309 protein-coding genes and 8 pseudogenes are annotated in these 379,280 nt (G+C 73.5%); 176 read left to right on the top strand and 141 right to left on the bottom strand.

The window, feature by feature from the left end:
* Positions 1-491: 491 nt before the first annotated feature.
* The 3 genes from AB0F77_RS04890 to AB0F77_RS04880 form a co-directional block, all read right to left on the bottom strand.
* Positions 492-1,118, bottom strand: a complete 627-nt coding sequence (locus AB0F77_RS04890; protein ID WP_361941516.1) for a GntR family transcriptional regulator — start codon at positions 1,116-1,118, stop codon at positions 492-494.
* A gap of 151 nt (positions 1,119-1,269) precedes the next feature.
* On the bottom strand, positions 1,270-2,859 hold the full coding sequence (locus tag AB0F77_RS04885; protein WP_361941472.1) for a glycerol-3-phosphate dehydrogenase/oxidase: 1,590 nt from the start codon (positions 2,857-2,859) through the stop codon (positions 1,270-1,272).
* Positions 2,856-3,494, bottom strand: a complete 639-nt coding sequence (locus AB0F77_RS04880) for a TetR/AcrR family transcriptional regulator (RefSeq protein WP_361941469.1) — start codon at positions 3,492-3,494, stop codon at positions 2,856-2,858. Before AB0F77_RS04880 ends, AB0F77_RS04885 begins: the two co-directional genes overlap by 4 nt.
* A 75-nt stretch (positions 3,495-3,569) precedes the next feature.
* Here AB0F77_RS04880 and AB0F77_RS04875 point away from each other — a divergent pair, with 75 nt between their 5' ends.
* The gene (locus tag AB0F77_RS04875; protein WP_361941466.1) at positions 3,570-5,189 is read left to right on the top strand and encodes an FAD-binding oxidoreductase; all 1,620 of its coding nucleotides are present in this window, start codon (positions 3,570-3,572) and stop codon (positions 5,187-5,189) included.
* Positions 5,190-5,260: 71 nt separating this feature from the next.
* Positions 5,261-6,142, top strand: a complete 882-nt coding sequence (locus AB0F77_RS04870) for a YegS/Rv2252/BmrU family lipid kinase (RefSeq protein WP_361941463.1) — start codon at positions 5,261-5,263, stop codon at positions 6,140-6,142.
* A 55-nt stretch (positions 6,143-6,197) separates the two neighbouring features.
* Here AB0F77_RS04870 and AB0F77_RS04865 read toward each other — a convergent pair whose 3' ends face one another.
* Positions 6,198-6,575, bottom strand: coding sequence for a helix-turn-helix domain-containing protein (locus tag AB0F77_RS04865; RefSeq protein WP_361941460.1), 378 nt, complete (start codon positions 6,573-6,575; stop codon positions 6,198-6,200).
* Between the two features lie 120 nt (positions 6,576-6,695).
* On the opposite strand from AB0F77_RS04865, the gene AB0F77_RS04860 reads away from it, so the two are divergent.
* Positions 6,696-7,346 (top strand): NAD(P)H-dependent oxidoreductase, encoded by a 651-nt coding sequence (locus tag AB0F77_RS04860; RefSeq protein ID WP_361941457.1) that lies wholly within the window; start codon positions 6,696-6,698, stop codon positions 7,344-7,346.
* Positions 7,347-7,778: 432 nt separating this feature from the next.
* A pseudogene (locus tag AB0F77_RS04855) lies at positions 7,779-9,041 on the top strand (M1 family metallopeptidase); the annotation flags it as partial.
* Between the two features lie 57 nt (positions 9,042-9,098).
* On the opposite strand, the gene AB0F77_RS04850 reads toward AB0F77_RS04855, so the two are convergent.
* Complete coding sequence (locus tag AB0F77_RS04850) at positions 9,099-9,704, bottom strand: flavin reductase family protein (protein ID WP_361941454.1); 606 nt, start codon at positions 9,702-9,704, stop codon at positions 9,099-9,101.
* 9 nt (positions 9,705-9,713) lie between these two features.
* Positions 9,714-10,910: a PP2C family protein-serine/threonine phosphatase gene (locus AB0F77_RS04845; protein WP_361941451.1), complete on the bottom strand. Its 1,197-nt coding sequence runs from the start codon at positions 10,908-10,910 to the stop codon at positions 9,714-9,716.
* 563 nt (positions 10,911-11,473) lie between these two features.
* Here AB0F77_RS04845 and AB0F77_RS04840 point away from each other — a divergent pair.
* Positions 11,474-13,747, top strand: a complete 2,274-nt coding sequence (locus tag AB0F77_RS04840) for a M4 family metallopeptidase (protein ID WP_361941448.1) — start codon at positions 11,474-11,476, stop codon at positions 13,745-13,747.
* Between the two features lie 286 nt (positions 13,748-14,033).
* Positions 14,034-15,095, top strand: coding sequence for an NAD(+)/NADH kinase (locus AB0F77_RS04835; RefSeq protein WP_361941446.1), 1,062 nt, complete (start codon positions 14,034-14,036; stop codon positions 15,093-15,095).
* Between the two features lie 51 nt (positions 15,096-15,146).
* Here AB0F77_RS04835 and AB0F77_RS04830 read toward each other — a convergent pair whose 3' ends face one another.
* The gene (locus tag AB0F77_RS04830; RefSeq protein WP_361941514.1) at positions 15,147-16,298 is read right to left on the bottom strand and encodes a glutathione-independent formaldehyde dehydrogenase; all 1,152 of its coding nucleotides are present in this window, start codon (positions 16,296-16,298) and stop codon (positions 15,147-15,149) included.
* Positions 16,299-16,633: 335 nt separating this feature from the next.
* On the opposite strand from AB0F77_RS04830, the gene AB0F77_RS04825 reads away from it, so the two are divergent.
* The 3 genes from AB0F77_RS04825 to AB0F77_RS04815 all read left to right on the top strand — a co-directional run bounded on the left by AB0F77_RS04825 (position 16,634) and on the right by AB0F77_RS04815 (position 19,207).
* Positions 16,634-17,539: a serine hydrolase gene (locus tag AB0F77_RS04825; protein WP_361941444.1), complete on the top strand. Its 906-nt coding sequence runs from the start codon at positions 16,634-16,636 to the stop codon at positions 17,537-17,539.
* An 81-nt stretch (positions 17,540-17,620) separates the two neighbouring features.
* A complete protein-coding gene (locus tag AB0F77_RS04820) occupies positions 17,621-18,535 on the top strand; it encodes an AraC family transcriptional regulator (RefSeq protein WP_361941441.1) in 915 nt (304 codons plus the stop codon).
* An 81-nt stretch (positions 18,536-18,616) separates the two neighbouring features.
* A complete protein-coding gene (locus AB0F77_RS04815) occupies positions 18,617-19,207 on the top strand; it encodes a TetR family transcriptional regulator (RefSeq protein WP_361941438.1) in 591 nt (196 codons plus the stop codon).
* A gap of 12 nt (positions 19,208-19,219) precedes the next feature.
* Here the strand turns inward: AB0F77_RS04815 and AB0F77_RS04810 are convergent.
* Together AB0F77_RS04810 and AB0F77_RS04805 are read right to left on the bottom strand one after the other, a co-directional pair.
* A pseudogene (locus tag AB0F77_RS04810) lies at positions 19,220-19,921 on the bottom strand (FAD-dependent monooxygenase); the annotation flags it as partial.
* Positions 19,922-19,978: 57 nt separating this feature from the next.
* Positions 19,979-20,027, bottom strand: a pseudogene (locus AB0F77_RS04805) (hypothetical protein); the annotation flags it as partial.
* A 155-nt stretch (positions 20,028-20,182) separates the two neighbouring features.
* On the opposite strand from AB0F77_RS04805, the gene AB0F77_RS04800 reads away from it, so the two are divergent.
* Positions 20,183-21,025, top strand: coding sequence for a chitosanase (locus tag AB0F77_RS04800; RefSeq protein ID WP_361941435.1), 843 nt, complete (start codon positions 20,183-20,185; stop codon positions 21,023-21,025).
* A gap of 65 nt (positions 21,026-21,090) precedes the next feature.
* Here the strand turns inward: AB0F77_RS04800 and AB0F77_RS04795 are convergent, their stop codons facing one another.
* Complete coding sequence (locus AB0F77_RS04795; RefSeq protein WP_361941432.1) at positions 21,091-22,065, bottom strand: right-handed parallel beta-helix repeat-containing protein; 975 nt, start codon at positions 22,063-22,065, stop codon at positions 21,091-21,093.
* A gap of 289 nt (positions 22,066-22,354) precedes the next feature.
* Here AB0F77_RS04795 and AB0F77_RS04790 point away from each other — a divergent pair, with 289 nt between their 5' ends.
* Both AB0F77_RS04790 and AB0F77_RS04785 read left to right on the top strand, forming a co-directional pair.
* Complete coding sequence (locus AB0F77_RS04790) at positions 22,355-25,297, top strand: BTAD domain-containing putative transcriptional regulator (RefSeq protein WP_361941429.1); 2,943 nt, start codon at positions 22,355-22,357, stop codon at positions 25,295-25,297.
* A 251-nt stretch (positions 25,298-25,548) separates the two neighbouring features.
* Complete coding sequence (locus AB0F77_RS04785) at positions 25,549-26,109, top strand: sigma-70 family RNA polymerase sigma factor (RefSeq protein ID WP_361941426.1); 561 nt, start codon at positions 25,549-25,551, stop codon at positions 26,107-26,109.
* Between the two features lie 80 nt (positions 26,110-26,189).
* On the opposite strand, the gene AB0F77_RS04780 is transcribed toward AB0F77_RS04785, so the two are convergent.
* A complete protein-coding gene (locus AB0F77_RS04780; protein ID WP_361941423.1) occupies positions 26,190-27,641 on the bottom strand; it encodes a hypothetical protein in 1,452 nt (483 codons plus the stop codon).
* A 203-nt stretch (positions 27,642-27,844) separates the two neighbouring features.
* Between AB0F77_RS04780 and AB0F77_RS04775 the strand changes: the two genes are divergently transcribed.
* The 3 genes from AB0F77_RS04775 to AB0F77_RS04765 all read left to right on the top strand — a co-directional run bounded on the left by AB0F77_RS04775 (position 27,845) and on the right by AB0F77_RS04765 (position 34,552).
* Entirely contained in the window at positions 27,845-29,710 is a 1,866-nt protein-coding gene (locus AB0F77_RS04775; RefSeq protein WP_361941511.1) for a putative T7SS-secreted protein, read from the top strand.
* 75 nt (positions 29,711-29,785) lie between these two features.
* On the top strand, positions 29,786-30,079 hold the full coding sequence (locus tag AB0F77_RS04770) for a WXG100 family type VII secretion target (protein ID WP_361941420.1): 294 nt from the start codon (positions 29,786-29,788) through the stop codon (positions 30,077-30,079).
* 69 nt (positions 30,080-30,148) lie between these two features.
* Complete coding sequence (locus AB0F77_RS04765; protein ID WP_361941417.1) at positions 30,149-34,552, top strand: FtsK/SpoIIIE domain-containing protein; 4,404 nt, start codon at positions 30,149-30,151, stop codon at positions 34,550-34,552.
* A 151-nt stretch (positions 34,553-34,703) separates the two neighbouring features.
* On the opposite strand, the gene AB0F77_RS04760 is transcribed toward AB0F77_RS04765, so the two are convergent.
* Positions 34,704-35,345, bottom strand: coding sequence for a hypothetical protein (locus AB0F77_RS04760; RefSeq protein WP_361941414.1), 642 nt, complete (start codon positions 35,343-35,345; stop codon positions 34,704-34,706).
* Positions 35,346-35,376: 31 nt separating this feature from the next.
* Positions 35,377-35,673, bottom strand: a complete 297-nt coding sequence (locus tag AB0F77_RS04755; RefSeq protein ID WP_361941411.1) for a hypothetical protein — start codon at positions 35,671-35,673, stop codon at positions 35,377-35,379.
* 143 nt (positions 35,674-35,816) lie between these two features.
* On the opposite strand from AB0F77_RS04755, the gene AB0F77_RS04750 reads away from it, so the two are divergent.
* Positions 35,817-36,509: a hypothetical protein gene (locus AB0F77_RS04750; protein WP_361941408.1), complete on the top strand. Its 693-nt coding sequence runs from the start codon at positions 35,817-35,819 to the stop codon at positions 36,507-36,509.
* 138 nt (positions 36,510-36,647) lie between these two features.
* On the opposite strand, the gene AB0F77_RS04745 is transcribed toward AB0F77_RS04750, so the two are convergent.
* Positions 36,648-37,166 (bottom strand): adenylate kinase, encoded by a 519-nt coding sequence (locus AB0F77_RS04745; protein WP_361941405.1) that lies wholly within the window; start codon positions 37,164-37,166, stop codon positions 36,648-36,650.
* 608 nt (positions 37,167-37,774) lie between these two features.
* On the opposite strand from AB0F77_RS04745, the gene AB0F77_RS04740 reads away from it, so the two are divergent.
* Genes AB0F77_RS04740 through sbnA form a run of 5 tightly spaced genes read left to right on the top strand, consistent with a single transcriptional unit; the run spans position 37,775 to position 46,772 of the window.
* Positions 37,775-40,345, top strand: coding sequence for a Pls/PosA family non-ribosomal peptide synthetase (locus AB0F77_RS04740; protein ID WP_361941402.1), 2,571 nt, complete (start codon positions 37,775-37,777; stop codon positions 40,343-40,345).
* A 14-nt stretch (positions 40,346-40,359) separates the two neighbouring features.
* On the top strand, positions 40,360-43,620 hold the full coding sequence (locus AB0F77_RS04735; RefSeq protein ID WP_361941399.1) for an amino acid adenylation domain-containing protein: 3,261 nt from the start codon (positions 40,360-40,362) through the stop codon (positions 43,618-43,620).
* A 34-nt stretch (positions 43,621-43,654) separates the two neighbouring features.
* Positions 43,655-44,656, top strand: coding sequence for a TauD/TfdA family dioxygenase (locus AB0F77_RS04730; RefSeq protein WP_361941396.1), 1,002 nt, complete (start codon positions 43,655-43,657; stop codon positions 44,654-44,656).
* Complete coding sequence (gene sbnB, locus AB0F77_RS04725) at positions 44,653-45,699, top strand: 2,3-diaminopropionate biosynthesis protein SbnB (protein ID WP_361941393.1); 1,047 nt, start codon at positions 44,653-44,655, stop codon at positions 45,697-45,699. The genes AB0F77_RS04730 and sbnB overlap by 4 nt, the downstream gene beginning before the upstream one ends.
* 38 nt (positions 45,700-45,737) lie before the next feature.
* The gene (gene sbnA / locus AB0F77_RS04720) at positions 45,738-46,772 is read left to right on the top strand and encodes a 2,3-diaminopropionate biosynthesis protein SbnA (RefSeq protein ID WP_361941390.1); all 1,035 of its coding nucleotides are present in this window, start codon (positions 45,738-45,740) and stop codon (positions 46,770-46,772) included.
* Positions 46,773-46,774: 2 nt separating this feature from the next.
* Here sbnA and AB0F77_RS04715 read toward each other — a convergent pair whose 3' ends face one another.
* From AB0F77_RS04715 to AB0F77_RS04705, 3 genes are read right to left on the bottom strand one after another with little or no spacing between them, the layout of a single operon-like run.
* Positions 46,775-48,985: a xanthine dehydrogenase family protein molybdopterin-binding subunit gene (locus tag AB0F77_RS04715; RefSeq protein ID WP_361941387.1), complete on the bottom strand. Its 2,211-nt coding sequence runs from the start codon at positions 48,983-48,985 to the stop codon at positions 46,775-46,777.
* Positions 48,982-49,971 carry a xanthine dehydrogenase family protein subunit M gene (locus tag AB0F77_RS04710; RefSeq protein ID WP_361941384.1) on the bottom strand — a complete coding sequence of 330 codons (990 nt, stop codon included), beginning with the start codon at positions 49,969-49,971 and terminating at the stop codon, positions 48,982-48,984. The genes AB0F77_RS04715 and AB0F77_RS04710 overlap by 4 nt, the downstream gene beginning before the upstream one ends.
* An 8-nt stretch (positions 49,972-49,979) precedes the next feature.
* Entirely contained in the window at positions 49,980-50,498 is a 519-nt protein-coding gene (locus AB0F77_RS04705; protein WP_361941381.1) for a (2Fe-2S)-binding protein, read from the bottom strand.
* A 219-nt stretch (positions 50,499-50,717) separates the two neighbouring features.
* Between AB0F77_RS04705 and AB0F77_RS04700 the strand changes: the two genes are divergently transcribed.
* Both AB0F77_RS04700 and AB0F77_RS04695 read left to right on the top strand, forming a co-directional pair.
* Complete coding sequence (locus tag AB0F77_RS04700; protein WP_361941378.1) at positions 50,718-51,074, top strand: metalloregulator ArsR/SmtB family transcription factor; 357 nt, start codon at positions 50,718-50,720, stop codon at positions 51,072-51,074.
* Positions 51,071-51,718, top strand: a complete 648-nt coding sequence (locus tag AB0F77_RS04695; protein WP_361941375.1) for an SRPBCC family protein — start codon at positions 51,071-51,073, stop codon at positions 51,716-51,718. The genes AB0F77_RS04700 and AB0F77_RS04695 overlap by 4 nt, the downstream gene beginning before the upstream one ends.
* A 423-nt stretch (positions 51,719-52,141) precedes the next feature.
* Here the strand turns inward: AB0F77_RS04695 and AB0F77_RS04690 are convergent, their stop codons facing one another.
* On the bottom strand, positions 52,142-53,551 hold the full coding sequence (locus AB0F77_RS04690; protein WP_361941372.1) for an MFS transporter: 1,410 nt from the start codon (positions 53,549-53,551) through the stop codon (positions 52,142-52,144).
* 169 nt (positions 53,552-53,720) lie between these two features.
* On the opposite strand from AB0F77_RS04690, the gene AB0F77_RS04685 reads away from it, so the two are divergent.
* Positions 53,721-54,566 (top strand): helix-turn-helix transcriptional regulator, encoded by an 846-nt coding sequence (locus AB0F77_RS04685; protein ID WP_361941369.1) that lies wholly within the window; start codon positions 53,721-53,723, stop codon positions 54,564-54,566.
* A gap of 65 nt (positions 54,567-54,631) precedes the next feature.
* A complete protein-coding gene (locus tag AB0F77_RS04680) occupies positions 54,632-55,195 on the top strand; it encodes a TetR family transcriptional regulator (RefSeq protein WP_361941366.1) in 564 nt (187 codons plus the stop codon).
* 24 nt (positions 55,196-55,219) lie between these two features.
* Here AB0F77_RS04680 and lpdA read toward each other — a convergent pair whose 3' ends face one another.
* Both lpdA and AB0F77_RS04670 read right to left on the bottom strand, forming a co-directional pair.
* A complete protein-coding gene (gene lpdA, locus AB0F77_RS04675; RefSeq protein WP_361941508.1) occupies positions 55,220-56,632 on the bottom strand; it encodes a dihydrolipoyl dehydrogenase in 1,413 nt (470 codons plus the stop codon).
* Positions 56,633-56,752: 120 nt separating this feature from the next.
* Positions 56,753-57,373 carry an isochorismatase family cysteine hydrolase gene (locus AB0F77_RS04670; RefSeq protein ID WP_361941363.1) on the bottom strand — a complete coding sequence of 207 codons (621 nt, stop codon included), beginning with the start codon at positions 57,371-57,373 and terminating at the stop codon, positions 56,753-56,755.
* Positions 57,374-57,624: 251 nt separating this feature from the next.
* Between AB0F77_RS04670 and AB0F77_RS04665 the strand changes: the two genes are divergently transcribed.
* The 4 genes and pseudogenes from AB0F77_RS04665 (at position 57,625) to AB0F77_RS04650 (ending at position 61,633) form a co-directional block, all read left to right on the top strand.
* Positions 57,625-58,413, top strand: a complete 789-nt coding sequence (locus tag AB0F77_RS04665; RefSeq protein ID WP_361941360.1) for an SAM-dependent methyltransferase — start codon at positions 57,625-57,627, stop codon at positions 58,411-58,413.
* Between the two features lie 158 nt (positions 58,414-58,571).
* A complete protein-coding gene (locus AB0F77_RS04660) occupies positions 58,572-59,063 on the top strand; it encodes a MarR family transcriptional regulator (RefSeq protein WP_361941357.1) in 492 nt (163 codons plus the stop codon).
* A gap of 62 nt (positions 59,064-59,125) precedes the next feature.
* A pseudogene (locus AB0F77_RS04655) lies at positions 59,126-60,778 on the top strand (MFS transporter); the annotation flags it as partial.
* 18 nt (positions 60,779-60,796) lie between these two features.
* A complete protein-coding gene (locus AB0F77_RS04650; RefSeq protein WP_361941505.1) occupies positions 60,797-61,633 on the top strand; it encodes a carboxypeptidase regulatory-like domain-containing protein in 837 nt (278 codons plus the stop codon).
* A gap of 25 nt (positions 61,634-61,658) precedes the next feature.
* Here the strand turns inward: AB0F77_RS04650 and AB0F77_RS04645 are convergent, their stop codons facing one another.
* A complete protein-coding gene (locus tag AB0F77_RS04645; protein WP_361941354.1) occupies positions 61,659-62,153 on the bottom strand; it encodes a lamin tail domain-containing protein in 495 nt (164 codons plus the stop codon).
* A 130-nt stretch (positions 62,154-62,283) separates the two neighbouring features.
* On the opposite strand from AB0F77_RS04645, the gene AB0F77_RS04640 reads away from it, so the two are divergent.
* Entirely contained in the window at positions 62,284-63,315 is a 1,032-nt protein-coding gene (locus AB0F77_RS04640) for an ATP-binding cassette domain-containing protein (RefSeq protein WP_361941351.1), read from the top strand.
* The gene (locus AB0F77_RS04635; protein WP_361941349.1) at positions 63,312-64,160 is read left to right on the top strand and encodes an ABC transporter permease; all 849 of its coding nucleotides are present in this window, start codon (positions 63,312-63,314) and stop codon (positions 64,158-64,160) included. The genes AB0F77_RS04640 and AB0F77_RS04635 overlap by 4 nt, the downstream gene beginning before the upstream one ends.
* Before the next feature lie 14 nt (positions 64,161-64,174).
* Here the strand turns inward: AB0F77_RS04635 and AB0F77_RS04630 are convergent, their stop codons facing one another.
* Positions 64,175-65,332: an AI-2E family transporter gene (locus AB0F77_RS04630; RefSeq protein ID WP_361941346.1), complete on the bottom strand. Its 1,158-nt coding sequence runs from the start codon at positions 65,330-65,332 to the stop codon at positions 64,175-64,177.
* 173 nt (positions 65,333-65,505) lie between these two features.
* Between AB0F77_RS04630 and AB0F77_RS04625 the strand changes: the two genes are divergently transcribed.
* A complete protein-coding gene (locus AB0F77_RS04625) occupies positions 65,506-66,186 on the top strand; it encodes an NAD-dependent epimerase/dehydratase family protein (protein WP_361941343.1) in 681 nt (226 codons plus the stop codon).
* Between the two features lie 361 nt (positions 66,187-66,547).
* On the opposite strand, the gene AB0F77_RS04620 is transcribed toward AB0F77_RS04625, so the two are convergent.
* Positions 66,548-67,012 carry an ATP-binding protein gene (locus AB0F77_RS04620; protein ID WP_361941340.1) on the bottom strand — a complete coding sequence of 155 codons (465 nt, stop codon included), beginning with the start codon at positions 67,010-67,012 and terminating at the stop codon, positions 66,548-66,550.
* A gap of 310 nt (positions 67,013-67,322) precedes the next feature.
* On the opposite strand from AB0F77_RS04620, the gene AB0F77_RS04615 reads away from it, so the two are divergent.
* The 4 genes from AB0F77_RS04615 (at position 67,323) to AB0F77_RS04600 (ending at position 70,325) form a co-directional block, all read left to right on the top strand.
* Positions 67,323-68,201, top strand: a complete 879-nt coding sequence (locus AB0F77_RS04615; RefSeq protein ID WP_361941337.1) for a helix-turn-helix transcriptional regulator — start codon at positions 67,323-67,325, stop codon at positions 68,199-68,201.
* Positions 68,198-68,449, top strand: coding sequence for a DUF397 domain-containing protein (locus tag AB0F77_RS04610; RefSeq protein ID WP_361941334.1), 252 nt, complete (start codon positions 68,198-68,200; stop codon positions 68,447-68,449). The genes AB0F77_RS04615 and AB0F77_RS04610 overlap by 4 nt, the downstream gene beginning before the upstream one ends.
* 79 nt (positions 68,450-68,528) lie before the next feature.
* A complete protein-coding gene (locus AB0F77_RS04605; RefSeq protein ID WP_361941331.1) occupies positions 68,529-69,350 on the top strand; it encodes an SAM-dependent methyltransferase in 822 nt (273 codons plus the stop codon).
* A gap of 117 nt (positions 69,351-69,467) precedes the next feature.
* The gene (locus AB0F77_RS04600; protein WP_361941328.1) at positions 69,468-70,325 is read left to right on the top strand and encodes a DMT family transporter; all 858 of its coding nucleotides are present in this window, start codon (positions 69,468-69,470) and stop codon (positions 70,323-70,325) included.
* Between the two features lie 48 nt (positions 70,326-70,373).
* Here AB0F77_RS04600 and AB0F77_RS04595 read toward each other — a convergent pair whose 3' ends face one another.
* The gene (locus AB0F77_RS04595) at positions 70,374-71,456 is read right to left on the bottom strand and encodes an aldo/keto reductase (RefSeq protein ID WP_361941325.1); all 1,083 of its coding nucleotides are present in this window, start codon (positions 71,454-71,456) and stop codon (positions 70,374-70,376) included.
* Positions 71,457-71,699: 243 nt separating this feature from the next.
* On the opposite strand from AB0F77_RS04595, the gene AB0F77_RS04590 reads away from it, so the two are divergent.
* The 6 genes from AB0F77_RS04590 to AB0F77_RS04565 all read left to right on the top strand — a co-directional run bounded on the left by AB0F77_RS04590 (position 71,700) and on the right by AB0F77_RS04565 (position 76,449).
* Positions 71,700-72,596, top strand: a complete 897-nt coding sequence (locus AB0F77_RS04590; protein ID WP_361941322.1) for an AraC family transcriptional regulator — start codon at positions 71,700-71,702, stop codon at positions 72,594-72,596.
* A 63-nt stretch (positions 72,597-72,659) separates the two neighbouring features.
* Positions 72,660-73,241 (top strand): helix-turn-helix domain-containing protein, encoded by a 582-nt coding sequence (locus AB0F77_RS04585; protein ID WP_361941319.1) that lies wholly within the window; start codon positions 72,660-72,662, stop codon positions 73,239-73,241.
* 115 nt (positions 73,242-73,356) lie between these two features.
* On the top strand, positions 73,357-74,457 hold the full coding sequence (locus AB0F77_RS04580) for a Gfo/Idh/MocA family oxidoreductase (RefSeq protein WP_361941316.1): 1,101 nt from the start codon (positions 73,357-73,359) through the stop codon (positions 74,455-74,457).
* A gap of 97 nt (positions 74,458-74,554) precedes the next feature.
* Positions 74,555-75,562, top strand: coding sequence for a MarR family transcriptional regulator (locus AB0F77_RS04575; RefSeq protein ID WP_361941313.1), 1,008 nt, complete (start codon positions 74,555-74,557; stop codon positions 75,560-75,562).
* A 111-nt stretch (positions 75,563-75,673) separates the two neighbouring features.
* Complete coding sequence (locus tag AB0F77_RS04570; RefSeq protein WP_361941311.1) at positions 75,674-76,063, top strand: hypothetical protein; 390 nt, start codon at positions 75,674-75,676, stop codon at positions 76,061-76,063.
* A gap of 38 nt (positions 76,064-76,101) precedes the next feature.
* Complete coding sequence (locus AB0F77_RS04565; RefSeq protein ID WP_361941308.1) at positions 76,102-76,449, top strand: SH3 domain-containing protein; 348 nt, start codon at positions 76,102-76,104, stop codon at positions 76,447-76,449.
* Between the two features lie 110 nt (positions 76,450-76,559).
* On the opposite strand, the gene AB0F77_RS04560 is transcribed toward AB0F77_RS04565, so the two are convergent.
* The 5 genes from AB0F77_RS04560 to AB0F77_RS04540 all read right to left on the bottom strand — a co-directional run bounded on the left by AB0F77_RS04560 (position 76,560) and on the right by AB0F77_RS04540 (position 80,513).
* Positions 76,560-77,075 carry a hypothetical protein gene (locus tag AB0F77_RS04560; protein WP_361941305.1) on the bottom strand — a complete coding sequence of 172 codons (516 nt, stop codon included), beginning with the start codon at positions 77,073-77,075 and terminating at the stop codon, positions 76,560-76,562.
* 256 nt (positions 77,076-77,331) lie between these two features.
* Positions 77,332-77,661 (bottom strand): putative quinol monooxygenase, encoded by a 330-nt coding sequence (locus AB0F77_RS04555; RefSeq protein WP_361941302.1) that lies wholly within the window; start codon positions 77,659-77,661, stop codon positions 77,332-77,334.
* A 56-nt stretch (positions 77,662-77,717) separates the two neighbouring features.
* The gene (locus AB0F77_RS04550) at positions 77,718-78,743 is read right to left on the bottom strand and encodes an NAD(P)-dependent alcohol dehydrogenase (RefSeq protein WP_361941299.1); all 1,026 of its coding nucleotides are present in this window, start codon (positions 78,741-78,743) and stop codon (positions 77,718-77,720) included.
* The gene (locus AB0F77_RS04545; RefSeq protein ID WP_361941296.1) at positions 78,740-79,513 is read right to left on the bottom strand and encodes an iron-sulfur cluster assembly protein; all 774 of its coding nucleotides are present in this window, start codon (positions 79,511-79,513) and stop codon (positions 78,740-78,742) included. Before AB0F77_RS04545 ends, AB0F77_RS04550 begins: the two co-directional genes overlap by 4 nt.
* Position 79,514: 1 nt before the next feature.
* Entirely contained in the window at positions 79,515-80,513 is a 999-nt protein-coding gene (locus tag AB0F77_RS04540; protein ID WP_361941293.1) for an amidohydrolase family protein, read from the bottom strand.
* Positions 80,514-80,688: 175 nt separating this feature from the next.
* Between AB0F77_RS04540 and AB0F77_RS04535 the strand changes: the two genes are divergently transcribed.
* The 3 genes from AB0F77_RS04535 (at position 80,689) to AB0F77_RS04525 (ending at position 84,813) form a co-directional block, all read left to right on the top strand.
* Positions 80,689-82,209, top strand: coding sequence for a helix-turn-helix domain-containing protein (locus tag AB0F77_RS04535; protein ID WP_361941290.1), 1,521 nt, complete (start codon positions 80,689-80,691; stop codon positions 82,207-82,209).
* A 396-nt stretch (positions 82,210-82,605) separates the two neighbouring features.
* The gene (ctaD, locus tag AB0F77_RS04530) at positions 82,606-84,237 is read left to right on the top strand and encodes a cytochrome c oxidase subunit I (protein ID WP_361941502.1); all 1,632 of its coding nucleotides are present in this window, start codon (positions 82,606-82,608) and stop codon (positions 84,235-84,237) included.
* Between the two features lie 3 nt (positions 84,238-84,240).
* On the top strand, positions 84,241-84,813 hold the full coding sequence (locus AB0F77_RS04525; protein WP_361941287.1) for a hypothetical protein: 573 nt from the start codon (positions 84,241-84,243) through the stop codon (positions 84,811-84,813).
* Positions 84,814-84,919: 106 nt separating this feature from the next.
* Here the strand turns inward: AB0F77_RS04525 and AB0F77_RS04520 are convergent, their stop codons facing one another.
* The 3 genes from AB0F77_RS04520 to AB0F77_RS04510 all read right to left on the bottom strand — a co-directional run bounded on the left by AB0F77_RS04520 (position 84,920) and on the right by AB0F77_RS04510 (position 89,339).
* Positions 84,920-85,396: a hypothetical protein gene (locus AB0F77_RS04520; protein WP_361941284.1), complete on the bottom strand. Its 477-nt coding sequence runs from the start codon at positions 85,394-85,396 to the stop codon at positions 84,920-84,922.
* Between the two features lie 211 nt (positions 85,397-85,607).
* The gene (locus AB0F77_RS04515; RefSeq protein ID WP_361941280.1) at positions 85,608-88,346 is read right to left on the bottom strand and encodes a glycoside hydrolase family 95-like protein; all 2,739 of its coding nucleotides are present in this window, start codon (positions 88,344-88,346) and stop codon (positions 85,608-85,610) included.
* A gap of 375 nt (positions 88,347-88,721) precedes the next feature.
* Complete coding sequence (locus tag AB0F77_RS04510) at positions 88,722-89,339, bottom strand: thaumatin family protein (protein WP_361941277.1); 618 nt, start codon at positions 89,337-89,339, stop codon at positions 88,722-88,724.
* Here AB0F77_RS04510 and AB0F77_RS04505 point away from each other — a divergent pair.
* Positions 89,332-89,679, top strand: a complete 348-nt coding sequence (locus AB0F77_RS04505) for a hypothetical protein (RefSeq protein ID WP_361941274.1) — start codon at positions 89,332-89,334, stop codon at positions 89,677-89,679. The genes AB0F77_RS04510 and AB0F77_RS04505 overlap by 8 nt on opposite strands.
* A 311-nt stretch (positions 89,680-89,990) precedes the next feature.
* Positions 89,991-91,934: a sigma-70 family RNA polymerase sigma factor gene (locus AB0F77_RS04500; protein WP_361941271.1), complete on the top strand. Its 1,944-nt coding sequence runs from the start codon at positions 89,991-89,993 to the stop codon at positions 91,932-91,934.
* Positions 91,935-92,031: 97 nt separating this feature from the next.
* Here AB0F77_RS04500 and AB0F77_RS04495 read toward each other — a convergent pair whose 3' ends face one another.
* The gene (locus AB0F77_RS04495; protein ID WP_361941268.1) at positions 92,032-94,383 is read right to left on the bottom strand and encodes an MMPL family transporter; all 2,352 of its coding nucleotides are present in this window, start codon (positions 94,381-94,383) and stop codon (positions 92,032-92,034) included.
* A gap of 148 nt (positions 94,384-94,531) precedes the next feature.
* On the opposite strand from AB0F77_RS04495, the gene AB0F77_RS04490 reads away from it, so the two are divergent.
* Positions 94,532-95,173, top strand: coding sequence for a helix-turn-helix domain-containing protein (locus tag AB0F77_RS04490; protein WP_361941265.1), 642 nt, complete (start codon positions 94,532-94,534; stop codon positions 95,171-95,173).
* Between the two features lie 93 nt (positions 95,174-95,266).
* Here AB0F77_RS04490 and AB0F77_RS04485 read toward each other — a convergent pair whose 3' ends face one another.
* The 3 genes from AB0F77_RS04485 to AB0F77_RS04475 all read right to left on the bottom strand — a co-directional run bounded on the left by AB0F77_RS04485 (position 95,267) and on the right by AB0F77_RS04475 (position 97,885).
* Positions 95,267-96,166, bottom strand: coding sequence for an SDR family oxidoreductase (locus AB0F77_RS04485; protein WP_361941262.1), 900 nt, complete (start codon positions 96,164-96,166; stop codon positions 95,267-95,269).
* Positions 96,167-96,278: 112 nt separating this feature from the next.
* Positions 96,279-97,028: an SDR family oxidoreductase gene (locus AB0F77_RS04480; RefSeq protein ID WP_361941259.1), complete on the bottom strand. Its 750-nt coding sequence runs from the start codon at positions 97,026-97,028 to the stop codon at positions 96,279-96,281.
* A gap of 158 nt (positions 97,029-97,186) precedes the next feature.
* Positions 97,187-97,885 carry a TetR/AcrR family transcriptional regulator gene (locus AB0F77_RS04475; protein WP_361941256.1) on the bottom strand — a complete coding sequence of 233 codons (699 nt, stop codon included), beginning with the start codon at positions 97,883-97,885 and terminating at the stop codon, positions 97,187-97,189.
* Between the two features lie 210 nt (positions 97,886-98,095).
* On the opposite strand from AB0F77_RS04475, the gene AB0F77_RS04470 reads away from it, so the two are divergent.
* From AB0F77_RS04470 to AB0F77_RS04460, 3 genes are all read left to right on the top strand, one after another.
* Positions 98,096-99,259, top strand: a complete 1,164-nt coding sequence (locus tag AB0F77_RS04470; RefSeq protein ID WP_361941253.1) for a hypothetical protein — start codon at positions 98,096-98,098, stop codon at positions 99,257-99,259.
* Between the two features lie 92 nt (positions 99,260-99,351).
* Positions 99,352-100,305, top strand: a complete 954-nt coding sequence (locus AB0F77_RS04465; protein ID WP_361941250.1) for a helix-turn-helix transcriptional regulator — start codon at positions 99,352-99,354, stop codon at positions 100,303-100,305.
* A gap of 126 nt (positions 100,306-100,431) precedes the next feature.
* Positions 100,432-101,436, top strand: coding sequence for a hypothetical protein (locus AB0F77_RS04460; protein ID WP_361941247.1), 1,005 nt, complete (start codon positions 100,432-100,434; stop codon positions 101,434-101,436).
* 171 nt (positions 101,437-101,607) lie between these two features.
* Here AB0F77_RS04460 and AB0F77_RS04455 read toward each other — a convergent pair whose 3' ends face one another.
* On the bottom strand, positions 101,608-102,618 hold the full coding sequence (locus tag AB0F77_RS04455) for an Ldh family oxidoreductase (protein ID WP_361941244.1): 1,011 nt from the start codon (positions 102,616-102,618) through the stop codon (positions 101,608-101,610).
* Positions 102,619-102,907: 289 nt separating this feature from the next.
* Here AB0F77_RS04455 and AB0F77_RS04450 point away from each other — a divergent pair, with 289 nt between their 5' ends.
* The 9 genes from AB0F77_RS04450 (at position 102,908) to AB0F77_RS04410 (ending at position 110,315) form a co-directional block, all read left to right on the top strand.
* Entirely contained in the window at positions 102,908-104,251 is a 1,344-nt protein-coding gene (locus tag AB0F77_RS04450; protein WP_361941241.1) for an MFS transporter, read from the top strand.
* Positions 104,248-105,075, top strand: coding sequence for an N-acyl homoserine lactonase family protein (locus tag AB0F77_RS04445; RefSeq protein WP_361941238.1), 828 nt, complete (start codon positions 104,248-104,250; stop codon positions 105,073-105,075). Before AB0F77_RS04450 ends, AB0F77_RS04445 begins: the two co-directional genes overlap by 4 nt.
* Positions 105,072-105,887, top strand: coding sequence for an SDR family NAD(P)-dependent oxidoreductase (locus AB0F77_RS04440; protein ID WP_361941235.1), 816 nt, complete (start codon positions 105,072-105,074; stop codon positions 105,885-105,887). Before AB0F77_RS04445 ends, AB0F77_RS04440 begins: the two co-directional genes overlap by 4 nt.
* 59 nt (positions 105,888-105,946) lie before the next feature.
* Positions 105,947-106,876, top strand: a complete 930-nt coding sequence (locus AB0F77_RS04435; RefSeq protein ID WP_361941232.1) for an NAD(P)-dependent oxidoreductase — start codon at positions 105,947-105,949, stop codon at positions 106,874-106,876.
* A gap of 31 nt (positions 106,877-106,907) precedes the next feature.
* Positions 106,908-107,294, top strand: a complete 387-nt coding sequence (locus AB0F77_RS04430) for a cupin domain-containing protein (RefSeq protein WP_361941230.1) — start codon at positions 106,908-106,910, stop codon at positions 107,292-107,294.
* A 51-nt stretch (positions 107,295-107,345) separates the two neighbouring features.
* Positions 107,346-107,738, top strand: coding sequence for a carboxymuconolactone decarboxylase family protein (locus AB0F77_RS04425; protein ID WP_361941227.1), 393 nt, complete (start codon positions 107,346-107,348; stop codon positions 107,736-107,738).
* On the top strand, positions 107,731-108,633 hold the full coding sequence (locus AB0F77_RS04420; RefSeq protein WP_361941224.1) for an NAD(P)-dependent oxidoreductase: 903 nt from the start codon (positions 107,731-107,733) through the stop codon (positions 108,631-108,633). Before AB0F77_RS04425 ends, AB0F77_RS04420 begins: the two co-directional genes overlap by 8 nt.
* A 32-nt stretch (positions 108,634-108,665) precedes the next feature.
* Complete coding sequence (locus AB0F77_RS04415) at positions 108,666-109,400, top strand: GntR family transcriptional regulator (RefSeq protein ID WP_361941221.1); 735 nt, start codon at positions 108,666-108,668, stop codon at positions 109,398-109,400.
* A gap of 153 nt (positions 109,401-109,553) precedes the next feature.
* A complete protein-coding gene (locus AB0F77_RS04410; protein ID WP_361941218.1) occupies positions 109,554-110,315 on the top strand; it encodes a carboxymuconolactone decarboxylase family protein in 762 nt (253 codons plus the stop codon).
* A 22-nt stretch (positions 110,316-110,337) separates the two neighbouring features.
* On the opposite strand, the gene AB0F77_RS04405 is transcribed toward AB0F77_RS04410, so the two are convergent.
* Positions 110,338-111,570, bottom strand: coding sequence for a glycoside hydrolase family 88 protein (locus tag AB0F77_RS04405; protein WP_361941215.1), 1,233 nt, complete (start codon positions 111,568-111,570; stop codon positions 110,338-110,340).
* 168 nt (positions 111,571-111,738) lie between these two features.
* Between AB0F77_RS04405 and AB0F77_RS04400 the strand changes: the two genes are divergently transcribed.
* Positions 111,739-113,241: an amidohydrolase family protein gene (locus AB0F77_RS04400; RefSeq protein ID WP_361941212.1), complete on the top strand. Its 1,503-nt coding sequence runs from the start codon at positions 111,739-111,741 to the stop codon at positions 113,239-113,241.
* 56 nt (positions 113,242-113,297) lie between these two features.
* Here AB0F77_RS04400 and AB0F77_RS04395 read toward each other — a convergent pair whose 3' ends face one another.
* A complete protein-coding gene (locus AB0F77_RS04395) occupies positions 113,298-114,629 on the bottom strand; it encodes a lysine N(6)-hydroxylase/L-ornithine N(5)-oxygenase family protein (protein WP_361941209.1) in 1,332 nt (443 codons plus the stop codon).
* A gap of 87 nt (positions 114,630-114,716) precedes the next feature.
* Between AB0F77_RS04395 and AB0F77_RS04390 the strand changes: the two genes are divergently transcribed.
* The gene (locus AB0F77_RS04390) at positions 114,717-115,670 is read left to right on the top strand and encodes a methionyl-tRNA formyltransferase (RefSeq protein WP_361941206.1); all 954 of its coding nucleotides are present in this window, start codon (positions 114,717-114,719) and stop codon (positions 115,668-115,670) included.
* Between the two features lie 45 nt (positions 115,671-115,715).
* Here AB0F77_RS04390 and AB0F77_RS04385 read toward each other — a convergent pair whose 3' ends face one another.
* The 3 genes from AB0F77_RS04385 to AB0F77_RS04375 all read right to left on the bottom strand — a co-directional run bounded on the left by AB0F77_RS04385 (position 115,716) and on the right by AB0F77_RS04375 (position 118,874).
* The gene (locus AB0F77_RS04385; RefSeq protein ID WP_361941203.1) at positions 115,716-116,759 is read right to left on the bottom strand and encodes an ATP-binding cassette domain-containing protein; all 1,044 of its coding nucleotides are present in this window, start codon (positions 116,757-116,759) and stop codon (positions 115,716-115,718) included.
* A gap of 4 nt (positions 116,760-116,763) precedes the next feature.
* The gene (locus tag AB0F77_RS04380) at positions 116,764-117,759 is read right to left on the bottom strand and encodes an iron chelate uptake ABC transporter family permease subunit (RefSeq protein WP_361941499.1); all 996 of its coding nucleotides are present in this window, start codon (positions 117,757-117,759) and stop codon (positions 116,764-116,766) included.
* A gap of 107 nt (positions 117,760-117,866) precedes the next feature.
* Positions 117,867-118,874, bottom strand: a complete 1,008-nt coding sequence (locus AB0F77_RS04375) for an iron ABC transporter permease (RefSeq protein WP_361941200.1) — start codon at positions 118,872-118,874, stop codon at positions 117,867-117,869.
* 192 nt (positions 118,875-119,066) lie between these two features.
* On the opposite strand from AB0F77_RS04375, the gene AB0F77_RS04370 reads away from it, so the two are divergent.
* Both AB0F77_RS04370 and AB0F77_RS04365 read left to right on the top strand, forming a co-directional pair.
* The gene (locus tag AB0F77_RS04370) at positions 119,067-141,389 is read left to right on the top strand and encodes a non-ribosomal peptide synthase/polyketide synthase (RefSeq protein ID WP_361941197.1); all 22,323 of its coding nucleotides are present in this window, start codon (positions 119,067-119,069) and stop codon (positions 141,387-141,389) included.
* Between the two features lie 47 nt (positions 141,390-141,436).
* Positions 141,437-141,640, top strand: coding sequence for an MbtH family protein (locus tag AB0F77_RS04365; protein ID WP_361941194.1), 204 nt, complete (start codon positions 141,437-141,439; stop codon positions 141,638-141,640).
* Between the two features lie 79 nt (positions 141,641-141,719).
* Here AB0F77_RS04365 and AB0F77_RS04360 read toward each other — a convergent pair whose 3' ends face one another.
* From AB0F77_RS04360 to AB0F77_RS04340, 5 genes are all read right to left on the bottom strand, one after another.
* Positions 141,720-142,793, bottom strand: a complete 1,074-nt coding sequence (locus AB0F77_RS04360; protein ID WP_361941191.1) for an iron-siderophore ABC transporter substrate-binding protein — start codon at positions 142,791-142,793, stop codon at positions 141,720-141,722.
* A 55-nt stretch (positions 142,794-142,848) separates the two neighbouring features.
* The gene (locus tag AB0F77_RS04355; protein ID WP_361941496.1) at positions 142,849-144,516 is read right to left on the bottom strand and encodes an ABC transporter ATP-binding protein; all 1,668 of its coding nucleotides are present in this window, start codon (positions 144,514-144,516) and stop codon (positions 142,849-142,851) included.
* Between the two features lie 146 nt (positions 144,517-144,662).
* Positions 144,663-146,372: an ABC transporter ATP-binding protein gene (locus tag AB0F77_RS04350; RefSeq protein WP_361941188.1), complete on the bottom strand. Its 1,710-nt coding sequence runs from the start codon at positions 146,370-146,372 to the stop codon at positions 144,663-144,665.
* Between the two features lie 202 nt (positions 146,373-146,574).
* Positions 146,575-147,981 (bottom strand): AAA family ATPase, encoded by a 1,407-nt coding sequence (locus AB0F77_RS04345; protein ID WP_361941185.1) that lies wholly within the window; start codon positions 147,979-147,981, stop codon positions 146,575-146,577.
* Positions 147,982-148,368: 387 nt separating this feature from the next.
* Entirely contained in the window at positions 148,369-149,127 is a 759-nt protein-coding gene (locus AB0F77_RS04340; RefSeq protein WP_361941182.1) for a GntR family transcriptional regulator, read from the bottom strand.
* A 426-nt stretch (positions 149,128-149,553) separates the two neighbouring features.
* Here AB0F77_RS04340 and AB0F77_RS04335 point away from each other — a divergent pair, with 426 nt between their 5' ends.
* From AB0F77_RS04335 to AB0F77_RS04310, 6 genes are all read left to right on the top strand, one after another.
* Entirely contained in the window at positions 149,554-151,044 is a 1,491-nt protein-coding gene (locus AB0F77_RS04335; protein WP_361941179.1) for a glycoside hydrolase family 3 protein, read from the top strand.
* A gap of 299 nt (positions 151,045-151,343) precedes the next feature.
* Entirely contained in the window at positions 151,344-152,366 is a 1,023-nt protein-coding gene (locus AB0F77_RS04330) for a phytanoyl-CoA dioxygenase family protein (protein ID WP_361941176.1), read from the top strand.
* Positions 152,363-153,685, top strand: a complete 1,323-nt coding sequence (locus tag AB0F77_RS04325; RefSeq protein WP_361941174.1) for a DUF6271 family protein — start codon at positions 152,363-152,365, stop codon at positions 153,683-153,685. The genes AB0F77_RS04330 and AB0F77_RS04325 overlap by 4 nt, the downstream gene beginning before the upstream one ends.
* A complete protein-coding gene (locus AB0F77_RS04320; protein WP_361941171.1) occupies positions 153,682-154,926 on the top strand; it encodes a type III PLP-dependent enzyme in 1,245 nt (414 codons plus the stop codon). The genes AB0F77_RS04325 and AB0F77_RS04320 overlap by 4 nt, the downstream gene beginning before the upstream one ends.
* Position 154,927: 1 nt before the next feature.
* The gene (locus AB0F77_RS04315; RefSeq protein ID WP_361941169.1) at positions 154,928-155,458 is read left to right on the top strand and encodes a GNAT family N-acetyltransferase; all 531 of its coding nucleotides are present in this window, start codon (positions 154,928-154,930) and stop codon (positions 155,456-155,458) included.
* Entirely contained in the window at positions 155,455-156,693 is a 1,239-nt protein-coding gene (locus AB0F77_RS04310; protein WP_361941166.1) for an MFS transporter, read from the top strand. Before AB0F77_RS04315 ends, AB0F77_RS04310 begins: the two co-directional genes overlap by 4 nt.
* Before the next feature lie 79 nt (positions 156,694-156,772).
* Here AB0F77_RS04310 and AB0F77_RS04305 read toward each other — a convergent pair whose 3' ends face one another.
* Positions 156,773-157,144, bottom strand: a complete 372-nt coding sequence (locus AB0F77_RS04305) for a hypothetical protein (protein WP_361941163.1) — start codon at positions 157,142-157,144, stop codon at positions 156,773-156,775.
* Between the two features lie 192 nt (positions 157,145-157,336).
* Positions 157,337-157,930 (bottom strand): TetR/AcrR family transcriptional regulator, encoded by a 594-nt coding sequence (locus tag AB0F77_RS04300; RefSeq protein WP_361941160.1) that lies wholly within the window; start codon positions 157,928-157,930, stop codon positions 157,337-157,339.
* A gap of 223 nt (positions 157,931-158,153) precedes the next feature.
* Between AB0F77_RS04300 and nhaA the strand changes: the two genes are divergently transcribed.
* Together nhaA and AB0F77_RS04290 are read left to right on the top strand one after the other, a co-directional pair.
* Positions 158,154-160,034 (top strand): Na+/H+ antiporter NhaA, encoded by a 1,881-nt coding sequence (gene nhaA, locus AB0F77_RS04295; protein ID WP_361941157.1) that lies wholly within the window; start codon positions 158,154-158,156, stop codon positions 160,032-160,034.
* Between the two features lie 81 nt (positions 160,035-160,115).
* On the top strand, positions 160,116-161,156 hold the full coding sequence (locus AB0F77_RS04290) for an AsnC family transcriptional regulator (RefSeq protein ID WP_361941154.1): 1,041 nt from the start codon (positions 160,116-160,118) through the stop codon (positions 161,154-161,156).
* Between the two features lie 37 nt (positions 161,157-161,193).
* Here AB0F77_RS04290 and AB0F77_RS04285 read toward each other — a convergent pair whose 3' ends face one another.
* From AB0F77_RS04285 to AB0F77_RS04270, 4 genes and pseudogenes are all read right to left on the bottom strand, one after another.
* Positions 161,194-161,589, bottom strand: coding sequence for a Rid family hydrolase (locus tag AB0F77_RS04285; RefSeq protein ID WP_361941151.1), 396 nt, complete (start codon positions 161,587-161,589; stop codon positions 161,194-161,196).
* Between the two features lie 28 nt (positions 161,590-161,617).
* Positions 161,618-162,730 (bottom strand): annotated as a pseudogene (locus tag AB0F77_RS04280) (aldehyde dehydrogenase family protein).
* Between the two features lie 53 nt (positions 162,731-162,783).
* On the bottom strand, positions 162,784-164,307 hold the full coding sequence (locus AB0F77_RS04275; RefSeq protein WP_361941148.1) for an MFS transporter: 1,524 nt from the start codon (positions 164,305-164,307) through the stop codon (positions 162,784-162,786).
* 164 nt (positions 164,308-164,471) lie between these two features.
* Positions 164,472-164,688: pseudogene (locus AB0F77_RS04270) on the bottom strand (hypothetical protein).
* Between the two features lie 56 nt (positions 164,689-164,744).
* On the opposite strand from AB0F77_RS04270, the gene AB0F77_RS04265 reads away from it, so the two are divergent.
* Entirely contained in the window at positions 164,745-165,212 is a 468-nt protein-coding gene (locus AB0F77_RS04265; protein WP_361941145.1) for an STAS domain-containing protein, read from the top strand.
* 78 nt (positions 165,213-165,290) lie between these two features.
* Here the strand turns inward: AB0F77_RS04265 and AB0F77_RS04260 are convergent, their stop codons facing one another.
* A complete protein-coding gene (locus tag AB0F77_RS04260) occupies positions 165,291-167,726 on the bottom strand; it encodes a lamin tail domain-containing protein (protein ID WP_361941142.1) in 2,436 nt (811 codons plus the stop codon).
* A gap of 382 nt (positions 167,727-168,108) precedes the next feature.
* Between AB0F77_RS04260 and AB0F77_RS04255 the strand changes: the two genes are divergently transcribed.
* The 4 genes from AB0F77_RS04255 (at position 168,109) to AB0F77_RS04240 (ending at position 172,883) form a co-directional block, all read left to right on the top strand.
* Positions 168,109-169,053, top strand: a complete 945-nt coding sequence (locus tag AB0F77_RS04255) for an AraC family transcriptional regulator (RefSeq protein WP_361941139.1) — start codon at positions 168,109-168,111, stop codon at positions 169,051-169,053.
* Positions 169,054-169,165: 112 nt separating this feature from the next.
* Complete coding sequence (locus AB0F77_RS04250; RefSeq protein WP_361941136.1) at positions 169,166-169,708, top strand: 2Fe-2S iron-sulfur cluster-binding protein; 543 nt, start codon at positions 169,166-169,168, stop codon at positions 169,706-169,708.
* Positions 169,705-170,694 carry a xanthine dehydrogenase family protein subunit M gene (locus AB0F77_RS04245; RefSeq protein WP_361941134.1) on the top strand — a complete coding sequence of 330 codons (990 nt, stop codon included), beginning with the start codon at positions 169,705-169,707 and terminating at the stop codon, positions 170,692-170,694. The genes AB0F77_RS04250 and AB0F77_RS04245 overlap by 4 nt, the downstream gene beginning before the upstream one ends.
* A 26-nt stretch (positions 170,695-170,720) precedes the next feature.
* Complete coding sequence (locus AB0F77_RS04240) at positions 170,721-172,883, top strand: xanthine dehydrogenase family protein molybdopterin-binding subunit (RefSeq protein ID WP_361941132.1); 2,163 nt, start codon at positions 170,721-170,723, stop codon at positions 172,881-172,883.
* A 185-nt stretch (positions 172,884-173,068) separates the two neighbouring features.
* Here the strand turns inward: AB0F77_RS04240 and AB0F77_RS04235 are convergent, their stop codons facing one another.
* Positions 173,069-173,578, bottom strand: a complete 510-nt coding sequence (locus tag AB0F77_RS04235) for a GNAT family N-acetyltransferase (RefSeq protein WP_361941130.1) — start codon at positions 173,576-173,578, stop codon at positions 173,069-173,071.
* A gap of 313 nt (positions 173,579-173,891) precedes the next feature.
* On the opposite strand from AB0F77_RS04235, the gene AB0F77_RS04230 reads away from it, so the two are divergent.
* On the top strand, positions 173,892-174,542 hold the full coding sequence (locus tag AB0F77_RS04230; protein WP_361941128.1) for a lamin tail domain-containing protein: 651 nt from the start codon (positions 173,892-173,894) through the stop codon (positions 174,540-174,542).
* 152 nt (positions 174,543-174,694) lie between these two features.
* Here AB0F77_RS04230 and AB0F77_RS04225 read toward each other — a convergent pair whose 3' ends face one another.
* The 7 genes from AB0F77_RS04225 to AB0F77_RS04195 all read right to left on the bottom strand — a co-directional run bounded on the left by AB0F77_RS04225 (position 174,695) and on the right by AB0F77_RS04195 (position 183,503).
* Entirely contained in the window at positions 174,695-175,072 is a 378-nt protein-coding gene (locus tag AB0F77_RS04225; RefSeq protein WP_361941126.1) for a cupin domain-containing protein, read from the bottom strand.
* 29 nt (positions 175,073-175,101) lie between these two features.
* On the bottom strand, positions 175,102-175,947 hold the full coding sequence (locus AB0F77_RS04220) for a class I SAM-dependent methyltransferase (RefSeq protein WP_361941123.1): 846 nt from the start codon (positions 175,945-175,947) through the stop codon (positions 175,102-175,104).
* A 114-nt stretch (positions 175,948-176,061) separates the two neighbouring features.
* On the bottom strand, positions 176,062-176,667 hold the full coding sequence (locus AB0F77_RS04215; protein WP_361941121.1) for a vitamin K epoxide reductase family protein: 606 nt from the start codon (positions 176,665-176,667) through the stop codon (positions 176,062-176,064).
* A complete protein-coding gene (gene narI, locus AB0F77_RS04210) occupies positions 176,664-177,422 on the bottom strand; it encodes a respiratory nitrate reductase subunit gamma (protein ID WP_361941118.1) in 759 nt (252 codons plus the stop codon). The genes AB0F77_RS04215 and narI overlap by 4 nt, the downstream gene beginning before the upstream one ends.
* Positions 177,419-178,219 (bottom strand): nitrate reductase molybdenum cofactor assembly chaperone, encoded by an 801-nt coding sequence (narJ, locus tag AB0F77_RS04205; RefSeq protein ID WP_361941115.1) that lies wholly within the window; start codon positions 178,217-178,219, stop codon positions 177,419-177,421. Before narJ ends, narI begins: the two co-directional genes overlap by 4 nt.
* Positions 178,216-179,763, bottom strand: coding sequence for a nitrate reductase subunit beta (narH, locus tag AB0F77_RS04200; protein WP_361941112.1), 1,548 nt, complete (start codon positions 179,761-179,763; stop codon positions 178,216-178,218). Before narH ends, narJ begins: the two co-directional genes overlap by 4 nt.
* Positions 179,763-183,503: a nitrate reductase subunit alpha gene (locus AB0F77_RS04195; RefSeq protein WP_361941109.1), complete on the bottom strand. Its 3,741-nt coding sequence runs from the start codon at positions 183,501-183,503 to the stop codon at positions 179,763-179,765. Before AB0F77_RS04195 ends, narH begins: the two co-directional genes overlap by 1 nt.
* Before the next feature lie 706 nt (positions 183,504-184,209).
* Here AB0F77_RS04195 and AB0F77_RS04190 point away from each other — a divergent pair.
* The 8 genes from AB0F77_RS04190 (at position 184,210) to AB0F77_RS04155 (ending at position 193,294) form a co-directional block, all read left to right on the top strand.
* The gene (locus AB0F77_RS04190) at positions 184,210-185,031 is read left to right on the top strand and encodes a DUF2249 domain-containing protein (RefSeq protein ID WP_361941106.1); all 822 of its coding nucleotides are present in this window, start codon (positions 184,210-184,212) and stop codon (positions 185,029-185,031) included.
* Between the two features lie 22 nt (positions 185,032-185,053).
* Positions 185,054-185,548 (top strand): hypothetical protein, encoded by a 495-nt coding sequence (locus AB0F77_RS04185; RefSeq protein ID WP_361941103.1) that lies wholly within the window; start codon positions 185,054-185,056, stop codon positions 185,546-185,548.
* 325 nt (positions 185,549-185,873) lie between these two features.
* A complete protein-coding gene (locus AB0F77_RS04180) occupies positions 185,874-187,082 on the top strand; it encodes a TIGR04053 family radical SAM/SPASM domain-containing protein (protein ID WP_361941100.1) in 1,209 nt (402 codons plus the stop codon).
* Positions 187,079-189,754 carry a multicopper oxidase domain-containing protein gene (locus AB0F77_RS04175; protein ID WP_361941097.1) on the top strand — a complete coding sequence of 892 codons (2,676 nt, stop codon included), beginning with the start codon at positions 187,079-187,081 and terminating at the stop codon, positions 189,752-189,754. Before AB0F77_RS04180 ends, AB0F77_RS04175 begins: the two co-directional genes overlap by 4 nt.
* Positions 189,755-190,201, top strand: coding sequence for a hypothetical protein (locus tag AB0F77_RS04170; RefSeq protein WP_361941094.1), 447 nt, complete (start codon positions 189,755-189,757; stop codon positions 190,199-190,201).
* 133 nt (positions 190,202-190,334) lie between these two features.
* On the top strand, positions 190,335-191,387 hold the full coding sequence (locus tag AB0F77_RS04165) for a nitroreductase family protein (RefSeq protein ID WP_361941091.1): 1,053 nt from the start codon (positions 190,335-190,337) through the stop codon (positions 191,385-191,387).
* 150 nt (positions 191,388-191,537) lie between these two features.
* Complete coding sequence (locus AB0F77_RS04160; RefSeq protein WP_361941088.1) at positions 191,538-192,788, top strand: NarK/NasA family nitrate transporter; 1,251 nt, start codon at positions 191,538-191,540, stop codon at positions 192,786-192,788.
* A gap of 29 nt (positions 192,789-192,817) precedes the next feature.
* Positions 192,818-193,294 (top strand): hemerythrin domain-containing protein, encoded by a 477-nt coding sequence (locus AB0F77_RS04155; protein ID WP_361941085.1) that lies wholly within the window; start codon positions 192,818-192,820, stop codon positions 193,292-193,294.
* A gap of 7 nt (positions 193,295-193,301) precedes the next feature.
* On the opposite strand, the gene AB0F77_RS04150 is transcribed toward AB0F77_RS04155, so the two are convergent.
* Both AB0F77_RS04150 and AB0F77_RS04145 read right to left on the bottom strand, forming a co-directional pair.
* Positions 193,302-194,087 carry an alpha/beta fold hydrolase gene (locus AB0F77_RS04150; RefSeq protein WP_361941082.1) on the bottom strand — a complete coding sequence of 262 codons (786 nt, stop codon included), beginning with the start codon at positions 194,085-194,087 and terminating at the stop codon, positions 193,302-193,304.
* 61 nt (positions 194,088-194,148) lie between these two features.
* Positions 194,149-194,619, bottom strand: a complete 471-nt coding sequence (locus tag AB0F77_RS04145) for an Lrp/AsnC family transcriptional regulator (protein WP_361941079.1) — start codon at positions 194,617-194,619, stop codon at positions 194,149-194,151.
* 90 nt (positions 194,620-194,709) lie between these two features.
* Between AB0F77_RS04145 and AB0F77_RS04140 the strand changes: the two genes are divergently transcribed.
* A complete protein-coding gene (locus AB0F77_RS04140; RefSeq protein ID WP_361941076.1) occupies positions 194,710-195,864 on the top strand; it encodes an MFS transporter in 1,155 nt (384 codons plus the stop codon).
* 103 nt (positions 195,865-195,967) lie between these two features.
* On the opposite strand, the gene AB0F77_RS04135 is transcribed toward AB0F77_RS04140, so the two are convergent.
* Complete coding sequence (locus AB0F77_RS04135) at positions 195,968-197,665, bottom strand: amidohydrolase (protein ID WP_361941073.1); 1,698 nt, start codon at positions 197,663-197,665, stop codon at positions 195,968-195,970.
* A 95-nt stretch (positions 197,666-197,760) separates the two neighbouring features.
* Positions 197,761-198,351 (bottom strand): ABATE domain-containing protein, encoded by a 591-nt coding sequence (locus tag AB0F77_RS04130; RefSeq protein WP_361941070.1) that lies wholly within the window; start codon positions 198,349-198,351, stop codon positions 197,761-197,763.
* Between the two features lie 126 nt (positions 198,352-198,477).
* Here AB0F77_RS04130 and msrA point away from each other — a divergent pair, with 126 nt between their 5' ends.
* Positions 198,478-198,990 carry a peptide-methionine (S)-S-oxide reductase MsrA gene (gene msrA, locus AB0F77_RS04125; RefSeq protein ID WP_361941067.1) on the top strand — a complete coding sequence of 171 codons (513 nt, stop codon included), beginning with the start codon at positions 198,478-198,480 and terminating at the stop codon, positions 198,988-198,990.
* 25 nt (positions 198,991-199,015) lie between these two features.
* Here msrA and AB0F77_RS04120 read toward each other — a convergent pair whose 3' ends face one another.
* The 4 genes from AB0F77_RS04120 to AB0F77_RS04105 all read right to left on the bottom strand — a co-directional run bounded on the left by AB0F77_RS04120 (position 199,016) and on the right by AB0F77_RS04105 (position 205,365).
* Positions 199,016-199,534: a GNAT family N-acetyltransferase gene (locus AB0F77_RS04120; RefSeq protein ID WP_361941064.1), complete on the bottom strand. Its 519-nt coding sequence runs from the start codon at positions 199,532-199,534 to the stop codon at positions 199,016-199,018.
* Between the two features lie 62 nt (positions 199,535-199,596).
* The gene (locus AB0F77_RS04115) at positions 199,597-200,208 is read right to left on the bottom strand and encodes a CGNR zinc finger domain-containing protein (protein WP_361941062.1); all 612 of its coding nucleotides are present in this window, start codon (positions 200,206-200,208) and stop codon (positions 199,597-199,599) included.
* Positions 200,209-200,416: 208 nt separating this feature from the next.
* Positions 200,417-202,582: a ThuA domain-containing protein gene (locus AB0F77_RS04110; RefSeq protein ID WP_361941059.1), complete on the bottom strand. Its 2,166-nt coding sequence runs from the start codon at positions 202,580-202,582 to the stop codon at positions 200,417-200,419.
* Entirely contained in the window at positions 202,579-205,365 is a 2,787-nt protein-coding gene (locus AB0F77_RS04105) for a carbohydrate-binding protein (RefSeq protein ID WP_361941493.1), read from the bottom strand. Before AB0F77_RS04105 ends, AB0F77_RS04110 begins: the two co-directional genes overlap by 4 nt.
* Positions 205,366-205,781: 416 nt before the next feature.
* Here AB0F77_RS04105 and AB0F77_RS04100 point away from each other — a divergent pair, with 416 nt between their 5' ends.
* Complete coding sequence (locus AB0F77_RS04100) at positions 205,782-206,378, top strand: helix-turn-helix domain-containing protein (RefSeq protein WP_361941056.1); 597 nt, start codon at positions 205,782-205,784, stop codon at positions 206,376-206,378.
* Positions 206,379-206,616: 238 nt separating this feature from the next.
* Complete coding sequence (locus tag AB0F77_RS04095; protein ID WP_361941053.1) at positions 206,617-207,252, top strand: hypothetical protein; 636 nt, start codon at positions 206,617-206,619, stop codon at positions 207,250-207,252.
* A 28-nt stretch (positions 207,253-207,280) separates the two neighbouring features.
* On the opposite strand, the gene AB0F77_RS04090 is transcribed toward AB0F77_RS04095, so the two are convergent.
* Positions 207,281-208,072, bottom strand: a complete 792-nt coding sequence (locus tag AB0F77_RS04090) for an FCD domain-containing protein (RefSeq protein WP_361941050.1) — start codon at positions 208,070-208,072, stop codon at positions 207,281-207,283.
* Between the two features lie 43 nt (positions 208,073-208,115).
* Here AB0F77_RS04090 and AB0F77_RS04085 point away from each other — a divergent pair, with 43 nt between their 5' ends.
* Both AB0F77_RS04085 and AB0F77_RS04080 read left to right on the top strand, forming a co-directional pair.
* Positions 208,116-208,985 (top strand): carbon-nitrogen hydrolase family protein, encoded by an 870-nt coding sequence (locus tag AB0F77_RS04085; protein ID WP_361941047.1) that lies wholly within the window; start codon positions 208,116-208,118, stop codon positions 208,983-208,985.
* A gap of 39 nt (positions 208,986-209,024) precedes the next feature.
* Positions 209,025-210,395, top strand: coding sequence for an APC family permease (locus AB0F77_RS04080; RefSeq protein ID WP_361941044.1), 1,371 nt, complete (start codon positions 209,025-209,027; stop codon positions 210,393-210,395).
* Here AB0F77_RS04080 and AB0F77_RS04075 read toward each other — a convergent pair.
* The 8 genes from AB0F77_RS04075 to AB0F77_RS04040 all read right to left on the bottom strand — a co-directional run bounded on the left by AB0F77_RS04075 (position 210,305) and on the right by AB0F77_RS04040 (position 219,881).
* Complete coding sequence (locus AB0F77_RS04075) at positions 210,305-213,124, bottom strand: HAD-IC family P-type ATPase (RefSeq protein ID WP_361941041.1); 2,820 nt, start codon at positions 213,122-213,124, stop codon at positions 210,305-210,307. The two genes, AB0F77_RS04080 and AB0F77_RS04075, sit on opposite strands and share 91 nt — an antisense overlap.
* Positions 213,125-213,153: 29 nt before the next feature.
* Positions 213,154-214,167, bottom strand: a complete 1,014-nt coding sequence (locus tag AB0F77_RS04070) for a polyphosphate kinase 2 family protein (RefSeq protein ID WP_361941038.1) — start codon at positions 214,165-214,167, stop codon at positions 213,154-213,156.
* Between the two features lie 124 nt (positions 214,168-214,291).
* Complete coding sequence (locus AB0F77_RS04065) at positions 214,292-215,122, bottom strand: alpha/beta hydrolase (protein ID WP_361941035.1); 831 nt, start codon at positions 215,120-215,122, stop codon at positions 214,292-214,294.
* A gap of 298 nt (positions 215,123-215,420) precedes the next feature.
* Positions 215,421-216,125: a nucleoside/nucleotide kinase family protein gene (locus AB0F77_RS04060; protein ID WP_361941032.1), complete on the bottom strand. Its 705-nt coding sequence runs from the start codon at positions 216,123-216,125 to the stop codon at positions 215,421-215,423.
* Entirely contained in the window at positions 216,122-216,994 is an 873-nt protein-coding gene (locus AB0F77_RS04055; RefSeq protein ID WP_361941029.1) for a sugar phosphate isomerase/epimerase family protein, read from the bottom strand. The genes AB0F77_RS04060 and AB0F77_RS04055 overlap by 4 nt, the downstream gene beginning before the upstream one ends.
* Before the next feature lie 13 nt (positions 216,995-217,007).
* A complete protein-coding gene (locus AB0F77_RS04050; protein ID WP_361941026.1) occupies positions 217,008-217,790 on the bottom strand; it encodes an ATP-binding cassette domain-containing protein in 783 nt (260 codons plus the stop codon).
* Positions 217,787-218,773: an ABC transporter permease gene (locus AB0F77_RS04045; protein ID WP_361941023.1), complete on the bottom strand. Its 987-nt coding sequence runs from the start codon at positions 218,771-218,773 to the stop codon at positions 217,787-217,789. The genes AB0F77_RS04050 and AB0F77_RS04045 overlap by 4 nt, the downstream gene beginning before the upstream one ends.
* A gap of 34 nt (positions 218,774-218,807) precedes the next feature.
* Entirely contained in the window at positions 218,808-219,881 is a 1,074-nt protein-coding gene (locus AB0F77_RS04040; RefSeq protein ID WP_361941020.1) for a substrate-binding domain-containing protein, read from the bottom strand.
* A gap of 133 nt (positions 219,882-220,014) precedes the next feature.
* On the opposite strand from AB0F77_RS04040, the gene AB0F77_RS04035 reads away from it, so the two are divergent.
* Positions 220,015-221,232 carry an ROK family protein gene (locus AB0F77_RS04035; RefSeq protein ID WP_361941017.1) on the top strand — a complete coding sequence of 406 codons (1,218 nt, stop codon included), beginning with the start codon at positions 220,015-220,017 and terminating at the stop codon, positions 221,230-221,232.
* A gap of 196 nt (positions 221,233-221,428) precedes the next feature.
* Here the strand turns inward: AB0F77_RS04035 and AB0F77_RS04030 are convergent, their stop codons facing one another.
* Positions 221,429-222,301, bottom strand: coding sequence for a helix-turn-helix transcriptional regulator (locus AB0F77_RS04030; protein WP_361941014.1), 873 nt, complete (start codon positions 222,299-222,301; stop codon positions 221,429-221,431).
* Between the two features lie 113 nt (positions 222,302-222,414).
* Between AB0F77_RS04030 and AB0F77_RS04025 the strand changes: the two genes are divergently transcribed.
* Positions 222,415-224,376 carry an MBL fold metallo-hydrolase gene (locus AB0F77_RS04025; protein WP_361941011.1) on the top strand — a complete coding sequence of 654 codons (1,962 nt, stop codon included), beginning with the start codon at positions 222,415-222,417 and terminating at the stop codon, positions 224,374-224,376.
* Here AB0F77_RS04025 and AB0F77_RS04020 read toward each other — a convergent pair.
* Genes AB0F77_RS04020 through AB0F77_RS04010 form a run of 3 tightly spaced genes read right to left on the bottom strand, consistent with a single transcriptional unit; the run spans position 224,337 to position 227,393 of the window.
* A complete protein-coding gene (locus AB0F77_RS04020; RefSeq protein ID WP_361941008.1) occupies positions 224,337-224,720 on the bottom strand; it encodes a toxin Doc in 384 nt (127 codons plus the stop codon). The two genes, AB0F77_RS04025 and AB0F77_RS04020, sit on opposite strands and share 40 nt — an antisense overlap.
* Positions 224,720-224,959: a hypothetical protein gene (locus AB0F77_RS04015; RefSeq protein ID WP_361941005.1), complete on the bottom strand. Its 240-nt coding sequence runs from the start codon at positions 224,957-224,959 to the stop codon at positions 224,720-224,722. Before AB0F77_RS04015 ends, AB0F77_RS04020 begins: the two co-directional genes overlap by 1 nt.
* A 16-nt stretch (positions 224,960-224,975) precedes the next feature.
* Positions 224,976-227,393, bottom strand: a complete 2,418-nt coding sequence (locus AB0F77_RS04010; protein ID WP_361941003.1) for a SpoIIE family protein phosphatase — start codon at positions 227,391-227,393, stop codon at positions 224,976-224,978.
* A 239-nt stretch (positions 227,394-227,632) separates the two neighbouring features.
* Here AB0F77_RS04010 and AB0F77_RS04005 point away from each other — a divergent pair, with 239 nt between their 5' ends.
* The 10 genes from AB0F77_RS04005 to AB0F77_RS03960 all read left to right on the top strand — a co-directional run bounded on the left by AB0F77_RS04005 (position 227,633) and on the right by AB0F77_RS03960 (position 240,792).
* Positions 227,633-229,216: an ABC transporter substrate-binding protein gene (locus AB0F77_RS04005; RefSeq protein ID WP_361941001.1), complete on the top strand. Its 1,584-nt coding sequence runs from the start codon at positions 227,633-227,635 to the stop codon at positions 229,214-229,216.
* Positions 229,217-229,218: 2 nt separating this feature from the next.
* Positions 229,219-230,175 (top strand): ABC transporter permease, encoded by a 957-nt coding sequence (locus AB0F77_RS04000; protein WP_361940997.1) that lies wholly within the window; start codon positions 229,219-229,221, stop codon positions 230,173-230,175.
* Positions 230,172-231,074, top strand: a complete 903-nt coding sequence (locus AB0F77_RS03995) for an ABC transporter permease (RefSeq protein WP_361940994.1) — start codon at positions 230,172-230,174, stop codon at positions 231,072-231,074. The genes AB0F77_RS04000 and AB0F77_RS03995 overlap by 4 nt, the downstream gene beginning before the upstream one ends.
* Positions 231,074-232,831, top strand: coding sequence for an ABC transporter ATP-binding protein (locus AB0F77_RS03990; RefSeq protein ID WP_361940991.1), 1,758 nt, complete (start codon positions 231,074-231,076; stop codon positions 232,829-232,831). The genes AB0F77_RS03995 and AB0F77_RS03990 overlap by 1 nt, the downstream gene beginning before the upstream one ends.
* Positions 232,828-234,828, top strand: a complete 2,001-nt coding sequence (locus AB0F77_RS03985) for a CocE/NonD family hydrolase (RefSeq protein WP_361940988.1) — start codon at positions 232,828-232,830, stop codon at positions 234,826-234,828. The genes AB0F77_RS03990 and AB0F77_RS03985 overlap by 4 nt, the downstream gene beginning before the upstream one ends.
* Positions 234,825-235,472, top strand: coding sequence for a TetR/AcrR family transcriptional regulator (locus AB0F77_RS03980; RefSeq protein ID WP_361940985.1), 648 nt, complete (start codon positions 234,825-234,827; stop codon positions 235,470-235,472). Before AB0F77_RS03985 ends, AB0F77_RS03980 begins: the two co-directional genes overlap by 4 nt.
* Before the next feature lie 146 nt (positions 235,473-235,618).
* Positions 235,619-237,142 carry an ABC transporter substrate-binding protein gene (locus tag AB0F77_RS03975; protein WP_361940983.1) on the top strand — a complete coding sequence of 508 codons (1,524 nt, stop codon included), beginning with the start codon at positions 235,619-235,621 and terminating at the stop codon, positions 237,140-237,142.
* Positions 237,143-237,206: 64 nt separating this feature from the next.
* A complete protein-coding gene (locus AB0F77_RS03970) occupies positions 237,207-238,148 on the top strand; it encodes an ABC transporter permease (RefSeq protein WP_361940980.1) in 942 nt (313 codons plus the stop codon).
* Complete coding sequence (locus AB0F77_RS03965) at positions 238,145-239,944, top strand: dipeptide/oligopeptide/nickel ABC transporter permease/ATP-binding protein (protein ID WP_361940977.1); 1,800 nt, start codon at positions 238,145-238,147, stop codon at positions 239,942-239,944. Before AB0F77_RS03970 ends, AB0F77_RS03965 begins: the two co-directional genes overlap by 4 nt.
* Entirely contained in the window at positions 239,941-240,792 is an 852-nt protein-coding gene (locus AB0F77_RS03960) for an ATP-binding cassette domain-containing protein (RefSeq protein WP_361940974.1), read from the top strand. Before AB0F77_RS03965 ends, AB0F77_RS03960 begins: the two co-directional genes overlap by 4 nt.
* Before the next feature lie 90 nt (positions 240,793-240,882).
* On the opposite strand, the gene AB0F77_RS03955 is transcribed toward AB0F77_RS03960, so the two are convergent.
* Both AB0F77_RS03955 and AB0F77_RS03950 read right to left on the bottom strand, forming a co-directional pair.
* Positions 240,883-242,664, bottom strand: a complete 1,782-nt coding sequence (locus tag AB0F77_RS03955; RefSeq protein ID WP_361940971.1) for a sulfatase — start codon at positions 242,662-242,664, stop codon at positions 240,883-240,885.
* A 41-nt stretch (positions 242,665-242,705) separates the two neighbouring features.
* Complete coding sequence (locus tag AB0F77_RS03950) at positions 242,706-243,293, bottom strand: PadR family transcriptional regulator (RefSeq protein WP_361940968.1); 588 nt, start codon at positions 243,291-243,293, stop codon at positions 242,706-242,708.
* An 87-nt stretch (positions 243,294-243,380) separates the two neighbouring features.
* Between AB0F77_RS03950 and AB0F77_RS03945 the strand changes: the two genes are divergently transcribed.
* Positions 243,381-244,445, top strand: a complete 1,065-nt coding sequence (locus AB0F77_RS03945; RefSeq protein WP_361940965.1) for a formylglycine-generating enzyme family protein — start codon at positions 243,381-243,383, stop codon at positions 244,443-244,445.
* 61 nt (positions 244,446-244,506) lie between these two features.
* On the top strand, positions 244,507-245,661 hold the full coding sequence (locus tag AB0F77_RS03940) for an aminotransferase class I/II-fold pyridoxal phosphate-dependent enzyme (RefSeq protein ID WP_361941490.1): 1,155 nt from the start codon (positions 244,507-244,509) through the stop codon (positions 245,659-245,661).
* A gap of 126 nt (positions 245,662-245,787) precedes the next feature.
* Here AB0F77_RS03940 and AB0F77_RS03935 read toward each other — a convergent pair whose 3' ends face one another.
* The gene (locus AB0F77_RS03935; RefSeq protein ID WP_361940962.1) at positions 245,788-247,011 is read right to left on the bottom strand and encodes a helix-turn-helix domain-containing protein; all 1,224 of its coding nucleotides are present in this window, start codon (positions 247,009-247,011) and stop codon (positions 245,788-245,790) included.
* A 212-nt stretch (positions 247,012-247,223) separates the two neighbouring features.
* Between AB0F77_RS03935 and AB0F77_RS03930 the strand changes: the two genes are divergently transcribed.
* Positions 247,224-248,711: a long-chain fatty acid--CoA ligase gene (locus AB0F77_RS03930; protein ID WP_361940959.1), complete on the top strand. Its 1,488-nt coding sequence runs from the start codon at positions 247,224-247,226 to the stop codon at positions 248,709-248,711.
* A gap of 10 nt (positions 248,712-248,721) precedes the next feature.
* On the opposite strand, the gene AB0F77_RS03925 is transcribed toward AB0F77_RS03930, so the two are convergent.
* Positions 248,722-249,597, bottom strand: a complete 876-nt coding sequence (locus AB0F77_RS03925; protein WP_361940956.1) for a helix-turn-helix transcriptional regulator — start codon at positions 249,595-249,597, stop codon at positions 248,722-248,724.
* Positions 249,598-249,826: 229 nt separating this feature from the next.
* Between AB0F77_RS03925 and AB0F77_RS03920 the strand changes: the two genes are divergently transcribed.
* Positions 249,827-250,594 carry an SDR family NAD(P)-dependent oxidoreductase gene (locus tag AB0F77_RS03920; protein WP_361940953.1) on the top strand — a complete coding sequence of 256 codons (768 nt, stop codon included), beginning with the start codon at positions 249,827-249,829 and terminating at the stop codon, positions 250,592-250,594.
* A gap of 67 nt (positions 250,595-250,661) precedes the next feature.
* Here AB0F77_RS03920 and AB0F77_RS03915 read toward each other — a convergent pair whose 3' ends face one another.
* Both AB0F77_RS03915 and AB0F77_RS03910 read right to left on the bottom strand, forming a co-directional pair.
* Positions 250,662-252,836 carry a hypothetical protein gene (locus tag AB0F77_RS03915; RefSeq protein ID WP_361940950.1) on the bottom strand — a complete coding sequence of 725 codons (2,175 nt, stop codon included), beginning with the start codon at positions 252,834-252,836 and terminating at the stop codon, positions 250,662-250,664.
* A 53-nt stretch (positions 252,837-252,889) separates the two neighbouring features.
* The gene (locus AB0F77_RS03910) at positions 252,890-253,111 is read right to left on the bottom strand and encodes a hypothetical protein (RefSeq protein ID WP_361940947.1); all 222 of its coding nucleotides are present in this window, start codon (positions 253,109-253,111) and stop codon (positions 252,890-252,892) included.
* A gap of 105 nt (positions 253,112-253,216) precedes the next feature.
* Here AB0F77_RS03910 and AB0F77_RS03905 point away from each other — a divergent pair, with 105 nt between their 5' ends.
* From AB0F77_RS03905 to AB0F77_RS03895, 3 genes are read left to right on the top strand one after another with little or no spacing between them, the layout of a single operon-like run.
* A complete protein-coding gene (locus tag AB0F77_RS03905) occupies positions 253,217-254,485 on the top strand; it encodes a CHAT domain-containing protein (RefSeq protein WP_361940944.1) in 1,269 nt (422 codons plus the stop codon).
* 10 nt (positions 254,486-254,495) lie between these two features.
* Positions 254,496-255,614 (top strand): MBL fold metallo-hydrolase, encoded by a 1,119-nt coding sequence (locus tag AB0F77_RS03900; RefSeq protein ID WP_361940940.1) that lies wholly within the window; start codon positions 254,496-254,498, stop codon positions 255,612-255,614.
* Positions 255,611-257,512: a CHAT domain-containing protein gene (locus tag AB0F77_RS03895; protein WP_361940937.1), complete on the top strand. Its 1,902-nt coding sequence runs from the start codon at positions 255,611-255,613 to the stop codon at positions 257,510-257,512. Before AB0F77_RS03900 ends, AB0F77_RS03895 begins: the two co-directional genes overlap by 4 nt.
* 6 nt (positions 257,513-257,518) lie before the next feature.
* Here the strand turns inward: AB0F77_RS03895 and AB0F77_RS03890 are convergent, their stop codons facing one another.
* The 3 genes from AB0F77_RS03890 to AB0F77_RS03880 all read right to left on the bottom strand — a co-directional run bounded on the left by AB0F77_RS03890 (position 257,519) and on the right by AB0F77_RS03880 (position 260,857).
* A complete protein-coding gene (locus AB0F77_RS03890) occupies positions 257,519-258,271 on the bottom strand; it encodes a hypothetical protein (RefSeq protein ID WP_361940934.1) in 753 nt (250 codons plus the stop codon).
* 109 nt (positions 258,272-258,380) lie between these two features.
* Entirely contained in the window at positions 258,381-259,841 is a 1,461-nt protein-coding gene (locus tag AB0F77_RS03885; protein WP_361940931.1) for a hypothetical protein, read from the bottom strand.
* A 113-nt stretch (positions 259,842-259,954) separates the two neighbouring features.
* Positions 259,955-260,857, bottom strand: a complete 903-nt coding sequence (locus AB0F77_RS03880; RefSeq protein WP_361940928.1) for an SDR family NAD(P)-dependent oxidoreductase — start codon at positions 260,855-260,857, stop codon at positions 259,955-259,957.
* 210 nt (positions 260,858-261,067) lie between these two features.
* On the opposite strand from AB0F77_RS03880, the gene AB0F77_RS03875 reads away from it, so the two are divergent.
* Positions 261,068-261,808: an NAD(P)H-binding protein gene (locus tag AB0F77_RS03875; protein WP_361940925.1), complete on the top strand. Its 741-nt coding sequence runs from the start codon at positions 261,068-261,070 to the stop codon at positions 261,806-261,808.
* Between the two features lie 79 nt (positions 261,809-261,887).
* Here AB0F77_RS03875 and AB0F77_RS03870 read toward each other — a convergent pair whose 3' ends face one another.
* Positions 261,888-262,121, bottom strand: a complete 234-nt coding sequence (locus AB0F77_RS03870) for a DUF5133 domain-containing protein (protein WP_361940922.1) — start codon at positions 262,119-262,121, stop codon at positions 261,888-261,890.
* A 123-nt stretch (positions 262,122-262,244) separates the two neighbouring features.
* A complete protein-coding gene (locus tag AB0F77_RS03865) occupies positions 262,245-263,273 on the bottom strand; it encodes an NAD-dependent epimerase/dehydratase family protein (RefSeq protein ID WP_361940919.1) in 1,029 nt (342 codons plus the stop codon).
* Positions 263,274-263,570: 297 nt separating this feature from the next.
* Here AB0F77_RS03865 and AB0F77_RS03860 point away from each other — a divergent pair, with 297 nt between their 5' ends.
* Both AB0F77_RS03860 and AB0F77_RS03855 read left to right on the top strand, forming a co-directional pair.
* A complete protein-coding gene (locus AB0F77_RS03860; RefSeq protein WP_361940916.1) occupies positions 263,571-263,897 on the top strand; it encodes a plasmid stabilization protein in 327 nt (108 codons plus the stop codon).
* Positions 263,898-263,944: 47 nt separating this feature from the next.
* A complete protein-coding gene (locus AB0F77_RS03855) occupies positions 263,945-264,160 on the top strand; it encodes a CsbD family protein (protein WP_361940913.1) in 216 nt (71 codons plus the stop codon).
* A 107-nt stretch (positions 264,161-264,267) separates the two neighbouring features.
* On the opposite strand, the gene AB0F77_RS03850 is transcribed toward AB0F77_RS03855, so the two are convergent.
* Positions 264,268-264,957 carry a GAF and ANTAR domain-containing protein gene (locus tag AB0F77_RS03850; protein ID WP_361940910.1) on the bottom strand — a complete coding sequence of 230 codons (690 nt, stop codon included), beginning with the start codon at positions 264,955-264,957 and terminating at the stop codon, positions 264,268-264,270.
* 319 nt (positions 264,958-265,276) lie between these two features.
* Here AB0F77_RS03850 and AB0F77_RS03845 point away from each other — a divergent pair, with 319 nt between their 5' ends.
* Positions 265,277-266,068, top strand: a complete 792-nt coding sequence (locus AB0F77_RS03845) for a SigB/SigF/SigG family RNA polymerase sigma factor (protein WP_361940907.1) — start codon at positions 265,277-265,279, stop codon at positions 266,066-266,068.
* 872 nt (positions 266,069-266,940) lie between these two features.
* Here the strand turns inward: AB0F77_RS03845 and AB0F77_RS03840 are convergent.
* Both AB0F77_RS03840 and AB0F77_RS03835 read right to left on the bottom strand, forming a co-directional pair.
* Positions 266,941-267,450 carry a hypothetical protein gene (locus AB0F77_RS03840; protein ID WP_361940904.1) on the bottom strand — a complete coding sequence of 170 codons (510 nt, stop codon included), beginning with the start codon at positions 267,448-267,450 and terminating at the stop codon, positions 266,941-266,943.
* Between the two features lie 19 nt (positions 267,451-267,469).
* Positions 267,470-268,306 carry a Rieske (2Fe-2S) protein gene (locus AB0F77_RS03835; protein WP_361941487.1) on the bottom strand — a complete coding sequence of 279 codons (837 nt, stop codon included), beginning with the start codon at positions 268,304-268,306 and terminating at the stop codon, positions 267,470-267,472.
* 238 nt (positions 268,307-268,544) lie between these two features.
* Between AB0F77_RS03835 and AB0F77_RS03830 the strand changes: the two genes are divergently transcribed.
* From AB0F77_RS03830 to AB0F77_RS03770, 13 genes are all read left to right on the top strand, one after another.
* Complete coding sequence (locus AB0F77_RS03830) at positions 268,545-268,916, top strand: gas vesicle protein (RefSeq protein WP_361940901.1); 372 nt, start codon at positions 268,545-268,547, stop codon at positions 268,914-268,916.
* A 34-nt stretch (positions 268,917-268,950) separates the two neighbouring features.
* Complete coding sequence (locus tag AB0F77_RS03825; protein ID WP_361940898.1) at positions 268,951-269,397, top strand: gas vesicle structural protein GvpA; 447 nt, start codon at positions 268,951-268,953, stop codon at positions 269,395-269,397.
* Positions 269,394-270,149, top strand: a complete 756-nt coding sequence (locus AB0F77_RS03820) for a GvpL/GvpF family gas vesicle protein (RefSeq protein WP_361940895.1) — start codon at positions 269,394-269,396, stop codon at positions 270,147-270,149. The genes AB0F77_RS03825 and AB0F77_RS03820 overlap by 4 nt, the downstream gene beginning before the upstream one ends.
* 5 nt (positions 270,150-270,154) lie before the next feature.
* On the top strand, positions 270,155-270,415 hold the full coding sequence (locus AB0F77_RS03815) for a gas vesicle protein GvpG (protein ID WP_361940892.1): 261 nt from the start codon (positions 270,155-270,157) through the stop codon (positions 270,413-270,415).
* Positions 270,415-271,017, top strand: coding sequence for a DNA primase (locus AB0F77_RS03810; protein WP_361941484.1), 603 nt, complete (start codon positions 270,415-270,417; stop codon positions 271,015-271,017). The genes AB0F77_RS03815 and AB0F77_RS03810 overlap by 1 nt, the downstream gene beginning before the upstream one ends.
* Complete coding sequence (locus AB0F77_RS03805; protein WP_361940889.1) at positions 271,014-272,147, top strand: SRPBCC family protein; 1,134 nt, start codon at positions 271,014-271,016, stop codon at positions 272,145-272,147. The genes AB0F77_RS03810 and AB0F77_RS03805 overlap by 4 nt, the downstream gene beginning before the upstream one ends.
* Complete coding sequence (locus AB0F77_RS03800) at positions 272,144-272,470, top strand: gas vesicle protein (RefSeq protein ID WP_361940886.1); 327 nt, start codon at positions 272,144-272,146, stop codon at positions 272,468-272,470. The genes AB0F77_RS03805 and AB0F77_RS03800 overlap by 4 nt, the downstream gene beginning before the upstream one ends.
* On the top strand, positions 272,467-273,243 hold the full coding sequence (locus tag AB0F77_RS03795; RefSeq protein ID WP_361940883.1) for a GvpL/GvpF family gas vesicle protein: 777 nt from the start codon (positions 272,467-272,469) through the stop codon (positions 273,241-273,243). Before AB0F77_RS03800 ends, AB0F77_RS03795 begins: the two co-directional genes overlap by 4 nt.
* Positions 273,240-273,428: a gas vesicle protein gene (locus AB0F77_RS03790; protein WP_361940880.1), complete on the top strand. Its 189-nt coding sequence runs from the start codon at positions 273,240-273,242 to the stop codon at positions 273,426-273,428. Before AB0F77_RS03795 ends, AB0F77_RS03790 begins: the two co-directional genes overlap by 4 nt.
* The gene (locus tag AB0F77_RS03785; protein ID WP_361940878.1) at positions 273,425-273,709 is read left to right on the top strand and encodes a gas vesicle protein K; all 285 of its coding nucleotides are present in this window, start codon (positions 273,425-273,427) and stop codon (positions 273,707-273,709) included. The genes AB0F77_RS03790 and AB0F77_RS03785 overlap by 4 nt, the downstream gene beginning before the upstream one ends.
* An 88-nt stretch (positions 273,710-273,797) precedes the next feature.
* Positions 273,798-274,838 carry a Ppx/GppA family phosphatase gene (locus AB0F77_RS03780; protein WP_361940876.1) on the top strand — a complete coding sequence of 347 codons (1,041 nt, stop codon included), beginning with the start codon at positions 273,798-273,800 and terminating at the stop codon, positions 274,836-274,838.
* Positions 274,839-274,998: 160 nt separating this feature from the next.
* Positions 274,999-275,361 carry a hypothetical protein gene (locus AB0F77_RS03775; RefSeq protein ID WP_361940874.1) on the top strand — a complete coding sequence of 121 codons (363 nt, stop codon included), beginning with the start codon at positions 274,999-275,001 and terminating at the stop codon, positions 275,359-275,361.
* Between the two features lie 65 nt (positions 275,362-275,426).
* On the top strand, positions 275,427-276,110 hold the full coding sequence (locus tag AB0F77_RS03770; RefSeq protein WP_361940871.1) for a DUF3105 domain-containing protein: 684 nt from the start codon (positions 275,427-275,429) through the stop codon (positions 276,108-276,110).
* Between the two features lie 24 nt (positions 276,111-276,134).
* On the opposite strand, the gene AB0F77_RS03765 is transcribed toward AB0F77_RS03770, so the two are convergent.
* A complete protein-coding gene (locus tag AB0F77_RS03765; protein WP_361941481.1) occupies positions 276,135-276,797 on the bottom strand; it encodes an ankyrin repeat domain-containing protein in 663 nt (220 codons plus the stop codon).
* A 458-nt stretch (positions 276,798-277,255) separates the two neighbouring features.
* Between AB0F77_RS03765 and AB0F77_RS03760 the strand changes: the two genes are divergently transcribed.
* The gene (locus AB0F77_RS03760; protein ID WP_361940868.1) at positions 277,256-278,725 is read left to right on the top strand and encodes a cytochrome bc complex cytochrome b subunit; all 1,470 of its coding nucleotides are present in this window, start codon (positions 277,256-277,258) and stop codon (positions 278,723-278,725) included.
* Here AB0F77_RS03760 and AB0F77_RS03755 read toward each other — a convergent pair.
* From AB0F77_RS03755 to AB0F77_RS03745, 3 genes are all read right to left on the bottom strand, one after another.
* The gene (locus AB0F77_RS03755) at positions 278,643-279,047 is read right to left on the bottom strand and encodes a cytochrome c oxidase subunit 4 (protein WP_361940865.1); all 405 of its coding nucleotides are present in this window, start codon (positions 279,045-279,047) and stop codon (positions 278,643-278,645) included. The genes AB0F77_RS03760 and AB0F77_RS03755 overlap by 83 nt on opposite strands.
* Positions 279,044-280,720, bottom strand: coding sequence for a cytochrome c oxidase subunit I (gene ctaD, locus AB0F77_RS03750; RefSeq protein ID WP_361940862.1), 1,677 nt, complete (start codon positions 280,718-280,720; stop codon positions 279,044-279,046). Before ctaD (AB0F77_RS03750) ends, AB0F77_RS03755 begins: the two co-directional genes overlap by 4 nt.
* Positions 280,721-281,021: 301 nt before the next feature.
* Positions 281,022-281,507 (bottom strand): MarR family transcriptional regulator, encoded by a 486-nt coding sequence (locus AB0F77_RS03745; RefSeq protein ID WP_361940859.1) that lies wholly within the window; start codon positions 281,505-281,507, stop codon positions 281,022-281,024.
* A 161-nt stretch (positions 281,508-281,668) separates the two neighbouring features.
* On the opposite strand from AB0F77_RS03745, the gene AB0F77_RS03740 reads away from it, so the two are divergent.
* The gene (locus tag AB0F77_RS03740) at positions 281,669-282,817 is read left to right on the top strand and encodes a PP2C family protein-serine/threonine phosphatase (protein WP_361940856.1); all 1,149 of its coding nucleotides are present in this window, start codon (positions 281,669-281,671) and stop codon (positions 282,815-282,817) included.
* Between the two features lie 103 nt (positions 282,818-282,920).
* Here AB0F77_RS03740 and AB0F77_RS03735 read toward each other — a convergent pair whose 3' ends face one another.
* The 3 genes from AB0F77_RS03735 to AB0F77_RS03725 are packed head-to-tail and all read right to left on the bottom strand — an operon-like array spanning position 282,921 to position 286,257.
* Positions 282,921-283,367 carry a response regulator gene (locus AB0F77_RS03735; protein WP_361940853.1) on the bottom strand — a complete coding sequence of 149 codons (447 nt, stop codon included), beginning with the start codon at positions 283,365-283,367 and terminating at the stop codon, positions 282,921-282,923.
* Positions 283,364-284,977 (bottom strand): CHASE3 domain-containing protein, encoded by a 1,614-nt coding sequence (locus tag AB0F77_RS03730; protein WP_361940850.1) that lies wholly within the window; start codon positions 284,975-284,977, stop codon positions 283,364-283,366. The genes AB0F77_RS03735 and AB0F77_RS03730 overlap by 4 nt, the downstream gene beginning before the upstream one ends.
* Positions 284,978-285,033: 56 nt before the next feature.
* Positions 285,034-286,257 (bottom strand): fused response regulator/phosphatase, encoded by a 1,224-nt coding sequence (locus AB0F77_RS03725; protein WP_361940847.1) that lies wholly within the window; start codon positions 286,255-286,257, stop codon positions 285,034-285,036.
* Positions 286,258-286,548: 291 nt separating this feature from the next.
* On the opposite strand from AB0F77_RS03725, the gene AB0F77_RS03720 reads away from it, so the two are divergent.
* The 4 genes from AB0F77_RS03720 (at position 286,549) to AB0F77_RS03705 (ending at position 292,604) form a co-directional block, all read left to right on the top strand.
* Positions 286,549-287,475 (top strand): hypothetical protein, encoded by a 927-nt coding sequence (locus tag AB0F77_RS03720; protein WP_361940844.1) that lies wholly within the window; start codon positions 286,549-286,551, stop codon positions 287,473-287,475.
* On the top strand, positions 287,468-289,645 hold the full coding sequence (locus AB0F77_RS03715; protein ID WP_361940841.1) for a bifunctional serine/threonine-protein kinase/ABC transporter substrate-binding protein: 2,178 nt from the start codon (positions 287,468-287,470) through the stop codon (positions 289,643-289,645). The genes AB0F77_RS03720 and AB0F77_RS03715 overlap by 8 nt, the downstream gene beginning before the upstream one ends.
* Positions 289,646-289,650: 5 nt before the next feature.
* Positions 289,651-291,768, top strand: coding sequence for a bifunctional serine/threonine-protein kinase/ABC transporter substrate-binding protein (locus AB0F77_RS03710; protein WP_361940838.1), 2,118 nt, complete (start codon positions 289,651-289,653; stop codon positions 291,766-291,768).
* 167 nt (positions 291,769-291,935) lie between these two features.
* Complete coding sequence (locus AB0F77_RS03705) at positions 291,936-292,604, top strand: hypothetical protein (RefSeq protein WP_361940835.1); 669 nt, start codon at positions 291,936-291,938, stop codon at positions 292,602-292,604.
* Between the two features lie 30 nt (positions 292,605-292,634).
* Here the strand turns inward: AB0F77_RS03705 and AB0F77_RS03700 are convergent, their stop codons facing one another.
* Positions 292,635-293,567: an SDR family oxidoreductase gene (locus AB0F77_RS03700; protein ID WP_361940832.1), complete on the bottom strand. Its 933-nt coding sequence runs from the start codon at positions 293,565-293,567 to the stop codon at positions 292,635-292,637.
* Between the two features lie 85 nt (positions 293,568-293,652).
* On the opposite strand from AB0F77_RS03700, the gene AB0F77_RS03695 reads away from it, so the two are divergent.
* The gene (locus AB0F77_RS03695) at positions 293,653-294,222 is read left to right on the top strand and encodes a helix-turn-helix domain-containing protein (protein ID WP_361940829.1); all 570 of its coding nucleotides are present in this window, start codon (positions 293,653-293,655) and stop codon (positions 294,220-294,222) included.
* Positions 294,223-294,240: 18 nt separating this feature from the next.
* Here the strand turns inward: AB0F77_RS03695 and helR are convergent, their stop codons facing one another.
* The 3 genes from helR to AB0F77_RS03680 all read right to left on the bottom strand — a co-directional run bounded on the left by helR (position 294,241) and on the right by AB0F77_RS03680 (position 301,375).
* Positions 294,241-296,406 (bottom strand): RNA polymerase recycling motor ATPase HelR, encoded by a 2,166-nt coding sequence (gene helR / locus AB0F77_RS03690; protein WP_361940826.1) that lies wholly within the window; start codon positions 296,404-296,406, stop codon positions 294,241-294,243.
* Between the two features lie 261 nt (positions 296,407-296,667).
* Positions 296,668-298,560 (bottom strand): RICIN domain-containing protein, encoded by a 1,893-nt coding sequence (locus AB0F77_RS03685; protein WP_361940823.1) that lies wholly within the window; start codon positions 298,558-298,560, stop codon positions 296,668-296,670.
* 184 nt (positions 298,561-298,744) lie between these two features.
* Positions 298,745-301,375: a glycoside hydrolase family 3 C-terminal domain-containing protein gene (locus AB0F77_RS03680; protein ID WP_361940820.1), complete on the bottom strand. Its 2,631-nt coding sequence runs from the start codon at positions 301,373-301,375 to the stop codon at positions 298,745-298,747.
* A gap of 210 nt (positions 301,376-301,585) precedes the next feature.
* Between AB0F77_RS03680 and AB0F77_RS03675 the strand changes: the two genes are divergently transcribed.
* The 3 genes from AB0F77_RS03675 (at position 301,586) to AB0F77_RS03665 (ending at position 305,150) form a co-directional block, all read left to right on the top strand.
* Positions 301,586-302,203, top strand: a complete 618-nt coding sequence (locus AB0F77_RS03675) for a TetR/AcrR family transcriptional regulator (protein ID WP_361941478.1) — start codon at positions 301,586-301,588, stop codon at positions 302,201-302,203.
* Positions 302,204-302,694: 491 nt separating this feature from the next.
* Positions 302,695-304,122, top strand: coding sequence for a cytochrome ubiquinol oxidase subunit I (locus AB0F77_RS03670; protein WP_361940817.1), 1,428 nt, complete (start codon positions 302,695-302,697; stop codon positions 304,120-304,122).
* Positions 304,122-305,150, top strand: coding sequence for a cytochrome d ubiquinol oxidase subunit II (locus tag AB0F77_RS03665; protein WP_361940814.1), 1,029 nt, complete (start codon positions 304,122-304,124; stop codon positions 305,148-305,150). Before AB0F77_RS03670 ends, AB0F77_RS03665 begins: the two co-directional genes overlap by 1 nt.
* Positions 305,151-305,167: 17 nt before the next feature.
* On the opposite strand, the gene AB0F77_RS03660 is transcribed toward AB0F77_RS03665, so the two are convergent.
* On the bottom strand, positions 305,168-305,758 hold the full coding sequence (locus AB0F77_RS03660) for a TetR/AcrR family transcriptional regulator (RefSeq protein WP_361940811.1): 591 nt from the start codon (positions 305,756-305,758) through the stop codon (positions 305,168-305,170).
* Positions 305,759-305,885: 127 nt separating this feature from the next.
* Here AB0F77_RS03660 and AB0F77_RS03655 point away from each other — a divergent pair, with 127 nt between their 5' ends.
* Positions 305,886-306,620 carry an NAD(P)-binding domain-containing protein gene (locus tag AB0F77_RS03655; RefSeq protein WP_361940808.1) on the top strand — a complete coding sequence of 245 codons (735 nt, stop codon included), beginning with the start codon at positions 305,886-305,888 and terminating at the stop codon, positions 306,618-306,620.
* Positions 306,621-306,708: 88 nt separating this feature from the next.
* On the opposite strand, the gene AB0F77_RS03650 is transcribed toward AB0F77_RS03655, so the two are convergent.
* Positions 306,709-307,485, bottom strand: a complete 777-nt coding sequence (locus AB0F77_RS03650; protein ID WP_361940805.1) for an SDR family NAD(P)-dependent oxidoreductase — start codon at positions 307,483-307,485, stop codon at positions 306,709-306,711.
* A gap of 269 nt (positions 307,486-307,754) precedes the next feature.
* Between AB0F77_RS03650 and AB0F77_RS03645 the strand changes: the two genes are divergently transcribed.
* The gene (locus tag AB0F77_RS03645; protein ID WP_361940802.1) at positions 307,755-308,957 is read left to right on the top strand and encodes a methyltransferase domain-containing protein; all 1,203 of its coding nucleotides are present in this window, start codon (positions 307,755-307,757) and stop codon (positions 308,955-308,957) included.
* A 156-nt stretch (positions 308,958-309,113) separates the two neighbouring features.
* Here AB0F77_RS03645 and AB0F77_RS03640 read toward each other — a convergent pair whose 3' ends face one another.
* The gene (locus AB0F77_RS03640) at positions 309,114-309,971 is read right to left on the bottom strand and encodes an RNA polymerase sigma-70 factor (RefSeq protein ID WP_361941475.1); all 858 of its coding nucleotides are present in this window, start codon (positions 309,969-309,971) and stop codon (positions 309,114-309,116) included.
* A gap of 258 nt (positions 309,972-310,229) precedes the next feature.
* On the opposite strand from AB0F77_RS03640, the gene AB0F77_RS03635 reads away from it, so the two are divergent.
* From AB0F77_RS03635 to AB0F77_RS03620, 4 genes are all read left to right on the top strand, one after another.
* On the top strand, positions 310,230-310,715 hold the full coding sequence (locus AB0F77_RS03635; protein WP_361940799.1) for a carboxymuconolactone decarboxylase family protein: 486 nt from the start codon (positions 310,230-310,232) through the stop codon (positions 310,713-310,715).
* Between the two features lie 141 nt (positions 310,716-310,856).
* Positions 310,857-311,918 (top strand): hypothetical protein, encoded by a 1,062-nt coding sequence (locus tag AB0F77_RS03630; protein ID WP_361940796.1) that lies wholly within the window; start codon positions 310,857-310,859, stop codon positions 311,916-311,918.
* A gap of 156 nt (positions 311,919-312,074) precedes the next feature.
* Positions 312,075-312,392 (top strand): hypothetical protein, encoded by a 318-nt coding sequence (locus AB0F77_RS03625; RefSeq protein ID WP_361940793.1) that lies wholly within the window; start codon positions 312,075-312,077, stop codon positions 312,390-312,392.
* 190 nt (positions 312,393-312,582) lie between these two features.
* Entirely contained in the window at positions 312,583-313,242 is a 660-nt protein-coding gene (locus tag AB0F77_RS03620) for a beta-glucanase (RefSeq protein ID WP_361940790.1), read from the top strand.
* Between the two features lie 77 nt (positions 313,243-313,319).
* Here AB0F77_RS03620 and AB0F77_RS03615 read toward each other — a convergent pair whose 3' ends face one another.
* A complete protein-coding gene (locus AB0F77_RS03615) occupies positions 313,320-313,742 on the bottom strand; it encodes a DUF6003 family protein (RefSeq protein WP_361940787.1) in 423 nt (140 codons plus the stop codon).
* Between the two features lie 211 nt (positions 313,743-313,953).
* Between AB0F77_RS03615 and proP the strand changes: the two genes are divergently transcribed.
* Entirely contained in the window at positions 313,954-315,450 is a 1,497-nt protein-coding gene (proP, locus tag AB0F77_RS03610) for a glycine betaine/L-proline transporter ProP (RefSeq protein ID WP_361940784.1), read from the top strand.
* Positions 315,451-315,744: 294 nt separating this feature from the next.
* Here the strand turns inward: proP and AB0F77_RS03605 are convergent, their stop codons facing one another.
* A complete protein-coding gene (locus tag AB0F77_RS03605; RefSeq protein ID WP_361940781.1) occupies positions 315,745-316,725 on the bottom strand; it encodes an LLM class flavin-dependent oxidoreductase in 981 nt (326 codons plus the stop codon).
* Between the two features lie 95 nt (positions 316,726-316,820).
* Between AB0F77_RS03605 and AB0F77_RS03600 the strand changes: the two genes are divergently transcribed.
* Both AB0F77_RS03600 and AB0F77_RS03595 read left to right on the top strand, forming a co-directional pair.
* On the top strand, positions 316,821-317,576 hold the full coding sequence (locus AB0F77_RS03600) for a helix-turn-helix transcriptional regulator (RefSeq protein WP_361940778.1): 756 nt from the start codon (positions 316,821-316,823) through the stop codon (positions 317,574-317,576).
* A gap of 207 nt (positions 317,577-317,783) precedes the next feature.
* Positions 317,784-319,178, top strand: coding sequence for a deoxyribodipyrimidine photo-lyase (locus AB0F77_RS03595; protein WP_361940775.1), 1,395 nt, complete (start codon positions 317,784-317,786; stop codon positions 319,176-319,178).
* 95 nt (positions 319,179-319,273) lie between these two features.
* Here AB0F77_RS03595 and AB0F77_RS03590 read toward each other — a convergent pair whose 3' ends face one another.
* Both AB0F77_RS03590 and AB0F77_RS03585 read right to left on the bottom strand, forming a co-directional pair.
* On the bottom strand, positions 319,274-319,837 hold the full coding sequence (locus AB0F77_RS03590) for a DNA starvation/stationary phase protection protein (RefSeq protein ID WP_361940772.1): 564 nt from the start codon (positions 319,835-319,837) through the stop codon (positions 319,274-319,276).
* Positions 319,838-319,915: 78 nt separating this feature from the next.
* Positions 319,916-320,989: an alkene reductase gene (locus tag AB0F77_RS03585; RefSeq protein ID WP_361940769.1), complete on the bottom strand. Its 1,074-nt coding sequence runs from the start codon at positions 320,987-320,989 to the stop codon at positions 319,916-319,918.
* Positions 320,990-321,083: 94 nt separating this feature from the next.
* Here AB0F77_RS03585 and AB0F77_RS03580 point away from each other — a divergent pair, with 94 nt between their 5' ends.
* Both AB0F77_RS03580 and AB0F77_RS03575 read left to right on the top strand, forming a co-directional pair.
* Positions 321,084-321,770, top strand: coding sequence for a TetR/AcrR family transcriptional regulator (locus AB0F77_RS03580; protein WP_361940766.1), 687 nt, complete (start codon positions 321,084-321,086; stop codon positions 321,768-321,770).
* 216 nt (positions 321,771-321,986) lie between these two features.
* Positions 321,987-323,195, top strand: coding sequence for an MFS transporter (locus tag AB0F77_RS03575; RefSeq protein WP_361940763.1), 1,209 nt, complete (start codon positions 321,987-321,989; stop codon positions 323,193-323,195).
* A gap of 12 nt (positions 323,196-323,207) precedes the next feature.
* Here AB0F77_RS03575 and AB0F77_RS03570 read toward each other — a convergent pair whose 3' ends face one another.
* The 5 genes from AB0F77_RS03570 to AB0F77_RS03550 form a co-directional block, all read right to left on the bottom strand.
* Entirely contained in the window at positions 323,208-324,086 is an 879-nt protein-coding gene (locus AB0F77_RS03570) for a hypothetical protein (protein WP_361940760.1), read from the bottom strand.
* A gap of 122 nt (positions 324,087-324,208) precedes the next feature.
* Positions 324,209-324,631 carry a hypothetical protein gene (locus AB0F77_RS03565; RefSeq protein ID WP_361940757.1) on the bottom strand — a complete coding sequence of 141 codons (423 nt, stop codon included), beginning with the start codon at positions 324,629-324,631 and terminating at the stop codon, positions 324,209-324,211.
* A gap of 235 nt (positions 324,632-324,866) precedes the next feature.
* Positions 324,867-325,841, bottom strand: coding sequence for a winged helix-turn-helix domain-containing protein (locus tag AB0F77_RS03560; RefSeq protein ID WP_361940754.1), 975 nt, complete (start codon positions 325,839-325,841; stop codon positions 324,867-324,869).
* Between the two features lie 195 nt (positions 325,842-326,036).
* Positions 326,037-326,495, bottom strand: coding sequence for an SRPBCC family protein (locus tag AB0F77_RS03555; protein ID WP_361940751.1), 459 nt, complete (start codon positions 326,493-326,495; stop codon positions 326,037-326,039).
* Positions 326,496-326,743: 248 nt separating this feature from the next.
* Positions 326,744-327,703: an AraC family transcriptional regulator gene (locus tag AB0F77_RS03550; RefSeq protein WP_361940748.1), complete on the bottom strand. Its 960-nt coding sequence runs from the start codon at positions 327,701-327,703 to the stop codon at positions 326,744-326,746.
* Between the two features lie 121 nt (positions 327,704-327,824).
* Between AB0F77_RS03550 and AB0F77_RS03545 the strand changes: the two genes are divergently transcribed.
* A complete protein-coding gene (locus AB0F77_RS03545) occupies positions 327,825-328,823 on the top strand; it encodes an oxidoreductase (RefSeq protein WP_361940745.1) in 999 nt (332 codons plus the stop codon).
* A gap of 126 nt (positions 328,824-328,949) precedes the next feature.
* On the opposite strand, the gene AB0F77_RS03540 is transcribed toward AB0F77_RS03545, so the two are convergent.
* The gene (locus AB0F77_RS03540) at positions 328,950-330,548 is read right to left on the bottom strand and encodes an MFS transporter (RefSeq protein ID WP_361940742.1); all 1,599 of its coding nucleotides are present in this window, start codon (positions 330,546-330,548) and stop codon (positions 328,950-328,952) included.
* 58 nt (positions 330,549-330,606) lie between these two features.
* Between AB0F77_RS03540 and AB0F77_RS03535 the strand changes: the two genes are divergently transcribed.
* Positions 330,607-331,200 (top strand): helix-turn-helix domain-containing protein, encoded by a 594-nt coding sequence (locus tag AB0F77_RS03535; protein ID WP_361940739.1) that lies wholly within the window; start codon positions 330,607-330,609, stop codon positions 331,198-331,200.
* 205 nt (positions 331,201-331,405) lie between these two features.
* On the opposite strand, the gene AB0F77_RS03530 is transcribed toward AB0F77_RS03535, so the two are convergent.
* Positions 331,406-332,233 (bottom strand): SDR family NAD(P)-dependent oxidoreductase, encoded by an 828-nt coding sequence (locus AB0F77_RS03530; protein WP_361940736.1) that lies wholly within the window; start codon positions 332,231-332,233, stop codon positions 331,406-331,408.
* A gap of 197 nt (positions 332,234-332,430) precedes the next feature.
* On the opposite strand from AB0F77_RS03530, the gene AB0F77_RS03525 reads away from it, so the two are divergent.
* A complete protein-coding gene (locus AB0F77_RS03525) occupies positions 332,431-333,357 on the top strand; it encodes a helix-turn-helix transcriptional regulator (protein ID WP_361940733.1) in 927 nt (308 codons plus the stop codon).
* A gap of 91 nt (positions 333,358-333,448) precedes the next feature.
* A complete protein-coding gene (locus AB0F77_RS03520) occupies positions 333,449-333,820 on the top strand; it encodes a DUF6479 family protein (RefSeq protein ID WP_361940730.1) in 372 nt (123 codons plus the stop codon).
* Positions 333,821-334,033: 213 nt separating this feature from the next.
* On the opposite strand, the gene AB0F77_RS03515 is transcribed toward AB0F77_RS03520, so the two are convergent.
* Positions 334,034-334,735: a helix-turn-helix domain-containing protein gene (locus AB0F77_RS03515; protein ID WP_361940727.1), complete on the bottom strand. Its 702-nt coding sequence runs from the start codon at positions 334,733-334,735 to the stop codon at positions 334,034-334,036.
* 97 nt (positions 334,736-334,832) lie between these two features.
* Between AB0F77_RS03515 and AB0F77_RS03510 the strand changes: the two genes are divergently transcribed.
* Positions 334,833-335,357 carry a hypothetical protein gene (locus AB0F77_RS03510; RefSeq protein WP_361940724.1) on the top strand — a complete coding sequence of 175 codons (525 nt, stop codon included), beginning with the start codon at positions 334,833-334,835 and terminating at the stop codon, positions 335,355-335,357.
* 73 nt (positions 335,358-335,430) lie between these two features.
* Here AB0F77_RS03510 and AB0F77_RS03505 read toward each other — a convergent pair whose 3' ends face one another.
* From AB0F77_RS03505 to AB0F77_RS03490, 4 genes are all read right to left on the bottom strand, one after another.
* Positions 335,431-336,273, bottom strand: coding sequence for a TIGR03621 family F420-dependent LLM class oxidoreductase (locus AB0F77_RS03505; protein ID WP_361940721.1), 843 nt, complete (start codon positions 336,271-336,273; stop codon positions 335,431-335,433).
* Positions 336,274-336,415: 142 nt separating this feature from the next.
* Complete coding sequence (locus AB0F77_RS03500) at positions 336,416-336,787, bottom strand: helix-turn-helix domain-containing protein (RefSeq protein WP_361940718.1); 372 nt, start codon at positions 336,785-336,787, stop codon at positions 336,416-336,418.
* 67 nt (positions 336,788-336,854) lie between these two features.
* Positions 336,855-338,372: an MFS transporter gene (locus tag AB0F77_RS03495; RefSeq protein WP_361940715.1), complete on the bottom strand. Its 1,518-nt coding sequence runs from the start codon at positions 338,370-338,372 to the stop codon at positions 336,855-336,857.
* Between the two features lie 123 nt (positions 338,373-338,495).
* Positions 338,496-338,759, bottom strand: a complete 264-nt coding sequence (locus AB0F77_RS03490; protein WP_361940712.1) for a hypothetical protein — start codon at positions 338,757-338,759, stop codon at positions 338,496-338,498.
* A gap of 61 nt (positions 338,760-338,820) precedes the next feature.
* Here AB0F77_RS03490 and AB0F77_RS03485 point away from each other — a divergent pair.
* Positions 338,821-339,048, top strand: a pseudogene (locus AB0F77_RS03485) (D-alanyl-D-alanine carboxypeptidase); the annotation flags it as partial.
* An 81-nt stretch (positions 339,049-339,129) separates the two neighbouring features.
* On the opposite strand, the gene AB0F77_RS03480 reads toward AB0F77_RS03485, so the two are convergent.
* Positions 339,130-342,900 (bottom strand): S8 family serine peptidase, encoded by a 3,771-nt coding sequence (locus tag AB0F77_RS03480; RefSeq protein WP_361940709.1) that lies wholly within the window; start codon positions 342,898-342,900, stop codon positions 339,130-339,132.
* 303 nt (positions 342,901-343,203) lie between these two features.
* Between AB0F77_RS03480 and AB0F77_RS03475 the strand changes: the two genes are divergently transcribed.
* From AB0F77_RS03475 to AB0F77_RS03455, 5 genes are all read left to right on the top strand, one after another.
* Complete coding sequence (locus AB0F77_RS03475; RefSeq protein WP_361940706.1) at positions 343,204-343,560, top strand: carboxymuconolactone decarboxylase; 357 nt, start codon at positions 343,204-343,206, stop codon at positions 343,558-343,560.
* A 156-nt stretch (positions 343,561-343,716) separates the two neighbouring features.
* Positions 343,717-345,537, top strand: a complete 1,821-nt coding sequence (locus AB0F77_RS03470) for an aminotransferase class V-fold PLP-dependent enzyme (RefSeq protein WP_361940703.1) — start codon at positions 343,717-343,719, stop codon at positions 345,535-345,537.
* Between the two features lie 189 nt (positions 345,538-345,726).
* Positions 345,727-347,175, top strand: a complete 1,449-nt coding sequence (locus AB0F77_RS03465; RefSeq protein WP_361940700.1) for a hypothetical protein — start codon at positions 345,727-345,729, stop codon at positions 347,173-347,175.
* Complete coding sequence (locus AB0F77_RS03460; RefSeq protein WP_361940697.1) at positions 347,156-352,597, top strand: hypothetical protein; 5,442 nt, start codon at positions 347,156-347,158, stop codon at positions 352,595-352,597. The genes AB0F77_RS03465 and AB0F77_RS03460 overlap by 20 nt, the downstream gene beginning before the upstream one ends.
* 70 nt (positions 352,598-352,667) lie before the next feature.
* Entirely contained in the window at positions 352,668-353,249 is a 582-nt protein-coding gene (locus tag AB0F77_RS03455) for a hypothetical protein (RefSeq protein ID WP_361940694.1), read from the top strand.
* An 82-nt stretch (positions 353,250-353,331) separates the two neighbouring features.
* On the opposite strand, the gene AB0F77_RS03450 is transcribed toward AB0F77_RS03455, so the two are convergent.
* Together AB0F77_RS03450 and AB0F77_RS03445 are read right to left on the bottom strand one after the other, a co-directional pair.
* Entirely contained in the window at positions 353,332-353,925 is a 594-nt protein-coding gene (locus tag AB0F77_RS03450; protein WP_361940691.1) for a sigma-70 family RNA polymerase sigma factor, read from the bottom strand.
* 167 nt (positions 353,926-354,092) lie between these two features.
* Positions 354,093-354,743, bottom strand: a complete 651-nt coding sequence (locus AB0F77_RS03445; protein ID WP_361940688.1) for a hypothetical protein — start codon at positions 354,741-354,743, stop codon at positions 354,093-354,095.
* Positions 354,744-355,017: 274 nt separating this feature from the next.
* Here AB0F77_RS03445 and AB0F77_RS03440 point away from each other — a divergent pair, with 274 nt between their 5' ends.
* From AB0F77_RS03440 to AB0F77_RS03420, 5 genes are read left to right on the top strand one after another with little or no spacing between them, the layout of a single operon-like run.
* Entirely contained in the window at positions 355,018-355,758 is a 741-nt protein-coding gene (locus AB0F77_RS03440; protein ID WP_361940685.1) for a class I SAM-dependent methyltransferase, read from the top strand.
* A gap of 43 nt (positions 355,759-355,801) precedes the next feature.
* Complete coding sequence (locus tag AB0F77_RS03435; RefSeq protein WP_361940682.1) at positions 355,802-356,971, top strand: pyridoxal-phosphate dependent enzyme; 1,170 nt, start codon at positions 355,802-355,804, stop codon at positions 356,969-356,971.
* Positions 356,968-358,194, top strand: coding sequence for an ATP-grasp domain-containing protein (locus AB0F77_RS03430; RefSeq protein ID WP_361940679.1), 1,227 nt, complete (start codon positions 356,968-356,970; stop codon positions 358,192-358,194). The genes AB0F77_RS03435 and AB0F77_RS03430 overlap by 4 nt, the downstream gene beginning before the upstream one ends.
* Entirely contained in the window at positions 358,184-359,509 is a 1,326-nt protein-coding gene (locus AB0F77_RS03425; protein ID WP_361940676.1) for an MFS transporter, read from the top strand. The genes AB0F77_RS03430 and AB0F77_RS03425 overlap by 11 nt, the downstream gene beginning before the upstream one ends.
* Entirely contained in the window at positions 359,506-360,489 is a 984-nt protein-coding gene (locus AB0F77_RS03420; protein WP_361940673.1) for a ferric reductase-like transmembrane domain-containing protein, read from the top strand. Before AB0F77_RS03425 ends, AB0F77_RS03420 begins: the two co-directional genes overlap by 4 nt.
* Positions 360,490-360,536: 47 nt before the next feature.
* On the opposite strand, the gene AB0F77_RS03415 is transcribed toward AB0F77_RS03420, so the two are convergent.
* Positions 360,537-360,965 (bottom strand): nitroreductase/quinone reductase family protein, encoded by a 429-nt coding sequence (locus AB0F77_RS03415; protein WP_361940670.1) that lies wholly within the window; start codon positions 360,963-360,965, stop codon positions 360,537-360,539.
* 116 nt (positions 360,966-361,081) lie between these two features.
* Between AB0F77_RS03415 and AB0F77_RS03410 the strand changes: the two genes are divergently transcribed.
* The 3 genes from AB0F77_RS03410 to AB0F77_RS03400 all read left to right on the top strand — a co-directional run bounded on the left by AB0F77_RS03410 (position 361,082) and on the right by AB0F77_RS03400 (position 363,201).
* On the top strand, positions 361,082-361,603 hold the full coding sequence (locus AB0F77_RS03410) for a MarR family transcriptional regulator (RefSeq protein ID WP_361940667.1): 522 nt from the start codon (positions 361,082-361,084) through the stop codon (positions 361,601-361,603).
* Positions 361,604-361,676: 73 nt separating this feature from the next.
* Positions 361,677-362,213, top strand: coding sequence for a helix-turn-helix domain-containing protein (locus tag AB0F77_RS03405; protein ID WP_361940664.1), 537 nt, complete (start codon positions 361,677-361,679; stop codon positions 362,211-362,213).
* Between the two features lie 145 nt (positions 362,214-362,358).
* Complete coding sequence (locus tag AB0F77_RS03400; RefSeq protein WP_361940661.1) at positions 362,359-363,201, top strand: oxidoreductase; 843 nt, start codon at positions 362,359-362,361, stop codon at positions 363,199-363,201.
* Between the two features lie 78 nt (positions 363,202-363,279).
* Here the strand turns inward: AB0F77_RS03400 and AB0F77_RS03395 are convergent, their stop codons facing one another.
* Genes AB0F77_RS03395 through AB0F77_RS03355 form a run of 9 tightly spaced genes read right to left on the bottom strand, consistent with a single transcriptional unit; the run spans position 363,280 to position 372,254 of the window.
* Complete coding sequence (locus tag AB0F77_RS03395) at positions 363,280-363,777, bottom strand: 3-isopropylmalate dehydratase (RefSeq protein WP_361940658.1); 498 nt, start codon at positions 363,775-363,777, stop codon at positions 363,280-363,282.
* Positions 363,774-365,030 (bottom strand): aconitase family protein, encoded by a 1,257-nt coding sequence (locus AB0F77_RS03390; RefSeq protein ID WP_361940655.1) that lies wholly within the window; start codon positions 365,028-365,030, stop codon positions 363,774-363,776. Before AB0F77_RS03390 ends, AB0F77_RS03395 begins: the two co-directional genes overlap by 4 nt.
* Positions 365,027-366,301 carry an aconitase/3-isopropylmalate dehydratase large subunit family protein gene (locus tag AB0F77_RS03385; protein ID WP_361940652.1) on the bottom strand — a complete coding sequence of 425 codons (1,275 nt, stop codon included), beginning with the start codon at positions 366,299-366,301 and terminating at the stop codon, positions 365,027-365,029. Before AB0F77_RS03385 ends, AB0F77_RS03390 begins: the two co-directional genes overlap by 4 nt.
* Complete coding sequence (gene leuD, locus AB0F77_RS03380; protein ID WP_361940649.1) at positions 366,298-366,900, bottom strand: 3-isopropylmalate dehydratase small subunit; 603 nt, start codon at positions 366,898-366,900, stop codon at positions 366,298-366,300. Before leuD ends, AB0F77_RS03385 begins: the two co-directional genes overlap by 4 nt.
* Positions 366,897-367,976: an ornithine cyclodeaminase family protein gene (locus AB0F77_RS03375; protein ID WP_361940646.1), complete on the bottom strand. Its 1,080-nt coding sequence runs from the start codon at positions 367,974-367,976 to the stop codon at positions 366,897-366,899. Before AB0F77_RS03375 ends, leuD begins: the two co-directional genes overlap by 4 nt.
* The gene (locus AB0F77_RS03370; protein ID WP_361940644.1) at positions 367,973-369,040 is read right to left on the bottom strand and encodes an aminopeptidase P family N-terminal domain-containing protein; all 1,068 of its coding nucleotides are present in this window, start codon (positions 369,038-369,040) and stop codon (positions 367,973-367,975) included. Before AB0F77_RS03370 ends, AB0F77_RS03375 begins: the two co-directional genes overlap by 4 nt.
* The gene (locus AB0F77_RS03365; protein WP_361940641.1) at positions 369,037-370,227 is read right to left on the bottom strand and encodes a Xaa-Pro peptidase family protein; all 1,191 of its coding nucleotides are present in this window, start codon (positions 370,225-370,227) and stop codon (positions 369,037-369,039) included. The genes AB0F77_RS03370 and AB0F77_RS03365 overlap by 4 nt, the downstream gene beginning before the upstream one ends.
* 53 nt (positions 370,228-370,280) lie before the next feature.
* Positions 370,281-371,804, bottom strand: coding sequence for an MFS transporter (locus AB0F77_RS03360; RefSeq protein WP_361940638.1), 1,524 nt, complete (start codon positions 371,802-371,804; stop codon positions 370,281-370,283).
* Between the two features lie 36 nt (positions 371,805-371,840).
* Positions 371,841-372,254 carry a winged helix DNA-binding protein gene (locus AB0F77_RS03355; protein WP_361940635.1) on the bottom strand — a complete coding sequence of 138 codons (414 nt, stop codon included), beginning with the start codon at positions 372,252-372,254 and terminating at the stop codon, positions 371,841-371,843.
* Positions 372,255-372,465: 211 nt separating this feature from the next.
* Here AB0F77_RS03355 and AB0F77_RS03350 point away from each other — a divergent pair, with 211 nt between their 5' ends.
* Both AB0F77_RS03350 and AB0F77_RS03345 read left to right on the top strand, forming a co-directional pair.
* The gene (locus tag AB0F77_RS03350; RefSeq protein WP_361940632.1) at positions 372,466-374,019 is read left to right on the top strand and encodes a CYTH and CHAD domain-containing protein; all 1,554 of its coding nucleotides are present in this window, start codon (positions 372,466-372,468) and stop codon (positions 374,017-374,019) included.
* Between the two features lie 136 nt (positions 374,020-374,155).
* Entirely contained in the window at positions 374,156-374,341 is a 186-nt protein-coding gene (locus tag AB0F77_RS03345; RefSeq protein ID WP_361940629.1) for a hypothetical protein, read from the top strand.
* 27 nt (positions 374,342-374,368) lie between these two features.
* Here AB0F77_RS03345 and AB0F77_RS03340 read toward each other — a convergent pair whose 3' ends face one another.
* Positions 374,369-374,725, bottom strand: a complete 357-nt coding sequence (locus tag AB0F77_RS03340) for a helix-turn-helix domain-containing protein (RefSeq protein ID WP_361940626.1) — start codon at positions 374,723-374,725, stop codon at positions 374,369-374,371.
* Between the two features lie 128 nt (positions 374,726-374,853).
* Between AB0F77_RS03340 and AB0F77_RS03335 the strand changes: the two genes are divergently transcribed.
* The 6 genes and pseudogenes from AB0F77_RS03335 to AB0F77_RS03310 form a co-directional block, all read left to right on the top strand.
* On the top strand, positions 374,854-375,339 hold the full coding sequence (locus AB0F77_RS03335) for an STAS domain-containing protein (protein WP_361940623.1): 486 nt from the start codon (positions 374,854-374,856) through the stop codon (positions 375,337-375,339).
* A gap of 93 nt (positions 375,340-375,432) precedes the next feature.
* Positions 375,433-375,858 (top strand): VOC family protein, encoded by a 426-nt coding sequence (locus AB0F77_RS03330; RefSeq protein WP_361940620.1) that lies wholly within the window; start codon positions 375,433-375,435, stop codon positions 375,856-375,858.
* A gap of 179 nt (positions 375,859-376,037) precedes the next feature.
* Positions 376,038-376,442 carry a DUF2795 domain-containing protein gene (locus AB0F77_RS03325; protein ID WP_361940617.1) on the top strand — a complete coding sequence of 135 codons (405 nt, stop codon included), beginning with the start codon at positions 376,038-376,040 and terminating at the stop codon, positions 376,440-376,442.
* Positions 376,443-376,600: 158 nt separating this feature from the next.
* Positions 376,601-378,331 carry a cytochrome c oxidase subunit I gene (gene ctaD, locus AB0F77_RS03320; RefSeq protein ID WP_361940614.1) on the top strand — a complete coding sequence of 577 codons (1,731 nt, stop codon included), beginning with the start codon at positions 376,601-376,603 and terminating at the stop codon, positions 378,329-378,331.
* Positions 378,328-378,705 carry a hypothetical protein gene (locus tag AB0F77_RS03315; protein ID WP_361940611.1) on the top strand — a complete coding sequence of 126 codons (378 nt, stop codon included), beginning with the start codon at positions 378,328-378,330 and terminating at the stop codon, positions 378,703-378,705. The genes ctaD (AB0F77_RS03320) and AB0F77_RS03315 overlap by 4 nt, the downstream gene beginning before the upstream one ends.
* 42 nt (positions 378,706-378,747) lie before the next feature.
* Positions 378,748-379,182: pseudogene (locus AB0F77_RS03310) on the top strand (class I SAM-dependent methyltransferase); the annotation flags it as partial.
* Positions 379,183-379,280 lie beyond the last annotated feature (98 nt).

Below are 379,280 nucleotides of genomic sequence, written 5' to 3'. Positions count from 1 at the left end.
GAGGATCGCCCTCGTACTGGATGTACTTGGGCGTTCCGACAACGCAGCGAGTGTGCGTGCCAGGCGTCGCGGGCCAGGCGGGACTTTCGAAACACACCCTAGGGCCCCGGCAGGCGACGTCCGCCCGTCGAGGAGCGGCGTCCGGTGCGTGCTCTCGGCGTGCCGGGCGTCGCGACGGGGCGAACGTCGTCTGTCGGGGCGCAGGGCCGTTCGCCCGCGCCCGGGGGTCCGACGAAGGCTCCCGCCCGGACCCCGGTGTTCCACCGGCAGTGGCCGTGCGCTGCCGGCGGGGGTGCCCACGCGTCGGTCGTGGCCGGCGGCCGGGCGGGGTGCGGTGGCCAGGTGTTGTGGACCACCCCGCGCGGCGCAGACTCGGGGCCGCCCGCCCGGGACCGGGCGGGCGGCCCCTGGTCCGGCGGGTGGCTCCCGTCGGGCGCGGGCCCTTGGCAGGCGCCCGACGGCGGGCGCCCCGCGGCCGTGGGCAGGCGGTCCTAGCCCGCGAGCAGGATCTTCAGGGTCGAGTCCAGGTGGTCGTCGATCGCCGCGCACGCGGCCGGCGCGTCGGCCGCCGCCAGGGCGTCCAGGATGGCCCGGTGTTCGTCGAGCACCGCCTCCTGGCGTCCGCGCCGGTGGAACAGCGCGACCACGCCCGCGCGGACCTGGCGGCTGCGCAGCCCGTCGTAGTGCCGGTCGAGCAGGGTGTTGCCGACGGCCGAGACCAGCGTGGCGTGGAAGAGGTGGTCCACGTCGATGAACTCCCGGGCCTGCTCGGGCCCGGTGAGCCCGCCCTGCCGGTCGAGCAGCGCCCGCAGCTCGGCCAGCGGCACCCGGTCACGGGTCACCAGCCGCTCGGCGGCGTACCGCTCCACGACGCCGCGCAGCTCCATCAGCTCGGTGATCTCACGGCCGGTGAGCGCGGCCACCCGGGCGCCCCGCTTGGGCACCAGCTCGACCAGGTCCTCGGCGGCGAGCAGCAGCAGCGCCTCGCGGACGGGTGTGCGCGAGACCCCGATGCGGTCCGCGACCTCCTGCTCGGACAGGAACGCGCCCTGCATCTCCGGGTCCGTGAGGACCGTGTCCCTGAGATACGCGTACGCCTTCTCCCGACCGGAGACCACCGCTACCCCCTGAGGTCGCATACACCCTGTATACGGAAGCTACCACGCACCCGCCCGGACCCGTCCCCACCTGCCCGACCGCTCGTCCTCCACCGCGCGGGCAGCCGGGAACCGCTCCCCGCGCGCTCCCGCCCCCCGGCCGCCCGGGATCTCACCCCGGTGTGGCGGTGATCCCCTCCAGTGCCTCCCGCGCCGCCTCCTCGGCCGCGGCCCGGTCCTCCGGTACGAGGCCGATGCGGGTACGGCGGTCGAGGAGGTCGGCCGTGTCGAGGGCGCCCTCGTGCAGCGCGGCCCAGCGCAGTTCGGCACGGGTCACGGGGTGGCCGGGCAGCACGGGGCCGGCCAGGCGCGGGTCGGCGTCGGCGAGCGCCAGGACGGCCGGGGCCTCCGTGCCGTGGCGCCGTACCAGGCGGTCGGGCGCGGGGACACGGCCTAGCCGGGCCGGGGACGCCGCCCCGACGAGCGGCAGGGCCGCGGTGACGGACGGCCCCGCGGGCAGCCGGCGCGCGGCGACCACCGCGTCGACCGCGTCCTCGGCCATCCGCCGGTACGTGGTGAGCTTGCCGCCGACCACGGTGACCACACCGTCGGGCGAGGTCAGCACGGCGTGCCGGCGGGAGACGTCGGAGGTGCGGGCGGGCGCCCCGGAGCCCTCGCCCGCCGTGTCGAGCAGCGGACGCAGCCCGGCGAAGGCGCCCACGACGTCCGCGCGCCGCACCGGCACGTCCAGCGCGCCGCCGAGGACGTCGAGCAGGAACCCGACGTCGGTCTCGGGCACCTCCGGCACGTCGGGGACGTCGCCCTCCACGGGCTCGTCGGTGAGTCCGACGTACACGCGGCCGTCGCCCTGGGGGAGGACCAGCACGAAGCGGTCCGTCTCGCCGGGCACCGGGACGTGCAGGCCCGCGGGCAGGGAGCCGAACAGCCCGGCGCGCAGCACCAGATGCGTGCCGCGCGAGGGACGGATCCGGATGCCGTCGACCAGGCCGCCCGCCCACACCCCGGTGGCGTTGACCACCGCGCGGGCCGCGATCTCGCCCTCCTCGCCGGTGAGTTCGTCGCGGACCCGGGCGCCCCTCCCGGTCAGCTCCAGCACCCGCACCCGGGTGAGGACCCGCGCCCCGTGCGCGGCCGCCGTACGGGCGAGGGCGGTGACCAGCCGGGCGTCGTCGCTCACCCGGCCGTCCCAGGAGAGCAGGCCCCCGCGCAGCCCGTCGGCGCGCACGGCGGGCGCCAGGTGCCGGGCCTCCACCGCCGAGAGCCGGCGCGGCGCGGGCAGGGTGGTCCGCGCCGTGCGCGCGGCCAGCCGCAGTGTGTCACCGGCGCGCAGTCCGGCCCAGGTCAGGGACGCCTGCGCACGCGACACCAGCGGGGTCAGGGGCAGGACGAAGGGCTGGGCGCGCACCAGATGGGGAGCGGTGCGTTCCATCAGCACCCCGCGCTCGACCGCGCTCTCCCGGGCGACGCCCCACTGCCCCGACGCCAGGTAGCGCAGCCCGCCGTGGATCAGCTTGGAGCTCCAGCGGGACGTGCCGAAGGCCAGGTCGTGGGCGTCCACGGCGACCACGCCCAGACCGCGGGCCGCCGCGTCCAGCGCGACGCCGGCCCCGGTCGCGCCGAGCCCCACCACCAGGACGTCCGCCGTGAACCCCCCGACGGCCTCGGTGAGTTCACGCGCGCGGCGCGCGGCGGAGAGCGAGGAGCCCGGGAGGGGCGCGGTCGTGCGGCCGGTGCGGCTCATGGCGTCAGGGTCCTCTCCAGGAGGGTGCGCAGTTCGCCGAGGAACGCCTCGGAGGTCAGGTCGGGCCGGTCCTCTTCGGTCATGGTGCGCAGCGACAGGGTGAAGGACTGGACGACCAACAGCAGGGAACGGGCCTGGAGTTCGACGGGAGCGGGGCGCACCGACCCATCGGCGTGCCCTTCGCGCAGACGTCCGGACAGCAGCTCCAGGAGGGCCTCCTGGCTGGCTCCGCGCCGGTCGAGGACGTAGGGGAGCAGCAGTTCGGGATCGACGTCGACGATCTTGACGAAGAGCGGATGCGCCCGGAACGCGGCCACCCCCGCGACCAGCCCGTCCACGAGCGGTTCGCGCGCCCGTCCCGCCGGGCGGTGCGGAGGCATCGCCGCGGTGGCCACACCGACCCACTCACGGGTCATCAGGTCGCCCACCAGGGAGCGCACATCGGGCCGGCGACGGTAGAGCGTCATCCGTGAGACACCGGCGCGGCGGGCCACGTCCGTCAGGGTGGTGCGCCGTACGCCGACGGCGAGCACGCAGTCGCGCACGGCGTCGAGTACCCGGTCACCGGCGGCGTCCCCGCCCCCGCCCTTGTCGGCCCCGTCCTTGTCCGCATCCTTGTGACGAATAGGCGTCATGTGTCACAGTGTAACGCCCCGGTGGGCGGCCGGGGTGATGGTGCCGGACAACCGACCGACGAGGGACGGCCCTTGATGGACATGCTGTGGAGCGGCTGGGGCGACCCGGCCGAGGCGGCGCCGCTGCCCGACACCGTGACCGGACTGCTGCGCGACCTGCTCGGCGTCACGCCCCGCGACACCGCCCCGCCGGCCCTCGACGCCCTCGACGTGCCCGCCTGCCCGCTCGACGCCGCCGCGCTCGCGGCCCTCGCGGAGGTCGTCGGCGGCCCGGCCCACGTCCGCACCGACGCCGGGAGCCGCGTCCGGCACACCCGCGGCAAGTCCACCCCGGACCTGCTGCGCATCCGCGCAGGCGACCTCACGGACGCACCCGCCGCCGTCGTACTGCCCGCCACCCACGACGAGGTCCTCGCCGTCCTGCGGACCTGCGGCCGGCTCGGCCTCGCCGTCGTGCCGTTCGGCGGCGGCACCTCCGTCGTCGGCGGCCTCGCGCCCGAACTCCGCGGCCCCGGGCGCCGGGACGCCGTCGCCCTCGACCTGCGCCGCATGCCCGGACTGCTCGCCCTCGACCCCGTCTCCCGCACCGCCACCCTCGGCCCCGGCCTGCGCGCCCCGCGCGCCGAGGCGCTGCTCGCCGAACACGGCTTCACGCTCGGCCACTTCCCCCAGTCCTACGAGTGGGCCACCATCGGCGGATTCGCCGCCGCCCGCTCCAGCGGCCAGGCGTCCGCCGGATACGGCCGCTTCGACGACATGGTCCTCGGCCTCACCCTCGCCACCCCGCGCGGCACCCTGGAGACCGGCCGCGCCCCGCGCTCGGCCGCGGGACCCGATCTGCGCCAGCTGGTCCTCGGCTCGGAGGGCGCGTTCGGCGTCATCACCTCCGTCACCGTGAGGATCAGGCCCGTCCCACGGGTCCGGATCCACGAGGGCTGGCACTTCGCCTCGTTCGAGGAGGGCACCGCCGCCCTGCGCCACCTCGCACAGGACGGGCCGCGCCCCACCGTGCTGCGCCTGTCCGACGAGACGGAGACCCTGGTCGGACTCGCCCGGCCCGACGCCATCGGCTCCGCTGACGCGCGGGCGGACGGAGGGTGCCGGGCCATCGTCGGGTACGAGGGCACCGAAGAGGACACCGCCCGGCGCCGTACGGGCGCCGCCGCCGTGCTGCGCGCCGCCGGCGGCACTTGCCTGGGGACCGGACCCGGCGAGAGCTGGGCCCGCGGACGCTTCTCGGCCCCCTATCTGCGCGACGCCCTGCTCGACGCCGGGGCCTTCGCCGAGACCCTGGAGACCGCCGCCTTCTGGTCCCGGCTCCCCGGCCTCCACCGGGCCGTCCGCACGGCACTCACCGACACCCTCACCCGGGCGGGCACCCCGCCCCTGGTGATGTGCCACGTCTCCCACGTGTACGAGAACGGCGCCTCCCTGTACTTCACGGTCGTCGGCGCCCAGGGCGAGGACCCGGTGGCCCACTGGACGCCCGCCAAGCACGCCGCCAACGAGGCGGTCCTCGCGGCGGGCGGCACGATCAGCCACCACCACGGGGTGGGCACGGACCACCGCGACTGGTACGTCAGGGAGGCGGGCGCGCTGGGCGTCGAGGCGCTGCGGGCGGTCAAGGACCGCCTCGACCCGGACGGCATCCTCAACCCGGGCGTCCTGCTGCCCGCCGACCGACCCGCCGTCTGACCCTCCGGCCCGCCACCCGGCCCGGTATCCCGCCCGACCCGCACCACCCGTCACCGTCCGGAGGCCCACCGATGCGCCAGTTCACCGCCGTCGTCAACCCCACCGCGGGCGGCTCCGACGGGGCGTCGGCGCTGCTGCACGTCGGACGGCTGCTGCGGGAGGCCGGGGCGGAACTGGAGACCGAGTACAGCCGCAGCCTCGCCCACGCCCAGGACATCGCCCGCGCGGCGGGGGAGCGGGGCCGGGTGGTCCTCGCCGTCGGCGGCGACGGCATGGCCGGCGGGATCGGCGGCGCCCTCAGCGGCACCGGCACGGTCCTCGGGCTGGTCCCGGCCGGGCGCGGCAACGACTTCGCGCGGGCGCTCGGACTGCCCCGCGACCCGGCCGCGCTGGCCCGGATCCTGCTGCGCCACGAGCCCCGGCGCGTCGACACCGTCGAGGTGGAGTCGGCGGTCCACCCGCGCACGGTGGTGCTGGGCAGCGTGTACGCGGGCGTGGACGCGCTCGCCAACCGGTACGCCAACCACGCCCGGCTGCTGCACGGCGCCGCGTCCTACTACGCGGGCGGGCTGCGCGCGGTGGCCGGCTGGCGCCCGGCCACCTACCGGGTGACCGTCGACGGACGCGCGCACGAGCACAGCGGCTTCACCGTCGTGGCCGCCAACTCCCCCTACTACGGCTCCGGCCGGGCCATCGCCCCGGACGCCCGCGTGGACGACGGACTGCTCGACGTCGTGCTCATCGGCAGGACACCGCGCCGCGTGTTCTTCGCCCTGATGCACGAACTGCGCACCGGAGCCCACGTCCACCGCCCCGAGGTACGGGTGCTGCGCGGGCGTGAGATACACGTCGAGTCCGACCGTCCGGTGCCCTACGGCGCCGACGGCGAGGTCGAGGCGACCCTGCCCGTCACCGCCCGGGTGCGCCCCGCCGACCTCGCGGTGCTGTGCTGAACAGGGCGTAGGACACGGGGGCTTCGGCGGTGTCCCCGGTGGTGGCCGCGGGCGGTCAGCAGTCGGGGGTGCCTCCGCTGCACGGGTCGGCGCTCTCCGGCAGGTGCTCCTGCGCCCATGCGCCGAGTTCCTTGAGCGCCGGCTCCAGCGCGGCGCCCGTCTCGGTCAGCCGGTAGGAGACCCGCAGCGGCGGTCCTTCGTCGACCTCGCGGACCACGAGCCCGGCCGCGCCCAGTTCGGCGAGCCGGTCCGAGAGCATGCGCTCGCTGATGCCCGGCACCGCGCGGCGCAGATCGGCGAAGTGCGTCGGCTGTTCCAGGAGCACGGCCACGATCAGGCCGCTCCACCGCTTCCCGAGCAGCTGGAAGACGCGGGTGATGCCGCCGTCGACCTGCTTGCACGCCGACACGTCGTGGGTCTGCTCCGCCGCCATGGGCTCATGGTACTACCCCGCCGTATGGGGATGAAAAAAAGTAAGTCCATGTGTTAGATATAGCCGAGTACCAAATCTCAGTCCGGGGTTCGCCCCCCGGCACGTCCCCTGGAGACACCCATGGCCACCCTGCTGCACATCGACTCGTCCGTGTTCCCGAGCGAGGCGTCCGCGTCCCGCGCCGTGGCGGACGCCTTCCGCAAGACCTGGGAGGAGCAGCACCCGGAGGGCACGGTCATCCACCGCGACCTGTCCGCGAACCCCGTGCCCCACCTGACCGCCGACGCCCACACCGCCGGTCTCTCGGACCCGGCCGGCCACACCCCGGCCCAGGCCGCCGCGTTCGCCGCGCGCCTGCCCCTCATCGAGGAGCTGGAGCAGGCCGACGTCGTGCTCATCGGCGCCCCGATGTACAACTTCTCGATCCCCTCGACCCTCAAGGCGTGGCTGGACAACGTGCTCCTCATGGGCCGCACCGCGGGGGAGACGTCCTCGATCAAGGGCACCCCGGTCGTCGTCGTGGCGAGCCGCGGCGGCTCCTACGCGCCGGGCACCCCGCGCGAGGACTTCGAGTACGTGCAGAACTACCTGAAGGCGGTCCTCGCCGACACCCTCGCCCTGGACCTGGAGTTCATCGTCCCCGAGCTGACGATGGCCCCGCACGTCCCGGCCATGGCCGAGCTGGTGCCGCTGTTCGAGTCCTCCCGCGACCGCGCCCTGGCGGACGCGACCGCCCGGGCCAAGGCCCTCGCCGAGCGCGTCGCCGCGTAGGACGGACCCCTCCGGGAGGGCGCCGTGACACGTCCCCGCTCCGCGGGGCGTCGCACGGCGCCCTTTCGGTCGCTCGGGGCGACTTTCCGCAACTCCATGGCATGCTCCGGTCAAATCTGCGAGGCTTTCGCCAGCCGTGCCCTGATCACCGGGGCCCGGCGGACCCGTCACCTCGGTGAACGGACAACCGAACGCGTGACCCGCGGCCGCCCCCCGGCGCACCCAAGCCGGCCGTGCGGCCACCGAGCAGGCCGGAATCCGGCCGCCGCAAAGGAGTTTCGTGTGAGAACCACCCCCCACAAGGCCCTCGTCGGCACTCTCGTCGCCGCCGCGCTGGCCCTCTTCGCCCTCCCCGCCGGCCCGGCCGTCGCGGCGCCCGCCGCCACCGCGACCGACGCGCCGGCCGCCGCCCGGACCGCCGCCGCCCCCAGCGCCGACACCGTCCGCACCCCGGCGGCCCCCGCGTACACCGTCAGCCTGAGCAGCAACACCGCCGGCACGGTGTGGACCGGCCACGAGAGCGCCACCTTCACCAACGCCTCCCCGACCCCGCTCGGCGAGGTCTACCTGCGGCTGTGGGACAACTACCACGGCAGCTGCTCCGCCCCGCCGATCACGGTGACCAACGTCACCGGCGGCACCGCGGGCGCCCTCTCCGTGGCCTGCACCGCCCTGCGGATCGACCTGCCGTCGCCGCTGGCCCAGGGACAGAGCGCCACGATCGGCTTCGACCTGGGCATCACCGTGCCCAGCGGCGCCGACCGCTTCGGCCACGACGGCGCGTTCAGCTTCATCGGCAACGCCCTGCCCGTGCTGGCCGTCAAGGACGCCGCGGGCTGGCACCTGGACCCGTACACCAACAACGGCGAGGCCTTCTACTCACTGGCCGCCGACTTCAAGGTGACCCTCGACCACCCCAGCACCCTGCTGGTCCCGGCCACCGGCACCTCCGTCGACACCCCCGGCACCGGCGGCCGTACCGTCACCACCGCGACCGCCGCCCGCGTCCGCGACTTCGCCTGGGCCGCCGGCCCCTTCAGTAAAATCTCCGGCACCTCGGCCACCGGAGTCCCGGTCAACGTCTACTCCGTGTCGAACATCAGCTCCGCCAGCGCGCAGTCGATGCTCAGCACCGCCAGGTCCGCCGTGGACGCCCACTCCGCGCGCTTCGGCGCCTACCCGTACGGCGAGCTGGACGCGGTCATCGACAACAACTTCTGGTTCGGCGGCATGGAGTACCCGGGCTTCGTGCTCGACCTGGTCAGCACCACCGCCCTCACCCACGAGATCGCCCACCAGTGGTGGTACGGCATCGTCGGCGACGACGAGTACAACTCCCCCTGGCTCGACGAGTCGTTCACCGACTACGCCACCGACCTCGCGCAGAACAAGACCGGCACGGGCTGCTGGAACAGCGTCTCCTGGGCGTCGTCCGCCGAGAAGATCACCAACTCGATGGCCTACTGGGACACCCACTCCTCCCGGTACTCCACCGTGGTCTACGGCTACGGCAAGTGCGCCCTGCACGACCTGCGCCGCGTCCTCGGCGACACCGCCATGGCCAAGCTCCTGAAGGACTACGCCGCCGCGCACTGGTACGGGGTCTCGACCACCGCCGAGTTCAAGGCCGCCGCGCAGGCCGCCACGAGCACGGACCTCACCTCGTTCTGGACCCAGCACCGCATCGACGGCTGACCCCGGCGAAGGCCGCCGCGGTGGCGTCCGTGCGCCACCGCGGCACACCCGACCGGGTCAGCCGCGCGGCCGGTCCCGGTACGCGATCCTGCCGATCTCCCGGACCTCACCGGTCGTGCCCCACTCGTTCCCGCCGAGCCGGGACAGCGGACGCAGCCGGTGGATGTCCGGACGTCCGTCCACCAGCACCTCCTCGGCGACGACCGCGTGCACGACCCGCCCGAACACCACCGTCGAGTCGCCAAGACCCAGCGTCGAGTGCAGCGTGCACTCCAGCGCCACGGGGGAGGCGGCCACCCGGGGCGGCTCCACCCGCAGCGACGGCTCCCGCCCGACACCGACCGCGTCGAACTCGCCCTCCTCGCGCGGGAAGTCGGTCGCGGTCGCGTTGATCTGCTCGAACAGTGGCTCCGGGGCGAAGTTCACGACGAACTCGCGCGTCTCCTCGACGTTGCGCAGCGAGTCCTTGCGGCCCACGGACGTGAACTGGACGATCGGCGGATCGGTCGAGGCGACCGTGAAGAAGGAGTGCGGGGCCAGATTGGCCGTGCCGTCCGCGGCGAGGGTCGAGACCCAGGCGATGGGCCGGGGCACGATCACGGAGGTCAGCAGACGGTAGAAGGCGCCAGGACCGAGGGCGTCCGGCGAGTGGTCGACACGCATGCCCCCACGCTATGCCGCGGGCTCCGGCGGCGTACCCACCGCCCCCCGGTGCGGCAGCAGCCGGACGGTCAGCGCGGCCATGTCGTCGTGCAGCTGGTCGTGGCTGAACTCCAGCAGATCGCGGTGGAGCCGGTCCAGTAGCTCCCGCGGCGGCAGCGGGCCCCAGGCGCGCACCCGCTCGATCAGCGGGTAGAACGCGCCGTCCGGATCACGGGTCTCCGTGATGCCGTCCGTGTAGAGCAGCAACTGGTCGCCGGGCCGGAACGGATAGGCGTCCACGTGGTACGGCTCCCGCATCAGCATCCCCAGGTTCAGCGGCGGCGCCGGCCGCCCCCGGTCCAGCTCCTCCACCGCGCCGGGCCGCACCAGCAGCGGCGGCGGATGGCCGCAGTTGACGACCCGCACCACCTGCCCGTCGGCCACGATCTCCGCGAAGACGGCGGTCGCGAACCGCTCGGCCGCCTCCCCGCCGGCCATCTCCTCGGCCCGCCGCGACACGCTGACCTCCACCCGGCCCGCGAGCGACGGCAGATCGGGCTCGTCGTACGCGGCCTCCCGGAACGCCCCGAGCAGCGTGCCCGCGGTCTCCACGGCGCGCAGCCCCTTGCCGCGCACGTCGCCGATGAGCAGCCGCACCCCGTGCGCCGTGGGCACGGCCTCGAAGAGGTCGCCGCCGATCCTCGCCTCCGCGTCCGCCGACACGTAGAAGCTCTCCAGCCGCAGGTCCCCGATCCGGTACGGCACCGGGCGCAGCAGGACGCGCTGCGCGATGTCCGCCACGAAGCGCACGTCCGCGAGCATGCGCTCCCGCCGGATGCGGTGGGCGGCCAGGATCGTGCCGAGGGTGCCCACCAGGGCGGTGCACAGATAGGCCGCCACGTAGTGCCGCTCCCACAGATGGCCCACCGACCGTCCGGCGCAGCACGGGGTGCCGGCGAGGACCCCCTCGAACACGAGGGCGAAGACCGTCACCCCGGCGACCACGACGGGCCCGTGCGCGAAGGCCGCCACCAGCGGCAGCGCGATCAGCACGAAGCTCAGCGGCCACTGCACGGGCGTGACGGGTTCGAGGACGAGCAGACCGGCGACGTACAGGACCGGGAGCCAGCGCATCCACGCCGGGGTGGCGGGCGGCCGGGTGTGCGGTCCGTCGCCGTCCTGTGCCTCCCGCGGTGCCCGACGGTCCGACCGACCCAGCCTGAACACACCGAACTCCCCGCACCCGACCCGATCCCGGACAAGACGTCCAGCCTGTCGCCGCGGCCCGCCCCACCCCGGCATTGCTCCGGTCGGCGGCATGTCCGGCCCCGGCGCCCCAGCCAGGTCCGCGCCACCACCACGACGGCCAGGAACGCCCCGCTGACGACCACGCGCGGCGAGGTGCGTGCGCCGGCCTGCCGGGGCGGCGACGGCGCGGTCCACACGCGCCGACATGTCGCGCGCGACTCCGGCGGGCCCCGCCCGGCGGCCCCGACCTTCGTGTCGGGCACGTTACGCAGGCCGAAATGCGGTGCCCTTGGCCTCTCAACTCCCTTGTGGAAGCGCCAATTTGAGACGTTGCTTTGGTGTAGTCATGACAATCCTGGGTGAGGGATGTCACTCTGCTGTGCGCACGTTCACTTCGCATTCACGGGCACCACACCTCACCCCCACCACCCATGCGGTGCCCCGTACCACCCGTACCCGCACGCGTCGCCGGACGGCCGACCCCGGCCGTTCCGCTCTCCCGGACTCCACCCCGAGTCCGAACCCCACAGAAGGAGAACGCCTTGTTGCGGCAGGACCGTCGCCACCCCCACCGCCCCAGATACACCGCGGCCCTCGTACTCACCGCCGTGGGCACCCTGTTCGCCGCCGGAGTCCAGGCGGGACCCGCCTCCGCCGCCCCCGAGGGCCGCGGCTCCGCGAAGATCCTGGCCACCCCCCGCGCCGCCGCGGCCCCCGCCCCGCTCTCGGCGGCCCGGCACAAGGCGCTGGTCGAGGAGGCCACCGCGGCCGTCAAGGACACCGCGCGGAGCCTGCGCCTCGGCGCCGAGGAGAAGCTCGTCGTCAAGGACGTCGCCCAGGACGCCGACGGCACCACCCACACCCGCTACGAGCGGACCTACGCAGGTCTGCCCGTCCTCGGCGGCGACCTCGTCGTCCACGACAAGGGCGGCAGCTTCACCGTCACCAAGGCGGCCCGGGCCGGCATCACCCCCGCCACCACCACGCCCAAGGTCTCCGCGGCCACCGTGAAGTCCAAGGCGCTCTCCGTCGCCGAGAAGGCGAACGCGGAGAAGCCGAAGCTCACCGGCGCGCCCCGGCTCGTCGTCTGGGCCGCGGGCGCCGAGCCCGTCCTCGCCTGGGAGTCGGTCGTCGGCGGGTTCCAGGACGACGGCACCCCGAGCGAACTCCACGTCGTCAGCGACGCCGCCTCCGGCAAGCAGCTCTTCCAGTTCCAGGGCGTCCGCACCGGCACCGGGACCGGCCAGTTCAACGGCACGGTGTCGCTGGGCACCACCCGCTCCGGCTCGACGTACCAGCTCGTGGACGGCGACCGCGCCGGGCACCGCACCTACGACCTGAACCAGGGCACCTCGGGCACCGGGACCCTGTTCACGGACGCCGACGACGTGTGGGGCGACGGCACCCAGGCCAACCGGCAGACCGCGGGCGTGGACGTCGCCTACGGCGCCGCGGCCACCTGGGACTACTACAAGGACGTCTTCGGCCGCAACGGCATCCGCAACGACGGCGTCGCCGCCTACAGCCGCGCCCACTACGGCAACAACTACGTCAACGCCTTCTGGCAGGACGCCTGCTTCTGCATGACGTACGGCGACGGCTCGGGCAACGCCAACCCGCTGACCGCCCTCGACGTGGCCGCCCACGAGATGAGCCACGGCGTCACCGCCGCCACCGCCGGCCTGATCTACTCCGGTGAGTCCGGCGGCCTCAACGAGGCCACCTCGGACATCTTCGCCGCCGCGGTCGAGTTCCACTCCGACCTCCCCGCCGACGTCCCGGACTACATGGTCGGCGAGAAGATCGACATCAACGGCGACGGCACCCCGCTGCGCTACATGGACGAGCCCTCCAAGGACGGCGCCTCCCGCGACTACTGGAGCTCGACGCTCGGCAGCATCGACGTCCACTTCTCCTCGGGCCCGGCGAACCACTTCTTCTACCTGCTGTCCGAGGGCAGCGGCGCGAAGACCGTCAACGGGGTGGCGTACGACAGCCCCACCTCCGACGGGCAGCCGGTCACCGGCATCGGCATCGGCAACGCCCAGCGCATCTGGTACCGCGCGCTGAGCACGTACATGACGTCGAACACCAACTACGCGGGCGCCCGCACCGCGACCCTCCAGGCCGCCGCCGACCTGTTCGGCGCCTACAGCCCCACCTACCTCCAGGTGGCCGCCGCGTGGGCCGCGATCAACGTCGGCGACCGGATCGCCCTCGGTGTCAACATCGCCCCCGTCGCCGACCAGACCAGCGGTGTGGGCCAGGCGGTCTCCCTCCAGACGAGCGCCTTCACCACCAACTCGGGCGCGGCCCTGACCTACGCGGCCACCGGCCTGCCCGCCGGCCTGACGCTCAGCGACTCCGGCCTGATCTCCGGCACGCCCACCACGCTCGGGGACAACGACGTCACGCTGACGATCACCGACGCGACCGGCGCGTCCGCCTCCGTGAACTTCACCTGGCGGATCGCCAACATCTACGCAAGCAGCACCCGCGTCGACATCCCGGACGCCGGCGCGGCCGTGGAGTCCCCGATCACCGTCACCGGCCGCTCGGGCAACGCCTCCGCGACCACCCGGGTCTACGTCAAGATCGTGCACACCTTCCGCGGTGACCTGACCGTGGATCTGGTCGGCCCCAACGGCACCGTGTACTCGCTGCTCAACCGCAGTGGCGGCGCCGCCGACGACGTCGACCAGACCTTCACGGTCGATGCGTCGGCGCAGCCCGTCAACGGTACGTGGAAGCTGCGCGTGCAGGACCGGGCCTCGATCGACGTCGGCTACATCCAGCAGTGGCAGCTGACGCCGTGACCTGCTGAGTGCTCCTGCTTCGCTGAAGCGCCGCGGTTCGTTGTTCGTCGATCGTCGGCTGCGGCGTGCGTTGTGGCTGGTCGCGCCCACGCGACGGAGTCGCACATCGATACAGCCCCGCGCCCCTTCGGGCGCTGCACTTAGGGGTGCTACCGAACCACCGCCCCGGGGACCTGTCCCCGGGGCGGTGGGGTTTTCGGGGGGCACGGTGGGCGGCGGCGTGGAACGCTTCGGGGTGAGGGGTGGGGTCGCCCCGCCCGGTCCGCGACGGCGCTTGGAGGCCGGCATGACGGTGAAACGGATCGGCATGGTCGTGCACGGTGGACGGCCCGAGGCCGAGAAGGCCGCGGCGGCCGTGCGCGAGTGGTGCGCCGAGAACGACGTCCACTGCGCCGACATCGACGTGTGGCGCGAGGGCAGCCGGCACAGCGCCCGTGAGGAGGTCGAGTCCGCGGGCGACCCGGACCTCATCGTCACGCTCGGCGGCGACGGCACCTTCCTGCGCGGCGCCCGGCTGGCCGCGGAGCACGACGCCCTCGTCCTCGGCGTCGACCTCGGCCGCGTCGGCTTCCTCACCGAGGTCCCCGCACCGGCCGTGCGCACCGCCCTGGACGCCGTGCGCGACGAGCGGCTCACCGTGGAGAGCCGGATGCTGCTCACCCTGCGCGCCTCCTGCCGGCTGCGGGTACCCACCGGCGCCGAGTCGCTGCTGCGCTTCGGCCGCGGACCGCTGCTGCCGCCGCCCCGGGTGCGCGTCGAGTGCGAGACCGGCGACGACTGGGGCGTCGCCCTGAACGTGACCGCGCTCAACGACGTCGTCCTGGAGAAGCTGTCCCGCGACCGTCAGGTCTCCGTGGGTGTCTACCTCGCCGGCCGGCTCCTGGCCTCGTACTCCGCCGACGCGCTGCTGGTGGCCACCCCGACCGGCTCCACCGCGTACAGCTTCGCCGCCGGCGGGCCCGTCGTCTCGCCCCGCGCGGACGCCCTGATCTTCACGCCCGTCGCCCCGCACATGGCGTTCAACCGGTCCGTCGTCGCCGCCCCCGACGAACCCATCGCCCTGCGCGTCCTCGAACGCTCGGGGCAGGCCGCCGTCAGCATCGACGGCCAGGTGCGCGGCGTGCTCGACCCGGGCGACTGGATCGGCGTGTACGCGGCACCCCGCAGGCTGCGGGCCGTACGGCTCGGCCCGATGGACTTCTACGGCCGGCTGCGCGACCGCATGAACCTCACCGACGCCCCGGCCGCCCTCGCCGACGGCGACGCGGCCCCGCTGTGGCCGGTGAGTACCCCGCCGCCCGGGGACCTCGCGCACCTCGCGCTGCCGCCGGTCCCCGAGGACGTGTGACGCCGCGGGACCGGCTCCGGCCCCGCGGCGTCCCTGCCCCGCCGCTGCCTCCTACGCGGCCAGGGCGTGGCCCGGATGCAGGACCACCTTGGTGTAGCCCTCGATGCGCTGGTCGAACTTCTCGTACGCCGACGGGGCCTCGTCCAGCGGGAGTTCGTGGGAGACCACGAAGCTGGGCTTGGCCCGCTCGGCGATGATCATGTCGCGCAACTGGCGGTTGTACTGCTTGACGTTGGTCTGACCAGTCCCCATCTGCTGGCCCTTCTCGAACATCCGGCCGATGGAGACGAGGAGTTGACCGTGCTTGGCGTTCTCGTCGGGTCCGCCCGGGTCGGACGGCACGTACAGGCCCGGCACGCCCAGCCTGCCGGTGGCCCGCACCGTCTCGACGAGCGTGTTGAGGACCACGGCCGGCTCCTCGTGGCTGGCGTCGTGCGCCTGCGCCTGGTAGCCGACGGCGTCCACGCCCTTGTCGGTGCCCTCGCCGCGCGTCTGCTCCTTGATCTGCTCCGCCGGGTCGCCCCGGGTGAAGTCGATGGGGATGGCGCCGATCTCCTCCGCCTTGGCGAGCCGCTCGGGCACCCGGTCGACCGAGAACACCTTCGAGGCGCCGCGCAGCAGCGCCGAGTAGGCGGCCATCAGACCCACCGGGCCCGCGCCGAAGACGGCCACGCTCTCGCCGGGGGAGACCTGGGCGAGTTCACAGCCGTGGTAGCCGGTCGGGAAGATGTCCGCCAGCAGCACGAAGTCGGTCTCGAACTGCTCGCCCGGCGGCAGCTTGAGGCAGTTGAAGTCGGCGAACGGCACCCGCAGCAACTCCGCCTGGCCGCCCTTGTAGGGGCCCATCGCCACGTAACCGTAGGCGCCGCCCGCGAAGCCCGGGTTGACGGTCAGACAGAAGCCGGTCTTCCCGGCCAGACAGTTCTTGCAGAACCCGCACGCGACGTTGAACGGCATGACGACCCGGTCGCCCTCGGACAAGGTGGCGACCCCGTCCCCGACCCGCTCGACGATGCCGAGGTTCTCGTGCCCGAAGACGATGCCCGCCTCCGCCGCCGTGCGGCCCTCGTACATGTGCAGGTCGGACCCGCAGATCGCGGTCGACGTGACCCGTACCAGCACATCGTTCGGATGCTGGATCTGCGGATCGTCGACGTCGCGCACGGACACGCTGAACGGCTTCTCGTAGACGACGGCCTTCACCTGGATCACCTCCGCGTCGAACGCCGCACGGCGACGAGCACGGACCTCTGACAGGGCGGGCACACGTCGCGACGCGACCCGTCGGCCCGTGTCGTAGCCCAGGCGCTCCTGCTCCACCACTGGTCACTTCCAGGGAACTCTCCCGGAGCGGGAGTTGCAACCCACGTGACGGACACCGATGCACTGTGGTTCTCCCCACAATCCCTGCCGAACAGGGACTTTCGTGGCGGCCGTCACGTCACGGTACAGGCCTTTTGGCCTACGTTCGCACGTGCTCATCCCGGGACCCCACGACCCCGTGACCCTGTGCACCCGCGAACCGACGAGGCCGCCCCATGCCCCACCGCCGTCTTCCCCCGTCACGTCCCCGGACCTCCCCGGCCGGGCGTGCCGCGGCCCGCGCGAGCGTGCTCGCCGCCGCGGCCGCGCTGGCCGTCTCCACCGGCGGGCTCGCCCGCGCGAGCACCGCCCCCGGCGCCCCCTCGTCGGGCGGCGCGATGTCCGGCGGCGCGTCGTCCGGCGTCACGGCCGACTTCCTCACCCGGGCCGCGCCGCACGGCGCGCAGCGCGTCACGGCGGCGGTGCTCGACCTCGACGCGACACACCCCCGCACCACCGTGTACGGCGACGACCTGCCGTACGACACCGCCAGCATCGTCAAGGTCGACATCCTCGCCGCCGCCCTGCTCCGGGCGCAGGACGCCGGGCACGGCCTCACCGCCGGGCAGCGGCAGCAGGCCGAGGTCATGATCGAGCGCAGCGACAACGCGGCGGCGGGCGGACTGTGGCGCGAGATCGGGCTCGCGCCCGGCCTGGCGGCGGCCAACGAGCGGCTGGGGCTCGGCGCGACCCGGGGCGGCCCCGGCGGCAAGTGGGGCCTGACCCGGACCACGGCGAGCGACCAGGTCCGGCTCCTGCGCGCGGTCTTCGCCCCGGACCCCGCCGCACCCGGCGCGCTGGACGCGGCGTCGCGGGCCTACGTCCGCACCCTGATGTCCCGTGTCGACGGTGCGCAAAGCTGGGGTGTCCCGGCCGCCGGCGGCTCCGGGGCGGCCCTGAAGAACGGCTGGCTGCAGCGGAACACCACCGGTCTGTGGGACGTCAACAGCGTCGGACGGATCACGGTCGGCGGGCACCGCTGCCTGGTGGCGGTCCTCTCCGACGGCAGCCCGACGATGGCGGACGGCGTCGCCCTGGTGGAACGCGCGGCCCGCGCGGCCGTCGCCGAGCCACGGACCTGACACCGGCACGATACGGGACCGTACGTGCACGATCCTCCCGCCGGCGGGAACGACAGCCCCTTTCCGTGGTCCAATGCGGACATGCCTCACGACCTCCTCGACGAGCTGCGCACGCTGCTGAACCGGCATGTGCGGCCCGACTGGACCACCCCCCTCGACGGGGTGCTGATCTCCCGCGTGGACCGGTCCGACCCGCCCGAGCCGTCGATGTCCGGCACCGTGCTCGCGGTGATCGCCCAGGGCACCAAACGCCTCGCGCACGGCGACCGGGTCCACGAGTACCGCGCCGGGCAGTACCTCGTCGCGTCGGTCGACCTGCCGGTCACCGGGCACTTCGTCGGCGCGAGCCCCGAAGAGCCCGCCCTGGGGTTCGGGCTCACCCTCGAACCGTCCGCGGTGGCCGAGGTGCTGCTGCACGCCGGCCCCGGGGACCTGCCGCACGCCGGCGGCGGGGCGCTGCCCGGCATCGTCGTCAGCGACGCGCCCGCGGCCCTGCTCGACGCCGTGCTCCGGCTGCTGCGCCTGCTCGACGAACCCCGCGACCGCGCGGTGCTCGTCCCGCTGGTCAAGCGCGAGATCCTGTGGCGGCTGATCACCGGAGAACAGGGTGGCACCGTGCGCCAGCTCGGGCTCGCCGACAGCAACCTGAGCCATGTCGCCCGCGCGGTGCGCTGGATCCGGGAGCACTACGCGCAGGCGTTCAAGGTGGAGGACGTGGCGCAGCTGTCCGGGATGAGCGTGTCCGCGTTCTACCGCAACTTCCAGGCGGTGACCGCGATGAGCCCCATCCAGTTCCAGAAGCAGATCCGCCTCCAGGAGGCGCGGCTGCTGCTGACCACCCACCCGAACGACGTCACGGGCGTCGGCCACCGGGTCGGGTACGACAGCGCCTCGCAGTTCAGCCGCGAGTACCGCCGCCAGTTCGGTGCCCCGCCCAGCGAGGACGCGGCCCGGCTGCGCGACTCGGTGCGCACGGCGGCGGTGGCCCTGCCGTAGCGCGCGCTCCGTCCCCGCCGGACCGCGGGGTCGTGCTCCCGCCCGGCCGGGGCGGGCCGCCGACCTCGTAACCTGGTCCCCATGAGTCAGGACACACCTTCCCCGGCCCCGGTCCGCCGCCGGGACGCCGCGGCGACCCGGGCGGCCATCCTGCGCGCGGCCCGCACGGTCTTCACGGAGCACGGGTACGACGGCGCCGGCGTGCGCGAGATCGCCCGTGCCGCGGAGGTGGACACCCGGCTCATCAGCCGGTACTTCGGCTCCAAGGAGGGGCTGTTCGCCGAGGTCGTGGACATCGCCTTCGAGAAGTCGATGATGATGACGCCGGACAACAACGCCCACGCCGCGCGGGCCCTGCTGACCGGCATGGACCGGCACGCGGCCGACGGCATGCTGCTCACCCTGCGCTCCGCCGCCAACCCGCGCGCGGCGGCCATCATGCGCGACAGCATCGAGCGCAACTACCAGCGCAGGCTCGCCGACGCGCTGCCCGGCACCGACACCACCGGCCGCTCCGCGCTGCTCATCGCCATCTGCGCCGGTGTGCTCCTCAACCGCATGCTGCTCGGCCACACCGCGCTCAACGGCCCCGACACCGAGCGTCTGATCCCCTTGCTGCACACGGCCCTGGACGCCGTGGCCGACGCCCCCCGGCCGGAGGACACCGCCTGAGCCGCCCGCTCCTCACCCGAGCGGTGCGTCCGCCGGGGCCGACAGGGCCTCGCGGTAGCCGGCCAGTGCCGGTGCGGTGGCGGCGAGGGGGAAGCGGGCGCCGAGGCAGCCGTCGGGACGCACCAGGAATCCCGTCGGTCCGTCGGGGCGGTAGAGCCGGGCGAACTCCCCGGCCGCGTCCCGGTATCCGGGCACCCGCAGTCCGTCGCGCGCGCCGAGCGAGGTCTTCCGGGCGAGGATCACGACGGTCCGCACGCCGGTGCCCGCCGCCGGAGTCCCGGCCGGCCCGTCCAGCTCGGCCGGGTCGGTCGCGTACACCAGCAGCACGTGTCCCGGGCGTCCGCGCAGCACGTCGAGCAGGCGCAGCGGGTACGCGGCGACGGGCGTCGTCAGCCCCGAGCAGTCCGGCGCCCGCTCGCCGGGCCGCGGTCCGCCGGCCGGACCGTACGGGTCGGCCGCGAGCGGTCCGTCCCGGTGGCCGACGAGCAGCTGCGCCTCGCGCAGCAGCACGGTGAGCGGATCGTCGGGATCGGAGTCGATGCCCTGCGTGGCGTGCCGCACGGTCCGGCCGACGACCTCCTCGCCGACCGGCCGGCGCTCCGCGTTGTACGTGCCGAGCAGGGGCGGACCGGCCTCGTGGCGCAGCACCGCGGCCAGTTTCCAGGCCAGGTTGCAGGCGTCCTGGATGCCGGTGTTCATGCCCTGGGCGCCGGTCGACGAGCCGGCAGCGCACGTCGTGCCCGCGCAGCACGGCGGCGGCGCTGAGGCCGACCGGGCCCGCGCCCGCGACGAGGACGTCGGTGGTTCGGGTCCGCTCCACGAGTGACACCCCTTGCCTGGCGGCGCGTTCAGCGGATCCTACGAACTTCCCGCAGGCCGTGTTCCGGTGGCCGCCCGAAGCTGATAGGAAACTTTCCTAACGGTTCAGGTCCGGACCAGCTCTCCAACCCCCACCTCTCATTGGAGTGTCCCGACGTGTCTCCCCACCCCACGCACGACCGCTCCGTCCCCACCCTCGCCTCCCGCCGCGGCGTCCTCGCCCTCCTCGGCGGCGTGGCCTCCGCCGCCCTGCTCGGCGCCGGGCGGGCTGCCGCCGCCCCGGCGGCCGGGCCCGGCCTCGACGACCCGGCGAAGAAGGAGATCGCCATGAAGCTGGTGTCGAGCGCGGAGAACTCCTCGCTCGACTGGAAGGCGCAGTACAAGTACATCGAGGACATCGGCGATGGCCGCGGCTACACCGCCGGCATCATCGGCTTCTGCTCCGGCACCGGCGACATGCTCGACCTCGTCCAGCTCTACGCCGACCGCAAGCCCGGCAACGTCCTCGCCAAGTACCTGCCGGCGCTGCGCCGGGTCGACGGCACCGATTCGCACGACGGGCTCGACCCGAACTTCCCGGCGGACTGGCGCAAGGCGGCCCAGGACAGCGCGTTCCAGCAGGCACAGAACGACGAGCGCGACCGGGTCTACTTCAACCCCGCCGTCCAGCAGGGCAAGGCCGACGGGCTGCGCGCGCTGGGCCAGTTCGCCTACTACGACGCCATCGTCATGCACGGCGGCGGCAGCGACCCCACCGGCTTCGTCAGCATCCGCCAGCGCGCCCTGCGCTCGGCCAAGCCGCCGGCGCAGGGCGGCAACGAGACGACGTACCTCAACGCCTTCCTCGACGCGCGGGTGTGGGCCATGAAGCAGGAGGAGGCGCACAGCGACACCAGCCGGGTCGACACCGCGCAGCGGGTGTTCCTGCGCAATGGCAACCTCGACCTGAACCCGCCGCTCGACTGGCAGGTCTACGGCGACAGTTACCACATCGGCTGACCCCGCCGCGGTGGCCCGCCCCCCCTTGATCCGGGGGGCGGGCCCTGGGCGCGGGCGGGCCGGTCCTACGGAGTGACCGTGATGTTCGTCAGGCCCCGGCCGCCGGTGACCGTGTTGCTCGCGTGGACCGTGGTCGGGCAGTCGGCGCCCAGGTTGGTGACGTCCACGGCCAGCCGGGTCGCGCCGCTCGCGCCGGTGAGCGTGGACCTGTTGTCCCGGAAGACGGTCCCACAGCCCCAGCCGGGCTGCTGGGTGTGGGTCTGGTAGCCGTCGTTGGTGGTGCGCGTGCCGGTGTTGTCCGCCACCAGGACGTCGTTGCCCTTCACGTCCACCCAGGAGTCGTCGAAGTTGGCGCCGGTCAGCCCGCCGCCGTCGAAGGTGTTGCCGACGATCCGCGCGCCGGTGGTGCCCTCCTTGATGTCGACGTTCTCGCCGCCGACGCCCGGCCCGATCGTGTTGTCCAGGATCTGGATGTTGTCGCTCCGGTCCGAGAGCGTGTTGGCGGTTCCGACGTAGACGCCCTCGCCCATGCCCCGGCCGTCGTGGCCCGTGTCGCGGATCGTGGAGTTCCGGATGACGCCGTCCGTGCTGGAGTTGCGGAAGTGGACGCCCTCCATGTCCAGATCGTGGACGGTCACCCGCTCGATCACGACCCCCTTGGCCGCGTCGACCATGATGCCCTTCTGACCCCCGGTCACGGTCAGCCCGCTGACCGTCCAGTACGACGCCCCGTTCAGATGGAGGCCGTAGCCGCCGCCCGCCGTGAGCACCGCGCGGGAGGAGCCGGTGAGGGTGATGCGGGCCCCGGACGAAGCCGCCCGCGTGGCCTTGAAGTTGCCGGTGTAGGTGCCGTCGGCGAGATGGATCGTGTCGCCCGGCGCGGCCGCGGTCAGGGCCGACTTGAGCTGGGCGGACGTGGCCACCTCGATCGTCGCGGCGCGGCCGGCGGCCGGTGCCGCGACGGCCGGGAGCGCCAGGGGGCCGGTGACGCCGACCACGGTGAGCAGGGAGGTCAGCAACGTGCGGGAGCGCGTGCGCATGGGGGGTGCCCTCCTGTGTCTCGGGGTGCTGGACGGGTGTGCGATACGGACGTACGACGTTCGTATCCATGGACGATGTCTGTTGACATGAACATTGGAGTATGGTCGAAGGTAGGGGAGGGCAAAGGGCGCGTCAAGATTTTCGGACGCCCGGTGGCCGGAAGTGCGGCAAGGCCGTGCCCGTACGGAACTATGCTTCGGTCTCACGCCCTTGAGACCGGGGGCGTGACGGTTGCGCTTGTCGGCGCTTGTCGGCTTTTGCCGACGTGTTGGCAGTACAGGGGATTTTGTGCGTACGCGTTTCGCCGTGCTGGGACCGGTCCGGGCATGGCGCGGCGACACGGAACTGGCACTGGGGCCACCCAAGCAGCGAGGGCTGCTCGCCCTGCTTCTGACCCAGGCGGGGCACCCGTTCGCCGTGGACGAGATCGTCGACGCGCTGTGGGGACAGGAACCGCCCGACAGCGCCGTCAACGTCGTCCAGCGGCACATCGGGGCGTTGCGGCGCCTGCTCGAACCCGACCTCCCGGCCCGTGGCGAGTCACGGTGGCTGGTGCGCGGTTCGGGCGGCTACCGCCTGGACGTCGGCCGGGACGACCTCGACCTCCTGCGCTTCCGTGACCTGCGCGAGCGGGCCGAGCGGGCGGCGGACGGCGGCGACTCGGCCGCGGCCACCGAGCTGCTGATCGAGGCCCTCGCCCTGTGGCGCGGACCCGCGGCCTCCGGCATCCCCGCCGAGGTGCGCGCCCACCCCGTGTTCACCGCCGTCGACGGCGAACACCTCGCCGCCGTCAAACAGGCGGCCGAACTGGCCCTGGAGGCCGGGCCGGGACTCGGTGCGCGGGTCCTGGTGACGCTCCGCCGGGCCGCCGCGCAGCACCCGCTCGACGAGGCGTTGCAGGCCCGGCTGATCCTGGTGCTCGCCGCCACCGGCCACCAGGCGGAGGCCCTCGACGTCTACCGCGTCGTGCGCGGGCAGCTCGCCGACGACCTCGGCGTCCAGCCCGGCCCCGAACTCCAGGCCGCCCAGCAGCGGGTGCTCGCACAGACCCGCCCGTGGGGACCGCCCACGCCCGAGGGACGCACGGCCACCGAACCGGCCGCCGACGGCGACCGGCCGGCCGAACCGGCCGAGGCACAGCCGGAGACGGTGACCGTCCGGCCGGCCCAGCTCCCCGTCGACCTCGCCTCGTTCACCGGCCGACGCGGTGAACTCGCCCGCTTCGACGAACTGCTGCCCGACCTCGGCGACTCCGCGTCCACCGTCGTCATCACCGCCATCGGAGGCATGGCCGGCGTCGGCAAGACCACCCTCGCCGTCCACTGGGCGCACCGCGTCGCCGACCGGTTCCCCGACGGACAGCTCTACGTCAACCTGCGCGGATTCCATCCCACGGGTTCGGCCATGAGTCCCGCCGAGGCGATACGGTCCTTCCTCGACGCGTTCGGCGTCCCCGCGCACAGCATCCCCGCCGGACTCGACGCCCAGGCCGCGCTCTACCGCAGCCTGCTCGCCGACCGGCGTGTGCTCGTCGTCCTGGACAACGCCCGCGACACCGAACACGTCCGCCCGCTGCTGCCCGGCGCCCCCGGCTGCCTGGTCGTCGTCACCAGCCGCAACCAGCTCTACGGGCTCGTCGCGGGCGAGGGCGCCCACGCCGTCAAGCTCGACGTGCTCAGCGAACGCGACGCGCGGGACTTCCTCGCCCGCCGACTGGGCACCGAACGCGTCGCCCGGGAACCCGCCGCCGCCGCGGAGATCGTCGCCGCGTGCGGACGGCTCCCCCTCGCCCTGGCCGTCGTCAGCGCCCGCGCGGTCGTCAACCCGACCTTCCCGCTCGCCTCCATCGCCGAGGAACTGCGGGAGAGCGCCGACGGACTCGACGCCTTCGCCGGGGAGGCGCCGGCGGCCGACGCGAGAAGCGCGTTCTCCTGGTCGTACCACCTGTTGAGTCCCGCGGCGGCGCGGGTGTTCCGGCTGCTCGCCACCCATCCGGGACCCGAGTGCTCCCTCGACGCCGCCGCGAGCCTCACCGGGCTGAAACCCGGTCAAGTCAGACCGCTGCTCGGGGAGTTGGTGCGCGCACACCTGGTCTCCGAGAACCTGCCCGGCCGGTTCGGCTGCCACGAACTGCTGCGCGCCTACGGCTCGGAGCTCGCCCGCGCCCAGGACCCGCCCGGCGAACTCGACGCGGCCCGGCGCCGGATGCTCGACCACTATCTGCACACCGCGCACACGGTCGACAGCATCCTCGCGCCCAACCGGGAACGCATCGGCCTCGCCACCCTCACACCCGGCGTGACCCTGCCCCGGTTCACCGGCCAGTCGGCCGCGGCGGACTGGCTGGAGGCCAACCGCTCCGTGCTGCTCGCCGCGACCGAACAGGACGCGCGGCACGGGAACGGCGAGTACAGCTGGCAGTTGGCCGCCACCCTGGAGCTGTACCTCGACCGCAACGGACGCTGGCAGGAGCAGCTCGCCGTGCAGACGGCCGCGGCCGAGGCGGCCCAGCGGCTCGGCGACATCCGCGGCCAGGCCCATGCCCAGCGCGCCCTCGGGTTCGTCGGCGGACGGTTCCTGCGCTGGGACGAGGCGGACGAACACCTCGCCCGCGCCCTGGAGTTGTTCGGCGAGATCGGCGACCCGTCCGGCCAGGGCCGGGTCCACCGCTACAGTGCCTTCCTCGCCAACCGGCGCGGCCGCCACGAACGGGCCCTCGCCCACTACGCGGAGGCCGACGCGCTCTACCGCACGGCGGGCCGGCGCAGCGGCGAGGCGAGCGTCGCCAACGAGGTCGGCTGGACGTACATCCTGATGGGCAAGTACAACGACGCCCTCGACCAGTGCGGCCGTTCGCTCGCCGTCCACCAGGAGATCGGCGACCGCAACGGCGAGGCCGCGGCCTGGGACAGCCTCGGCTACGCCCATCACCATCTCCACGACCATCGCCGGGCGCTGACCTGCTACGAACACGCCCTGCGGCTGTACCGGGAGATCCGGGACCGCTATCTGGAGTCCGACACCCTGGTGCACATCGGCGACACCCACCGCGCGGCCCACGCCGGGGAACGGGCCGCCGACGCCTGGCGCCAGGCCCTCGCCATCCTGGAGGAGATCGGCCATCCGGAGGCGGAGCACGTACGCGAACGACTGAAGACCGTGGCGGAGACAGGCGTGGACACGGTCGGAACCGGGGTGGAGACCGTCGTGGAGAGCGATCCCGGTTCCTGACCAGGACGTCGTCCACCTGCGGAAACGTTCCACTTTCGACAGCGTCAGTAATCCGTCAGCGTTCCGGAAGTGGACTCTGTCTAAGCTCGGGGCGCGTCGCGTCACCAGGGCTCGCATCCCGACCGCCCTCCACGCGCGCCGCCGCGCCGGAGACCCCGGCGGCGGTGGCCGCCCCCGTCAGACCAGGGGGCGTCAACCAGGAGCCATGAACGACAGCGGCGCGTACGGCTTTCCTCGTCAGGAACTGGACCATGATCACGCCCACAGTCGCCGCCGCCCCACCGAACGCAACCGGGCCGCACCCCCTGGACACCTTGATGTCCGACCACTCCAAGGCGCTGCTCGCCTATGCGGAGAAACTGCTCAACGACCATTACATGGCCGAGGACATCGTGCAGGAGACCCTCATCCGCGCCTGGCCCCACACGGAGCGGCTCTACAGCACCCAGGGATCGGTGCGGGGATGGCTCCTCACCGTGACCCGCAACCTCATCATCGACCGGCTGCGCAGCGCCGCCTCCCGCCACGAGGCCGTCGGCGCCGACGACCGGGACGTGGCCCTGCCCGACCACGCCGAGGCCGTCCTGACCTCGGTGGAGACGACCGCGCTGCTGCGCAAGCTCTCGCACGAACACCGCGAAGTCCTCCTCCACCTCTATCTGTGCGGCCGCACCCTCCAGGAGACCGCCGAGATACTCGGCATCCCCGTCGGCACGGTCAAGTCCCGCCGCCACTACGCCCTCAACAGCCTGCGCGCCAGGTCCACCAGGAGCGAGCGGCCCACGAAGGGCGACCGTGTCCTGGTGCGCTGAGCTCCTCCGCACCCCCCGCCACGCCGCCGTCCCGGACCTCCGGGCGGCGGCGTGGCGCGTCACGGGGCGCGGAGCGTCGCTCATGCCGGGACGGTGAGCCGCAGGTCCAGCACCGGCACGTCCACATGGCCCTCGGCGTCCGTGCGCCAGCGCCAGTGGGCGCCGTCGACCTCGCCGCACACCAGGCCGGTCCAGCCCGCGCCGCCCGGCCCGCACAGCGCGGCCAACTCGGCGCTCTCCCGCTCGGTCGGAGGGCTCGTCAGCACGACCAGACCCGCGACCGGCCGGCGCGCGGCGGCCGCCCGCACGATGCCGCGTCCCGGCCGCTCCGCCGGCGCGGACGCGTCGACCCGCGCCATCTCGTTCAGCCCCGACGGCAGCGTGACCGGCAGGTCGTCCGCGCCGCGCAGCACGGTCACCGGAGTGTTCGGCCGGCTGCGCGCCACCTCGGCGAGCAGGTTCTCCACCACGTCACGGGCCACCGCCCGGTCCCCGGTGACGCTCAGGACGCCGTCCAGCCTGCTGAGGTCCACGAACACCGGCTCGCCGTCGGCGTCCGTGCCCGCCCGCACCAGGCAGGCCGACAGCACGGGCGCCTGGGACGTACGGCCGTTCTCCTCGCCCCGGTCCAGCCAGCCCACGGCCGCGGCGGGCCGGCGCCAGCGGGGGCCGGCCGTGCCGTCGTCGCCGGCCACGTTCGCCCACGGCGCCTCGACGCCCTCGGCGCCGCCCAGCCACACCGTCACCCCGGTGCCGTCCACCCGCACCGCGTGCACCGGCTTCTCCGCCCGCTGCCGGGTGGGCCCGAACTCGCCCAGGACCTCGTAGGCGCGGCGCACGGAGTCCGCGTCCGTGGCGAACCGGCGGCCCGTCGCCCGACGGGCCATCAGCCTGCGGCGCCGCCGCGCCGGGGCGCCCAGCCGGTGCACCAGCCGCAGCACCGCCGCGAAACCGGCCCGCACCTTGCGGCGGCCGACGATGCCCGCCGTGACGAGGGCCAGCAGCACCGCCCCGAGCACCGCGATCGCCGCGGGCAGCGGAATGGTGAACATGGTGGTCTGCCCGCCCGTCGTGGCGGGGGCGCTCTGGGTGCCCGCGGCCGGCGGGGCCGTGGCACCGCCCTGCTGCGAGGTGTCCACGGCCGTACGGACGTCGGGGCCCGAGGCGTCCTCGGGCAGCCGCAGGATCCAGCCCGGCCGCAGTTGGTCGCCCGGGTTGTTCAGCGCCGTGCCGTCCTGCTGCCTCTGACCCCGGTTCAGCTGGAAGATCTCGTTCGCGCGCGCCGGGTCGCCCAGCGTGGACGCCGCGACCGACTCCAGGGTGGGGGACTGCCCGCCGGTCTGCGCGGGATCGGGGACCACGAAGACCTTGACCACGTCGTCACCGGGCGCCGCCTGGGCGGCCGAGGCCGTGCCCAGCGCCACCAGACAGGCCGTCAGCACCGCCGCGAGGACGTGCAGCAGGCGCGGGACGCGGCGCGCCGCGGGGGTTCTCGGCCTGTGCTCGGGCATGGCACCCGTGCCGTTGCTCATCGTGTCCACCCATGTCGTCAGGACTTGCTTGTACCGACTACACGGGAGTGCCCGGGGAAAACGTTCGAAGATTTCGCAAGTTGCTTTGAACCATCCCCCGGCCCCCGCCCGTGTACCGAGCGACCGCAACCTGAGGCACCGCACATCGGGGGATCGTTATGGCACGTCGGCACTCGAGGCCCGAGGACTTCCAGCTCGTGGGGATGGACTCGGACCCGACGCCCGGCGACCCGGACCTGATCCAGGGTGTCATGCAACGGTACCGGGACATCGGGGACGCCGCCGAGAAGGCGTTCAACGTCCTGAAGAAGGACGGCACGATATCCCAGGGCCGCGGCTCCGCGATGGACCAGCTGAAGCAGAAGGTCGGCGAGGACCTGCCCGAGAAGCTGCGCAAGACCATGACGTCGTATCACGACGCCGCGCAGGCGTACACCGACTACATGCCGAAGCTGCGCGAGGCCCAGGACACCTTCGACCGGGCCGTCGACCAGGCGCAGTCCGCCGCGGCCCAGGCCAACCAGGCGCCCAAGGAGCTCGGCGACAACCCCACGGACGAGCAGAAGGCCGACGCCCGCAGGACTCAGGACGCCATCGACGAGGGCAAGTCGCAGCTGAACGCGGCCCGCAGCCTCGCCGAGCAGGCCAAGTCGATGCGGGAGAGCGCCCAGCGGCAGTGCGCCGACGTGCTCGACCGGGCGGCGGGGGAGGCGATCCCGGAGCGCAACATCTTCCAGAAGATCGCCGACTTCTTCAAGGACTTCCCGTTCGTCCAGATCCTGCTCGCCGCCCTCATCGCCGTCGTCGCGGTGTTCTTCCCGGTCGTCGGCGCCCTGCTCGGCGGGGCGTTGTTCGTCTTCAACCAAGTCGTGGCGAGTCAGACGGGCGGTATCAAAGCGGGCGACTTCGTCGTCGGCCTGCTCGGCATCGTCCCCGGCGGCGCGCTGCTGAAGCTCGGCGGCCGGGCGGTCGAGGCGATCGCGCCCGCCGCGGTGGCCGCCGTCAAGAGCTCGCCCCTGATCACCAAGACCACCGGCACCATCACCAAGGTCACCGAGTCGCTGAAGAACAGCAAGATCGTCGGCGGGGTCCTCGGCAACCCGGTCGGCAAGGTCGCCGTCGACGTCACCGGCAAGTTCGCCACCAACTCGGTCGTGGAGGTCGCGGCCAAGGCGGCCAACCACGACGAGATCACCGCGGCCGGCATCTTCGCGGGCGCCGCGGTCGGCTCCGTCGCCGGTGTCGCCTTCAAGGGCGGTGTCGGCAAGATCGGCAAGGCCCGCGGCAACAAGCCGGTGCAGGAGGGCCAGGGCGGGCGCTTCGGCGACACGAACGAGCCCGCGGCCGGCGACAGCATCGGCAAGCGCGCCTCCGACCAGGTCGGCGGCTTCTTCGAGGAGGGCGCCACCCTCGGCACCAAGATCGGTGTCGGAGTCGCGCAGGGCGGCGATCCCAACGAGGTCGCGGCCGGCGAGATCGCCAACTCCGCGCCCAAGCTGGGCGCCGGACCGGTCGGTGTCGCGGGCTTCGGCCGCAAGATCGACGGCATCACCGACAGCATCCCGATCAAGGGCGGCGCACGGCCCGACACCACCCCGAACGTCACCCCCTCCGTCGACCCCGCCAACACCCCGCTGCCGCCGTCGAGGCCCGGGTCCCCGACGCCCGTCGACCCCGCGGACATCCCGTTGCCGCAGTCGCCGACCGGTTCCCGTCCTTCGACGCCGGACCCGGTGAACCCGGCCGACATTCCGTTGCCGCAGTCGCCGACCGGCTCGCGTCCTTCGACGCCGGACCCGGTGAACCCGGCCGACATCCCGTTGCCGCAGTCGCCCACCGGTTCCCGTCCCTCGACGCCGAACCCCGTCAACCCCGCCGACGTGCCGCTGCCGCCCTCGCCCACCACCGGCACCGGCCCCTCGTTCGGCACACCCACCAACCCGGCGGACATTCCGCTGCCGCCGTCCCCGACCGCCTCGGACAACGGCGCGGGACGCTCCCCGCTCGCCCCCGTCAGCACCCAGGACGCGCAGTCCGGCGGCGGAGACGGCGACGCCGCCGCGCGGTAGCCGCCCGCGTCCCCCGACAGACCTCCGCCCCCGTGAGGGGCGGACAGCACCGAACAACCAGCAAGGAGTACTCCCATGCCCAACTACAGCGTCAACTCCGACGAGACCGCCAGCACGTCGCAGGCCCTGCTCAACGACTTCTCGCAGCTCCAGGACAAGCTCAACGAGGTCAAGGGCAAGATCTCGAACCTGCTCGCCAACGGCTACACCACGCCGGCCGCCCAGCAGAAGTTCTCGCCGTTCTTCGACGAGTTCGCCAAGGGCTTCGACCAGGTCAACCAGGGCCTCCAGGGCATCGGCCAGTACGTGAAGTCCGTCGGCGAGGCCTTCGACCAGACCGACAGCCAGCTCGGCGCCAACCTCGGCTGACCCCCCGGCCCGGCTCGCGCCGCGGCGCACGGTGCCACACCCACCTCCAGACGAGAAGGACGATGAGCAGTGCGATTGACCGTCAGCGTTCGTGACCCGCTGATCGAGGGGGTGTCCACCACCGTCGCCGTGGAGACCGAACCCGCCGCACCGGCGGGCCGGTTCGCCGCGGAGCTGGCCCGCGCCGTCGGGCACGCGGGGGCCGACGGGGCAGAGGCGTCGGAGCCGGTGCTCTACATCGGCTCCGCGCCGGTCGACCCGCAGACCACCCTCCAGGTGGCCGGAGTGCGGGACGGCATGGAGCTCGGACTCGGCGCTCCCGTTCCGCGGGAGCCCGAGCCCGAGGGGCGCACCGAGGTGCGTGTCGTGTCGGGACCGGGCGCGGGGACGGTGTTCCGCCTCGTCCCGGGCGACTACGACATCGGCAGCGCCCCCGCGAGCCGGATCCGCCTGGCCGAGGGTGCGCCGATGCTCGCGGCCCGGGTGCGGGTCCGGCTCGACGGAAGCGCCGAGCTCCTCATGACCGGCATGGCGCTCCTCGACGGCAAGAGCGCCCAGGACCACTCCCCGTGGCGGGAGGGCAGCCAGCTCGCCGTCGGCGACATCCTGCTGGAACTGACGTCCCGGCAGACCGCGCGGGCCCCGCTGACCGCCGCCCAGGACGGTCTCGGCCTGGAGTTCAACCGCCCGCCGCGCTTCCTGCCGCCGGCCGCCGGCGCCAAGTTCCGGCTGCCGACCCCGCCGGTCAAGCCCGACAAGCGGCCCATCCCGCTGCTGCCGATCCTGCTGCTGCCCGCGGGCAGCGCCGCCATCGCCATCTTCGTCACCCAGCGCTGGTCCTTCGTCTTCATCGCCCTGCTCTCGCCGATCGCCGCGCTGGTCACCCAGTTCGGCGGCCGCAAGCAGGCCATGCTCAAGTACCTGGAGAAGAAGGAGGAGTACGAGCAGTCGCTGGAGCGCGTCCGCGCCGACATCGACGCCGCCGTCCTCGACGAGCAGCACAACCTCCGCCTCTCCCTGCCCGACCCGGCGGCCCTGGTCCAGATGGCGGTCCAGCCCTCGGAACGCCTGTGGGAACGCCGCTGGCAGGACCCCGACTTCCTCTCCGTGCGCGTCGGCACCACCGATCTGCCCTCCTCCGTCGGCGTGGACGACCCCACCCAGGACGAGCACCGGCGCACCACCGTGCCCTGGCTCAACCAGGTACCCGTCAAGGTGGCCCTGCGCCGCGCGGGCGTCGCCGGCATCGCCGGCCCCGGCGCCACCGCGCTGGCCGGCTGGGTCGCCGCCCAGGCCGCCGCCCTGCACAGCCCCACCGACCTGCGCATCGTCGTCCTCGCCGGTACCGACGGCGAACGCGACTGGTCCTGGACCCGCTGGCTGCCGCACACCCAGGCCCAGGGCGAGGACGCCTACGCCCTCGTCGGCAGCACCACCGAGTCCCTGGCCCGGCGCATCGGCGAACTCGGCCAGATCGTCTCCGCCCGCCTCGCCGCGGGACCCGACCTCACCCGGGGCGGTGTCAACGGCTACCCCGACATCCTCGTCGTCCTGGAGCAGGCCCGCCGTGCCCGCTCCCTGCCCGGCGTGATCGCCCTGCTGCGCGACGGCCCGTCCGTCGGCGTCCACACCATCTGCATCGACCGCGAGGAGCGGCTGCTGCCCGAGGAGTGCGGCGCGGTCGTCGTCACCGAGGCCGGCGCCACCACCTCCCGGGTCCGCACCGGCGCGGGCGCCCCCCTGGAGAACGTCCGCACCGACTCGCCCGAGCCCGACTGGTACGAGACCTTCGCCCGCGCCCTCGCCCCGCTGCGCGGCGTCGGCGACAGCGACGAGAGCGCCCTGCCCGGCGCCGTGCGCCTGCTCGACCTGCTGCGGATCGAACCGCCCACCGCCGAGGCCGTCGTGGCCGGCTGGTCGCTCGGCGGCCGCAGCACCAAGGCCGTCCTCGGCGTCGGCTACGACGGCGACTTCGCCGTCGACATCGTCCGCGACGGACCGCACGCCCTGATCGCCGGCACCACCGGCTCCGGCAAGTCCGAACTGCTCCAGACCCTGGTCGCCACCCTCGCCGTCGTCAACCGGCCCGACGAGATGACCTTCGTCCTCATCGACTACAAGGGCGGCAGCGCCTTCGCCGAGTGCGCCGACCTGCCGCACACCGTCGGCCTGGTCACCGACCTCGACACCCATCTCGTCGAGCGCGCCCTCGTCTCCCTCGGCGCCGAACTGCGCCGCCGCGAGACCCAGTTGGCGCAGGCCGGGGCCAAGGACATCGAGGACTACCTCGACAAGCGCTCGCGCGGCGGCAACGTACTGCCCCCGATGCCCCGACTGCTGCTGGTCGTCGACGAGTTCGCGTCCATGGTGCGCGAACTGCCCGACTTCATCTCCGGTCTGGTCAACATCGCCCAGCGCGGCCGTTCCCTCGGCATCCACATGGTGCTCGCGACCCAGCGCCCCGGCGGCGCCGTCACCCCGGACATCCGGGCCAACACCAACCTCCGTATCGCGCTGCGCACCACGGACACCACCGAGAGCCGGGACATCATCGACGCGCCCGACTCCGGCGAGATCTCCCCGGCCAACCCCGGCCGCGCCTACGCCCGGCTCGGCCCCTCGGCCCTGCTGCCGTTCCAGTCCGGCCGCGTCGGCGGACGCCGCCCCGGCGGCCAGGTCGCGGCGGGCACCGAGATCGGCGTCCGCGCCCAGCCCGTCACCTGGCAGGACCTCGGCGGCCCGCTGCCCAGCGGCCGCTCCCGGGGCGGCTCGGGCGGCCTGGCCCAGAGCGAGGCCGTCACCGACCTCGCCGTCCTCACCGGAGCCATCGCCCAGGCGTCCCGCCTCGCCGACGTGCCCCGCCAGCCCAGCCCGTGGCTGCCGCCGCTGCCCGCGCTGCTCACCTGGACGGCGCCCGTCCTGCCCAAGCCCGCCGCCGAACGCGACGCCGCGCTGCCGCCCGTCGAGTACGGCATGGTCGACCTGCCCGCGCAGCAGACCCGCGCCCCGCTGATGTTCGACATCGACCGGGCCGGCCACCTGCACATCGTCGGCTCGCCCCGCAGCGGACGCTCGCAGACCCTGCGCACCCTGGCCGCCGCGCTCGCCCAGGCGCACGGCGCCGACGACGTCCACCTCTACGGGATCGACTGCGGCAACGGCGCCCTCAACGCGCTGGCCGCGCTGCCGCACTGCGGCGCCGTCGTCGACCGCAACCAGGTCGAACGCCTCGGCCGCCTGCTGGACCGGCTCAACACCGAACTCACCGCCCGGCAGAGCCTGCTGGGCGCCCGCGGCACCGCGGACCTGACCGAGCTGCGCCGCGGCCAGGCCCCGGGCGAGCGGATGGCGCACATCGTGCTCATGGTCGACCGGTTCGAGGTCTTCGAGCGCGAGTTCTCCTCGTACGACAACGGCAGCTACATGGAGCGCATGATCCGGCTGCTGCGCGACGGCGCGGGCGCCGGCATCCACGTCGTCCTCGCGGGCGACCGCGTCCTCGGCAGCAGCCGGTTCTCCGGCACCACCGAGGACAAGATCGTCCTGCGGCTGAACGACAAGCAGGACTACTCCAGCGTCGGCATCCCCAGCAAGTCGGCGCCCTCCGACCCGGCACCGGGCCGCGGCATCCGCACCCAGGACCTCAGCGAGGCGCAGATCGCCGTGCTCGGCGAGGACCTCTCCGGCAGCGCCCAGGCCGAGATCCTCACCACCCTCGGCCGGGACCTGACCGACCGCGAGAGCGAGGTGCCGGCCGAGCGCCGCGCCCTGCGCCTCGACGTGATCCCCGACCGGATCTCGTACGCCGACGCGCTCGCCCTGCACACCCGGCCCGGCCCGATGCGCCCGCTGGTGGCCGTCGGGGGCGACACGCTGACGTCGCTCGGGCCGGACCTCTCGGACGTGCCGACCTTCGTCATCGCCGGCCCGCCGCGCACCGGCCGCAGCACCGCGCTGCTCACCGCGGCCCGCTCGGTGCTGGCCGCCGGGGCCGGTCTCATCGTGCTGGCGCCGCGGCGCTCGCCGCTGCGCTCCTTCGAGGGCGTGCCCGGCGTCGCCGCGATGATCACCGACGCCGAGGTCCCGGTGAACGTGTTCCGGCAGGCGCTCGGCAACGTGCCCGAGGACTGCGGAGTGATCGTCGTCGACGACGCCGAGCTGTTCATGGGCGCCGAGATCGACGCCGACCTCGCGCTGCTCGCCCGCGGTGGCGCCGGCGCCGGATGGGGCGTCATCGCGGCCGGCAACGCCGAGTCGCTGTCGCTGAGCCTGGCCGGCTGGATGGGCCAGGTGAAGCGCAACCGCACCGGCATGCTGCTGTCCCCGCAGGGGCTGAGCGACGGCGAGGTCATCGGCGTCAAGCTGTCCCGGGGCCTCGTCGGCCAGGCGCCGACCCCGGGCCGGGGCCTGCTGCACCTGGGCGACGGCACGCTGCGCGCCGTACAGGTGCCGCAGGCGGAGCCGGAGTCCTGAGACCGGGGGTGCGCCCCTCTTCCCCCTTAGGGGTGCACCCCCTCGCCCGCGGGCGCCGGTGAGCGGCCGGCCCCCGCGGAAGACGAAGGGCGGCCGGGCTGTGGGGTCCCGGCCGCCCTTCGGTGCGTACGAACTCGATTCTTTTGGGGGGTCAGGCGGCGACGCCCGCGTCACCCTTCGTGCCGACCTGCGTGCCGTCGTCCGCCACGAAGCGGAACGTGCTGGTGATCGCGTCGAAGAGGTCGTACACCTCGTTCTTCAGCGGCAGGTTGGGGCTGGCCAGGGTCACCACGAGGAAGTCCTCGGTGCTGCCCGGCACCGGCATCATCGTGTGCATCGTGAGCAGCTTGACGTCGATGTCGCCGGTCAGCCGGGTGACCTCCGTGCCGGTGACCCGGGCCACCGTGCCCACGTGCGGCACGTTCACCGACGTGATGGCCCGGTCCTTGGGGGCCACGCCGTCCGCCGAGGAGACGCCGAGCCGCGCGGACAGCACCGGCAGCGTCAGCTCCTCGCCCTCGGGCGTGGTGACGGCGAAGACCATGCCGTACGCCATGAACAGGCCCTCGGTGTACATGGTGGCCGTGCCCGCCGCCAGCAGCGCCCCGTGCTTGCGGGCCGCCCGGGTCAGCTCGCGGCCCTGCCGGAACATGTCGTTGATCCGCGCCTTCTCGCGCGGGTCGTCCGTGGCGGCCAGGGCCTGGGCGCGGGTGCGGGCCAGCTCCTCGCCGCTCAGGTCGACCTGCTGCCACAGGTCCGGGATGTCCAGCAGGAAACGCCGTGCAGTACTCATCGGTCCACCGCCGCCTTGTCGCTCATCGAAATCATCCGCCGCTTCCGTCGTCGAGGTTCGACACGGCGTCCTGGTCGGTCTTCTCGAAGGAGTCCAGGATGCTGCCGATGGCGTCCCGGATCCCCACCACCTGCTTCTGCAACTGGTGCTTGCCGTCTTCCCACTTGTTCTCGAAGTTCTGGGCGGAGCCGTGGCGGGACAGCTCGGGCCCGAACGCGGCTTCGAAGTCGAACGTGTGATGTCCGATGTCGATGAAGTCGTGCACGAAGCCCAGCATCTCCTGGGCCTCCTTCAGTTCGCTTCCGGGGATGTTGACGTCCGACGCCACTTCGCCCCCCTCGTTCCAGTCCGGTACGGATGCGCTTCTGCGTGCAACACGAAAACAACCGGCCCGATCGTTCACCGCGGACGCGAGTTCGGGGAATCTCCTCCAGCATTGAACCTTTCGGGCGCGAATCTCGTGTAGCAGTCATGACCTCCCCCTTCACCGGCCTGCCGCCCCACGGCACCACCGCACGCCGGCCCGTACGACGTGCGGCCCTCGCCTCAGCACTCGCCCTGTGCAGTGTGGCGAGCCTGGCCGCCTGCGGCAAGACCATCCAGATCGGCGACAGCAACCCCGCTCCCGCCTCCTCCGCCCCGGCCTCGGCGTCCGCCCCGGCCGCCCCCTCCGCCCCGGCGGCCCAGGGCGCCGGCAACACGGCCCTCCAGCTGGTCGACTCCACGGCCCAGCAGGCCGGCCTCAGCGGCACCGGCGGCACGGTCGTCGGCGCGGCGGTGCAGGAAGCGCCGCCGAAGTGGGTGCAGCTGTCGGCGGTGACCTCCGCCCCGCTGTCCGGACCCCACCTCATCAACATCAACCAGGCCGCGCTGTACCGCTTCGACGACGACACCGCCCAGCCGTCCGCCTCCAACTGCAACGACACCTGCGCCGCCAAGTGGCCGCCGGTCACCATCCAGCAGGGCGGCAACGTCTATCTGGCGGGCGTCGACCAGAAGCTCGTCGGGGCGATCCAGCGGGCCGACGGCCAGGTGCAGCTCACCGTCGGCGGACAGCCGGTGTACCGCTTCGCCGGCGACAGCAAGCCCGGTGACCTCAACGGCCAGGGCGTGGACGGCAAGTGGTTCGCCGTCGGGGCCACGGGGGAGAAGGTCACCCAGTAGCCCGCCGGACCGGACCTGCCGCGACGGTCCGGTCCGCGAAGGGGTCCTGCCGACAGGGGAGTTCACGCTCCCCGCGGCGCGGAGGGAAGCCGCGCCGCCCGGTGGGGCCCCTTCTCGCACGCCGGCGGTGGGCACGGGTCACAGGGACACCAGCCACGCGGCCGTGTCTACCGGGCGGGTGAAGCGGTGCACGGTCAGGGGCGCGAAACGGGGATCGCCGACCAGGCCGCCGATCTCCCGCCGGCGCCCGGCGTGCTGGGACCAGGACCACCGCACCGGGTGCTCCCTGCTCAGCCAGCCCGCCCAGGTCTCCCGGTTGCCGCCGAAGATCAGCTCCCGGCGGGCGGAACGCCGCAGCGAGCGGCGCAGCACGCGCGGCATCACCACGTGCCGGGGGTAGTCCAGCCAGACCACCGTGTCGGCACGGTCCCACAGCGGCTCGCGGACGGCCGCCGGGCCGAGCGAGTCGACGATCCAGCCGGGCCCCGCAGTGACCCGGGCGACGTCCCGCGCCAGCTCCGGGTTGACGGCCCAGTCCGGGCCGGAGAAGAACAGCGCGTCCATCTCGTGGTACGGCAGCCCCAGCCGCTCGCCCAGCGCACGGGCCAGCGTCGACTTGCCCGCCCCCGTGACGCCCACCACCAGGATCCGCTCCACGGCCGCACGGTACAACGAACCCCGCCCGCCCCGGACTCCGGACCACCGCTCCTCGTCGGGCCGTCGGCCGATCGCGGGGGTGTTCACCCCGCGCGCCGGGCAAGGCCGTCCGGGCGGGGGGGCACCCTACCCGGCCGTCCGGACGGAGGGCACCGTACCCCGCCCGGCCCGCGCGCACAGGTCACCCGGAGGCACGCACCCCCGGTCCCCGGCTCCCCGACACCCGGTCCGGCCGCCCCGGCTTCCCGTCGGCGGGCGGCGGGGTGCCCTTGCGGTGCGCGGGCACCGGCCACTTCGCGCCCCGGCTCCGTCCGGGCTCCGTACGGGGCGCCCGAATGCGGCGACCGATCGGGTGACCTTTGCCCTCCTTTTAACCGCGCGGCGCCCAAGCGGAACAAGGCACGGGCGGTCACCGACTGCGCAGCGTGACCGACGAGGAGTGGCAGGCCCCCGACGGCGGTCCGAGACTGGGAACCGCGGCTCGTGATCACCGACGGGCCCGGGGCCCCGTAGCCCCCGAGGGCCCGGTCGGGCCGCTCTCGGAGCGCGAGGAGCCATGACCCGGGCCCCGAGCCGACGGCCGCAGAAGCGTTCTCCCAGGAGGTCCCATGGTGGAGAGGTCCGCCGAGATCCGTGTGTCCGGACCGGACACCGCCGTCGCCCCACCCGGCGGCGCCGGTCCCTCCGGCTCGGACACGGAGCGGAGACTCGCCGAGGTGCTGGCCGACGTCGCACGCGTCGAACACGTCTCCCCCGACAGCCACTTCTTCACCGACCTGGGCGCCAACTCCATGGTCATGGCCCAGTTCTGCGCGCGGCTGAGGAAACGCGACGACCTGCCGTCCGCGTCCATCAAGGACATCTACCGGCACCCCACCGTCCGCACCCTCGCCGCGGCACTCGCCCCCACCGCGCCCGCCCCGGACGCCCTCCGCGAACGGGAGGAGCGCACCCCCGAGCCGCCCCCGCGACCCGTGAACCGGCTCCACCACGCCCTGTGCGGCACCGCCCAGCTGCTGGCGTTCCTCGCCTACTCCTTCGCCGCCGGCGTGCTCGGCGCCCAGGGCTACGAGTGGATCGCCGCCGGCACCGGCCTCGTCGACGTCTACCTGCGCTCGGTCGCCTTCGGCGGCACCGCCTTCGTGGCCGTGTGCCTGTTCCCCGTGGCCGCCAAGTGGCTCCTCGTCGGCCGCTGGAAACCCGGGGAGTTCCCCCTGTGGGGCCCGGCCTACCTGCGCTTCTGGCTCGTCAGGACGCTGCTGCACGCCAACCCGATGGTCCTCTTCGTCGGCAATCCGCTCTACGTGCTCTACCTGCGGGCCCTCGGCGCGCACATCGGCAAGGGCGTCACGATCCTCTCCCCCCACGTCCCCGTCTGCACGGACCTGATCACCATCGGCTCCGGCACCGTCGTGCGCAAGGACTCCTACTTCCTCGGCTACCACGCCCACGCCGGACGGCTGCGCACCGGCCCGGTCACCCTCGGCCGCGACGTGTTCGTGGGGGAGAAGACCGTCCTCGACATCAACACCGCGATCGGCGACGGCGCCCAGCTCGGCCACTCCTCCTCGCTCCACCCCGGCCAGCGCGTCCCCGACGGCGAGAGCTGGCACGGCTCCCCGGCCCAGCCCGCCCACATCGACCACGTGCGCGTCCCCGCCGCCCGGTGCACCACCGCGCGCCGCGCCCGGTTCGTCCTCGCCACGCTGCTCCAGCTGTTCCTGCTCTACATCCCGCTGACCTTCGGCGGCGCCTACATGCTGTTCACCGAGGTCCCCGCCCTCGGCGACCGGCTCGACCCCGAGAAGGCCGGCCTCGCGGCCCCCGCCCTGCTCGGCGACGCCCTGCTGCTGTCCCTCGTCCTGTTCGCCGGCTTCTTCGCCGCCGGGCTCGCCCTGCTGCTGATCGTGCCCCGCGTGGTGCACCGCATCGTGCGGCCCGACCGGGTCTACCCCCTCTACGGCCTCCACTTCGCGCTGCACCAGGCCACGGCCCGCATCACCAACGCGAAGTTCTTCGCCTGGCTGTTCGGCGACAGCTCGTACATCGTGCCGTACCTGCGCGGCATCGGGTACGACCTGGGCCGGGTCGAGCAGACCGGCTCCAACTTCGGCACCGAGGTGCAGCACGCCAGCCCCACCCTGGTGTCGGTCGGCGCCGGCACGATGGTGGCCGACGGACTGTCCGTGCTCAACGCGGAGATCTCCGCCACCTCGTTCCGTGTGACCCGCACGTCCATCGGCGCCCGCAACTTCCTCGGCAACGGCATCGCCTACCCCGCGGGCGGCCGCACCGGCGACAACTGCCTGCTCGCCACCAAGGTGATGATCCCCCTCGACGGCGAGGTCCGCGAAGGCGTCGGACTGCTGGGCTCCCCGCCCTTCGAGATCCCCCGCTCCGTGGAACGCGACGCCCGCTTCGACCACCTGCGCGCCGGCGACGAACTGCGCCGCCGCCTCCGCACCAAGAACCGCTACAACCTGCGCAGCATGGCCCTGATGCTGGGCGTGCGCTGGCTGCTCACCTTCGCGCTCACGCTGTTCGCCCTCCTGACCGTCGACCTGTACGGCGCGTTCGGACACGTGGTCGTCGCCTGTTACCTGCCCCTCACCCTGGCCTTCTCCACCGGCTACTACATCCTGGTGGAACGCTGCGTCACCGCCTTCCGCCCGCTGCGCCCCCAGCTGTGCTCCATCTACGACGAGCGCTTCTGGCTGCAGGAACGGCTGTGGAAGATCCCCATCCACTACTTCGACGTGTTCAACGGCACCCCGTACAAGGCCCTCGTCTGGCGGCTGCTCGGCGTGCGCATCGGCCGCCGGGTCTTCGACGACGGCTGCCTGATGACGGAGCGGACCCTCACCACCGTCGGCGACGAGTGCGTCCTCAACGCCGGCAGCACGATCCAGTGCCACTCGCAGGAGGACGGCACCTTCAAGTCCGACGGCACCACCCTCGGTGCCTTCTGCACGCTGGGCGTCTCCGCCCATGTGCACTACGGCGTGACGCTGGGCGAGGGCGCGGTGCTGGCGCCCGACTCCTTCCTCATGAAGGGCGAGGAAGTCCCCGCGCACGCCCGCTGGGGCGGCAACCCCGCCACCGAACAGCCGTCCGGCGCCGGACCCGCGACCGTGACGGCCACGTCCCCGGTCGACGGGGCCCCGGCCGGGGTGCGTTGAGGAAGGCCATGTCGATGGGAGTACGCGTGGAAGCCGACCGCGAGTTCTGGGGCCGCGTCCTGGCCACCGGAGGGTTCACCGCGGTGCCGCGGTGGACCGAGGAGCCGGTGCCCGGGGTCGCCGAGTACGAGGCGGCCGTACCGGACGACGTGCTGCGGGCCGTGCGCGCCCTGGCCCGGGAACTGGGCCTGCCCCTGAGCGCGGCCCTGCTGGCCGCGCACGCCAAGGTGCTGGCCGCGCTCTCCGGGGAGCAGGACGTGGTCACCGGGTACGAGGCCGGAGGCAAGGGCGATCCGCTGCCCTGCCCGCTGACCGTCGCCCCCGGCACCTGGCGCTCGCTCGTGACCGCCGTCGGCCGCGTCGAGGCCGGACTGCTGGCGCACCGGGACGCCCCGCTGGCCGAGCTGCGCCGCGAACTGGGCGTGACCGGGCCGTCGTACGAGGTCGTCTTCGACCCCGCCGACACCGCGGGCGGCCTCGCCGACGACGCCGTCCTGGGCGTCGGCTGGAGCGAGAAGGGCGGACGCCCCGCCATCCGGGTGCGCCACCGCCGACAGGCGCTCGACTCCGGGTACGCCGCCCGCGTCGGCGGCTACCACCTCGCCGCCCTGCGCCTCATGGCCGCGGACGCCGACGCCGAGCACACCGCACAGAGCCTGCTGTCGGCCGACGAGGTCGGCGAACAGCTGGAGGGCCTGGCGGGTCCCCGACGCACCCTGCCCCGGGGCCGGGTGCACGAACTGTTCGAGCAGCGCGTGCGCGAGCACCCCGACACCGTCGCGGCCGTGCACGGCGACCGGCAGTGGACGTACGCCCAGCTCGACTCCCGGGCGAACCGGCTGGCCCGCGCCCTGGTGGCACGGGGCGTGGCCCGCGAGGACGTCGTCGCCGTCGTCACCGGACGCGACCTGGACTGGCTCGCCTGTGTGCTCGCCGTGTTCAAGGCGGGCGGCGTGTACCTGCCGATCGAGCCCGGCTTCCCCGCCGCACGCATCCGGACAACGTTGTCCCGTGCGGGCTGCCGGTTCGTCCTGGCCGAGTCCGGCGCAACCGGCTCCCTCGACGAGGCACTGACCGGCCTGCCCGGCACCGAACGGCTCCTGGTCGACGAGGCGTACGCCGAAGGACACGCCGACGGAGTGCTCGGCGTCGAGGTCACCGCAGACCAACTCGCCTACGTCTACTTCACGTCCGGCTCCACGGGCGAACCCAAGGGCGCCCTGTGCGAGCACGTCGGCATGCTCAACCACCTCTACGCGAAGATCGACGACCTGGGCATCACCGAGGGGGACGTCGTCGCGCAGACCGCCCCGCAGTGCTTCGACATCTCCCTGTGGCAACTGGTGTCCGCGCTGCTGGTCGGCGGGCGCACCCTGATCGTCGAACAGGACGCGATCACCGACGTCGAGCGGTTCGTGGACACCCTCGCCCGCGGCCGGGTCGCCGTCGCCCAACTCGTGCCCTCCTACCTCGACGTCGTGGTCTCCTGCCTCGAACGCCGCCCCCGCGACCTGCCCGACCTGCGCCGGGTGTCGGTGACCGGCGAGGCGCTGAAGAGGGAACTCGTCCAGCGCTGGTTCGCCGTCGGGCCCGGCGTGCCGCTGGTCAACGCCTACGGTCTGACCGAGACGTCGGACGACACCAACCACGAGGTCATGGACGCGGTCCCCGACCGCGTCCTGCTCGGCCGCGCCGTCAACAACGTGCACGTGTACGTCGTCGACGAACGGCTCTCCCTGGTGCCGCTCGGCGCCCCCGGACTGATCGCCTTCTCCGGCGTGTGCGTCGGACGCGGCTACGTCAACGACCCCGAGCGCACCCGGGAGGCGTACCGCGAGGACCCCTACCGGCCCGGCGAACGCCTCTACCTGGGCGGCGACTGGGGACGCTGGCACCCCGGCGGCAAGCTGGAGTTCCTCGGCCGGCGCGACAACCAGGTCAAGATCCGCGGCTTCCGCATCGAGATCGGCGAGATCGAGAACACCCTGCTCAAGCAGCCCGGCGTCCGCGACGGCGCCGTGGTCGTCGCCGAACACCCGGACCGCGGCAGCCACTTGATCGCCTTCTGCACCGGCGACCCCCGGCCCGCCGAGACCCTGCGCGCGGAACTCGGCGCCGCCCTGCCCGCCTACATGGTCCCCTCGGCCTTCCACTGGCTGCCCGGACTGCCGCTCACCCCCAACGGCAAGACCGACCGCAAGGCCCTCACCGCCCTGGCCGCACAGGAGGCCGCGCCGGGCGCGCCGGCCGCGACCGGGCACCGGGCCGCGGCCCTCACCCCGACCGAGCGCCGACTCGCCGCCGTCTGGGCCGGGTTGCTCGGCATCCCCGAGGAACACGTCGGCCGCGAGGACCACTTCTTCGACTCCGGCGGCACCTCCCTGTCGGCCGTCCGGCTCACCCTCGCCCTGGACCGCGCGGTCTCCCTCAAGGACATCACCCGCCACCCGGTCCTCGCCGACCTCGCCGCCCTGCTCGACGGCGCCGGCGCCCGGCGCCCCGGACTGCTCCAGCCGCTCACCGAACCCGCGGGCACCCCCGACCGCGTCCTCGTCTGCTTCCCCTGCGCGGGCGGCAACGCCGTCAACTACCGCCCCCTGGCGGACGCGTTGGAGGGCACCGGCACCGCCGTGCTCGCCGTGGAGCCGCCCGGCCACGACCCGGCCACCGGACCCGAACCGTTCGTCCCGCTGGCGGAACTGGTGGAACGTACCGTCGCCGAGATCACCGCACGCGGCCTCACCGGCGTCATGCTCTGGGGCCACTCCTCCGGAGCCGCCCCCGCCCTCGCGACGGCACGCGCGCTGGAGGAGCGCCGGGTGGACGTCCGCCGGGTCTTCCTCGCCGCCCAACTCCCCGGCACCGCCGCCGAACGGCGCGCGGCGGCCGCCGAACTGACCGCCCTCGACGACACGGAGATCGCCGCCCGGCTCACCGCGGACGGCGAGCGGCCCGAACTCGCCGGACTCGACGCACACCACGCCGCCCGCGTGGGCGCCGCCCACCGGCACGACTGCGTCGCCGCCCACCACTACCTCGCCGAGGCCCTGGACGGCCCGCCGGCCGTGCGGATCGCCGCGCCCGTCACGGTGGTCGTCGCCGCCGACGACCCCCACACCGCCGGGCACCACGACCGGCACCGCGACTGGCGGCTGTTCGCCGACCACGTCGACCTGCACGAACTCCCCGACGGCGGCCACCACTTCACCCGCACCCGACCGGCCGACGCGGCCCGCGCCGTGCTCGGCGCCGTCGCCCCCCTGCCCACCGCCTGAGCCCCCGAGCCCGCGCACCCGGAAAGGAACCGAGATGTCGTCACCCCTGGCATCGGCCCTGGAGGTCGACCTGCCGCCCGACCGGCCGCCGATCCTGCGCGTCGAGACCCCCGGCGACGCCCGCGGCTGGGCCGCCGCGCACCGCGAGGCCCTGCGCGCCCAGGTCGCCGAACACGGCGCGCTGCTGGTCCGCGGTCTCGGCCTGCGCGACCCCGGCCAGGTCGCCGCCGTCCTCGCCGCCCTCACCGACGGCCTCATGACCGAACGCGAGGCGTTCGCCACCCGCGAGAGCCACGGCCCCGGGGTGTACTCCTCCTCGGCCTGGCCGGACAACCAGCCCATGTGCATGCACCACGAGCTGAGCTACGCGCTGGACGTCCCCGGCCTCATGCTGTTCGCCTGCCTCACCGCGCCCGGCGAGGGCGGCGCGACCGCCGTCGCCGACGCCGAACAGGTCCTCGCCGCCCTGCCCACCGCCCTCACCGAGCGGTTCGAGCAGGAGGGCTGGCTGCTGACCCGCTCGTACAACGACGAGATCGGCGCGACCCTGGAGGAGTCCTTCGGCACCGACGACCGGGCCGCCGTCGACGCCTACTGCCGCGCCCACGCCATCGACGCCGAGTGGCGGCCCGACGGCTCGCTGCGCACCCGCCAGCGCCGCGGCGCCGTCGTGCGCCACCCGGTCACCGGACGGCGCTGCTGGTTCAACCAGATCGCCTTCCTCAACGAGTGGACGCTCACCCCCGAGGTGCGCGAGTACCTGGTCGACGTCTACGGCCCGGAGGGGCTGCCCTTCAACACCTTCTTCGGCGACGGCACCCCGATCGGCGAGGACGTCGTCCAGCTCCTCAACACGACGTACGAGAAGCACACGCGGCGCGAGCCCTGGCACTCCGGCGACCTGCTGCTCGTCGACAACATCCGCACCGCGCACAGCAGGGAGCCGTTCACCGGGGACCGGCGGGTGCTGGTCGGCATGGCCGAACCCCGGCGCCTGGAGGACTCCTTCCCGACCCCGGAGGCGAGCCGACGATGAGCACACCCCAGACCCGCACCGGCCGAGCCCCCGGATTCGCCGTCGTCTCCGGCGCCCAGGTGCAGCGCGCCCTGCACGGCCGCGAGAAGGAGATCGTCGAACTGGTCGAGGCGACCTACCGGTTGCACGGCGAGGGCGACTCGGTCAACCCGCCGTCGTACTTCCTGCGCTTCCCCGACCGGCCCACGGCCCGCATCATCGCGCTGCCCGCCTCCCTCGGTGGCCCGGTCGGCGTGGACGGCCTGAAGTGGATCTCCAGCTTCCCGGCCAACGTGGACAACGGCCTGCCCCGGGCGTCGGCGGTCCTCATCCTCAACGACCACGAGACCGGCTACCCCTTCGCCTGCCTGGAGAGCTCCGTCATCAGCGCGACCCGGACCGCCGCGTCCGCCGCGCTGGCCGCGGACCGGCTCAGCCGCACCCGCGCCCGGCCCACCCGCGTCGGCTTCTTCGGCACCGGACTCATCGCCCGCTACATCCACACCTTCCTCGCCGGCACCGGATGGGCCTTCGACGAGATCGGCGTGCACGACGTGTCCGCCGCCGGCGCCGACGGCTTCCAGGACTACCTGCGCCGCGCCGACGTCCCGGGCCGGGTGCGCGTCCACGCCGGCGCCGAGGAACTGATCCGCTCCAGCGACCTGGTGGTCTTCGCGACCGTCGCCGGCGAACCCCATGTCACCGACCCGGCCTGGTTCGACCACCACCCGCTGGTCCTGCACGTCTCGCTGCGCGACCTCGCGCCCGAGATCCTGCTCGGCGCGGCCAATGTCGTCGACGACGTCGACCACTGTCTCAAGGCCGCCACCTCCCCGCACCTCGCCGAACAGCTCACCGGGGGCCGCGACTTCCTCGACGGCACCCTCGACGACGTCCTCACCGGACGGCTCACCCCGCCCGCCGACCGGACCGTGATCTTCTCACCGTTCGGCCTCGGTGTGCTCGACCTCGCCGTCGGCAAGTACGTCTACGACGAGACGGCCCGGGCGGGACAGCTCCACCTGATCGACGACTTCTTCCACGACCTGCGCCGGCACGGCTGAGGCCCGTCCCCCGGCCCTGTGGCACCCAGGAGGCCACCGTGCCCGTCATCTCCGCTCCGCACGCTTTCAACGAGGGTCAGCTCTACGTCGACCTGGAACCGATCTTCGGGCGCTCGCTCTATCTCAAGTGCGAGGGCTTCAACTTCGCGGGGTCGATCAAGCTGAAGGCCGCCGTGGAGATGGTGGAGTCGGCCGAACGCGACGGGATTCTGCGACCCGACTCGATCCTCGTCGAGTCCTCGTCCGGCAACCTCGGCGTGGCCCTGAGCATCATCGCGGCCAGCAAGGGCTACCGGTTCCTGTGCGTCACGGACTCCCGCTGCAACCTGTCCACCCGGCTCCTCATGGAGGCACTGGGCAGCCAGGTGCACGTCGTCGCCGACCTCGACGCCAACGCCGGCTTCCTCGGCGCCCGGCTCGACTACGTGCGCGGGCTGTGCGAGTCCGACGACCGGTACGTCTGGCTCGGCCAGTACACCAACCCGGGCAACTGGCGGGCCCACTACCATCGGACGGCGCCGGAGATCGCCCGCCAGTTCCCGCACGTCGACGTGCTGTTCGTCGGGGCCGGCACCACCGGCACCCTGATGGGCTGCGCCCGCTACTTCCGGCAGTGGAACCGGCCGGTGCGCATCGTCGCCGTGGACAGCGAGGGCTCCGTCGCCTTCGGCGGCGAACCGGGCCGCCGGATGATCCCCGGCCTCGGCATGAGCATGCGCCCGCCGCTGCTCGACGAGTCCTACGTCGACGAGGTGATCCGCGTCGAGGAGGCCGACACCATCCGCACCTGCCACCGGCTGGCCCGGCGCGGCTTCCTCTTCGGCGGCTCCACCGGCACGGTGGTCAGCGGCGCGATGCGCTGGCTCACCGAGCACGACGCGCGCGACCTGACCGCCGTGGCCATCGCGCCCGACCTCGGCGAGCGCTACCTCGACACCATCTACCAGACCAACTGGCTCCAGGACCTGTACGGCGACCTCGTCCTCGACGCCGAGGACCCGGCGCGCGTCACGGCGGGCCCCGGCGGGGAGAAACCGGTGCCGCGTGCGTCGGGTCACCGCCGCAGGACCTGACGTCAGAGCAGGAGCCGGTCGATGGTGAGCGGGAGGCTGCGCAGCCGCTTGCCGGTGGCGTGGTGGACGGCGTTGCCGATGGCGGCGGCGATCCCGACGATGCCGACCTCACCGACGCCCTTGGTGCCGGTGGGGGTGGTGGGGTCGGGGGCGCCGACGAAGAGGACGTCGAGGTCGGGGACGTCGGCGTTGACCGGGACGAGGTAGTCGCCGAAGGTGGCGTTGGCGATGCGCCCGGTCGTGGGGTCGGTGAGGGTGTCCTCGAAGAGGGCCTGGCCGATGCCGCCGACGGTGCCGCCGATGATCTGGCTGCGGGCGGTCTTGTGGTTCAGGATCCGTCCGCCGTCGACGGCGGAGACGACCCGGGTGACGCGCAGCAGGCCGAGGTCGGGGTCGATGCGGACCTCCACGAACTTGGCGCCGAAGGCTCCGGTGGGGTGCAGACCGAGGTCGTCGGGGGCGGCCGGTGTGCTGCGGCCGTCGGCGGAGAGTTCTTCGAGGCCGTGGCGGACGAGCATGTCCGTGTAGGACTCGCCCTGTTCGGGCCGGCCGGTGCGGTGGACGCGCCCGTCGGCCACCGTGACGTCGTCCGGTCCTGCCCCGCGCAGGGGGGATTCGACGTCGTCGCGGACGAGGGCGAGGAACTCCCGCACCAGGTTGCGGGCCGTGGCGTGCAGGGCCGTGCCGAGGGCGCCGGTGAGCCCGGAGCCGCCGGCCTGCGGGGCGTAGGGCATGTCGGAGTCGCCGAGGTCGAAGCGGACCTGGTCGGTGTCCAGTCCGAGGAGGTCGGCGGTGAGCTGGGTCATGACGGTGTAGGTGCCGGTCCCGATGTCGGTGGCGGCGCTGCGGACGTGCACGGAGCCGTCGTGGTGGAGGGTGGCGCGGGCCTGGCAGGGGACCTGGTAGTAGGGGTAGGAGACGCCGGCCATGCCCTGGCCGACGAGCCAGTTCCCCTCCCGCATCGACCCGGGCCGGGGATCGCGGTCGCTCCAGCCGAAGCGCCGGGCGCCCTGGAGGTAGCACTCGCGCAGGGCGTTGCTGGTCCAGGGCAGGCCGGTGACGGGATGGCGGTCGGCGAAGTTGCGCAGCCGTAGTTCGAGCGGGTCGATGCCGAGGGCGTGGGCGAGTTCGTCGAGGGCCGATTCGAGGGCCCAGTTGCCCTGCGCCTCGGCGGGGGCGCGCATGGAGCCGGGGCACGGGATGTGGAGGCGGGCCTGCCGGTCGCGGGTGCGGAGGTTGGGGCAGGCGTAGGTGACGGCGGAGACGTGGGTGCACGCCTCGTAGTCGTCGTCCTCCATGGCGACCGAGGAGACGGCGTGGTGCTCGATGGCCGTGAGGCGTCCGTCCCGGGTGGCGCCGATCCTGATGTGCTGGTCGCTGGAGGGGCGGTGGCCGACCGAGGTGAACATCTCGGGGCGGGTCAGGACGAGTTTGACGGGGCGCCGGATCTGGCGGGCGGCGAGGGTGGCGAGCACCGTGTGGGACCACACGCGCAGGCCGGCGCCGAAGCCGCCGCCCACGTAGGGCGCGAGGACACGGATGCGGCTCTCGGGAATGCCGAAGACATGGGCCAGGGACGCCCGGACGTTGTGGGGCCACTGGGTGGAGTCGTGGACGGTGAGGGTGTCGCCCTGCCACGCCGCCACGGTGGTCATCAGGCCGAGGGGGTTGTTGGTGTTGTCGGGGGTGGTGTAGTCGCCCTCGACGATCGTGTCGGCCTGTTCGAAGCCCGCGTCGACGTCCCCGCGGTCGGTGTCCGTGCCCCAGGGGTCGTCCACCACGGGCGCCCGTGGATCGGCGACGTCGAGGACCGGTTCGGCCGTCTCGTAGCGCACCCGGACCAACCGGGCCGCGTGACGGGCCTGTTCGGCCGTCTCGGCGACGACGATGCCGATGTGCTGGCCGTGGTGCAGGACGCGGTCGTCCTGGAGCGGGGCCGGCGGTGAGCTGCCGAGCAGTGTCATCGGACCGCGTTCCAGCCTCGGCGCGGTCAGATGGGTGATGACGTCCAGCACACCGGGCGCGGCGACGGCCCGGGACACGTCGATGCCGATGATGCGCCCGGCCGCGACCGTGCTCGTGACCAGGGCCGCGTGCACCATGCCCGGGAAGGTGACGTCGTTCGGGTAGGGGGCCGCCCCGGTCACCTTCAGGGGCGCGTCCACACGGTCGATGCCGGCGCCGACGGCGCCGCGGGTCTCCAGGGTGGTCATGAGGGGGCTCCTGCGACGGTCTCCAGGGTGCGGACGAGGGTGCGTTTCGCCAGTTCGACCTTGAACGCGGTGCCGGGCAGCGGCCTGGCGCCGGCGAGGGCGGCCTCCGCCGCCGCGCGGAAGGACTCAGGGCCCGGCCGGGAGCCGCGCAGTACGTCCTCCGCGTCCCAGGCCCGCCAGGGGACGGTACCGACCCCGCCGAGCGCGATGTGCGCCTCCCGCACGGTCCCGTCCTCGATCACCAGGGCCGCTCCGGCGGAGGTGAGGGCGAACTCGTAGGAGACCCGGTCGCGGACCTTGAGGTAGTGCGAGCGGGCCGCCGCGGGCAGCAGGGGGATCTGGACCGCGGTGATCAACTCCCCGTGCCGCAGCACGTTCTCGACGTCGGGCCGGTCACCGGGCGGGAGGTAGAACCGCGTCAGCGGGACCACCCGCGTGCCCTCGGTGCCCTGCACGTGGACCTCGGCGTCCAGGGCCACCAGCGGCACGGCGAGGTCGGAGGCGTGGAGGGCGATGCAGTGGTCGCTGGTGCCGAGGATCGCGTGCATGCGCTGGAGGCCGGTGACGGCCGCGCAGCCGCTGCCGGGCGCGCGTTTGTTGCAGGCCGCCACCTGGGGGTCGCGGAAGTAGCGGCAGCGGGTGCGCTGGAGGAGGTTGCCGCCGACGGTGGCCATGTTGCGCAGTTGGACGGAGGCGCCGAGCAGCAGGGCCTCGCGGACGAAGGGGAGGCGGTCGCGGACGGCGGGGTGGGCGGCGAGCTCCTCCATGGTGGTCAGGGCGCCGACCCGGAGGGTGGTGTCGCTCGCGGTGATGCCGCCGAGGGGGAGGCGGGTGATGTCGACGAGGCGGTCGGGTTCGAGGACGCCGTCCTTCATCAGGTCGAGCTGGGTGGTGCCCCCGGCGAGGAAGGAGGCGTGCGGGTCGGCGGTGACGGTGGCGACGGCCCGGCCGGTGTCGTCGGCGCGGACGTAGGCGAAGGGGTGCACGGCGGCCCTCACTCTCCCGAGGCGACGTCGCGGATGGCGGCGCGGATGTTGTCGTAGGCGCCGCAGCGGCAGAGGTTGCCGCTCATGAACTCGCGGACGTCCTCCTCGGAGCCGGCCCGGCCCTCGGCGACGAGGGAGAGGGCGGACATGATCTGGCCGGGGGTGCAGTAGCCGCACTGGAAGGCGTCGTGGCGGGCGAACGCCTCCTGGAGCGGGTGGAGTTCGCCGTCGGTGGACAGCGATTCGACGGTGGTGATCTCCCGGCCCTCGTAACTGGCGGCCAGGGCCAGGCAGGACACGATCCGCCGGCCGTCGACCAGCACGGTGCACGCTCCGCACGCACCCTGGTCGCAGCCCTTCTTCGCCCCCGTCAGACCCACGTGGTCGCGCAACGCGTCCAGCAGCGTCACCCGCGCGTCGATCCGGAGTCGGTGGGGCGTGCCGTTCACGTACAGGGTGATCTCGACCTGGGGGGCTTCCCGCGGCGCGGTCCTGGACGGGGGCGCAGCGGTCTCCACGTGTTTCATGGCGTCTCGATTCTCGGTCGCTCGAATTCCCGCGCGGCCGTCGTCCGTCCGGGTGGGGACCCGGACCCTTCGCACTGCGTGGAACCGCCGTGACAAGGTGTACCGACGACCCGAATGTCCGAATACGAGCAGCCTGGACAAGGTACGTGCACGCGGCAAGTCGATCTCGCCATCGCATAAGCGTTGACTTATATAAGCGGTGGCTGGCATTCTCGCCGTGTGCACGCATTCGATGTGCTGGGAGATCCGGTGCGGCGCCGGATACTGGAGCTGCTGGCCGGGGGCGAGCGGTCCTCCGGCGAGGTCAGCTCCGTGATCCGGGCCGAGTTCGGGATCTCCCAGCCCGCCGTGTCGCAGCACCTCAAGGTGTTGCGCGAGACCGGCTTCGCGTCCGTCCGGGCCGAGGGCACCAGACGGCTGTACGCCGTGGAGTCCGCGCCCCTGCGCGAGGTCGACGTCTGGCTCGACCGGTTCCGCGGTTTCTGGGAACAGCGACTGGACGCGCTGGACACCGAGTTGGCCCGCGGCAGACGCGAGCGCCGCGGCCGAGCGAACGACGAGGAAGAGCACCCATGAGCGACATGGTCGACCGGATCAACGACATCCACCGGGCGGTGGGACGGCGGGCCGTGGCCGAGGGCGAGGCCCGCACCGTCCTGCTGCGCCGCACGTACGACGCCCCGGCCGAGGACGTGTGGGACGCATGCACGGACCCGGAGCGGATCGGCCGCTGGTTCCTGCCGGTCAGCGGCGACCTCGTGCTGGGCGGCCGTTACCAGTTGGAGGGCAACGCGGGCGGGGAGGTCCTGGAGTGCGAGCCGCCCAGGAGGCTCAAGATCAGCTGGGAGATGGGTGAGCAGCCCGGATTCAGCGAGGTCGAGGTCCGGCTCACCCCGGAGGGCGCCGAACGCACCGTGTTCGAACTGGAACACGTCGCGGTCGTCCCGCCGGACTTCTGGGACACCTACGGCCCCGGCGCGGTCGGCGTCGGCTGGGACATGACCCTGCTGGGGCTCGGACTGCACCTGGAGGGCCGCGAGATCGGCCCCGGCGGCGTCGAGGAGTGGGAGCGGACCGGCGACGCCCGCACCTGCATGACCCGCAGCAGCGAGGCATGGGGCGAGGCGTACGCGGCATCGGGCGCACCGCCCGCCGAGGTCACGGCCACGGTGACCGCCACCACGGCGTTCTACGTGCCGCGGCGTGAGGACGACGCGTAGGGGGCCCCGACGCTCCGGGGCCGGGGCCGGATCCCTACCGGGGGAGCCCAATCCGGGGAGCTCGACCCGGGGGAGCCCGATCCGGCCTCGGACTGGTCCCGGCCCTGCTCCGGGCCGACCCCGGCCTTGCTCCGGGCCGACCCCGGCCCCGGCCCAGCCAGGGTCCGGCCCAGCCAGGGTCCGGCCTCGGGGCAGCCACCGGCCGACCCCGGTCCGGCGACCGACGAGCCACAGCCGCGACGGCGGCGGCGCGGGCCTCGGTCTCGCCCTGGCCCGCGACATCGCCCACCACCACGCGGGCACCCTCACCCTGACGGACGCCCCCAGGGGGCGCCGCCTTCCACCTCCGCCTGCCCCGGACGGACTGACCCCGAGGCCGGTGCCCGTCGCCCGTCCGGGAGCGCGGCGGTGTCGCGGCGGTGTTCAGGACCGTGCGGCCCTGCGGGTCGCCGCGGCGATCACCAGGGCCGCCACGAAGGCGAGCGCCGACAGGAGGGCCGCCGTGAGCAGGGCCGGGCGGGCGCCGGGCAGGAAGACACCGGGGACGGCGTGGCTGGCGTACACCGTCACCACCACCGCGAGGCCCGTCGCCGCGCCGAGCTGCTGGGTCGTCTGGAGCATGCCCGAGACGGAGCCCGCGCGCTCGGCCGGTACGTCCTTCATGGCCAGCGCGGTCACCGGCATCATCACCGAGCCGATCGCCAGGCCGTCGAGCAGCAGCGGCAGGAACGCCGTGCCGAGGTAGTCGTCCGAGGCGTTCACCCGGGTCGCGAGCAGGACGAGCGCGACGGCCTGGAGCGCGGTGCCGGCCAGGATCAGCGGGCTCGCGCCGAACCGCCGTACCAGCTTCGGCGCCACCCGCGACATCACGAAGATGCCGACGCTCATGGGCAGGAAGCCGAGACCGGCCTCCAGCGGGTCGAGGCCGAGCGACTGGAGGAACTGCACGGTCAGGTAGAACGTCGACATCTGCGCGCCGATGACGAAGGTGTTGGCCAGCAGCGCGGCCGTGCGCGAGGGGCCGCGCAGCAGGGAGAGGTCGATCATCGCGTGCGGGGAGCGCCGTTCCGCGATCCACAGCAGGAGCAGCAGCACGGCGCCGGCGATCAGACCCACGACCGTACGCGGATCGCCCCACCCGTGGTCCGGCGCGCTGACCAGGGCGAACACCAGAGCTCCCGAGCCGAGTGTGGCGGTGAGCGCACCGGCGACGTCGAACCGTCCGGCGTGCCGTTGCGTCTCGACCACGAAGCGCGGCGCGAGCAGCAGCACCGCGACGCCGATGGGCACGTTGATCAGCAGCGTCCAGCGCCAGGACGCGACCTCGGTGATCGCGCCGCCGAGCACCAGCCCCAGGGTCAGGCCGCCGGAGGTGACCGCGGCGAACAGCGCGAACGCCCGGTGCCGCGCCGACTCGTCGGGCGCGTTCACGGTGAGCAGCGCGAGCACGCTCGGCGCGGTCAGGGCGGCGCCGACGCCCTGCGCCGCGCGCGCCACGAGCAGCACCCCGGCGGTCGGCGCCAGGCCGCCGAGCAGGGACGCCAGCACGAACAGCGCCAGCCCGATCCGGAACGAGCGGAACCGCCCGTGGACGTCACCGAGCCGGCCGCCGAGCAGCAGCAGCCCGCCGTAGGGCAGCACATAGGCGTTCACCACCCACAGCAGGTCGGCCGCGCCGAAGCCGAGGTCGCCGCGGATGTGCGGAAGGGCGACCTGGACGACGGTCGCGTCGAGGATGAGCATCAGCTGCGCGAGCAGGATCAGCGCCGTGCTGATCCCCGCGCGGGGCCGCGCCCGGCCGGTGCGGCCCGGGGCGGTGGTGGTCGTGGTCACGGAAGTGGGTCCTCACGGAAGAGCGGTGCCCGGGATCTCCGGACGCGCTCCAGCGTTCGCCGGGCGCCCTTCCGCAGCGAGAGGTCCGGATTGCCTAGGACCGACAGAACCACCCTTCCGCGCCCTGCGCCCCTGTCCGGGGTGGGGGCGCCCGGTTACCGTGGCAGGCATGAACACGGAACTGCGTGACTTCCTCCAGTCGCGCCGCGCACGGCTGACGCCCGGCGAGGTCGGCCTGCCCGAGCGCGGCCGGCGGCGCGTGGCGGGCCTGCGGCGCGAGGAGGTCGCGCAGCTGGCCGGGGTCAGCACCGACTACTACGTACGGCTTGAGCAGGGCCGGGGCCCGCACGTCTCCGACCAGGTCCTCGACGCCGTCGGCCGGGCGCTGCGGCTGGAGCCGACCGAGCTGGCCCATCTGTACGCCCTGGCCAGGCCGCCCCGGCGCAGGGCGGCGCCGCGCGGCCCCCGCCCGGTCCGCCGCAGCCTCCGGCTGATGCTCGACGGCATGGCGGGCCCCGCGCTGATCTCGGACTACACGACGACGGTCCTCGCCGCGAACGAGCTCGCCCGCGCGGTGTTCGGCTTCGACGACCGCAGCCGCGACCGCGCCCGGCACTTCTTCCTCGCGCCGGCCGCCCGCGACTTCTACCCGAACTGGGCGGAGGACGCCCACACCCTGGTCGCCGAGCTGCGGCTCCAGACGGGCCGCCGCCCCGACGACCCGCGGCTGACCGCGCTGGTCGGCGAACTCAGCATCAAGAGCGACGAGTTCCGCGAGCTGTGGGCCAAGCACCCGGTCCGGCAGAAGACCGCGGGCCGCAAGACCCTGCTGCACCCGGACGTCGGTCTGCTCGAACTCTCCTACGACCGGATGACGCTCGCCGACGACAACGACGCCCAGTTGTACGTCTACACCGTCGAGCCCGGCTCCGAGTCCGCCGAACGCCTCGCGCTCCTCGCGAGCTGGCACGCGACGGCGCCCGAGTCCCCCGCGATCGGCGCGGACCGCCCCTGACCGCCGCGCCGGGGGACCCGCGGGCGATGTGGACACCATGTCCGGTTGTTGAATAGGGTGGGCCCATGGACAGCCCCACCCCCGGCACCCGCCCGCTGCGCGCGGACGCCCGCCGCAACTACGAGGCGCTGCTCGCCGCCGGCCGCGCCGTCTTCGCGCGGGCCGGCACCGACGCGCCCCTGGAGGAGGTCGCCCGCGAGGCGGGCGTCGGACAGGGCACCCTCTACCGGCACTTCCCCAGCCGGGAGCACCTCTTCGTCGCGCTCATGAGGGACCGGGTCGACCTCCTCGACGCGCGCGCCCGTGACCTCCTCGACGCGCCGGACGTCTGGGAGGCGCTGGTGGAATGGCTGCGCGGGTACGACCGCAGCGCCACGGAGTACGGCGGCATGAGCGCCCGCGTCGGCGACGGCCTCACGGACGACGGCTCCCCGATGGCGGCGGCCTGCGCCCCGATGAAGAAGAGCTTCGAGCGCCTCTACGCCCGGGCCCGGGACGAGGGGGTCGTCCGCGCCGACCTCACCTCCGTCCAGCTCCTCGCCCTGATCTCGGCCCTGCCGAAGCACGCGCAGCACAACGCCTCCGAGGACACCTACCTCGACGTCGTACTGCGCGGCCTGCGTCCCTAGGGCCCGGGCGGTCGGCTGTCGTCGTCAGAAGTTGATCATGTGGTCCGCGAGGCCGTGGACCGCCTCCTTGACCGCCTCGCCCAGCGTCGGGTGGGCGTGGACGTTGCGGGCGACCTCGTGCACGGTCAGGTCCCAGCGCTGGGCCAGGGTCAGCTCGGGCAGCAGCTCGGTGACGTCCGGGCCGATGAGATGGCCGCCGATCAGCTCGCCGTACTTCGCGTCGCTGATCAGCTTCACGAAGCCCGTGGTGTCGCCGAGCCCGTGCGACTTGCCGTTCGCGGTGAACGGGAACTTCGCCACCTTCACGTCGTAGCCCAGCTCACGGGCCTGCGCCTCGGTGTAGCCGAAGCTGGCCACCTGCGGCTGGCAGTACGTGGCCCGCGGGATCATCACGTACTCCAGCTCCATCGTCTCCGCGTCCGCGATGGTCTCCGCGGCGACCACGCCCATCGCCTCCGCCGCGTGCGCGAGCATCAGCTTCGCGGTGACGTCGCCGATGGCGTACAGGTGCGGCACGGACGTACGGCAGCGCCCGTCCACGTCGATCGCGCCGCGCTCGGTGAGCCGCACCCCGGTGTTCTCCAGGCCGTAGCCCTCGACGTTCGGCGCGAAGCCCAGCGCCTGGAGGACCTTGTCGGCCTCCAGCGTCCGCCGGGCGCCGTCCTGGCCGGTGACCGTGACCCGCACGCGCGGCCCGGACTCGTCGATGGCGTCGACCCGGGTGGAGGTGAGCACGTCGATGCCCAGCCTGCGGTACTGCTTGGCGAGTTCGGCCGAGACCTCCGCGTCCTCCAGCGGCGCGACGCGGTCCAGGAACTCGACCAGGGTGACCTTCACGCCGTAGTGGTGCAGTACGTAGGCGAACTCGATGCCGATGGCGCCGGCGCCCGCGATGACGATGGACTCCGGCAGGTCGTCGGCGAGGATCTGCTCCTCGTACGTCACGACCCGCGCCGTGCGCCGGGTCCCGGGCAGCAGCTTCGGGGTGGCGCCGGTGGCGATGACGCAGTGGTCGAAGCCGATGACCCGGGTCGAGCCGTCGTACCCCGCGACCTGGAGGCTGTGCGGGTCGAGGAACGTGCCGCGGCCGTCGATCTCGGTGATCTTGTTCTTCTTCATCAGGAAGTGGACGCCCTTGACCCGGCCGTCGGCCACCCGGCGGCTGCGCCGGAACGCCTCGCCGTAGTCGAAGCTCACCTGTCCCTCGACCTTGATGCCGAAGGTCTTCGCCTCCCGGGTGAAGATGTGCGCCAGCTCGGCGTTGCGCAGCAGGGCCTTCGTCGGGATGCAGCCCACGTTGAGGCAGACGCCGCCCCAGTACTTCTCCTCGACGACGGCGACGCGCAGCCCCAGCTGGGCGGCGCGGATGGCGGCGACGTAGCCGCCGGGACCGGCGCCCAGGACCACGACGTCGAAGTGCTCGTCCTGCTCGATCACCATGTCTGGCGTTTCCCTCCGGACCGATGCCGCCCGCGAGGTCCGCGGGCGGCGCTTGCCCCCAGTCTGGTCCCGGGGGCGGCCGGCCGCGAGGGCGGCACGCGCGGGCCGGACGGCGCCCTACGCAAGGGACTTGACGAACTCGTCGGCGGTGAGGATCGCGTGGGCGTAGGCGGGGGCGTTGATCTCGAACGTCGCGTGCATCTCCTCGGGGCGGAAGGCCGCGACGGCGTCCCGGACGAGGGTGACGTGGTAGCCGAGCTCCTGGCCGAAGCGGGCCGTGGTGTCGATGCAGGTGTTGGCCCGCATGCCGATCAGGGCGATGCGCCCGATCCGGTGCTGCTTGAGCCGGAGGTCGAGGTCGGTGTGGGCGAAGCCGCTCGCGGACCAGTGCTCGCCGACCACGACCTCGCCGTCCCGGGGCTGGAAGTCGGGGTGGAACGTGCCGCCCCAGGAGCCCCGTTCGAACAGCTTCGTCTCGGCGGCGCGGGCCTGGGAGAGGGAGAGGTGGGCCCAGTCCGCGTAGTCGCCGGGTGCGGTGCGGCGGTGCGGGACGAAGAAGGTGCGCACGCCCGCCGCGCGGGTCGCGGCGAGGACCTGGCGCATGTGGCCGAGCAGATGGACGCCCTCCGCCACCTCCTTCGCACGCGGCCACAGCTTCCCGCCCTCGGACAGGAAGTCGTTGTAGGGGTCGACGACGAGGAGCGCGGTGCGGTCGCCGTCGTGGCCGTCGGTGGTCATGACCGTCACCTCGGATCTGTCGGGGCCGGCCGCCCGCCGCCGGCCGTGGGGTCGGCCGGCGGCGGGCGGCCGTACCGGACGGTGTCCCGGAGGACCACCGTACGCCGCCCCGCGCCACCGGGCGCGGCGGCCGATCGCCCGGCCCCGGTGACCTCGTGCGATGATCAACTGGGAGTCTCCGCCGCCCAGATGGTGTGCGAGACTTCATCGATCACTGATCTGTCCGGTCAACTCGCGTGACGGAGTCCGCTATGACGTCTGCTTCCCCCGGCCCCCGGAAGATCGACACGAGCAAGGCGCATCCCGCGCGGGTCTACGACTGGTTGCTGGGCGGCAAGGACAACTACCCCGTCGACGAGGCCGTGGGCGAGAAGCTGCCGGCCGAGGCGCGGGACGCGGCGCGGCAGAACCGCGCGTTCATGAACCGTGCCGCCGCGTGGCTCGCCACCCAGGGCATCGACCAGTTCCTGGACATCGGCACCGGCATCCCCACCGAGCCGAACCTGCACCAGATCGTCCAGGCCGTCGTGCCGACCGCCAAGGTCGTCTACACCGACAACGACCCGATCGTGCTGGCGCACGCGGAGGCGCTGCTCGTCAGCCGGCCCGAGGGCGCGACGGACTACATCGAGGCGGACGTGCGCCGTCCCGATCAGATCCTCGAACACGCCCAGGGCGTCCTGGACTTCGAGCGGCCCGTCGCCATGTCGCTGATCGCGCTGATGCACTTCGTCCCCGAGGACCAGGGGCCGTACGACATCGTGCGCAACCTGATCGCGGCGCTGCCCTCGGGCAGCTACCTCGTGCTGTCCCACGCGGCCTCGGACCTCTACCCGGAGCTGGCCCGGCAGGTCACCGAGGAGTACGCCAAGGGCGGCATCCGCCTCGGCTTCCGCACCCGCCCCGAGGTGGTGCGCTTCTTCGACGGCCTCGAACTGGTGGAGCCCGGGGTGGTGACGGCCCCCGAGTGGTACCGGGAGACCGAGGCCCCCGCCCCGGAGGGCAGCGGCATCTACGCGGGCGTCGCCCGCATCCCCTGATCCACGGCTGTCCCGGCGGGGCGACGGGCGACCACCAGGTCCGCCGGTCGCCCCGCCGTGCTGTGCGCACCCTTGCGCGCCGCCTCCATGGGCCCCGCGCTTCCCTTCTTACCTGCATTTAATAGGACCCCTATATAGGCATGTGATACGAAGGTGGAGTGGATCAACTGAGCTTCGGCCGGACCCCGGAGGACACCGCCCGGGCGCTGGCGGACGTGGCGTCGTCCGTGGTCAGGGCACTGGCCGGACGGCAGGGCCTGAGCTTCACCGCCGCGTCGACACTCGCGCGGCTGGAGCGCGGAGGGCCGTCCCGGCTCACCGCCCTGGCCCTCGCCGAGAGCGTCACCCAGCCGTCGATGACCCAGCTCGTGCAGCGGCTGGAACGCCGCGGCCTGGTGGAGCGCGTCGGCGACCCGGAGGACGGGCGGGTGACCCTCGTCGCCGTCACCGACACCGGACGCGCCGAGCTCGCGGAGCGCCGACGGGCCAGGGACGCGCGCCTGACGGAGCTGCTGGCGGCGCTCTCCGAGGAGGAGCAGCGGGAGCTGGGCGACGCCCTCGGAACCGCCCTGCCCCTGGTGCGGCGCATGCTGACGGCCGGTGAGGAAGCGGAGCGGACCGTGGAGCGGACAGCGGGGAGCACACGATGACCAGTGGCAGCACGACCGAGCCGACCGCCGGCCCCGCCGAGGGGCCCGCTCCGGGGCGCCGCATGTGGATCGGCGCCGACCACCCCCGCTACAAGTGGGTCGCTCTCACCAACACCACGCTGGGCATGCTCCTGGCCACCATCAACAGCTCCATCGTCCTGATCTCCCTGCCGGGGATATTCACCGGCATCCGCCTCGACCCGCTCGAACCCGCCAACGTCAGCTATCTGCTGTGGATGCTGATGGGCTACATGCTCGTCACCGCGGTCCTGGTGGTCGCCCTCGGCCGCCTCGGCGACATGATGGGCCGCGTCCGCATCTACAACGCGGGCTTCCTGATCTTCACGCTGACCTCCGTGGTCCTCTCCCTCGACCCCTTCCACGGCGGCGGGGGCGCCCTGTGGCTGATCGGCTGGCGCATCGCCCAGGCCGTCGGCGGCTCCATGCTGATGGCCAACTCCGCGGCCATCCTCACCGACGCCTTCCCGGCCCGCCAGCGCGGCATGGCCCTCGGCGTCAACATGGTCGCCGGCATCGCCGGGTCCTTCCTCGGACTGGTCCTCGGCGGCGCCCTCGTCACCTGGAACTGGCGCTCCATCTTCTGGGTCAACGTGCCCATCGGCCTCATCGGCACCCTGTGGGCGTACAAGTCGCTGCACGAGTCGGGCGTGCGCAGGCCGGGCCGCATGGACTGGTGGGGCAACATCACCTTCGCCGTCGGCCTGACCGCGCTGCTCGCCGGGATCACCTACGGCATCCAGCCGTACGGCGGCCACACCATGGGCTGGACCAACCCCTGGGTGCTGGCCGGGCTGATCGGCGGCGCCCTGATGCTCGCCGTCTTCTGCGTGGTCGAACTGCGCGTCCCCGAGCCCATGTTCCCGATGCACCTGTTCCGCGACGCGGCCTTCGCCGGCGGCAACGCGGCCACCCTGCTCGGCGCCGTCGCCCGCGGCGGGCTCCAGTTCATGCTGATCATCTGGCTCCAGGGCATCTGGCTGCCCCTGCACGGCTACGACTACGCCGACACCCCCCTGTGGGCGGGCATCTACATGCTTCCGCTGACCATCGGCTTCCTGGTCGCGGGACCCGTCTCGGGCGTGCTGTCCGACAAGTTCGGGGCCCGGCTGTTCGCCGCGGCGGGGTTCGTCGTGATGGCCGCCTCGTTCGCCGGACTGCTCGCGCTGCCCGGCGACTTCGACTACCCGGTGTTCGGCGCGCTGATCTTCCTCAACGGGCTCGGCGGCGGGCTGTTCGCCGCGCCCAACACCTCGATCATCATGTCGAGCGTCCCGGCCGACGCCCGCGGCGCCGCCTCCGGCATGCGCGCCACCTTCCAGAACGCGGGCATGGTGCTGTCCATGGGCGTGTTCTTCTCGCTCATGGTCGCGGGCCTCTCCGGCACCCTGCCCCACACGCTCGCCTCCGGCCTGACCGCCCAGGGCGTTCCGGCGGACGCCGCCCACACGGTGTCCGGACTCCCGCCGGTCGGCGTGCTGTTCGCCGCGTTCCTCGGCTACAACCCGATCCAGCACCTGCTCGGCCCGTCGATCCTCGGGCACCTCTCACGGTCCGCCGTCGACCGTCTGACGGGGCGCGAGTTCTTCCCGCACCTGATCACGCAGCCCTTCCACGACGGCCTGGTCGTGGTGTTCACCCTCGCCATCACCATGTCCCTGGCCGCCGCCGCGGCCTCGCTGATCCGCGGCCGCAAGCCGCTCACCCTCGCCGCGGTGACCGCCGCGCCCGCCGCGGCTCCTGCTCCCGCCGCGGCACCGGACCTCACGGCCGTCCGGCCGTCCGGCGCCGAACGCGAGGGCGTCCTGCGGGGCCGGGTGCACGACGGCGACGGCGCCCCCGTCGCGGGCGCGACGCTCACGCTCGTCGACCGGGGCGGCCACCAGCGCGGCCGGGCCCGCTCGCGCGAGGACGGCGGCTACACGCTCACCGGCGCCGCGCCGGGCGCCCATCTGCTCGTGGTCGCGGCGGACGGCCACGGCCCGCACGCCGTGGACGTCCGGCTGGGCGGCGCGCAGACCGTCCACGACGTGGAACTCCCGGCCGGGGCCGGGGGACTGCGCGGCACCGTGAGTGATCCGGACGGGAGCCCCCTGGCCGGGGCGACCGTGACGGTCAGGGACGCCCAGGGGGCCACGGTCGCCCGTACCGAGACCGGCGCGGACGGCACGTACGCGCTCCCCGGGCCGAGCGGGACCGTGACCGTCGAGGTGGGCGCCGAGGGCCGATGCCCGCGTACGGCGGAGGTCGTGGCCGGTCCCGGTGCGCGCCACGACGTGACGCTGGCGCCCGCGGTACGCCTCGCCGGCACGGTCCGGCACGCGACGACGGGAGCGCCGCTGCCGGACGCCCGGCTGACCGTCCTGGACGCCGACGGCACCGTCGTCGCGTCGGCCCTCACCACGGCGGACGGCACCTACGCCCTCACGGACCTGCTCCCGGGCACGTACACGGTGGTCACCAGCGGCTACCCGGCGGCCTCGACCCGAGTCACCCTGAGCCACCGCACCTCCACCACCACCGACCTCCACCTGACCCACACCCCCGACTGACGCTCCGCCCGCGTCCGCCGCGGCGTCAGCCGTGGTACGTGATGTACCCGTTGCCGTCGCGGTCGTCGCGGGACTTGGTGTACGCGTGCACGTCGGCGCGGGCACCCGACGGCTTGTACAGGTTGATGGTGTCCTTGTCGTTGTTCCAGAGGAAGTTGCAGTTCTGGCGGTACACGACGTTCTTCGCGTCCGAGTCGGTGCCGCGCCCGCCGCGCAGCCGCACGTAGTCGCCGGGCTGGAGCGAGTGGCCCGAGCGGAAGGTGAAGGTGTTGCCCGCGGCGTCCTTCACGACGTACCCCTTGAGGTTCACCGTGGAGGTCCGCGAGTAGTTCTTGATCGTCAGGTACTCGTCCTTGGTGTTGCCGCCGGAGCACTTGTTGGAGTCACGGCCGGGAGCGTCGTACTGCACGCCGGCGACCTTCAACGCGGACGAGTACTCGGCCGCCTGGGCCGGCACGGCGGTCACCACGGCGATGAGCCCGGCGGTGACGGCGACGGGCACGGCGATGCGTATGCGCATGAGGATTCCCCCCTCGATGGTGCGGATGGAGCCCGGTGAGCGCCGGAAAAAGGTGTGCGGTGGCCGATGAGTTCCTGGGAAGGTAAAGGTCTCCCCATGCGTATCCCAAGTACGCGGAAGGAACCGGCGCATGATCAAGAACATGTCCGGCCCGGCGATCGAGTGTGCGGGCCTGGTCAAGACGTTCGGTGGGACCAGGGCCGTCGACGGGGTGGACCTCACCGTCCCGGCCGGCACGGTCTACGGCGTCCTCGGCCCCAACGGCGCGGGCAAGACCACCACGGTGCGGATGCTCGCCACCCTGCTGCGCCCCGACGGCGGGCGGGCCCGGGTCTTCGGCCACGACGTGGTCCGCGAGGCCGACCTGGTCCGCTCCCGCGTCAGCCTTACCGGTCAGTACGCCTCCGTCGACGAGGACCTGACCGGCACCGAGAACCTGTTCCTGCTCGGCCGCCTCCTCGGCCACGGCAGGAAGGCGGCCCGGGAGCGCGCCGCCCGGCTCCTGGCGGCGTTCGGGCTCACGGAGGCCGCGGCGAAGCAGGTCAAGCACTACTCGGGCGGCATGCGGCGCCGCCTCGACATCGCCGCCTCCCTGCTCAGCGTCCCCGACCTGCTCTTCCTGGACGAGCCGACCACCGGCCTCGACCCGCGCAGCCGCAACCAGGTCTGGGAGATCGTGCGCGCCGTCGTCGCCGAGGGTACCACCGTGCTGCTGACCACCCAATACCTCGACGAGGCCGACCAGTTGGCGTCCCGGATCGCCGTCATCGACCATGGCCGGGTCATCGCCGAAGGCACCAAGGGCGAACTGAAGGCGTCCGTCGGCGCCGGCACCGTCCACGTCCGGCTGCGCGACCCCGGACGACGCGCCGACGCGGCGGACGTACTGGGCCGGGTGCTCGACGCCCGGGTGCAGCACGACCCCGACCCGGTCGCCCTCACCGCCCGGCTCACCACGACGGTCGGCGACACCGCGGCGGGCGAGGCGGCCCGCGCCCTCGACGCCCTCGCCCGCGCCGGCATCACCGTCGACAACTTCTCGCTCGGCCAGCCCAGTCTGGACGAGGTGTTCCTCGCCCTCACCGGGCACGACACCCACGACGGCAAGGGCGCGAAGGACACGGCCGACGTCAGCGACACGAAGGACGAGGTGACGGCGTGAGCACCGTGACGACGACCGACGCCCATGAACTCGCCCCCGTCAGCACGGAGTCGCTGGCCGCGCTGCTGATCGCGGGCGAGCGCCCGCACCGGCCCAGTGCCCTGTCGGCCTCGCTGACCTTCGGCCACCGCGCGATCCTCAAGATCAAGCACGTGCCCGAGCAGCTGTTCGACGTCACCGCGTTCCCCATCATGAACCTGCTGATGTTCACGTACCTCTTCGGCGGGGCGCTCGCCGGGTCGACACAGGAGTACGTGCAGTTCCTGCTGCCGGGCATCATGGTGATGTCGGTCGTGATGATCACGATGTACACCGGCGTCTCGGTGAACACGGACATCGAGAAGGGCGTCTTCGACCGCTTCCGCACCCTACCGATCTGGCGCCCTTCGACGATGGTCGGCTACCTCCTCGGCGACGCCCTGCGCTACACGATCGCCTCGCTGGTCATGCTCGTCGTCGGACTGATCCTGGGCTACCGGCCGGACGGCGGCGCGCCGGGCGTGCTCGCCGGCATCGCGCTGCTGCTGGTGTTCTCGTTCGGGTTCTCGTGGATCTGGACGATGTTCGGGCTGCTGCTGCGCACCGAGAAGTCGGTGATGGGCGTCAGCATGATGGTCATCTTCCCGCTCACCTTCCTCTCCAACGTCTTCGTCGACCCGAGGACGATGCCAGGCTGGCTCCAGGCGTTCGTGAACAACAACCCGATCACCCATCTCTCTGCCGCCGTACGGGAGTTGATGGCCGGCGCCCGGCCCGTGGCGGAGGTCTCCTGGACCCTCGGCTGGACCGGCCTGTTCGTCCTCGTCTTCGGCGCGGTCACCATGCGGCTCTACAACAGGAAATGACGGGGCGCCGGTCGTCAGGGCGGTGCGGCCCGCAGCGCGCGCAGCACCGCCCACACCACGGAGACGAGCGGCACGGCCACCACGGCACCGATCACCCCCGCCACGATGCTGCCCGCGATGACCGACACGGCGACGACCAGGGGGTGCAGCCGGACCGCCCAGCTCATCACCAGGGGATGCAGGACATGGCCCTCCAACTGGCCGATGACCACGATCAGCACCAGCACCGCCGCCGCCGTGAGCGGTCCCCGGCCCGCGAGCGCGACCACCGTCGCCACCCCGAGCGCGACGGGTGAGCCGACCAGGGGGACGAACGCGGCGAAGAACTCCAGCAGCGCGAGCGGCAGGGCGAGGGGAACCTGGAGCAGCAGCAGGGCCACGCCCACCAGGACCGCGTTGGTGGCGGCCACGATGATGATGCCGCGGGTGTACCCGGCGAACGCCCGCCAGGCCGCCCGCCCCGCCGTGTCCCAGCCCTGCCGGGCCCCGCTCGGCAGCAACTGCTCCCTCGCCCACGCCCACATCCGGTCACCGGAGTGGATGAAGAACACGGAGGAGAACAGCGCCAGCGCGCCGCCGGTCACCAGCTCGACCAGCCGGCCGAGTCCGCTGACGGCGCTGCTGAACAGATGGGCGCGATGGGTGTCGACGTAGTGCAGGACCTGGCGTTGCAGCTCCGCGAGCCGGCCGGGGCCGAGCCGGAACGGCGGCTGCTGGAGCCACTCCTCGATCCGGTGGACGCCGCCGCGGAACTCGCCCGTGAGCCTCGCCCACTCGCCGGCCACGGCGTTGCCCACGAGGGCCAGCAGCGCCAGCAGGACGAGCAGGCTGCCGACGAGGGCGATCGCCACGCTGAGCGGGCGGGGCAGGACCCGGTTCAGCTGGTCGGCGAGCGGATGCAGGACGGCCGTGACGACGAGGGCGAGGAACAGGGCGACGGCGACGAGCTGGAAGCGGCCGAGGACGGTGAACACGCCGTACACGACGATGCCGACGAGGACGAGCCGCCACGCGTAGGCGGCGGCCACCCGCAGCCACGGCACGGTCCACTCCGCGGAGGTCTTCGGCCGGGGCCGCGCCGGCAGGCGTGCCGGCAACCGCACGGGCGACCCCGGCCGACTCCCCAGCACGGTCCGACCGCCCCGACCCCGACCACCCGCTCCGCCCACCATGCCTCCGCCGACTTCCCGACCACCCGTCATCGCAAGGGCACGGTAAGCACAATCCGCACCGTCCCCCCGACAACACACCAGGGGAAGCCGCCCGGACCCGGACGGCACCCCCGGAGCCGCCCGCCTAAGGTGGTGCGTCGGTGCCGGACGTGCCGGGTGCGAGGGAGAGGGACATGAAGGTCGTGCTGTTCGGAGGGTCGGGCATGGTCGGGCAGGGGGTGCTGCGCGAGTGCCTGCGGGACGAGCGGGTGACGTCCGTCGTGTCGGTGGGGCGTCGTCCGCTCGACGTCACGCATCCGAAACTGCGGCACACGGTCCACCCGGACCTGTCCGATCTCACCGCGATCGCCGGGGAGTTGACGGGGACCGACGCCTGCTTCCACTGCCTGGGCGCCACGTCGGCGGGACGCTCCGAGGAGGAGTACCGCCGGGTGAACCACACCTTCCCGCTCGCCGCCGCCCGCGCGGTGGAACGGGTGAGCCCGGGGGCGACCTTCGTGTACGTCTCCGGCGAGGGGGCGGACCCCACGGGCACCAGCCGGACCATGTGGGCGAGGGTCCGGGGCGAGACGGAGAACGACCTGCTCGCGACGGACCTGCACACATACGTCTTCCGCCCCGGGTACATCGCCCCGCGCCACGGTGAGCGGTCACGGACCGGCAGTTACCGGCTGGTGTACACGCTGACCTCCTGGACGTACCCCCTGTTGCGCCGCGTCCTGCCGGCGCACGTGAGCAGCACGGAGAACATCGGCCGCGCCATGCTCGCGACGGTCGCGCTGGGCGGCGCCGGCCCCCACGTCCTCCACAGCGCGGAGATCAACAGGCTGGGCGAGGCCGCCGGGCCGGAGTGACGCTCCCCTCCCCGTGACGGAGGCGACCCCTTCCCACGGTGGCGACCCTCTTCCCGCGCCGGGGAACGGCCGGAAACCGCCCCCGCCCCCCCCGGTGTTCGCGACGGCTTCCCGGCCGTGTCCACCTGTCCCCTCACACGTCCGGTGACGTACGGCCCGCGAAGCGGACCGCACCGGACGTCCGGCGCCCCGCGCGTGAACCCCCCGGTCACGCATCGGGTGCCGTCGTGACGGTCTCGGCCGTGCCGCCCTCGGTGGACGGCACACGGACACGGCCGGGTCGCCGTGTGTGGCATCCGAACCCCCTGCCCGCGCCGCCGCGTCCCCCCGGCGCGGCCCGGCTCGGGAGTGTGGCGTGGGTTCAGATGCCGTAGGCCGTCAGGGGCGAGCCCCCCAGCTCGGCCCAGACGACGTTCCCTTCGGCACGGGTGGAGCGGTCGGCGCCCCAGCGGTCGGCGATCTGCTGGACGAGGAACAGCCCCCGCCCGCTCTCGTCCCCGGGCGCCGCGCGGCGCTGCGCGGGGCGGACCGGGCGGTGGTCGTCGTCGTGCACCTCGATGCGCAGCGACTCGTCGCGCGAGAGCCTGAGGCCGCACAGGACGTGGCCGCTGCGCGTGTGGACGACGGCGTTCGTCGTCAGTTCGGAGATCAGCAGGACGGCGTCGCAGCACAGGTCGCCCGGCACCTGCCAGGCGCACAGCCGGTCACGCACGGTGTCCCGGGCCGACTTCACGCTGGCGCGCAGGGCCGGAAGGCCGAACCAGTACTCCCGGTGCGGCGGAGCGGCAGTTAATACGTGGGCGGAGGAGATCGTGTGGGGGGTCACGGGGGTCGCCTTCCAGGGACGGGCGGTGAACGGGGGCGGCGGATTACGAGGTTCCCTCGTGGGGGACGGCGGCACGGTCGGGGGATGACCCGTGGTTCAAGGTCGTCGGCAGCGCCAACTCCGCTCGTGTCAAGAGGAGTTGAAGCTGCGTCATGGCAGCGGCGAGATCGCTCACAGGGTCAACTATGCTCGTCGCCGTGTTCATGCTGCAACCGACTCCCTGATAATTTCAGCAAGACGGTATCGGCCTGGCGTGTTCAGCAAGTCGCTGTCAGAATCGTGGTGGTGACAGTCCCTCAGGAGGTTGGGCGTGAGTGAAGCCCGTTCCGGGTCCGGCTCCGGCACCAGCGCACCCACGGTCCTGCGCATGATCCTCGGCCGCCGGCTCCAGGACATGCGCCAGAACACCGGAGTCTCGCTGGAGGACGCGGCCAAGGCGCTGCGCGTCACGAGCCTGACGATCCGGCGGCTGGAGAAGGCCGAGGTCGCCCTGAAGCCTCTCTACGTGGAGAAGCTCCTGGAGACCTACGGCGCGGACCGCCAGGAGATCGACGAGTTCGTGACCATGGCCGAGCGGGCGAACGAGCCCGGTTGGTGGCACGCCTACCGCGACGTGGTGCCCAACTGGTTCACGGCCTACGTGAGCCTGGAGACCGGCGCCAAGACCCTGCGTACGTACGAGCCCCACTACGTGACGGGCCTCCTCCAGACACGCGCCTACGCGCGCGGAGTGCTGCGCGGAGGCTTCCCCAACGGCAGCGAGGAGGAGCTGGAGCGCCGCGTGGAGCTGCGGCTGCGTCGGCAGAGCCTGTTGGAGAGAGCGGACGCCCCCACGCTGTGGGTGGTCATGGAGGAGGCCGTGCTGCATCGCGCGGTCGGCAGTCCCCAGGTCATGCGGGAGCAGATCGACCGGCTCCTGGAGGCGTCCGAGCTCGAGCACGTCAGCGTCGACATCGTGCCCTTCACGGCGGGCGCCCATGTCGGGGCCTGTGCCCCCTTCACCTACTTCCGGTTCGAGGAGCCGGAGCTGCCCGACGTCGTCTACAGCGAGATCCTCTCCGCCTCCGTCTACCTCGACGAGCGCGAGGACGTCGTCGCCCACCTGGAGGCGCACAGCCGTATGTCGCTGCTGACGTCGTCGGAGGACAGCAAGGTGCTCTTGAACCGCATGCGCAAGGAGTACTCATGACCACGACCGACATGAGCGTCTACAACGGGATGCCGGCCTCGGAGCTCGGTGAGCAGGGCTGGGAGCGCCCGTGGAGCGGCCCCAACGGCGGTCAGTGCGTGGAGACGAAGCAGCTCGCCGACGGCCGGGTGGCCGTACGGCAGTCGACGGACCCGGCCGGACCCGCGCTGATCTACACGTCCGAGGAGATCGGAGCGTTCGTCCGCGGCGTCAAACAGGGCATGGCCGATCACCTCACGGCCGGATGAACCGACGGCGAGCGGGAGGGACCGTGCGTTCCGCTCCCGGCCTGCGGAAACAGTGAATTGCACCTCTGAAGGGGACAGGATGAACAACAGTCAGGCCGGCCGGGACCTCGACACGAGCAGGCCGCACTCCGCCCGTATGTACGACTACTACCTGGGCGGCAAGGACCACTTCGAGATCGACAAGAAGGCCGCGGAGGCCGTCGCCGACGCCTACCCGGGCATCTTCACCTGCGCCCGCGAGAACCGGGCGTTCATGCACCGCGCCACCCGTGTCCTCGCGCAGGAGTACGGCATCCGGCAGTGGCTGGACATCGGCACGGGCATCCCCACCGAGCCGAACCTGCACCAGGTCGCGCAGTCCGTCGTCCCGGACGCCCGGGTGGTCTACGCCGACAACGACCCGCTCGTCCTCAAGTACGCCGAGCGCCTGATGCGCAGCACCCCGCAGGGGCGCACGACGTACATCGAGGCGGACGTCAACGACCCCGAGTCGCTGCTCGCGGCCGTGGAGGCCGCCGAGGTCCTGGACTTCGACCGGCCCGTCGCCCTGTCCCTGAACGCGCTGATGCACTTCATCACCGACGCCCAGGACCCGTACGGCATCGTCGACCGCTTCCTCGAGGCCCTGCCCGTCGGCAGCGCGCTGGCCCTGAGCCACTGCACGCCCGACTTCGACCCCGACACGTGGGAGAAGGTCACCGCGATCTACACGGGCTCCGGGACGCCCGTGCAGTTCCGCGCGCGGGACGACGTCGCCCGCTTCTTCACCGGGCTCGACCTGATCGAGCCGGGCGTCAGCGTCGGCCACCGGTGGCGGCCCGCCCCGGCCGGCGATTCGGACCGGCCGGAGCCCACGGACGCCGAGGTCAGCCTCTGGACGGCCGTCGGCATCAAGCGATAGCCGCACCCGCGCCGACGGCGGCACCGGAGGGGCCCGCGCCCCTTCCGGTGCCGCCGTCGGCGTGTGCGGCGGCGCCTTCGCCGTGAGGCGGCGCCGACCCTGGGGCATGGTGGAGGGGTGATCGTGCTCGCCGTCGTCTGCGCCGTGCTGGGGGCCGCCAGCAACGCGGTGGGCACGGCCTTCCAGCGCAAGGCCGCCGCCACGGTGCCGCAGGGCGGCGGACTGCGGCTGCTGGCGCAGCTGGTGCGCAAGCCGGCCTGGCTCGTGGGCATCGCCGGGGTCACCGGCGCCGCGCTCTTCCAGGCCCTCGCCCTCGTCAACGGGCCCATGGCGCTGGTCCAGCCGCTGTTCATCCTGGAACTGCCGTTCGCGCTGCTGATCGCCGCCCCGCTGATGCACCGGCGGCTGCCCACCCCGGGCTGGTGGGCCGTCGGGGGAGTGGTCCTGGGACTCGCGCTGGTGCTGGCCGCGGCGGCGCCGTCCGGGGACCGCAACCAGGCGAGCATGGAGCGCTGGGTGCCGGTGCTGGTGCTGACCGTCGGGGCGATGACGGTGGCGGTGTGCCTCGCCCGCGCCTCGCGGTCGTCGCTGTTCCGGGCCGCCGCGCTCGCCACGGCCGCGGCGATCGGCAACGCGCTGACCGCCGCGCTGATGAAGTCGGCGACGGGACGGCTCGCCGACGGGGGTCTGCCGGCCTTCCTCACCGCCTGGCAGACGTACGGGTTCGCCCTCGCCGGCATCGCGGCGGTCCTCCTCCTGGAGAACGCCCTCCAGGCCGGGCCCCTCGCCGCCTCCCAGCCCGCGCTGACCATCGGCGACGCCACGGTGAGCCTGCTGCTCGGCGTGGCCCTCTTCGACGAGCAGGTCCGCACGGGCTGGTGGATCCTCCCCGAACTGGCCGGCGCCCTGCTGATCCTCTGGAGCGTCCTGCGCCTGACCCGGGTGGTGCCCCACCTCATCCAGCCCGGAAAGTGACCGCCCCCTCCACACCGGCGGGGCGGTCACTTGCCGGTCAGTAGCGGGTCAGTAGCGGGTCGGGCTCGTCGACAGGAGGTGGGAATCGGGGGTCCGGACGCCGTCCACCGTGGCACCGGCGAAGGCGAGCATCGGGGCCAGGGCGCGGTTGTTCTCGGCAGGGAAACCGAGCGCAGGGGCCGAGACCCGGTCGAGCCGCTCGCGCTGGGCGTCGGTCAGCGTGACCGAGAACGCCTCCAGGTTGGCCTCCCACTGCGCCATCCGCCGGGCGCCCACCAGCGTCGAGGTGATCCCGGGCCGGTCGGTCACCCACTTCAGGGCCACCGCCGCCGCACTGGCACCGACCTCCGCGGCGACCTCCTGGAGCGCGTCGATCACGACGTAGTCGCTCTCGCTGGGCTCTCCCACCAGCGCCCCGCGCGCCGTGTCGACCGGGCCCGTGCGGGAGCCGCCGTACTTGCCCGACAGGAAACCGCTCTTCAGCGGGCTCCACGGCAGCACGCCCATGCCCTTGGCCTGGGCGAGCGGGATCAGCTCGCCCTCCGAGGTGCGCTCCAGCAGCGAGTACTCCAGCTGGAGCCCGACGATCGGCGCCCACCCGCGGAACTCCGCGACGGTCGCCGCCTCCGCCGTCCGCCACGCCGGTACGTCCGAGAAGCCGATGTACCGCACCTTGCCCGCGGCGACCAGGTCGTCCAGGGCCCGCAGCGTCTCCTCGACCGGGGTCACCGGATCGAAGTTGTGCAGCCAGTACAGGTCGACGTAGTCCGTGCGCAGCCGCCGCAGCGAGTTCTCCAGCTGCTGCACGATGCCCTTGCGGCCCGCGCCCCCGCCGTTCGGGTCCTTCTCGTACAGGTTGCCGAAGAACTTCGTGCCGATCACCACCCGGTCGCGCAGCGACCCCTTCCCGGCGAAGTAGTCGCCGATGATCTTCTCCGAGTGGCCGTTGGTGTAGATGTTCGCCGTGTCGACGGAGTTGCCGCCGCGGTCCAGGTACGCCGCGAGGATGTCCGCCGACTCCCGCGGTCCCGTGCCCCAGCCGTGGTCCTCCCCGAAGGTCATGGTGCCGAGGGTGAAGGGGCTGATCCGCAGCCCCGAGCGGCCGAGGGTGACGTACGAGTCGAGTGCCATGGTGCGAGCTCCGATACGAGAAAATACGAGAAATACAAGAAATACGAGAAAGGTGAGGTGAGAAGGGGGTGAGAGGGAGGTGAGGGGGGACGACGGGGCAGGGCGCCCCGCCGTCCCGTGTCCTCCATCCGACCACCGGGTCCACCGCCGTCCTAGGCCGAAGCGCGCAGATCACTGCACGATCCGCTCGGACCGGCCCGGATCGTGTTCCGTGACGCCCCGGCGGCGTGCTTGCATGGGCTCGTGGACAAGCTCGACGAACTGCGCGCCCAGCTCACCCGCCTCGCCCGCCGCAACGCCCCTCCGGCCGTCGTCGACGGGGTCCAGGTGGTCGCCACGGAACGGACGACGGAGCCGCTGGGCGGGGTCGCCGAGCCCTGCCTCGCCGTCGTCGCCCAGGGCGCCAAGCGGTCCGCGCTCGGCGAGCGGATCTTCGACTACCGGGCCGGCCAGTTCCTGGTGGTCACCCTCGACCTGCCCCTGACCTCGCAGATCACCCACGCGGGACCGGACGAGCCGTTCCTCGCCCTCGGGCTGCCGCTCAAGCCCGCCGTCATCGCACAGCTGCTGCTCGACGCGGGCGGCGGCACCGCACGGGGACGGGACGAGACGGGCGTGGCGATCGCCACGAGCGACGTCGACGACGCCCTGCTGGACGCCGTCGTACGGCGGCTCAGGCTCATCGGCGACCCGGTCGAGCAGCGGGTCCTCGGCCCGGCCGTCGACCGGGAGATCCACTGGCGCCTGCTGACCGGCCCGCAGGCCGCGGTCGTGCGCCAGATCGGCCTCGCCGACAGCAGGCTCACCCTGATCGCCCACGCCATCCGCCGGCTGCGGGCCCGCTACGCCGAGGCCGTGCGCATCGACGACCTCGCGGCCGAGGTCGGGCTCAGCGTCTCCTCCTTCAACCGGCACTTCCGCGCGGTGACGTCGATGAGCCCGCTCCAGTACCAGAAGCGGCTCCGCCTCCAGGAGGCCCGCGTCCGGCTCATCGCGCATCCGCACGACGTCGCCGGGATCGGCCACGCCGTCGGCTACGACAGCCCGTCCCAGTTCAGCCGCGAGTACCGGCGCATGTTCGGGGCGCCGCCCGGCCAGGACGCGGCCCGCCTCCAGACGGCGGTACTGCCCGCCGGCTGACCCCGGGCGCGGTGTGAGCCGCAATACTTTGGCGGACGTTCCAGAAAGGGGTAGGGTGGCCGCATGGCACGCACCCGGGAGTTCGACACCGACGCCGTGATCGCCGCCGCCATGGAGGCGTTCCGGCACACCGGCTACGAGGGCACCTCCATGCGCGACCTGGCCGAGGCCACCGGGCTGGGCAGCGGTTCCCTCTACGCGGCCTTCGGCAGCAAGGAGGGTCTGTACCTCGCGGCCCTCGACCTGTACCGGCAGCGGTACGCCCTGCCGCTGATCTCGCTGCTGCGCTCGGGGAACGACGCCCGTGAGGTCGTCCGGGAGGTCTTCGTCGGCGCCGTCGACGAGATCGCCCGGGACGGCGACCACAAGGCGTGTCTGATCGTGGCCGCCGCGATGGAGCGCTCCCATCTCGACGGGCAGGTGGCCGCGCGACTGCGCTCGACGACGCGGTCCCTGGAGCTCGCGCTGTTCGACGTGATCGCCGAGGGGCAGTTGCGCGGTCAGATCACGTCGGGGCGCGCCGCCGCCGACCTGGCGGCGTTCCTCGTGACGAGCCTCCAGGGGCTGCGGGTGATGGGCGCGGTCACCCCCGACCGCGCCACCCTGATGCGCTCCGCGGAGGTCGCGATGGCCTGCCTGGACTGAGTCCGTGGCGGGACGTCCCCGTCGTACACCCGGTGTGACCCGCGTGGGTGGGTCATGGCCTCTGTGTGCCCTGAATATGGAACACTCGCTAAAGAAATATCTGGAGGAACCCCTCATGAAGCCCATCGGAGTCGGCGTCATCGGCGGCAGCACCGGCGGCTGGGCGGCCGTCGGCCACATGCCCGCGCTCACCGCGTCCCCGGACTTCGCCCTGCGGGCCGTCGCCACGACCCGCGAGGAGTCCGCGCGGGCCGCGTCCGAGCACTACGGCGTGCCCGGCCACCACCGCCCCGAGGACCTGCTCGCCCGTGCCGACGTCGACCTCGTCGTGGTGTCCGTGAAGGTCACCGAACACCTCGCCCTGATCTCCGCGGCCCTCGACGCCGGCAAGGCCGTCTACAGCGAGTGGCCCCTCGGCAACGGCCTGGCCGAGGCCGAGAAGCTCGCCGCCCTGGCCCGCGGGGCCGGGGTCCCCACGATCGTCGGGCTCCAGGGCCGCTACGCCCCGGAGGTGCGGTTCGCCCGCGACCTGGTCCGTGACGGCTACGTCGGTGAGGTCCTGGGGACCACGATGGTCGGCTCCGGGATGGTGTGGGGTCCGCGGGTCGACACCGCCCGCCAGGCGTACTGGTACGACCGGGCCAACGGCGCGACCCCGCTCACCTCGCCCACCCTGCACGCCCTCGACCCGCTGCACTTCGTGCTCGGCGAGTTCGACTCCGTGGCCGCCAACCTCGTCGTCGGCCGCAAGGAGGCGACGGTGGCCGAGGACGGCAGCACCGTGCCCGTCACCGCGGCCGACCAGGTGTCCGTCATCGGCACGCTGGCCGGCGGCGCCGCCGCGTCCGTGTTCTACCGCGGCGGCACCTCACGCGGCGACAACTTCCGCTGGGAGATCAACGGTTCGGAGGGCGACCTGGTGCTGACCGCCGCCTGGGGCAACATGCAGGTCGCCGCGCTCACCCTCGAGGGCGGCCGGAAGGACGACACGGGCGTGGCCCCGCCGGCGGTGCCCGCCGCCTACACCGACGACGTCCCCGCGGAACTGCGCGGCACCCCCGCCGCCAACGTCGCCCGCCTGTACGCCGCTCACGCCGCCGACCTGGCCGGCGGCACCCGCTCGGTGCCCGACTTCGAGCACGCCCTCGCGCGGCACCGGCTCATCGACGCCGTCGAGCGGGCGGCGGCCACCGGTACCGTCCAGAAGGTGAGTTGACCGCGGTCCGGGGCATCACATCCCCGACGGGCCGGCCGCCGTCACCCGACGGCACGTTCCGGGAGCGCCGGTCCGGATCGTGCACGGGGGAGTACAGATGCTGAGGATCCACTTCACCAGCGAGGACGTGGGACGGATCCGGATCGCCGCCGGTCCCGTCCCGGCCTGGGAGATGCTGCTGAGCCTGCACGCGCTGCGCGGGCCGGCGGACCACGGGGTGTTCGGGCCCTGGCGGACGCGGGCGCTCGCCACCCTGGACCCGTCGGCCCGGCTGCTGCTGCGGCTCGCGCCGCCGCGCGGCTACTCGCCCGACTTCCTCACGCCCTCGGGCGGGGACGTCGAGTCGGCGGTGGACGCCGTGCAGAGCACCGGCCGGGAGCGGCTGCGCACCGACCTGACCCTGTTCGCCGGTCGGCGCGCGGCCGACGGCGCCTGGCTGCGGCCCCTCGCCGACGGGGACACCGGAGCCCTGCGGCGCGTGGGCGGCGCGATGCGCCGCTACCACCAGCGTGTCCTGGCCCCCGTCTGGGGCCGCATCCAGGCGGTCGTCGCCGCCGAACGGGCGGGCCGCGCCGTCGATCTGCTCGACGGGGGAGCGGAACGCATGCTGGGCCGGCTGCACCCGGGGGTCCGCTGGGAGCCGCCCGTGCTGTCGGTGCAGTACCCCGTCCGCAGGGAACTGCACCTGCGCGGGCGGGGGTTGCTGCTCGTGCCGTCCTACTTCTGCTGGGCCCGGCCCATCGCCCTGCACGACACACGGCTGGAGCCGGTGCTGGTCTATCCGGCCAACCGCGGCCTCCAGCGCCTCGTCGAGCCCCGGACCAGGCCCGGCGGCGACCCCCTGGCCCGGCTGCTGGGTGCCACCCGGGCCGCCGTACTGGAGCAGATCGCCGGGACCGAGGGACTGACCGGCGCCGACCTCGTGCGGCGGCTGCGGATCTCGCCCGCCTCGGCGAGCGAACACGCCGGCGTGCTGCGGGAGTCGGGGCTGATCGTCAGTCACCGGACGGCCAACACGGTGTGGCACATGCCGACCCCGCTGGGGCGGGCGATGCTCGGCACGGTGTCAAGCGGCCGGAGCGTGCCGGACGGGTCTTTCGGCTGAGCCCGAAGCACGGTGCGCGAGCGGAACGTCTGCGGCAGTCTGACCGGCGACCGGGGGACCGCGCGGGCGGCGCGGCCCCCACGCAACAGGCACCGCCTCAGGGGGAACGTCATGAAGGCACCTGTCCGCAGGATTTCCGCACTCGCCGCGACCGGCCTGGCCCTGGCCGCGCTCGGCACCTTCGCCTCCGGCACCGCCGTCGCGGCCAACCCGTGCTGGTACGGCAGCGACGGCATCCACATCTACTGCAACAACGTCGTCGGGGCCACGGTCTACGCCACGCCCGACACCAGCCGGCCCGTCGGGAAGATGTACTCCAACCCGAGCTGGTTCGAGTGCCGCACGGACCACGGGGCGTACGTCGGCGGCCCGCACCCCTACCGCTGGGAGTGGACGGAGGCCGACAACGGCCAGTGGGGCTACATGAAGGACACCGACATCTACAGCGAGACGAACATGCTGCCCGACAGCATCGGCAACGGCATCCCGCAGCCCTGCTGAGAACACGACCGCCGGACCACGGGGAAGGAACCACCGACATGGCACTGAGGACCAAGCTGTTCGCGATCGCCGGAGCGGGCGCGCTCACGGCCGGGCTGATCCTGGGCGGCGCGGCCGTCGCCCAGGCGTCCGCCGCGGGCCTGCCCTACGGCGTGACCGCCTACGAGAACGTCAACGTCCGCTCCGGGCCCGCCACTTCGTACGACATCACCGGGCATGTCGCCGCCGGTGAGTCGCGCGGCGCGTCCTGCTGGAAGCACGGCCAGACCATCACCGACAACGGCTACAGCAACGACGTCTGGGTCCGCCTGGCCGAGGGCTACGTCAGCGCGGTCTACCTCAAGGGCGACCAGTACGGCGGGCTGCCCGCCTCGGCGGTCTGCTGAGCACGGGCCGTCCGCCGAACCCGGCACGGGGGCGTCCGGGGCCGCGCGCCATGCGGTCCCCGGCGCCCCCGTGCCGCCCGGTCCCGGCGAAGACGGGTGAGGGGCCGGGGTCAGTGGAGGCGCTCGCCGGGCCGGACCCGGCGCCTGGGCACGGGGGTCCGGCACAGCGTCCGCTGTCCGGCCCGGGGCTTCCTGAGCCGGTCCAGGGACTGCTGGAGGGCGAGTTCGACGGCGGCGGGCACGAACAGCGAGCCGCGTCCGTCCGGCGGCACCAGCCAGCACAGCGCACCCGCCGAGCGGTGCGGCGGGGGCAGCACGATGCACGCGCCGGAGCCGAGGTACTGGATGTCGGCGCCGATCCAGCGACTGGTGGGATCGGGCGGCAGGAAGAAACTCACGCTGCGCGAGGAGACGTCGGCCAGCGCGGGGCCCGGCGGCTGCGGAATGCACAGGAGCGCGTCGAGCGCCGGCACCCCCAGGGTCTCCGGGACGGTCAGCACGTCCCAGAACCGGCCGCACGTCAACTCCGCGGTCCCCGACGGCCCGTGCCACTGCCGTTTGCAGGCACGCGGGTCCCTCGCCGCCGCGGCCAGCCACTCCGTCGCCTGCCTCGACATGCTCCGCATTCCGGCCCTCTCCTCAAGGATTCCACCCGCGCCGTGCCCTTTGCCTTGTCCACAGCCGCAGTTGGCATATTCATGGTGATGCATATTTCTATTGAGCGGAAGAGGGGCGAACAAAGCCGGTCACAACCGAACACGTGCTCTCAGAACATACGTATCTTTGAGGGCCGGAAAGTGGGTGCAAGAACGGTGAATTCGCCCGTACGGTCCCCGGCGCGGACCATGCCGCAGGGGACCGTACGTACGTATCTTCGGCGGGTCAGGACCGCGGACTCACCTCCGCCATCCGCGACCAGCCGGTCGCGTCGGGGATCTCCACGTTGATGATCTCGGGGGTGGCCGCGACGTAGTCCGGCATCCACCCCATGGCGGTCTTGAAATGCGCGGACTGCACGTGCGCGGCCCCCGCGTCCCCGTCCGCGAACGCCTCCACGAGCGTGTAGACCGTGGGGTCGTCCACGTTCCGGTTCCATTCGAAGAAGACGTTCCCCGGTTCGGCCCGGGTGGCCTCGGTGAAGTCCCCCGCCAGCGACAGCCAGTTGTCGCTGTGCTCCGGGCGGATCCTCCACTTCACGACGATGAAGATCATCGAATGCTCGTTCCCTTCGTCTCGGTCGTTCCGGCCGGCGCGTTCGGCGCGTTCGGTCAGGGAATCAGGATCGCCCGCCCCCGGACCCGGCCGGCGGAGAGGTCGTCGAGGGCGGTCTGGAAGTCGTCGAGCGCGTACTTCTCGGTGTGCAGACGCACATGCCCCTGCGCGGCCAGCACCATCAGCTCGCTCAGGTCCGTGTACGAACCGACGAGGTTGCCGACGAAATTGATCTCGGTGGAGATGATGTCGATCGTGGGCACGTCGATGTTCTCGCCGTATCCGACGACGTGGTAGTCCCCCGCGCGCCGCAGCATCCGTACCCCGTCCCGCGTCGCGCCGCCCTCGCCGACGAAGTCGACCACCGTCTCCGCGCCGTTGCCGCCGGTCAGGTCCAGCACCGCGTCGACGTGCGAACCGTCGGCGACGATCCCGTGATGGGCCCCGATCTCGGACGCGAGCTTCACCGCGTCCGGATTGCGGTCCACCACGACGATCTCGGCCGCCGTCAGCGCCCGCAGCACCTGCACCCCGATGTGCCCGAGTCCGCCCGCGCCGATGACCACGCAGGTGTGCCCCGGACGCAGCCTGCGCGCCGCCTTGGCCGCCGCGTGGTACGCCGTGAGCCCCGCGTCGGCCAGCGCGGCCACGTCCGACGGCTCCAGGGAGTCGTCGATGCGCACCACACTGCGCGCCGACGTCTTCAGGTACTCGGCGTAGCCGCCCGCGGTGTCGATGCCCGGGAACAGGCTCTGCTCGCAGTGGACGTCGTCGCCCCTGCGGCAGGCCGGGCACAGCCCGCACGTCACCAGCGGGTGCACGATGACCTTGTCGCCCTCGGCGACGTTGGTGACCGCGCTGCCCACCGCGTGCACCCACCCGGCGTTCTCGTGCCCGATGGTGTACGGCAGCGTCACCCCGCTCTTCTCGGCCCACTGCCCTTCGAGGATGTGGATGTCGGTCCGGCACACCCCGGCGCCGCCGATCCGCACGACGACGTCGAACGGCCCGGTCGCCTCCGGCACCGGGACATCGGTCAGCTGGAGGTTCTCGTGGTAGCCGACGACCTGCACTGCTTTCACGACACGTTCTCCTTGGGCGAGTCGGCCCGGTCCGCGGGACGGGTGGCGTCCCACGGACGGGGTGCCTGATCGGTGGTCGAGTCCGGGTAGCGGGTGCGCAGCAGCCCCCGGCAGAAGTGCGCGTTGCCGTCGATGGAGATGCGCACGGCCCGCGCGAACCGCAGCCGCACCGGCACCTCGGCGGGCGGCAGCCGCCGGCCGTCGTCACCCACCAGGACGTGGTCCGCCGGGGAGGTGCCGAGTCCGTACGCGGCCCGCCGGCGCAGCAGCGCACGGGTCGCGTCGTCGTCGGGCAGATCACCAAGGACGACCTCGCACAGCGCCTCCTCGGCCAGCTCGGGCCGGGCGCGCAGCAGCCGGGTCAGGGCCCGCTCCATCGCTGCGGCGTGGGCCTTGCGCCGGAACGTGCGGCGCAGGTCCTCCAGGTCGCGCTCGGCCTCGGCGCCGAACGTGCCCCGGTAGCCGGCGTCCGCCGCGAGCCCCCGGTTGATCAGGTCCGAGTCGTGGTGGTCGTCCAGCACCACCACGACCGCCGACACACCCGGCAGCGCCGACAGGACGTCCTTGGCGTCGGACGCCATCAGATAGGCGAAGTTGGGCGAGCAGAACGAGGTCGGCAGCCGCAGACGCACGGTCAGCCGGCCCCGCGCGTCCGCCTCGACGCTCCGCACGAAGCCCAGGTCGGTGATGGGCTCGTCGAGTTCGGGGTCGAAGACGCCGTCCAGGGCCCCGCGCGCCGCTTCCGTCAGGGAACCGGAGCCGGCGGGCACGTCACACCGCCGCGGGCTCGGTGACCGCGCACTCGGCCGGCACCGGGATGTCGTACATGGCGGCCGCGTTCAGCCCGAGGATCTTCTTCTTCTGTGCCACCGTCAGCGGCGCGTACTCCGTCATGTCCTCCGGGATCTGGAAGTCCACGAACCGCTCCACCAGCCAGCGCGGCGTCCACAGCGCGTAGTCGCTGGAGAACTGGATGCGGTTCTCGTCCAGCCAGTACAGCAACTCCCCGACGATCTGGGCGAAGTAGCGCGGCCGGGAGTGGATGAACGGCATCGCCACGGCCAGGCCCGCGTGCACGTTCGGCTCCTGCGTGGCGATCCAGCAGAAGTCCTCGAGACGGGGCAGCCCGCAGTGCTCCACCACGAAGTTCAGTTCGGTGAAGTCCGTCGCCACCTTGTCCACGTCGGCCACGTCGAACGCGTCCCGGTCCAGCGGGCGGATCGTCGGGCCCTTGTGGATGTGGATGTTCTTGATGCCCAGCTCCTGCGCCGCCTCCAGGTAGCGGTACGACCACGGGTCGTCGAGCTTGTAGCCGCGCGAATCCCCGTGCCACTCCGCGGTGTAGAGCTTGACGCCCTTCAGCTGGAACCGCTCGGCGTCCCGGCGCAGCTGGTCGAGGCCCGCCTGCTCGAACCGCGGGTCCCAGCAGTGGTTGTAGGTGAGCTTGTCGGGATGCTTCGACGCGAGCGCGAACGCCTCCTCCGTCTGACCGAAACCGGTGCGGTAGAAGGCGCCGAGCCGCGCGGGCTGGAAGATCGCGTGGTCCACGTGGCCGTCGTCGAAGAGGTCCTTCATCAGACGCTCGCCGCCGTAGTACAGGTACTCCTCGTACGACCACAGCTCCGACTCCGGGCTGAGGTTGCGGTGGTAGTCGTAGAAGCAGTCGATGAACTGCTTCCCGTGGATGTTGAGCTGGTTCTCGGGCCGGGCGTCCCACAGCGCTATGTGCGCGTCGACGATGAAGTACGACTCTCCGTCCTTGGTGTACATGTGCGGCCTCCATGTCCGTCACCGACGAGATGTCTGCACTCGGACGGTAGGCAGCGGGCGCGCTCCCGGCGAGTCACCGGGTGTCTCACTTTGAGACACCGGGCCCTGTGGCACCCGGCCCGGCCCGACTTACGCTGACCTGGCCGGCGCGACGACGCGTCCCCTGGAGGTCACGGTGGACAACGTGCACAACCCGCCACACCTCGACGGCGCCGGCCTCCCGGGCGACGGCGCCCTCACCGCCTTCGCGCCGCGCCTGCGCGCCTCCTGGCAGCGCAGCCGCGGCTACGGCGTCGCCCCCGACCACGTCGAACCGGTCTTCACCGGCGCCGTGGACCGCGAGTCGCTGTTCTACGAGTGCGGCCGCGAGGTCCTCCAGGGCCTGCGCGCGACCCTCGCCAACGAACCCGTCAGCATGATGATCACGGGCAGTGACGGACTGGTGCTGTGCCGGATGTCCGACGACCCCTCCGTGGACCGCGCCCTCGACCGGGTCCACCTGGCCCCCGGGTTCTCCTTCGCCGAGCGGAACGTGGGCACCAACGGCCTCGGTCTCGCCCTTGCCGACCGCGCCCCGACCCTCGTACGCGCCGATGAACACTACTGCTCCGACCTGCGCGGATTCACCTGTGCCGCCGTGCCCGTCCTGGACCCGTGCACCAGCGACCTCGTCGGCAGCGTCAACCTCACCACCTGGTCCGACGCCTCCTCGGCGCTGCTGCTGGCCCTCGCGCAGGCCGCAGCCGGCAACACCGGCGCGCTGATGCTGGCCCGGGGCCACGGCAGCCGGATGTCACCCTCCGTGCCCAGGGGAGAGGTGTTCCGCGTCCAGCCCGGCAGCCTCGCCGAGCAGGAACTCCCCAGGCCGCTGTCCGCGCGCTGGACGCAGGCCGTCGAGCGGGCCCGGCTGGCCATGGCCCGGGGCGACGTCCTGGCCGTCGTCGGCGAGCCCGGCGCGGGCAAGACCGCCCTCGCCTGCCTCGCCCGGCGCGCGGCCCGGCCCCGGGTACGGCTGCTCGGCGCCCGCCCGCCGGGAGACACCGACGTCGAGGCCTGGCTCGGCCTGTGGAGCCCCGAGCTGGCCAAGGACGACACCTGTGTGGTCCTGGAGGCCGTGGACGCCCTGTCCGCGTGGGTGGCCGGACGGCTCGCCGACGTCCTCGGGGCCGCGCGCCGCCCCGTCACCGCCTGGGCACCGGCACCGCTCCAGCCGTACGTCGTCACCGCCGAGCGCTACGACGCGATCCCCGAGGCGCTGCGCGCCCATGTCGACTCCGTCGTCGAGGTCCCGGCGCTGCGCCGGCGCCCCGACGACATCCTGCCGCTCGCCGACCTGTTCGCGCGCCGCCACCGGGGCCGGCCCATCCCCTTCACACCGGCCGCCGCGCGGGCCCTGTCGGACCACTCCTGGCCGCAGAACGCCCGCCAGCTGGAACGCGTGGTGCGCGACGCCGCCTCGCGCACCGACACCATCGACGTCCAGCACCTGCCGGCGGAGGTCTTCACGGACGGCAGCCGCCGGCTCACCCGCATCGAGCAGGTCGAACGCGACGAGATCGTACGGTGCCTCACCGAGCCCGGCACGACGACGGCCCGCGCCGCGGCACGCCTCGGCATGAGCCGGGCCACGATCTACCGCAAGATCGCCCACTACGGCATCCAGGCCCCCGGACGCACCCCGAGGGGACGGGACTGAGGGGACGGGACCGGGAGAGGCCGGGACGAGGGACCTCCAGGAGTGAGGGACCTCCGGGAGTGAGGGACCTCCGGTCCCGGGACGCCGTACCGGTGAACGCCCCTCCCGCACGCCCGCGCCCCCCGCCGCCGGGCGTCCGCTGGGCCGGTCGGACCCTGCCGACCGGGGCCCCCGCGGGGGCTGTTCGGCCCTATCGGCACCCCGTGCCCCACCGACGATCATGTGGCGACGGCCGGGAGGACCCTGGTATCCATCCCGCTTCCACGGCGCCTTCCGGCCGTCTCCCACGTGAACAGAGGGAAGGAACGCCGTCCGGTGGACGAGGCGCAGGAACAACAGATCGAGGCCGCGCGGCCGGTGGGCGACCGCTCGGCCGCGACGGAGCCGGCCGGACCGGTGAGACCCGCGGAGGGGGCGGCGCCCAGGGCGTCCTGGGTGGCCTGGCTGACCACCACCGACCACAAGAAGATCGGGACGATGTACCTGGTCAGTGCCTTCGTGTTCTTCATCGTGGGCGGTGTGATGGCGTTGCTGATGCGCGCCGAACTGGCCCGCCCCGGGCTCCAGATCATGTCGAACGAGCAGTTCAACCAGGCGTTCACCATGCATGGTTCGATCATGCTGCTGATGTTCGCGATGCCGCTCTTCACCGGCTTCGCCAACTGGATCATGCCGCTCCAGATAGGCGCGCCGGACGTGGCCTTCCCGCGGCTGAACATGCTGGCCTACTGGCTGTTCCTGTTCGGCTCCTCCATCGCCGCGTTCGGCTTCCTCACCCCCGGCGGGGCCGCCGACTTCGGGTGGTTCCTCTACGCGCCGCTGTCCGACGCCGTGCACTCGCCCGGCCTCGGCGCCGACCTGTGGATCATGGGCGTCGCCCTGTCCGGGTTCGGCTCCATCCTGGGCGCGGTCAACTTCATCACGACCATCGTCTGCATGCGCGCGCCCGGCATGACCATGTTCCGCATGCCGATCTTCGTATGGAACGTGCTGCTGACCTCACTGCTGGTCCTGATCGTCTTCCCGGTGCTGGCCGCAGCGCTGTTCGCCCTGGAGCTGGACCGCAAGTTCGGTGCCCATGTCTTCGACGCCGCCAACGGCGGGGCGCTGCTGTGGCAGCACCTGTTCTGGTTCTTCGGCCATCCCGAGGTGTACATCCTGGCGCTGCCGTTCTTCGGCATCGTCTCCGAGGTGATCCCGGTGTTCTCCCGGAAGCCGATGTTCGGCTACATGGGCCTGATCGCCGCCACCATCGCCATCGCCGGCCTCTCCGTGACGGTGTGGGCGCACCACATGTACGTCACCGGCGGGGTCCTGCTGCCGTTCTTCTCCTTCATGACGTTCCTCATCGCGGTGCCGACCGGGGTGAAGTTCTTCAACTGGATCGGCACGATGTGGAAGGGATCGCTGTCCTTCGAGACACCGATGCTGTGGACCACCGGCTTCCTCATCACCTTCGTCTTCGGCGGACTCACCGGCGTGATCCTCGCCTCCCCGCCGATGGACTTCCACGTGTCCGACTCGTACTTCGTCGTCGCACACTTCCACTACACCGTGTTCGGCACGGTGGTGTACGCCATGTTCGCCGGATTCCACTTCTGGTGGCCCAAGTTCACCGGCAAGATGCTCGACGAACGGCTCGGGAAGATCACCTTCTGGACGCTCACGATCGGCTTCGAGCTGACGTTCCTCGTGCAGCACTGGCTCGGCGTCGAGGGCATGCCCCGGCGGTACGCCGACTATCTCGCCACCGACGGCTTCACCGCGCTCAACACCCTGTCCACGATCGGGGCGTTCCTGCTCGGACTGTCGATCCTGCCGTTCTTCTACAACGTCTGGAAGACCGCCAAGTACGGCGAGCGGGTCGACACCGACGACCCCTGGGGGTACGGCCGTTCCCTGGAGTGGGCGACGTCCTGCCCGCCGCCCCGGCACAACTTCCGTACCCTGCCGCGGATCCGCAGCGAGTCCCCGGCGTTCGACCTGCACCACCCCGAGATCGCCGAGCCCGCGGTGGCGGCGGACTAGGCCATGGAACACACGGTCCTCGCCCTGGGCGCCGCGGCGGTCGCCGTGGCCGGGTGCGTCTGGTATCTGCCCGCCCTCGCCGACCTGCGCGCCGGGGCCGACCGGCCGGTCTCCCGCCGGACGCGGGCCGCGGCCTGTCTGAGCGGCTGGGCCACGGTGCCGTTCGTCGCCGTGCTGCTGCTCTGCACGGAGTCGTGGTGGGCGCCCGGGGCGGTGGCCGGCCTCGGTGTGGTGCTCGCGGTGGGACTGCTCACCGGCGCGGCGGTTCAGCGGCGGCGTGAGGCGCGGGAGACCGCGCGGCAGTGGGCCGAGTTGCGTCAGGTGCGGGCGCCGGTCGGCGGGGGCCGGGCCCGTACGGTCGTGGCGGTGCTGCTCGGAGCGGGGCTGGGGACGGCGGTGGTCGTCTCGGTCTTCGAGGTGATGGCGGGGCCCGAGGACGGGGCGGACTGGCTGGCCACCGCGGTCGCTCCCGTGGCCGTGGTGGGTCTCTTCCTCACCCTCGCGGTCGCCCACGGCCGGGCGTCCCGCCGCAGCCCTGTCCGCCGCCCACGCCGAGTGTTCCGCCGGCTGTCGTGACGTTGCCGTCCGTCGTTTGTCGTCTGCGGGTGCCTGGGGGTTGAGCGCGCAGTTCCCCGCGCCCCTTTGGGGCGCTTCTGATCGGGGCGCTTCTGACAAGCCGGGGTCAGGCTCGGGTGGCTTCTCGGGGCCAGAGGATGTCCACCGGGACTCCGTGGCTGCGGGCGAAGGCCACCAGGTGGGCCGTGGCGTCGCGGCCGGTGGTCGGGGAGCCGTCCCAGACGGCCAGGACGCGGGTGCAGTCCGCGAGCAGCCGTTCGTCCGCGGTCACACAGGCACCGCGGTCACCGGGGTCGAACTCCACCAGCCGTACCTGCTCGGAGAGCAGCAGGAGTTCGCCCGCCGCCCTCCGGTCGCCCTCGCCGAGCCCCGCGGGGACGCCACCGCGCGACGGCAGCACCGTCACCAGCGCCAGCCCCGCCCTGCGGGCCGCCCGCCCGAAGACGACGGGCAGCCCCTTTCCGGCGCGCACCAGGCCGATCCGGCCCGCCCGTGCGAACTCGGCCAGCCGGGAACGGAGTTCGTCCTCCAGGAGCGCGAGGGTCCGCGCCGTGAGATCGGGATGCCCCACTACAACGATCACTCCTGGTGTCCTTTCCCCGTTCCGCCCCGCGCACCGGCCGTGCCGTGGACGGTCCCCAGGGGCGCGGAGGCCGTCCACGATCGACCTGGATCATCGCCAGTCGGGGACCCGCGCCGCCAGGGCCGGTCAGGGAGCCGATCCGGGCCGTTCGGCCCTCGTACGACCGCGGCGGACGGCTCCCGCCGCGGTCGTACGGCTCCCGGTCGGGGAACTACGGAGTGATCCGCAACGCGTCCACCATTCCGACCGAGGTGCTCCGGTTGACGATCCTGATGGTGTGCGTGCCCCGGGACAGGCCCGTGCGTTGCCACACGGTCTGCTGGACCTGCCGTGCGCCGGTCACCCGCAGGTCCACCGTCGCCTGGAAGGCCCCGTCCAGATACACGTCGACCGGCCCCATGTCCCCGTTGCGCTCGGTGATGTAGGCGACGCCGGTGCCGGTGAACGTGTACTGCGCCACCGCGTCGACCGTGGTGCTGTGGTGCGTGTCGTCGTTGTAGTCGCCGTAACCGCGCGCGCTGGTGGAGTGCCAGTTGCTGTCGTACGTCAACTGGCTGTTGTTCACCATGGGGTTGGGGGTACGGCTCAGCCCCAGGGTGGAACTGGTGCCGCTCAGGGCCTTCACGTCCTGGTTGGCGGTGCCGCCCAGCCGCACCGAGGTGTACGAGGACAGCGGCTTGGCGGTGCGCTCCACGACGTACACCGTGCCGGCCGTCGTCGCCAGGTCGAACTCGGCGGCGGTCGTGGTCAGCACGGTCGCGCCGTCGGACACCCGGCGCACCCTGAGCTGCTGGGTGCCCCACGGGTTCACGACCCGCGTCGAGTTGCCGAACTGGCTCTTGATGCCGACGTACTTGATCTCGCCGGCCTCGCGCTCGGAGCTGACCGTGAAGCCGCCCTTGGCCTGGAGGCTGAACTTGCCCACGAACGAGGAGTCGCCCGGCACCGCCGGGAAGACCCGGATCTTGTCGTTGTAGGACTGGAGCAGCGTCTCGTTGAGCGCGGCCAGGTGCACGCCGAGGTACTCGAAGACGCCGTTGGTGTTGTCCGTCATGCCGTTGGGGTACGTCTGGTACTTCCGCAGCATGGTCTTCATGCCCTGGTACGCCTGGTCGCCCAGGCCCAGCCGGGCGGCCTGCACGGCGTCGTTGGCCCACACGTTGTCGTACGGGAAGGGCCGGGTGTTCCAGGTGTTGATCGCCTTCTGCTGGTCGGGGAAGCCGATGCCGGTGCGGTCGTAGGGCCAGATCAGCTCGGCCGCGACGTTCTCGCCGTTGCGGGTCTGCGCGAGCGGCGGGGTGTGCGGCAGATAGGCGTCCGCGGTCGACGGATAGGCGATCAGGTTGTCCAGGATCTGCTGCCACTGGGGCCGCAGCCCCGCGTCGAGGCCGAGGGTCTGCGACACCCGGATCGCCAGCGGGAAGACATTGCGCACCGCCGCCAGGTCGGTGATGGCGTTCGGCACGTTCCAGTACGTCTCGTGCGCGTTCGAACTGGCCACGTAGTACTTGCCCGCGGAGTCGCGCGACAGCTTCGCCGCGTAGAACTTCACCACGTCCCGCATGAACGGGTAGACGGTGTCGCGCAGATACGTGGTGTCGTTGGTGTACGCGTACTGGAGGTACATGTTGTACGCGGCCTCGGCGCCCGTCGACCAGACATTCTTGGTGAAGTCGCTGTTGATCGTGCCGCGCGCGTTGCCGTCCCAGCCCATGGTCTCCGGCACCCACAGCCCGTCGACGCCGTACCGGGTGTTCGTGTACGACTTCAGCGCCGCGGAGTTGCGGCTGTAGAGCCGGTTGAAGCCGGCCATGAGGTCGGCGTGGTTGGAGGCGAGGAACGAGTTGTACACGTCTCGCTGGTTCCAGTACCAGTAGGCGTTGCTCCACTTGGTCTGGTCACGGGTCGCCCGGAACACGCCGTTGATGAAGTGGAACGGATTGGTCCCGTATCCGCCCGCCGCGATCATGTACGTGCTCAGGTAGTAGACGTTCTCCAGGTAGTCGGCGTCCCCGTTCAGCCCCGAGTACTGAACGAACGACTTGTCCCAGAAGCCGTGCCACCAGTTGCGGTAGTCGTTCAGGGTGGCGCTGTAGCCGCGGCTCTTGACCGACGACAGGGCGCGCTTGGCCTGGGCCACCGAGTCGTGCGAGGGCGCGTTGAGCCTGCTGCTCGACGTGAACCAGATGGTGTAGCTGCTCGACGGGGTGATGGTCAGTCGGACCGTACGGCCGTCGACGACCCGCGCGGTGTACGCCGCGCCCTCCACCGTCGCCGCCAGCGTGTACCCGAAGTTCTGCGGGTCGGCCTGGCCGCGGCTGAATCCGGCGCCCGTGGAGTCGGCGAACGTCGACACCGTCTTCCAGGTGTTCAGGTCGGGCACGTCACCGCTGTTGCCCAGCTGCGAGACGTCCCACAGGCTCAGGTCCAGCGTGACCGCCGACACCCCGCTGCGGGAGTCGTCGACGTGCACGCCCATGACCTCGGAGTTGGGCTGCCCCATCACGGTCACGGTGCGGTTGTTGTCGTACTTGGTGGTCAGCGTGCCGTCGTACAGCGAGAGCCGCTGCTGGAAGGTGCTGTAGCCGCTCTCCAGGGCCGGGGTGGTGGAGAGGTTGAGCAGACCCGCGCCGAACGCCGTCTGCTGCGAGGTGTCCACCCCGGAGACCTGCATGCTCAGGCCGTTGTTCTGCCAGGCCATCGCCCCCATCCTGCCGTTGCCGACGGTCAGTCCGTGCAACGGCTCGGTGTTGGGGCGGTTGTAGACGATGTCGTGCTTGGACAGATAGGCGGCGCGGTCGACGTTGAGCGCGCCGGCGGCGGAATCGAAGGCGGCGTCCGTCGGCGACGCGGCCGCGGCCGGGGGCGCCGCGCCGGCCGGCCCCGAGGCCAGTCCGGTCGCGATGCAGACGGCGGCAAGCACAGCCGGTAGGAACCTGCTTAATCTCATCGAACCTCCTCCCTGCCGGCGACAGCCGGCACCGGAGAGCAGCGTGGAATCGGGGCCGGTGGATTCCGGCCCCGATTGATCGGATGACTTTCTGTGCGGCCGCTGTCCCTCCGTGCTTCCGCGGGGGTGTGCGGAAGCCGGGTACCGAGAGCGGCGGAGGGATCGGGCAAGCCGAACATGACGAACAAGACGCACAACCCAGTCCTCTCTCGAAGCACCGGCGGCACGGGGGAGGTACGGCTGCAGGGAAAGCGTCGACGTGGGCATGGCCGCGTCACTTGCAGTGAACATCGGATGTATTACGTGGTCAATACTCGGCGCACGATGTGGATGGACATCCTCAGGACATCCTCGGGGTGCCCGCCCCGATCCGGCCTACGAGGTGGTGCCGAACGTCACCCGGTAGTCGCAGGCCCCCTTGCACGGCATCGTCGCCGCGTCGTCGAAGGCGTACGAATAGGCGTACGGCGCCGCCTTCTTGAAGACCCGGGTGTAGTCGACCGGCCAGTGGGAGGGGACGCAGTTCTCCCGGCCCGCCCAGGCGCCCCGGCAGCAGTAGGTGTCACCGCCGAACGCCGCGCACGGCGGCTTGCAGCCGATGACCTCGCCGCCCGCCGTCGCCCGCATGGCGGCCGGGCAGTCGACCTCGCTCGTGCACGCGCCCCGGTAGCAGCCCGACGGGCTCACCGGGTCCTTCGTCGTGGTGTGGGAGATGTTGATGTACATGGGCAGGTTGGAGCCGTCGACCATGCTCACGTCGTAGAAGTCCAGACCGGCGTACGCGTCGAAGGTGAACTCGCCCAGCGTGGTGGGCGGGTTGGGGCCGGTGCAGACACTGGTGCAGTCGCCGGACGCGCAGTACCCGGCCGCCGTGCCCGTGCAGCCGGTACGCCCCCAGATGCGCCCGCCCCAGTTGTTCGCCACGGTCACCGACATGCTCCCGCCCGGCGCGAGCCTGCTGCCCCGCGGATAGACGGGGGTGTTGGTGACCACCGCCCAGACCGTGCGCGAGGTGCGGTTGACGACCGTGATCAGCCGTTTGCCCGGGGGAGCCGCCGACGGCTGCCGTGCGTCGGTGCCCGCCGTGCCCGCCGTGCCCGCCGACTTCCTCCCGCCGGTGCCGGCCGACGGGCTCGCCGTCGCGGAGCCGGAGCCCGAGGGCGAAGCCGTTGCCGTGGCGGACGCGGACGCGCCGCCGCTCGGCGAGGCGCCGGGCGACGGGCTCGAACTCGCCCTCGCCGCAGGGGAGTCCGGCGTCGACCGGGGCTGGGCCGCCGCCTCCCGCCGTGCCGCGCCGTCCCCGTCCGGACCGGCCGGGGACCACAGGCCGTAGGCGACCAGGACGGCGACCACCGTTCCGAGGGCGGCGGCCCCCGCGTACCACCAGGAGCGGCGCGGGGCCCTCGCGCCGTGCCGACTTCGTCGTGCCATTCTTGTGCCTTCCTCGTTCGCTGCGGATGTGCCCGCACACACCGGTGACCGCGTCGAGGGCGGCACGACAACACAAATCCACAGCCGGCCCGGCGGTTTTGTGTTGTCGCCGCGCGCGCCGGCCGTCTCCGTAACAGGGAGCGCCCCCGGGCCCGGACCACGGGCCGGCACGGGGCGCCGCAGTGGGACCGGAACGCGGAGGAACGGACGTACATGCCCAAGACCCACCGGAGTGGACCCGGCACCGGGGTGGTGACCGCCGCCCGCGCCGGCGACCGCCAGGCCCTGGACGACCTGGTGACCCAGTGCCTGCCGCTGGTCTACAACATCGTCGGCCGGGCCCTGAACGGTCACGCCGACGTGGACGACGTCGTACAGGAGACGCTGTTGCGCATGGTGCGAGGGCTGCCGGGGCTGCGGGACGCCTCCGTGTTCCGGTCCTGGCTGGTGGCCATCACGATCCGGCAGGTGCGGGACCGTGAACGGCTGCGGGCCGCCGCCCGCGACCGCAGCGCGCACCTGGAGGACGCGGAGGCCGTGCCGGACCCGTCGCTCGACTTCGCGGGCCTGACCATCCTGCGGCTCGGCCTCACCGAGCAGCGCCGCGAGGTCGCCGAGGCCACCCGCTGGCTCGACGGGGACGACCAGGAACTGCTGTCGCTGTGGTGGCTGGAGGAGACCGGTGAGCTGGACCGCGCCGAACTCGCCTCCGCCCTCGGCCTGTCGGACCGCCACGCCGCCGTGCGGGTGCAGCGCATGAAGAAGCAGATGGAGGTGTCCCGGCTCGTGGTGCGCGGGCTCACGGCCGTCCCGCGCTGCGCCGGGCTCGACGAACTCGCCGTTCCCTGGGACGGTGTTCCGGGCCCGCTGTGGCGCAAGCGGTTCGCCCGCCATCTGCGGGAGTGCCCGGTGTGCACCGGGCAGGAGCACGGACTCCTCCCCATGGAGCGGCTGTTGAGCGGGCTGCCGCTGCTGGCCCTGCCGCCCGGCCTCGACCCGTCCCTGGTCGTCCCGGCCGTCACCCGCGACGCCGCGGCGTCCGCAGGACACGGCACGGAGGGGACGGCGAAGGGGGCGCACGGACGTCATGCGCGGGGTCCGGGGCGCGGGGGCGCCGGACGCTCGGCTGGCCGCCGGGTGATACCGAAGCCGGTCGTCGGCGGCTCGGTGGCCGCGGCCGTCGTGGTGGCGGCCCTGGTCGCGGCCCGGCTGACGGTGAGCCCCGCCGCCCCCGCCGCCGAGAGCGCCCCGCCCGGCCCGGTGATCGTCACGCCCCCGAGCCCCACCCCGTCGATGTCCTCCCCGTCGCCCTCGGCCCCGGTCTCCGTGTCGCCCAGCCCTTCCCCGAAGCGGACCACGCCCTCCCCGACGCCCCGGCCGACGCGCACCGCCGCCGCCCAGGCGCCCGTGCGGGTCGCCTCCTCCCAGCGCAAGGGCGTCGGCGTGTGGTCCTTCGGCGGGGTGGACCAGGCGCTCGCCGCGTCCGGGGCGAGCTGGTACTACACCTGGTCCACCCAGCACGGCGGAATCACGACCCCGTCCTCCGCCTCCTTCGTGCCGATGGTCCGGGCCGCCTCCGACGTCACCGACTCGGCGCTGGCGCAGGCGAGTTCGTACGGGCCGTACCTGCTCGGGTTCAACGAGCCCGACATGGCCCAGCAGGCCGACATGTCGGTGGAGCAGGCGCTCGACCTGTGGCCCCGGCTGATGAAGGCCGGGAAGATCCTCGGCAGCCCCGCGGTCGCCACCGGCGGAGACGTCGCGGGCGGCTGGCTCGACCGCTTCATGTCCGGCGCCGAGGCCAAGGGCTACCGCGTCGACTTCGTCACGCTGCACTGGTACGGCGGCGACTTCCGCACCCCGCAGGCGGTGGAGCAGCTCACGAGTTACCTGTCGAAGGTGTACCAGCGCTACCACAAGCCGATCTGGCTCACCGAGTACGCCCTGATCGACTTCTCCCGGGGCACCCGCTTCCCCACCCCCGCACAGCAGGCGGCCTTCGTCACCGCGTCGACGAAGGCCCTCGACGCCCTGCCCTACCTCCAGCGTTACGCCTGGTTCGGGCTCGGCGCCGACCCGTCCGGGCCGAGCAGCGGACTGTTCACGAACGGTACGACGGCCACCGCGGCCGGGCGGGCGTTCCAGACCGCCCGCTGACCGGCCCGCGCGTCGACCGGCCGGCCCGTCGACCGGTGCGCGCGGCGGCCGTGCGCGGGGCGCCTTTCGAGAAGGCGGCCCCGCGTACGGCCGTGCGTCAGCGCGCAGTCTCCGCCGGCCGTGCCTCGGCGTCCGGCAGTGGCGCCGGGGGCAGCGGCAGCGGCACCCGCCGTGCCAGCTCGTCGCCCTCGACGTCCAGGTTCGGCAGCACCCGGTCCAGCCGCCGGGGGATCCACCACGCCCGGTCACCCGCGAGCGCCATCGTGACCGGGACGAGGGTCATACGGATCACGAACGCGTCGATCAGGATGCCCGCGGCCAGGGAGAAACCGGCCTGCTTGATCATGGGCTGGGCGTTGAAGACGAACCCGGCGAAGACCGACACCATGATGGTGGCCGCCGCGACCACCACCGAACTCGCCTGCGAGAACCCGGTGACGACCGACCCGACCGGGCCGCCGCCGTGCATCCGGGCCTCCCGCATCGAGGTCACCAGGAACATCTGGTAGTCCATGGCGAGCCCGTACAGCACACCGGTGACGATGATCGGCAGCAGGCTCACCACCGGCGCGGTCGCGTCGAGGCCGAACAGCGGCTGGAGCCAGCCCCATTGGAAGACCGCCGTGGTCGCTCCGAAGGTCGCCGCGATGCTCAGCAGGAAGCCGAGCGTCGCCATCACCGGGACGACGACGGAGCGGAACACCAGCAGCAGCACGATCAGCGAGAGGCCGAGCACCGTGGCGACGTAGAGCGGCAGGACGTCGGCGAGCCGGTCGGACACGTCGATGGCGAGGGCGGTGAAGCCGGTGATGCCGAGGGTCACGCCGTGCCGCGCGCTCATCGTGGCGCTCTCCTGGCGCACCGCGGTCACCAGGTCCTTCGTCCCGTCGTCGTTCGGTCCGTCCCGCGGCACGAGGCTCAGGATCGCCGTGCTGCCGGTGCCGTTCATGCCGGCCAGGGAGACCGCCGCGGCGCCCTCGGTGTGCCTCAGCCCGGTGGTGATCGCGGCGAGCGCGTCCGGAGTGAGCGGGGTGTCGCCGCGGGCCGAGCGGGCGACGACCATCAGCGGCCCGTTGTACCCCGGGCCGAAGCTCTCGCTGACCGCCTCGTAGCTCTGCCGCTGCGCGGTGTCCTCGTTGTAACTGGCGCCCGACGGCAGGCCCATCCGCATGTCCAGCGCGGGCAGGGCCAGCACCAGCGGGACGAGGAGCGCGGCGAGGAGCGCGGGACTGCGGTGCCGGACCAGCCCGGACGACCAGCGGGTGGCCCGCGTCGCACGGGAGACCTCGGCGCGCTGCCGGGTCCGGCGCCGCACCCGCTCGGAGCAGACCCGCTCGCCGACCAGCCCGAGCAGGGCGGGCAGCAGGGTCAGGGCGAGCAGGATCGCGATGGCGATGGTGGCCGCGGCGGCGACGGCCATGGTGCTGAGCAGTGTGATGCCGACGACCAGCAGGCCGGCCAGCGCGATGATGACGGTGCTCCCGGCGAAGAAGACCGCGCTGCCCGCGGTGCCGATCGCCCGCGCCGCCGCCTCGTGGGCGCTCAGCCCGCGCTCCAGGACGAGCCGTCGCTGCCGGTTGACGATGAACAGCGCGTAGTCGATGCCGACGGCGAGGCCCAGCATCAGCGCGAGTACGGCGGTGAGCGAGTGGATCTCGAACACGGTGGACAGGGTGAAGGCGCCGCCGACGCCCACGGTGACGCCGACCAGGGCGATGACCAGGGGCAGCCCGGCGACCACGACGGAGCCGAGGGTGATCAGCAGGACGAGGGCCGCGACGACGACACCGACGACCTCGCCGACGCCCACGATCTCGGGGAGTTCCATCATCGCGGCCGAGGGCAGCACGTCCAGGTGGCCGCGGCCGGCCTCGTGCCGGGCGGCCTCGACGGTGTCGTCGATCGTGCCGGCGGGCAGTTCGTAGGTCTGCTCGTCGAACTGGAACTGCATCAGTGCGGTGCCGCCGTCGGCGGAGACCACGACGCCGGGCACCGGCCGCCCGTTCACGAGGAACGGCACGGGCACCTTGCCGGCGGGCTGCCCTGCGGCCCGTGCGACCGCCTGCTGGGCAGCGGGCAGCGGGCTGTCCTCGCCCTTGGCGAGCTCGGCCGCGAGCACCTTGCGGGCGTCGATCACATGGTCGTGGCGGTAGACCGCGTCGACGGCGGCGGCCAGGGCGTCGCGGCTGCCCGGCGCGTCGACCCGGGCGCCGTCGGGCGCGCGGAGGACGAGCAAACCCTGACCGCCGGAGGCCTCCGGCAGGGACCTGGACAGATCGTCGATGACCTCCTGCGCCGGGGTGCCGTCGATCCGCACCTCGTTGCTGAGCTTCGCGGGATGAACCACGAGCAGGCCCACCACGGTGAACACCACCGCCAGCCAGCCCGCGATCACGTACCACGGCCGGGCGTACGCGAAGCGCCCCAGCCGGTACAGCAGCACGGACACAGACTTCTCCCCTCTCACGGGCGCCGCGGACGAGCGGCGCACCCACAAAACGAGAGGGTACTATCAAAGTGATAGGGAGCTATCACTCCAGGGTGGGAGGTGGGGCCGCAGGGCCGGTAACCTGCGGGGGAACGGGAGGGAGTCACCGATGCCGAGAGCCGGGGCCCGCAGGCCCACGCCCCGCAGGGTCGACGCCCGCTCCAGCGTGGAGCGGATCGTCGCGGCCGGACGCACCGTGCTCGGCGCGGGCGAGGGGTCGCTGGAGCGGATAGCCGCCGAGGCGGGTGTCGGCATCGCCACGCTCTACCGGCACTTCCCCAACCGGGAGGCCGTCGTGCGGGCCGTGCTCGACGACATCCTCGACCGCGACCTGCTGCCGCTGATCGCCGACGCGGAGGCCGCCCGCCGGCCCCGCCGGGCCCTCCAGGGGATCGCCGGGCGGATGCTGGAGCTGATCGCCGAGGAGCGCGGCCTCGTCACCTTCGCGGGCAACTTCGCGGACGTCGCGGTCGACGCCCTCGAACGGTTCAGCGCCTCGCTGCACCCGCTGCTGCTGCGCGCCCAGGAGGCCGGCGAGATCCGCGACGACCTCACGGCCGACGACATCCCGCGCTTCCTCGTCATGGGCGTCGCCGGCCTCGCGCTGCCGGACACGACCCCGTCGATGCGGGCCCGGTTCCTCGCCCTGCTCTTCGACGCGCTCAACCCCGCGAGCGCCACGCCGCTGCCGCGGCTGACCCCCGAGGAGGGCGACCTCCACTCGGCGATCAGCGGCGTCGTGCGCGACTGACGGCGGGAGCCGGACGAGGGAGCCGCGGGGGCCCGGACACACCCGTGGGGCGGCGGAGGTCTCCGGCCGCCCCACGGTGGGTGCGTCTGTCGGTCAGGCGTCCACGGGGTGCGCCGTGAGCAGGTCGGCCAGGTCGACACGGGTCAGGAACTCGCGCCGGATGCGGTCGGCGACGTCCGAGACCTCCTCGGAGCCGTCGTTCGCCGGGTCGATGTGCACCCGGTACGGGCGCTCGCCCGCCGGCAGGGCGACGATCCGGGCGATCTCGTCGGACACCAGCGAGGCGTCCGCGCCCTCGGGCGCCAGCGCGGCCAGCTTCTCCGCGACCTGGTCCATGAGCCCCGGGTACCGCGTTCCGTACGCCTGCTCGGTCGCCGTGTCGGCCGGGCGGCCGGAGTGGGCGAAGTGGTTGGTGCCGCTGGTGAAGGAGCCGGGGACCACGATCGAGGTCTCCACGCCCCAGCGGGCCAGTTCGGCGGCGTAGCTGACGGCGAGCGAGTCCATGGCGGCCTTGGCCGCGAAGTACGGGGCGAGGTAGGGCGGGGTGCCGCCCTTGACGCTGGAGCTGGACACCCAGATCACCAGGCCCCGGCCCGCCGCGCGCAGATGGGGGAGGGCGGCCCGGTTGACGCGCTGCGTGGACAGGACGTTCACGTCGTACAGCTCGGCCAGTTGCTCGGGCGTGAACGCCTCCGCCGGTCCTGTCACCATGTGGCCCGCGTTGTGGATCAGTACGTCGATCCGCCCCTGTTCGGCGATGACGCGGTCGACCGCCGCGTCCACGGAATTCTGGTCGTTGACGTCCAGTTCGACGGCGCGCAGGTCGACCCCGTGCTCCTGGGAGTACGCGGCTGCGGCCTCCACCTGGGGTGCGTTGCGGGTGGTGGTCCGGCGCATCCCGGCGTAGACGGTGTGACCGGCGTCGGCGAGGGCGCGGGCGGTGAGGGCGCCGAAACCGCTGGAGGCGCCGGTGATCACGACGATGCTGTTCATGGCTGGTACTCCTTGCGAGGCTGAGGCTGAGGCTGAGGCTGAGGCTGAGGGGGAGGGGCGACGGGGAGGTGGGGCGAGGGGCGGGGGAGGGACGGGGGTGCCGGGCGGCAGGTCAGGCGACGCCGCCGTTGGTGAAGAGGATCTGGCCGTTGACCCAGCGGGCCGGGCCGGCGAGGAAGGCGACCGTCTCGGCGATGTCCGCGGGCGTGCCGAGCCGCTCCAGCGGGGCGGCCTTGGCCAGGTTGTCGATGGCGGCCTGCTCCTTGCCCTCCAGGAACAGCGGCGTGGCGGTCGGGCCGGGGGCCACGGCGTTCACCGTGATGTCCTTGCCGCGCAGTTCACGGGCGAGGACGAGGGTCATGGCCTCGACCGCGCCCTTGCTCGCCACGTAGGCGCCGTACGTGGGGAACTGGAGCCGGGTCACCGAGGTGGAGAAGTTGATGATCGCGCCGCCTGCGCGCACCCGGCGGGCCGCCTGCTGGGAGACCACGAACGTGCCGCGGATGTTGGTGCGGTGCATCCGGTCCAGGTCGTCCAGGTCGAGGGTCGCGATCGGCGAGAGCAGCATGATCCCGGCCGTGTTGACGACCACGTCGAGGCCGCCGAACTCGCGCTCCACGGTGTCGAACGCGGCGGACATGGCCTGCTCGTCGGCGACGTCGCCGCCGACGGCGACCGCCCGGCCGCCGAGTTCCCGCACGGCGGCGACCGTCTCGTCGGCGCGGGCCTTGTTGCCGGCGTAGTGGACGCCGACGGCGACACCGTCGCGGGCCAGCCGCTCGACGACGGCGCGGCCGATGCCGCCGGAGCCGCCGGTGACGAGGGCGACGCGGGTGCCGGTGGTGTCGGTGGTGTTCGTCATGATGCTTCTTCCTTCGGTGAGTCGACGGACGAATGGGTGGAAATCGCCTGTCTTCGGGTGTGTTCGACCTGCGCCGGGGCCTGGGGAGGGGGGGGCGGCACCGGCGGTGCGGATCGGCGGTATGGGGGCTGGGTGGAGGTGGGGGTGGGCCGCGGGTGTCAGTGCGCGGAGCCGGATTCCGAGATCTGGTGGAGCCACTGGCCGAGCAGGCCGGTCTCCGCGGGGGTGAACGGCTCGGGTGTCAGCTCGTCCAGCGAGGACAGCAGTGTGGTCGCCGCCGCCTTCCGCGCGTCGCGGGCCGCGGTGTCGCCCTCGGTGTCCAGCAGGATGGTGCGGTGGATCGCGTCGCGGACCAGGACCGACAGGCCCGCGTCCGGATACAGCGTCGGGCGGGTGATCAGGGCCAGCGCCACGCCGGTGTTCGCGGTCATGACCATGCGCGCGGCCACGTCCGTCGGCACCCGCAGGCGTCCCTGTGCGGCGAGCCGGGCGAGGATGTCGCGCAGGATGCGCAGCGCCTCCTCCGCGGCCTCCGGCACCGAACGCAGCGCCGGCGCGAACATCAGCTTGTACGCGTTGGGGTGGGCCAGCGCGAACGCCGTGTGGCTGTCCCAGCCCGCCCTGAGGTCCTGGAATGGATCGGCGGACTTCTCGGCGGCCCGTTTGCTGCCCAGGTACTGGTCCCAGACGTGGTCGACGGTCGCCGAGAGCAGGCCGTCCTTGTCGCCGAACAGCCGGTACAGCACCGGCTGTTGGATGCCGGCCGCCTCGCAGACCGCGCGGGTGGATATGTCCCCGCTCGGTGACTGCGCCAGCAGCTCGGCAGCCGCTTCGATTACCGCCGTTCTCGTTTCCATGTAATCGACGATAACACGGCTTCGTATCGATGACAACACTTCTTTGTTATCGGCGATTCGTAGCGGCTGTAGCGCCGCTGCGACCTCTGGTCCGTACCGGAGCGTCGTGTTCCTGCCATGCCGTTTTCCGTCACTCCGGACGCTCGATTCCGGGCGGTGCCGCCCTCGATAGTGAACGGGCCCTGCCCTCCCGGCATCTTGAGGAGAACGATGAAGAGACGCACCGTGTGGCGGACGGCAGCCACCGCCGTGAGCCTGGCCGTCAGCCTCGTCGCCCTGCCCGCCCAGGCGCATGCGACCCCCTCCGGCGATCTCGCCCCGGCGCGTGCCCAGGCGCTGGTGGAGCAGCTGGAGTCCATGCCCGCGGCCGGCCGGGCCCGTGCGGACAGCCTCCAGGAGCAGGTCGGCGCGGACGACGGACTGTCCGCCGACCCGACGCTCTCGACCGATCTGATAAACCCGGCCGACTACCAGTGCACGACGTCCACCCCCGTCCGTGACTGGGCGGCGGCCACCACCGCCGACTGGACCGCGAGCGACGCGGGCGTCGCCAACCTGTTCCAGCAGATCGTGCTGCTCGACGCGGTGCTCTTCCCCGACGGCGACGGCAACGCCTTCGGCACCGACGGCGAGTTCAGCACCCAGGTCGGCCACACCATCCGCGACCTGCGCAAGTTCTGGGACATCGACGGCAGCCGGGTGCGCGTGGTGCCCATGCACTCCGACGTCCTGCTCGACCGCGCCGAGCTCTCCCGCGTCTTCGGGGTCGGCTTCGGCTTCGACGAGACCACCTCGGCCCAACTCGCCGACGCCGTCGCCCAGCTCGCCGACCAGGACAAGTTCGACCACGGTCTGCACCCGCTGTTCACCTTCAACGCCTTCGCCGTCGACACCCTCGACGTGCCCGGCCTCGGCACGATCCCGCCCGAGATCGTGATGGGCGACGGGGTGCTGGAGGGCTTCCGGGCGGTCGGCCTCGACGACGTGGCGCCGCAGGCGATCCTGGCGCACGAGTACGGCCACCACGTGCAGTACCAGAAGGACCTGTTCACCAGCGAGCTCACCGGACCCGAGGCCAGCAGGCGCACGGAGCTGATGGCGGACTCCTTCGGCTCGTACTTCCTCACCCACGCGCGCGGCGAGTCCATGCGGTGGAAGCGGGTGCAGGAGTTCTCGCAGGTCTTCTTCCAGCTCGGCGACTGCTCCTTCACGGCCGCCAGCCACCACGGCACCCCCAACCAGCGGCTGCACGCGGTGCAGTGGGGCTACGGCGTGGCCCGCGACGCACGCAACCAGGGGCACATCCTGCCGTCGGCCGTCTTCGCGGACCGCTTCGAGCAGGAACTGCCCACCCTGGTCGCGCCCGACGCCTGACCGTGCTGTTCACCGAGAACGTCCGCGCCGGCCGAGTGGTCCCGATCACACCCCAACTCCCGTACGGCGGTGGTGGTGATAGAAACTCGGGCATGAAGCCACTGCGGGCTCTGGGCCTGTCGGCGGCTGCGGAGCGGACGTATCTCGATCTCATCGAGTCGGGGGAGCGTGCGGTCGGCGACCTGGCCGCGCACCTCCGGCTCACGGCCGGCGAGTCGGCCGCCGTGCTCGGCGAGCTCGAGTCCATCGGGCTCGTCGAGCGCCACGGCGACATGGTCGAACCGGTGCCGCCCCGGCTCGCGATGGAGGCCCTGGCCGAGCGCCGCTCACGGGAGGCGGCGCTCGCGCGCAGCAGCGCCGACCTGCTCTCCCAGCTGTGGACCCGCCGCTTCGGACAGCGCGGCGACTTCGAGCTGCTGCCCTCCCACGAGGCCGGCCGCCGGGTGCTCGACAGCGTGCAGCGCGAGGCCCAGCACCAGGTGCGGGCCATGACCCTCGGCAACCTCTCCACGGAGGGGCACAAGATAGTCGACGGCCTCTTCGACGCCCTCGCCCGCGGCGTCGGCTACCAGGTGATCTACGGGGCGCACGTCCTGCGGGACCCCGCCGCGCTGCGCATGGTCCAGAGTTGCGTGGACGCGGGGGAGGAGGCCAGGGTCTTCGCCCACGTCCCCATGAACATCACCGTCGTCGACGACCGCTGGGCCCTCGTGGCCGCCCGCAACCCCGTGCCGGGGAAGACGAGCATCGGTGCCGTCGTCGTCCACGACTCCCCGTTCCTCACCGGTTTGGTGGGGTTCTTCGACGCGTTCTGGCGCATGGCCGTGCCGATCACCTCCACCACCGGGGCCGACGGCGCGGTCACCCGCGAGGCCCGGCAGCTGCTGACGTATCTGAGCGCGGGCCTCACCGACGAGGCGATCGCCAGGGAGCTGGGCGTCAGCGAGCGCACGATCGCCCGGCGCATCAGCCGGCTCCAGGAACTGCTGGGCGCGCAGACCCGGTTCCAGCTCGGCCTCCAGGCGTCCCGGCAGGGCTGGCTCTGAGACCCGGCCCCCGTCCATGATCGGCGGGGTCCGTCGGCCCGGGTGAGAGGGGACGGACGGCCCAAGCCCGCCGCCCCGGCGACGGCGACGATGAGGGGACACAGCTCAAGAAGGGGCGCACCTCTCATGCCCGTCGTCAGCACACTCCCGCGTTACGCGTCCGGACACCTGGTCCGCGCGGCCGTCACGGCGCCGTCCTTGTACAACACCCAGCCCTGGACGTTCGTCGCCGAGGACCACGACAGGGGAGTCGAACTGCACGCGGATCCCACCCGCGGGCTCCCGCACATCGATCCGGACGGCCGGGAAATGGTCATCGGCTGCGGCGCGGCCCTCTACAACGTCCGGCTGGCCATGCGGCACCTGGGCTTCAAGCCCGTCGTCGAGCACCTGCCGCACCGCGCCGACCCGGACTTCCTCGCCCGCGTGACCTGGGGACCGTACGACCTGCCCACCCCGGACGAGCGGCGGATGTACCGCGCGCTGCGCCGCCGGCACACCGTCCGCGGCGCCTTCCTGCCGGAACCGCTGCCCCGGATGCTGCCGTACGCGCTGCGCGAGGCCGCCCGGAGCGAGGGCGCCACGCTGCACTGGATCGACCGGAGCGCGGGCCGGCGGGAACTGGCCGACCTGGTCCGTGCCGCCGAGGACATCCAGCGCGCGGACCCCCGGCACGCGGCCGACCAGAACGCGTGGACCTGGCGGTCCGTCGAGCGGCGCGCCGACGGCATCCCGGTCGACACGGACGTGCAGCACCCGGACGCGACCTTCCTGGCCGGGCGGGACTACTCGGGCGTGGCCCGGATGTTCCCCGCCCCGCCGACGCGCTGGAGCGCCCGCAACGGCCGGGTGGCCCTGCTGAGCACGGACCGCGACGACCGGCGGGCCTGGCTGCGGGCGGGCCAGGCGTTGCAGCGGGTCCTGCTGACGGCCGCGGCCGAGGACGTGATGGCGGCCTTCCACACCCAGCCGCTGGAGATCCCGCGACTGCGCACCGAGATCCTGCAGACGCTCAGCGCGGGGGAGTACCCCCAGCTCGTCCTGCGCCTCGGCCGCGTGCCCGCCGCCCCGGCCCTGCCCCGCCGCCCGATCGCCGACGTCCTCGACCCGGGCGAGCCTCATCTCCTCTGACCCGGACCTGCCCGACACGTGCCGTCGTCCGACGCGCGGTCCCCGTCCGCCCCGGGGCCGCGCCCGGCGTGGCACCCCGCCCCGTGCACGGGCTTTGTCCCGCCTGCGGCCCCCGAGTCGCCGGCCCCGTCCGACCCACGTGCCCCCGGGCCGTGTACAGCCCGCGGCGGTTCACGTCGTGGACGTGGCCAGGGCGGTGACCGCCGTGTGGATGTCGTCCGGTACCTCGAAGCCGCCCCGGGCCAGTTGCCGTGCCCGGTGGGCCGCCGAGCGGTCGAACGGCATGCGCACGGGAGCGCCGCCGTCGAGCGGGCGGGTGCCGCGCACCAGGTCGCCGTAGGCCGTGACCTGCTCCTTGAAGCGCTCCGCCGGACCCAGCAGGTCCGGGCGGAGCGCTATCACGAGGAAACCGAAGTCGCGCAGCTCGCCCGGCAGCGCCGGGGAGCCGGCCATGATGCCGAGGAGCTGCACGGCGATGCCCAGACCGCTGCCGCGATGGCCGCCCCACGCGGTGAACGCGCCCGCGAGCGCGGCGACCGGATCGGTCGTGGGCAGTCCGTCGGCGTCGTAGGCCACGTCCGGCGGCAGCGGCCGGCCCTGCCGCCGGGCCAGCACCGCCTGCGCGTGGATGATCCGCGAGGTCCCGATGTCCCAGATGACGGGGGTCGTCGTACTGGGAAAGCCGATGCACACCGGGTTGGTGCCGAACCGCGCCTCGGTGCCCCCGTACGGGGCGACCCAGGGCGTGGCGTTCGAGGCGATGATCGTGACCAGGCCCTCGCGGGCGGCCGTCTCGGCGTAGTACGACAGCATGCCCGTGTACCAGGTGTTGTGGGCGCCGACGAGCGCGATGCCCATGGCCCCGGCCTTCTCCACGGCGAGGGCGGTCGCGCGCCGGGCCACCGGATAGCCGAGGTTGTCCCCGCCGTCGAGCTGCGCCGACACCGGCGTCTCCCGCACCACGGTGACCGGCCCCTTCGGCCCGCCCGAGGCGCCCAGGCGCTCGGCGATGCTGAGGATGCGGGCGAGCCCGCTGAAGCCGAGCCCCCGCAGCTCGCAGTCGATCAGATGGTCCGCCGTGACCGCGGCGTCCCCGGCCGTCAGTCCCACCGCGCACAAGGCCCGCTCCGCCAGATCCCTGGCGGACGTCGTCGACATGAACACCGCGCTGCCCCTTCCCATGTGCCGAAGCATCTGCTGAACTGTCCCGCGCAACATTGTATGACGGACATACGATCTGCCTGACCGCTTGACTTCGGCCACTCGCCCGGCTCGGCGCCGCACCCCGGCCTCTCGTGTCACTCTCGGCGAATCCGCAGTTCAATGGCGTGTGAGGTGGACATCGTGGACATCTTGTCCGCGGGTCATGCGGCGTTCAGCCGCAAGAAACGAGCCGTTGACCCGATCTGTATGACGGTCATACAATCCATCGCGGCGTCAGTCAGGGACGTCATCCGCTGAGGAGTCAGACATGATCAATGAGGATCGGGCCGCGACCGGGCGGCTGAGGAGAAGGACCGCCGTCGCCACCGGAATCGGCAATTTCATGGAGTGGTTCGACTTCGCGGTGTACGGCTTCTTCGCCACCACCATCGGAGAAGAGTTCTTCCCGAACGACAACCCGGCCGTCTCGCTGCTGTCCTCGCTGGCGGTGTTCGGGGTGGCGTTCTTCATGCGGCCCGTCGGCGGGTTCGTCATCGGCTCGATCGGTGACCGCAGGGGGCGCCGATGGGCGCTGACCATGACGGTGGGAATGATGGGCGTCACCACCACCCTCATCGGCGTCCTGCCCACGTACCAGCAGGTCGGCGTGTTGGCGCCGGTCCTCCTGGTGCTGATGCGCTGCCTCCAGGGCTTCTCCGCGGGCGGCGAGTGGACGGGATCGTCCGCGTTCCTGCTGGAGCACGCCCCGACCCGCAGGCGCGGTCTGTTCGGCAGCGTCATCTCCGCCACCGCCGCCATCGCGACCGTCGCGGGCAGCCTGGTGGCCCTCGCTCTGAACAGCTGGCTCAGCGACTCCGCGCTGAACGCGTGGGGCTGGCGGCTGCCCTTCCTCCTGGCGGCGCCGATGGGCCTGATCGGCCTCTACATCCGGCTGCGCATCCCCGAGACCCCGGTGTTCGCCGAACTCCAGGAGCGCAAGGCCGTGGAGGACAAGCCGCTGCTCACCGGAAGCCGCAAGAACGCCAAGGCCATCGCCCTGTGCTTCTTCTTCGCCAGCGTCCAGGGCCTCGGCTTCTACTACCTCGCCACCTACGTGGTGAACTACCTGTCCGTGTCCGTCGGGCTCGCCCGCACCACCTCGCTGGCCCTGAGCGGCGCCGGCCTGCTGATCTACGCCGTGCTGTGCCCGTTCGCCGGCCTGCTGGCGGACCGCTTCGGGCGCCGGCCGGTGAACGTCCTCGGCAGCGCGGGCCACGCCCTGCTGTCCTTCCCCTCCTTCATGCTGATGAGCACCGGCAAGGGTCCGCTCGTCCTGCTCGGCATCGTCCTCTTCTCGATCAGCCAGTCGATGGTCAGCGTCACCACGGTCGTGCTGCTGACCGAGATGTTCCCCGCCGCCACCCGCGGCAGCGGCAGCGCGATCGGCTTCAACCTGGGCCTCGCCCTGGTCGGCGGACCGGGACCCTTCATCGCGGCCGCGATCGCCGGTGCCAGCGGCTATCTGCCGATGCCGGCGATCTACATGACGGCCGTGTCGGTCATCGGGTTCTTCGTGGTGCTGCGCTGGCTGCCCGAGACCAACGGCCGTGACCTGCACCTGGAGGCCCAGGTCCCTTTGGGCCGCCGTGAGCGGGCGGGAGCCGCCCTGTGACCGTCCCGCCCGCCGAGTACGAGGTCCTGGCCGTGCGCTACGGCACGCGCCAGGGCGCCCGCTCGGAGATCTACCTCAACCACCACATCTACGGCGAGCCCGATTCCCCGCTCGGCATGGACTACTACTTCTGGGTCGTACGGGGCCGGGGCCGCACCCTGGTCGTCGACACCGGGTTCGGGCCGGTCGGCGGCGCCCGGCGGGGCCGCACCACCCTGGTGGAGCCGGTGCGGGCCCTGGCCGCCCTCGGCATCGACGCCGCCACGGTGGAACGGGTCGTCGTCACGCACGCGCACTACGACCACATCGGCAACCTCGCCGACTTCCCGGCGGCCGAGGTGGTCATGGCCCGCCGCGAGTACGAGTTCTGGACGGGCCCGTACGCCACGAAGGCCCAGTTCGCCTGGTCGACCGAGGAGCACGAGGTCGCCCATCTCCCGGTGGTGCGCGAGGAGGGCCGGCTGACGCTCTTCGAGAAGGCGGTCACCCTCGCCCCCGGGATCGAGCTGGTCCCGGTCGGCGGCCACACCCCGGGCCAGGCCGTCGTCCTCGTCGCCACGCACGGCGGCGGGACGGCCGTCCTCGCCTCGGACGCGGCGCACTACTACGAGGAGCTCGAACAGGAGCGCCCGTTCGCCTTCGTCGCCGACCTGGAGGCGATGTACCGGGGCTTCGACCTCCTCACCGAGATGACCGAGTCGCCCGGCCACGTGCTGGTCCCGGGGCACGACCCGGAGGTCATGCGGCGGTTCGCGCCGTACGACGGACTCGAACCGGGCCTCGCGGTACGGATCGGCGACACGCACAAGGAGCACACGTCATGACAGGACCGTTCGACGGGAAGGTCGCCGTCGTCACGGGGGCCGGCAGCGGGATCGGCGCGGCGAGCGCCCGGCGGCTGTCGGCGGACGGCGCCCGGGTCGTCGCCGTCGACGTCGACCTGAGGGCCGTCACCGAGGTGGTCGAGGCACTGCCCGGCGAGGCGATCGCGGTGCGGGCCGACATCGCCGACGAGGCGGACGTCGACGCGTACACCGAGGCGGCGCTGGACGCCTTCGGGCGGATCGACCTCCACCACCTCAACGCGGGGATCTTCGGCACCTTCGACCGCATCCCCGACGTGACGGCGGCGGACTTCGACCGGGTGATCGCGGTCAACCTGCGCGGCACGTTCCTCGGTCTGCGCGCGGCCTTCCGCGGCTACGAGCGGCAGGGCTCGGGCGGAGCGGTGGTCGTCACCGCGTCCATCGCGAGCCTGCGCGGCAGCGAGGACCTCATCGCGTACCAGACCTCCAAGCACGGTGTGCTCGGTCTGGTGCACGGGGCCGCCCTCTACGGAGGCCCGCGCGGCGTGCGCGTGAACGCCGTCGCGCCGGGCCTCGTCCACACCCAGCTGTTCGCGTCGGGCGGCGCCGCCTCGGGCGGGGCCTCCGACATGGAGCGGCGCGGCACCACCACGCCCATGCGGCGGGTGGGCACCGCCGACGAGATCGCCGGGGTGGTGGCGTTCCTGCTGGGCGAGGACGCCGCCTACGTCACCGGCGAGGTGGTCTCGGCGGACGGAGGGGCGGCCGTGGTCAACACCGTCCGCCCCTCGGGAGGAGCGGGTGCCTGGACTCCCGCACAGATTGTATGATGGTCATACGATTTTGGAACGCGTGCCCGACAACGGAACGCGGAGAGGTGTGAACGGTCATGACCGGGATGAGTGACATGAGCGGACAGCGCATCGGCATCGTCGGCCTGGGCAACATGGGCGGCCGGATCGCCCGGCACATCACGGAGACCGGGCACCCCGTCCTCGGCCACGACGTCGACCCCGCGCGGGCCGAGGCCGTCGGCGCCACCCCCGCCGGGTCCCTCGCCCGGCTCGCCGAGGAGAGCGACGTCGTCATGCTCTCCCTGCCCGACAGCAGGGCCGTCGAGGCGGTCGTCCTCGGCGAGGGCGGACTGCTGGAGCACGTCCGCGCCGGGCAGACGGTCGTCGACCTCAGCACCGCCTCCCCGCAGTCCACCGTCCGGCTCGCCGCGGCCTTCGCCGAGAAGGACGCCGTCTTCCTCGACGCCGGGGTCTCCGGCGGCGCGGCGGCGGCCGAGAAGGGCACGCTCACCGTCATGGTCGGCGGACCGCGGGAGGCGATCGACCGGCTCGACTGGCTGTTCCCGCTGTTCACCGCCAAGGTGTTCCCGATGGGCGCGAGCGGCAGCGGCCACTCCACCAAGCTGCTCAACAACTTCCTCAACGCGGTCTCGCTCGCCGCCACCGCCGAGGTCATGGTCGCCGGACGCAAGGCCGGTCTCGACCTCGGCGCCCTGCTCGACGTCATCAACGCCAGCAGTGGCGTCAACTTCGCGACGCTCAACCGCTTCCCGCACATCGTCAAGGGCGACTACCTGGAGGGCGGCCTGACCGGGTCGCTGATGATGAAGGACGTCCTGCTCTACGTCGACCACATCCGCGAACTCGGCGTGCCGAGCCTCAACGCGGCCGGTCCGATGGCCAGTTTCGGCCTCGCGATCAGCACCGGCTACGCCGACCAGATCAGCAACCGCGTGGTCGACGCCATCGGCGACCTCTCCGGCGGCGTCCGCGTCCACGACACCCCGGAGTCCGGCCGCTCCTGACCGCGCGCCCGCACCGAAAGGCATCCAACGCATGATCATCATTCCTGGCCGGGACCGGGACGGCGTGTCCGAGCAGCGCTCCGCCACCTTCACCGGCGCCGTGTGGGCCGACCCGGTGCTGCCCGCCACCGACGGCGTCACCATCAACAACGTCTTCTTCTCCCCCGGTGCCCACACCCACTGGCACCACCACGAGCACGGGCAGATCCTCCAGGTCACCGCGGGCGCGGGCTTCGTCTGCACCCAGGGGGAGGAGCCCCGGCCGCTCAGGCCCGGCGACACCGTGTGGGTGCCGCCGGGCGAGACCCACTGGCACGGGGCGGCCCCCGGCAGCTGGCTGCTGCACACCGCCGTCTCGCTCGGCACGACCGTCTGGCTCGACCCGGTCGCCGCGGACGCCTACCCCGGCCGCGCCTGACCACCGCACACCCCGGGGCACCCCCCGTACGAAACAGGAAGAAGGACCACGATGACGACAGAGGCAGGCGGCCGCTTCGACGAAGGGCTGCGCATCCGACGCGAAGTACTGGGCGCGGAGCACGTCGACCGCTCGCTGGAGAAGGTCACCGAGTTCTCCCGGCCGGTGCAGGAACTCGTCACCGAGTACTGCTGGGGCGAGGTGTGGGGCCGTCCGGGCCTCGACCGCAGGACCCGCAGCCTGCTCAACCTGACGATGCTCACCGCCCTCAACCGCATGCACGAACTCGCGGTGCACGTGCGCGGCGCCCTCACCAACGGCTGCACCGAGGAGGAGATCCAGGAGGCGCTGCTCCAGACCGCCGTCTACGTCGGCGTGCCCGCCGCCCTGGAGTCCTTCCGCGTGGCCGAGCGGGTGCTGGAGGAGGTGCGCCCGCATGCCTGAGTCCGGTCCGGCGCCGCTGGGTCCCGGCGCGCTCGTCGGCTTCATCGGCCTCGGCAACATGGGCGAGCCGATGACCCGCCGGCTCGCGGAGGCCGGCTACCGGCTGAAGGTGTACGACGCCCGCCCGCGGGCCGCCGCCGAACTCGCCGCCGCCACCGGGGCCGAGGCGGTCGCGAGCGCGGCCGACGCAGGCCGGGACGCCGACGCCGTGGTGCTGATGCTGCCCAACTCCGACGTCGTCGAGAGCGTCGTGCACAAGGACGGACTGCTGGACGCCCTGCGGCCCGGGGCCGTCCTCGTCGACATGGGCTCCTCGGAGCCGGTGCGCACCCGCGCCCTGGCCGAGGCCGCCGCGGAGCACCGGGTCACCGTGGTCGACGCCCCCGTATCGGGCGGCACCCGGGGTGCGGCGGCCGGCACCCTCACCATCATGGTCGGCGGCACGGAGACCGCCGCCGCCGTACGGCCCCTGCTGGAGGTCGTCGGCTCCAAGGTGCTGCACGTCGGTCCCGCCGGGGCCGGGCACGCGCTCAAGGCGCTCAACAACCTGCTGTCGGCCACCCATCTGCTGGTGACGTCCGAGGCGATCCTCGCCGGCCGCGCCTTCGGGCTCGACCCCGAGGTGATGCTGGAGGCGATCAACGGGTCGAGCGGGCGCAGCGGTTCCACCGAGAACAAGTGGCCGCGGTTCATGCTGGACCGCAGCTTCGACTCCGGGTTCGGGCTGCGGCTGATGCTCAAGGACATGCGGATCGCCGTCGGTCTCGCCGAGACCACCGGCACCCCGGGCCGCCTGGGCGCCGCCGCGGCACGGCTGTGGGGCGAGGCCGCCGAACGGCTGCCCGCCGACGCCGACCACACCGAGATCGTCCGCTGGCTGGAGGACGATTTTTGATCGTATGACGAACAGGCCGTATGGTCAGTGAGGTGTCGAACGGACAGGACGGTGTGATGAACGGGCTGCGGAGCATCAACCTCGCGCGTCAGGTGGCGCCCCTGCGCGAGCAGGTACTGGAGGCGCTCCGCAACGCGATCCTCGACTTCGACCTCAAGCCCGGCCAGCGTCTGGTCGAGCGCGAGCTGATCGAGTCGCTCGGGGTCTCCCGCACCACCGTCCGCGAGGTCCTGCGCGAACTGACGGCCGAGGGCCTGGTGACGGTCATCCCGCAGAAGGGCGCCGTCGTCTACGCCCCCAGCCCGTCCGAGGCCGCCGACCTCTACGCCGTACGCGCCGCCCTGGAGGGCCTCGCCGTGCAGCGCTTCATGGAGCGGGCCTCGGCGGAGCACCTGACCCGGCTGCGGGACGCGCTCGCCCGGTTCGAGGAGGTCTGCGCGTCCAGCGAGGACATGCGGGAGCTGCTGCGGGCCAAGGACGGCATCTACGACACCCTGCTCGCCGGTGCCGACAGCCCCACCATCCAGCAGATCCTCTCCGGAGTGCAGGCCCGTGTGCAGCTGCTGCGCGCGACCTCCATGTCCCAGCCGGGCCGGCCGCGGCAGGCCGTGGCCGAGATGCGGGCCCTCGTCGAGGCGATCGCCGCCGGTGACACGGACGAGGCCCTGCGGCTGAGCCGGGTCCACCTGGAGCACGCCTCCGCGACCGTCTCCGACGCGCTCGACAGCGACGGCGTCCGGCCCGCCCCGGCCGAGGCCGGCGCGTGAACCCTCCTCTCCCTCACCCCACCCCCAGCCCCTCCCTCTTCACTCCCTTCACTCCCTTCACCTTCTTCTTCCGGTAACCGGGCGGCACCCTGCCCCGGGGCTCGGCCGCGCCGACGTCCCGTGGTGCCGCCTGCCCTTCACGCAGGAGGCATCGTGTCCCTGACCCAGCGCCAGCAGGACCTCAAGGAGCGCTTCACCCGCGAACGCGGCACCTGGAGCGCCGCGTGGGAGAGCATCCTCGTGCTCGACCCCGACTACCTGGAGGCGTACCTGGACTTCTCGACCGTGCCGTGGCGCAAGAACCATCTGCCCGCCAAGGTCAAGGAGTTCATCTACATCGCGGTCGACTCCGCCGCCACCCACCTCTACACGCCCGGCGTCCGCCAGCACATCCGGGCCGCCCTCGCCCACGGCGCCACCGGCGAGGAGATCATGGAGGTCCTCGAACTCACCAGCACCCTCGGCATCCACGCCTCCAACATCGGTGTGCCCCTCCTCCTGGAGGTCCTGGAGGAGGAGGGGCTGCGCAAGGGTCCCGAACCGCTCGACGAGCGGCGCGAGCGGTTGAAGGCCGAGTTCACCGAGAAGCGCGGCTACTGGCACGAGTTCTGGGACGGTCTGCTCGAACTCGACCCCGAGCTGTTCGAGGCGTACGTCGCCTTCTCCTCGGTGCCGTGGACGAAGGGCGTGCTGGAGCCCAAGGTGAAGGAGCTGGTCTACTGCGCCTTCGACGCGGCCGCCACCCATCTCTACGTACCGGGCCTCAAGCTCCACATGCGCAACGCCCTCCGCCTCGGCGCCAGTACGGAGGAGATCATGGAGGTGCTGGAGATCGTGAGCGTCATCGGCATCCACACCGCCACCGAGTCGGCGCCCGTCCTCCTGGAGGAACTGGCGGCGGCCGAGTCCGCCTGAACCCGGGCGCGGGGCCGGGCGGTCAGACGGAGGACAGGTCGATCGCCCGGTCGACGTCCGCCGGGCGCAGCACCCGCAGGATGCCCTCCAGCAGGTAGTAGTCGGCGTACGGCAGGGAGATCTCGACGCCGTCCTCGGCCGGCCGGTTGCGGGTGCAGCGCGCCACGACCGCGTCCGCGCGGGCCGAGTTCCTGGTCAGACACGTCTGGGCCAGCGCGGTCAGCAGCCGCAGTGCCGCCTGGCGGTACTGCGGCAGTCCCGTCGCCTGCGCCAGGTCGAGCAGACCGCACGCCATGATCGCGCCCGCCGAGGCGTCCTTCACGTCGTTCGGCTGCTGCGGCGCGCGGTAGTCCCACACCGGCACCTGGTCCGGGGTGAGCGCGCCGAGCGCGAAGTCGGCGAGCCTGCGCGCGGTGTCGAGGAACTGCGCGTTCCCGGTGCGCCGGTGGATCGTCACGAACCCGTAGATCCCCCACGCCTGTCCGCGCGCCCAGCACGAGGAGGGGCTGTAGCCCTGCACGGTGGCGGGGCCGATCGGAGCGCCGGTCGCCGGGTCGAAGTCGTAGACGTGGGGCGTCGATCCGTCCGCCCGGGGGAACACCCGCTGGGCGGTCCTCGCGTGTTCGACGGCGATGTCGAGGTACTTGCGGTTCCCGGTCTGCGCGCTCGCGAAGGCCAGCAGATCGAGGTTCATCATCGTGTCCATGATGACCCGGCCCGCGTCGCGCGGATCGTCCAGCGCGCCCCAGGCGCGCAGGAAGCGCCCGTTCGGGTTGTAGCGCCGGATCAGCGAGTCGGCGGCGCGGATCGCGCCGGTGCGCCAGGAGTCGTCGCCGGTCAGCCGCCAGGCGGTGACCCAGGAGGGGGAGAAGAGGAAGCCCAGGTCGTGGGTGGTGGTGTCGGTCTGGCGCGGGGCGAGTCGCTTCGCGGAGTCGACGGCCAGCGTGCGGAACGTGTTGTCGCCGCTGTACAGCCAGGCCATCCAGAGCGTGCCCGGCCAGAAACCCCCGACCCAGTCACCGTTCTGGGAGTAGACCCACTTCTCGAACTTCGTCCCGACCGGGAACGCGGTCACGTTCGGCGCGACGGAACGGAGCTTGGCCACCGCGTAGTCGGCGGCCTCGCGCAGCGTGCGTTCGGTGTCCGCAGGCGCCTGCGCCCCGGCGGCGTGCGCGGACGTCGCCGGGACCGCGCCGAGGGCCACGGCGCCGGCCGCGGTGGCCAGCACGGTACGTCGGGGAACACTCGCGGTCATCGGGTCCTCCAACTCGACTGGTACAGGGGGTAGTTGACGACGTTCTACACCAGGGACCACAGCCATGTACATCCATGTGCTTGAAGTTCAAGTACGTGAACATGCCGCCGCCCGTGTGGATAAGGTGACCCTGAGTTCCTCTTCGGTGTCGCCGCGGCTGGAGGCTGCATGACGGACCACGCAAGCGCCCCTCCCACGCTCGTCCTCGCCCGGGTGCGCCTCGGCGCGGGCGGCCCCCTCGCCCGGGTGCGCGTGGCGGACGGCACGATCACCCATGTCGTGCCGGAGGCGGACGCGGGCCCGGGTGCCGTCGACGGCGAGCGGGTCCTCGACCTCGGCGGACGTGTGCTGCTGCCCGGCCTGTGGGACGCCCATGTCCACCTCGCGGACTGGGCCGGCGTCCGGCACCGGCTCGACCTCGCCGGCACCCCGTCCGCGCGGGCGGTCGCCGACCTCGTGCGCGGGCACGGCGGCGCGGGAGACGCCGGCACGGTGCTGTTCGGGTACGGCTTCCGGGACGGCCTGTGGCCCGACGCCCCGCACAAGCGGCTGCTCGACGCCGTCCTGCCCGGCCGCCCGGTGGCCCTCGTCAGCGCCGACCTGCACGCGGCCTGGCTCAACTCCGCCTGCCTCGCCCTGGTCGGCCGCGGCGACCACCCCACCGGGCTCGTCCGGGAGCACGAGGCGCACCAGATCCTGACCGCGCTGCCGGAGGCACCGGCCGGGGTCGTCGACGGCTGGGTCGAGGAGGCGTGCCGGGCCGCCGCCGCGCGCGGGGTGACCGGAGTCATCGACTTCCAGTTCGGCGACCCGGTCGAGGACTGGGAGCGGCGCGCGGCGCAGGCCCCGCCCGCCGTACGGGTGTCGGCGGCCGTCTATCCCGGCGCCCTGGACTCCGTGCTGGCGCGCGGACTGCGCACCGGCAGCCGGATCGGCGCAGGGGACGGACCGGTCCGGGTGGGACCGCTGAAGCTGTTCACCGACGGATCGCTCAACACCCGTACCGCGCTGTGCCGCGAGCCCTATCCGGGCCTGGAGGGCACGGACGGCTCGCACGGTGTCGAGGAGACCTCGCCCGGCGAACTCGTACGGCTGATGCGGCGCGCCGCCGCGCACGGCGTCGAACCCGCGGTGCACGCCATCGGCGACCGGGCCAACACCGTCGCCCTGGACGCCTTCGAGGCCGTGCGCTGCCGCGGCCGGATCGAGCACGCGCAGCTGCTGATACCCGAAGACCTGCCGCGCTTCGCCGAGTTGGGCGTCACGGCCGGGGTCCAGCCCCGGCACGCCACGGACGACCGCGACATGGCCGACCGGTACTGGGCCGGGCGCACGGACCGGGCCTTCCCGTACGCCGCGCTGCTCGCCGCCGGTGCCCGCCTGGAGTTCGGCTCCGACGCCCCGGTCTCGCCGCTCGACCCCTGGCTCGCCGTGGCGGCGGCGGTCACCCGCACCGACGACGACCGCCCCGCCTGGCACCCCGAACAGCGCCTGTTCGTACGGGACGCGCTGACCGCGGCGGCCCGCGGGCGCCGGCTGGTCCGGGTCGGCGACCCGGCCGACCTGGTGCTCGTGGACACCGACCCGCTGGACGCCGGTCCGGCCGTGCTGCGGTCGATGCCGGTCCACGCGACGATGACCGCCGGGCGCTGGACGCACGGGCCGTACTGACGGGAGCGGGCGGTGACCCGCGGGAGGGCCCCGCGGGTCACCGCTCCGGGGCGGGTTCAGGACGCCGGCAGGCCCGCGAGGACCGAGCGGTGGATCTCGTCCGCCCGGATCGCGACGGTCGACAGCAGCGTGCTGGTCAGGCCGTGCGTGTGCTCGGTGCCGCCCTGGAGGTAGATGCCGGCGGTGACCTCCGGCACCGTCTCCACCCGGTGGTCGCGGCCCACCCGGATCGCGTCCCCGTCGTCGCGCAGGCACAGCTTCGCCGCCTCGCCGAGCAGCGGCGCGAGGTCACGGGGCCGGTAGCCGGTGGCGAGCACCAGCACGTCGGCGCGGAGCACCTGACGCTCGCCCGTCGGCAGGAACTCGACCCCGACGTCCAGCCCGCCGTCCGAGGCGGGGTCGACGGCCCGGATGCGCGAGACGTTGAGGAACCTCAGCCGCTCCCGCCCGGTCACCTTCTCCTGGTACGCGGTGGCGTACAGGGACTCGATCAACTCCATGTCGACGACCGAGTAGTTGGTGGAGCGGTGGTAGTCGAGCAGGGACTGCTTGACCTCGGTGGGCGCCGTGAAGTAGACGTCGACCGCCTCCGGGTCGAAGATCCGGTTGGCGAACGGGCTGTCGTCGGCGGGCGTGAAGCCGTACTTGGCGAAGACCGAGCACACCTCGGCCTCCGGGAACGTCCGGTGCAGATAGTCCACGGCCTCGGCCGCGCTCTGTCCCGCGCCGAGCACCACCACCCGCCGCACGGGCCCGCCCGCCTCCGCGAGCCGGCTCGCACGGGGGATCAACTCGCTGTTGTGCCAGACGAGTTCACCAAGCTCCAGCCCCGGGGGCACATGCGGTTCCAGGCCCAGGGCGACGCTGATGTTGCGCGCCCTGCGGGTGACCGTCCGGCCGGGGTCGGCGGCGTCGCGGGTGACCACGTCGAAGGAGGCCACCCGGCCGTCCTCGTCGCGCACCGGGTCGACGGCGACGACCTCGTTGTCGTACGACACGAGGTGCGAGACCCGCTCGGCCGCCCACTCGAAGTACTCGTGGAACTCCATGCGCAGCGGGAAGAGCGTCTTCTGGTTCAGGAAGTCGACCAGTCTGCCCCGCTCGCGCAGGAAGCACAGGAAGCTGTAGTCGCTGGTCGGGTCGCGCAGGGTGACGAGGTCCTTGAGGAAGGACACCTGCATCGTGGCGTCGTCGATCAGCATGCCCCGGTGCCAGCCGAAGCGTGACTGGCGTTCCAGGAACCGGACGGCGAGCCGACGGTCCGCCGGAAGGCCCGCGTTGTGTTCCTCCACCGCTATGGACAGAGCGAGATTTGACGGACCGAAACCGATTCCGAGGACGTCTAGGACATCGTGGACGGTCTCGGAACCCATGAACGGTGACTTCACCGTGGCATCGCCTCCCTCAGGCACACACATGCTAGATAAGGTAAGGCTTACCTAGCAATGGAAAGTCGTTGAAGGGGAAGGACCGTCATGCGGGTCGTTTTGCTCGGCTACCAGACCTGGGGTCACCGCACGCTTCAGGCGCTGCTGGACTCCGACCACGAGGTGGTCCTCGTCGTCACCCATCCGAGGAGTGACCATGCCTACGAGAAGATCTGGGACGACAACGTCGCCGAACTCGCCGGGAAGCACGACGTGCCCGTCCTGCTGCGCAACCGCCCCGACGACACCGAACTCCTCGCCGCGGTGCGCGCGGCGCGGCCGGACATCATCGTCGCCAACAACTGGCGCACCTGGCTGCCCCCGGAGCTGTTCGACCTGCCGCCGCACGGCACCCTCAACGTGCACGACTCGCTGCTCCCGGCGTACGCGGGCTTCTCGCCGATCATCTGGGCGCTGCTCAACGGCGAGGAGCGGGTCGGGGTCACCGCGCACCGGATGAACGCCGAACTCGACGCGGGGGACGTGCTGGTGCAGCGCTCGGTGCCGGTGGGGCCCACCGACACGGCGACCGACCTGTTCCACCGCACCGTCGACCTGATCGCGCCCATCGTGCGGGAGTCGCTGGACCTGATCGCCTCGGGCCGGGACGCCGGCCAGTGGGTCCCGCAGGACCGTGCTCGCGCGAGCTTCTTCCACAAGCGGTCGGCGGAGGACAGCCGCATCGACTGGAACTGGCCCGCCGAACGCCTGGAACGCCTCGTGCGCGCCCAGTCGGACCCGTACCCGAACGCGTACGCCTTCCACCGGGGGGAGCGGCTGCGGATCGTCCGGGCGGCCGTCTCGGAGGGGCGCTACGGCGGCACGCCCGGCCGGATCTTCATACGCGAGGGCGACGGCGTGGTCGTGGTGGCCGGTGCCGACGCCCACACCGGGCGCCACCGGGGGCTGCTGGTGCGGCGGGTGCGCACGGACGACGGGACGGAGTACGCGGCGACCGACTGGTTCCGCACCATGGGCGGCTATCTGACGTCCCGTCCCTGAACGCCGGGCGGCCGTGCCCCCTCGGTGACCGGGGGCGCGGCCCGCTCAGTCGGCGACGGTCACCGGGACGGTGCGCTCCGGGCGGGTGCCGTCGTGGTGGTGGCGGCCCAGCGGGATCACCAGGGGCGTGCCGCTCACCGGGTCGGGGGCGATGCGGCAGCGCAGGTCGAAGACGTCCTCTACGGTGGCCTCGGTGACCACCTCGGCGGGCGCGCCCTCGGCGACGACGCGGCCGGCCTTCATGGCGATGACGTGATCGGCGTACCGGCACGCCTGGTTGAGGTCGTGCAGCACCATCACGACCGTGCGGCCCTCGCGCCGGTTGAGGTCGGTGATCAGGTCGAGCACGTCGATCTGGTGGGCCAGGTCGAGATAGGTCGTCGGCTCGTCCAGCAGCAGCACCGGGGTGCCCTGGGCGACGGCCATGGCGATCCACGCGCGCTGCCGCTGGCCGCCGGAGAGCTCGTCGACCGGGCGGTCCGCCAGCTCGGTCAGGCCGGTCGCGGCGAGCGCCGCGCGCACCGCCTGCTCGTCGGCCGCGGACCACTGCCGCCACCAGGTCTGGTGCGGGGAGCGGCCCCGGTTCACCAGGTCGGCCACCGTGAGGCCCTCCGGCGCCACCGGGGTCTGCGGCAGGATGCCGAGCTTGCGGGCGAGTTCGCGGGTGGGCACCGAGCGCAGTGCGACGCCGTCGAGTTCGACCACGCCCTGCCGGGGGGTGAGCAGCCGGGCGAGCGCCCGCAACAGGGTCGACTTCCCGCAGGCGTTGGCGCCGACGATGGCCGTGATGCGTCCGGTGGGCACGGTGAGGTCCAGCCCCTCCACCACCGTCCGCCCGTCGTAGGCGAGATGGAGCCCCCGCGCCCGCAACTCGGGGCCCCTGACGGGTGGCCGGGAGGCGCCGTCGGGCGTTCCGTGCGTTCCGGCGGTGGGCCGGGGGACGTCCGCGGTGGGCCGAGCGTCGGCGGGGGCCGCGGTCGTCCGGGGCACGGCACGGGCCGGCCCGGGTGCGTCCGCGGTCGGCCGGGACGCGTCGGTGCCGGCGTCGGTGGGGGACGGCCGCGGGGAGCGTGGGTCGGTGGTCGACATGGGATCAGCCTCCAGAGCCCGCGCGGTTGGCGCGGATGAGCAGCCACAGCAGGACCGGCGCACCGAGCGCGCCGGTGACGATCCCGACCGGCAGTTCCGTCCCCGGGATCGCCTCGCGCGCGAGGAGGTCGGAGCCGAGGACGACGAACGCGCCGGTGAGACCGGAGACGAACGGGGGCGGTGCCGAGGTGCCCGCGAGCCGCTGGGCGATCTGCGGGCAGGCCAGCGCGACGAAGGCCACCGGACCGGCCGCCGCCGTGCCGAACGCGACCAGGCCCACCCCGGTCAGCAGCAGGGCCAGGCGCACCGGTTGGACGGGGGTGCCGAGGCCGGCGGCCACGTCGTCGCCGAGCTGGAGGGTGCGCATCCAGCGGCCCATGCCCAGGGTGACCGGCAGCAGTACGGCCATGGCGAGGGCCAGGGAGTCGACCTGGCCCCAGGTCCGCCCGTTGAGGTTGCCGACCAGCCAGCCCACGGCCTCCTGGGCCTCGAACCGGTTGCCGCGCGCCACGAGGAAGTCGGTGGCGCTGGTGCAGATCCAGGACACGCCGATGCCGACGAGGATGATGCGGTAGCCGGTCGCCCCGCCCTTCCACGCCAGCGTGTACACGAGCAGCGCGGTGGCGAGCGCGCCGAGCAGTCCGAGCGTGGAGAGGCCGAGCCCGCCGGTCCAGCCGAGGACGACCGCGGCCACGACGGCCGTCCCGGCGCCCTCGGTCAGCCCGATCATGTCGGGGCTCGCGAGGGGATTGCGGGTCATCGTCTGGAACACGGCCCCCGACACGCCGAACGCGACACCGACCAGCAGCCCGGTCAGCGCCCGCGGCAGCCGCAGTTCGCGTACGACGGTGAGGGTGCCCGGATCGCCCGCGCCGAACAGGGCCCGGATCACGTCGCCGAAGGCCACGGGATAGTCGCCGACGGTCAGTCCCCAGCAGAACAGCAGGAAGGCGCCGACGGCGAGCAGCGTCCCGGTCAGCGCAAGTCGGGGGCGCAGCATGCCGGACACCGGGGGCGCGGTCAGCCGGAACGGCCGGTCCCGCAGGGCCGGCCGGGACACGGCCGCGACGGGGGAGACCTTGCCGGGCGAGGGCTGGACGGACACGCTCACACCTCCGCGAGCTTACGGCGGCGGACCAGGGCGATGAAGAACGGGCCGCCGAGGAAGGCGACCAGGACCCCGGCCTGGATCTCGGTGGGGCGGGCCACCATGCGGCCCAGGATGTCGGCGGACAGCAGCAGGACCGGTGCGAGCGCGGCCGACAGCGGCAGCAGCCAGCGGTGGTCGGGGCCGATCCCGGCGTACTGGGCGAGCACCCGGGCGATGTGCGGGACGACCAGGCCGAGGAAGACGACGGGCCCGATGACGGCGACCGACGCGCCGGTCAGCAGCATCACCGCGGCCACGCCCTGGAGCCGTACCAGACCGAGCCGCCGGCCCAGGGAGGCGGCCACGTCGTCGCCGAGGGCGAGGCTGTTGAGCGCGGGCGCGCAGGACAGTGCGAGCACGGCGCCCGCCACCAGGAACGGCAGGATGCGCAGCAGGTCGCCCGAGTCCCGGTCGGCCAGGGTGCCGGCGGACCAGAAGCGGTAACGGTCCAGCGCGTCCTGGTCGGTGAGGACCACCGCGCTGGTCAGCGAGGACAGCAGCGAGGTGACGGCGACCCCGGCGAGCGCCAGTTTGACGGGGGTGGCGCCGGAGCGGCCGAGCCGACCGAGGAAGAAGACCAGGACGCTCGCGGCGAGGGCCCCGGCGAACGCGAACCACACGTATCCGTACAGCGATCCGACCCCGAACACCGCGACCGCCACGACGATCGCGAAGGACGCCCCGGCGCTGACGCCGAGGATGCCGGGGTCGGCCAGCGGATTGCGGGTGAGCGCCTGCATCAGCGCGCCGGACATCCCGAGCGCGGCGCCCGTCGTCAGGCCGAGCAGGGTGCGGGGCACCCGCACCGACCAGATCACGTTGTCGACGAGCCGGCTCGGGGGGTGCCCGAGGACCGAGCGGACCACCTGGTCGAGCGGGACGCTGAGCGCGCCCAGCGCCACGGACAGCAGGGACAGGACGACGAGGAGGGCGACCACCAGGGTCACCAGCACGGTGGTACGCATCCTTCTGCCCGAACCCACGTGCCGTTCTCCCAACGCCTCCACCAGCAGGTTAGGTGAGCATAACCTCAGTCGCGGTCGGATGACCCGCCAGATCCAGAAGGGGGCTATTGAGTAAGGCAATCCTTACCTTACTATTCGAGCGGTCGCGGCTCCGCTGAGCCGTTCACACCGCATGGGGAGGCACGGGCAGCTGTGTCGGGCAACACACGTTCATCTGCGCAGGGGACGACGGCCGAGGACTACTGGCGGGAGCGGTTCGCCGCACCGGCACCGGAGACCTCACTGCCGGCCGACTTCCCGTATCCGCCCCGCCCGCACGGCGCGGTGCCCCGAGCGCGACGCGCGGCCACGCTCGGGGCACCGGCCGACCCGGACACCCTGCTCACCGCCTTCGTGGCGCTCCTGCACCGCTACGGCGGCCCGTCGGCGACCGAGGTGACGGTCGCCCACGAAGGGCTGCCCCTGCGGATCGCCGTCGACGGCGGCGCCCCCTTCGCGGAGCTGCGCGCCCACGTCCGGGCCGTACGCGCCGACGCCGAGGCCCACCGGCTGCCGACCGCCGGGCTGTTGCGGCTGCTCGACCCCGAACCCGCCCGCGGCGGCGGCCTGTTGTGCGCCACCGGCTTCGGCGGGGCACCCTGGGACGAGGGCGGCCCGCTCGACCTCGCCCTGTCCGTGGACGGCACCCGCGTGCGCGCCGACCACCGCGCCGACCTCTTCGCACCGGAGACCGCCGAGCGGATCCTCGGCCACTACCGCACCCTCCTCGCCGACGCCCTCGCCCGCCCGGACACCCAGGTCGCCGACCTCGCCCTCCTCACCGACGACGAACGCCGCCACGTCCTCGTCGACTGGAACGACACCGCGCACGACGTGCCCGCGCACACCTGGCCCCGCATGTTCGCCGAGCAGGTCGCCGCCCGCCCGGACGACGTGGCCCTCGTCCACGGGGACGTCCGGCTCACCTACGCCGAACTCGACGCCCGCGCCGCCCGGTTGGCGCACGCCCTGGTCGCCAGGGGCGCCGGCCCCGAGCGGGTCGTGGCCCTCGCCGTGCCGCGCTCCGCCGACATGATCGTCGCCGAGGTCGCCGTCCTGAAGGCGGGCGCCGCCTATCTGCCCGTCGACACCGACTACCCGGCCGACCGCATCGCGTACATGCTCGACGACGCCCGCCCGGTCTGCCTCGTCACCACCGCCGAGATGCTGCCCGACCTCCCGCCGGGCACCGACCCGTTCGTCCTCGACGCCCCCGCGACGGCCGCCGAACTCGCCGGCCACCCCACCCACGACCCGGCGGCGGCCGACGGGCTGACGGCCGCGCACGCCGCGTACGTGATCTACACCTCCGGCTCCACCGGCCGCCCCAAGGGCGTCGTGCTCTCCCACGCCGGGGTCGCGGGGCTCGTCGCGACCCAGCGCGAACGCTTCGGCATCGGCCCGCACAGCCGGGTCCTCCAGTTCGCCTCGCCCAGCTTCGACGTCGCCTTCTGGGACCTGTGCCTCGGCCTGCTCTCCGGCGGCCGGCTCGTCGTCGTGCCCGCCGACCGCCGGGTGCCCGGCGCGCCCCTCGCGGACTACGCGCACGAGCACGGCATCACCTTCATGATCCTCCCGCCGGCCCTGCTCGCCGCGATGCCCGACGACGTCCGCCTCCCGGCCGACGCGACCCTGCTGGCCGGGACCGAACGGGTCTCGCCCGAACTCGTCGGCCGCTACGCGCGCGGCCGGATGATGTTCAACGCCTACGGGCCCACCGAGGCCACCACCAACTCCACGCTCGGGCTCTGCGACCCGGACACCCCGCCCGGCACCATCGTGCCCATCGGCGTGCCCGACCCCGGCACCCGCGCCTTCGTCCTCGACGACCGGCTGCGCCCCGTACCCGCCGGTGTCACCGGCGAGTTGTACCTCGGCGGCGAGGGACTGGCCCGCGGCTACCTCGGCCGGCCGGCCCTGACCGCCGAACGCTTCGTCGCCGCCCCCGCCGACCTGGCCGCCCACCCCGGCGAACGCCTCTACCGCACCGGCGACCTGGTCCGCCGGAAGGCCGACGGGCGGCTGGAGTTCCACGGCCGCGTCGACAGCCAGGTCAAGATCCGCGGCTTCCGTGTCGAACCCGGCGAGATCGAGTCCGTGCTGCGCGCCCACCCGGCCGTCGACCAGGCCGCGGTCGTCGTCCGCGAGGACCGTCCCGGTGAACGCCGCCTCGCCGCCTACGTGGTGCCCGCGCTCGACGGCGGCCCGGACACCGACCCGCAGGCCGGCGTCGCCGACTGGAAGGACCTGCACGAACTCCTCTACTCCGCCGCCGGATCGGACGGCTTCGAGGAGAACTTCGCGGGCTGGAACAGCATGTACGACGGACTGCCGATCCCCCTCGCGGACATGCGCGAGTGGCGCGAGGCCACCGTCGCCGGCATCCGCGCGCTGCGGCCCCGCCGCGTCCTGGAGATCGGCGTCGGCAGCGGCCTGCTGCTGTCCCGGCTCGCCCCGGACTGCGCCGAGTACTGGGGCACCGACCTGTCCGAGGAGGCCGTGCGCGCCCTCGACGCCCAGGTCTCCGCCGTCCCCGCGCTCGCCGACCGCGTCACCCTGCTCACCCGGCCCGCGCACGACCTCGCGGGACTGCCCGAGGGCCACTTCGACACCGTCGTCGTCAACTCCGTCGCCCAGTACTTCCCCGGCGGCGACTACCTCACCGGTGTGCTCCGCTCCGCCGCCGCGCTGCTCGCGCCCGGCGGCGCCCTCTTCGTCGGCGACGTCCGCAACCTGCGGCTGCTGCGCACCCTGAGCGCGGCGGTCGAACTCGGGCGCGGGCGGGGCGAGCGGGACGGCGACAAGGAGGCGCTGCGCGCCGCCGTCGACCGGGCCGTCGCCTGGGAGGGCGAACTCCTCGTCGACCCCGACTACTTCGCCACGCTCGACGGATTCACGGCCGACATCCGCGTCAAACGCGGCACCCACCACAACGAACTCACCCGCTACCGCTACGACGTAGTCCTACGCCCCGCCACTCCGACCGGCACCGACAGCCCGGACGGCCCCGACACGCCGGACGCTTCCGTCGCTCCGGCCGGGCCCGCCGCCCCGAGAGACCTGGGCAGTCCGGACGACACCGCAGGCCCGGTGGGTCCCGGTGCCCCCGGCGGCCTCGCCACTCCGACCGGCCCCGGCGTTCCGACCGGCCCCAGCGTTCCGGACGGCCCCGGCGCCCCGGACGGCCTCGGCGGCCTGGACGGCGTCGCCGCTCCGGTCGCCTTCGACGGCCCCCGTATCGCCGGGTGTGACGGAGTGGTCGAGGGTTTCGAGTCGTCCTGGGCCGGGGTCGGTTCGGTTCGGGCGCTCGGGGAACTGCTCGCCGGCCGGGCCGGGCGGGTGCGTGTCGTGGGGATTCCCAACGGGCGGCTCGACGAGGACCTCGCCGCGCTCGACGCCCTGGACGACAGCAGCAGGCCCGCCACCGGCGCCCACGGTGTCGACCCCGAGGCCCTGCACGAGACCGCCGCGCGCCACGGTCACCGCGCGGCGCTCACCTGGAACGGGGACGCCGAGGACGGCAGCCTGGACGCGGTGTTCACCCCCCTCGCGGCGGGCCGGGACGAGCCGGGCGCCGAGTACCGCGCCGGCGGCGGCCGACCGCTCACCAACCGCCCCGCGCCCTTCCGCAACGTCGCCGCGCTGATGACCACCCTGCGGGCGCACGCCGCCGAGTTCCTGCCCGACTACATGGTCCCGGCCGCCTTCGTCCCGCTCGACCGGCTGCCCGTCACCCCCAGCGGCAAGCTGGACGCCGCAGCGCTGCCCGTGCCGGACCGCACCCTCCTCGCCGGTGCCGGACGCGCCCCGGCCACCCCCCGCGAACACCTCCTGTGCGAGCTGTACGCCCGCGCCCTCGGCGTGCCCTCGGTCGGGGTCGACGACGACTTCTTCGCCCTCGGCGGGGACAGCATCGTCGCCGTCCAGCTCCTCGTCCTCGCCCGCCGCGCCGGACTGGAACTGACCCCGCGCGACGTCTTCCGCCACCGCACCGTCGCCGAACTGGCCGCCGTCGCCCGCGCGGGCACGGTCGCCGAGGACACCGCCGACGTGCCCTGGGAGGTCCCGGGACCGGACGAACTGGCCGCGCTCCAGGGGGAGTTCCCCGTCACCGTCGAGGAGGCGCTGCCGCTCGGCCCGCTCCAGGAGGGCTTCTTCTTCCACGCCCAGGTGGACGGCGCCGACTACGACGCCTACGTGGTGCAGCAGGTCGTCGAGCTGGCGGGACCCGTCGACGGCACCCTCCTGCGCCGGGCGGCCGACCGCCTCCTCGACCGGCACGCCCCGCTGCGCGCCTGCTTCCGGCAGACCCCCGACGGCCGCCCCGTCCAGCTCATCGCCTCCGGGCTCCACCTGCCCTGGCGCGAGGTCGACCTCACCGCACAGGGCGACGCGGCGCTCCGCCGCACCCTCGCCGACGCCGTCGCCGCCGACGAACGCGCCCACCGCTTCGACCTCGCCCGGCCGCCCCTCGTCCGCTGCGCACTGATCCGCACCGGCGAGGAGCGCACCCGGCTCATCCTGACGTTCCACCACATCGTCGCGGACGGCTGGTCCCTGCCCGTACTGCACCGCGAACTCCTCGCCCTGTACGGGGAGGACCCCGCCCCGCTGCCCGAGGTCGCCCCCTACCGCTCCTATCTGCGCCGGATCGCGGCCGCCGACCGCGAGGCCGCCCGCGCCGCCTGGCGCACCGCGCTGGCCGGGATCGACGACCCCACCCGCCTGGTCGACACCCCGGCACCGGCCGCGCCCGTGCGGCCCGCGCAGATCCGCGTCGAACTGTCCGAGCGCGTCACCACCCGGCTCACGGCCCGCGCCCGGGAACGCGGCGTCACCCTCGGCACCCTCGTGCAGGGCGCCTGGGGACTCCTCCTCGGGCGCACCACCGGACATCGGGACGTGCTGTTCGGCACCACCGTCGCCGGACGCGACGCCGCCGTGGACGGCATCGAGTCGATGATCGGCCTGTTCATCAACACCCTGCCCACCCGGCTCGGCTGGGCCCCCGGCGACACCCTCGGCGGGCTGCTCGACCGGCTCCAGGAACAGCAGAGCGCGCTGCTCGACCACCAGCACCTCGGACTCGCCGACATCCAGCGGGCCGCCGGGCACACGGGCGGCGGCGAACTCTTCGACACGCTCGTGGTGTTCGAGAACTACCCCGGCGCCCCCGGCGTCACCGACCCCACCGGCACGATCACCGTGACCGGGCACGCCTTCCACGACACCGTGCACTATCCGCTGGCCCTGATCGTCAAGCCCGGCCGCCGACTAGACCTACGGCTCAAGCACCACGCCGACCGCCTCGGCACCGACGCCGTGCAGGCCCTCGCCGACCGGCTCACCCTCGTCCTGCACGCCCTCGCCGACGACCCGGACGCCAGGGTCGCCGACCTCGACCTGCTCACCCCGCGCGAGCGGGCCGGTGCGCATCCGGCCGGGGAGGTCCGGCACGTCCCGGCCACCACACTGCCCGCCGCGATCGCGGCCCAGACGGCACGCACCCCCGGCGCCACCGCCGTGGTCTTCGGCGGCACGACCCTGACGTACGCCGAACTCGACGCGCGGGCCGAGGAGCTGGCGGCGCGGCTGCGGGCCCGGGGAGCGGGCAGGGAGCGGTTCGTCGGCGTCGCCGTGCCACGCTCTGCCGAGCTGATGGTGGCCCTGCTCGCCGTCCTGAAGACCGGGGCCGCGTATCTGCCCCTCGACCTGGACTACCCGGCCGACCGCCTCACCCACATGCTGACCGACTCCGGCACCACGACGGTCGTCACCACCCCCGAGGCCGCGCCCCGCCTGCCCCGGACCCCGGGCCTGGACACGATCCTCGTCGACACGGACACCCCGGCGGAGGAGACGCCGGACGTCCCGGCGGCCCCCGAGCCCGGCGACGGTGCCCCGCAGGCCGGGGCCGCCCGGCCCGACGACCCCGCCTATCTCATCTACACCTCCGGTTCCACCGGACGCCCCAAGGGTGTTGTCGTCACCCACCGGGCCATCGTCAACCGGCTCGCCTGGATGCAGGGCGCCCACCCGCTGGACCCGCGCGACCGGGTGCTGCAGAAGACGCCGTCCGGATTCGACGTGAGCGTCTGGGAGTTCTTCTGGGCGCTGTGCGAGGGCGCCGCCGTCGTCCTCGCCGCGCCCGACGGACACCGCGACCCCGCCCACCTCACCCGGCTCGTGCGGACCGAGGGCGTCACGACCATGCACTTCGTGCCGTCGATGCTGGAGGCGTTCCTCGCCTCGGACGAGGTCACCGCCGACCCCTCCTGGGCGGCGGGACTGCGCCGCGTCTTCAGCAGCGGCGAGGCCCTGCCCGGCGCCGCCGCCCGCCGCTGGCACGAACTGACCGGCGTACCCCTGCACAACCTGTACGGCCCCACGGAGGCCGCCGTCGACGTCACCCACCACACCTACGACGGCGCCCCCGACACCACCGTGCCCATCGGCCGCCCCGTGTGGAACACCGGCCTGCGCGTCCTGGACACCTGTCTGCGCCCGGTCCCCGACGGGGCGCCAGGCGAGCTGTACCTGACCGGCGTCCAGCTCGCCCGCGGCTACCACCGCCGCCCCGCGCTCACCGCGGACCGCTTCGTCGCCGACCCCTACGCGGACGAACCCGGCGCCCGCATGTACCGCACCGGCGACCTGGTGCGCCGCCGCCCCGACGGCACCCTCGACTACCTCGGCCGCACCGACCGCCAGGTCAAGCTGCGCGGCAACCGCATCGAACCCGGCGAGATCGAGGCCGCGTTGACCCGGCTGCCGGAAGTGGCGCGCGCCGCGGTCGTCGTCCGCGACCAGCGCCTCGTCGCCTACGCCGTCCCCGCCGGCGGTTCCGGCGCCGACCCCGCCGCGCTGCGCGCCGCCCTCGCCGCACAACTGCCCGCGCCCCTGGTCCCGGAGGCGTACGTCGTCCTCGCCGACCTCCCGCTCACCCCCAGCGGCAAGCTCGACCAGGCCGCGCTGCCCGCCCCCGAGGCCGAACGCGCCGTGCGCCGCGCCCCCGAGGGACCGCTGGAGCGCACGCTCACCGAGATCTTCGCCGCCGTCCTCGGCACGGACGACGTCGGCCCGGACGACGACTTCTTCCGGCTCGGCGGCGACAGCATCAGCTCCATCGGCGTCGCCGGCCGCGCCCGCGCCGCCGGCCTCGGCCTCACCCCGCGCGACGTGTTCACCCACCGCACCCCCGCCGCCCTCGCCGCGCACGCCCCGACCGCCGCCGCCCCGACCGCCGAACCCGCCCCCGCCCCGGCCGCCTTCGCGCTCACCGACGCCGAACACGCCCGCGTCCGCGCCCTCGCCGCCCCGGGCACCGTCGCCGACGTGTGGCCGCTCGCCCCCCTCCAGGAGGGCCTGTTCTTCCACTCGGCCTACGACGAGGGCGCCCTCGACGTCTACACCGTCCACGAGACCTTCGACGTCGCCGCCGGCCTCGACACCGACCGGCTCCGCGCCGCCGTGCGCACCCTGCTGCGCCGCAACCCGGGCCTGCGCGCGGGCTTCACCAGCGAAGGGCTCGACCAGCCCGTGCAGTTCATCGTCGAGGACCCGGACGTCCCCCTCGACGTCGTCGACCTCTCCCACCTCCCCGAGGCCGAACAGGACGTACGGCTGCGGGAGTCGACCGACGCCGAGCGGCACCGCCGCTTCGACCTGTCCGCGCCCCCGCTGTTCCGGCTGCTCCTGCTGCGCCTCGGCGCGGAACGCGGCGACCGGCTGGTCGTCGGCCGCCACCTCATCCTCTGGGACGGCTGGTCGGCCTGGCTGTTCCTGGACGAGCTGTTCGGGCTCTACGAGAGCGGCGGCGACGCCCGCGACCTGCCCGCGCCCGGCAGCTACCGCGACTACCTCACCTGGCTGGAGCGCCAGGACGACACGGCCGCCACCGCCGCCTGGCGCACCGCGCTGGCCGGCCTGGACGAACCCACCCTGCTGGCACCGGCCGCCGCCGACCGCCTCGAACCCGTCGTCCCCGACCGGCTCGACGTCCGGCTCACCCCCGAACTCGGCGACCGGCTGCGGGACATCGGCCGCGAGCACGGCCTCACCCTGAACACCCTGCTCAACGCCGCCTGGGGCCTCACCCTCGCCTCCGCGACCGGCCGCACCGACGTCGTCTTCGGCACCACCGTCGCCGGCCGGCCCAGCGAGGTGCCCCGGGTCGGCGACATCATCGGCCTCTTCCTCAACACCGTCCCCACCCGCATCGCCCTCGACCCCGCCGAGCCCGTCCTCGGCCTGCTCCGCCGCCTCCAGGGCGAACGGCTCGACCTCATGCCGTACGAGCACCTGAGCCTCGGCGTCCTCCAGGCCGAGACCGGACACCGCAAGCTCTTCGACACGCTGTTCGTGCTGCGCAACAACGACACCGAGGAACGGCTCGACGCACTGCGCACCCGGCACGGCGCGCGGGCCGTCGCCAACGTCGACGCCACCCACTACCCGGCCAACCTCGTTGTCACCCCCGGCCGGAGCATCGCCGTCACCCTCACCCACCATCCCGACCTGGTCCCCGCCGACCGCGCCCGCGCCCTCCTCGACCGGTTCGCCCTGCTCGTCGACCGGCTCTCCGCCGACCTCACGGCACCCGTCGGCTCCCTCGACCCGCTGCTGCCCACCGAACACGCCGCCCTGCGCGCCGAGGCCGCGGCGAGCCGGGTTCCCGACCCCGTCGACACCGTCGCCGACCTGCTCGCCGCCCAGGCCGCCCGCACCCCGGACGCCCGCGCCCTCGTCTTCGGCGAGCGCACCCTGACCTACGCGGAACTCGACGCGGCCGTCAACCGCACCGCCCGGCTGCTCCTCGACCGCGGCGCGGGACCGGAACGGGTGATCGCGCTCGGGCTGCCGCGCTCGCTCGACACCGTCGTCGCCCTGTTCGCCGTACTGCGCACGGGCGCCGCCTATCTGCCCCTGGAGCTCGACCACCCGGCCGACCGGCTCTCCCTGATGCTGGCCGACGCCCGCCCGCTCCTGCTGCTCACCACCACCGCCGTCTCCGCCACCCTCGACGGCGACCTGCCGCGCGTCCTGCTCGACGACCCCGAGGTGCGGCGCGAGCTGGCCGCCCGGCCGGACACCCTGGTCCGGCGCCGCTTCAGCCTCGAACACCCCGCCTACGTCATCTACACCTCCGGCTCCACCGGCCGCCCCAAGGGCGTCGTCACCCCCTACCGGGGCCTGACGAACATGCAGCTCAACCACCAGCGGGAGATCTTCGAACCCGCCATCGCGTCGGCAGGCGGGCGACGGCTGCGCATCGCCCACACCGTGTCGTTCGCCTTCGACATGTCGTGGGAGGAACTGCTCTGGCTCGTCGAGGGCCACGAAGTGCACATCTGCGACGAGGAGTTGCGCCGCGACGCCGAGGCGCTTGTCGCCTACTGCGAACGCCACCGCGTCGACGTCGTCAACGTCACCCCCACCTACGCCCGCCTCCTCATCGAGCAGGGCCTGCTGGAGGGGCACGTCCCGCCGCTCGTGCTGCTCGGCGGCGAGGCCGTACCGGAGACCGTCTGGTCGGCGCTGCGCGACACCGAGGGGACATACGGCTACAACCTCTACGGACCCACCGAGTACACCATCAACACCCTCGGCGGCGGCACCCTCGACAGCGCCGCCCCGACCGTCGGCCGCCCCATCCGCGGCACCCGCGCCCACCTCCTCGACGCCTGGCTGCGCCCCGTGCCCGACGGTGTGCCCGGCGAGCTGTACATCGCCGGCATCGGCCTGGCCCGCGGCTACCTCGACCGGCCCGCGCTGACCGCCGAACGCTTCGTCGCCACCCCCGCGGACCTCGCCGTCACGCCCGGCGAGCGCATGTACCGCACCGGCGACCTGGTGCGCCGCGGCCCCGACGGCAACCTCGACTTCCTCGGCCGCACCGACGACCAGGTCAAGATCCGCGGCTACCGCGTCGAACCCGGCGAGATCGAGACCGCGCTCAGCCGCCACCCGCTCGTCGCCCAGGCCGCCGTCGTGGTCCGCGACGACCGGCTCGTCGGCTACGTCGTCCCCTCCCGTGCCGGCGCCGCCGAGCGGACCGCCGCCGAGGCCGCCCAGGTGGGGGAGTGGCAGGAGATCTACTCCGACGAGTACGAGGAGATCGGCACCGCCGTCTTCACCGAGGAGTACGCCGGCTGGGACAGCTCCTACGACGGACAGCCCATCCCCTTCGAGGAGATGCACGAGTGGCGCGAGGCCACCCTCGCCCGCATCCGCTCCCTGAACCCCCGCCGCATCCTCGAGATCGGCGTCGGCTCCGGCCTGCTGCTCTCCCGCCTCGCCCCCGACGCCGAGGCGTACTGGGCCACCGACTTCGCCGCGCCCGTCATCCGCAAGATCGGCGAGGAGGTGCGGCGCGACCCCGCGCTCGCCGCCAAGGTCGAACTGCGCTGCCGCCCGGCCGAGGACCTCACCGGCCTGCCCACCGGCTACTTCGACACCGTGGTCATCAACTCCGTCGTCCAGTACTTCCCGAGCCTCGACCACCTCACCGCCGTGCTGCGCGGAGCCATGGACCTGCTCGCGCCCGGCGGCGCCCTCTTCGTCGGCGACGTCCGCAACCTGCGCCTCGCCCGCACCTTCCACACCGAGATCCAGCGCGCCCGCGGCACCACCGGCGCCGACCTGGAACGGGCGGTGGAGCGCGGCCTGCGCCTGGAGAAGGAACTCCTCGTCGACCCGGACTACTTCACCACCCTCGGCCACCGCGTCGACCTGCGCACCAAGCGCGGCCGCCACCACAACGAGCTGACCCGCCACCGCTACGACGTGGTCCTCCACACCGGCGAGCCCGACGTACGGCTCGACGACGTCCCGGCCGTCGAGTGGAGCACCGCCCACACCGTCGGCGAACTCGCCGGCGGCGGCCTGACCTCCGAGGCCGTCGGCCGGCTCCTGGCCGCCGCCGGGAGGCCGGCCCGCCGCACCGGCGGCGAACGCCCCCGCGCCGACCGGCCCGCCGCCCTGCGCGTCACCGGCATCCCGGACGGCCGGACCACCGAGGACGGCATCGACCCGGAGACCCTGCACGCGCTCGGCGAGGCCGCCGGACATCAGGTGCTCACCACCTGGTCGGCCCGGACCGGAACGTTCGACGCCGTCTTCCTCGCTGCCGGAGCCCGCCTCACCGGCGGCCTGTACCGCCCCTCGGGCGCCCCCGTCCTCGCCAACGACCCCACCGCCGCCCGCGAGGCGAGCGCCCTGGTGCGGCGGCTGCGCGAGGACCTGGGCCGTGAACTGCCCGACTACATGGTCCCGGCCGCCTTCGTCACCGTCGACGGCCTCCCCATGAACGCCAACGGCAAGCTCGACGTGCGCGCCCTGCCCGACGCCGAGCCCGCCGTCGCCCTCGGCGGCGGACGCGGCCCGCGCACCCCGCAGGAGGAGGTGCTGTGCCGGCTGTTCGCCGAGGTGCTGGGGCTGCCCGAGGCCGGCGCCGAGGACAACTTCTTCGACCTGGGCGGCCATTCGCTGCTCGCCACCCGGCTGATCAGCCGCGCCCGCACCGAACTCGGCGCCGAACTCGCCATCCGCGACCTCTTCGAGGCGCCCACCCCCGAACAGCTCGCGGGCCGCGCCGACAACGGCAGGCCGGCGCGGCCCCCGCTCACCCCGCAGGAACGGCCGGAGCGCGTCCCGCTGTCGGCCGCCCAGCGCCGGCTGTGGCTCGTGGAACACCTCACCGACGCACCCGGACAGGGCGGGGCGGCGTACAACTTCCCGCTGGTCGTCCGGTTGCGCGGCACCCTCGACGTCCCCGCGCTGCACGACGCCCTGCACGACGTCACGGTCCGGCACGAGTCGCTGCGCACCCTCGTCGGCGAGCACGACGGCGTGCCGTACCAGCGGATCGTCGCCGCCGAGGAGGCACGCCCGCCGCTCACCCTCACCGACTGCGCCGAGGCCGACCTGCCCGCGCTGGTCGAGTCCGCGCAGCGCCGGCCCTTCGACCTGACCCGCGAACTCCCGCTGCGCGCCGAGGTGTTCCGGGTCGGCGCCGAGGACCACGTGGTCGCCCTCGTCCTGCACCACATCACCACCGACGAGTGGTCCGACCGGCCGTTCCTGGCCGACCTGGACTCCGCGTACACCGCCCGCGCCGCGGGCCGCGCCCCCGACCGGCCCCCGCTGCCCGTGCAGTACGCCGACCACACCCTGTGGCAGGAGCGCCTGCTCGGCACCCTCGGCGAACGCCAACTCGCCTACTGGACCGAGGCGTTGCGCGGCGCCCCGGAGGAACTGACGCTGCCCCTGGACCGCAGGCGGCCCGCGGAGCCCACCGGCCGCGGCGCCACCGTGCGCCGCACCGTGTCCCCGGAGACCGGGCGGGCCCTGCGCGAACTGTCCGCCGCCACCGGCACCAGCATGTTCATGGTGTTCCAGGCCGCCACCGCCGCACTGCTGCACCGGCTGGGCGCGGGCGACGACATCCCCCTCGGCGCCCCCATCGCCGGCCGCACCGACAGCGGCCTGGACGACCTGGTCGGCTTCTTCGTCAACACCCTCGTCCTGCGCGCCGACCTGTCCCGCCCGCACGACGGCGAGCTCACCTTCCGCGGTCTGCTGGCCCGGGTGCGCGAGCGCTCCCTCACCGCGTTCGAGCACCAGGACATCCCCTTCGACCGGGTCGTCGAGGCCGTCAACCCGCCCCGCGCGGCCGGCCGCAACCCCCTCTTCCAGGTCATGCTGGGCTACCACCACCGCCCCGACGGCGACCCCGCCACCGTGCTCGGACTGCCCGCCGACTGGTACGACATGGACACCGGCGCCGCCAAATTCGACCTGCACTTCACCTACGTCGACGAGTCCGACCGTGTGCTCCTGCTCCTGGAGTACGCCACCGACCTCGTCGACCCCGTCACGGCCGAGGCGCTGGCCGCCCGCGCGACCCGGCTCCTCGCGCAGGCCGCCGCCGCACCGGACGTCCCGCTCGGGGACCTGGAGATCCTGCACGAGGACGAACGGGCCCGGCTCCTCACCGGCTGGAACGACACCGCCCGGGCCGTCCCGGAGCTGACGCTCCCCGAACTGTTCCGGGCCCAGGTGGCCCGCACCCCCGACGCCACCGCCCTCGTCTTCGAAGAACAGCGGCTCAGCTATGCCGAACTGCACGTTCGGGTCGAGCACACCGCCCGCGTCCTGGCCGGCCTCGGCGCGGGCCCCGAGCGGACCGTCGCCGTCGCCCTGCCGCGCTCGGCGGACCTTGTCGTCGCGCTGCTCGCCACGCACCGCGCGGGTGCCGCCTATCTGCCACTGGACCCGGACTACCCGGAGGACCGGCTCGCTCTCATGATTGAGGACGCCCGCCCGGTGTGTGTCGTCCGCGACGTCCTGCCCACCGGCCCGCTGGGCGAGCTGCCGACGTCGTACGACCCCCGGCACCCGGCGTACGTCATCTACACCTCCGGTTCCACCGGCCGTCCCAAGGGTGTCGTCGTCCCGCACGAGGGGATCGTCAACCGACTGCTGTGGATGCAGGACACCTACCGGCTGACGGCCGAGGACAGGGTGCTGCAGAAGACGCCCTCCAGCTTCGATGTGTCGGTGTGGGAGTTCTTCTGGCCGCTGATCACCGGCGCAACCCTGGTCGTCGCCCGGCCCGAGGGCCACCGTGACCCCGCCTACCTGGCCGGGCTGATCCGCGCCCGGAACGTCACCACCGTTCACTTCGTGCCCTCGATGCTCCAGCTCTTCCTGGAGGAGCCGGCCGCCGCCGACTGCACCGGCCTGCGCCGCGTGATGTGCAGCGGCGAGGCCCTGCCGGCTGCCCTGACCCGGCGCTTCCACGAGGTGCTCGACGCCGGACTGCACAACCTCTACGGCCCCACCGAGGCATCCGTCGACGTCACCGCGATCGAGATCGGCCCCGGCGCGACCGCCGTCCCCATCGGCCGCCCGGTCTGGAACACCCGCCTCCACGTCCTCGACGCCGGCCTGCGCCTGGTGCCGCCCGGCGTGCCCGGCGAGCTGTACCTGGCGGGCGTCCAGCTGGCCCGCGGCTATCTGGACCGGCCCGGCCTGACCGCCGAACGGTTCGTCGCCGACCCCTACGGTCCGGCGGGCAGCCGCATGTACCGCACCGGCGACCTGGCCCGCTGGACGGCCGACGGCACGGTCGAATACCTCGGCCGCACCGACGATCAGGTGAAGGTGCGCGGCTTCCGCGTCGAGCCCGGCGAGATCGAGGCCGTGCTCGCCGCCCATCCGGCCGTCGCGCACGCCACGGTCGCCGTGCACGGTCAGGCGCTCGTCGCCTTCGTCGTCCCCGCCGTGGGCCCCGTGGTGGACGCGACCGCCCTGCGCGCCCACGCCGCCGCCGTGCTCCCCGCGCACATGGTCCCGGCCGCCTATGTCACCCTCGACGAGCTGCCGCTCACCCCCAGTGGCAAGCTCGATCGCAAGGCCCTGCCCGCCCCCGAGTTCACCACGGCCACCAGCGCGGGCACCCCGCCGCGCACCCCGCGCGAGGAACTCCTGTGTGCCGAGTTCGCCGCCGTCCTCGGACTCGAACGCGTCGGCCCCGACGACGACTTCTTCGCCCTCGGCGGCCACTCGCTGATCGCGATGCGCCTCGTCGGCCGGGTCCGCGCCGCCCTCGGCCGGGACCTGTCGCTGCGCACGGTCTTCGACGCCCCCACCCCCGCCCGGCTCGCCGCCCGCCTCGACGCGGACGCCGCCTCCGCACGGCCCGCCCTGGAGACCGGCCGCCCGCTGCCCGAACGGCTCCCGCTGTCCCCGGCCCAGCGCCGGCTGTGGCTGCTGCACCAGGTGGAGGGGGCCGACCCGGCGTACAACCTCCCCTCCGTGTGGCGGCTCACCGGCGACCTCGACCGGGACGCCCTCGAAGCCGCCCTGAACGACGTCGTCGCCCGGCACGCACCGCTGCGGACCGTGTTCCCGGCCGTCGACGGGGTGCCGTACCAGCACGTCCTCGACCCGGAGGAGGCCCGCGTCCGGCTCACCACCGCGCCGTACCCGGACCTCGCCGCCGAGGCCGCCCGCCCCTTCGACCTCGCGCGTGAACTCCCGCTGCGCGCCGTGCTGTCCACGACCGGCCCCCGGGAGCACGTGCTGCTGCTCCTGCTCCACCACATCGCCACCGACGAATGGTCCGAACGCCCCCTCCACACCGACCTCGGCACCGCCTACGCGGCCCGCAGCACCGGCCGGGCACCCGACTGGGCGCCGCTGCCCGCGCGGTACGCCGACTACACCCTCTGGCAGCGCGACCTGCTCGACGCGGCCGAAGACGACCTGCTGGCCCACTGGACCGGTGTGCTCGCCGGACTCCCCGTCGAACTGGACCTGCCCACCGACCGGCCCCGCCCCGCCGAGTCGAGCGGACGCGGCGGCACCGTCGGCTTCACCGTCCCGCCCCGCCTCGAACAGGCCCTGCGCACCCTCGCCCGCGACCACGGCGTCAGCATGTTCATGGTCGCCCAGGCCGCCGTGGCCGCCCTGCTGCACCGCCTCGGCGCGGGCGACGACATCCCGCTCGGCGCCCCGGTCTCCGGCCGCGCCGACGCGGCCCTGGACGACCTCGTCGGATTCTTCGTCAACTCCCTGGTCCTGCGCACCGATCTGTCCGGCGACCCGACCTTCGCCGACCTCCTCGCCCGGGTCCGCGAGAGCGACCTCGCCGCCTACGAGCACCAGGACCTGCCCTTCGAACGGCTGGTGGAGGCCCTCAACCCCGAACGCTCCCTCGCCCGGCACCCGTTGTTCCAGGTCATGGTCGTCCACCTGGCGGGCCAGGGCGAAGGACCCGTCCTGCCGGGACTCACCGCCCGACGTGACACCGTCGCCCAGGACACCGCCAAGTTCGACCTCAGCTTCGACTTCGTCGAACAGGGCGACGGCGCCGGCATCCAGGGCTGGATCGAGTACAGCGCCGACCTGTTCGACCACGGGACGGCCGAACTCCTCGCCCGGCGGCTGGAGTCGCTCCTCGACCAGGTCGCCGCCGACCCCGGCGGGCGGATCGCCGCCCTCGACGTCCTGCGCGACGACGAGCGCGCCCTCGTCCTCACCGAGTGGAACGACACCGCCAGGACCGTCCCCGACCTCACCCTCCCCGAACTCTTCCGCGCCCGGGCCGCCCGCACCCCCGCCGCCACCGCCGTCGTCTTCGAGGGCACCGCGCTCACCTACGCCGAACTCGACCTGAGGGTGGAACGCCTCGCCCACACCCTCGCCGCGCACGGCGCGCGCGCCGAGGCCCTCGTGGCCGTCGCCCTGCCGCGCTCCCTCGCCCTAGTGGTCACCCTGCTCGCGGTCCACCGGGCGGGCGCCGCCTACCTGCCCCTCGACACCGGCTACCCGGCCGACCGGCTCGCGTACACCCTGGACGACGCACGCCCCGTCTGCCTGGTGACCGCCGAGGGCGTCGACCTGCCCGCCACGGACGTGCCCCGCCTCACCGTGGACGGCGACGGCCACCCCGAGCACCCCGCCCACGCCCCCCTGCCCACCCGGTACGACCCGCGCCACCCGGCCTACGTCATCTACACCTCCGGCTCCACCGGCCGCCCCAAGGGCGTCACCGTCCCCCACCGGGGCATCACCAACCGGCTGCTGTGGATGCAGGACGCCTACCGCCTCGACGCCGCCGACCGCGTGCTCCAGAAGACCCCCGCCGGATTCGACGTGTCCGTCTGGGAGTTCTTCTGGCCGCTCGTCACCGGGGCCACCCTGGTCGTGGTCCGCCCGGAGGGCCACCAGGACCCCGCCCACCTCGCCGACCTGATCCGGCGCGAAGGCGTCACCACCGCCCACTTCGTGCCGTCGATGCTGCGCGCCTTCCTCGCCGAACCCGCCGCCGCGACCTGCACCTCGCTGCGCCAGGTGATGTGCAGCGGCGAGGCCCTGCCCGCCCCGCTCGCCGCCCGCTTCCACACCGTCCTGCCCGGCACCCGGCTGCACAACCTCTACGGTCCCACCGAGGCGTCCGTCGACGTCACCTCCCACGAGGTGCCCGCCGACCCCGCCACCGTGCCCATCGGCCGCCCCGTGTGGAACACCCGCGCCTACGTCCTGGACGCCGCCCTGCGCCCGGTCCCGCCCGGCGTGGCCGGCGAACTGTACCTGGCGGGTGTCCAGTTGGCCCGCGGCTACCTCCACCGCCCCGCCCTGAGCGCCGAACGGTTCGTCGCCGACCCGTACGCCGACGAGCCCGGCGCCCGTATGTACCGCACCGGCGACCTCGCCCGCTGGAACGCGGACGGCGCGCTCGACTACCTCGGCCGCGCCGACGACCAGGTGAAACTGCGCGGCTTCCGCATCGAGCCGGGCGAGGTCGAGACCGTGCTCGCCGGCCACCCGGCCGTCACCCACGCGGCCGTCCTCGTCCGCGACGAACGGCTCGTCGCCTACGTCGTCCAGGGCGCGGGGGAGAGCGTGGACTCGGCCGCACTGCGCGCCCACGCCGCCCGGTCGCTGCCCGACCACATGGTGCCCGCCGCCGTCCTCACCCTCGACACCCTCCCGCTCACCCCCAACGGCAAGCTCGACCGCCGGGCCCTGCCCGCGCCCGACTTCGCCGCCGAGGTCACCGGCACCCGCCCGCGCACCCCGCTGGAGGAGACCCTGTGCGGGCTCGTCGCCGACGTCCTCGGCCTCGAACGCGTCGGCGTCGAGGACGACTTCTTCTCCCTCGGCGGGGACAGCATCGTCGCCATGCAACTGGTGGCCCGCGCCCGCGCCGCCGGACTCGCGTTCAGCCCGCGCGACGTCTTCCGGCACAAGTCCGCCGCAGGACTCGCCACGGTGACCACCACCGACGTCGGCCCGGCCGGCCGCCCGGACACCGTCCTGCTCGACCTCACCGACGCCGAACGCGCCGAACTCGCCGCCCTGCCCGCGGGCACGGAACTCCTGCCGGTCTCCCCGCTCCAGGCCGGCCTCCTCTTCCACGCCGCGCTCGACTCCGGCGACGAGGGCCCCGACGTCTACACCGTCCAGGTCTCCTACGACCTCGAAGGACCCCTCGACGCCGACCGGCTGCGCACCGCCGCACAGGACCTGCTCGACGCCCACGAGAACCTGCGCGGCGGCTTCCGGCACCTGTCCTCCGGGCGGCCCGTCGCCGTCGTACCGCGCACCGTCGCCCTGCCCTGGCGTCGGCTCGACCTCACCGGCCGGGCCGACGACACCGAGGCGTGGCAGCGGCTGCTCGCCCAGGAACGCCGCCGCTTCGACCCCGAACGGCCGCCGCTGCTGAGGCTGCTGCTGGCCGGGCTCGGCCCGGACCGGCACCGGCTCGTCCTCTCCCACCAGCACCTCCTCCTGGACGGCTGGTCCCTGCCCCTGCTCACCGCCGAGCTGTGGGCGCGCTACGCGGGCCGCACCCCGGCCCCGCCCACCCCGTACCGCGAGCACCTGCGGCTGCTTGCCGGACAGGACCCGGCCGCCGCGGCGGCGGCCTGGGCCGAGGCGCTCGACGGGCTCGCCGAACCCACCCGGCTCGCCCCCGCCGACCCCGACCGCACCGCCGTCGTCCCGCACACCCACACGGCGGAGCTGAGCACGGGGGACACCGCGCGACTCGACACGTTCGCCAGGAGCCGCGGCATCACCCTCAACACCCTCGTGCAGGCCGCCTGGGGCGTGCTGCTCGGACGGCTGACCGGACGGGACGACGTGGTGTTCGGCGCGACCGTCGCCGGACGCCCGCCGGAACTCCCCGGCGCCGACGGCATGATCGGCCTGTTCATCAACACCGTGCCCGTCCGGGTGCGGGTGCGCCCGCAGGAGTCCACCGCCGCCCTGCTGGAGCGGATCCAGGACGAGCAGTCCCGGCTCATCGCCCACCAGCACCTCGGCCTCGCCGACATCCAGCGCGCCGCGGGACTCGGTGAACTCTTCGACACCCTCGTGGTGTTCGAGTCGTACCCCGTCGCGGAGGACACGGCGGAGGGCGGGGCGGAGGGCGTCGCCGTGCCGCGCAGCACCGTCCGCGACCACGAGGACGCCACCCACTACCCGTTCGCCTGGGCCGTCGAGCCCGCCGAACGGCTGCGGCTGACCGCCGAGTTCCGCCCCGACCTGTTCGAGGCGGCCACCGTACGGCGGATCACCGACGCCCTCACCACCCTCCTCGCCGGCATGGCCGCCGACCCGGACCGCCCCGTCGGCCGCCTCGACCTGCTCGGCGATACCGACCGGCACACCGTCCTGGAGACCTGGAACGACACCGGGCACCTCCCGGCGGCCCACCTCCCCGGCACCGTGCCCGCCCTGTTCGCCGCCCAGGTCGCCGCGAGCCCCGACGAGACCGCCGTCACCGACGGCCGCACGACCTGGACCTTCGCCCGACTGGCCGCCCGCGTCGAGGAGTTGGCGCGCGTCCTCGCGGCCAGGGGCGCCGGACCCGAGCGGTACGTCGGCCTCGCCCTGCCCCGCACCGCCGACCACATCGCCGCGATCCTCGCCGTCATGCGGTCCGGCGCCGCCTGTCTGCCCCTCGACCCCGGACTGCCCGCCCCCCGTCTCGGCGGCATGCTCGACGACGTCCGCCCGGTGCTGATCCTCACCACCGGGGAGACCGCGCCCGCGCTGCCCGCGACCGACGTGCCCGTCCTGCGGATCGACACCCCCCTGGACGGCCTGCCGCAGAGCGAACCCACCCCGCCCGGCCCCGGCCACCCCGCCTACGTCATCCACACCTCCGGCTCCACCGGCCGCCCCAAGGGCGTCGTCGTCACCCAGCGCGGCCTCGCCGACCTCTTCCACAGCCACCGCCACGACCTGCACGAACCCACCCGCCGCCGCACCGGACGCCGGCACCTGCGCGTCGCCCACGCCTGGTCGTTCTCCTTCGACGCAGCCTGGCAGCCCCAGCTGTGGCTGCTCGACGGGCACGCCCTGCACATCGCCGACGACGAGACCCGCCGCGACCCCGAACTGCTCGCCGCCTTCGTCCGCGACCACGGCATCGACTTCATCGAGGTCACCCCCTCCCTGCTGGCGCAGATGGCGGACAGCGGGCTGATCACCGACGACGGCGACTGCCCGCTCGCCCTGGTCGGCTTCGGCGGCGAGGCCGTCTCCGAGTCGCTGTGGGCCCGCCTCGCCGCGCTGCCGTCGACCGACGCCGTCAACCTCTACGGACCCACCGAGGCCACCGTCGACGCGCTCGTCGGCCACGTCCGCGACAGCACGCGCCCCGTCGTCGGCCGCCCCGTCCACGGAACACGCGCCTACGTCCTCGACACGGCCCTGCGCCCGGTGCCGCCCGGCGTCACCGGAGAGCTGTACCTCTCCGGGCCCGGCCTCGCCCGCGGCTACCTCGACCGCCCCGGCGCCACCGCCGAACGGTTCGTCGCCGACCCGTACGCCCACGAGCCCGGTGCCCGCATGTACCGCACCGGCGACCTCGCCCGGCACCACGAGGACGGACTCCTGGAGTTCGCCGGACGCACCGACGACCAGGTCAAGATCCGCGGCTTCCGCGTCGAACTCGCCGAGGTCGAGGCCGCCCTGGACGCCCACCCGGCCGTCGAGCGGACCGTCGTCATGGCCCGCGAGGACCGGCCCGGCCTCCGCCGGATCGTCGCCTGGTCGGTCGTCCCCGACGGCGGCGCCGACCCCGCCGCGCTGCGCGCCCACGCCGCGCGGCTGCTGCCCGACTACATGGTCCCGGCCGCCGTGGTCCCCCTGGAACGGCTGCCGCTGCTGCCCAACGGCAAGCTCGACCGGGCCGCCCTGCCCGCCCCGGACTTCACCGCGGCGAGCGGCGGCCGGGCCCCCGCGAACGACACCGAACGCGCGCTGCGTGACCTGTTCGCCGACGCCCTCGGCCTGCCCGCCGGGGCGATCGGCACCGACGACGACTTCTTCGCCTTCGGCGGGGACAGCATCGTCGCCATGCAACTGGTGGCCCGCGCCCGCGCCGCCGGACTGCGCGTCACCCCGCGCCAGGTCTTCCGGCACCGCACCGTCGCCGCCCTGGCCGCCGTCGCCGCACCCCTCGCCGCCGGCGAACGCCGTGCCGCCCACGACGACGGCACCGGCACCGTCCCGCTCACCCCGATCATGCGCGCCCTGCTGGAACGCGGCGGCCCCATCGCCGCCTACCACCAGGTGGCCCTCGTCCGCACCCCCGCCGACCTCACCGAACCCGGACTGCTGGACGTGCTGCGGGCGCTCGCGGGGCGGCACGACATGCTCCGCGCCCGGCTCGTGCGCGGACCCGAGCCGGTCCTCGACGTGCCGCCCGCCCGGGACACCGACGTCAGCACCTGGCTGCGCCGGGTCGACGTCCGGGAGACCGAGCTGCGCGCCGCGATCACCCGGCACGCCGAGGAGGCCCGCGCGGGCCTGGACCCCGACACCGGGGCCATGGTGCGCGTCGTCTGGTTCGACGCCGGACCCGGACGGCACGGCCGGCTGCTGATCCTCGTCCACCACCTGGTGATCGACGGCGTCTCCTGGCGGGTGCTGCTGCCCGACCTCGCCACCGCCTGGGCCGCCGTCCGCACCGGCCGCACCCCCGTCCCCGCCCCCGTGGAGATGTCGTTCGCCCGCTGGTCCCGGCTGCTCGCCGCCCGCGCGGGCGAACCGGCCACCGAGGACGAACTGCCCTGGTGGACCGACACCTTCGCCGCGGGCGCCGACCTGCCCCTGGCCCGGCCGCTCGACCCGGCCCGGGACACCGTCGCCACCACCCGCTACCTCTCCCTGACCCTGCCCGCCGATGTCACCGGGCCGCTGCTCGGCCGGGTCCCGGCCGTCCTCGGCGCCACCGTCAACGACGTCCTGCTCACCGCGTTCGCCCTCGCCGTCGGCGACTGGCGGTCCCGCACCCTCGGGGCGGGCGGGGCGGGCGGGGCGGTGCTGGTCGACCTGGAGGGCCACGGCCGCGAGGAGGAACTCGCGGGCGACGCCGACCTGTCCCGCACCGTCGGCTGGTTCACCAGCGTCGTACCGGTACGGCTCGACCCGGGGGACGCCGACCGGGCCGACGCCCTGGCCGGCGGGCCCGCGCTCGACACCGCCCTCGCCCGGGTCCGCGCGCACCTGGCCGCCCTGCCCACCGCGGGCATCGGCCACGGGCTCCTGCGCCACCTCAACCCCACCACCGGCCCGCGCCTGGCCCGACTGGGCGAACCGCAGATCGAGTTCAACTACATGGGCCGCTTCGACCACCCGGAGGCCGCCGACTGGTCCTACGCCGCCGAGGACGACGCCGCCGACCTCGACGCCGACCCGGGCATGCCGCTCTCGCACGCCCTCACCCTCAACGCCCTCACCGAGGACCGCCCCGAGGGCCCCGAACTCGCCGCCCACTGGGCCTACGCCGCCGGACTCCTCACCGAGGACGCCGTACGGGACCTCGCCCGCACCTGGTTCCGCGCCCTGGAGGCGGTGGTGCGCCGGGCCACCGCCCTCGACCGCACCGGCGACCACCCCGCCGACGCCGACCGCACCGGCACCGACCCCACCCACGACGACCGGGCCTGAACGCACCGCGGCCACCCACGAGAACAGATCCGAAAGGCACCCACGACATGAGCAACCCGTTCGAGAACCCCGACGGCGTCTACTCCGTCCTCGTCAACGACGAGGGCCAGTACAGCCTGTGGCCCGACTTCGTGGACGTCCCGCCCGGCTGGACGGTCGTCCACGGCCCGGCCGGCCGCCAGGAGTGCCTGGACCACATCGAGACCAACTGGACGGACATGCGCCCCAAGAGCCTCGTCGAGGGCTCCTGAGCCGACGCGCGAAGGGGCGGGCCCGTAGGCGGGCCCGCCCCTTCGTCGTGCCGCGCGGCGGCTTCCGTGCGGCGATCGCTCAGGACGCCGGCTGCGCCACCTTCGTGTCGGCCTTGCCGTCCACGGCCGCCGCGAGCTGCGGCACCAGGCGGTCCAGGACGTACGGGATGCTCAGCACGGTCGAGAGCGAGACCGCGTTGCCGTAGTCGCTGGTCTCCTCGATGAAGACCTCGCGGCCCTGCTTCACCACGTTCAGGTCGGAGTAGATGCTGTCGCCGTGCAGCTTGTCGACGGCCGAGGTGAGGTCCGGGACGATCCACACGGCCACGTCCTGGTCGAGCAGGTCGAAGCGCTCCTTGCTGATGTTGGCGCCGAACTGGTCGCCGATCACCTTGTCCAGGTCCTTCGGCAGCGAGAACCCGAGGTCGGACAGGAGACGCGAGCGCGTGTCCTGGCTGCCGTAGACGAACGTGCCCTCGTACGGCGTCGCCATGACCGCCGTCGCCCCGGCGAAGGCGGGGTTGGCCTTCTCGGCCGCCTCGAACCGGTCCTCGACGCCCGCCACCAGCTTCTTGGCCTCGGGCTCCTTGCCGAGCGCCTTGCCGATCTCCTCGGTCTGCCGCTGCCACGGCACGCCGTAGTCGTTGAACTCCTTGGGCTGCGCCACGACCGGCGCGAACTTCGACAGGCTCGTGTACTGCGACTTGGTCAGGCCCGAGTAGACGGCGAGGATCAGGTCCGGCTTCAGCGCGGCGATCTTCTCCACCTGCGGGCCGGTGCCCGTGTCCTTGAGGACGGTCGGGGCCGGCGCACCGCCCAGCTTGTCCTGGGCCCACGGGCCGATGGCCCCCTTGTAGCCGCCGACCCACTCCGTGGTGGCGACCGGCACCGTGCCGAGGGCGAGGACGGCGTCCTGGTCGGTGAGGCCGACGGTCACGATCCGCTTGGGCACGGACTTGATCGTCGTACTGCCGAACTTGTGGGCGATCGTCACCGGGAAGGCGCCGGCGGCGGCCGACGAGTCCTTCGCGTCCGACGACGAGCCGGTGCCGGAGCCCGAGTCGGAGGAACCGCAGGCGACCGCCGTCGCGGTGAGCAGGAGTACGGAGGCGAGCAGACCGGTCAGCCGGGAGGCTCGGGTGGGGCGGGACATCGGTGATCCTTCGGTTCGTCGCGACGCTCGGGCGCGAGGGGTTCGGCGGTTGGGGTCAGTGGGGATCGGCGGGCGGTCCGGGGGAGCGGCTGCCGGACCAGGCGTGCCACAGGGCGGCGTACGGCCCCTGCGCGGTGAGCAGTTCGTCGTGCGTGCCGCTCTCCACGACCCGGCCGTCGCTCAGCACGACCACCCGGTCCGCGGCGGCCGCCTGGCTGAGCCGGTGCGCCACGACGAGCGCGGTCCGGCCCCGCAGCGCACGCTCGGCGGCCTCGTCGAGCAGCCGGGCGCCGGAACTGCCCGCCTCCGCGGTCGCCTCGTCCAGTACGGCGATCGGTGGATCGGCCAACAGGAGGCGGGCCAGGGCGAGTTGCTGTGCACGGTCGGCGGTGAGGCGGTGGCCGCCGTCGCCGACGATAGTGTCAAGCCCCTCCGGCAGGTCCTCGGCCCAGCCGAGGGCGCCGACCGTGGCCAGCGCCTCCCGCAGCTCCTCGACGCTCGCGTCCGGGCGGGCCAGCCGCAGGTCGTCGGCGAGCGGCCCGGCGAAGACGTGGACCTCCTGGGTGACCAGGCCGACCGTGCGCCCCGACTCGTCCGGTTCGCCACCCGCGACGTCGATCCGGCCGGCGACGGGGCGGTGCAGCCCCGCCACCAGCCTGGCCAGGGTCGTCTTGCCCGCACCGGTCGTGCCGACCAGCGCGACCCGCTCCTTGGGCCGGATCTCCAGGTCCACCGCGTGCAGGACGGGGCGGCCGGGGACGTACGCGTGGGAGACGGCGGCGAGGGTGACGGAGGGGTCACCGCCCGGGACCGTACGACGGTCCGGTGCCCGGTCCCGATCGGCCGCCGGGACGTCGACCACGCCGACCAGGCGGGCGAGTCCGGCCGTCGCCGACTGGGCGTCGTCGAGCAGCACGAGCGCGGTGTTGACCGGTCCGAAGAGGCCGAGGAAGTACAGGGCCGCGGCGGTGGCCGTGCCCACGGAGGCCGCGCCGTCGCGGACCAGCAGGAACCCGGTGACCAGGACGGCGGTGAGCCCGATGTACTCGGCGATGTGCAGCCGGCTGTAGAAGCGCAGCACCAGTCGCACCCCGCTCATCGTCAACTCGACGGCCGCGCGGGAGCGTTCGTCGACCCGTGCGCCGTGCCGCCGCTGGAGCCGGTACGCCCGCACGGTCCGCGCCCCGCCGATGGTGTCCAGCAACTGCTGCTGCTGGGCGCCGGTGGCGATCCGCTCCTTGGCGTACAGGGGGACGGCGCGGCGCAGGTACCAGCGGGCGGTGTGCGCCTGCACGGGCACGGCGAGCAGCGCCGCCAGCAGGAACCGCCAGTCCAGGACGGCGAGGGCGACCAGGGTGAGCACGATCGACAGCCCGGAGCGCGCCAGTTCGGGCAGGGCGCCGCGCACGGCGTCGGCGACGCGCGAGACGTCCCTGGTGACACGGGAGTTGAGGTCGCCCGAGCCCGCCCGTTCGACCCGCTCCAGGGGCAGGGACAGGGCGCGTTCGACGAAGAGTTCGCGCAGCCGGGCGAGCACGGTCTCGCCGAGCCGGGAGACCAGGGACATGCCGAGCGCGGTGGTGATCCCCTGGACGGCGGCGACGACGGCCAGCGCGACCACGGGCCGGGTGAGGGCGTCGGCGGAGCGGTGGTCGGTGACGACGTCCACGATCCGGCCGAGCAGTGGCTGGGTGAGCAGTCCGACGGAGGTGGCCACCACCATCAGCCCGAATCCGGCCAGCGCCAACGCCCGGTGCGGGCGCAGCAGTTCGCGCACAACGGCGCGGGTGCGGGGGGCGGTGGCGGTGGGCAGCAGGTTCGGGTCGGCCGTGACCTGCGGGGTCGCTCCGTCGTCGTCGGGTCGTGTGGTCACACCAGCACCGCCGTCCGGTAGGCCGCGTCGGTCCGTACGAGGTCCGCGTGGGTGCCCTCGGCGCCGACCCGGCCGCCGTCGAGCAGGACGACCCGGTCGGCGACGGCGAGCAGCGCGGGACTGTTGGTCACCACGACGGTGGTCCGCCCCCGCCGGACCTCGCGCAGCCCCTCGGCGATGCGGGCCTCGGTCACCGCGTCCACGGCGGTCGTCGGGTCGTGCACCACGAGGACGTCCGGTTCGGCCCGCAACGCCCGGGCCAGCAGGACCCGTTGACGCTGCCCGCCGGACAGCGACCGACCGCCCTCGCCGATGCCGGTCGTGGCGCCGTGCGGCAGTGAGCGGGCGACCTCGTCGGCGCGGGCCGCGGCCAGCGCGCGCTCCGTGCGGGCGTCCTCCCCGGGTTCCCCGGCCGGGGCCCCCGGGGTCACGTTGGCGGCCAGCGTGCCCTCGAACAGCGCGGCGTCGTGGGCGGCGACCAGCACCGCGGCCCGCAGACCGGCCGGATCGAGCCGGGTCAGCGGCACGCCGTCCAGCTCGACCGACCCGGACTCCGGGTCGGCCTCCCGGCCCAGGCACCGCAACAGCGCCTCGGCGCACGCCGGGTCGGTCACCGCGACCCCGGTCAGCCGGCCGGCCGGCAGGTCGAGGTCGACGCCGTCCAGGCCGTCGAGCCGCACCCCGCGCAACCGCAGCCGCCCGCGCACCGGTTCCGTGACCGGCTCGTCGCCCCCGACCACGGCGGGTCCGGCGGCGAGCACCTCGGCGACCCGGGCGGCCGAGGCCCGGCCCTGGGCCAGTTCGGCGTTGACCCAGGCGAAGGTCTCCAACGGGCCCAGCAGGAACAGCGCGAGGCCCACCGCGGACACCAACTGGCCCAGGGTGAGCGACCCGTCGAGCGCCAGCCGGCCGCCGACCAGGGCGATCAGCGCGATGAACCCTCCGGTGAGGGCGAGGACCAGGCCGGTCTGCCAGGACTCGGCGCGGGCGGCGCGCAGGGTAGCCGCGAGGGAGGTCCTGCTGGTCGCGCGGTAGCGTTCGACGGCCGCCCCCTGCGCGCCGAGGCCCTTGAGCACCCGCAGTCCGGCGACGAGGTCGGCGGCGACGCCGGAGGCGTGGGCGGCCCTGTCCTGCTCCGCCTCGCTGCGGCGCTCCAGCGGCTTGCTCAGCAGATGGCCGATCCACAGCAGGACGGGCGTGCCCAGCAGGACGATCAGCCCGAGCGGCACCGAGGTCAGCAGCAGCGCCACCGCGCTCGCCGTGACGCCCGCGACGGCCCAGGTCCCGCTCATCAGCGCCATGTTGACCGCGCCGACCCGTTTGGCGTCCTCGGTGGCGACGTTGGCCAGCTCTCCCGGCAGCCGTCCGTCCTCGGCTCCGCCGCGGGCGTCGAGGACCCGCCGTACGACGGCCAGGCGCAGGGTGTGCGCGGCCTCTTCGGCCCCGCGTTCACCCGCCCGCGCGCCGAGGCGGAAACTCCACGACAGCACCACGTACATGACGGCGAGGAGGGCCAGCCAGAGCACCAGCCGCCCGGCGTCCTGCCCGGCCACCGCCTGGTCGACGACCACTCCGACGAGCACCGGCACGAGGGCTTCCCCGAGTTGGTGCACACAACCGAGCACCGCCCCGAGGCCGACGCGCCGCGCCTGCCCCCTGACCGAACGTGTCAGGACGTCCCGCCCCGACGGCTTCCCTGTTCCCACCAGCCACCCTCCGGAAACCGGCCAACTTAGGTAAGGCTATTCTAAGTAGCCGGGAGGGTGTCAATGCCCTGATCTCTCCCCTGATCTTTCCCCGGGTCTCTCTCGTCTCTCCAGGTCTCTCGCCAGGTCTCTCTCCGGGGTTCTCCCGCGACGAGGCCGGGCCCGGCGCGCCAGGGCGCCCGGCCCGACGACGGCGGTGGTGTCAGGGGACGTCCGGCAGGATCAGCTCCCCGTGACCCGGTGCCCTGCCCAGGCCCTTCGCCCCGATGGTGCGCAGCCGGGTGCGCGTCGGTTCGACGGTCTGGCGGGGCAGCCGGATCTGGCCCGGCGCCGGCGCGCCGTCGCCCGGCGGGGGCACGTGGGCGTACATGACGTACAGACGGGCGGCGTCGTAGAGCCGGTGGCGCAGCTGCTCACCGGTGCCGTACCGGCTGACGTAGGTGACCTGGCGGTCGAGCAGTTCGTCCAGGAGGTCCACGGCCTGGCGCCGGGACACGCCCGCACCGGCGACGACGTCGGCGATGCCGAACTCGCCCCGCAGGGCGCCCAGTCGGCGCAGCGCGGCGGCGACGGCCGGCGGCAGCACCTGGTGGCGGGCGGCCACGCTCGCCTGGAGCGACAGGTCCCCGACGCGCAGCAGGGGGAGGCGCTCGCGCTCGTCCAGCAGCCGGTCCGCGAGGTCGCGCAGCGGACGGTGCGGGCGGGCCGAGAGCCACAGCCCGGCGATGTGCAGGGCCAGCGGCAGCCGGCCGCAGGAGCGCACGATGGTCATCGCGGCCGACGGCTCCGCGCCCGTGCGCGCGGCGCCCACCAGGTCCGCCAGCAGGGTGTGCGCGTCCAGCGGATCGAGGGCGCCGATCCGCTGCCGGAACTGCCCCGGCAGCGCGGACAGTTCACGCCGCGCGGCCACCAGGACGGCGCTGCGGGCGTCGTCGACCAGCAGCGGCCGCACCTGTGCCTCGCTGTCCACGTTGTCGAGGACGACCAGCACGTGACGCCTGCTCAGCGCGTCCCGCAGCCGCGCGCCCGCCTCCTCCGGGTTCTCCGCGGCGGAGGCGTCGCCCAGCGACCGCAGCACCCGGCGGACCAGCATGTCCGGGGTGAGCGGCGCCGAGGAGGCCGGATGCAGGTCGACGAAGACCTGGCCGTCCGGGAACCGGTCCCGCACCCCGTGCGCGACCTGGAGGACCAGGGAGGTCTTGCCCGCGCCCGGCGGTCCGACGACGACCGCGGGCCGCCCGCGGTCCCGGCGCTGCCGCGCCGTCAGATGGGCCCGGAGCGAGGTGATCGGCCGCTGCCGGCCGACCAGTCGGGTGCGCGGGGCCGCGGGCAGTTCGGCGGGCGGCGGCCCCGGCGCCCGTACGGGGCGGGCCGGTTCGCGGGGCGCGCGCAGTAGACCCCCCACCTCCGCGGCCGGCAGCCCGAGCGCCCTGGCGAGCAGCAGCAGGGACTGCTTGCGGGGCCGCGCGGTGTGGCCGGTCTCGAGGTTGCGGATGGCCCGGACGCTCAGCCCCGATCTCGCCGCCAGGTCCTCCTGGGTGAGACAGGCCGCCTCACGCGCGCCGACCAGCACCGCCGCAAGCGTGTCCACCGTGGATGTCTCGCTCACATCACGCCCATTTCGTCGTTCGGTGCCGTCCCGGTGCGCGGACACGGGGACGGCGGAGAACCCGCGGGAGCCTCCGGCACGGTGTCGCCGCGGGGGAGAACAGGGTGGGGTCCGGGACGGTTCGCCACCGGAGCGGGCCGAGGGGGGAAGTGGGGTGAGGGTCGGGGGAGGGGCCGGGCGCCCGGGGCGGGGTGGAGGGAACGGGCGGCGCGGCGCGGGGGGTCGGGGTCTCGGGTCGTGGGCGTGTTCCGGGTGCGTGTCCGGGATGCGTGCCGGGTACGAAGGCGGAGTCCTCCAGGACTCCCGGCCACCCGGCCCGGCGAGCCGTCCGGCGGGCGGTTCCTGCGGGCGGTCCGACGTGTGGTCCGGCGGGGTCGGGACCGCGCGTCAGTCCGCCGGCCTCATCAGGGTCACCGTGAATTTGTAGCGGGAGCCGCGGTACACCGAGCGGACCCACTCCACGGGCTCGCCGCGCGCGTCGCGGGAGTGACGGGACAGCAGCAGCATCGGCAGGCCCACGTCCGTGGCCAGCAGGGCGGCCTCGCGGGGCGTGGCGAGCGACGTCTCGATGGCCTCCTCCGCCTCCGCGAGCCGGACGCCGTACACCTCGGCGAGCGCCGTGTAGAGGGAGCGGTACGTGGTGAGGGAGCGGCGCAGTCCGGGGAAGCGCCGGGCGGACAGATGGGTCGTCTCGATGGCCATGGGCTCGCCGCTGGCCAGCCGCAGCCGCTCGATGCGCAGCACGCTCTCGCCGACCCCGATGCCGAGCAGCCCCGACAGTTTCTCGTCGGCCTCGACCTGGCCGACGTCGAGGACGCGCGAGTCGGGTTCGAGGCCCTGGGCGCGCATGTCCTCGGTGTGGGACGTGAGCAGCAGCGTGCGGTAGAGCTTGGGGCGGGCGACGAACGTGCCCTTGCCCTGGATGCGGTCGAGCCGTCCCTCGCCCACGAGCTCCTGGAGCGCCTGGCGGACGGTGGTGCGCGAGGTGTCCAGCTGGACGGCGAGTAATCGCTCCGCCGGCATGCGCGAGCCCGGTGCCAGCGCGTCCGTCATCTCCAGGACCTGCTGTTTGACGTGGTAGTACTTCGGCACTCGCGCGCTGCGGCCGGGCGTGCCCCCGATGGCGTTGCTGACGTCCGTGGTCATGGCCTGCCTTCCCCCGCTCTGTCGCCGGACCCCGTTATAGCCCGCAACCGCCCTTTGGTCTAGTCCAACCGGAGAAGGTGATCCGCGGCCGACCGCGGTGGGATGTTCTTCGCGTAACGGGGGAGATCGACCCCTCTGACGCCCTTGACGCTGCCCAAAAGTCTAGGCCAAGCTCCCTCGTGCAGGTCTACACCATTCATGCGCCGGGCGCCGTCCGAGCGCGGTGGCGGCGTGCCCGGAACACCGCCGGCGGCGAGTCGGCGGTTCTCGAGGGAGGGGGAGGTGCGGCGCGGTCCGGCCGCCGTCGTGGTGTGCCCGGCCGCCGGTCGGCTTGCCCTCGTGTCCCCCTCGTGTCCTATTCCACCTCTGCAACACGCGGCAGCGCGCGGCCTGGTCCGGCGGTGCCGTGAAGGGATGACGCCTTCGATGACCACTATCGCCACCGGCAACGAGACCCTCACCCGTGACGCCCTCGCCGTGCTGCAACCCGGGTTCGCCGGGACCACCGCGCCGGACTGGGTGCGCCGCCGCGTCGGCGAGGGCCTGGCGGCCGTCGCCCTGTTCGGCCGCAACGTGGTCAGCGAGGACCAGGTGGCCGCGCTCACCGGGCAGTTGCGGGCCGAGCGCGACGACCTCCTCGTCGCCATCGACGAGGAGAGCGGCGACGTCACCCGGCTCGACGTCCACACGGGCTCCGCGTTCCCCGGCAACCACGCCCTCGGCGCCGTCGACGACCCCGAGCTGACCCACCGCGTCGCGCGCGAGCTGGGCCGGCGGCTCGCGGAGTGCGGGGTCACCCTCGACTGGGCGCCGTCCGCCGACGTCAACGCCAACCCCGACAACCCGGTGATCGGGGTGCGCGCCTTCGGCGCCGACACCGACCTCGTGGCCCGGCACACCGCCGCCTACGTCCGGGGCCTCCAGTCCAGCGGCGTCGCCGCGTGCACCAAGCACTTCCCCGGGCACGGCGACACCAACGTGGACTCCCACCACGCCGTGCCCCGCATCGACGTTGACGAGGCCACCCTGCGGGCGCGCGAACTGGTGCCGTTCCGCGCGGCCATCGAGGCCGGCACCCAGGCCATCATGAGCGCGCACATCCTCGTGCCGGCCCTGGACCCGGAGCGCCCTGGCACCCTCTCGCGGCGGGTGCTGACCGACCTGCTGCGCGGTGAACTCGGCTACGACGGCCTGATCGTCACCGACGGCATGGAGATGCGCGCCATCGCCGGCACGTACGGCCTGGAACGCGGTGTCGTCATGGCGATCGCGGCCGGCGCCGACGCGATCTGCGTGGGCGGCGGACTGTGCGACGAGGACACGGTGCTGCGGCTGCGGGACGCGCTCGTCGAGGCCGTCCGCAGCGGTGAGATGCCGCACGAACGGCTTGCCGACGCCGCCGCCCGGGTGCGCAGGCTCGCCGCCTGGACGGTGGAGACCCGGCGGCGCGCGCGGGCCGAGGCCGCGCCCGACCCGGAGGTCGGACTCGCGGCGGCCCGCCGCGCGGTGACGGTACGGCGGCAGGCGTCCGCCGCCCCGGTCGACGGGCCCGTGTTCGTCGCCACCTTCAACCCGGAGCCCAACATCGCCGTCGGGGACGTGACCCCGTGGGGCGTCGGGGGCGAACTGGAGCGGCTGCTGCCCGGCACCGTCACCGGCTCCTTCAGCGGGCCCGACGCGGGGGCCGAGGCACTGGCCGCGGCGGCCGGCCGCCGGGTCGTCGCCGTGGTCCGCGACGAGCACCGGCACGACTGGATGCGGACGGGACTCGACACGCTGCTCGCCGCCCGCACGGACACGGTCGTCGTCGAGATGGGCATACCGCAGTCCCCGGCGCGGGGCGCCCTGTACGTCGCCACGCACGGCGCCGCCCGTGTCTGCGGGGTGGCGGCGGCCGAGGCCATCGTCGCGGGCTGACCCGCGACGCCCCACGACGACGAGCCCCCGGCGCGGACGCGCCGGGGGCTTCGCGCTGCCGTACTGCCTTGCAGAGCAAGGGAGTTGACGCCCCGCGGTGCCGGACCGGCGGCCGTCCGCCCGTGGGCCGCCGCCGGTCACCGGCAACTAGCGGGCAGTTGGCGGCAACTTCGGCCGGTTCGCGTTGACACCGCCAAGTGGTCTAGTCCAGGTTGGGAGAACCTCAGTTCGATCATCGCGGCGATCCGGCACCGACCGGCCGCTCGGCCGCCGAAGAACTCGATCCCTGGAGTGATCGCATGCCGACGCATGCCCCCTACCTGTACCGCGCCGCCTCGGAGCGCCCCTACTTCAGCGCGGACGGCGAGACCTACCTCGCGCGGACACCGCTGCGGGACATCGACAAGTCCCGCCCCCTGCGCGTCCTGTCCGAGGAGGAGTTCGCGTTCTGGAAGACGTACGGCTACGTCGTCGTCCGAGGCGCCATCACACCCGGCGAGGCCAAGAGCCTGCTCGAATTCGCCTGGGAGTTCCAGGGGCTGGACCCCGACCGCCCCGAGACCTGGTACACCGAGCGGCCGTTCCGCTCCGACCTCGACCGCGACCTGCACGTGTACGGCTTCGTCGAGGCGTACCACCACCAGCTCATCTGGAACAGCCGGCAGACACCGCGCGTCTACGACGCCTTCGTGGACGTCTGGGACTGCGAGGAGCTGTGGGTCACCCTCGACCGGCTCAACCTCAACCCGCCCAACCGGGGCAGCCGTTCACGCTCCCTCATCGAGGCGACCGACACCGGCTTCGACATCGAGCTGCACTGGGACGTCGACACCACCCTCGGCGTGCTGCCGCAGCGGGTGCAGGGCATCATCGCCCTCAACGACACCGAGCCCGACCTCGGCGGCTTCCAGTGCGCCCCCGAACTCTTCCGGCGCTTCGAGGAGTGGCGGATCACCCAGCCCGCCGACCGCGACCCGATCCGGCCCGCCGCCGACCGCGCCGAGTTCCCCGTCGTACGCCCCGACCTCCAGGCCGGCGACCTGCTGATCTTCAACGGACTGCTGGCGCACGGCGTCGCGGCCAACCTCTCCGACAACGGTGTCCGGGCCGTGCAGTACCTCTCGATGATGCCCGCGCTGGAGGAGCACGACGCGCTGCGCCGCTCCCGCGTCGAGTCCTGGCGCACGCTCGGCACCCCCGACTGGAACGCCACCCTGCTCGGCGACGCGTCCCGGCCGGAGACGGAGCGCTACGGCGCGGCCACCCTCGACGACCTGGGCACCAAGCTGCTCGGCCTGCACCCCTGGGGCGGGCGAGCGTGAGCGCCGGCCGCCGGATCTGCCTCGCGCTGCCCACCGACCGGGCCTGCTCCGCGACCATTTCGGCCATCGGCGAGGAAGCGGCGTACGCGGCCCGCCGGTTCGGCGTCGAGGTGGCCCTGCTGATCCTCGACTCCTCCGACAGGGCGACCCACGCCGAGCACGCCCGCGCGGTCGCCGCGCTGCCCGCCGTGCCGGACGTGACCGTGCACCACCTCGACGAGACGGCGCAGCGGGAGTTCCTGAGCACCGTCGTACGGCGCTCGGGCGCCGCCGAGCCGGACACGCTGCTGCGGCTGATGCTGCCCGACGGTCCCTCCTACGGCGCCTGCACCAACCGGGCCTTCCTGATCGCCGCCGCGCTCGGCTGCCGTTCCGTGCACCGCAGGGACTCGGACAGCGCCTACCAGACCCTCGACGGCGCACCGGTCTTCCCCGTCCACCACGAACTGCTCTCCCTGGGCAGGCCCGCGGCCGAGGCAGCCGCGGACGTGACCGAGACCCGGCTCGACCCGGCCCACGCCCATCGGACCGTGTCGATGGTGGGCGCCTCCTTCATCGGTGAACTCTCCGTCGACATCGGCGAGATCGCAGCTCTCGACGAGGGCGTCTACCACGACGTCGTCAGCCTGTGGGCACCCCCCGACTGGTCCGAGGCCGACAAACGGGCGCTGGTCGAGGAGTCCTTCACGGGCGCGGGCACCGCCCCCTTCACCGCAGACCACTCCCTGCTCGGCCTGGTCGACCCGATGCGCGTCGACATGTGCAACATCAGCTTCGACCACGACGTCTACGAGCGCGTCCCGCTGCCCCCGGCCACCAGCACCATCGGCAGCGACTACTTCCTCATCCACCTGGTGCACGACGCCGCGCTCCCCGGAGTGCTGCACAACCGGCACATCGAGAACTTCTACACACCGCACCGGCGCACCGACGCCGGATTCCTCGCCTACCAGACGCGGTTCGTGAAGTTCCTGCTGTCCATGCTGCACTTCAACGCCGTCTACGCCGCGATGGCCCGGCCGGACGCCGCCCTGCTGGACGACGAGGGCCACGTCCGCGCGGACACCGTCGCCGCGCTGCTGCGGGAGAGCACCGCAGCGGACCGGACCGAGAACGTGTGGCGGCTCGACCGCGTCGACACCGCCTACCGCAAACTCGGCGGCCGCTACGAGGTCTTCGCCGACCTGCTCGCGGGACAGCGGGACCGACTGCTCGACGAGGCCCGGCGGGACGTCGAGGAGTTCGCCCTGCTGACCAACGCCTGGGCCCCGCTGGTCCGGGCCGCCCGGGAGCACGGGCCGGGAAGCGCGGGCGGGTGAGCGTGGACCTCTCAGTGCGGCTGGCGTCCGCCCTGGCCGCCGCCACGTCGGACCGGATCGTCTTCGACCTCACCGGGATCGAGGGGCAGTACGACCAGCTGCTGCGCGAACTGCCCGGCGTCGCCGTGCGGTTCGCGGTGAAGGCGTGCCCCGTCCCCGAGGTGCTGGCCTGCCTCGCGGACCGGGGCGCCGGCTTCGACGCCGCGAGCCCCGCCGAGATCTCCCTGGCCCTGGCGACGGGCGTGCCCCCCTCCCGGATCCACTACGGCAACACGGTCAAGTCCGACACGGACATCGCCGAGGCCCACCGGCTCGGCGTACGGACCTTCGCCACCGACAGCGTCCAGGACGTCCGGGCCGTCGCCGCGCACGCTCCCGGCTCCCGGGTGTACTGCCGGCTCGCCACCAGCGGCGACGGCGCTCTGTGGGGCCTCAGCCGCAAGTTCGGCTGCTCGCGCGACGACGCCGTGCGGGTGCTGACCGAGGCCCGCGCGGCCGGGCTCGTCCCGGCCGGCCTCTCCGTCCACGTCGGCTCCCAGCAGATGACCGCCGACGCCTGGCGGCAGGCGTTCGACTCCCTCTGCGACACGCTCACCGCCCTGCGCGGCCGGGGCATCACACCCGACCACGTCAACCTCGGCGGCGGGCTGCCCGCGCTCGGTTACCTCGACCGGCGCGGCGACCGCCTCGAACCGCCCCTGGACAAGATGTTCGCCGTCATCCGCGACGGCGTCGACCAGGTGACCGACGCCGCCGGCGGCACACCCCTCGGCCTCGTCATGGAACCGGGCCGCCACCTCGTCGCCGACCACGGCGCCGTCCGCGCGCACGTGTACCGCCTCACCGGGCGCGGGCGCGCCGACGGGGGCCACGGGGCTGATGGGGCCGACGGGGACACGGCGCACTGGCTGTACCTGAGCTGCGGCAAGTTCAACGGGCTCTACGAGATGGACCAGTTGCGCTATCCGCTGCGCTTCCCCGGCCGCGCGGGCGACGGCCCGGCCGTGACCGCCGTCGTCGCCGGGCCCACCTGTGACAGCGACGACGCCTACGGCACCGAGGGGCCCGGCACCCCCGTCCCCGCGGACCTCGTCTCCGGCGAGCCCGTGTGGATCCTGTCGGCCGGCGCCTACACGACCAGCTACACGACCCGCGGCTTCAACGGCTTCAGCCCCCTGCCGTACGTCTGCGTGCGCGAGGGCCGGGACGGCGCGGCGGCACCCGCGGAGGTGACGGACTGATATGAACCACCCGCCGCGCACACGCGCCGTCGCCGACACCGACTGGCCGGACGTCGCCGCCCTGGAGGCCCTGGCGTACGCCGGCACGTCCCTCACGGAGGGGCGGGCCGCGCTGGAGTCGCGGGGCCGGATCTCGCCCGGCACCTGCTTCGTCCTCGACCTCGGCGGACGGATCGGGGGCTACGTCCTCGCCCTGCCCTACCCGATGTTCCACCACCCGGACCTGGGCCGGCCCGAGGAGGTGACCTTCCACTCCCGCAACCTCCATCTGCACGACATCGTCGTGGCCCCGCCGCTGCGCGGCCGAGGACTGGGGCGGCGACTCCTGGACCGGGTCACGACCGCCGCCGGGGCGCGGGGCTACGAGCACATCTCGCTGGTCGCGGTCGACGGCATGGAGGGGTTCTGGCGGGCGCACGGCTACCGCACGCACCACGACGTCGAAGTCCCGCCCGGCTACGGCGAGAACGCCGTCTACATGTCGACAGGGGTGCGCGCGAGCCGGCCCCAGGAAGAGGAGGAAGCGGGTTGAGAGACGTCCTGAGCGTCCGCGACGAGGCGCGGCGCACCAAGTGGGCCATCGCGGCGCTGTTCTGTTTTCTCGGGTTCCAGTACGCCACCTGGGCGTCCCGGCTGCCCACCCTGAAGACCCGGCTCGACCTGTCCGAGGAGGAGCTGGGCCTGCTGCTGATGGCCTGCGGCGCGGGCGCGGCGGCCTCCTTCCCGCTGGTCGCCCATCTGATGCGGCGCTGGGGCTCGCGCCGGCTGGCGCTCGTCTCGGCCCAGTGCCTCGCCGCGCTGCTCGTCCTGCTGTCCGTCACGCCGAACTACGCGGTCACCCTGCTGATCATCTGCGGGGACGGGGTCGCCGTGGGCGCCCTGAACGTGGCCATGAACGCGCAGGGCGCCGCGCTGGAGAAGAAGTACCGGCGCACCGCCATGTCCCAGCTGCACGCCACCTTCAGCGCCGGGCTGCTCGGCGCCGCGCTGCTGGCGTCCGGGGTGAACCTGGTGACGTCCGCGATGACCGCGCACTTCGGGGTGGCCGTGGTGTTGCTGTTGCTGCTGCTGGTCCTCGCCCGACCGGCCCTGCTCGCCGAGCCCGGGGAGCGGTCGGCCACCGCCGCCGGGGACACGGAGGGCGCGGGGGCGCCGGGGGAGGAGCCGAAGCGGAGCCGCAGATGGAGCATGCCGTCGCGCATGACGCTGTGGATGGGGTGCGCGATGGCCTTCGGCACGGTCACCGAGGGCGCCATGAACGACTGGTCGGCGCTCTACATGAAGGACATCGCCAAGGCGTCGGCGTCCGTCGCGCCCATGGGCATCGCCGTCGTCTCCGTGATGATGCTGCTCGCCCGATTCTTCGCCGACCGCTGGCGCAGCCGCTGGGGCGACGGGCGGGTCGTGCGGGTCGGCAGCGCGGTCGCGGGCATCGGGCTGGCGCTCGCCCTGCTGGCGGGCGGGGTCGTACCGGCGCTCGTCGGGTTCGCGTGCGTGGGCCTGGGCGCGGCGGCGATCACCCCGTGCGTGTACGTGGCCGCCGCCGCGCAGGGCTCCGACGCGCTGGCGCTGGTCGCGGCGATGGGCACCACGGGGCTGCTGGTCGGACCGGCGCTGATCGGCTTCGTCGCCGGCGCGGCGGGGCTCGTCATGGGCATGGCGGCGGTCTCGGTGTCGGCCCTGATCGTCTGCCTCGCGGCGACCCGCATCCACTGGGGCTCCCTGATCCGGACCCCGAGCCCGGCGGTGCCGGCCACGGCGGAGTGACGTCCTGACGGTCTGCCACGCGGGAAGACCGCTCGCCGGATGCTCCGCAGACACGGGGAGCATCCGGCGAGCGGGTGGGTCACGGCATCCGGTCCGCCATGGCGGCCGGTGCCAGCGAGGGGCTCGCGCCGGCCGCCTCGGCCACCTGTTCGTCGTCGGAGAGCAGGGCGACGATCAGTTCGGGCGGCAGGGACGGATGGGCCGCCGCCACGGCACGGGCCCACCGGTCCTCCAGACAGGCCCGCGCCCCCGTCGAGCAGGGCGAGCGCGACGAGCGGCTGCGCCACGGGATCGACGTCGGCCGCGGTGAGCCGTCCCTCGTACGCCAGCCGTACGGCGGCCTCCTCGCTGCGTGCGGCCAGGGCGGCCACCTGGGCGGGGCCGAGGCCGGGGCGACCGGCCGGCACGTCGGCGAGGGGGTGGCGGCCGACCCGTGCAGGACGGCGTTCACAGGCCGGCACCGTGCCCGAACGAGGGCCGTACGGCCTGTGAATTTCGCCTCGGACAAGCGGATCGAGGGATTCACCTGGTCCTTGACGATCTTTGTTGCGCGCAGGGGCCACCATGGCCCCGATGATCTCCGCCCCGTCGGGGACCACCGCCGCACGGGGACCGCCGCCACTGCGGAGACCCCCGCGGCCGGTCACGGAGTCGCGTACGTCCGCAGCAGCGCCAGTGCCTGCCGCAGTGCGCTGCGCAGGTGCTCCGTCGAGCCGGTCGCCTTGTCGAGCACGGCGCCGCCCTCCAGCACGGCGAGCACCAGCGAGGCCAGCTGGTCGACCGGCGCGTCCGCCCGCAGCAGTCCGGCCGCCCGCATGGTGCCCAGCCGGTCCCGCACCATGGTGTGCAGCGTGGTGAAGGCCCGGCCGACGACGGCACGGGCCTGCCGGTCGCAGTCCATGGCCCGCCCCGCGAGGGCCGCCACCTCGCAGGCGTCGTCCTGGGACTGCTGCTCGTGCAGCGCGATGATCCGCTCGAACCAGTCCTCCCAGTCCCGCCAGGTCGCGAGGGTCTCGGGGGTGCCCTCGTCGATGAGCCGCCGCACCTGCCGCTCGGTGGCGGCGTGCCGCAGCTCCTCCTTGCCGCCCGGGAAGTAGTGGAACAGCTGGCCCTTGCTGGTCCTGGTGACGCGCATCACCTCGTCCAGGTTCAGCTTCTCGGCGCCGCCGACGACCAGCAGATCCGCGGCGGCCTCCAGGATGCGGGCCTTGGTCGCCTCGCCCTTCGCAGTGGTCATGGCGCGAGGGTAGCAAGGTCTGGACTCACCGGTCCAAAGGTGTCCCGTGACGGGGGCCCCGGCCGGTGGTGGGAGCGGCACGCCCGGCCGACGATGGGGACGACCGGCGCGACGCACGCGGGGGACGGCAGGAACGACGCGCGGGACCGGCAGGAATGAAAGGCGCGGTCGGGCGGCTGTTGTCGGCGTCATGACCGGCGAACCCACAGGATGCGAGGTTGGCATGGCCTCCCTGGCCGACGAGTACACGGGGCAGACCGCGTGCGGCACCGACACGCACACCCCGCTGCGCGACTTCCTGCGCACCGAGACCGGGAGCGCCGCCGTCCTGGTCACGGTGGCGCTCGTCGCGCTCGTCTGGGCCAACGCCGCACCCCACTCCTACGAGGCGCTCTGGCACACCCGTCTCTCGGTCCGGCTCGGCGCCCACGGTCTCTCGCTCGACCTGCGGGAATGGGTCAACAGCGGCCTGATGACCGTGTTCTTCCTCGTCGTCGGGCTGGAGGCGCGCCGCGAGTTCGACATGGGCGAGCTGCGCGACCGTGCCCGGCTCGCCCTGCCCCTCGTCGCCGGCCTCACCGGCATGCTGGTGCCCGTCGCGATCTACCTCGCCCTCAACGCGGGCCACGGCACCACCCAGGGCTGGGGAGCGGCCATGTCGACCGACACCGCCTTCGCCCTCGGCATGCTCGCCGTCGTCGGCCGCCGGATGCCGCCCGGACTGCGCGTCTTCATCCTGACCATCACCGTCGTCGACGACTTCCTGGCGCTCGGCGTCATCGCCGTCGCCTACAGCGACAGCATCCGGCTGCCCGCCCTGCTGGTCGCCGTGGGCACCTTCGCCGTGATCCTCCTCGTACGGCGGCTGGGCGTGCGGCGCGGCGCCGTGTACGCCGTCCTGGCCGTCGCCGCCTGGGCCGCCCTGCTGGAGTCGGGCGTCGACCCCGTGGTCATCGGCCTCGCCATGGGCCTGCTGACGTACGCCTACCCGGCCACCCGCGGCGACCTGGAGCGCGCCACCGGGCTCTTCCGCCTCTTCCGCGAGCAGCCCACCCCGGAGCTGGAACGCTCCGTGCGGGCCGGACTGGCCTCCGCGCTCTCCCCGAACGACCGGCTCCAGCGCCTCTTCCACCCCTGGGCGAGTTATGCCGTCGTCCCGCTGTTCGCGCTGGCCAACGCCGGCATCGGGATCGGCGGCGACCAGCTCGCCCGCGCCTTCACCTCGCCGGTCACCCTGGGCATCCTCCTCGGCTACGTCGTCGGCAAGCCGCTCGGCGTCGTCGGCGCCTCCGCCCTGGCCACGGCCCTGTCCCGCGGACGCGTGCGGCCCCCGGTCGGCTGGGGGGCCGTGACGACGGGCGGCACCCTCGCCGGCGTCGGCTTCACCGTGTCCCTGCTCATCGCCACGCTCGCCTTCGACGGCACCCGGCTGGCGGACGCCAAGACCGGCATCCTCGCCGCCGCCCTCGCCTCGTTCTTGGTCAGCAGGGTCGTCACCGCGGTGATCAACGCCCTGCCCGGGTCCGTGCGGCTGCGCGCCCTGCTCGGGGAGTCCGAGGCCATCGTCGACCTCGCGGTCCCCGTCGACCCCGACCGCGACCATGTGCGCGGCCCGCGCGAGGCGCCGGTGACCGTGGTGGAGTACGGCGACTACGAGTGCCCGTACTGCGGGCAGGCCGAGCCCGTCGTCCGGGAACTCCTCGGCGACTTCGCGGACGTCCGCTACGTGTGGCGCCACCTCCCGCTCACCGACGTCCACCTCCACGCCCAGCTCGCCGCGGAGGCGGCCGAGGCCGCGGCGGCCCAGGGCCGGTACTGGGAGATGCACGACCTGCTGCTCGGCCACCAGGGCGCCCTGCGCGCCGACCACCTGCGCGGCTACGCGGACGGCCTCGGCCTGGACGTGCCCCGCTTCGAACGCGACCTGCGCTCCCACGCGGGCGCGGCACGGGTCGCCGAGGACGTGGACTCGGCGGACCTCAGCGGTGTGGCGGGCACCCCCACGTTCTTCGTCAACGGCCGCCGCCACCACGGCGCGTACGACATCACGAGCCTGTCGGCGGCCGTGCGGGCGGCCCGGGAGCGGGCGGCCGTCGCCGTCTAGGACGGGCCCGGGGGTGCCTCGGGGGAGCCCTGGGGACCTGGTGGGCAACACCATGCCGGTCCTCCGTGTAGATTTCCCGCCATGCTGACGTCCGATCCCGTGGATTCCCACGACATCGACCGCACGGACGCGCGGATCATCCGCTGTCTCCAGTTGTCGCCGAGGGCCGGGTTCGCCAGGATCGCCTCGGTGCTCGGGGTGTCCGAACCGACCGTCGCCCGCCGCTACCGCCGGCTCACCCGCACCGGCGTCGTCCGGGTGCTCGGCGTCACCGATCCGCAGGCCCTCGGCGAGTCCACCTGGATGGTCCGCGTCAAGTGCCGGCCGCACGGCACGAGCGCCCTCGCCGACTCCCTCGCCCGCCGCGACGACGTCAGCTGGGTCGCGCTCAGCGCCGGGGGCTCCGAGGTCAACTGCGTGGTCCGGTCCCTGTCGGCGGAACAGCGCGAGGACCTCCTCGTACGGCGCCTGCCCCGCACCACCCCGGTGCTCGGGCTCGACGCCGCGATCGTCCTGCACCAGTACGTCGGCGGAAGCGCGCGTTACCGCTCGCTGTTCGCGGACGCCCTCACCGACGACGAGGCCGCCCGGCTCGGCACCGCGCCCGCCCCGGACGCGCCACGGCGCACGGTCGAACTGGAGCCGCACGACCTCGCCGTCATGGACGTCCTCGCCCGCGACGGCCGGACCGGCTACGCCGAACTCGCCGCCGCGGCCGGGATCTCCGAGGGCCGCGCCTCCCGCAGCCTGGCCGCGCTCCTGGAGTACGGCATCGTCGGCCTCGACGTGGACCTGGCGCCCGCGGCCTTCGGCTACCAGGTGCGCGCCAACCTGTGGCTCCGGGTCGCGCCCGCCCACCTGGACGGGACCGGCGCCGCCCTCAGCGCCCTGCCCGAGGTGACCTTCGCCGCCGCCGTCTCCGGCCCGCACAACGTCTTCGTCGCCGTCATGTGCCACACGCTGGACGAGCTGTTCGGCTTCCTCAGCACCCGGATCGGCGCCCTCACCGGAGTCCAGACCGCCGACCTCGTCCCCCTGCTGCTGCCGGTGAAGCAGTCCGGCGCCCGCATGGACGGGGACCGCTTCTCGGCCGTGTCGTACGACGGCCCGCGCGGCCGGTGACCCGTACGGGGCCGCCGGCCGCGCGGGGACCGGCCCGCTACGCGTCGTCCGCCACGGCGACCGCCTCGATCTCCAGCCGGTGCCGGGGGTTGGCCAGCCGCGGCGTCTCCACCAGCGTCGACGCCGGGCGGGTGTCCCCGAACCAGCCGAACACGGTCTCCATGGCGTCCCGCAGGAAGCCGTCCATGTCGGTCGTGAAGATGTTGATGCGCACCACGTGCGCCGGCGTCAGGGAGACCGCCGCCAGGGAGACGCCGAGGTTCGTCATGATCTGCTCGGCCTGCTCCGCCATGGTGTCGGGCAGCGTGCCGTCGGGGCGGTAGCCGACGGTGCCCGCGATCTCGTAGCGCAGGGTGTCGCGGAAGCCGACGATCTGCGTGTACAGACCCGGTACGGGCTCGAAGACGCCGTCCGGCTGAATCCTCGTGTGCATGGTTCTCGGTTCTCCTTCCGACGGGACGTCAGTGCCTGGTGCTGATGACCTTGGACTGGGTGAAGCCGAGGACGCTCGCGCGTCCGCCCTCGCCCCCGTTGCCGCTGGACTCGAACCCGCCGAGCCCGAACTCGACGTCGTTCGCGAGCCGTACGGCCTCCTCGACGTCCTCGTAGCCGATCACGGGCAGCGCGGGGCCGAACTGCTCCTCGGTGACCAGCCGCGCACGGTGGTCCACGCCCGACACCACGGACGGCAGCAGGAACCAGCCGCGCTCGGGATCGGTGCCGAACTCCCCGGCCGTGTGCACGGTGGCGCCGAGGGAGCGCGCCTCGTCGAGGAAGTCGCGCACCCGCTCGCGCTGCGCCCTCGTGTGGACCGGGCCCATGGTGGTCGCCGGGTCCAGGCCGTCGCCCACGACCTGGCCCTTCAGCCGGGCGAGGATGCCCTCCACGGTCTCGGCCACGCGGTCCAGCGGCACGTACACCCGCTTGACGCCGAAGCACACCTGTCCCGCCGCCATGAACGCGGCCCGGGTGAGCGCGTCGAACATGCCGTCGTCGAAGGGGGCGTCGGGCAGGACGAGGGCCGGGTCGTTGCCGCCCAGTTCCACGTCCACGTGCTTCAGGGTGGCCGCCGCGGTCGCCGATACGATCCGGCCGGTGGGCACGCTCCCGGTGAACGACACCGCGCGCACCCGCGGATGCTCCACCAACCGGTGGGCGGCGACGGCGCCTTCGCCCGTCACCACCTGGAGGACCGCCTACGGCAGTGCGCCCGCCAGCGCCTCCATCGCGGCCCGGGTGGCCAGCGGCGCGGTCGGCGGCACGGCCAGCACCAGCACATTGCCCGTGAGGAGTGCGGGGAAGACCTTCAACAGCGAGAGCAGCAAGGGGTAGTTGGCGGGAGTGATGGCGGCCACCACCCCGTACGGCACCCGGTGGACCCGGGTCCAGCCGCCGTCGTCGGGCAGCCGCTCACCCGTGTCGAGCGACTCGGCTGTGTCCCGGTAGACACCGGTCAGGAACTCGGCGAACCACGGCTCGGAGCCCGCCTCCTGGAGCAAGCGGTACCGCTCGGTGGCCGGCCGGGCGGCCCACGCGCCGGCCGCGGCCTCGGCGGGGCTGCGGACCTCGATCACCGCTCGATCGGTCACACCGATTCATCTCCACTGTGAATCAATGAATGAATAAGTCAACGAATAGATGAATCGAGGGATTGGGTTACGTGGGTGTCCGGGGCCGTCGACCGCGGCCGGATCATCACGAGGACGACGAACGACGCGAGGACCGCCACCACCCCGGCGACCAGGAACAGCCGGCCCACCCCGTGGACCGCGGCGGCCTCCAGGGCCGTACGCAGGGCTCCGCGCGAAGCGTCCGGCACGGCCGACAGCGACTCCCGGGCACGCCCGCTCGCCACCACGCCGGCCAGGGCCTCCGGGTCGGGCCGCCCGGAGTCCGCCAGGGAGGAGCGCACCCCGGTGGTGAACACGCTGCCCAGCAGCGCGATCCCGAACGCGGACCCCAACTGCCGCGCCGTGTTCACCGCGCCGGCCGCCATGCCGCCCCGGCGGGCCGGCACCGCGGCCATGCCCGTGGCGCTGAGCGAGGGGGTCGCGAAGCCCACCCCGACGCCGATCACGAAGAACCCGGGCAGCAGCGCCCACGCCCCCGCGGAGCCGCGCACCAGCACGAAGCCGACCAGGTCACCGACACCGATGACCAGCAGCCCGGCCGCGATCACCCACCTCGGCGACCACTGGGCCAGCATCCGTCCCACCACGACCGACACGGCGAACGCCGCGGCCGACATCGGCAGGCCCACCAGCCCCGCCTCCACCGGGCCGAGCCCGAGGACCGACTGGAGCCAGATCGAGGTGTAGGTGAACGACACGAACGCCGAGAAGCTGAGCACCGCGCCCGCGAGCAGGACTCCGCTGAACGTCGGATGGCGCAGCAGCGTCAGGTCCAGCAGCGGGTTCGCCACCCGGCGCTCCACCACGCCGAACACCAGGACCAGCAGCAGCCCGCCGAGCGACGGACCCCAACTCGCGGCGTCCGCCCAGCCGGACGTGTTCGCCTCGATCATCCCGAACGTCAGCAGCCCGGCCGCGCCGGTGAACACCACCAGACCGGCGAGGTCGAACCGCTGCCGCGCCGGGGCGTGCGTGCCGTCGACGACCAGCAGGGTCAGCACCACCGCGGCGATGCTCACCGGCAGGTTCACGAAGAAGATCCACCGCCAGGACAGCCCCTGCGTCAACGGCCCGCCGGCCAGCGGCCCGATCGCGGACGCGGCCCCCGCCACCGCGCCCCACACCCCGTACGCGGTGCCCCGGTCGCGGCCGGTGTAGGCGCTGTTGAGCAGCGCGAACGTCGTGGCGAACATGGCCGCGCCGCCCACGCCCTGCACCGCGCGGGCCACGACGAGCGCCCCGGCCGTCGGGGCGAGACCGCAGACGAGCGAGGCCAGGGCGAACAGGACCAGCCCGGCGACGTACGACGTGCGGTGTCCGATCCGGTCGGCCAGCGAGCCGATCCCCAGCAGCAGCGCGGCCAGCGCGAGCGCGTACCCGTCCACGACCCATTGCAGCGACGAGAACGAGGCCCTCAGGTCCCCGGCCATGGCCGGCAGCGCGACGTTCACGATCGTCACGTCCACCAGCAGCATCAACGTCCCCAGGCACACGGCCAGCAAGGGGAGCCACTTGCGCATCGATACCTCCTACGAAGCTCCCCCGACGCTATGCGGCACGTCGGAGGGAACCACGCCGGAGGGCGCGTCACCACGGGAATCCGATGGGGAGGACCCCAGATTCGGGGAACCATGTCGTGTACGGGCGGCCCGGTGCCGGAATCAATCACCGGGAGCGGCGGCAGTCACCGGAGGAGGGGGTCGCCGTCGTGGTGGGCGCCGCGCTGGGCGTCGTCGTACGCGAGGACCGAGAGCAGGGAGGCCACGGTCAGGCCGGCCTCGGCCGGATGCCGCAGGACCTTGTCGGATTCGATCCGGTAGGTGTTGGGCGGCGAGGTCGCGGATGCGCACATTCGGGTTGTCGGCGATGGCGGCCAGAACACGTGCGTGGTTGGTGAGGATGTTCACGTGCCCCGTCAGGCTGCCCTACGACAGGGACCCGCAGGGGAGAGGCGGCCATGCCACAGCAGTCACACGCCGCCCGCGCGGACGGCGACCGTACGACCGTCGTCGTGCGCGGCGACCTCGACATCGACGCGGACCGCGCACTGCACCACACGCTGAGCACGGCGCTGGCCGGCTCGGCCCGGGGCATCGACGTCGACATGAGCGGGGTCGGCTTCTGCGACTGCGCGGGCCTGAACGTCCTGCTGGAGATCCGGCTCCTGGCACGCGAACAGTCGAAGACCGTCACGGTGCGCGCCGCGAGTCCCGCGGTGCACCGCATACTGACGCTGACCGGCACGCTGCCCCTGTTCGAGGCGGAGCCCGAGCCGGAACCGGAGCCCGACCGCTCCCTGCTGGAAGGGGAGGTGCGGGCCGGCGTCGCCTCCCCGCACCTCGCGCGGCGGACCCTCCGCGCGCCGTACCCGTCCTGGCCGGCCGCGCTCTCGCCGCCGCGCACGCCGGGCACGGTGCGGCTCTGACCCCGAAAACGGGTGCAGCGCGCGGATCACTCCCGCACACCGCACCCGCCGTCGCCCCGGACCGGCCGGAACGGGCGCCTACTTGAAGCGGACCACCTGCGGGTCGTGGTCGCTCGTCTGGTCGTGGAACTCGGAGTTGATGTGGACGACCTCGTAGTCGGGCTTCTTGATGGCCGGTGAGACGAGGATGTGGTCCAGGGTCTGCGAGTTGCCGTCGTAGACGTAGCTGTAACGCTGGTTCACCGGCAGGGTGTTGATGAGGTCCTTGAGGACCCCGTGCGCGGTCAGCGTGGCCAGCGGCTTGGAGAACTGGAAGTCGTTCAGGTCCCCGAGCACCACGACCTTGGCCTTGGCGTCCTTGGCGAGCAGTCCGGACACGAAGGAGTTGACCTCGGTGGCCTGGGCCGTGCGCTGCGTCTCGGAGCTGAGCGTCGGCGGCTGGAACGCGCCGTGGCCCGGCTGGTCGCCGCCCTTGGAGTTGAAGTGGTTGGCGACGACGAAGACCTGCTTGCCGCGGAAGGTGAACTCGCCGACCAGCGGCTTGCGGCTGCTCTTCCACGCGTCGGAGGCCGGGTCGATCCTGCCGGGCGACACCGACAGGTGCACGCCCTTCTTGCGGTCGCGGACCGTCTCGACCGGGGTGGTCGACGTGCCGCCGGGCCGGTCGACGAAGTGGACGCGGTGCGGGTTGAACAGGAGGACGGTACGGATGTTGCCGCCCGGCTCACCGCCGTCGGCGTCGTTGACCGGGTCGATGGAGCGCCAGTCGTACGCCGGGCCGCCCGCCGCCTTGATCGCGTCGATGAACTGGCCGATCGTCCTGTCGGCCGCGACCGTGCCGTCGTCCTTGGCACCGTTGTTGTCCTGGATCTCCTCCAGGCTCACGATGTCCGGCGACGCGAGGTTCTTGACGACGCCCTGGGCGAGCCGGTCGAACTTGCTCTGCGGGTCCGTCGGGTCCAGGTTCTCGACGTTGTACGTGGCGACGGACAGCTCGTTGGACTTGCCGCGCCGGGCGACGTCCGGGGTGAGCCCACCGGGCACGACCGTGCCGAGCGTGGTCGCCTGGATGTTGTAACCGCCGAAGTCGGAGTAGTCGACGGGGCCCGCCGTCGTCCCGGAGAGGGTGTCGCCGACGTCGGCGGACAGACCGGTACCGGTGAGCGAGGTGACCAGCAGACGGCCCGAGTTGGGGTTCGCGTACCCGGTGATGACCGTGCCGCCGCGGGGCGTGGGGTTCTGCTTCGGCTTGGTGGTGATCCACGTCTCGTCGTACTGGTTCGTGGCACCGACCACCCGCGAGCTGCCGACCTGCACGCGCATGCCCTCGCGGGACTCCAGCCAGTCCAGCGCATAGCTGCCGGGCCGCAGGTGCAGGCCCTCGATGTTCCCGCCGCCGGCCTGCGGGGCGTAGTCGTCGGGCAGCGTCTTCGGGTCGATGACCTCGGCCGCGGGCAGCGCGTTCCCGGAGGACAGCACGACCGCCCTGGGGCCGGTCAGTTCGGTGACGGACTGGGTGCCGCTGCTCTGTCCGCCCGGGTAGTACTCGCTGACCCTGCCCGAGACCAGGACCGAGTCGCCGGCCTTGACGGTGGGGTTGGCGGAGCCGGTGTAGACGAAGACGCCCTCGCTGGTGGCCGCGTCGCCGTCGGCGTCGGGGTCCTGGATCCAGTAGCCCTTGGAGCCGGAGGTGCGCACACCGGTGACGATGCCGGGCACGTTGGTGACGTTCTCGCCGTTGTGCGGCGAGATCCGGGTGGCGCCCTGGATGTCGTGGACGCGCAGCGGGCCCGGCGCGGTGTCGGTGGGCGACGGCGTGGGGGAGGGCGAGGGGTCGCCGCCGGGGCCGGAGCCGTCGCCGGCGCTGTTGCGCGGGGTGGGCGAGGAGGCCGTGAAGTCGGCGGAGTTGTCGTCCGTGTCGGCGAGCGCGCCGGTACGGGACACCGAGGCGGTGTTGCTCGCGCCCGTGGCGGGGCTGCCCTCGCGCACGACGGCGGTGCCGAAGCCCACCAGGTCCTTGACGGTGCCGTCGGCCGCGCAGTCCGCGGCGCTCAGGCAGACCAGGGCGGTGGTGGAGTGCACCAGCGCCACGGTGCCGCTGGTCGCCGACATCGCGATGGCGCCGGAGGCGTCGGCCGCGGGCCGGGCGGTGTCGCCGCCGGTGCCCTTCGACTCCTGGACGAGATAGCTGCCGCCCGCCGGAACGGCGCCCGTCAACGGGGTGACCTGCCACTTGCTGTTGGCGGTGGGCGACCCGCTCAGGTACTGCACCGACCATCCGCTCAGGTCGAACGGCGCGCCACCGGCGTTGCCCAGCTCGATGAAGTCGTTGGTCAGGGAGGCACCGGAGTTCCCGCCGCCGCCGTACGCCTCGGAGATGACGGCGTCCGCGGACGGCGCCGCCTGGGCCGAGAGCGGCAGGGCGAGCAGGGAACCGACGATGCCGATGGGGAGCGCCAGGAGGCCGGCCTTGGCACCTCTGCCGCGCAGGGACGGCGGTATGCGTGAAGACACGTAGGGCTCTTTCGTGCGGGGACCGATGAGGAACGAAGCGACTGAACCGTGGGAGGTGGCACGCGAGTTGTGGACCGGCAGAAAAGATACGCGCGTAGATTGTGGGCAACAAGACGGCGGGGCCCACGAGGACGAGGGTTTGCCCAACTGTTCGCCGGACGTAACCGCCCGGCCCACCGCAGGGGGGCGACATGCCCGGTTCCGTACCGGATCGACGCCGTCCGCGCCCCGGGCGTCCGGTGGGCCGACCCGGTGGTCGCCCCCTCCGGTCCTCGCCGTCGCCGCTTTGTTCCGCCGGTGGTCCGGAAGCCGTCCCTTCTCCGGGCCGGGAATTGCTTTTCCCCTTTGTCGTCGGGTAGTTCTCCCGGTCATGCCGAAGGCCATGAATGAACGCTCCCGGGAAACCGCCGAATCCGTCCTTCTCGACGAGTTGAGGCGCCTGCTCGAACGGCACGCGCGCCCCGATCTCGGCACCCCCATCGACGACGTGGTGATTTTCCGGGCCGACGAACCCCATCCACCGAGACCCACGACCTACGGCAAGACCATGGCCCTCGTCGTCCAGGGCGCGAAACGGTTCGCGCTCGGCGACGTGATCCACGACTTCCGCGCCGGACAGTATCTGGTCGCGTCGGTCGACCTCCCGGTGACCAGCCACTTCGTGGAGGCCGGGCCCGACCGGCCGGGCCTCGGGGTCGGGCTGAACCTCCAGCCGTCCGCCGTCGCCGAGGTCCTGCTCCAGGCGGCACCCGGCGACCTGCCGGACCTCGACGGCGCCGCGCCGCCCGGCCTCGCCGTGAGCACCGCGCCCTTCGAACTGCTCGACGCCGTCGTCCGGCTGCTGCGGCTGCTCGACCGGCCCCAGGGCAGGACGGTGCTCGCGCCGCTGGTCAAACGCGAGATCATCTGGCGGCTCCTCGCCGGGGAACAGGGCCCGACCGTCCGCCAGTTCGGCCTGCCCGACAGCAGCCTGAGCCATGTCGCCCGCGCCGTCCGCTGGATCCGCGACCACTACGACGAGACGTTCCGCGTCGAGGACGTGGCCCAGCGGGCGGGCATGAGCGTGTCGGCCTTCCACCGCAGCTTCCAGGCCGTCACCGCGATGAGCCCCATCCAGTTCCAGAAGCAGATCAGACTCCAGCGGGCCCGCCTCCTGCTCGCCGAGGACGCCACCGACATCGCCGGCATCAGCCGCCGCATCGGCTACGACAGCCCCTCCCAGTTCAGCCGCGAATACCGCCGCCAGTTCGGCGCCCCGCCCAGCCGCGACGCCACCCGGCTGCACGGCGCGGGAGGACCGGACGGGGAGTCCGCCCCGACGCGCTGAACGGTCGCGGGCAGGATCAGGCAAGCATGCGCGAGCTTTGCACAACACATCCTCCCGACGCGTTGGTTACGTTTCCTTCTGCCCCCACCGGCCGAATTCCAGAAGGAAACACATGGGAGAAGAGTTCCGCAGTGATATCGCGCTCCGGGTCAACGGCGTACTCCATCGATTGAACGTCGACAATCGCGCGACCCTCCTCGACACCGTGCGTGAGGAAATCGGTCACACAGGGCCGAAAAAAGGCTGCGACCAGGGCCAGTGCGGAGCCTGCACGGTCCTGCTCGACGGCCGCCGCGCGGTCTCCTGCCTCACCCTCGCCGTGGCCGCCGACGGCGCCGAGGTCATCACCGTCGAGGGCCTGGCCGAGGACGGCGAACTGCGTCCGCTTCAGGAGGCGTTCGTCCGGCTCGACGGCTTCCAGTGCGGCTACTGCACCCCGGGCCAGCTCTGTTCGGCCGTCGGCATGCTCGCCGAGCACGCGGCGGGCTGGCCCAGCGCCGTCACCGCCGACACCTCCCCCGACCGGCCGGTGGCGGACCTGGACGCCGCCGAGGTGCGCGAACGGATGAGCGGCAACCTGTGCCGCTGCGGCGCGTACCCGTCCATCGTGCGGGCCGTGCTGGAGACCGCCGCCCGAGAGGAGGCGGCACGGTGAAGGAGTTCACCTATCGCCGGCCGACCGGAGTGCGCGAGGCCCTCACCCTCGTCGCCGACACGGACGGCGCCCGCTACCTCGGCGGTGGCACCAACCTCGTCGACCTGATGAAGGACGAGATCGAGGCCCCCGCCCGGCTGGTCGACGTACGGCACCTGCCGCTGGACGGCATCCGCGAGACACCGGACGGCGGACTCGTCATCGGCGCGACCACCACCAACAGCGACCTCGCCGCCCACCCCGAGGTACGCCGCCGCTACCCGGCCCTGAGCCAGGCCGTGCTCGCGGGCGCCTCCGGCCAGTTGCGCAACACGGCCACCACCGGCGGCAACCTGCTCCAGCGCACCCGGTGCGGCTACTTCGCCGACGTTTCCCAGCCGTGCAACAAACGCGCGCCGGGCAGTGGTTGCGCCGCCGTCACCGGCGACCACCACAACCACGCGATCCTCGGCCGGTCCGCGCACTGCGCGGCCACCAACCCGTCCGACATGGCGGTGGCCCTCGCCGCGTTCGACGCGGTCGTGCACTACGAGACGCTCGACGGCGCGTACGAGGTGCCGCTCGCAGAGTTCTACCGCCCGGTCGGCGACACACCGCAGACGGAGACCGTACTGCCACCGGGCGCGCTGATCACCGCCGTCGCCCTGCCCGGTGCGGCGCGCTTCCCGGTCTCCCGCTACCGCAAGGTGCGCGAGCGGGCGTCGTACGCCTTCGCCACCGTGTCCGTCGCGGCGGCCCTGGAGGTGTCCGGGGGCACGGTCCGCGGCGCGCGGATCGCGCTCGGCGGTGTCGCCTCGAGGCCCTGGCGCGCGGGGACCGCCGAATCGGTCCTGGTGGACGCGCCGGCCACCCCGGAGGTGTTCCGGGCCGCCGCCGAGGCGGAGCTGTCCGCCGCCGAACCGCTGCCCGGCAACGCGTACAAGGTCGCGCTGGCCCGGAACCTCGTCCGGGCCGTGCTCACCGAACTCGCCGACCGGACCGGCTGACCACCGACCTCCAAGGAGACCCCGACATGACCTCCCCCGTCAGCGCGTCCCCGCGGACGCCGGCCGAGGCCGCGCCGCACCCCCTCCCGCCGGGCCCGCCCGTGAGCGTCGTGGGAACCCCGCGCACCCGCGTCGAGGGCCCGGACAAGGTCACCGGACGTGTGCGCTACGCGGCCGACGAGCCCCTGCCGGACCTCGCCTTCGGCTGGGTGGTCACCGCCACCGTCAGCCGCGGACGCGTCCGGCGCATCGAGGCCGCCGCCGCGCGCTCCATGCCCGGTGTCCTCGCCGTGCTCGACCACCGCAACGCCCCTCCCCTGAACGCCGGGGCGGGCTCCTTCTTCGGCCCGGACGGCGGGCTCCAGCTGCTCCAGGACGACGTGGTCCCGCACTCCGGCCGGATCGTCGCCCTGGTGGTGGCGGAGACCCTCGAACAGGCCCGCTCGGCGGCCGCGGCCCTGCGGATCACCTACGACGAGGAACCCTTCGACGTGGGCTTCTCGCTGGAGCACCCGGCGGGCCGGCCCGCGACGTCGTTCTTCGGGCACGACGCCGACCTCGGCGACGTGGAGGGGGAGCTGGCGTCGAGCGCGGTCGTCGTCGACGAGCGCTACCGCACGCCCGAGGAGCACGGCGCCGCCATGGAGCCGCACTCCGCGACCGCCTGGTGGGAGGACGACCGGCTCCAGGTCCTCGACAGCAACCAGGGCCCGTTCCTCACCGCCATGACCCTGGCCACGCTGTTCTCCCTCGACCCCGAGCGGGTACGGGTGCGCGCCCAGCACGTCGGCGGGGGCTTCGGCTCCAAGTCGGCGGGATGCGGGCCCCAGTTGATCCTGGCCGTGATGGCCACGACGCTGCTCGGCCGTCCGGTGCGGGTCACCCTGAGCCGCAGCCAGGTGTTCCGCACGGTCTCCATGCGGCCCGCGACCGACCAGCGGGTCCGGCTCGGCGCCGACGCCGACGGCCGGCTGCGCGCGATCGACCACCGGTCGGCGTTCGAGGTCTCCCCGCTCGCGGACTACCTGGAGAACTGCACCGAACTCTCCAACACCCTCTACGCGGCGCCCGCGATCCGCACCTCGCGCACCGCCGTCCCGGTCGACATCCTGCCGCCGTACTCGGTGCGCGGCCCGGGGGCGACGCCCGGGTCGTTCGCGCTGGAGTCCGCCATGGACGAACTGGCCGAACGGCTGGGCACGGACCCGCTGGAGCTGCGGGTGCGCAATGAGCCGGAGACCGGCCCCGTCACGGGTCTGCCGTTCAGCCGCCGCAACCTCGTCGCCTGCATGCGCGAGGGCGCCCGCAGGTTCGGCTGGGCCGCGCGCGACCACCGCCCGCGGCTGCGCAGGGAGGGCGACCTGCTCGTCGGCACGGGCATGGCGGCCACCTCCTTCAGCGCCGGGGCGCTGCCCTCGTCGGCGTCGATCACCGCCGAGGCGGACGGCACCTTCACCGTGGCCGTCGGCGCGAGCGACATCGGCACCGGCGCGCGCACCGCGCTGACCGCCGTCGCCGCCGAGGCGCTGCGCGTCGGGCCCGAGCGGATCCGGCTGCTGATGGCCGACAGCGACCTCGGACCCGCCTGGAGCGCCGGGGGATCACGGGGCACGACGTCCTGGTCCTGGGCGATCACCGAGACCGCGGCGCGGCTGCGCTCCCTGCTCGACGAGGCACCGGACCTGCCGGCGACCGTCTCGTTCGACACCACCGAGTTGCTGGCCGAACTGCCCCCGAAGGAACGGCACTCCTACAGCGCCGTCTTCTGCGAGGCGACCGTCGACCCGGCGACGGGGGAGGTGCGGGTACGGCGGCTGCTGGGGATGTTCGCGGTGGGACGCGTCGTCAATCCGCTGCTCGCGCGCAGCCAGTTGGTCGGCGGCATGGTCATGGGCCTGTCGATGGCGCTCCACGAGGAGGGCGTCCGCGACCTCGCCACCGGCCGGCACGTCAACGCCGACTTCGCCGGGTACCACATCGCCGCCCACGCCGACGTCCCGGACATCGAGGCCGACTTCGTGCCCGACTACGAGCCCGGCGACCCCTCGGGCATCAAGGGCGTCGGGGAGATCGGCACGGTCGGCACGGCCGCCGCCGTCGCCAACGCGGTGTGGCACGCCACGGGTGTCAGACAGCGCGAGCTCCCGATCCGTCTCGACCGCGTGCTGGAGGAGACACCGCTGCCATGAGCGCCGTACGACAGGGGAGTCCGCCGTGTTGAGCGAGGTCTGACCGTCCTGGCCGTCCTGGCCGAACTGGTCGCCGTGACCCACGACCGACCGGGCCGCCGCCTGCGCGGGGGCACGACCCCGATCCGCGTCGCGCACCGGGCCGCGCCGGTCCGCACCGGTCGTTGAGGCGTCCCCGCGCACCGTCACATGAGGTCGGTGCGCGGGGTGACGGCCCAGTGGTTGGTCCGCAGCAGCCGGCCCGCGAACGGGGTGTCGACACGGGCCAGGAAGCGGAAGCCGACGGAGCGGCACAGCCGGTTGGACGCCTGGTTGGTCGTGGCGGGGAACGCGTGCAGGGTCCCCCAGCGGTCCTCGTCGCGGGCCCGCTCCAGCAGCGCGCGCACGGCCCGCCCGGCCAGCCCCCGCCCCTGGAACTCCGGCAGCACCATCCAGCCGATCTCGGAGACCGGCCCGTCCTCCGTCTCGTGCGACCAGACGGTCACCGTCCCCGCCACCGTGCCCGGATCGCCGGCGTCGGGGACGATCATCTTCAGCCAGGCGCGGTCCGCGGCCGCCTCCAGCGCGTCCCGCCGCACCTTGTCCGCCATCCCCTCCACGGGCAGGGGCCCGCCCAGGTCGGCCATCATCACCGGGTCGCACCGCATCCGGACGTAGGCGTCCACGTCGTCGGGCGAGACATCGCGCAGCAGCATCGGTTCTTCCCTTCCCCGAGGCCGCTCCCCGGCGGCCCGGACGTCACCCCGGTCGGGTGGGGCTGTTACTCACTTTCGGGTGATGAGGGCGGTGGGTCCAGGGCCCGGTCTCCCTGAAACACCGTCAAAAGCCTGCATTCACCTCATGAATGGACGATGCAGGCTAATGTCACGGAATTGTGCGGAACGTGTCGCCCCTTTCGCGTGTTGCTCACCATTTCTCCCCAAGATCGGGAAAGTGCGGGTGTGCGGCCGTTCGGTCGCCGATTGGTTCCGCGCACCGACGTGCGCAGACCCTGCGAAAGGGGAACTTGTGTCCGTTTCCGTGATCGCCCGCCGCCTGACCGCTGCCGCCGCCGTGGCCGCGGCCGTGGTGGGCGCGGCGGTACTGCCCGCGACGGCGGCCGAGCAGCAGGCACGTCCGAGTCGGGGCCCCGTGTCGATCGGTGCCGTCCAGTACGACTCCCCGGGCCGGGACGACCGCTCCAACCGCTCGCTGAACAGCGAGTGGGTCGACATCCGCAACACCTCCCGCCGGGCCGTGAACCTGAACGGCTGGCGCCTGTCCGACCGGGACGGCAACACCTACACCTTCCGCCGGCTCCGGCTCGACGGCGGCTCGACCGTCCGCGTCCACACCGGTCAGGGCCGGGACACCCGCAGGGACGTGTACCAGGACCGCAGCCGCTACATCTGGGACGACAACGACAGGGCCACGCTGCGCGACAACCGCGGCCGGCTCGTCGACGACGCCTCCTGGGGCCGCCGCTTCGGCGGCAACGACCGTGACAACCGGTACCGCGGCAACGACCGGGACAACCGGTACTGGGGCAACGACCGCGACAACCGCTACCGGGGCGACGACCGCTACTACGACGGTGGCCGCGACCGCCGTGACGGCGACCGGCGCTTCGACGGCGACCGTGACCGGCGTTTCGACGGTGAGCGCGGCCCCCGCCGCTAGGACCCCCGCAGACCCCGGCACACCCTGACACGGTGCCGGGCAGCACGACGGGCGGTGTGCCACCCGCATGCAGAGGCACACCGCCCGTTGTCACGCCCGCGATCAGCGCACCGCCGGTGGCCACCGGTGACCGGGCGGCGCGCACGGGCGGGTCACCCGGCCGACGGCTCCGAAGGGGCCGATGGTCCCAGGGGTCCCGACAGCATCGTCAGCAGCATCACCGACGGCTCCACCGCCCGTACCGTGTGCGGCAGCCGGGCCGGCAGACGGATCCAGGCACCCGGCTCCGCCGTGGTCCGCTCCTCGCCGAGGACCAGGTCCAGCCGGCCCCGCAGGACCTGGATGACCACGGGCAGGGCCGAGGAGTGCTCGGTCAGCTCCTGGCCCGCGGCGAACGCGAAACCGACCACGCGCACCCGCTCATCCCGGTACAGGACGCGGCTGAGGGTGCCGTCCTCGGGCAGCGGGAGCTCGGCCACCGGATCGGCGATGACGGTGGCGGGCCGGGAGACGGCAGAGACGTCGGACATGAACTTCTCCCCACGGGGTCACGAAGGCTTCAGAAGATCCGGGTCGGCCGGGCCACCAGGCCGATGGCGCCGAGGTAGTCCCGGTGCCGCTGGAACACCCCGCGCATGTGCAGCACCCGGCGCCGGGCGGCCGGGCTGCGCAGCGTGCGGCCGGCGATGCCCAGGGCGGCCGACAGCCCCTCGTCGGCGATCAGCCGGTGCGGTTCGAGCAGCGCCATGGGCGCGGTGCGCCGGTCGACGACGGTGAAGCCCTCGGCGGCCAGCAGGTCGCGCCAGCCGCCCGCGGTCAGCGGCCGGGCGCCGGCGTGGATGGCCTCGGCCAGGTCGGCCGTGATCCGGGCCGCGAGCGCCGGGTCGATGTCGTCGGGCACGAGGCACAGTTCGTGGACGGCGTACCGGCCGGTGCTGTCGGCCAGCAGCCGCAGCGCCTCCCGCACGATCCGCCGCTTGGCGGGCTCCGGCTGCATGGTCAGCATGGCCTCCCCGTACACGACGGTGGCGCTCCCCGCGGGCATCCCGGTGCGCGCGGCGTCGGCCCGTACGGCGGCGATCTGCGTGGGGCCCGGACCGGTGAGGGTGCCGAGGCGGGCCACGGCGTCCGGGTCGCGGTCGACGGCGGTGTAGGCGGCGGGCGCGGCGCGCAGGGCGAGCCGGGCGGTGGAACCGAGCCCGGCGGCCAGCTCCACCACCCGGTCGTCGGGACCGACCGCCAGCGTGTCGAGCATCCACCGGGTCATCCCCAGCCCGCCCGGCCGCAGGACACGCTTGCCCAGCCGGGCCAGCAGCCAGTGGCCGGGTATCCGGGAGGGGTCGAGGCCCTCCCCGGGGAAGGGCATGCTCTCGGCGAGCGGGCGGTCGTCGTTCCTGGGCGCCATGGGTGGGCCTCGCTCTCTGCTGTGCGCACGAGCTCTACTGAGGTGAACCTAATGCGCGGGTCCCGGGGCGCAGGGGGGCCGAACGTCCCAAGGCGGTGGGCCGACGGGGCAGCCTCAGAGCAGGCCGCTCCAGTACGTCCAGAAGCGGGTCAGGACGAGCAGCACGATCACGCCGTACCAGCCGGCCAGCAGCAGCCAGTGGCTCTCCCGCACCACGCCGAGCACCACCCGGCCCCTGCGGGACAGGGGGACGACACCGTGTTCCAGGTTGTGCAGCGTCACGTACCAGAACAGGGCGATGGTGGCGACCCACACCACGGCGCAGTACGGGCACAGCCGGCCGAGGTCGTACAGCGACTGCCAGATCAGCCAGTGCACGAACCCGATGCCCACCAGCGCCCCGGCGTTGAGGGCGAGCCACATCCACCGGTGCAGCCGGCCCCCGGTCAGTACGGTCAGACCGAGGGTGATCACGGCGGCGAACGCGGCCAGGCCCAGCAGCATGTTGGGGAAGCCGAGCAGGTTCCCCTGCCAGCTCTCCATGGCGGTGCCGCACCCCACCACCGGGCTGATGTCGCACGACAACCGGTAGGTGGGGTCCTTGAGGACACGCCAGTCGTCCACGGTGAGCTGGAAGGCGGCGAGCCAGCCGAGGACGCCGGCGCCGGTGACGATCCAGCCGATGCGCCGAGCGGGCACCGCCGTCGCCGTCGGACTCATGCGGCGCGCCGGGGGCCTGCGGCGGTGCGCGGCGCGGCCGGCCGGGTGGCGGCGCGCCGCCGGTAGACCAGGTAGGGGCGGGCGAGGTAGCCGATGGGCGCGCTCCACACGTGGACGAGCCGGGTGAAGGGCCACACGGCGAAGAGCAGACAGGCGCTCAGGGCGTGCAACTGGAACAGGAGCGGGGCGCCGGAGACGGCCTCCGGCTGCGGCTGGAAGGTGAGGACGCTCCGGAACCAGACGGACACGGTGGCGCGGTAGTCGTAGCCCCCGCCGAAGACGTTGTGGGCGGCGGTGGCGGCGATGCCGAGCAGCACCGTGAGCGACAGCAGCGGGAAGAGCACCTTGTCGCTGCGGTCGGTGCCCAGCCGGATGCGCGGGGACAGGAGGCGGCGGGCGCACAGCATGGCGAGCCCGACGACCATGGTGAGCCCGGCGACCGAACCGGCCCACACGGCCGTGGTGTGGTACTGGTGCTCGCTGATGCCGGCCCGCTCGGTCCAGGACGCGGGCACCGCGAGCCCCACCACGTGCCCGCCGATCACCATGAACGCGCCGAGGTGGAACAGCGGGTTGCCCCAGCGCAGCCAGCGGTGTTCGAGGAGCTGCGAGGTGCGGGAGGTCCAGCCGAACTGGTCCTGGCGGTAGCGCCACACGTGCCCGACGACGAACACGGCGAGGCAGACGTAGGGGACGGCGACCCACAGCAGGAGGTCGGCGCCGCTCGTGGCGGCGAGTGCGGCGGCGGTGCTCATCGGGAGCCTTCCGGGGTGGAGGGGGGCGGCACGAGGGTGGGCGGGGCCTGCTGCGGCGGGACGAACGCGCCGGGCGGCGCGAACTCGCCCGCCCCGTACGGGTCGAGACCGACCTCCTCGGCCGGCGGGCCCTGTGCGGCCAGCTCCTCCACGGCCCGCAGATCGGCCTCGCTCGCCGGCGGCAGCAGCTCGATCAGCGCGGCCAGCACGTGCCGGTAGGGCGAGCCGGCGTCCGTCAGGGCGCGGTGGATCAGTTCGATGCCGCGCCGGTGCTGGCGCAGCGGGGCCTCACCGGCACCCGGCCCGGCGAGCGCGGCGAACTCCAGGACGACCGGCAGGTGGTCGGGCAGCTCCGCGCCGCCCTCGCCGATGGACCAGCCGTTCGCGCGGTAGCGCTGGGCGAGGGTGAGCAGGGCCGTGCCGCGGCGGCGGGTGTCGCCGTGCAGGTAGTAGGTGAGGTAGAGACTGCTGCGGCGGCGCAGGTCGAACGTCTCGACGTAGTGCCGCTCCAGCGCGTCCGTGTCCTGGCCGGCGAACCAGGCGGTGAACTGGGCCAGCCGCTCCGCGGCGGGGGAGGGCGGCAGCGCGTCCACGGTGCTGCCGAGCACCTGCCGTGCCGCGGCGAGGTCGGCGTCCGGGTACTGGAGCAGCAGGGACATCAGCCGCAGGTGCAGGGAGCGGGTCTCGGCCTCCTCCGGGGTGAGCGGCTCCTGGCGGGCGGGGCGGTCCTGGCGGCGCAGGGCCGCCCGGACCCGGGTGCGGACCCTGCCGTCGGCGGTGGTGGGACGGGCGTTCACGCGGGGCCTCCGGTGGACTTCTCGGACGTACGGCGGCGCAGACCGGGCATGCCGAGCAGGACCCGGCCGCCGCCGTCGGCCGGCGTGCCACCGCCGGAGGACTCCACGGGGCAGCGGTTCTCCATCGCGGTCAGCGCGGCGGCGTCCTCCTTGTGGGCGGCCGGCACGACGTACCGGTCCGCGTACTTGGCGACGGCCAGCAGCCGGTGCAGGTCCTCCGCCTCGCGCGCGGTCAGCCCGGCGGCCTTCAGGGCGACCTCGTCGCCGGCCTCGCCGAGCGAACGCTCCCGCATGTACGAGCGCAGCGCGGTCAGTTTCATCAGCACCCCGGCGACCATGTCGGTGTCCCCGGCGGTGAACAGCTCCGCCAGGTACTCCAGCGGGATGCGCAGCCGGGTGACGGCCGCGAAGACGTGGTCGGGGTCGTCCTGGTCGCCGCCCGCCGCGCCGACGGCGTCCAGCACGGGCGAGAGCGGCGGCACGTACCAGACCATCGGCAGCGTCCGGTACTCCGGATGCAGCGGCAGCGCCACCTTGTACTTCGACACCAGCGCGTACACCGGGGAGCGGCGGGCGGCGGCCAGCCAGTCCTCGGAGATCCCCGACTCCCGCGCCGCCGCGACGACGTCGGGGTCGTCCGGGTCGAGGAACACGTTGCGCTGGGCGTCGAGCAGGTCGTGCTCGTCGGGGGTGGCGGCGGCCTCGCCGACGCGGTCCGCGTCGTAGAGCAGCAGACCGAGGTAGCGCAGCCGGCCCACACAGGTCTCCGAGCACACCGTGGGCTGCCCGGCCTCGATGCGCGGGAAGCAGAAGGTGCACTTCTCGGCCTTGCCGGTGGCGTGGTTGACGTACACCTTCTTGTACGGGCAGGCCGTCACGCACATCCGCCAGCCGCGGCAGCGGTCCTGGTCGACGAGGACGATGCCGTCCTCCACCCGCTTGTACATCGCACCCGACGGACAGGCCGACACACAGGCCGGGTTGAGGCAGTGCTCGCACAGCCGGGGCAGGTGGAACATGAAGGTCTGCTCGAACTCGAACTTCACCCTCCGCGCCCACTCGCCGGTCAGGTTGGGGTCGCCGCCCGCGTTCTCCGGAGCGCCGCCCAGGTCGTCCTCCCAGTTGGCGCCCCAGGTGATGGAGGTGGGGCGGCCGGTGAGCGCGGAGCGGGGCCGGGCCACCGGTACGTCCTGTCCGGCGGGCGCGGTGAGCAGGGTGTCGTAGTCGTACGTCACCGGCTCGTAGTAGTCCTCGATGCTCGGCAGGTCCGGGTTGGAGAACAGCGACAGCAGCCGCTTGAGCCGGCCGCCCGAGCGCAGCACCAGCCGGCCGCGCCGGTCGAGCGCCCAGCCGCCCTTCCACTGCTCCTGGTCCTCGTAGCGCCGCGGGTAGCCGACGCCGGGTTTGGTCTCGACGTTGTTGAACCACGCGTACTCGACGCCGGTGCGGTTGGTCCACGTCTGTTTGCAGGTGACCGAACAGGTGTGGCAGCCGATGCACTTGTCGAGGTTCATCACCATCGCGATCTGGGCCATCACGCGCATCAGTAGTCGACCTCCTGGGAGCGGCGGCGGATGACGGTGACCTCGTCGCGCTGGTTGCCGGTGGGACCGTAGTAGTTGAAGGCGTAGGTGAACTGGGCCTGGCCGCCCGCGAGATGGGTGGGCTTGACCAGCAGCCGGGTCAGGGAGTTGTGGATGCCGCCGCGCCTGCCGCCGACCTCGGTCTTCGGCACGTTCACCGTGCGGTCCTTGGCGTGGTACATGTACACCGTGCCCTCGGGCATGCGGTGCGTGACCACCGCGCGGGCGACGACGACGCCGTTGCGGTTGTACGCCTCGATCCACTCGTTGTCCTTGACGCCGATCTTCTCCGCGTCCTCGGCGGACATCCAGATCACGGGGCCGCCCCGGGACAGGGCCAGCATGTACGCGTTGTCCTGGTACTCGGAGTGGATCGACCACTTGGAGTGCGGGGTCAGATAGCGGACCGTGACCTCGGCGCGGCCCGCCTCGTGCAGCCGCTCGTCGCCGTAGTGCCGGGGGGCGTTCAACGGCGGCCGGTACACGGGGAGTTGCTCGCCGAGTTCGGCGACCCAGGGGTGCTGGAGGAAGAAGTGCTGCCGCCCGGTCAGGGTGTGCCAGGGCTTGCGGTGCTCGACGTTGATGACGAAGGGGGAGTAGCGGCGGCCGCCCGCCTCGCTGCCGGACCACTCGTAGGAGGTCAGCACGGCACGCGGCTGGGTGCGGACGTCCGCGAAGGTGATCCGCTCCGCCTCGCGCTCGGCGGCGAGTTCCACCAGGCCCTCGCTGCCGGTCTGCCGTTCCAGTTCGCGGAAGCCCTCCGTCGCCAGCCGTCCGTTGGTGGTGCCGGACAGGGCGAGGATCGCTTCGCACATGTCGGAGGCGGTGGCGAGCGTCGGCCGTCCCGCGGCGACCCCGTCGCGTACGGTCCCGCAGCGTCGCCGCAGCTGCTCGATCTCCTGGTCGGGGTGGACGGTGACGCCCTTGGTGGTGGTGCCCAGGGTGTCGAGGAGCGGGCCCACCGCGCGCATCTTCTGCGCGACGGCCGTGTAGTCCCGCTCGACGACGACCAGCCCGGGCATCGTCCGGCCCGGCACCGGCTCGCACTCGCCGGCCTTCCAGTCCCTGACCCGCCCGCCCGGCTGGGCGAGTTCGTCGGGGGTGTCGTGCATCAGCGGCACGGCCAGCACGTCGGTACGGGTGCCGAGGTGCTCACGGGCCAGCTCGCTGAACCTGTCGGCGATCGCGAGGAACGTGTCGTAGTCCGTGCGGGCCTGCCAGGGCGGGGCGATCGCCGGGGTGAAGGCGTGCACGAAGGGGTGCATGTCCGTGCTGGACAGGTCGTCCTTCTCGTACCAGGTGGCGGCCGGCAGCACGACGTCGGAGAACAGGCCGGTCGACGTCATCCGGAAGTCCATGCTGACCAGCAGGTCGAGCTTGCCCTCGGGGGCCTCCTCGCGCCACACCACCTCCTTCGGCCGGCCCTCCGGCGGGGTCTCGGCGGAGCGGACGGACGAGTCGGCGCCCAGCAGATGGCGCAGGAAGTACTCGTTGCCCTTGCCCGAGGAGCCCAGCAGATTGGCCCGCCACACGGTCAGCACCCGCGGGAAGTTGGCCGGGTCGTCCGGGTCCTCCGCGGCGAACCGCAGCCGCCCCGAGCGGAGTTCGTCGACGACGTGGTCGGCCACCTCGCGGCCCGCCGCCGCGGCCTCGTCGGCCAGGTCCAGCGGATTGCGGTTGAAGCCCGGGTGACCCGGCGTCCAGCCGAGCCGGACCGCCTGCGCCAGGGTGTCCGCGGTGGAGCGGCCCGCGAACCGGCCCTCGCCCAGCGGGGAGGCCAGCTCGTCGGGGCCGAACGCGTCGTAGCGCCACTGGTCGGTGGCCAGGTACCAGTAGGAGGTGCCCGCCATGTGCCGGGTGGGCCGCTGCCAGTCGAACGCGAAGGCCAGGTGCTGGAAGCCGGTGAGCGGACGGACCTTCTCCTGGCCGACGTAGTGCGCCCAGCCGCCGCCGTTCACGCCCTGGCAGCCGGTCATGGTCACCAGCGCCAGGAACGCCCGGTACATCGTGTCGGAGTGGAACCAGTGGTTGGTGCCCGCGCCGAGCGCGATCATCGAACGCCCCCGGGTCCGCTCGGCGTTGCGGGCGAACTCGCGGGCGATGCGCGTCGCCTGCTCGGCGGGCACGGAGGTGATGGTTTCCTGCCAGGCCGGCGTGTTCGGCTCCGAGGCGTCGTCGTACGAGGAGGGCCAGGAGCCGGGCAGCCCCGGGCGCCGCACCCCGTACTGGGCGAGCATCAGGTCGAACACCGTCGTCACCCGGCGGCCCGCGATCCGGCGGACCGGGACACCGCGCACCATGACCGAGCCGCCCTCCGTGGCGCCCGCGTCGAAACGCGGCAGCAGGACCTCCACGGTCTCCTCGGCCCGCTCCAGCAGGCTCAGTTCGGGCTCCACGTCACCGAGGTCGAGGTTCCAGCGGCCCTGCTCGCCCTTCGCCCAGCGGAAGCCGAGCGAACCGTTGGGCACGACGGGCTCACCGGTCGCCCGGTCGAGCAGCACCGTCTTCGAGTCGGCGTTCTCCTCGCGCTCCCCGTTCCCTTCGTGGTTCCCTTCGTGCCCCCCGTCCCGGCCCAGATCGGCCGCCGTCAGGAAGCCGTCGGGGACCAGGCCGTCCCCCTGCTCGCGCAGCGTGATCAGGAACGGCGCGTCGGTGTAGCTGCGCAGGTACTGCCGGAAGTACGGCACGTCCCGGTCGACCAGGAACTCGCGCAGGATCACGTGCCCCATGGCCATCGCCAGCGCGCCGTCCGTGCCCGGGTGCGGGGCAACCCACTCGTCGGCGTGCTTGACGTTGTCGGCGTAGTCGGGGCTGACCGCGACGACCTTGGTGCCGTTGTACCGGCTCTCCGTCAGGAAGTGCGCGTCCGGGGTGCGCGTCACGGGGATGTTGGCGCCCCACATGATCAGATAGCGCGCGTTCCACCAGTCCGCGGACTCCGGGACGTCGGTCTGGTCGCCGAAGACCTGCGGGGAGGCGACCGGCAGGTCCGCGTACCAGTCGTAGAACGACGGCAGCGTGCCGCCGATCAGCGACATGAACCGGGACCCGGCCGCGAACGACGCCATCGACATCGCGGGGATGGGGGAGAAGCCCGCGACCCGGTCGGGACCGTAGGTCTTCACGGTGTGCACATGGGCCGCGGCGATCAGCTCGGTGACCTCGTCCCAGTCGGCGCGCACCAGGCCGCCCTTGCCGCGGGCCCGCTTGTAGGCGCGGGCCCTGGCCGGATCGCCGGTGATCTCCGCCCAGGCGGCCACCGGGTCGCCCAGCCGGCGCCGGGCCTCCCGCCACAGCTTCAGCAGCGTGCCCCGGACGTACGGGTAGCGCACCCGGCTCGGCGAGTAGGTGTACCAGGAGAACGACGCGCCCCGGGGGCAGCCGCGCGGCTCGTACTCCGGGCAGTCCGCGCCGATCGACGGGTAGTCCGTCGCCTGGTGCTCCCAGGTGATGATGCCGTCCTTGACGTACACCATCCACGAGCAGGAGCCCGTGCAGTTCACCCCGTGGGTGGAGCGTACGACCTTGTCGTGCGCCCAGCGGTCGCGGTAGAAGCCCTCCCACGTGCCGTCGGTCGTGCCGAACACGGCCCTGCCGTCGGCCGAGACCTCACTGCGGGTGAGGAGTCTGCGTGCGGCCAGTGGCCAGTCCTGTGTGACGCCGCGCGACCGTCCGGGCCGTGCGCTCTGGTCGTTCTCCATGGTCGTGACGCTAGGTCCGCGCCCCCGCTCCGGCCTTGGGCCGATCGGCTCCCACCGCCCGTCCTACCGGCCCGATCCCACCGCCCACGACGGGCCCGTGCGACCCGTACGCCCAGGTGAAACGGTGTGACCGGTCGGCCACCCCGATACGGCCGCGGTGGGTCCCGCGCGGGAGCGCCCGGCGCGGGACCGGTCCCGCGCCGGGAATCCGGGCGATCAGCGGGTCGGGCGATCAGGGGATCGGGCGATCGGGGCGGCGGCGGACCGCGACCGGGTGTCCACGCGCGGGCCCCCACCGCGGCCAGGTGTCCACGCGAGGGCCCCCACCGTGGTCGGCGCGGGCCAATTACCCCGTTGCGCCCGGCCGTTCGGCCCTGGTGAGGGGCGCCGAAGCAGGACCAGCGGCGGCGCCGTCGGGTCCGGCAGGCCCACGCTCCGGGGAGCGCCGCCCGGAGAAGCTGTGACACGACCGACCGAGCGGCGGCACGGACCGTCGCAACCGCCCGCCGGCCACGTCTTCTCGTACCAGGCAGTGCGGGCGACGCGGCGATCCCTCGGCCGGTCACCGTCCGGCCGTCCCTCTGTCACCGGCCGGACAGGTGGTCCGCCACGCCCCGGGCTCCGGTCGTACCGGAGCGTGGCGGACCACGACGCCAGCACCCGCACCGGCTGCCGCGGCCGGTCGACACCCCCTGGAGACACCAGCATGAGTGCTCTCACCCTCGCGTCCGCCCTGGAGGACGCCACGGCCCTGGAGACCGCCGAGGCCCACCACGCCCGCACGGCCGGGGAACTGACGGGCCGCGTCGCGCTGCTGACCACCGCCGCCGGCAAGGACCCCGAGGCCGCCGAACGCCTGCGCCGCGGACTCGTGGCCTTCTGCGAACGCGGTGTCCTGCCGCACACGGCGGCCGAGGAGGCGGTCCTCTATCCGGCCGCCCGCGTCCTGCCCGACGCCCGGCTGCTGATCGTGAGCCTCGTCGCCGAACACCGCTGTCTCGCCGCGCTCGTCGACTCCCTGCGCACCGCGCCCAGCGCGGCCGACGCCGTCGCCGACGCCCGCGCCCTCCAGGTCCTCTTCGAGGAGCACACCGCCAAGGAGACCACCCTCGTCCTGCCGCTGCTGGCCACGGCACCCGACGTCTCCCTGGCCGGCCTCCTCGCCCATCTGCACGACCGGCTCACCGACCCGCCCACCACGGACACCGCGGGCACCACCGACACCAGGAAGGACACCACCATGACCCACGAGGAGACCGGCGGCTGCGGCGGAGCCTGCGCCTGCGGCGGCGCCGACGAGGAGGCCGTACCCGAACTCGACGTCCGCGGCGTGCCCCACGCGCTGCGCCACGCCGCGGTCTTCGGCGCGCTGGACGCCGTACCGGGCGGCGCCGCCATGGTGCTCGTCGCGCCGCACGACCCGCTCCCGCTGCTCGCCCAGATCGAGGACCGCCGCCCCGGCGCGTTCTCCGTCGAATACCTGGAACGCGGCCCCGAGGCCTGGCGCCTGCGCCTCAGCCACGTCTGACGGGAACGAGGTGCACCACGTCATGAACGCCGCGCACCGCCGCACCGGCACCCTGATCGGCGCGGTCGGCCTCGCCCTCGGCGCCGCAGGCCCGGTCATGCTGCTGCGCGCCCGCAGCGGACGCCGGGAGATACGCGCCGAACTGGCCGCCCAGCGGATCAGGTTCCCCGGCCACGGCCTGCCCGACCACCTCGCCGGATACGCCGGCCGCACCGTCGAGACCGGCGAGGACGCCCACGCGTACGCCGAGCTCATCAAGGACCACCTGGCCAAGGCCACCGGCAGCCGCACCTACGCCGAGATCACCGACGAGGTCCACGCCGCCGACGGCGAGAACGACAAGCTCAACGGGCTGCGCCAGACCGCCTTCATGGGCGAGATCCTGCGCGCCTCCCTGCTCTCCGCCTACCAGGCGTGGCAGCTCACCACCCTCGTCGGCGGCCTCGGCGCCCTGCTCACCGGAGCCGGCGCCGCCTTCCTCGTCACCGCCGGCTCCCTGGACCACGGCCGCCGCTGACGGCGCCGTACCCCTCGCACCGTCCCCCGCGGCCCCCGGCGGCCCCGGGCCGTCCGGCCCGCCGCCGGGGGACCGTCGGCCCACCCACGAAGGACTGATCGGCCGCCGCGGCGCCCGGCCCGCTGCCGGAGACTGAGCGGCGACCGATCCGGAGGAACCCCGTGCACCACTGCAACCGGCATCCGTGCGGCCGTCTCCACCGCCGGCCCCCGTCACGGATGCCGCGCACGGCCCGGCCCGGTCACCGTCCGGCCGCCCACCGTGTCTGCCCCGACTCCCGGGCGGCCGGACGAACACCCCGCACGAACGCCGCGCGGGGCGAGCGGTGAACCGCGGCCGAGCCGTCCGCCGACAGCACCAGGACGTCGCGGACCGGCCGTTCATCGTCATCTGGGAGTCCACCCGGGCCTGCCCGCTGGCCTGTCTGCACTGCCGCGCCGAGGCCGTGCCGCACCGCGACCCGCGCGAGCTGGACACCGGCGCGGCCAAGGAACTGCTGCGCCAGGTCGCCGCGTTCGGCCGGCCCGCCCCGCTCTTCGTGATCACCGGGGGCGACCCGTTCCAGCGCAAGGACCTCGCGGAACTCATCACCTACGGCACCGACGCCGGGCTCCACGTCGCCGTGTCGCCCTCCGGCACCCCCACGCTCACCCCGCGGCGGCTGAAGGAGGTGCAGGAGGCAGGAGCCGTGGGTCTGTCGCTCAGCCTGGACGGCTCCACCGCCGACCTGCACGACGGCTTCCGCGGGGTGCCCGGCGTCTACGGGTGGACCCTGGACGCCTGGGACACCGCCCGCGGACTGGGCCTGAAGGTCCAGATCAACACCACCGTCACCCGGCACAACCTGCACGACCTGCCGGACGTCGTACGGCTCGTCCGCGACCACGGCGCGACCACCTGGAGCGCCTTCTTCCTGGTGCCCACCGGCCGTGGCCGCCGGCTCGGCTCGCTCACCCCGGCCGAGACCGAGGACGTGCTCAACTTCGTGTACGACGTGGGCCTCACCGTGCCCTCCAAGACCACCGAGGCCCACCACTTCCGCCGGGTCTCCCTCCAGCGCCGGGTCCTCACCGACACCGGCGAGGACCCCGTCGAGGTGCTCGGACTCGGGCCGCTCTACCGGGAGTTGCGCGACCGCGCCGCCGAACTCGGCCTGCACACCGGGGAACGCCGGGCCCGCCGCCCGCCGCTGGACGTCAACGCGGGCCGCGGCTTCGTGTTCGTCTCCCACACCGGCACCGTCCACCCCAGCGGATTCCTGCCCCTGGACGCCGGCGACGTGCGCACCCGCACCCTGCCGGACATCTACCGCACCTCGGAGCTGTTCACCGGACTGCGCGACGCCGACCGGCTCACCGGCCGCTGCGGGAGCTGCGAGTTCCGCCGCGTCTGCGGCGGCTCCCGCTCCCGTGCGTACGGCGTGACGGGCGACCCCTACGCCGAGGAACCCTGGTGCGACTACCGGCCCGGGTCCTTCCCCCACCAGCGGGAGCTGGCGGCGCTGCTCGGCGACCCCGAAGGAGCCGCGCCATGACCGTGACCGGCGGGCCGGGCGGCCCGGCCCGCACCGTGGGCCGGCCGCCCGCCCGGCGCGCCCGGACCGCCCTGAAGGCCCGCCATCTGCGCGCCCACGTCCTGGTGGTGGGCTGGCTCGTCCTCGCCCTGTGCGCGGCCGCCCTCCAGCCCGCGCTGCCCGTGGCCCGCTGGCTGGCCGTCCACCTGTTCCTGCTGGGCGCCGCCACGACCGCCGTCGTCGTGTGGAGCGAGCACTTCGCCGTCGCCCTGCTGCACGCCGAGGTCCCCGACGAACGCCGCAGCGACCTCAGGCTCGCCGCGGTGAACGTCGCCGTGGCGGGTGTGGTGAGCGGGGTCTGGGCGGACAGCACGGCCTTGACCGGGGCCGCCTGCGCCCTGCTGGTCGCCGCGGTCACCGCGCACCTGGTCGTCCTGGTCCGCATGGGCCGGGGCGCGCTCGGCGGACGGCTCGCCCCCGTCGTCGGCTTCTACCGGGCGGCCGCCGCCGCGCTGATCGCGGGCGCCGTCCTCGGCTGGCTGCTCGCCACCGGCCGCACCGGCCCCCACGACCATGCCGGGCTGCGGCTCGCGCACGTCCACGTCACGCTGCTCGGGTGGATCGGACTCCCGGTCCTGGGCACCCTGTTCATGCTGTGGCCCACCGTCCTCGGCGTCCGCATGGCCGACCGCACCACCCGGACCGCCCGCTGGGTCCTCGTCCTGACCGGTGGCGGCCTGCTGATCGCGGTCGCCGGCCTGGCCGCGGGAGTGCGCCCGCCCGCCGTCGCGGGAATCGGCGGGTACGCCGTCGGCGTGGCCCTCGCCGCGCACCTGTTCGCCCGTACGGTGCGCCGCCGGCCCCCGATCTCGGCGGCAGCGGCCTGGACCCTGGCCGCTGCCGCCGCGTGGCTGCTGACCGGGGTCGTCGCGGACGCCGTGATCCTCGCCACCGGCACCCTCACCGGGGCCCAGGAGGGCATCGGCCGTCTGGTGCCGGTGTGGCTCGTCGGCTTCGTCGCCCAGGTGCTCGTCGGCGCCCTCACCTATCTGCTGCCGGTGGTGCTCGGCGCCGGGCCGAAGGAACGCGCCGCCCTGCGCGCCGTACTGGAGAAGGGCTGGCCGGCGCGGGTGTGCGCCCTCAACCTCGCGGTCGCGCTGCTGGCCCTGCCCGGCACCGCGGGCACCGCGGGCGCCGTCCTGGCCGCCCTCGCCGGGGCGGCCTTCCTCGCGCTCGTCGTCACGGTCCTCGTCCGCGGCGGGACGGCCGCCCGCACCGGCGACCCCGCACACACCGGCGACTCCGCCCGCACCGGAGGCCCCGCCCGGCGGCCGGTCCTGCTCGGTACGGCGGCCGGGACCGTCCTCACGGTCCTCGCCGTCCTGGTCGCGGGCAGCGGCCAGGACACCGGCACGTCCACCGCCGGGGACACCGGCACGAGCACCGCCACCGGTACCGGCGCCGCCGTGCGCACCGTCGCCGTCACCCTGGCGAACATGCGCATCCGCCCCTCCCGGATCAGCGTCCCCGTAGGCACCGCACTGCGTCTGAAGGTCACCAACGACGACGCCCAGCGCCACGACCTCAAGGTGCAGGACGGCCCCGCCACCCCGCTGCTGTCCCGGGGCGCCACCCGCACCCTCGACCTCGGCCCGGTCACCGAGGACCGCCAGGCGTGGTGCACCCTGCCCGGACACCGCGCCGCCGGGATGACCATGGCCATCGTCGTCACCGGCGGCACGGGCGACACCGGCGGTACGGCGGGCACCGACAGCGGCTCCTCCGGGCACGGCGACCACATGTCCGCCGCGGCCGGCGGCGGCCCGCTCGACCTGACCGCGGACTTCTCCCGGGGCTGGACGGCCCGCGACCCCGACCTGCCACCCGTGCCGGGCGGCACGGTCCACCGGCTCGAACTGCACGCCGCCCACCGGGAGATCGAGGTCGCCCCGGGGGTGAGACAGCGGATGTGGACCTTCGGCGGCACCGCACCGGGGCCCACCCTGCACGGCAGGGTCGGCGACGTCTTCGAGGTCACCCTCGTCAACGACGACAAGGGCATGGGCCACGGCATCGACTTCCACGCCGGCTCCCTCGCCCCCGACGGCCCCATGCGCACGATCCGGCCGGGCGAGCGACTGGTCTACCGGTTCCGCGCCGACAGGGCCGGCGCCTGGCTGTACCACTGCTCCACCGCGCCCATGCTCCAGCACATCGGCAACGGCATGTACGGGGCCGTCGTCATCGACCCGCCCGGCCTCGCCGAGGTCGACCACGAGTACGTCCTCGTCTCCTCCGAGCTGTACCTCGGCACCCCCGGCAGCACCGCCCAGGTGACCAAGATGCGCCAGGACACCCCGGACGCCTGGGTGTTCAACGGCGTGGCCGACCAGTACGCCGAGGCACCCCTCGCGGTGCGGCCCGGACAGCGGGCCCGCTTCTGGGTGGTGGCCGCGGGGCCCAGCGACGGCGTCACCTTCCACATCGTCGGAACCGTCTTCGACACCGTCTACAAGGAGGGCGCCTACCTGCTGAGGCCCGGTGACCCGGGGGGCTCGCAGGCGCTCGACCTGGGCCCGGCGCAGGGCGGGTTCGTGGAGACCGTGTTCCCCGCGCCCGGCCACTACTCCTTCGTCGACCACGACATGCGCCGCGCCGAGGCAGGCGCCCACGGCGTCGTGGAGGTGAGGTAGATGGGAGGCGTCGGCCTCTGGTCGTTCGTGCGGTTCCTGCACGTCACCGGCGCCGTGCTGTGGGTCGGCGGCCAACTGGCGCTCACCCTGGTCGTGCTGCCGCTGGCCCGGCGGCTGCTCGCCCCCGAGGAGAGGGACCGTTTCACCGCGCAGGCCGGCCGCCGCTTCGGACTGCTCACCGGCGCGCTCTTCCTCCCCCTCCAACTGGCCACCGGCTGGGCGATGGCACGGCACCGGGGCGTCACCCTCGCCTCGCTCGCCGACCCCGGCTACGGGCGGACCCTCGTGTGCAAACTCGCCCTGTTCGTCGTGGTGATGCTCGCCGCGGGCGGCCACGGCCTCGCCCACGCCAGGGGCCGTGCCGAACTGGCCCGCGCGCTCGCCGTCGTCTCCCTGGTCGGCTCCCTCGGCGTCGTCCTGCTCGCCACCGCCCTGCCCGCGACATGACCCGCCACCCCGCCGCCCGCCCCGCCCCCGGCGCCACCCGCCGCCGGGGGCGGGGCGGGCGGCGCCCCGACGCACCGCGAGACAGGCACCGGAACGACGGGTCGCCCGCGCTCGCGGACGAACAGGAGGCACCATGCGTACCCAGGCCGTGGACACCACCACGCCGGACACCCTGCTGACGGCGGCCACCGCCGCCCCGTCGATCCACAACACCCAGCCCTGGCGCCTGTACTGGAACGCCGACACCCGTACGGTCGAGGTCCGCTCCGCCGCCGAACGGTCCCTGCCCCTGGCCGACCCGAGGGGCCGCGCCCGGCACGTGTCCGTCGGCGCCGCCGTCTTCAACCTGCGGCTGGCCGCGGCCCGGCTGGGCGGCCGGCCGTACGCGGACCTGCTCCCGGACCCCGCGCGTCCCGACCTGCTGGCCACCGTCCACCCCCTGGACCCGCCCCGCCCCGATGAGGGTCCGGGACCGTGCGCCGACCTGTACGACGCGATCCCGCTGCGGCACACCTGCCGCCTGCCGTTCACCGGCCGCCCGGTCCCCGAATCCGTCGTCGCCGAGATGACCGAGGCCGCACGGACGGAGGGCGCCCGGCTCTACGTACCGGGCATCACCGCCACCCGCCGGCTGCTGCGCGTGACCGCCCTCGCCGAGGCCCGCAACCGGGCCAGCGCGCCCCGCACGGCCGAGGCCCGCGCCTGGATCACCGCGCCCGGGACGCGCTCCCCCTACGGCATCCCGCTCACCGCCCTCGGCCCGCTGGACGCGGCGGGACGGATGCCGGTGCGGGACTTCACCGGCCCCCTGCCCGCCTGGCGCCTGCCGCCCGTGACCTTCGAACGGCACACCCAGGTCGCCCTGTTGTGGACCGCGAACGACCGGCGGGAGGACTGGCTGCGCGCGGGCCAGGCCCTGCAGCACGTCCTGCTGACCGCCACCGCGCACGGCGTGCGCACCTCGGTCCTGCACCAGGCCATGGAGTGGCCCGACCTCAGGGCCGCCATGTGCGAGCCGAAACGGCAGTACTGCCCCCATGCGCTCATCCGCTTCGGCTACGGCCCGGACGGCGTCCCCACCCCGCGCGCCCGCGCCCGGCAGCCGCGCCGCCCCGCGCCAAGGCCCGCCCCCGAACGTGCCCCAGGTCGGGGTCCCGGGCCCGCGGACGGGGCCCGACGGTCCTGAATCCCGGCCGCCGGACGGCCCGACCGGTCCCCGCCCACGGGCCCGGTCGGGCCGCGGCGAGGAACCGACGGCCCCATGTGTGCGCACGCGCCCCACGAAAGGCTGATCACGGGCCGCCCGAGCGGTCGAACTGCGATCAGGAGGAACGAGATGACGCTCCAGTCATCTGCGAGCAACAACACGACTCCCGCGGCACACACGCCGGTCGCGGGCCGCGCATGGCTGATGCTGGCGGTCGCGGCGATCGGCTTCGCCGTGAACTTCTGGGCATGGGCCCTGCTCAGCCCCCTCGGCCCCCGCTTCAAGGACAGCCTGGGGCTCAGCTCGTTCCAGCAGTCGCTGCTGGTCGCCGTGCCGGTCGTGGTGGGCTCGCTGGGGCGCGTACCCGTCGGCGCGCTCACCGACCGCTACGGCGGCCGGGTGATGTTCCCGCTGGTGTCCGCGGCGACCATCGTGCCGGTGCTCTATCTGGGCCTGGCCGGACACTCCTCCCTCGGCGCGCTGCTGGTGGGCGGCTTCTTCCTCGGCATCGGCGGCACGGCGTTCGCCGTCGGCGTGCCCTTCGTCAACGCCTGGTTCCCGCCCGAGCGCAGGGGCCTCGCCATCGGCGTCTTCGGCGTCGGCATGGGCGGCACGGCGATCAGCGCGCTCACGACCGTCAAGCTGGTCGACGCCCACGGCATGGCCACCCCGTTCTGGATCACCGCCGCCGTCCTCGCCGTGTACGCGGTCCTGGCGCTGCTGGTGCTGCGGGACGCCCCGGGCCGTACGGTCCCTTCCGAGCCGTTCGCCGCGCGGCTGGCCGCAGCGTCCCGACTGGGCGTCACCTGGCAGGCGTCCGCGCTCTACGCGGTCGCGTTCGGAGGCTACGTCGCCTTCTCCGTCTACCTGCCCACCTACCTCAAGACCGGCTACGCCCTCGCCCAGCAGGACGCGGCCGACCGGATGGCCGGGTTCGTGCTGCTGGCCGTCGCGATGCGCCCGGTCGGCGGCTGGCTCGCGGACCGCGTCGGACCGGTGCGGGTGACGGCCGGCGCGCTGGCCCTCGTGCTCCTCGGGGCCGTCGCACAGTCCTTCACCCCCTCCCTGGCACCCGTCGGCACCGTGGCGTTCCTGCTGATGGCCGCCGCGCTCGGCGCGGGCAGCGGCTCGGTGTTCGCCCTGGTGGCCCTGCTCGCCCCCGCCAACAAGGTCGGCTCGGTCACCGGCATCGTCGGCGCCGCGGGCGGACTGGGCGGCTTCGTGCCGCCGCTGGTCATGGGCGCCCTGTACGGCGCGTACGGCTCCTACGGGGTCGGCCTGCTCCTGCTGGCGCTCACCGCCGGGGCGGCCCTGGCCTTCACCGGCACCGGGGTGCGCCGCGCGGTCGCCCGGCGCACGCCCGCGGTCCAGACGCGCTGACGGCACCGGCCGCGAAGGAGGGACACACGATGTGCGAGTACTGCGGCTGCCAGGCACTGGAGTCGATCGACGAACTGACCCAGGAGCACGAACGGGTCGTGACGCTCATCAGCCGTGCCAGGGACGCGCGGCGCGACGGCGACCTCGCCGCGATGGCGGGGGCCGCCCGCGAGATCGCCGCGGTGCTCGCGCCGCACACCCTGGTCGAGGAGTACGGCCTGTTCCCCGCCCTGGCCGACGACTTCCCCGACCAGATGGCACAACTGGAGGGGGAACACCGCGAGATCGAGGCGGTGCTCGCCGAGTCGGCGCACGGCACCCCGGCCGACCCCGGCTGGCCGGGGCGGCTGGAGGAGACCCTGGGCCTGCTGCGTGAGCACATCCTCAAGGAGCAGGACGGGGTGTTCCCGGCGGCGCTCGCGAACCTCACCACCGAACAGTGGGAGGCGGTCGAGATCCTCCGGGCCCGCGTCGGCTCCCACCCCCGCGAGCCCTCCTCGCCCTGACCGCCGCTCAGGCGAAGAACGCCGCCGCCCGGCCCGCCCAGGTCGCGATGTCGTCCGTCGTCCGCGAGACGTGCAGCGTGGCGGCGGGCAGCAGTCGGTCGAGCCGTTCGGCGGTGCTCAGCGGGTGGCCCGGGTCGGTGTCCCAGGCGAGGATCAGCGCGGGCACCCGCACGCCGGCGATCAGCTCCCCGGCGGGCAGGTCGGAGGCGCCCGCGCCCCGGAACACCGAGGGCAGCAGCTCATGAGCGAGGGACGGCACACCGGGGTAGCCGGGCAGCTCCTCGAAGATCGGCGGCACCGGTGCCTCGGCGAGCAGCGCCGCGAACTCCTCGGGCCCGACCTCCTCGGCGGTCGCGGCGAACTGCTCGTACAGCTCGCCCTGCGGGGCCCGGGTCTCCCAGGCGGTCGGCGGCGCCCCGAGCGCCACCGCCGCGAACCGCTCGGGGGCCCGGACGAGCGCCGACAGGATGGTGGCGGTCCCCATCGACACCCCCATGGCGCGCACCGGCTCGCCGGGGGAGAAGTGGTCGGCGACCGCCAGCAGGTCCTCCGCCAGAGCCTCCCACCGGTAGGTGCCGGGTTCGGGGGTCCCCTCGGACTCGCCGTGGCCGCGGGCGTCGTAGGAGATCAGCCGGAACCCCGCGGCCGGCAGCGCCGACCAGTCGATCAGCCCGAGCGAGCGGTCGGCGGCGCGGCTCGCGGAGAGGCCGTGCGCGTTGAGGACGACGGGCCCGGAGCCCTCGTCGCTGTAGGCGAGACGGACACCGCGTACCTTCACCGTTCCGGTTGCCATGTGACTCCTTCCGCCGGATTCCCGATGTCCTGGAGATCATGCTCCATGGGGGCGCCCGCCGTCAGTCCGGGGGTGCCGGGTGCCGGCCGGTGGGCGAGAGGCCCGGCGCCCGGTCGATGTAGGTGTCCAGGACCATCAGCGTGCGGGTCCGGCGCACCCCTTCCACGTCGAAGAGACCGCGCAGCAGCCGCTGGAGCTCGGCCGGGTCGCCGACGCGCACCTTCAGGACGAAGTTCGCGTCCCCCGCGACGGTGTGCAGGTCCTCGACCCGCGGATCGTCGACGGTGGCCCGGCGGATCGGCTCCGTGATCCAGCCCTCGGTCTCCAGGAGCACGAACGCGACGACGTTGCGGCCCAGTTGCTTGGGGTCGACCTCCACCGCGGTGCGCACGATCACCCCGCTCCGGCGCAGCTTGCGCACCCGCTCGTGCACCGCGCCGGTCGACAGACCCACCGCCGCCGCCAGGTCTGCGTACGTCCGCGAGGCGTCCTCCTGGAGCAGACCGATCAGCGTTCGGTCGATGTCGTCCATCCAGCCTCCTCGTAAATTCTTCGGCCGAACCCGATTCGGTCCGATTCTGATTCGGTTCTGCCAGCAATGAGCCGGATGCAATATAACGACATGAGCGATACCCAGACACGGTCCACACCCCTGCCCGCACGGGTGTGGATCCTGACCGCGGCCGTCACGGCCGTCGGCGCCCAGGCCCTCGTCCCCGGAGTCCTCCTCGCCGACATCGCGCGGGGCACCGGCATCGGCGTCGCCGCCGCCGGGACCGTCTTCGGGCTGTACGGCCTCGCCCTCGCGGCGAGTTCGCTCGCGGCCGGCGCCCGGCTCGGCGGCCTCGCCCCGCGCACCCGGGTGACCGGCGGCCTCGCCGCGCTGGCCGCCGCCCTGCTCCTCGTCGCCTCCGCCACCACGGGACCCCTGCTGCTGCTCGGCGTCCTCGTCGCCGGCGCGGCGGCGGGCGTCGCCCTGCCCGCGGTCTACCTGCTCGTCCCCGCGCTGGTCGACCGGGACACCGCGCCCCGGGCGACCAGCCGCGTCCTGCTGGGCTGGGCCCTCGCCTTCGTGATCGGCATTCCCGTCGCGGGCGCGGTCGCGGAGGGGACCTCGTGGCGCGGCGCGTTCGTCGTCCTGGCCGCGCTGACCCTGGCGTCCGCCGTCTGCGGGCGTGCGCTGCCCGCCTCCCGCACACCCGAGGCGGCCCGCCCGAGGTTCCGCGAGGCCCTGGACGACCGGAACCTCGTACGGCTGCTCGCCGGGGTCGTCGCCTTCATGGCCGCGTTCTACGGAGTCTTCGCGTTCGTCGGGACGGACGCGCGCCTTCGGCTGCACCAGGGCCCCGGTCTCTCCTCGGCCATCGCGCTCGCCTTCGGCTGCGGGTTCGCCCTCGCCGGCGCCGTACAGCGCTGGACCGCGCGGTTCGACCGCTCGCTGCTCCCGCCGGCGTTCGCCTGCCTCGTCGGGATCTACGCGCTGCTGCCCTACGCCGACCGCACCCTGCCGACCGTGCTCGCGGTGGCGGCCCTGTGGGGGTTCGTCAACGAGACCGCGCTGACCCTGCTCGTCGTACGCGTCTCCCACGGCCCCGGCGCCTCGACCGCGCTGGCCCTGTACAACTGCGTCACCTATGTCGCCGCCGCCGTCGGCACGGCCTGCGCCGGAGCGGTCCTGTCCGGCGCGGGCTTCCCCGCCCTCGGCCTGTGCGCGGCGGCCGTGTGCGGTCTGGGGCTGGCGGCGGTGTTGGGCACGTCACGCCCGTCCACGACATGAACGTCGACCGCGCCGCGCGGGTGTCCTGCACGGCCGGGTGAGCCCCGGAGGCCCCCGCCCACGCCCCCGGCGGTCCGGAGGTCGTGGGCGGGGGCCGGGCCGGTCAGGTCACGGGCGGCAGGTCGGGGCCCGTCGTGCCGAGGTGTTCCGTGGCGATCACCGGCGGCACCGGCCAGGTCACACCCTCGGGCGGCCAGCTCTGCCCCGTCTCCTCCAGGAAGTCCGCCGGCGGCTCGTACAGCGGCGGCTGCGTCCCGTCGGGGATCAGCGACGCCCAGGAGATCGCCGCGGTACGGTCCCGGAACTCCTGCTTCATGCCGTCCAGCAGGTCCGGCTGCTCGATGAGGTCGACGGCGCCCGCCGCGAGGTAGCGGGCGGCGGACAGCAGTGCCTGGTGGCCGATGCCGGTGGCCGCCGTGGCCGTGACGCCCCAGTTGTGGTTGGGCAGTCCGGGCGGGTAGGCCGCCGCCAGCAGCACGGCGGTGGGCACCTGCCAGCTGATGTCCGCGGTGTCCGTGGCCAGCCCGCCCGTGTAGGCCGCGGCGGGCGGGGCGAGCGGCGTCAGCTGTGTCGGCATCCCGGTCTCCGGGCGGCCGAGCGACTTCTGGATCTCCTTCGCCAGGGCGTGGTCGGCGTCGGTGAAGCGCGGGGCGCCGATCTGCTGCATGTTGTCGTTGAGGAGTTCCGCGCCGGCCTTGTTGGCGAGCACGTTCCACGTCGCGGAGTGGAACTTGTGCACCAGGCGCGTCCGGCTGGCCTGCGCCGCCGCCTTCGCGCAGTCCACGATCTTGTCGTAGAGGACCTTGGCGCGGGCCGGGCTGCCCTCGCGCACGAAGAACCAGATCGAGCACATGTCGGGGGTCACGTTCGGCGCGCCGCCGCCGTTGATGATCGCGTAGTGGAACCGGCCGGACGGGGCGACGTTCTTCTCCCGCAGGTACTCCGACATCGTCGCCATCAGCAGCGCGCCGTCCAGACCGCTCCTGTTGCCGAGCGGGGTGCCGCCGTGCCCGGAGGCGCCGAGGAAGGTGAAGGTCGCGGACATCAGGGCGCTCGTGGTGTTCCAGAACGGCACGGTGATGTTGAAGGGGTGCCAGTCGAGGAAGGCGTCCAGACCGTCGTACACACCGGCCTTGACCGCGTACGCCTTGCCGACGAGCTGTTCCTCGCCGGCGCTGCCGAACAGCTTCACGGTGGCTTCGAGTCCGTGCGCGCGGATCGCCTGGGCGACCGCGATCGCGGCGGCCGTGCCCCCGGCGCCCAGGACGTTGTGCGCGTCGCCGTGCCCGGCACCGTAGGAGGGGCCGTAGGCGTCGTAGTTGTAGACCAGCGGGTCGTGCGTGGACACGCCCTTCTTCTGGGAGAGGCCGGGCAGGGCGTCGTACTCGGCGTTGAAGCCGAGGACGGGGCCGCCGGTGCCGTAGGTGGCGACGAAGGCGGTGGGGAAGCCGGCGGAGCCCCACTCGACGGTGAAACCGTTCGCCTTCAGTAAGGCGGCGGTGGCCAGGGAGGACTTCCACTCGCGCAGGGACAGCTCGGCGTGCTGCCAGATGTCGTCACTGAGCCCGGTGATCGCCCGCTCGTTGGCGCCGATCCAGTCGAGCGCCGTCCTCTTGGCGGGGGTGTCCTTCGCCAGTCCCCCGGGGGCTTGGTACGTCGCGGGAGAGACGCCCGTCCGCTCGTCGTACCCGAGGGTGGCGGCGAGCACCGGGTCGGCCTGGAGGATCGCCGCGGTGGTCGCGGTCGCGCTCAGTCCGAACATCTTCAGCAGGCGTCTGCGGCCCACGGTGAGGTCGTTCACGTAAGTCTCGCTTCCATGCGGAGTGACCGTGATTCGTGATCAACACGGAGGCGAGGGGCCGTACCGTTCAAGCGGACGGCGGGGGAACGGTCTCCTCAGTGGGCCGGGGCGGTCCGGACGTCCTTCTTGCGGGCCCGGTAGGCGGCCGCCTTGATCCTGTTGCCGCAGGACTCCATGCCGCACCACTGGCGCCGCCGCCCGCGGGAGCGGTCGACGTAGACGCGGGTGCACTCGGGGTTGCCGCACTCCTTGAGGAGCGGCACGTCCGGGCCGCCGAGCAGGTCGACGGCCTGCCGGGCCACGGTCGACAGGGCCTCCTCGGGTGTCGCCTGCGTCCACCGGCCGGACGGTGTCAGCTGCGGCACGGCGGCGGGCCTGCGCGCCGCGTCGTTCAGCACGGCCAGCGCCCCGGTGTCGAGGCCGGCGCCGAGACGCCGGGCCGTGACCAGCCCGTACAGCGCCTCCCGTACGTCCGTCGCCCGCGCGACGTCGGCACGGTCGCCGGGCGAGACCGCGTCCACGATCCCGGACTCCACGTACCACGCGACCAGCCGGTCCGGTGTCGCCCACATCTCGAAACGGGCCGTACGCCGGGCACGCAGCGTGGCGACGAAGTCCAGCGCCGGGTGCCCGCAGACGAAGACGTGCGGGAGCCGTTCGGCACGGTCGGCGCGTTCGAGAGTCACCTCACCATCCTGACAGGTGACTGTCGGGTAGGCCCGGACGACGTGGGTGGGCCGGTGTCCGGGAAGGGTCCGGTCGGGGGTTCGTGTGAAAATGTTCGTCTGGCTCGCGGAGGAGAGGGACACGCGATGAGTGACAACGCGAAGAAGGCATTGCTGGCCGGCGGCTGCTTCTGGGGCATGCAGGAACTGATCCGCAAGCAGCCCGGTGTCCTGGACACCCGGGTCGGCTACAGCGGCGGCGAGCTGGCCAACGCCACCTACCGCCGGCACGACGGCCACGCCGAGTCGATCGAGATCGTCTACGACCCGGCGGTGACCGACTACCGCACGATCCTGGAGTACTTCTTCCAGATCCACGACCCCACCACCAAGGACCGCCAGGGCAACGACCTGGGCAGCAGCTACCGCTCCGCGATCTTCTACCTGGACGAGGAGCAGAAGCGCGTCGCCGAGGACACCATCAAGGACGTCGAGGCGTCGGGCCTGTGGCCGGGGCCGGTGGTGACCGAGGTCGTACCGGCCGGAGCGTTCTGGGAGGCCGAGCCGGAGCACCAGGACTACCTCCAGCGCTACCCGGACGGCTACACCTGCCACTTCCCGCGGCCGGGCTGGCGGCTGCCGAAGCGCGCGGAGGTCTGACCGCCGGGGGCCCGGGCCTGTCGGCTCAGGCCCGTCCGGGCGTACACCGTGGGGCGCCGGCCGTCGGTCGGCGCCCCACGGTGTCGTCGGCGGGCGTCGGCAGGTTCCAGCGGAACTCCAGCGCGTCCTCGTCCCGGACCACCTCGTGGCCGGGCGCGAACGCGCCGATCAGCCGGCGCGCGCGGTCGTTGTGCGGCAGCACGGACGCCTTGAAGCGCCGGATGCCCCGTCCCGTCGCCGTCTCGCGCAGCTCCGTCATCAGCCGCGCGGCGACGCCCCGGCGCTGCCAGGCGTCGGCGACCAGCACGGTGACCTCGGCGAGATCCGGGGTGCCGGGGACGACGGCGTAACGGGCCACGCCCACGAACCGGTCGCCGTCCAGCGCGACCAGGGCCTCCCGGTGGTGGTGGTCGACGTCCATGAGCTGGTCGAGGAGGGGTTCGCTCAGCTCGTTCAGCACCCCGTGGAACCGCAGACGGCGGCTCTGCGCCGACACCCGCGGACAGAAGTCCCGCAGCCGCTCCCGGTCACCCGGCTGCCCCATGGGCCTCAGCAGCGGCACCCTGTCCCCACTCCCGTTCCAGCCCGCGTGCGCGTCCCCCGTGATCACGGCTGTGCCGCCTCGTCCGCCAGCCGCCTGCGGGCGCGGTGGGCGCGCAGGTTCGCCAGGTTCCCGCAGGTCTTCACGTCGTGCCAGACACCGCTGTTGTTACGGGAGCGGTCGTAGAACGCGACCCGGCACTCCGTGTTGCGGCAGGTCTTCAACCGGCGCCAGGTGTCGTCGAGTTGGGACTGCCAGGCGGTGATGAGCAGCATGGACGCCAGATGCTTCGTGTCACTGCCGCGCGGGCCGGGCACGACCAGGCCGTCCCCGTGCAGGTCGAGGGAGACCTCGGCGGAGTGGACCACCGCGGGGCGCGGCCCCTCGGCCGCCGGGGGTCCGAGCGCCGCCGCGTCCTGAAAGGACCGTCGGTATTCGAGCAGCCGCTCACGTCCCTCCTCGTCGAGGGCGACGCGGGGTGCCGCGGAGCCGGTCGCGGCGGACCAGTCGGCCGCGACCGAGTCCGCCCACTCCTGCGCCGAGGACAGGTCGGCCAGCAGGTCCGCGCGCCGGCCGCCGGCCGAGACCGTGTTCAGCAGGTCGTGCACCAGGGCGAGGGTGCCCGGAGCGGGCTCCAGTCCGTAGCGTGCCGTGGCAGGCCAGGGTGATCGCGTCATGTCCGGCGACTCCCTCGTGGGTGGTCCGAGTGGCTCCGCGGCCGACTCCCTCGACCGCAGTCGACATAAGCATAACGCTCAAGCCTCTGTGGCTGAAGGGGGGTGGACGCGTACCGAGCCGGCTCGCGCGTGCCGGAGGCGACCTGGGCGCGCGGCGGGGACGCACACGGGCCGGGTGCCACGTGCTCCGTGGCACCCGGCCCGCCGCTCAGTGGCCGCGCGCCGCCGTGAACCGGCCCGCCCAGTACGCGGTGCGGTCCAGGTAGGACGTCTCGGCCGCGGTACCGGTCTTGCCGTAGGCACCGTCGTAGGTCCGGTACCCGTGGCCGGCCGGCGGGGTGGAGTCGGCCGGTTCGATCTGGCTGCCCTCGTGCCACTCGTTGAACGAGGTGACCGACACCCAGGTCGGCGAGCCGCCGATCTGCGGGTCGAGGGCGTTGTTCCACTGCTGGTCGTACGCCGCGCCGTTCCTGCGGTCCACCGTGGGGGTGCTGTTGCCCGGGACGGCCCGGTCGTCGAGATAGCCGGGGGCGACCGACGGGGCCCAGATCAGGTTGTGGGCCCGCGCGTAGTCACCGGCCTGCTTCCAGCCGGGGGCCGTGGCGCCCGCGATGCCGTCGTAGGTGTACAGCCCGGAGAAGTGGGCGATCTTGCTGGTGTCGGTGGTCTGGGCGAGCACGATGCTGTTGCCCGTCACCTGGTCGAGCGCCGTCCAGTCGCCGACGTCCAGGCTCTGGAAGACGTAGAAGGCGCCCTTGTTGCCGTGCTCCGCGGAGCGGTAGAAGGCGGGGTGGCCGCCGTAGGTGCTGTTGATGTACTGGATGTCGGCGGCCGTGGACGCCCCGGTCCTTCCGGCGTACGGCTCCAGGTGCCAGGCGACCTTGATGCCTTCCTTGGCGGCGGCGTCGAGCACACCTCGGGCGAGCCCGTCCTCGTAACCGCCCCGGCCCCACCAGCTGTAGACGAGGACGCCGGCGCCGGACCGGGCGATCCACTTCATGTGCTGGGCCACGGTGGTGGCGAAGTCACCGGAGTCGTACGGGCCGAGCGCCGGATAGAGGTCGGCGCCGATGTCGTCGGGCGGGTTGTGTCCGCCCTGCGGCCAGTGCCGCCACGAGCCGCTGACCGCCGGGGTGCCGTACCAGGGGTAGTAGAACAGGTGCACGTTCTGGTCCAGCGCCTGGACGGCCGCGGTGGCGCCGAGCGAGAAGGTGTCGATGTCGAACAGGGATCCGCTGCCGCCGGTGAACCGCAGGAAGAGCGGGCCGGACGCGGTGGCGGTCAGGGTGGTGGAGACGGTGGTGAAGGTCTCCCAGTTCCCGGTCACGGGCACCCGTACGGAGCCGAGCAGGGTGCCGGTGGCCGAGCCGGAGCGGATCTCGATGGTGCCGCCCGCGCCGGCCGACGAGACCTTGGCGGTGAAGGTGCGGGCGCCCGCCGTGGAGACGTTGGCGTAGCCAGCCCAGTCGCCGTTCTCGATGTACCCGAGGGTCTGGCCGCCGCTGGCCGGACCGTGCCCGGCGGCCTGCACGCCCGAGCCCGAGGTGTACGACTCGGCCTCCACCTGTCCGCCGTTGCCGCCGCCGCCCGGGGCCGAGCAGTCGGCCTGGACCTGTCCGGCCGCGTAGCGCACGGCACCCAGCAGCAGGGAGCGGAAGGCGGGGTCGCTGTAGGACTCCGCGGTGTGGCCGAGGCCGGTGTAGAAGGAGCGCCCGCTGCCCTGGGCGTGGCACCAGGTGATCGGGTGGTCGCCGCCCATCTCGCCACCGCTGTACGTGGTTTCGTCCAGGGTCTGGAGCACGTGGACGTTGGGGCGCGGATTGGTGCGGTAGTTGTACCACTCGTCGGTGCGCGTCCAGGTCGTGCCCAGGTGCGCGGTCGCCGGGTGGGTGCGGTCCTCGTTCTTGAGCGTGGCCTGCTGGATGGCGGGGTGGCTCTTGAACCAGGCGCCGACGAGGCTGCCGTAGTACGGCCAGTCGTACTCGGTGTCGGCGGCGGCGTGCACCCCGACGAAGCCGCCGCCGGAGTCGACGTACGACTGGAGGGCGGTCTGCTGGGTGGCGTTGAGGACGTCGCCGGTGGTGCTGAGGAACACCACCGCCTCGTACCCGGCCAGGTTGGACGGGGTGAACGCGGCGGCGTCCTCGGTGGCGGTGACGGTGAAGTCGCTCTGCTGCCCGAGGGCGCGCAGCGCGGTGATGCCGGCCGGGATCGAGTCGTGCCGGAACCCGGCCGTCTTGGAGAACACCAGGACGTCGAAGGGCGCGGCCTGCCGTTCGGGGAGGGCCTGGGTCAGCTGGGCCGGGGCGGCGAGGACGCCCGCGAGCGCCAGGGCGAGGGCCGCGAGGGAGCGGCGCACACCGATCATGGTCATCGCCCCTTTCGCGCCGAGGCGCCGAGGGAGAAGGTGTCGATGTCGAACAGGGACCCGCTGCCGCCGGTGAAGGTGAGGAACAGCGGCCCTGAGCCCGATCCGTTGAGGGCGGTCGTGACGGTCGTGAAGGTCTCCCAGCCGCCGGTCACCGGGACGGTCACCGAGCCGAGCACCGGCCCGGTCTGGGAGCCGGAGCGGACCTGGACGGTGCCGCCCGCGCCGGCCGAGGAGACCTTGGCGGAGAAGGAGGACGCGCCCGCCGTGGACACGGAGGCGTAGCCCGCCCAGTCGCCGTTGTCGATGTAGCCGAGGGTCAGGCCGCCGCTGGCCGCGGCGTGCGCGGCGGACTGCACCCCGGAGTTGGAGCTGAACGACTCCGCCTCCCAGGCCGTCGTGGTGGGTCCGCCGCTGCCGAAGGTGAAGGCGTCGACGTCGAACAGGTTGCCCTGTCCGGTGGGCCCGTGGAACACGAGGAACAGCTCGGTGCTGCCCGACGGGATCTGGGACAGGGACGCGGAGACGTCGGTGAAGGTCTCCCAGCTGCCGGTCACGGGCACGGTCGCCCGGCCGAGCAGGGTGCCGGTCGCGGAACCCGCGCGGACCTCCAGCGTGCCGCCGGTCCCGCCGGAGGAGACGCGGGCCGTGAACCGGGAGGCGCCGGTCAGCGCGTACGGCTTGAAGGAGATCCAGTCGCCGTCGTCGGTGAACCCGACCGTGGTGCCGCCCTCGGCGCTGCCGTGGGCCGCGGTCTGGATGCCGGACTGGGCGGAGAAGTGCTCGGCCTGCCGGTGCCGGGGCTGGAGGGTGCGCAGCGAGTGCGTGGTCAGACCGCCGGAGTCGGTGTACTCGGCGTCGAGCACGCCGTACAGATTGGCCGCGCTGTCGTGCTCGCCGTCGACCGGGATCGACAGTGTGCCGGTGCAGCCGGTCGAGGAGGTGATGGCGTGGGTGTGGCTGTCGTGGCCGAGCGAATAGGTGACCTTCACCTTGGAGCAGTCGGCGGCGCCGTCCTCCGCGTCGCTCGCCTGCACCCGGAAGGGAACCGTGTCACCGAAGGCGAACAGCTGTCCGTCCAGGGGCTGTTGGAGGGTGACCGCGGGAGCGGTGTTGCCCGCCGTCACGACCAGGCTCGCGGTGCCGGTGAGACCCTCGGGGTCCCGGACGGTGAGCGTCGGCCGGAAGGTGCCCCGCGCGGTGTACGTGTGGCTCGGATTGGCCTGCGTGGACGACGTGCCGTCACCGAAGTCCCACGAGTACGTGAGCGCCTTGCCCTCCGGGTCCGAGCTGCCCTGGGAGGAGAACTGCACGGTCAGGGGCGTGGCGCCGGAGGTCTTGTCGACGGCGGCCTTGGCGACCGGGTTGCGGTTGCTGCCCGCGATGTACTCGATCCGGTACAGCGCCTGGTTGTTGCTGCCGGTGCCGTAGTCCAGCACGTACAGCGCGCCGTCCGGTCCGAAGTCGCTGTCGATGATCTGGGTGCCGTTCCAGGGGAAGCTGTCGATGGTCCCGTAGCCGCCGCTGCTCGTCACCTCGACGGCCTTGATCCACCGCCGTCCGTACTCGGTGGCGAAGAACCGTCCGTCGAGCGACTGCGGGAACTTCACCGAGGAGTTGAGGTTCGGGTCGTAGCGGTAGACGTCGCCGGCCATCGGGGACTCGGAGCCGCCGCCGAACTCGGGCGGGGAGCCGTCGAGGCCGTACTTGATCCAACTCGTCTTCACCGGCGGCAGCTTGGACTGGCCGGTGTTGCGGAACGAGTTGTTGGTGGGCCCGCCGCCGCAGTCGTACTTGGCACCGGAGGGACCGCTCGGGAAGGTGTACTCGTTGTACGTCTCCGAGGTGGTGTTGGTGCCGGTGCAGTACGGCCAGCCGAAGTTGCCCGGGGCGGTGATGCGGTTGAACTCGACCTGGCCGCCGGGGCCGCGGTTCGAGTCGGTGGTGCCCGCGTCGGGACCGTAGTCGCCGATGTAGACGGTGCCCGTGGGACGGTCGACGGACATGCGGAAGGGGTTGCGGAAGCCCATCGCGTAGATCTCGGGCCGGGTGTTCGCCGTGCCCGGTGCGAAGAGGTTGCCGGAGGGCACGGTGTAGCCGCCGGCCGCCGTGGGCTTGATCCGCAGCAGCTTGCCGCGCAGGTCGTTGGTGTTGCCGGAGCTGCGCTGGGCGTCGAACTGCGGGTTGCGGTTGGTGCGTTCGTCGATCGGGGCGTACCCGGCGGAGTCGAAGGGGTTGGTGTCGTCGCCGGTCGTCAGATAGAGGTTGCCGGCCGCGTCGAAGTCGATGTCACCGCCGACGTGGCAGCACTGGCCGCGGTCGTTGGCGACCTCGAGCAGCACCCTCTCGCTGGCCGTGTCGACGGTGTTGTCGGCCTTCAGAGTGAACCGCGACAGGTTGAGATGGCCCTTCCAGGCGTCGAAGTCGGCGGCCGTGCCGGTGGTGGGGGCGTCGCCCGCGGGGGTGTTGAGCCTGGGGGAGTAGTACACGTAGATGTAGCGGTTGGAGGCGAACCCGGGGTCGGCCGCGATGCCCTGGAGGCCCTCCTCGTCATGGGTGTACACATCGAGCTTGGCGGCCTGCTTCGTGTTGCCCGCGGCGTCGGTGTAGCGGATCGTGCCGTCGCGCGCGGTGTGCAGGACGGACCGGTCGGGGAGCACGGTCAGCGACATCGCCTCGCCCAACTCGGCGGCCCCAGTGGCCAGTTGGACGTGCTGATAGTCGGCGGCCGGGATGTCCGCGGCCGACGCGGGCGAGGGCGCGAGGGCCGTCACGGTGGCGGCGGCCAGCGCGAGGGTGAGGGTGGTGGCCCATCCTGGTCCTGGGCGTGGACGTCTGAACACAGAGCTTTCCTTCCTGACGTCATGGGGGTGTCAGGCAAGGCGCGCGCCGGACGCGCTGGTTGCCGTCGCATCACTGCGCGTGCGTGCGCAGCGTTTTCGGGTGGCGCGAGGAAAGGTGCGGGATGGTGCGGCTCACTTGCAGGCTGGCAACGGGTCCTGCTTTTGTCAAGCGCCTGTCAAAATTGGGTCGGCGGTCGGCGGCGGACCGTCTCCGGGGCCGCGCGACGGGGTTCCCGCATCCGTGCGAACAAGCGGAATCGCGGCCTCGCCGCCGTTCCGGCCGCCGGGTCCGGCACTTCCGCACCCGCCCCGTTCCCGTGCATGCCCGATCAGATGTCGAAGTCCACATGTAGGCTCGGTGGATGCTGCTGACCACCGGACAGGCCGCGCAGGAACTGGGTTGTGCGATCACCACGTTCCGCCGGCTCGTCCGGGCCGGAGTGCTGCCGGGTCTCGCGCGCCGCGGGGTGCGCGTCATGGTCCCGCTCGATGTCGTCCAGGCCCTGGGCGCCCGCCGCACGGCGCCGCTGGAGACGCTGGCGGCGGCGGAGATCGCCGTGCTGCGGGTCGACGCGGCACGCCGCAGCGACGAGCCGGACCGCGAGTGGATCGGCTTCGGGGCGAGCCTCGCCCCGGAGGACCTGCTCAAGGCGCTGCGCGGCTGGTGGCGCTGCGACGCGCCGAGCGTGGCGGCGGGCGGGGTGCTGCCCGTGACCCTGTCCGGCTATGTGGTGGCCGTCCTGACCGGGCTCCAGCGGTGGGAGAGGAACACGGAGGGCCGGCATGCCTTCCCCGACGCCCGGCTGGCCGGCCATGTCACGGACCTCGCGGCCCCGCACACCGTGCTCACCGCCCGATCGCCCGCCGACCGCCGTCTGGCCCGGACGCTCCTGGGCACCCGGCTCCCCTCCCACTCGGGCGGAGCGATCGCGTACGTCACCACGGGCGCCGCCGGCTGAGCCGCACCGGCCCGGCGCGATGGTCGGCCACCTGCTCGATTCCGTGTCGTTCGTTCGAGTGGGGACGCGCCTGCGGGGCGACGGCTCACCGTCGCGGCCGAATCGCCCCGGCAAAACCCGGGTAGCCATACGGTGACGGCCGGTTGAGCCGTTCGCCTCCCTCCGCTGCAAAGGATCAGAACACTTGGAGCTGGACGCATCCTCCGCGCGCCGATCCGGGCGTACCTGGACGATCCGGATGAACGGGCACAGTGACCGCACCGCCTCTCTCGACTGCTCCTCCGCCTGCCGGATGCCGCCCCGTTCCCGGGACCTGGCCGCGCTGCGCCGGTTCGCCGAGGCCCACGCCGCCGCCCACGCGCGGGCCGCGACCGTCCGGCAGGACGCCCTCTGCGCCTGCCGGCAGTCCCGTTGCAGCGCGCACGAGGGCACGTCCGGCTCCTGCGCGGGCCCCGTCGTGCTGGTGCTGCGGCACGACCCCGCCGTGGGCCGGGTCTGGACCCTCGCCGAGGTCTGCGCCCACTGCGCCGCACGCCTCGCCCACTGCCGGGTCGTGGGGACCGCCCCGCCACGCACCGCCCCGTCACGCACCGGCCCACCGCGCACCGCCCCACCGGGCACCGGCCCGGCCGAGCGACCGGCCCGCGTGCCGCCCCAGCCTCAGACCCAGTCCCCGGCTGAGTCGCCCGCTCAGCCCCCGGCCCAGCCGCAGTCCCCGGCCCAGCCCCAGGCCCCGTCCGTTCCGGCGGTGCCCGGCGGATTCAGCGCCCTGGCCGGACCCGCGCCCGAGCCCGCGCCCTCCGTGACGGGCCGGCGCCGCTCCGGCGACGGCCGCAGGCGCGGCGGCCGGGGACAGGGCCCGAACCGGCGCTGACGGCGCGCGGAGGGCTCCCGGAGCGAGGTCAGTCCGTGAGCCCCACGAACATCGTGCGGTGCAGCGTCTCGACATGCCGCCGCGCGACCTCGGCGGCCTGCGCCGGGTCTCCCGCCCGCACCGCCGTCACCAGCGCCCGGTGCTCGTCGTTCGAGGCGCGCAGCGCGGCGAGGGGATACGGGAGGTAGTACTCGTAGAGCTTGCGCAGCACGGTCCGGTAGCCCTCCGTCGCGTCGAGACCGGTGGCGCGGGCCAGGGCGAGGTGGAAGCGCTCGTCGTACGAGTGGAACTGCGCCCAGCTCTCGGCGCGGTCCATGGCCTCCACCAGCAGCTGGAGCTCCTCCACGGCCTCCGGGCCCGCCGCGCGGGCCGCGAGGTGGGCGATGCCGCACTCCATGACGATCCGCTCGTCGATCAGCCGGTGCACCTCACCGGACTGCTCGCGGTAGGCCGCGGTCGCGTCGACCACCCCGCGCGTCGGTCGCGCGGCCACCAGGGTGCCGCCGTTGCGGCCCCGCCGGCGTTCCAGGACGCCGTCCGCGCACAGGGAGCTGAGCGCGCGGCGCACGGTGATCTCCCCGACGCCGAGGGCCTCGGCGATGGCCGTGTTCGCCGGCAGCCGTTCCCCCGGCGCGAGCAGACCGAGGTCGACCGCCATGCCGATGCGGGCGCGCACCGTGTCCAGCGCCGTGAGCCGGCGAATCCCGTTCAGCTCGGGGGAGTTGAGGGGGAGCGCGGCCTCCTCGGCACCGTCCGGCGCGGATCTGCTGGGGTTGGCGGCCATGCCCTCAATGTAGTCGTCGGGAAAACTGCTCATCATGAGACCATTGTATAAGTGCTCACCTTGAGCTAATTTCCTGCGCATGTCCCGACCACTGCCCATCGCCGTGGTCCAGGCCCCTCCCCGCCTGGCCACGGACCCCCTGTCCGACTTCGCCGAGGACACCGAGGGGGTGCTCGCGCGCTTCCCCCGCACCCGTCTGGTCGTCCACCCGGAGCTGCACCTGTGCGGCACGGCGGGCCCCGCGGCCCGGGCGGAGGAGGAGCTGCGCGCCGCGGCCGAACCGCTCGACGGCCCGCGCGTGCGGCGGCTGGCCGAACTCGCCGGCGACCTCGGCGTCTGGCTCCTCCCGGGCACGGTGTGCGAGCGCGACGAGGCCGGCCGGCTGTTCAACACCGCCCTCGCCTTCTCCCCCGAGGGCAGGCTCGTCGCCCACTACCGCAAGGTCTTCCCCTGGCGGCCCTACGAGCCGTACGACCCCGGGGACCGCTTCGTCGTGTTCGACCTCCCGGGCATCGGCCGCGCCGGGTTCGCGATCTGCTACGACGCGTGGTTCCCGGAGGTCGCCCGGCATCTCGCCTGGATGGGCGCCGAGGTGATCGTCAACCCGGTCATGACCACCTCCGCCGACCGAGAGCAGGAACTCGTCGTCGCCCGCGCCAACGCCATCGTCAACCAGGTCTACGTCGTCAGCGTGAACACCGCGGGCCCGCTCGGCACCGGACGCAGCACCGTCGTCGACCCCGAGGGACGCATCCGCGTCCAGTCGCCCGACTCCGGAACCACCGTCCTGACGGACGTGCTCGACCTCGACGACGTCACCCGCGTACGCACCTACGGCACCGCCGGCCTCAACCGCATGTGGAACCAGTTCACCGACGCCGACGCCCCCCTCGACCTGCCGCTCTACGAGGGCCGCCTGGACCCCCGGCGCTGGCGCGTCGCCGACTGACCCCGCTCCCCGCCCGTCCCCGAAGCACAAGGAACCTCCATGTCCCAGCCCGCTCCCACCCTCCACCGCAGTCTGACGCTCAGGTCCGTCGTGCTCTTCGGGCTGGCCTACATGACCCCGATCATCGTGCTCGGCACCTACGGCGTCGTCGCCGACAGCACGCACGGAGCGGTACCCACGGCCTATCTGCTCGCGCTGGGCGCCATGCTGTTCACCGCGCACAGCTACGGACGCATGGCCAGGACCCATCCCGTGGCCGGGTCGGCCTACACCTACGTACGGCGCTCCATCGACTCCCGGGTCGGCTTCCTCGTCGGCTGGGCGACCCTGCTCGACTACTTCTTCCTGCCCATGGTCATCTGGCTCATCGGCGGGGCCTATCTCCAGGCGCAGTTCCCGTCCGTGCCGTTCTGGCTCTGGATCGTCGGGTTCATCGTCCTCACCACGGCCCTCAACGTCCGGGGCATCAAGACCGCGGAGCGGGTGAACGACCTGCTGATGGTCTTCCAGATCCTGGTCGTCGGGATCTTCGCCCTGCTGTGCCTGCGGCACGTCTTCCAGCACGACGGAGCGGCGGCCGTCATCAGCACCACGCCGTTCGTCAACAACGCGACCTCGCTCGCCGGCATCTCCGCCGGGGCCGCCATCGCCGCGTACTCCTTCCTCGGCTTCGACGCCGTCACCACCCTGACCGAGGAGACCCTGGAGCCGCAGCGCACCATCCCGCGCGCCATCCTGCTCATCGCGCTGATCGGCGGCGGCATCTTCGTCGTGGTCGCCTACACCACCCAGCTCGCCCACCCCGGCTACGCGTTCACCGACTCCAGCTCGGCCGCCTTCGAGATCGCCAAGACGGTCGGCGGCGACCTGTTCTCCTCCGTGTTCCTCGCCGGTCTGATCGTCGCGCAGTTCGCGTCCGGCATCGCCGCGCAGGCCAGCACCTCGCGGCTGCTCTACGCCATGGGCCGGGACTCGGTGCTGCCGCGCAAGGTCTTCGGCCGCGTCCACCCCAAGTACCACACCCCGGCGCTGAACATCCTGCTGTGCGGGGCGGTCGGGCTGATCGCGCTGCGGCTGAGCGTCGCCACGTCCACGTCGTTCATCAACTTCGGGGCCTTCACCGCCTTCACCTTCGTCAACCTGTCGGTGATCGCCACCTGGCTCCGCGAGCGCCGCGCCGGCCGTTCCCCGGGCGTGTGGTCGTACGTGGTGCTCCCCGCGATCGGCGCCGTCGTCGACGTGTGGCTGCTGGCCCACCTGGACGGCAAGGCCCTCACCCTCGGCCTGATCTGGCTGGGGCTCGGCGTCTGCTACCTGCTCTACCTCACCAGGGGCTTCCGCGTCGCCCCGCCGGAGATGGACTTCGACGAGGAGTCGGCCCCGGCCGAGACCCCGCCGGTACGCCGGTAGCGCCTGCCGCGCGTGCGCCGCGCCACGAGCTTGGCCAGCTCCCAGAGGGCGAGGAGCACGAGGGCGCCGAGCAGGGCCCAGCCGAACTGGCGCAGGGTGATCTCGGTGGTGCCGAGGACCGTGCGGAAGCCGTCCAGCTGGGTCGCCGCCACCGCGAGCACGAACTGGGCCAGGGCCACCCGGTTCATCTGCCGGCTGTCGAAGGTGCTCGCCGACAGCACCGAGTCGGTCTCGCTCCGGCATTCGAACGCGGCCACGATCAGACAGAGCGCGAACGCGGTGAACGCCATCGAGTTGCCGGTCCGCGGGCTGCCGTAGCGGGACTCGCCCAGCTCGATGAGGACCAGGAGGATCACGGTCACGGCCAGACCGGCGAGGACGACCGTCGTCAGGACCGGGCGGGTCAGCACCGACTCGCCGCGCGGCCGGGGCCTGCGGCGCATCAGCCCGGGGGTCTCCTTGTCGAAGCCCAGGGCGAAGCCGAACGAGGCGTTCACCACGAAGTGGATCCACAGCACCTGCGGCGGGCTGAAGGGCTCACCGGCCGCGATGTTCAGGATCGTCGCCCCGAGGAAGGTCAGCACGAACGTGACCAGGAGCAGCAGCACGAAGCGGATGTACTTGGTGAGGTTGTCGTAGAGCTTCCGGCCCTGCTCCACGGCGTACACGATGGTCGCGAAGTTGTCGTCGGAGAGGATCATCCGGCCGGCGTTCTTCGCGACGTCCGTGCCGGTGCCCATGGCGATGCCGATGTCGGCGGCCTTGATGGCGGGCGCGTCGTTGACACCGTCGCCGGTCATCGCGACGACGTCGCCCTTCTTCCTCAGCGTGTCGGCCAGCAGCACCTTGTGCTCCGGGGCGACCCGGCCGAGGACCCCGATGCCGTCGATGCGGGCCAGCCGCTCGGCCTCCGGGAGCGCCGCGAAGTCCGCGCCGAGGACGGCCTCGCCGGGTATCCCGAGCCGGCGGGCGATGGCCGCGCCGGTGGTGACGTCGTCCCCGGTGACCATGCGCACCCGGATGTGGGCGGCCCGCGCGTCGGCCACGGCGGCGGCGGACTCCTCGCGCGGCGGGTCGACCATGCCGACGAGACTGGTCACGCACAACTCGTCGACGTGGCGGAGGAGGTCCCCTTCGGGATCGAAGTCCGCCGGGTCGAGGTCCCGGACGGCGGCGGCCATCACCCGGTGCCCCTCGCCGCCCATGCGCTCGGTCTGCGCCCGGGCCCGCCCGTCGAGCGCCGCGTCCCAGGGGACCGGCGACCCCGCGGACAGCGCACTGCTCGCACGGGCCGTCACGGCGGGCGCGGCACCCTTGACGAAGCACCGCACCACGGGCCTGCCCGCCGCGTCGCGCGCGGAGTTGAAGGTCGCCATCAGCTTGTAGCCGGGATCGAACGGCAGGGTCGCGAGCCGGGGCAGCCGCTCCCGGGTGGCCTCGACGTCCAGCCCGGCCTTGTGCGCCAGGACGAGGAACGCGCCCTCGGTCGGGTCTCCCACGACGGCGCCGTCCGCGAGCCGGGCGTCGTTGGCCACGACGTACGGCAGGATCGCGTCCTCGACGCCTGGTGAGGAGCCCGCCGCGTGGTGCACACGCCCCTCCAGGCCGTACCCCGTGCCCGACACCGTGTACCGGTCGGCGGGGGTCACGACCTCCACCACCGTCATCTGGTTCATCGTCAGGGTGCCGGTCTTGTCGGAGTTGACCGCCGAGGTGAACGCCAGCGTCTCGACCGAGGGCAGCTCCTTGACGATCGCGTTGCGCCGCGCCAGGTTCAGGCTGCCGACGGACAGGATCGCCTGGGTCACCGTCGGCAGCGCCTCCGGGATCGCGGCGATGGCCAGGGAGACCGCGCTGACGAACAGCGCGTCCCACTCCTGGCCGCGCCCGCGCCCGAGGACGAACATCACGATCATGGTCAGTCCGGCGGCGGCCGTGATCCACAGGGTCAGGGTGTCCAGCTCCCGGGTCAGCGGCGGCTCCTGCGCGCGGGTCGCCGAGAGCATGCCGGAGATCCTGCCCAGCTCCGTGCGTGCTCCGGTCCCGGTGACGACGAGGACCCCGCTGCCATGGGTGACCGCGGTGTTCATGAACGCCATGTCCGACTGGTCCCCGGGGCCGAGCCGGACGTCCGGCAGGGTCTCGGTGCCCTTGAACGCGGGAACGCTCTCGCCGGTCATCGCCGACTCGTCGATCTGGAGGGCGTGCGCCTCCACGATCCGCCCGTCCGCGGGCACCTGGTCGCCGGCGGCGAGGAGCACGACGTCGCCCACGACGAGGTCCTGCGCGGGCACCTCCGACTCGGTGCCGTCGCGCCGCACGCGTGCGGTCGCCCGCAACATGGACTTGAGCGCGTTCATGGCGCTCTCGGCCTTGCCCTCCTGGCGCAGTCCGACGACCGCGTTCAGCAGCGTCAGGGCGACGAGCACGACGGCCGTGCCCCACTGGGCGATCGCCAGCGACACCACCGCCGCGGCGACCAGCACGAGCTGCATGTAGCTGCGGTACTGCCGCAGGAACCGCCGCCACGCCGGGACCGGCTTCTCCTCCGGCAGCGCGTTCGGCACGTTCTCCGCCAGCAGCCGCGCGGCCCGGTCCGCGCCGATGCCGGTCGCCGGGTCGACGTCCAGCGCGGCCGCGACCCGTTCCGGTGTGCGGGCGTACCAGGCCGGGGGATGATCCCGGGGTTCCGCGGGCGGTCCGGTGGGCCGCTCCGCTCTCGCCGTCATGGTCCCGACCTCCGGTTCCGCGCCCGGTCTCAGCGCTTCCCGCCGCGGTGCCTGCCGCCGCCGCTCTTTCCGTCGCGGCGCTCCGCCTCCCGGCGCTCCGCCCCGTGCGGGTGCGCCTGTGCGTAGGGGTCGGCCGCGGCGCCCGCGGGTGCCTCGGCCTCCAGTGCGCGCCGGGCCGCCCGGAGCGCCTTGCGGGCGTCCGCGCCCACCGTCGGGAACCGGGGGTCGATGCCGATGAGCGTGTGTGCCAGGACCGCGGCGGTGCAGATGCGCGCGAACCACTTCCGGTCGGCGGGCACGACGTACCACGGGGCCCACGGCGTGCTGGTCGCGGAGAGCATCTCGGAGAACGCCCGCTGGTAGTCGTCCCAGTAGTGGCGCTCGCGGACGTCGGCGCCCGAGAACTTCCAGTTCTTCTCCGGCAGGTCGATCCGCTTCAGGAAACGGACGCGCTGCTCCTCACGGGAGAGGTTCAGGAAGACCTTGACCACCTTGAACCCGTTGTCCGTCAGATGGCGTTCCCAGTCGTTGATCTCGCGGTACCTGCGCTCCCAGACGTCCGGGCCGCGCGCGTCCTCGGGCAGCCGCTGCCGGGTGAGGTTCTCCGGGTGCACCCGTACGACGAGGACCTCCTCGTAGTGCGAGCGGTTGAAGATGGCGATCTCGCCGCGCGCGGGCAGCCGGCGGGCGTAGCGCCACAGGTAGTCGTGGTCCAGCTCCTCGGCCGAGGGCACCTTGAAGCTGCTCACCTTCACGCCCTGGGGATTGACCCCGCTCATGACGTGCCGGATCGTGCCGTCCTTGCCCCCGGCGTCGAGCGCCTGGAGACACAGCAGGACGCCGTAGGTGTCCTGGGCGGCCAGCCGCTCCTGGAACTCGGCGAGCAGTTCCACACCCGTCCTCAGCAGCTCCACGCCGCGGCTCTTCTTCAGACCGGCCCGGTAGCGGGGGTCGAAGTCGCTGCTCAGGTCGACCGGTGTTCCGGGTTTCACCCGCAGCGGTCCGATGAGGTCGGCGATCCGCTCGGCCCGCGTGTCCGCCATCGCACGCCCGCCTTTCCCGTCCCCGGCCCCCTTCTCGTCCCGTGGTCTCCAGGATCGCCCCACGGCCACCGCCCCGCCACAGCGAGCGGCGGGGCGGCGCGTGGTGTGCCGTGGGGCCCGGGGGCTACGACTTCAGGAACTCCAGGATGTCCGGGTTGAGGATCTCCGGGTGGGTCGACAGCATGCCGTGCGGCAGGCCCTCGTAGCTCTTGAGCGTGCCGTTGCTCAGGATCTCGGCCGACAGCGGTCCTGCGTCCGCGTAGGGCACGATCTGGTCGTCGGTGCCGTGGGCGACGAGGACCGGGACGTCGATCCGCTTCAGGTCCTCGTTGAAGTCGGTCTCGGAGAACGCCTTGATGCACTCGTAGTGGGCGTTGGCCGCGCCCATCATGCCCTGCCGCCACCAGTTGTCGATGAGCCCCTGCGACACCTTCGCGCCCGGCCGGTTGAACCCGTAGAACGGGCCCGTGGGCAGGTCGATGTAGAACTGCGAACGGTTGGCGGCCAGGGCGGCGCGCAGCTCGTCGAAGACCTCGATCGGCAGCCCGCCCGGGTTGGAGTCCGACTTCACCATGATCGGCGGCACCGCGCTGACCAGGGCCGCCTTCGCGACCCGACCCTGCTTGGCGCGTGCCACGTACCGCGCCACCTCGCCGCCGCCCGTCGAGTGCCCGATGTGGAAGGCGCCGCGCAGGTCGAGCGCGTCGGTCAGCGCGGCCACGTCGGCGGCGTAGGTGTCCATGTCGTGGCCCGTCGCGGTCTGGCTGGAGCGGCCGTGGCCGCGGCGATCGTGGGCGATCACCCGGTAGCCGTGCGACAGGAAGAACAGCATCTGGTTGTCCCAGTCGTCCGCGCTCAGCGGCCAGCCGTGGTGGAAGACGACCGGCTGCCCGTCGCGCGGCCCCCAGTCCTTGTAGAAGATGGTCGTGCCGTCATCGGTGGTGACTGTGCCCATTGCGGAATCCTCTGCTCGACCGGTTGAAGCACGAGATCCCCGGGGTGCGGGTGCGGCGCGGCGGGGGAGACGCCGTGCGCGGGCGCGAGCGGGCTCGCCCCCTCGGCCCGAGGACACCCCGGTGTGTCCCTCGCCACCGTACGCCCGGCCCCGGTGCGGCACATCTTGTGGCGCGGAAGCCGTACGTCCGGCGGCGCGGCGCGGGCGGGTCTCCGGCCGTAACCGCCCTGCGGGCCAGGGGAGTTGACGAACGGTCAGGAGTTCCGCCCGCCCCTCCCCACGCCGTACGGCGCCCGCCCTACGGCAGCGCGGGCACGACCAGGTCCGCCCGGGCCCGTGTGGTCGCCACCAGGTCGGCGTTGCGCTGATCGGTGCCGAGCACCCAGGCCACGGCCGCGTCGTGGTCCTTGCCGAACTCCTCGTGCCGGGCGACGAGCCGGCGGACGCGCTCCTCGTCGTCGAGGTCGCAGAACCACACCTCGTCGAGTTCTCCGCGCACCCGCGGCCAGGCGCCGGTCTCCAGCAGGAGGTAGTTGCCCTCCGTGACGACCAGCCGGGCCGAGGGCGGTACCGGGACGGCGCCCGCGATCGGCTGCTCCAGGACCCGCTCGAAGCCCGGCGCGTACACGATGCCGTCGCACCCGCCGACGTATCCGCCGGTGTATCCGTCCGCGGAGCGCCCCTCGCCCCCGTCGCCCCCGCGGTCCGGGTGCCGCTGTTCGCGGAGCCGTCGCAGCAGGGCCGCGTACCCGGCCGCGTCGAAGGTGTCAGGGGCGCCCTTGCGGTCCCGGCGGCCGAGCCGGTCGAGCTCCACGTCGGCGAGGTGGAAGCCGTCCATCGGCACGTGCGCGACCCAGGGCGGCCCGTCGCCGTTGAGCTCCCGGACCAGCCGCTCGGCGAGCGTGGTCTTCCCGGCGCCCGGGCTGCCGGTGATGCCGAGGATCGCCCGGCCACCGGGGGCCGCCAGGGCGGCGGCCCGTTCGAGGAGGTCGTCGAAGGTCATGCGCGGACGCTCGCCGCCAGGTGCTGGGCGATGAAGCCCCGGGCGTGCCGGGCCAGGTCGTCGCCGTCGGACCAGAGGTCGCGCCAGACCGCGAGGTCGTTGGACAGGCCCGGCGCGACCACGGCGGAGGAGAACGACTCGAAGGTGACGGGGCCGCGGTAACCGATGTCGGCGAGCGCGTGGAAGAAGGACGTGAAGTCCAGATGGCCGGAGCCGAGGTAGCCCCGGTGGTTCTCGCCGATGTGGACGTAGCCGAGCCGGTCGCCGACCTCGCGGACGGGCCGTACGAGGTCGTCCTCCTCGATGTTCATGTGGTACGTGTCCAGGTGCACCAGGACATTGTCCTCGCCTATGTCGTCGGCGAGGCGCAGGGCGTCGTGGGCGGTGTTGACGACGTTGGTCTCGTAGCGGTTGCAGACCTCCAGGCCGAGCGTCATGCCGAGCGGGCGGGCCTCCCGGGCGAGCCGCCGCAGCACGGAGACGACGTTGCCCCGTCCCTCGGGGCTCAGCGGTGCGCCGTACTTGCCGAGCGCGCTGTAGAGGGCGCCGGTGAAGTGCGTACCGCCGAGTCCGTGGGTGACGGCGAGCGAGTCGTGCAGCAGCTTCTCGCCGCGTTCGACGACGGCGGGATCGCTGCTGGAGACGTCCGCGTCGAAGGCGAGCCCCCGGGAGCACGCCACCTTCAGACCGGCCTCGGCGAGTTCCGCGCGGGCCCGGTCGACGTCGAGGTTGACCGAGTCGTGCAGCGACAGCTCCAGCAGGTCGAACCCGGCCGCCGCGGTGCGGGCGATCGCGTGGCTGACGGAGGCGGGCGAGGTGTCGCCCGCCCAGACGAGGGCGTGCACGCCGATCGGGTTCGGGACGGTCATGGAGCGGGTCTCCTCAGTCATTGCGGGCCCCCGTGATGAGGGCGACGATCTCGTCACCGGTGGTGCCGGCGGTGCGCCGGCCCGCGACGCAGCGGCCGGCACGCATGACCCACACCTGGTCGCTCAGCCGCATCACCTGCGGGAAGTTGTGGCTGATCAGCAGCACGGTGTGGCCGTCGTCGCGCAGCTTGAGGATCAGGTCCTCGACCTTGGCGGTCTCCTGGACGCCGAGCGCGGCGGTCGGCTCGTCCATGATGACCAGGCGTGAACTGAAGCCCGCCGCACGGCAGATGGCGACCGCCTGCCGCTGGCCGCCGGACAGCCGGCGCACCCGGGAGCCGACCGCGGGCACGTTGACCGCGAGCGCGGACACCATCTCCTGGGCACGCCGCTGCATGGAGCGGCGGTCCAGGAAGGCGACGGGTCCGAAGCGGCGCACCAGTTCCCGGTTGAGGAACAGGTTCTGCCACACGGTCAGGTCCTCGACCAGCGCCAGGTTCTGGTGCACGGTCTCGATGCCGGCGGTGCGGGCGTCCTCGGGGGAGTGGAAGTCGATCGGGGCGCCGTCGAACAGGATGCGGCCGCCGTCCGGGCGGTGGATGCCCGCGACACAGCGCACCAGGGTGGACTTGCCGGCGCCGTTGTCGCCCACGAGGGCGGTGATCTCGCCGGGGCGCAGGGTGAGCGACACGTTCTGGAGCGCGCGCACGTTGCCGAAGGACAGCGAGACGTCCTCGACGCTGACCAGTGGCTCCGCGACGGCGGACGGCTTGTCGGAGGGCAGGGGACGGGTCATCGCTGGAACCTCGTAAGGAAGGCCGCGAGCACCACGACGATGCCGACGGACAGCGGCTGGTAGAACTGCGAGACACCGAGCAGCGTCAGCCCGTTGACCAGGGCGGTCAGCAGCAGCGCTCCGATGACGGGGCCGGTGATCGTGCCCCGGCCGCCGAAGAGGCTGACCCCGCCGAGCACCACCGCGGCCACGGAGTTGAGCAGGAACGAGGTGTTCGCGGCCGGTTCGGCGGCGCCCACCCGCGCCACCAGCAGTACGGAGCCGAGCCCGGCGAGCACACCCGAGATCGCGTACACGGCGATCTTCACCCGGGCGGTGCTGATGCCCATGGCGGTCGCCGACTCCGGTGCGCCGCCGGTGGCGAGGACGTGGGTGCCGAACCGGGTGTGGAACAGCACCACATGGGCGACGACGGCGACACCCGCCGCGATCAGGAAGGTCCAGCCGAGCACGCCGAGGCCGCCGGTGGACAGTTCGAGCAGGGTGCTGTCGACGACGGTCACGGGCTTGCCGTCGGACAGGATCAGCGCGAGCCCGGAGGCCGCCGACAGCGTGCCCAGGGTGACGATGAAGTCGGTGATTTTCCCCCGGGCGACGATCAGCCCGTTGGCCACGCCCACCGCGGCCGCGGCCACGACCGCCAGGAGGCTCGACGGGCCGAGCCCCCAACCCGCCTGGTACGCCTGGCCGAAGGCGACCGCGCCGAGCGTCATCGTGGAGGCGATCGACAGATCGATGCCGGCGGTCGCGATCACGAAGGTCTGGCCGACGGCCAGGATGATCAGGATGGCCGCGGCCACGAGCATCGACTGCACGTTGCCGCTGCTGAGGAAGGTCGAGTCGGCGCTCTGGAAGACGACGACCAGCACGATCAGACCGACCAGCGCGGCCCATTCGGCCCAGAAGCCGACGTCGCGCAGCCGGGCCGCCCGGGCCCGGGGGCCGGGACCGCCCTGCTTCGCCGCGAGCGTTGCCTCACTCATGGTGTTCCGTCCTCCCGGGCGCCCGTCCGCCGGGTCACTTGGTGAGCGTCTTGAACGGGTCGTCATAGCTGCCGAACGGTTTCGGAGTGCTGGCCAGCGCCTTGTCCGCGTCGGCCTTGGTGACGAGTTCCACGGGGGCCTTGACGTTCTTGGGCAGCGTCTTGCCGTCGACGGCCGCCCGGCACGCCTCCACGCCCATCTGCCCGATGGTGTACGGGTACTGGGCCACGGTCGCGTCGAGCGTGCCGGCCTTCACCGCCTCCAGCGCGTCCTTGATGCCGTCGACGCTGATGACCTTCACCCGGCCGGTCTTCCCGGCGTTGGCGACGGCGCGGGAGACGCCGAGCCCCATGTCGTCGTTGGCGACGAAGAAGCCCTTGAGGTCCGGGTGGGCGCGCAGCACGTCGGTCGCCGCGGTCAGCGCCGTCTGCCGGTCCCAGTCGGCGGCGACGCTCTGGACGACCTTCACGTCCGGTCCGACGCCCTGCCGGAAGCCGTCGACACGGGCGCCGCTGGTGACGTCACCGGCGATCCCGCCGATCACGGCGACGTTCCCGCCCTGCGGCAGGAGCTTCGCCATCTGGGCGCCGGCCGTCTTCCCGGCGTCGACGTTGTCCGTGCCGATGTAGGTGGCGGGCGTCGCCTTCGCCGCGGCGGCGGCCTTCGCGTCCACGGGGCTGTCGATGTTGACGATGGGCTTCTTCGCCGCGGCGACCCTGGCCAGGCCCTGTACGAGGTTGGTGGCGGAGATCGGGTTGACGACGAAGCAGCCGTACTGCTGTCCGGCGAGGCCGGTGAGCTTGTCCGCCTGGCCGGTGGTGTCCGTGATCGAGTTGGCGGCCTGCACGGTGACCGACACCCCGCCGGCCTTGGCCTGTGCCTGGATGCCCTGTTCCATGCTCTGGAAGAAGGGGTTGTCCAGCCCCTTGATCACGGCGGCGACCTTGGTGCCGCCGCCCGAACCGGAGTCCGACGAGCCGCCGGAGCCGCAGGCGCTCAGCGCCAGGGTGCCGGTGACGGCCAGGGCGATCGCGCAGGCGGCGGCATGACGCCCGGAACCCGGACGCGCTGTGGCCCGGTCTCTCACGGCTCTGAGATTCGTACGCATGGGGCTTGTCCCTTTCCCGCTGGATAGGGCAGACGGTACGACTCGTTATGGTGACTGGCAATACTTCTTTCGACTTTTTCTGCCGTAAGTAGGTCGACTTCCGTCCAGTGTCCGTCATAGCTAGAGTGTGCGAGTGGATACGCCGAACACAGCCTCACCCCGGACCGGGACCGGACCGGGCGAGATCCTGGCCCTCTTCCGCGACATCGCCGAGGGGCTCACCAAGACCGACGTCGTGCAGCACACCGGTCTGTCGCGCACGACGGTCAACCAGCGCCTGGAAGGACTGCTGGCCGCCGGTCTGCTCGTCCCCGCCCCCGAGGACGCCCGCACCCGGGGCCGTCCCGCCGGACGGTTCGTCGTCAACCGCAACAAGGGTGTCCTGCTCGTCGCCGACATCGGCGCCACCGGACTGCGCACCGCGCTGTGCGACCTGGCCGGCGAGGTCCGCGCCGAGCGCGAGGTCGCCTCGGACGTGACCGCGGGACCCGAGACCGTGCTGGCCCTCGTCGAAGGTCTCTTCTCCGAACTCCTCGCGGAGACCGGGCAGTCGGAGGCGGACGTGCTGGGCGTCGGCATCGACGTGCCCGGCCCCGTCGACTTCGCGACCGGACGGGTCGTCAGCCCGCCGATCATGACCGGCTGGGACCGCTACGACATCCCCGGCCGCATCGGACCGCGCTACGACTGCCCCGTCCTGGTCGACAAGGACGTCAACGCCATGGCGTACGGCGAACAGCGCCTGCGCTACCCGGACGTCGACCACCTGCTCATGGTCAAGATCGGCACCGGCGTCGGCACCGGGATGATCGCCGGTGGGCGGATCCACCGGGGCGCCGACGGCGCGGCCGGGGACGTCGGCCACATCCAGGTCACCGTCGAGGACGTCGAGGAGCCGCCCGTGTGCCGGTGCGGCAACACCGGCTGCGTGGAGGCGTACGCGGGGGGCTGGGCCATGGTCCGCGATCTGCGGGCCGCCGGGCACGACGTCACCAGCGTCAACGACGCCGTCCGCCTGATCCGCTCCGGAGACCTCACCGCGGTCCGGCTCGCCCGCCGCGCGGCTCGCATACTCGGCGTCGCCATCGCCGACGCGGTCAACATGTTCAACCCGCGAGTCATCGCCATCGGCGGCCAACTCGCCCACACCGACGAGCAGTTGTTCGCCGGAATCCGTGAGGTCGTCTACCGCCGATCGCTGCCGCTCGCCACCCGCAACCTCCAGATCGTACGCAGCGCGCTGGACCCGGACGCCGCCGTCATGGGCCTGTCCCAGCTCCTCGTGGACGGCATCTACGCCTCGGGCCGGGTCCAGGAACTCATCGACCGCGAGACCGAGAGCGTCGGCTGACCCGGGCCGCGCGACGGGACGCCGTGCCCGGGGGCACGTCCGGCGGTGCCCGGGAGCGGGGCGGCCGGTGCCACCGTCCGGGCCCGGCCCGGCGTTGCTCCGCCACTGAGGGCGTCGGCGTCGCGGAGCACCCGACGGTGACGCCCGGCCCACCAGGAGTCTGCGCGTGGTCCGTTCCCGGGAATCCCGGGGGCACTCAGGGCGAACGCCGGCCGACGCGGCCCCCGGCCAGGTCGGCGAGTCTGGCCAGGCGTTCCGCCGAGGGGGTGCCCTCCCGCGCGCCGCTGAACACGATGCGCATCCCGGGGTCGTCGGTCAGACGGACGATCTCCTCGTCGAGGACCATGGCACCGACCCGCGGATGGTGGTACTCCCGCACGGAATGCAGGCAGTCCCGCACCGGATGACTCGACCAGATCACGGAGAACTCCTCGCTGCGGACGCTGAGTTCGCCGATCAGCGCATGGAGTTCACGGTCGTCCGGATGGCGCGCCGCCGCCAGCCGGAGATAGGCCGTGATGTCCCGGGCCTGGGCCGTCCAGTCCGGGAAGAGGTCGCGGGCGGCGGCGTCGAGGAACGTGACGCGGGCGATGTTCGGGAGGGGCCCGCCGGACGCGGGGTCCGGCGCGGGCAGCCCCCACAGGGCGTGGCCGAGCCGGTTGCCGCCGAGGAGGTCCGCACGCCGCCCGACGATGATCGCGGCCTGCCCGGCCGCCGCGTCCACCAGGGCCCGGACCGCGGGACGCACCCGCTCCGGCTCCTCGCCGCGCAGCACCGTCCGGCTGGGCATCGCCAGCCGCACCAGATGGGCGCGCTCGTCCGGCGCCAGCCGCAGGACCCGCGCGAGGGAGTCCAGCACCGCGTCCGAGATCCGGTGGCTCTCCCCCTGTTCCAGCCGGGTGTAGTAGGTGACGCTGATCCCCGCGAGCTCGGCCAGTTCCTCGCGCCGCAGCCCCGGCACCCGGCGCTGCCCGTAGGTGGCCAGGCCGGCCTCCTCGGGGCTGACGGCCGCCCTGCGGCTGCGCAGGAACGCGCCGAGCTCCGACGCCGCCGACCACCTCTCACCCATGCCACCAGTGTCGCAAGGCGCCCCGGGCGGTGCCTGCCCATGCCGTGGACACCCGGCCGGGTACCCACGGCATGGTCTGGATGGCGGGACAGGGTCCCACCACAGTGGGCGGCATGAACGTCATGCACATCCCGGACGACGGCACCCCCGTGCGCCGCCCGGACGAGGAACGGGGCCCGGTCGTCGTGACGGCGGCCACGAGCGCCACCGGTTCGGCGGTCGTACGGGCCCTGCTGGACGCCGGCTCCCCGGTCCTGGCCGTCGGACGCGACCACGGACGGCTGCGCCCGTACGCCGAGCGCGGCGCGCACACGTACGTCAGCGCCCTGGACGACCCGGACCGGCTCACCGCGGCCCTGGCCGGGGCGACCGGCGCGTTCGTCATGCTCGCGCCGGGACTCGTCCCGGACAGCCCCGACTTCGCCGCGTACCAGCGGGCCGCCGTCGACGCGCAGGCGCGCGCCGTACGGGAGGCATTCCGGCACGGGCGGCTGCGCCGGGTGGTGACCCTGAGCGGCTGGGCCGCAGGCTTCCCGGGCGCCCGCGGCCCGGTGTGGGGGCTGCGGCGGCTGGAGGAGGCGATCGACGCGACCGGTGTCCCGGCGGTCCACCTGCGCGTGGGCTGGTTCATGGAGAACCTGCTGGCCGACATCGACGCCGTCCGCCGCACCGGCTCCACGGGCGGCATCCTGCCCCCGGACCTCTCGCTGCCGATGACCGCCACCGCGGACATCGGCCGGGTCGCGGCCGAACTCCTGCGCGGCGAGCGGGACTTCGTCCCGGGCCCGGTGGAGGTGGCCGGCCCCGCCCCGCGCACCCTGCGCGAGGCGACCCGGCTGATCGGGGAGGCCGTCGGAGCCGCCGCGGCCACCTACGCCGTGCGGACGCCCGCGGAGGTCCGCGCCGCCCTCGTCGCCGACGGGTTCTCCGGACCCATGGCCGACGGCACGGTCGCCATGACCCTCGACGTGGCCGAGGGCCGCATCCGGATGCTGACCCCCGGCCGGCGCGTCACCACCCCCACGACGCTGGAGCGGTTCCTCGCCGCCGTCACCCGGGACCGACCGGCGCCCGCCTCCCCGGTCCCCTCGACCCCCCGTACCGCGAGCACACCTCACGGAAGGACCCGCATGACCGTCCGGTCACCGCGCCAGGCCCCCGGCTTCCAGCGGTTCCGCCTCGGCGACCTCCTGATCACCGCCCTGTACGACGGCTACGTGCCCATCCTTGCCGACGACCTGCGCGGTGCCCCCGGCCACGAGATACGCCGGCGTCTCACCGACGCCTTCCTGCCCGAGGAGGGCGACCCGCGCACGGCCGTCCTCGCGTTCCTCGTGGAGCACCGCGGCACCCGTGTCCTCGTCGACGCCGGCAGCGGCGCCACCCTCGGCCCCGACACCGGGCACCTGCCGGACGCGCTGTCCGCCGCCGGGACCGCCCCCGAGGATGTCGAGCACGTCCTGATCACGCACCTCCACCCCGACCACAGCGGGGGACTCGTCACCGAGGACGGCGCGGCCGTCTACCCGCGCGCCACCGTGCACGTGGCGCGTGCCGAGGCCGACCACTGGCTCGACCCGGAGCGCGCGGCGCGTGCCGAGGGGGTCGCGAAGGTGATCCACGAGGCCGCCGCCTCCGCACTGGCCCCCTATCGGAGGGTCGGCCGGGTCGACACGTTCGACACCTTCGACGCGCTGCCCGGCGTGCGCGCCCTCGACCAGCGCGGGCACACCGCCGGTCACAGCGGCTACCTCTTCGAGGGCGAGCGGCCCGTGCTCTTCTGGGGCGACACCGTGCACAGCCACACCGTGCAACTGCCCTGCCCGCACGTGTCCGTCGCCATCGACAGTGACGAACCCCGCGCCGTCGAGGCCCGCGCCCGGGTCCTCGGCCTCGCCGCCGACGGGGGATGGTGGGTCGCGGCGGCCCATCTGCCCTTCCCGGGCCTCGGTCGGCTGCGCCGCGACGGTGACGGCTACGACTGGGTGCCGGTCCCCTTCGGGCCGTTGGTTCCGTCCGGACGTGACGGGTGCGGTCAGATTCGCCAGGAGCGCAGCGTGTCCGCGACGGAGTAGATCGTCAGACGGGTCTCGCGGACCTTCCTGACGAGGTCGGACAGCCCGCCGTAGGGAGGATCGATGCCCTCCCCGGACTGGTCCATGTACTGGGCCGCGACGAACGCGGCGAACAGGCTGTTGCGGTGCGGCAGCGGCTCCAGCCGTACGACCGAGTGCAGCAGGGCCGCCGCACGCCAGGCGGCGTCGGGGTTCGACGTCTCCAGCGTCGGCATCCGCGTCCTGTGCCGGGCGACGGCCGCGACCAGGGCCGAGTAGTCGGTGACCGACATGTCGTCGGTGCCGAGGGCGGCCTCCTGCACGTCCAGGAGCCAGGAGACGTCGACGTAGAGGATCTCGCTCATCAGGCGGCGGTGGCTCCCCGGCCGTGCCGCGCCGGGGGCACCTCGTCCGGGAACGCCTCGTCGAACTCCTCGCGCAGCCGGTCCGCCCACGCGGAGGCGCCGGCCACGAACTGCTTGCGGTGCATCTCGCGGACACCCAGGTCGTGCATGTACTGCTTGAGGCTCTTGCCCTCGGCCGCGGCGGCCGAGCGCACACCTTCCATTTCCTCGTCGGTGAAGGACACGTTCAGCGATGGCATGACGCCATGGTACCTATCAGGTACCTGCACGCGCCAGGCCCGGTTCCGCGCCCCCGGGCGAGGCCGGCACCGGCTGCTCGGTCCAGATGGTCTTGCCCCGGTGGCCGTAGCGGCAGCCCCACCGGGTGGTGCACTGGGCGACGATGAACAGCCCGCGGCCCCCTTCGTCGGTCTCCTTGGCCCGGATGAGGCGGGGCTGGGTGTTGCTGGGGTCGGTGACCTCGCAGATCAGCACGTCCCCGCGCACGAGCCGGAGCCCCACCTGGCCGCCGGCGTAGCGGATGGCGTTGGTCATCAGCTCGCTGACGACGAGTTCGGTGGTGAAGGCCATCTCGTCCAGCCCCCAGGCGGTCAGCTGCCCGGCCGCCGCCGCCCGCGCCTCGGCCACGGACGCCGCCACCGGCGCGAACTCCCAGCTCGCCACGTTCGCCGGATCCACCACCCTGGTCCGGGCGAACAGCAGCGCCACGTCGTCGCGCGCGGGCGCGGTGCCGGGGGTGCCCAGCAGCCGGGCGCCGACGTCCTCCAGGGGCGTTCCCGCGCGCAGGGCTGCGCCCAGTTCGTCCCGCAGCCGCCGGGTGCCCCGCTCGATGTCTCCGCCGTCCCGCGCGAACAGCCCGTCGGTGTAGAAGGCGAGCAGGCTGCCGGGCGGCAGGTCCACGGCGACGGACTCGAAGAGCACGTCGCCGACGCCCAGGAGCGGTCCGGGGCTGACGTCGACCAGGTGCGTCGAGCCGTCGGGGCCGACCAGGACCGGCGGCGGGTGGCCCGCGCTCGCGAGGACGCACTGGCCCGTGGTCGGGTCGTAGACGGCGCACAGGCAGGAGGCGCCGATGACGTCGTGCTGGTCGGGCGGAGCCTCGGCGATGAGCCGCTGCACCAGGTCCTCGGCGTGGGCGAGCACCTCCTCGGGCGGCAGTTCGAGGCTCAGATAGGTCTGGATGGCGGTGCGCAGCCGGCCCATGGTGGCCGCGGCCGCCAGACCGTGCCCGGTGACGTCGCCGATGACGAGCGCGAGCCGCAGGGAGGGCAGCGGCACGACGTCGAACCAGTCGCCGCTGATGCCGATGCCGTCGCCGGCCGGGCGGTACAGGGCCGCCGTGTCCGCCGCGGACAGACTGGTCGTCGCCGACGGGAGCAGCCGCTCCTGGAGGGCGGTCGCGGCCCGCCGCGCGCTCACGTAGCGGCGGGCGTTGTCGATGCCGAGGGCCGCCCGGGAGGCGATCTCCGTGAGCAGCACGGCGTCGCTCTCCCCGAAGGCGGCGGAGTCCTCGGTGCGCCAGGCCGTGACGCTGCCCAGGAGCAGTCCGCGGGCGAACAGCGGCGCCACCGTCAGCGAGTGGGCGTCCTCCGGGACGAGCAGGTCGGCGAGCGCGCCGCCGCCGAGGGACTCGATCACGGCCGCCCGGTCCATCACGATGGAGCGGCCGTTCTGGATGTCGCGCAGCGTCGGGCTGTCCGGCAGCCGCGGATAGTGCCGGCCGACGCCCATCAGCCCGGCGGGCCAGGTCCCGGAGGCCGAGGCGGTCGCCACCCGGACGAGGTCCTGGCCGCCGCGGCCGGGCGCGGGCAGCGGTTCGTCGCCGTGCAGCACGGGCTCCGCCATGTCGACCGTGGCGAGGTCGGCGAGCCCCGGCGCGACGACCGCGGCGAGGGCCTTCGCGGTGGCCGTGATGTCGAGGGAGAAGCCGATGCGGATGGCGGCCTCGTGCAGCAGGTCGCGGTGGCGGCGGATGTCCTCCTGCTCGGTGGCGTCGCGGATCAGCAGCACGACGCCGCTCGGGGTGCCGTTCCTGTCGTGGAGCCGGAAGGCCGACAGGGACAGGGCCCAGGCGTGCCCCGGGTCCTTGAAGGCGTGCATCCGGCGCAGGCGCGCCACGACCGGCTTCCCCGTGGTCAGCACCTCGCGCAGGACGGCCTCGACGGCCGCGGCGTCGTCCGGGTGCATCGACTCGTGCAGCCGGCCGCCCGCCGAGAGCGGGGGGACGCCGAACATCTTCTGGGTGATGTTCGTCCAGACGAGCCGGAGGTCCGTGTCGTGCAGGGCCAGGCCGAACAGGTCCTGGGCGCGGATCGCCCGGAGCACGGCGACACCGTGGGTCTCCTCGGCGGCCTCGTCGGCCGGCGCGACGAACAGCAGACGGGTGCCCGTCCCCTCGACGGGCACGACGGTCAGGGCCGCGTCCACGACGCCCCCGTGGAGCTTGCGCAGGAGCAGCTGGCCAGGGGCGGGCACCGGTTCGTGCGGCAGGGGGGAGCGGCCGGCGATCAGTTCCGCGAAGGGGTGGCCGCGCAGGGCAGGCAGGCCGTCGCCGAGGAGCCGGGTCGCGCCGGTGTTCCAGCCGGTCACCAGGCCGTCGCCGTCGACCACCACGACGGCCGTGGGATCGGGCAGCAGCTCCTGGTCGCCCGCGTTGCCGGAATCCATGTCCATGAGCCGACTCCCGACGCTCACCTTGCACTAGCGATTGTCGAGCCTTTCCGGCCTCCGGCCAAACGGGCTCGGGGGCGCCCGGCGGGGCCGCCGCGGCGTTACCGGTGGGTTTCGGATGGTTAATTTCCGCGCCCGAGGGGTTGGCCGGAAACCGTCCGCTGGTTATCGTTCACGCACTTTACTCAATCGTTCCGTTGAACGAATAGCTTGGACGAACAGCGGAGGGAGACGGTCGGTCCATGTCCGACATCCATCGCCCGGGGCGCCGTACGGTGCTCACCGCGGGCGCGGCCACCGCGGCCTCGTTCGGCGCGTCCTGGCTGCTGTCCGGGTGCGCGGGGGCGACCGCCGCCCCGACCCTGCCCGAGACGGCCCCGAAGGGCGCCCCCGACCGCGGCGGCACCCTGCGCATCGCCCGGCCCCCCGCCTCCGACGCCGAGACCCTCGACCCCGCGAGCTCCCTGTCCGCGTACGAATACCTGGGCGCCCTCTACAACCGGCTGGTGCGCACCGGCGCCGACGGCGAACCCGCCCCCGACCTCGCCGAGTCGTGGGAGAGCGACGCCCGGGCCCGCACCTGGACCTTCCGGCTGCGCAAGGGCGTCACCTTCCACGACGGCCGCCCGTTCACCGCGGCCGACGCCGTCTACACCCTGCGCCACATCCTCGCCAAGGCCACCGCGTCACCGCAGGCCGCCGTCCTCGCCCCGCTCGTCGACCCGCGCGAGCTGCGCACCCCGGACGCCCACACCCTCGTCGTCCCGCTCAAGGCCGCGAACGCCGAGTTCCCCAGCCTGCTGACGCACTACAACTGCTACGTCGTCCCCGACGGCAGCGCCCCCGGCATCGGCCGCACCGGCATCGGCACCGGACCCTTCCGCCTGGAGTCGTTCGCCCCCGCGGGCCCCGGCCGTGTCGTCGCCCACCGCGACCACTGGGCCGGCCCGCCCGTGCTCGACGCGATCTCCTTCTACTCGGTCGCCGACATGTCGGCGCGCTCGGGCGCCCTGCTCGCGGGCCAGGTCGACCTGCTCTCCCAGACCAACCTGGACTTCGCGACCGCCCGGGTGGTCGCCGCCTCCGACCGGGCCACCGTCGCCCGCGTCAAGAACGCCCAGTGGTACGTGCTGCCGATGCTCACCACCGAGAAGCCCTTCACGGACGTCCGGGTCCGCCAGGCGATGAAACTCGCCTACGACCCCGAGCATGTCGTCAAGGTCGCCCTCCAGGGCGCGGGCACCGCCGGCTGGGACAACCCCGTACCGCCCGACGACCCCGCCCACGTCGCCGCCCACCCGGCCCACGACCCGGACCGGGCCCGCCACCTCCTCAAGCAGGCCGGACACGAGGGGCTGGCCGTCGACCTCTACACCTCGGCCTACGACCCGCTGTTCACGCCGATGGCGCTCGCCTACCAGGACTCCGCCCGCCGCGCCGGCATCCGGGTGCGGGTCCGGACGGCCGCGGCGGACTCGTACTACACGCAGATCTGGATGAAGAAGCCGCTCATGGCCACCTACTGGTTCACCGGCCGGCCCGTCGACCAGCTCTTCACCGAGATCTTCCGCAGCGGCTCCTCCTACAACGAGACCGCCTGGTCCGACAAGGGGTTCGACGCCGTCCTGGACCGGGCGCGCGCCGAGACCGACACCCGGCGGCGCCGCGAACTCTACGGCGAGGCACAGAGGCTGGTGATCGAGCGGGGCGGGGCGATGACCCCGATGTTCGCCGACCGTCTCGTCGGCATCTCCCGCAAGGTGCGCGGATACGCCGAGCGCGGCTTCGAGTTCGACTACCTCAACATCGGCCTGAAGGGGGCCTGAGCGTGCTCGTGTTCACCCTGCGCCGCCTGGCCTCCGCCGTCGGCACGCTGATCGTCTCCTCCGTCCTCGTCTTCCTCGCCGTCCAGGCCCTGCCCGGCGACGTCGCCACCCAGGTCCTCGGCAAGGACGCCACCCCCGACGCCGTTGCCGCCCTGCGCGGAAAGCTGGGCCTGGACCGGCCCGCCTGGGAGCGCTACGGCGACTGGATCGGGGGCGCCCTGCACGGCGACTTCGGCACCTCGCTCGTCACCGGCAGGGCCGTCGGCGGCGAAGTCGCCTCCTACCTCGGCAACTCCGCCCTCATCGCCCTCGTCACCGTCGTGTTCGCGGTGACCGGCTCGGTGGTCCTCGGGGTCGTCGCGGGCCTGTACCGCGACCGCTGGCCCGACCACCTCGTCTCCACCGTGAGCCTGATCGGCATGAGCGTGCCCGAGTTCGTCGTCGCCACCGTCCTCGTGCTCTGCTTCTCCGTCGCGCTGCCCTGGTTCCCCGCCGTCGTCCTCTACGGCCCCGACGCGAGCGTCGGCCAACTGCTGCCCGCCGTCTGGCTGCCCGCCCTCGCGCTCACCGTCGTCATGGCCGCCTACATCGTGCGCATGGCCCGCACCTCGGTGATCGACGTGATGGCCGGCGAGTACGTCACCACGGCCCGCCTCAAGGGCCTGTCCACCTGGCGGATCGTCACCCGGCACGCCCTGCCGAGCGCGCTGCTGCCCGTCCTGCACGTGATCGCCCTCAACGTCGCCTGGCTCGTCGGCGGCGTCGCCGTCGTCGAGAACGTCTTCAACTACCCCGGCATCGGCAAGCTGATGCTCTCCTCCGTGCAGAACCGCGACCTGCCCGTCGTCCAGGCCGTCGCCCTCGTCAGCGCCGTCGTCTACGTCTGCTGCAACCTCGCCGCCGACCTCTGCGCCATGGCCCTCAACCCCCGGCTCCGCACCCGAGGCAGGACCCGATGACCGCATACGACACCACACCCGCGGCCACGCCCGCCGCCACCGTCCCCGCACCGCGCGCCGCCGCCCGGGCCTGGCGCACGCTGACCTCCTCGCGCGTCGCGCTCGCCGGCCTGACCGTCGTCGCGCTCCACGTCCTGATCGCGCTGCTCGCGCCCCTGCTCACCTCCCACGACCCGACGGCCAACGACCCCGCGCACGCCCTGCTCGGCCCCGGCCGGGACCACTGGGCGGGCACCGACCAGTACGGCCGCGACGTCCTGACCCGCGTGCTGTACGGCGGTCGTTACGCCCTCGGCGTCTCCCTCGCCGCCACCCTCCTCACCGTCGCCGCGGGCACCGTCGTCGGCTGCGCCGCGGCCCTGCGCGGAGGCTGGTTCGACGACGTGCTCGGACGGCTCCTGGACGCGGTGCTGTCCGTGCCCGCCGTCCTCGCCCTGCTCGTCGTCGTGACCGCGCTCGGCACCGGACCCGCGGTGATCGTCCTCGCCGTCGCCGTCGTGTACGCCCCGCAGGTCGTCCGCGTCGTGCGCGGCGCGGCCCTCGCCGTCGTCCCCCTCGACTACGTCACGGCCGCCCGCGCCCGCGGCGAGAGCACCTGGTCGATCCTGCGCCGGGAGGTGCTGCCGAACATCACCGACGTCGTGTGCGTGGAGTTCGCGATGCGCGCCTCCTGGGTCGTGCTGCTGATCTCCTCGCTGTCCTTCCTCGGCTTCGGCGCCGACCCGCCCACCCCCGACTGGGGCCTCATGGTCGCCGAGAACCGCACCGCCATCACCGTCGTCCCCCTGGCGAGCATCGCCCCGATCATCGCCCTGGCCACCCTCGTGGTCGGGCTCAACCTCGCGGCCGACGGCCTGTCCAAGGCATGGGGCGTGGACCGCCTCCGGGAGGGCTCCTGATGACCGCGCCCTACACCTCCGCCGGCCCCGTCGCCCCCGTCGTCTCCGTGGACTCCCTGTCCGTGGCCTACCGTTCGGGCGGCCGTGACGTGCCGGTCGTGCACGACGTGTCCCTGGAGGTCGCGGCCGGCCGCACCCTGGCCCTGGTCGGCGAGTCCGGCAGCGGCAAGTCGACCGTGGCCGCCACGCTCCTCGGCCACCTCCGGCACGGCTCCCGCCGCACCGGCGGCACCGTACGCGTCGACGGGCGGGACGTGTTCGCCCTGCCCGCGCGGGAGTTGCGCCGGCTGCGCGGCGGCACCGTCGCCATGGTCGCCCAGAACGCCGGGCACGCGCTGACGCCCTCCATGCGCATCGGACGGCAGATCCAGGAGACCGGCACCGACGTCCCCGTCACCGACCTGCTCGACCAGGTCCGGCTGCCCCGCCCCGCCGACCTGGCCCGCCGCTACCCGCACGAACTCTCCGGCGGCCAGCAGCAGCGCGTCGCCATCGCCATGGCCGTCGCCGCCCGCCCCAAGGTGCTGGTCCTCGACGAACCGACCACCGGCCTCGACGTCGTCACCCAGCGCGGCGTCCTCGACCTGATCGCCGCCCTGCGCGACGAACTCGGCCTGGCCGCCGTCCTGGTGAGCCACGACCTCGGCGTGGTCGCCCACATGGCCGACGAGGTGTGCGTGCTCGGCACGGGCCGCGTCGTGGAGGCCGCGCCCACCCGGCAGCTGTTCGACCACCCCCAAGACCCGTACACGAGAAGGCTGCTGGCGAGCGTGCCCCGGCTGGACGACGCCGGACTCGCGCTCGTGGACGAGGCGGGGGAGCGGACCGTGCGCCCGCGCTCCGCGGTCCCGGACGGCGCGCCCGTCGCCGTCACCGCCCGCGACGTCACCGTCGACTACGGCAGCGGCCGGGCCGTGGACGGCGTCTCCTTCGAGGTCAGGCGCGGCGAAGTCCTCGCGCTCGTCGGCGAGTCGGGCAGCGGGAAGTCCACCCTCGCCTGGGCGCTCGCCGGGCTGCGCACCCCCTCCGGCGGCACGCTCGCACATGAGTCCGGCAACCTGAACCTCCCCGCCGCCGAGCGCCCGCCGGCCCTGCGCCGCCGGATCCAGCTCGTCTTCCAGAACGCCGACACCTCCCTCAACCCCCGCCGCCCGGTCGCCGAGGCGGTCCGCCGCCCGCTGCGGTTCTTCGGCACGGCACCCGGCCGCGCCGAGGCCGCCGAGCGCACCCTGCGGCTGCTCGCCGACGTCCGCCTCGACCCCGCCCTCGCCGGCCGGCTGCCCGCCCAGCTCTCCGGCGGACAGCGCCAACGCATCGGCATCGCACGGGCGTTGGCCGGCGGCCCCGACGTCCTGATCGCCGACGAGATCACCACCGCCCTCGACGTGTCCGTCCAGGCCGAGGTGCTGCGCCTGCTGGACGACCTGCGCCGCGAACACGACCTGGCCTGCCTGTTCATCAGCCACGACCTCGCCGTCGTCCGGGGCGTCGCCGACCGGGTCGTGGTCCTGCGCCACGGGGTCGTCGTCGAGGAGGGCCCGACCGAGGCCGTGTTCGCCGCGCCCGGCCACCCCTACACCCGGCAGCTGATGGCCGCCGTCCTCGAACCCGACCCCCGTACACCCCCGCCGCCCCTTGACGCCCCCGGCTGGTCCGACGCGGCGGCACCGGGCGACGTCTGGACCGACCACGGCGACGGCCACCGCGTCCGCCGCTGGCAGCCCGCGCACACCCCCGTGGCCGAAGGAGCCGTGTGAAGTACCGCGACCAGTTCGAGCGCCGGGTCGTCCGGGAGGACGTCTGGATCCCCACCCGCGACGGCGCGACCCGGCTGCACGCCCGCGTGTGGCGGCCCGCGGACGCCGACCCCGTACCCGCCCTGCTCGAATACCTCCCGTACCGCAAGGGCGACTGGACCGCGCCGCGCGACGCCCAGCGCCACCCCTGGTACGCCGGCCACGGCTACGCCTCCGTCCGCGTCGACATCCGCGGCCACGGGGACAGCGAGGGCGCACCCGGCGACGAGTACGACGCCCAGGAGCTCGCCGACGGCGTCGACGTCGTCCACTGGCTCGCCGCCCAGCCCTGGTGCACCGGCCGGGTCGGCATGTTCGGCATCTCCTGGGGCGGCTTCAACGCCCTCCAGATCGCGGCCCTCGCCCCCGAGCCGCTGAAGGCGATCGTCACCGTCTGCTCCACCGACGACCGCTACGACAACGACGTCCACTACACCGGCGGCGCCGTCCTCGGCATCGACATGCTCGCCTGGGCCGGCACCATGCTCGCCTTCGCCGCCCGCCCGCCGGACCCCGCGAGCGTCGGCGCGCGCTGGCTGCCCATGTGGCGCGAACGGCTCGACGCCCTCGAACCCCTCCTGCACACCTGGCTCGCCCACCAGGAACGCGACGCCTACTGGAGGCACGGCAGCGTCTGCGAGGACTACGGCGCCGTCGGGGCGGCCGTCCTCGCCGTCGGCGGCTGGCACGACCCCTACCGGGACACCGTGCTGCGGCTCGTCGAGCACCTGCCCGCGGACCGGGTACGGGGACTGATCGGGCCGTGGTCCCACCAGTACCCCGACCGGGGGCTGCCGCCCGGCCCCGCGATCGGCTTCCTCCAGGAAACCCTGCGCTGGTGGGACCAGCACCTCAAGGACACCGACACCGGCGTCATGCGCGAACCGCTGCTGCGCGCCTGGATCAACGACCCGGTCCCGCCCGCCACGTCGTACGACGTGATGCCGGGCCGCTGGATCGGCGAGAGCCGGTGGCCCTCGCCGCGGACCGTGTGGGACGAGCGGGCGCTCGGCTCCGGCAGCGCGCCCGTGCCGGTGCGCTCCCCGCAGCACACCGGTGTCGACGCCGGCCGCTTCTTCCCCTTCGGCAACACCGGCGACCTGCCGCCCGACCAGCGCGAGGAGGACGGGCGGTCCGTGTGCTTCGACTCCGCGCCCCTCACCGAACGCGTGGAGATCCTCGGCCGGCCCCGGGTGCGGCTGCGCCTCGACAGCGACACCCCGCGCGCCCATGTGATCGTCCGCCTCTGCGACGTCGCCCCCGACGGCGCGTCCACGCTGATCACGCGCGGGGTGCTGAACCTGCTGAGCCGGCACGGCCGGGACCGGGCCGTGGAGTGGGCCCCGGGGACGTACGAGGACGTCGGACTCGACCTCACCGGCACCGGATACGCCTTCCCGCCCGGCCACCGGATCAGGGTCGCCGTCTGCGACGCCTACTGGCCGTGGGTGTGGCCGCACGGCGAGCGCGGCGCGCTGCGGGTCGTACCGGGGGACAGCGCGCTGCTGCTGCCGGTGCGGCTGGCGGACGGGGACGAGCCGGTCGTCGCCTTCGAGGAACCGGAACAGGCGCCGCCGCTCGCCGTGACGTACGACCCGCCCGTGACGGCACGTCCCGAACGGCTGGTCACCCGGGACGTCGCCACGGGGGAGTGGACCCTGGAGGTCGACCCCGACTACGGCGGATCACGGACCTACCCCGACGGGCTGCGCTACACGGAGAGCGCGCGGGAGACGTACCGCATCCGAGACGACGACCCGCTGTCCGCGCGCGCCGTCTCCGAGTGGCACGTCCGGCTGCGGCGCGGCGACGACTTCGACGCTGAGATCATGACGCGCACGGAGCTGCGCGCCACGGCCGCGGACTTCGTCGTGGACAGCCGCATCGAGGCACGGGCGAACGGAGAGACAGTGGCCAAGCGCGCATGGCACCGCACCATCGGCAGGACGTCGGGATGACCGCCGCCAGGACCCCGCGTCGCGCCGTCGCCGCCGCCGACCGCACCCGCCAGCCCACCGAGGTCCGCCGCCGGCTGATCGTCGAGGCGGCCCTCCCGCTCATCGCCGAACGCGGCTACGGCTCCGTGGGGGTGCGGGACGTGGCCGCGGCGGCCGGGGTGTCCGTCGGCACCGTCACCTACCACTTCGGCAGCGTCCAGGAGATCCTCTCCGAGGCGATGGTGCTGCACATCGAGCGGTACTACGCGGCGCTCAGCGAGAGCGCGGCGCGGGCCACCACCGGCGCCGAGGCGCTGCGCCTGCTCGTCGACGCGCTGTTCACCGAGGACACCGACCGGCACTGGCGCATGTGGTTCGACTACTGGAACGCCGGCGACCAGGGCACGGACGAGGCGTTCGCCCGCGGCCAGGCCGAGCGCTACGCGGCCTGGCACCGGCAGATCCGCACCCTGGCCGAACGGGGCGTGGCCGACGGGGAGTTCACCACCGACGACCTCGACGGCTTCACCCTCCGCTTCGCCGCCCTGGCCGACGGCCTGGCCCTCCAACGCCTCCGCCAGTCCCCACCCCTGACAACCGACCAGGCCCGCCACCACCTGAACACACTCATCAGGAACGAGTTGGGACAGGGCACCTCGGACTGATCTCCCGCCCGCACGGGTGACGGGAACCCGTGCGGCGCGCACCCCCGTGACCGTTCACACGTCTGCAATGTTATTCGCTCTTTCCACTATAGGAAGGGTCCTATATGGTCACCGGCAGAAGTCCGCCGGATGACGAGGGGGCGTGTATGCGGAGCAGGCGGGAAGTGCTGGGGGTGCTCGGGGCCGGGGGTGCCGTGGTGGCCGGGCTGGCGGGCTGCTCCTCGTCCGGGCGGGACCGGAGGCCGAGCGGGACGCTGACCCTCGGCACGGCCGTGGACGTGAACTCCTTCGCGCCCGCCGAGGCCCAGGACGCGCACTTCATGCAGTACTACCAGGCGCCGTACGACGGGCTGCTGCGCATCGCGCCCGACGGCACCTACACACCCGGCCTCGCCACCGAGTGGTCGTACGACCGCAGCCGCACGGTCCTGCACCTGACGCTGCGCCCCGGAGTGCGCTTCCACGACGGAACGCCCTTCGACGGCAGGGCGGTCGCCGCCAATCTGATGGCCGCGAAGAAGGGCACCGGCACCGGCGCGGCCGGCTTCGCCTCGCTCAGGTCCGTCCGCGTCGACTCGCCCGGCGGCGTCGACCTGGTACTGGAGCGGCCCGACCCCGGTATCGTCCGCCAACTCGCCATGGGCTGCGGCATGATGGCGAGCCCGAAGGCCGTCGGCACGCCCGGTCTGCGGACGCGCCCCGTCGGCACCGGGCCGTACGTGCTGGACCCGAAGGGCACCACACCGACGGTCAAGTACACCTTCGTCCGCAACGCCGACTACTGGGACAAACGTTCCTTCCCCTTCGAGAAGGTCGTCCTCATCCCCATGACCGACGCGATCGCCCGGCTCAACGCCGTGCGCTCCGGACAGGTCGACGGCGCGTTCGGCGACGCGCTCAACATCCGCGCCGCGACCTCCGCCGGGCTCAAGGCCACCGTCTCGCCGGGCCCCGGCTTCCAGGGCCTGTTCCTCTTCGACCGCGACGGCCGGGTCAGCCGCCCCCTCGGCGACGTCCGCGTACGCCGGGCCGTCAACCACGCCATGGACCGCGACGGCATCGCCAAGATCCTCGTCGACGGCAGGGCCCGCACCACGGGACAGGTCTTCAACCCGCAGTCCCCGGCCGCCGACCTGAGCCTCGACACCTACTACCCGCACGACCCGGCCCGCGCCCGCACCCTGCTCGCCCAGGCCGGCTACGCCCGCGGCTTCGACCTCGACATCCCCGAGCCGGTCTACCCGAACCTCTCCCCGATCCTCGGACAGCTCCTCGGCGACGTCGGCATCCGCGTCAACTGGGTGCAGGTGCCCACCCAGTCGGTCAACGCCCAGTACCTCTCCGGCAAGTTCCCCGCCGTGTACTACCAGCTCCAGTCCAGCGACCCCTGGCAGGCCGTGAACTTCCTCGGCACGGCCAAGGCCGCCTGGAACCCCCTGCACGTCGACGACCCGGCGGTCCAGGCCGCCATCGACGCCGTCCGCGACGCCCCCGAGGGCGCGGCCCGCGACGCCGCGTACCACCGCCTCGACCGCGTCTACGTCGAGCGCGCCTGGTTCGCGCCCGCCTACTTCCCCGACGCCGTCTACTTCTCCTCCCCGGCGATCGAGGTCACCCCGCAGAGCCTCCAGATCGTGCCCTCGTTGCAGAACTTCCGCCCCGCCGCATGAACCGCGGCCGGGTCCACCTCACCCATCCGACGCGGACCGGCGTCCCGCGGGGAAGGACCACCCCTTGCTGACCTTCGTCCTGCGACGCCTGCTCGCGGGGGTCGTACTCGTCTTCGTCATCTCCACACTGGCGTTCCTCCTGCTCTCCGCGGGCGGCACGGACGTCGCGCGGACCCTGCTCGGCGAGACCGCCACCCCGGACCAGATCGCCCGCAAACAGCATGAACTGGGCCTCGACCGGAGCCTGCTCAGCCAGTACGGCGACTGGCTCTCGCACGCCGTCCGCGGCGACCTCGGCACCTCCTGGCTCACCAACCAGAAGGTCACCGACGGCCTCGCCGACCGACTGCCCGTGACCCTGTCCCTCGCCGTCGGCGCGGTCCTGCTCACCACCCTCGTCAGCGTGGTCCTCGGCGTCACCGCGGCCGTACGGCGCGGCGCCGTCGACCGGTGCGTGCAGATCCTCGCCGTCGTCGGCTTCGCCATGCCCGGCGTGTGGTTCGCGCTGCTCCTGGTCATCGGCGTCGCCATCAGACTCCAGTGGTTCCCCGCCACCGGATACACCCCGCTCACCCAGTCGCCCGGCGACTGGCTGTCCTCCCTCGTGCTGCCCGTCCTCGCGCTCGCCGTCAGCTCGATCGCCTCGACCGCGCAGCAGGTCCGCAGCGCCATGATCGACATCCTGAACCAGGACTACGTCAGGACCCTGCGCAGCCGCGGTCTGTCCGAGACCCGCGTCGTCTACGAGCACGCGCTGCGCGGCGCCGCGCCCACGGCCCTGACCATGGTGTCCCTGCACTTCATCAGCCTGCTCGGCGGCACGGTCGTCATCGAGAAGGTGTTCGCCCTGCCCGGCCTCGGCTTCCTCGCGCTCAACTCCACCCTCGGCGGCGACACCCCGCAGGTCCTCGGCGTCATCGTGCTGATGGTCGTGGTCGTCGTCGTGGTCAACCTCCTGCTCGACATGGCCAACGGCTGGCTCAACCCGAAGGTGCGTGTGCGATGACCGACGTCGTCACCCTGCCCGGCACCACCGCCCCCGACGGTGTGACCCGCAGACTCCTGCGCGACCCGGTCGCTGTCGCCGCGCTCGCCGTCCTGGCCGTCGTGATCCTCGTCAGCCTGGCCGCGCCCCTGATCGCCCCCCACGACCCGAACCACGTCTTCCCGGAGACCGCACGCTCGGCTCCCGGCGGCGGACACCTCATGGGCGGCGACGGCGCGGGCCGCGACGTCCTCTCCCGCCTGTTCTACGGCGGCCGTTCCACGCTGCTGGGCGCGCTCGTCACCCTCGTCGTGGCGACCCTGCTCGGCGTCACCTCCGGCCTCCTCGCCGGCTACTACGGCCGGGCCTTCGACACCGTCGCCGGCTGGGTCGCCAACATGCTCCAGTCGATCCCCGGCATGGTGATCCTGCTGAGCGCCACCGCGACGCTCGGCCCGCGGACCCTTCCGGTCATGGCGCTGTTCGGCGTCCTGCTCGCCCCGCAGTTCTTCCGCCTGGTGCGCACCGCCGTACGCGGGGTGCGCGGCGAACTCTACGTCGACGCCGCCCGGATCTCCGGACTGGGCGACGCCCGCATCATCGGACGCCACGTCCTCGGCGTCGTACGCGCCCCCATCGTCATCCAGGCGTCCATCGGCGCCGGCATCGCGATCCTGCTCCAGACCGGCCTCCAGTTCCTCGGCATCGTCGACGCCTCCCAGGCCAGCTGGGGCCAGATGCTGTCGGACGCCTTCACCAACATCTACGCCGCCCCCACCCTCGTCGTCTGGCCGGGCGTCGCCATCGGCCTCACCGTCGCGGCGCTCGCCCTCGTGGGCAACTCCCTGCGCGACGCGATCGCCGACCGGGGGACCCGGCCGAAGCGCCGCCGCCCCGCCCGCCGGACCCGGCCCGCGGACGCACCCGGCGCCACCGCCCGCACGGACGGGTCCGGCGGCACCCGCCCCACGACCACGCCCGACGGCGCCCTGCTGCACGTCGAGGGGCTGACGATCGCCTATCCCGGCCCGGACGGGGACCGGACCGTCGTGGAGGACGTCGGCCTGAGCGTCGGGCGCGGACAGGTCCTCGGCCTCGTCGGCGAGTCCGGCTCGGGCAAGACGCAGACCGCGTTCGCCGTCCTCGGACTGCTGCCCGAGGAGGCCGACGTCCGCGCCGGGCGCATCGTCTTCGACGGCACCGACCTGACCGCCCTCGACCGCCGGGCCCGCGCCGCCCTGCGCGGCCGGCGCATCGCGTACGTGCCGCAGGAGCCGATGTCCAACCTCGACCCCGCGTTCACCGTCGGCCACCAACTCGTCGAGCCGATGCGGGTGTTGCTGAAGATCTCACGCGCCGAGGCCAGGAGCCGCGCCCTCGCGCTCCTCGCCCGGGTCGGCATCGCGGACCCCGCCCGTACGTTCGCGGCGTACCCGCACGAGATCAGCGGCGGCATGGCCCAGCGCGTCCTCATCGCCGGCGCCGTCTCCTGCGACCCCGACCTCCTGATCGCCGACGAGCCGACCACCGCGCTCGACGTCACCGTGCAGGCCGAGGTGCTGGACCTGCTGCGCGACCTGAGCGCGGAGCGCGACATGACCGTCCTGCTCGTCACGCACGACTTCGGGGTCGTCGCCGACCTCTGCGACCGGGTCGCCGTGATGCGCGCGGGCCGTGTCGTCGAGGAACAGGACGTCGCCGGCCTCTTCGCCGCGCCCGCGCACCCGTACACCCGCACCCTGCTCGACTCCGGCCTGGAGTCCGCGCCGCCGCGGGCGCCCCTGACCTCCGCCGCCCCGGGAAAGGCCCCCCGATGACCGCCGCGACCGCGCCCCTGCTGAGTGTCGACGCCGTCGACGTGACCTTCCCCGCCAAGGGCTTCCGCAAGCCGCCCCTGAAGGTCCTCCACGAGGTGTCCCTCACCGTGGGCGCGGGGGAGTGCGTCGGCCTGGTGGGCGAGTCGGGATCGGGCAAGACCACCCTCGGCCGGGCGGTCCTCGGCCTGGTGCCGGTGGCCGCCGGCACCATCGCCTACGACGGCCGGACGATCTCGGGTCTCGACCGTGCCGGGCGCCGGGCGCTCAGCAGCGAGATCCAGGTCGTCTTCCAGGACCCCTACACCTCGCTCAACCCCGCCATGACCGTCGAGGCCGTCCTCGCCGAACCGCTGGTCGCCGCCGGGCGGTCGGCCGGCGCGGCCCGTGCCCGGATCGCGGAACTGCTCGACGCGGTGGGGCTGCCCGCCGACTCCGGGCGGCGGTTGCCCCGCGAGTTCAGCGGTGGCCAGCGCCAGCGGGTCGCCATCGCCCGCGCGCTGGCGCTCGACCCGCGCCTCGTGGTGTGCGACGAACCGGTCAGCGCGCTCGACCTCACCACCCGGTCCAGGGTGCTGGAGCTGCTGGTGGAGCTCCAGGAACGCACCGGCGTCGCCTATCTGTTCATCTCCCACGACCTGACGGTGGTCCGGCACGTCTGCCACCGGGTCGCCGTGATGCACGGCGGACGGATCGTGGAGAGCGGCCCCGCGGAACAGATCACTAGCGCGCCCCGGGACCCCTACACCCGGCGTCTGCTGCTGGCCGCCCCGGTGGCCGACCCGGTGGAACAGGCCCGCCGCAGGGAGGCCCGCCGCGCCCTGGCCGCGACGTCCCGCGCGCAGCCCTGACCGGCAGCCGCGCACCGCCGCGGGCCCGCCACCGACGGGGGGCGGGCCCGCGGCGTACGGTGACCCGGTTCGCGGGACGTTCCCCGGGGGCTACGCCGCCGTCAGCGCCGCCAGTTCCTCGTCCAGGGCGCGCAGCGCCGTCACCGTCACGCCGGGTGTCGTCGCCGCGAGTTGGTACGGCGAGCGGTCGGCGACGCGGCGGGCGAACTCCGGGTTGGCCACCAGCGGCAGATGGCGCAGCACCGCGGCCCGCGCGGACGCGTCCGCCAGCAACTCGCCCAGCGGCGTGGTCACGTTGGCGTCGGCGCGGTTGAACTCCTCGGCCGGCGGCATCTCCTGCGTGGACGCGAGCACCTGCGCGTACTGGCGGCGGGCCAGCAGGTGCTCCTCGGCGACCGGTCCCGTCGCGGGCAGGCCGAGCCGTTCGAACTGGCTCTCCGGCGCGTCCGACGCCCGCATCAGGTCCGTCAGCAGCGTCGCCATGCGCAGCTCCAGCTCGTCCGAGAGCAGCGGCCGGCGCTGCTCCGGGTCGTTCTCCAGGTCGAACAGCAGCGTGCCGAAGGCGTACGGATTGCCCCAGGTGCTGCCCGGGAGCCGCAGCACCGGCACGTCCCTGGTGAACGGCAGCGGGGCGATCAGCTCCGCGTCCGTCAACTCCTCCGGGGCGAACCGGCTCGCCATGTGCGTCGGCATCAACGTGTGCTCGTACAGCGGGTCGTTGGACTCCCGCAGCGGCGCCCTCATGTACACGTACCGCCCGTCCGTCACGTTGACGTGGCTGCCGAACGCGCCGAACAGCCCGGCCGTGCGCACCGGTTCGTCCGCGGCCACCGCCTCACCGAGCGGCGCGCCCTGCATCCGGTCGGGCGCCGGGACCCCGAAGTAGTCGAGCAGCGTCGGCCCGAGGTCGATCGTCTGCACCAGGCTCGCGCGCCGTTCGCCCCGCACACCGCTGCGCGGGTCCCAGATGAACAGCGGTGTGTGGATGTTCTCGTCGTACCAGGGCTGCACGTTCTTGCCCCACCAGCCGTGCTCGCCGAGCAGCAGCCCGTGGTCGGTGCAGACGATCAGCAGGGTGTCGTCCCACAGCCCGTGCTCGTCCATGGTGTCGAGCACCCGGCCGAGCGACTTGTCGCACATCGTCAGCAGGGCGGAGTACTCCGCGCGTATCCGCGCCACGCGGTCCTCGTCCTCCGTGACCCGCCGGTAGTCGGGCCAGTCGGCCTGTACGCCGTCGTCCGGCAGCGGACGCAGATAGTGCGAGCGGTGCTCGTCGTACGTGAAGAACGGCTCGTGCGGGTCGAAGCACTCGATCTGGAGGAACCAGCGGTCGGCGTCCGCGTTCGTGGTGATGAACTCCAGGCCCGCGTCGACCGTGAGCGTCTGCGAGTGCAGGTCCTCGGTCGGCATGTACCGGCGGTTGATCCAGTCCTGCCGGCGCCCCGAGTCCGGCCGCCACCCCAGGGACGGCGGCAGCACCGGGTCCGCCACGTGCCCCTTCCACTTGTCGCCCTCCTGGCCGCGGAAGAACTCGTAGGAGTCGTAGCGGTTGTGGTAGGTGGCGCCGCCGTCCTCCCAGTAGTGCTGGTGGTCCGTGACGAGGTGGGTGTAGACCCCGGCGTGCGACAGCATCTCCGGCACCGAGTCGTCGTACGGCTCCAGCGGACCCCACGACCGGTGCAGGAAGTTGTGCCTGCCTGTGTGGATCTCCCGGCGGGCCGGCATGCACGGCATGCTCCCGGCGTACGCGTTGTCGAACACGGCGGTGAGCCGGCTCAGCCGCTCGAAGTGGGGGGCGTGGACTCCCTCGGCGCCGTAGGGAGGCAGGAAGCGTCGGTTGAGGGTGTCGAACATGACCATGATCGCGCGCACGCGGCGGGCTCCTTCGCTGGGTGGGACGGTCCTCGCGGCGGTCAGGACGACGCGGGCGCGGAGGTGACGTGGGCCGCGTCCAGCGCCACCAGCGTCTCCTCCAGCCACGCGATCCAGGAGTCGATCTCGGCCATCCCGCGGATGTGGGTCAGCTCCTCCAGGAGCCGCGCCCGCGCCACGTCGACCTCGGGGATCGGGGAGACGAAGGTCTGGGTGCGGTCGCGGCCCCGGTGCAGGGCCACCTGCTCCCTGCGGGCGGCCAGTTCGGTCTCGACGAGCGCGCGCAGCCCGACGGGGTCGACGATCCCGCCGAAGAAGAACCGCACGAGGAAGTCCGGGTCCTGGTGCCGGGCCGGGGGCCGGTACGGGGAGCGTGCCCAGGCGAGCAGTTCCGCGCGGCCGGCCTCGGTCATCGTGTAGAGCTTGGCGTCGGGCCGTTTCTCGCGCGGGTCCACGGTGTGGGTGATCCAGCCGTTGGTCTCCATGCGGGTCAGCAGCCGGTAGATCTGGCTCTGGTCGGCGTTCGAGCGGAAGAACTTCCCGCCCTCCGCCAGCCACTTCCTCAGGTCGTACCCGCTCCAGGGGCGCTGGGCGAACAGGCCCAGCAGGATGTGCTCGAATTTGATCACCGACTGGTCCCGTCTCCGCCTGTGCCAGGGAGCTATAGGATTAGTCCCCTATTGGTCGGCATCATTCTACGCAGGAGGGCGAGGACCGTGGCTCGCTGCTGTGTTCCCTCCGCCGGACCCGGGGACGACCCGCCGGGCGACGCGGCGCACTCCGCGCCACCGGTTGCCGCGCACACCGCGCCACCGACCGCCGCCCGCACCGCGCCTCCGTCCCGGTCGGTCGCCGCACCGGGCCGCCGCCACCCTCTCGCCCAGGCGCACGTCCCCGCCGGGCGGTTCCTGATGGGCGACGCCTTCGGGGAGGGTTACCCGGACGACGGCGAGGTGCCCGTCCACCCCGTACGGCTCGACGCCTTCAGCATCGACACCACGCCCGTCACCAACACCGCGTTCGCCGCGTTCGTCCAGGACACCGGGTACCCGACCGAGGCCGAACTGGCCGGACACTCAGCGGTGTTCGCCCTGCACCTGCGCGCGGAGCCCGCCGACGTCCTCGCCGTCTTCCCCGAGACCCCCTGGTGGGTGGACGTGCGCGGGGCCGACTGGCGCCATCCGCACGGTCCCGGCTCCACCCTCGACGGCCGCGGCTCCCACCCCGTCGTCCAGGTCACCCGCGCCGACGCCGAGGCGTACTGCGCCTGGGCCGGACGCCGACTGCCCACCGAGGCGGAATGGGAGTACGCGGCGCGCGGCGGCGCAGAGTCCCGCCGCTACCCGTGGGGCGACGACCTCACCCCCGGCGGCGCCCACCACTGCAACATCTGGCAGGGCACCTTCCCGGTCGAGAACACCGAGGAGGACGGCTGGAGCGCCACCTCGCCCGTCGGTGCCTTCCCGGCCGGCGGGTTCGGCCTGCACGACACGGCGGGCAACGTCTGGGAGTGGTGCGCCGACTGGTTCGACCCCGGCTACTACGCCCGCTCGCCCGAGTACGACCCGCGCGGCCCCGGGACCGGCACCCTGGCGGTGACCCGCGGCGGCTCCTACCTGTGCCACGACTCCTACTGCAACCGCTACCGGACCGCGGCCCGCACCGGCAACACCCCGCACTCGTCGGCGGCCAACTGCGGCTTCCGCACGGTCTCCGCGCGCCCGCGGGACCTGCCGCCCGGCGGCCCCCGTGCGGACCTTTCCGGCGATCGGTCCGCTTGAGCGCCCCGTGATCGGGGGAGGCGGACCAGCGACGCCCGCCCACAGCCGAGGAGACGTGACCATGCCGCCCGAACTCCTGCCCGTCGACGACCTGGCGACCCTGCGCGGCCGCCGCAGCGCCAAATGGCGGGCCGGTGCGCCGGACGTACTGCCGCTGACCATCGCGGAGATGGACTTCGGTCTCGCACCCGCCGTCCAGGACGTGCTCCGCGACGCCGTCGAGCGCGCCGACACGGGCTACGGCCATGCCCAGCCGGAGCTGGGGGCCGCCCTGGCCGGGTTCGCCGGGCGCCGCTGGGGCTGGGAGATCGACCCCGCGCGGGTGACCGCGACGACGGACGTCAGCACCGGTGTCGTCCACCTGCTGCGGCTGATCGCCCGGCCGGGCGAGGCCGTCGTGATGAACACCCCCGTGTACCCGCCGTTCTACGAGTGGCTGGACGAGGCCGGTGTGCGGCGCGTGGAGGTCCCGCTCGACGGGGCCGGACTCGACCTGGCCGCGCTGGAGTGCGCCTTCGCCGGGCGCCCGGCCGCCTTCCTGCTGTGCAATCCGCAGAACCCGACCGGACGCGCGCACCGGCCGGACGAACTGGCGGCCGTGATCGAACTCGCCCGCCGGTACGAGGTCACCGTCGTCAGCGACGAGATCCACGCGCCCCTGGTCCTGCCGGGCGCGACGTTCACGCCGCTGCTGAGCGTGCCCGGGGCCGCCGAGGTCGCGTTGTCGGTGGTCTCCACCAGCAAGGCGTGGAACCTCGCGGGCCTCAAGTGCGCCGCGATCGTCTCGGGCTCGCCTGCGACCACCGCGATCACCGACCGGCTGCCCCCCGACCTCCGCTGGCGCGTCGGCCACTTCGGTGTGCTCGCCTCGGTCGCCGCCTTCGAGGAGGGCGAGGAATGGCTCGACCGGCTGCTGCTCACCCTGGACGACCGTCGGCGGTTCCTCGGCGAGCTGCTGGAACGGCATCTGCCCGCCGTCTTCTGGCGACCCCCGGAGGCGACCTTCCTCGCCTGGCTCGACTGCGCGGGACTGCCGACCGGTGAGGACAGCGCGCGGGCCTTCCTCGACCACGGCCGGGTGGCGCTCGAACCGGGGGTGAAGTTCGGCTCCCACACCGCCGACCACGTGCGGCTCAACTTCGCCACCGGCCGTGACCTCCTGGAGGAGGCCGTCGTCCGCATGGCCGACGCCGTCGACAAGGCCTCCCGCGCCTGAGCTTGGGCCAGAGGTCCGTCCAGGCTTCCCTCGGGCCGTCGCACACCCAGATGGGCATGCCCTGGTTGATGTTCTCCACGTTTCCGCTGTGGACGGGCGGCAGGTGAAACATCCCGGGCGGGTCCGTCAGACGGGCTCCGCCGGAGGGGCGGCGTCGGCCGTGAGCTCCGCGAGCGACCGTACGGCCCGCAGCGCCGCGACGAGTTCGGCGATGTCGCCGGGGGCCCGCAGCGACCGGCCGGTGAGCTCCTCCAGCCTGCGCAGCCGGTACCGGACGGTGTTGGGATGGCAGTGCAGGGCGTGCGCCGTGCCGGTGGCCGACCCGGCGGCGGTGATCCAGCCGTCGAAGGTGCCGAGGAGCAGTTCCCGCGTCTCGGCGCCGAGGGCCAGCACCGGGCCCAGGACCCTGCGCGCCAGGTCGCCGGCGGCGCCGGGCGCCGACGCCATGACCACGGTCAGCGGATCGTCCTCGAAGCGGGTCACGGACGCGGTCCCCGCCGGTCTGCTCTGCATGGTCAGCCGTGCCTGGCGCAGCGCCTGGCCCGTGCCGTCGAGGGCGGCGAAGGCCAGGCTCACCCCCACCCGCCCCGCGGCGAGCCGCCGCAGGACGGCCACGGTCACGTCGAGGGCGTCCGGGCGCAGCAGGGACACGACGCCGATCTGCGTGTCGGGGCGCAGCGTCCAGGCCGAGGCGACGCCGTGCGCCGAGAGCAGCGCCTGCACGTCCTGGAGGGGTTCCTGGCCGAGCGCGGTGGCCTCCGCGGCGACGGCGGCGAACGGACCCTTCCTGGGCAGGCCGAGGCTCTGCGCCACCTCCCACAGGGTCCCCCGGTCCGTGATCCGCCCGCCGAGCAGGGCCTCGGTCAGGGCGGACCGCTCCCGCTCCTGGGCGCGCAGCAGCTCGGCGGCGCTCTCCCGGTACGCCGCCGTCAGCGCGTCGCTGTACTCGTCCGCGAGCCCCCACACGCTCGCCGCAGCCCGCACCAGCACGGCCGGATCCAGCCGCCGGCGGGCCGCCTCCTCGGTCAGGGCCTCCCAGAACTCGGCGAACCCGAGCCGATAGGCGCGCAGCACGTCCGGCAGCGGGCTGCCCTGGACCGCCCGCCGCCGTCCCGTCCTGCCGGGACCGTCGGGCTCGGCCTCGGCGCCCCGGGCGACCTGGGCGAACACACTGCCGAGGTTGAGCCGGAGCGAGGTGCGCAGTTCGTCCTCGGTGACGACGCCGTTCGGCCCGTAGACGTCGATCTCCTCGCGGATGCGCCGCAGGGAGCGCTCGACGAGTTCCGGCAGCCGGTCCAGCAGGGACTCGGCCACCTCCTCCAGGCCCGGCACGGGCGGACGGTGCGGCATCCCGACAGGCTACGCGAGCCGGTTGTCCCCACCGACAAGCATGGGGGTCCACCTCGTGGAACATCCCGGCGTCCGTTGTTCCCGGGGACAAAGCGGGGCCCGGCATCGTTGTCCGCCGCGCCATTGGTGCCGTCCCACGGGCCGGACACCCTGGAGCGCACCAAGGGCAACGCGGTGATCCCCGGGCAACCGGCCCGCCGACAGGAGGAGACATGGCGAACCTCGCCGACAACCTGGCGAACACGGCCGGACGCCGTCCCGGCCTTCCGGCCCTCCGGTTCGAGGACACCGTGACGACGTACGCGGAACTGGACGCGGCCGCCTCGGGGATCGCGGACCGGCTGCGCGCCGACGGCCTCGCACCGGGGGACCGGGTGGCCGTGATGCTGCCCAACGTCCCGGCCTTCGCCGCCCACTACTACGGCGTACTGCGCGCCGGCGGTGTTGTGGTGCCGGTGAACCCGCTGCTGAAGGCCCGCGAGGTGGAGCACGTCCTCGCCGACTCCGGAGCCGCCCGGCTGTTCGTGCTGGAGGGCTCGGCCGAGGAGGCGGCCGACGGGGCGCGGGCGACCGGGGGCGCCGTGCTCCGGGTGGGCCCGGGGCTGCCCGCGGCGGAGCCCCGCGACGACCGGCCCGCGCCCGTGCGGCGCGGTGACGACGACATCGCCGTCATCCTTTACACCTCCGGCACGACGGGCCGGCCGAAGGGCGCGGCGCTGACCCACCACAATCTGCTGCGCAACGTCGAGATCGTGGCCGAGGAGATCCTGCACGCGGGACCCGAGGACGTGATGATGGGCTGCCTCCCGCTCTTCCACGCCTTCGGCCAGACCTGCGGCCTCAACGCGGCCGTCCGCCAGGGGGCCTGCCTGGTCCTCGTGCCCCGTTTCGACCCCGCCCGGGTGCTCGACCTGATGCGGGAGCTGGGGGTGACCCTCTTCGAGGGGGTCCCCACCATGTACACCGCCCTGCTGCACGGGGCCCCGGCCGGACCCGTCGGCGGCCTGGACCCGCTGCGGCTGTGCGTCTCCGGGGGAGCGGCCCTGCCGACGGAGGTGCTGCACGCCTTCGAGGAGCGCTTCGGATGCGAGATCGCCGAGGGCTACGGGCTCTCGGAGACCTCCCCGGTCACCACCTTCAACCACCTCGACCGGCCCCGCGGGCCCGGCTCGATCGGCACCCCCGTCAGCGGGGTGCGCGTGCGCCTCGTCGACGACGCGGGGCGGGACGTCGGGCCCGGCGAGGTGGGGGAGATCGCCGTACGGGGCCACAACGTGATGGCCGGCTACTGGAACCTGCCCGAGGCGACGGCCGCCGCGATCCCCGACGGATGGTTCAGGACCGGGGACCTCGCCCGACAGGACGAGGAGGGCCGGCTGTACGTGGTCGACCGCAAGAAGGACCTGATCATCCGGGGCGGGTACAACGTCTACCCGCGCGAGGTCGAGGAGGTGCTCTACGAGCACCCGGACGTCGTGGAGGCGGCCGTCGTCGGCGTCCCGCACGACTCCCTCGGCGAGGAGGTGTCCGCGGCCGTCGTCCTCGTCCCGGGCTCCCGGGTGTCAGAGGACGACCTGCGGTCCTTCGTGAAGGAGCGGGTCGCCCCCTACAAGTACCCGCGGCACCTGTGGTTCCTGCCCGCCCTGCCCAAGGGCCCCACGGGCAAGATCCTCAAGCGGGCGATCCGGCCGCCGCGGTGACGGCGGGCGCTCACGCCGTGCGGGGCGTCCCCTCGGAGGAGCGGGCGCCGGTGCCGATCCAGCTGGCGAGGATGTCGATCGCCTCGGCGGACGGCGATCCGGGCTCGGCGGTGTAGAGCACGAGGGTCTGCTCGGGGTCGCCCTCGGCGGCCAGCACGACGTAGTCCAGGGTCAGGTCCCCGACGACCGGGTGCCGCAGCCGTTTGGTGCCGGTCGTGTGGACGAGCACGTCGTGCTCCGCCCACATGCGGCGGAAGGCGGCGCTGCGCAGGGAGAGCTCACCGACCAGCTCGGTGAGGAGCGGATCGTCGGGATGGCGCCCGGCGTACACGCGCAGCGTCGCCACGCAGTCGCCCGCGACCTGCTCCCAGTCGGGGTACAGGGCCTCGGCCGTCTCGTCGAGGAAGACGAACCGCGCGATGTTGCGGTCGCGGTGCGGCAGCGCCTGGAAGTCCGTGATCAGGGCGTGGCCGAGCCGGTTGGCGGCCAGCACGTCCATCCGCCGGCCCTGGACCATCGCCGGTGAGGCGAAGGCGTCCAGGGCCCGGTGCAGGGAGGGGTGGACCCGCTGCGGGGCGAGCGGCCGCTCCGGGCGGGCGCGGCCCGCGGTGGGCTGGGCGAGGTCGAAGAGATGGGCGCGCTCGGTGGTGTTCAGCCGCAGGGCGCGCGCGACCGCGTCCAGGACGCTCTCGGAGACCCCCAGCGTGCGGCCCCGCTCCAGCCGGACGTAGTAGTCGACGCTGACCCCGGCGAGCCGGGCGACCTCCTCGCGGCGCAGCCCCGGCACCCGGCGCACCCGCGGATCCGGGGCGAGGCCGGCCTGCTCCGGGGTGATCCTGGCCCGGCGGCTGCGCAGGAACTCCCGGATCTCGTTGCTGCGGTCCATGGGACCACCGTACGGCGGGCCACGGCGCGTCCGCGCTCCCCAGGGGGTACTGGCAGACCCCCGGAGGAGCGGTACCCCGTAGGGCGGTCCGCCGGGCGCCGGCGCGTGATTGCCTGGACATCGGGCCGCCATGGGGATCACACCCCCTCCGACCAGGCGTTCCGCCTCTCGCGGCCCTTCCGGCACCTCCCGGAATCCTTCCCGCACCTCCCGGAAAGAGGACACACCCATGGCATCGACGCTCACCGGCACCGTCGCGCTCGTCACCGGCGCGAGCAGCGGCATCGGCGCGGCCACGGCCCGCCGGCTCGCCGAGCACGGGGCCGCCGTGGCCTTCGTGGCCCGCCGCAAGGACCGGCTGGTCGATCTCGCCGCCGACATCGAGAGGGCCGGCGGCAGCGCACTGGCGGTCGAGGCGGACATCGCCGACCGCGCACAGGCGGAGGACGCCGTACGGCAGACCGTCGAACGGTTCGGACGGCTCGACACACTGGTCAACAACGCGGGCCTGATGCTGCTCGGCCCGGTCGAGGGCGCGGACGCCGACGAGTGGGACCGCATGCTCGGCGTCAATGTGCGGGGCCTGCTCTCCACCACCCGCGCCGCCCTGCCGCATCTACTGCGCGCGGCCGAGGAGGGGCCGCGCCGGGTCGCCGACGTCGTCAACATCAGCTCGATCGCCGGTCGTGTCGCGTGGAACGGCTACGGCGTCTACAGCCTCACCAAGTTCGGCGTGAACGCGTTCACCGAGTCGCTGCGCCAGGAGGTCACCGAGCGCCATGTGCGCGTGGGCGTCCTGGAGCCGGGCGGCGTGGAGACCGAACTGGGCTCGCACAACGCCCACAAGCCCGAGGTCCGGGAGGCCATCGACGGCTTCTTCGCGCGGACCGAGGCCCTGGCGCCCGAGGACATCGCCGACGGCGTCGCCTACATGGTCACCCGTCCCCGCCACACCTCGGTCGGCGAACTCTGGATCATGCCGACCGAACAGGTGTGACCACGGCCCCCGTACAGGGGCCGGACAGGGGGGCGGCGGGGCTGCGGCCGGGGGAGGGCGGCCGTTCTCAGGGCGCGGGCGGAGAGCCCCCGTGCCCCGGGCCGTGGGGCGGGGCGGCGTGCTCCAGGCCGTGCAGTCGGGCCGCCGCGCGCCGGAAGCGTTCGGCCAGGTCGGGGTCGGTACCGCGCAGCCGCCGCAGATCCGTGTCCGCGGTGCGCAGCGCGGCGGTCAGGAGGCGGGCCCTGCCGCGTTCGAGGCGCAGGACCGCCCGCGCGGGGGCGCCCGCCGCGGCGTGGGCGTGCGCGGCCTCCGCGGCCACCTCCGTCGCCCGCGCCAGCCAGATCTCCGCGGCGGGGCGGGTCAGTTGGGTCCGGACGAGCAGGTCGACGGCGTCCACCGCGTGGTCGAACGCCTCCGCGGCCTCCTCATGGGCCTCCCGGCGCGTCGCCCAGGCCCCCCACGAGCGGCCGGCCACCAGCCGCACCGGGACGTTGTCCGGGTCGGCGAGCCGACAGCCCTCCCGGTAGGCGCGCACGGCCTCCGCGGCGTCCCCCGGCCGCCCGCGGTCGGCCAAAGCGTGCCCCAACTCGACGAGCCTGCCCGCCCGTTCGGGAGCGTCGGGCGCGCCGGCGCGGACGGCGAGGCGCAGCATCCCGATGGCCTCGTCGAGCGGCGCGCGCCGCCCGGTCCGCCGCGCCGAGGCACGCAGCGCCGCGGCGTGGTTGGTCAACACCGCGGCCGTGTACGGCGACTCCTCACCGACCGCCCGCCGGACCTGCTCGTGGACCTCCACCGACCGTTCCAAGGAGGCGCGGTCCCCGGCCAGTTCGGCGTGCAGCCGCAGCGCCGCGGCGAGGTTTCCCCGGCGCAGGGGCAGATCGGGCGAGCCGTCGCCGGTCAGGGCGACGGCCCGTTCGTGCAGCCCGACCGCCCGGTGCGCCTCGGCCGCGTCGTCGAGGCGGCGGGCGCTCAGCCGCAGGCTCGTCCCCCACTGGTCCAGGTACAGCGCCTCGTCGTCCCGTTCGGGGCCCGGCGCGATCGCCGCCCGCTCGTGGGCGCGCACCGCCTCCCGCAGATCGGCCAGGTCACCGTGGCGTTCGTGCCGGGTCAGCAGGACGGTGCCCAGCCCGCTGCTGTGCGCCGCGTGCTCCGGCGAGCCCGGCGGCGCGGCCCGCTCGGCCTCGGTGTACAGCGCCACGGCCTCGTCCAGCGCGTCCCTGCCCTCGTGGACGTGACGGTCGGCGAGCACCGAACCCAAGTGCGCGAGCCGGGCCGGTCGTTCGGGCGAGCGGGGGGCCGTCCCGGCGAGCGACTCCCGCAGACACTCCTCCGCACGGCGCAGCTCCCGGACGGAGCCGGTGCACCCGAAGAACTCGGACAGGGCCACCCCGAGGTTGCCCAACGCCCGCGCGGACCGGCCACCGTGTCGCACCGCGCGCTCGAACCACACGACGGCGTCGGCCAGATCGGCGGAGGAGCCGGTGGCGAAGTGGCGGGCGCGCAGCACGGACGCGAGACTCGTCAGCATGCCGGCGTCGCGCGCGCCGGACGGCCACGGACCGTCGGGGTCCGCGGGCTCCTCGCGCTCCACCACCCGGCGCAGCAGCTCCGCCGCCCGGTCCAGGGCCGCGGGGTGCCGGTCGACCCGGTGCCGCAGTTCGAGCGCCCAGGCCAGATTGGTGACCGCGTCCAGCCGTTCCGGGGTGCTCGGCGGGGTCAGCGCGTACACGGCGTCGAGGAGGCCGACGGCACGGCCCACGTCCGCCGCCGAGCCCGCGCGGTCGGCGCGACGCAGCAGGGCGACACCGAGGTGGCCGTACGCCACCACGCGCTGCGGCGCGGTGACACAGCGGTCGGCGGCCCGCTCGCAGCGGTCCACGGCGGTGTCGAGGTCGGCACGGTGCCCGGACCCGGCCGCCCGGTCCAGCGCGTCCAGGGCGGCCTCCACCAGCTCCTCCCACCGCTCCTGCGCGGGGTCGGCCGCCGTCAGTCCGCCGAACACCCGGGCCGGGCCCTCGTCCCGGCACCGCTCGAGGAGCAGCCGGTGGTACTCGAACGTGTCCGCGGTGGTGTGGTCGGCGCCGGACCGCGCCTCCTCCTCCCAGGAGGCGAGCAGGGCCAGGGCCTCGTCCCCGGTCAGCCGCGGCCGCGAGGCCACCAGCCGCTCGGCGCCCGCCCAGTCCGGGCAGGACAGGAAGCGGTCCACCAGCCGCTCCAGACGCCGGTCCCGAAGCCGCCGCACGAGAGCGGCCGTCCGGCTCACCGCGTCCGGCCGACCCGTCTCGGCCGTCCGGCTCACCGCGGGCGTCCGGCAGCCCGCTCCAGCAGATGCTCGTCCCCCGTCTCGTCGTGGCAGACGCGCGGGCGGTTGCCCAGGTTGTCGAGCGAGTCCGCGTCCCGGGCGAGCCGCACATGCTCCTCGTGCGCCTCCAGGGCCTCGCGGGCCGCCTCCGGATCACCCGTACCGGCGTACCGGTCACGTGCCCGGTACGCCGCCTCGGCCCGGTCGTCGGTCACGGGCACTCCCTCTCGGACGGTCGACTCGCCTCCCCAGTGTGAGCGTTCATCTACGCTGAGTTCCACCGGATCGGCGAAGGAGCCGACGGTGCTGGGGGTGATGGGGTGGACCGCTTCGAGGAGATCCGCGCGGCCAGGCGCGAACTCGACGCCGTCGTGGACGAGATCCGGCGGCTCGACGGGTTCGAGGACTTCCTGCCCGAACCGACCGAGGAGGACGTCCACCGCGCCGCCCAGGAGCAGCCGCTGGTGTACCTCTCGGCGGCCGAACGCGGCGGAGTCGCCCTCGTCGTCCACGACCACGACGTACGCCAGGTGGACCTGCCCGACCTGACCGCCGAGGCGGTGCGCACCCGGGCGCGCGCCCACGACGACGCCCACAGGGCGTACGCGGCCGACCGCGCCGGACGGCTGACCCAGTGGGAGAAGTCCCTGGAGACGACCACGCAATGGCTCTGGGACGACCTCATGGGCCCCGTCTGCGACACCCTGCGCGCCTCCGACCGGGCCGTCCTGGTGGCCGGCGGCCTGCTCGGGCTGCTGCCCCTGCACGCGGCCTGGACCGAGGACCCGGCCGCGCCCACCGGACGCCGGTACGCCCTCGACGACCTCGTCCTCAGCTATGTGCCCAACGCCCGCTCCCTGACCTCGGCCCGCGCACGGGCCGCAGGCCGCGTCGAGCGGCTGGCCGTCGTCGTGGACCCGGCCGGACGGCCGCCCCTGGGCTCGGCCGAGCAGGAGGCCCGCGCGGCGGCGGCCGGTTTCCCGGGCCGTACGACCGTGCTGCGCGGACCGGCCGCCCACGCCGTCGCGGCCCGCGACGCCCTCGCCGACGCCGACGCCGCGCACTTCGCCTGTCACGGGCAGGCCGATCTGCTCACCCCGCTGGACAGCGCACTGCTCCTGGCCGGCACCGACGAACTGCGGCTGCGCGACCTGCTGGCGCTGCGGCTTACGCTCCGCCTGGCCGTGCTGTCCGCCTGCGAGTCGTACCTGCCGGGCACCGTCCTGCCGGACGAGGTGGTGTCGCTGCCCGGCGGACTGCTCCAGGCGGGTGTCGCCGGTGTCGTCGCCGCCATGTGGTCGCTGCCCGACGTACCGGCCGCACTCCTCATGACCGACTTCTACCGGCGCTGGCGCACCGAGGACGGCCACCCGGCCACGGCGCTGCGCGACGCCCAGGTCTGGCTGCGCGACGTGCCCAACGGCGAACGGTTCGCCCTCCTCCAGCAGGCCCTCGCCGCCGGCGAGCCCTGGCTGCCGGACGACGAGACCACCGAAGGACTCCTGCTGGCACTGGAGTTCCAGGAGGACGACGAGCGCTCCTTCGCCGACCTCCACTCCTGGGCCGGCTTCGGCCACTTCGGGGCGTGACGGGCCGCACGTGATCAGAGTCGAAGCACTGCCCGCCCACGAGGGCGACTGCCTCTGGGTGGAGTGGACGCACGAAGGACGCACCCGCCGCATGCTCGTCGACGGCGGCCGCGGGGGCCGCGGCGGCCGGCTGCCCGAGGGCCTCGCCGCCCGGTTCCGCGGACAGCCGGTCGCCGAGCGCGCCTTCGACCTCGTGGTGTGCACCCATCTCGACGCCGACCACATCGGCGGGCTGATACCCCTGTTCCGCGATCCGCCGGAGGGCTTCACCGCGGACGAGGTGTGGTTCAACGGCGACCGGCAGATCCTCGGCGACGTCCTCAGCCACGCCCAGGCCGACACCTTCTCCCGGCTGCTGGTGGACCGGCCCTGGAACACGAAGTTCAACGGGCGCGCCGTGGCCGTCCCGGACAGCCTCCCGGACAGCGGGTCGCTGCCCGAAGTCAACGTCTCGGGGCTGCGGCTGACCCTGCTGTCCCCGCAGCGGGGCGCCCTGTTCGACCTGAGCCGGGACTGGACACGCTGGGTGGAGAAGACCGAACGCGAACGGCTCGCCCCCGAGGCCCCCGCGCCCCCGGACGTCCTGCGCGGCGGTGACGCAGGCGTGGCCTGGGACGAACTGGCCCTGCGCCCCTACGCCCGCGACGAGTCCGTGCCGAACCGGTCGAGCATCGCCTTCCTCGCCGAGTACGAGGGCGCCCGTGTGCTGTTCGGCGCCGACGCGCACGCCGAGACCCTGTGCGACGGTCTGCGCCGCCTGGACGACACCCCGTGGGGACGGCCGTACCGGGTGGACCTGTGCAAGGTGCCGCACCACGGCAGCAGCCGCAACCTCAGCCCGGAACTCCTCGCCCGACTGGACTGCCGCCACTGGCTGTTCTCCACCAGCGGCGCCCGCTTCGGCCACCCCGACCGGCGGGCCGTCGCCCGGATCGCGCGGCGGTACGAGGACCCCGTGCTGTGGTTCAACTACCTCTCGCCCAGCACGACCGAGTACGCCCGCCCCGGACTCGCCGCCGAGCGGGGCTTCCGGGCCGTCCACCCGCCCGAGGACCGGCCGGGCGCCGACCTGACGGTGACACCCGGCCGGGTGACCCGCACGCACCCCGATCCGGAGAGGGCACAGTGAACCCCGACCCCGCTCTCGTCGAACTCATCGACCTCTGGTACGAGTTGCCGGTCCTGGTGGGCGAGGACTGGCCCGAACTGCGCCCCCGGCTGCTGACCGCCGTGGAGGAGCTGGCGACGGCACCGCCGACGGAGTACGAGCGCCGCGCCCTGGCCCTGCTGCGGCTGCTCCTCGGCCACGCCGAGGTCAAGAAGCGGCTCGCTCCGGCCCTGATCGGCAAGACCATCCCCACCGACCGGGCGGCGGACGCGGAGCGGGGCACCCGCACCCCGCCGGCCTCACAACTCGCCCTGCGCGCGGGCATCCTGCCCCCGGACCTGGACGGCGCGGGCCGCTGGATCAACGCCGACGTCGAACCGGGCCCCGCGGACCGGCCGGGCACGTTCGTCCTGGGCTTCGACGTCGACGACGGCCCGCGCGAGGACTCCGTGTCCGAGCCGCTCAGGGACCTCGGCACCCCGGACACCTGGCCCGCGACGCTGACCGTCCGGGTGAACGGCGTCGACGCCGAGGCCGAAGCCCTCGCCGACACACTGACCGTGCCCGCCCGGGGGCCCTCGCCGGACCGGGCCCGCTTCCTGATCACCCCGGCCCGCGCCGGCACCCTCACGCTCCAGGCGACCTTCTGGCGCTCCGGCAGCCTCGTGCAGGTGCTGCACCTCAACGTCTCGGGACACGCGGTACGCGTCCGGGCCCAAGGGCCCTCCCGCACGGCCGTCGCCGAGGTGCGCGACCGCGGCCTGTCGGTGCAGGTACGGCCGGCCCCGGGCGGCCGCGAGTACGAGATCGTCGTCTCCGGAGGCATCGGCCACGCCGTACGGGCGCCGCTGCACAAGACCGACGGCGCCCTGCACGCGATCGCGGTGCAGGCCCGCCGTCCGCTGTGGGCCGTGACCGCCGAGTGGGGCCCGCTCTCCGAGGGTCCCACCCGGACTGGACTCGACCTCCCGGACGACGTCCACGCGCACCACACCCGGCTGCTCGCCGAGGCGGGTTGCCGGATGTTCCGCGACCTGTTCTTCGACGGGGCCGACGCCCAGCTCGAAGAGGTCGGCCGCAGGATCCAGGAGTACCTGACCGGGGCCGGCCCGCGCAGCGTGCAGTTCGTCACCGACCGACCCCTGCTGCCCTGGCACCTGATGTGCCCGGTCGAGCACATGCGCGACGCCGACTTCGGACAGATCCTCGGCATTCGCCACCGGGTCGACTGCATCCCCGTCGCCGCCCACGCGGGCCGCGGCATCACCGAGGTGGCCATCGACACCCGGCGGGGCCTGGACGTCACCCTCGGCCTCAACCGCGCCATCGACCGCGGCGGCCGACGCGACCTGGTCGCGAAGCAGGAGGCGTACTGGCGCGACTACGACGACAAGGGACTCGCCCGCCTCACCGTCCACGACCGGCAGGAGCCCGTCTTCGACTCCCTCTGTGGGACGGGCGGATCCGCCGGGATCGTCTACCTCTACTGCCACGCCGTGGCCCACGACGCCGACGACGACGGACCGGCGAACCCCCGGCTCGCCGTGGAGGGCACCACCGGGGGAATCCTGCTGCGGAGCCTGCGCGACCACGGCACCGCCCTGCCCGGCTCACCGGTGATCGTGCTCAACGCATGCGGCACCACCGTCACCTCGGCGCTGTCCACCGAGGGCTTCCTGACCCACTTCCTGGAGCGCTCCCGCGGGGTGCTCGGCACGGAGGCGGACATCCCGGCCCCCTTCGCCGCGGCCTGGGCCACCGCGTTCTTCGACCGCCTCCTGTCCGGCGAGCCGATCGGGGAGGCCGTCCGTGCCACGCGGGAGCACTTCGCCGTCGCCCACCGCAATCCGCTGGGCCTGCTCTACGCCCTGTACTGCAACGGCGACACGGTCCTGCGCCCCGCCCTCGCCACCGGCTGACCGTGGCTACGACGTCCGGGACTCCAGGTCGGGCAGCCCCGCCGTCTCGATGAGGCGGCGGGCGTACGTCCACGCCGCCTCCTCCACCCAGGCGGGCCGGACCGTCCGGAGCCAGAACAGCAGCAGCGCCAGGTCCGCGAGCACCAGCGGCACCGCCACCACGGCCTTCGCGGAACCGGCCGGCGGCCAGCCCACCACCGCGTACAGCACCGCCCCGAGCAGACCGACGGCCCCCGCGCCCAGGGCCAGCGGCCGCAGCCCCAGCGCGTTGCGGCGGAAGCCGTACTCGCGGTTCTCCTCCGCCACCAGCTCACTGCCCGGCAGCGCCCGCGCCCGCGTCCGCAGCACCGTGCCCGCCACCTCGTAGACGGCGTCGGCGCCCTCCGGGTCGGACCGCTCCTCCGCGGCCGACGGCAGCCGCAGCGGCGGTCCCGCGATCTGCTCGATACGGGCGTGCAGATACGCCAGGTGCGCGGTCCCCGTCGGACCCCGCCACCGCAGCAGCTGCACCGACGGCTTGCCGCCCCACCGCTCGAACAGCGCCGGCTCCAGCCGCCGCCCACGGGACCGGCTGAACTGTCCAAGGAGCAGCGGCAGTCCGCACAGCAGCACGAGCGCCCACACCCGGCGCGCGGCCGACCAGTCCGGCACCAGCACCACCACCGGCAGGGCCGGCGGCAGCGCCGCGATCAGCACCGGGCGGATCCTCGCCCGCCACGTGTACGGGCTGAACACACGGGCGATCAGACCCTGTTCCACGACGGACCACCCCCTCATCGTGGCCCGCCCCCACGGGCCCTGATGAGGAATACCCCGGCCACCGTCGCCGTATCCGCCGCTCCGGGGCCGTCCGGTGGCCGCCGGGCGCTCAGCCCGCGTCCCGCAGCGCCTCCCGGACCCGGCGGACCGCGTCGGCGTACCGGTCCCGCAGGGGTTCGGGCAGGCGGTTCAACAGGGCCGGGACCAGACCGAGTTCCTCGCTCAGCAGCACCGCGCGCCCCCGTTCGAGGCGGACCACGGCGGCCTCCGGCCTGCCCTGTCTGGCCAGCGCGAAGGCGCCCTCCTGCGCGAGCCCGCGGGACGCGAGCAGCCATGCCTCCCGGTGGCGGCGCAGCGACTGCGCCCGGTGCAGGGCCTCCGCTGCCCGCAGCAGATGGCCGTCGGCCTCGCCCACCTCGTCCCAGGCCGAGCGCCGCACCGCCCACCGGATCCAGTTGTGCGCCGCGTCCACCGTCATCTCCGGGGCGACGGCGAGACCGCTCGCGCACGCCTGCCGCAGCGCCGTGCGCGCCGCGTCGACGTCGTCGGCCGAGCCGGTCTCCTCGGACAGCGCCCGCAGGGCCTCGCCGAGGACGTTCAGCCGGCTCGCCCGGTACGGGGCCGTCGGCGGGGTGAGGTCGACGGCCTCCGTGAGCGCCCGCACCGCCTCGCGCAGTTCGGGTTCACCGTTCCCGGGCGACGCGCCCAGCCGCAGCGCCTCGACGCGGTCGGTCAGCGCGTTGCCCAGGTTGGACAGGAAGGTGGCCCGTCCCGCGACCTTCCACTCGGACACGTCGATGGCCCTGCGGTAGGCCGCGATCGCCGCGTCCAGGTCGGTGAGGTCGATCCGCTCGCCGGGGCGGGGCGCGGCACCGTCGGGGAACTGGGTGCCGTGGCGGGTCAGCAGCGCGTTGCCGAGGTTGTTCAGCCAGCCGCCCAGCTCCGGGTCGTCCGGGTGCGCGCCCTCGACGGCCTCCCCGGCGAGCCGGACCGCCCCGTGCAGGTCGTCGGCGGCGCCGAGCCGTTCGTAGCGGTCCATCCGCAGCATTCCGACGTTGCTGCGCACCCGCGCCCACGCGCGGTCCGTGGGGGGCAGCGTGGCCGAGGCCCGGCCGCCGAGGTCGATCGCGGTGTCGAGGTCGGTGAGCGAACCGGTGGCGTCGTACAGGTCCCACAGACACAGCACGAGTGTCGCCGCGCACCGCGCCCACTGCGGTGAGCCCTCCTCGGCGGCGGCCGTCGCCTCCTCGGCCGCCCGCCGCGCGGCGGCGAGGTCGTCGTCGGTGCCGGTGACGTCGTACAGATCGGTCAGGGTGACCGCCAACTCGTTGGACCACAGGGCCCGTCGGGCGGGGTCGGCGCGCACGGCCCGCCGGTAGTGCTCCACCGCCCGGTGCAGGTCCCGGGTGTCGCCGGAGTTCCAGAAGCGCCGCCGGTGCGCGGCGGCGGACCGGTCGAGGAGGTCCGCGAGCCCGGCGCCGCCGACGCCCCGGGCCTCGGCCCGCCGCAGCGCGCGCTCCGCCTCCTCCGGATCCCTCACGTCGGACCCGTCCGGATTTCGCGGTGTCATGGGCCTCCCCCTCGTGGCGCCGTCGTGATGTTACCGCGCGACCACGCATGGTGACGGGGGATCGGGGGAGCCGCGCGGGCCCGGCGCGAGGGGTGTCCGGGCCCGCGTGATGGTCAGGACGCGGCGGGCGGCTCGTGGGGCGCGAGGAGGTCGGTGAGGCCCAGACGGCCGAGGAAGGTGACGCGGGCGCGGTCGGCGACCTCGCTCACGGCCTCGGACCCGTCGTCGACCGGGTCGACGTGCACCCGGAAGGGGCGCCGACCGTGCGGTGCGCCGACCACCTCGACGACGGCGTCGGCGACCATCGCCTCGTCCGCGTCCTCGGGCGCCAGAGCGGCGAGGCGGCCGCCGACGTGGTCCAGCAGTCCCGGGTAGCGGGCGTCGTACGCGGCCCGGCGCTCCCGGTCCGTCGCCGTGGCCGCCTTGGCGAACAGGTCGGTGCCCACGAAGGGGCCCGGCACGACGATCGACGTCTCGATGCCGAACCGGGCCAGTTCGGCGGCGTACGAGACCGCGAAGGAGTCCATCGCGGCCTTGGCGGCGAAGTAGGGGGCGAGGTAGGGCGGTGTGCCGCCCTTGGTGCTGGACGAGCCGATCCACAGCACCAGGCCCCGCTCCCGGTCCCGCATGTGCGGCAGGACGGCCCGGTTCACCCGCTGGGTGCCCAGCAGGTTGGTGTCCATGATGTCGGCGATCTCCTCCGGGGTGAACGCCTCGCTGGGCCCCGTCGCCAGCCGGCCCGCGTTGTGGATCAGCACGTCGAGCGTGCCCCGCTCGCGCAGGACGGTGGCCACGGCGGCGTCCACGGACTCCTGGGAGCGCACGTCGAGTTCGACCACCTCCAGGCTCACCCCGTGCTCGCGGGCGTATGCGGCGGCGCCCTCGACGGCGGGGGCGTTGCGCCCGGCCGTCTCCCTGACCCCGGCGTACACCGTGTGTCCCGCTCGGGCCAGCGCGCGGGCGGCCAGCGCCCCGAACCCGCTGCCGGCGCCGGTGATGAGGACGGTGTGACCCATGGACGTGCTCCTCGTCGTCGCGTTGTGGTGCTCCACGAGGACAACGGGCCGAAGACCACGTGTAGTTCACACGAATCGCGGCGCACGCCGAGTGCCGGGGCGGAGGGGCCCGCCAGGCCCCGCGGGATGTCGGCGACATCGGCAATGTCCGAGATGTCGGCCCGGGTGTTCTGTGTCACATTGCCCAGGAACCCCGAGGAAGGACATGCCATGAGGATCGCTGTTTTCGGCGGTACGGGTCTGATCGGCTCGCAGGTGGTCGCGGACCTGGACGCCGCCGGTCACGAGGCCGTACCGCACGCGCTGTCGACGGGCGTCGACGTCGTTGCGGGGCGGGGAGTGGACGAGGCGGTGGCGGGGGCCGACGTCGTCGTGAACCTCACCAACTCCCCGACCTTCGACGACGCCTCCCCGGCCTTCTTCCGCACGTCGATGGAGAACCTGCTGGCCGCGTGCCGCACGGCCGGCGTCGGCCACTTCGTGATCCTCTCCATCGTCGGCGTCGACCGGGTGCCGGGGCTGGACTACTACCGGGCCAAGACGCTCCAGGAGGAGATCCTCGCGGCCGGGCCCGTTCCCTACTCGATCGTCCGCGCGACCCAGTTCATGGAGTTCGTCGACGCGGTGCTGTCCTGGACCACCGAGGGGGACACCGTCCGGCTGCCCGCCACGCCGATCCAGCCGATCGCCGCCGCGGACGTCGCCGCGGCGGTGGCCGAGGTGGCCGTGGGAGCCCCGCTGAGGGGCGTGCGCAACATCGCCGGTCCCGAGGTCTTCCCGCTGGACGAGCTGGGCCGGATCACCGTGGCCCACGAGGGGAACGGGCGCACCGTCGTCACCGATCCCACCGCCGGCATGTTCGCCGCGGTCGAGGGCGACGTCCTGACGGACGAGGACGCCCGTCCGGCCCCCACCCGCTACGCGGACTGGCTCGGCCGGAACCGCGCGTGAGCCCGGCCGGCTCCCCGGCGGCCGGGCTCCGTCGTACCCGCGCGGCGGTTCCCCGGGCGGGGCCGCGGCCCCGAACGGGTCAGGCGCCCGCGGTGAGGACCGAGTCGTCCTCGGGCCTGGCGCCCGGGAGGCGGTGGCGGGCGGCGACGAGCGCCGCGTCGACGTCGCGCGTCCCCGTGGAGACGCACAGCGTGTAGGCGACGTCCTCCATGCGGCGCCGGACACCGGCGTCGCCCTTCTCGGCGTGCAGTGTCCTCAGCGTCGTGTACTGCTCGACGAGGTCCTGAAGGACAGCCGGGTGGGCCAGCAGCATGGGGAGCCTCCCAGGGGGGTCGTCATGGTTTCCGAGTGAGCTGTTGCCCCATGACGACAATTGCATGCCACACATGTCTCCGTGGGTCGGGTGTCCCTGCCCTCCGAAGTTCTGAGCGGTCGTTCAGTCGCCCACCGTGCGGCCGACCAGCGGTGGTGTGTCCAGCCCCGATCCGGTGCGCACACCGCTCAGCAGCTCCTGGAGCGCCTCGGTCGCCGTGCGGTGCGGCTCCCAGCCGAACTCCTCGCGGGCGCGGGCGCAGTCCATCAGCGGGAGACGGAGCAGCGCGTCGAACAGGGCGGGCGGTACCGCCGCCAGTCCCAGGCCCCACGCCGCGGAGAGCAGGGACCGCACGGCGACGGCCGGCACCGGCACCACCCGCGCGTGGAACAGCTCGCCCAGCACCCGCGCGTCCAGCGGCGGCTCGGCCGCCAGGTTGAACGCGCCCCGCGCGTCCGAGGCCAGCGCCATCCGGAAGGCCCGCCCGGCGTCGGCCGTGTGCAGCGACTGGAACCGCAGCCCGGGGATGTCGGGCACGAACGGCGTCCGCTCGGGGCGCACGAGCCGCCCCGGCAGCCAGTGCCCCCCGAAGATCCGCCGTTGCTCGCTCGCGGCCTCCCGCTTGAACATGAAGGCGGGCCGCATCCGGATCACCCGCACCTCCGGACGGTCCCGCTCGAAGGAGTCCAGCAGCCGTTCGACGTACGCCTTCTCCCGGCAGTACGCCGCCGTCGGCCATCCGTGTGTCGGCCACGACTCGTCCACCCGCGGTTCCGCGGGTCCGGGGGAGTAGGCGCCGACGGACGACGCGTACGCGAGGGTGGGCACCCTCGCGTCGGCGACCGCGCGGAACACCGACAGGCTTCCGAGCGCGTTGGTCCGCCAGGTCGTGATCGGATCCCGTGCCGGCTGGATCCGCCACGCCAGGTGGACGACGGCGTCGGCGCCCCGGAACAGCTCCGCGAGCCGTTCGTCGCGTGCCACGTCCGCCTGCGCCCACTCGGTGCCCTCGGGCGACCACGAGGGGACGCGCCGGGCCAGGCCCAGCACGGAGTCCACCTCGTCGGCCGCGGCGAGGGCCCGCACGACACTGGTGCCGACGTTCCCGGTCGCCCCGGTGACCACGATTCTCCTGCTGCGTCCGGCACTCATCGTCGTCAGCTCCTTCGGGAAGACGTCCGGATCACTCCGGCCGGGTTCCCGGCGGGCCACGACTCACACGAAGGGCGCCGTGGCCCCCGGGGAGTCGCGCGAAGCCGGGTACCCAGGTGCGCATCGGGCGACCCGGGGTACCCGGAGCGCGAGCGGCTGCCGCGACCGTCGTTCCTCCGGTGGCGAGGTGGCCGCCGGCGATCGATGCTCGCAGGCAGAAGGACGGGGGCGGGAAGCCCGAGCCCCGGCGCGGGGTCTTCTCGCGACCGAGCACGACCGAGCACGAGGGAGTACGTCATGCCTGCTGGATCCAGCTCCAAACGGGAGCGGCAGTACGAGCACATCAAGAAGAGCGCCCAGGACCGCGGCGCCCCGGCCTCGCGCGCCGAGGAGATCGCCGCCCGCACGGTCAACAAGGAGCGGGCCCGCTCCGGCGAGTCCAGGACGGCGAGCAGAACCTCGGTGCGCGACCCCAAGTCGGCCTCCCAACGCGGTGGCGAGCGGTCCCACGGCGGCGCCCAGGGGCCGACGAAGGACCAGCTGTACGAGGAGGCCAGGAAGAAGAACATCGAGGGCCGCTCCTCGATGAACAAGAGCGAACTCCAGCGCGCGCTCGGCCGCTGACCCACGTCCCGCCCCGACAGTACGCACACACCGAGGAGTTGATCCCCATGGCCGGTCAGGAGAAGAAGATGCGCGGCAAGGCCGAGGAGACCGTCGGCAAGGCGAAGCAGAAGATCGGCCGGGCCACCGGCGACGACGAAATGCGCGCCGAGGGCACCGGCGACCGGATGAAGGGCAAGGCCCGCCGCACGATCGGCGACGCCGAGCAGACCGTGCGCGGAACCGCCGAGGAGGCGAAGGGCAAGGCCCGCAAGAAGATGTGAGGACGGTGCTCGGCGCCGTAGCGCGCCACGCACGGGTCCGGACACCCACCGGGTGTCCGGACCCGTGTCGCGCCAGGGGCCTGCCAGGGGTCGTGCCGGGGATCGTGTCAGGTCAGATGCCCGCGCTCGCAGACCAGGCGGGCGACCTCGCGGAGTTTGACGTTGTTCTCCTGCGAGTAGCGGCGCAGCACGTCGAACGCCTGGGTCTCGGTCAGCCGACGGCTGCCCATCAGGATGCCCATGGCCTCACCGATGACATGGCGGGTGGCGACCGCCTGTTCCATCTGGGCGTGGGTGCGCGCGCTGGCGAAGGCGACCGCCGCGTGCGAAGCGAGCAGCCAGCCCGCCGTCTCGCTCGCCGTCGTGAACGCCCCGGGCCGCCGGGAGTACACGTTCAGCGCTCCCAGGTCCTCGTCCTCGGTGAACAGCAGGAACCCCATCATGCTGCCGAGGCCCAGCTCGCGGGCGTACCGCACATAGGCGGGCCAGCGTTCCTCCCCCGTGGTGAAGTCCCGGATGCGGAACACCCGCTCCCCGTCGGGGCTGCGCGCCATGTCGTAGCACGGGCCCTCGCCGAGGCGCTCCTGGAGCAGGTCGGAGTCGATGACCAGCCGTTCGGTCGGCGCCAGTGTCTCCGCCTGCTTCCCGCGCAGGACCAGGATGCCGGCCGCGTCGCAGCCCTCCACGAGGCCGGTGGCCGCGCGCGTGATCCGATCCAGCGTCGACCCCACGGTGTCCTCGGCCAGCAGCTCACGGGCCATGGTCGCCATCTGCTCCGCGAACGCGCGCCAATCCATCACAGCCTCCGACTCGTCCAGGGGCGGACCGGACCACCATCGACAGGACCATCATGACCCGACCGCGGCGGACGAGGGGAGCGATCCGGGGGCGGAGTCGGACGGAGCCGGGAGGGGTGTGGGGCCCGCTCCGAACACGTTCGGATTTTCGTGAAATGTTTTGCAGGTGTCAGACGGGGCAAAGGGTTCAACACAGTGCTTCGGACAGGAGGCACGTCCGTGGGACGGGTTTCACCCGGTCCTGGGCGTACCCCGTGCGTTCCGGCACCCGGTCCTCCCACGGTGTCCTTCCGCAGACACGCCTCCAGGGAGGTGCACCATGCGTGCCACCACCGGAACACGACAGCACCCGCACGACGACGCCCCCGACACGGCCGGGGCGTTCGCCCGGCTCGCCACGCTCCCCGACGGACCCGAGCGCCACGCGCTGCGGGACGAACTGGTACGGCTCTGGCTCCCCATGGCGGAACGGATCGCCGTCCGCTTCCGCGGGCGCGGCGAGTCCGACGAGGACCTCCACCAGGTGGCCGCCCTCGGGCTGGTCAAGGCGGTCGACCGCTTCGACCCGGACCGCGGGCGGCCCTTCGAGGCGTACGCCGTGCCCACGATCACCGGCGAGATCAAGCGCCACTTCCGTGACCACATGTGGGACCTCCACGTCCCGCGCCGGGTGCAGGAACTGCGCAACCAGGTGCGTGTGGCCGTGAAGGAACTGGCGCCGACCACCTCGCACGGCATCCCGACGGTGGCCGAGATCGCCGGTCGCACGCGGTTGAGCGAGAGCGACGTACGGACCGGTCTCGAGGCGCTGGAGTGCTTCTCCACGCTGTCGACGGACGCCGAGGTGCCCGGCACGGAGGGACATTCGCTCGCCGACGTGCTCGGCAGTCCGGACCAGAGCTACGACACCGTGGTGGACCGCCTCTCCGCGGCGCCCCGGCTGCGCAGCCTGCCCGAGCGTGAGCGGACCATCCTCTACCTGCGCTTCTTCTGCGACATGACGCAGGGCGGCATCGCCGAGCGGATGGGCATCTCCCAGATGCACGTCTCGCGGCTGCTCAACCACTGCTTCGCCCAGGTGCGCGAGGAGGTCCTGGCCGACGCGAGCTGAGCGGGGCGGGTGTGTTCGTTCATGGGCGGCGGGGGAACCCGCCGCCCATGAACGACAGGCGAGAACACCGGCGACCACTGCCCAGGGACCCACAGGACCAACAGGCCCGCGACACCCCGCCACCCACCGACACGGCCGCCCCGGACCCCCGGGAACGCCCCGTCGACACGGGGGAGGCGGAACCGAACAGGACCGCGGAACCGGAAGAACCCCCCGACTGAACCCCACCGACCGAGAACCCACCCGGAGAACCACCACCCGACGACCGCGCAGAGTCCCACCCGCCCGCCTCACCCCGCTGCCGCCCGCCCCAGACTTGCTGCTGGCTCGTGCTCACGGGTTGTGGGCGGGTCTCGGCGTGCTGCTGGCTCGTGCCGACGCGTTGTGGGCGGGTCTCGGCCTGCTGTCCGCCCGTGCTGACTGACGCGTTGTGGGCGGGTCTCGGCGTGCTGCTGGCTCGTGCTGACGTGTTATGGGCGGGTCTCGGCGCGCGCCCGCTCGTGCCGACGTGCTGTGGGCGAGTCTTGGCCTGCTGTCCGCCCATGCTGACTGACGTGCTGTGGGCGGGTCTCGGCCCGCTGTCCGTTCGTGTCGACGCGTTGTCGGTCGGTCTCGGCCCGTGCGCGCCTGTGCCGACGTGCTGTCGGCCGGTCCCGGCGTGCTGTCCGCTGGCCTCGCCCTGCTGCTAGTCGGCTCCGGCGCGCTGTCCGCCCGCCACGGCCCGCCGCCGGGTCGGCCCCGATCCGCTGTTGACCGCCTTCGACCCGTTGCCCACCCGTCTCGGCGCGCCGTCGGCCGCCCCGGCCGCCCCCGCGGACCCTGCTGACCCGGCGGTCCCGCCCGGCCGGTGCCCATGCCGCGGTCGGCCCGGCCTACGCTCCGACCGTCCTGGTCACCCGTGAGTCGCCGAAGGTGTCCGTGGCCGTGTTGCGGCGGATCGATTCGACCGTGTTGATCTGGTCCTGTGCCCTGGCCACCAGCGCCTCCAGTTGGGGCTCGTCGAGTGCGCCCCCGGTCGGGCCCAGTTCCCGCAGCGTCTGCCACAGCAGGGCCTTGCCCTCGATGCCCAGGCGCAGGGTCTCCAGTTCGACGAAGGTGCTCAGTCCCGACCGCCGTGCGACGCGCCCGTTGAGCTTGAGCAGCCGCGCCTTCTCGGCGAGCCGCCCCGCGACGATCTTGTGCCGGCGGGCGGGCACGCTCAGCCGCTCCATCAGCCCGAGCAGCACCCGCCGGTCCGCGGCGATCTCGTCCGCCACCCGGCCCAGCTCACCGCCGTACGGCGCGGACCGGTGCCGCCTGGCCAGATGGCGTGACAGGAGCTGCCCGGTGGTGGCACCGGCCAGGTGGTCGTTCAGATAGATGCCCAGCATGTCGTGGCGCATGGCGCCTCCTCGGGTGGTCTCAGTCCTGGGCGAGGCGCACGTCGACCGTGCCGTCCGGGGCGACCCGGCAGTCGAACAGGGGCTGGGGCGCGATCGCCGGGCCGTGGACGTTCACTCCGTCGGAGAGCCGGAACCGGCTGCCGTGCCACGGGCATTCGAGGCAGCCCTCGATCACCTTGCCCTCGTGCAGCGGGCCGTCCGCGTGGTTGCACCGGTCGGCCAGCGCGTGCAGCGCGCCCTCCTCGTCCCGGACCACGACCACCGGCACCTCGCCGACCGTACGCCGGACGGGTTCGTCGGCGGGGAAGTCGTCCAGGGTGCCGATGCGGTGCCAGCCCGGCTCGGCGGTGACCGGCACGGCCTCGGCGTGATTGGTCCCGGCGGCCTGCCGGTAGGCGAGGTGCCCGCCGAGGACACCGCCGACCGTGGCGACCGTCAGCCCGCCGAAGCCGAGCGCGCGACCGAGCGTCCCGCGCCCGCGCACCCGCGCCACCAGGGAACCGGCGTAGGCGGCGACCGCGGCCACGTTCGCCGCCGCGTGCACCAGCCCCACCCGGGCCTGGCGCGGCCGCTGCTCCGCCCAGTCCACCCAGCCGGCCAGCGCCGCGGGCCCCGCCGTGGCGAGCCCCAGCGCCACCATGCGGCGCGCGGCACGGCTCTCGCCCGGCAGCAGGTCGAGCACGGCCGCCGAGGTCCAGGCGCCGATGGGCAGCTGCACCAGGACGGGGTGGAGCGGATGGCCGAGCCACAGCCCGTGCAGCACGTCGCGGCCCCGGCCGAGGGGGAGTGCGCGCACCACCCCGCGGACGGTGTCGGCGAGGCCGTCCAGCCGTTCCTGGCCCTCCAGCGCGTCCATGGCGGTTGCCGGACCGCCGACGAGCGGACGCGAGCCCTGTGTCATCAGTCTCGTAAGCCTCATGAGGGCCGACTTCCCCTCCCGGGGAGGACGAATCGAGCCACGGCGGCTCTTCGCAGTGCGGTCGTCCCGATGTGTCAAGAGGTTGTCACTCTTCGCAGTAAAGGAAATAAGGGCACATAAGCCGCGAATCAACGTTTATGGGTTGAGGGGTGGGCACCCGCAGCACGAGGTGGCCATGTCGAACACATCCGATGCACACGACACGCCAGAGAACGACACAGTGCAACACGACTCTTCACGAACAGAACAGAAGAAGGCGCCCGGAAGCCGCAGGCGCCCACGCCCGATGGACGTGCTGAAGCACGCTCGTGACCAGCTCGCCGAGCTGACCGGCATGACGGCCGAGTCCGTCTCCTCCTTCGAACAGGACGAGGACGGCTGGACGCTCCAGATCGAGGTCCTGGAAGTCGAACGGGTCCCCGTGACGGCGAGCCTGCTCGCGAGCTACGAGGTGAACCTCGACCCGGAGGGCGAGCTCATCGGCTATCGCCGCACCCGCCGTTACGAGCGGGGCAGGGCCGACAGTCGCGGGCCCGGCGGCCGTTAGGGAGTCCAGAACGAGGGAAGGAGGCACGGTCGGCATGACCGTTGTCCCGGCACAGCAACAGGCAGGCGGCGGAGGTGGCAGCAGCGGCCTCTACGACGTGCTCGAGCTCGTCCTCGACAGGGGGCTCGTCATCGACGCGTTCATACGGGTCTCCCTGGTCGGCATCGAGATCCTGAAGATCGACGTGCGCGTCGTCGTGGCGAGCGTCGACACCTATCTGCGCTTCGCCGAGGCGTGCAACCGGCTCGACCTGGAGGCCGGGCCCCGCAAGGACCCGGGGCTGCCCGACCTGGTCGGTGAGATCACCGAGTCCGGTGCGCGCGGCAAGTCCAAGGGTGCGCTGTCCGGCGCCGCCCAGACCGTGTCCGACGCCTTCCGGCAGGCGCGCGAGGAGCGGTCCGACTCCGAGGAGGAGTCGCGGCCGCGGGCGCGCAAGTCCACGACCGCGAGGCGCCGCAAGGAACGGGAGGAGGACGAGTGAGCACGTACGTCTACGGCATCACCACGGGTTCGCACCCCGAACTCCCGCAGGGCATGCTCGGCGTCGGTGATCCGCCGCGCCCGGTGCGTGTCCTGAAGGAGGCCGACCTCGCGGCCGTCGTCAGCGACGCGCCCGAGGAACTGCGGCCCAAGCGCAAGGAACTGCTCGCCCACCAGAACGTCCTGGGCGAGGCGGGCGCCGCCGGCTGTGTGCTGCCGATGCGGTTCGGCAGCGTCGCCCCGGACGACGGGACGGTGACCGCCGTCCTCGCCGAACGCGCCGAGCACTACAAGGAGCGGCTGAAGGCCCTCGACGGCAAGGTCGAGTACAACGTCAAGGCCACGCACCATGAAGAGGCCGTCCTGCACCGCGTGATGGCGGACAGCCCGGACATCCGTACCCTGACCGAGGCCAACCGGCGGGCGGGCGGCGGCAGTCACGAGGACCGGCTGCGCCTCGGCGAGCTGGTCGTCGCCGCGATCGAGGCCCGGGAGGCCGAGGACGCGGCGGAGATCCAGAAGGCGTTGGAGCCCAGGGCCGCGGCCGTGAGCACCGGCCCGCAGTCCACCGGCTGGCTCGCCAATCTCTCCTTCCTCGTGGACCGGGGCTCGGTGGGCACCTTCATGGCCGCCGTCGACGAACTGCGCGACGGCAGCCCGCACCTCGACCTGCGGGTCAACGGCCCTCTGCCGCCCTACAGCTTCGTGGACCCCGGCCCCTCCGAGCCGGCGGAGCCCGACAGCGGGGAGTGAGTCCGATGGGACTGATCACCGAAGTGCTCCTGCTGCCCCTCGCCCCTGTGCGCGGCAGCCGGTGGGTGATCGAGCAGGTGGTCCACGAGGCGGAACGCATCTATTACGACCCGACCGCGATCCGACACGAACTCGCCCGGCTCGAAGAGCAGTTGGAGGCGGGCGAGATAGACGAGGCCGAGTTCGACAGCCGGGAGGACGAACTCCTGGACCGGCTGGAGACGGGCATGCGTGGCGGCGCGGGGACAACTGACTGGACGGCATGATGAACCGAGTGGGACTGGGCCTTGCGATAGGGGCCGGATACGTCCTCGGACGTACGAAGAAACTGAAACTTGCGCTCGCCCTGGGCACGCTCGCGGCCGGCAAGCGCATGCAACTGAGCCCCAAGGCCCTCATGGACCTGGCCTCCCAGCAGTTGCGGGACAACCCGCAGCTGAAGGAGATCGCCGGGCAGGTGCGCGAGGACCTGCGCGGGGTCGGCAAGGCGGCGTCGGGAGCCATGGTCGAGCGTCAGGTCGACGCGCTCGCCGACCGGCTGCACGGCCGTACCGCCGAGGTCCGCGATCAACTGGCGGGCGTGGTGCCCGGCGGCCTCACCGGCGACCGGGAGGACGAGGAAGCAGAGACGGACGGGCACGACGACGCCCACGAGGACTCCGCGGGCGAGGAGCCCGAGGAGTCGGAGCGGGCCGACGACACCGACGGGGACGCGGAGGCCCGTACCGGGAAGCGACCCGCGAAGAAGGCACCGGCCAAGAAGGCGCGGGCCAAGACGTCGGCCAGGAACGCGGCACCGAGGAAGACGGCGGCGAAGAAGACGTCGGCCGCCCGGTCCCGGGTGCCGAAGGGAGGCCGGGAACGATGACCGACACCGTCGGATCCGTCACGGACAAGGCGAAGCAGGGGCCGCTCGGCTCCCTGGCGCAGAGCGCCGCGACCGAGCGCCTCAAGGCCGAGGTGCAGGAGTACCTCGCCGTCCAGGCCCAGCGCCTGCTGGCCGGCGCCGGCCGCAAGCTCGGCGAGACCACCGGCAAGCTCAACGACATCGCCGAGGGCAAGAGTCCCGGCTTCGCCGGTCTCGCCCTCGACGGCGGACGCAAGCTGCTCGAAGGCAAGGGCCCGCTGCGCTCGGCCGTGGAGATCGGCGCCTCGCGCCTCAAGGACAACGTCACCGGCGCCCTCAAGAACATCGGCGGGAAGAAGGGCAAGGGCAAGGGCGGGGCCGGCCGCAAGCCCACCGTCATCCTGGAGTACGTCGACGTCGGCGTCCCGGTGCGCACGGCGTACGACCAGTGGACCCGGTACCAGGACTTCAGCTCCTTCGCCAAGGGCGTCAAGAACGCGAGCCGCGCCGACGACACCCACTCCGACTGGCAGCTGAAGGTCTTCTGGTCCAACCGGGGCTGGAAGGCGCACACCACCGAGCAGGTGCCCGACGACCGCATCGCGTGGACGTCCGAGGGCGCCAAGGGCACCACGAAGGGCGTCGTCTCCTTCCACTCCCTCGCCGAGAACCTCACCCGGGTCGTGCTGGTCGTCGAGTACTACCCCAGCGGCCTGTTCGAGAAGACCGGCAACCTGTGGCGCGCCCAGGGCCGGCGGGCCCGCCTCGACCTCAAGAACTTCGCCCGCTTCATCACGATCAAGGGCGAGCAGGACGACGGCTGGCGCGGCGAGATCCGTGACGGCGAGGTCGTTGTCACCCACGAGGACGCCCTCGCGGAGGAGGAAGAGGAGGAACGGGACGAGGACACCGGACCGGCGGCCGAGGAGGGTGAGGACAGGGAGTCCGAGGCCGACGAGGAGGGTGAGGACACCGGGCCCGAGGCCGACGAGGAGGAGGGCTACGAGGACGAGGAGGAGGGCCCGTACGCCGAGGACGAGGAGTACGAGGACGAAGAAGAAGAGGAAGAAGAGGGCGAAGAGGGCGAGGAACCCGAGGAGGACGAGGAGGAGCCCGAGTACGAGGAGTCCGGGGCGAGGAGCAGGCGATGACGACGCCGAGCCGCCTCCCGCAGCCGTACGGCCATGACAGCAGCGCCAACCTCGCCGACATCCTCGAACGGGTGCTCGACAAGGGCGTGGTGATCGCGGGTGACATCCGGATCAACCTGCTCGACATCGAGCTGCTCACGGTCAAGCTGCGCCTCATCGTCGCCTCCGTCGACAAGGCGAAGGAGATGGGCATCGACTGGTGGGAGAGCGACCCGGCCCTGTCCTCGCGCGCCCGGCGTGACGAACTCGCCCGCGAGAACGCGGAGTTGAAGGAGCGGCTGGCCCGACTTGAGGCCGGTTCCGCGCAGGAGGAGCTTCGATGACCGGACTGCGCTACGTGTACGCCGTGTGCCGCCCCTTCGGCTCCGCCCTCCAGGCGCAGCTGACGGGCGTCGCCGGTGACCCGCCCCGGCTGCTGAACCACCACGGTCTCGTCGCCGTCGTCAGCCATGTACCGGAGGGCGACTTCGCCGAGGAGCCGCTGCGGGCCCATCTGGAGGACCTCGACTGGCTCGGTGCGACGGCCCGCGCCCACCAGAGTGTGATCGACGCGCTCACGGCCGTGAGCACACCGCTGCCGCTGCGCCTCGCGACCGTCTTCCGGGACGACAGCGGGGTGCGCATGATGATCGAGGCGCGCGAGGACGACTTCCGGCGCACCCTCGACCGGCTGGAGGGCCGGGTGGAGTGGGGCGTCAAGGTCTACGTCGACGACACCGCCGCCGAGGCGGAGGAGCCGCAGCCGGCGGGCCGGGCCGCCTCCGGGCGGGACTACCTGCGGCAGCGGCGCGGCCGTGCCGGCGCCCACGAGGACCTGTGGCGCAGGGCGGACGCGTACGCGGGCCGGCTCCACGACACGCTGCGTTCGTACGCCGAGGACACCCGGCTGCACCCCCCGCAGAACGCCACCCTCTCCGGCGCCCTGGGCAAGAACGTGCTCAACGCCGCCTATCTGGTGCCCCGCGCGGACTCCGAGGACTTCGTGGAACTGGTGGACCGTACCAAGGACGACACCCCGGACATCCGGGTCGAGCTCACCGGGCCCTGGGCGGCCTACTCCTTCACGGAGGAGTCCGCGGGGGAGGGAACGACATGATCGCCGTCGAACGGCGCGAGGTGGGCCTCGTGGACCTGCTCGACCGGCTGCTCGCCGGCGGGGTGGTCATCACCGGCGACATCACGCTGCGCATCGCCGACGTCGACCTCGTCCGCATCGACCTGAACGCGCTCATCAGCTCCGTGAACCGTCAGGTCCCCTCGCCCTGGGAGGAGTTGACATGACGCCGCCGCGCAACCGGCTCGACCTGGAGCCGGACACCGTGGAGCGCGACCTCGTCAAGCTCGTGCTGACGGTGGTGGAGCTCCTGCGGCAGCTCATGGAGCGCCAGGCGCTGCGCCGCTTCGACACCGGTGATCTGACGGAGGACCAGGAGGAGCGCATCGGGCTCACGCTCATGCTCCTGGAGGACCGCATGACCGAACTGCGCGAACGCTACGGTCTGCGCCCCGAGGACCTCAACCTGGACCTCGGCCCGCTCGGCCCCCTGCTGCCCCGGGAGTGACGACCGGTTCGAGCCAATCGACCGCCCTTGTCCGCCCCACCGTGTGTTCGCGCGAATGATCCCGGGTACACGGGGTAGTCGCGCTGCCGTGCGAATGAGCGTGGTGGACGTGGGGTCGAACACCGTCCGGTTGATGATCGCGGACGCGGAGGACGGAGTGCCGTTGCCGGTGCACACGGCCAAGTGGAAGATCCGCCTGTCCGGGCTGATCGACCAGGACGGCACGATTCCCGAACCGGCGGTACGGCGGCTGGTCGACGCGGTCGACGCCGCCCACCGCACGGCGGGGGAGTGGGGCGCCGCCGGGCCGTTGGCCTTCGCGACGGCGGTGGTGCGGGGCGCGCCCAACGGCCTCGACGTGCTCCGCACCCTCCGGGCCGAGACCGGCGTGCGGATCTGCACCATGCCCGGGGAGGTGGAGGCGGAGCTGACCTTCCTCGGCGCACGCCGCTGGCTGGGCTGGCAGGCGGGGCCCCTCGCCCTGTTCGACATCGGCGGCGGCACGCTCGAAGTGGCCTTCGGGCGCGGCCGGTTGCCCGACTTCGTCGCCTCGCTGCCGCTCGGTGCGGGCCGGTTGACAAGTGAGATGCTCGACGGCGATCCGCCGAGTGCGCGCAGTCTGAAGGCCCTGCGGCGCAGCGTGCGGCACCAGTTGCGGGACGTCGCCGCCCGGGTGCGCTGGGAGGGACCACGGACGACGGTGGCGACCTCCAGGACCTTCCAGCAGCTCGCCCGGCTGTGCGGGGCCGCGCCGGGCCGCCAGGGTCCCTTCGTGCCCCGCGAGTTGGCCCGCGCGGAGCTGCGCGGCACCCTCGACCTCCTCGCGACCCTGTCCGCCTCCGAACGCGCCGTCCTCCCCGGCATCTCGGCCCCGCGCGCCGTGCAGAGCCTGGCCGGGGCGGTCGTGGGCCACACGGCGATGAAGCTGACCGGTGTCAAGACCCTCCGCGTCTGCCCCTGGGCCGTGCGCGAGGGCATCCTCCTGCGCTACATGGAGGACGGCCCGGCCTGGTGGGCGACGACCCTGGAACGCTGCGAGGAGTCCATGACGATCCCGGCCCCACGCCCGGCCTTCGGCGACGGCGACCGCTCCGCCGCGCTGAGCCTGCCGGGAGCGGCGCTCTCCTAGGTCCTGGGGCCTGGGGCCTGGGGCCTGGGGCCGGGGGCCTGGGACCGCCGGGCTGCCGTGGCCCGGCCGTCGCATCGCCCGTCGCCCACCGCACGCCGCGCACGACTCTTATGATGCTCAGGTGTTCGAGGGGTGGAAACGCGGGCGGTGGAGACGGACGGTGTCCGTGGTGCTGGGCCTCACGATGGCCCTCGCCACGGTCCTCGGCGTGGCCTCCCTGTGCGCGCACGGCCCCGTGCGAGGACCCGTCGCCGTGCTGTCGTCCGAGGGCGCGGCACCCGCCGCGCACCACGGGCCGTCCGGTGCCCCCCGGGCGCACGTCTGCCCCGTCCCCGGGCACGACCAGTGCGGTGCGCGGACGGCGGCGTACTCCCCGACGACCGGACCCGGCCCCCACCCCTTCCCGCGGACGCCGCCCGCCCTCGTGGACACCCGTCCCGCCGTGGCGCCGACGACCGCCGCGGCCCGCCCGGCGGCCCCCCGTGCCCCCGACCTCCACGTGCTCCAGGTGCAGCGGACGTAGCCGGACGCCCTTCCCACGGCGTCACCGGCATGCATCAACCACCGCTGCACGAAAGGCACTTCGCCATGGCTTCCGCCAACTCCAGAACATCGGGCCCCGGCAAGGGCAAGAACGGCAACAAGCCCTCGGGGAAGGACAGGGCCGCCGCCCGCCGCGCCCGAATAGAGGAACAGCGCCGCGCCGAACAGGCCCGCGAGCGCCGCAACCGCATCATCACCGTCATCGTGTCCACGGCGATCGTCGCCGGACTCGTGGGCGGCGGCTGGTACCTCGTCGACCGGGCCGACCGCGAGGAACAGGCCGCCGCCGCTCCCGTCACCGGGGAGAAGACCTGGTCAGACCTGGGCCGCAACCACGTCTCCACCAAGGTCGACTACCCGATGGCCCCGCCCGTCGGCGGCGACCACGCCCCGGTCTGGCAGGACTGCAACGGCAACGTCTACACCGAGCCGCTCCAGGACGAGAACGCCGTGCACTCCCTGGAGCACGGTGCCGTCTGGATCACCTACAACGACAAGGCCGGCAAGGCGGACGTCGAGACGCTGGCCGCCAGGGTGGCCAGGACCCCGTACACCCTGATGAGTCCGTACCCGGACGAGTCCTCGCCGATCACCCTGTCGGCCTGGGGCCACCAGCTGAAGGTCACCAAGGCGTCCGACCCACGCGTGGACCAGTTCCTCGACCGCTACGTCCAGGGTTCACAGACCCCCGAGCCGGGCGCCGCCTGCACCGGAGGCAAGTCCTCCTGAGGTCGTGACGTGTCCCCGCTGCCCTCATTCGGAGGGGGGCGGGGACACGGGGGAGCGGGGAATCTCCGACCAGCCGCCGGGGGTCACCCGGTAGTGCTGCCCGTCGTCGAAGTCCATCCGCGAGTGCGCGTGCACATGCAGGTGGTCCTCCTCCAGACGGTAGGTGAATCCGCCCATCATGCCGACGACCGTGAAGACGATCGCGACGGCCGGTCCCTCCGTCAGCGGGGCCGTCGGCGGCAGCAGATGCTCGACCCGCTCGAAGCAGCGCCCGGTCCGCTCCCGCAGCAGTGCGTGGAAGTGACGTTCCACGTCCTGTGCGGGGGAGGGGAGCCGGCGTACGGCCACCGGCTCCAGGAGCTCCAGCAGATGGCCGTGCCCCCGCTCGCGGGCGACGTCGACGGGCCGCTGTCCGCCCCGGGCCCGCTGGGTGCGCCAGGCGCCGTGCGCGATCAGCCGTGAGACGACGGCGAAGTCCGCGCCGTGCCAGGCCGCCTGGTGCAGCGGGGCGAAACCGCTGCGGTTCCCGGGCCGGGGGAGGTTGACCCGGCCCGGGTGTCTGCCCAACTCCTCGAACACACCGTGCCAGTCGGCGTCCCGGGCCAGGTCCGCGAGCCGGTCGCGCTCCTCCAGGTACCACTCGCCGAACTGCCCGCGGTCGGTGAGGCCGTCCCATTCCATCTCCATGCCGATCACCCCGCCACGCTACCGACCCCGCCCGCTGGCTGGGCCCCCGGATCGCGCCGGGGGCCGGGGCGCGTGGACCCTGCCGTTCTGAGCCCGAGGAGACAGACGCGGATGGTGCCGGGAGCTGTCGGGTGCGGTCCGGCGGTCGGCCGATCGGGTGCGGTGGGCACGCCGAGCGGGTGTTTCGGCGCGACCGGGCACTCGTACGGCGGGCCGGGGGCAACGAATGACCACGGCAGGGAAGGTGACGGCAGGAGGAGGCACGGGGTGGTGGAACGCGACCGGGACGACCCGGCCCACGGACACGATCCGGCCCACCGGCATGCCCCGGCCCACCGGCGCGCTTCGGCCCACCGGTACGACCTGACCCGTCGGTGCGACCCGGGTCCGGTGTGAGTGGCGGTGGGCCCGGGGCCTCGGGGGGAGGAGGCGGGCGTGGGGAGCGGTTCGCCGGTGCCGTGGACGCGCGACTGCCGGTGCACGACGGTGCCGGGCGGCTGCTGCGCAAGTCGTTCCCCGACCACTGGTCGTTCCTGCTGGGCGAACTCGCCCTGTACAGCCTGCTCGTCCTGGTGCTGACCGGGGTGTGGCTGACGTTCTTCTTCCGGCCCGACATGGCGGAGGTCGTCTACGAGGGCGCGTACGTCCCCCTGCGCGGCGTGGAGATGTCCTCGGCGTTCGCCTCCACCCTGGACATCAGCTTCGAGGTGCGCGGCGGACTCCTCCTCCGCCAGGTGCACCACTGGGCGGCGCTGGTGTTCGTCGCCGCGATCGGCCTGCATCTGCTGCGGGTCTTCCTCACCGGCGCCTTCCGCAGACCGCGCGAGATGAACTGGGCCATCGGCGTCACCCTGCTGGTGATCTCCCTCGCCGAGGGGTTCGCCGGCTACTCGCTCCCCGACGACCTGCTCTCCGGCACCGGCCTGCGCATCGCCCAGGGCATCATGCTGTCCATCCCGGTGGTGGGCACGTACGTCAGCATGTTCGCCCTCGGCGCCGAGTTCCCCGGCCACGACATCGTCCCCCGGCTCTACAGCCTGCACGTCCTGCTGCTGCCCGGGGCGTTGATCGCCCTGCTCACCCTGCATCTGATCCTGGTGTTCCACCTCAAGCACACCCAGTGGCGCGGCCCCGGCCGCACCGAGGCGAACGCCGTCGGCAAGCCCATGTTCCCCCAGTTCGCGGCCACGTCGGGCGGACTGTTCCTCACCGTCTTCGGGGTGCTGACACTGCTGGGCGGGATCGCGCAGGTCAACCCCGTGTGGGTGTACGGCCCCTACCGTCCCGACCAGGTGTCGACCGGGGCCCAGCCGGACTGGTACGTGGGCTTCCTGGAGGGCGCGCTGCGGCTGGTCCCGCCCTGGGAGACCACCCTCGCCGGACACACCCTCATGTGGAACGTCCTGCTGCCCGCCGTGGTCCTGCCCGGCCTGCTCTTCGCCGTGCTCTACGCGTATCCGTTCGTCGAGCAGCGGCTGACCGGCGAGGGCGACCGGGAACGGCACCTGTGCGACCGCCCCCGCGAACGGCCCGTGCGCACCGGCCTGGGCGTCGCCGGGGTCACCTTCTACGCCGTGCTCCTGCTGGCCGGCGGCAACGACGTCGTGGCGGCGACCTTCCGGATCTCCCTGAACTCCCTGACCTGGGTGCTGCGTGTCGCGCTCGTGGTGGCACCGGTGATCGCGTACCTGATCACCCGGCGCCTGTGCCGGGCCCTGCTCGACACCGAGCGGGAGCGGCTGGCCGAGGGTGAGGAGACCGGCGAGGTCCGGCAGAACCTGGCGGGCGGCTACGAGAGCGACCACCGCCCGGTCGACGCCTTCCGCCCCGGTGCGCCCCGGCCGATCAGTCCCCCGGAGCGGCGCCCCGGGACGCGTACTGGAACACCAGCCCAAGGACCCCCCGGATCAGCACGCCGAGACCGATGAGGAACAGCCACAGCCCGTACACCACGCCCGTCGCGGCGATCGCGAAGCCGAGCGCCGTCACCACCGGCCACCCGCTGTGCGGCGGGAAGAACTCCAACGGGCCGGTGGCGTCGGCCACTTCGGCGTCCCCGCGGTCCTGGGGCCGCGGCCCTCGACGGCGGTACTGCACCGCGCAGAAGAAGGACACGAGCGCCGCCATCCCGAACGCGACGACCAGCGCGGCCGTGCCCGCCGGGTCGCCGTGGGACCAGACGGCGTAGAGCGCCGCCGAGCCCGCGAAGAACAGGGCGACCCCGCCGAACAGCAGCGCCTCGGTCCTCACCGCAGCCCCGCCTCCCGGGCCCGCCGCACGACGGCCGGGTGGTGCAGGTCGAAGGCGGGGGACTCCGACCGGATCCGGGGCAGGGCCGTGAAGTTGTGGCGGGGCGGCGGACACGCCGTCGCCCATTCCAGCGCCCGCCCGTACCCCCAGGGGTCGTCCACGGTGACGCGCCGGCCGTGCCGGGAGGTGTGCCAGACGTTGTGGAGGAACGGCAGGGTGGAGACCCCCAGCAGGAACGCCCCGGCCGACGAGAGGGTGTTGAGCAGGGTGAAGCCGTCGGTGGGCAGATAGTCGGCGTACCGGCGGGGCATGCCCTCGGCACCGAGCCAGTGCTGCACCAGGAACGTCAGCTGGAAGCCGGGGAAGAGCAGCCAGAAGTGCACCTTGCCCAGCCGCTCGTCCAGCATCCGCCCGGTGAACTTGGGCCACCAGAAGTAGAACCCGGCGAACATGGCGAAGACGACGGTGCCGAACAGGACGTAGTGCAGGTGCGCCACGATGAAGTAGCTGTCGGTGACGTGGAAGTCCAGCGGGGGCGACGCGACGAGCACCCCGCTGAGGCCGCCGAGCAGGAACGACACCAGGAAGCCGAGCGACCACAGCATCGGGGTCTCGAACGACAGGGAGCCCCGGTGCATCGTGCCGATCCACGCGAAGAACTTGATCCCCGTGGGCACCGCGATCAGGAACGACATCAGGGAGAAGAACGGCAGCAGCACCGCGCCGGTCGCGAACATGTGGTGCGCCCACACCACCGCCGACAGCATGGTGATGGCGATGGTCGCCCCGATCATCGGCAGGTACCCGAACAGCGGCTTGCGGGAGAACACCGGGAGGATCTCGGAGACGATGCCGAAGAACGGCAGCGCCACGATGTAGACCTCCGGGTGGCCGAAGAACCAGAACAGGTGCTGCCACAGCAGGGCCCCGCCGTTCGCGGCGTCGAAGACGTGCGAGCCGAACTTCCGGTCGGACTCCAGCGCGAGCAGGGCCGCCGTCAGCACCGGGAACGCGGGCAGCACCAGGATGGACGTGAACAGCACGTTCCAGGTGAAGATCGGCATGCGGAACATGGTCATGCCGGGGGCCCGCAGGCACAGGATCGTGGTGATGAAGTTGACCGCGCCCAGGGTGGTCGACACACCCGTGACCACGAGCCCCATCACCCACAGGTCCCCGCCGTCGCCGGGCGAGAAGGTGGAGCTGTTGAGCGGCGCGTACGCGAACCAGCCGAACGCCGCCGCGCCGCCCGGCGCCAGGAAGCCGGCCACGACCATCAGCCCGCCGAAGAGGTACATCCAGTACGACAGCGCGTTGAGCCGCGGGAACGCGACGTCCGGGGCGCCGATCTGCAACGGCATCACCGCGTTGGCGAATCCGGCGAACATGGGCGTCGCGAACAGCAGCATCATGACGGTGCCGTGCACGGTGAAGAACTGGTCGTAGGTGTGCTCGTCCATGAACCGGAGCCCGGGCCGGGCGAGTTCGGCGCGCATGGCCAGGGCGAGCAGCCCGGCCAGCAGGAAGAAGCAGAACGCGGTCACCATGTAGAGCCGGCCGATCACCTTGTGGTCGGTCGTGTGCGCCCAGTTCAGCAGGGTCCGGCCGAAGGGCGACGGCGCCGTCGGAGGACGCGTCCGGGGCGGCTCGGCCCGCTGTGCCGCTTCGGTCATCGTCCCCCTCCAGGGTGCGTGCGGGACCGTCGGCCCACGGGGCGACCCGGTCGCGGAAGACGACGCTAACGGCGTCGCAGGCCCCGCCGGAGGGCGCCACGCCCGTCGACCCCCGGATGGGCGGGCCCCGGCACGGGACGTCGAGGGACACGTCCAAGACAGTTGCCGTTTGACAACTATGGCCCTCAGGCAACAAAGTAGCCCGTGTCGTCACGGAGCAGGGAGGACCTGGGATGTCACGGTGGCCGCGGGCCACTCCGACCGTTGTTTACGGAACACGGACGGCGCCCGGGCGACCCGGTCAGGCGGTCCGGGTGTCGGAGGAGTCGTCGAGGCCGTGGATCTGCGCCGACGCCACCGCGCAGAACGCTTCGAGGCCGGTGAGCAGCGCGCCGACCGCGGCGGCCGGCATCTGCTCCAGCACCCCGCGCAGCGCCTCCTCCCGGCGGGCGCGCAGCTCCGTGAGGAAGGCCCTGCCCCGGTCGCTCAGGTACAGCCGGACCTCCCGCCGGTCCGTGCGGCTCACCTCGCGCTCGACGAACCCCGCGGCCAGCAGCCGGTCACAGAGCCTGCTCGTCGACGGCGGCGAGGAGGCCAGGTGGTCGGCGAGCGTCCGCAGGTTGATGCCCTCGTGGTGCTCCAGGATGAACAGGACGCGCAGCTGAGACGGGGACGCGGGCGCGGTGGAGGCCCGCCCCCACAGGACTTCCAGCATTTCCGCGGCCGTGGAGGTGACGCGCGCGACCTCGTCGGGTTCGGGGCGGGGGTGGAAGGACGTCACGGTCACACTCTCGCAGGCACGGGGACGTCCTTCACCCTACTAGGCGCGAGCGCCGCCCACGGACCGACGGGACGATGGACGATGTGAGGATTCGGCGACCCGCGACGAGGCGGGGCGCAGCAGGCTTCGGGTGACGGATTGGCATACGTACGACTGTGAACCGATTCATGGCTGTCGAGCGGGCGCTGCGCACGGCGGCTCCCCATGAACTGCCCGACGTCGTCCGCCGGGAACTGGCCCGGCGGTACGCGGCCGAGGCCGTCGACCTGCTCATGGCCGACTACGGACTGTCCGTGCTGCAACCGGTGACCGACCCGGCGTACGGGCTGCCACCGGTCTCCGTGGACAACACGCCCGCGGGCCGCGCCTTCGGCGCCCAGGAGCCCTTCGTGGAGCGCCTGGGGGAGGACAGGGTGCGCGCGCACCTGCCGATCAGCGCGCGCGGGGACCGCCTCGGTGTGCTCTCGCTCACCCTGCCGGGACCCGGGCACGCCCGGGAGTGCCTGACGGAGCTCGCGGACCTCGCCGAGATCCTCGGGCACGAGGTCCTCGTCGCCGACCGCGTCACCGACCTGTACCTGCGGGCCCGGCGCAAGGGCCGGCTCACGCTGGCGGCCGAGATGCAGTGGCAGCTGCTGCCCGGCCACTCCTGCTCCTGCCCCGAGTTCGACCTCGGCGCCCAGCTCGAACCCGCCTACGCGATCCACGGCGACAGCTACGACTGGACCGCCACCACCGACCGTCTGGTGCTGTACATCTCCAACGGCATGGGCGAGGGCACGGAGGCGTCGCTGCTGACGAACCTGGCGGCCAACGCCCTGCGCAACGCCCGCCGGGCCGGGATAGGCATAGCCGACCAGGCGGCCCTCGCCGACCAGGCCGTGTACGCCCACTACCGGGGCCGCAGCTACATGTCCGTGCTGCTGCTCGACGTCGACCTGGCCACCGGGCAGGCGGTCGTGGTGGACGCCGGCTCCCCCCGGCTGCTGCGGCTGCGGGACGGCACCGTGGAGCGGATCGTCCTCGACGAACAGCTGCCGCTCGGCATGTTCGAGGAGACCGACTACGTCCCGCAGGAACTGCGGATCGAACCCGGCGACCGGCTGCTCTTCGTGAGCGACGGGGTGTACGACGTCATCTCCCCGCACGGCGAGGTGTACGGCGACGTCGCGCTCGCCCGCGCGATCCAGCGCACGCGGCTGCTGCCCGCCGCGGAGGTGCCGAGGGCCGTCCTGCGCGAGCTGACCGAGCACCGCGGCAAGCCGTCCCCCGACGACGACGCCCTGGTGGTCTGCCTGGACTGGCGGGGTCGCTGAGACGAACGGCGCGGGCCCCGGCTCCCGAGGGAAGGGCCGGGGCCCGCGACCGTTCAGCCGGAGTCGGTCGGACTCGGCCGGAGGCGGGCGGGAACGGCCCGCGTCAGCCGGAGCTCCGGGGCAGCCGGACGACCTGGACGAAGAAGTCGTCGATCTGGCGGACCGCCGCGATGAACTGGTCCAGGTCGACCGGCTTCGTCACGTACGCGTTGGCGTGCAGCTTGTAGCTGCGCAGGATGTCCTCCTCGGCCGCCGAGGTGGTGAGGACGACGACCGGGATGTGGCTCAGCTCCGGGTCGGACTTGATCTGTTCCAGGACCTGGCGGCCGTCGTACTTGGGCAGGTTCAGGTCCAGGAGGATGAGGTCGGGCCGGGGCGCGTCGGTGTGCTCGCGGCGCCGGTAGAGGAAGTCCAGCGCCTCCTCGCCGTCCCGGACCACGTGCAGCGTGTTGCCGATCTTGTTGTCCTCGAACGCCTCACGGGTCATCAGCTCGTCGCCCGGGTCGTCCTCGACCAGGAGCACGTCGATGGGGGTGGCGGCAGGGGTCACGTCAGGGCCTTTTCGTCGGTGGGGGTGCCGACGCCGGACCCGGCCTCGACGAGGGACGGGAGGGTGAAGCAGAGGCGGGTGCCGTCGGTGTGGGCGGTGTCGATCCAGATCCTGCCGCCGTGGTGCTCCACGATCTTCTTGCACAGGGCCAGGCCGATGCCGGTGCCGCCGTAGGTGTCCCGGCTGTGCAGCCGCTGGAAGATGACGAACACCTTCTCGGTGAACTCCTCGGCGATGCCGATGCCGTTGTCCGTGACGCACAGCCGCCAGCTGCCGGGCGTCTCCGGGTCGGGACCGCACTCGACCGTCACCTGCGGTACGCGGTCGGGACGGCGGAACTTCAGCGCGTTGCCGAGGAGGTTCTGCCAGAGCATGGTCAGCAGCGTCGGGTCCCCGACCACCTCGGGCAGCGCCGGGGGCAGGTCGATCCGGGCGCCGGACTCCTCGACGGCCGCGCCCAGGTTCCGCAGCGCCTTGGCCAGCGCCTGGCCGAGCTCGACCGGCTCCCGCGCGTCGTCGAGGCGCCCGACGCGGGAGAAGGTGAGCAGGTCGTTGATGAGGACCTGCATGCGCTTGGCGCCGTCCACGGCGAAGTCGACGTACTGCCGGCCGCGGTCGTCCAGGGTGTCGCCGTAGCGCTTCTCCAGGAGCTGGCAGAAGGAGGCCACCTTGCGCAGCGGCTCCTGGAGGTCGTGCGAGGCGACGTACGCGAACTGCTCCAGCTCGGCGTTGGACCGGCGCAGCTCCACGGCCTGCGCGTCCAGCTCGGCGGCCTGCCGGGTGAGCACCCCCTGCTGGAGGTGGGAGGCGTCGAGCTCGGTCACGATCCGCCTGCGCATCCCCTCCACGGCGTCGGCCACGGAGGTCAGGTCCGCCGGACCGGCGCCGGCGATGACGTACGAGAAGTCGCCGCCCGCGACCCTGCGCGAGGCCGTGCGCAGCGCCTCCAGCGGACGGGCCACCAGCAGCCGTACCAGGATCGCCAGCACCACGCCCGTGAGCAGGAACGCCACCACCATGCCGGTCAGGACCGAGTTGCGCACCGTCCGCTCGTGGGCGAGGCGCTCCCGGCCGTCCGCGACCGCGTGGGCGAGGTCCTTGTTCTGCTTCGCCCACACCGTGCGCAGCCGGTCGAACTCCTGCTTGCCGCGTTCGGCCGACCGCGGGTCGACCGTGCGCGGCCGGCCGGGGGTGACGGTGGCGGCCAGGGGATCGGCGTAGTCGCGCCGCCACGCGGCCGCGCCCCGCTCCACCGCCGCCAGGTCCGCCAGCAGCGCGGGCCGGCCGGCGAGCTGGGCGCGCAGCCGGTCGGCCGAGTGCTCCTCCGCCTGCCTGCCCGCGGTGTACGGGGTGAGGAACTGGCGGTCGGCGGTGATCACGTAGCCGCGGATGCCCGTCTCCTGGTTGACCAGCGCGGCCTGGAGCCGGTACGCGTCCGTCTGGGCCGGCTGGACGTTGCGCAGCAGGTCGTCGGTGACCTCCGCCGTCCGGCCGAGCAGCCGGGCGCCCACCACGGTGCCGATCACCACCAGCAGCACCATCAGCGACAGCGTGACGAAGAACCACGCCTGCACCGTCAGCCGGCGCCAGATCCCCGTCGTGCCCGCCATGTTCATCGCCCTTCCGCCGGCCTTTCCGTTCGACACCGCTCGTCGTACCCGTCCGGTCAGTTCCAGCGCAGGTGGACCACGGCGACGTCGTCCGCCAGACCGCCCCGCGCCTCGGCCAGGCTCTCGGCACGGGCTATCAGCCCGTCCACGAACGCCTCGGGCGCCAGGCAGGCCCGCTCCCGCGCCAGCTCCAGCAGCCCCTCCTCGCCCAGCCGCTCCCGGCCCGGCCCCACGTGCCCCTCGAACAGGCCGTCGGTGAACAGCATCAGCGAGGCGCCCTCGGGCACCGTCAGCTCCGCGTCCGGCCACTGGGCCCCGCCGGGCACCACACCCAGCGCCGGACCGCCCGGCACCTCGACCCACTCCGGATCGCCGTCCGCCCGTCGCAGCAGCCCGTGGTGACCGGCCCGCACCAGGCGGGCCGAGCGCTCGCCCGGGGCGGCGGTGAGGGTGACGAGGGTCGCGAAGACGTCGTCCCGGACCCGCTCGGCCACCAGGATCTCCTCCAGCCGGGCCGTCTGCTCGGCGCCCGTGATGCCGCTGAGCACCAGCGTGCGCCAGGCGATCCGCAGCGCGACGCCGAGCGCCGCCTCGTCGGGCCCGTGCCCGGACACGTCGCCGATCAGCGCGTGGACCGTGCCGTCGGGGCTCTGCACGATGTCGTAGAAGTCACCGCCGAGCAGCGCCTGAGCCCGGCCGGGCCGGTAGCGGGCGACGACCTCCACGCCCTCGCCGTGCAGCAGGGGACGCGGCAGCAGCCCCCGTTCGAGACGGGCGTTCTCCTGCGCCTGCATCTGGCTCGCCTGGAGCGCGACCGCCGCCTGCTCGGCCTGCTTGCGCTGGATCGCGTAGCGCACCGCCCGCCCGAAGAGACCCGGCTCGACCCGCCCCTTGACCAGGTAGTCCTGCGCTCCGGCGGCGACGGCGGCCAGGCCCGTCTCCTCCTCGGCGAGGCCGGTCAGCACCACGACCGCGACCTGGTCGGCGCTCGCCCGCAGCCGCGAGACCGCCTCCACCCCCTGGGCGTCCGGCAGGTGCAGGTCGAGCAGGACGCAGTCCGGCACGTCGGCCGCGAGCACCGCGGTGGCCTCGGCCATGGACCGCACCCACCGCAGCCGGATCTTCAGCGCGCTGTCGGCGACCAGTTCCTCCACCAGGAGGGCGTCACCGGCGTCGTCCTCGACGAGCAGCACGGCCGGCTCCGTCGCCTCCCAGGCGGGGCCGACGCCCTCGTCGCCCGCCGGAAGCGCACGGCTGTCCGGCAGTCGTGGCGTCACCATGGTCATGCCCTCCCCACCCGCACCCGTCGCCCGGGTCATAGTTGCCGGGGGACAACGAATCGAGAGCATACCCGGACGCCGGAACAGTACCGTCCGAACGCCGCCGCCCCCGCCCCACCTCGGGGTTCCGCCCGCCTCGTCGGCCCCGGCGTCCGGAGTGTCACCGAGCTATGGCCAAGCGGTTACCGTTCATCCCAACTCGGTCTCTGCCGGGGGTAGTTGACCGTGATCGGCGCTAACGTGCGGTGAGCGGTCCCCATGGGGAGGGGCCGTACGGCGGTGGCGACGGGGGTGAACGTGGAAGGACGCAGACCAGTCCTGTCGGCGGCGGCGGTGGCGCTGCTGCTGACCGGGTGCACGAGCGGCGGACAGAACGACGAGAGCGGCGGGAGCGCCACCCCGAGCGCGGGGCCCGGCGCGAGCGGCAGCAGCAGGCCGGGCGGGGGAGACGGCACGAGCCCGGACGCGTCGGCATCGCCGTCGGCGTCGACCGGGCCGTACACGCTCACCGAGTCGGCCGCGCCGAGGACCCGCGCCGAGGCCGAGGCGATGGTGCGCGGACTGACCGTGCAGCCCGACTACTTCGGCTCCGGCTACCGCAAGCGGGACCCGTACGAGGCCGGCCCGACCACCTGGGCGGTCCTGGGCGAGGACTGCGTGTGGCGGCGCGAGCAGCTGCCGTCCACCGTCCTGGCCAGCCTGACCCGCTCCTTCGTCCGCCCGGCCGCGGCGGGCAAGGGGCCGGTGTACGTGTCCCTGACGGTCACCGTGCACACCTCCGTGCTCCAGGCCCGCCGGGACATGGCGTCCTCGCTGGAGGAGCCCATGCGCTGCCCCGAGCAGCGGCTGAACGCCACCGACCGGGTCCGCGGCATGTTCTCCAGCAGCATCCCGTACGCCGAGGAGCGCACGGCCGTCTCCGACGACGACCTCACCGAGTTCGGCGAGTACGTCGTGGACGCCGGCGGCCCGGCACGCGGTTTCGACTGGTCCAAGCACCGGCTGGGCCCGGTGACGGTGGCCGCCACCGTGCGGCACGCCCCGGGTGAGAGCGAGGCGGAGCAGACGGCGATCACGCAGGACGCGCTGGGGGGCGTCGCCTTCGTCAGCGCCAACGTCGACCGGTCGGGCCGGGACGGGACGGCCGGGAAGACGGGCAAGGCCGGGCAGGACGCCACGGCGTCCGGCGACGAGACGAAGGATGCGCGCGATGACTGAGGCACTGCGTCCCTCCGACCCGTCCGCCGTCGGCGGGTTCCGGCTGCTGCGGCGGCTGGGCGCCGGCGGCATGGGCGTGGTCTACCTGGGACGCTCCGAGGCGGGTGCCCTGGCGGCCGTCAAGGTGATCAGGGCGGAGAGCGCGGGCGACGACGCCTTCCGCACCCGCTTCGCCCGGGAGGCCGACCTCGCCGGGCGGGTCGACAGCCCCTGGGTGGTCCCGGTGCTCGGCGCGGACGCCACCGCACGCGAACCGTGGCTGGCCACCGCGTTCGTGGCGGGCCCCTCGCTCGCCGAGGCGGTCGGCGAGCACGGCCCCCTGCCCGACGTCTCCGTACGGGTGCTGGGCACCCTGCTCGCCGAGGCGCTGGACGCCGTCCACACGGCCGGTCTGGTGCACCGTGACGTCAAGCCGGGCAACGTCCTGCTCGCCGTGAACGGCCCACGCCTGATCGACTTCGGCATCGCGCGGGCCGCGGACGACACCGCCCTCACCGCCTCCGGCCTGGTGGTCGGCACCCCCGGATTCCTCGCACCCGAGCAGGCGCGCGGCGAGGAGGCGGGAGCGGCGAGCGACGTGTTCGCCCTCGGCTGCGTCCTCGCGTACGCCGCGACGGGCCGCTCCCCGTTCGGCACCGGCACCCCCGACGCCCTCCTCTACCGCACCGTCCACGACGAGCCCGACCTCGCCGGCGTCGCCCCCGAACTGCGCGCGGCGCTGGAGGCATGTCTGGCCAAGGACCCGCGGGGCCGGCCGGGACCGCGGGAGCTGCGGCTGCTGCTCGCCGAGGACGCGCCCGAGTCGCCCTCGGCCTGGCTGCCCGACCCGGTGGCCCGCACGGTCGCCGCACGCTCCGCCGAGAGCCTCGCCCTGCCCGACATCGAGCCCACCGTGGTGGACGACACCGCGGACGCCCCCGTGACCCCGCCGCGCTCCGGCACCACCCGGCGCCGGCTCCTCGTGGCGGGGGGCGCGCTGCTGCTGGCCGGCGGCGGCACCGGGGCCGCGGTGTGGGCGGCGGGCCGCGACGACGACAACGCCGGTCCGCCCGCCCGGCCCACCTACACCCTCGGTGTGCAGATCACCCGCGGCGGGCCGGAGGCCAACGCCGGCCGGGCCTCGGAGCAGGCCGCGCGGCTGGCCGTCGCCGAGCACAACAGGACGCCGGGCCGCGCGTTCGACCTGCGGGTGCGCGTCGTCGACGACAAGGGCACCACCGCGGGCGCCACCTCGGCCGCCCACCAGCTGGCCGCCGACCGTGACGTCGTCGCCGTCCTCGGCCCGATCACCGAACTCACCCTGCGGGCCGCCTCACGCGTCTACGCGTCCGCCAACCTCACCCACGTCACCAGCACCACCGGGCAGAACGACTTCGCCGTCTGGTCGCCGACGGTCACCTTCCAGACCGGGGTGCCCCACCAGGCGGCGGGCACCGCGCTCGCCCTGCACGCGCTCGCCTCCGGGCAACTCGGCCGGGCGGGCATCGTCATCGACCGCTCCGGCGGCACCGTCACCCAGGACGAGGGCGCCACCCTCGTCGTCCAGTGGCGGGACACCCTGCACGGCCAGGTCGTGCCCCGCGTCGTCGCCGAGGACAGCGGCGACGCCCCCGCCGCCGTCGCCGACGTCCTGTCCCGCGGGATCGACGCGTTCGTCTACATCGGGGCCCTCGACGCCACGGTCGCCGCGGCGAAGCAACTGGCGGCGGCGGGCTTCACCGGACCGCGGTGGATGTCCCACGAACTGTTCGGCTCGGACTTCCCCCGACTGGCGGGCGCCGCGGGCGAGGGCTGGTACGTCGTGACGCCCGCCGTCGACCCGGCCGAGCTCACGACGAAGGAGGCCGGCCGCTTCACCGCCGCCTGGCGCTCCCGCTACGGGAGCACCCCGCCGCCGTACGCCACCGAGGCGTACGACAGCGTGCGCCTGCTGCTGCGGGAGTTCGCCCCGACGGTGCCGCGCGGCGGCGGACGGCCCAGCAGGCCCGCGCTCGCCGCGCGGCTGCACAAGGCCACCTACCGCGGCATCTCGCACACGTACACCTTCAACCAGTACAACCAGTACGACCTCACCAAACAGGCCATGACGACCGAGACCTTCGTCCACCAGGTCCGCGACGGGCGCTTCCGGCAGCTGGGACCGATCGTGCCGCAGCAGAAGAAGCAGTAGGGACCGTGGACCGGCTCCTGCCCGCCGACCCCTCGTCGGTCGGCGGACACCGGCTCGTGGCCCGGCTCGGGGCCGGCGGCATGGGCGTCGTCTACCTGGCGCGCTCGCCGCACGGCGCCTGGGTGGCACTGAAGGTGATCCGCGCCGAACACGCCGGGGACCCCGGCTTCCTGGCGCGGTTCCGCCGCGAGACGGACCTGGCCTCACGGCTCTCCGGTCGCTGGACGGTCCCCGTCCTCACGGCCGACGCGGACGCCCCCTCACCCTGGCTCGCCACCGCCTACGTACCCGGCCTGCCCCTCTCCGAGGCGCTCGCCCTGCGTGGGCCGTGGCCGCCCGCCCAGGTCCGCGCGCTGGCCGCGGCGCTGACGGCGGCCCTGGACGACGTGCACCGCGCCGGGCTCGTCCACCGCGACGTGAAGCCGGCCAACGTGCTGCTCGCCGCCGACGGACCGCGCCTGATCGACTTCGGCATCGCGCGGGCCGTCGGCGCGACGGCGCTCACCACGGACGGCACCGTCGTCGGCTCGCCCGGCTACCTGTCACCGGAACAGGCCCGCGGCACCTCGGTCGGGCCGCCGAGCGACGTCTTCTCCCTCGGCTGCGTGCTCGCCCACACGGCCACCGGCCGGCCGCCGTTCGGCACCGGCGGCGCGGCGGCCGTGCTCTACCGGACGGTGCACCAGGAACCGGACCTGACCGGGCTGCCCGCCGAACTCGACACGGTCCTGCGGGCCTGCCTCGCCAAGGCGGCGGACGAGCGTCCCACCCTGGCGGAACTGCGCGCGGAGTTCGGCGCGTTCGACCCGCGCCGGTGGCTGCCCGAGGGGCTTCCCGCCCTGGTCGCCGACCGCGCCGCACGCGTCCTCGACCTGCCCGTCCCGGATCCCACCGAGCTGTCCGCCCCGGACCTCGCCACACCGCGGGGCGAGCCGCCCTCGCCGACCCGCCGCCGGCTGCTCACCGCCTCGGCCGCGCTCGGCGTCGGAGCGATCGCCGGCGGCACCGCCTGGTGGCGCTGGGGCAGGCCCGGTGGCCCGGCGGGGACCGGACGGCGCCCGCTGCCCCGGCGGGTGATCGGACTGCTCGGCGATCTGTCCGAGCCCACCGTCCAGGCACAGGAACGCGGCGCGCGGATCGCCGTCGCCGAGCACAACGCCCGCGCCGACCGCGTCTTCGACCTCGCCCTGCGCACCGCCGACGACCGGGACACGGCGAAGGGCTCGGCCGCGGGCGCCGGGCGGCTCGTCGCCGCCTCCGACCTGTACGCGGTCGTCGGCGCGGGCACCAACACGGCCGTGCCCGCCGCCGTTCCGGTGTGCACCGAGGCCGGCGTGTGCCTGCTGGTCACCCGCGCCGACACCGAACAGCTCAACGTCGTGCACACCACCAGCACGCTCGTCCTGCGCTCCACCCGCACCGCGGGACCCGGCGCCGTGGTGCGCTACCTCAACCGGGTCGTACGGCCCGCCCGCACGGTCGTCGTCCAGGACCTCGCCGACGAACGCGAGGGCCTGGCCACGGTCCGCATCGCCACCGTCTACGGCAAGGTCGACGGCACCGTGGACGTCCTGGAGGTGGCCGCCGACGCCGACTTCACCTCGGCCGCGCACACGATCGCCGCCCGCCCCGACGACGCCGTGATCTTCGCCGGCGTCACCCCGGCCCGCGCCGCCGCCTGCGCCCGGGCCCTGCGCGCCGCCGGCCACCGCGGTGCCACGGTCGCCGACGAGCACGTCCTCGGCGGGACCTTCCCGCGCGACGGCGAGGGCTGGTGGATCAGCACGGGGTACGCCGACGCGGCCGTGGACCCCCGCACCCGTGCCTTCGCCGCCGCCTACCGGGAGCGCCACCGCACCGCGCCACCGCCGTGGGCCGCCGAGGCGTACGACGCCGTCCGCTTCGCCGCGCACGGGCTCGCCGCGCCCGGCGGCGACGAACGCGAGTCGCTGCGCGCCGAACTCCTGCGCGCTCCCTGGCAGGGCATCACCCGCCGGCTCAGCTACGAGAGCCAGTCCCAGTACCTTCAGTCCGACAAGGACGGCGGCTGGTTCCTGTACCGGATCACGGACGGCAGGGCCCGGTTCGTCGCACGCCACGACGACATCGGCAGGAGCACCTGAGGCCGTCGGACGCCGTCCGACGCGCCCCCTGACGCTCCCGTGCGCCGGGGCGCGGCACGGCGCACGGGGGTATCCCTCCGACGAGGCCCGAAAGGGCCGACGGGCCCGGCGGGTTCAACGGGGTCGGCAGGCCCGGAAGCGGACGGCATCGGGGGAGGGCCGGCGGCGTGGCACGCGCATCGTGGACGTCCGGCAACGCACCGTCACGACCGGCACGCCGCCGGTGGTGGCGGCGCACCGGACGTCCGCCGCGCGCCCAGGGTCGCCACGGCCCGCGGCTGCGCGACGTCCTGCCGGCGCTGGTGGCGGTCGCGGCGGGGGTGTGCGCGCTGGCCGCGGCGCTCGCCGCGGGCTACCGCTCCGGAGGCATCGGCGTGCCGGTCGCCGGAGTCCTCGCCCTGCTCCTGCTGGTGGTCTTCGCCGTCCGGCGCGCCCGCCCCGGCGCACGCCGTCGCCGCGGTTACTACACCCCCGACGAGCTGAGCGAACTCGACACCCAGGGGCTCGCGTTGGCGGTGGCGCGGATGCTGCGCAGGGACGGCTGGCGGGTGCGGTTCCTGCCCGCGCCCGACCGCCCCCGGTTGCGGGCCCGGGACGCGGACGGCCGCCACGTCGACGTCGCCTTCCGCCCGGTCGCCGAGCCCCTGCCCGACGAGCACCCGCCCCCGGGGGACCCGGAGCCGGACTTCCACCTGGTCGTCCACCGCGGCACCTTCGCCGAACGCGACCGGCGCTGGGCCCACCGCGACGGCACCACCCGCCTCCTCGACGGCCCCCTCCTCCGGCGCTGGGCAGGGGGCACCCGGCTGACCGAGCTGATCACCCCGACGGCATGACCGTCCTGGCCGGCCTCCGAACCCCGTGGATCACGCGGTTCGGGAGGCGGTGGCCCGGGGCTGGAAGTAGTGGCCCTTGTCGAGGTCCTCCAGGAGGGTGGGGTGGGCCGGGTGCCAGTCGAGCAGGGCGCGGGTCGCGGTGCTCGACGTCGGGGCGTCCATGCCGAGGAACCCGCCGAGCCAGCCGAAGTGCCCGGCCGCGTCCTCGGGGGCCACGGAGGTCACCGGGACGCCGAGGTGGCGGCCGATCACCTCGGCGACGTCGCGGAGGGGGACACCCTCCTCGGCGGAGCCGTGCAGGACCGATCCGGCCGGTGCCTTCTCGACCGCCAGCCGGAACAGCCGCGCCGCGTCGAGGCGGTGGACGGCCGGCCACCGGTTGGCGCCCTCGCCGACGTATCCGGAGACGCCCTTCTCCCGGGCCACGGCCACCACCGTCGCCATGAACCCGTTGTCGCCCTCGCCGTGACAGGTCGGGGAGAGCCGCACCACGGACGAGCGGACGCCCCGCGGGGCGAGGTCGAGCACGGCCAGGGAGGTGGCCGCGCGCAGCGAGAGCGCCGAGCCGTCGACCGTGGGCATGTCGCGCTCGGTCGACACCTGGCCCGCCTTGAGCCCGGCCACGCCCGAGGCGAGCACGAAGGGCCGGTCGGAGCCGGCCAGCACCCCGGTCATGGCGTCGACGGCGCGGCGATCGGTCTCGGCCGCCTCCTGGAAGCCCCCGGAGAAGGCCACCTCGTGGTGGAAGGCGAGGTGGACCACGCCGTCCGACGCGGCGGCGGCCCCGGCCAGGACGTCGAGGTCGTCGACCGTGCCGCGGACCACCTCCGCCCCGGCGGCCGTGAGCGCGGCGGCGGAGGCGTCGGAGCGGGCGAGCCCGACGACCCGGTGTCCCGCGTCGATGAGTTCGGGAACGAGGGCGGACCCGATCCAGCCGGACGCCCCGGTCACGAAGATGCGCATGGGTAGACCCCAGACTGTTGATGTCAGTGACTGTCATAGACGCTAGCATGTGATGTCAGGGACTGTCATCGAGTAGGATCTCCGCATGGGCAGATGGCAGCCGGACGCGCGGGGACGCCTGGCGAAAGCGGCGTTGGAGCTCTACAGCGAGCGCGGCTACGAGCAGACGACCGTGGCGGAGATCGCGGGCCGCGCCGGCCTCACCGAGCGCACCTTCTTCCGGCACTACGCCGACAAGCGCGAGGTGCTGTTCGACGGCTCGGACGTCCTGGAGGCGGTGTTCCTCCAGGCGGTCGCCGCCGCCCCCGGGTCCGCCGCCCCCATCGGGGCGGTGGCGGCGGCCCTGGAGGAGGTCGCGGAGTTCTTCGCCGACCGCCGCCCGCACGCCCGGCGGCGGCAGGCCGTGATCGCGGCGAACGCGGAACTCCGGGAGCGCGAACTGATCAAGCTCGCCTCGCTGACGGCCGCGCTCGCGGGCGCCCTGCGGCTGCGCGGTGTCGCGGAGCCGGCCGCGACCCTCACCGCCGAGGCGGGCATCGCCGTCTTCAAGGTCGGCTTCGAACGCTGGCTCGCCGCGGCGGAGGAGGCCGGCATGGCCCCCTTCCTGCGGGAGGCCCTGGACGAACTCAAGGCCGTGACGGCGGCGGGCGGTTAGGACCCCCGGGGCCGGGCGTCAGCTCTCCGTGCCCACGCGGCCTTCGAGGACGACGAGTTGACGGGTCGCCCTGGTCATCGCGACATAGCGGTCCACCGCTCCTCGCACGCCCTCGCCGAACGCCTCCGGCTCGACGAGCACCACCAGGTCGAACTCCAGGCCCTTCGACAACTCCGGGGACAGCGAACGGACCCGGGGCGTCGGGCGGAACGCCGGGTCGCCGATGACACAGGCGATCCCGTCGTCGTACGCGGCGAGCCAGCCGTCGAGCACCGAGTCCAGGTCCGCCACCGCCGCGTGGACGACCGGTACGCCCCCCTCGCGGACGGACGTCGGCACGTTGGCGTCCGGCAGCACCGCCCGGATGACCGGCTCGGCCTCCGCCATGATCTCCTCCGGCGTGCGGTAGTTGACGCCGAGCGAGGCCAGGGTGATCCGGTCGAAGCCGACCCGCTCCAGCCGTTCCCGCCACGACTCCGTGAACCCGTGACGGGCCTGGGCGCGGTCCCCGACGACGGTGAAGCTCCTCGACGGGCACCGCAGCAGCAGCATCTGCCACTCCGCGTCGGTCAGTTCCTGCGCCTCGTCCACGACGACGTGCGCGAACGGCCCGGCGAGCGGGTCGGCCTCGGCCCCCGGCAGCGCGTCCTCGTCGACCAGGGCGTCCCGCAGGTCCCGCCCGCGCAGCATCGTCACCGCGCCCTCGCCGTCGTCGTCGGCCCGGAGCAGGTCGTCGATCACGTCGGCCATGCGCGCCTGTTCGGCGGCCACCGAGGCGTCGCGTCCGCGTGCCCGCCGGGACGCCTCGGGGTCGCCGAGCCGCTGCCGCGCCGCGTCCAGGAGCGGCAGGTCGGACACCGTCCACGCCCGCGCGTCCGTACGCTGGAGCCCGCGGACCTCGTCGAGAGCGAGCCACGGGGCGCACAGCCGCAGATAGGCGGGCACCGACCACAGGTCCCCGACGAGGTCGGCCGCGTCGAGCACCGGCCAGGCGTCGTGCAGGGTCCTGACCAGCTCCCTGTCGTGCAGCAGCGACCGCCGGAACGCCTCGCGCGGCACGTCGCCGTCGTGCTTGTCGCCCAGGATCGTGACCAGTTCCTCCCAGATCAGGTCGCGTGCCTCGTTGTGCGGGGTGCCCGGTCCCGGGGCCTCGAACGCCTCGGCCCAGTCGTCGGGGCCCAGCCAGAGGTCGGACCAGGCGGTGGTGACCGTCATCCCGCGGGCGGGCGGCTCCTCGTAGAACCGGACGGCGGTCTCGATCGCCCGCACCATGTCCGCGGACGACTTCAGCCGCGCCACCTCCGGATCGGTCTCGGCCGCCGCCGAGGCGCCCTCGGGCACCAGGTCCCGCAGGGTGCAGGTCAGCACGCCCTCCTCGCCGAGACCGGGCAGGACGTCGGCGACGTAGCCCAGGTACGGCTGGTGCGGGCCGACGAACAGCACGCCTCCCCCGCGGTGTCCGAGCCGGGGGTCGGCGTACAGGAGGTAGGCCGAGCGGTGCAGGGCGACGACGGTCTTGCCCGTGCCCGGACCGCCGTCCACGACGAGGGCGCCGCGGGACCCCGCCCGGATCACCGCGTCCTGGTCGGCCTGGATGGTGGCGAGCACGTCCCGCATCCGGGCCGAGCGGTTGCCGCCGAGGCTCGCGACGAAGGCGGACTGGTCGTCGAGGGCCGCGTGACCGTCGAAGCCGTCGGGCGTGAACACCTCGTCCCAGTAGTCGCCGATCCGGCCGTCGGCCCAGCGGTAGCGGCGGCGGCTCGCGAGCCCCATCGGGCGGGCGTGGGTGGCCCCGAAGAACGGCTCGGCCGCCGGGGAGCGCCAGTCGACCAGCAGCCGCCGCCCCGAGCCGTCCGTGAGGCCGAGCCGCCCCACGTACACGGGCTCGTCGGGGTCGTCGGCGCTCACCATGCGGCCGAGGCACAGGTCGAGGCCGAAGCGGCGCAGGGTGCGCAGCCGGGCGGTGAGCCGGTGGACCTCCAGGTCCCGCTCCAGCGCCTGCTGCCCCAGACCGCCCGGCGCCCTGCGCGCCGCGGCGAGCCGGTCGGACAGTTCGGCGATCGACCGCTCCAGGCACGCCGCGACGGCCGCGAAGTGCTGTTCGTCGCGGGCGATCAGCGCCGGATCGGCCTTGGCGGCGAGCCGCTCGGGAAGGGCGAACGCCCCGGTGGCCGGGGCGCTCACGCCCACGCACCGGGGTAGGACGAGGACAACAGCACACGCACGTCGTGGATCTCCCGTTTCCGCAGCTTCTTGGCGTCGGCCGCCGATTCTGCGGTACGGCGGGGGCCTTGCCGCAAGCCCCCCGGTGCGCTATACGTTGAGAGTGGCAAGGAGCGGACGTCCCCTCCTTGCCTTTGTCGTTCCGGGCCCCCGACGGCGCCGCGAACCGGCCGGTCATGACGGGACCCGGCCGGCGGACCGGGCCCCTCGGTGCGGTGCGGGTCAGCCGGTCAGGGTGAACGTCTGGGCGGCCGCACCCGAGCACGGCTGCTGCGACAGCCGGGCCCCGTCGGCGGTCGACGCCCCGTCCACCGCCAGGCACTTGCCGCTGTGGCGGGCGACGAAGCGGTACTGCCCGGCCGCTCCGGAAGCCTCCGCGCGCCACTGCTGGTTGGTGCCGCCCACGTAGTCCCACAGCTGGACCCGTGCGCCGTCGCCGGTCGCGCCGGTCCCGCCGTCGATGTCCCACGCCTTGGCGTTGTGGCGGTTGGCGACCTGGTAGTAGCCGTCGCTCGTCGGCCGGAACTGCCACTGCTGGTTGGCGCCGGTGCCGCACGCCCACTGCTGTACGGCGGTGCCGTTGGCGGTGCCCCAGTCGGCGGCGTCCAGGCACGCTCCGCTGCCCGCGTTCACGACCCGGTACCAGGCGGCGGAGTCGATCGGCCCGGTCGTCCCACCGCCCGAGCCCGGCGTCCACACGAACGTGGCGACGGCCCCGGCGGGCAGGGTGTACACGGCGGACCGGCCGCCGTCGGTGAGGGAGATCCGCTGGGCGCCGCCCGAGGTGTTGACGACGTACGCGGCCCGCGAGCCGTCCGGGTTCTGGAACGCGACGTTCTGCACACCCCCGCCGCCCTGGCTCGTGGAGCCGATCCGGGTGGCGCCCACCTTGACGAACTTGCTCAGCTGGCCGAGCGAGTAGTACTCGGCGTTGCGGTTGACGTTGCCGCCCGCGATCTCCACCACGCCGTTGCACCGGGTGGTGCAGTGCCCCTGGTGCGGGCCGCCGTTCTGGTCGAGCGCGAGGTTCCAGGTCAGGACGGTCTCGCCGCCGTTGCGCATGTTCTGCACGACCAGGTTCTCGGCCTGCCAGCGCAGGCTGTCCCCGAAGGTGGACGCGGGGTTGTCGCTGTCGGTGCCGGAGCACTCGGTGAAGAAGACCCGCTTGCCCGCGTTGATCACCTGCTGCTCGGCGGAGGGGGCCCCGCCGTAGCAGTGGAAGGCGGCACCGATGACGCGGTTGATGCCGGAGGTGCGGGAGAACACGTCCAGCGGGTAGTTGGGGTGGTCCCAGTTGTGGTCGAAGGCGAGGACGTTCGTCGGCAGCCCGGCCGCGGTCAGCTTGGGGTCGAGGACCTTGAGGAAGTCGGCCTGCTGCGCCGACGTCATCGACATCGACGGGTAACTCGTCGCGAACTCGGGCTCGTTCTGCACGGTGAGGTCGGTGAGGGTGATGCCCTCCTGGCCGTACGCCTGGATCGCCTTGACCAGGTAGTCCGCGTACGCCCCGTAGTTCTCGGGCCTGAGGCTGCCGCCGTTGAGGGAGTTGCCGGTCTTCATCCACCCGGGGGGCGACCAGGGCGTGCCCATGAACCGGATGCCCGGGTTGACGGCCGTGGCCTGCTTGAGGACGGGGATGATCTCGGCCCTGTCCCGGTTGATGGAGAACTGGCCGCGGGTGTCCTCGTAGGAGTGGGGGTCGTTCGTGGCGTCGAAGTCGGTGCTGCCCAGCGGCTGGCGCAGGTACGAGAGCCCGATGCCGTCGCCCGCGGTCGAGAACAGCGAGCGCATCAGGTCGCTGCGCCGGTCCTGGGACAGGCCCTGCACGAGCCGGGCCGACGCGCCCGTGACGGAGGCGCCGGCGCCGGTGAAGCGCTGCCCCCTGCTGTTGGCGTCGACGCGGATGTCGATGGACTGCGGGCTGCCGGTGAACGGCAGGCTGCCGTCGGAGGCGAGCCGCTTGGAGCCGTCCGGTGTGGTGACCCACACCTGGGCGACGGGATCGGCGGCGTGCGCGGACCCGCTGCCCGTGAGGCCGAGGCCGGCGACGGCCAGGGCCAGGGTGAGGGCGGCGGCGCCGGCTCTGGGCGCGCGTGCGGTGATGCGTGGGGACACGGTGCGGTTCTCCTTCGCTTCGATGACACGTGGGGGGTGCACCGGCCGACTCGGCGGGGTGTGCGGGGAGGCACGTCGAGTCGGCCGGGGATCGAAGGGTGGTGCACTCGGGTCGGGCCGCGGACGCGGGGTTCCGGGGCCCATGGGGGAGGGGACGGCGGCGGACGGCCGCCGTCCCGCCGGGTCATTCCTGGTCGTGGGGGCGGACGGTCACGTACGGGTCGGCGCGGTCGGCGACGACGTCGACGGTGAGGCGCAGGTCGCGGCTGGAGCGGCCGAGACGCAGCCGCTGCCGTCCGGTGCGGGTGCGCCAGGTGCCCGTCGCCACGTCCCAGTCCTGGAAGGCGCGCAGCGGCAGCGTGAGCGACACGGTGACGGACCGCCCCGCGTCGGCCTCGACCGCGGCGAAACCGGCCAGCACCCGTACGGGCCGGTCCTCGCGGGCGTCCGGCGCCTCCAGGTACACCTGGACGACCTCACGGCCGGGCCGGGTGCCGGTGTTGGTGAGCGACACCGTGAGGGTGGGCCCGTCCCCGCCTGCGGGGCTGTGCTGTTCGGCGGGGACGGAGATCTCTTCGGCCCGGGCGCCGTCGTAGGACCAGGTGGTCCAGCCCAGACCGTGACCGAAGGGGAAGGCGGGCGCCGTACCGGTGCGGTCGTAGGCGCGGTGGCCGATGTACCGGCCCTCCGTGTAGTCGACGACGCCGTCCACGGGGATCGCGTGCGGTACGGGTACGTCCTCGGCGCGCGCGGGAAGGGTCCACGGCAGCCGCCCGGTCGCCTCGACCCGGCCGAGCAGGACGTCGGCCAGCGCGTGGCCCGCCTCCTGCCCGGGCAGCCACGCCCACACCAGCGCCGGCACCTCCTCGGCCCACGGGAGCAGCACCGGCGCACCGGCGTTGACGACCACGACCGTGCGGGGGTTGGCCGCCGCCACGGCACGCACCAGCAGGTGCTGCTGCTCGGTCAGCTCCAGGTCGGGGCGGTCCCAGCCCTCGGACTCGACCTCCTCGTCGGTGCCCACGACCACCACCGCGACCTCGGCCGCGGCGGCGACGGCCGCGGCCTCGGCGATCTCCTCCTCGACCGTGGGGCCGGGCGGCCGGTGGCGCAGCTGGGCGGTGACGAAGCGTCCGTACCCGGCGGCGTCCACCACCCGCGCGTCGATCCGCAGGTCCAGCTCCACCGGTGTGTCGCCCACGGCGACCCGGTGGCGGTGGGTCGCGGGGTGCCGGTGGCTGGAGTCCAGGACCAGTTCCACGCCCCGGTCGTCCTGGCCGGTGTGGATCGTCTCCCCGTCCAGGACGACGGAGAAGCGCCCGCAGCAGCCGAACTCCAGCTCGTGCGTGCCCGGCAGGGCCAGGGTGATCCGGGTCGTCAGCAGCACGCGCTCGGCGGTCTGCGGGATGGCGCGGAGGCCGCCGAAGTCGCCCGTACGGCGCACCTCTTCACCGATCGGGGTGCCGTCGCGGTCGAAGTACTCCGCCCGGACGCCCGGTGTCCCGCCGCCCGGCGGGGCGAGCAACTCGGGGTCGATGAACGGGGCGTGGCGGCTGCCGTCGACGCCGTGGTGCACGGTCAGTGCCACCTGCGCGGGCAGCGCGGCGCGCAGGCCCTCCTCGAAGGAGACCGTGCGCACGGCCGGCACGAACGCGCTGCCGCCGCCCTGGAGATACGGCCGCACCGCGTTCGGCCCGATCAGCGCGACACCGCTCAGCCGGGCCGCGTCGAGCGGGACCAGGCCCGGCTCGTCGCGCAGCACCACCGTGCCCCGGGCGGCGACCTCGCGCAGCAGGGCGAAGTCCGTGTCGTCGACCGGCCGGACCGCGGGGACGCCCGGGAGCGGGGGAGTCGGGCCGTCCGGGGACCAGGGCGCGGTGAGCTTGCCGACCCGGGATGCCAGCCGCATCAGCCGCAGCACCTTGTCGTCGATCACGGCCTCGTCGACCTCGCCGCGCCGTACGGCCTCGACCAGGGCCTCGCCCCAGGGCCCGTCCGGACCGGGCATGACCAGGTCCAGGCCGGCGTTCGCGGTGGGCACGGTCGTCCGGGTGGCGGCCCAGTCGCTGATCACCGCGCCGTCGTAGCCCCACTCCTCCTTGAGCACGCCCCTCAGCAGCCGGTGGTGCTCCAGCATCGGGGCCGACTCGACCCCGTCGTCCACTCCCGAGTAGGCGCCCATGACGCTCCAGGGCGCCGCCTCGGCGAGGGCCTGTTCGAAGGGGGCGAGGTAGACCTCGCGCAGGGCCCGTGCGTCGATGCGCGAGCGGGCGCGGGTGCGGTCCGTCTCCGAGTCGTTGGCGACGAAGTGCTTCAGGCAGGCGGCCACGCCCGCGTCCTGGAGTCCCCGGACGACCGCCGCGCCGAGCGTGCCGGTCAGCAGCGGGTCCTCGGAGAAGTACTCGAAGTGGCGGCCCGCGACCGGGGTGCGCTGGAGGTTGACGAGCGGTGCCAGGACCACGTCGACCTCCTTGCGCCGCGCCTCCTCGGCGAAGACCCGGCCGAGGCGTTCGGCGAGCCTCGTGTCCCAGGTGGCGCCCACGGCGCTCGGGGCCGGCGCCAGCAGTCCCGTCGCGCCCGGTGTCCCGCCGGTGCCCCGGACTCCCTGCGGACCGTCCGAGGTGACGACCGGGTGCAGCCCGAGCCGCGGCTCCTCCGGGAGCGACCACAGCGTCGTGCCGGTCAGCAGCCGGACCTTGGCGGGCAGGTCGAGGCCGGCGATCAGCGTGGCCCAGCGGCGCTCGTCGCTCGTCTCGGCGCCGGGGGACCGACCGTCCGCTGCGGCGGCGGTGACTGTCGGCGGCAGGGAAGACATACGGGTCCTTCCGGGCGTGGCGATGGGAAGTCCAGGGGGACGACGGCGCCATGAAAGCACACTCACTAAGTGGTCAGTAAGTGGTCTGCATCACATCTCTGTCGTTCCGGGAGAGATCATCGATCGTGGCGGCGCGGCGCCCGTAAGCTGTCGCAGGTGAGTGACCAGTCGGTAGGCGGACCCGCGCGCAGGGCCAAGGCCGGGCCCCGGGTGCCGCGCAGCCCCGAGGCGCGGCGACGGCAGCAGGACATCCTGCACATCGCCATGGACGCCTTCGCCGCCCGCGGCTACAACAACGCCTCCCTCGCCGACATCGCCGACCGCGTCGGACTGACCCAGGCCGGTGTCCTGCACTACTTCCGCTCCAAGTCCATGCTGCTCACCAGCGTCCTGGAACTGCGCGACCGCAGCGACATCGACCAGCTCGGCACCGACCGGCCCCAGGGGCTCGCCTTCCTGCGCCACCTCGTCGACACCGCCCGCCGCAACGCCGAACGCGAGGGCATCGTCCGCCTCTACGCGGTGCTGTCGGCGGAGTCCGTCACCGACGACCACCCGGCGCAGACGTACTTCCGGGACCGCTACACCGGACTGCGCACCTTCGTCTGCGACGCGCTGACCGAGGCGTGCGGGCCGGCCCTGGTGGACGCGGCCCGGGTGCGGCACGCCGCCAACGCCGTCATCGCGACCATGGACGGCCTCCAGGTCCAGTGGCTGCTCGACCCCGACTCCGTCGACATGGCCACCTCCACCGACCTGGTGATCAACTCCCTACTGACCACCCTCGCCCCGGCCCGCTTCGGTCCCCCGGGGACCGAGGGCCCATAGCCGGGCCGTGTCGGCCGCCCGCGGCCGGGCCCCCGATCCGGCCCGCACACCTCGCCACCTTGGGCGGCCGGCTACCTTCACCCCAGACCGCTTCGGCCCCCCGAGGGGGCGTCCGTAACCGGGCCGTTCTGGGGGTCCACGGCCGGGCTCTGCCCGACCGGCCGTCGGTTCCGACTGGTCGCCGGGTCCGCCCGACCGCCGGCTCCGCCCGACCGCCGGCTCCGCCCGACCGCCGGGTCCGCCCGGCCTGCGCATCCCGCCACCTCGGCCGGTCGGCCGCTCTCACTCACCCCGGACCGCGTCGGCCGTCCACGGCCAGGTCCGCGTGTCTTGCGCCCCGCCGCCTGGCGCCCTGTGCTCCCGGGCCTCGCGCTCCCGTGAGGGTGTCCCGTGTGTGGAGGCGTGTGTGGCGTCCGCCGGGTGGTGGAAGGCCGGCGGCGCGCCGGGGGTAGTGCGCGGTCGGTGGTGTCGTGGGCGGTATGCAACGCCTTATGGTGCTGATCGAGCCGGACGTCGTGAGGCAGTTGCTGGCCATGGGCGACGAGCCGCCGCAGCTGCTGCCCGCGCGGCAGCAGATGGCGTTCACGCTCGGCTTCCACATCGTCCTGGTCCCCTTCGGGGTCGCCCTCTCCAGCCTGATGCTCCTCGCCGACCTCCGCGGTCTGCGGCACGGCGACGACGACGCCCTGCTGCTGGCCAGGCGCTGGTCGAAGGTGGCCGCGGTGCTGTTCGCCGTCGGCGCCATCACCGGCACCGTGCTCTCCTTCGAGCTCGGCATCCTCTGGCCCGGCCTGATGGGCCAGTACGGCGCCGCCTTCGGGTTCCCCTTCGCCATCGAGGGCCTGTTCTTCTTCCTTGAGGCGATCTTCGTGTCCATCTACATCTACGGCTGGGACCGCCTGTCGCCCTGGGCCCACTTCTGGACCGGCGTGCCCGTCGCCCTGTCGAGCATCGGCGGGGCCGCCGCCGTCGTGGCCGCCAACAGCTGGATGAACCAGCCCGGCGGCTTCACGATCCGCGACGGCGTGGTGGCCGAGGTCAGCCCCGCCCGGGTCTTCTTCAACGGAGCCTTCTGGTACGAGGCGCTGCACATGCTCCTGGCCGCCTACATCGTGGCCGGTTTCGCGGTGGCGAGCGTCTACGCCGTCGGCATGCTGCGCGGCCGTACCGGCCGCTACCACCGGCTGGGCTTCCTGATCGGCTTCGGCACGGCGGCCGTCGTCCTGCCCTGCCAGCTCGTGGTCGGCGACACCATCGCCCGCTACGTCTTCCAGGAGGAACCCGCGAAGTTCGCGGCGATCGAACTCCTGCCGACGACCGGCACCCACGTGCCCGAGACCCTCGGCGGCGTCCTCGTCGACGGACAGGTCCGCTACGGCCTTCCCGTCCCCGACACGGCCTCCCTGCTGGCCGGTTTCCGCCCCTCCACCCGCATCCAGGGCCTCGAGACGATCCCCGCGGCGGTGCGCCCCTCCGACGTGGCGGTCAGCACCGTTCACCTGGCCTTCGACGTCATGGTCGGGCTGTCCTTCGCGCTGCTCGCCCTGGTCCTGTGGTTCCTCTGGCTGAAGTGGCGGCGCAGGAGCCTGGAGACCCAGCGCTGGTTCCTGCGCTGCTGCGCGCTCAGCGGATTGGCCGCCGTCGCCTGCCTGGAGACCGGGTGGATGGTCACCGAGGTCGGCCGCCAGCCCTGGACGGTCGTCGGTCACCTCCTCACCCGCGACGCCGTGACGACCCGGGGCGACCTCTGGCCGCTGTTCGGAGCGGTCCTCGCCCTCTACGCGGCCGTCGCGACCGGCGCCGTGACGGTGCTGCTGTCCATGAAGAGGCGGTGGCAGGACCGGGGCGACACCGGGGTGGAGGTCCCCTACGGGCCGTCCGGAGCCGCCCGGCCCGTGCGGACGGGATCGGAGAAGTGATGCCGGAACTCGTCGCCTGCTTCCTGTTCATCGGCGTCGTGGCCTATTCCCTGCTGGGCGGCGCCGACTTCGGCGCGGGCTTCTGGGACCTCACCGCGGGCGGCGCCGAGCGCGGCAGACGGCCGAGGCACCTCGTCGACACCTCCCTCGGACCGGTGTGGGAGGCCAACCACACCTGGCTCGTCTACTGCCTGGTGTTCCTCTGGACGGGCTTCCCCGGCGCGTTCGCGGCCATCACCACCACCCTCTACGTCCCGCTGGGCCTCGCCGCCCTGGGCATCGTGCTGCGCGGCGCGGGCTTCGCCTTCCGCAAGGCGTCCTTCCGCACCCCCGAACAGCGCGTCTACGGGGCCGCGTTCGCCCTGTCGTCGGTCGTGACGCCGTACTGCTTCGGCGCCGTCGCGGGGGGTCTCGCCTCCGGCCGGGTGCCCTCGGCGGGGAACGGCGACGCCGTCACCTCCTGGCTCAACCCCACCTCCGTGCTCGGCGGTGTGCTCGCCGTCCTGGTCTGCGCCTATCTCGCCGCCGTCTATCTGCACGTGGCGGCGCGGCGCCGGGGCGACCGGTTCCTGGACGCGTACTTCCGCGGGCGCGCCCTGCTCGCGGCGGGCGTCACCGGGGTGGTCAGCGTCGTCGGCATCTTCGTCCTGCGGCACGACGCACCGCGGCTGTTCGACGAACTGGGGCACCGCGCCCTGCCGTTGGTGATCGTCGCGGCGCTGTGCGGCATTACCACCATGGTGCTGACCGTCCTCGGGAGGACCACGGGTCTGCGGGTGCTCGCCGGTGCCGCGGTCGCCCTGGTGGTCCTCGGCTGGGGCGTCGCCCAGTACCCGTATCTGCTGGGCACGCACCTGGAGATCGGCGAGGCGGCGGCGCCGGACGCGTCGCTGGAGGTGACCGTCGGCGTGGCGATCGTGGCGGGCCTGCTGATCCTGCCCTCGCTCGTGCTGCTGTTCCGCCTGGCGGGCCGCGGCCGGCTGGAGTGGGTGCCGGACGAGGTGCCGGGCGGTCCCGGCGGCGAGTAGCCCGCCGGGAGCGGCCGTCAGGGGCCGGTGAGGGCGGCGAAGGCGTCGTCGACGATCGTGCCGAGGTCGAGGCGGCCGTCGGTCTCCACCCAGCGCTCCAGCCCGAGGATCAGGCACTCCAGCGTCGCGCCCACCCGCATCCGGGCGGCGAACACGTCCGCCTCCCCGGCGCCGGGCCGCCCGACGAGGATGTCCACGAGGCCGGGACGCCAGCCGACCTGCTTGTCCCTCAGCCGGGCGCACAGCGCGGGTGTCTCCTGCACCAGGCGGAGCATGGTGATGGAGTCGGCCGACCTGTGGGCGAAATGGTCGACGGCGGGATCGAGGCTGCGGCGCAGCGCCGTCCAGTCGTCCTCGTCGGCGGGGCGCTCGCGCAGGGCCTGCGCCATCCGGTCGCCGACGGGGTCGAACGCGCTGAGGACCACTTCCTCCTTCGTGCCGAAGTAGCGCAGGAAGGTGCTCCGGGAGACCCCGGCCGCCGCGGCGAGGTCGTCCAGGGTGACCTTCGCGAAGCCCTCGCGGCTGAAGAGGCCGAACGCCACCTGGGCCAGTTCGCCGCGCACGGCGCTGCGTGCGATGTCCCGTGTCCTTGTGCGTGCTGTGACCACCCGGTCATGGTACCCGCTTCTGCCATTGACTTGCAGAGGGGATACCCGATCGCTAACCTGACACTCAGTTTCAGAAACGCGAGCCGGTGTCGGCTTCGCGATTGGACATCCCGGATGGAGCGAACAGGTGGCCAAGACCCTCGGACTCATCGGAAGCGGCATGATCGGCGGGACGCTGGCCCGCTTCGCCGTCGCGGCCGGCTGGAACGTCGTGCTCAGCAATTCGCGCGGTCCCGAGACCCTGGGCGACCTCGTCGCCGAACTCGGTGAGCGCGCCCGGGCCGCCACGCCCGCCGAGGCGGCGAAGGCCGGCGACATCGTTGTGGTGACGGTCCCGCTGCTCGCCCACGACCGGCTGCCGGCGGCGGAGCTGTCCGGCAAGACGGTGATCGACACCTGCAACTACTACCCGCAGCGCGACGGACAGCTCGCGGAGCTGGACAACGACGAGCTGACCTCCAGCGAGCTGGTGCAGCGGCAGTTGCCCGGCGCCCGGGTGGTCAAGGCGTTCAACAGCATCGGCGCGAAGCAGCTGGCGTCCCTGGCGCGCCCCGCGGGCGACCCCGGGCGCAGCGCACTGCCCCTCGCCGGGAACGACGCGGCGGCGAAGGCCGAGGCGACGGAGCTGCTCGACGCCCTCGGCTACGACGCGGTGGACATCGGCGGCCTGTCGGAGAGCTGGCGCAGCGGGCCGAACACGGCCCTGTACTGCTACCCGTACGCGGGTGAGGCGCCGGCCGGGCTGTCCCAGGAGGAGCTCATGAAGTGGTTCTTCGAGACTCCCGGGGTGACCGTGACGGCCGAGCAGGTGGAGAAGATGGCGGCCACGGCCGTGCGCGGTCCCGCGGGCGCCCTGCTCTGACCCGTTCCGGGACGGGGGCCGTCACACCTTCGGGTGCGACGGCCCCCGCTCGTGGTCGTGGCGGCGCACAGCCGCAGGTCCACCGGGGTCAGGCGGCGGGCAGGTCGATGCCGCTGGCCTCCCGGCACACCTCGGCGACACGCCGGCCGAACTCCGGGTCGAGGACCGCCGGGTGCACCGGGCACGGCTCCTGGTGGTAGAAGTAGCCGCCGCTGGTACGGGCGGCGGGATCGTCGGAGACCGCCAGCCAGACCTGGGTGACCGGGGCCAGCTCCAGGTCGTCCGGCGCCTCGGGCCCGCCCATCCTCGTCGCCACCCAACCGGGCTCCATGCCGTTGCTCAGCACGTCGCCCCACAGGCCGGAGACGTACCGGGCGAGCGCGGTCACCTGGAGCTTGCTGTCGCTGTAGGCCCGCATGCCGTTCCAGGGGCGGCGCTCCCATCCGAGGTCGCCGAGGTCCGCCGTACCGCCGCGGTGCAGCCCCGAGCTGACGTACACCAGCCGGTCGGGGCGGGTCACGAGGGCCGTCAGGACGTACGGGGCGAGGACGTTGACGGCGAAGTGCTGTTCGAGACCGTCCTCCGTGGTGACGCGGCGCGGCTTGAGGTAGCCGACGCCGGCGTTGTGGACGACCGCGTCGAAGCGGCCCAGGGCGTTCGCCTGCCGCGCGGTCTCCCGCATGCCCGCGAGCGAGGAGAGGTCGCCGCTGATCGCGGACTTCGCGCCGGGGGCGGCCGCGAGGGCGTCCTCGGCGCGCCGCGCGTCGCGGGCGTGCAGGACGACGGTGTGGCCCTGGGCGACCAGCAGCCGGGCCGACATCAGCCCCAGCCCGTCCGCGGAGCCGGTGACGAGTACACGTGCCATGGGAGAAGTCCTTCCGTCCGAGCCGGGATACGCACCACCCACCCTCCACGCCCCGCCCACCCCGCGTCCAAGACCTTCCGGGGCGCCTGTCATACCCGGCGGGCATCAGGGTCGACGTCGTCCCTGACCGCGGGCGAATCGTTGGACGCAGATGCGCGGAGAAAGGATCGTTTCCTCTGGCAGATCTCATCTTCATCGCGCCTGTTGGCTCTTATCTGCGTTTCCTCACCTCCTCCGCGCGGGTACGGTCGTGGCGGAGGTGGTGGCCTGTGATCCAGATCGTGGAGCACGCGCCGCAAGAGGGTCCGTACGCCGTCCCGACCGCGCTGGAGGCGACGGGACTGCCGGTGCGGGTCTGCCGGACGTGGGCCGGGGAGCAGGTGCCGGAGACGGTGGACGACATCGTTGCCCTGGTGATGCTCGGCGAACCGCCGGGCGATCGCACGGACCTCGTCGGTCACGACGCCGAACTCGCGCTGCTGCGGGCCGCGTTGGAGGCCGAGGTGCCCGTGCTCGGGGTGTCCCTCGGCGCCCGGTTGCTGGCGCTCGCGGCGGGCGGGGCCGACGGGTCCGGGACCGGCGAGCGGGTGAGTCCGGCCGTGCACCCCGACCCCCTGTTCGCGGCCGTCCCCGAGGGGCCCGCCGTGCGGGCGTTCCGTGTCGGCGGGTCGGCGTGGGGGATCGAGTTCCCGCCGGAACCGGCGGCCGTGGTGGAAGCCGTCTCACCGGAACCGGCGGCCGTGGCGGAGCCGGTCGCCGTGGTGGGGTCGGCGGTCCTGGCGGAACCGGTGGTCCCTGCGGGGGCGGTGGCCCGGGAGCGGCAGCGCGGCGACGTGTTCGCGCGGTTCGCCGCCTACGTGGTGGCCCGTGCCGAACGGACGGCGACCCGTGCCTTCTTCACCCGGCGGGCCGCCACCTGGGAGCAGCGGTTCGCCGAGGACGGCCCGCGCTACGCCGCCGCGGTCGACCGCATGGGGCTGCGCCCCGGTCAGCGCGTCCTGGACGTGGGCTGCGGAACCGGCCGGGCGCTGCCCGCGCTGCGCGCGCGTGTCGGCGACGGCGGTCTGGCCGTCGGGGTCGACCTCACGCCCGCCATGCTCACGGCGGCGGTGCGCGAGGGCCGCGACGGGAAGGGGCAGTACCTGCTGCTGGCCGACGCCTGCCGGCTGCCGCTGCCCGCCGGGGCGGTGGACGGCGTGTTCAGCGCGGGCCTGGTCGACCACGTCCCCGACCCCGCGGCGGCCCTGCGCGAATGGGCCCGGGTGACCTCGCCCGGCGGGGTCCTGCTGCTCTTCCATCCCTCCGGCCGCGCCGAGCGTGCCGCCCGCCACGGCCGCCCGCTCGACCCGGCCGATCCACTCGCCGAGGACAACCTCACCCCCGCCCTGCGGGCGGCCGGCTGGGACCTGGCCCGCTACGAGGACGCCTCCCGCCACTTCCTGGCGCGCGCGGTCCGCACCGGCGGCGGATGAGGTGACGCCCCGGCCGCAGCGGTCGATCGACGGCCCGCACCCGACTGCGCATGGGACCGGACGCGTTCGGGCGCGTCGACAGCAAGTGGTCGACGGCAAGTGGCGGACACCGCGAATCCGACACCGCGAACCGGCACCGGGCAGCCGCCGCGGGGTTCAGCGGCGCAGGGTGATCTCCTCGCGCATGTGGGACAGCTTCTCGGGGTTGCGCACGGCGTAGAGGCCGGTGATGAGCCCGTCGTCGATGCGCAGCGCCATCACCGTGTCGACGTCGCCGTCGAAGCGCAGCACCAGCGCCGGATGCCCGTTGACCTCGGTCGGCCGCAGCGCCTCCGCCGTGAGCCGCTCCAGACCTACGGCCAGCAGCCGGCCCACCTTCTCCGCCCCCACGACCGGCCGCGGCACGGCCTGCTTGATCCCGCCGCCGTCACCCAGGAACACGACGTCCGGCGCGAGGATGTCGAGCAGGCCCTGGAGGTCGCCCGTCTCGACCGCCCGCCGGAACGCGGCGAGCGCGTCCCGGGTCTGCGCCGGTGACACCGCACCACGCGGTCTGCGCGCCGCGACATGCGCCCGCGCCCGGTGCGCGATCTGCCGCACCGCGGCCGGGCTCTTGTCGACGGCCTCGGCGATCTCGTCGTACCCGAGGTCGAACACCTCGCGCAGGACGAACACCGCCCGCTCGGTCGGGCCGAGCGTCTCCAGCACCAGCAGCATCGCCATCGAGACGCTGTCCGCGAGTTCGACGTCCTCGGCCACGTCGGGCGCGGTGAGCAGCGGCGCGGGCAGCCACGGGCCGACGTAGGACTCCCTGCGGCGGCCGAACGCGCGCAGCCGGCTCAGCGCCTGGCGCGTGGTGATCCGCACCAGATAGGCGCGCCGGTCCCGCACCGTGCCGAGGTCCACCCCCGACCAGCGCAACCAGGTCTCCTGGAGGACGTCCTCCGCGTCGGCGGCCGAGCCGAGCATCTCGTAGGCGACGGTGAACAGCAGATTGCGGTGGGCGACGAACACCTCGGTCGCCGGGTCCGTGCCCGCCCCGCCCTCGCCGCGTGGGTGCTCGTCGTGTGCCTCGTGCTCCCTGCGCTCGTGTTCCACCGGCCGCTCCCGTCCGTCCGCTCTCCCCGCCGTCACGCGCACAGGACGCCCGGACCCCCCGGTTCCGTGACATCCATCCGCGGTGACGTACGTCACATGCTCCCGCCGTCACGGGGTGCGGGTCGCCGGCATCTCGTGGTCGTCCGGTACGACACCACGAGTGAGGACGACGTCATGGACGCTCGGTTCAACATGTTCGAGAACGAGGTCGGCGCCCGGTTCGCCAAGCGGTTCGCCAACGCGAGCCTGGTGATCCACCAGTCGCGACTGCCCAGGTCCACACAGGAGTTGGTGTCGCTGCGCGCCAGCCAGATCAACGGCTGCGGCTGGTGCATCGACATGCACACCAAGGAGGCGTCGGCCGCCGGGGAGAGCGCGGTGCGGCTCAACCTGGTCGCCGGGTGGCGCGAGTCCACCGTGTTCACCGAGGCCGAGCAGGCCGCGCTCGCGCTCGCCGAGGAGGGCACCCGGCTCGCCGACGCCCAGGAGGGCGTGTCCGACGAGACCTGGGCCCGGGTCCGCAAGCACTACGACGACGACCAGATCGCCGCGCTGGTCTGCCTGGTCGGCCTGATCAACGCGGCCAACCGGCTCGCCGTGATCGTGCACCAGAAGGGCGGCTCCTACGAACCCGGCATGTTCGCCGCCGCGTTCGAGTAACCGGCCCGCAGGGGCCGGGCGGACCGGATTCCAACCGGATGCCGCTCCCGGACGTCTCCAGTGCGAGTCCCCCCGGTCCGGCGGCGCGCCGTACGTGCGCGTCCGCCGGGCCGGCGTTCGATCGACGTCTTGAGGAGCAGCATGTCAGCACGTCAGTTCCCTGGTTCCGCACGTCCGTTGGTGGCGGGAGCGCTGGTCGCCGCGGCGGTGTTCGCCCCGGCGTCGGTGGCGTCCGCCGAGCCCGCCGCGCGCTCCGGTGCCACCGCCGTGGCCACGCACGACCAGGCGGTCGGCCGGGCCGAACAGCGGGCGGTCCTGGACTACTGGACGCCGGAGCGGATCGCGGCACTGACCCAGCCGTCGTCGGACAACCCGCCGAAGGCCGGGCCCGACGGAGCGCCGTGGACCCGGCAGAACGCCCTGCCCCGTACGGTCGGCAGGCTGTTCTTCACCGACCACGGCGAGGACGCCAGCTGCACCGCCACGGTCGTCGACAGCGCCAACCGCAGCACCGTCGTCACCGCGGGGCACTGTGTGAACAACACCGACCTGATCGGCGAGGACAACCAGTGGTCCGCGAACGTCCTCTTCGTGCCCGGCTACCGTGACGGCGCGGCGCCGTACGGCACGTTCGTCGGCCGCACGGGCGTCGTCGGCGCCACCTGGCTGGAGAACGACCAGCAGGACAGCGCGAGGTTCGGGGGGTACGACCAGGCGTTCGTCGTGCTGAACCCGAACGCGCAGGGCCGCAGCGTCCAGGACGCCGTCGGCGCGGCCCAGCGGATCGGCTTCGACGTGCCCGGCGACCGCACGGTCCACCAGTTCGGCTATCCCCGCGCGGCCTCCGACCCCGCCCGCGAGGGTCTGCCCGAGTACACCGGCGAGCGGCTCGCGTACTGCACCGGCCGGGCCCGTGAGGTCGTCGGCACCCCCGACTTCCCCTCGGCCGAGGGGATCTGGGGCACCGAGTGCGTCATGGGCGGCGGCTCCAGCGGCGGCCCGCGGATCGCCGGCCTCGACCCGAGGACCGGCGTGGGCACGGTGGTGGGCGACAACAGCGAGGGCGGCCAGCTCGACGCCGCGGGCGACAGCTGCGATCCCTGGGAGCCGGCCCCGGACTGCACCCGCCACCTCGTCGGCCCCCAGTTCACCTCCGCGATCACGAAGCCGCTCTACGAGCGCGCCCAGCACACCGCCCGCTGATCCGGCCGCCCCGGTCGTGGCCGCCCCGGTCGTGGCCGATCCGGCCGACCCGGCCGTAGGGGTCGACATGGCCGGTCGGAAGGGGGTTCACCGGGGACTTGCCGGGATCTTGCCGCGCGTCCGGGGTACGCGAGAGGGGACCGAGGGAGGATGACCATGACGACGTACGTCATCTCGGTGCCGGGGACCTTCACCGGCGGAGCCGGGCAGGGCACCCGCACCGAGCTGGCCCGGGCCCTGCGTCCGGCCGATCCGCACCACACCCACATGGGCAACGAGGAGGACCTGGACGTGCTCACCGTCAATGACGACGACACGTTCACCCTCCGTCTCACCGTCGACGCGGACAGTGGCCCCGAGGCCGAGCGGGCGGCCCGCAGGCTCGCCGAGTCCGCGCTGGGCTCCGTGGGTCTGGACGACAGCAGCGCGCCCCTGGGGCCCGCGGTGGTCACCGGCATCGACTCCGGGGGCTGAGACCGCGATCCCGATGTGGTGTGCCGGACCATGTGTGTCCGGCACACCACATCACTCGGGCGGGCGTATGCGGACCCTTCACCCGCCCGGGTGAAACACGCCCTGTCGGCCCGTACCCGCCGCATGGCCGACGGGGCGTGGGGGAGAACTCCGGCGTGCGACGCCGTCCCCGCCCGGAGGGAGCCCGCGTGTGAGCGAGGCCGTCTTCACCGCCGACTTCTCCTCGGACCGCCAGTGGGTCGCGGGGCGTTCCTGGGCCTATCCCGGCGGCGGCCCCACCAACCCGGGCGACGACAAACTGGACCACCTCACCGCGGACCCGGGCCACTCCCGCACGGGCACCTTCCGCGCCACACGCAGGACCGACGGCCTGTGGGACACCGGTCTGCTGACCACCGAGGGCAGCGCCGAGGGCTTCATGGTCCGCACCGGCGACCACCTCGACGCCCGGGTGCGCCTGCCCACCGGCCACGGCGCCTGGCCGGCGATCTGGACCTGGCGGGACGGGGGCAACGAGGTGGACGTCTTCGAGTACCACCCGGACAACCCCGACCTGCTGGAACTCACCAACCACGTGCGCCGGGCCCACCGTTACGTGCGCGACCCGGCCGTACGTCCCGGTGCCCTCGTCGACATCGGTGTCACCTTCGGCAGGCGCGGTGTCGTCTGGACGCTGGGCGGCGAGCCGGTCTTCGCCGACGGACGCGGCGTGGGACCGGACTGGCACGCCTCCCTCATCGTCAACCTCTCGGTGTGCGCGGGCCGTTACCACCCGCCCCCCGATCCCACCACGACCGAGCTGTCGTACGAGGTGCAGAACCTGGTGGTGCACCGCGGCACCGGAGGCTGACGGACGCACTGCTGTCCGCGCTGTCCGCCGTGTCCCCGGTGCCTCAGGCGTCTCAGGTGTCTCAGGTGTGCGCGGTGTCAGTGTCCGAGGGACTTGACCGTGGTCAGGTCCTCGCCGGTCAGCTCCGCGACGCGGTGCGCCGGCACACCGGCGGCCAGCGCACGGGTGAGCAGCGCCTCGCGGCCGTCCGTGCAGGAACGGTAGGTGAGCAGCTCCTCCTCCAGCCGGGCGACGCTCTCCGACGCGCCCACGTGGCGCAGACGGCTCAGTTCCTCGTCGCCCAGCGGGACCGGCAGGCGCTCGGCGTCCTCGGGGATCGCCGAGGTCTCCTCCGGCGGCAGCAGCCGCAGCCCGGGGTCGCGCGCGGTGACCCCCTGGGCGTGGAGCCAGGCGCGTACGGCGGGCGTCTCCATGCAGCCGAGCTCCCCGACGGCCGCGGGGGGAACGCCGAGCGGCGAGGCCGCTCCGGTCAGCAGGACGAGGTAGGCGTCATCGGTCATCCGGGGCTCCTCACGGCGGAAGGTCGGGTCCTGGCCGCCATGCGGATACCCGCCATCGGCGGTCCCAGCCCCGCTGCCCGGCGGTGTGCGGGACGAATCGGCCGGTGACCTTCGGTGACCGTGGCGGCACCGTACGAAGGAGTTCGTTTGAGGGCGTCATAAGTGCGCAGGTGTTGTGCTTGGTCATACATCCGGCGAAAGGAACACCCTCATGGAGGCGATCGACAACGACGAGTCGGTGGACCCCGCCGCGGTCAGACGTCACCGGGTGCTCTTCCGCGCGATCGAGCGGCGACGCCATCCCAAGCTGCGGCGCGGCGACATCACGGTGACCGACGAGGCGGCCGTCAAGCGGGCCACGAAGGCCGCCGCCCTCGGCAACGCCATGGAGTGGTACGACTTCGGCGTCTACAGCTACCTCGCCTCGACCATCGGCAAGGTCTTCTTCCCCTCGGGGAACGACACCGCCCAGTTGCTCAGCTCCTTCGCGACCTTCGCGGTGGCCTTCCTGGTGCGTCCCGTCGGCGGCATGGTCTTCGGCCCGCTCGGCGACAGGCTCGGCCGCAAGCGCATCCTCTCCATCACCATGATCATGATGGCGGTGGGGACCCTCGCCATCGGGCTCATCCCCTCGCACGCCGCCATCGGCCTGTGGGCGCCGGCACTGCTGATCCTCTTCCGGATGGTGCAGGGCTTCTCGACCGGCGGGGAGTACGGGGGCGCGTCCACCTTCATCGCCGAGTACGCCCCCGACAAGCGGCGCGGCTTCTTCGGCAGCTTCCTGGAGTTCGGCACGCTCGCGGGGTACGTCGGGGCGTCCGGACTCGTCGTGATCCTGAGCACTGTGCTCAGCGACGACCAGATGCTGCACTGGGGCTGGCGCATCCCCTTCCTGGTCGCGGCGCCGCTCGGCCTCATCGGTCTCTACCTGCGGCTGAGGCTGGACGAGACGCCCGCGTTCCAGAAGCTGGAGGGCGGCCGGATCAAGGCGAGCGAGGCCGCCGACGCGGTCGAGACGTCGGCCGCCGCCGACCTCGGCAAGATCTTCACCCGGTACTGGCGGCCGCTGGTGCTGTGCCTGGCCCTGGTCGCCGCGTACAACATCACCGACTACATGCTGCTGTCGTACATGCCGACGTACCTGTCCGACGAACTCGGCTACGGCACCGACCGCGGGCTGCTGATCCTGCTCCTCGTGATGGTCCTCCAGATGTGTGTCATCAACCGGGTCGGCCGGCTCTCGGACCGGTTCGGGCGCAAGCCGCTGCTGATGACGGGGATGCTCGGCTTCCTGTTCCTGTCGGTGCCGTCCTTCCTGCTCGTCCGGGAGGGGAACGTCGTCCTCATCACCCTGGGCCTGCTGATGATGGGGCTCTCCCTGGTGGCGATGCTCGGCACGATGTCCGCGGCGCTCCCGGCGATCTTCCCCACCCAGGTCCGCTACGGCTCCCTGTCGGTCTCGTACAACCTGGCCACCTCCCTGTTCGGCGGTACCACACCGCTGGTGATCACCGCGCTGATCAGCGTCTTCGGGACCAATCTCATGCCGGCGTACTACGCCACCGCGGCGGCGGTCGTCGGTGTGGTCGCGGTCCTGTGCATGAAGGAGACCGCCAACAAGCCCCTGGCCGGCTCCCCGCCCTCGGTGGAGACGGAGGCGGAGGCCACCCGCCTGGTCCGGGCCCAGTCCCCGGAACCCAAGTTCTGAGACAGCGTCAATTGTCGTATGCACTCAGGTAGTTGGGGATTCGGCGGGGGTTCTCGGCGAGGGCGTGTGATCTATGGAGGCTATGTGAATGATCATGTGTTCGAGTATGTCCAAGGCGTTCGGGGTCATTCGACAACTACGCCGTGAGGGCTTCTCCCGGCGGGCCAACTCCCCAGCCGACAGGGTGAGTTGGGAGAAGAAGGGCTCTTGAGGAGTAGAACAATGGTGGGTCTCCACGTGTGTGTGCACATCGCCGTCTCGATCGCCGCTTGCCTCGGTATCTGCTGATCCCGGTCAACTGACGCGCGGGGCCCGGTCGGTGCGTGCCGGGCCCCTTTCGCGTGCCTGCGGGAGCAGGGCGGCGACCCGTTCCATCTGCTCCCGCTGGGACCGCAGGTCCAGCGCACCGAGCCGCACGACGACGTGCCGGGCGCCCGCGGCGACGTACCGCCGCAGACCGTCCGCGATCCGTTCGGCGGAACCGGTCAGCACCGCCTGGATCTTCTCCAACTCCGCCAGGGGCATGCCGTAGACGGCACGCGCGTAGTCGTCCAGGACCCGGCGCCCGCGGCGCTCGTCGTCGTCGATCCGCACCGAGACGAACAGGGCGGGCGTGATGTCCTGCGGCGCCCGTCCGGAGCCGGCCGCCGCCGCACGGACCTCGCGGAGGCCGGCGGCGTAGTCGGCGGGATCGGGCGGGTAGGGCAGCCAGCCGTCGTACGTCCGGCCCGCGCGGGCGAGCGCCGCGGGGGTGGCGCCGCCGAGCCAGATCGGTGGACGGCGCCCCGGCACCGGCTCGATGGCGGGCGGTACCTCGTCGAAGCGGTGGAACTCGCCGTGGAAGGACCGGGCTCCGCTCCACAGGGCCCGCCACAGCGCGACGGTCTCGTCCAGCCGGGCGAAGCGCCGCTCCCACGGCACACCGGACAGGTCGTAGAGCGGACGTCCGAAGCGACCGGGGAAGCCCGCGCCGACCGTGACGACCAGCCGGCCGCCGGAGAGCAGGTCGATCGACGCCAGCGACTGCGCGGTCTGCACCGGCCTGCGCAGGAACGGCAGCAGCGCGGCCGTGCCCAGGGTGACGCTCCCGGTCGCGGGGGCGAGCGCGGCCAGCATCGTCAGCGCCTCGACGCGCGGGCCGATCAGGGAGTCGTTGACGAACAGCGAGGAGAATCCCAGCCGTTCGGCCAGCCGGCCGAGACCGACCAGGTCACGCGGGTCGTCGGCCGCGCCCCACTGCGCGGTCCCGGTCGGGAGAAGCACACCGATGTCCATGCCGACGATGCTCACGCGCCGTGCCGCGCGCGCCAATTCCCTCCGGGGAATGGCCCGGAGGGCCGTGCCGGGACTACAACAGGGCAGTGGAATCGGTGGACTTCCCTCACGCGCTCCGTGAACGTCGTGCCCGTCGTCATCTCAGCCAGCTCGAACTGGCGTCGAGAGCGGGCACCACACAGCGGCACCTCAGCTTCATCGAGTCGGGCAGGTCCGTGCCGGGCCGGAACATGGTCGTACGGCTCGCCGAGTCGCTGGACCTGCCGCTGCGGGAGCGCAACGAGCTGCTGCTGGCCGCCGGTTACGCGCCCGCGTATCCCGAGAGTTCGCTGGACGATCCGCTGCTGGCGCCCGTGCGGGAGGCCATCGGTCACGTGCTGCGCGGGCACATGCCCTACCCGGCGGTGGTCGTGGACCGGGGTGGTGATCTGGTCGCCGCCAACGCCGCGTTCGGGCTGCTCACGGAGGGAGCGGCGCCCGAACTGCTGGGACCGGGCACCAACGTCTACCGGCTCGCGCTCCACCCCGAAGGGCTCGCTCCCCGCATCGGCAACCTCGCCGAGTGGGCACGGCACGTCCTGGCCAGGCTCGGCCCGTTGCCGCGACTGCGCGCCGAACTCGCCTCCTACGTCCCGAAACCGGACCCCTCGGCCGGCGCGCTCGGCTTCGCCGTACCGCTCCGGCTGCGCTCGCCGTACGGCGAACTGAGCCTGATGACCGCCGTCACGACCTTCGCCACCGCGACCGACGTGACGCTCGCCGAACTGAAACTGGAGACGTTCCTGCCCGCCGACGGAACGACCGCCGCGGCGCTCACGGCGGCGGCCGAACACCGGGACCGGGAGACATGACGAGCCGCTCCGCGACACCGACGCCCCCCCCCAAGACCTCGACGCCCTGCCCGAGTTGCCGCGCCGGGCCGTCGAGGCCGCACACGCGCACGGGTTCCCCTTCTCCTGCCGATGTCCGGCCGGGTGCCGTTCCCGTGCGTGTGAATGCGCCGTGACACGCGTGTCCGTGGCGGGTGTTGTGGCCCCGGGTGAGGGAGGGTGGCGGGCATGCGCGCCTCGGTCGTCCTGTTCACCGGTGATCTGCGGCTGGCCGACCATCCGCCGCTGCGGGCGGCCCTGGACGCCGCCGACGCCGTCGTCCCCCTGTTCGTGCGGGACCGTGCCGTCGAGGCGGCCGGGTTCGCGGCACCCAACCGGGCCGCCTACCTCGACGGCTGTCTGGCCGACCTGGACGCCGGGCTGCGGGAGCGCGGCGGCCGGCTCGTCGTGCGCTCCGGCGACCCGGTGGAACAGGTGTGCCGGGTCGCCGCCGAGGCGCAGGCCGACGAGGTGCACATGGCCGCCGGACACAGCCGGTTCGCCACGCGCCGGGAGGAGCGGCTGCGTACGGCCCTGGCAGCGGCGGGACGGCGGCTCGTCGTGCACGACGCGGTCACCGTCGTCGTGCCGCCCGGCACCGTGACCCCCGCCTCCTCCGACCACTTCGCGGTCTTCACGCCGTACCACCGGCAGTGGGCGCGGGTGCCGCCGCGCCCGGTCCTGCGCGCCCCGCGCCGCGTCCCCGTCCCCGACGCCGTGCACGGCGAGGAGGTGCCCGCGCAGAGCACCGGCGGCGATGTGTCGCCGGGGCTGCCCACCGGCGGGGAGAGCCACGCCCGCCGGCAGGTGACGGCCTACTGGCGACACGGCCTGGACGCCTACGGGACGATCCGTGACGCCCTCGCCGCCGACGCCACCTCCCGCTTCTCCGCCCCCCTCCACTTCGGCACGCTGTCCCCGGTGGAGCTGGTGCAGCGCGCCGCCCGGCACGGCGGACCCGGCGCCGAGGCGTTCGTACGCCAGCTCGCCTGGCGCGACTTCCACCGCCAGGTCCTCGCCGCCCGCCCGCACACCGCCCGCGCGGACTACCGCTCCAAGGGCGACCACTGGCGCACGGAGGACGACGCGGGCGACGACGTCAACGCCTGGCGCGAGGGCCGCACCGGCTACCCGGTCGTCGACGCGGCCATGCGGCAACTGCGCCACGAGGGCTGGATGCACAACCGCGCCCGGCTCCTCACCGCCAGTTTCCTGACCAAGACGCTCTACGTCGACTGGCGGATCGGCGCCGCGCACTTCCTGCGGTGGCTGGTCGACGGGGACCTCGCCAACAACCAGCTCAACTGGCAGTGGGTGGCGGGCACCGGCACCGACACCCGCCCCAACCGCGTCCTCAACCCGGTCGCCCAGGCCAGGAAGTACGACCCCGACGGCACCTATGTGCGCCGCTGGGTCCCCGAGCTCGCGGACGTCGAAGGACCACGCGTGCACGAACCGTGGAGACTGCCGGAACCGGACCGCGCCGCCCTCGACTACCCCGACCGGATCGTCGGCCTCTCCGAAGGACTCGACAGGTTCCGGCGGGGCCGCGGTGTACGACGCGACCCGTCCGGCGACCGCTGAAGGAGCCGTCCTCCGCGGGGCCCGCACAGCGGTCGGCGGCCGGAACCCGCCCCGGGTGAGGGACGGTTCCGGCCGCCGATACGACGCGCGCGGGCTCAGCCGAGTTCGGCCCCCTTCGCGGCAGCCTCCTCCTCGGTCCTCGCCCGGCCCGTGGCGAGCGTGCCGCCCGCGCTCTCCAGATGGGCCCGCACGAACCACTGGAACTGCTCCAGATCGCGCAGTTGCCCGATCAGCAGGTCCTCCGTGGCCGTGTCGATCTCGGCCGCCTCCTTGATCGTGGCGCGCACGGCCTCGATCACCCCCGTGTACACCAGGTCGAGCGCGCCGAGATGGGCGATGGCGTCGGCCCGGCCGATGGAGTAGTCGTCCCAGGTGCGCTCGGCCACCAGCGCCCCCGGCGTGCCCTGCGCGACACCGCCGAGCGCCGCGATGCGCTCCGCCACGTCGTCGGCCATGTCCCGGACCCGGTCCACCTGCGGGTCGACCATCTCGTGGACGGCGATGAAGTGCGGCCCCACCACATTCCAGTGCACGTGCTTCAGCGTCAGGTGCAGATCGTTGAAGGCGTGCAGACGGAGCCGGAGCAGACCGATCAGCCGGCCGGCGGCCTCGCGCTCGATGCCGGGGACCGTGTACTTCGGGGTCAGATCCTGCGTCATGGCTCACCTCGTTCGTCGACAGGAGTGTGTGCTGCATCAGCACGACTTCCCTGCTTCGACCGAGTCAGGCCCGCGCTTTCAGTCGGCGAGCGCGGGGTAGTCCGTGTAGCCGGTGTGGTCGCCGCCGTAGAAGCGGTCCGGGTCCGCGGTGTTCAGCGGCCGGTCCTCGCGCCACCGCCGTACGAGGTCGGGGTTGGCGATGAAGGCGCGGCCCACCGACACGACGTCCGCCAGCCCCTCCTCGACGATCCGGCGCGCGGAGTCGGCGTCGGTGACGCTGCCGAAGCCGTCGTTGGCGACGAACGTCCCGCCGAAGCGCGCCCGCAGCTCCCGGATCGGCTCGCTGCGCGGATCGGCCAGGGCGTGCAGATACGCCAGACCGAGCGGCGCCAGCCCGTCCACCAGCGCGCCGTAGGTGGCCGCGGTGTCGGCCGGGTCGTCCTCCACGACGCCCAGGATGTTGTGGCTCGGGGAGATGCGGACGCCGACGCGCTCGGCGCCGATGGCCTCCGCGACCGCCCGCGCGACCTCGACCGTCAGCCGGGCCCGGGCCGTCGGGCCGCCGCCGTAGCCGTCCGTGCGGTGGTTGCTCGTCGCGCCCAGGAACTGGTGCAGCAGATAGCCGTTGGCGGCGTGCAGCTCCACACCGTCGACGCCCGCCTCCCGGGCCGAGCGGGCCGCCCGCGCGAACTCCTCGACGATGCCCGGGATCTCGTCGGGCGCCAGCTCGCGGGGGACGGCGTAGGGGCGCATGCCGCCGCGGGTGAAGATCTCACCGGGTGCCCGGAGCGCGCTGGGCGCCACGTTCTCCAGGCCGTTCTTGTTGTCCGGGTGGCCGACCCGCCCCACGTGCATCAGCTGGACGACCAGGGTGCCGCCCGCCGCGTGCACCGCGTCGGCGACCTCGCGCCAGCCCCTGACCTGGTCGGGCGTGTGGATGCCGGGGGTGTCGAAGTAGCCCTGCCCGACGGCGCTCGGCTGGGTGCCCTCGGCGATCAGCAGGCCCGCCGTCGCCCGCTGCGCGTAGTACGTCGCCGCGTGCTCGCCGGGGACGCCGTCCGCGCGCGCCCGACTGCGTGTCATCGGCGCCATGGCGATCCGGTTGGACAGGGTCCACTTGCCGACGGTCACGGACTCGAAGAGATCGGACACTGGAGTGCTCCTTGGAAGAGGTCCACGGGGAAACCGTGTGGCGAGGAAGCTAACACGTTTTTGGTTGTGCAATCAAAAAGTGTAGACTCGGCCCATGGCCAGACCACGCAAGTTCGATGAGAGCGACGTCCTTGAGCGGGCTCGTGACCGTTTCTGGCAGTCCGGTTACGACGCCACGACCATGCAGGACCTGTGCGAGGCGACGGGTGTCGCCTCGCAGAGCCTCTACGGCGCGTTCGGCAGCAAGCACGGCGTGTTCGCGCGGTCGCTCGGCGCGTACTGCGCGGGGCAGGTGCGTGGCCTCGGCGAGAACCTGGAGTGCAGCACGGACCCCTGGGCGTCCCTGATGACCGTGGTGGTGTTCGAGGACGGCGACGGCCGGCTGCCGCTCGGTCCCGACGGCTGTTTCCTCTCCTCCTCCGCCGCCGGCCTGGCGCGTCGCGACGACACCGTCCGCGACCTCTCCCGGAGCACCTACGACGGCATCCTCCACCTGCTGCGCACCCAGCTCGAACGGGCGCGCGCGGCGGGTCAGCTGCGTGAGGGCGTGGACCTCGACACGGCCGCCGCCGGCATGCTCAGCGCCATGCAGGGCATCGAGTTCCTCGCCAAGAGCGGTGTGGACACGGAGATCCGCGAGCGGGCCCGCACGGCCACGATCGCCATGCTCACGGCGGCGTACGCCCACCCCGACCTGGTCGGCGAGCAGCCCGGCCCGGACGCCGCCGGGCGGACGGAGGCCGAAGAGCGGGAGGAGCGGTCGGCCGCCGTGAGCGGCTGATCCCGACAGGCCCACCATATGGCGGTCCAGCAGGAGTTCACGCGCGTTCTGTTCGGCCCGGGTCCCTCCTGAAGAGTTTTTGGTTGATCGGTCAATAACGGTGTTAGGGTCGGCCCGGCAGCATCCGCTCCCGCATCAGGAGATCGCCATGAGGGACGAGTCCGTCCACCGCGCACCCGCCGCCCCCGCGGGCCGCACCACCCCGAAGGGGACACGATGAGCGACACGCGGACCACCGGCCCGTCCGTGACGCGTCACGACGCCGACACGCGGACGCCGCGGCGCCGTTGGGCCGCTGTCGTCTCGGTCGCCTTCTGCTCGTTCAGCCTGGTCCTCTCGGAGTTCCTGCCGATCGGACTCCTCACCGACATCGCCGACGGCCTGGACGTCTCCCCCGGAACGGCGGGGCTGCTCGTCGTGATGCCGGGACTCGCCGCGACCGTCGCCGCACCGGCCGCCACCCTGCTCGCCGGGCGCGTCGACCGCCGCAAGGTGCTGGTGCTCCTCGCGGCCCTGATCGCCGTCTCCGACCTCCTGGGCGGCCTCAGCCCGAACCTCGCCGTGATGCTGGTGGCCCGGGTGCTGCTCGGCATCGGGGTCGGCGGCTTCTGGGTGTTCGGCACGAGCGTGGCGCCACGGCTGGTCGACGCAGGCGGGGCGACCCGCGCGACCGCGACGATCACCAGCGGCATCGCGCTCGCCACGGTCACCAGCCTGCCGCTGGGCGCCGCGCTGGGCAGCGTCGCGAGCTGGCGGGTCGCGTTCTGGGTGGGCGCCGGTCTGGCACTGCTCGCGCTCGCCGCCCAGCTCGTCCTGCTGCCCCCGCTGCCCTCGGCGACGGCGAGCACCGCGCGCACCCTGCTCGGCATCATGCGGACGGGCCGATCCCGTACGGTGCTGATCGCGAGCGTCGCCACGTTCGTGGCCCAGTTCGGCGCGTACACGTACCTGGAGCCGTACCTCAAGGACCACGCCCGCTTCGGCGCCTCCGCCGTGACGCTCGTCCTGCTCGGCTTCGGACTGGCCGGACTGGTCGGCAACTTCGGGTTCACCCGGTTCGTGGACCGCGACCCGAAGCGGACGGTGGTCGCCTTCCTCGCCCTCACCGCGGCCGCCGTGGCGGTGCTGCCGTGGGCCGAGGGGCACGCCGCGGCGGCGGTCACCGTCGTCGTGCTCTGGGGCCTGTTCTGGGGAGCGCTCCCCATCGGCCTCCAGATCTACATGGCGCGCACGGCGGGAGCGGCGGCGGAGAGCGGGCAGGCGATGTTCGTCGCGACCATCCAGATCAGCCTCGCCGCCGGATCCGCGCTGGGCGGCGCGGCGGTGGACGCCGTCGGCCTCGGCACCACGTTCCTGCTCGCCGCGGCGATCGCGCTGACCGGCGCGGCCGTGGTCGCCGGGCGCGACCGCGCCGTACGCGGCTGAGGAACGGGGCGGTCAGGGGGCCGGGAAGGCCAGGCGCAGGCCGTATCGCCGTTCCGTGTCGTGCAGGGCCTCGGGCAGGGTGCGGCGCAGGGCGGTCACCTCGCCGGCGTGCTCGCGCAGGAACTCCTCGCGCAGTCGCAGCCGCGCGGAATCGCGTACGGCCTCCACCGGCCGCATGCAGTCGGCGTAGGCCCGGCCGAGGTCCCGGTCGAGCCGGGCCCGGTCCGCGGCGGGCGCGGCGGCGAGCCGCGAGTCCACCAGGACGAAGAACGCGTTCTCGTCACCGACCTTGATCCCCCGCCCGGCGAGGCAGTCCGGCAGCGTGCCCAGGGCGTCGCGCACCCGGGTCCCGCGGTCGAGCGTGCTCAGCGCGCCGAACCACAGCCGCTGGAGCGGGCCGTAGCGGTCGTGCAGGTCCGCCGCCGCGGCGGCGCCCTCCTTCCGGCACCCCTCCGCCGTCGTGGCCCGCGTGCCACCGGCCGGGCCGGAGACGGGTCCCGGGGCGGGCACGGGTGCGCTGCGGCTGAAGCCGTGCCGGGCGACGAAGTCCAGGTCGGGCACCTCGAAGAGGCGGATGAACGCGGGCGGCGGCTGCTCGGGCAGGGCCCGGCCCGCGCGCCGTGCGCAGGTGACGGTCACGGTCCCGGCCACCTGCTGTCCGAGGGCGTCCAGGCCCTGGGTCCAGCGGGTCTCGGCGCCGGTCGCCGGGAACAGCATGCGCGTCACGTCGTCCGGTGCCCGGTAGGTGACCGCGGCCGGTGCGGGCGCGGTGGTGTCCCGCGGCGCGGGAGCGGGCGCTGCCTGCGCCGAGCACGCCGCGGTGAGCAGCCCTGCGGCGAGTGCGGCCACGCCGTTCATGACGAGTCTGCCCGGGTGTCGCGGTCGGGCCATGGTCGAACGCTCCTCGCTCCGCTGGGACATGACCCCTCACCCCGGACCGGCGCGCCCGCGCGGGGCACCGGCCGGTCCGCGGGGCCGCCGCCCCGGCGGTGCCCCGCGGACCGGTGACCGGGTCAGTGCGTGATCTGCACCGAGTCGCCACCGTCGTAGTAACTGGCCACGGTGAACGGCGTGTTGTCGCGGACGTCCGTACACAGCCAGTACGTCGAGTCGTTGACGCTGTGGCTGCCGTCGGACGCCCAGACGTACCCCTTGGAGCAGGTGCTCCACACACCGCTGGAGTTGCGCAGCCGGCCGGCGTAGCGGTCGCCGAGCGTGGACGTGGAGTCGTCCGAGTAGGTGAGGTTGAGGTCACCGCAGGTGCTGGTGGCCGACTTGGTGCGGATGGTGCCCACGCCTCCCTGGGGGCCGGTGGTGAGGGACTGGGTGACACAGGCCGCGGGGGCCGCGGGCGCCGCCGAGGCGGCCGGGGCGAACACCAGGCAGGCGGCGGCGGAGGCCAGCGCGGCCGCGCCGGCGACGAGAGCTCGGTTCATGTGTGTCCTGCTTTCGTCTCGTGCGGGCGGCGGCCGTCGTGCCTGCCGCCCACCGGTATGTCGCCGGACACGCTGGCAGGTGGCGACCCGGGTGCGCCACCACCTTCGAGCGTGGTGGAAAGAGGCACGTGACCGGGCGGAACTCGCCGCTCCGAAGCGCCGTTTGTGAGGGAGTGCGACGGTTTGGAACCTCTTGCTCGGCGCCTGCGTCATCTGCCTGTCGCGCCCGGTGGGCTCAGTCCGCGGACAGGGCCGTGTCGCGGAGTCCCGCCCCGGCGTCGCCGCGGGCGCGGCGCAGCACGGCCGCTCCCAGCGGGGTGAGGACGTGCAGCACGCTGTTCTGCGAGCGGCTGCTGGTGACCAGGCCCGCGTCGCGCAGGACCGTGGTGTGATGGGTGGCCGTGCCCGGTGACACACCGAGGGCGCGGGCCAGTTCGGACGTCGTCGCGCCGTGGACCAGGATGCGCAGGGCGGCGGCGCGGGTGCGGCCGAGCAGCGCCGTGAGCGCCTCCGTGTCCTGCGGTGGGTCGACGGCGGGCCGGGAGTCGCGCAGGGGGCAGACCAGGACTGGCTGGAGTTCGTCGTCGACGAGGGTGATCGGCGTCTGCCAGCAGAAGTACGTGGGCACCAACAGCAGGCCCCGGCCGCGCAGATACAGGTCGCGGTCCTCGACGTAGCCGATGTGCAGGACGGGCGGGCTCCAGCGGGCGTCCGCCGTCAGACCCGCCAGCAGCGTCTCGACCCCGCCCGCCAGGCTCTCGCGGGCCCGCAGCGCGCCCTCGGCGTCCAGCCGGGCGCGCATCAGGTCCTCGGAGGGGGCGACCACGACGTCGTAGTACGTGCGCAGCGCCCGCGTGAACTCCTCGCGCGTGGACCGTTCCACCAGGCGTCCGGCCCAGGACGGCGCGCCGGTGATCAGGTCCATCCTGCGCACCTCGCGCTCCACCCGCTCGGGCGGTGTGTCGACGATCGCCGCGAGGCCCCGGGCCAGGCCGTCCGCGGCCTCGGGCGGGGTGAGGAAGTCGGGGAAGTAGCGGGCCCGCCGCACCATCGGCACCAGCAGGCGCCGCACCGCGCCGCCGAGCGGGGTGCCCGCCAGACCGACGCGGGCCGTGCGGTACCAGTCGGCGTACGCCCAGCGGCCCGCCGAGGTCTGGAGTCTGTGCAGGCTACAGACGGTCTCCCAGAGCGGATCGGGGCACTGTGCCATCCGGACCCGCCCCACGTCTTCCCGCGTGAAATGTATGCGCAGCACAACACCCGCCCCCCCCGGCGAACGCACGTGGTCAGGTGCAGCGTGGGTCACCGGAGGGGGAGAGGCAACGACGAAATTCGGACGCTTCCGGCCGGGGCCGTACGCCGTGGGCGGGACGGCGTGCGTACGCCGTCGGCCGTGCGGGTGCCGTCAGCGCGGTGGGATCGCCGTCTCGGCCGCCGTCTTGATGCGCAGGCCGAAGGCGTCGGCGTCCTTGCGGGCGGCGGAGAGCGCCAGGCCGACGAGGAGCTTGCCCAGCCCGTGGCCCTCCAGGGTGTTGAAGATCCGTACCCGGGTCCTGCCGTCGCCCAGTGGTTCCAGGTCGTAGCCGCCCTCACGCGCCGTCACGATGTTCTTGGAGACCTCGGCCCACCGGATCTTGACCGGGGCTTCGAGGGCCGTGACGCGGAACTCCCGCGCGGTGCGCATCCCCGCGTCCTTGACCGTGCTCCGGAACACCGTGCCCACGGCCGTCGGGGTGTCGGGGACCCGCTCGATCCTGAGCACCCGCGGGCTGAACTGCGGATCGTTGCGCCCGTCGGCGAGATAGGCGAACACCTCGTCGACGGGCCGGTCGACCTCGGCCATCGCTTCGAACTGTCCCGACATGGGGCACTCCTGATCGGTCGAGCTGCCGTCCGCGCCCGCACGAAGGCGCCGCACCGCCCGTCCTGCCGTAGCGGTACGGCGACCCTACGGGACCGGGGGGCCCTTCGCGCGGTGAACGGGCACACTCCGGGGAGCGGGGAGCGGGGAGCGGGGAGCGGGGAGCGGCGGGGCGGCGGGGTGCCGGTGCTCAGCCGACGCCGTACACCTTGGAGGTCGCCGTCCGTGGTTCTTGCTCCGCGGTCCGGGGTTCATCGGACGCTCGGCACGGTCTCCGGGGTCCGTGTCGCGCGGCGGTACTGGCCGGGGGTGACGCCGATGACCCGGCGGAAGGCGTGGCTGAGGGAGCTCTCCGAGGCGTACCCGAGGGTGCTCGCGAGCGCCGCGACGGTCGTGTCCGTCTCCCGCAGCGCCTGCTGCGCGAGACGGATGCGCCACCGGTTGAGATAGGCCACGGCGGGCTGGGCGGCGGCCTTCTTGAACCGGCTCGCGAAGGCGCTGCGGGACATCGAGGCGGCGCGCGCCAGCTCCTCCAGCGTCCACGCCCTGGCCGGGTCCTCGTGGATGAGGGCGAGGGCCGGCCGCAGCGCCGGGTCGGACAGCAGCCCGAGCCAGCCGGGACGCTCGGCGGCTCCCTGCCGCAGGAGCAGCCGGAGGACTTCGAGCAGGAGCAGCTGGGCGTACTCGGCGGACGCGAACCGCGCGCCCGGACGGTCCGCGAAGCGCTCCTCCAGCAGGACCGTGAGGATGCGGCGCAGTTCGGCCGCCTCACGGTGGCGGTCCGTCACCAGCGTCGTGCGAGGCAGCGTGGCCAGCAGCAGGTCGTGACCGTTGGCGTTCATCTCGACGTGGCCGCCGATGAGGACCGTCTCCGCGCCGGTGGGCGGCGCCGTGCCCACATGGGGCAGCCCGGTGTCGCCCGCCGCGCCCTCCGGGATCGTGTCCGCCGCCTCGACCGGCTCGATCCCGGGGTCGGAGGCGAGGACGACCGTCTCGGTCCGGTTGAGGACCAGGACGTCCCCGGCCTCCAGGAGCATCGGCGGCCGGTCCTCGGCGAGGAACCAGCAGCCGCCGCGCACCACCGCGTCCAGCTTGAGCGGAGCGGTGGGCCGAAAGCGCATCGCCCAGTCGCCGGCCGCGGTGAAACCCCCGGTGATCGTGCAGCGGGCGTGGACGACGGCCAGGGCGTCGGAGAGGGGATCAGCCACCATGCTCGTACTCTCGCACAAGGAACATGGACGCTCAAGCATTCAAAGTCCAGGAGGGGCTGTCGAGACTGGTGAGGTGCCCGCTTCCGGCGGGCGCATGAAGCCCATTCGACCGAGGAGAACCATGCCCAGCCCGCAACACCCCATCGGCTCCGGCTTCACCGCCGCCTCGACCGCGCTGGACGTCGTCGCCGGGATCGACCTCTCCGGACGTGTCGCCGTCGTCACCGGCGGCCACTCCGGCGTCGGCCTGGAGACCACGCGGGCGCTGAGCGCCGCCGGGGCGGCGGTCGTGGTCCCGGTCCGCCACCCCGACAAGGCACGGGCGCGACTGGCCGGCGTCGACCGGGTCGAGATCGCCTCCCTGGACCTCCAGGACCCGGCGTCCGTGGACGCGTTCGTCACGTCGTTCCTCGACTCCGGCCGCCCGCTGCACATGCTCGTCAACAGCGCGGGCATCATGCGGGTGCCGCTCACCCGCGACGCGCGCGGCTACGAGGCCCACTTCGCCACCAACCACCTCGGGCACTTCCAGCTCACCACCGGGCTGTGGCCGGCGCTGCGCCGCGCCCGGGGCGCCCGGGTCGTCGCCGTGTCGGCGTGGGCCCACCGCCTGTCGCCCGTGCACCTCGACGACCCGAACTTCGAGCACCGGCCCTACGACGACTGGATGGGCTACGCCCAGTCCAAGTCGGCGAACATCCTGTTCGCGCTCGAACTCGACCGGCGCGGTGCGGCGGACGGCATCCGGGGCTTCTCGCTGCACCCGGGCTCCATCATCACCACCGACCTGTCCCCGTGGGCGACCGAGGCGGACCGCCGCGCGATGAACCTCGTCGACGAGGACGGGAAGCCGGTCATCGACCCCGAGCGGGGCGCGAAGACGGCGGAGCAGGGCGCGTCCACCAGCGTGTGGTGCGCGACCAGCCCGAAGCTGGCCGGCCTCGGCGGTGTGTTCTGCGAGAACAACGAGGTCTCGCCGATGGCCTCCCCGGACGACCTGGAGAAGGGCCTGCGCGGGGAGTGGCCGGTGGGCGTCGCCCCGCACGCCGTCGACCCGGAGGCGGCGCGCCGACTGTGGGACCTCAGCGAGCGGCTGGTCGCCGTCAGGGCGGACGTGTGACGCTCCCGGCCACGTCCGCCGCGGCCGGATGAGGAAGCGGAAGGGGACGGTGCGCGAGTCCGTGGTGCCGTCGCGCACGCGCGAAGGGCCCGGCGGCAACCGGGCCCTTCGCGCGTGCGGTGGTCCTCAGCCGGCCGGCTCGTTGCGGTGGCGTACGAACAGGGCCGTGGGGACCGCCATGACGAGCAGGACGATGCCGCCGATGAGCAGTCCGAGGTGGACGGCGTCGGTGAAGGCGCGGGCCGCGGAGTCCGCCACGGTGCGGGCGAGCTCGGGCGGCAGCCCCGTGCCCGTGCCGCCGTGGACCGCGCCGTCGGTGATCTTCGCGGCCTCGGGCGCGGGGACGCCGGAGGAGGTCAGCCGGTCCTCCAGGTAGTGCGGGAAGCGGGTCGTCACGATGGTGCCCAGGACACTCGGGCCCAGCACCGCGCCGAGCTGGCGGAACATGTTGACGGAGGCGCTGGCCATGCCCGCCTGGAGCCGCGGCACGCTGTTCACCGCGGCGGCCGTGGAGGGCGCCATCAGCAGCGCGGAGCCGACGCCCGCGACGAACAGGCCCGGCCACAGCGTGTCGTAGCCGCTGAAGGGGCCGGTGGCCAGCAGCGCGAGCGCCCCGACGCCGAGGGTCGCGAGGCCCGCGGTCAGGGTCAGGGTGAAGCCGAGCCGCTGGACGAACCGCCCGGCGAACGCGCTGGCGACGACATAGGTGGCGAACATCGCCAGCAGCCGTACGGCGGTGGCGAGCGCCGACAGCTGCTGCACCCGCTCCATGTACAGCACGGCGAGCAGCGAGGTGCCGACGAAGCCGAACATGGTCGACGTCGCGACGCCCATGACGGCGGAGAAGGACCGGCTGCGGAACAGCCGCAGGTCCAGCATCGGGTCGTGGTGCCGGGTCTCGGCGATCAGGAACAGGACGAGCGACACGGCGAAGACGGCGTACATCGTGACGATCCGGCCGGAGGTGTAGCCCACCGAACCGCCCTCGATGATCGCGTAGGTCGCCGAGGCTATCGCGACGGTGCACAGCGGGACGCCGACCAGGTCGAGGCGGCGCGTGGGGTGCTTGGACTCGTTCACCAGCAGCGGCGTCAGCACGACGGCCACGGCACCGATCACGACGTTGATCAGGTATGCCGAGTGCCAGGAGAAGCTGTTGAGGAGCACGCCCACGCCGAGCGGTCCGACGGCCAGGCCGAGGCCGGAGCAGCTGGCCCACACGCTGATGGCCCGGGTGCGCTCGTGCGGGTCGGTGAACGAGTGGCTGACGATCGACAGGCTGGACGGGAGCACGGCCGCGCCGCCGACGCCCATCACGGCCTGCGCCGTGATCAGCAGGCCGGAGCTGTCCGAGGCGTAGGCCATGAGGCTGCCGGCGGTGAAGACGACCGCTCCGCCGAGGAAGACCGCGCGTCGGCCGACCAGGTCGGCGAGGGTGCCCGCGGACATCACCAGGCTGACGACGACCAGCGAGTACGCGCTCGTCACCCACACCAGGGCGCTGGTCGACGGGTGCAGGTCCCGCTGGATCGAGGCCAGCGCCGAGATGGTGGAGGAGACGTTGACGAACGCCATCATCACGCCGAGACACACGACGATGACGCCCGGCCAGGGGCTGGGGGAGGAGCCGGCCGGGGCGGACGAGGGGCCGGTGGTGCCCGGGGCGGGTGGAGCGTCGGGGCGACCGGTCACCATGCCCACCCCGCGCTGACTGTCGTTTTGCATAGCCAGGGAGCTTAGCCATCTGACTGCTTGAAAAGCTAGTCAGGCTAGGATGGGTCTCATGAACAGCGATGATCTGAGTGGCGACGGCATGGTGTTCACCCGCGCGGGAGCGTTCACCGACCGCGACGCCTGGACCGCGACCGGATGGTGCGCGGTCGAGCGGTCGCTGGAGCTGATCGGCACCCGGTCCGCGATGATGCTGGTGCGCGAGGCGTTCTACGGCGGGCGCCGCTTCGACGACCTCGTCCGCCGCACCGGGCTCGCCGAGACCGTGGCGTCCAAACGGCTGCGGCAACTGGTCGCCGACGGTCTGCTGGAGCGCCGGCCCTACCGCGAGCCGGGCACGCGCACCCGCCACGAGTACGTGCTGACCGAGCGGGGCCGCGCCCTGTTCCCGCTGTTCGTCTCGCTGATGCGGTGGGGGCAGACGGCGGACGGCACGCCGCGCGGTGTCGATCTGGTGCACGACGACTGCGGCGCCCTGCTCGTCCCGGCCGTCCGGTGCCTGAACGGACACGACGTGGACATCGAGCACACCGTCGCACGACTGGCGCGCGAAGTCGCCCCGGCCGCCGAGGGCACGGCCGGGGCCGGTGTCGGTGCAGGCACCACGGATGACGCCGCGGCCGACGTGGTGGCCGATCCGCGCTAGGGCATAGGGGGCCGGTCGGCGGAGGGTCCCGTTCTCCCGCGGCGTCTGTTTTCCCGGGGCCGCCCGCTTTCCGGGGGTGGCCCCGCACGGCGGACGGTCGGCCCCCGGGGAAGCGGGCCGCCTGCCCCGGGAAGCGGGCGGGTCTCGCGGAGAACGGGCGTGTCTCCCGGCGGCGGCCGTCTCCCGGTGCTCGCGGCGGGAACGGTCAGACGCCCTCGCGGACCGGAGTGCGCGAGAAGGACTCCCAGCGGTCCAGTTCGGCCAGGCGGGAGCGGAGCGAGGCCCGGATGCCCTCGACGGCGTCGGCGCCCACGGCCAGTCGCAGCGGAGGCTCCGCCATCTCCGTGACCGCCATGATCGCGTCCGCGACGGCCTCGGGGTCGCCGAACGCCTCGGCCGGCAGCGCCGCGAAGTCGGAGAGGAACTTCCCGACGGTCGGCGCGTAGACGTCGTCCGGGGCGACGACGTGCAGGCTGGTGGAGAACTCCGTGGCGAAGGTGCCCGGTTCGACGATGGTCACCTTGGCCCCGGTGGGCGCCAGTTCATGGGCCAGGGCCTCGCTGAACAGCTCGACGGCGCCCTTGGTCGCCGAGTAGAGGCCCGATGAGGGCCAGGCGAACTGGCCGATGAGCGAGGAGAGTTGGACGATCCGGCCGCCGGAGGCCCGCAGCGCGGGAAGCGTGGCGCGCAGCACGGCGAGATTGGCCAGCACATTGGTGTCGAAGATCGCGCGCACCTCGTCGGCGCCGATCTGCTCGACGGACCCGAACAGCCCGTACCCCGCGTTGTTCACCAGGACGTCGAGGCCGCCCGCGGACCGTACGGCGGCGGCCAGCGCCTCCTCCGTCCCGGGCGAGGTGATGTCCAGCGTGAGGGGGTCGACCTGCCCGCGCGGGGCGCGGTCGGCCAGCTCGGCGAGCCGGTCGCCGCGCCGGCCCACGGCGATCACATGGGCGCCGGCGGCCAGCGCGCGTTCGGCGACGAGCCGGCCGAAGCCCGAGGTCGCGCCGGTGATGAGCCAGGTGGAAGACATGGGAGAACTCCTGGGGATCGGCCGTGCGTCCGTGCACGGCGAGGTGAGGGGGAGCACCCCGACCGGGTGCGTCCCGCTCTCCAGCCAACCGCCGCGGGACGCCCGTGAGGACCGCGGAACCGGCCCCCCGCTTCCTGGGAACCGGAGGGCCACCTTCGCCGCTGCGCCACGGGTCCGGGCGCGCGACGATGGGCCCCATGGAACGGAACGAAGGGCTCGGCGACTTCCTGCGCGCCCGGCGCGCGGCGATCGACCCGCGGCTGCTCGGCATCCACGACCCGGCACCCCGCCGGGTCCCGGGGCTGCGCAGGGAGGAACTGGCCGCGCTGGCGGGCGTGAGCGTGGACTACTACACGCGCCTGGAACAGGGCAGGCCCATCACCCCGTCGGAAGCCGTCCTCGACGCGCTCGCCGACGCGCTCCGGCTCGACCCGGCCGAGCGCAGCTATCTGCACGCGGTGGCCCGCCGGCCCGCCCCCGCCCGCCGCCGCGCGGGCCGTACCGCGCAGAAGGTGCGGCCCGGGGTGCACGCGCTGCTCGCCCGTCTCGGCGACACCCCGGCCTTCGTCCTCGGGCGCCGCACCGACATCCTGGCGTCCAACCGCATGGCCCGGGTGGTGCTCGCCGACTTCGACGCGATGCCCGTGCGGGAGCGCAACGCCGCCCGCTGGGTGATGCTCGACGAGGCCGCCCGGTCGCTGTTCGGGGACACCTGGGAGCGGGTCGCCTCCGAGTTCGTGGGCACCCTGCGCATGGACGCCGCCCGCCATCCCGACGACGCCCGCACCGCCGAACTCGTGGGCGAACTGTCCATGAAGAGCGACCTGTTCCGCCGCTGGTGGGCCGTGCAGAAGGTCGTCGTCCACAGCTACGGCACGAAGGTCCTCCACCATCCGATCGTGGGCGACCTCACGCTGCGCAGCGAGGCGCTGACCTTTCCCGGCGACCCCGGGCAGACCCTCTACACCTTCCTCGCCGATCCGGGGTCGCCGTCGGACGAGGCCCTGACGGTGCTGTCCACGTGGGCCGCCGACCACGCCCGCACCGCCGGCAGGACGCCCGCGGAGGACACCGGGGCGGCGCGTCCGGCGGGACGGCGCGCGACCGGTCCGCACGGCGGCTGACCGCAGGACGGGACGGGGCGGCCTCCCGTCCGGTGCGCGGGTGTCCCGTGGTCCGGCGCATTCGGGGGCGGGGGAGGGGTACCCGGGGACCATGAATACGACAGCTGAGCAGCTGGCCGCCGCGGGATCCGTGGCGGGTGCCGTGGTCATCGTCGTCTTCGGTCTGCTCGTGACGGCCGCGCTGGTGTGGGCCGTACGCCTGGGCATCCGGGTGCGGCGCGACGAGCCCGCGCCGCCCCGGCCCGACGAGCAGCCCCGGCTGCCCGACTCGGGTCCGGTGTTCGAGGAGCGGGAGATGCGCGAGCCGAACGAGGTGCCCCGGGCCGCGGACGAGAGCGCGCGGCTCAGGCCGCACCACCTCGGGAACTCCCCCAGCAGGACCGGCGGCGACCAGAGCCGCCCGCGCTGGGAACCGGGCTCCAGCGGCTCCTTCGGCGGGGGTGGGGGCGGCAGGACGAAGTGACCTCGGACGGTTGGTGGTTGGTGGCTGACCGGGGGCGGGGCCGACGGGCCGTGGTGACCGTCGGCGCGGGGATCGGCGGTCGCGGTGAGGCCGGCGACCGGTGCCGGCGGTCGCGGTCGGATGGGCGGTCGCGGTGAGACCGGCCGGGCGGGGTGGCGGGTGCGGGCCGGTGGGCACGCGGTCAGCGGGCCGCCGGGTCAGCGGGCCGCCGGGTCAGCGGGGGCGGTGGCTCCAGTGTTCCGCGATCGCCCTGGCGTCCTCCGCTCCGACCGTCACCGGCAGGTCGTCCGCACGGCCCTCGGGCAGGGCGCGCAGGGAACCGATCACCAGCTCCAGGTAGCGCCGGAACGCCTCGGGGCGCACCGGGGCGCTGCGCTGCGCGAACTCCGTGATCATGAGCATCAGCATGATGAGGTCGGTGACGGTGACGTCGGGCCGCGCGCTGCCGTCCCGCTGGGCGCGCCGCAGGAGTTCGCCCATGCCGGGCACGATGCCCTCGCGCAGGGCGTCCACCTGCCGCCGGCCGGGGGCCGAACTGAAGGCGACGTCGCGCAGACCGCGGTCGGCGACGTTCATCTCCACGGCCCGGCGCACGACATGGCTGAATCCCTCCCAGGGGTCGGCCGCGGCGAGCCCTTCGTCGACCAGGGCCACCAGGCTCGTGAGGTGCTCCTCCAGGGCGACCCTGACCAGTTCCTCCTTGTCGGGGAAGCGGCGGTAGACGGTACCGACGCCCACTCCGGCGTGGCGGGCGATGTCGTTGAGCCCCGCGCTCACCCCGTGGGCGGCGAACACCTCGCGCGCCGCCTCGATGATCCGCTGCCGGTTGCGCTCCGCGTCGCGCCGCAACGGCCTTTCCCGGTCGGGCTGTTCGGAGTCGCGCAGGTCACGGCCTGGGTGCGGAGGCGGGGTCACGTCAGCAGCATAACCAGAAGTGGATGAGGCGCATCCGGTCGTGCTAGCTTCGCCGACCTAAGTGGATAAGTGTTATCCACTACGACTGGACAAGGCCATGCTGACCCAACTTCGCGAGACCCCCCGCTTCCGTACGCTCGCCGTCGTGCCGATCGTCCTGTTCGTCCCGACGCTCGTCCTGGGGCTGGCCACCGAGGGCTCACCGGCCGGCGAGGCCGTCGGGGTGCTGTTCCACCTGTCGATCCTGTTCGTGGTGAGCCGGATGAACGGGCCGGACTGGGCCAAGGCCGCAGGGTTCTGCTGGCTCGCGCTCGACATCACCACCGGCGCCATGCTGATCAACGACGTGCCCTACGACATCGCGTGGCCGGTGCGGCTCGGCGGACACATACTCGCCGGGGTGTGGACCGTCGCGGTGTCCCTGCCGTGCCGCTACGCCCCCATCCGCGTCGTCGGCACGGTCAGCGGACTCTGGCTCGCGCTCTACACCTTCTTCGGCGCCGTCCTGTCCAACCTCTGGCTGTCCCCGCAGGCCCTGCTGACCGTGGTCTGGTTCGCCCTCCTGGCCTGGAGGTACGACCCGGAGATCGACGGCCGCGAGCCCCTCCCGGCCGCCGCCTGAGCACCCTGGTCCGACCGTGCCTTCGGCGGCGCCGCGCGATGCGCCCCGCCGGGGGCGGCCGAGGGGCGGAGTGTCAGCGCAGGTGCCGGACGACCTCCGCGAAGGCGGTCATATGGGGCTCCAGGACGCTGATGTAGCTGGTGCCGAACTCCTCGCGGTAGCGCCGGAGCCGGTCGGCGATCTCCCGCGGCGAACCGGCCAGCACACCGGGCAGCCGGCCCAGTTGCTCGTCGTCCATCCCGCTGGCCTGGCGGATGATCGTGAGGTCGAGCTTCTCCAGGCTCTCTCCCACCGCCGCGACGAACAGGTTCAGTTCGATGTCGTCGGCGCGGTCTCCCGCGGCCTCCCGCAGCACCCGCACACGCCGGCCGAACGCCTCCTCGGGAGCGAGGCCCGGCGTCACCCCGGCCATGACCGAGAAGCTGAAGATGTCGGCCTCCCGCCCGGCCAGCGCCAGCATGCGGTCCCCGGCACCTCCCAGCATGATCGGCGGCGCGGGCACGTCCGTCTGCTCCGCGAGCAGCGCACGTGTCGCGGCCAGGGTGGCCTCCAGCTTCCGCAGCCGCTCCCCGCCACTGCCGAACGGCACCCCCGCGGCCTCGAACTCGGCCGGGACGTACCCGGCGCCGAGCCCCAGCTCCAGGCGCCCGTCGGTGAGCCGCTGCGCGTCTGCGGCGTCCCGGGCCAGATACGCCGGGCTGAGGATGCCGGTGTTGAGCACGAACGTGCCCAGCCGCATGCCCGTCACGTCCGCCGCGGCCACCAGCGCCGGGAACGGCGACGTCATACCCAGGTGGTCGGGGACCTGGAGCACGTCGTACCCCAGGTCCTCCGCCTGGCGCACCCGGTCGCGCCAGGCGGACCGGGAGCCGACGTTCAGCAGACTGACACCGAAACGGAAGGGGTGATTGCTCATGACAGCCTTTCCTGACCTGCTCATTCGTACGAGGCCGACGTGGACACGGACCGTCCGCCGTGTCCCGTGGCAGGCGCCACTGTGCCACCGGACGTGTAGGGCCCGCGAAAGGAACCGCCGACCGACCGGTGCTGACACGTCGTCAGTGCTGCGCCGCCGTCCCGGTGTCCGTCCGCAGGGCGGGGGTGACGTGCCGTTCGCCCCATGTGCGCAGCGCGCCGAGCACGGGGGTGAGGTCCTGGCCCATGGCCGTGAGGACGTACTCGTCGCGGGGCGGCCGTTCGCAGTAGCGGCGGCGCTCGACGACCCCGGTCTCCTCCAGCTTGCGCAGCCGCAGCGCCAGCGTCTCCCGCGGGGCACCCGTGTTGACCTGGATGTCCTTGAAGCGGTGGACGCCGAAACCCAGTTCCCGCAGGACGAGCAGGCTCCAGCGTTCTCCGACGACGTCGAGCGCGTCGGCGATGGAGCAGACCCGGGGGGCTCCGAGATTGGTCGATTCGCTTTTCTGACTCACAAGGTCATGGTAACCCCCGCCCGTGAGCTCGGACGGGGAGCCGGAGCGAGCCGGTGCCCCCGGGACGTCAGGACTGGCGGGAGTGGACCGGACTGTTGGCGACCTCCTCCGGGCACCTGCGGTGCGGCTTGCGGGCGCGCCGGTCGTGCTGCCAGTCGAACGTCGCCAGGGCGAGCGCCGCCGCCATGCCGGCCAGCGCGGCCCCGAGCGCGGTGAGGAGGGCCGTCGGATAGTCGTCGCTCCTGGCGAGCACCACGTAGAAGAGGCCGGGCAGCGCCGCCGTGCCCACGGCGGCGCCCAGCCGCTGCCCGGTCTGGAGGGCGCCGCCGGCCGCGCCCGCCATGTGCACGGGTACGTCCCGCAGGGTCATGGTGATGTTGGGCGACACCACAAAACCGCTGCCGATGCCGCCGAGGAGGAGCAGCGGGGCCGCCAGCCAGGGGCCGGCGCCGGGGGAGGCGTGGTGCAGCAGGAGCGCGGTGCCGCCCAGGCCGACGATCACGGCGGTCAGACCGCACACCGTGAGCAGCCGCCCGAGCCGGTCGACGAGCCGGCCCGCGACGACGGCCGCGCTCGCGGAGCCGAGGGCGAAGGGGGTGACCGCGAGACCGGACCGGAACGGGGTGAAGCCGAGACCGTGCTGGTAGTAGAGCGCGAAGACGAGCCACACCCCGCTGAAGCCGATGAAGTAGAGCGTGCCGACACCGGCCCCGACGGCGTACCCGCGCACCGTCGTGAACAGGCGCGGATCGAGCAGCGGCGGCGTGCCGCGGTGGACGAGGCGGCGCTGCCACCGCGCGAAGCCGACGAGGATCACGGCGCCCGCGGGGAACAGCCACCACAGCCGTCCGAGACCGCCGGAGTCGGCCTGGACCAGCGGGAACATGAGGGCGAGGACACCGAGGCCGAGCAGCAGGACACCCGGCACGTCGACGTGCCCCCGGCCGGACCGCCGTACCCGGGGCAGCAGACGGCGCCCGAGGAGTACGGCGACGATGCCGATGGGCACGTTGACGTAGAAGATCCACCGCCAGCCCTGGGCGCCGGAGGCGAGGGCCAGGATGGCGCCGCCGGTGAGGGGGCCCACGGCGGAGGAGACGCCGACGGTCGCGCCGAAGAGACCGAAGGCCCGCCCGCGTTCGGCGCCGCGGAACAGCTGCTGGATGAGCGCGGAGTTCTGCGGCGCCATGAAACCTGCCGCGAGCCCCTGGGCGAGGCGGGCCACCACCAGGAGCGTGATGTCGGGTGCGGCACCGCACGCCGCGCTGAAGACCACGAACCCGCTGAGGGCGAGCAGGAAGATACGGCGCCGGTCGAGGGCGTCGCCGAGGCGGCCCGCGGTGACCAGGGCGAGGGCGAAGGTGAGGGCGTATCCGGACACCACCCACTGCACCTGCGCGGGGGAGGCGTGCAGCTCGCGCTGGACGGTGGGCAGGGCGACCGCCACGATCGTGACGTCCAGCAGGCTCATGAAGCCGGCCACCAGCGTGACCCACAGGGCCCGCCACCTGCGCGGGTCCGGCTCGTACCCCGTGTCCTCGGCGCCCGCGTCCTGGCCGCCTGCCGCTGACGTCGACGCTGTCACGAGGGCTCCTTTCCCCGGCCGTGGAGTCGGCACCTGCGCGCACCAGGTTCCCCGCCCCGGGCGGGGCCACACACCACGGCCACCGCGCCGGCCGGGGGACGGGGACGGCGGGCCCCGGATCGCTCACCGGCCCGCCTCCCCGCCCGGTCCCGTGCCGTCGGGACCCCTGGCGGTGCGGTCGGGAGGGATCGCCGCGACGTAGGTGTCGAGGGCGTCGCGGTAGCGGGTGAGTTCGTCGACGCGCCGTCGCATGCGGTCGAGTTCGTCCCGGAGGAGATCGGCGAGGTCGGGCGGTACGTCCGTGGGCCGCATCTGCCGGTCGGGGCCGAGGTCCGGTCGGGGCAGGACGCGCTGGATGATCCGGGTCGGCAGCCCGGAGTCCAGCATCCCCCTGATCTGGTGGACCCGCAGCACGGCGGCCTCGGCGTAGTCCCGGTGCTACGGGTACGGCATCGCCCACCAGCGGTTCGGACCGCGGGCCGCGATGTACTACCACGGCGGTGAGATCCCCGGCTTCAACTCCTTCGTCGGCCATGACCCGGACCACGACGTCACGCTCGTGATCTGGGCGAACCTGACCCTGTCGCCCGACGGCAGGACCACCGCCAACGCCCTGCTGCCGACCGTCCTGAACCAGGTGTACGCCGGCCTCGACCTGCCGACCGGCACCGGCTGACCGGCCCGGACGTCCCCGCGGGAGCGGCCGGGCCGTCCGGCGGTGTGTCGGCACCGCCGGACGGCCCGTGTCACCTCCGGGTCACCCGGTGATGCCCGCGGCGCGTACGACGGTCTGCGTCACGGTGTTGCCGCGGCTGTCACCGGCCCGCACCCGCAGGGACACGTACCGGGCCGAGGCGGGGGCGTGCAGCGCCACGCTCACCCTGCCCTCGCCCCTGCCGCTCGTGCGTGCCGTCGTCCAGGTGGCGCCGTCGTCGTAGGACAGTTCCACCCCGCTGGTGTGCAGCGCCGCGGTGGAGCCGCCCGCCAGGTGCAGCGGGGTGACGAGCAGCGACGCGTCGGCGTCGGCCCGGCCGTCGTCGGACGTCGGCAGGGAGTAGTCGACCTGCACGAGCGGCAGTTGCGCACTGTCGCCGGAACCCTTCGGCGCGGCCGAGGCGAACGTCCACTCGGTCCGGGTGGCGGTCGAGTACGGGAACGCGGCCGTGGCGGTCCGGGTCGCCGTGTGCACCAGACGGTAGGCGTGCCTGCCGCCGGGTACCTCGGCCGTCACCCCGGCGCCGCCCTCGGCGAGCAGGGTGCCGCCCTCGTACAGCGAGGTCTGCTCGGTGGTGTCCGCGCTGCCGAAGGCGACGTAGTTGGTGTGGTCGCCGCCCGAGTCGCCCCAGGCGGGCAGGGTGACGTCGATGCGGTCGCCGGTGCGCACCGGCGGCGGCACACTGCCGTTGATGCGGGGCCGCACCACGGGCCCGAACCACTCCACGTCCGTGGTCCTGCCCGCCGGGTAGGTGACCGGTCCCGACGCGCTGTAGGCCAGGGCCTGGAGCTCGCCCTCCTCGGTCCACGAGAAGGTGCCGTCCGTGCTGACGTAGTCGGTGCGGTGCGCTCCGGCCGTGCTGAGCCGGTTCGACTCGACCCGGTACGCGGTCCAGGGGTGGACGTCGTAGCGGTTCTCGTAGACCTCGCGGCCGGTGGGGTTGTGGAACGAGGTCTCGACCCGGGCGAGTTGGCCCGTGGTCGGCGCGTACACCAGGTCGGCGGGTATGCGGCCCTTCCAGGTGCGGACGAGGTCGTACAGGTAGTCCGTGTCCGGGCGGGAGGCGGCGCGCAGCGGGACGCTCCCCGTGGCGGAGGCGTCCACCCGGGAGAGGAGCTTCTCGCCCTCGGTGCGCGACAGCCCGGCCACCTCGATGGTCGACCTGATGATGGGCTGGCGCAGCCGTCCGTCGAGGTCGTTGACGAACAGCAGCAGTTTCACGCCCGCGGCCTGTGCGGCCCTGATCTGGTCGTCCGCGGTGTCCTCGTCGTCGGAGTCCCAGCGGACCACGGCCGCCCTGCCCGCGGCGTCGACGCCCTCGTAGTCCTCGGCGAGGCCGTCACCTGGGTGGATCAGGTCGAGGGCGTAGTCGTCCTCGGGGAGCTTCGCCGAGCCGGGCATGATCCACAGGTCGTCGAAGTCCTGTCCGCCCGAGGTCAGGGACAGCAGCGGCTCCTGATTGCGCCAGCGGGCGGTGAGGTACTGCTCGCCGTCGCCGCCGGGTGCCGCGGGCGCCGTCCAGAGGCTGTCGTACCCGTCGCCGATCAGCGCGCTGTCGGTGACCGAGGAGCCGTCCCGGAACGCCCGGTGGTAGTCCAGGCGCTGGGTGAAGGTCTCCGACCTGCGGGGGGTGACCGGGGTGATCCGGCGCAGCTTGGTGCCGTCCAGGACGAGGTCGGTGGCGCCGGTCACCTGGACCTGCGGGAGGACCAGGCGGGCGTATCCGGCCGAGGCGGCGCCGTGGACGCCCTCCACCCGGAAGTCCGCGTACACGGTGTAGCGGCCGGGCGGCAGGATCTCGTCGGACCTGCCGTCGCCGTAGAGGAAGGTGCCCGCGTACTCGTCGCCCTCGCGGAAGAAGGTGAGGGTGCCGTCGGTGGGCTCGCCGGAGCGGCCCGTGACCTCGGTGCGGACGTGGAAGAGCTGCTGGCGGGTGCTGACGCCGAGCAGGGTGCGGGTCAGCGTGGTCCCGTCCGCGGCGGCCGTCAGGCGTCCGGTCCAGCGGTGTGCGGGACCGGCCCTGTCCAGGTCGGTGGTGACGGTGGCGTTCGCCGTCCCGTGCGCGGGGACCTCCACCCGGCCCGGGGCGACGGTGAAGACACCGGCGGGGACGCCGGGCGCGTCGACGGCGAGGTCCACGGTGACGGGGCGGTCCCCGGTGTTGGTGAAGGACGCCGTGGAGCGCACGGTGCCGTGGTCGGTGCCCGCGGAGTGGATGCCCGCGTCGATCGTGCCGGTGGCGGTCAGGGACGCGGTCGCCGTGGCGGCGTCGACACGGCCGTTGCCGCCGTCGTCCGCGCCGATGCCGGGGGTCGCCCTGGAGGTGGAGATCAGCGCGTCCTTGATGCGGCTGCCCGGCCAGTCGGGGTGGGCCGCGGCGACGAGCGCCGCGACGCCGGCCACGTGCGGGGTCGCCATGGACGTCCCGCTGGCGCTGATGTAGTAGCCGGAACCCCCGTCGGTGTACTGGGACCGGGCGGCGAGGATGTCGACACCGGGCGCGGTGATCTCGGGCTTGAGCGCGTCGTCGCCGTAGCGGGGGCCGCGGCTGGAGAAGTCCGCGAGGGCGTCCGAGGAGTCCACCGCGCCGACGGTCAGCGCCGCGTCGGCGGTGCCGGGCGAGCGGACGGTCTGGGGGCCGGGCCCGTCGTTGCCCGCGGCGATGGTGAACAGGGCGCCGGTCTCCGCGCTGAGTTCGTCCACGGCCTGGGCGAGCACCGTCTCGCCGTCGGAGTTCTCGGTGTTGCCGAGGCTCATGCTGACGACCCGCGCGTGGGCGTCGCGGGTGGCCCACTCCATGCCGGCCACGATCCAGGAGTCCAAGCCGTAGCCGTCGTCGGAGAGGACCTTCCCGACGTGCAGGTCGACGCCGGGCGCGACGCCCTTCTCCTTGCCGTCGGAGGCGGCGCCGCTGCCCGCGATGGTCGAGGCGACGTGCGTGCCGTGCCCGTGGCGGTCCGTGACGTCCTCGCCGGGCACGAAGCTGCGGCTGTCCCCGACGACGTCCTTCAGGTCGGGGTGGCCCTGGTCGTAGCCGCTGTCGAGGACGGCCACGTCGACGCCTTCGCCGGTGTTGCCGCCCGCCCAGACCTCGGGTGCGCCGATCTGGGCGACCGAGTCGCCGAGGGTGGCCTCGGCCCTGCCGTCGAGCCACACCTTGGCGACACCGCCGCGGAAGGCCGCGCCGTCGCCTTCGCCCGCCACGCCGTCGACCGCTCGTGCCGTGTCCGGGGCGGCGCCGGTGAGCCTCTGCCACAGATCGTCGCTGTCCCCGCGGTCCACGGCGACGGCCACCCCGTTGACGCTGGTCAGGGGGCGTGCGTCCGGGCCCGCGCCCGGCATGGCGACGGCCCGCCCGCGCAGCGTGGCGGCGGACGCGTCCTTGCCGCCGTAGGTGACGATGAGGGGCAGCCGCTTCAGCGCCGTGTCGGTGTAGCCGTCGGCCACGAGACGGGTGACGTCGAACAGCCGGTCGTCCAGGACGCCCGAGGCCAGATAGGCCCGCGCGGAGTCGGGATAGACGTAGGTGTCACCGCCGACGGTGAGCACGCGGGCGCCGGTGGGCTCCCCGTCGGGCCCCTGGACCGTGAGGGTGCCGGGGCCGCCGCCCGCGTCGGGTGTGACGGTGACCCGGTCACCGGTGACCAGGGTGACGACGGACGTGGCAACGTTGTCGGCGGAGTGGGCACCGGCCTGGCCGGTGGTCGGTGCGGTGTCCGCGGAGGCGGTCACGTGCGGGGTGGCCGCGGTGACCAGGAGGGCGGCCGCGAGCACGAGCAGGCGCCGCCGTCTTCCGGACGGATGAAGTGTCAAAGGATTCCCTCGACTTGAATGGGTGTACCGGTCGACGGGAACCTATTCCGTCGCGGGCGGCCTGGGGAAGAGGGCACGAGGGGTGAGCTGACATATCAACAGGCTTATGAGCCAAGGGAGTTGAGAAGTCCGACCCGATGCGGCGGATCGTCGTCCCGTCGTCGCCCCACCGGCCGTCCGGCTCGGCACGCGCGGTCGGCCGAGGATGCCTACGCTGGAGTCACGACCGCCGGGCTCGCAGGGGGGTACCCGCGTCCAGCGGGTGGCGGTTCGGCTCCCCTCCGCACCGGAAGGCGGTCCATCGTGGCCACTGCATCCGAAGCCCCCGTCCTCGACACCATCACCGCCATGACCATCGACTCGATCGAGCGCTGTCACATGGACGACCGGTCGATCATCCTCACCCGCATCGCCGCACTCGTGGCCATGGACGCGCCCGCCATCTCCTACCTGGCCCACATCGACCCCGCCATCAAGGCCGACTTCACGGTCGAGCAGTTGCAGGACCTGCTCGTCGCCATAGCGCCCGTCGTGGGCACGGCACGCGTGATGTCGGCGGCGAGCCACATCACGCAGGCGTTCGGCGTCACGATCGCCCTGGCCGAGAGCGAGGCGGAGTCGATAGCCCGCGCGGAGGCCGACAGCCGTAGCGGTACCTGAGAAGTCCGGGGCCGGCCCGGCCCGGGGGCGGGCGCCCATGGGTCCACGGGCGCCCGCCTGCCGCCGACTTCGGTGGCCACGGACCGTCGGCCGGACGGATTCGCACAAGTCCGGCATGAACTCGACGGCCGCCGGTTCCGTGTTCACCGCATGGACGTGCAGCAGCCGACACAGCCGAAGGACGCGGACCCCGGCCCCGGGTGTACCCGGGAGGCCCCGGGCGGACGGACGTCCGCACCCGGCCCCCCGGAGACCGTTCCGCCGGAACCCGACGCGCTGGATCCCCGCCTCCCGGGACCCGACGCGCTGGATCCCCACCCCCCGGAACCCGACCCCCTGGAGCGCATCCGCCGCGGAATCATCGGCGAGGGCGAGCTCGTCGACGGGCCCTACGGCCCCCGCCGTGTCACCTACGCGGACTGGACCGCCTCGGGCTGTTCGCTGGACTTCGTCGAGGACCACCTGCGGGACGCGGTGCTGCCGCGGTACGCCAACACCCACGCCGAGAGCTCGGGCAACGGCCGCCGTACCGGCCGGCTGCGGGAGGAGGCCCGGCGGGTGATCGCGGACGCCGTCGGCGCCGGCTCCACCCATCACGTCGTCTTCTGCGGCTCCGGCAGCACGGCGGCCATCGACAAGGTCGTCGGGCTCCTCGGCCTGCGCCCGTCGCCCCGGCTGACCGCCGCCGGCGCCCGACTGCCCGAGCGGGAACGGCCGGTGGTGTTCGTCGGGCCGTACGAGCACCACTCCAACGAACTCGCCTGGCGGGAGTCCCTCGCCGACGTCGTGGTGATCCGCGAGGACGACACCGGGCGCCTCGACCTGGACGACCTGCGGGCCGCGCTGGAGACGTACGCGCACCGGCCGTTGCGGATCGGCTGCATGTCCGCGGCGTCCAACGTCACCGGCATCCTGACCGACACCGACGCGGTCGCCGCCCTGCTCCACCGCCACGGGGCCCTGTCCTTCTGGGACTTCGCGACCGCGGGACCCTATCTGCCCATCCGGGTCGGCGAGTCGGCGCCCGGACGCGGCGACCACAAGGACGCCGTCTTCCTCTCGCCGCACAAGTTCGTCGGCGGCCCCCAGACCCCGGGCGTCCTCGTCGCGCACGAGAGCCTGTTCGCCGGTACGGTGCCGGTCGTGCCCGGCGGCGGAACGGTGACCTACGTGGGACCCGAGGGCCACCGCTACACCTCCGACCCCGTGGCCCGCGAGGAGGGCGGCACCCCCGCGATCGTCGAGTCCGTGCGCGCCGGACTCGTCTTCGCCCTCAAGGAGTCCGTCGGACCCGGCACCGTCCGGGCCCGCGAGGAGCGGGCCTGGCACCACGTCAGGGACCGCTGGCTACGCCACCCCGGCATCCACGTCCTCGGCGACACCGACGTGCCCCGGCTGCCCGTGGTCTCCTTCCTGATCCGGCACGGGGAGGAACACCTCCACCACCACTTCGTCACGGCCCTGCTCGACGACCTGTTCGGCATCCAGGCACGCGGCGGCTGCTCCTGCGCCGGGCCCTACGGCCACCGCCTCCTCGGCATCGGCACGGCGCGCTCCCGCGCGTACCACGACGTGATCGCGGAACACGGCTACGAGGGGGTGAAACCGGGCTGGACGCGGGTGAGTTTCCCGTACTTCATGTCGGACGCCGTCCGCGAGCACATCGTCGAGGCCGTCGAACTGATCGCCGACGCCGGCCACCGGCTGCTGCCCGACTACCGCTTCGACGCCCGCACGGGGATCTGGCGCCACCGCGCCGAGCCGGCCGGACCCGTCCCCGACCTGATGGCGGCCGTCACCGCCACGACACCCCCGCACCGCGGCGAACGCGCGGGGGAGGAGATCCTCGCCGCGCACCGCGAACGCGCCCGCCGCGTCCTCCTGTCCGGCCCGCGGACCCCGTCCGGCACGTCCCCCGCCCTGCCGCCCGACGCCGAGGCCCTGCGCTGGTTCCCGCTGCCCGGCACCCCACGCTGAACACACCCGCCCGCGCCGTCCCGGAGCCGGGTCGTCCGCGCACCATAGCCGGGACGACCGGGTCCCGCACGAGTCCCGCGTGAATGGGTATGAGGTACGGCGGGTCAACTCCCGTCTGTGGTAGACGAGTGGACGGCGGATCGGAAGCCAGGAGCGGGGGGCGCTTCCTGGAGGGGGAGGAAGGTCCTGATGCCCGAGCGTGATCACCTCGTCGTCGTGCTGCCCGGAATCGGCGGAAGCGTCCTGGCCCCGCCCGACCGCCCGGACCGGCCGGTGTGGACGGGCGGCCCGCGCAGCGCGGGCCTGCTGGCACGGCCGGAACGGCTGTCGGTCGGTGCCCGGCCGCGGCTGCTGCCGGTCGGACTGGTCCGCGACCTCACGCCGTTCGGCGTCTGGACCGCGGTGCACGGCTACGACCGGCTGATGCGGATGCTGGCAGGGCTGCCCGGCGCGGTGGTCGACGACGGGACACCGGCGGGCCGCGACCCGGACGCCACGGTCGTCGCCTTCCCCTACGACTTCCGGCTCGGGGCCGCCGACGCCGCCCGGCGCCTCGACGACGAGATCACCGCACGGCTCGCACGCCTGTGGCCCGGCGACGATCCGCGCCGGCCGAGGGTGATCGTCGTCGCGCACTCGATGGGCGGCCTGGTCGCCCGCTACTGGCTCACCTCGCCCGAAGCCGCCGCGCGCACCCGCGCGTTGCTCACGCTGGGCACCCCGCACCGGGGCGCTCCGAAGGCGCTCGACGTGCTCACCCACGGCATCGACGTGAAGGTCGGCAGACTCACCGGGCGCAACGGCGCGCTGCTCGACGTCCTGCGCGGCTGGCCCGCCTTCCACGAACTGCTGCCCCGCCACCCGGTCGTGGCCGACACCGCGCGGCCCGGTGTCCTGCTGCGCCCGCACGAGGTGCCGCTGCCCTGGCTGACCGGCCCCGCCGCCGCCGCGTTCGCCGTGCACCGGCACATCGAGCACCACTGGGACCGGATGCCGCGCGGCGACGGCCCGGAGACGATCCCCCGCATCGGATACGGCCACAGCACGCTCCGCTCGGCACGCTGGGACGGCACGGCGCTGACCGTCACCAAGGACGCGGTCCCCGGCCTCGACGTCGGGGACTGGGCCCCGGACCTGGGGGACGGCACCGTGCCCGCGTACAGCGCACTGCCGCTGGAGATGGAGCGGCACAGCCCGGACGGCATGCGCACCCCGCTGCGGCACGGCCCGATCGGTGGCCTGTCCGGGGTCGCCGCCCTCGTGGAGAGCTACGAACGACGGCCCGCCTGGATCCCGGTGCGCGGCGAGGAGCGCCCGGTCGTCCTCGGCGCCGACCTCGACGAGGTGGCCGCCGCGGGACACACCGTGCCGGTCTCGGCACGACTGCGTGGGGCGACGGCGGCGCCGGACGGGGAGTGCTGGGCCGTCGTCACCGGGATCGACGCTCCCACGGGCCCGGCCGTGCACCACGAGGTTGCCCTGGACCGCGACGGCGCGACGGGCGCGTTCCACGGGGAGTTGCCCGCCCTCGGACCGGGCCTCTACCGGGTGCGGCTCGCCATGGAGGAAGTGCCCGACGCCGGAGACGTGGAGACCGAGGACGTGCTGGAGGTCGTCGATGCCGACGGCGACGGTTGAGTGGCCGCCCTGGCGGGACGGCGACGGCGACTCCCTCGCACGGTACGCCCTGCCCGACGAGGTGGCCGCGCACGCCGCCCTGCCCGCCGACCCGGCACAGTCCACGCGGACCCGGCTGCGCGGCGTCTGGGACGCGCTGCGCGCGGTCGGCGTCGGCTACACCGTCGAACCCCCCGGACAGGACCGGGCACAACTCGTCCGCACGCCCGCGGAAGTGCTCGACACCGTCCGCAGCGCCACCTGCCTGGACCTCGCCCTCGTCCTGGCGGCGGCCTGCGTGTACGGCGGTCTGCCCGCGAGCGTGCTCGTCGTCGAACCCACCGGACCGGGGCGGCCACGGCACGCCCTCGTGGCCGTGGCCCTCGGCAGCGACCGGCCGGACCGCGCTCCGGGCTTCTGGACGGGCCCGCCGGAGACGGTCGCGGCGGCCGTGCGCGCGGCCCTGACCGGACCGCCCCGGCCGCTGGCGGTCCTCGACCCGGTCGGCCTGACCCGCCCGTCGGACAGCAGCCGCGCCCTGGGCACCGGCGCCGACGTCGAGGAGGCCCTCGCCACCGGCCGGCGGCATCTGCTGGACGGGCGGTGGCGGGTCACGACGGTCGCGGAGTGCCGTCGCCGGGCCGACGCCCACCGGCCCCCGGCCACCCCGGCCGTCGCACCGCTGCGCGCCCCCTTCCGGGCCCCGGAGACCTCCGAGTCGGCGCTGCGCCTCATGCGCGCCGAATACCGGCTCACCCCCTTCCTGCCCCGTGACGAACTGGTCGTGCTCGACGACCTGTGCGCCGGACTCGCCCCCGGCGACCCCACGGGCCTCACCGTGCTCAGCGGTCGCGGCGGGGCCGGCAAGACCCGGCTGGCACTCGAACTCGCCGACCGGCTCACCCGCAAGGGCTGGCGGGCCGGCGTCCTCAGGGAGCGCATCGACGACCCGCTCGCGCTGGGGTCACTCGCCGCGGGCGGCGCCCCCCTCCTGGTCGTCGTCGACTACGCCGACGCGCGCGTGGACCAGACGACGGCGCTGCTGCGGGCCCTGCGGCACCGCACCGCCCCGACCGCCGTCGTGCTGGCCGCGCGCACCACCCGGGGCGACTGGCACGGGCACATCACCGGCTCGCTGACCGGCGACGGACACCCGTACACGCTCACCGGGATCGAACTGCCACAGGCGCACCCGGCGTCCGGCGAGGTGTACCGCCGTACGTTCGCCACCGTGTCCGGACGGCCGGCCGCCTCGGCGCCGCCCGTGCCCGCCCCCGCCTGGGCCACCGTGTGGACCACACTCGACCTGGTGCTCCTGGGCTGGCTCGCCGGCACCGGGGCACGCCGGCTGCCGGACACCCCCCACGCCCTCTACGACCAGGTGCTCCAGCACGAAAGCCGGTACTGGCGCGCGGTGTTCGCCCGCACCCGCGGCCGGCGGCGCGGCTACGACAACCTGCTCGACGAGGCCGCGGCCTGTCTCACCCTGCTGTCCCCGCCGACCGACCTGGTGGACACCGCGCTGCGGGCGGTGACCCGGCTGGAGCGGACCGACGACCTGCGCGCCGCCGTCGCCGGGACCATGACCGCCTGCCTCGCGCCCGGCCCCGGCGAGGCGGTCGCCATCCGCCCCGACCCGGTCGGCGACCACCATCTGCTGACCTGGCTGCGGAACCGGCCCGACCTCGTACGGCGCTGCCTCGACCTCGCGTCGACCCCCGCCCTCGACCCCGAACTCGACCCGGTCGAGACGGGCGCCGGAGGCGAACCCGTCCAGCGGGCGCTGACCGTGCTGGCACGCGCCGGACAGAACGACGCGGACGCCGAGGACACCGCCGCCGTCCACATCGAGGCCCTGCTGCGGGCCAGCCCCGGTGTGTGGCCGCTCGCGCTGGCAGTCGCGGCGGCCGGCGGCGGACCCGTGCGCCGTGTCCTGGAGGAGTGCGTCACCGCCCCCGACTGCCCCTTCCCGCCGGCGGAACTGGCCGAGGCACTGCCGTTCCAGCCCGGCGGGCTGTGGCGGCTGGCGCTGCTGGCCGACGAGCGGCAGCTGACCGAGGCCCGCTCCGGCGGCGCCGAACCGCACCGGCTCGCCGACCTGCTGCTGCGGGTCGGCCACCGCCGCTCCGACGCGGGGGACCGGGCGGGCGCGCTGCGCGCCGCGCGCCAGGCCACGGCCCTGTTCCGGCGGCTGCTGGCCCACGATCCGGCACACTACGGCCCCCGGCTGGCCCTCGCCCTCAACCACGTCTCGACGTTCCGCGCCGCCGCGGGCGATCCCGCCGGCGCGCTGGAGGCGATCACCGAAGCGGTGCGCCGCTACGCCGAGTTGGCCGCCGCCGACCCCGAGGCACACCGGGCGGACCACGCCGGGGCCCTGATCAATCTGTCGAGCCGGGCCGAGGAGGCCGCCGAGTTCGACCGCGCGCTCGCCGCCGCCGAGCAAGCCACGCTGATACTGCGCGAGTTGACGGCGGGCGACCCCGAGACCCACGGGCCGACGCTGGCCCTCGCCCTGGTGAACCTGACCCTCGCCCGGCGGGCGACCGGCGACAGAGCCGGCGCGCTGGCCGCCGCCGAGGAGGCGGAGGACCGGTACCGGGAGCTGGCGGACGCCGACCCGCACGCCTACCGTCCCCTGCTGGCGAGCGCGTTGAACAACCTCGGTTCCGCCCGCGCCGACAACGGCGACCCGGCGGGCGGGGTGCGGGCCGCCGAGGAGGTGGTGCGTGTCCACCGGGAGCTGGCCCGCGTCAACCCCGACTACTTCCGGCCCGAACTCGCCCGCTCCCTGGGCCAGTTGGCCAACCGGCTGGCCGACGCGGGCGACGACCTGAGGGCCACCGGACTCGCCGCCGAGGGACTGGCCCTGCTGCGCGAACTGTCCGCGACCCCGGGCAGCCCCGAGAACTCCGACTCCTCCGGCACCTCCGGGACGTCGGAGACCTCCGGCACCTCCGCGCCCGGGATCCGGCACGAACTCATGCTGGCCCTCAACGGGCACAGCAACCGGCTGGCCGAACAGGGCGACACCGACGCGGCACTGGCCTCGGCCCGGGAGGCGGTCGGGCTCGGCCGCGCACTCGCCGCGGAGCACCCGGCGTACCTCGCCGACCTCGCCATCACGCTCAACACCCTCTTCGCCGCCCATCACGACCGGGGCGAGCGGGCCGCCGCGCTGGCCGCGATCACCGAGGCCGCCGACCTCGGCCGGCGGGCGTATGCCCAGCACCCCGGCAGCTTCGACACCGACCTCGCGGCGATCCTGATGAACCTCGCCGTCGCCCTCGGGGAGTCCGGTGCCCCGCAGGACGCCTCGGCCACCGCCTCCGAGGCCGCGCGGATCGTCCGGGAGGCGGCGGAACGGGCGGGCCCCGGCGCGCTGTCGGAGGAGTCCGCCGCCGCGCTGGTGAACGCGGCGACCGTCCAACTGGACCTCGGACGGCCCGACGAGGCGGCCGTCAGCGCGGCGGACGCGGTGGCGATCCGCCGAGGACCGGCCGCCGCCGACCCCGCGGCCTTCTCCGAGGACCTGGCCGTCGCCCTGCACACCCTCTTCCGCGCCGAACACGCCCGCGGCGACGTCTGGGCGGCACTGGCCGCCGCGACCGAGTCGGCCGCGCTCTTCCGGGACGCGGCGGCCGACGGCGCGACCCGGCACCGCCGGAACCTGGCCGACGCGCAGCACGTCCTGGCGCTGGCCCGCGCCGAGGCGGGCGACGAGATCGGAGCGCTGCGGGCGGTGGCCGACGCGGTGGACACCCTGCGCGCGCTCGCCGCCGCCGAGCCCGACCGGTTCGGCCGCGGACTGGCCGACGCCCTGACCGGTTTGTCGAACCGGCTGGCGGACGCGGACCGCACGGACGAGGCGGTCGCCGCGGCCGGTGAGGCCGTCGACCGGCTGCGCGCCCTCGCGGAGGAGGACCCCGAGGCCCACCGGGCCGCCCTGTACGGCGCGTTGCACTCGTGGGCCGCGCACCGCTGGGCCGGCGGCGACGCGGACGCGCTCGGCCCCGCCGAGGAGGCGCTGCGGGGCTACGAGGACCTGCGGCGGCACGAGCCCTCCCGGTACCTGCCGGAGACCGCCATGTGTCTGAACACCGTGGCCGGGCTGCGCTGGACCGCGGGGGACCGGTCCGGAGCTCTGACGGCCGCCGACGCCGCGGTGGCGGCCCACCGGGAAGCCGGCCGGACCGGCGCCCACCGGGCGGACCTCGCGGCGGCCCTCAACAACAGCGGGCTGTGGCGGCTGGAGCAGGGTGACGTCACCGGCGCCGTCGCCCTGCTCTCCGAGGCCGCCACGATCCACCGCGCGCTCACCCGGCAGGACGCGGCGACCCGCGCACCGGGCCTGGTGAGGGCGACCCTGGCACTGTGCCGGGCCCTGCTCGCCGCGGGCCGCCGCGACCGCGCGGCCCGTGCCTGGCGCCAGGCGCTGACCGCGACCCCGGTCGCCCCGCACCGCGCCGAGGTCCGCGCCTCCCAGGCGGTCTGGCAGCACCGGCAGGGCGCGAGGGCCGCCGCCGTGCACAGCGCGCGACGGGCCGCCGCCGAGGCCGAGGCCGCCGCCCCCGACACCGCACCCCACCTCCTCGGCCGGGTACGGCGCACCGTGCGCGGCACGGTCGATCACCTGGGCATGCGCGGGGCCGGACTCCCCCACTGGGCCACGACCGCCGTCACCCCCGAACTGAGCACACTGGTCACCGCCCTCGCGGAGGCCGACGGCTGGGACGCCGCCCACACCGTGCTCGTACGGCACCGCACCCTGCTCACCGATCCCGCCGCCCCGGCCGCCGCCACCGCGCTGGCCGCGCTGTTCCCCGGCGACAGCACGGCGGAGGCCGTCCGTGTCTGGGCCGGCGACATCGCCCGTACCGGATTCGACGCCGCCGTGGCCTCACTGGCGGAACAGGCCGCCGCCGCGCGGGCGGTGTCCGCGTGGCTGGCGGTGACCGCACCGGACGCCGTCGTGGACCACCTGGAGGCGCACGCCGACGAACTGACCACGGGAGCGGTCCTCGACCTGCTCGCCGCCGACCCGGACCACGAGGCCCGGCTGGCCGTGCTGCGGCTGACCGAACGGCTCACGACGGACGGACTGCGCGACGCCCTGGCCGATCCCGACACCGCGGCACGCCGGGCCTTCGACGACGGCGACCTCGACCTGCTCACCCACCTCGCCTCCGCCGTCCCGGACCTGCTCACCCGGCCCGGCATCGGCGAACTGACCGCCGCCGTTCTGCTCGTCGCGCACGGCCTCCCGGACGCCGGCCTGGACACGGGCCGCCGACTGGCCGAGGAATCCCCGCACCTGCGGCGCCGCGCCTACGCCGTCCACCTCCGCACGCTGGCCACCGCCGCGGCCACCGAGCAGGACCGGGAGGCGTTCACCCGGCTGGCGGCCCTGATGGAACCGGACGCGCCGCACCCCGCCGCATGACGGCGGACCGCCCGGTACGCCCCCAGCGCTTCCGGCACCCCCAGCACGCACCGATCCCCGAGGAGCGCAGTTGTCCGACCGCCTTCAGGTGCTCACCGCCGTCTACCAGTCGGACCGCGCCGACCGGTCCAGCACCCTCACCGTGGCCCTCGCCACCATGGGCCTCGCCGTCACCTACGTCGTGGGCACGATCGCGTTCTACGACAAGCTCGACCTGCTGGGCTGGGCGATCGGCCTGCTGCCGTTCCCGCTGGTGTGCGTGCTGGCCTTCCAGGCCCATCTGGTCAACCTCGCCGCCGTCCGGGCCCGTTCCATCCTCACCCTCGAACGGGCGCTGCTCGACGCCGTCGAAGCCGAGGCTGGCCCCCGCCTGGACCGCGCCGTCGTCGGAGCCACCGCGGGCGAGCGGGCCTCCAACATCCACACCGCCACCCGGTGGCAGCGGGCCGTCGTCCTGATCGCCTACGCGGGCGCCGGCCTCGTCCACGTCGCGTACATCGTCCTGATGCTCGTCAAGGCCGCCCGGCACCTCTCCGCCTGGACCGCGCTCCCCGCCGTCTGCTACGCGGCCCTCCTGGTCCCCGTCGTCCTGGCCTGGCGGCGCAGCGTCGTCGACCTCGACGTGGACGCGACCGCGACCCGTCCGACGTGAGACGCGGGCCGTGCACCGGGGCGGCATTGCGGCGAAGGGCCCGACGCCTCGGCGTGCGGGCCCTTCGCGGTGCGGGGGCGGATCAGGCCGCGGCGGACGGGGACGGCTGCCGCTCGGCGTCCTGGAGCCGTTCGATCAGCGAGGCACGGGCCCGGGCCACCCGTGAACGCACCGTTCCCACCGGGCAGTCGCCGATCCGTGCCGCCTCCGCGTAGGACAGCCCGAGCACCTGGGTGAGGACGAAGGCCTCGCGGCGTTCGTCGGGCAGACCGGCCAGCAGGGCGGCGAGCGCGATCCCGTCGTCGAAGCCCGGCAGACCGCGCGGCTGGGCCCGTTCGGCCGCCGACTGCCAGTCGTCGGTGTCGCTCAGGCGCGGCCGGGCGGCTGAGTACCGGAGGCTGTCGATCACCGCGCGCCGGGCGATCGTCAGCAGCCAGGTGCGGGCCGACGAGCGGCCCTCGAAGCGGTGCAGGCTGCCGAGCGCCCGCAGGAAGGTGTCCTGGGTCAGGTCGTCGGCGGACTGGGGATCGGCGCCGAGGCTGGTCACGAACCGGCGCACGTCCCGGTGCAGGGCACGGACGAGGAGGTCGACGGCCTCGGTGTCACCGGCGCGGGCGGCGAGCGCGTAGGCCGTGGCGGGATCGTCGGGCCGGGTGGGCGGGGCAGGAGCGATCATCGGGCGTCCTTCTGGGGAGTCCGGACCGGCGGCGGACGGCGGCGGGTCCGGTGACGGCGTGCGGCGACGCGCGGGAGAGGGATGCGCGACCGCACGAGGGCGTACGGCCGACGCCCGACACCGCGCGGGACCGGGCAGGCCCCGGCGCGGCATCGGGAAACCGGCTGTCAGACGACAGCGGTCCCCGCGGGCGGCCCCCGGGACGTGATGACGTGGACGAGGACGGGACGGCGCGGCACCCGGACGGACCGTCCGCGTCGGGCGCCGACGCGTGGCCGGCGGGAGGCGGCGCGCGGCGGGAGCGGCAGGCGCAGCGGCGCGACGAGCCAGCCGGCGAGCGCCCGCAGGATGCGGAAGGCGGCGCGTTCGCCGCACGCGAGCCACAGCCCGCACAGCAGCGCGGCCAGCGCGTGGGCGGCGAGCATGCCGGTCGATGACATGCCCGCCATGTCGTGGCCCGAGTGGCCGAGGCCGGCCATCGGGTCCGGTGTCGCGCCGGCCGCCACGGCGTGGTGGTGTGCGGCGTGCGCGGCGGGGTGCGCCGGGTACGGTCCGTGGGGCCGCACCACCGGGACGAGCAGGTACCAGCAGTGCAGGACGGTCTGGGCGGCCATCGTGACGGAGACGACCAGCGCGAACCCGCGCTCCCGCCCGGTCAGGAACCACGCCCCGCCGCCGGCCCCCACCACCGCGGTGCCGATGGCCCACCAGGGCACGACACACCCCGACACCATGCCGTGGCCGGTGGCCGCGAGCAGCGCGCACACGGCCGCGAACACCGCGGCCCGCGACGCGCGCAAGCACCACCCGGTCGTCATGGCGAGCTCATCCTCGCATCGGTGCCTCTCGCGTCACGGAGCTCCGGCCGGGTCGGATCGGTCGGCGGCCGAAAACCACTCCATCGGTCAACTCGCCGTACTAACAAGGAACTTGAGGTGAGGCCGCCAAAACCGACTGCCCATGCTGGACCGGGTCCTGCGTCGTCGTCAACAGCCGGGAACCACACGGCGGGGACGCCCGACTACTCCGAGGACGGTGAGCGACGGGAGTTCACGACCGGGTCCCACGGGGTCCAGGAGGAGGCCGAGCGTCATGAAGTGGTACGAGGACGACTCCCTGTGGTCCGACTTCGCGCCCACCATGTTCTCCCCGGCCCGCGCGGAGGCCGCCGCCGACCTGGTCGCCGGTTCGCCCCTGCTGGACTTCCCGCCCGCGTCCCGGGTGCTCGACCTGTGCTGCGGCCCCGGCCTGTTCCTCGTGCCGCTCGCCGCCCGGGGCTTCGACGTCACCGGCGTCGACCTCAGCGGGACGATGCTGGAGCGGGCCGGGGAGGCGTGCGCGCTGGCACGGGCCGACGTGCGGCTGGTGCGCGCGGACATGCTCGCGTACACCGCGCCCGAGTCGTTCGACGTCGTCCTCAACGTGTACACGTCCTTCGGGTACTTCGACGACCCGGACGACAACCTGACGGTCCTCCGCAACGCCCACGAGAGCCTCGCCCCCGGCGGACGGCTCCTCGTCGACGTCATGGGCAAGGAGGTGCTGGCCGGCTGGATCGGACGCCCCCAGGCCGTCGACCTGCCCGACGGCTCGTACGTCGTCCAGCGCGACCACGTCCTCGACAGCTGGCGCCGGCTGCGCACCGACTGGACGCTGGTGCGCGGCACCTCGGCCCGCACGGCGTCCCTGACGTCCCACCTCTACAGCGCCGCCGAACTCCACGACCTGTTCGTGACCGCCGGATTCACCGGGGTGGAGTGCTTCGGCGGCTTCGACGGCTCCCCGTACGACCACCGCTCCCGGCGACTGATCGTCCGCGGCTGGAAGAAGTGATCCGGCCCGCCCGCCCCGCAGCCTCTTGGAGGACCGGTACGACATGCCCGCGCCCCACGAGAACCCGGACTCGCCCCACGACGTCGCCACGGCACCCCGGCCGCCCGCGCACCCCCCGTGGCCCGCGGCCACCCCGAGCGCCGTCGCGGCGGCACCCGTCCACGAACACATCACCGAGGCGATCAAGGCGCCGGCCCTGATCCGGCTCGGCCGCGACGTCGTGCTCGCCCGCTTCGAGACCATGAAGGTCTACGCCGCGCTCGGCGCCGTCCGCGCACTGCTGCGCCGCGGCCGCATCACCCCGGGGCAGACCCTCGTCGACAGCTCCAGCGGCATCTACGCCCTGGCGCTCGCGATGGCCTGCCACCGCTACGGCCTGCGGTGCCACATCGTGGCGTCCACCACCGTCGACGCCGTCATGCGCGCCCAGTTGGAGGTGCTGGGCGCGACGGTCGACCAGATGCCGCCGTCCCAGGACCTCAGGCTCGACCAGGAGCGCCGGGTACGCCACGTGCGCGAACTCCTCGCCGCCCGCCCCGACTTCCACTGGATGCGGCAGTACCACGACTCCGTCCACTACGCCGGGTACCGGGAGTTCGCCGACCTCGTCACCGGCACCCTGCCCGAGGTGCCCCTGACCGTCGTCGGCGCGGTCGGCACCGGCGCCTCCACCGGCGGACTGGTGCGGGCCCTGCGCGAGACGGGCAGGCCCGTGCGCCTGGTGGGCATCCAGCCCTTCGGCAGCGTGACGTTCGGCAGCGAACGCTTCAGCGACCCCGAGGCGATCATCGCGGGCATCGGCAGCGCCATCCCCTTCGGGAACGTACGGCACGAGCTGTACGACACCCTCCACTGGCTCGACTTCCGCCACGCCATGGCCGGCGCCGTCGGCCTGCTGCGGCAGCACGCCGTCTTCGCCGGGCTGTCCACCGGGGCGGCCCACCTGGTCGCCTCGTGGGAGGCGGACCGCGACCCCGGCCGACTCCACCTCGTCCTGGGCGCGGACACCGGCCACCGCTACGCGGAACGCGTCTTCGCCCGGCACACCGAGGCGGCGGACGCGCGCACCCTGCGCCCGCGCCGCATCGGCGACCTCGACGAACTGCGGCCGCCCTGGTCGGTCCTGGAGTGGGCGCGGCGGCCCGACCCCGCACACTCCGGCCCGGACCGGGACGGCGCCGCGGACGTGGCCCCCGTGGAGGTGACGCCATGACCATCGCGGCCCTGGAATCCCTCTCCTTCGGCCTGGGCCGCATGGCCGAGGCCGCGGCGGCGGCCGGACACGAACTGTGCCTGCTCACGGCCGACCGCTCGGTGTACCGCCACGAACTCGACACCGTCCCCGGCGACGCCCTCACCGTCATCGACGTCGACACCTCCGACACGGCGGCCGCGCGGCGCGCGCTGGCCGCGCTGCCCGGCCTCGCCGGACTGCTCAACACCACCGACACCTGGAGCGTGCCGGCCGCCGACCTCGCGGCCGAGTTCGGGCTGCCCGGCCCCGACCCCCGGTCGGTGCGGCTGCTGCGCGACAAGTACCGGGTGCGCGACCTGCTGCACCGCCGGGGACTGAGCGCGAGCCCCGCGCTGCGCGTCGTCCCCGATCCCGACCGTGCGGGCGAGGTGCTGCGTGCGCTCGGTCCGGCCGTGGTCCTCAAGGACAGTGCGGGCACCTCGTCCCGCGACGTCTGGATCGCCCACGGCGAGGAGGCCCTGCGCCGCGCGCTCCAGGAGGCGGGCCGACGACAGCTGTCGGGACGGTTGTTCGCGGAGGTCTTCCTCGCCGGGCCGCTCTACAGCGCGGAGACGCTGAGCAGCGGCGGCACGACCCGGCTGCTCGGCGTCCTCAGCCGGCAGACGTCCCGGCAGCCCGCGGTCAGGGAGGAGGCCGCCGCCTTCCCCGTCGCGCTGCCGCCCGCGGACTCGGCCGCGATCGAGCGGTGGGTCGGGGACGTCCTGCACACGGCGGGACACCACCGCGGCTTCGCCCACGTGGAGTTCGTGCTCACCGCCGACGGCCCCGAACTGGTCGAGATCAACCGCAGGATCGGGGGAGCACTGGTGGGGGAGGTGCTGTGCCGCTCGCTCGGCACGAACGTGTACCGCGCCATGATGGAGGACGCGCTGGGCACCAGGCCCCGGCTCATGGACGCACCGACAGCGGCCGGCGGCCCCGCCCACGCGTTCGTGCTCGTCTACGCGGACCGGCCGGGTGTCCTCAAGGGCTGGCACGGCCTCGACACCCTCGCCGCCTTCCCCGGTGACGTGCGCTGGTACCCGACGCGGGCGCCGGGCGACGTCCTGGCGCACGTCGGCGACCAGCGCGGCTGCACCGGCATCGTGCTCGCCGAGGCCGCCACGGCGGAACTGGCGCAGCACCGGGCGTGGAGCGCGGCCGTCCAGGTGTGTCCCGTCGTCGCCGGCGATGGACCGTAGCCCGCGGCCCGACGACCGTGGCCCGGGGACCGACGACAGCGGCCCGCGACCCGGCGCACGGCGGTTCACGGGCCCGCAGAGGTTCCTGCTGGCGGGCTCGTTCCTGATCACCCTGGGGAGCTTCGCCGTCCTGCCGTACATGTCGATGCTGCTGCACGGGCTCGGCCTGGGACTCGGCACGGTCGGTGCCGTACTGGCGGTGGCCTCGCTGGTGCAGTTCTCCGGCGGGGTGGTCACGGGGGCCGTCGCCGGGCGCGTCGGACTGCGGGCGACCATGCTGACGGCGCTCGCCGTGCGCACGGCCGGGTTCGCCGTCTTCGTGCCCGGCACGACCAGCCCGGTGCTCGCGGTCTGCGCCCTGTTCCTGGTCTCCTGCGGCGGCGCCCTGTACCTCCCCGCGAACAAGGCGTACCTGGTGGAGGGGGCGGCCGAGGCCGACCGGCCCCGGCTGCTGTCGGCGAGCGGGTCCGCGTTCAACGCCGGCATCGCCCTCGGACCGCCGGCCGCGGCGCCCCTCGTGGTGGGTGCGCCCACGCTCCTGTTCACGTGTGTCGCCGCGCTGTTCGCCCTCGTCGCCGCCGGTCACGCCCTGCTGCCGCAGGCCCCCGACCGGCCGGCGGCGCGGGCCGAACCGCCGGCCGCGGGCGGGCCCCCGCGGCAGGACACCGGTCCGTCGCCGTTCGCCGTGACCGTGCTGAGCGTGTACGTCTTCATGTTCTTCCAGCACTATCTGGCGCTGTACGCCGTCCCACGCACCTCGGCCGTCCACTACGGCGCGGTGCTGGCGGGTTACGCCGGTCTCCTCGTCGTCGCCCAGCCGATGCTCGCGGGGTGGGTCGCCGGGCTCACCCACCGGGACGCCATGCGGATCGGTTTCGGGAGCATGGCGGCCGGCACGGCGGTCGTCGCGCAGGGCGGACACCTGGCGATCGGCGCGGGAGCGGCGTTCATGTGCCTCGGTGAGGTGGTGCTGTTCCTGAAGAACGACCTGGAGGCGCTGGCCCGTTCGTCCGCCGCCCCGGCCGTGGTCTTCGGCAGACAGCGGCTGGCGGCCGGCCTCGGCGCGTTCGCGAGCGCGGTGGTCGGCGGCCAGTTGTACGCGGGCGCGGAAGCCCTGGGCTCGGCACGGCTGTTCTGGCTCGCCGTGTCCGCGCAGGGACTCGTCCTGCCCGTGCTGCTGGCCGCCGCCGCGCGCCGCCGCCGTAGGGGTGCGCGACCGGCGGGAACTTTCCCGGGGGCCGCTCCGACTCCTTCACCGGGGGACCGTGCGCGCCCCCGTGCCCCTCAGCCGAAGCGACGAAGAGGCCGCCCATGACGTCATCACCCGTGCAGTCCCCCTCGGGAGAGGCCGACGACCCCGTCGCCCCCGGCGACGGCGAGGGCGGGCGGCAGCGACGGCCCACCCTGCGCTCGGACCTGCGGGCGTCCGTCCCTGACGGTGTGGTCGCGCTGGTCGTCACCGGGGCCGTGTTCGCCCTGCTGTACCAGCGCATCCGGGCCGGGACGTCCTCGACCGTGACCGTGATGCCGTTCATGGCGGACACCGGCGAGTTCTGGATGTACTTCCTCAGCCAGGCGTTCGGCTGGTCGGCCCTGCTGTGGGCCTGGATCACCGTCGTCCTCGGCCTGCTGCTCTCCGGGCCCCGCCCCGCGCGGCTGCCGCTGTCCGTGCCGCGCCTGGAGCGTCTGCACCGCACGACCAGCCTCAACACCATCGCGCTCATCGTCGCCCACGCGCTGCTGTTCGCCGCCGAACTCGTCTACCAGGACACCGCCCGCTGGCACTCCGCGACCGCCACGGCCTTCGTCGAGACGTTCGTGCCCGGCGGCTACGACTCGGGCACCGGCAGGCTCGCCATCCCCCTCGGCCAGGCGGCCCTCTACCTGGCCGTCCCCCTCGGCCTGCTCTTCTACGTCCGCCACCGCATCGGCCCGAAGACCTGGCGGGTCCTGCACCGCTTCGTGATCGCCGTCTACGTCCTGAGCGTGTGGCACACGCTCCTCTACGGCACGAACGTCTGGTACGACGGCTGGTTCCGCACCACGGTCTGGCTGCTCCAACTCCCCCTGGCCGCCCTCCTGCTGGCGCGGCTGGTACGCCCGGCGCGCCGCTCCGAGGCGCTGCGCGGCCCCCGTGCGCACCCGGGCTCGCCGCTGGGCTGGGCACTGCGGCTGGGCGGTCGCCTGGCCGTGGCCGGGGTGCTCGTCGCGCTGGTCGGTGTGCTCGTCAGCGGTGCCGACGGCGGCCGGACCCAGCCGCCCGCCGACACCTCCTCCAGCCACAACCACGAGTGACGGCGACGCCCCGTGCGCTCCGCTCCGTACGACCGGGGCGGCGGGGCTCAGGGCCGGGGGTCGAGCCGGATGACGGGGAACTTGCGGGGGCCGCGCTTCTCGTACTCCTTGGAGTCGGGCCAGTACTGCGACCAGATGCCGTACAGGCGCTCCCACTCCGGCGAGTCCGACCGTACGACGGTGGTGGTGACCCGGAGTTCCCGGTCCCCGATCTCCACCGTCGTGACCCCCGGGCCCTGCTCGACGTTGGCGACCCAGGCCGGGTCGGCCGGGGCGCCGCCCGCGGACCCGCACACCAGATACGCGTCGCCGTCGACCGCGGCGACCAGCGGATTGACGTACTCGACGCCGCTCCTGCGCCCCACGTGGTGCAGCAGCAGGAGCCGCTTGCCCTCGAACGGCCCTCCCACGACACCCGCGTTGGCGCGGAACGTCTCGATGATCCGCGCGTTCATGTCGGCGACGTCGTCAGCCATCACAGCCCTCTCTCCGTGTCCGTCGGTGCACTCACCGCACACGTCACACTCTCCACCTCAACAGTTGAACAGGCAAGTGTTTGGCCGGGCGGAGTGGGCTCGGGCATGATGCGCGCATGGCGACACGCTGGCTGGACGACGAGGAGCGGGCCCTGTGGATGCGTCTGCAGGCGCTCAGCGAGTGCCTGCCGCCCGCGGTGGAGGCCCAGTTGCGCAAGGACGCGGGTCTGACCCGGTACGAGTACTACGTGCTCGCCGTGCTGTCCGAGGCCCCCACGCGGTCCCGTCTGATGGCCGACCTCGCGGCCGTCACGAACGGCTCGCTGTCCCGGCTGTCCCACGCCGCGGCCAAACTGGAGGCCAACGGCTGGATCACCCGCGACTACGCGCCCGGCCAGCGGCGCTCGACCGTCGCCACGCTGACCGACGCCGGCTGGCGCAAGGTCGTCGAGGCCGCGCCCGGACACGTGACCCGCGTCCGCGAACTGCTCTTCGACCGGCTGACACCCGAGCAGACCCGTGCGCTGCTCGACGCCATCCAGCCCCTGTTCGGCCCGGACGCGCCGCACGATCCCGCGCACTCGTCCTGCGGCCCCGACTGTGAGCCCGACTGTGACGCCGACTGCGGGCGCGAGTGACATCACCCGGCCGTGATACGGTTGAGGGGGTTGGCTTCTACTTTAGAAGTCACCGTCTCCGGAAGGAACAGCCGTGGCGGCCAGGATCAGGCTCGAGGACCGGGAGTGCCCGCTGTCGACGACGGTGGGTGTCGTCGGCGAGTGGTGGACCCTGCTCATCCTGCACGACGCCTTCGACGGTTACACCCGGTTCGACCAGTTCCAGGAGAATCTGGGGATCTCCTCCAGCATGCTCACCACCCGGCTGAAGACCCTGGTCGCCGAGGGACTGCTGGAGCGCAGGCCGTACCAGACCCAGCCGACCCGCTACTCCTACGTCCTCACCGACCTCGGCCGCTCCCTGCGCCCCGTCGTCGTCGCGCTCGCCGCGTGGGGCAACTCCCGGCTGGCGCCCGAGGACCGCAGCATGATCCTCGTGGATTCCGTGACCGGTGCGGAGGTGGAGCCGGTGGTCGTCGACGCCGGCACCGGCCGCCGCCTGGACGACAGCGACGCCTTCGTCTACGCCGCGGGCCCGGCCGCGAGCCCCGCGATGCGCTCCCGCTACGAGGAGCTGGGCAGGGCGCGGTCGGCGAAGGAAGCGGACGACCTCCCGGACCGCGCCGCCTGACGTCACCCCTCCCGCCCCTGGCCTGGCCGTATCTCCGTGCCCGGTGCTGTCCCGCGGAGCGGTCCGGCCAGTTACTGCTAAAGTAGAAGTCAGTAGCTTCTCATATAGAAGTTACTCGACCGGACCACTGTTCAGGAGGAAGACGATGAGGACCTGGTTCATCACCGGCGGCACACCCGGCGGCTTCGGCATGGCCTTCGCCGACGGGGCACTGGAACGCGGTGACCGTGTGGTGCTCACCGCCCGCCGCCCCGAACTGCTGGACACATGGGCACGGGAACACGGCGACCGAGTGCTCGTGCTGCCGCTCGACGTCACCGACAAGCAGCAGATCGGCGAAGCCGTCCAGGCGGCCGAGAAGCACTTCGGCGGCATCGACGTGCTGGTGAACAACGCCGGCCGGGGCTGGTACGGCTCGGTCGAGGGCATGCCCGACGCCGACATCAGGCGCACCTTCGACCTGAACTTCTTCGCCGTGGCCGACGTGCTGCGCGCCGTGCTGCCCGGCATGCGGGCGCGCGGCAGCGGCTGGATCGTCAACATGTCCTCGGTCGCGGGACTGCGCGGTGTCACGGCCTTCGGCTACTACAGCGCCGTCAAGTTCGCCGTCGAGGGCCTGACCGAGGTGCTGCGCGAGGAGGTGGCCCCGTTCGGTGTCAAGGTCCTCGCCGTGGAACCGGGGGCGTTCCGCACCCGCGCCTACGCCGGCTTCGCCGAGGAACGCTCACAGGAGACCGTCGACGCCTATCTGCCCATGGTCGAGTCGGTGCGCGCCGCCATGGCCGGGCAGGACGGCCGCCAGGCCGGGGACCCCGAGCGCGGGGTGCGTGCCGTCATCGACGCCCTCGACAGCGACAACCCGCCGCACCGGCTCCTCCTCGGGAGCGCGGGCTACGACGCGGTGGTGGGAACACTGGAGGACGCGCTCGGCGAACTGCGCGCCCACGAGGCGATGTCCCGCGGCGCGGACTTCCCGCCCGGCGAGTGACACCCGCGCGGGCCGGTGCGCCGCCGCGGTGGGCGGCACGCCGGCCCGCGCAACGGTCCGGACTCCGTGCCGTCCGCGTCAGGCGAAGAGTTCCGGGTGGGCCGAGGCCAGCGGGATCAGCCCGCCCGCGTCGAGCATGCGGACCAGGAATGGGTCCACGGGACGGCCCGAAAGACGGCGGCCCGTGGGGACGTGGGTGACCTCGCCCGCCATGAGGTCCACCCGCAACTCGTCGCCCCGCGCCGCCAGTTCCGTGATCCCCGACACCTCGAGGGCGGGCAGACCGACCTCGAAGCAGTTGCGGTGGAACGTGCGCGCGAAGGACTCCGCCACCACACACCCGATCCCCGTGGCCCGCAGCGCCTTCGTGGCGATCGCGCGCCCCGACGACTGCCCGAAGTGCTTCCCGGCGACCACGATGTCACCGGGCCGCACCCGCACGGGGAACTCGGGATCCAGGTCCTCCAGGACGTGCCGCGCCATCACCTCCAGCGGCTCGAACACATACTGCGGCTTGACCAGCCGGTCCGTCGGAATGTTGTCGCCGAACGTCCAGCAGCGGCCCTCGAAGTTCACACGAGGCTCCCTTCCGCGAGCGTGCCCGCCACGGCCGACGCCGCCACGGTGGCCGCCGACGCCAGATACATCTCGGCCTCACTGCTGCCGTTGCGGCCGGGGAAGTTGCGGGCGTGCGTGGAGACCATCGCCTCGCCCGGCGCCATCGCGCCCATGTTGATGGCCTGGTTGGAGCCGGTGCTCGGCGGGAACCACGTCGCCCCCGCCTCGTGCAGCTCCAGCACAAGACCCTCCCGCACGGCCTCGGCGAACACCTCACGGCTCGACGGCACGATGTTGAACCGCGTCTTTGGATGCACACCGCGCCCGCGCAGGATCCGGGCGGCGATCCTGATGTCCTCGATCCGCCCGCCCCCGTGCCCGCCCAACTCCGCGTACTGCACCGGGCGTCCGGCCACCTCACCGACGTCGCGGATGTTGCCGACCGTCGGCGGACAGGCCACCTGTGGCACCACCTCGCTCACGTCGAAGCCGAGGGTGCCGTGCGCCTCCGCGCCGGCGCCGTCGCTGCGGGGGAAGTCCTCGGGCAACCCGCCCGGCAGCGTCCGTACGAACGCCTCGGTGACCTCGTCCGGCTCGACGTAACTGCACTTCGCGCCCAGGTCCACACAGAGCAGCGGGAACAACCAGCGGTCCCAGAAGCCAAGTTGCTTCACATACGGCCCGGCGAACTCCAGGGCCCGGTAGTTCATCGCGCCCTCCCCGATCCGCGCCGTCAGCCAGAGCGCGACGTCCCGCGGTGTGGTGCCCGGCCGCGGGACACCGTGCAACTCGATCCGCACCGTCTCCGGCACCCGGAACCACGCCTTGCCGTACGGCAGGACCGTCCCCGCGTGCGAGTCGTTGCCGAGGGCCACGGCGAGCGCGCCCAGCGCCCCGTGCACCGGGGTGTGGCTGTCGGAGCCGACGACGATCATGCCGGGCTTGACGAAGCCGCCGCGCACCGCCGCGTGGTGCAGGTTGCCGCTGCCGCAGTCCAGCAGTGTGACCCCGCGGCGCCGCGCCCAGGCGCGGTTGTGCTGGAGCACCGCGGCCTGCCGCTCGGTCGGCGGCGAGAAGTGGTGGTCGAAGACCAGCAGCGTCCGTTCCGGGTGCGGAATGGGCAGGTCCACCTGTTCGTCGTAGACCCGTGAGGTCAGATAGCCGCTCAGGTCGTGCATCAGCAGCCGGTCCACCGTCGCGATCACGATCTCGCCCGGCTCCACCGACGACCGTCCCGCGGCCTTCGCGAGGATCTTCTCGACGAGGTTCATCCCAGCACCTCCCGCGGGTCGGTGATGACACCCCGGATCGCGGACGCGGCGGCCGTCGCCGGGCTCCCGAGATAGATGCTCGACTCGTAACTCCCCATCCGCCCCTGGAAGTTGCGGTTGGCCGTGGACAGCGTGGCCTCGCCGTCGGCCATCGCGCCGCCGCTGCCCGCGCACGCCCCGCAGCCCGCGTTGGTGATCATCGCGCCGGCCTCGATCAGCGTGGTGAGCACACCGCTGGCCGACGCCTTCGCCATCACCGCGGCGGACGCGGGCGTCACCACCAGCCGTACCCCGTGGGCGACCTTGTGCCCCGCCAGCACCTCGGCCGCGATGACCAGGTCGTCGTACTTGGCGTTGGCGCAGGACCCGATGAACACCTGGTCCAGCCTGGTCCCGCTGACCTGGTCCACCCCGACGACGTTGTCCACGGTGTGCGGCACGGCGATCTGCGGGATCAGCGCGGAGCCGTCCAGCCGGACGGTGTCGCGGTAGACGGCGCCCTCGTCGGGCAGCAGCACCTCGTAGCCGTCCGCGCCGACCCCCGCCTCCTCTTCGAGATACCGGCGGGTGATGTCGTCCGGCGCCACGTACGCGTTCTTCGCGCCCATCTCCATGGCGAGGTTGCACAGCGTCATCCGCTCGGAGACCGAACGCGACGTCACGTAGGACCCGCCGAACTCGGCCGAGCAGTAGGTGAGTCCGTCCGCGCCGAGGTCGCCGATCAGCTTCAGCATCACGTCCTTGGCGTAACTGCCCACCGGGAGCTCGCCGTCGATCTCGACACGGACCGACTCGGGCACCTTCACCCACAGCTTGCCCGTCACCCAGGCCGCCGTGATCTCGCTGAAGCCGACCCCCGTGCCGAAGGCGCCCAGCGCGCCGTAGATGGTGGAGTGGGAGTCCGTGCCGATGACGAACTGTCCCGGACGGATGAGGCCGTTCTCCATCAGCACGATGTGCGCGATGCCCGCGTTGACGTCGTAGAAGTTCTTGATGCCCATGCGGTCGGCGAACTCCCGGCACAGCCGGTGGTCGGCGGCCGTCTTGGCGTTCATGGCCGGTGAGATGTGGTCCATGACCATGGCGACCCGGTCGGGGTGGTAGAGCCGGTCGGTGCCCATGCGCTCCAGGGTGCGGATGCAGCGCCAGCTCGCCGTGTGGCTCATGTACAGGTCGGGGTAGGCGTCGACGATCCGGCCGGGGGCCAGGTCCCGTTCGCCCGAGGCCCGCTCTATCGCCTTCTGCGCGAAGGTCCGGGGTGCGGTGCTCATCGTGCCGTGCTCTCCTTCACCTGCGCGGAGCCGCGCATGAGATGGGGGATCAGCCCGCCGTCGGCCAGGATGTCCTTCAGACCCTGCGGATACGGCGCGAAGCCGAAGGTCCGCCCGGCGGCCTCGACGGTGCCCTCGTCGTAGTCGACCCACACGTCGCCCTCGCCGCCCGCCGCCGTGAACGCCGCGACGGCCTCGGGCGACTCGACCGCGACGAGGCCGGTGTTGATGGCGTTGCGGAAGAAGACCCGCGAGAACGAGGCGGCGACGACGGCCTGGACGCCCGCGCCGATGAGACAGGTCGCGGCCTGCTCCCGGGCGCTGCCGCAGCCGAAGTTGCGTCCCGCCACGACGATCCTGCTCCGCCGCAGCCGGCGCTGCGTCTCGGGGCCGAGCGGTTCGAAGGCGTGCTCGGCCAGCTCCGCGGGATCGATGCTGACGAGGTAACGGCCGGGAATGATCACGTCGGTGTTCACGCTCTCCCCGAAGGGGATGGCGGGACCGCCGACCCGATGGGGTGCGCCTGGTGCCTGGGGACCGGTCATGGGGATGTCCTCTCCTGCTGTCGTCCGGGTGCGGTCGGGGCGCTCCCGGCTCACGGGCTGGTCTCCTCCAGGAACCAGTCCGTGGGCACCTCGTGCCCCAGCCCCCGTTCCTCGGCCAGCCGCAGTGCCCGCGCGCACACCGCCGCGAACTGCACCCCCATGCCGGTGTTGTTGGCGAACACCGTGATGTCGTCCCGGGAGGTGCGACCGGGCGCCTCGCCGAGCAGCAGCTCACCCAGCTCGCGGATGTCGTCCCAGGCCAGCCGCCCGCGCTCGACCGGGCCGAGGATGTCGAACTGCTTGTCGTGATGGACCTGTTCGCGCGAGAGCACCACGATCCGCGCGGCCCGGTCGAACGTCGTGTCGTCCAACTCCCGCCGGGTCGCCGTGCCGTCGGGCGAGGTGATCGACGTGACGTGCGTGCCGGGCTCCAGCCAGGCCCCGTCGAAGCAGGGCTCCATGGCGGCCGTCGCACAGGTCACGATCTGGCAGCCGGCGACCGCGTCCCGCCGCTCCGACACCGCCACGACCCGGCGGCCGGTGCGCTCGCTCCACGTCTCGGCGAACGCCTCCCGGTGCTCGGGGGTCGGGCTGTACACCCGTACCTCCTCGATCTTCGGCCGGACCAGCAGCAGCGTCTCCAGGTGCGCCTCCGCCTGCCAGCCGGAGCCGAACATGCCCGCCACCGTGGCGTCCTCGTTGGACAGCGCCTCGATGCCGAGCGCGGAGGTCGCGCCCACCCGCATCTTCTGCACGAAGCTGTCGTGCAGGATCGCCAGCGGCTCCAGGGTGGTGAGGCTGTAGAGGGTGACCAGCCCCACGTACCGGTCGCCGGGCGCCGCCGGGATCAGCCGCCGGCGCCGCACCCCGCTCGGCAGGGTCTCCACCCCCGCCATGTCGGACGTGATGCGCAGCGCCCACACCCCGCTGGAGACGTTGCCGCCCTCCTGCGACTTGAAGCGGAAGCCGAAACCGGGCCAGCGGTCGTCCTTCACGGGGAAGTACGTGTGGTTGCGGGGCCGGTTGGCGCCCTGGCCGCGCACCAGCTCCCGATAGGCGGTGCCGAGTGTGTCGAGGCACTCCCGCGCCGTCAGCACCTGCTGGATGTCGTCGTTGGACAGGATCCTCACCGTGCCGCCTCCACGTCGTTCCGTACGGAGGCGCCGGTCAGCACCTCGCAGCCCCCCGCGGTGACGAGCACCGTCTCCGCCACCGCCGCGTAACCGTCCGTCCCGAAGAGGACGTCGACGGTGAGCGCGACCACCGCCCCGGCCGCCGGCGGCTCGGCCGCCCGAGGCCCGAGGTGTTCGCCCCCGGACGCCAGATCCGTCTGGTTCACCAGGCTCACCCGCGCGTCCGTGCCCTCCGGCAGCCGCTTCAGCGCGGGCGCGGCGGCCTCGTTCAGGTCCGTGACGCGCACCCCCGGCCGGACCGCGGCCACCGCGGCCTCCAGCGCCCCGCGCAGCGCGCCCGTCCACGGCGCCCCGCCCACGAGCCGCGAGACGTGCAGCCAGCCGGTGCGGTACTGCCCGGTGACCTGCACCGTCACCACACCGTCGGGCGCCGCGGGGACGTTCACCTGCACATCGAGGAAGCCCGCCCCCCGGACCACCCGCTCCACCGTCGCCGTACGGGCACGCACCCCGAGTCCGTCGGTGCCCGCCGCGTCGGCGGCCCGCGCGACCACCGCGCCGCCCTCCCGCAGCAGGGCGAGTTCGTGCGCGGACACCACCGCGCGGCCCGCCCGGACCAGACCCGGCAGCTCCCTGACCCGCAGGCCGGGCAGTGCCTCGCGCACCTCGTCGGCGACCGCGGCCGGCCAGCGCTCCGCGTCCACCAACCCCACCGTGCCCGACGGCAGTTCACCGAGGACCCGGGTGACCAGCGCACCGAAGCTCCGGCCGCTCTCGATGCGCTCCACCACCGACGTCCGCCGCATCCACGGGTGGACCCGCGGCGACAGCTTCGTCAGGAACACGGGCGGCCCCTCGGCGGGCACCGCGAGCACGCCCTCGTTCCAGTAGACGCACAGATTGGTGAGGTAGGCGATGTCGTCGGAGGCGAACACGTCCCCGTAGACCAGGGCGACGTCCACGCCCTCCTCGGCCATGCGCCGCCGCACCCCCTCGGTACGGGCCCGCCATTCGTCCTCCGGCACCTCGGCCGGGTCCAGCACGACCAGTCCGCGTTTCACGCCGCGGCTCCCTTCAGGCCCTTGGTGGAGTGGAACAGCCTGCGTTCGGTGGGGATCAGCACCTCGCAGCCGTTCGCCGTCACCCGCACCGGATCGCCCAGCACGTGGTAACCGGCCAGGGGCGTATAGGTGTTGGGGTGGATGATGAAGACCGCGTTCTCGGGCAGCACGGTCTCGTTGCCCTCGATGATCGGGGTCTCGTCCAGGTGCAGCCCGTGCCCGTGACCGCGCACCCGGGTGTACTGGGACGTGCAGTACTCGCCGTAACCCCACGCCCGGAACACGTCGTTCTGCGCCTTGGCCACGTCGTGCGCGGTGACACCCGGCCGTACGGCCGCCACGCCCGCCGCCACGGCCTCGTCGAACAGCTCGAACGACCGCCGCTGTCCCGCGTTCGGCTCACCCACCACGGCGGACCGGCAGATCTGCAGCCAGTAACCGTCCATCTGCGGTGTCAGCTCGGTGCGCACCATGTCACCGGCCGCCAGCACCCGGGGCGAGGGCGCCGTCATGCCACGCACCTCGTCCTTGCCGGAGGCGATCAGCATGAAGTTGTCCTCGGCGCCCAACTCCTTGATGCGGGCCTCGACCTCGGCGACGATCCGGTACTCCGGCAGCCCCGGCTCCAGCACGTCGACGAACGCCTGCCAGCCCGCCGCGCACACCTGGGCGCTGCGCCGCATCCTGGCGAGTTCCCAGTCGCTCTTGACCAGCCGCACACGGTCCATCAGCGCGGTCGCCGAGACGAACTCGGTGCCGGGCAGGGCCGTGCGCAGCGCGTGGGCCAGCATGCCGGGGAGCAGTTCGAGATGGGCGACGCCGACCCGTCGGGGCCGCAGCTCGCGCAGCCGGCCGACGAGCGGCGCCGGGTCGAAGGCGTCGAGCACGGCGGAGTGCTCCACCCAGCCGCTCCGGGCGAGTTCGGGCAGGTCGGCGCGGCGGGTGGTGAACGCGGCGCTCCCGCCCTCGGCGGGGAACAGCACGAACGACGAACTGCCGGACAGCCGGGCGTCGGTGAAGTAGCGGACGTTCTCCCTGCGCCAGCCGGGGCCGTACGCGAGGAGGGCGTCGAGTCCTTCCTCGGCCATCGCCGCGCGCACCTTGCGGTGGCGCAGCGCCCGTTCCGCCGTGTCGTCGGGCGGCGCGGGGGCCGAGGGGGTGGTTCCTGCGGTGGGGACCGTGGTCATGTTTCGCCTGCCTGTTCTGTTGCCTCTTCTGTGGGCGTGGTCGGGCGACGACGTCAGGGGGCGACCGGTGGTGAGGCGGTGGCCGTGCGCCCGCGGGGCGCCTCCGGCGAGCGCGTCTGCATCAGCTGGGCGATCTGCTCGATGGTCCTGCCCCGGGTCTCCAGCGTGGCGAGCAGTCCGGAGACCCCGGCCAGCAGCGAGATCACCGCGAACAGGACGAAGAAGACGTAGCTTCCCGAGCGCAGTGCGAGGACCCAGGTGATGACGCTGGGGATGACGAGCCCGCCGACCTTCTGCCACGCGGCGGCCCAGCCCAGGCCGGTCGCCCGGTTGACCGTCGGGTACAGCTCACTGGCGTAGACGAACAGCGTGCTGCCCGCGAAGCCGCTGCCGAAGAACGTGGCGACGCAGCCCAGGACGACGACGGGCGCCGTACTGTCCGCCGCTCCCCACCACAGGCAGAACGCGCCGCTGAGGACGAAGGAGACCCCGATGGTGAACCTGCGCCCCACCCGCTTCGCCGTCTGGCCGGCGAGCAGGGCGCCCGCCACACCGCTGGCCGTGATGATCGCCGTATAGGTGAGACTGCCGAGCAGGCCGATGCCCTTCTCCTTCAGCACGGACGGCAGATACGTGGACAGGCCGTAGAGGAACGCGCCCGCGCACACCTCCATGAACCAGAGGGAGAGCGTGAAGCGCAGATAGCGGCCGGAGAGCAGGGCCCAGACGGAACCGCCTCCCTGCCGGGGCACGCCCGAGGCGGGCGCGAGCGGCGGAGGCGACGGGGGAGCGGCCGGGACGGTACGCCCGGGTGTGCCGTGGTGCGTGCTGAGGGAGGCGACGACCGCCCGCGCCTCGGCGTGGCGTCCCTTGCGCACCAGGTAGCGCACGGACTCCGGCAGCACCATCACCATCACGGCGCTGACCAGGACCGGCGCGATGCCTATGTAGAACATCGTCCGCCAGCCGACCGCGGGCACCACCGCCGCGCCCACGAGCGCCACGGCGGGCAGTCCGACCAGCCAGGCGGCCGTGGCCGCCGTCACCAGCGGAGCACGGTGCCGGGACGGTACGAACTCGGTGATGTACGGCAGCACCACCGCGATCTCGGCGCCGAGTCCGATGCCCTGGCAGAACCGGGCCGTCATCAGTGACTCGTAACTCCAGGACAGCGCCGCCAGGATCGAGAACCCGGCGAAGACCAGCAGGCACAGCGCCAGCGGGAACTTGCGGCCGAGCCGGTCGGAGACGATGCCGACCACCGCGGCGCCGACGAGCATGCCGAGGAACAGCGCCGACGTGAGATGGGCGGCCTGATTTCCGGTGAGGTGGAAGGCGGCGATCACCCCCGGCAGGACGACACCGGTGGTGTTGATGGCAAAACCGTTGAGGAAATGGCCGGCCAGTGCCGTGCCGTAGATGACGCCGTGCCGGCGCGTGAACTCCGAATGGTCGAGTGCGGCCAGGAGATCACCGGGGTCGTGGGAATTCCCCGCGTCCGGGATTTCACCGATCTGGTCGGTGCCCGTGTCGGAAGTCGTCGGATTCGTCTGGGCCGTGCGTTTGTCGTTCGTCACGAACGATGCCACCTCCTTGTGGCGTACGCCCCCCGCTTATCCGTCGTCCAGATTCCGCTGGACGTCCGCGTACAACTGCTGAAGCGCCGGCAGGACTTGGTCGATGAGTTCCTGCGGCATGGCTGTGGTGAGTTCCGAAGTGAACTTCGTCAGCGCGCGGTCGGCCGCGTCGAGCGCCACGGCGCCGGCCGGGGTGAGGGCCAGACGCATGGTGCGGCGGCTGGTCTCCGAGGGGCCTCGGGTCAGAAGTCCCTGGGTGACGAGTTTGTCGACGCTCTCCGACATGGTGGAGAGATTCCTGCGCGCGAGTTTCGACAGGGCCGTGAGCGAGGTGTGTCCGCCGTTGACCCTCGCGAGAATGCGGTACTGCCGGATCGTGAGCGGTTGGGGCAGCGCGGCGAGGATCTCCGTCTGCAGTCGAGTGAGACGTCCACCCAGTGCGAGGAGCACATCTCCGAGGGTGTCGCCGGCCTCCGAAAAGGGGTTCTCCGTCATTGATTAGGTCCCCGTACTGTGCGGTACCCGAAGTGTTGCGGTGCAATGAAGCTACAACCGGCCCGTCGAGCCGGACAAGGGGTCGTTTCCAAGATTCTTCGGGCCCGACGGCCGGGCACCGCGCCCTCGCGGGTTTGAGGCGCGCGTTCCGGTCAACCGGGAAGGTATGGCCCAGTCGAAACGAGAGACAGAACGCAAGTACGCGGCACCCGCGGCCGACGACATCCCGTGGCTGCCCGACATGGCACACGTGGGCCCGGCCACCTCGCTCGCGGACCGCGGCATCCAGGAACTGGACGCCGTCTACTACGACACCGACGACCTGAGGCTGACCCGCACCCACGCCTCCCTGCGGCGCAGGACCGGCGGCACGGACGCCGGCTGGCACCTGAAGCTGCCCCTGCCCGGCGACAGCCGCGAGGAGATCCAGGCCCCACCGACCTCGGCGGACGTCCCCGGGGAACTCCGGGAACTCGCCCTCTCCCGCACCCGCGGCGCCCCCCTGCGCCCGGTCGTGCGCATCCGCTCCACCCGCAGCCTGCGGCACCTCCTCGACGCCGAGGGCGACGTCCTGGCCGAGCTGAGCATGGACGCGGTCCGCGCCGACTCGCTGCTCGACGACGGCGGACACGCGATGTGGACGGAACTGGAGGTCGAACTCGGCGACGACGGCACCCCCGACCTCCTCGACGACATCGAGAAGGTGCTGCACGAGAACGGCGTCGACCGCGCGCAGAGCCCGTCCAAGGTGGTCCGCGCCCTGTCGGAGACGACCCCCGCACCCGCGGCGACCACTGCCGCCCTGGTGGGGACGCCCGACGAGAACACCGCGGCCGGCACGGCGGGCGACCACGTCCTCGCCTACGTGGACCACCTCGTCGGCGCGCTGATCGAACTGGACCCGGCCGTGCGGCGCGGCGCACCCGACGCCGTGCACCGGATGCGCACCACGACCCGGCGGCTGCGCGGCTGTCTGCGCTCCTACCGGTCCGTCCTCGACCGGGGGACCACCGACCCGCTCCGCCGGGACCTCAAGTGGCTCGCCGGGGAACTCGGCGACGAACGCGACCACGAGGTACTGGTCGAGCGGCTGGCCTCCGGAGTGCGGGAGCTGCCCGGCGAACTGGTCCTCGGGCCCGTCGCCGCACGCCTCCAGGCATGGGACGCGGCCCAGGGCGCCGAAGGCCGCCGACGCACCCTCGCCGCCCTCGCGGCACCCCGCTACCTGGACCTCCTGGAACGGCTCAACACGCTGACCGATACCCCGCCGCTGCGTCCCAAGGCGGCGGGCAGGCCGGAGAAGGTGCTGGTCAAGGCGGTCCGGAAGGAGTACGGCAGGCTGGCCGCGCGGATGGACCGGGCGCTCGGCATGCCCTCCGGGCCCGAGCGCGACGCCGCGATCCACCACGCGCGCAAGGGCGCCAAACGGCTCCGCTACGCCGCGGAGGCCGCCCGCGCCGCCCTCGGCGGCCCCGTCCGCCGCCTCGGCAAGCGGGCCAAGGAGGTCCAGCAGGTGAGCGGCGCCCAGCACGACGGTGTCGTGGCCCGCGGTGTCCTGCGCCGGCTGGCCGTCGCCGCGCACGCGGCGGGCGAGTCCGGCTTCACCTGGGGACTGCTGTACGGCGAGGAGCGGGCCGCGGCGGCCGTACGCGAGCGGCAGCTCCCCGAGGCATGGGCCCGCGCCCGGGATGCCTCCGGACACAAGGCCCTGCGGGGCTGAGGCTCAGGGGGCCGTCACCGTCCGTGAGTGTTTGGGCGCCCGAACGGCGGAAACCCGGGCATCCGGCCGTGGCACACACGGCAAGGAAGCACGGAAGCAGAAGATGGAAGAAGCAGAAGGAAGAAGCAGAAGGAAGATGACATCAGTGACGTCGCACGTCAGAGAGACCGTGGGCGAGGAACCGCTCGACACCGGCTGGGCCAGGGCCCACCGCAGCGCCGAGAGGGGCCCGCGCACGTGGGTCCCGGCCGTCGACGACCCGAAGACTCCGGTCCCCGCGGACCCGGACCGGGAGAACAACGTGGTGCGCGGCGAGGACTGATCCGTCCGCGCCATCCGTCGCACGGGCTCAGGAGCCGTCGGCGTCCGTGTCGGTGTCGAGCCGGGCGGTGCGCTGGGCGTCGTCGTAGGCGAGGAGGACGGACAGGAGCGCGGCGACCGTGAGCCCCATGCCCGCCTCGGCCGGATGCCGCAGGACCTTGTCCGGCTGGATCCGGTACGTGTTGCTGCGGCCGGTCCTCGTGTGCGACAGATAGCCGTCCTGCTCCAGATCGGAAATGATCTTCTGGACGGCGCGCTCCGTGAGCCGGCAGTGGGCGGCGAGGTCGCGGATGCGCACGTGGGGGTTGTCGGCGATGGCCGCCAGAACACGCGCGTGGTTGGTCAGAAAGGTCCACGTGGTCCGGTGTTCTGGAAGTCCGTCCATGGCTGAATCCTACGGCGGATGATTCACGTATACAAAAACACGAAGAACATTTCATGTATCTCTTGACGTGCGTCGCCGTAGGGAGGAGCGTGGAGGGAGCAGGCGGAATCTTCAGGGGAGAGGCAGCCATGCCACAGCAGTCGCACATCGCCCGGTCGGGGTCTCCCGGCCCGTTCCCCGCACCCGCCAGGATCACGGACGTCCCCCCGGCAGCGGCGCTCTCGTCCGACGTCCGCGTGGACGGCGAGCGCACGGTCGTCACCCTCCGCGGCGAACTCGACCTCGACGTGGAACGGGAGCTGTACCACGTCCTGAGCACGGCCCTGAGGACATCGGTGCGGGGCATCGACCTCGACCTGGCGGCCGTCGGGTTCTGCGACTGCTCCGGGCTCAACACCCTGCTGACGATCAGGCGCGAGGCGCACCGAAGGTCCAAGACCGTCACCATCGGCGCCGTCGGCCCCGCCGTGTGCCGGACGCTCACGCTGACCGGGTCCCTCTCCCTCTTCACCACCCTGAGCGACCCCGTCGGGACCGCCGACGGCGACGCACCGGAGTGCTCCGAGGACCCTGCCGGGACCGGCGACGCCAAGGTGATCCCGCTGCGCCCCTGACGCCGGCGCCGGGTGCGCCCCGGCGCGGCCGGGGGCATGCATGGGGCGGGCGGGGGTATCCGATCGGCCTGTGGCGGCGGACCTGGAGGGGCGATGGCGGTTCCCAAGACGGTGGTTGCGGTGCTGGACTGCGCCGAACCCGAGCAATTGGCCGAGTTCTACGCGGGGTTGCTGCACGGCGACATCCGCCCGACGGGCGACCCGGACTTGATCGAGGTCGCCGGGCAGGACGGTTCGGTCCTGGCGTTCCGGCGCGATCCCACGTTCATCCCGCCGAGCTGGCCGCGCTCGGAGGGTGCCCAGCAGGTGCACCTGGTGCTCCTCGTCGGGCCGGACGACATGGACGCGGCGGAGCGCGAGGCGGTGAACCTCGGGGCCCTGCCGATGGAGGTGACGGACGTCGGGACGGCACGGGAGACGCGGCTCATGTCCGACCAGGCCGGCCACGCCTTCCTCCTGCGCACCCGGCGCCCCGCGGGGTCGCCCCCGCCGACCGCGACACTCCCGGGCGCCCGCTGACGGCCCGGGACACGGCTACGACTTCTCGCGCACGGTGCGCAAAGGAGGTGGCGCCCCGCACCGCGGCGTGTCGCGCGCCCGCACGCTCTCCGCGCGCCTGGTGCGACCGCGTGTCGTTCGTCGTCGCGAGGGCACCCGGGCATGACCGCGGCCCGACGAGAGAACGAGGTGTGAAGCACATGGAGCGAGGCAGCAACCCGATCAGCCGGCACAAGGACGACGAGATGAAGCACGAGCTGCAAGGGCTTCTGCGCGCCGCCCCGTCCCCGCACGAGGAGGGGAACGACCCGGAACCCCCGGCGGACGATGACATCCGGGTGCACGCGGGCGGCCCCGTGCCCCCGCCCGGCGCCGAGCGCGACCGGGCCTGGGCCACGACGGAGGCGGACTCCCTGCGCCTCGAACTGGCCCGCCACATGGACCGCACCGCCTTCCCGGCCGACCGGCGGCGGGTCCTGGGAACCCTGGAGGCCCACCACGCCCCGGACTCCGTGATCGACGAGGTGCGCGCCCTGCCGCCCGAGGGCAGGTACGCCAACGTCACCGAGGTCGTCGAGGGACTGGGCCACCACCCGACCCGCTGACGTCCGCACCGAGTCGTCGTCAGATACGCCTATTGCTCCGTGGGGGTACGACCGTCACACGTTCGGCGGTGTGTCGGCCGCTCGGCGCGGCCGGTTCGTCCGCGTCCCGACAGGATGGCCCGTGACCGACGGCGTGCGCATCGGAAGACGGACGACTTGTGAGCATTGTCAATGAACCTCGGGGCGCGGTGGCGGCCGAGGACTCGTACGAGAACGAACTGCAGGTCAGGCGCAGGACGCCCGGCAGCGTCGTGGTGAAGTGGCTGACGACCACCGACCACAAGACCATCGGCACCCTGTATCTGGCGACGTCGTTCGCGTTCTTCCTCATCGGCGGCGTCATGGCCCTGGTGATGCGCGCCGAACTGGCCCGTCCCGGCGTGCAGCTCATCTCGAACGAGCAGTACAACCAGGCGTTCACCATGCACGGCACGGTGATGCTGCTGATGTTCGCGACACCGCTGTTCGCCGGCTTCACCAACTGGATCATGCCGCTCCAGATCGGCGCGCCCGACGTCGCCTTCCCCCGGCTGAACATGTTCGCCTACTGGCTCTATCTGTTCGGCTCGTCGATCGCGGTGGGCGCCTTCTTCACCCCCGACGGCGCGGCCGACTTCGGCTGGTTCGCGTACACCCCGCTGTCGGACGCGATCCGCAGCCCCAACGTCGGCGCCGACATGTGGATCATGGGTCTGGCCTTCTCCGGCTTCGGCACCATCCTGGGCGCCGTCAACTTCGTCACCACGATCATCTGCATGCGCGCCCCCGGCATGACCATGTTCCGCATGCCGATCTTCGTGTGGAACGTGCTGCTGACCGCCGTCCTCGTTCTGCTCGCCTTCCCGGTCCTCGCCGCCGCGCTGTTCGCGCTGGAGGTGGACCGCAAGTTCGGCGCCCTCGTGTACGACCCGGCCAACGGCGGGGCGCTGCTGTGGCAGCACCTGTTCTGGTTCTTCGGCCACCCGGAGGTCTACATCATCGCGCTGCCGTTCTTCGGCATCGTGACCGAGATCCTCCCCGTGTTCGCGCGCAAGCCGATCTTCGGTTACATGGGCCTGGTCGCCGCGACCATCGCGATCGCCGGTCTGTCCGTGACCGTCTGGGCCCACCACATGTACGTCACCGGCGGGGTCCTGCTGCCGTTCTTCTCCTTCATGACCTTCCTGATCGCGGTGCCGACCGGGGTGAAGTTCTTCAACTGGATCGGCACCATGTGGAAGGGCTCGCTGACGTTCGAGACGCCGATGCTCTGGGCCGCCGGCTTCCTCGTGACGTTCCTCTTCGGTGGTCTGACCGGTGTCATCCTGGCCTCGCCGCCGATGGACTTCCACGTCTCCGACTCGTACTTCGTGGTGGCGCACTTCCACTACGTCGTGTTCGGCACGGTCGTCTTCGCGATGTTCGCCGGGTTCCACTTCTGGTGGCCGAAGATGACGGGCAAGATGCTCGACGAGCGCCTCGGCAAGATCACCTTCTGGACGCTGTTCATCGGCTTCCACGGCACCTTCCTGGTCCAGCACTGGCTGGGCGCCGAGGGCATGCCCCGCCGGTACGCGGACTACCTCGCCGTCGACGGCTTCACCGCCCTCAACACGATCTCGACGATCAGTTCCTTCCTGCTCGGTCTGTCGATCCTGCCGTTCCTCTACAACGTCTGGAAGACGGCCAAGTACGGCAAACCGGTGGGCGTCGACGACCCCTGGGGCTACGGCCGCTCCCTGGAGTGGGCCACCTCCTGCCCGCCGCCCCGCCACAACTTCCTCACCCTGCCGCGCATCCGCAGTGAATCCCCGGCGTTCGACCTGCACCACCCCGAGGTGGCCGGCCTCGAACACGCCGCGAACCTCGGCCGACGCGACGCGATCGAGCCCGAGGGCGGCGAGCGGTGACCACTCCGAACCGCCCGGACGCCCGGGCGGCCGGGCAGCGCGGCTCGGTCGCCAACGAGGTCGAGGGCTACCTCCTGCTGCACGCCGAACGGGAACAGGCCCGGCACGAGGCAGAAACCCTGTGCGCCCGACTGTCCTGGCTCACCACCGCGCAGGCGGAGGACCTCACCCTCCACTACACCGAGCAGCGCCTCGGGCTGACACGGCAGGCCCTCCAGGTCACCGCCGACCGCGCCCAGCGGCTGCGCGGCGAGTACGAGGCCCGCTACCGGGCCCTACGACACTCCCTCCTCCGCCGCCACGCCGTATACGCGTGCCTCCTGTTCACCGGCGCGGCGGCGACCGGCACGCTGGCCCACATGACGGCCCGCTGAAATCAGGTGCGTCCGGACATCCGGTCGTGCCAGGCTCCGCCGGTGGACCGTGAACAGCTCTCCCGACTTGCCCATGCGGATCATCCGATCGCGGCCCCGCTCGACGACGACTCGGTGCGCCGACTGCTGGAGCACGGTCTGCCGCGTGGCGACGAGCGTGTCCTCGACCTCGGCTGCGGTGGCGGGGAGTGGCTGCTGCGCGCCCTGACCGCGCGTCCACGGCTGCGGGCCGAAGGCGTCGACGTCTCCGGGCGCTCGCTCGACCACGCGCGGCGGGGCGCGCGCCGGCTCGGCGTCCAGGACCGTCTGGTCCTCCACCACCAGGACGCCGCCGGCTTCCCCGCCTCCCACGCCTTCGACCTGGTGCTCTGCGTCGGGGCCACCCATGCCTTCGGCGGCCTCCTCCCCACGCTCGCGGCGGTCCGCGAACACCTGGCCCCCGGCGGCCGGGTCCTGGTCGGCGACGGCTTCTGGGACCGTTAGGGCGTGTTTCGAAAGTAGCGCCGTCCGCCCGGAGGGCGGGGCCCGCGGCGTCTGGTGCGTGCAATCGCAAGGCGGAGGATCGCCCTCGTACT

This window comes from Streptomyces sp. NPDC026672, assembly GCF_040638185.1.
GTDB lineage: Bacteria > Actinomycetota > Actinomycetes > Streptomycetales > Streptomycetaceae > Streptomyces.
This window is presented reverse-complemented; position numbering and strand designations above follow the sequence as displayed.

Coding starts and splice junctions, on each gene's coding strand:
- AB0F77_RS04625 (WP_361941343.1), top strand. CDS start 65,506: ATGAAGGTCGTGCTGTTCGGAGGGTCGGGCATGGTCGGGCAGGGGGTG.
- AB0F77_RS04740 (WP_361941402.1), top strand. CDS start 37,775: ATGGTGGAGAGGTCCGCCGAGATCCGTGTGTCCGGACCGGACACCGCC.
- AB0F77_RS03845 (WP_361940907.1), top strand. CDS start 265,277: ATGCGTGCCACCACCGGAACACGACAGCACCCGCACGACGACGCCCCC.
- AB0F77_RS04215 (WP_361941121.1), bottom strand. CDS start 176,667: ATGAGTCCGACGGCGACGGCGGTGCCCGCTCGGCGCATCGGCTGGATC.
- sbnB (WP_361941393.1), top strand. CDS start 44,653: ATGAGCACACCCCAGACCCGCACCGGCCGAGCCCCCGGATTCGCCGTC.
- AB0F77_RS03625 (WP_361940793.1), top strand. CDS start 312,075: ATGACGACGTACGTCATCTCGGTGCCGGGGACCTTCACCGGCGGAGCC.
- AB0F77_RS04330 (WP_361941176.1), top strand. CDS start 151,344: ATGCCGACGCATGCCCCCTACCTGTACCGCGCCGCCTCGGAGCGCCCC.
- AB0F77_RS03770 (WP_361940871.1), top strand. CDS start 275,427: ATGGCTTCCGCCAACTCCAGAACATCGGGCCCCGGCAAGGGCAAGAAC.
- AB0F77_RS04190 (WP_361941106.1), top strand. CDS start 184,210: ATGAGTGCTCTCACCCTCGCGTCCGCCCTGGAGGACGCCACGGCCCTG.
- AB0F77_RS04775 (WP_361941511.1), top strand. CDS start 27,845: ATGGACTCGGACCCGACGCCCGGCGACCCGGACCTGATCCAGGGTGTC.
- AB0F77_RS04665 (WP_361941360.1), top strand. CDS start 57,625: ATGACGTCTGCTTCCCCCGGCCCCCGGAAGATCGACACGAGCAAGGCG.
- AB0F77_RS04780 (WP_361941423.1), bottom strand. CDS start 27,641: ATGAGCAACGGCACGGGTGCCATGCCCGAGCACAGGCCGAGAACCCCC.
- AB0F77_RS04630 (WP_361941346.1), bottom strand. CDS start 65,332: ATGGTGGGCGGAGCGGGTGGTCGGGGTCGGGGCGGTCGGACCGTGCTG.
- AB0F77_RS04425 (WP_361941227.1), top strand. CDS start 107,346: ATGACGACAGAGGCAGGCGGCCGCTTCGACGAAGGGCTGCGCATCCGA.
- AB0F77_RS03630 (WP_361940796.1), top strand. CDS start 310,857: ATGTCAGCACGTCAGTTCCCTGGTTCCGCACGTCCGTTGGTGGCGGGA.
- AB0F77_RS03980 (WP_361940985.1), top strand. CDS start 234,825: ATGACCGCCGCCAGGACCCCGCGTCGCGCCGTCGCCGCCGCCGACCGC.
- AB0F77_RS04835 (WP_361941446.1), top strand. CDS start 14,034: ATGACGGTGAAACGGATCGGCATGGTCGTGCACGGTGGACGGCCCGAG.
- AB0F77_RS03940 (WP_361941490.1), top strand. CDS start 244,507: ATGCCGCCCGAACTCCTGCCCGTCGACGACCTGGCGACCCTGCGCGGC.
- AB0F77_RS04165 (WP_361941091.1), top strand. CDS start 190,335: ATGCGTACCCAGGCCGTGGACACCACCACGCCGGACACCCTGCTGACG.
- AB0F77_RS03695 (WP_361940829.1), top strand. CDS start 293,653: ATGGGCAGATGGCAGCCGGACGCGCGGGGACGCCTGGCGAAAGCGGCG.
- AB0F77_RS03960 (WP_361940974.1), top strand. CDS start 239,941: ATGACCGCCGCGACCGCGCCCCTGCTGAGTGTCGACGCCGTCGACGTG.
- AB0F77_RS03535 (WP_361940739.1), top strand. CDS start 330,607: ATGAACAGCGATGATCTGAGTGGCGACGGCATGGTGTTCACCCGCGCG.
- AB0F77_RS04040 (WP_361941020.1), bottom strand. CDS start 219,881: ATGCGTACGAATCTCAGAGCCGTGAGAGACCGGGCCACAGCGCGTCCG.
- AB0F77_RS04500 (WP_361941271.1), top strand. CDS start 89,991: ATGCCCAAGACCCACCGGAGTGGACCCGGCACCGGGGTGGTGACCGCC.
- AB0F77_RS03385 (WP_361940652.1), bottom strand. CDS start 366,301: ATGAGCACCGCACCCCGGACCTTCGCGCAGAAGGCGATAGAGCGGGCC.
- AB0F77_RS04005 (WP_361941001.1), top strand. CDS start 227,633: ATGTCCGACATCCATCGCCCGGGGCGCCGTACGGTGCTCACCGCGGGC.
- AB0F77_RS03450 (WP_361940691.1), bottom strand. CDS start 353,925: ATGATCGCTCCTGCCCCGCCCACCCGGCCCGACGATCCCGCCACGGCC.
- AB0F77_RS04160 (WP_361941088.1), top strand. CDS start 191,538: ATGACGCTCCAGTCATCTGCGAGCAACAACACGACTCCCGCGGCACAC.
- AB0F77_RS04380 (WP_361941499.1), bottom strand. CDS start 117,759: ATGCTGCGCCCCCGACTTGCGCTGACCGGGACGCTGCTCGCCGTCGGC.
- AB0F77_RS04405 (WP_361941215.1), bottom strand. CDS start 111,570: ATGACCGCGAGTGTTCCCCGACGTACCGTGCTGGCCACCGCGGCCGGC.
- AB0F77_RS04100 (WP_361941056.1), top strand. CDS start 205,782: ATGCTGCTGACCACCGGACAGGCCGCGCAGGAACTGGGTTGTGCGATC.
- AB0F77_RS04815 (WP_361941438.1), top strand. CDS start 18,617: ATGAGTCAGGACACACCTTCCCCGGCCCCGGTCCGCCGCCGGGACGCC.
- AB0F77_RS03975 (WP_361940983.1), top strand. CDS start 235,619: ATGCGGAGCAGGCGGGAAGTGCTGGGGGTGCTCGGGGCCGGGGGTGCC.
- AB0F77_RS04010 (WP_361941003.1), bottom strand. CDS start 227,393: ATGGACATGGATTCCGGCAACGCGGGCGACCAGGAGCTGCTGCCCGAT.
- AB0F77_RS04290 (WP_361941154.1), top strand. CDS start 160,116: ATGCTGACGTCCGATCCCGTGGATTCCCACGACATCGACCGCACGGAC.
- AB0F77_RS03850 (WP_361940910.1), bottom strand. CDS start 264,957: ATGGATTGGCGCGCGTTCGCGGAGCAGATGGCGACCATGGCCCGTGAG.
- AB0F77_RS03870 (WP_361940922.1), bottom strand. CDS start 262,121: ATGCTGCTGGCCCACCCGGCTGTCCTTCAGGACCTCGTCGAGCAGTAC.
- AB0F77_RS03350 (WP_361940632.1), top strand. CDS start 372,466: ATGGCCCAGTCGAAACGAGAGACAGAACGCAAGTACGCGGCACCCGCG.
- AB0F77_RS03580 (WP_361940766.1), top strand. CDS start 321,084: ATGGCCAGACCACGCAAGTTCGATGAGAGCGACGTCCTTGAGCGGGCT.
- AB0F77_RS04880 (WP_361941469.1), bottom strand. CDS start 3,494: ATGACGCCTATTCGTCACAAGGATGCGGACAAGGACGGGGCCGACAAG.
- AB0F77_RS04490 (WP_361941265.1), top strand. CDS start 94,532: ATGCCGAGAGCCGGGGCCCGCAGGCCCACGCCCCGCAGGGTCGACGCC.
- AB0F77_RS04050 (WP_361941026.1), bottom strand. CDS start 217,790: ATGACCCGTCCCCTGCCCTCCGACAAGCCGTCCGCCGTCGCGGAGCCA.
- AB0F77_RS03885 (WP_361940931.1), bottom strand. CDS start 259,841: ATGACACCGCGAAATCCGGACGGGTCCGACGTGAGGGATCCGGAGGAG.
- AB0F77_RS03880 (WP_361940928.1), bottom strand. CDS start 260,857: ATGGGTCACACCGTCCTCATCACCGGCGCCGGCAGCGGGTTCGGGGCG.
- AB0F77_RS04695 (WP_361941375.1), top strand. CDS start 51,071: ATGAGCGACATGGTCGACCGGATCAACGACATCCACCGGGCGGTGGGA.
- AB0F77_RS04340 (WP_361941182.1), bottom strand. CDS start 149,127: ATGACCACGGACGTCAGCAACGCCATCGGGGGCACGCCCGGCCGCAGC.
- AB0F77_RS03540 (WP_361940742.1), bottom strand. CDS start 330,548: ATGCAAAACGACAGTCAGCGCGGGGTGGGCATGGTGACCGGTCGCCCC.
- AB0F77_RS03670 (WP_361940817.1), top strand. CDS start 302,695: ATGGTGCTGATCGAGCCGGACGTCGTGAGGCAGTTGCTGGCCATGGGC.
- narI (WP_361941118.1), bottom strand. CDS start 177,422: ATGAGCACCGCCGCCGCACTCGCCGCCACGAGCGGCGCCGACCTCCTG.
- AB0F77_RS03340 (WP_361940626.1), bottom strand. CDS start 374,725: ATGGACGGACTTCCAGAACACCGGACCACGTGGACCTTTCTGACCAAC.
- AB0F77_RS04170 (WP_361941094.1), top strand. CDS start 189,755: ATGGGAGGCGTCGGCCTCTGGTCGTTCGTGCGGTTCCTGCACGTCACC.
- AB0F77_RS03830 (WP_361940901.1), top strand. CDS start 268,545: ATGTCGAACACATCCGATGCACACGACACGCCAGAGAACGACACAGTG.
- AB0F77_RS04315 (WP_361941169.1), top strand. CDS start 154,928: ATGAACCACCCGCCGCGCACACGCGCCGTCGCCGACACCGACTGGCCG.
- AB0F77_RS03995 (WP_361940994.1), top strand. CDS start 230,172: ATGACCGCATACGACACCACACCCGCGGCCACGCCCGCCGCCACCGTC.
- AB0F77_RS04045 (WP_361941023.1), bottom strand. CDS start 218,773: ATGAGTGAGGCAACGCTCGCGGCGAAGCAGGGCGGTCCCGGCCCCCGG.
- AB0F77_RS03665 (WP_361940814.1), top strand. CDS start 304,122: ATGCCGGAACTCGTCGCCTGCTTCCTGTTCATCGGCGTCGTGGCCTAT.
- AB0F77_RS04735 (WP_361941399.1), top strand. CDS start 40,360: ATGGGAGTACGCGTGGAAGCCGACCGCGAGTTCTGGGGCCGCGTCCTG.
- AB0F77_RS04275 (WP_361941148.1), bottom strand. CDS start 164,307: ATGCGCAAGTGGCTCCCCTTGCTGGCCGTGTGCCTGGGGACGTTGATG.
- AB0F77_RS03730 (WP_361940850.1), bottom strand. CDS start 284,977: ATGGCGGGCACGACGGGGATCTGGCGCCGGCTGACGGTGCAGGCGTGG.
- AB0F77_RS04715 (WP_361941387.1), bottom strand. CDS start 48,985: ATGACCACCCTGGAGACCCGCGGCGCCGTCGGCGCCGGCATCGACCGT.
- AB0F77_RS04485 (WP_361941262.1), bottom strand. CDS start 96,166: ATGAACAGCATCGTCGTGATCACCGGCGCCTCCAGCGGTTTCGGCGCC.
- AB0F77_RS04770 (WP_361941420.1), top strand. CDS start 29,786: ATGCCCAACTACAGCGTCAACTCCGACGAGACCGCCAGCACGTCGCAG.
- AB0F77_RS04355 (WP_361941496.1), bottom strand. CDS start 144,516: ATGGTGGTGGCCACCTCCGTCGGACTGCTCACCCAGCCACTGCTCGGC.
- AB0F77_RS03465 (WP_361940700.1), top strand. CDS start 345,727: ATGCCCGAGCGTGATCACCTCGTCGTCGTGCTGCCCGGAATCGGCGGA.
- AB0F77_RS04420 (WP_361941224.1), top strand. CDS start 107,731: ATGCCTGAGTCCGGTCCGGCGCCGCTGGGTCCCGGCGCGCTCGTCGGC.
- AB0F77_RS03390 (WP_361940655.1), bottom strand. CDS start 365,030: ATGAACCTCGTCGAGAAGATCCTCGCGAAGGCCGCGGGACGGTCGTCG.
- AB0F77_RS04645 (WP_361941354.1), bottom strand. CDS start 62,153: ATGCGCATACGCATCGCCGTGCCCGTCGCCGTCACCGCCGGGCTCATC.
- AB0F77_RS03570 (WP_361940760.1), bottom strand. CDS start 324,086: ATGGCCCGACCGCGACACCCGGGCAGACTCGTCATGAACGGCGTGGCC.
- AB0F77_RS03560 (WP_361940754.1), bottom strand. CDS start 325,841: ATGGCACAGTGCCCCGATCCGCTCTGGGAGACCGTCTGTAGCCTGCAC.
- AB0F77_RS04825 (WP_361941444.1), top strand. CDS start 16,634: ATGCCCCACCGCCGTCTTCCCCCGTCACGTCCCCGGACCTCCCCGGCC.
- AB0F77_RS04065 (WP_361941035.1), bottom strand. CDS start 215,122: ATGGGCACAGTCACCACCGATGACGGCACGACCATCTTCTACAAGGAC.
- AB0F77_RS04875 (WP_361941466.1), top strand. CDS start 3,570: ATGGACATGCTGTGGAGCGGCTGGGGCGACCCGGCCGAGGCGGCGCCG.
- AB0F77_RS04375 (WP_361941200.1), bottom strand. CDS start 118,874: ATGCGTACCACCGTGCTGGTGACCCTGGTGGTCGCCCTCCTCGTCGTC.
- AB0F77_RS04820 (WP_361941441.1), top strand. CDS start 17,621: ATGCCTCACGACCTCCTCGACGAGCTGCGCACGCTGCTGAACCGGCAT.
- AB0F77_RS03840 (WP_361940904.1), bottom strand. CDS start 267,450: ATGCGCCACGACATGCTGGGCATCTATCTGAACGACCACCTGGCCGGT.
- AB0F77_RS03790 (WP_361940880.1), top strand. CDS start 273,240: ATGATCGCCGTCGAACGGCGCGAGGTGGGCCTCGTGGACCTGCTCGAC.
- AB0F77_RS03785 (WP_361940878.1), top strand. CDS start 273,425: ATGACGCCGCCGCGCAACCGGCTCGACCTGGAGCCGGACACCGTGGAG.
- AB0F77_RS03650 (WP_361940805.1), bottom strand. CDS start 307,485: ATGGCACGTGTACTCGTCACCGGCTCCGCGGACGGGCTGGGGCTGATG.
- AB0F77_RS04060 (WP_361941032.1), bottom strand. CDS start 216,125: ATGACCTTCGACGACCTCCTCGAACGGGCCGCCGCCCTGGCGGCCCCC.
- AB0F77_RS04155 (WP_361941085.1), top strand. CDS start 192,818: ATGTGCGAGTACTGCGGCTGCCAGGCACTGGAGTCGATCGACGAACTG.
- AB0F77_RS04730 (WP_361941396.1), top strand. CDS start 43,655: ATGTCGTCACCCCTGGCATCGGCCCTGGAGGTCGACCTGCCGCCCGAC.
- AB0F77_RS04570 (WP_361941311.1), top strand. CDS start 75,674: ATGAAGGCACCTGTCCGCAGGATTTCCGCACTCGCCGCGACCGGCCTG.
- AB0F77_RS04760 (WP_361941414.1), bottom strand. CDS start 35,345: ATGAGTACTGCACGGCGTTTCCTGCTGGACATCCCGGACCTGTGGCAG.
- AB0F77_RS03930 (WP_361940959.1), top strand. CDS start 247,224: ATGGCGAACCTCGCCGACAACCTGGCGAACACGGCCGGACGCCGTCCC.
- AB0F77_RS04595 (WP_361941325.1), bottom strand. CDS start 71,456: ATGGCACTCGACTCGTACGTCACCCTCGGCCGCTCGGGGCTGCGGATC.
- AB0F77_RS04885 (WP_361941472.1), bottom strand. CDS start 2,859: ATGAGCCGCACCGGCCGCACGACCGCGCCCCTCCCGGGCTCCTCGCTC.
- AB0F77_RS03550 (WP_361940748.1), bottom strand. CDS start 327,703: ATGGTGGCTGATCCCCTCTCCGACGCCCTGGCCGTCGTCCACGCCCGC.
- AB0F77_RS04525 (WP_361941287.1), top strand. CDS start 84,241: ATGGAACACACGGTCCTCGCCCTGGGCGCCGCGGCGGTCGCCGTGGCC.
- AB0F77_RS03765 (WP_361941481.1), bottom strand. CDS start 276,797: ATGGAGATGGAATGGGACGGCCTCACCGACCGCGGGCAGTTCGGCGAG.
- AB0F77_RS04435 (WP_361941232.1), top strand. CDS start 105,947: ATGACCGGGATGAGTGACATGAGCGGACAGCGCATCGGCATCGTCGGC.
- AB0F77_RS03400 (WP_361940661.1), top strand. CDS start 362,359: ATGAGGACCTGGTTCATCACCGGCGGCACACCCGGCGGCTTCGGCATG.
- AB0F77_RS03825 (WP_361940898.1), top strand. CDS start 268,951: ATGACCGTTGTCCCGGCACAGCAACAGGCAGGCGGCGGAGGTGGCAGC.
- AB0F77_RS04750 (WP_361941408.1), top strand. CDS start 35,817: ATGACCTCCCCCTTCACCGGCCTGCCGCCCCACGGCACCACCGCACGC.
- AB0F77_RS04255 (WP_361941139.1), top strand. CDS start 168,109: ATGAATGAACGCTCCCGGGAAACCGCCGAATCCGTCCTTCTCGACGAG.
- AB0F77_RS04055 (WP_361941029.1), bottom strand. CDS start 216,994: ATGACCGTCCCGAACCCGATCGGCGTGCACGCCCTCGTCTGGGCGGGC.
- AB0F77_RS04090 (WP_361941050.1), bottom strand. CDS start 208,072: ATGATGAGCAGTTTTCCCGACGACTACATTGAGGGCATGGCCGCCAAC.
- AB0F77_RS04110 (WP_361941059.1), bottom strand. CDS start 202,582: ATGACCATGATCGGTGTGCGCCGCTCCCTCGCGGCCCTCGCCCTGGCG.
- AB0F77_RS04640 (WP_361941351.1), top strand. CDS start 62,284: ATGATCAAGAACATGTCCGGCCCGGCGATCGAGTGTGCGGGCCTGGTC.
- AB0F77_RS03595 (WP_361940775.1), top strand. CDS start 317,784: ATGCGCGCCTCGGTCGTCCTGTTCACCGGTGATCTGCGGCTGGCCGAC.
- AB0F77_RS03565 (WP_361940757.1), bottom strand. CDS start 324,631: ATGAACCGAGCTCTCGTCGCCGGCGCGGCCGCGCTGGCCTCCGCCGCC.
- nhaA (WP_361941157.1), top strand. CDS start 158,154: ATGGCCTCCCTGGCCGACGAGTACACGGGGCAGACCGCGTGCGGCACC.
- AB0F77_RS04870 (WP_361941463.1), top strand. CDS start 5,261: ATGCGCCAGTTCACCGCCGTCGTCAACCCCACCGCGGGCGGCTCCGAC.
- AB0F77_RS03575 (WP_361940763.1), top strand. CDS start 321,987: ATGAGCGACACGCGGACCACCGGCCCGTCCGTGACGCGTCACGACGCC.
- AB0F77_RS04605 (WP_361941331.1), top strand. CDS start 68,529: ATGAACAACAGTCAGGCCGGCCGGGACCTCGACACGAGCAGGCCGCAC.
- proP (WP_361940784.1), top strand. CDS start 313,954: ATGGAGGCGATCGACAACGACGAGTCGGTGGACCCCGCCGCGGTCAGA.
- AB0F77_RS03555 (WP_361940751.1), bottom strand. CDS start 326,495: ATGTCGGGACAGTTCGAAGCGATGGCCGAGGTCGACCGGCCCGTCGAC.
- AB0F77_RS03520 (WP_361940730.1), top strand. CDS start 333,449: ATGAATACGACAGCTGAGCAGCTGGCCGCCGCGGGATCCGTGGCGGGT.
- AB0F77_RS03365 (WP_361940641.1), bottom strand. CDS start 370,227: ATGACCACGGTCCCCACCGCAGGAACCACCCCCTCGGCCCCCGCGCCG.
- AB0F77_RS04390 (WP_361941206.1), top strand. CDS start 114,717: ATGCGGGTCGTTTTGCTCGGCTACCAGACCTGGGGTCACCGCACGCTT.
- AB0F77_RS03325 (WP_361940617.1), top strand. CDS start 376,038: ATGGAGCGAGGCAGCAACCCGATCAGCCGGCACAAGGACGACGAGATG.
- AB0F77_RS03935 (WP_361940962.1), bottom strand. CDS start 247,011: ATGCCGCACCGTCCGCCCGTGCCGGGCCTGGAGGAGGTGGCCGAGTCC.
- AB0F77_RS03860 (WP_361940916.1), top strand. CDS start 263,571: ATGCCTGCTGGATCCAGCTCCAAACGGGAGCGGCAGTACGAGCACATC.
- AB0F77_RS03865 (WP_361940919.1), bottom strand. CDS start 263,273: ATGAGTGCCGGACGCAGCAGGAGAATCGTGGTCACCGGGGCGACCGGG.
- AB0F77_RS04075 (WP_361941041.1), bottom strand. CDS start 213,124: ATGACGGCGAGAGCGGAGCGGCCCACCGGACCGCCCGCGGAACCCCGG.
- AB0F77_RS03590 (WP_361940772.1), bottom strand. CDS start 319,837: ATGACGCAGGATCTGACCCCGAAGTACACGGTCCCCGGCATCGAGCGC.
- AB0F77_RS04575 (WP_361941313.1), top strand. CDS start 74,555: ATGCTGAGGATCCACTTCACCAGCGAGGACGTGGGACGGATCCGGATC.
- AB0F77_RS04470 (WP_361941253.1), top strand. CDS start 98,096: ATGAAGAGACGCACCGTGTGGCGGACGGCAGCCACCGCCGTGAGCCTG.
- AB0F77_RS04580 (WP_361941316.1), top strand. CDS start 73,357: ATGAAGCCCATCGGAGTCGGCGTCATCGGCGGCAGCACCGGCGGCTGG.
- msrA (WP_361941067.1), top strand. CDS start 198,478: ATGAGTGACAACGCGAAGAAGGCATTGCTGGCCGGCGGCTGCTTCTGG.
- AB0F77_RS04565 (WP_361941308.1), top strand. CDS start 76,102: ATGGCACTGAGGACCAAGCTGTTCGCGATCGCCGGAGCGGGCGCGCTC.
- AB0F77_RS03430 (WP_361940679.1), top strand. CDS start 356,968: ATGACCATCGCGGCCCTGGAATCCCTCTCCTTCGGCCTGGGCCGCATG.
- AB0F77_RS04115 (WP_361941062.1), bottom strand. CDS start 200,208: ATGACGCGATCACCCTGGCCTGCCACGGCACGCTACGGACTGGAGCCC.
- AB0F77_RS03855 (WP_361940913.1), top strand. CDS start 263,945: ATGGCCGGTCAGGAGAAGAAGATGCGCGGCAAGGCCGAGGAGACCGTC.
- AB0F77_RS03800 (WP_361940886.1), top strand. CDS start 272,144: ATGACGACGCCGAGCCGCCTCCCGCAGCCGTACGGCCATGACAGCAGC.
- AB0F77_RS03700 (WP_361940832.1), bottom strand. CDS start 293,567: ATGCGCATCTTCGTGACCGGGGCGTCCGGCTGGATCGGGTCCGCCCTC.
- AB0F77_RS03345 (WP_361940629.1), top strand. CDS start 374,156: ATGACATCAGTGACGTCGCACGTCAGAGAGACCGTGGGCGAGGAACCG.
- AB0F77_RS03530 (WP_361940736.1), bottom strand. CDS start 332,233: ATGTCTTCCACCTGGCTCATCACCGGCGCGACCTCGGGCTTCGGCCGG.
- AB0F77_RS04680 (WP_361941366.1), top strand. CDS start 54,632: ATGGACAGCCCCACCCCCGGCACCCGCCCGCTGCGCGCGGACGCCCGC.
- AB0F77_RS04670 (WP_361941363.1), bottom strand. CDS start 57,373: ATGACCACCGACGGCCACGACGGCGACCGCACCGCGCTCCTCGTCGTC.
- AB0F77_RS04865 (WP_361941460.1), bottom strand. CDS start 6,575: ATGGCGGCGGAGCAGACCCACGACGTGTCGGCGTGCAAGCAGGTCGAC.
- AB0F77_RS03545 (WP_361940745.1), top strand. CDS start 327,825: ATGCCCAGCCCGCAACACCCCATCGGCTCCGGCTTCACCGCCGCCTCG.
- AB0F77_RS03925 (WP_361940956.1), bottom strand. CDS start 249,597: ATGGACCGCAGCAACGAGATCCGGGAGTTCCTGCGCAGCCGCCGGGCC.
- AB0F77_RS04150 (WP_361941082.1), bottom strand. CDS start 194,087: ATGGCAACCGGAACGGTGAAGGTACGCGGTGTCCGTCTCGCCTACAGC.
- AB0F77_RS03460 (WP_361940697.1), top strand. CDS start 347,156: ATGCCGACGGCGACGGTTGAGTGGCCGCCCTGGCGGGACGGCGACGGC.
- AB0F77_RS03920 (WP_361940953.1), top strand. CDS start 249,827: ATGGCATCGACGCTCACCGGCACCGTCGCGCTCGTCACCGGCGCGAGC.
- AB0F77_RS04560 (WP_361941305.1), bottom strand. CDS start 77,075: ATGCGGAGCATGTCGAGGCAGGCGACGGAGTGGCTGGCCGCGGCGGCG.
- AB0F77_RS04145 (WP_361941079.1), bottom strand. CDS start 194,619: ATGGACGACATCGACCGAACGCTGATCGGTCTGCTCCAGGAGGACGCC.
- AB0F77_RS03420 (WP_361940673.1), top strand. CDS start 359,506: ATGACGTCATCACCCGTGCAGTCCCCCTCGGGAGAGGCCGACGACCCC.
- AB0F77_RS04120 (WP_361941064.1), bottom strand. CDS start 199,534: ATGGGGCAGCCGGGTGACCGGGAGCGGCTGCGGGACTTCTGTCCGCGG.
- AB0F77_RS04705 (WP_361941381.1), bottom strand. CDS start 50,498: ATGAAACACGTGGAGACCGCTGCGCCCCCGTCCAGGACCGCGCCGCGG.
- AB0F77_RS04175 (WP_361941097.1), top strand. CDS start 187,079: ATGACCGTGACCGGCGGGCCGGGCGGCCCGGCCCGCACCGTGGGCCGG.
- AB0F77_RS03605 (WP_361940781.1), bottom strand. CDS start 316,725: ATGGACATCGGTGTGCTTCTCCCGACCGGGACCGCGCAGTGGGGCGCG.
- AB0F77_RS04225 (WP_361941126.1), bottom strand. CDS start 175,072: ATGTCCGACGTCTCTGCCGTCTCCCGGCCCGCCACCGTCATCGCCGAT.
- narH (WP_361941112.1), bottom strand. CDS start 179,763: ATGCGCGTGATGGCCCAGATCGCGATGGTGATGAACCTCGACAAGTGC.
- AB0F77_RS04300 (WP_361941160.1), bottom strand. CDS start 157,930: ATGACCACTGCGAAGGGCGAGGCGACCAAGGCCCGCATCCTGGAGGCC.
- AB0F77_RS04360 (WP_361941191.1), bottom strand. CDS start 142,793: ATGTCCCGCCCCACCCGAGCCTCCCGGCTGACCGGTCTGCTCGCCTCC.
- AB0F77_RS04450 (WP_361941241.1), top strand. CDS start 102,908: ATGATCAATGAGGATCGGGCCGCGACCGGGCGGCTGAGGAGAAGGACC.
- AB0F77_RS04795 (WP_361941432.1), bottom strand. CDS start 22,065: ATGCGCACGCGCTCCCGCACGTTGCTGACCTCCCTGCTCACCGTGGTC.
- AB0F77_RS04195 (WP_361941109.1), bottom strand. CDS start 183,503: ATGGAGAACGACCAGAGCGCACGGCCCGGACGGTCGCGCGGCGTCACA.
- AB0F77_RS03635 (WP_361940799.1), top strand. CDS start 310,230: ATGGACGCTCGGTTCAACATGTTCGAGAACGAGGTCGGCGCCCGGTTC.
- AB0F77_RS03510 (WP_361940724.1), top strand. CDS start 334,833: ATGCTGACCCAACTTCGCGAGACCCCCCGCTTCCGTACGCTCGCCGTC.
- AB0F77_RS04515 (WP_361941280.1), bottom strand. CDS start 88,346: ATGAGATTAAGCAGGTTCCTACCGGCTGTGCTTGCCGCCGTCTGCATC.
- AB0F77_RS04250 (WP_361941136.1), top strand. CDS start 169,166: ATGGGAGAAGAGTTCCGCAGTGATATCGCGCTCCGGGTCAACGGCGTA.
- AB0F77_RS03795 (WP_361940883.1), top strand. CDS start 272,467: ATGACCGGACTGCGCTACGTGTACGCCGTGTGCCGCCCCTTCGGCTCC.
- AB0F77_RS04455 (WP_361941244.1), bottom strand. CDS start 102,618: ATGGGAAGGGGCAGCGCGGTGTTCATGTCGACGACGTCCGCCAGGGAT.
- AB0F77_RS03435 (WP_361940682.1), top strand. CDS start 355,802: ATGCCCGCGCCCCACGAGAACCCGGACTCGCCCCACGACGTCGCCACG.
- AB0F77_RS04020 (WP_361941008.1), bottom strand. CDS start 224,720: ATGAGCGAGATCCTCTACGTCGACGTCTCCTGGCTCCTGGACGTGCAG.
- AB0F77_RS03990 (WP_361940991.1), top strand. CDS start 231,074: ATGACCGCGCCCTACACCTCCGCCGGCCCCGTCGCCCCCGTCGTCTCC.
- AB0F77_RS03715 (WP_361940841.1), top strand. CDS start 287,468: ATGACTGAGGCACTGCGTCCCTCCGACCCGTCCGCCGTCGGCGGGTTC.
- AB0F77_RS04185 (WP_361941103.1), top strand. CDS start 185,054: ATGAACGCCGCGCACCGCCGCACCGGCACCCTGATCGGCGCGGTCGGC.
- AB0F77_RS03410 (WP_361940667.1), top strand. CDS start 361,082: ATGGCGACACGCTGGCTGGACGACGAGGAGCGGGCCCTGTGGATGCGT.
- AB0F77_RS04070 (WP_361941038.1), bottom strand. CDS start 214,167: ATGGCGGACACGCGGGCCGAGCGGATCGCCGACCTCATCGGACCGCTG.
- AB0F77_RS04430 (WP_361941230.1), top strand. CDS start 106,908: ATGATCATCATTCCTGGCCGGGACCGGGACGGCGTGTCCGAGCAGCGC.
- AB0F77_RS03490 (WP_361940712.1), bottom strand. CDS start 338,759: ATGCTGGACTCCGGGCTGCCGACCCGGATCATCCAGCGCGTCCTGCCC.
- AB0F77_RS04480 (WP_361941259.1), bottom strand. CDS start 97,028: ATGACGAACACCACCGACACCACCGGCACCCGCGTCGCCCTCGTCACC.
- AB0F77_RS04400 (WP_361941212.1), top strand. CDS start 111,739: ATGACGGACCACGCAAGCGCCCCTCCCACGCTCGTCCTCGCCCGGGTG.
- AB0F77_RS04240 (WP_361941132.1), top strand. CDS start 170,721: ATGACCTCCCCCGTCAGCGCGTCCCCGCGGACGCCGGCCGAGGCCGCG.
- AB0F77_RS04015 (WP_361941005.1), bottom strand. CDS start 224,959: ATGCCATCGCTGAACGTGTCCTTCACCGACGAGGAAATGGAAGGTGTG.
- AB0F77_RS03815 (WP_361940892.1), top strand. CDS start 270,155: ATGGGACTGATCACCGAAGTGCTCCTGCTGCCCCTCGCCCCTGTGCGC.
- AB0F77_RS03505 (WP_361940721.1), bottom strand. CDS start 336,273: ATGAGCAATCACCCCTTCCGTTTCGGTGTCAGTCTGCTGAACGTCGGC.
- AB0F77_RS03445 (WP_361940688.1), bottom strand. CDS start 354,743: ATGACGACCGGGTGGTGCTTGCGCGCGTCGCGGGCCGCGGTGTTCGCG.
- AB0F77_RS03810 (WP_361941484.1), top strand. CDS start 270,415: ATGAACCGAGTGGGACTGGGCCTTGCGATAGGGGCCGGATACGTCCTC.
- AB0F77_RS04220 (WP_361941123.1), bottom strand. CDS start 175,947: ATGGCGCCCAGGAACGACGACCGCCCGCTCGCCGAGAGCATGCCCTTC.
- AB0F77_RS03330 (WP_361940620.1), top strand. CDS start 375,433: ATGGCGGTTCCCAAGACGGTGGTTGCGGTGCTGGACTGCGCCGAACCC.
- AB0F77_RS03415 (WP_361940670.1), bottom strand. CDS start 360,965: ATGGCTGACGACGTCGCCGACATGAACGCGCGGATCATCGAGACGTTC.
- AB0F77_RS04850 (WP_361941454.1), bottom strand. CDS start 9,704: ATGCGTGTCGACCACTCGCCGGACGCCCTCGGTCCTGGCGCCTTCTAC.
- AB0F77_RS04335 (WP_361941179.1), top strand. CDS start 149,554: ATGACCACTATCGCCACCGGCAACGAGACCCTCACCCGTGACGCCCTC.
- ctaD (WP_361940862.1), bottom strand. CDS start 280,720: ATGACCGAAGCGGCACAGCGGGCCGAGCCGCCCCGGACGCGTCCTCCG.
- AB0F77_RS03615 (WP_361940787.1), bottom strand. CDS start 313,742: ATGACCGATGACGCCTACCTCGTCCTGCTGACCGGAGCGGCCTCGCCG.
- AB0F77_RS04555 (WP_361941302.1), bottom strand. CDS start 77,661: ATGATCTTCATCGTCGTGAAGTGGAGGATCCGCCCGGAGCACAGCGAC.
- AB0F77_RS04085 (WP_361941047.1), top strand. CDS start 208,116: ATGTCCCGACCACTGCCCATCGCCGTGGTCCAGGCCCCTCCCCGCCTG.
- AB0F77_RS03525 (WP_361940733.1), top strand. CDS start 332,431: ATGGAACGGAACGAAGGGCTCGGCGACTTCCTGCGCGCCCGGCGCGCG.
- AB0F77_RS04465 (WP_361941250.1), top strand. CDS start 99,352: ATGAAGCCACTGCGGGCTCTGGGCCTGTCGGCGGCTGCGGAGCGGACG.
- AB0F77_RS03875 (WP_361940925.1), top strand. CDS start 261,068: ATGAGGATCGCTGTTTTCGGCGGTACGGGTCTGATCGGCTCGCAGGTG.
- AB0F77_RS04585 (WP_361941319.1), top strand. CDS start 72,660: ATGGCACGCACCCGGGAGTTCGACACCGACGCCGTGATCGCCGCCGCC.
- AB0F77_RS04140 (WP_361941076.1), top strand. CDS start 194,710: ATGAGCGATACCCAGACACGGTCCACACCCCTGCCCGCACGGGTGTGG.
- AB0F77_RS04030 (WP_361941014.1), bottom strand. CDS start 222,301: ATGGGTGAGAGGTGGTCGGCGGCGTCGGAGCTCGGCGCGTTCCTGCGC.
- AB0F77_RS04440 (WP_361941235.1), top strand. CDS start 105,072: ATGACAGGACCGTTCGACGGGAAGGTCGCCGTCGTCACGGGGGCCGGC.
- AB0F77_RS04860 (WP_361941457.1), top strand. CDS start 6,696: ATGGCCACCCTGCTGCACATCGACTCGTCCGTGTTCCCGAGCGAGGCG.
- AB0F77_RS04460 (WP_361941247.1), top strand. CDS start 100,432: ATGCCCGTCGTCAGCACACTCCCGCGTTACGCGTCCGGACACCTGGTC.
- AB0F77_RS04235 (WP_361941130.1), bottom strand. CDS start 173,578: ATGCTGCTGCGCGATGTCTCGCCCGACGACGTGGACGCCTACGTCCGG.
- AB0F77_RS04265 (WP_361941145.1), top strand. CDS start 164,745: ATGCCACAGCAGTCACACGCCGCCCGCGCGGACGGCGACCGTACGACC.
- AB0F77_RS03440 (WP_361940685.1), top strand. CDS start 355,018: ATGAAGTGGTACGAGGACGACTCCCTGTGGTCCGACTTCGCGCCCACC.
- AB0F77_RS03740 (WP_361940856.1), top strand. CDS start 281,669: ATGGCTGTCGAGCGGGCGCTGCGCACGGCGGCTCCCCATGAACTGCCC.
- AB0F77_RS04385 (WP_361941203.1), bottom strand. CDS start 116,759: ATGTCGACCACCGACCCACGCTCCCCGCGGCCGTCCCCCACCGACGCC.
- AB0F77_RS04025 (WP_361941011.1), top strand. CDS start 222,415: ATGAACGTCATGCACATCCCGGACGACGGCACCCCCGTGCGCCGCCCG.
- AB0F77_RS03425 (WP_361940676.1), top strand. CDS start 358,184: ATGGACCGTAGCCCGCGGCCCGACGACCGTGGCCCGGGGACCGACGAC.
- AB0F77_RS04610 (WP_361941334.1), top strand. CDS start 68,198: ATGACCACGACCGACATGAGCGTCTACAACGGGATGCCGGCCTCGGAG.
- AB0F77_RS04475 (WP_361941256.1), bottom strand. CDS start 97,885: ATGGAAACGAGAACGGCGGTAATCGAAGCGGCTGCCGAGCTGCTGGCG.
- AB0F77_RS04685 (WP_361941369.1), top strand. CDS start 53,721: ATGAACACGGAACTGCGTGACTTCCTCCAGTCGCGCCGCGCACGGCTG.
- AB0F77_RS04785 (WP_361941426.1), top strand. CDS start 25,549: ATGATCACGCCCACAGTCGCCGCCGCCCCACCGAACGCAACCGGGCCG.
- AB0F77_RS04285 (WP_361941151.1), bottom strand. CDS start 161,589: ATGCACACGAGGATTCAGCCGGACGGCGTCTTCGAGCCCGTACCGGGT.
- AB0F77_RS04095 (WP_361941053.1), top strand. CDS start 206,617: ATGAACGGGCACAGTGACCGCACCGCCTCTCTCGACTGCTCCTCCGCC.
- AB0F77_RS03725 (WP_361940847.1), bottom strand. CDS start 286,257: ATGGTGACGCCACGACTGCCGGACAGCCGTGCGCTTCCGGCGGGCGAC.
- AB0F77_RS03965 (WP_361940977.1), top strand. CDS start 238,145: ATGACCGACGTCGTCACCCTGCCCGGCACCACCGCCCCCGACGGTGTG.
- AB0F77_RS04080 (WP_361941044.1), top strand. CDS start 209,025: ATGTCCCAGCCCGCTCCCACCCTCCACCGCAGTCTGACGCTCAGGTCC.
- AB0F77_RS03335 (WP_361940623.1), top strand. CDS start 374,854: ATGCCACAGCAGTCGCACATCGCCCGGTCGGGGTCTCCCGGCCCGTTC.
- AB0F77_RS04540 (WP_361941293.1), bottom strand. CDS start 80,513: ATGTACACCAAGGACGGAGAGTCGTACTTCATCGTCGACGCGCACATA.
- AB0F77_RS03835 (WP_361941487.1), bottom strand. CDS start 268,306: ATGGACGCGCTGGAGGGCCAGGAACGGCTGGACGGCCTCGCCGACACC.
- AB0F77_RS03680 (WP_361940820.1), bottom strand. CDS start 301,375: ATGTCTTCCCTGCCGCCGACAGTCACCGCCGCCGCAGCGGACGGTCGG.
- AB0F77_RS03805 (WP_361940889.1), top strand. CDS start 271,014: ATGACCGACACCGTCGGATCCGTCACGGACAAGGCGAAGCAGGGGCCG.
- AB0F77_RS04365 (WP_361941194.1), top strand. CDS start 141,437: ATGAGCAACCCGTTCGAGAACCCCGACGGCGTCTACTCCGTCCTCGTC.